Raw genomic sequence first — 461373 nt, 5'->3', positions numbered from 1 at the left:
CGGTTCCTACTATTCCCATCATAACATTGCGATATAGAAGTTTTAAGGACTTCCTTTTTTTATTCTATCTAGAATAGCATGCAGTACAAGCGTTTGTAAAGAAGCAGCAGCCTCTATTTTTTGCTTATCCAAATAGATTCAGCTTGCCAATTCGTTGCACGGCTTCTGCTAATCGTTCTTCAGAGGATAAGAGGCCAAGCCTTACATAGCCTTCTCCGTGCGTTCCGAAGCCTACGCCTGGTGCGACGACAACTTTCGCTTCTTGCAAAAGCAAATCGGCAAGACTTTGTGAGGAGTGTCCTTTAGGAACGGGCAGCCATGAGAAGAAAGACCCTTGTGAGGGGCGTGCATGCCAGCCAATACTAGCAAGAGCTGTATATAGGGCATTGCGGCGGCTTTCGTAAACATCACACAGCTCAGTAACACAATCTTGCGAGGCCGTGAGAGCTGTTGCGGTTGCCGCTTGGATACCGCCGAACAACGAGCAGTAGTAATGATCCTGCATCAAGTTAATAAGGCGGATAACTTCTCGGTTCCCTAGAGCAAAACCGACACGCCAGCCAGCCATATTGTACGTTTTGGAAAGGGTGTAGAACTCGATACCGACTTCTTTGGCTCCTGGTGTCTGCAGGAAGCTGACCGGCTTCTGACCGTCGAAGCCTATCGCGCCATAGGCGAAATCACTTGCGACAACAACACCATGCTTTTGTGCGAATTCGACTGTTTCTTCATAGAAGGAAGCGGGAGCTGTTGCACCCGTTGGGTTGTTCGGATAATTAATGAACATCAGCTTCGCTCGGTTCAAATCGGATTCGCTGAGCTGTGAGTAGTCTGGAAGAAAGTTGTTTTCTTCACGCAAGGGCATGAATGCCATCTCGGCGCCGGCAAGAGCAACCCCGGACCAATAATCCGGATATCCAGGATCTGGAACCAAGCAGACATCCCCCGGATTAAGCAAACATTGTGCGATCTCGATTAGTCCTGTTTTACCGCCAAAAAGAATCGCTACTTCCGTATCAGGATCAAGATCTACGTTGTGATCTTCCTTATAACGCTGCGCAATGGCTTGTTTCAGAAATGGAAATCCGCTGAAAGGCGGATATTTATGATACAAAGGGTTAGCAGCAGCTTCTTGTATGGATGCCACGATATGCGGAGGCGTAGGGCGGTCTGGATTCCCTTGGCCGAGGTTAATGACGTCATGTCCCGCAGCAATTTGCTCATTGGCTTTGCGTACGAGTGTTGCAAAAAATTGAGTCGGAAGTCCCTTCATACGATCAGCAGGCTGTATTGTAAAAGGGCTTGTTGTAGGGGATACTTTAGTCACGTTTTAATTCACACTCCGGAGGTCGGGATTTTAATTAATAACCTTAATGTATCATGATTAATCTTTTTTTCATAGTGATGAAAATAATCGATTTTACATCACGCAGCCAATATCATAAAGTTAATCCATAAGTTTTGGAAAGGTGCTGAAGACCATGTCGGACAACACACTAGTGGCGCAAGTTTTTTTGCAGGAATCTATACGTGCATTTGAAAATATGAAGAAGCTGGCGGATAAAGCATTCGCGCAAACGGAAGATGCTCATTTTTATTTAACGCTAGATGAGGAGTCGAATTCGTTAGAATTGCTGATTAAGCACATGCACGGGAACATGTTGTCACGGTGGACAGATTTCTTAACAACGGATGGGGAAAAGGAAACACGCCAGCGTGACGGTGAATTTGAAAGCAGCCAATACTCGCGGGAAGAGCTCATTTCCAAGTGGGAGGAAGGCTGGAAGGTTCTGTTTGATACATTGCACGCACTCACTCCGGATGATGTTCTTAGGACTGTTCAAATTCGAGGCGAAGGGCATTCTGTGCTTCAAGCCATTCAGCGCCAAGTGTCTCATTATGGCTACCATGTGGGTCAAATCGTTCTGCTCAGTAAGCATTGGGCAAAGTCTCATTGGGAGACTTTAAGTATAGCAAGAGGACAATCCAAAGCGTTCAAACCATCATGAGTTCCATTGAGTTCAAACTGATTTTAGACTACTATAGAGAGATATTGGTAATCTGACCGTTGGAAGGAGTCTTCATCATATGTCCGAATCACAATTACTTCACATTGCACTTATTCAAATGGATATCCAAATCGGAGAACCTGATACGAACTTTGCTCAATTGGAGAAGCTTCTACATCAAGCAGTGAGTGGAGATCAAAAGCCTGATGTGATCGTATTCCCTGAGATGTGGAACACCGGCTACGCCTTAACGGAGATTCAGCAGTTGGCTGATCCTAACGGTGTTAGGACGAAAGCCTTTTTGAGTGATTTTGCCCGGACTCATCATGTCAATATTATCGGAGGATCTATTGCAGATAAAAGAGACGATCGTGTTCTGAACACGATTTATGCGTTTGATCGTGAAGGCGCGGAAACTGCCGAGTATTCCAAAATTCACTTATTCCGTCTTATGGACGAGGAAAAGTTTCTACATAGCGGCGACCAGTTTGGCCGATTTGAGCTTGAAGGCGTTCCTGCTGGCGCGATGATCTGCTATGACATTCGTTTCCCTGAGCTTGCGCGCAAATTAGCGCTGGATGGCGCACGAATTTTATTCGTACCTGCGGAATGGCCGCACCCTCGTTTGCACCACTGGCGTACGCTGCTCATGGCCAGAGCCATTGAGAATCAGATGTATGTCGTTTCCTGCAATCGTGTTGGGACGAGTGGAACGACGAATTTCTTTGGGCACTCGATGGTGATTGATCCTTGGGGCGAAGTGCTGGTGGAAGGCGATGAGAGCGAAGCGATTTTGCATGCAACCATCGATTTGACGGAAGTCGTGCGTGTTCGCGCTAAAATTCCGGTCTTCGAAGACCGTCGTCCACATTTGTACTAGTTTAAATAAAAATGTACCTACAACTATTTGATTTTTTGTCGTTTTTTCTGTAAACTAAAGCCAATTGAATGATCAATTGTGGCTGTGAAGGATGAATAGTACTTGAACAACTTCAAGTTCAGCGAGCTGGGGACGGTGAGAGCCCAGATTGAAGCTCAAGGAAAAGGCTATCCGGAGCCAATACGATAAAGGGGATACGCTGTTTTATGGGTGTATCAACTAGGGTGGAACCGCGGGTGCGTAAGGCTCTCGTCCCTAGGCATTATTTGATGCCTTTGGATGTTGAGCTTTTTTTGCGTCTGCTCATATCCAAAATGGTCGTCGAAGGTCTTTGACTTACAAACGAGAAGCTGAAGGAGCGAATGAACAATGAGCGTTACTATGGATCAAGTTGTAGCATTAGCAAAGCACAGAGGTTTTGTATTCCCAGGATCAGAAGTGTATGGCGGTTTGGCTAACACTTGGGATTACGGTCCACTTGGTGTCGAGCTGAAAAACAACATCAAGCGTGCTTGGTGGAAAAAATTTATTCAAGAATCCCCGTATAACGTGGGTCTTGATGCAGCGATTTTGATGAACCCGCAAGCTTGGGTAGCATCTGGTCACGTAGGCAATTTCAACGATCCAATGATCGATTGCAAAAGCTGTAAAGCACGTCACCGTGCGGATAAATTGATTGAAAATAAATTGGCTGAGAAAGATATCGAAATCATCGTCGATGGCATGACTTTTGACGATATGATGAAGCTTATCGTAGAGCACAACATCGTTTGTCCGGACTGTGGCAGCAAGGATTTCACAGACATTCGTCAGTTCAATTTGATGTTCAAAACCTTCCAAGGTGTAACGGAAGCTAGCACCAACGTGGTTTACTTACGTCCTGAGACAGCACAAGGGATTTTCGTCAACTTCAAAAACGTTCAACGTACGATGCGCAAAAAGCTGCCATTCGGTATCGGTCAAATCGGTAAAAGCTTCCGTAACGAAATCACGCCAGGTAACTTTACGTTCCGTACACGTGAATTCGAACAAATGGAGCTTGAGTTCTTCTGTAAGCCCGGCGAGGACATGAAATGGTTCGAGTACTGGAGAAGCTTCTGTCATAACTGGCTGTTGTCCCTAGGTGCCAAATCAGATAACCTTAGACTTCGTGATCACAACGAGGATGAGTTGTCCCATTACAGCAATGCGACGACGGATATCGAGTACAAATTCCCGTTTGGCTGGGGCGAACTCTGGGGTATCGCGGATCGTACAGATTTTGACTTAAAACAACACATGGAGCATTCAGGTTCTGACTTCAACTATATTGATCCAGAAACAAACGAGCGTTACATTCCTTACTGTATCGAGCCTTCTCTTGGCGCCGACCGCGTTACGTTAGCGCTTTTGATTGATGCTTTCGAAGAGCAAAAGCTGGAAGGTGACGACAGTCGTACGGTTCTACATTTCCATCCTGCACTGGCACCGATTAAAGCGGCTATTTTCCCACTTTCCAAAAAGTTGAATGAAGGCGCGCAGGCTGTATTTGCCGATCTAGCGAAGCATTTCATGGTGGATTATGATGATACAGGTTCTATTGGTAAAAGATACCGCCGTCACGATGAAATCGGTACACCATTCTGTATCACATACGACTTTGAGTCCGAGACAGATGGTCAAGTAACAGTACGTGACCGTGATACTATGGAACAAACACGGATGCCCATTTCTGAATTGAAAGCATTCATTGAAAATTCACTTCAATTTTAATTACCAAGCCCCTTGTAAGAACGTCAATTGACGTGATTACAGGGGGCTTTTTTTAGATGACATAATCCAAGATCTCACTGTAAGGTAAGTAGCGTGTTACTCCCTGGAGAGGTGGGCTATAGACATGGATGGAAACAGCGGGCTCGTGAAAAGGGTTGCTTAACTGATGAATTTGCTCGCAAGGAGCTTCAAAATACTCACCTGAACCAATATAGTCATCTGTTTGGGCGACTGGATAACCTTCTGAGTCTAAAGCGTATTTGGTATTGACTAGTGATCCCTCAATTAAACAAGCCGAGCCAATGGACAAGCCGTGGTTATGAATCGCTGTTGCCTGCGAAGCAGGTATGTGAATGACAATAACTTCGAGATCTTTCGTGCTATAAACGACATTCCGACCATAAGGTAGTTGCTTGGGCTCTGTTTTATAAGCGGGTACCTCATGGAATAAGTTTTCTAAGGATTGTAGGGCTTCTTTCAGCTGTTCTAATGAAGGTTCTTGCAATTTACAGAATGTCTGCTCAATTGCTCTTAATAAGGTCATGGTTTCCGCCTCCTGGGCTAATGCTATCTTTTTATCATTTTTTATTGGGGGATGGATAAATTTTGTTTATATATCATATGCGTTCGGAGGTCAAAGGGTTAGAGGGATCTGTGGAATTTCATCAATTTGGTATGTAATCGGTCTGTGGACTGGGATTTTTTCCTGCTCTGGTGCGATTTCTTGAAGAGATTGTTATGTCAAAATGTAGTTGTGTGGAGTGATGACCATTACATTGATTTAGCGGAACCTGAGTGCGCTAATTATTGTAAAGTGCTCGTTTTTTCACGCCAAAGGGAACTACGATTCGTTATTTAGCCCAAATGGGGTGAAAATACTTCAATTTTGAGAAAATAGCGGAATGACGTTCCGCAATGGTGCCGCAATCGGGAAAAATGAAATAAATAGCGGATCCACGTTCCGCGAAAACACCATACTCCGGTATTACGAAACAAATAACGGAACGACGTACCCTCCGTAGAACCAAAGTTTCGGTATACCGCGGAAAATAAAAATTTTAAAGAGAGGATGAGGCTAATGATGGTCGATGTAGAAGAAGACAAGAAATCGATACTCACCATTTTTGAGTCGCTTGGCAAAGCTTGGAATGAGCATAATGGGCAAGCGTTCGGCCAATGTTTTACAGAAGATGCGGACTATGTGACCTTCAATGGACAGCATATAAAGGGACAACAAGATATTGCGGAAATTCATCAGAAGCTGTTCGATGGTGTGTTAAGAGGCTCGTCAATGTTGGAAGGAGGTTCAGTTCAAATCCGATTTCTAACTCCCGACATGGCTATTGCTCATTGTGTTGGAGTTGTTAAACTTAGATGGCAGAAAAAAACACCAAAGAATAGAGATTCCATCAATACGAATGTGCTTGTCAAAGAAAAAGGCGATTGGAAAATTGCAGCTTTTCACAACTGCCGGATCCAACCGCCGAATTTTATTCAGAAATGGTTCATGAAGTAATCTCACATACGAACGGCTTAAATCCGGAACGGAGGCACTTGTCTGCCATCGATATCCGTGAAGCCATACTGTTCAGCTAGGGCACCTACCTCGAGAAGCTGACCTGCCTTTTGACTTACATGAGGATCGGATGCCAAAGCGACAACGGCGCGACCGATATATTCCACAGATTCTGTCGGTTGAAGTGCTTCGACTTTCATGAAATCAGGATCACCTGCTTCTAATCCATAATGTTTATAAACAGCTTCCGTACGCATCCAGCCAGGTGCTAAAGTAAGCGCGGTTACATCGATATGGTTTGCTTTCAGATTTTGAGACATGGCGCGAGTCATATTCGCAACCGCTCGTTTCACCGTGTCATAAAAAACATTGATAGGGTAGTCGATGCCAAAGTCAGAGTAGACGCCAGTGTTAATCAAAAGACCACGATTTTGTTCGAGGAAAAAGGTAGTCATCGCATACTGGCTTGAGACCATCTGTGCACGCAGTCCTGCCTCGAACATTTTGTCCCACCGCGACATCGGCTGCTCCCAAAAAGGAACGGAAAAATCGACATCATAATAACCCTCGTAACCGCCCCACGCATTATTGACCACAATATCGAGTGTGCCTTGTTCTTGTTTAATACGTTCATACAAAGCTCTGACATCTGCGTCAATCGTATGGTCACAACGAACGGCGATTCCTAATCCACCGCGCTGCGTAACAGCTTCAGCGGTATCTTCAATTGTACCCATGAGATCTGTTCTCGTAGATTTCGCTCTCGTACTGCGTCCTGTCACATAGACAGTGGCTCCAGCCTCCCCAAGCGCTAAGGCAATGCCGCGGCCTCCGCCTCGACTGGAACCGGTAACCAAGGCAACTCGTCCTTGCAGGTTTTTTTTATACATCGTTGTGCCTCCTTAGAGTTTTTCGCCAGAAAAACTGGCATCGTAAACATGAGCTTAGCGTTTCCGTCGGAAAACACTAGCAGCTTCATTTACTTCGTAAGCTCAGTTTTAATGTTACATCGAATCCTCGACAATTCTTGTCATAGTATTTAAAGCCTGGAAAGATGTATCGCTCAACTCAAGGAGAGGACGTTAAGTGAAAAGGCATGTAGCAGATTCAAAAAAAAGAGATGTAAAAAGTACATCAGAAAATGATTGAATGATCATTTTTTTGCAGAACAGATGTATTTTGTACATCAAATATATCCATTTTCGAGGGAATTTCAATATATTCGTTCATTTATATGTAATTTTTGCATATATTCTCTCGATTACGCCGAAACAGTGGGGAATAGATGCACTTTTTGCATCAAAATGTAAGGTGCCCGCCATAGCAACGGTCATATTGAATCCGCATGTCAGGTCAATTCATTGCCATATGCATGCTGCATCACACGAATTTGCTCTCGAATCCAATTCACCATCTCCAAGGGCTCTTCAACGAAGGCGTCCGCACCCAAACTGAGAAAATACTTCGAAAAGTACGATAAATTACTTCGATGCATGTCAGCCACTAACAGTCCACTGCCATCGACATAAATTTCTACGTTACCAGCCACTCCATGGCTACGCTCAAAGGTTCTAACACCAGCCGGGGTCAGCTTCACCCGTAGTTTCATTGTCATGGGGCCTGCCTCACGCTCCTGCCCAGCTAATAACCAATCTCCAATTGTGTACTGTTTGAAGTTTTTGCTTGGATGTGCGGATTCTGCTCGCTCCAAGCTTCGTAAGCGATCTGCGCGAAATAAGAGAAATCCCTCTTTCTGAAAGCAGTAGGAGGGGAAATACCAGAAACCATTGGACGCGTAAATGCCAATTGGCTGCACGACTCTATCTGTAGTTCCTTCTTTGGAGGCGTAAGTAATGCGTAAAGGCATTTCATCAATAGAAGCTTCCAATAACTGCTCCAAGAAGGGGGAACCTTGTGTTCGTGTAGGCGTCCAGAAGGATACTCGATCTTTAAGTGCATCGATTCTCACCTTCGTATCCGTAGGGAGATAGTGATAGAACTTATTCAGAGCCGAAGTCGATTCCGCTGCAAAAGGGAGCGCCCCATAATACTGGAGCGACTGAAAGGCGAAGAACATCGCAACAGCCTCTTGTTCGGAGAAGAGAATAGGAGGGAGCATCCGCTTCTTTAACAAGCGAAATCCCCCATTTGGGCCGAATTCGGTATAGAGCGGCATTCCGAGCTCACTCAACTCTTGTAAATCACGGTGCATCGTGCGTTCCGAGACGCCGAATTCATCGGCCATTTCTTTCGTCGTGAACTGCATACGCTCATTAACTGCCATCATCAACTGGATTAACCGTTGTGTTTTGTTCATTGCAGGCTAAACCTCCTTATGCTAACCGATTGTTCGCATAACCTCTTTCATTGTGGAAACGAAAGCCTCGGCCGCTTTAGAGATGTATCTGCCTTTCCGATAGGCAATAACGAGTGTGCGAGTAGGTCTGCCTTCAAGGGTGAGGTGAATCGGTGATAACTCACTAAAGCTTCTTTTTGAAATTAAAAAAGGGACGAAACCGATTCCCATGCCTGCGGCGACGAGGGACTGAACCGTTTCCATGTTGCTGGATTCGAAGACGATATTGGGGGTAATGCCAGCTTTTTGGCAGAGATCAAGTGTTAGCTTGCGAAAGCCTTGCCCTTTTTTTAGAGCAATGAAAGCTTCTTTCTCTAATTGTTCGATTCGAATAGGTTCTTTACTCGCTGCTAATGGATGCGTTGGAGGTACCGCGAGGACGATTTCTTCTTCCAGTAAAGTCTCATAAACGAGAGAATCTTCTCGCAATGGCAAGGAGAGCAATGAGATATCGGTTTGTCCATTCATCGTAAGCGTTTCTAAGTTAGAGGAGGTCTCTTCAACAAGAGTAATTTCAATATCCGGATAAGCCGTTTGGAAGACAGGAACGACGAAAGGCAGGATTGTTGAGCCTGTTATTGGCATACTGCCTACAACAAGGCGTCCTTTTTTCATTTGCGAAATGTCTTCCATTTCTTTCTTCAGCTGCTCGACCATGTCGAGGATTTTTTGTGATTTTTCAACAAAAAGGGATCCGGCATGGGTAAGCTCAACCGAATTGGTGCTGCGCTGGAAAAGGAGGACGCCGATCTCTTTCTCTAGCTTGGATAGCTGTTGGCTTAGGGAAGGCTGTGCAATATGAAGCTTCTCCGCGGCGCGCGAGAAATTGCGTTCGATTGCGATTTGAATCGCGTATTGAAGTTGACGTAATTCCATCGTAGGGTTCATCTCCTGATATGTAATAATCATAGCTTGTATTATTGGCGCAGCCTATAAAGCATACAAATAATATACCAGATTTAAACGTTGTTATGAAAAAAACTCGAATAGAGAGGATTATCAATCGTTGAGCAATTGTGTTTAGAGGTACAAGCAAAAGCAGTCTGTGGACAAATTCCACAGACTGCTTTTTGAATTTTAGTATAGGATCATTTTTTGTAAAGAAATGTTAACTGCTTCTTCTGCCTGTAACCAAATTAAAGACCAGAGATATGACCGCCAAAACGAGCAGAAGATGGATTAAATTCCCTCCGATATCAAACCCGATTCCTAAAGCCCACAAGACAAGAATCAATACAAAAATGGTCCAAAGTATAGTAACACATCCTTTTCAAAATGTCATAATTGCTTATGCAAGTTACTAACCACCTTTGTTAAATTCGAATCATCCTATAGGAATAATCTATGAAGCTTATAGTTATTATATCTTGGAGCTATGACGATATCCGTGCTAAACTACGTTATGAGGGTAAGACATTAACAATTAGAGCGGATAATGACAAGAGGTGACTGGATATGAGTAAAAAGACAATGTTTCAGAAGATTTGGGATAATCACGTAATTAACCAGGAAGAAGGCAAGCCTAGCGTCATCTATATTGATTTGCATCTGGTGCACGAAGTAACTTCACCGCAAGCTTTCGAAGGCCTTCGCTTATCGGGACGCAAAGTTCGTAGACCGGACCTAACCTTTGCAACGATGGATCATAACGTACCGACAAAGGATCGTTTCAACATCACAGATCCTATTTCCAAACAACAAATTGATACACTTTCACAAAACTGCCGTGATTTCGGCGTTACATTGTTCGACCTAGACAGCCTTGACCAAGGTGTTGTACACGTTATGGGACCTGAGTTAGGACTTACACATCCAGGTAAAACAATCGTTTGCGGCGATAGCCATACATCGACACACGGCGCATTCGGCGCACTTGCTTTCGGTATTGGCACAAGTGAAGTGGAGCACGTTCTTGCTACACAAACGCTGCAGCAATCCAGAGCAAAATCATTGGAAGTACGCATTAACGGTAAGCTGAAACCAGGCGTAACGGCCAAAGATTTGATTCTTGGCGTTATTGCTAAATACGGTACAGATTTTGCTACGGGCTATGTTATTGAATATACCGGCGAAGCGATTCGTGGTCTTTCCATGGAAGAGCGTATGACGGTTTGTAACATGTCCATTGAAGGTGGCGCTAGAGCGGGTCTTATCGCTCCTGACGAAACAACATTTAACTACTTGCGTGGTCGTGAATACGTTCCACAAGGTGCAGACTTTGACGCTGCAGTAGCAGAGTGGTCTACGCTTGTTACAGATGAAGGCGCTGCGTATGACTGGGTGCTGGAGTTTGATGCTGATTCCTTGATTCCGCAAGTGACCTGGGGAACTAGCCCGGGGATGGGGACAAGTATTACATCGCTAGTTCCGGATCCGCAAAGCTTCGAAACAGAAAATGAACGTAAAGCTGCTGAAAAAGCGCTTGAATATATGGATTTAACACCAGGAACGCCAATGACCGAACTGAAAGTTGACTATGTTTTCATCGGATCTTGTACAAATGGTCGTATCGAGGATCTTCGTGCAGCTGCTGCAATTGCACAAGGTTACACGGTAGATCCAAGCGTTACAGCTATCGTAGTTCCAGGTTCAGGACGCGTTAAAATTCAAGCTGAGAAAGAAGGCTTGGACAAAATTTTTGAGGGCGCAGGCTTCGAATGGCGCGATGCGGGCTGCAGCATGTGTTTGGCCATGAATCCAGACGTTCTGCAACCTGGTCAACGTTGTGCATCGACATCCAACCGTAACTTCGAAGGTCGTCAAGGCCGCGGTGGACGTACTCATCTTGTGTCTCCAGCAATGGCTGTAGCGGCAGCAATCAAAGGTCATTTCTACGACGTTCGTGATTGGGAAATCAAAGAATACCAACAAGCTTAATTCGGGCTGATTAAGGCAATACTTACGATGCTAGTTTTGCTAAAGCAAAACTTTAAGGAGAATGAAAACATGGAAGCTTTTAAACAACATACAGGGCTAGTCGGTCCTGTGGATCGCGTGAATGTAGATACAGATGCCATTATTCCTAAGCAATTTCTTAAAAGAATTGAGCGTTCCGGTTTCGGACAATTCCTTTTCTTCGAGTGGAGATGGGATGAAGCGGGCAACGTTATCGAGAACTTCCCGCTAAACCAAGATCGTTATCAAGGAGCTTCCGTTCTGCTCTCCAGAGCGAACTTCGGCTGCGGATCTTCCCGTGAGCATGCACCTTGGGCAATTCAAGATTTCGGCTTCCGCGTCATTATTGCACCGTCTTATGCGGATATCTTCTACAACAACTGTTTCAAAAACAGCATTCTGCCAATCAAGCTATCGGAAGAGCAAGTTGATGACTTGTTCGCTCGTACAGCGAAGCATGAAGGCTACAAGCTGAATGTCGATCTTGAGAACAAAACTCTCACGGATGAATACGGCTTAAACATTCAGTTTGATTTGGATGAGCACCGTCGTCAGTTCCTGCTGCAAGGCTTGGATGACATTGGATTAACACTTCAACATGAAGAGAAAATCACAGCATATGAGCAAGCTCACCAAAAACGTTTGGCTTATAAATAAAATGTGAGAATAGAAGACGCAGTCCAATGTGCATTTGCATTGGTTGCGTCTTTTTTGTGTTAGCAGCATGAACTCAGGCCTAGCTTTTGACTAGGTATTTTTCTTCTTCATTTTTGCAACTTTTGGCAGTTTTGCGCGTCTAATAGATTACTAGATTGTCGATTGAACGGAGGTTTTGCTGTCGGGCCTATACATATTTTGATACATTAGACACGTTGCTGCTAGTTTTTAAAAGATAGATTTTAAGAGTAAGAATTTACAACCCCAATTCCGACATTACATAGAGGTGAATGATGAAATTTCCTGCATTTTGTTTAATGCTGCTAGTTTGCATGCTGTTTCTCCCTACTTATGCGATGGGAGCTGAATCTCCCAGTGGAATTATGCTTTATATGAATGAAAAAAAGCTAGTGTCTAACGAAGTCCAGCCCCGTATAGTAAGTGGGAATACGATTGTACCTGTAAGAATTATCGTTGAAGAAATTGGTGCCAAGGTGAGTTGGGATGAATCCACCCGCAAGGTAACGATTGTCAAGGATGATATGAACATTCAATTAGTGATCGATAGTAAAACAGCCCTGATTAAAGGTAAGAAGGAAAGCTTAGAAGTAGCGCCAATCATTGAAAAAGGCAACACGATGCTTCCGCTTCGTTTCATTGGTCAACTTATGGGTATTGAATTTAAATGGGACTCTTTAACCTCTTCCGTTCATATGTTCAAAAAAGATGATTCCGATTCCAAACCAGTTACAGGACCCATCGATGTTGGAGGTGACTCCAATCCGGGTGAAGTAAAGCCTCCTAAACCGCCAGTACCGGGTACAGGCACAGATCCAGGGACGAAACCACTCGATCCGAATGTGCACTTGTTGACTTCGATCGTGTTATCTGAGAAGGAGATAGCTGTTGCCGCGAAAGACGGTTCTTTAGTTCCGACTATGATGAAATTAGCGAATCCGAATCGCATCGTGTTTGATTTCCCTAACACATCTTTAGATCCTTCTCTCCAGAAATTGCTAGTAAATAATGCGGGGGAGCTGCCATCTAAGCATCCTCTGGTTGAGAAAGTACGCTTTTCTAACTTTTCTGACAACCCGGCTACAGTACGAATTATTTTAGATTTGAAAAGTTCAGCTGACTATCGCGTTCAGCCTTCTAAGCTTACGAATCAATGGACAGCCACGATAGCGGAACATCAGCTAACCGTGGTGATTGATGCAGGGCACGGGGATAACGATCCTGGTGCATTATCCATAACTGGCAAGCATGAGAAGGATTTTACACTTGCAACAGCGAAGAAGGTAGAGCAAGTTTCTTGTTCAAGACAAGCGTGTTAACGTCCTTATGACTCGCTCTGATGATACGTTCATTCCGCTGGATGGCAGGGTTTCTTTTGCTAACGACATTCAATCGGATCTATTCCTATCGATTCACGGGAATAGCGCCAAAGCTACGGTATCGGGAACGGAAACGTATTATAACAGACCGGAAAGCATAGCTTTTGCTAATATCATCCACAAGAATGTGGTTGCAGCTGCAGGATTTCCAGATCGCAAAGTTCGCCAAGCTGATTTCAGGGTTATCACGAAAACCACTATGCCGGCTGTTCTGGTCGAAGTGGGGTATTTGTCCAATAAAAATGATGAATCTGCCATGTACAAGGAAGCTTTTCAAGACAAAGTAGCGGCTGCTATCGTTGCCGCCATCAAAGAATACCTAAACCTCAAATAAGAAACGAAAGCTTTAATCGAATGCTTTCGAAGTTCGTTTTGCTATGCAAAACGCTAAGGAGTGAATGAGATGACCAAAACAAGTCGCCTATTCTATGGGTTGCTTCTTGTAAGTGCCATCACGTTGTCTGTAACCGCCTGCGGTCAGAAAGGTCAGCTCGTCGGTGGAGCAACACCGCAAGCTACAATTGCGCCGACCCCTACAACTGTGGTTCAAAGTCCTGCACCATCGCCAACACCAACACCAGAACCATTAATGCAAAAAAAGGTCAAAGCCTATTACAGTGATCAGGACGAAATGAAACTTATAGAAAAAGAAGTCACAGTCAGCTATAAGCATGACGCTGACGTATATGAAGCCGCACTGAACGCACTCAAAAAGAGCGATGATCCTAAAGCGATTCCTTTATTTGATGATCTGACTTTCACAAGCTCTTCGTTTGATAAAGCTAAGGGCGAATTGAAGCTTGATCTCAAATTTGGTCCCAAGACGCAATTAGGCGCTCCGGGTGAGGAGTTATTTTTACAAGCTTTGAAGAAAACCGTGTTTCAATTTCCAGAAGTGAAGTCAATATATGTGCTGAAAAACGGCAAGCAAGTGGATAGCTTAATGGGGCATATCGAGCTTCCGTATCCAATTAAACGACCTAATTAAATGTAGTAGCAGAGGAGTCTAATTCAACGATGAAAAACAAGAAATTAGCAAGTGCAATTGTTAGTTCATTAATTGTTACAAGCCTGGCGGGGACAACCGTTTCGGCAGCAGAGTCAGTAAATATGACATCAACAAGCAATGTAAAACTTTCTTTCCCTGACGTAAAATCGGACTATTGGGGTATACGACATATATCCAAGCTTGCTTTAGAAGGCATCATTGAAGGCTACGAGGATGGTGCTTACCGGGCAGAGAACTCGGTTTCACAGCAAGATGTTCTTATTATGGCTACTCGTATGATGGGCTTGCAAGGCGATGTAGATGCCATGACATCAACAACGGTTTTTCCCGATTTCATGCTGGTTGATAACTATGCACGAAATTATGTAGCAATTGCTCTCCAAAAAGGTTTAATCTCCAATGAGGAAGAGAAAGTGAGAAGTCAAAGCGATAAGTCCAAAGATAAATGGGGCCAGCGCAAGGCAACAAGAGAATGGGTAGCAGAAGTGGTCATTCGCGCTATCGGTAAGGCGTCCACCGCACAAAGCTTATCGACAACACCAACGGCATTCAAAGATAATAATGACATTAGCAGCACAACATTAGGTTTTGTTAATGCAGCTGTTGCTTTAAAGGTTGTGGATGGCTTTGAAGATGGCACTTTCCAACCAAAAGGGGCAGTCACACGTGCTCAAATGGCCGCTTTTTTAAGTCGCTCCCAAAAGGAGCTAGCTACATTGCCTTCACGTGCTGTGAAAGGGTACATGACAAGCTTAACGAACGGCACTATTGGGCTTATGGACAAAGACGGGAATACGAGTACATATAAGCTTTCACCGAATACAGTTTTCTTTGGAAATAAAAATGATACCGCCATTGCTGCGAATACGCTGCAAGAAACGTTTGAAGTCTCTCTCGTTCAGGTGAATGGAACAGCCTATTATGTTGAAATCATAAGTGATGAGCTTCAGCTTGATATCCATGAAGGTAAATTATTGAAATTGAATATGAGCAGCCTCAAGGCCACATTGGATGATTATGAGAGCTATGATTTAGCACCGGATGTCGCTGTAACAGATGCCGATGGACGCGGGCTGAGCCTAGGTTCTATCGTAAATGGCAGTACAATTCAACTGCGCAAAAGCAAGATCGTCAAAACCGATAAATATACCTCTATCATAGTTAAACAGGTACCCGTTAATAAAACAGCAGATGGCGCGATTCAAACGCTTAACAAAGATGCCATGCAAATTACGCTTCTCGATACCGTATCAGGGCAGCCTGAAACGTATGGTTTTTCAAGTAGTTTGATTGCGACTTTACCAGATAACAGCCTCGTAGATATTAATTCTATTCACGTTGGAGATTCGGTTGAGTATACGGTTAAGAACAGTGAAATTGTGAAAATCGTCATTAAAAAGCAAGCGGATGTCGGCGTAAGTGTTGAGGGGACTCTCAAAGCACTTGGCGATGACAAAACATTTTTAACGATAACCAAATCTGCTGGCGGGGCTTTAGCATCCTACGTTCTTAGCGATAACGTGCAAGTGAGAATTAATGGTTTAGCAACGGCTAGTATTTATGATATTGCTCCTGGAGATCAGCTTAAGCTGGATGTTTTGAACAACAAAGTAACATTAATTACGGTTACCAACCGATCTATTGAGAACTTATACTTTGCAAAAATTATTTCATACGACCAAGCATCGAAATTATTAACCGTTATCGATAATACAGGTAAACCGCATGCTTATATTATAAAAGATACAGTTTCCATTTCATATGCAGGAGTGAAGCTGCCTTTTGCAAACTTTAGCAGCACGTTTACGGCCGGCAAGTATGTAGATTTACTTGTGTCAAAAGATAACGTCACTCAAATTCAAATGTCCTCCCAACTGGATGGCGCATTAACGCAATTAAATTTACAAACGAATGATATAACATTGAAAACGGACAGCGGTCAAAGCCTGACGTTCAAGCTTACATACGCTCCACAGGTTGAGCTTGCGAATAAGCCTAACAGCACACTGTCCGATCTAAAAGTTGGGGACAACGTTAGTCTATTACTAAGCTTCGATCAGGGGATTGTCACGAAAATTGTAACTAGTAAAACGGCACTTTATAAAACAGTATTAACTAATGTGAACAGCAAGCAAATTACGGTGACGGACGAGGCGAACACTTCGTATGTCGTTTCTCTGGATGGTGTACCCATCGTCAAAGCAGATCAAAGTGTAGGATCTATGACAGACGTTGCTCTTGATGATTACGTGAAGCTGACGTTTAAAGGTCTAGCTGTTGTAAAAGCTGAGCTGATCAGTCCTGTACGCGGTAAGGTTACAGCTGTGAATGCAGCTAGTACAAGCCTAACTGTTCAAGATTTTTCAGGTAAAAGTCAAGTGATTAACGCAGGCAGCAACTATAGTGTTAAACTTAATGGCGGCGTAGCATGGGGTTTCACTTCCATCAAAGTGGGCGATCGTGTTCAAGTGATGAAAGATGCGACTGACAAAATGATTATTCAAGTAGCTGTAGGTTCTAAGCGAGAAGTGGATAACTATAATAACGTCGTGAACCAATTTTACTTCAAAGCTACAAGCTCAGGAGAAAAAACGGCGTATAGCATTTTCCCAAGAGCCTATTTCCATAAAGGAACAGACGTAGTGTCTGCAGCATCCTTTGCAGCTGGGGATCAAGTAACTCTTTATGTGTTAGACGATAAAATTGTTGAGATTGAGAAATAAAATTGAACGAAAATAAAGTTCATCCGTCTGTATATTAGGAGCTTGACTTCTAATACAGGCGGTTTTTTTTCTAATTTATAAAATAAATATGGCAATTATTTAGAAAATGTTCGCATTTTGACGCTTTCAAGCATTGATTCTAACGCCACAATTCGCTACACTGGAGATTATTACGACCCTAAGGAAGTAAAAACATGACACAGAAGCTAGTAAGGCATATTTTGGATACAATCGGTGAGCTCTTTCCGGATGCGCATTGCGAGCTGCGCCACAGTAATCCGTTTGAATTAACGATTGCTGTATTACTATCGGCTCAATGCACCGATGAAACCGTGAATAAGGTGACATTGGATTTATTTCAGAAATATAAACGTCCTGAAGATTACTTGGCGGTTCCACTTTCGGAACTGGAGCAAGACATTCGACGGATTGGATTATTTCGAAATAAGGCAAGCAATATTCAAAAATTGTGTCAATTGCTGCTGGACAAGTTTGAAGGCGAAATTCCAGAGAAGCACGAACACTTGGTCGAACTGCCCGGCGTTGGCCGTAAAACAGCAAATGTCGTCGTATCGAACGCTTTCGGGGTACCTGCGATTGCCGTAGACACCCATGTCGAGCGAGTGTCCAAAAGACTAGGATTAGTTGGCTGGGACGATTCGGTACTTGAAGTTGAAAAGAAGCTGATGAAGAAGGTTCCGCGCGAAGAGTGGACTCAAACACATCATCGTCTCATATTCTTCGGCCGGTATCACTGCAAAGCTCAGAACCCGCAGTGCACGATATGTCCATTGTTGGACAATTGCCGTGAGGGCAAGAAACGTATGAAACCAAGTACAACTAGGAAAACTATTACAAACAAATGATATGCAGACAAAGGATGGGATTTGAAATGAAATGCATCGCCGTATACACCAATAGCTTTGAACTGTTCTCCGATATTTATGAGCAAGTCATTAACACGCCCTTAGCCGATAATGAGGAAAAAGTCATTGAAGGTGTAACAGTCAGTGAATCCGGTGAAGTTCCTCAGAATTACATAGACAAGATGAAAACAAAGTCCGAAGTCGTTGTTATGAAAGTAAAAGACTCCGACATTACGATTTTGCAGCATCGCGATGTCTTTGAGATTTTCTTGCCGGAAAAAGAAAAAGCAGTAATGTCCTAAAACCTAAATCTCCCTTTGGGAGATTTTTTTCTGTAGATAAGAAAGTATAAGTTTTATACTTTTGCTTCGCATCTACCTTGACAAACGCTCTCGTCCTGAAGGACGACGGAGTCGTTTATCCTTGGTTATGTTTGGATAGAAGAACGGATCATAAGGAGCGGAATGGACGAATGACGCAAATGGTGGATATAAGCATTTCGGTCATGCCGGATGCGATCAGAAACATGCAGGTTAATCTGCAAGCCAAAGGGGATTACGATAACGCAAGCAAGCTAGGTCAGCTGCTTGACAAAATAGACACTGGACGGATGAATATAGCGTTCTGCGGTCATTTCTCAGCAGGGAAATCAACGCTGATTAATCAGCTCTGTGGGCACGCCTTATTGCCTTCCAGCCCAATTCCTACAAGTGCAAATATCGTGAGTATTCGCAATGGATCACCCGGTGCTCATGTTACGCATCGCGTGAAGGATGGCAACGTAAACAATAAAGGAAAACAGAAGACGATTGCGCTTGAAGAATTAGAAGCGTATTGCGTAAATGGTACGGATATTGAAACCGTAGAGATTACGTATCCGATTCCATTTCTGGGCAGTCACACGGCGCTGCTTGATACGCCAGGGATTGATTCTACGGATGATGCCCATCATCAATCTACGGAGTCTGCTTTACATCTGGCCGATGTCGTTTTCTATGTGATGGATTACAACCATGTTCAATCTGAAGTCAATCTCGCGTTCACGAAGAAAATGAAGGAGTGGGGAAAGCCGCTCTATCTGGTTGTAAATATGATTGATAAGCACAAAGAATGGGAGCTTCCTTTTGCACAGTATCAGGAGGGGACGAAACAAGCTTTCTTAAGCTGGGGTATCGAGCCGGATGATTTACTGTTCGTGACCATGAAGGAGCCCAGCCATCCGCATAATGAGTATGCGAAGCTGCAATGGCTCCTAAGTCGTTTGATTGAGCGCGGGGATGATCTGCGAAGCTTCAGCATCGACGCATCCGCGCGTTATCTTGCAGCGGAGCACGGCAAGTGGTTGGCTGATCAGCATGAGCCGCAGAAAGCGGCGCTTTTGGAGCAAATCAGCCAGGAGGGCGACGTGCAGGAGGTTCAGGCGCAAGCTGCTGCGAAGCAGGAAGAGCTTGAGGCAGTGAAGGGACGACCAGAAGCGTTGACGGCGGCCCTCCGTAAGGAAGTTGGCATGATTATCGAGAATGCCAATATAACACCAGCCTTGACCAGGGATCAGGCTCATGCGTATTTGGAGAGCCGTAAACCCGGATTCAAGGTCGGCTTTTTCTCCAGGGCTGCGCAAACGGCTCTGGAGACAGAGAAACGCTTAATCGCGTTTCAGGCGGATTTGGCTGAGCAGGTAGAAGCGCAGCTGGATTGGCATCTTAGGGATGCTTTGAAAAGGGCTGCTCAGGAGCAAGGGCAGCATGATCCTGCCCTTACAGCGCAAATCGAAGCGTTGAAGGTTGATGTGACCACACAGTGGCTGGCCGCACAAGTGAATGCCGGCGCAACCTTCGGAGGCGAATATACGCTCAACTTCATGAAACAGGTGTCAGCTGATATTAAACAGATGTACCGCAAACAGGCGTTTGCGGTGATTGATCTGATCGCGGCTGCCGTCCGCGATGGAGGGGCGCAAGCGGCTGACGCGCTTGCGGCAGAGCTCGAAGCGCTAGGCGTCCGCCTCAGCGCTTGCCGGGAACTGCAGCGCCTCGAGGAAGCCGAGGCGGAGGCAGAGGTCCAGCTGCTGCGCATGGCCAGCTGGCCTAGACCGTCTGCGCCGGCGCTGCCGGCTGCGCAGCAGTACACGGCCATGGAGGAGACGGCAGCCGCCCCGCTGAGCGGGGGGCTGCACGTGACCTCCATGGGCACGATCCTGCAGGCCGCTGCCACGGCATCGGCGGCCGCAGGCACAGCAGCTGCGTCATCAGTGGAGGCAGCTGCATCAGCGCCTACCACGTTCACCTCAGGTGAACATGGTAAGCGCATGGAACGCAAGGCCGCCGACTTGCAGGCGGCCTCCAGCCTCATCGAAGGCCTGCCGTCGATGAGATCGATCGCGCGCTCCATGCGCGAGAAATCGGAACGTCTGCGGCAGCGGACGTTCACGATCGCCTTGTTCGGCGCCTTCAGTGCCGGCAAATCCTCTTTCGCCAATGCGTTGATTGGCGAAAGAGTGCTGCCGGTCTCGCCGAACCCCACGACGGCGGCAATCAACAAGATCATGCCGCCGCAGGAAGGTTGGCCGCATGGCACAGCCAAGGTCAAGATGAAGAAGACGGACGCGATTCTGCAGGACGTGCTTTATTCTTTGGACATACTCGGCGTGCAGGCGGTAGACATGGCATCAGCGCTCAAACGCATAAGCGCACTTTCTCCAGATGACGTTACAGCCAAAGGGAAGCCGCACTATTCCTTCCTGAAGGCAGTTGAGAAAGGTTGGGCCCTCGCCCAAGATCATTTAGGCACAGAACTGAAAATCACCAAAGACGAGTTCCCAAGCTATGTTGCAGACGAGTCTAAGTCCTGTTTTGTTGAATTTATCGAATTATTTTATTCCAATCCATTGACGGAACAAGGCATTATATTCGTTGATACGCCAGGGGCAGATTCCATTAATGCCCGTCATACCGGGGTAGCTTTTAACTATATTAAAAATGCGGATGCTATTCTTTTCGTTACTTATTACAATCACGCCTTCTCGCAGGCAGACCGCGAATTTCTTTTGCAGCTAGGTCGGGTGAAGGATAGCTTTGAGATGGATAAAATGTTTTTCATCGTCAATGCGGCTGATCTTGCCGCTAGCTCGGAAGAATTAAATGGCGTCATTAAGCATGTGGAAACGAATTTGCTGCAGCACGGCATCCGAAATCCACGTATTTATCCAATATCCAGTTATTTGGCCGCAGAAGGCAAAATAAACGGGAACGAAGCGTTGGTTACTCAATCGGGCATTCAGCCATTTGAGCAAGAATTCGTGAAGTTCACGTTTAATGAGCTTAGCGATGTCGCTATCCATGCTGCTAATTTGGAGCTGAATCGCGCGATTGCAACCATGCAGCAGTGGCTGGAGCGTGCGCAGTCCGGTGAGGAAGAACGAAAGCTTCAGTTAACCAAGCTCGGACAAGCGGAGCATGCGGGAGTTGAGCTTTTGGAAAATACCCTGTATGACGCGGAGCTCAAAGAATTAAAGAAAGAAATTCAGGAGCTATTGTACTACGTCAAGCAGCGCACGATGTACCGTTTCGGTGAATTATACAATTATGCGTTTAATCCATCGACTTTCAGGGATGATGCCAGAGATCCGAAGCAAGCACTACAATCTGCTTGGGGCGAGCTGCTGCGTATGATTGGCTATGATTTATCCCAAGAGGTATTGGCCACAACGCTTCGGGTTGAAAATCGCATGAATCTGATTAGCAAGGGCCGTGTAAAGCGCTGGGAAGAGCAGCTTGGTGAGCTGCTGGAAGGATTCGAAAGTGGAACGTATGAATCAAGTAAGTTCGCAACGCCTGAAATTACGTCTAAACTAGAAGTTCCAGATGTAACCTTGAAGCTTCTCCAAAGTCATTTCAAAAATGCGAAGCAATTTTTCGAAGGCGATGGCAAAAGCAAGCTTAGATCAGATTTGGAAAATCGGATGAACACACCGGTTGCAGAATTTATCGAGCAGCAAACCGTGGAGCTTGAACAAGCGTATGCGAATCAGTTGGAAAATTGGCTAGCCACACAGAAAAATCTGATGCTGCAACAGCTGAATGAACATGCTGAAGGGCTTCGCGATGCTCTCGAAATGAAGATTGATTTGAACGAACTTATATCCAAACAGCATCAATTAAAAGCTTTTGTTTAATGATTAAACAAAAGGGTTGGTCAGGTTCAAAAGAACTTGGCCAACCCTTTACTGCGTATTGTCATGTAAAGGCTTACATTGATGGGTATCGGGATGATTTTAAAGAATAAGGGGGATTCCTGCAAGTTTTTGTGAAGTTATGGGCATTTAAGCGTTTAAATCCTCGTATCCTCTGATTGCTCGCTAATAGGGATGGTGTTAAGATTCATTAGGTAATAAAACGCTTTCTAAGCTTTTCCAAATTATCCTTCTTGAGGAGGGGGCCCCAAAGTGGAAGTGTTCAGGCAACTGAAGCCGTATTTTTGGCCAGAGAAAAAATTATTTTTTGGAGCAATTCTATGTTTAGCAGTGGCAACCGCGCTCGGTCTCGTTTATCCGAATTTACTGCGGTATTTAATCGACGACGTGATCACGAAGAAACAATTTGAGCTCGTTCCCCGATTAGCGCTTGTAGTCGTAATAGTCGTATCAATGAAGGGGATGTTTCAATTTCTTCACGGCTTATGCGGAGGTCGACTAGGTAACCGCGTCGCGTATCATTTGCGTAATGCGCTGTACAACAAGCTTCAGTACTTATCTTTTCAATACTATGATCAGGCAAGAACTGGTGACTTAATGTCTAGATTGACTGCTGATTTGGAGGCCATTCGACAGTTTATCGGCTTCGGCTTTGCTCAGCTTTTAAACGTGATGTTGATGCTAGTTTTCGGTATGGGGATGATGTTTTCGATTAACTGGAAACTGGCTTTACTTACGATGATAACGATGCCATTTCTGGCGTTTACCGCAATTCGTTTTGAAGGTAAAATTCATCCTGCTTTTCGGATGGTGCGTCAATCTCTCAGTACGATGACAACTGCGGTGCAAGAAAATATTACTGGGGTTCGAACGGTGAAATCGTTTGCGCGCGAACCGCATGAAGTAACGAAGTTTTCAGCACGCAATGAGGATTACAAAGCCATGAATATCGAAACCTCAGGGATCTGGGCGAAGTATTTTCCGATCATGGAAATTTTGGCGAATTTAAGTGTCGTCACTTTGCTTGGCGTTGGCGGGTACATGGTCATCGATAATACCATTACGTTAGGCGAACTCGTTGCCTGTTTCAGTCTTATCTGGTACATTATTGGACCGATGTGGGGACTTGGCTTTCATATCAATAACTTTACTCAAACCAAAGCTTCTGGTGAGAAAATTTTGGAAGTTTTGAATCATTACATGCATGTGAAAGATCAACAAGATGCAACGGCTTTGAAGAGTGAAGATATTAAAGGTCATGTGCGCTTTGATCATGTCACATTTGCATATCCGGAAAAGCAGCCTGCCCTTTATGATTTCTCGGTTGACGCTCCCCCAGGCTCTGTTATAGGGCTATTGGGCAGTACAGGTTCTGGTAAAACGACAGTGATATCCTTGCTTATGAGAGCTTATAACGTTAAAGAAGGCAAGGTTATGTTAGATGGTCAAGATATTCGCTCTTTACAAGTTGAAAGCTATCGCAATCAGATTGCTACTGTTTTCCAAGAAACATTTTTGTTTTCCTCTTCAATACGCAACAATATCTCTTATGGACGTAAAGATGTAACGATGGATGACATTATTCGAGCAGCTAAGCTGTCCAAAGCGCATGATTTCATTATGGAACTTCCGGAAGGGTATGACACGGTTGTTGGTGAGCGCGGTCTAGGCTTGTCTGGCGGTCAAAAGCAGCGGATTGCCATCGCTAGGGCACTTATCAAGGATCCTAAAATTCTCGTTCTGGACGACGCGACAAGCGCGGTTGATATGGAAACAGAGCATGAGATTCAAGCAGGTTTCGGTGAGGTTATGAAAGGACGTACAACCTTCATCATTGCTCACCGAATTTCTTCTTTGAAGCATGCCGATGAAATTATTGTTCTGGATAAAGGTCGGATTGTGCAAAGAGGCACACATCAGGATCTGCTGCAGCAGGAAGGGCTTTACCGTCAAACCTATGACATTCAGTATGCGGATGGGCCTCAGAAAACGGCTGCAAGCATCCAGGCTGCGGCAACTAAGGATACGGATGCTGATTTGAATTTGAATCCAGTAAACCATTCTCCATCGCAAGAAAGAAGGTTAGCACATTGAGTACTAATTCGACGCAAGCCGAGGCATCTGCCAAAAGAGAAGATTCCCAAGCGGGGCAACGATTCGTATATCAAGATGATGAACTGATTGAAAAGCCTTTTGATTGGGGTCAGTTAAAACGTTTATTTAGTTATATGAAGCCTTATAAGAAGCAGATGCTGCCTATTATCATTATTATGATGTTGGTAGGAGCAATCACCAAGCTGACGATTCCGCTGCTCATTCGTGAAGCCATTGATAAATCCATCATTCCCAAGGACAAGAATCTCCTTTTTCTAATCGTTGGGATCATGCTTGGCGTATATGTTATTCAATGGTTAGCCAACACATTCCGTATTAAATATACGAATATGATTGGTCAGCGGGTCATCTACGATCTGCGTCATGATTTATTCAGTCATATTCAAAAGCTGTCGTTTCGTTTCTTTGATACACGTCCGGCGGGATCTGTTCTCGTACGAGTAACAAACTATGTGAATTCATTGCAAGATTTGTTTACGAATGGTGTTGTTAACTTATTAATTGATGTGGTGCAGCTCTGTGGCATTATTATTATTTTATTGACGTTCAATTTCAAATTAGGTGCAGCAATCATCGTTACCGTTCCGATTATGTTCCTCATTTCGACTCAGCTTCGGAAAAAGATTCGTCGTGCTTGGCAGGACGTGACGATGAAGCAATCTCGTCTGAATGCGCATTTAAATGAATGCATCCAAGGTATTAAAGTAACACAAGCCTATACACAAGAAAAAGAAAATATTCAATTCTTCACCAAAATGAATATGGTCAATCGGTTGTCTTGGAACCGTGCTTCAATGCTCAACCAATCATTTGGTCCACTCATTGAAATTACGGGAGCTGTTGGCTACTGCATTCTGTTCTGGCTTGGCGCTCATTTAATTCAAACGGAAGAAATATCGGTCGGTTTGTTAGTTGCATTCGCTACTTACATAGGCTATTTCTGGGAACCTATTACGCGGTTAGGTCAAATGTATTCGCAATTGCTCATTGCAATGGCTTCAGCGGAGCGGATCTTCGAGTTTATCGATGAGGAACCAACTGTAGCTGAAATCGAAGGCGCTAAAGATCTGCCGAGCATCCAAGGCAAAGTGAAGTTTGAGAATCTCGTATTTGAGTATGAGCCAGGTAGACCAGCTCTCAACGGCATTAGTTTAGATGTACAGGCTGGACAATCCATCGCACTTGTTGGTCATACAGGTTCGGGTAAAAGTACGATTATGAATTTATTGTGCCGTTTCTACGATCCAGTTGAAGGCAAAATTCTTATTGATGGGCACGATATTCGAAATGTCACCATTCAAAGCTTGCGCTCCCAAATTGGAGTTGTCCTGCAAGATACGTTTATCTTCTCGGGAACGATTAGAGAAAATATTCGCTTCGGTCGCTTGGATGCTACCAATGAAGAGATTGAACTTGTAGCCAAGGCTGTTCATGCACATGATTTTATCATGAGTTTGCCAAGCGGCTATGATACAGAAGTACAAGAGCGCGGAAACGTTCTCTCGATGGGTCAGCGTCAGTTGATCTCTTTTGCCAGGGCACTGCTTGCGAACCCGCGTGTTCTTATCTTGGATGAAGCAACGGCTAGTATTGATACGGATACTGAGCTCAAAATCCAGGAAGCTCTCAAAACGCTGCTTGCAGGTCGGACCTCCTTTATCGTCGCGCACCGACTTTCTACCATTCGGAATGCTGATAAAATCGTAGTACTCGATCATGGCCGTATGATGGAGATCGGTAATCATGATGAGCTCATGAGAGAACAAAAGATTTACCATGGACTTATTCAAGCCCAATACAAATTTTTGCAAGACGCGGTTTAAAATTCTGAGAAAAAGCTGTTTAGCTGCTGTGGCGGTTAAACGGCTTTTTTCGGTGAATATTGCAAGTTTGGAGATCTGGTGCTTTATTTTCGGACTTTACCGAAAGCTCATTTTGCTGAAATACAGCCAGCATTAATGTGGTAACCCACGACACCGTGTGGCCCCGTTCCGTATTGCAATGTTTGCAAATTTATTCAAGAAGCTATACTCTTAGAGTGAATTATGCCATTTATTCGCAGGAGGGGACTTCCTTGAGATCATCTCGCTTTATGTGGGGCGCAATTGGCCTTACGGCTTCGATATCTACGATTGTTTTCGCAGTAGGTTTTGCTTACGCGGCGAATCAAATATGGTTTCCCAAAGCATCCGGTGACCTCAATCTTGTATCGTCATCAGTACCTAAGAAAGAAACGATGATTGAGAGTAAAAGCAAGCTTCAGATTGTTGCGCTTGGTGATTCATTAACTGCTGGAACTGGGGACAACACTGGTAAAGGTTACGTAGGACGTGTCCGCGAAAAGCTGGAGAAGGAAAGCGGTAAGCCGGTATTCGTGCTAAATAATCTAGCGATTCCAGGCTATAAGAGTGACCAACTACTTTCAGATCTAGCGCTGAAAAAGACGCAGGATGCACTCGCTCAGGCGGATATCATCTTGCTCACGATTGGCGGCAATGATATTTTTGCTGGCGGGGAAGGGCTTTTTACAGGAGAAAATCAGACGGAGTTTAACCCAGAAGGTGCCTTGAAACGCGTAGATCCTGCGCTGGCCAAAATGGATAAGGTCATTCAGGCAATTAATAAAGCCAATCCAAATGCAACTGTGTTGTATGTTGGCTTATATCATCCTTTTCTTGATTTAGATCCCAAAAAAGAAGGTTCGCTTATTGTACAGCGATGGAATAACAGTGTTTTTGAGATGATGAATCGTTATCCTCATATGGCCATTGTCCCAACCTATGATCTATTTGAACAAAATTTGATCAAATATTTGTCATCAGCCGATCATTTTCATCCTAACGGGGACGGCTATGAGCGCATTGCCGATCGGATTGTACAAATTCTGAAGTAGGGGAGGCCAAGCAGATGGCTGTAGCAGCAGTGTCAACAACGGTTTTATCTGTGAAAAATTTAAAAAAACGAATTAAAAATAAAGAGATTATTAAAGGGATTTCATTTGATGTATTCGCGGGTGAGATCTTTGGATTCTTAGGACCCAATGGATCAGGTAAAACAACGACGATTCGGATGCTCGTTGATTTAATACGTCCGACTGAAGGGTCTATTCAGATATGTGGACACGATGTTCACAAGGAGCACAATCAAGCAATGAGCCATGTAGGTTGTATTGTCGAGAATCCTGAGCTATATTCTTATTTGACGGGCTGGGAAAATCTTGAGCATTTTGCAAGAATGCTGCCGAATGTCGATGATAAACGAATCCAAGAGGTTGTAGAGATTGTCTCCATGGATCAACGTATTCATGATAAGGTACGTACTTACTCCCTTGGTATGCGGCAACGGTTCGGTATTGCACAGGCACTGCTTGGACGCCCTAGCTTATTGATATTGGACGAGCCGACGAATGGTCTTGATCCCCAAGGGATTAAGGAAATGAGAGAGTTCATTCAGCGTTTGGCTGCGGGGGGACTTAGCTTGTTCGTGTCCAGTCATTTGCTTAGCGAGATTCAGCAGATGTGCCATCGTGTAGCCATCATTAGTCATGGTGAAGTCATTCAAGTGGGTGCCGTCGATGATTTGGTCGCTCAAGGCGGCAAAGTGGTGTGGTCCGTGTCTCCGGCCGACAAGGCCGAGGGGCTTTTAGAGGCGTCTCCACTTGTGCAGGCCATTGAGGAAATTTCTCAAGAAAGTCCAATAGGCTTACCTTCCACGGTGAAACAAATCGTTACTCAAATGGACAAGGAAAACGTCCCGCAGGTAAGTCAACTTTTGATGGAAGAAGGAATTAGCCTGTATGCTGTAGAAATCAAAAATCCAACACTGGAAGATTTGTTCTTGAGCCTAACCGAAGGTGAAAGAATTGAGTAGGGGAAGGTGAAAGAATTGCTTAGCTTATATGCTCTTGTTAAAAATGAATGCATTAAGATGATTAAGAAAAAGCGCTTTTATGTTATCCTACTAATACTTCTTGCATTAATCCCTATGTTCACTTATGCTCAAATGCGAGTTGCCCAAAATACACAAAAGCAGTTTGGTACAACGGACTGGAAGGCGGACCAACGGCAGAAAATTGCCGACTGGGAAAAGCGTCTAAGCTCGGCTCGAACGCCGGATGAGTGGAAACAACAGCTTAGAGTTCAAATTCAGATCGCTAACTATTATCTTGAAAAGGATGTAGATCCGAGTACACCGAATGCGGTTACTTTTACACGCGAGTTTGTGAAAAATGCGGTTGGTTTATTCATTCCGCTCATTATCATGGTCATTTCCGCTGACATCGTATCATCTGAGCATTCTACGGGGACTATTAAATTATTGTTGACAAGACCGGTCCGGCGATGGAAAATCCTATTGAGTAAATTAATTACGGTTGTCTTCTTTACTTCGCTAACTGTATTGTCCACTGGCGTCTTATGTTATTTGATTTCCGGTGTTGTTTTCGGCTATAACGGATGGACGATGCCTGTATTTACAGGTATTCAACTGACAGGTACGGAAGTGGATTTCAGTCTTGTACGTGCGGTTGATCAATGGTTCTTTCTTATCATGGAGTTTGGATTGGTTTGGTTCTCAGCATTAGTTGTTGCACTTATGTCACTAATGCTATCGGTTCTCATTCGTTCCACAGCAGCAGGTATGGGGGTCATGCTTGCCGTATTAATATCAGGAACCATTCTTTCCAACATGGTGTCGTCTTGGGAAACGGCGAAATATTTGTTTATGGTCAATTTGGACTTAACCAAGTATTTAACTGGAGGCCTTCCGCCTATTAAAGGGATGGACTTGACCTTCTCATTAAGCGTTTTAAGTGTGTGGGCGATCGCTTCACTCATTGTTTCTTTTACTGTATTTTCACGAAAAGATGTTTTGAATTAACGGTTAACTTAGATAAAGGAGGGCTTCAATGTCCGAGCAGCTAGAATTTGCGAAAGCAATAGCCCCAACATCGAATTATGAGGCTGATGATATTCAAGTCTTGGAAGGTCTTGTAGCGGTTCGTAAAAGACCAGGGATGTATATCGGTAGTACAAGTGCATCAGGTCTTCATCATCTGATCTGGGAGATCGTGGACAATGCGGTTGACGAGCATCTTGCCAAACATTGTTCGAAGATTAATGTGACGATACATAAAGATCAGTCCATTACGGTTCAGGACAATGGTAGGGGGATTCCAACCGGTATGCATAAGACCGGCGTGCCAACTCCGCAAGTTGTATTTACTATTTTACATGCCGGCGGCAAATTTGGTGGATCAGGCTATAAGAAGTCTGGCGGACTCCATGGTGTTGGCGCATCGGTAACGAATGCTTTATCCGAATGGCTGGAAGTAGAAATTTATCGAGATGGCAAAGTGCATAAAATGCGCTTTGAATATTGGGTAGACGATGCGGGAATCGAGCATGTTGGTGAACCGGTTACTGGACTTGAAGTCGTAGGAAATACGAACCGTACAGGGACAAAAGTAACCTTCAAGCCAGACAAACGCGTATTCCAAGGCGGCACTACCATAAACTACGATACTTTAGCTGAACGTCTGCAAGAAATTGCTTTCCTCAACTCAGGACTGCTCGTTAACTTGAAAGACGAACGTTCGGATAAGTTGGACACTTTTCAATATGAGGGTGGCGCAAGTCAATTTGTTGAATTCCTGAATGAAGAGAAAACGGTTCTTCATCCTGTGATTCACTTTGCCGCAGAAAAAGATGAAATCGAAGTCGAGGTGGCCCTTCAATACAATGACGGGTACACGGAAACGATCGCTTCTTTCGTTAACTCAATCCCTACCCGCGGCGGCGGTACGCATGAGACTGGCTTTAAGACAGCTTATACACGCGTCATGAATGAATATGCCCGTAAAGGGGGCATTATCAAAGAAAAAGAAAAAAATCTAGATGGTACCGACCTACGGGAAGGTATGATGGTTGTCATCAATATCAAGATGGGCGATGTCGAGTTCGTCGGTCAAACGAAAGATCAGCTTGGAAGCGCTAATGCAAGAAGTGCAGTGGATGCGGTTGTTTCCGATAAAATGACTGTTTTCTTGGAGGAAAATCCGCAAATCGCGCAAATGATGTTGAAGAAGGCTGTACAAGCTTCCAAAGCACGAGAAGCAGCTCGCAAAGCGCGGGAAGAAATTCGCAGCGGTAAAAAAGGAAAGAGTGAGAGCTCGAACCTGAATGGTAAGCTAACCCCTGCACAATCAAAGGATTTGCAGCGCAATGAGTTGTTCATTGTCGAAGGAGATTCCGCCGGCGGTTCTGCTAAGCAAGGACGTGATTCCAAGCACCAAGCGATTTTACCGCTCAAAGGAAAGCCGATGAATCCCGAGAAGTCCAAGCTTCTCGATATTATGAAAAATGATGAATACAAAGCGATCATCGCCGCTATTGGGGCCGGAGTTGGCTCTGAATTCGAAGCAGAAGAGATGAATTACGGCAAAATTATTATTATGACAGATGCAGACACGGACGGTGCGCACATTCAGGTTCTGCTTTTGACCTTCTTTTACCGCTATATGAAGCCATTGATCGATCAGGGCAAGGTGTACATCGCACAGCCTCCGCTTTATAAAGTGACAAGAAAAGGCAAGAATGCTGGACACAAGTACGCTTGGACGGACGATCAACTGCAGGTTGTTGTTAAGGAACTTGGTAAAAATACCGAGCTGCAGCGTTATAAAGGTCTTGGTGAGATGAATCCGGAGCAGCTGTGGGAAACGACGATGAATCCGGAAAGCCGTACCTTGCTGCAAGTACAGATTGAAGATCCCGCTAAGGCGGAACGACGAGTAACAACATTAATGGGCGACAAGGTGGATCCACGCAAGCGCTGGATTATCGAGAACGTCGATTTTACCGAATATGTAGAGTAGACCAAAAAGAGTGGTGAATGAAAGATGAGCATATTAGAAGAGTTTTTACCTGCCTTTCTGGAGGAGATCGTTGGCGATCGTTTCGGGCGTTATTCTAAATATATTATTCAGGATCGCGCGATTCCAGATGTAAGGGATGGTTTGAAACCTGTACAACGACGTGTTTTGTACGCGATGTACGACTCTGGCAATACCCCTGATAAACCTTATCGTAAATCGGCTAAAACCGTCGGTGATGTCATGGGGAATTACCATCCACACGGAGATGCCTCCATTTATGATGGTATGGTTCGTATGGCGCAGCCATGGAAGATGGGCCATACACTTGTGGATGGCCATGGCAACTGGGGATCACTAGATGATGATCCGCCGGCAGCTATGCGTTACACAGAGGCTAGACTTTCTGAGATCGCGATGGAACTTCTGCGTGATATCGAGAAACGTACGGTCATGTTCAAGGATAATTTCGATAATTCCACGAAGGAACCCGTCGTGCTCCCAGCGCGGTATCCGAATTTGCTCGTGAATGGTGTCAGCGGGATTTCAGCCGGGTTCGCAACGGAAATTCCACCACATAATTTGCGTGAAATCATTGATGCCTGCACAGCCATGATCGACAAGCCTGAGATTACAGTCGAAGAATTAATGACAATCGTCAAAGGGCCCGATTTTCCGACTTCCGGCATTATCATGGGTGAAGAAGGCATTCGCGAAGCTTATCGCACGGGAAAAGGCCGTATTTACATACGTTCAAAAACGGCGATAGAAGATATGCGCGGCGGCAGACAGCAAATTGTAATCACGGAAATTCCTTATCAAGTTGTCAAATCTCGTCTGGTTACGGCCATGGAGAACATTCGGCTTGAAAAGAAAATTGAAGGAATTGCCGAAGTACGCGATGAAAGCGGTCGTAATGGGTTACGGATTGTCGTGGAGCTTAAGAAGGAAGCTGATGCCCAGGGTATTTTGGCTTACTTACTAAAGAAAACAGACTTGCAAGTAACCTACAATTTCAATATGGTTGCGATTGTGAATAAAGCACCTCGTCAATTAGGTATTCGTGAAATTCTTGAAGCTTACATTGGGCATCAGAAGGAAGTTGTTACGTTCCGCTCTCAATATGAGCTCGAGAAAGCAGAAGACCGTGCACATGTGTTAGAGGGACTTGTCAAAGCTCTTAACATTCTAGACGAGGTTATCGCAACGATAAAAGCTTCCAAGAATCGGCAGGATGCGCAAAATAACCTTGTTGAGAAGTTTGGATTTTCAGAGCGGCAAGCAGATGCTATTCTTGTTTTGCAATTATACCGATTAACGAATTTAGAGATCACAACGCTTGAAAAAGAGTTGAAAGATGTTGAGAAAACGATTGCCTACTTACGTGGTATCCTTGGCAGCTTGAAGAAGCTGTTAGGCGTAATTAAAGATGAGATGGGCGAAATCCGCAAGAAGTATGGTATTGACCGCCGCTCGGACATCCAAGGTGAAGTGGAAGAACTGAAAGTTAATCTTGAAGTACTCGTGAACGCGGAGGACGTCCTTGTTACGTTGTCCAATGAAGGTTACTTGAAACGTACGAGCAAACTTTCCTTCACACGATCAGGCGGAGAGCTTGAGAATACAGGACTGAAGGAAGGCGATTACTTACGCTTCCTGCTCGATGTGAATACGATTGAAAGCTTGTTGATCTTCACGAAAAAAGGTCAATATTACTTACTGCCTGTTCACCAAGTACCTGAGTACAAGTGGAAAGAGAACGGCACCGCGATTGTGAATGTCATTCCTATTGCCAAGGAAGATCGCATCGTTAACGTTATTCCGGTGAAAGGTTTTGAGGATCCGACCAAGTCTCTTGTGTTCGTTACACGCAAAGGACAAGTGAAGCGTACAGAGCTTGAAAGAATATATGACGAACCGCTCAAACGGAATTGTGGCCTGTAAGCTCGGTGATAATGATGAAGTCCTGCAAGTACACCTAAGTGACAATACGAAAGAAATTTTGCTTGTCACGAAGCAGGGCATGAGCATCCGTTTCCGTGAGGAGGAAGTGAACCCGATGGGTCGTGCGGCCGCGGGTGTGCGCGGCATCCAGCTCAAAGAAGACGATGAAGTCATCTCGGCCGAGTGGATTTATGGGGATGAAGGGGAAGTGCTGGTCATCTCGGACCTCGGGTATGCGAAGCGTTCTCTAGTCGTGGACTATCCGATCCAAGGACGCGGCGGGAAAGGCATACTTACCTTCGAATTTAAAGAAGGCAAGCGTGTGAGACCTAACGGTTCAGCGTTAATTCGCACATTTATCGTGAAAATGGATTATCTCATTACGGCTATTATGAGTAATGGAGAGAAGCTGCGTTTCTCAACAGAGACAGCACCTCTAGAGGATCGAAAAGCACAAGGTAAACAACTTATTCCTGTTTCCAAAACAGATGCGATCGTAGAGATCCTGAGATTCCCTCAATCATAGCTGACTGTAGGTGGATCCAGCTTCTCAATGAGCATAAAAGCTAACTCCAATAGGACCCACAGGGGCATCGGTTCGTCTAATCGATCCAGCCACTGTGGGTCTTTCATTATGCCAGCCTCGAGTGCTTTCTTACCAAGCTCAATTTTCCAAGCTTCCACCTTAAACCACTCCTTTGAGTTTTCTTATAAACAATCCTCGTGAGCCTAAGACTTTTGAGACCGTCGATTCATTCATCCAATTTTGTTCTATATTGAGGTGTGTTACATCGGGATCAATTGTCATATATGCTCACTTAAGGTTGCTGGATGAGTGAATTCATATTAGCTATTGAAAGATGTTGTAGAAAATGCAACAATTGCTGCCTAAATCTCGTCTATCTCCCTTCGATGTTGCGTAATGTACAACAATTTGGCCCAATATCGTCCATTTCGCAACAAATGTGCTCAAAATGTTGTACGAAATGCAACATTAAGTAGCAAAATAGCCTTTTGGCGTGTTAATTGTTGTATAAAATATATAAAATACAACATTGATAACACAATAGCCCAACTACTCTCGTGAGCGCTGCACGACTCAAAAATCAATTTTAAGTTATGCCAACCAGTTGTGAGAAGGTATCGAAAGTCTTCTTTTTACGATAACTAAGAAGCCATAGAAGCTGTTTTCATTCGTAAAAACTGTACATACCTGCAACACAGTATATGTAAGAAGTGGGCTAGGTGTTAAAAGAAGTCGAGAAGCATGGACGATTTCTTGTTAATCGGACAAAGTAATGGAGCGATCGACAGCAAGCCACAGCATGTCTCAAACCGTGCAGCTTTTGTCTGAAAATATTAATGGCATTAACCTTTAAACCGAAGAAAAGGCGTGCTATACTTGCCTTAGGAGATGTTGGAAGCGAGTTGATGAGATTGTATTCTGATGAATTTGGGAAGCTGTGGTTGAAATTGTCTAAGGAATTGAAGAACCAGATGGAGGTAGGATTAGCCCCTACTATTACTGAAGGACAGCTTAACGTGTTAGAGCTGCTTATGACGAATGAACGGATGAAGCCTTCTGATTTAATCGAATATTTATCCACAACGCCTGCAGCTGTGACAACACTATTAGATCGGATGGAGAAAAGTGAATTGATCGTCAGGGAGCGGGATGAGAAGGACCGCCGCATCGTTTGGGTCAATGTCACGGAAAAAGGAAAGGCGGAATGCGAGCGAGGTATGAGAATCCGGGAACAACTTTTGGATTCGTACCTGAGCCGCGTTTCCGCCCATAATCAGAAATTGCTTATATATTTGCTTGGGAAGGTCGCCAATTAATAGCGACCTAGGTGACTGAATGAATTTACAACTCTGGGAGTGTAAATTCGCTCCAGGGCCGCTGCACAGGCGGCAGCGACCGAAAGCGCAGCGTCTCTTTGAGCGTTGGATGCTCAAAGGCAAGAGCCGTGGCCCACAGCGCAAGCTGCTGGCCGGGTTTGTTGACCGCGCTGCCGTAACGCTGGTCGCCGTAGAGCGTGCAGCCGATGGCTGCCAGCTGCACGCGAATTTGATGCGGCCGCCCGGTGTGCAGCTTGATCTGGATCAAGCTGAGCCCGTCTTGGCTGCCGAGCAGCTTATAGTCCAGCACAGCCTCCTTGGCGTCCTGCTGGCCTTCTCTGACCACGCTGACGGTATTCGTCCGCGTGTCCTTCCAAAGCCAGTGGCGCAGCGTAGCGGACGACTGTGGCGGCTTGCCATGCACGACAGCGACGTAAGTCTTGTCGAGCTGCCTCGTTCTTACCGCGTCAGATAATCGGGACGCGGCTTTTGATGTTTTGGCGAAAACCATCACGCCGCCAACGGGACGATCAAGCCGGTGTACAAGCCCAAGATATACGTTGCCGGGCTTGTTATGACGGAGCTTGAGATCTGCTTTCAGCATATTCAGCAGATCTGGATCACGGGAATCGTCTTCCTGCGTAGGCATGTTGACGGGCTTCTCAACCACAAGAATGTGGTTGTCTTCGAACAGTATCGGAATTTGTGATGCTCCCGAGCCATCTCTAGATGCTGCCACCGTTACGCCTCCCAGCGTCCCAGAATGCCGCAAGGAAGCATCAAGCCGGAGTGGGTGATCGGTAGGCCGATTTCGCCACTGGAGATCGTGCCGCCATGCTTGGATTTCATCGCCATGCTCAAGATGTTCTGGAGCACAGTTGCCGAGATACCCGTTGTATAAGAGTTGATCAACAGGAACAACGGATTGTCTGTCAGAATCGATTGGCAGGTCTCAATGAAAGGGAAGAGGTCATCTTCCAATTTCCAAGTCTCACCATTCGGTCCGCGACCGTAGGAAGGAGGATCCATGATAATCGCATCGTATTTGCTTCCGCGGCGCTGTTCTCTTTGTACGAATTTGAATACGTCATCCGTGATAAATCGAACAGGACGGCTGCCTAGTCCGCTCAGATGCAGATTTTCCTTAGCCCATTGAACGACACCTTTGGAGGCATCCACATGGCATACTTCGGCACCTGCGTAAGCGCAAGCCAACGAAGCTCCACCTGTATAAGCAAACAGGTTCAGTACCTTGATCGGACGTCCAGCTCCTTGGATTTTGTCCATCATCCATTTCCAGTTGACTGCTTGCTCAGGGAATAAGCCCGTATGCTTGAAGCTCGTTGGCTTAATATAAAAGGACAACTTCTGGTCATAGTTAATCGTCCAGCGTTCAGGAAGCTCAGCGCGCTGCTCCCATTGTCCGCCGCCACTGGAGCTGCGGTGATAATGGGCATCAGCTTGACGCCAAGCCGGCGTTTCTTTTTGTAACGGCCAAATGATTTGCGGGTCTGGTCTTCTTAGGACGATCGTGCCCCAACGTTCGAGCTTTTCGCCGCCGCCTGTATCGAGAAGCTCATAATCAACCCAGTCTTTTGCATAAAACATGCTGCATTCCATCCTTCAACTTGTATACTTTAACAAACATTCATTGTACACCATTTATTGACCTAAATCGATCTTTTCAATCAAACTAGGCAGTTCTTTTTCTGCAAATTGTTGAAATTGCTGTTGCTCAAGTGAAGCTTTCAGCTGTTCTTTTACAGAATCAAAAGATTTAACGGATCTGGCTTCTACTTTAATAACGTGATAGCCGAAATCTGTCGCAATGGGATCACCGATTGTTCCGATCGTTTGCTCGATAGCTGCTTTCTTAAATTCAGGTACCCACTGACTTACATCGGCATCCGTATAAAGACCGCCAGCATCTTTAGAACCCGGGTCATCTGAGAATTCTTTGGCCAATTTAGCGAAATCTTCACCATTCTTAAGCTTTTGCTGAACTTCTTTTGCCCGTTTGAGTGCTTCCTCTTTGGTACGAAGAACTTTGTTATCAGAGCTAGATGGGTCATTTAATCCAATTAAAATGTGACGCACGGAGGCAATCATAAAAGCATTTTTATCTGTTTTAAGTGTTTCATCATATTTCGCTTTTAATTGGGAATCAGTAATGCTGGACTTGATATAATTTTGTGCTCCAATGCTGCCTACTAGAAAGTACTGAAGGTCAGTAACTGTCGTGTTTACCTTTTTCAAATCGTCTAGGAACTTTGCTTCGCCAAATTGGCTTTTCCAGGCAGCGATTTGTTTAACAGCACCGTCTTTGGCAGCGTTCTGGTCGGCCTCTGATGCTTTACCGAAAAGAATTCGGTTTTGAATGAGCTGTGTGATCATGCTTTTTTGGTAGGCAGGGTCATCTTTAGAGGCAGCATGACCTCCATTGAAGAGCGCTTGCAAAGCAAAGAAGGTATCAAATTCACCCTTGGTCACAGTTCCGCCTTTGTAAGTTGCAACCACATGATTAGGATTGTTGCCGATCCAAATGGTTCCATTCTCTTCGTCCCATTCAACCTTCTTCCCAAGTGCTTCACTTACAAATCTAAGGGGTACATAGGTAGAGCCTTCATAAATAAATCCTTTAGCTTCGGAAGGTGCTTTCTCAACACCATCAAACATGTACTTAAGACTTCGGAATGCTACTTCAATTTGACTGTTTGCTGCAAATGCTGCGGTCCCGCTTAATACGGAACCGATCGTTAAACCAACGATAAGACCCTTTACTTTATCTTTCATAATTAGTGTTCCACCTCTCGATATAATGTCCCTCAAACAATTCACCGAGGGTTAAGTAATTTCCTTTTTTTTTAATGTAAAAATGCAGGATTCTTTGCCTGCTTGTTGTATTTGTAACGTAAGGCCGATATAAGTAACATCCAGTTTTGACGAAATCAGGTTGATTTAAGGAGGGATAACGTGGGGGCAAATGTTAGTAAACCTAGCCCAGAAGATTTGTTTCTGCTTCATGAAGGATCCCTTTACCACAGTTATCGCATCTTAGGGGCGCATGTAAGTAAAACAAAAGGGCAAGAGGGAGTTCGTTTTGCCGTATGGGCACCTCATGCCAAACAAGTTAACTTGCTTGGTGATTTCAACAGTTGGCAATCTGGTACTCATCGTATGGAGAAGTTTAGTACGCTTGGCTTATGGCTATTGTTCGTTCCAGAAGCAAGTGAAGGTGATTATTACAAGTTTGAAATTCATAGCGTGACGGGCCAGATTTTGTTGAAGGCAGACCCGTATGCCTTTTACTCGGAATTACGTCCGGGTACCGCATCGCGTGTCGTTGATCTAGAAGGTTACGAATGGAAGGATCAGGCATGGCAGCAGCAGAAAAAGGAAAGCCCCGCTTACAATAAGCCGCTATCCATTTATGAAGTTCATCTGGGTACGTGGCGCAAAAAGGACCGACTTAGTGAAGACTTGTATACCTATGATCAGCTTGCTGAAGAGTTAGTCGATTACGCCGTTGAGATGGGGTATACGCACATTGAAGTAATGCCGCTCGCAGAACATCCGTTTGATCGTTCTTGGGGCTATCAAGCAACAGGCTATTTCTCCGTAACTAGCCGCCATGGTACCCCGAAGGAATTCATGCATTTCGTTGACCGGTGTCATCAGAAGGGTATTGGGGTCATCATGGATTGGGTTCCTGGCCATTTCTGCAAGGACAGTCATGGACTCCGGCAGTTTGATGGAAAGCCGCTGTATGAATATGAGGACCCCCGCAAAGCCGAGAAGCTGGAATGGGGCACACTTACTTTCGATTTTGGCCGTCCCGAGGTTCAAACCTTTTTAATCTCAAATGCTGTATTTTGGATGGACATGTATCATATTGATGGGATAAGAGTGGATGCTGTAGCTTCCATGTTACATTTGAATTTTGGCAGATGGAATGAGGATCCCATCAAGAATCAATGGGGTGGGGATGATAATTCCGAAGCGATAACCTTCCTGCGTAAGCTGAATCAAGTCGTCTTCTCCTTCTACCCTGATGCTTTGATGATGGCTGAGGATTCTTCCGATTGGCCGCTCGTTACTGCGCCAGTCCACGATGGAGGACTCGGATTTAATTATAAGTGGAACATGGGTTGGATGAACGATATGCTGCGATATATGAAATTAGATCCTATCAATCGCAAGTATCATCACAAGCTGATCACATTCTCATTCATGTATGCCTTTAGTGAAAATTACGTTCTGCCGCTTTCCCACGATGAAGTGGTACATGGCAAACGTTCGCTTCTTCATAAGATGCCAGGCGATTATTGGCAGAAATTTGCTAATCTACGTGTTCTTTATGGGTATATGACGGGGCACCCTGGTAAAAAGCTGCTGTTTATGGGCAGTGAATTCGGTCAATTCGACGAATGGAAGGATCTCGAAGAACTCGATTGGTTTTTGCTTGAAGGATACGAAAAACATAGTCAAATGCATCATTATGTCAAGGCGCTTAATCAATTTTATTTGGACCAACCGGCGTTGTGGCAGCTGGATCATCATCCGGATGGGTTCCAGTGGATCAACCCTCATGATGAGAGCCAGAGCGTTGTGACTTTTATGCGCAAAGGGAAATCGCCTGAGGATGATTTGATTCTCGTATGTAATTTCACCCCAGTGGTTCACCCGGATTACCGAATAGGCGTTCCACGGCATGGTGTGTACGAAGTCGTTTTTAACAGCGATGCACCCGAGTTTGGCGGTTCTGGTCAAGGCAACTCAGAGCCAATATCTAGTGAAAAGCGTTCATGGCACGGGCTCCCTAATAGTTTAGCGTTGTGTATTCCGCCGCTTGCGGCTGTTTATATAAAATGTGTGAGTGAATTCCAAACTGTGATTGACGAAGTTGAAGGGGGAAATCAGATATGCGCAGTAAAGAATGTGTTGCCATGCTCCTTGCTGGAGGAGAAGGACGAAGATTAGGCGTTCTGACGAACAATTTAGCCAAGCCAGCCGTTCATTTTGGCGGGAAGTATCGTATCATTGATTTTACCCTCAGCAATTGTACGAATTCAGGGATCGACACCGTTGGTGTTCTAACCCAGTATCAACCTCTCGTACTCAATACGTACATTGGGATTGGAAGCTCGTGGGATCTTGATCGCAAATATGGCGGTGTGACGGTCTTGCCGCCGTTCATGGAGCAAAAAGGCGGGGATTGGTATAAAGGAACAGCGAATGCCATTTATCGCAATATTGGCTTTATTGAGCAATATGATCCCGAATATGTTTTGGTCATCTCGGGTGATCACATTTATAAAATGGACTATGATCTAATGCTGTCTTACCACAAAGAAAAGAAAGCCGACGCAACGATTGCTGTCATTGAAGTGAAATGGGAGGAAACGAACCGATTCGGCATCATGAGCGTTAATGACAAACAGGAAATCACTGAATTTGCAGAAAAACCGAAAGAAGCGAACAGTAACTTGGCTTCGATGGGTATTTATATTTTTAACTGGAGCGTATTGAAATCTTATCTGCTTGAGGATGAGGAAAATCCTAACTCCAGCAAAGATTTTGGGAAAGATATTATTCCAATGATGCTGAAAGATGAAGCGAGAATGTTCGCTTATCCATTTGAAGGCTACTGGAAAGATGTAGGTACGATCGATAGTCTGTGGGAAGCAAACATGGACCTGCTGGACGACAATAATGAGCTTAATTTAAATGATAAGGACTGGCGGGTATACTCCCAGAATCCCTACCAGCCTGCTCAGTATGTGGCGCCAACTGCGAATATTAAACGTTCACTCGTTAATGAAGGCTGCGCGATATTCGGGGATGTCGATCATTCCGTATTGTTCTTCGGTGTACAGGTTGGCGAAGGAAGCCAAATTCGTGACTCCGTCATTATGCCTAATGCCAAAATTGGTAATAACGTAACGATAAACAAAGCGATTATCGGTGAAAACACGGTCGTTGAAGACGGTGCTGTGGTAGATGGCAAAGGGGAAATTGTACTTATTGGTGGCAATGAACGAATTTCAGCGAATGCCAATCAGAAGGGATGATGTCGAGTGAAACATATAATGGGTGTCATTAATTTAGTGAATGAACCGGATGATTTGGAAGAACTGACCTACTTTCGTTGCCCAGCATCCGTGCCGTTCGGCGGACGTTATCGATTAATTGATTTTACATTGTCCAATATGGTGAATTCAGGCATTGATAACGTTGCTGTATTCACTCAACATAAATATCGTTCTCTCATGGATCATCTGGGTTCGGGGAAAGAATGGGATTTGGACCGGAAGCGGGGCGGCTTGTTCGTACTCCCATCGGTGCTCAATGAACCAACCGGCATTTCACGTGGTGATTTATACCAATTCTACAGCCATAGAGATTATTTCTACCGTGGTAAAGAAGAGCTTGTCATTATTTCGCGAAGCCATATGGTATGCAACCTCGATCTGCGTGACGCTGTACGTTATCATGAAGATACACAAGCAGACATTACGGTTATCTATAAGCAAACAGATGAGGATATTCAAGGGAAATTTCGTCGCCTAGCGGTTAAGGACAGCGGGCAAGTGACTCTCATGGAGGATCACACAGGAAGATTGCGTACAAATAACATTTCAATGGAAATGTACATCATGAGCAAAGCGCTGCTGCTGGATATGGTTGAATCTTGCTTAGCGCAAGGTTACGATCATTTGGTTCGTGATGGCATTATGAAAAATATCGATAAGCTCAGTGTGTATGGCTACAAATTCGAAGGCCATGTAGGAATTGTGAACTCGATTCAAGGCTACTACAAGCACAGTATGCAGCTGCTTAATCCAGCGATCTGGAGAGAGCTTTTCTTCCAGAAAAACCTGATTTACACGAAAGTTAAAGATGAACCGCCTGCGAAGTACTTGGATACGGCAGCAGCCAAAAACGCACTCATCGCAAACGGCTGCATCATCGAAGGCAAAGTGGAAAATAGTATCCTGTTCCGTGGTGTGAAAATCCGAAAAGGCGCATACGTGAAGAACAGCATCATTCTCCAAAACTGTGAGATTGAAGAGAATGTTATCATTGAGAACGCAATCCTCGATAAGGATGTCTTCATTAGTCGTGGACGTGTCTTAACGGGAGATAACAAAGCACCATTCATTGCTGCGAAAACGAAAGTGATCTAGATCAATAAAAGGAGTAGGAAGATGAAAGTACTATTTGCTGCATCTGAGGCTGTACCTTTTATTAAAACAGGCGGTCTAGCTGACGTAATTGGCTCGTTGCCTAAGGAGCTTACTCGTCAAGGACTGGATGTGCGGGTTATTTTACCTAAGTATGGCGATATCCCAGCTGCTTATCGGAAAGCCATGACGAAGGTCATTACATTTGATGTGTACATCGGTTGGAGAAAGCAATACATCGGGATAGAGATGCTTCAGCATGAAGGAGTCACCTTCTATTTCGTGGATAATGAATTTTATTTCAAGCGTCCAGGCATTTATGGATATGGTGACGAGGCTGAGCGCTTTGGGTTCTTCTGCAGAGGGGTTATTGAGGCGCTCCCGTTGCTTGATTTCCAGCCGGATGTGATTCATTGCCATGATTGGCAAACCGGTATGATTCCTGTGCTGCTGAAGGCGCATTATCAACATCTCCCTTTCTATAGTGAGATGAAGACGATGTCTACCGTTCATAATTTGAAATACCAGGGTGTGTTTGATCAATCCCTATTCAAAGATTTGTTCGGTTTATCAGACGATCATTTCACAGGAACTGCGCTTGAATTGCATGGTGGCGCAAGCTTCCTCAAAGGCGGTCTCCTCTATTCGGATCAGATAACAACGGTAAGTCAGACCTATGCCGAGGAAATTCAAACTCCTTTTTATGGTGAATCTTTGGACAGCTTGCTTCGTCATCGCAAAGATCAGTTAACGGGCATTGTGAATGGCATTGATTATGATGTGTTCGATCCAATGACCGATGCGCATCTAGTGGTGAATTATCGAGATTCCTTACCGAAAAAGCAGCAGAATAAGCTAGCTCTGCAGGAGCGCTTGGGACTGCCTGTGAATGCTGATGTACCGATGATTGCGTTGGTCACTCGCTTGGTGCAGCAAAAAGGGCTTGATCTCATCCAACATGTCATTTCGGAGATCCTAACATTAGACATCCAACTCGTTGTTCTCGGAACAGGTGAATACAGCTATGAGCAAATGTTCCGGCATGCGGCTCAAACGCATCCAGATAAGGTGTCTGCTCAAATCTACTTCGATGAGTCTTTAGCACATCAAATCTATGCTGCATCTGACTTATTCTTGATGCCGTCACAGTTTGAGCCTTGCGGGATTGGGCAGTTGATAGCACTTCGTTATCGCTCTGTACCCATTGTCAGAGAAACTGGCGGTCTGAAAGATACCGTGCAGCCTTACAATGAGTTCACGGGTGAAGGAACCGGGTTCACATTCAGCAATTATAACGCGCATGACATGCTGCATATCATTCGCCGTGCTGTATTTTTCTACAAGAATGATAGAGAGGCATGGCTGAAAATTCAGCAAAATATGAAAAAAGGCGATTTCAGCTGGAAAAAGTCAGCACAGCAGTATATCGCACTTTATAAAGTGATGGTTAACGATTAAGAGGAGACTGGAAGCACTTTGCTTCCAGTTTTCTTCTGTTTTGTTCCTCTTCATTTTATCCCTGATCGTGTCGATAAAGACAGTACCGGGTGAAATTTGTAGGAGAGGCAGTTGTTCATAATGAGCCGGACTGAGGTATGTTTAACGGATGCAGATATGTACCATTGCATGTTATTTCAAACACCAGTAGAGGTGTGGTTTGATGGTGAATTGGAAGACGCAGGTTCATTGATTGAAGCTTATTCGGATGATGTCATTAAAGTAGGCGGCGTTTATTATTTGAGAAAACTGTGCCTAATTAAGAAAATAGCATAAATGGCAGCTTGTTAATGACCTCTTATTCACGATGTGAATAGGGGGTCTTTTCCTAATTTGTCGAAATTCAGGTATAATAGTGAAGAGTGGATATAAATGGTTTGGAGTGGTGTTATGGACTGGTTATCACATGTACTAACTGTCGTTTTTGTGATCAATATTTTACTTGCCATAACGGTTGTGTTCTTAGAACGTCGAAACGTGGCGGCAACATGGTCATGGCTCATGGTGCTCTTATTCATTCCGATTCTCGGCTTCCTGCTCTATGTGATGCTTGGACAAAATTTGAGCCGCAGAAAGCTGTATAAATGGAATCGCCGTATGCTGGAAAGAGTGCAAACCGTCATTTCTGAGCAGAGGGAACAGCTGATTGACGGGACGTTGCCCTATATTGATCCGATGGTAAGTCAGTATCGAGATTTGATTTATCTGAATGTCGCAACGAATGATGCATTTCTCACGCAAGATAATGGTGTACATATTTTCACAGACGGTGTGGCTAAATTCAATGATTTATTGATGAAAATTGAAGCTGCGGAAAACCATATACATCTGCAGTATTACATCGTCAAGAATGATTCGCTGGGTCACAAGATCATAGAAGCTCTCACAAGAAAAGCAGAGCAAGGTGTCCACGTTAAATTCTTGTATGACGATATTGGTTCAAGGTCCTTGAAGGAGTCCTTTTTTCGAGATTTCCAAAAAGCTGGCGGGCAAAAAGCTGCATTTTTTCCATCGCGTATTCCGTTCCTGAACTATCGGGTAAATTATCGCAATCATCGTAAATTAGTTATCATTGATGGTCAGATTGGGTATATTGGTGGATTCAATGTCGGTAATGAATATTTGGGTTTAGATCCGCGATTCGGGTACTGGCGAGATACGCACCTTCGTTTGACTGGAAGCGTTGTTCGTGCTTTGCAGTCGAGATTTATTCTGGACTGGAACTTAGCATCTGTGCAGCAAATGGAAGTTGAACCGCAGTATTTTCCCGATAATACGAAAGCCAATAGCCTGGAGCAGGTACCTATGCAAATTGTGGCAAGTGGACCTAATGAAGCTTGGCCGCATTTCGTGTTTACATTCCTAAAAATGATTCACATGGCCAAGAGCAGAATCCTATTGCAGACTCCGTATTTTATTCCTGAAGAAAGCATGTTGAATGCGCTGCGCATTGCAGCTCTATCGGGCATTGACGTTAGAATCATGATCCCACAGAAAGCAGATCATATGTTTGTTCATTGGGCTTCCTTGTATTATGTAGGAGAATTGCTGCGAGCAGGAGTGAAATGCTATTTGTATGATCATGGTTTTCTTCATGCGAAAACGATCATCGTCGATGGGCAGGTTGCCTCTGTTGGGACGGCTAACTTCGATATTCGCAGCCTGCGGCTGAATTTCGAGACAAACGCTTTGATGTATCATGCAGAGACGGCGAAGAAGCTGGAAAACACGTTCTGGAAGGATATGGAGGGCTGTATGGAGTTGACGTTAGAGGAATATGATAAGCGATCCTTAAGGATTCGGTTTTTGGAGTCCATATCAAAATTGGTTTCTCCCATATTGTAATTGAAGATATCCTTTTTGTATTGTGAAAAGATTAATTAATAAACCGTTTCACCATTGTCGTAGTTAAACTGCCATTGAATGCCGAATTTATCTTCAAGGTTGCCGTAGCATTTACTCCAGAAAGTTTCTTGAAGCTCCATGCCTACTTTGCCGCCTTCTTTCAACTTATGAAAAGCTGATTTCACTTCATCGATATCTTTGCTGACTAAGGAAAGGCTAATGTTGTTACCAGCAACGTAAGGCATTCCTGGGAAAACATCGGAGAACATAACCGTACTTCCAGAAATGCTGAGGCGTGCATGCATAACTAAATTTTTGGCTTCCTCAGGAAGCGGATAGGATGGGTCTGGTGGTGTATCTCCAAAGGTCATGATTTGTGGCTTGTCCAGTCCAAATACATCTGCGTAAAACTCAATGACTTCACGAGTGTTTCCATTAAAATTAAGATATACATCAATAGCCATTAATTTCACTCCTTAGGTTTGATTGTCTATCATTTCCATATTGTATCATTTAACTGTTCCAAAACCAATATACCATCCGAGGACCAAATATAAAAGTTATATGAAACGAATCAACTTGACGAATTACGTAAATTTGGGATAAAATTAAATTATATTTCACGCAATTTAATTTTAAACTATCAATTTAAGGGCATATAAAATAATGGAGGAGGGTGAAGATGACAGCTATACCTATGAATGAATCCAATCGAGCGTTTGGTGAAGCACTTGTAAAATCATTGGTCGGAGAACGAGGACATATTCCGATAACTAGAGCCCTGCGCGATATTACGGCTGAGCTTGCAGGCATTCGCACTGCGGGTGCGCCATACACCATTTATCAGTTGTTGAAGCATATGAGCTTCTGGCAGGAATTTTTGTTGACTTACCTTGAGGGAGACAAGCCTGAATTGCCTTCTAGCGTCATGGATAGTTGGCCTACTGCGGAACGTCCGGAGAGTGAAGAGGAATGGGAGACGATTGTTCAATCTTTTCTGCAAGGAATTGAGAGAGCTTGTGAGTTTGCTCGAACGTCACAGCTGGATGAGACTCTTGAAAAGTTTCCAACTGAGACGAAAGCGGGGATATTGCGCAACATTGCCTCTCACAATTCTTATCACTTGGGAGAAATCGTTTTGCTCCGCCGAATGAATGGAGCTTGGCCGCCGCCTGGCGGAGGCTACCCCGCCTAACATGTAGAAGCGGATTTGACGAAGAATTTGGCGAAAGCAACAACTAATTTATATAAACCATTAAACAAGGAGTGTAAACCCAAATGGCAAAAACCTTTAAAGACATGGTGACTGAAGCGCGTGAGAATGTGCCTGGAATTTCCTCTAAGGAAGCAAGAGAAAAAATGAATGCTAATCCTGAGACTTTGGTCATTGACGTCCAGGATGCCGCTGATGCAGGAGCATGCGGACTTATTCCAAGCAGTGTAAACATTTCCTTAGGCATGCTGCCTATTCGGGCGGATTTAGGCGTGCCTGAGCGCCTGCGTGATGAGCGGCTTTCCGATAGGAACCGCCCGATTTTAGTTACATGCGGCGCTGGCGGACAAGCTTCTCTAGGAGCCTACTTGCTGAAGCAAATGGGCTTTCAAGACGTGGCTTATATCGATGGTGGAACAGCGGCTTGGAAAGATGCGGGTTTTGATGTTGAATAACTGATAATGGATACGGTTTTATGAAATACAATAAATAGACATTGAAAGAGGCTGACTCGAAAGGTTAATAACCTAGCGAGCAGCCTCTATTTAGTTTCGATACGGAGCGAAATCTAACAGGAATTTTCCATGTAGTGCAACAGTGAAATCAGAGTGCAAAAAAACAAATACATAGAGATGGATGGTACCTTTTTTCGCATGAGCAAGTTTTGGTTGAATAACTGGATTGACAGATGATAAAGAGCAGGGTAATATAAATTTAACTATTTAGTAATTTAGTAAATTAGTAATTTAGTAAATTGAAAATGGAGAGTGTGGAAAAAATGAAAATACCAACTACTTTAAAACATAAACCTGTTATCGTTTCAGAAAATTATGAGCAGGTTGACGGCCGTTACGCCGGGAATACGGATGCAAAAGGTTTATCCCTGGGATTGGCACAGTGGAATGACAGGGGAAAAGTCGAAATCTCGGCAAAAGTTTGGAGATATACTGGGGAAAAATGGTCAAGACAGTCGGAGGAGCTGCCTATGCACCGTGTCCTTGACCTTGCCGTTTTGATTTGCAGAAGCAGCTTATATTTTCAGGATGCCTATCGTTTCCCGAAAATGTATGACCCTGATAACACGATGATTGACCGCATTGGTCTGCAAGGGGATGCAATGAGTGTATCCGTGTGTGCAGAAAATCCCATGATTGATAATGATATCAAGTTGTTTGCACAGGCACTTAGTGATGATGGTGAAATGATTGGAGAACGCCTTCGCGTCTTATCCAGTCTACTGAAAGAAATGGGGTATTAACCAATTTTGGAAAGGTGAAAGGTATGAAAAATCAGGGAGAATTTAAATTATCACCAACAAGACAACTGACGGATATAGAGAAAGGACTTATTTGGAAAAAGCCGTTATCTCATACGGTAAGTGAGGAAGAACTGCGTATTTGCAAAGAAATAAAGCGGAACTGGCATCGCGGGGAAATGAAAATCGCCAATATTCTGTTAGAGGGTGACGCCGGTTCCGGTAAAACGCAACTTGCCAAAGCATTGTCCGCTGAATTCGGACTTCCTTATGTGAAAGTGACTTGTTTTGCCGATATGGATAAATCGGACGTTATTGGCGCTATTTTGCCGGTAATTTCATCGGATCGATTAGAAAATATGGAGCCTGCGGAGCAAAATACCAAGGACGAGGTGGTTGAGTATCGATTTTACCCCTCCGAAATCGTCAGAGCCTATCAAAATGGCTATCTTCTGGAGATCCAAGAACCAACCGTTATTCGGGATGCCGCGGTGCTGATGGCACTCAACTCTGCCTTAGAGCTGGATGGGAGCATTAACCTTCCCACAGAAATCATACGCAGACACCCGGATTTCATAGCGGTCATTACAACAAACCGGAGTTATGCAGGGACCAGACCGCTAAATGAAGCATTGCGTGACAGAGTTCAGCATACGGAAAAGATGGACCTGCCAACCAAAGAAATCATGATAGAACGGGCAATGTCCAAAACCGGTTATACGGATGAAAAGGTGTTGGATGTTTTAACAGAAATCATTATTATCTTGGACAAAACTGCCCGTGCTAATGCAATTAAAGGCGTAGCGGGTATGCGTTCATATTTCTATTGGGCGGATGCGGTTGCCGAAGGTGCTTCAGCAAAAGAATCCCTTTATCATAAAGTCATCTATAAGATAACAACCGATTCCGAAGAGATTAAACTATTGGAGGAATCACTGAAAAACCATGGTTTGTTAGCGAGTTTAGATCAAATTGAGATTGAAATAAAAAAAAAAGAATTTTTGATGAAGTAGAGATAAGAACATCCGGAAATATCGACGATACGGATTTTGACCACGCTAAGAAGGTGGAGGAGCAGGGTATCGCATTAAAAAAATCTGCGGATAGTGATGAAAGCACTTCCGACGTTTCGGATGATTCAACCGATATGGAAAGCTCAGATATAGGGGAGGAGGGAACTCCTAAATATCATAGGGCAAATCCTGAAACAATGTCAGACGAAGAGAAACAAAAAAATCGAGATTTCCGTAAAAAGCTGAATCGCGACGCAAGGGAGGTTGTGTCCGATTCTATTCATAAAAGGGTTAAGCTCATTGTTCACTGTCCTGATTACAGTGTTGAGTCTGAGCAGGAATATATCAGTCTCAGCAAAGAAATCATGCCTGTCGTGCGCGAAATTGCCAGAAAGACACTACCATTGTTGGAACATGAGACAACTTCTGAATTTGCGCGGAATCAATTTTATGGCAGCAAATTTCAAGCGGATAGTGTTGCTTACCAGGATTTTAGGTATTTTGCCAAGAAACGTCCTCCAACAGAATCCCCTTCCCTTGTGGTCGGTTTAAGGGTTGATGAGTCAGCATCCATGTCGGCTTTTGGGAGATTAGAAGCTGCAAAACGTGCAGTGATAGCCGTATATGAATTTTGTCAAATTTGTCATATTCCTATACTGATCTATGGGGATACAGCCGATGCTTCCAAACTGGAGCAAATGTCGATTTATGCCTATACCGATTTTGATCGAACAGATGCCAATGATCGATTCAGACTTATGGGAATTCGTGCCAGAAGTAATAATCGTGATGGGATGGCTCTTAGAATTATGGCGGACCGATTAGCGGGTTCACCTGTGCAAACAAAGTTATTGATCAGCATCAGTGATGGGCAACCCAAAGCCATGGATGATTATACCGGCAATTATGCAATCAATGATATGCAACAGACCATAGCCGAATATGAACGGAAAGGAATTACATTTCTTGCAGCGGCAATAGGCCAGGACAAGGATGTGATTAATCAAATCTATGGGAATGAGAAATTTTTGGATATTACAAATCTAACGGAGCTGCCTGCAAAACTGGTTAAGATTATCGCTCGGTATTTGTGATTATTGTCAATATTTATAAGACTAGAAAGGAGTAAAAAGCATGGACAAGAACAAGCGTAGGGAGCTTCAGGAGGAATTTAAGCAGATTAAGACCTACATGGGTGCCATACAAATAACAAACAAGGCCAATGGCAAAATTTACGTGGATAGCTTTCCCAATCTGAAAAACAAATGGATGACCATACAGATGCAATTGAACATGGGAAGATTCGCAAATGCCCAATTACAAAAAGATTGGAAGGAACTAGGAGCAGAAACTTTCACCTATGAGGTGCTAGAGGAAAAGGAAACTGATGGGGTTACCGACGTACGCTGGGAGCTTAAGCAATTGGAAAAGCGGTGGGTGGAGAAACTGCAGCCATACGGAGACAGAGGATATAATAGGGCGCCATCATCATAAATGAACAGCAAAGTGGTCGTGTGAAATTCAATGAACAATAAGACAGTGTGGAAAAATAAGCAACGACCCCGAGCTATTAAAAGTTCGGAGTCGTTTTTTTAGTTGGATTCGCTTGAATGGCCAAGTGAACTCCCTTATGTGATGGAGGCTTCATAAATGTCACGAATGGTTTTGGACAGCATCGTGTTGAATTCATCGTCTGTTTGCTCGGCGGTTAGTCCCTGCGATAAGGCACGCGAGAAACTAGCGATCAATCCATGATTATGTGCCAGCTTGTCGTTTGCTTCCGCTTGCGTGTAGCCGCCTGATAAAGCCACAACCCGTACAACATGCGGATCCTTCATTAAATCGCTGTAGAAATTGTTTTCCGTCGGTATGGATAGTTTTAACATAACTTTTACGTCTTTGCCAAGCTTGGATAATTGATCGAAAATCTCATCTTTTAATATTTTTTCCGATGTTTCCTTATCAGCGCTGTGGATATCAACTTCCGGTTCGATAATCGGAACCAGCCCCATCTGGGCGATTTGGTTACCGATGGCAAACTGTTGCTCAACGACTTGTTTGATTCCGGCAGGATTGGCTTCCTTAATAAGCGAGCGCATTTTCGTCCCGAAGATGTTTCGCTCAACCGCACGCTTCAGAAGGTCGTTTAAACCGGAAAAGGGCTTCATGAGTCTGAACTCCGTTTTCAAGGTCGGCAAGCCCTTTATCGACTTTTAGAAAAGGCACAATGCCTTTCTTCTCCCAAAGATAATCGGCTGTAAATTGACCGTCAATGGAACGATCCATTGTGTTCTCAAATAAAATCGCACCCAAAATGTACTGGGAATCAAACGCGAAACTCTTAATAATTCGCGTTCTCATCTCATGCACCAATGCGTACATCTCTTCTTCATTTGAATAGCTTTCTTGCTTAATGCCATACTGCAGCAGAGCATTAGGCGTACTTCCGCCGCTTTGATCCAAGGCTGCTATAAAGCCCTTTCCCGTACGGATACGATCCAATTGCGTGGTATTCATGAGTGTTTCTCCTTCCCTTTCGTGGACTGAATGACATCTAGATAATTATAGCACTTTTACTTGCATAGAAACATTCTAGGTTGTCCTTTTCGAGTTGACATAATAGAAGATTATGTATATATTTTATTTATTCCGACTGTACGGTATAAAAAAATCAAGGAATGAGGAGGAGAAAAATGCCTAAAGTAGGAATGGAGCCAAAACGTCGAGCAGACGTAGTTAATGCCACACTAATTTGTATCAGCAGACACGGGATTGATGGTATGACTCTGGATAAGGTCGCTGAGTATGCGGAATGTTCAAAGGGAGTTGTCACTTATTATTTTAAGAATAAAGATAATTTGATCGTGGAAGCATTCAAATCGTTCTTAGCCTATTACGGTTTAAAAATCCAGTCAGAAATTCAGAAAACAATGGCAGCAAAGGAAATGATCGATGTCACGCTGAAGCACATCCTCCCGCCATATAGCGATGATGGGCAAAAGACGCTCAATGTATCCGAACTTGATGGGATTGAGAAGATGTTTATCCCGCATGAAGATCAAGCTAAGCTTTTTCTTCAGTTTTTTTCCAAAGCTGTTTTGGATAGCAATTTACAAGATGTAGTATCCAAGAGCTATATGGCAGATCTTCACGGCATTGCGAGGATCTTTGAGTACGGCAATTTGTCGGGGCAAATGAAGGTGGACGATTCCCAAAGCGCTGCTTACGGCCTGCTGGCGATGGTGGTTGGACTAAGCTTTTTTAGAGTAGCGAATATTACTCCATTGAATAATGAAGATAATCGGTATATTTGTGAGGATTATGTCAAAAGATTAGTTAAAAATTGAACGACAGATGGAGGACGAATATGAAAATAAATACAACCAAAAAGAACGATATAGAAATTGCCATCGTTGAAAGCAACGAAATATTGATAACCGATGTTCAGTCGGCGTTAGATCTAATGGCAACCGTACGATATGAAGCAGACTGTGATCGTATAATTATAAATCGATCGGCATTAAGTGAGGATTTTTTCGATTTAAAAACACGGCTTGCGGGTGAAATATTACAAAAATTTATGAATTATCGAGTGAAAGTTGCCATAGTTGGTGATTTTTCTGTATTTTCAAGTGAGAGTTTGAAAGATTTCATCTATGAGTGTAACAAAGGAAAAGATATTTTTTTCTTGTCAAATGAAGAAGAAGCTATTGATAAATTGAGTAAAGCTTAACACAGATAGACTAGGAGGAAGATGGGGTGTCAAATGAATTACAGCGTCTTGTTGATTATCCGCTAGTAAAAATTCCTGGTGGAGAGATCGATTTAAGGGACGATCGAACAACATCGAAATGGAAGGTTGACATACAACCGTTTCTTCTTGCTCGGTACCCTGTCACTAAGGAACTTTATTATGCCATTTCACAAAAATCATCTATTTCAAATGACGGAGATCAAAATCCGGTTGTGAATATCTCATGGAATGATGCGATTTCTTTTTGTAATCTACTTTCTCAGAAAGCTGGTTTAAAGGAATGTTATTCTATAAGTCATGATGGTGAAACTATCCTCTGTGATTGGGAATCCGATGGCTATCGCCTCCCTTCCGAAGCGGAATGGCAGTACGCATGTAAAGCAGGAACTACAGGATATAGATACGGAGAACTTGATAAGATTGGCTGGTATAACGAAAATTCGGCTGGCACGACCCATGAAGTAGGAACAAAGGAACCGAATGCATGGGGGCTATATGATATGCTGGGGAATGTTTGGGAGTGGTGTTGGGATGTATACGATCAGAACGTATACGGTTCTTACAGAATTTTTCGCGGCGGCAGCTGGGCTGAAGAGGCCAGGGGCTGCGGGGCTTCTTGTCGTCGTCGCAGTCACCCGACATTTGCGATTGATGACCTTGGATTTCGAGTTGCCAGGTCTATATAAGTTATCAAGCTCTCATAATCAAAACTTATGTCAATAGACATGGGTTTTTTATTTTGTTGTAAGGCATGATAATCGCTGAGAAATCACCATATTTTGAATTTTCTGTTTTAGGATTCTGGAATAATAGTAAAGGCAATAGTTCGAATTGGTGCATCCAGATCATTAATTTCGTTAGTCGTGTTGTAGTATTTTATGATTAGGTCGTTTAATTCATTTTGAAACTTTATAAAATTTTCATCGTCAAGCTTTAATTCTACAAGTGAAAAAGTAGAACCATCATCTGAGCAATCTCGTTCTTCTAATTTGCTAAGATAATTTTGATATTGAGTCATAAGCGATAATTGGTAATGCGAAATGTAATTCAGCTTTTCCTTATTAGAAGACTTTTTCCACTCATCTGCACTAAGTCGGGCTTCTTCTTCATTTAAAGTGTAGTATTTTTCGGAAATGGATCTCACTTTTTTTTCTTTCATAATACGGATAACTCCAGCATCTAACAGAACTTGTATATGTCTATATAGAGTAGCCTGAGGCACATCTTTAATGATTTTTACCATTTCAAGTGAAGACAGTCCATTTTCTTTGTTTCTCATTAAAGCTTGAGAAATCTTCATTCTTACTGGGTGCAGGATAATTTCAGCTTTATTAACCATCTTTTTCTCTCCAATCATAAAAAGATCTCGTTATTATCTATAATGATAATATTATCATTGTAAATAACAATAAGAATTAAAACAATATTCGTTAAAGAAAAAAATAAGTGTAACATTTTACGTTCCTATGTTATCATTATCGATAATGATAACATAATGTTTTTAACATAGACTTAAGGGGAGTGGTTATTTTGCAAATACATTACGGGTGGAACGAATTAAAAGATATTGATTTCATGTCTGTGTTGCCGGTTATTTTACCGGTCTTAGCTGTAGGGATGATTTTGATCCTAATAGCATTAATGGATTTATACAAGCATAGAAAAACGAGGAAAAATGTTTTGCTGTGGAGTCTCGTTATTATTTTTCTAAACACGTTTGGTCCGATTCTATACTTTGTTATTGGCAGAAAGGACCGTGAAAGAACATGAAATTAGAAGTTAAAAATGTTACTAAAACATTTAAAGAAAAAACGGCAGTAAATAACTTTTCAATGGTTCTGCAATCTGGAGAATGTGTGGGATTGATAGGGCCGAATGGGGCTGGTAAATCGACACTCATCAAAGTTATTTCAGATATTATTAATCCTACAAGGGGAGAAATATTGCTTAACGGGAACAAAATTTCGCAAATGAAAAAGGAAATTGGCTATTTACCACAGTACCCTAACTTTTATCATTGGATGACTGCACAAGAAACTCTTGCTTTCATGGGGGAACTATCAGGATTAAGTAAAGAAGAATTAACAAAGGCTATCCCAGAAATATTATCGAAAGTTGGGTTAAGTGGAGAAGAGAATTCAAAAGTTGGCACATTTTCAGGTGGAATGAAACAGAGGCTTGGCATTGCACAGGCGTTATTACACAAACCATCATTGATTGTAATGGATGAGCCGGTATCGGCATTAGACCCAATTGGTCGAAGAGAAGTACTGAATCTAATCGAGGAAATCAAGAGAGAGACGACGATTTTATTGTCAACGCATATATTATGTGATGCAGAAGAAATATGTGAAAGATTTATTATCATCAAAAATGGTCAAAAAATTGAAGATACAACTATCTCCGACTTGTTAAACAGTAATAGCCAAAATAAAATAATTTTTGAAGTTACGTCTATCGATCGAGAATGGATGGAAGTTTTGAAGAATTTGAACTATGTAAAAGATGTAGAGGCAGTAGGAAATAAAATAAAAATACAAGTTGAAAATATAAGCTTGAATAAGAATAAGTTACTAAGAAGTGCTCTGGAACATCAGGTTAACCTCGTAAAGTTTGAAATTAATAACGATACCTTAGAAGAGATATTCATGAAGTTGGTGGTGGAAAAATGAATAACTTTAATGTGCTAATGAAAAAAGAATTTGTTCAAATGGTACGTGAATTTAAAATCATTTGGCTGCCTCTAGTATTTATATTTTTAGGAGTAACTCAACCAGTTGTTAGTCATTACTTACCCTCCATATTAAAATCACTCGGAGGAGCACAAGGTATTACAATTGATCCTAATATGGCTGCTCAGCAAGGTGGGGAAGTACTCGCAAGTACTTTAGCTGCTCAATTTGATCAGTTGGGGGTTATCATTATTGGCATTTCGATGATGGGGGTCTTACAGACAGATAAAGTCAATGGTATGCTGGCTTTTATTCTTACAAGACCGGTTAAGGTTGTATCGTACATAGGTGGGAAAATAATTGCCAATTACATATTTGTTGCTTGTTCAGTAGCGTTAGGTTACTTGATTTCGTATGTGTATGTTAATTTGTTGTTTACAAATGTTAATTTTGTGGACGCGATAATCGCTTCGTTGTTCTATTTGTTATGGGTTCTGTTTATGGTATCCTTCACTACGATGATAAGTACTATTTTTAATAGCCAAGGTATTATTGCATTAATTTCAATTGTATTCCTACTGGGCTGTAGAATTGTACTTGGTTTGAGTGCTCTTACAGATTTTATGAATCCAGCAAGTATGAGTAAACAAGCAATGGAAGTTTTAATTACAGGGGCAGTCAACCCCAACGTAATATGGAATGTTTTAGTGGTACTTATATGGATTGTACTAGCAATTGTTGTAACGGTCTTTTGGATTTCTAGTAAAAGATTTAATAATCAATAATTGTGTTAGTGAACCTATAGGTGATTCGTTCGATGATACGTAATAGACCAGAGAGAGGGTAGTTCATACGACTAGCACTCGTTGGGTTTTCCGTTCGTCCAATGTCGTTTTTGGCACCAAGCTTCTTTCCACGAGTAAGTAAGACGCTTTCTTTTCATTCGAATGTCGTATGAATATTTCGTTTGTGGTGGTATGTATAGCTGCGTAAATTGCGGCTTTTTTTGTATTTCATCAAGCAATCTGTTGCTTCAATTCATCATAAGCTTGTTGTAGAATGGTAATGGAAAGATCTTGATAAAGAAAGGTAAATACAAGGTGAAACAATTTGATAAATTGATGCCTAGCAAGCTGTATATCCCTTTTACATACAAGATGATGATTCCTTATCTTATTCTCGTCTTGTTGACAGATGTGTTGATCGGTTATATTTCGTACACGATGCTCATTCAATCGAGAACCGAAATGGCAGAAACCAATATTCGATCTGCCCTGAAACAAACGAGGAACAACATGAAATACCAATTGGATGAAATCCAGCGAATGTCCGATACTTTGTTCAGTAGTCTATCATTCCAGGATGCCATTCAGAAAAGAGGAGAACCGCTAGATGTTATGCTTGCAATGAGGGATGCAATTATTCCACAAATGAAAGCGCCGCTGCTTTTATTTGGGAACAATATCCGGCTGGTGCTCTATACAGAGAACGAAGAGATGTTTGAAGTTCCTGGTGATAATATGGCGACTCCGATCAATAGGCGGGATTATTACGTGGTTTCTTCAAAACGTATAGAAAACAGCGAATGGTTTAAGTCGATCATATCGTCAAACAAAGATAACTTATGGCTTCAGGTAGATTCAGATCGGGAATTGGATCATATTTCGCATTTTCGTAAACTTGTTACATCTAGTGGCAATTCAACTGTTATTGGTTATATACGTGCCATAGCTCGATTTGATGATCTTCTGGGTAACTTCGATACCTTTCCGATTGAAGAAGGATTCAGCCAACGTCTGATTAATGTGATTTCAGGGGAGACGATGTATAAACGAGGGACTGCGGATGAACGTGTAAACGAAGGATCAAATCTAATTTTAAAGGAAACGATTCCTGGGACAAGCTATGTGATAGAAACTTTGGTTCCCTATGCTTATCTGAACAAAGATGCCAGTAGGATGCAAAAAGTGATAAGCACCGTTTGTTTGATAAGCTTCTTGGTCATGGCTATTATCGGGCTTATTGTTGCTCGTCTTTCCGGCAAGAGGATGAAAAGAATTTTGAGTTTGGTTAGATCGTTTCAAGAAGGCAATTTACATAAGCGGATTGGTTTTTCCGGAAACGATGAATTTGTGCATATTGCCGATTCTTTCAATAGGATGGCAACAAGCATTCAAGAGCTTATTAAAAATGTATATGTGCAGGGTATTCAGAAAAAACAGGCAGAGTTGGATGCGCTCCAAGCCCAAATTAATCCGCATTTTCTGTATAATACGCTCTCAACCATCGGGAGTCTGGCGAATTTAGGAGAAACTCAGAAGGTAACAGACATGGTTAAGGGCTTAGCCAAGTTTTACAGACTAACATTAAATGAAGGAAACGTTTATATTTCACTTGGGAAAGAACTGGAGCAGGTGGAAACCTATCTGGAGATTCAGCGAGTTAAATATGCGGATAACTTTACGGTTTATATGGATATTGAGCCGGAGATTAAAGACATCCAAGTGATTAAATTAATTATGCAGCCTTTTGTAGAAAATATTTTTAAGCATGCCTGGTTTGGGGAAACGATAGCCATCCGTATAACAGGAAAACGATTAGAGGATAGCATTGAGTTGAAAATCATTGATAATGGGATTGGAATGAAGCCTGAAACGTTGAGTAGAATGTTATCCAATCATCATCAGTCTAATGGGTATGGACTGAAAAATGTGGATGAGCGAATAAAGCTAAAGTACGGTAGCGATTTCGGTATCTATATTGGCAGCATATATGGAGCGGGAACAACGGTACAAATGATTCTTCCGATAGAGAACGCAGAGATGCGCGAAGATGAAGAAACTCTCTTGTCGGGAAAGTAACACGGAAGGAGAATCAGATATGAATATTAACATCTTGTTGGTGGATGACGAAGCGATTGATTTAGAATGGTTGAGACGTAGGATAGCGGGCAGTGATCTTAATTCCTTGCATGTTATCGCGACGGCTAGGAACGGATTCAAGGCTTTGGAAGTCATGGAGCAGGAGCGAATTGATATTATTCTCTCGGATATTCGCATGCCGATTATGTCGGGAATGGAATTTGCACGAAAAGCGAAGGCAATCAATCCGCTTGTCCATCTCATCTTTATTAGCGGGTATCAAGATTTCAGCTATGCGAAAGAGGCCATTCAGTTACAAGCTTCCGGTTATCTGCTTAAACCTGTAGATGACAATGAGTTGAACGAATTGCTGGCCGAGCTCTGTTTGAAGATTGAGAAGGAACGGAAGGAGGATCTTTCTTTATCTGAAACCTTAACGCTTGTCAATCAGGAGCTGCTGCTTCGTTGGTTTAATGAAATTACACCGGGTCAAGTCGAGGCGCACATATACCGTTTTCTAGCTCCGTTATTACAGAGGGGATCTGCCGTTGCGATCATAGAGATCGATGATTTGCCATGGAAGATCAACAAAATGACGGAAGAAGAAAGGCGTTTGTTAACGGTTACAATTACGAATTTTATCCGTAAATTCGCCGAAGAGAATGATTTGGGAAGTGTGATTACGAGCTATGACTATCACTTTGTTCTCGTATCCACAGTAAAAGAGGAATATTTTACAGTATTCCTTGAAGAGCTGATTCAAGTATTCAGCAGGGCATTTCCGTTTACCCTGACGATTGGAATTGGGATGTACACAACGTTGATTGATAAACTGCATGAATCCTACCGGCAAGCACAAGCTGCTCTGAGCATCAAATGGATATTGGGCAAAAATCGCTTAATCCGTGATGCTTCTGAATGGTCCCCTAAAGAAGCGATGGCTTCTAATCTTGAAGAGATCGTTGAACGTATGCTGCGATCGATGCTGGAATATGATTTGGTGACGATTGATGATTGTTTACTAGAGTTATTTAAGGGAGACGAGCCGTTTTCCCACAAAAACGACGTCTATGATCTCATTATTCGGATTACCTCGAAGCTGCATGCGGATTTACAACAAATGAACGAAAATTTATATGAGATACTGAAGTGGGACTCCCATCAACCTCATATTCTTTTCCAATTCGAAACGGTACACGATATTCTTTCCTGGTTAAGAAGAAGGTTTTTTGAATTATCCGAGCTGTTATACTTAAAAAAACAAAGACAAAAGCGAAAACTAATCGATGAAATTACGCAATATGTGGTAAAAAGGCTGGGGCAGAAAATAACGTTAAACGAAGTTGCCGCTCATTTTGATTTTACCCCGAATTATCTCGGTCATCTGTTCAAAACCGAAACGAATATTCTGTTTAGTGATTTTCTGATTGAATTGCGAATGAAACGCATCTGTGAGCTGCTTTTAGACCCCACTATGAAAATTTATGAAATTGCGGAGCGTGTCGGATATAAAAATATGGTTTATTTCAACAGACTATTCAAACAATCTATGGGAATGTCACCAGGGGAATATCGGAAAAAACATAAGGTTTAGAAAGCTGATGAACGAATGAATGAATAACTCGGGTCGAACGTGGACTCGAGTTATTTTTTTATACAGTTTTCAACTGAATCGTTGAATTAGTATTGGTTTTAGTTGTTTCTCTTAATGATGTCGCGGACGTTTACTCTTTATAATAATCATAGAGAGAGAGAAAGGAGTGTACAGATGAATCGAAGCGGATTCTGGAACGATGTTGTCAAATATAGAGTCATACTGGTGATGCTGGCACCGGCTGTACTATTTTATCTGCTTTTTGCTTATGTGCCGATGGTAGGGATTATACTTGCTTTCAAACATTTTGATTATGCAGGCGGCGTCTTCGGGAGTCCTTGGAATGGGCTGGATAACATTCGTTTCTTCTTTGAATCTGGGGATGCATGGAGGGTTACAAGGAATACAGCGTTATATAATATCGCGTTTATAGTCGTGAATAATTCTCTGCAAATTATTGCAGCAATCCTGCTGTTTGAGGTCGGGGGCATGTGGTTCCGCAAAATAACACAATCCGTCTTGTTTCTCCCTTATTTCATTTCCTGGGTTGTGGTAGGCTCGATTGCGTATAATTTATTGAATTATAACATTGGAACCCTCAATGTATTCCTTAAAGGAATAGGTATAGAACCAATCGACATCTATAACACGCCTTCATATTGGCCCATTATACTTGTCATCGTCTCGGCTTGGAAATCACTAGGGTATGGAACTGTGATGTATCTGGCTGCCATAACAAGCATTGATACCGAAATGTATGAAGCTGCTGAGATCGATGGGGCCAATATTTTCCAACGTGTTATGAAGGTGACTATTCCCAATCTTTATCCGACAGTCATCATACTTGTGCTGCTGGCAGTAGGTAATATTTTCCGTGGCGACTTCGGGTTGTTCTATAACATGGTAGGCAATAACGGCGTTTTGTTCTCTTCAACGGATGTCATCGATACCTATGTCTTCAGGTCACTGATCACCACGAATGAAATCGGAATGTCGGCTGCAGCAGGTGTTTATCAATCCGTACTTGGGTTTGTTACAATCATGCTGGTTAACTATGCTGTTCGTAAACATGACAAAGACCGTGCTCTATTCTGAAGATGGAGGTAATAAAGTGAGTTCACCTGAGATTAGCTTCAATAAGACTAAAACCAAAGCTGCAGGAAACCAATTAGACCGTCAACTATTTGCTGCCATCGGTTATGTTTCACTGGCTGTTCTCGCGATCCTTTGCATATTTCCTTTTATTCTGATCGTTTCATCCTCATTGACCGAGGAAAGCGTAATCGCAATAGAGGGGTTTAAGCTATTTCCTACAGCTTTCTCTAGGGAAGCTTACAGCATTCTGTTTGAGTATCCCGACCAAATGATAAGAGCTTATGCGGTAACCATAACGGTTACCTTGCTCGGCACGCTATCGGGTTTGTTTCTGACATCGATGACCGCCTATTGTCTTTCAAGAAAAGATTTCAAATGGCGCAATCCATTTTCATTCTTCTTTTTCTTTACTACATTGTTTAACGGCGGACTTGTCCCTTGGTATTTACTACTCGTAAATTATCTCCATTTGAAAGATACAATGCTTGCCTTAATTATTCCTTCGCTGCTAAACGTCTTTTTTATCATTGTGATGAAATCCTTTATGAGCAGCATACCCGAAGCGATCACAGAATCGGCGAAAATAGATGGTGCAGGCGACTTTCTTATTTTCATACGTCTGATCATTCCGCTCTCCAAACCGGCACTCGCCACCATTGGTTTGTTTATTGCACTTGGCTATTGGAATGATTGGTATCATGCCTTGCTCTTCGTATCCGATCAAAAATTGATGCCGCTGCAATATTATTTATATAAAATACTAGGCAATATGGATGGCATGAGAAAGGCAATGATGGAGTCAGGAGCCGTTGTTACAACGAGTCTTCCAACTGAAAGCTTAAAGATGGCGATGACGATTGTTGCAAGCGGTCCAATTCTGATTGCCTACCCATTCATTCAGAAATACTTTGTTCAAGGCTTGACGATTGGCGCTGTGAAAGGATGATCCTAGGGAAACCTGGTTTATCGATATTTTTTACGATTATAAGGGGGAATATTAGTTATGCAAAAGAAGAGTAAACTGGTTTTATTGGCATTTATTTTATCATCGGTCATGACTCTAAATGCTTGTGGAAGCAGCAATAAGGGAGCTTCGGAAAGCACGAAACCGGCAGATAGTGCGAAGCCCACTATAAAAGACGGAAAATTGGATACCTCCAAAGAAGTTAAGTTGAAGATCATTTTCCTTGGACCTAAACCAGTAGATTATGACTTAGTTTTCACTGAAATCAACAAAAAGCTAAAGGAGAAAATCAACGCGACTATTGAAGCAGAGTTTCTGGATTGGTCCGATTGGCAGCAAAAATATCCGTTGAAATTAGCCGCCAATGAAGATTTTGACTTAATCTATTCTGCAAACTGGGCTGGCTATAGCGATCAGGCATTAAAGGGTGGATTCCTGGAATTGACGGATGACTTGCTATCCACTAATATGCCTATGACTTGGAAAGCAATGTCGAAGGTGAGTTGGGATCAAGCAAAAGCAAATGGCAAGTTATATATGGTTCCTGCGAATAAAGGTGGATTCATTGAAAAACTCATTTTATACCGGGAAGATTTGCGTAAGAAATATAGCTTGCCTGAAATTAATAGCCCTGAAACCTTGGCTACTTATCTAAAGGCAGTTGCCAAAAATGAAAAAGGCATGGTTCCTTTTACGCCAGAAACAGGGGATTGGAAATTACACAATTTGGATCTCGCATTGCTTAAGCAAAAGAATGACTGGAATATGCTGAATGCCGATCTTCCTTTAGGTTTCAAATTAAAGGACGAAAAAGGACAAATATTTAACGTTTACGAAACGCCGGAGTTCAAGGATTTATTAGGTTATTACAAAGATCTCGCGGATAATAATGCATGGTCGAAAAATGTTTTAAACAGTAAAAATGACTATATGCAGGACTTTAAAGAAGGAAAAACGGCAGCTGTCACACAAAATTTGGACACACTTGGAGCAAAGATGGCTGAAATGCGCAGGGACAAACCAGAATTTGAAGTGGCCATAGCGGATATCACCCCGAATAGTAAGAAATCAGTATCTGTTGCTACGCAAAACGGAACGTCGGTCCATGCGACTTCCAAAAATCCGGAACGTGCATTGATGTTTATTGATCTTATGCAAAACAATAGAGAACTTCACGATCTGATGATGAGCGGTATTGCAGGTACACATTATGAGCCTGTAGGTGATGATAAATTTAAATCGACCAGTAAAAATGCGAACTATACGGGTTTCTCTAAATGGAGTTTTGACTCTTCGTTAAACCGGGTTAATGTGTCTTTTCCGCAAGAAGCCACTGATTTGGCGAAAGTTTGGCAAGGGAAAGTGTTTCACTATCCGCTTGAAACGTTTGTATTTAACAATTCCAATGTGAAAACCGAGGTTGCTAATGTCAGTAATGTGATGCTTCGGTATGCGGTTCCTCTCGAATACGGTGTAATCAAAGATATCGACAAGGGCTTAACTGATCTAAATAAACAGATGAAAGCCGCTGGTATCGACAAAATTCAAAAGGAAATGCAAACCCAAATCGATGCGTTCCTTGCAAAAAAATAATTTCATAAAAGTGAAAGCGAGCTGATTAAAAATGAATCTTCAAAACGGCGTTTATCCAACAATGGTTACCCCTTTTAAGGAAAACAAAGAGATTGATTACGCTGGATTAGAGCAGTATGTGGAATGGCTTCTTGGTCAGGGTGTTCAGGGCCTGTTCGCCGTATGCCAGTCGAGTGAAATGTTCTTTCTATCCTTGGAGGAACGCGTGCAGTTAGCAAAGTTTGTGACGGAGAAAGCCGAGGGACGTGTCCAAGTGGTTGCATCAGGTCACGTATCTTATGCGATTGCGGATCAAGTGGAAGAGATTAAACGGATCTCGTCCGTAGGCATCGATGCTTTTGTATTGGTAAGCAACCGTTTGGCTGGCGCTGATGAGTCAGAGGATGTTTGGAGACGAAATGCGGAAATTATTTTATCCGCAGTGCCTGATGTCGCTTTTGGTGTTTACGAATGCCCGTACCCTTATAAGCGATTGCTGTCTCCCAAACTGTTGAAGTGGTGTGCGGAAACGGGACGGTTTCTTTTTCTGAAAGATACCTGTTGTGATCCGGAGCAGCTGGGTGCCAAACTGAACGCCGTGCGAGGCACCCGGTTAAAGCTGTTTAACGCCAATGCGGCCACGCTGCTGAAATCGCTGGAAGGGGGGGCATCCGGGTATAGCGGTGTTATGGCCAACTTCCATCCCGATTTGTACGTTCGCTTAGTTCAGTTGCAGCAGAGCCGTCCTGAAGAAGCAGCCTGCCTGCAGCAATTCCTAGGATTGGCATCCGCCGTCGAACGTCAGCCTTATCCGCTGAATGCCAAGTACTATTTGCGTTTAGAAGGCTTGCCCATTGGTCTGCAAGGACGTTCCGGCGGTTCCGGCACTCTGACCGCTTCAACGATGCTGGAGATCGAGCAGCTTAGAGGGATGGAGAAGCAGATCCGTACGATGATGAATGCTTTAGGAGGGTGAAATTCATGTATCCAATCTCAAAAGACAGCTTTAAAAAGTTGTATGAGTTGGATCTGAGTATTCGGAGCGGTCATGCCAATATTAAAATCTTTTGGTTCAGGATCAAAGAATATACGGAAAGATTTATCGTCAAACGCCATTCGCATACCGCTACAGAAATACATTTCATCGCCAAGGGAAGCTGCAGGTTCCTGTTCGATCATACGAGACATCTGATAAAAGAGGGGGAAGCGATCGTTATCGCTCCCCATGTTTCGCACGCTCAGCAAAATGTCGACGGACAGGACTTAGTAAAGTTTGTATTGTGTTTTGATATTGAAATCATCGACGAAGACGATGAGTTTTCATTCCTATCAGCCCAATTTACAAATGCGCCTCCAGTCCCTTTTGCCGTTGACGAAAAGACCAGCCGTTTATTTTTTGATTCGCTCGAGGAAGCCACGCAAAGAAAAGACGGATTTATGACGGCGATTAAAAGCTTTCTCTTAACGGTGCTGGTTAACCTCGCAAGACAAATGCCTTCAGCTCCCAAGTCACCTTACCGGTTAAAAATAAGAAAAAATATAAACGATTATAGAATGGACTTGATTCATGAACATTTGAATAATAGAAGATTCGACAAGGTTACAGTAGCCGATATTTCCAAGCTCATGGGATTAAGTGAAAAACAGCTGAATCGAATCGTCAAGGAATGTTATGATATGACACCCAATAAATTAATTGCCCAATCCAAAATGCAATTCGCTAAAGGTTTGCTGGAAGATACGGAAATGACGATTCAAGAGATTTCGGAAAAAATGGGATTTTCGAACGAATACTACTTTAGTCGATTTTTTAAAAGGGAAGAAGGCATGCCTCCGGGACTGTACAGGTCGAGCGTGAAAGATACCCGCATTTGACTAAGCAGATGATGAAGGCTCCTTGTGTCCCAAAAGGATAAAAGGAAGTCCTATAATGAAATTTTCTTTACGTCTGTAATCGTTTACATTTAATCGAAGAAACACGAATCTTATCAAAAGGGGGAGTATCAAATGGGGTTTAAAATATCCAGACTTATCACTTCAACGATTTGTACCGTACTCGTTGGAGGAACATTAATAGGTTGTACGGATACCCAGAAAGCCGAAGATCAGAATCAGGTCACGGACAGCAAAATGCTTGATGGCGGAGTTACTAATGCCACAGGATTCCCGATTACTAAAGAACCCATTACTTTAACCGTGGGAATTGCTTATGGAGCCCATATGGGCGACATCGCCAAGTATGACATATGGAAAAAAATCGAGGAAAAAACGAATATTAAAATCAACTTGAAATTGTACAGCGATGTGGAAAAATCGAATTTAATGTTCAGCAGCCGGGATTATCCGGATATCGGGTTAAGAATGGATGCCACGGCACAGGTCATGACGGATGCCATCGATGCGGGAGATATCGTAGGGATCGATAAACTGTTGCCATATACGCCAACCTGGAAAAAGTTCTTTGATACGAATCCGGATTTAAAGCTGCAGGCGCTGATGCCTGACGGTAAATTGTATGGCTTTCCTTACGCGGTCATTAACGAAACCTCCTATAACCTGCGGGATCAATGGTTTATCAACAAAAAGTGGCTGGATGAATTGGGACTTCAAATACCAACGACCACGGATGAATTCAAAAACGTGCTGATGGCTTTCAAAAGTAATGCAGGCAAAGGCTCGATTCCCAAAAACGTAATCCCATACTACGCTTTATACGGCAATAACATCGGCGGTCAATTCGACATGTACGGGACGTTCGGCGTTTATACCCCAGGCAGCTATTTTATCGTGGAAGACGGAAAATTCAAGTCGCAGGCAACGAATCCCGATCTAAAAGAACCGATCAAATATATGGCCGATTTATATAAAAACGGCTTGATGGTTCCGGAAGCGTTCACGGACGACTGGGGAAAATACACAGCCGCCATTTCATCCAACCCTCCTATAGTAGGATCTATGACCTCTTTTGTAGATCAAGGGCAAAACGTGAAAGATGGAAAATGGTGGTATCCAATGGCACCGCTTAAGTCTTCTAACGGTAAAGATCCTTACATCCGCCGACAAACCAAAAGCATCTGGCCAAGAAATTTCGTTATTTTCAAAAATAATAAATATCCTGTAGCATCCGCAAGATTGGCAGAGCTGTTGGCTGACCCGGAGTGGTCATTAATGGAGAATTACGGTAGTGAAGGCGTCATGTGGAAGAAAAACGCTGAGGGCAAATTCGAGTTGCTGACGCCAACTACCAACGTGGCGGATGCCGATAAGCCTTTGAGCAATTATGGTATTGCGCTTCTTGACGAAAATATGTTCAACAACAAGATCGTCAACGCCAATTTTAAGAAAGAAGGGACGCGGGAGTGGGCATACGTGAATATTTACAAGAAATATTTACCTCCCAAGGATTTGAACTATCCTCCATTGCCCAGCGGGTTGCTAAGTGAGACGGAAAAACTGAGAATGACCGATTTAAGCAAATCGCTCAATGACTATATCAAGACGACGATTGCAGGCTGGATTTCCGGCAAAGGCAGCGTCGATGCCGAATGGGATGCATATACGAAAAAATTGAAAGATTTGGGATTGGATGAATACATGCAGCTCAATCAAAAACAACTCGACGCTGCAAGCAAGCTGGGGAAATAAAAAGGAAAACCAAGTCTTGTCCGATTTCGAAGAGGGGAGTTGAGGACCATCAATCCGGATGAAGCCATGATAACGCACACGCACACTTCCATCAGACTATTCAGCAAAAAAATTCTTAAGGTAAAAGAAAATATCGGTCTGTATTTTTTGGTCCTTCCCGCACTGATCTATGTCATTCTATTCGACTATGTACCCTTATATGGTGTACTGATTTCATTTGAGAACTTCAAACCGATCAAGGGAATATGGGGAAGCGATTGGGTTGGGTTCTATCATTTTCAGCGGTTTTTTAAATTGGATATTTTTTGGGTACTGATGAGAAATACGGTGTCCTTAAGCCTCTACTCATTAATTGCAGGCTTTCCGATTCCCATCATCCTTGCTTTGGCGCTAAATAGCGCTGCTAGCAAGAGACTCAAAAAAATCGTGCAAACCGTCACGTATGCTCCTCATTTCATCTCAACGGTTATTTTGGTAGGGATGCTGAATGTCTTTCTTTCCCCGAGATTAGGCGTCGTCAGTCAGTTTTTGAACGCTTTAGGTGTAATTAATGGGCCGCTGATGACTTTGACGGACCCGAATGCTTTTGGCCATCTGTACGTATGGTCAGGGATTTGGCAGGGAATGGGGTGGGGAAGCATCATTTATCTGGCGGCGCTTTCGGGGGTAGATCCTTCTCTGCACGAGGCGGCTACCGTAGATGGAGCCAATAAATTTCAACGGGCATGGCACATTGATTTGCCTTCCATATTGCCAACGATTGTGACTCTATTGATATTAAGCTGTGGAAGCATATTGGGAGTCGGGTTTGAAAAGGCTTTTCTAATGCAAAATTCCTTGAACATGGAGACTTCTGAAGTTATATCGACTTATGTTTACAAGATGGGATTGCTTCAATCCCAATTCAGCTTTTCTGCTGCGGTCGGGCTGTTTAATTCGGTTATCAACTTGATCATGCTGCTGACCGTTAACAAAATGGCCAAGAAATTAGGCCAATCCGGAATTTTTTAAGGAGGGGGAAAAGTTGAACGCAAGTGTACGCAGAATCAGGGCCGATACCTTATACGATGTGATTAACTTCGCCTTTCTGACCCTGTTATTAATTATCGTTCTGTACCCGCTATATTTTGTCGTTATCGCATCCTTCAGCGACCCTGCAGCTGTCGGAACAGGGAAGGTGTTTGTATTTCCCAAAGGTTTTAATTTAAACGGATACGACTTGATTTTTAACTACAAGCAATTATGGATCGGTTATCGGAATACGATTTTGTACACGATTGGAGGCACGGTGCTCAGCGTCACCCTTACTTTGATGACTGCGTATGTCTTTTCGCGAAAAGATATGGTTGGGCGTGGGTTTATCGTTACGCTGTTTATTATTCCGATGTTCATTCACGGCGGACTGATCCCCACTTACCTGCTTGTACGGAAATTGCATATGATCGATAACCCGTTGATCGTTATTATTTTGGGATGCGTCAGCATGTGGAATATCATCATTACCCGGACTTTTTTTCAGTCTACAATCCCTCAGGAACTGTTTGAAGCTGCGAAAATGGACGGGTGCGGAAACATCAGTTATTTTACGAAAGTCGTTTTACCGCTGTCCAAAGCGATTATCGCCGTGCTGGTCGTGTTCGCTGCAGTAGGGCAGTGGAACTCATTCTTCAATGCGCTTATTTATTTGAACGACAGGAATTTAATCCCGCTGCAATTGGTGCTGAGAGAAATTTTGACCAGTCAGACGCAGATGATGCAGCAGCTCGAATTGGGCATCGGAGACCAGGACATGGCCCAGAAAACGTTTTTAGCCGAATCCGTCAAATATGGCATTATTATTGTTTCGAGTTTGCCAGTTTTATGTATTTATCCGTTTGCCCAAAAATACTTTGTCCAAGGAGTCATGATTGGCTCACTGAAAGGATAGGAGGTAACTGTTCATGAAACCGCTTGCCGATGATTTTGTCAAAATTTATGAATCCGACGCTCCGTCTTCCGTTTTTTGCTATAGCCCAGGCATTGCCCGTCTGGCTTCGGGGAGGCTGGTGGCGACCATGGATCTCGGCGGCCCCGGTGTGCAACCGCCCTATGGGAAAATTTTCACGTCGGATGATCAAGGAAAAACGTGGGTGCACCGGGGGACTTTCCATTCGTGCATGCAAGACCTTTCGTCGCAGGCAACTCTTTGTATGTATTGGGCCATATAGGCGATCTGACGATCATTCGCTCCGATAACGACGGAGAAAGTTGGACAGAGCCTGCGAGTCTTACGAGTGGTGGCGAGCATTGGCATCAAGCGCCGTGCAACGTTCATTACGCGAACGGATCGGTGTATTTGGCCATGGAGAAACGACTTCACGGAAGGATCGAAGTTTGGGCGGTCGGCGAATTGGCGCCGGTCCTTATGCGAGGCAGGACGGATGCGGACTTGACCAGGGCCGAAAACTGGACATTTGCTTCGGAGCTAGCATTTTGTGATGCGATTCCCGCAGAAACGCTGGATTATTTCGGTGTTCCTTTCTTTCATGCCGATCCGAAGCGGTATATCGACGTAGCGCCGGGCAGAGGCTGCGCTCCGGCAGGTTGGCTCGAGACGAACGTGGTGCAATTCCTCGATCCTGATCATTATTGGCATGATCCGAGCGGACGGACGTTCCATCTGTGGATGAGGGCTCATACTGGAGGAAGCGGTTATGCCGCTATCGCCAAAGTGGTCGAACAGGATGACGGTTCGATGACAACGATGCTGGAGAGAGTCCCTTCGGGCAAACAGATTGCATTCGTTCCTTGCCCGGGTGGACAAATGAAATTCCACATCATCTATGACGAAGCAACCCGTCTGTACTGGCTTCTCAGCACACAATCAACGGACAGCATGACGAGAGCGGAGCGGCTGCCTGCTGACCGTTACAACCTTCCGAACAATGAGAGGACGCGGTTGCAGCTTCATTTTTCCAAAAACTGCATGGATTGGTGTTTTGCCGGCCTTGTCGCGATTGGACCATTCGCCAGGCATTCCCGCCATTATGCCTCCATGACGATTGACGGCGAGGATCTTCATATTCTCAGCCGATCGGGTGATGAGCGGGCTTACAGCGCGCATAATGGCAATTTCATCTCTTTTCATACCGTCAAAAATTTCCGTGAACTCGCGTATTGAAGATGAACAATAGTCAAGGGAGGAATTTAAAATGAAACGGTTCAAATGGAATAGTAAAGCATTATTGATCCAGCTCACGGTGCTTATCATTATGTTAGCCGGAATCCCTGTTGCATCTGCCAACAACTATACGGACGTCTTCAAGTCTCAAATCGATTATTCCGATGCAAGTACAGGCGTATACATAGGGAGCCCCAGCCTTGTGAAGCTCTCCGACGGAACTCTTCTTGCGAGCGATGACGATTTTGGTCCGAATGCTTCGAACAAAACGACCAAAGTATTTCGTTCTACGGATAATGGAGCGACTTGGTCGCAAACGACTACGATTATCGGCCAATATTGGAGTACTTTGTTCGAACATAACGGGGCCGTCTATTTGCTTGGAACCAACTATAGCCTCGGCTCCATTGCCATCCGCAAAAGCACCGATGGTGGTACGACCTGGAGCGACGCCTCCCTTCTATATCAAGGGAATGACAACAACGTCAAGTATCACACTGCGCCTACGCCGGTTTTGAAAGCGAACGGACGCATATATAAAGCCTTTGAAGTCTTATACCCATGGGGAATGTGGGCCTTTGTCGTTTCCGCATCGGACACAGCAGACCTGATGGACCCCGCCAGCTGGAAGAAATCGAACGAATCCGACGTCAATCTGTATATTGAAGGCAACGCCGTAGTCGGGCCGGATGGCCAAGTGTGGGATGTGCTTAGGCGCTCGGTTATCAATCGTGCAGGCATATACAAGCTCGGTGCGGACAACAAGACGTTTACCAGATACGGGGAATTCGACATGCCGGGGGGAGACGTGAAATTCACCATCCGTTACGATGCCGCATCCGGCAAATATATCGCGCTTGTTAACGAGCATACCGATTTCAATGTGACGCAAAATAACCAGCGCAACGTGCTGTCGCTCATTTATTCGACAGACCTTGTCAATTGGACGCGGGGCAAGCTGCTTATTCAGGAAGATGAGAACTTGAGCTGGGCCAATTCTGCCGCGAAAGACGGCTTCCAATACGTCGATTGGCAATTCGAAGGCAACGATTTAATCTATGTTTCCCGCACTTCATATAGTGGCGCGAACAGCAAACATAACTCTAATCGCATGACGTTTCATCGCCTTAACGATTTTCGCAACTATTTGCAGCCTGCCGGTTTAATCGGAGACTATTCCTTCAATGGCTACTCACATGATGATACGGCTCAGGGCAACGATCCGATCCGCGTAGGAACAAGCGGGTACGCAGCCGGCAAGTACGGACAGGCGATAAATATGAACGGGGCGGATTATCTCGACATGCATTACATGATCGGCAATGAAATTTCCAATGCCGATGCGGTCTCCGTCAGCGTCTGGTTGAATCCAAGCTCGATGCCGGCAGGAGGGACCCACTACGATATTCTCGGCACGCGAATTGACGGCATACTGCCTGGTCTTGAACTTATTGTCGACTCCAACGCGGTCAGGCTGGGTGCAAGAAGTGATAAGTCGGACGCATACCAGAGTAAGAGCATCAGCTTTAACAGCCCGAACGAGTGGCATCATCTCGTAGGAGTTGTTGATTATAAGAATAAGTCGATTAAGCTGTATTTGGACAAAGTAGAGCAGTCTCCCGGCGGAACGATCTCTTTTAGCCAAAACTATTACCGGCGTTATTCCCCGTCTCAAGAGGACCGCGTCGGCATGAATCCAGGTGGCGGTGAAAATTTCATAGGTAAGCTGGATGAACTGAAAATTTACCGCAAAGCATTGACGCAAACGGATATCGACAGTTTGTACAATAATTTTGACACGACACCGCCTGTTACGACAGCAGAACTATCGCCTACGCAACCGGACGGACAAAATGGTTGGTATGCGAATCCGGTATCTGTGAGTTTGTCGGCGCAAGATAACTTGTCAGGGGTCGTATCATCGGTTTATAGCATGGACGGTGGAACGACATGGCAGCCTTATTCTGCACCTATAACGTTTAATCAAGAGTGCAAGTGTACCCTTAGCTATAGGTCGACTGATCATGCAGGAAATACAGAGGCCGCTCAGACGATTAGTTTTAACATTGACAGGACAGCTCCTACGATTAGCGTTTTCGTGCCTGCAGCAAAATCTTATAGCGATGCGGATGACCTGACACCGCAATTTGCGGTTACGGACGACTTATCCGGCATCGACCCTGGCAAGACGGTTTCAACGCTGGATGGTCAACCTATGACGCAGGAAACTTCATTTCCTCTCTATACCTTGCCGCTTGGTTCGCACGTAGCTATGGTCACAGCAACTGATCAAGCAGGGAATCGTTCGAGCCAATCGATGACGTTTATAACCACGACAAGCCTAACATCATTAAAAGTGCTCATCACTCGTTTTACAGGGAGCGGTTGGATTGATAACGGAGGAATTGCTAAAAGTTTACAGGTGAAACTGGACCAAGGGAACCTTGGTGCTTTCATCAACGAGGTGCAGGCGCAGAGCGGGAAGCACATCTCTGAGCTGGCTGCGAAATACCTTATTCGGGATGCGCAAGCATTATCGGGTATACAAAAGTAGGCGGGGTAACGCGTAAAATGAAGCCAAGTAGAGAAAATGAGATGCAGAAGCGGTATGTGATTGGAGTCGATTACGGGACGGAGTCCGACAGAGTGCTCCTCGTTGATGTCGACAATGGACAGGAAATAGCGGTTCACGTTACGACGTATCCTCACGGTGTTATTACTGACGCTTTGCCTAATTCCGAAAGGCGCCTTGAGCCCGACTGGGCTCTTCAGTATCCTGATGATTACTTGGAGGTATTGAGGAAATCAGTTCCTGCTGTATTGCGCAGCTCCGGAATAAACCCCGACCAAGTCATCGGAATCGGGATCGATTTTACGGCATGTACAATATTGCCGGTTGATGACGAAGGTGTGCCTTTATGCTTTCTGGAATCCTATCGCGAAGAACCGCATGCGTATGTCAAGCTTTGGAAGCATCATGCGGCACAGGAAGAAGCCAGCCGGATTAACAAGACGGCGGAGCGGCTTGGTGAATCTTTCCTGCACAGGAACGGAGGCAAGGCTTCTTCGGAATGGATGATCCCCAAAATATGGCAGGTGTTGAATGAAGCCCCACTGATTTATGAACAAACCTTTCAGTTTATGGAAGCGGCAGATTGGATCGTGATGCAGTTGACAGCCAATCCGATCAGAAACAGTTGCTGCGCAGGGTTTAAAGCATTCTGGCACAAGGTTGACGGTTATCCGTCCCCGTCCTTTTTCCGGGCGTTGGATCCAAGATTTGAGACAGTTGCAGAGTGCAAGTTGCAAGGCAACATCGTTTCCGTCGGAAAGAAGGCGGGCGAAGTGACGAACGAAGCTGCAGCTATGACAGGTTTACGACCGGGAACGGCAGTAGCTGTCGGCGTAATCGATGCGCATGCGTGAGTTCCGGGCACTGGGGCAGTCCATTCGGGTCAGATGGTCATGGCGATGGGAACATCGCTTTGTCATATTCTTCTGAGTGATAAAGAGGTCCATGTGGAAGGGATTTGCGGCATTGTCGAGGATGGTATCATACCAGGTCTCTATGCGTATGAGGCCGGGCAACCGGCTGTCGGAGATATATTCGGTTGGTTTGTGGAGCAGGGAGCGCCGTCCTATGTGAAAGAAGCAGCGGATAAACAAGGCATCACCGTTCATGCATGGTTGGAACGACGAGCTTGTGAGATGCGGCCGGGACAGCATGGATTGTTGGCTCTGGACTGGTGGAACGGGAATCGTACTGTTCTTAATGATGCCGATCTGAGCGGGATGATTCTTGGATTGACGCTGCAGACGAAACCGGAACATATCTATCGTTGTTTGCTGGAAGCAACCGCATTCGGTACTCGCAAAATTATCGAAACGTTTGAAGTGGCCGGTATAGAGATCAAAGAGCTTTTCGCTTGCGGCGGTTTGCCTTCACGTAATTCATTGCTGATACAAATTTTTGCGGATGTGACCCGGCGCGAAATAAAAATTGCCCGTTCTACGCAAACAGCGGCGCTTGGCGCCGCGATATTTGGTGCAGTTGCTGCCGGTTCCGAGAACGGAGGGTATGACAGTATTGAAGAAGCAGCTGGTCGCATGGCTCGCGTCATGGATAAAACCTATAAACCGAATGAAGAACATAGCGACATTTATGATGAGCTTTATCGCGAATACAACAAACTGCACAATCTGTTCGGTCAGGGTGGAAGTCATGCAATGATGGCGTTGAAACGGATCCAAGAGAGAAAGAAAAGAATATGAACATGCAGATACATGTTGGCAATCGACTTCAAGCTGAAACTGCTGCGTACTTTATACATTTATACCTTTGGGAAATCTGTTGAAATACTTAAAGAAGTCGGAGCGTCTACTCGTACAAAGTAATATAAAAAAAACAAGCCGGAGCGCATGTGGGGCAGCGCTCCGGCTTGTTTTTTTTTTGAAGTTTCATCCTACTCAGGAGTAAGATGAATTCACTCTTGCTATTATTAGTAATTAGAGATATATTATTAATTAAATGATTGATCATTTAATTAATAAAAAATTCAGTTTAAAGGGAGGGGAATACATTTGGCAAGACCAATCAATGAAGAAAAAAGACTGGAGCGGCGAAGTCGTATCCTAAAAGAAGCTGTTGTCCTGTTCGCGGAAAGTGGATATTCTAATACCACAACGGCTCTCATTGCGCAGAGTGTGGGAGTGTCTCCTGGAACCATATTTCAATATTTCCCTAACAAAGAAGCTTTATTCAACGCCGCTGTCCTTGAGCCGCTTGCTGATATTCAGGTGAAATCGCTTGCTTGTCTAAAAGAAGAGGGAACGCCGGGCGTATTAATTAAGAACATGGTAGAAGAACAATTCAATCATATCTATTGCTATACAAATGAATTGCGGCTTGTTCAATATGTCTTAGGACAACGGATAAGATTTCCTGAACTTACACAGATGGTCCTTGAAAGTACAAAAGTAATGACAGATACTATCGAATGCGTCTATGCCAAGGGACAGTTAATGGGAGAATTCAACAAAAACTTTTCTCCGGCAATGATCTCTCGTGCCTACATCTCTTTCTTAAACGGAGTAGGTTTAACTCTAGGAGAAAGTATTATTCATCACCCCGAGTGGGAAAGCTTGAAGGGGCATGCCTTATATTTGTTCGCACCCATACAACATAAAGAAAAACAGGAGGAATTTGAATGAGTCAAACATCATTACAACCAAATTTGATACTAAACGTTCGTTCGAAAAAACGGAGGAAAATTTTATTGATCCTAGGGATTGTGCTATTGCTTGTGATAGGTTTTGTATTTTTTATATCCTATAAAGTAATGGATACTTTGATGCACCATCCTAGAGACACTAATGTCAGCTACGAATTGAATATCGATAAAACTCCCTTCGAAGAGGTCGAGTTCAAGAGTTTGAAAAATGATAATACGATTAGAGGTTCCTTCTTTCCTGCAAGTGGTCTTTCTGGTAAAGCAAGTAATAAGACGATTATTGTCGTCCATGGATATACGAGCAATCGTTTAGTCAAAGGGCGAACTCCAAAGTTAGTAGAGCATTTCGTTCCGAAAGGCTACAATGTATTGGCATTTGACCTCAGCTCGCAAGGTAAATCCGATGGTGATTTGATTACACTGGGCTTCAATGAAAAATACGATTTGCTAGGAGCTGTAAGCTATTTAAAATCCAGAGACCATACGGGTGATAACATTGGAGTTATCGGCTTTTCAATGGGTGCTGCTACTTCTTTGCTAGCCGCAAGTGAAAGTGCTGACATCAAAGCCGTAATTGCGGATAGTCCTTTTCGTAATGCTGGTCTATTTCTGAGAGAGGGTTTGCCCTTCTTTTCAGGTTTACCTTCTTTTCCATTTAGTTATACATCGATATGGGTGGGTAAATGGGTCTTAAAGGTTGATCTTGATTCCGTATCTCCTATGGATGCAGTAAAGAAGATGAAAGACAAGCCAGTTATGCTGATTCATGGAACTGGAGATCAGCAAATTAGTTATAAAAATACAGAAGCAATTTTTGAGTCATTAAAAGATGACCCATATGCAGAAGCATGGTATCCGAATAATACGGAGCATATCGATGCCATCAATCATTACCCCACTGAATATTTCCAAAGAGTAGATAGCTTTATGGATAAGTATATAGGAAAAGAGTAGAAACGATATGAAAGCCGGTGATCCTTATAGTAGGGAGAAACCGGCTTTTCTGCTGTCACTTGACAAAATGATTTAGTAATTCGCTTAGCGTAATTTCATTCCCTTGCCCATGGATACATAAACTGGAAATTGGCTTGAAAATTAATTTTCAAAACCATCTATTGCCTGTACCTTACATTTACTTGTGTACATATATTAATCTGGCGAAGATGTAGGAGGTTGATTATGTGAAAAAGGTTAAGTACAAGATGGGCAAATTAGGGAAACATAATTTCATGAAAAGATTTAATGCTATAAACACTTTCCTGCCTGATACTCGAATAGCCTCTAAATCCAATATAAAAACAATGATAAGATTATATGAATCACTTTATTTAAAACCTGATGAGGGGACAGGAGGTCATGGGATATATAAAATAACAAAAACTAAAAACGGGTATTCGTTAAGAAGTGGGACTACCTCTAGAGATTTCAATTCAATTGACGCTTTATATGGTTCTCTTCATATATCATTCAAACAAATTAAGTATGTAGTTCAGCAAGGTATTGATTTGTTAAAACATAACAAACGAGCATTTGATATCAGAGTTATGGTACAAAAGAACAGAAATAAAATATTGATCCCGACAGGCATTGTTGGAAGGTTAGCGAAGCCTAATAATATTGTAACTAATTATCATTCTGGAGGTACTCCTTTGCCAATAGACACGTTACTCAAATCACATCTTAAGGGAGACTCTATGAAAAAATATATTCAAAGAATGGAGATATTAGGAAAAGAAGCAAGCAATGTCCTTAGTAAAAGTTATAGGAGTAAGCGAGCTTTCGGTGTTGATATAGCAATTGACTCTAAAATGAAGCCATGGATTCTGGAGATTAATACTCAACCTGACATGAGTATTTTTAACACTTTGAAGAACAAAACGATGTACAAGAGGATTCTAAGATACTCAAAAGCGTAAATGACCATCTAAACGGCAGAGAGGGGTTGTCAAATTCATAATCAAAAACTCATGTCCAACAGACCAGACCACTGAAGAACTTGTAGTTTTTCGGAGCAGCTAGAGATACGAATAAAAAGACGACCTTCATTCCCATAATTTAGGGGGGAGGGTCGTCTTTTCATTATCTAGGCAGACCCCAATGGCTGGATTCTTACTTCATCAGCTTCAATATTCGCTTTAGATTAACCGTGAATATGGCCATAGCAGCATTTGACAAAGCGATACGAGAAAATATGCCTATTTTCTTATATATTGGGTATAGCTGACTAAAGTTACCTGTGATCAAGGATATGAGACAGCGAAAAGACTGAAGATTTTCGTAAGTAACCCGCTTTCGAAAACCAAAGATAAGAATAAGCCGCTATGCGTGAAAACTCGCTGGTAGCGGCTTATATGTTCTAGGAAATAGAATTCATTCATGTAGAGAAGTTACCGTGACGCTTGAAAATTTCGCAAATCATTAACAACAACTATACATATCGATAGACTCCAAAGTAGAAGAATCTTATTCTCTTGCAGTACATGACTTGGTTTATGAATTGTGATGCTCTTATCGAGAATTGACATGCTACCACTACTTTCTCTTACAGGTGCTAACTTATAATGACGAGTTGAATCAAAAAGAGAATGATTCCCCATCGTTAGGTACTAATATGCTGTTAGAAAGACCTCTTTCATGAATGAAATCTCTTAATTCTCGGCGTGTTAATAAGCAGTGGTTGAGAGCCTCCATATGAGAAACGATGATAGTCGACTGAGGAGCTTCCAAATAGGTTTGATAGATGTCCTCTTTCGTCATAATCACAGCATTGCCTTGAAGAAACTGAGCAGCGCCTCCATTTACAATAATCACTTCAGGATTGTGCTGCTTGATGGCATCCTCAACATCACTGCACCATATAGTATCTCCTGCCATATACAGCGTCTTTTCATCTGGGTGGTTAAAAACAACGCCTGAAACTTCACCCATAAAATCTCCGATTTCGCCTGTTCCGTGTTTCCCGTATGTTCTAGTGATGCTAACGCCTTCAATATTTGAAACATTAGATATAGAGTCTACATTTTGAAAACCTTCTTTTCGAATTGCCGCTGCTTCTTTTTCAGACTGAGCAATGATTTTAATAGTCTTAGGTAACACTTCGATTGCAGCAGGATCAAAATGATCAGGGTGCAAGTGAGTGACAATAACGACATCAGCCTCAATGATCTCTTCAACAGGGATGGGCAAATCTACGGTTGGATTAAATTGGTCCTGGTTCAACGTGTTTGGAAATGGTGGATAAGCTCCCTTTTTCGCTAAGAAGGGATCAATTAAAAATCTCTTTCCCCCATAGTTCACAATTACTGTTGCATTGCGTATTTGTCTGATATTCATGCTGTATTCCTCCTTTAATAATCTTCTCTTATAAGATAATATTTAAGGAGAAAGTCGTACATAAATAAAATCAAGTGTATTTGAATACGACTTGATTTATGAAAGAGGTTGTTCTTTTGTTAGATAATACGGATAGCAGAATCCTTGAGGAACTATTAAATAATGGGCGTATCACAATGAAAGAATTAGGTAAGAAAGTTCATTTGACGGGTCAGGCAACAGCATCCAGGGTGATTAAATTAGAGGAACAAGGTGTAATCGAAGGATATACGATTAATTTAAATCAAATTAAAGCTGGATATGCTATACACGCATTCATAAATATCTATACAAAAAGTATGGATCATAGTCCCTTTTTAACCTTTTTAGAAAAACAACAGCCATTCATCATGAACAATTATAAAATTAGTGGTGAGGGCTGTTATCTCTTGGAGTGCAGATTTCCTTCTAACAATGAATTGGATCTATTCTTGACCGAATTAAATAAACACGTTAATTATAAGTTATCTATTGTAATTAAAAAATCAAACGAAGCTTACTCTTGTTAAGAGGGTTTTTGGGTAGTGAAACCAATCACAATCAAGGTGGGAGAGCTCATCGGTGGCAGCGATGAGGTCAGAAGATTGTTCCCCAAAAGATCCGCCAAATCGGTAACCAAAACTGCAGAGTTCGGTTGTCAAGCTCATAATCCAAAACGCATGTCCCACTGACATGGGTTTTTCGTTTTGTTGTAGGGTATGCTAAGCTATTATATCGACAAAAATATCCAAAATACAAGGAGGTGATGCCCCATGACAACGAACAACAAACCCAATAGATTAGCCAAGGAAAAGTCTCCGTATTTGTTGCAGCATGCGTACAATCCGGTGGATTGGTTCCCTTGGTCTGATGAGGCCTTTGAAATCGCGAAGAGTGATCATAAGCCCATCTTTTTATCTATTGGGTACTCGTAGTTAGGCTTATAACGACCTGCCATTGGTGCCATGTCATGGCACACGAATCATTCGAAGACCAAACCGTTGCAGACATGCTGAATAAAGATTTCATTTCGATTAAAGTGGACCGCGAAGAGCGTCCGGATGTTGACCATATCTATATGGCCGTTTGTCAGGCGATGACAGGGCAAGGGGGATGGCCTCTTACGGTGTTTCTGACACCCGAGAAGAAGCCTTTCTTCGCAGGGACATATTTCCCACGCAGTCGGAAGTACAACCGTGCAGGTATGGTTGAGATTGTTGCGCAGTTTGCGATTAAGTGGAAAGATGACGCTGATGGTATTCGTGAGGTTGGCGAACAGGTCATTCAAGAGACAACCAGTCGTTTACTAGAGCATCGCACAGGTGGCGAGTTGAAGGAGGAAACGCTTCATGAAGCATTCCGGTTATATGGCAAGATGTTTGATCCAGAACATGGCGGATTTGGCAGCTCTCCGAAGTTTCCTACATCTCACAATCTATCTTTCCTCCTGAGATACTATCAAAAAACGGGCAATGCACGTGCGCTTGAGATTGTGGAAAAAACGCTAGATTCCATGCATCGCGGAGGCATGTATGATCACGTTGGGTTCGGATTTTCTCGTTATTCCGTAGATGAAAAATGGTTGGTGCCGCATTTCGAAAAAATGCTTTACGATAATTCTCTATTAATTATGACTTACATAGAAGCTTACCAAGTTACTGGAAAAGAGAAGTATGCAGAGGTCGCTGAGCAGATTATTAAATATGTTCTCCGGGATATGACGGACGAGGGCGGAGCTTTCTATTCCGCTGAGGATGCGGATTCGGAAGGCGAAGAAGGCAAGTTCTACGTCTGGACGCCGGATGAAGTGGAAGACATATTAGGGATTGAAGAAGGCGATCTATATTCCGAGCTGTATGATGTTACGGAGTCGGGCAATTTTGAGGGGCATAATATCCCGAATTTAATTGGAACGACGATGGAGTCTTTTGCGAAGCGGAAGCAAATCCCATTGGATGAGCTGAAGCAGCAGATTGAGGCTGCCCGCGTCAAGCTGTTCGAGCATCGCGAGCAGCGCATCCATCCGGGCAAGGATGACAAGATTCTGACCGCGTGGAACGGTCTGATGATCGCTGCGCTGTCCAAAACGGCACGCGCCTTGGACAAGCCGGCTTACGCGGAGGCAGCCGCGAAAGCAACGGAATTTATCCTGCGCGAGCTGCGCCGCGAGGACGGGCGGTTGCTCGCCCGCTATCGCGATGGCGAAGCGGCTTTCCTCGGCTACGTGGACGACTACGCGTTCCTCGTTTGGGGCCTCATTGAGCTGTACGAAACCACGTTCGAGCTGCGCTATCTCCGTGAAGCTGTCCAGCTAAACGCGGAGATGCTTCGTCTCTTCGGAGACGAAGAGAAGGGCGGGCTCTTCTTCTACGGCAGCGATGCCGAGCAGCTGCTCACCCGCCCCAAAGAGATCTACGACGGCGCGATGCCGTCGGGTAACGGAGCAGCCGCGCTCAATATGCTGCGGCTGTCCAGGCTGACCTACGACGCGAAGCTGTCGCAGGCAGCAGATGTGCAGCTCCAGGCGTTCGCCGGAGCTGTTTCGTCCTACCCGCCGGGCCACGCGCTCACGCTGGCCGCGCTCGACTTCGCTTATGGCGAAGCCAGCGAAATCGTCATCGCCGGCGACCCGGCGAAGGCAGAGACGCAGCACATGCTGCGCACGGTGCAGCGGCAGTATCTGCCGAATGCGCTGCTGATTCTTCATCCACCGGGAGCGGCGGGTGAAGAAGTGCGCAAGCTTATTCCGCTTGTGCAAGACAAGTTGCCGCTTGGAGGGCAGGCCACGGCTTACGTGTGCCAGAACTTTGCCTGCCAAGCGCCAACACAAGATCTCGAGGAACTCGAAAATCTCTCCTCGAAACACTGATAATAATTATCATTATTGGTTACAATGTGAATAAGGGCAAGGAAAAAAAAGAAGAGGCCCCCGACAGGGCCTCTTTTTACGCTCTGAATTCTCACTCTAGCTCAAAGCTCTAGCTCAACGCTCAAACTCAACGCTTTGGCTTAACGCTCTAGCTACGCTCTTGCTCTTTACACTTCCTCAACGCACTAAATCTTAGACTCAAAAGTCTTACAATCCGTTTCCTCAGAATTACGAGCTTGGTTACTGCCGCGGTGACTCACGACATAAATCGAGCTCGCATTGCATTTGTTTTCGGTAGCCCAATATTTGCAGGAATTCACTTCACAAAGAACATCTTTAGCCATGCCTCTTTCACCTCCTTAAGTTAAAATAGGGAGCTTTGTTTGGAGAACAAAGTCTCACTTTATTTAGGGTGGTCGAAAGAGGCCTATTTTTATACATCGGCTGGAAGGGTTTGTAATTCACCTCAGCAGTGTTTATCCACATATACATGAAGTAGCTACCAAACTTCAAGGGGTGAACCTATGGCTAAGGATGAACTGCAACAATGTGTCCGGTGTAAATATGTAGCTGATAAAGAAGATAACTACTGCATTCGTTGTGGAGCGCCGCTGAAGAATAAGTGTACCAAAGAGAAAACCTTACTGCACAAAGGGTGCTATAAAGTTAACAAGCCGGACGCCAAATACTGTTCGGGCTGCGGTACTGAAACCATTTTTAGCGAATGGGGACTTATCTGATCTGCATAAAAAAATACCATGCAGGTTTGAACTGTGACCCGAAAGATAGACACTTTGAAAAAAGTTACCTCTCTCGGGTCTTTTTATGTTTATATTTCCTTGAATAAGGAGGCTGAGGATTACACGTGGGAAAATGTTGAAGTAGGGGGGAATAAGGTTTGAATGAATCGATCTTTTCGGTTGAGCCATACACAGGCCATTTCTCAACAAATTGGCTCGAAATGTTGTACAAACGAGTCGATTTCATAATAATAGTCCGATTTTTCCACAAGGGATCAATTCGGGAGAAATGCGAAGTTGGATAAGAGCCTTTAGAGACTACTATTTCTTCATTTCCATCGTATTATGTAAAAATAGGAGTCCCTAGAGACTCTTAACGTTCAAGTAAGGAGCTGGATGCCCTCTGAGCGCTTTGAACTCTTTATATCGAATGAATTAACAATCGTTATCAATGGACATTAAAAAGATGACTCCCGGCAAATAACGAATACAGGAGCCATCTTTTATTTTTTCATTTATTCTGCAAAATCAATTTCCATAAGTCCGATTGATCATAACCAAGCCGCCATGCGGCAACACCTGCGATGTCGTACTTTTTCGCCATGTCCAGACGAGCTTTGACCGTAGCCTGATCTTCTAGCCAGAATACATAGGTGAAGCCATCCTCTTGGTACTCGATCCGATATTGTTCATAGGTTGTGTCCCAAGTTTGTTTGGTTGATTTGGAAGCCAATAAGGCAGGGATGTCTTTCATCAGCAAGGTTCGATTACTTTGCAACACCCCGGCTGCATCCAGCTTCCATTCACGCACATAGTAGGGGATACCTAGAATGATTTTGTCCCGCGGAATGCCATAGGACAGAAATTCTTGAATACCGCCATCCGTCCAAGGAAGTCCAGCTACGGACCCCGCAGATGTACTGCCGCGCCAGAACTGATCGTAGGCCATGATGACAACGTAGTCAACCAGACTCCCCAGCTTCTCATGATCGAATGCAGAAAGATGGTTCCATTTGACACTTCCACGCGGTAAATCAATGGATACGATTAGGCTGTTCAAGTGAGCGTAAGAGGTTAATTTGGCAATGAAAGCTGTAAAAGCATTACGATCCGAACCAGCCAGGCTTTCAAAATCAACATTAATGCCTGGAACGCCAAGCTGGACAGAGCGGTCTACCAAGGCCTTAACGAATTTGTCTTGTGCAGCACTATCCGCAAGGAATTGCGTCGTCAAGGTTGCGTTAAATTGGTTGCTGACTAACGGATACACGGTGTAACCATTCTTTTGGAGCCATTTGACCGTATCGGCATTGGATTGATCCTTTAAATTACCAGCTGCATCCGCAAGCTCGAAATAGCTCGGAGAATCAACGTCAAGACCAACCGTATTGTTCACATGCGCTTTAATCGCATCACCACCGGCCATGCCGTTCCAGCCCCATACCTGCAGCTTTTTGAAGTTATCCCAAAGAAAGCTATGATCGAGCGTTTGAACGGAAGAATTACTATACTGCACACTGTAACTCAATGCTTCGGGGATCGTCTTGAATTCGCCAATGAGTGCTGTATTCTGAAACACTTGATACGAGGCGTAGTTGTTCCAAATTTTACGTCCATCCATGAATATTGAGCTGTGTCCCCATAGGCGAGCGTAATCTGCTGCTTCATTCAAGGAAGCAAAGTCCTGCAAAAATGTGTCATTCTGAAATACTTTATAAACTTTAAGATTGCTATACACGGTTTTTTTCGTATTTTTATTGACGACTGTTGAATTTCCCCATTTGAGAGCTTCATTAATAGCGTCCTCTAAAGAGGCAAATTCCCAATTGTCTGCTGAAAATGTGCCTTGATAAACCTTGTAAATAAGCTCGCCAGTACGAAGTGCTTTCTTTTCGTCACTAGAAATATTGTCCCAAATCCATTTATTACCGTTTAAATCAATAATATGGGCGCCGCCCCATTTTTTCGCTTCGTCCACGGCCTCATTCAGCGTTGGAAACTTCCAAGAATCCTGCGTGATCTCATTTTGGTACACTTGGAAATTAGGGTAGTTGTTCCACGCCCATCCTGTGGATTGCAGGTCTCGAACACTTGCGTAGCTCCATTTCTTTGCTTCAGCGACGGCCGCATCCAATGAGGCAAATTGCCACTCAGGCAGCGATGCATCTAACTGAAAAACTTGATAGCGGGGGAAATTGTTCCACAGCCATTTGCGAGTGCTTATTTCTTCTACATGGCTATTCGAAAAGCCTTTTGCAAATGCTTCTGCTTGCCCATAAGCTGCGAATTCCATGAGTACATGATTGTACTGATAGACGCGGTATTTCGTTGTTTTGTCCGGATTTGATTGAACTGTACCTGCTGCCTGAACAGCATTTGGTACGCCCATTGATAATATCAGGGTGCCTGTGAGCATCCATTTTCCAATTTTCATCCATCACGCCTCTTTCTAGTAAACTACTTAATTTGACGTAGGAAATGATAGTTTGGTTGCGTTGGAAAATGTATGAAAGTTCGTGAGTCCCGTGATAGATGTTGGACGGAGGCATAACTTTTGGAGTAACATGAGAAGTAATTAAGTATTACCGTGATCACAACAAGGTGAGGGGAACGATTCATGAAGCCGTATCCGGAGGCATATATCGAATATTTACTTTATTTCCATGCACAACGGGATTATTTTGAATGCCATGAAGTGATGGAGGAGTTCTGGAAGGAGCACCCAGGGGATGCACGCAGCAGAACCTATGTCGCTCTTATTCAAATTGCAGTTGGGATGTATCATATTCGTCGAGGGAACCGCAATGGTGCTGTGAAAATGCTGCAAAGCGCAGGAAGGAACGCGGAAACTCCTCATGTCCTTTCCTTGGGGCTAAATCCCGATAAGCTTCAAGAGCTTCTTAACCAGGTTTGGTCTTCAATTGAGCGTGATGAATTCCTATATCAGGATATTAATTTACCTATTACGGACCCGGAGCTTATAGATTTTTGCATAAAAGAGTGCGAAAGAAGAGGGCTGAAATGGCAGGCGCCAAGCCTGATGGAGGATGAGCTGCTCATCCAAAAACATACGCGGAGAGACCGCTCCGAGGTAATCAATGAAAGAGCAAGGCAGCAGCAGATTCGCATGGAAAAGGGTGGCGCTAGATGAGTTCGGATGGCAAAGTTCTAGTTGTAGATGACGAACCGAATATTGCTGAAGTCGTCAGATTGTATTTGGAGCACTCCAACTATGAGGCAATTATTTTGCCGAGAGGGCAGGAAGTGCTTCGTACGATAATAAATGAAAAACCAAGCTTGGTTCTGCTGGATATCATGCTTCCTGATATATCTGGCTACGAGTTGTGTGAGCAAATTCGCAAAATGGATGCTCCCTTTCATCAAACACCAATCATTTTTCTCACAGCAAAAGGGGAGTCCATCGATAAGCTAAGAGGGTTTAATCTTGGGGTTGACGATTATTTGGTCAAGCCTTTTGATCCGAATGAGCTCATTGCCCGTATTAAGGCCGTTCTACGCCGAACGATTCAAGTGTCTACGGAACTGTCTCAACCCCAGAATTCCTCCCGTAAATGGCTGGAGATCGGCAATATTGTTATCGATCTTGAGCAGTATCGGGTCACAGTCGGTGGGAAACGGGTTGAGCTTACGCCTAAGGAGATTGAGCTGTTGTATTTCCTTACCAGTCATCCTAGCCGCGTATTTACTCGTGAGGATCTTCTCGGTTATGTGTGGAATTTTGATTTTACAGGCGGTACGCGAACGGTGGACGCCCATGTGAAAAACTTGCGTAAAAAACTAGGACAGCATGAGACGTGGTGCATCCAAACCCTGTGGGGAATTGGCTACTCCTTTGAGGTGGTTCAGCATGTTTAAACGGTGGCTGACGGGAAAGAGCAACAGCTTATATTTGAAAATTTTCCTGTCTTTTCTTGCGACTTGTGTGCTTTTTTTTGCTGGTCTATTCCTGTTCTGGAACTACTATTTTACGGATCTATTTTATAAAGATAAGATCGAACTGATGGAGAAGCGTAATGTGGAAGTCACTCGCTTAATGAATTCGTTACAGGATGGTACGATCTCAACCCGAGAGCTGAAATATACGGTACGTATTTTGGCTAGAAGCATTAATGGACAAGTTTGGCTTGTTGATGACAAGGGGAATATTCTGAATGGCTCCTCCGAAAGCGAAGGGAAAGCTATTCCTAAACAGATGGATGCGCTTTTTATCGATGGTCTTCACGGTCATTCCGGCTATGGAATGGTTAGCTTAACGACACCTGATGGACGGAATGTAAATCTGTTTACGTATCACGCCCCGTATCAACTAAACGGACAGCCTATGGTCATTTTTCTTTCTTTTCCGGCTGGAGATATCAGTGAGGCCATTTCCGCAGTTCGCGTTAACATTCTGGTTCCTCTCTTATTTTCACTGGTAGCTGTTGGTTTCATTCTGTTTATCATTTCTCGCAAACTCGCTGGTCCGCTTCAACAGATGAATCGAGCCGCACTTGAGCTCGCACATGGTGATTTCACTACACGTGTTCCGGTAACCTCACACGATGAGGTAGGGCAGCTTGCTGCTAGCTTCAATTTCATGGTAGAACAGTTGGAGGAATGGGAAGGAACAAGGCAGGAGTTTTTGACGAATGTATCCCATGAGCTTCGATCTCCGCTGACGACACTTCGCGGTTTTATTGTGGCCATGAATGATAAGGTCATTCCAGAAGACAAATATTCACATTACTTACGTATTTGTGATCAAGAAGTTCAGCGGCTTCAGCGGCTTGTGACCGATCTATTGGATTTGGCGCAGATTCAAAATGGGGTCGATGTGTTCCGACTTAGACCTGTATACATCGCAGAAACAATTGAAGATTCGTTGGAACTGCTGAAGGCACCAATAGCAGAGAAGGAAATCAACTTTCACCTCATTCTTCCAGAGCCGGATAAGGTGCCCTCACAGGTTCAATTGGACCCTGATCGATTTGCCCAAATCGTACAGAATTTAATCTATAATTCGTTGAAATTCACACCAAAAGGCGGAACGCTAACGGTAGCTCTAGAAGAGCATGAGCATGAGGTTCATATGTATGTTCGTGACACAGGGGAAGGGATGACAGATGCCGAGTTAGAACGTATTTGGGATCGTTTCTACAAAGCAGATGAAGCAAGAACTTCGCGGTCCGACGTTAAGACAGGAACGGGTCTTGGACTTACGATCGTGAAACATTTGGTTACAGGCATGAATGGAACGATCCATGTTCGCAGTCGGGTCGGCGAAGGGACCGAATTTCGTGTTACTTTTCCTCGTATTTCATAGATCATTCACAGTTTTTTTACAACTAATACTAACTTAATTCATCCTTTTTTCGTATCCTGTTGCTATTAGACAGGATTTTTTGCTTTGGAGGTGAATGTAAGTTGATATACACACGGAAATTGGTGCTGCGTTTAACGCTCATTTCCATTCTGCTAAGTGGTTGCAGCGGGCACATGCCTTCGCTTGAAAGCACGTCGGCATTGGCATCGCCTTCTCCATCAATTGGGAAAACGCCTCAGGAAGACCCCCCCGCCGAAGATGTCCAAAATCTTAGAGAGATGCAGCTCGTTATGCTGTTTCAGGGACTAATTCGAATGGATCGACTTGACTCTCTAACCATTACGGCCAAGCAGGCTGCGGCTATTCTGCCTTATGTTCGCAAAAGTATGGAAAAAGGAAGCATTACCGAGTCCGAACAAAAACAAGTCATCAAGGGTTTAACGCTTCCGCAGCAAACATTTCTGGATGAACAATCCAAGCAAATGAAGAAGCGTATGGCGGAGCGGATGGACAACCTGGGTGATGAAGTGTCCTCAGAAGAACGGGAAAAGCGCGTCAATGCATTTATTCAAAAAAGAAAAGCGGAGCGCCAGGTTGAATCCGGCATGACGGACCGTGGTGACGATGATTTTCAGCTTTTTGATCAAAGAAGTATGGGAATCAGTGTTGAACAGCAGCTAATGGAGTTGCTTACATCCAAACATGATTAATTTAAGGGAAAGCGAAGTAGGAAAACTCTAGGCTTACGTTGAAAGTTTGGTAGAACAAAAAAATAAGCCTATTCTTTCGAAGCCAGTTTTCTGTGAAAACTATAAGGGGGAAGTCAATTCATGAAATGGTATCGCAGTAAGTGGTTCATTGGGATTATTGCAGTAAGCGTTTGTGCAGGTGGTTCGTATGCTTACTTCGGCGGGAAAGGGAAGAAAGCAAAAGCTGCTGCCGTTAAAGAGGTAACAGTCGATGCCAAGAAAGGGAATATCCGCTTCTCCGTCTCCGGCACGGCACAGTTCGAACCCAAAGATATGCAAACGATTTCATCCACAGAAAATGCGAATATTAAGTCCATTCATTTAACACGAAACCAAGCGGTTAAAGCTGGAGATGTGTTAATTGAACTAACGAGTTCGAGCTTGGAAAGCGATTTGCAAGATGCCCAACTGACCTATGAGCAGCTTCAGAAAGATTTGAATGCCTTACAGCAGCAGCAAGGATTGATGGGTGTTAAAGCACCTATTTCCGGTAAACTTACATACGCGACTAACATCGATTTAGGGTCAACAATCAATAAATCGACCAAAATTGCCACGATTGGTGATTTAAGCACTTTAACCGTAACGCTTCCTTTCTTTGTGGAAGATGCTTCCCAGCTGCATAAGGGAGATCCGGTGGATATAACATTAGATGGGTTTATGATTACGAAAACGGGATCGATTCAAAGTATCTCCAAAGATCCAAAATCGGATGGAAAAGGCGGTAAACTGATCGACATCGAAGTTGTAGTCCCGAATGACAACTCTATGGACGCAGGAACGAATGTGTCGGGTTCGGTTACAATCGGTGGACGAACTGTCGATTCACAAGGCAAGAGTGTCTTGCAGTACTTGAAGGTTACGACGATTCTGGCTGGGACAACGGGGAATGTTTCCGTATTGCCATTCAAAACGGGGAACATAGTACATCAAGGTGATACGATAGCAACCTTCGTGAATGATACATTGTCCGATGATATTTTGACGAAACAGGCTGCGCTGGAACGGCAGAAGCTTAAAGTAGACTCCGCTAAGGACAAGGTGGATTCCCTCAAAATTGTTGCTCCCTTTGACGGCGTATTTTCAACCGACTTTGTGAATAAGAAAAATGATATTTTGAGTAATTTCAGGGTCGGCAGTAAAGTAACCAATGGTACGCAGTTCGGAGCGGTTGCTAGCTTAGCGAAAATGCAGCTGCCGGTGCAAGTGGATGAGCTGGATTTACCCAATATTAAGACAGGGATGAAAGCTGAAATCAAGGTGGATTCTTACCCAGGACGCATATTCCCGGCTGAAGTGACGCAAATCTCTTCCGTAGGAACGACAACAAATGGTGTAACCTTCTATGATGTTGTCCTAGCCGCTGAAAATAAAGACAATATGTTGAAATATGGGATGACGGCAACAGGCGAAATTTTAATTCAAGATAAAAAAGATGTTATTTATTTACCGCCAGAAGCGCTGCAATCACAAAAAGGGAAGCGATTTGTTTCTTTGAAGCAAGCCGATGGAACGGTTGATAATGAACACGAGGTTAAAATTGGTATTCGTTCCAAAGCGCAAATTGAAATCACGGAAGGTCTTAAAGAAGGCGATAAAGTTGTTCTGCCTGTCGTAAAGCGGCAACAGAATTTAAGCCAAGATGAGATTAATCGTTTGAGACAGCAGTTCCAGCAAAACGGCGGCGCAGGTGGTGCTGGTGGTTTTGGTGGCGGTGGATTCCAAGGTGGTGCTGGTGGAGCCGGAAATGGTGGTGCTGGGGGCAATGGCAATACGGGGGCTACTCGGACTAACGGCGGTGGCGGTAACAGATAATGCGGCCGGGAAAGGAGTTATTGCGGTATGAATATCATTGAACTGAAAGAAGTTACCAAAACATATAAACGCGGGGAAGAAGATCTTCATGTTCTGCGCAGCATATCGCTTACCGTTGCCGTAGGAGATTTTGTCGCTATTATCGGACCGAGTGGCTCAGGGAAATCGACGCTCATGAATACGATTGGCTTGCTAGATGTGCCTACTTCAGGCAGTTACACGTTGGATGGCGTCGTGACCGAGCATATGAGTGATAATTCCCTTGCTGTATTGCGAAACCAGAAAATCGGCTTCATTTTCCAGCAATTTAATTTACTCCCTCGATTGTCTGCTATGGAAAATGTAGAGCTTCCGATGATCTATGCCGGCATACCAAGGAAAGAACGGCGGGAGAGGGCTAACAACATGTTGAAGATGCTGGGGATGGGCGAGCGTGGTCATCATAAGCCGAGTGAACTTTCAGGCGGCCAGCAGCAGCGTGTGGCCATCGCGCGGGCGCTTGCGATATCGCCTTCGCTCATCTTAGCGGATGAACCAACTGGAGCGCTGGACTCCAGAACTGGCGAAGAAGTACTGGAGCTAATCCTTCAGCTGAATGCACAAGGAAATACCATCGTATTGATTACGCATGATCATCACATTGCCGACAACGCCAAGCGTGTCGTTTCTCTTAAGGATGGCATTATTATTGATGATTATCGGAATAACATTCAGATGAGCGCACAGCATGAGGTGAGCGTATGAAGTTAAGTGAACTCATTCGAATGTCGCTTCGTACGATCATATCGAGTCCGCTGCGAACATTTTTGACCATGCTGGGCGTCATTATTGGAGTAAGCTCAGTCGTTACCTTGGTATCGATAGGTCAAGGCACTTCCGAGCAAATCGCCAAGCAATACGAGAGCATGGGGACGAATCTGCTTGTTGTCACCGCGACCGGGAACGGACGTGCAACGCAATTGGATTATGATGAGCTGATGAATTTTGAAAATTTTCCAGAGTTCCAGTCGATTGCGCCAACGATGACGAAGAACGGATCCAACATTAAATATGATCGTACGCAGGAGAAATATAACATTATTGGAACGAACGATCGCTATTTTAACATTATTAAAGCGAATATTGACAAGGGGCGGAATCTTGCTCCAGCTGATCTGGAGTTTCGCTCTAATGTCGCCATATTGGGGAGCGAAGTGGCTAAAACGTTCTTTGGTCAGTTAAACCCTGTAGGAGAAGATATCAATATCGACGGTGTCGTGTTCAATGTGATTGGAACTCTGAAAGAAAAGGGCTCCAACATTGGCGGGGCCTCTGTCGATAGCGCAGTGATTGTGCCTCTGGAAACAGCGAGACGACAATTCAAGCTGGGGCAAATTCGCACAACTTACGTCGAAGCGCCGACGAAGGATGATATTTATACCGCTCAAGATACCATGAAGCAGTATTTGACGTATAAATTCAAAAGCGACACCGGCTTCGTCTTAACGAATCAGGATGAGCTGCTTAAGGCACGGACTGAAGCGACGAATACCCTTACGAATCAATTAGTGGCTGTTGCGCTAATCTCTCTACTGGTTGGCGGCATCGGAATAATGAATATTATGTTGGTTACGGTGAGTGAACGAACACGTGAAATCGGGATCCGCAAATCGATTGGCGCCAAGCGCAGAAATATTTTGCTGCAATTTCTCGTGGAAGCCGTCGTCATCAGCGGTATGGGCGGATTAATCGGACTAGCGCTTGGCATCGGATTATCCTATGCGCTTCCTTATTTTAGCCCGAAGCAAACTACCAGTTTGTCTTTTGATATTAGTTTGTATGCCTTTTTATTTTCGGTGCTTGTCGGCGTTATTTTTGGCTTGTATCCGGCGAACAAAGCGTCCAAATTAAGACCAATTGATGCGTTACGATCGGATTGATTGAGAAATGGAAGACTATGTTTCTACTCTAAGATTATGCTTACGATGCCAGTTTTGCTAAAGCAAAACTCAGTAGATGCTTACGAAGTAAGTTTTCTACGAAAACTCTAAGATTATGCTTACGATGCCAGTTTTGCTAAAGCAAAACTCTAAGGAGGACTACCTGTGAACCAACAACGAAAGATGAAACGCTTGCTAAGTCGTTCGGCTTTAATGCTAACCGCAGCAAGCTTCCTAACATTCCCCTTTGCAACATCGGCTTTTGCTGGGAAGGAAGGCGTGTTTCTCAGTGATTCCGTGTACTTTACATTGGACAAAGTTACCTTGTCTGCGGGGGCTGAGGATGGCTCACTGCGCTTCTCGTTAGGCTTGAACAATAACAGCAGCTCTCCGGTTGATTTCAATAACTATGGGGTTAAAGTCATAGATTCGGACGGTGTGTCTTACACGGCGAAGCTGAGTGAAAAAGTAACGGCGCGTGTGAAAGCGGGAGAAACCGGCACTTTCAAATTTACTTCTGAAATTCCTACGAATTTGACACCGTCTCAATTAAAGGTCGACATTTTCGAATGGAATTATAACGCGATGGAAGATATTGGTGCTTTATCCGTTGAGGCAGCTTTGGCGGAGTCGGGTCAATCCGTGCTCCAACAAACGGTTCTTAATTTGAAGGAGCTGGACTCTACGCTTGCTGATGATGCGTTAGTAACGGCACAATTAGGCAATAGCTATAAAGTATATAAAGACGGCGCATGGATGGTATATACCGACTTGCTGCTTGAGAATCTAAGTAGTTCAACGCTCAAACTGCCGGATGGACTTGAGTACAATTTCCAGGATAGCAAAGGGCTGACATACAGTGCCCAGATAGCCAAAGTGGAAGGGCAATCCTTGCTTCCTCAGCAGCCTGTTAAAGCCACCTTACAAGCTGCGGATCCAGCAGCACTTGAGACCAAAGATTTGGCCTTGCTCTTCTCTCCAAAAGGTAAGGTAAAGACAACCGTTTTGGGTTCCTTGAATGTAGCGAAGTCTTTTGCCATTGGTAAAATCGGTGAAAAGACGGAGTATCCAAACATGAATGTTAAAGGACTAACGATCTCAACCTCATGGGCAGCAGCTAGTAAGCAATCGGATGGTTTACATTTGCAAGCCAACGTGACCTTAACGAATCAAAGCGATGGAATTGTGACCATACCCAATTTATCGGCTGAGTTCCAAGCACTTCGAGGCAGTGTAGCTGTTACCTCTAGCGACAACGCCGTACGCACGTCGTATTTATCACCGAATGAGTCAACGACTTTCCGTTTCTCAGGCATTTTGCCTGCTGGGTTGAACACGGATTCGCTGCAGTTGGTAGTTCTTGAGAAACAGACTGCTGCATCAACAACGACACAGCCAAGTACAGGAACCGGCACTACAGACACAAGCAGCAATAAGCAAGTGGCAACTTTACCGGTTTCTGTAACGACACTCGCTGGCGCAGGAAGCGGTGGAGAGGTCTCTTCTTACGCAGCTGCACAAGCGTATACTCTTGGCACACCATTTAAGCTTACCGCAAGTAATCTTATTGATTCGAATGTCGATGTATCCCTCGTGGAGTTTGGGATGAGTGAGAATTCGGACTTCGGGTTTAAGACAGTTGTTGCGAAGTATAAGCTGACAAATAAAGGAACAGCGTCTTTGACCGTACCAGATTTCCAAACGGATTTGACAAGCGCAGAAGGTTACACTTACTCGGGCGTTCGACAATCAGCAATAGCGAAGAGCATTGCGCCAAACACAAGTTATGTGATGAGTTATTCTTACATGCTGCCTGCCAGCGAGAAAGCTGACCAGCTCGCTCTTAATGTCTATGATGCAAATCGCCTAACGGTAGGATCATACAAAACAGCCATTCAACCAATACCAAGTACGGGTGCTATCTCCTTGTACCCATACACCATCGACTTGAAGGATTACTCGGTTAGTGCTACATATAATAAAGATTCATCCTATGCTTACAGGTTACGAATGGATTTGGATGTGAAGAGGCAGGAGCAGGTGATTACGGATGCGAACTTCTCAACACTTGCTTTTGAAGTTGTTGACTCGGAAGGAAGATTGCTAAGCTCCAAAATTATGAACTTCACAGGGCAACAGAAGATTATGTCTGGTGTTCAGTTCATTGATTTCGGCAATATCAAATCCGAACAATTGAGTTCCGATGTCAGCATCAACGTTTATGAAGTGGTTGCAACACCTAACGGTGACGCTAAACGTCTAGTGAAAACGATAAAAATGTAACAAAGTATGAGCAAGAGGCTGACTCAAAAGGTTAAAAACCTAGCGAGCGGCCTCTATTTTTTTCGATACGGAGCGAAATTTAACAGGAATTCCTCCTGTTCATTTGGACTGCCCCTTTTTGAAACGGAGCTTTCGACGAGTGGTGACGGAGATTAGCGCGGAAAACGCACTTAATTTGAGCGAGTGCCGCGGTGAGCTTGACATTGAAATACTGAAGAGCTAATTTCGAAGCAAATAAGGCATTTAAACGAGACCCACTTCGAGTGTACATGTCATAGAAAAAAAGCCCTCAACTCCACGTTCGCAGTTGAAAGGCTTCTTTGTTTTGATTTTAGGCTAGCTCAGTCTACTTTCAAAGACTTGGATCCGTCTGACTCATAACCGACTTCCACCAAATCAAGTCGACCTGACTCGGGATCCATGATGAGGCCGTGAACGGGTAAATTTTTTGGGAGCAAGGGGTGATTTCGAATGATGTTAACGCTTTTCTCGATGCCTTCTCGGACATGATTAAAGCCTGTTAACCAACGAGACAAATCGATGCCCGAATGTCCAAGGGTCTCAATAACATCATCGGAGATGCCTCTATTTTTTGCTTTCGTGATCACACTCTCCGAATTTAATCCCGTCATCCCGCAGTCGTGATGGCCGATAACGAATATTTCATCCGCTTCTAACTGGTAGACGGCGACGATAATACTCCGCATAACGCTTCCGAAGGGGTGAGAGACAATCGCTCCGGCATTTTTAATGATTTTGGCGTCGCCATTCTGAAGATTCATGGCTTTGGGCAGCAGTTCGACCAGCCGTGTATCCATACAGGTAAGAACAACCATCCGTTTGTCTGGAAATTTCGTAGTTAGAAACTCTTGATACTGCTTGGTTTCTACGAATTCCTTATTATAGTTCAAGATTTCGCTAATTAAAGACATGGTTTCCCTCCAGGTAAGTTGATGTGCTGCTTGTCTTTATTTTTTGCAGCTTTATCTTTTGTCGACTAAGCTCATACCCGCGTTATAAATTTGATTATTACTCTTAAGTATATAGGATTTATTTCCTTCATGGTAGTCGATTTTCATGTTTTCTTCAAAAAAGATCTCGTCCTTGGCTTTATAAATGAGCTTGAAAGTCTCGGTTTCAGCGGTAAGATCATCAGCATTTGCTTGGGAAACGAGCCAAAGGGTAGGCACACCGTTCACGGAGCAGCCGCAGTCTTCTGTATCAAAAACTAGCTTTAAAATAGTTTCATTCTGGTCAGAAGCAAATGGTGTCAATCTATGAATAGCTGTATCTGTAAACGTGATTTTCATATGAGTCATCTCCTTCGAATGGTTGAACAAAAGGTTTCTTACAGAAAGCTTGTCATTATTTTATCATACCCAAGCATAAATTTGATTCTGAGTAGGGGACGAAGTATGATAAAATAAGAAACTTTTGGGAGGAGATTAGAGCATGAGTGTGCAAGCAGCCCCAGCAAAGCTGGAATCTTTCAAGGCCTATGTCCGCAAAATGAAGCAGTATGAGGAGGCCATCGCCTTAATTTATTGGGATATGCGTACCGGCGCTCCAAAAAAAGGAATAGAAACTCGTTCCGAAGTTGTCGGAGAGCTATCCACCGAAGTTTTCCGTATGTCTACTTCCGATGAGATGGGAAGTTATTTGGACTTTTTCATGCAGCCTTCCGAACTTGAGAAGCTAGATGCCATTTCAAAAAAAATGGTCGTAGAATGCAAAAAAGAATATGATCGCAGTAAAAAAATACCGGCTGAGAAATATCAGGCCTATGTTGTCCTTACTTCGCAAGCAGAATCCGCATGGGAAGATGCGAAACATAACTCCGATTGGGATTCGTTCCAACCCTATTTGGAGAAAATCGTAGCGACAACCCAAGAATTTATCGAGTTATGGGGCTACGAGGGCAATAAATACAACACCTTGCTGGACATGTATGAGCCGGGAATGACAGTTGAGAAATTGGACGAAGTATTCGGTGCGCTGCGTGAAAAAGCGGTTCCCTTACTTCAGCGTATTCAAGCTTCAGCTAATCAGCCTAATCGATCCTTTTTGGATCAACAATTTGAAATTAGCAAGCAGAAGAAGTTCTCACTTTCCATTTTGAAGCAAATGCAGTATGACTTTGAAGCGGGCCGATTAGATGAAACGGTGCATCCTTTTGCGACGGCGTTAAATCCAGGTGATGTTCGGATCACAACACGCTATTTGCCGAATGACATCACGTCCGCTTTGTTTGGAACGATTCATGAGGGCGGGCATGCGCTGTATGAGCAAAATATTTCCAAAGACTTAGTAGGTACGAATCTTTGCACAGGAACATCGATGGGTATTCACGAGTCACAGTCCCGCTTCTGGGAAAATGTGATCGGCCGCAGTAAAGAGTTCTGGAGTCGCTACTATGGCGAGCTGCAAACGACGTTTAGCGGGCAAATTGATGATGTAGACTTAGATTCCTTTTATCGCGCCATCAACCATATTGAGCCTTCATTAATCCGCATTGAAGCCGATGAATTGACTTACAACTTACATATTATGATTCGCTACGAGTTGGAAAAAGGGTTATTCAACGGTACGATTGCCGTAGCTGATCTGCCTAAAGCTTGGAACGCCAAATACGAGGAGTATTTGGGCGTGGTTCCTGCGAATGACGGCGAAGGTGTACTGCAGGATGTGCACTGGTCTGGCGGCGCATTTGGTTATTTCCCATCTTATGCTCTCGGTAATATGTACGCGGCGCAATTCACGCACACCCTTCGTAAAGAGCTTCCGAATTTCGATAGCTTGATTGCAGAAGGCAATCTGGTGCCGATCAAGGAATGGCTAACAGACAAAGTATACCGACATGGCAAGCTTTTGACGCCGAATGAAATCATTCGCGATGTGACGGGTGAAGAGTTGAATCCTAACTATCTGGTTCAATATTTGGAAGAGAAGTATCAAACGGTTTACGGTATTTAATATGTTTAAAGCAGCATCTTGAGGCAGGAAGGCCTTGGGGTGCTGCTTTTTTGTGTTCTATTGGATAAATGTGGATTTTTAAAATCGTGAATTGGTTTGAATGATGTTGTAAAAAGTACAACAATTGCTGCCAAGATCCAGCCTTTCACCCTTCGATGTTGCATAATGTACAACAATTTGGCCCAATTTAGAGCATTTAGCAACAAATGGGCTCAAAATGTTGTACGAAATGCAACTCAAAGTTGCAAAATAGCCTTTTGGCGTGTGAATTGTTGTAGTAACTACAACATTGGTAATCACTATAGCCCACCCTCCATATTTTCAGAAAATCAATATTAACCGACTTCTGGGCTCCTGCATAGGATACAGTACTACTTTTATCGGAGGGACGTCTATGAACAATCGGAAAAGATGGGGATTCACATTATCCGCCGTCCTGCTTCTCAGTGTAATCGTTTCGGCGTGCGGAACGAAAAGCCAAGAAACCACTAAGGTTCGTATTGGTGAAGTCACGCGATCAATCTTTTATGCACCGCAGTATGTGGCTTTATCACAAGGTTTTTTCAAGGATGAAGGACTTGATGTTGAATTGACTACCACCCCAGGTGGCGACAAGACGATGACAGCCTTACTGTCAAACGCTATTGATGTAGCTTTAGTCGGATCGGAAACGTCGATCTACGTATCTCAACAAGGCTCGGATGATCCGGTTATCAATTTTGCTCAACTGACACAAACAGATGGTACCTTCCTGGTTGCCCGGAAGAAAGTGGATAAGTTCGACTGGAACTCGCTTAAGGGCTCTGTTTTCCTCGGTCAACGAAAAGGCGGCATGCCTCAAATGGCAGGGGAGTTCACATTGAAGAAGCACAATATCAACCCGCAAAAGGATCTCCAACTCATCCAGAATATCGAATTTGCTAATATTGCATCCGCCTATGCATCGGGAACAGGGGAATATGTGCAGCTCTTCGAACCGCAAGCTTCCATTATTGAAAAAGAAGGCAAGGGCTTCGTTTTGGCTTCCTTTGGCGTGGAGAGCGGACACCTGCCTTACACGGTTTTTATGGCGAAACAAAGCTTCATGAAATCAAATTCAAATACAGTGCAGAAGTTCACTAATGCGGTACAACGAGCGCAGCTTTGGGTTGCAGCGAAAAGTGTGGATGAAATCACGAATGCCGTTTTGCCTTATTTTAAAGATATCGATGTGGAAATTGTAAAAAGTGTTGTCAAGCGCTATAAGGATCAAGGATCATTCGCAACGGATGGTATTGTTGATGAACAAGAATGGAACAATTTGCTAGATGTGATGACTTCTGCCGGTGAGTTGAAAGAAAAGGTAGCTTGGAAAAAGCTAGTGAACAATACGTACGCAGAAAAAGCAAAATCGAACGTAAAACCGTAGTCATCAACATTAGGCATGTCGATGAATCGAACAAGAGGGGAGTACGAACATGGAGACAGCTGTGACTGTAAAAGATGTGACACAAGTTTATGTGACCGAGGAACGAGCTACACTTGCTGTAGAGCAGATTGATTTTGAAATCCAGCGCGGTGAATTCGTTAGTCTGATCGGTCCAAGTGGCTGTGGGAAGACAACTCTCTTATCGATCATAGCCGGGCTCATTCATCCGACAGCGGGGACGGTGACGGTAGCGGGAGGAGTCGTAAACGGCCCATCGACAAGAGTGGGATATATGCTTCAACAGGATTATTTATTCCCTTGGCGGTCGATCGAAGACAATGCTTGTATGGGTTTAGAAATTACAGGAACGTTAACCAAAGAGAATAAACAGGGTGTGCTTCATTTATTGGATGAGATGGGGCTGCTCGGCTTCAAAGACTATTATCCCGCTCAGCTATCCGGGGGCATGCGTCAGCGGGTTGCGTTAGTTCGAACATTAGCCACAGAGCCTGAACTGCTTCTGCTGGATGAACCGTTCTCCGCACTCGATTATCAAACCAAACTTCAACTGGAGGATTTGGTTGTAGAGACGCTTCGTGCGAAGAAAAAGACGGCTCTCCTCGTGACACACGATATCTCTGAGGCGATAGCGATGAGTGATCGTATCATCGTGCTGGATCCTAATCCGGGACGAATTCGCAAAGAATTTATCATTCCGCAGGAAATTCGGTCATCCGTGCCTTTCGCAGCGCGGGAACTGCCTGATTTCCATGTTCTCTTTCGATTGATTTGGCAAGAGTTTGGGGGCGTGCATCATGAGTGATGGTCAAAAGCAGGCGCGTCTCAACGAAAATGCAGGCGAAATGCTTACACAACAAGTTCATCAGCAATTTTTGGCTGTAAGGAAAAAGAAAACAAACTATGTAAGGCTTGTTCAACTAGCTATCCTACTGTTGTTTTTTTTCTTCTGGGAAGTGGTTGCCCGTTTAAAGTGGATCGATGTGCTGCTTTTTAGTTATCCAACGAAAGTTTTTAAGCTGCTCTGGGATAAACTCCTTGATGGCAGTCTCCTTCCGCATGTGGGCGTAACGGTCGTTGAAACCATTATCGGCTTTGTACTAGGCACTTTGTTCGGCACAGCGTTAGCTGTTGTGATTTGGTGGTCGCCGTTTCTCTCCCGCGTGCTTGATCCTTATATTGTCGTGCTGAATAGTATGCCTAAAGTAGCGCTTGGACCTTTATTTATCGTAGGTTTGGGCCCTGGCTTGCTTTCGATTATTGCGACTACGCTTTCGATAACCGTTATTATCACAACTCTGGTTGTGTACGGGAGCTTCAAAGAGGTGGACCACAATTATGTAAAGGTCGTCACTTTATTTGGAGGCAATCAGAGAAAAGTGTTCTTAAAGGCTATACTTCCCGCTTCATTTCCCGCCATTGTCTCGACGTTGAAAGTGAATGTAGGTCTGGCATGGATCGGTGTGATCGTAGGCGAATTTCTCGTTTCGCAAATGGGGCTTGGTTATTTAATTATATATGGTTTTCAAGTATTTAATTTTACTCTGGTCATCTCTACTTTGTTCGTCATTGCGATTGTGGCTACAGTCATGTATCAAATTGTGTCCAAACTGGAAAAAAGAATGACAAAACATCGATAAGACTTGCCACTTTTTGCCCAAAATGAAATAATTAGCCCATAGTTAAACCAGCAAAGAGGTGACAAAGCTATGGGTTTTCGTGTGCTCAAAACAGCGCTTGCGGTCATTATAGCGATGTATCTAGCGCACGTATTAGATGTGAAATCGCCTGCGGCAGCGGGACTTCTCGCTATTCTGGGTATCGAAGTGACGAAGAAAAAAGGGATTCAGAGTGCACTTCATCGGATCGGAGCATCGATGCTCGCGCTTCTTACTGGTTCTCTTCTTTTTATGGTATTAGGGTTCCATGTGTGGGTAGTGGGTATATTCATCCTCGTTGTGTTCCCTATCCTGCATCGGCTGCGAATTACAGAGGGTGCTGTGACTGGAGCCGTTGTCATGCTGCATCTCTTCGCCTATGAGTCTGCCGGATGGATGGCAGTATTGAATGAAATATTACTTCTGCTCGTAGGACTGGGTACAGCAACACTCATCAACATCGCCTATATGCCTAAGACGGATAAAGCGATCGAGGCGCATAAGCAAAGAATCGAGTCGCTATTCTCGGATATTTTTGTAAACATGGCTAAGCATTTGAGAGACAATACCGTAATATGGGACGGCAAAGAGCTTTTGGAAGTAAGTGAAGAGATCAATCATGGGGCAGGACTGGCAAAACGTACGATGGAGAATACACTCATTTTCGGAGGAGACCCCTATTTGCAGGTGTATTTCTTTATGAGGGGTGAACAGTTGGAGTCTATTCATCGGATGATCGATCTGGTGGCCCAAGTGTATCAAACCTTGCCGCAGGGGGAGTGGGTGGCTGCGATTCTTGAAGATATTAGTCAATCGGTTAAGGAAGATTACTATACGGGTGAAGCGGAGAAAGAATTACAAGCTCTGGATGCTCGTTATAAACAGCTGCCTTTGCCGAGAGCCGGGAAGAATTCGAGGTGCGATCTGCCATTTTACAGCTTAACAGGGAGCTTATGCAATATTTATCTATAGCCAAAAAGCAAAAAAAACAGCGTCCACAGGCGGGTTGACTCTTAAAGATATGAGTATTTTTATATCGCAAAAATAATATAAAATAATTGTCACTCTAGACTACTGTCCTGCATACACTTGTAATGAATGATTGTATGGAGGAGGTTGAAAGGATGTCATTAGATAAAGATTTGCAAAGCAGAGAGATCATAACAAAAGCTGTCTGCGGTAAAGGTCGCAAATTTTCGCATGTAAGTCATACCGTGACTCCGCCCTTTTCTCCGACCAGTATATTGGGCGCTTGGATTATTAATAACCAATTCGAGGCGATCCAATCCGGAGAGGGCGTAGAGGTAGTTGGTACTTATGATATCAACATCTGGTATTCTTACGATCGAAACACCAAAACAGACGTAGCAAAAGAAACCGTTTCTTATGTAGAAATCGTTGGGCTAAGCTATCTGGACAAAAAACATAAGCCGACGACAGCCGAAGTTTCTGCTGTTGCGACGCAAGAGCCTAACTGTGTGGAAGCTAGTATCTCTTCAAGTGGCAACAGCGTTATCATTCGGGTAGAACGTGAATTCTCAGTCGAGCTCATTGCCGAAACGAAAGTTTTTGTCATTGTTAGCCCGTATGGTCCAAGTGACTTCGACGACAAGCATGTGGATTTCGATGACGGCGGCGATGGAGATTTCGAGGATCTCGATGCCGATCTGCTTGAGGATGGATTGGATTAAGGAATCTTATACGCCAGTGTATGCGGGTGAAAGAGGTTCGGCAGAGGGCATTTGCCCTCTTTTTTGTTTTATTTCAATAAATGGGCAGTAGTTCAGATATCGGGACTGTAAGGGTGGAATGAGATCGGAGAAGGGACAAAAATGGATGGAAACATTCTTACTGCACGCACAGGAAAAAGACGCGCTGGAGCTTGCGAATCTAATCCGTATACCCAGTGGATCTAAGCTGCCGGTCGATTGGCGAGGCCAGGTCGTGATTCATTGGGGAGCAACTCATGATGAGTGGCCGCAGAAACCGGCGCTGCAGCCCATCAGGGCTATTCTTAGGGCTCAGATGCGTAAGAAGCGGGAAGAACTGCTTCAATTGCACGGCATCAAGACTGTAGCTTGGGCTAATAACCGAAGTGCAAAGGATGAGCGATTGGCATTCACACATAAATATAAGGTTGCTGTATTTCATTTGCAGACATTGATTGTTTATGAGAAGAACGAAACACTCTTGTTATCGGAGAAAGCTCTTTATAATCAAAGACAAATAAATGCCAACTCGGCCTACATAGAAGTGACACCAGATCGTGCCAATTTTCATGTCCGCAGGGCTAGCCGTGAGTCTGTAAAAGCTGTCTATGCGCTCGGCCTAGACTATGGTCTTGTCACCATAGGTGTATTGCCTAGCGGGCACACCTTAGTACTAGACGTGGATCCCGTTCCCAAGCTGAACGGGAAGCTGGCGCAGTTGTTCGCACAGGCGATCGATCGCTATGAGATAGCCGTCTCGAAAGAGCTGCAGCGCAAAGAGCGGGCGATGCTCGGCAGCGACCCCGAGTTTCTGCTGCTCAGCCCGCAGGGCAAGGTCGTCTTCGCCGACCGCTTCCTGACGCGGGATGGCGAAGTCGGCTGCGATGCCGTCGTGCTCAGCGGGCATCGCGTGATCTTACCGCTGGCGGAGCTGCGCCCGCAGCCAAGCACAGACCCGCGCGAGCTGGCGAGGAACCTGCGATCTACGATGCAGCTCGCCGCGCGGAAGATCGACGACGAGAGCCTCTCGTGGCTCTCGGGGGGCATGCCGGTGGGGGGCTACCCCCTCGGCGGACATATCCACTTCAGCCGCTGCTGGCTGAATGGGCATTTATTGCGCGCGCTCGATAACTACCTCGCGCTGCCTTTGATCTTGATCGAGGGCGACACGACGCGGGAGCGTCGCCCTCGATACGGCTTCCTAGGCGACTTCCGCAAGAAGTCGCATGGGGGCTTCGAGTACCGCACCCTGCCGAGCTGGCTGCAGTCGCCTGATATTACGCGCGGTGTGTTCGCGCTGGCCTCGCTCATTGCAGACAACTATTGGCTGCTGCCTCGGCAGCCCTTGCAGGATCCGGAGATCCAAACGGCTTACTATCGCGGGGATAAGCAGCGGCTTCAAGCGACAGTTGCTAAGCTTTGGCAGGATATTGAGGAGCTGAAGGGATATGACCTATTTGCTGCCGATTTGGATCGTCTCCGAGCAAGAATCACGTCGATGGAACCCTGGAACGAAAGAGCTGATTTTCGCAAAGCTTGGAAAATTGCACCCTACCATCGTAAAGAAGCTATTGAAGAGCAAATCATGTTATAATACTGTATCTATATAGTGAATCTATAAGAGAGTTGAAATGGTTTTATTCTGCGCATAGGGATTCGCAGTTAGATGCTGCATTTACAGCTGAATAAGAGCCTCCAGAAGCTGCTATTTTACATAAAAGTGATGCAGGTTGATGGATAGCGGTCTTTAGGGGCTCTTATAACGAGAAATCATTGGAAATTAGAGCAAATTCGATTTGATAAAAGCCTTTAGAAGCTTCTATTTGGGCTAAAGTAATTAAAGTGGATGGATAGCAGTCTTTAGAGACTCTTATTTCAGAATTCATTGGAAAAAGTTAATTAATAGCAGTCTTTGGAGGCTCGTCCTCTGAAATTCTTTTTGCTTTTTGCAAACATATGAAAATGAAGTTTAATAGTTTCATAGATTTTGTCAATGAATATAGTGATTGGTTGGAGGAACGCAAGGTGGCCCAATATACGCCGATGATTCAGCAATACTTAGCCGTGAAGGCGCAAGTCCCGGATGCTTTTTTGTTCTTTCGTCTGGGTGATTTCTATGAAATGTTTTTTGATGACGCGATTAATGCCTCGCGTGAGCTGGAGATTACGTTAACAGGCAGAGAAGGCGGCGGCGACGAGAAAATCCCGATGTGCGGTGTCCCTCATCACGCGGCGGACAACTACATGTCTCGGTTAATCGAGAAAGGGTATAAAGTCGCCATATGCGAGCAGGTTGAAGACCCTGCTGAGGCCAAAGGTGTCGTGCGGCGTGAGATTGTTCGTATCGTTACGCCGGGAACCGTTATGGATAGCAAGCTTCTAGGCGAATCGAGCAACAATTACATCGTTTCCCTAGTGAGTCAGGAACACGGTTATGCCTTTACGGCATGCGATATTTCAACGGGTGAGCTGTATACAACACGGCTTGCTAACTCATGGGAACTCGTCGTAGACGAACTTAATGTATACAACCCATCGGAGATCATTACGGATAAGGGCTTATTAACAACAATTCGAGAAACTGGTCTAACTTGGGGACGCACTACGGTGCTGACGGAATGGACGCAAGCGGATGAAAAGCTGCTGGATGAGCATTTTGCTGAGGATGCTGCACTGCCCAATTTATCAGCTGTGAACCGACAAGGCGTTGCCTTACTGCTTGCTTATTTAAAAGAAACGCAGAAGCGAGCATTGACCCATGTTAAGCATATCCGGATATATGAGCCCGATCAATTCATGACGATGGATCCTTTTACACGCAGGAATCTTGAACTCGTAGAAACAGTGCGTGAACGCGCGAAAAAAGGTTCTCTGCTTTGGCTGCTGGACAAAACAGTAACTGCGATGGGCGCTCGGATGCTGCGCCGTTGGATCGAAAAGCCGCTCATGAGCGTGTCACGCATCGAAGAGCGGCTGGAAGCAGTTAATCTGCTCTACAATCAGCTCATTATCAGAGAAGATGTGAAGCAAGCGTTGAAGGAAGTCTACGACTTGGAGCGTTTAGTTGCTCGTATTTCCTACGGGAATGCGAATGCTCGCGATATGATCGCTCTTAAGCACTCCTTGCAGCAGGTTCCTCTGCTTCAAGAAGTATGTGCAGCTTCCGGCTCCGAAACGCTACGCAAGCTCGTCGAAAATATGGATGCCTGTGAGGATGTTATGTCGTGGATTGCTAACGCGATTGAGGACGAGCCTCCTGTATCTATTCGGGATGGCGGAATGATCCGCGAAGGCTACCAGCCGTACTTAGATCAACTCCGGGAAGCAAGTAAGAACGGAAAGCAATGGATCGCGGAGCTTGAGCGTCAGGAGCGGGAGGCGACGGGCATCAAGTCGCTCAAAATCGGCTACAACAAAGTGTTCGGTTACTTTATTGAGGTCACCAAAGCGAACATGTCCGCGCTGCAGGAAGGCCGCTACGAACGCAAGCAGACGCTTGCGAATGCCGAGCGCTACGTAACGCCGGAGCTCAAAGAGAAAGAAGCGCTCATTCTGGAAGCGCAGGATAAAATGGTTGATCTGGAGTATGAGCTGTTCACGGAGCTTCGCGACCGGATCTCCGAGCATATCTCCAGATTACAGAAGCTGGCGGAAGTGATCGCTACCGCCGATGTTTATCAGTCGCTGGCCACAGTCAGCGCGGCGCATCACTACCGCAAGCCAGAGATCGGCGAAGGCTTCGATCTCGAGATTGAAGAAGGCCGCCATCCTGTGGTGGAGGCGGTCATTCAAGACGGCTCGTTCATAGCGAACGAAACGAGCCTGCTGCTGGATGAGGGCCGCATTCTGCTGATTACCGAACCGAACATGGCCGGTAAAAGTACCTATATGCGGCAGGTTGCTGTGATCTGCCTGATGGCGCAGATCGGCTGTTTCGTACCTGCCAGATCTGCGCGCATTCCGGTCACCGACCGAATCTTCACGCGGATCGGCGCTGCCGATGATCTGATCGGCGGTCAGAGTACGTTCATGGTCGAGATGATGGACATCCAAGTGATGACCGAGAAGGCGACCAGCAAGAGCCTTGTTATCATCGATGAGCTTGGCCGCGGCACCTCGACCGGGGAAGGGATGGCGATCGCGCAGGCGGTCATCGAGTTCCTGCATGACCGGATCGGCTGCAAGACGCTCGTTTCGACGCATTTCCACGAGCTTGCGCATCTGGAAGAAAGCCTCTTGCATCTGCGCAACCACTGCATGGCTGTGAAAGAGAGCGGCAGGCAGGTGACCTTCCTGCGCAAGCTCATTCCCGGGGCAGCGAGTACGAGTTACGGCATTTATTGTGCCGAAATCGCAGGGCTGCCCGAGGACATCATTCAGCGCTCCTATGAGCTGCTGAATGGGTTTGAAGAGCGGGCGGCGGGTGCTGCGCAGATCGCCGCAACGACGGCTGCCGTCCCGCCTGCGGCAGTCCCCGTTCAGCAGCTGTCCCTTTTCGAGGAGGACAGCACGGCAAACACGTCCGTCAAGAAGAAGCAGCCGGACGGCAAGTCTCAGCTGGTGCTCGACCAGCTGAAAGGGATTGATTTAATCAATATGACGCCTTTGCAGGCGCTCAATCTAGTATACGAATGGAAGCAAAAGCTGCAATAACTTGCTTTGCACGGTCTTAAGTTTCCTAGCCCCATTTTTGCAACATTAAGGCCTACTTATATAAATTCGAGGAGAGACGCATATGAAACAACCAAGCATGAGAACAATGAAGGTTACCCTAGCACTGGCGTCGGCTCTTATGACGGTTCTGCCCTTAAATGCGTTGGCACAAGAAGATTTACAAACACAGCAAGTCAGAGAAATCATTGGCAAGCTGCATGTGAGTGGTGTAACAGAAGAAGCGCTTGCGAATCAAAGCATCAAGCAAATGATAGAAGGTCTGAAAGATCCATATACCGTATTTTTCAGCCAAGAAGAGTACGGTCAGTTCTCTAACTCTTTAGAAAATAATTACGTTGGCATGGGCGCTCGAATTGGGATTGATGACCAAGGTGTGTATTTATCCGAGGTTTTTGCAGGCTCATCCGCCGAATCAGCTGGTTTACAGCGTGATGACTATGTCCGTGCCGTGGATGGCGTTCCAGCTTCTATAACCTCGATTGATGAAGTCAGAAACAAAATCGTTGGTACAGAAGGCACGAAAGTTAAAGTTACCGTTCAACGAGGTGACAAAGAATTAACCGTCGACATTACCCGTAAAGGGATCAATGTACCTGAAGTGTATAGCAAGAGCTTCACAAATGGTGTTGGTTACATTCAAATAACGGATTTCTCAAGCGATGCGGATGAGGATTTTGATAAACAGCTTACAGATCTGCAGGCTAAAGGTTTGAAATCTTTGATTATTGATGTTCGTAATAATCCAGGAGGTCTTGTGGATACGGCTCAGAACATTGCCAAGCATTTTGTCAAAGAAGGCGTTCTGATTCATACAAGAGACCGCAATGGTGTGGATGATCCGGTGTTGATCACAGGTGGAAAACAATTGTCTATTCCTGTTTATATATTGGCCAATGAGTATAGCGCAAGCGCTTCGGAAGTACTGTCAGGCGCTTTGCAGGACTACAACGTTGCCAAAGTGATCGGCATGCAAACGTATGGCAAAGGCAGCGTTCAACAGCTTTATCAATTGGATAAAAACAGTGCGCTGAAAGTGACCGTTGAAGAGTACTTAACGCCGAATAAGCGTAAAGTCAACAAAGTCGGAATCACTCCGGACATCAAAGTGGACGGGGCTTCTGCTCAATTGATCACCGCTTTACAGACAGCTGGGATCACAGATATTAATGTCGAGATTTCCAAACATAGAGTAACTTATAACGGCGTGGAAATAGGAAGCGGTTTCGGTAATTTCCATGAAAATGGAAAATTATATGCATCAACACGCGGCCTAGCGGCACTTGTTGGGGCTACAATTACATGGAACGAGACGACTCGAACGGTCGATATTTCCGATAATAAAGGCACGCATGCCATACCAGTTGAAGCAGACAAGCTAATCATTGAAAATGGGACTAGCTACGTCAATGTTGATCTTTTCGATGATTATTTTCCACAGCTGCAAGTGAAGGATCAAGGGGAGAATGTTTCCATTCGTGCTGTAAAGGGGAACTAAGAATGATGGGCAAAATCCAGCTCTTAAGCGAACATATTGCGAACCAAATCGCCGCAGGGGAAGTGGTTGAACGACCTTCTTCCGTGGTGAAAGAACTCGTAGAGAACTCGGTAGATGCCGGCAGTACTCGGATTGATGTGACCATTGAAGAGGGCGGTCTTCAGTTGATTCGAGTGTCCGATAACGGCTCTGGGATGGCTTTGGAAGATTGCGAATTAGCTTTTCAGCGTCATGCGACGAGTAAAATCGCCACAAGTAAAGACTTATTCTCGATACGAACATTAGGCTTCCGCGGGGAGGCTTTGCCGAGTATCGCGTCCGTGTCCAGGCTGGAGTGTGTAACTAGCTCTACAAATGATGGACTGGGGCGGAAAATTTCCATTGAAGGCGGCACGATTCGCAATGTCGAAGAAACGGCTGCTTCTCGTGGGACGGAAGTGTCTGTGAGAGAATTATTTTACAACACACCGGCACGGTTGAAATATATGAAAACGGTCCAAACCGAGCTTGGCCATATCTCTGATTATTTATATAGATTAGCGCTGGCTCACCCTGGTATCGCCTTTTCTTTGAAACATAACAGCAATCTCCTGCTTCAAACGTTGGGCAATGGAGACTTGCTTCAAGTTATCGCTGGCATCTACGGTACGGCAATCGGCAAGCAAATGCTTCCTCTCCAAGTGGAAAGCTTGGATTATACGATCACGGGCTTCGTGGCGAAGCCCGAAATGACCCGCGCGAACCGTGGCGGCATCTCGACCATCGTGAATGGTCGTTACGTGCGCAACTTCGCGCTGAATCAAGCGCTGCTGCAGGGATATCATACCCTGCTGCCGATCAACCGCTACCCGGTAGCTGTGCTGCACATCGGGATGGACCCTGCCTTAGTGGATGTGAATGTGCATCCATCTAAGCTTGAGGTTCGCTTCAGTAAAGAAGCGGAACTCACCGCGTTAATTGAAGCCGAAGTGAAACGGCTTTTTGGAAGGCAGGTGCTGATCCCGCAAGGGATGAAGCCTGCAGCACCTAAGGGCGCATATGTTCAGGAACAGCTGGATCTTACAAGAACGGTTGAGCCAGTAAATGGATCAAGCTCAACTACTCCGGTAGCTTCAACTACGATACCTACACCGCTTCCTGATTCTACGATTCAGCGTGTTTTCGTGGATTCAGACACCATGGTTATGCCGCAAGTGAAGGAGACCGTTACATCGTATCGACCAGAATCGGTGACAGCTTCCCATCCACCTGCAGCAGAGCCGCAAAGAAGCTCGACTGCTCCGACAACTTCTGGATCGGGAGCTTCGTATTCGATCCGTCCGTCATCGTCATCAAACAACAGCTACACGTCTCCTGTTGGAGGTAATCCCAGAAGTACATCGATTCAGCAGCAGCGCCGAACGAATGAAGCGTTCATGGACCTACTGCCCTCCAAACAGGAAGGCGAGGCTCCTATGCTTCCCGCTTTTCCAAGATTGGACCCGATCGGTCAAATGCATGGCACTTATTTGGTCGCCCAAAACGAAGAAGGCTTGTTCTTGATTGATCAACATGCTGCGCATGAACGAATTAACTATGAATATTATTATGAGCGTTTTGGCAATCCTGCTGAGGCAAGCCAAGAATTACTCGTTCCTATTACTTTAGAGTTCACTCCGTCAGAAGCAGGTATTATTGCTGAAAAGCTGTCGCTTTTTGAGCAGGCAGGCGTGTATATGGAGGCTTTCGGGGGGAATACGTTTCTTGTCCGTGCGCATCCACACTGGTTTCCTTCAGGAGAAGAGAAGGGGATCGTCGAAGAAATGTGTGAGTGGGTCCTCAGCGAGAGAAAGGCTGTAGATATCGCGAAACTAAGAGAAAAGGCGGCTATTATGTGCTCTTGCAAAGCATCGATCAAAGCGAATCAAGGACTTAGTGTTCTTGAGATGGAAACACTGATCGATCGACTCTCAGGCTGTCGAAATCCTTACACATGCCCGCACGGACGGCCAATTGTCGTCAGCTTTACGACTTATGAACTGGAAAAAATGTTTAAGAGAGTGATGTAAACCCGTGTTAGTGACAACTTCGTATAATCCGTCCAGTGATTTGTTGGACAAAGCCGTGCGATTGGCTGCTGTATATGAAGGCCGAGTCGTACCTCGAAGGAAGTATTCTTTGGAACATCTTAGGAATAATTATAAGGATGATACCCTTCTGCTTGTGACGAGAGATGAGATCAGGTACTATGGAGAAGACCAACCTGCGTACTTTTTTCATCCAAGTATGGCCCTCGTTCGTGTCAAACGTATGCAGCGAGGCGAAGCTGATTTGTTAATTGAGGCTTCTGGAGCAGTATTTGGCGATGATATCGTGGATTGTACAGCAGGTTTAGCGTCGGATTCTATCGTGTTCTCTTATGCTGTCGGCCATCAGGGAACCGTCACGGCACTTGAAAGCGAAAAGATTCCAGCTATGCTGATACAAGAGGGTTTAGCCGTTTATGAATCGGAAATTCCCGAGCTTAACGAGGCTATGAGGCGCATCAAGGTTAGAAAGACACATCACCTCGCGTATTTGCAGCAATTGGCGCCGCAAAGTGTAGATGTTGTCTATTTTGACCCGATGTTTCGCAGTCCGATTGAGGAATCTCAAGCGATCTCTCATCTTAGACGCAATGCGAACGATGAAGCTGTCAGTATGGCATCTATCGAAGAGGCTAAAAGAGTTGCACGCAAGAGCATTGTGCTCAAAGAAAACAGAGACAGTAAAGAATTTGCCCGGCTCGGGTTCGAGCATGTATTGCGATCGACGACCAAAACAACGTATGGAGTGATTCGACTGTGTTAGCCCCATCAGCCAAGCCGAAATTACTCGTGCTACTAGGTCCTACGGCAGTTGGCAAGACCAAGCTAAGTTTAGAAATCGCTCAGAAGTTTGGCTGCGAAATTATTTCCGGAGATTCCATGCAAGTGTATCGAGGAATGGATATTGGAACAGCCAAAGCGAGTGAAGCTGAGCAGAAGATTGTCCCGCATCATTTGATTGATATTCATGATCCATCCTATCCTTTTTCGGCGGTCTGAGTTTCAAGAGCGTGTAAAGGCTTTGATTCTGGACATTCATTCGCGTGGGAAGCTTCCATTTATTGTAGGAGGTACAGGCCTTTATATCGAGTCTGTATGTTACGATTATCAATTCACGGAAGTCAGTATGGATGAAGCGTTCCGCCAAGAACAGGAAGCGTTCGCTGCTGAGTATGGGGACGAGGCGCTGCATCAGAAGCTGCGTGATATTGACCCTGAGAGCGCTGATCGACTTCATGCCAATGATCGTAGACGCGTCATACGAGCTCTTGAGATTTACTATATCTCAGGTGAAACGATGACAACCCATTTGGCGGCCCAGAAAAAAGAATCTCCTTACGAACTATGTATCATTGGACTGACGATGGATCGTGCACTGCTGTATACGCGTATTGAGGAACGTATCGACGCGATGATGCAGGAGGGGCTTATCGAGGAAGTTCAATCGATCCTTGCCGCAGGCTGTCCCAAGCATGCGATTTCCATGCAGGCACTCGGTTACAAAGAAATTGTCAGCTATCTGGAAGGTGAATTGAGTTTAGAAGAAGCGGTAACGCTGCTCAAGCGTGATACGCGCCGATTTGCTAAGCGCCAATTGTCATGGTTTCGGCATATGAAAGACATTCACTGGGTGGATGTAACGGAATCAGCAAATTTTTCTGCCCATTTCCAAATTATTAATGATATACTAGCAGGAAAGTTTGTACATAAAATTGAATATAATTAACAAATACACCAACAGAAAATAGCGCCTTCTGGCGATAGTTTCATTCCATTGAGGGGGACCACTGATGAACAGATCCATTAATATCCAGGACAATTTTCTTAATCAACTACGTAAAGAAAGCATTCCCGTTACCGTATATTTAACCAATGGGTTTCAAATCAGAGGACTAATTCGCGCTTTTGACAACTTCACGATCATCATTGACAGTGAAGGACGTCAACAAATGGTTTACAAACATGCCATCTCCACCTTCACGCCGCAACGAGCTGTTTCTTTAATGGCTGCTGCTGAAGCTTCGGAATAACACGTACTCGTACGTTAGTTTTGCAACTTTTTTATGGACTGAATCGTCTAACCGAATAGAAACTTGTGGAGCAACCTTGTTTAAGGTTGTTCTTTTGTTGGTTACTACAAGAGAGAAATGAACAACGAGGGAGTCGATGGATTTGGAGAAACCTACGAATAAGAAAACAGCTGCGAATACAAAGACGAAACCACAAGGAAGCAACAAAGGCTCTAAGAAAAAGAAATTTAATGTTCGCCAATTTATTATGGGTTCGATTATTGCTGCCATTCTGGCTATTATTTGTGCACTGGGCATTTATATCGTCGTTATTATGAACGGCTTTAAGATTCTCGATAACAACATTGATAAGATTGATACGGCGAGTGAATCGACGCTTATTTATGCGCAAGAGGAAGGAAAAGATAAGCCTGCGACGGAAGTTGGCAAAATCTATAAAGGTGAAAATCGAGAAAGTGTGAACATCAAAGATGTTCCGGAGCGATTAAAGCAAGCCTTCATTGCAACGGAAGATCGTCGGTTTAACGAGCATTCGGGTGTTGATTTTATATCCATTGGAAGAGCGCTTGTTAAAGATATTATTCATATGAGCGCTGTAGAGGGTGGAAGTACAATTACTCAGCAGCTCGCTAAAAATGTGTTCCTGAGTTCCGAGAAAACAGCATTTCGTAAAGGGACGGAAATGTCCATCGCTTTTGCATTGGATGAACGGTTTAGTAAGGATGAAATTATGGAGAAATATTTAAATCGTATTTTCTTCGGCAGTAACGCTTATGGCATTAAAGCGGCAGCTAAGGTGTACTTCGGTAAATCCAATTTGAATGATTTAAAAATATGGGAAATGGCAACGCTAGCTGCTTTGCCAAAAGCTCCGTCGAAATATTCGCCACTCGCACATCCGGACTTTTCGAAGGAACGTCGAGCTGTCGTTCTTAGGCTGATGACTGACCAAGGCTATATTACAGAGGCCGAGCGTGCTGAAGCTGCAGCAGTGGATTATGTTCCGCCTGCAGCGTCTAGTCAAGGCACCAAGGATTACGCGACTTACTTGGATTATGTGGTAGATGAAGCTGAAAATGTGTATGGCATCGATGAAGATGAATTGCTGACCAAAGGCTACCGCATCTATACGACCATGAATCCGAAAGCGCAAAAAGTGATGGAACAGACTTATGCAAATCCAAGCTTTTTCCAAAAGGATGCTTCTGATGGCCAAAAGATTCAGAGTGCCATGGTGATTATGGATAACAAAACCGGCGGTTTGATGGCAATGATAGGCGGCCGGGATTACAATACAAAAGGCTTCAGTCGGGTATATTCAAAAAGACAGCCGGGGTCTTCGTTCAAGCCGATAGCGGCTTATGGCCCTGCGCTTGAGAGCGGGAATTATACACCGTATTCCATTATCGATGATACGCAGACGACTTTCGGTAACGGAACTTACTCTCCACGTAACTATGACCGTACTACGCATGGGCAAGTGACGATGTTTGAGGCCGTCAAAAAGTCTTATAATTTGGCTCCTGTTTGGTTATTAGATCAACTTAAAGTATCGAAAGCGATTGATTTTGCGAATAAGATCGGGACTCCGCTCAACAAAGAAAAGGACAAGAACTTGTCCATTGCACTGGGCGGACTTACGGATGGCGTTTCTCCCTTGCAAATGGCGACAGCTTACACAGCTTTTGCTAACCAAGGTATGCAAAACAAAACGCATGCGATTCTGCGCATTACGGATGCGCAAGGTAAAGAAATCGCCGCCTATAAGCCAGAGAAGAAACAGGTTATTCAGCCTAAAACTGCTTACTACATGACGCTTCTGCTTCAGGGCGTTGTAGAACCAGGAGGTACAGGGACCAAAGCGAAATTCAATCGTCCTGTAGCTGGCAAAACGGGTACAACTGGACTGGACATCAAGGGTATTGAACAATATGATCGTGATGTGTGGTTTGTCGGGTATACGCCGGAGTGGACAGCAGTTGTGTGGGAAGGCTTCGATAAAGTAGATGCGAAGCACTATGTTACAATCGGCAGCGGAAGCCCGTCGGCTATCTTTAAAGAAGTCATGTCGAAATCGCTGGAAGGCCGACCTGTGACGAATTTTGTGAAGCCAGATGGGGTACCTGATCTTACGGAACCGCCAAAAGGGATCACGGATTTAACTGCTGTGTATGTACCAGAAACGAAGTTGGTTAAATTAACTTGGTCATCACTGGGTGAGAAGATCGCTTATCAATTGTATCGCAAAGGTGCTAGTGAAGCAGAGCCAAAGATGCTGACTCAATCAGCTCTACCTGGGGTGAATGATACTACAATTAGCAGCGAAGAAACTTATCAATATTATGTTGTGCCGATTAATTTGGACTCAAATTTGGAAGGTGCCAAATCGAATGTCGTGTCCGTCGAAATACCGAAAGATGGCACGCTGCCTGACGGTACGAAGCCGTCACCTTCACCAACGGTCTCGCCATCTACATCACCAGGTAAGAATCCTATAGAGCCGACGCAGTCACCAGGAACGAAGCCTACGCCATCGCCCGGAAGCACGAATAAGCCTGGCGCTAGTCCGACTCCAAGTTCCGGCATCAGCCCAAGCCCTACTCCTACCCCATTACCGGCTAACAAGGCGGTTGATGGTACCGAGGAAAAGCCGAAGGATGGCAAGCAAGACGGGGGACAGGTTATTGTACCGAAGTTATAGTAACATGTTACTTTAGCGGGGTCTTTCGGATCGAAGCATAAAATAAAACTAGACCCGCATTCCGCGGGTCTCACACTAAACCAACCTACTATTGACGGAGGAATTTACAATGAATTTGCCTTTCAACATGCTTAAACCAGCTAAGCTATTACCACTCACGCTAATCGCGTTAACGTTAATCGCATCGGCCTGCGGCAACAAGCCTACTGAATCTGCTGGCGGAACAGCAACGCCTAAGAGCGGCGCAACGGCACCTGCTGCTTCTTCTGTTGCATCTCCAGCGGCTTCGCCAACTGCAGCTCCCAAGCAATGGAGCAAAGCGCCGGATATGACGATCGACCCGAGCAAAACGTATCAAGCTGAAGTCACAACGTCCAAAGGATCATTCACCATTGATCTGTTTGCCAAGGAAGCACCGAAAACTGTTAACAACTTCGTGTTTCTGTCCAAAGAAGGCTTTTATAACAATGTGACGTTTCACCGTATTATCAAATCGTTCATGATTCAAACCGGAGATCCGCTTGGCACAGGCAGAGGCGGTCCTGGCTACAAGTTTGCAGATGAGCTGAAAACAACGCATAAATATGAACCTGGCATTGTCGCGATGGCGAATTCCGGTCCCAATACGAATGGCAGTCAGTTTTTCATTTGTTCGGGAGAAGATTGTGCGAATCTAAATAAAAAGCCTGACTATTCGATTTTCGGCAAAGTAACGGCTGAAGGCATGGCAACCATAGCTAAAATCGCCGAAACACCTGTTGAGATGGGTGGCGAATCCTCACCAAGCAAACCGAAAGAGAAAGTAACGATTAACGCGATTACCATTAAAGAAAAATAGAATAACATGTTCTAAACAGTGAATGATGGATAGGAGAGAAACCGCGTGAAACAACCATGTTTATTGTTCCATGGATTCACCGGTGGACCTTATGAGGTTGAGCCGTTAGCACGGCATTTACGTGAACGCGGACAGCTTTGTGAGGTTCCGATACTCCCATGGAACGGGGAATCCAGTCTTCAATTAAAAGCATCGCATTGGGAAGATTGGGTACGCGAAGCTGAAAAGCATGCGGAGCGAATGACGATCCAATATGGATCATTTGATATGGTAGGCTTCTCAATGGGAGGGCTGCTTGCCGCTTATTTATCCGTTCGATATCCGGTTCGGAGACTGATCCTTTTGAACACGGCAGTCATTTATGTCAGTCCTAGAAGAATGTTGGATGTCATTCGAGATGAGTGGAAATATCAAAGGAAAATCAGCTTTACTAAAGCGAAATCCACACCGCTTCGAGCTACATGGCAATTCACACAACTTGTGCGGCATTTGAAACCAGAACTAAGTCAGGTAAGTATTCCGACACTCATCGCGCAGTCTGAAAAAGATCAAGTTATTCATCCGCAAAGTGCGCGGTACATCTATAGTAAGCTCAAAGGACAGCGCGAGCTGCATTGGCATTCGAGATCTAATCATTTGATTTGTCTGAGTGAGGATGCAGCCACGTTGTTTCGTCAAGTCAGTGCATTTTTGGATAAGGAGTAGAAAGGATGACTTTACAGCCAAACATGAATAAGAAGCAACGAGCCATCTCTCCAAAACCGAACAAACGACGACGAACTGGGCAAAAATCTACGTTCAACCGTATGCTTACGACAGTGTTTCGAATTGTAGTTACCGTTTTCATCTTGCTTGTCGCTTGGATCGTCTATATTCAGTGGAAGGTTCAAATCGCTCCAGATCAAACGCTGCCTAAGCAAGTTGACGTGGGTATCGTTCTAGGTGCTTCCTTGCGCAAAGACATCCCGAGCCCTGGTCTCCAGGAGCGTTTAGATTTGGCTGTTAATCTTTATAAAGAGGGACGGTTTAAACAATTGATCGTCTCTGGAGGGATGGATAATAACGGCTCCAAGCTAACGGAGGCGGAGGGAATGCGTAATTATTTGGTTAAACAAGGGCTTCCGGCCAAAAGCATTATGATAGAGCCGCGGGCAACGAGTACCTATGAGAATTTACTTTATAGCAAGCAAATTATGGACGAGCAAGGTCTTGTAAGTTCGATTATTATGACCCATCGATTTCACGGTTCTCGTTCACTCGATATCGCGGAAACAATTGGTTTGAAGCAGCCTCTCATTTCCTCTACGAAGTCAAAGGTGCTCTTCATGCCTTACCATGAAACGAGAGAAACGCTAGCTTACACGAAGTGGTATTGGACAAAGCTGTTATTGATGGTAGGCATATGAGATAACAAAGAAGCATGACCTGTAAGCGGGATTTTCCCACTTGCTGGTCATGCTTTTATTATTGTGCCTCAGTTATCCGTTTACGATGGCTCCGCCGTTCACATGCAAGATTTGACCCGCCATGTAGGATGAATCTTCACTTGCAAGGAAGACATAGCTGGCAGCAAGTTCACTTGGCTGACCGGCCCGTTTCATGGGTGTTGTCGAGCCGAACGTGGCAACTTCCTCGGCTGTGAACGTAGAAGGAATGAGGGGCGTCCAGATCGGACCAGGAGCCACACCATTCACGCGTATACCTTTTGCGTTCAGTTGAAGAGACAGGGAGCGTGTGAAGGTGACAATGGCCCCTTTCGTAGCGGAATAATCGAGCAGCTGCTCATGACCGTGATAAGCGGTAATAGAAGCCGTATTGATAATTGCGCTTCCGGATTTCAAGTGGGGAAGTGCAGCCTTTGTCAAATAAAAGAAAGAGAAGATATTGGTTCGAAACGTCCGCTCCAACTGCTCCGAAGTGATATTCTCGATGCTAGGCTGAGGATGCTGTTCTGCTGCATTATTTACTAAGATATCGAGTTTGCCAAACTTCCCGACAGCTTGCTCAATGATTTGCTTGCAGAAATTCTCATCCCCAATGTCTCCAGCAACATGCAGACACTTTCGTCCGGCTTTTTCCACATGACGCTGCGTCTCTTCCGCATCCGTATGTTCGTTCAAATAGACCAATACGACATCTGCACCCTCCTTGGCATAGGCAATCGCGACCGCGCGGCCAATTCCGCTATCGCCTCCTGTAATCAAAGCGACTTTATCCTTAAGCTTGCCGGCTGCTTTATACCCAGAATGCTCAAAGACAGGAAGAGGATTCATCTTTGCTTCAATGCCTGGCTGCTGGTCCTGATGCTGGGGCGGGAATATCGGTTTCTTTTCTGTTGCTGCTGCCATGTGTTTGTTACTCCTTTCATCCTAGACAAATTCTTTGTTAGGATGATACAAGGGGCTGTAAATCATACTTAATTCGGTAATGATAGCCATATTTAGGTTGGTAGCCCAGCTTTTCATATAAAGTAACTGCAGGTTTATTGGAAGAAACAACCTGTAAATATTGCTTGGCAGCACCATGCTCCATACTCCATTCCGTTAATGCGTGCATGAGGACGTACCCGAGTCCTTGGCCCCTATGGTCTTCATGGATTACGACGTTTACAAAACCAACCCATTCGTCCTCCACAATAGCTGTGCCTAACGCGATGATTTGGTCGTTTCGTTTCAACTTTAAGAATCCTTTCGGAGCAGGCATTCGCTCAAATAGACTGCTGTAGATATCTCTGCGCTCTTCGGGAAACTGTTCAAGCTTGAGAAAAACGTCAAGCCACTCTGCATCTGCTGCTTCTGCCCATTCCATTTGGACGGACGATTTATTTTGTATCATCTTATTTTGTGCATTATCGGATACTTGCTGACTGGAAGCGGTCATCACCACACACGGTGTATCTATCGCATATCCTTGTGTTTGAAGAAATTCATCCAGACCCTTAGGGGAAGCATCGCTAATATGAAAAATTGAGGGTAAACCAAGGTCTCGATAGAATTGCTCTATTTTCGCAAGCCAATTAGGATCATTTGGATATTCACCTATGGCAAGCACACTGTTTGCACGTTTAGTGACGCCTCGGGAGGCCCGTAGGAGCCAATTATCCATGGAAACGGAAGACTCGGCAGGCCACGTGTTTGAAGCCACTGTATCGATGGCGATAAAAAAGTCTGGTTTTTCGTTCATTTTCAACAATCTCCTCCTCAAGTAAGTTTCCAATATTATAAATAAATTTATAGAGTTATGTATATAAAATAATCATTTGGACTTTGCGCTGTAAAACATCCTTAAAGATACTCGATATCTGAGCTCACTCCACAATCAGCTGCTTTAACGATGAAAAATATCGCTAACTCGCCAGGCAGCTCATATATTCCGACTGTAACGATGAAAAACAACGTTACAGTTGCACATTGCTCACTCGCCCCCGCAATCAGCTACTTTAACGATGAAAAACATCGCTAACCCACCATGCAGCTCATATATTCCGACTGTAACGATGAAAAACAACGTTACAGTTGCACATTGCTCACTCGCCCCCGCAATCAGCTGCTTTAACGATGAAAAACATCGCTAACCCACCATGCAGCTCATATATTCCGACTGTAACGATGAAAAACAACGTTACAGTTGCACATTGCTCACTCGCCCCCGCAATCAGCTGCTTTAACGATGAAAAACATCGCTAACTCGCCAGGCAGCTCATATATTCCAACTGTAACGATGAAAAACATCCTTAAAGTTGCTCGATACTTCAACTCAACAACAACGGTCTTCTCACACTTAAATCACCGAACCCAAACACAAACTCCCCACCCGCCAACGCACTCCGCCAAAGTGGAAAAATATCATCCTTTGATGTAAGCTATGAAACAACAGGAGGTGGATTTTCTTGGAACTCGTTATTCGTACCGCACAATTAGAAGATTACGAAGCCGTGAATGCGATCATTCGAGTAGGACAGGAAGAGCATGCGGATGCATTGCCGGAGCGTTTTGCCAGGTTAGATCACGTTGTTGCTATGGGGTGGTACCGAAGCTTTTCAGATCAACAGAACAAAGTGATTTTGGTAGCGGAGAATGAGGGTTTGGTCGTTGGGGTCGCTATGCTGGAAATGAAGAAATCGCCTACCTATGAAGCGCTTGTCCCTCGAACTTATGCGTATTTAAATGAACTGGCCGTCTCACCGGACTTTCTGCGTCAGGGCATTGGTACTAAGCTATATGAAGCTTCTATTGCCTGGGCTAAGGAGCGTTCAGCTGCTTCACTAGAATTAAATGTATGGGAATTTAATGAGCGTGCTATTGCCTTTTATAAATCCTTAGGGATGTTTACCTTAAATCGAACAATGGCGACAGAGATTTGATCAATAATGAAGGAGTATGATTATGCTTTTTATCGATAACGAAGGAATCACTGATCCCCGGATTAATTTAGCCATTGAGGAATATGCCCTTAGACAACTCCCTAACGATGAGAGTTACTTACTTTTTTACATCAACGAACCGTCCATTATTATTGGCAAAAATCAAAATACACTCGAAGAAATCAATCCCGAATATGTCAGAGAGAATAACCTTCATGTGGTTCGGAGATTATCGGGTGGCGGAGCCGTGTATCATGATTTGGGCAATCTGAATTTCAGCTTCATTACCAAGGATGACGGGAACTCTTTTCACAATTTTCAAAAGTTTACTGAGCCCGTTGTTGAAGCACTACTTAAGCTTGGTGTTGAAGCAGCTTTAACGGGCCGCAATGACATCCAAGTCGGTGAGCGTAAAATTTCGGGCAATGCACAATTTGCAACCAAGGGCAGGATGTTCAGTCACGGAACACTACTCTTCGATTCAGAAATCGAAAACGTTGTATCTGCCCTTAAGGTTAATCTCGATAAGATTCAGTCCAAAGGCATTAAATCGATTCGAAGCCGGGTCGCTAACATTATCGAGTTCCTGAGCGAGCCTATTACGATGGAGGAATTCCGAAATAAGCTGCTTGCTTCTATTTTCAATGCTAAGGAGTCAGAAGTTCCCAAATACAAGCTTTCTGAGGAAGATTGGGTCCGCATTCACGAGCTATCTAAGGAACGCTATCAGAACTGGGACTGGAACTACGGAAAATCACCTAAAAGTACGGTTCAGAACTCCAAACGCTTCGAAGGCGTCGGTACAATTGATATTCGTTTAGATATTGAAGAGGGTCATCTTCATGATTTGAAAATATATGGAGACTTCTTCGGAGCTAGCGATGTAGCCGAACTAGAAGAAACGCTGCGTGGATCGCGGTATGAAGAGTCTGCTATACGAGAACGGCTGTCAAGTATGGAATTGCAGCGTTACTTTGGAGCGCTGGATTTGGAGTCTTTTGTAGCTTTGATGATGTTAAATTAGTGCAAGGAGGGGGGATTCTGCCGATGACAAAGCTTTATTTAATCCGACATGGGGAAACGATGTGGAATGTGGAGCGCCGAATGCAAGGTCACTTGGATTCACCACTTTCAGCTTTAGGGGAGCAGCAAGCCTCCTGGTTGTCAGATGCTTTGAAGGATGTTCACTTTGATGTGCTATATGCGAGCAGCAGCGGTCGTACTTTGCAAACGGCGAATATCGTAAAAGGTTCGCGTGAATTGGAGATCCATGCCTCGGATGAGTGGAAAGAAATGAATTTGGGTGCTTGGGAGGGGCGGATTTCGGCCGAAATTGCAGATTTGGATCCTGACAACTTCCATGCGTTCTGGAATGCACCTGAATTGTATAGACCAACGCAAGGTGAGTCCTATGCTGATTTGCAGGCTCGCGTCATACCAGCCATTGTGCAGCTGTTAGGGGAACATGCAGGCAAAACAATAGGCTTAATTTCACACACAGTCACACTGAAAATGATCATGGCCTACTTCGAACGAAGAGCTCTTTCAGATTTGTGGAACCCGCCATATTTTCACCCGACTTGCTTAAGTGTTGTCGAAATAATTGATAACGAGCCTCATATCCGGCTTCACGGAGATACGTCCCATTTTCAAGAGGAAGCATTCGGTTTCTAAAATACGATATCAATTGGAGGAATTATTCATGATCTTAGAAGTAGCCATCCTTCCTGTAATTGCAGGGAAAAATGCGGAGTTCGAAACGGCGTTTCGCCAAGCCTCATCTATTATTTCATCGATGAAAGGATACATTTCCCATGAGCTGCAAACGTGCATCGAGGATAGCAATAAATACTTGCTGCTCGTTCGTTGGGAAACATTGGAGGATCACACTGTAGGGTTCCGTGGCTCTGAAGAGTATCAAGAATGGCGGAAGCTGCTGCATCATTTCTATGACCCATTCCCGGTGGTCGAACACTATACGTTGACACAAAAGTATCATTAACGGCTGTTGCGGTCTAAAATGCATCAAACGAGCGTAGGATGGATTGATACGAACCATCAAACCATCCTGTAAACGAGGTGATCCTCATGAGTGGTCGAAGCTTGCCATCCAGACAGATCAACATCGTCTTACGGCAGCCAGAGCCTGGCATGCATAGGCGAGCCGTTGATGGAGCAGGCAGCCAGACTCACGCTTCGCCGCTAGCCGATGCCGAGCCGCAGCTCACAGGAAAGAAGACGCCTCTCGAGGGTCCGCTTTCGGAAGTTTTCAAAGAGCTGAATCAACTGATTGGCCTTGATAATGTCAAAGAGTTGGTGCATGAAATCTATGCGCTCTTACAAATTTCGCAATTTCGCGCAGAAGCCGGTCTGCTCAGCAATGCGCACGTGTACCATATGATTTTCAAAGGAAGCCCCGGAACTGGTAAAACGACAGTAGCTAGACTGATGGGGCGTATGTTCCATGCCATGGGCGTTCTGAGCAAGGGTCATTTTATTGAGGTGGAGCGTGCTGATTTAGTAGGAGAATACATTGGACATACAGCGCTTAAGACACGTGAGTTGATGAAAAAGGCGATGGGCGGCATCCTTTTCATTGATGAAGCCTACAGTCTGGCACGTGGAGGAGATAAGGATTTTGGCAAGGAATCCATTGATGCGCTGGTCAAAGGTATGGAGGATAAGAAGAATGAGTTCATCCTTATTCTAGCAGGGTATAGCGACGAAATGGAGCAATTTCTGGCTACGAATCCGGGACTTCCTTCAAGATTTCCCATTCAAATTGATTTCGAGGACTATCCGATTGAACAATTGATTCAGATTACTGAGCTCATGGCTAAAGATCGAGAGTATGTGCTTCTTCCGCAAACGATTGTGAAGTTGAAGCAGCATTTAACCGATGAGAAGGCCGCAACATGGCGTGCATTTAGTAATGCGAGGTATGTTCGAAACATTCTGGAGAAAGCGATGCGGCATCAGGCAGTAAGGTTACTCAGTCAGTATGTAAATGCTCCTTCCAAATTAGAATTAATGTCAATTAGGCCTGAAGATATGAAATTTAAATGAATTTTATAAAGCTATTTAACTTATAACAGTTAAATGGCTTTTTTTTCTTGAATAAAACGATTGACAGATTGGTTGAACGGAGTAAAATAGACAGAGTAATTAAATGGTTGATAATGATTATCAATATTAACATGGTTGAATTTGGGTTTTATTTTTCTATAGGGAGTTGTGATTCATGCGTAAAGTCATCTTAGTGAGTTGGATAGCACTGCTAATGCTGCTTTCTATTCCTTTAACAGCAGGTGCTAAGGCGGAGGATGATCTGGCCAAGGCTGATGAAGGTATTGTTCACGCGATTCAAGCGGCAGAAAGCGGGAAGTTGGAGGATGCCTCCAAAATGTTCGAATCGTTTCAAGTAAATTGGTTGTCCTATGAAGGTGGTATTAAAGGGCGCTCATTGGCCGCCTATCAGAAGATTGAGCAAGCGATGGGTGAAGTATCCTTTCAATCCCTCAAGCAGCCAATTGATTCGCAGAAACTGGTAGAGGCATTAAATAATCTTCACAGTTTGAATAAGAGTTTTATTGATGGCAATATGGATGTTTTCGGTAAAGTGGTTCAGGGCAGTGGAGATACTACGGTGAGTTCATTGGTAGCTTTGCTCGAGAAAGCGGCGGATCAAATGAAGCAGAATGATATCGAAGGTGCTTCAGCAAGTATCCAAAAGCTTCGAAATTCCTGGTTGCAAATCGAAGGCATTGTGCTTACACAATCTTCATCTGTCTATACTTCGATGGAAAGAGACATGGTCACTGCTTACGCTCAGTTGACTGCTGTTCCTGCTCAAGCACATGAGGCTTCAGCAACAATTGCGCGCATGCACGCTGAATTGCAGCCTTTAGCAGCCAAAACAAGCTACACCATGCTGGATGCGACAACGATATTGCTCAGAGAAGGTCTGGAGGCTTTGTTAGTCGTAATTGCCTTACTAGGCTTCCTGAATAAATCGGGTCATGGTGATAAGAAACAATGGATTTGGTATGGCGTGTTCGGGGGCTTGCTTGTTAGTATAGCGCTTGGCATTGTCGTACAACAGTTGTTTTCCACAAGTGCTTTTGGGAAAAACAACTTCTTAATTGCTGGATGTACAGGGATTTTCGCTGCTGTCATGCTGCTGTATATGAGCTACTGGCTGCATAGCAAATCAAGTGTCAATAATTGGCAGAAGTACATACGGGATCAAAGCGTAAAAGCTTTAGCTACCGGAAGTCTAGTTTCTCTCAGTTTGCTTGCTTTTCTTGCTGTTTTCCGTGAGGGTACAGAAACAGCCCTTTTCATGATCGGTATGGCATCCTCTATCTCTTTAAGCTCACTTCTCGGAGGTATAGGGATTGGAGTGGCCGTCCTACTCATTGTCGCCTTTTTAATTCTTAAAATTGGTCTGCGTATTCCAATGCGTCCATTCTTTCTAGTCTCAAGCTTCTTCGTATTTTATCTTTGCTTTAAATTTGCGGGGATGGGTGTGCATGGGCTTCAGTTGGCAGGCTATTTGCCTGCGACGACAGCTTCTTGGCTGCCAAGCTGGGATTTTGTCGCACTGTATCCAACATTAGAAAGTGCAATACCGCAATTCATTCTCCTGGTATCCGCTTTGTTCGCGGTCCTTTGGGACCGTCGTAAAACGATTCAAATGCGAAATATGGCCTTATCCAAATAATATTTTAGAGAAAAGTGGAGGGAACTATCCCATGAATAAAAGTCAAAAACTAATGATTCTAGCAACGGCTACAACACTTATACTCGCAGGCTGCGGTAAAACAGAAACGACAGCAGAAGTGACCAAAGTACCTGTTAAAGAGGGCTCAGCAGCGCTTCTTACAAGTATTGAGCAGTTAAAGGGTCAACTGGACACAAGTAAGGTAAAAGATCCGCAGAAGCAATCCAACCTACTTGAGAACCAGTGGGCTAGCTTCGAAGATGAAGTAAAACCAAAATTCCCAGAATTGTATATGAAAGTTGAGAAGTTTCTGACTCCCTTAGAAGCAGGATTGAAACAAGACAAGCTGGATTATGCCACATTAACGTCGCTAAATAACAATTTGAAAGCAGTCATTACGGAGCTAAGCACCTCCCTTGATGATAATAAAGGTGCAGTCAATAAAGATGTTATTGAGGCATCCAAAGAACTGCAAGAGGCAGCAAAAGCTTATAATAAATACGTTCAAGAACAAGGGAAACAATTAGTAGCTGGTCTCGAACAATTGGATGCTGCAGTGAAGAGCGGCGATTTAAAAAAGGCACAAGATTCCTATGGACAATCTCGAATGCCCTATGAGAGAATTGAGCCTATTATCGAAACTTTTAAAGACTTAGACGGTGTCATGGACGCTCGTGTGAATGATTTCAAAAATGAAAATGATCCTGAATTTACTGGGTATCATCGTATTGAGTATTTGTTGTTTGTTAAAAAGAATGTGAAGGAAGCTGAAGCTTTTTCTTCACGTTTACTAGAAGACGGCAAGAAAATGCAGAAAGCCATTGAAGCCGCTACGATTGAGCCTGCTGATTTTATCGCAGGTGTTGGGGAATTGATGGAAGAAGCACAAGCCAAGAAAATCACGGGTGAAGAAGAGCGTTGGAGTGGAGCTACGATACCTGTTATCCGAGCTAATGTGGAAGGCGCGCAAGCCATCTATGATCTGATTAAAGGTGAGCTTAAAAAGAAAGATCCTGCCCTTGATGAGAAAATCAGCAAAAGCTTAGCCGTCGTTATTGAAACTATGAATACACTTTCACCTGTTGGCACTACTTGGAATGATTTCAGCAAATTAGAACAAAGCAAACAAATAGATTTGAAAAATAAACTGGAGGCATTCGCTGAGCCATTAGTGAAAATGCCAGGAACGTTAAGTAAATAAGGGATTGGAAAGGAGAACAACGGTATGGGTGATAAAATGAATCGCCGCGCTTTCTTAGGAATGACGGCGGCAGGTGCTGCAGGCGTTGTCATTGGGGATTTGCTTGGGAAGGCCCAGAAAGTAATACCTGCCGCTTCCAACAAACAACTAGGTACTGCAAGTGCTGCTGCGAATGAAACCATTTCATTTTATGGAGCTCATCAAACCGGTGTTGTGACTCCGGCTCAGAACTTTGCAAATGTGGCGGCATTTGATGTAACTACGCAGGATGTGAAGGAGCTAAAGGAGCTTCTTCAGCTTTGGACCGAGATGGCAGCGACACTCATGGAAGGCAAGCCTCTCACGGCTGAGCCACAGGAGGGGAAATTCCCGCCGTTGGATACTGGGGAGCAGATCGGCCTCGATACGGGTAAATTAACACTAACCTTCGCTGTTGGTGAGTCTTTGTTCGAAAAAGACGGTGTAGATCGCTTCGGACTTCGTTCTCGTAAACCATCTGGCCTTACGGAAATGCCTATTTTCCATAAAGACTCGCTGCAGGAACAATTGACCCATGGAGACATCATAATTCAGGCTTGTGCTGATGATCCGATGATCTGTTTCCATGCGATTCGTAACTTAGCTAAAGCGGCACGCGGTTCTGCCCATTTGCGTTGGCAGCAAACTGGACAGCTAGGCGTGAAGTCGCAAGGAACGAAGAGGAACTTGTTCGGCTTCAAGGACGGTACGGCTAATCCCGACTTGCAAGATGAACAATTTATGAAAAATAATGTTTGGGTCGAAGCGGGAGACGGCGCGTCTTGGTTTGCTGGAGGTACTTACATGGTTGTTCGCCGTATTCATATGCGGATTGAAACATGGGATCAGCAATCATACTCCGATCAAGAAGAGATTATTGGACGTCAGAAGGTTTCTGGAGCACCTATGGGTGGGCATGGAGAGTTCGATCAGCCTAATTTTGCTAGCGATACCAAAGGTGAAGTTACACCACTTAATTCTCATATCCGCCTTTCAAATCCGCGCACGGGAGAGAATTCAGAGCGTGAGCGTATATTGCGCCGCGGGTATAATTTCATGGATAACCTCGATAGTGTTGGACGAATCAATGCGGGTCTGTTATTCGTTTGTTTTAATCGGAACATTCAAACTCAGTTTGAATCCATCCAGAAAAGATTGACGAATCCGAAGTTTCCTGACAAAATGCTTTCGTATACGGACACAACGGGTGGAGGCTATTTCGCTGTGCTGCCGGGTGTTCCATCGAAAGGTTCGTTTTTGGGACAAAGTTTATTTACTTAAAATAGGTGGAAAGCTACCGAGAGGCCTATGGTCTTTCGGTATTTTTGTGTCTTCAGACAGGAACTTCGTTATAATCGAATTTTCCTCTCCTGCAAATTGACTTTCCCAAGCATTTCCTACACAATGATGAAGGAATACGCCCGTATGGGGCTATTTCGGTCGTTTGAATGCAGCGTAAAGGAGATACCTATGAAAACAACTTCACATATGGTTGAGAAAGAAATTGATGATCGCGCAGTACTCGTAAGTTTAGTCACTCAGAAACAGAAGAAAAATGAATTGTTAGCGGAATACTCACTGCAAGAGCTGGTCAAGTTGGCGGAAACTGCAGGTGTGCTTGTTTTGGAGACATTGACTCAGAACAAAGAAACAAAGGATTCCAAATGGTTTATTGGTAAAGGGAAAGTTGAAGAGCTTAAAGTTCTTTTGGAGGAGCTTGGCGGGAATACGGCAATCTTCGATCAAGAGCTTTCTGGTGCTCAAGTCCGTAACCTAGAGGCTGCCCTAGATGTGAAAATTATTGACCGAACGCAGCTGATTCTCGATATTTTTGCTCAGCGTGCCAAAACACGAGAAGGCATTATTCAAGTTGAGCTGGCGCAGCTTAGCTACCTGCTTCCAAGGCTATCGGGACAAGGCAAGAACTTGTCACGTCTTGGTGGCGGTATCGGGACGAGAGGTCCCGGGGAATCGAAGTTGGAGACCGATCGTCGGCACATTCGCGGACGTATTGATGAGCTGAAGGCGCAGCTAGAAGAAGTTGTTCGTCATCGGACTTTGCATCGTGAACGCCGTAAGAAGACCGGTGTGTTTCAAGTTGCCCTTGTTGGATACACGAATGCAGGGAAATCAACTTTATTGAAACAATTGACGCAAGCCGACGTCTATATTGAGAATCAGTTGTTTGCAACGTTGGATCCGACATCGCGGACGATGGAATTGCCAAGCGGCAAAGAGATCGTGCTAACAGACACCGTAGGCTTCATTCAGAACCTGCCGCATGATCTTGTTGCATCGTTCCGTGCTACGCTGGAAGAGGCCAATGAGGCTGATTTGATCCTTCATGTCGTAGATAGTTCAACAGATATGAGAAATGAGCAAATGCGGGTTGTCGCTGAGGTTTTAGAAGAACTGGGTGCACATCAGAAGGAACAGTTGACTATTTTTAATAAAATAGATCTTTGCTCGCAAGAAGATATGGAGATGCTTTCGACCGAAGGTGAATTTCTGAAAATCAGCGCATACAACCCTGATGATCTGGAACGTCTGCGAATTGCTATTCAAGAGAAGCTGATGGGTGAGAGTAAAGAGTTTCGCATTCCAGCTGATAAGGGAGACATCATTTCACTGATGTACCGAATTGGTGACGTCCTAGAGACGGATGTGGACGGGGAAGATATGCTGTTCAAGGTCCGTGTGAACAAGGATGACTACGTCAAATTGGCCTATCAATTGGTGGCTTATGATCAGCATGCTCAGCAAGAGGCTCAAGATAGTGAGGGAGAGATTTACTAATTATGCAATTTGGGGATAGAGTTATGGCATTAATGGAAAGCGCTGAACGCCAAATAGAGAGCGCTTTTCGCCAGATTGAGAAAACGATTGATCTTAATCAGTGGAAAGTGATTAGCGCTTTCCAAAAACATAAGGTAAGCGATTACCACTTTGCTTCTTCGACAGGCTATGGCTACAATGATCGTGGCAGAGAGGTGCTCGATCTTGTCTATGCTGATGCGATGGGGGCAGAAGCGGCACTTGTACGCCCGCACTTTGTATCAGGTACGCATACGATTGGCACAGCGTTGTTCGGTGTTCTGCGACCAGGCGAACATCTACTTTACATAACGGGTAAGCCCTATGATACGTTGCATAAGGTCATTGGAAAGCCTGGCGACGGGATGGGATCTTTGCAGGACTTTGGCATCGCGTACAGCGAGGTTGCGCTGACTGAGGATGGCGCACCGGACTGGTCAGCCATCGCGGCTGCCATTCAGCCGAACACGAAGGTGATCGGGATACAGCGTTCGCGCGGCTACTCGTGGCGGCCTTCGTTCACGGTTGAACAAATCGGAGAAATGGTCCGATTCGTCAAAGAAGTGAACCCGGACCTGATCGTCTTCGTCGATAATTGCTACGGCGAATTCACCGAGCTGCAGGAGCCAACGCAGGTTGGCGTAGATCTCATGGCCGGCTCGCTGATCAAGAACCCCGGCGGCGGTATCGCCCCATCCGGAGGCTATATTGCCGGGCGGCGCGACCTAGTGGAGCTCGCCGCCTACAGACTGACCGCCCCCGGTATCGGGGGCGAGGTTGGTGCCATGCTCGGCGCTACGCGAGCAATGTTTCAAGGGCTTTTCCTTGCCCCTCATCTGGTGGGGCAAGCTGTCAAGGGCTCAGTCTTCGCAGCTAGCGTGTTCGAAGAGCTGGGCTTCGAAAGCCATCCGCGCTGGCAAACGCCGCGCACAGATCTGATACAAGCGATCCGCTTCACGTCGGCGGATCACTTGATCACCTTCGTGCAGGGCATCCAGAAGGCGGCTGCCGTTGATTCGCACGTTGTGCCGGAGCCGTGGGATATGCCCGGCTATGAGCATCCCGTCATTATGGCGGCCGGGACATTCATCCAAGGCGGCAGTCTGGAGCTGTCCGCGGATGCGCCGATTCGTGAGCCTTATATCGCTTATTTACAGGGCGGACTCACCTACTCACACTGTAAGTTAGGGGTACTAACAGCAATCCAACATATGGAAGACAAGGGATTGTTGTGAAAAATTAGACTGTGAACAAACCTAACACTCCTTGACACGTTTTTGTTACAAAGGTACAATAGTGGAGAGGTACTTACTGACCAGGAGTGATTAGCATGAGTGATGAGATACGTAGAAATATGGCGTTATTCCCGATCGGGATCGTCATGAAGCTGACTGATTTAACTGCAAGACAAATTCGTTACTATGAGCAGCATGAACTTATTATTCCAGCTAGAACAGCTGGTAATCAACGTTTGTATTCGTTTAATGATGTAGAACGACTTCTTGAAATTAAAGATTTAATTGAAAAAGGTGTGAACATCGCCGGGATCAAGCAGGTTCTTATCCCTGTCGATAAAGATTCAGAAGATGCAACGATTTTGAACGAACACACAGAAGTGAAGCGTAAAGAATTAACCGACTCCCAACTGCACAAAATGCTTAAGCAGCAGTTGATTGGCGGAGGTAAACGCCCTGATCAGGTTTCTCTGATTCAAGGTCAGCTTTCCCGTTTTTATAAATAGCATTTCTTAATCGTTTGTAAATTGAGAGGAGACTGCACACGTGAGCTACAACAACAATTTTTCCAAAGAAGACATCTTGCGCATTGCCAAAGAAGAAAATGTTCGGTTCATTCGTTTGCAATTTACGGACTTGATGGGAAGCATCAAAAACGTAGAAATTCCTTACAGCCAACTCGAAAAAGCGCTCGATAACAAGATGATGTTCGATGGTTCATCCATTGAGGGTTATGTGCGTATTGAAGAGTCTGATATGTATTTGTATCCTGATTTGGATACATGGGTTATTTTCCCATGGGTAACCGAGAGCAAAGTAGCACGTTTAATCTGTGATATCTATATGCCAGATGGCAAACCGTTCGCAGGAGATCCGCGTGCCATCTTGAAAAATGCGTTGAAACAAGCCGAAGAAATGGGCTTTACGGCTATGAACGTAGGTCCGGAGCCAGAATTCTTCTTGTTCAAAACGGATGAAAAAGGCAATCCAACAACCGAACTGAATGACCAAGGTGGATATTTCGATTTGGCTCCGATGGATTTGGGCGAAAACTGCCGCCGCGATATCGTGTTGACGCTTGAAGAGATGGGCTTTGAAATCGAAGCATCCCACCACGAAGTGGCGCCAGGTCAACATGAAATCGACTTTAAATACGCAGATGCGATTAAAGCGGTCTGACCAAATTCAAACCTTCAAGCTCGTCGTCAAAACCGTTGCTAGACAGCATGGTTTGCATGCTACATTTATGCCTAAACCATTGTTTGGTATGAACGGTTCTGGCATGCACTGTCACCAATCGTTATTCAAAGGTGATGTGAATGCTTTTTATGATGAGAACGATAAATTAGGTTTAAGTAATGTGGCTAGACATTATATGGCGGGTGTACTTCGTCATGCACGTTCTTTTGCTGCAATTACGAACCCTACGGTTAACTCATATAAACGTCTTGTGCCTGGTTATGAAGCGCCTGTCTATGTGGCATGGTCGGCAAGTAACCGTAGTCCTATGATCCGGATTCCAGCTTCCCGCGGTTTAAGTACTCGTGTTGAAGTTCGTAACCCGGACCCGGCTGCTAATCCTTACTTGGCTCTTGCAGTTATGCTTGCTGCCGGATTGGATGGCATTAAGAACAAAATGCAGCTTCCTCCTCCTACGGATCGTAACATCTACGTGATGACCGAAGAGGAAAGAGAGAGCGATGGCATTCCTACTTTGCCTTTGAACTTGAAACAAGCGTTGGACGAGCTGCTTCGCAATGATGTGATTTGCGATACGCTGGGCGAACATGCTCTTGCTCATTTCTATGAACTTAAAGAAATCGAGTGGGATATGTACCGCACACAAGTTCACCAATGGGAAAGAGATCAATATCTGTCTCTTTACTAATCGCAAAGAAAGTTGATATGGATACAACAATTAGATAAGAAAAGCCCGTCAGCCTTCAGGTACGATTCTGAACTGATGGGCTTTTTCACGCGAAGGAGAGCATAAGGATAATGGATAACTTTCAAATGAATTTGGAAAAGTACGCTGAACTTGTAGTCAAGGTAGGGGTTAACCTCAATAAAGGCCAGGATCTGATGATAGAGTCGCCAATAGAGTCCCTAGAATTGACTAGACTTATCGTGAAGAAAGCCTATGAGGCAGGGGCGAATTTTGTCCAAGTTCACTGGCAGGATGATGTGATAACTCGCAGTAGATTTGAATATGCCCATGACGAAGCTCTTGATTATTACCCAGAGTGGTATACGAGTATGTTGGAACGTTTTGTAGAAAACGGTGGAGCATTGCTGAATATCAAAGTGCCGGATCCTGATCTCTACGCGGGTATTGATGCAAGCATGATTTCTAGAGCATCTAAAGCCATGGCTACGGCTAGATCTAAGTATCAGCACTATGTAAGAACAAGTAAGTTCAGTTGGTGCTTAATCAAAGCGCCTACGGTGGCATGGGCATCCAAAGTGTATGCCGATTTACCAGAAGAACAGCGAATCGATGCGATGTGGGAGGCAATTTTCCGGATAAACCGCGTTTATGAAGATGATCCTGTTGCGGCTTGGCGAGTACATATGGATCAACTGAAGCGCGTTCGCAGCGTGTTAAATGAGAAGCACTATGAGGCGCTTCAATATCGAGCGGCAGGAACAGATTTGCGAGTTGAACTGCCGGAGGGCCACATTTGGCTTGGTGGTGATTCGGAGAACGCAAGTGGAATACGATTCGTAGCGAATATGCCGACTGAGGAAGTATTTACGATGCCTAAGCGAACGGGTGTTCATGGGACGGTATCGAGCACCAAGCCATTAAATGTGAATGGGGCGCTCGTGGATCGGTTTTCGTTCAAGTTCGTGGACGGGAAAGTTGTAGATTATCATGCTGAAGTCGGCTATGAGCACCTAGCGAGGTTGCTGGATATGGATGAGGGGGCGCGATATTTGGGTGAAGTTGCTCTCGTGCCTTTTGATTCGCCGATCTCGAATCTTGACCGCATTTTTTACAATACGGGCATCGATGAGAATGCATCCTGCCATCTGGCCTTAGGCAGCTGCTACCCTATTAATTTGCAGGATGGCGTATCTATTTCAAGTGAAGAGTTGAAAGCTCGTGGTGGGAACACCAGTTTGATTCATGTGGATTTTATGATTGGGACGGCTGATCTTGAGATTGATGGTGTCCTTAGTGATGGTACCGTTGAACCTATTTTCCGTAGTGGAAATTGGGCGCTTGCTTTTTAGTTGAAATTTATCTGATTTCTTTAGCTGATATTTTAGCTTAATTCAAAGGTGAAAGTACTCCTGGGGTTATCAATGGGATAGAGTGCAGGGAGTATAGAGTAGAGAGTATAGAGTATAGAGTATAGAGTATAGAGTATAGAGTAGATGGAAGACGGAAATTGGAATTTGGAGTTTGGAGTTTGGAGATAGAAGATAGAAGCTAGAGGAAAGAAGCTAGAAAATAGAAGTCTCTAGAGACCGCTAATTTGTCCAAAAGTGTTGTGATTTTTAGAATAGAAGTCTTTAAAGACTTCTATTCATAAAAATTGAAGCAAATAGGGGCCAAATATTACCGAATAGAAGCCTCAAGAGGCTTCTAATTCCGTAAAATACGATTTTAATGACGTAATAGCAGTCTCTGAAGACTCTTATCTGAATCCTGAATCCACTGTTCAGCCTTCATGGCTATGGAGGGATTAAAACCGTATCATTAACTTTGAAAATCCATTTTTGGATCGGTTGGCCTACTATCTTTTAAGTTTCTCTATATAATCCAAAGCTCCAAGCATTATAACTGTTTACATCGAAAAGAACCGAGGGACGATTGTCCTCTCGGTTCTTTCTCATTGGTATTGTAGGTAGAATAAGGGCTGTAGGGCTATTACATATCCCGGAACAAACCAATGACACGGCCAAGAATCGTAACATGTTTCAAAAGGATAGGCTTCAATGCCGAGTTCTCTGGTTGAAGACGAATATGATCCTTTTCCTTGTAAAAGCGTTTCACCGTTGCTTCATCGTCTTCAGTCATTGCTACAACAATGTCCCCGTTATTCGCAGTTTGCTGCTGCTTAACGATGACATAATCGCCATTATGAATGCCGGCTTCGATCATACTGTCACCCATGACGCTAAGCATGAACACATTATTATCTCCTACCATGCTTACGGGAAGAGGGAAATAGTCTTCAATGTTCTCAGTTGCTGTAATAGGCACACCTGCTGTAACTTTACCAACGAGAGGTACACGTGCTACAGAAACTGCAAAATGCGTCTCAGCACCGTCAAGTCCTAGAATTTCAATAGCACGAGGCTTAGTAGGATCTCGACGAATCATACCTTTCTTCTCAAGACGCTCTAAATGCCCGTGCACTGTAGAACTAGAAGCTAGTCCAACTGCTTCACCGATTTCTCTAACGGAAGGTGGATACCCCTTATCTTTCACTTCATTCTTAATGAATTCCAATATAGCTTGTTGACGCTGCGAAATCTTACTCAATAGTTATCACTCCAATACTGGGAATCATTACCCAAAGTATAACATAGAACCCGAGTTCGTACAAACATAAGTTCGAGAAAAGTGTTGACTCAAACATGTGTTCGTGTTAATCTAATACCAGAACAAATGTTTGGGAGATGATTACTCATGTATATGGCTTATTCAAACACTAACTCAACACACACACCTCATAGATCTGCTAGCACATCCAAAGGGATGACATTTAATTCTAGTTATACCAAAGCGATTGTTCGCTTCGTCCTATTAGCAGTTATTCTTGGTACTGTGTTTTCATTCGGTGCTATGGTTCAAGCCTATGCAGGGGATGGGGCAGCAATTGCAAGGACCCCAGTTTCCGTTACTTCAATTAACTCTTCTCCGAAAGCTGTCGTGCAAGATCAAGTCGTCATTCAACGCGGAGACACTCTTTGGGATGTTGCTTCCACTCACAAAAAAGGTAATGAGAACATTCGTTCTTATGTTGATAAATTGAAGACAATCAATCATTTAACCACGAGCTCCCTTAAAGAAGGACAGGTTTTATTGCTTCCTTAATTTCATTATGCTTTCCTGATAGAATCTAAATATGATGAGGCTCGGACATGTTCCTATGCCTCTTTTTGTTGTCTCTTGACATTCCTTAATAGGGATGGCAAAGTAGTACTCATATTGAATTTTTGACTGGGAGGATCACAATGAGTGACAACATGGAACAAACTATCGAACGTATTAATGAGCTTGCTCGTAAAGCGAAAACAGTTGGCTTAACAGACGCGGAAATCGATGAGCGCAACGAACTCAGAAAGAAATATATTGAAGCATTCCGTGGCAATCTTAAAGTTCAACTTGATTCCATCAAGTTTACGGACGAAGAGTAATCGCTGCTCATATAGATACAACATTCAAAAGGGGAAATGAATGATGACGTTGAAAGCCGTACTTTTTGATTTAGATGATACGCTTCTGTGGGATGATCGCAGCGTGCAGGAAGCTTTTAAAGCGGCATGTGCGGAAGCTGTAAAGCATGTAGCCGTGAATCCCGAAGAATTGGAAGCTTCTGTTCGCAAAGAAGCGCGTTCTTTATATGAATCTTTTGAAACCTTTGAATTCACGAAAATGATTGGTATTAATCCATTCGAAGGCTTATGGGCGAACTTCACGCAAGGTGAAAATGAGAACTTCCGTAAGCTTGAGAAATTAGCACCAGGATATCGTACGGAGTCTTGGACAAGAGGGCTTGCAGCGTTAGGGATAGAGGATCGTGAGCTCGGGTATAAACTTGGTGAACTTTTTCCAGCAGAACGCCGACGCCGTCCTTACGTATATGAGGAAACGTTCCGAGTATTGGATGCTTTAAAAGGCAGCTATCAATTACTGTTGTTAACGAATGGTTCGCCAGATCTACAAAAGGAAAAATTAGCAGGTGTCCCAAATATCGCACCATACTTTGATCATATCGTGATCTCTGGTGAATTTGGAGTAGGTAAGCCAGCGAAGTCCATTTTTAACCATGCACTTGGACTACTTGGAATAGACGCAGAGGAAGGCATCATGATCGGAGATAAATTGACAACCGATATCCTAGGTTCTGGCAGCGTAGGTATGCGCAATATTTGGATTAATCATCATGGACTCCAAAGTGGAGATGAGATTGTTCCTGCGTATGAGGTTTCCCGTCTTCAAGAAATTTTGCCGATTATTACGAACGGATAACATGAAATAATCAAAAACCCAACGGATGCATAGGACGGTAAGTCCAGCGCAGTTGGGTTTTTTTGTTCATATAATAGATTAAGCTTTAATAAATTCTGGATCATCAATGTTATAAGCAACCCAGCCATCTTTTTCGATGAAGAGACGAACGGCAACGATTTCACGATTATCCATTAGTGTGAAGAAATGGTTCGTGTTTTCAGGAACAGAGATAACATCGCCTGGTTCAAGTTCAACGTCAAAATAGCCAACTTCGCTTTCGGATTTGATAATGAAAATCCCTCGTCCAGAAACGATTGCGCGGATTTCATCTTCCGTATGGGTGTGTACTTGTTCGAATTTCTTCAGCAGTTCTTCAATGTTAGGCGTTGAATCGGAAAGCGCGATAACATCCCAAATTTCATAACCGCGTCTAGCAGCCAAATCACGAATTTCTTCTTCATAAGTGCTAATAATTTGTGCTTTCTCGTCATCACTTAGAATGAATTTCTCACGCAGTGTTTCTGGAAGTTTGTGCGCATCCCAGTGTTCATAAACAACATTTTGACTATCCAAAAAGGCTTTGACTTGCTCTTCGCCTTCAATACGTTCATTCGTATTGCGAATTCTAATTTGTGCCACGCTGCATCCCTCTTTCTGAGTAAATATAATATAGGGATCTTTGACTTACGATCAAAGCCTCTCCTTTAAATTATAGTGGAAATGTAGCTAGCTGTCGATGGTTGAACATAAGAATTTCCGATAAAACCTATAGGTAAATATGATAATTCAAATTCTTTTCATAGAAGCCGGATTCTGTTACACTAAAACATAACATAATTTGTCGTTTTTTTTTATTGTCTATAGCTTTAGGATAAGTTGAAAGGGAGTCATGCAATGATCAAAACACCGATACAAGAGCAGCTTAAAAAGAAGATCATGATCCTAGATGGTGCCATGGGTACAATGATTCAGCAAGAGAACTTAACCGCTGAAGATTTCGGCAGCGATGATCTGGACGGATGTAATGAAATTCTTTGTGTTACACGACCGGATGTAATTCGCAAAATTCATGAAGCTTACTTCGCCGCGGGCGCTGATATGATAGAAACAAATACATTCGGGACCACGAGTGTGGTATTAGCGGAGTATGATTTGCAAGACCGTCATCGTGAATTAAATCTTGCAGCAGCCAAACTGGCTATCGAAGCAGCGAACAAGTATTCGACACCGGAGTGGCCTCGTTATGTAATCGGAGCTATGGGTCCTACGACCAAGACGTTGTCGGTAACTGGTGGAGTCACATTCGCTGGGCTAGAGGAGAGCTATTACGAACAAGCGTTGGCTCTTGTTGAAGCTGGAGTAGACGCACTTCTTTTGGAAACTTCCCAAGATACATTGAACGTAAAAGCAGGCAGTATCGGAATTCGCAGAGCATATGAAACATTAGGTGTTGAACTTCCGATAATGATCTCCGGAACGATTGAACCGATGGGCACAACATTAGCCGGGCAAAATATTGAATCCTTCTATATTTCGTTGGAACATTTGAAGCCTATTTCAATGGGGTTGAACTGTGCTACAGGTCCTGAATTTATGAGAGATCATATCCGTACACTGTCTGATATTGCAGAAACAGCGATTAGTTGTTATCCAAATGCAGGTTTGCCGGATGAGAACGGACATTACCATGAGTCCCCAGAATCTTTGGCTAAGAAGATGGCCGGATTTGCCGAGCAAGGCTGGTTGAATATTGCCGGTGGTTGTTGTGGTACAACGCCTGATCATATTCGAGCCATGGCGGAGACACTCTCTCAGTTTAAGCCAAGAACGCAATATGGTACGCATTTACCAGCTGTTTCAGGGATTGAAACGTTGTTTATTGAGCCAGAAAATCGTCCTATCATGGTTGGCGAACGGACCAATATTTCGGGTTCACGAAAATTCAAACGCCTGATTAAAGAAGGGAAGTTTGAAGAGGGCTCTGAAATTGCCCGTAATCAAGTTAAGAACGGCGCTCATGTTATTGATATTAACCTGCAGGATACAGACATTGACGAGGCTTATGCCGTTGAAGAGTTCATGCAGCAGGTTGTAAAGAAAGTCAAAGTTCCGTTAATGATTGACTCGACATATGACCACATCATTGAGCTCGGACTTAAGTACTCCCAAGGTAAGGCGATCATTAACTCCATCAACTTGGAGGATGGCGAAACGAAGTTCGAAGCCATTTTACCTTTAATCAAACGTTACGGGGCTGCCGTTGTTTGTATTCTTATCGATGAACGAGGTCAGGCTGTATCGCGCGAAGCGAAGATCGAAGTGGCGACTCGGTCTTACGAGCTTTTGACTGAGAAGTATGGCATGAAACCTGAGGATATTATTTTTGATCCCAATATGTTCCCAGTAGGCTCTGGAGATCCGCAGTATATCGGTTCAGCCGTTGAGACGATTGAGGGCATCAAGCTGATTAAAGCAAAATATCCTGCTGCTAAAACAATTCTTGGTTTAAGTAATATCTCATTTGGTTTGCCTGATGCAGGGCGTGAAGTGCTGAACTCCGTCTATCTGTACCATTGTACGAAGGCAGGCCTAGATTATGCCATTGTGAATACAGAAAAATTGGAGCGTTATGCCTCTATCCCGGATACAGAACGTCAATTGGCTGAAGAACTTATTTACAATACGAATGATGAAACACTGGCACAATTCGTTGCCCATTTCCGTGAGAAAAAAGTGGAGAAGAAAGAGAAAATTTCGAATCTGTCTCTGGAAGAAAGACTTGCCTCTTATGTCGTGGAGGGGACCAAAGAAGGGTTAATCCCTGATTTGGAAATCGCTTTACAGACATATTCGCCGCTTGAAGTCATTAACGGACCTCTGATGAGGGGGATGGAAGAAGTAGGACGCCTCTTTAATGGCAATGAATTGATTGTGGCTGAGGTATTACAAAGCGCGGAAGTAATGAAGGCTTCAGTTAATTATTTGGAACCTTTCATGGAGAAATCCGAAACAGCCGTAAAAGGGAAAATTATTTTAGCAACAGTCAAGGGTGATGTACACGATATTGGAAAAAATCTCGTCGAAATCATCCTTTCGAATAATGGCTATAAAATTATTAATCTTGGGATTAAAGTACCGCCGGAGCAAATCATCGAAGCTTATCGAAGAGAGCTACCGGACGCGATCGGTTTATCTGGATTACTTGTGAAATCGGCTCAGCAAATGGTTATCACGGCTCAAGATTTACGTACGGCAGGTGTGGATGTACCGATTTTGGTCGGTGGGGCTGCGCTTACTCGCAAATTCACGAAAACGCGTATTCAACCTGAGTATGAGGGTGTCGTACTTTATGCGAAGGACGCGATGGATGGACTGGATATTGCCAACCGACTGAGTGACCCTGAACAACGCCAACGTCTCATTCAGGAGCTCAGAGAAAGCTTGGAATCCGATGTAATGGATACCGGGAAGAAGGAAGAGAAACTGCCGCAGCTCACAAGGGTGAGTTCGTCTGCTGTCTCCAAGGATCTTCCTGTGCAAGTGCCGCAGGATACTGATCGCCATATCATGAGGGATTACCCGATTAGCCATCTGATGCCTTATGTCAACATGCAGATGCTGCTGGGACATCATCTTGGTTTGAAAGGTAAAGTAGAGCAGCTGCTTAGCGACAAAGATACGAAAGCCCTTCAACTTAAGGATACAGTGGATTCAATTCTCCATGCCGCACAGCATAATGGGATTATTAAAGCCCACGGGATGTACCGTTTCTTCCCAGCACAATCCAGTGGTAACGATGTCATCGTCTATGACCCGCAGGATCACAGTAAAGTGTTAGAAACCTTCACTTTCCCGCGTCAGGATAAAGAGCCTTACCTATGCTTATCCGACTACCTGAAGTCTGTAGAAAGCGGTCAAATGGATTATGTCGGTTTCTTACTTGTGACGGCAGGGCATGATATTAATGAGTTGGCTAAAGAATGGCGGGATAAAGGGGATTATTTGAAATCCCATGCCCTTCAGGCAACGGCACTGGAAATGGCTGAAGGCTTTGCCGAGCGGATTCATCACATCATGAGAGATGTTTGGGGAATAGCCGATCGTGTAGATATGACGATGCATGAGAGATTTGGTGCCAAATATGTGGGACAACGGTTTTCCTTCGGTTATCCGGCATGTCCGAATCTCGAGGACCAAGCGAAATTGTTCAATTTGCTAAAGCCAGAGGATATTGGCGTGGAGTTGACGGAGTCGTTCATGATGGAGCCGGAAGCATCGGTTTCAGCAATCGTATTTGCCCATAAGGAAGCTCGATACTTTAACGTAGGATAGAAAGTTTATGTAAAAAGCGAGGCAGCTTGTACGGACTATACGGTTCCGTCGGCGTCCTCGCTTTACATTTTGGCATTGTGATTTTAGATAGAATGGGGTTTAGATCGTGGACTTGTATTTTTTGGGCACGGGGGCGGGCATGCCCTCCAAACAACGAAATGTCACATCAATTGCTTTAAATTTGCTGGATGAACGCGGAACCTATTGGCTGTTCGACTGTGGCGAAGGGACGCAACAGCAGATTCTGAACTCTCCAGTGAAATTGGGACGAACGGAAATGCTATTCATCACGCATCTGCATGGGGATCACTTGTACGGTTTACCTGGTTTGTTAACGAGTCGATCCTATTTAGGCGGGGATACACCTCTTACGTTATATGGACCGCGGGGTCTTAAAAGTTTTGTTGAGACAGCCCTCTCAGTAAGCGGGGCTCATTTAACGTACACGCTGCAAATCGTGGAAATTGAGGAAGAAGGTCTGATTTTCGAAGATGAAACCTTCCAAGTCGAGACAGCACGACTAGAGCATCGGATTGAATGCTTCGGTTTCAGGATCGTAGAGAAGGATCAGCCCGGCAAGCTGATGCAGGAAAAACTAACGGAACTCGGCATACCGGCAGGTCCGATTTATGGTAAATTGAAGCAAGGCCAATCCATCCAGTTGGAGGATGGTCGTACGCTTCATGGGACTGATTTTCTAGGTGCGCCGATACCCGGACGCATTGTTGTAATTCTTGGTGACACGCGCTACTGCAGCGGTGCTCAGCACTTAGCACGAGGCGCTGATGTGCTTGTGCACGAGGCTACATTCGCTATGGATAAGCAGGAGCTTGCGTATTCGTTTGATCATGCCACTTCAATCGATGCGGCAAGAACTGCTCAGGAAGCGGGCGCGAATGCGCTGATCATGACGCATATCAGCTCGCGATATCAAGGGGATGCCGTAATGGAGCTTTTGCAAGAGGCTCAGAAGATTCACAGCAACAGCTACATAGCTAAAGATTTCTGGAGCTTTGAAGTGCCGCGCAAAGGATGAAAAAAGAGAAGCCTCTTCCAATTAAGGATGGGGCTTCTCGCTTTGCTTATGTGTTCGTTTCGTCTTTTTTTTCCTCAATGAAGCCGCGGATACTTTCTTTGCGGCGCTCATTCTTGGATTCGATGCTTTGTTTTTCGTCGGCAGTTATTTCATCGGCATGTTCGTCCAAGTAGTCTTCAGCTTCGTGCAAATTAGCTATCGTATGATCGATGGCGTTCTGCAAACGGGCTGGATTATCTTCGCGATTGTCTGGCTTTGCCACAGTATTTTTTCCCTCCCTTAAGACGATAGATTGACATCCTGTTATACGATTCCACAAGGTCAATCAGATTATTCATTGTTAAAGAAGTCAATTTCCCTGATTTCTCTCATACAATTAACATAATCCCATGTCAACCGAGGTGATTCTATGGAAATTACACTTGCCGAAGTGCTGCTTTCTATCTTTATGTCCTCGATATTTTGTGTTATGTTTAGGGAAATACGAAATTATTACAGAGACTCAGGCTAGTGCTGCTAGCAGCTGGAATGGAGAATTTTATGCTCGGTTTTGCTATATTATTAGGCTTTAATTTTTTGGGTTATGTGATTCAGATGAGCCTGCACCTGCCCCTACCAGGCAACGTGATCGGGCTCATTCTTTTTACCGCGGCATTGTTCACTAAGGTCATAAAATTGGCTTGGGTAGAAGAAGCGGCTTCACTTTTGACGAGACATATGATGCTATTTTTTATTCCGTTTACGGTTGGTGTTCTAGCATTTATTCCGATCATTGGAGCTAATTGGCTTGCTATATGCGGTGGGACTGTTGGTGCAACGGTGGCTGTTCTTGTAGTAACTGGTTGGGTATCGTCAAAGCTAGGACAGGAGAATACCAAATATGGCGAATAGCATACTGCAGCATCCATTGTTTGGTCTTTCACTAAGTGTAATCAGCTATGCGTTAGCCAATTTGTTGTACCAACGATGGCGGTTTATGCATCCTCTTTTTAGTTGTACGGGGTTCATTATTATTGTATTAGTAAGCTTTCGTATTCCTTATGAGGACTTTAAGCGAGGGGCTGACGTGCTAACACTTTTATTAGGGCCAGCAACCGTTGCGTTAGGCGTACCTCTTTACAAATATAAAGAATTAATACGCAGAAATTTGGCACGTGTCATGATAAGTGTTTTGGCGGGTTCAATTACGGGCATTGCTGCTAGTGCAGCCATTGTGGGGCTATTGGGAGGGAGTCAGTCCATTATCCTAAGTATGCTTCCCAAATCGGTAAGCTCGGCCATTTCCATTGAAATTGCCGCGCGATTAGGCGCGATTCCTGAATTAACAGCGGTACTAACCACTTTAACTGGGCTGCTGGGCAGTATGTTCGGCACTCGGATTTTGAGTTGGTTTCGAATTAGAGATGATATCTCGATCGGCATTGCCATTGGAACAGCGGCTCATGGCATTGGAACAGCCAAAGTATTCAAGGATTCTGAACAGCAAGGAGGATTTGCTGGACTATCCATGGGAATTTGTGGGATTATGACGTCTATTTTATTTATACCCATTTACATATGGTTAAAATAATGCCGTGCATGATGAGAAACAGAGTTCTTAATAAGAGCTCTGTTTTTTTTCATTCTAAAATATATAGATAATGATGATGACAAGTTTGGATGCGTCATTCACGAAATATTACAAATTCTTAATAACACGAAAACGAACACTTAATAATCCTCTGCTAACCTTGAGTTATAAGACTCCAGTTGAAAGGCGTGAGGAAGATGAGTGGACCACTTCTGAATACGGCGCCCCAGCATGCCAAGCTGTCTGTAAGGCTTGCAAGCAGCGCACAAGAAATTGAGCAGGCTATGCGACTTCGATATCAAGTTTTCGTCGAGGAAGAGAAGAACATGAGGATGCTGAATGAGCAGGGGCTTGAGAAAGATGCCTACGACGATTATTGTGATCATCTCATTGTGAAAGATATCGAAACCGAGCAAGTGATCGGTACTTATCGGCTGCTGCCGGGGGATCGAGCTTTGAACGGGATCGGATTTTACTCCGAAACAGAATTTGATCTAACCGCATATTCTGATTTGAAAAGCCAAACGCTGGAGCTTGGACGGAGCTGTATTGCTCCCGAATATCGGGGTGGAAAAGCGATTCAACTCCTTTGGGAAGGAATTGCTGGTTATATAAGTGAGCGAAATTATACGCATTTAATTGGTTGTGCGAGTGTGCATGTGGGCAATTTGGAGGAACTAAATTTGATTTACTCGATGCTGCGCCAAAAGCAGGTGATCACAGACAGATTCGGTATTGAACCGCTTGCGACGCATCGCATACCTGGCCTTGCTCGAATTGAAATTGATTCCAATGAAAAAGAGCTGTTCCGTAAACTGCCGCCTCTTATGAAAGGCTATCAATGGCTCGGAGCAGAGATTGGCGGAGATCCGGCTTATGATGAGTTGTTTGAGACCGTTGATTTCTTTATTATTTTACAAAAAGATCGGGTGACGCGTCGTTATAAACGCCATTTTCTGACTACTTAACCAGGTAAGGAGGACTTACCTTGTACGAATGGATTTCCAAGCTGACATTGAATGAACGAAGGTTAGATCGCATCGAGAGAGTTCTCCGCGTTTTTCCAATAGGGATGATGTCGGCATTTTGTTCTATGTTAGCGTTTGCGCTTCATTGGGCATTCCGAAAAGGGTTTCAAAAACGAGTAGAACACAATTTAATAGATTTACTTGGTGATATGTCAAAGAGTTCATTAAGGGCTATCTCCAAGCAATATGTTCAAAATGTAGTTTATACCCTTTATGAAATTCTTTTCCTTTCTGCTCGGTTGGAAAAGCTTCATGCTAGTCACCTTGACGTGCAAGGAGAGGAATATCTACAAGAAGCACAGCATCGAGCTAAGGGGAAGGGATTCATTGTCTATGCACCGCATGTTGGCAATTTTTTCAACTATTATTGGTATTTGACACAGAAATTTGATTGCTTAACAGTGGCTTCAGCGGGAAGTCCCGAACTTAAACCCCTGTATATGAAGTTTGCCGCTATGGGTTGTAATGGTTTGGATTACGATAGTGTCCCCCCGTTGGAGCTATATCGTACATTGAAAAAGCATGTGCAGAGCGGCGGTGTTATTTTCATCCTTGGTGACTTCTGGAGACCGACCTTTCCATTATCCAGGCTATTTGGCCGACTAACTCGAACGCCTGAAGGTGCAGCCATGTTAGCGCTTGATCACCATGTGCCGGTTGTACCCTTCTATGGGTATCGTGTCAAAGGGTTTAAACATCGATTAGTTTTTGGCTCTCCCCTGCATTTATACGAACAATTTGAGCGTTCAGGACGTTCAGAACGTGCGGAGGCTAATTTGCTTTTGAATGCGTTCATGGAGCGGGTTATCCGTGAGCAGCCTTCGGCTTGGTTTTATTGGTTTAATGTTCATGAACGATGGGAGAAGGTTCCATCAGCAGTCGCCAATAACACAAGTAACGATGTGAGCGGGAGTATAGATTTGACCACGGAAGCAGCAGGATGATTCACACAACGACCAAAAGGATTGGTGATCGACACATGGACACAGGAAGCCACTTATTGTTCGGCGTCACTTTAGCGGGATTAGCATGTTTGGAACCGGCCGTCGCACAGGAACCCGCACTGGCTCATGCCATACTTGCAGGAACACTCATTGGCTCGCATGCCCCTGATTTTGATACCTTGGCACGTCTGAGAGGATATGCAAACTATGTTCGCGTTCATCGAGGGATCACACATTCGTTGCCGGCTTTGTTCATTTGGCCCATCCTTCTAAGTCTTCCCCTTGCTGCCATGTTTGGTGTATGGGAACATCTGATTAGCTTATATCTATGGACTTTTGCGGCAGTTGTGTTACACGTATTTCTAGATTTGTTCAATGTGTATGGCGTCCAGTGCTTTCGTCCATTTTCACAGAAATGGTTCCATCTCGATACCCTCTGTCTTTATGAACCTTTCTTATTTGGTCTTCATGGCTTCGGAGTCCTGCTATGGTTGTTCATCTGGCATGGAAATGGTGGCAGCCATATCGGAGAAATGTTCGCATTGATATATGCGGCAACCTTCCTCTATATAGCTATAAGAGCCTCGCAGCGCAATCGATTCGTTAAGCTCGTAAAAAGTGAATTGAACCTCGCAGATGGCATCTGTCATCTCATTCCGAGTTTAAGTTGGTTTCAATGGCAATTCGTTCTTGAGGGTGACACATGCTTCTATTTAGGAGAAATCCGGCATGGTCGCGTTGTAATTGAAGAGGAATACAGTAAAGCGGATTACAATCAGAACGATTCGCATCCTATTGTTCAGGCTACTATGGCAACAAATGGCGTTCGTGCCTTCTTGCACTTCGCGCAGCGGATTCACGTGTGTTGGAAAGAGAAGAACGACGGTTATGAAGTGCAGTGGCGCGATGTGCGCTTTTGGCACAAACGCAAGCTCCCTTTCGGTGTCAATGTGCTGCTAGACCGGGACATGAACGTGGTAAGTGATACGCTTGGTTGGGATAAGAAGGCTTGGGATCCGCCGTACGTTTGATAGAATTGAAATGAATTGAAAAGCTGAATATTCATATAAAAAGAAGAACACCTCATTACACGATTCAATCGTGATGAAGTGTTCTTTTTTTTAAACTTTAAAGCGTCTGACCAAATTCTCCGCTATATAAAAGCTCGCTTAACTCACGTCTGCCTGATGGGATTTCGCGTTCTTGGAATTTCTCGTCGAGAGCGCTAACGGGGCCACGGTAACCAATGGCGATCACGGCATGAATATCGTACTCTTCAGGGATTTGAAGGGCTTCGCGGGCTTGATTCCGATCGAACCCGCCCATTGCGTGAGTCACTAGACCTTGATTATTGGCTTCCAAAGCGAGGTAGCCCCAAGCAGTGCCAGCATCGAACGCGTGACTTGGGTTATCGCCGCCTCTTGCCGTTTTGGTATGTGAAATGACAAGAGTGAGGACGGGGGCTTTTTCGCACCATTCTCGGTTGCCTGGCATAATGAAGTTGTGAAATTTAGCTCTTTGCTCGGGTGTACGCGCAATTATGAAGCGCCAAGGCTGCAAGTTGCTTCCGGAAGGTGCCCACCTAGCGGCTTCAAAAAGACTAAGGAGAACATCTTCTGTCACTTCTTGTTCGGTAAAGGAGCGTGGCGACCAACGTGTTAGGAATTGAGGGTTGATTTCGTGGTCAGGTTGGCGATTGGATTCGACTTCAGCAGGTAAAGAAGTTGTCATTATGAATTCCTCCTTATTTTGTAATCTTCCTAATATTACCTGATTTTAAATTGAAATACGAGTTTCTGAAAATCCCCTTGAATTGTATGGTTATTCATGATTATGGCAAAACTAGTTGTTATGAAATGAAGGACCAAGAAGAGGTGCGAGAAACCGTGAATTTTACTAGTCATGATGTAATAATTATTGAAAGAGCGCTAAGAACAGCGATGAAATATGATAGGGATGAGCATCGATCAAGAGACTATCGTGAAGTTTTGCTCAAAATGCAAGAAAGTGCAGAACAAGCCCTTCATGTGAATGCTCAGCTTACTAGCACCGATCATGACGGAATACGGTATGATTATGATGATTCATCCGATCTTATGTAGACATACGAAGGTATATTACCTGGCAACCGCATCCGGGGACTACCGCAGCTATAAAAATGAATAGTAATAAAGAGGCCCTAGTAAATAAATGGGGCTTTTTTATTTTGTGTGAGACGTTTATAATAGGGGAACAATCGTTCTATGCGGAGTGGTGAAAATATGATAAGAAAAAAATCCCTAGCGGATTTAATACAAGGATTAAAAAGTAATGAAAATATTGTTAACTGGCACGAAGTTGAACCGCAAGAAGCAAAGACCCATTCAATGCCTGAAAGCGTAGACCTAAGAATAAAGGCCGCATTAGCTCAAAGAGGAATTGAGCAGTTATATACTCACCAGCACACAGCTTATGAAACTGTACGTAAAGGTGAAAATATTGTTGCTGTTACACCAACTGCTTCGGGTAAAACACTTTGTTATAACCTTCCTGTATTACAGGCAGTAGCCGAAGATGACGGAAGCCGCGCGCTATATTTATTCCCAACGAAAGCTCTGGCGCAAGACCAAAAAAGCGAATTAAACGAAATCATTGCTGAAATGGGCATTGATATAAAAAGCTTCACTTATGACGGTGATACTTCCCCGGCAATTAGGCAGCTTGTAAGAACTGTAGGGCATATTGTAATTACTAACCCAGATATGTTACATGCAGCAATCCTTCCTCATCATACGAAATGGGTAAGTTTATTTAGTAATCTTAAATACATAGTCATTGACGAACTACATACGTACAGGGGTGTTTTCGGCAGCCATGTAGCGAATGTTATACGTAGATTACAACGAATCTGCAAATTTTATGGCAGCAATCCCCTTTTCATTTGCACTTCTGCGACGATAGCAAATCCAAAGGAACTAGCAGAACAGCTTACAGGAAAGCCTATGCGGCTAATTGACGATAACGGCGCCCCGAGGGGAAGGAAGCATTTTGTTTTTTATAACCCGCCAATTGTTAATAAGGCGTTAAACATTCGGAAGAGTGCAACAGTAGAAGTAAACCATTTAGCCAGGGAATTCTTAGCAAATAAAGTACAGACTATAGTTTTTGCTCGAAGCCGGGTACGAGTAGAGATAATTTTAAGCCACATACAAGAACTGGTTAAGAATGAATTAGGGGCAAAATCTATAAGGGGTTACAGGGGAGGCTACTTACCAAGTCAACGTAGGGAAATTGAAAGAGGGTTAAGGAACGGGGAAATTTTAGGAGTAGTAAGCACGAACGCTTTAGAATTGGGAGTTGACATAGGTCAGCTGCAAGTCTGCATTATGAGTGGCTACCCTGGAAGTGTAGCAAGTACATGGCAGCAAGCAGGCCGGGCTGGTAGAAGGCATGGAGAAGCCCTGGTACTTATGGTAGCCAGCAATACACCCATAGACCAATACATTGTCCAAAATCCTGAATATTTTTTCGACCGATCTCCGGAATCAGCAAGAATTAACCCTGAAAATTTAATTATTCTTGTCGATCATTTACGCTGCGCTGCTTATGAACTTCCAATGAAGAAGGGGGAAGAGTTCGGCCCTTTAGAGATAACTGACATTCTGGAATATCTGGTAGAAGAAAGGGTACTGCACCAAGCGGGGGATTCTTTTTTTTGGGCGAATCAGTCTTTCCCAGCAAGCGAAGTAAGTCTGCGTTCGGCAGCGCAAGAAAATGTAGTAATAATCGACCAGTCGGACGTAGCGAATGTAAAAATTATTGGGGAAATGGACAGATTTAGCGCTATGACCCTGTTACATGACGAAGCTATTTATCTTCATGAAGGGGTACAGTTTCAAGTAGAGAAGCTGGACTGGGAACATAAAAAGGCCTACGTACGGGAAGTAGATGTAGAATATTACACGGACGCAAACCTAGCAGTAAAGCTTATCGTATTAGAAGTTGACCGAACGGAAAACAGGCGAACTACGTCGCTTAATTATGGAGATGTTCGAGTAAACGCCATGCCAACGCTTTTTAAAAAAATCCGTTTAAGCAGTTTTGAAAATATCGGATACGGCCAAATTAACCTTCCCGAAGAAGAACTGCATACCAGCGCGACCTGGATAGAGTTAAAAGAGGTTGACCCGACATTAGGGGTGAAAACGCTGGAACAATTGCTTTTAGGAATTTCCAATGTCCTAAGGCATATAGTACCCATTCATGTAATGTGCGACCGAAGCGATATACACGTAGTTTCACAAATAAGGGCCGAACATACGCAGTTTCCTACGATTTTCATATATGACCATTACCCCGGCGGTATTGGACTTGCCGAAGACGTTTATAGGCGTTTTGACGATATAAAAGCTGCCGCAAGACATTTAATTCGAAAATGTCCCTGTGAAGATGGCTGCCCTTCATGTATTGGTACGGAAATTGAGGGACTTCACGCAAAACAAAAAAGCATAGAATTGTTGGGGGTAATATGAAAATACGTGGTTCTGTACCCTGCTGCATTAAAATACGCTTGAGAACGCACGAGAACATAAACCGGCTCGAAGGCGGTGCACGATGAGCGGGCTCCGTGAGAAGCTGGGCCGCCTGCGGGGACCTGCTGCGGCTCAAATAGCACCGCCGTCCCTGCCTGTGGCAGACGGCGAGTGGGCGCAGCTTGGCGCCCATGTAGAAACGAGCCCGGCGGGCTCGTTCGTCATGCGGCGCCGTGTGTACGGCGCGGACAGCGTGCACGGCAAGTATCGGCTGCGTGAGCTGGCCGATGTTGCACAGCAGCTGTCCTGCTTTCACGACCGTGACGCCGTCGTCCGGCTGGAAGAGCTGCTCTTCTTCGACACCGAAACGACCGGACTCGGCGTCGGTGCAGGCAACGTGCCGTTCATGGTCGGCATCGGCTTTTATATGGGTGAGCTGTTCACGGTAGAACAGCTGTTGATTCGCAACCCAGCGGAAGAGCATGCTATGCTTGTTTATTTGCAAGAACTGCTCGACCGCTTCACGCATATTATTTCCTACAATGGCCGAACGTTTGATTGGCCTATTCTAAAGAATCGGTATGTGCTTAATCGACTCCAATTGGACGATGCGAAGCTGCTTCAGATTGATCTTCTTTACCCCTCGCGAAGCCTGTGGCGAAACACGCTGCCATCTTGCCGATTGAGTAAAGTTGAAGAGAACCGCCTAGGTTTTGAGCGAGTAGATGATGTGCCAGGATCTATGGCACCTGCTTTATATTTTCAATATTTGGCGGAGAAAAATCTATCCGTACTTGAAGGTGTTTTCGTTCATAATGAGCATGATATTGTTACTTTAGCTGCACTTGCCATACATTTCGGCAAACTAGTGAGTGGAGAAAGTGAACTTGATCCCGATCTCGAATTGGAAGAGATGTTCCGAACAGGTTTATGGCTAGACAAAATGGGACGTTCTGCAATTGCTGAGAATTACTTCGATATATTGTATGCTAGGTTATTGAATGATCTGGAGTCATCTAATCCAGCAGATCAAGAATCAGCCATTCTTCTATTAGCTGCCTTTTACAAGAAGAATGGTGAATATCTTCGAGCAGTTGAACTGTGGAAGCGCTGGATTGTTATTAAAAACGCGAGCATTGCGCTCCATTTAGAGCCTTATTTAGAGCTAGCGATGTATTACGAGCATCGAGAGAAGAACTTTGCTCAGGCGATATTTTACGCTGAGGAGGCTTGGGCGAAGCTCTGGCGCCGTCGTTCGCTTCATCGTGGAGATAAAAGGCAAAACGAGGTCGAGGAAGCACTGGAGAAACGACTCCATCGATTGAAAGGTAAGTTGAGGAAAACCGAAAGTCACTCGTTTGAAATGACATCTCCTGCTGTGAAGAGTAATAACACATCAAAAGCGAAAACCAAGACACGCAAAGTAAAGCCGATTTACGTTAGCGAAGGGTTAATTTAATGGGGAAAGAAATATTAGATAAGAGCTTCAAAAGGCTGCTAAATGTCATTTTTCATCAAAAATTCAGGAAATAGAAGCCCCTAAAGGCTTCTATTTTAAACATTTTCAACAATTTTGATAGCATTCCATTGTTATAGAAGTCCCTAAAGACTGCTATGCATTTAGACTTAATAGTGGACACAACGAATTGGGGAGTTAGATAATAGATCTATCCAAATTACGAGGTGTCCAAGATGAGTGAATCCCGCCAACGTTACAATCAAAAGTTTAAAGAGGAAACGGTAAAGTACATTCAACAACATAGTAAATCGATCACGGAAATTGCAAACGAACTGAACATTCCAGCGAAGACTTTGAGCAGATGGGTGAGTAAATATCGCCAATTTCCAGATGAGCCCTTCGTGGGCAGTGGGAATCTGCGCAGCCACGATCAGATCGTGAAAGACTTGGAGCAGCGAAACAAAGACCTAGAGGAAGAGCTAGCCATCTTAAAAAAGGCGCTGCACATCTTCAGCAAAGACCCGAAGTGAGATTCAAGTTCATTGATGACCACCGTTCTACATTTCGAGTTGAGAAGATGTGCAGCGTACTAGGTGTATCCAGGAGCGGTTACTATAAATGGCGATTGACAGCCCCAAGTGAGCGGAAAAAGCGCCGAGAAGCGTTGGCTAAAGAGGTCGAATTTGAGTACTTGGATTCAGATCGGAATTACGGGAGTCCGAAGATCACAGAGGAACTGAGAAAGAAAGGTTTCAAAGTCGCTGTCAAAACGGTTGGACGCATCATGAAAGAGAAGGGATTACGCTCACAAGCTGTAGCGAAATTCAGCGTACAAACAACGGATTCAAATCATAGCCACCCTATTGCGCCTAATTGGCTGAATCAGCATTTTGATGTGTGTACAAGACCGAATCAAGTATGGGTTACCGACATTACGTACATCCACACGCGTCAAGGAAACCTTTATTTAGCAAGCGTTCTTGACTTGTTTACCCGCAAAATTGTCGGCTGGCAGCTCGGCAATCGCATGACTGTGGAACTGACGCTAGATGCCTTAAACCAGGCATACGAAGCCAAACGACCGCCTAAGGGCCTTATTCATCATTCAGACCGCGGATCGCAGTATGCGTCCAGTGAATACCGTAAACAGCTGAAAAAATACCATATGATTCGTAGCATGAGCCGAAAAGGTAACTGCTACGATAATGCTTGTATAGAGGCTTTCCACAGCATCCTCAAGCGGGAATTGGTGTACAGGTATAAATTTCAAAGCCGCCAAGAAGCACACCAGCGAATCTACTGGTACATTGAGTTTTTCTACAACCGGAAGCGTACGCACAGCAAGCTCGGCTATTTGTCCCCAGTCAAGTTTGAAATGCAGTATTACAAGCAAGCTAAACTAATTTCTTAACCTTTTTTTGTGTCCACTCTATTGACTCAAGTACACTATTACTCATTTTAATACCAATATGTTTGAAATAAGAGTCTCTAGGGGCTCTTATTTTTGGATTTCAAGACAAAGGGACAATCTGCGTTTTGTAAAAAGAGAATCAGAGGTGTAACTAAGTCACAAAGAAGCACTAAGAACTAACCAGAACCATCCTATGTCAATGTAAGGTAATCTTGTTTACTTTCCCACTCATTTGGATATACAAGGAAGAAAACGGCAAGGAGAGAGTGCCATGCCCGAACTTCCAGAGATGGAAACGTATCGACAGCAGTTGACGCGATTGATTCAAGGTGCGCCAATCACAGGGGCGGAAGTTACGCGTCCGAAATCATTAAATGTCGAGCCGGAAACTTTTATTCATAAGCTGACCGGGAACCGCATTGTACGGATAGATCGCAGAGCTAAACATCTGCTATTTCACTTGGTAACAGGTGAAGTTTTATTATTGCATTTAATGCTCGGTGGTTGGATGTTCTATGGCACGGAGGATGAGAAGCCGGATCGGACAACGCAAGTTGTGATCCATTTTGGCACGAAGCACTTATATTTCATCGGATTGCGGTTAGGATATTTACATATGCATACACTGCCTGAAGTTGATCTGCTTCTAGGCAAGCTTGGGCCTGAGCCGCTGGATTCCGGCTTTACTTTTACACAATTCCAACGAGTGTTGAAAAGTAAGAATAGCAACTTAAAAGTAGCATTTGTCGACCAATCGTTTCTCTCAGGGATTGGGAACTGTTATTCCGATGAGATATGCTTTAATGCGGGCATTCTCCCTACTCGTAAACTGTCCTCACTGACAGAAGAAGAGCAAAATCGCTTATTTCAAGCCATGCGCTCGGTACTTCTCGAAGCTACTCAATTCGGTGGATATATTGACGAGCCTTTGTTTGTTGGAGACCGTTTAACGGGGCAATTCGATGCGAAGTGTCGTGTATATGATCGAGAAGGGGAGCCATGTTTGCGCTGCGGACATCCACTAATCAAGACAGAAGTTTCAAGTCGCAAATGCTTCTACTGTGCTAATTGTCAAGCGTGAAAGGGCTGATTCATGATGTTTATTGGCGCTCATGTTAGTACGCGTGGCGGCTATTTAGGTGCGGCCAAAACCGCTCTGTCTTTAGGGGCAAATGCCTTTCAATACTTTCCCATGAATCCGCGCAGTCTTTCTACGAAATTAGTTAATCAAAGAGATACAAACGCATGCGCGCAATTTTGCCAAGAACATGGCATTTTATCAATTGGGCACGCTCCGTATCCCTTGAACCCAGCGGCTGAAGTTGGTGAACGCGAGCAAATGGTAAAGCTTTTGAGGAATGGTTTAGAAATTACGGATGCCTGCGGTTCAGTGGGATTAGTGGTGCACTTTGGAAAATATATTGGAAAAGACCCGTTACAAGGCTATAAAAATATAATACAATGTTTGAATAGTGCTACTCAGGGATATGAGGGGTCTTCTTTGATTTTGCTTGAGAATCAAGCTGGAGAAGGTGCTCAGCTAGGGCTAACCATGGAAGAAATGGTTCAAGTACGTAAACTCAGTGAAGCACCAGAGCAGATTGGATTTTGCTTAGATACGTGTCATGCATTTGCAAGTGGTTTATGGCAGGGGCATAATTGGTTAGAGTTTGAGACCAAGGGTAAACAGCTTGACTATCTTCCGCATCTGAAGGCTGTTCATTTGAATGACTCCGTCCATCCTTATAGTTCCCGCCGAGACCGCCATGCGAATATTGGTGCTGGTTATATTGGCCTTGAGAATTTACAGAAGATGCTAGCCTCATCTTTTTTGAAGCAAATTCCAATCGTTCTTGAAACGGGTTCTGGCAGTGACGGTACGCATGCTCAGGAAATTGCACTGGTGAAATCTTTGGTTACTAGTACTTGATTCATTAAATCTTTGGTTACTTAATTCATTCCATCATGAACAGGAAAGGAAATCCGATCATGATTCATGTATACTTAGATGACTTACGCCCATGTCCTCAAGGATTTACTTTAGCCAAAGATGTCAAAGAATGCATTTTACTGCTCCAGGAGTTTGATGTTGATATTTTGTCGTTAGATCATGATTTGGGATGGTCTACGATGGAGACTGGCATGGATGTTGTCATTTGGTTGACTCAACAGCGCAAATTTCCCAAAACGATTTATATTCATACTTCCAGTCCCTCGGCATGTACGGCTATGTATCAAACGCTTTACACGGCCAAACCCGAAGGGATGAGTCTATACCCTCACCGAATTCCTGACGATCTGCTCTTGCAGATTGCACAAGGGACTTATAAGAGTGAGCCATAGTCAGAAAGGAATCGACCGCAAATGATCCATTTATCCGCTATTCATTTTATTAGAGGAGAACGTCATATTTTACAGGATGTGAATGTACACATTCAGCCAGGTGAACACTGGGTATTGTTAGGCCGCAATGGTTCAGGAAAGACAACATTGCTCGAAATGATGAATGGATACGAGTTCCCGAGCCGGGAACGGTAGACGTGCTTGGTAACCGATATGGCCAATGTGATGTGAGGGAAGTTCGCAAGAAAATCGGCTATATTTCACAGTCTTTATTCGAAAAATTGAACCTAATTGACCCCGTTCTCGAGGTTGTCGCGACGGGTGAGTATGCCTATCTACGGTTTTATCAGGAAATTCCGCAAGAGGTGAAAGATCGTGCTCTAGTCATGTTGGAGCGTGTTCGTATTCCTCATTTGGCTCATCAGCCTTTAGGTAGCCTTTCGCAAGGAGAACGAAAAAAGGTCATGCTTGCCAGATCACTGATGATGAAGCCTTCCATTCTCATTATGGACGAACCTGCGGCTGGTCTAGATTTATACGAGAGAGAACGTTTTCTAACAGATGTCAACGACCTTAGCAAGCAAAACATTACGGTTGTATACGTAACGCATCATATCGAAGAAATAATCCCTTTATTTACGCATGTTGCTATTATTGAACAAGGTGAAATCATTGCTGCAGGGCGCAAAGAAGAGGTACTGACTCCGGAAAATATTCATCAAGCTTTTGGGATCGATATCACGTTAGAATGGTTCCAAGAACGACCATGGATTAAGGTTATTGAATCAAGATAGTAGATTACATAAAGGATGCGGCTATGACACACTTAACGACATACATTGGTACTTCGAATCACGGTTTCGCTCAATATGCACAGGACGAAATTCGTAAATTATTTCCCTTAACTAAGTTTACTTTGTTAGTGCCGACAGAGGTGTTTATATTCGAAGTGCCTGAGGGTACAGAAGATATGATCACAACGCTTAAAGAGCAGGAGCCTATGTTTATTAGGCATGTCCAGCCTGTAAGTCAAGACTGGGACCTAAGCCGAACGGATGCGGATGTCGAACACCTCAAGGCGTGGCTAAGAGAAGCTATTTCTACAGGGCTTATTAGTTCAGGCGATAAAATAGCTACCCAAGTGCGCAAAGAAGAGCGGGCGGATGTACCTTATGCGCCTTTCACCATTAAGGCAGTTTTAGATGAAATATTGGTTTCGGAGATTCAGGCTGAACCGGTCGTTCGGTATGCGGATCAAATCATTTCTGTGTATATAAGCGCCAAGAAGCTATTCGTGGGGCTATCCAAGCCTGCCGACAACTTGTCTGATTGGTCAGGCGGTGCGATCCGATTCATGAAGGAAGAGGATCAAATTTCACGTGCGAAATTCAAACTTTTGGAAGCGGAACAGCGATTCGGTATTGATTTCAGTGTTGCTCGTACGGCACTAGATATTGGTGCGGCCCCTGGTGGATGGACATCGTTGCTTTTGGAGCGTGGCTTACGTGTTACGGCTATTGACCCTGCATCCATGAGTCCTAGACTTCAAGGCAACCCACTACTCACGATCCTTAAGAAAAATGCAGGCGATGTGAAGCTGCGGGAAAATGAGTTTGATTTGCTCGTCTGTGATATGAGCTGGGACCCACGTCAAATGGGTCGTTTAGTCGCTGATTTACTCTATTCCTTACAAAGCGGAGGAACTGCAATCATTACGGTCAAACTCATGCATAAAAAACCGTTCCAAACGGTTCGTGATGTTTTGAAGATTTTGGAGCCAACTCTCTTCCTGCTTAAAGCCAAACAATTGTTTCACAATCGGGAAGAATTGACACTTTATTTGCAAAAGACGTAGTATGTGGAAAAAAATGTAGATTTTTAAAGAAGGCCCTCTTATAATCAAGGTAAATCTTACCTGATAAGGGGGTCATTTATTTATTGATGAACAAACAAAGCTGGATTGGAACATGTATAGGGGGAAGATATCGAATTGAAGCTTTGCTAGGTCAAGGTGGAATGAGTCACGTTTACTTAGCAGTGGATTTGAAACTGAAAGGGAAGAAATGGGCAGTGAAAGAATGTTTACCTTTTGAAGCTGATGATATGACGTTCTTCCTGGAAGAAGCGGAAATGCTCGCTAGGCTCCAGCACCCTCAACTGCCGCAATTAGTTGACTATTTTACAACCGAGGATGGAAAAGGGTTCTTGGTCGTGGATTATATTCAAGGGCCAACATTGCAGGACCTATTCGAAGATAAGGGTCGCGAGTTACCTGTTGCGAAAATTGTTCACATGGCCTTTCAGCTATGCGATTTGCTACACTACTTGCACACGTTTCAGCCTCGTCCGATTATTTACCGCGATCTCAAGCCTTCCAATGTGATGTTGAATGAGCAGAACCAAGTGCGATTAATCGATTTTGGTGTTGCCAGACATTTCAAACACGGTAAACAATCCGATACCATGCAAATGGGTACGATTGGCTTTGCGGCTCCGGAGCAATTCTTGGGCTTACAAACCGACGCGCGCACGGACTTATTTACACTCGGTTCCATGCTGTATTACTTATTATCAGGCGGCCAGTATGCGTATATCACCCAAAAACCGTTGGAACAAATTCGTCCAGATTTACCGGAAGCTTTAACCTCCACCGTACGATTACTTCTGCAAGAACATCCGCAAAACCGCTGTCAATCCGCCATGGAAGTTAAAATGAGACTTCGTTCCATCTATTCCGAACCAACTGCGGCCCCAGAAGTTCTAAATCTGCACACCCCATTCGTCGCTTCAACACCTGATAAATTAATTGTTATTGGCGGTTTATTTGCTGGTGTAGGTGCGACATTCCTGGCGATTACATTGGCGAGAATTCTTCATTCTATGCAGATTCCGAACGCGCTTGTTGAGCAGCCAACAATTGAACCTGATTTGTACATGCTCCTTTACGGCGATAGTAAGGCACCTAAGGATTACACATTCGTGTCGGATCTTATTAGTGACCAAATGTCAGCAGCGATTTCAACATGGACCAACGGTTCTACGACATGGGTACCCCTTCATCCGGAGGGGTTTCAAAATGCATGGCATCCTGCTGATTCTTTCAAACTTCTTCATACGATAAAAAAACCGATCGTCATTTGGGATGTATCCACGCATTGGGAGGATCCTTCCGTTCAAGAGCTTTGTCATAGTGCGGATGAGATCATTGTTGTCATAGACCCTTCTCCAGGTAAATGTAATCGACCAAGTTCACGAGCACATTTTAAGGGTTTTGATAGGTATAAGCAGCGTGGTAAAAAGGTGCATTATGTGGCAAACGGCACTATGCCGGGACATTTCCGAAATGAATGGTTAGATTCGCTTCCGGCGGCACCATTGTGTACACTGCCTGAAATTCCGCGTGCTGAAGTCATGCGTGCTGTTTGGAAAGGGGAATGTATTCAAGATCAGACCGAGATTTTGGAAAAGCTGAAAGATGCACTAACCCCTTTGCTTAGAGAAATTTTGCCAGCTGATACGGTTAACAGAAACAGTCTGAAGGGGAGCAAATCTTTCTTCTCACGATTCAAAAAGCTTAGTTAGCCCCTTAATAATTTTGTAAATCAATACTCAAGTTATAACCAAACGGCTTTAATTGTGTTATGATGAGTCATATTTCATTTTGATGCAGATATAGGGGGTCATACATATGGAACAACGATTTGCTAGAGAATCCAGATGCTTCAAGACGTCACGAATTTTTCCGACCGATGTAAATAATCACAACACGCTCTTTGGTGGAAAGCTAATGTCCTATATTGATGACATTGCCTCGATTGCGGCACATAAACATTGCCGGAGGTCTGTTGTGACAGCCTCAACAGATTCCGTTGACTTTTTGTCGCCCATACATACGTCAGACTCGGTTTGCTTGGAGTCATTCGTGACATGGACAGGCAAAAGCTCGATGGAGGTTTTCGTCAAAGTCGTAACCGAAGATTTGAAAACAGGGTCTAGAAAAATTGCCGCAACCTCTTTCCTGACATTCGTTGCACTCGATGACAACAAAGTTCCAGTCGAAGTCCCAGATGTGGTTCCAGAAACGGAAGAAGAGAAGAAGCTGCATGAATCGGCGCCACACCGTGCAGAAATGAGACGAATTCGAAGAGTTGAAAGTAAGAAGTTAGCAAGCTTTTTCACGATGAAATACCCTTGGGAATAAAAGGGATTGATTTCCTGTTAAAATGTGGTACAATTTGGATAAATTAAATCGGACAAGCGGAAGCACCGCTGATCGTGGAGATCTTATCTCCTCAATCGGCGCGTGCTTTTTTGTTTTCTCCGAATCGCGAAGGAGGCTGATGCATGAAGGTTGAGACGACCATTCGCATTGCCATTGTGCTCACCGTTATTAGCTTAGTTTTAATCGCCAGTGGCGTATATGCCATGGTTTCATGACTTAAAAAAAGGAGGTAGGAATGAGTAAAATTCAACTGTATGTCTTAGATGACGACTTCCTTTACGCGGAGAGACTTGCTGCGTTCATTCGGTCTTCTGAGTTCGCTGAGAGAATCCAGGTGAAGCTTTTTTCGAAACTAGAGTTGGTCATAGATTTCTTTGAGAATCAGCAATTAGAAGGTGTTTTATTACTATCCGAGGCGTACTTTCCCCTATTGATGAATCGAAGTACATCCTTATGCAAAATGATTTTGAGTGAAACAATTGCAAATTCCAAAGAAGCGGAGACAAAGATTCCGTTCTTATATCGCTTTCAATCGCTGAATCAATTAATATCGCGCCTACTTGCTTTTTATACGGAAAAGCATCGATTTGATGCGGTTCCTGGGACGAAAAGAACTAAAGTTCTATCTGTTTATAGCAGCAGCGGGAATAGTGGGAAAACGATGACAGCCATTCATTTGGCGAAGCAGTTGTCTTTTCGTGGAGACCAAGTTTTTTATCTTAGTTTGGAGTTGGTCAGTTCAGCCTCTCAGTGGTTACAGGGTGATTTAGGCCGATTTTCACAGCTTTTATATTATATGAAAAGATCACCTGACTTACTAGGACCTAAGCTGCAGCTGCTAAAATCCCACGATTCAAGGCTGCGTCTCGATTATCTGACTCCCAAAGATCAGATCAGGGAAATGCAAGAAATGAGCGGCGAGCATGTTCGTCTTCTTATTGAATCATTGATCTCGTTGAACGAGTATGATTACATCATTGTTGATTTAGAAGCCTCTGTGCATCCGAGAATTGTAAAAAGTTTGGATGTCAGTGATCATATCATGTGGATTGTGCGGGACGATTTGAATGATTTGTTTAAAACAGAGGCACTAACGAAACAAATGGGATCCTTGCAGAATGTACATTTTGTTATCAATAAATTTACAGGCAAGCAAACGAATGATTTCTCAGGTTTAGGCAAGGACATCACGTATAAGCTTCCGTATATTCCCGAGTGGAAAGTTTTAAGCACCCCAGAGCAGATCTGGCAATCTGGCTTATTTTCAGAACAGACGTATGAGATGTTCACAGCTATCCATTTGGGAAAAGGTCATTCTTCTTCGGTTAGGGAAGGGGCGGCTGCTTCATGAATCATGACTTGTTTCTTATCTTGAAGCAGCAGATTAAGGAGAGGATTGATCTTTCCAGCACGGTCAGCGATGTCAAATTAATTGAATTAATTGAGGAGTCCGTTTTCAGCGCAGCAGGAGAATACGGCTGGACCTCAACTGAGATGCAAGCTTTAGTAAAGCGAATATTCGATTCATTTCGAGGCTTGGATATCCTTCAACCGCTGATCGATGATCCATCTGTCACAGAGATTATGGTTAATGGACATGAGTGCATTTTTTTCGAAAGGAAGGGCGCCGTTGAACGTTATCCATATCCTTTGGAAAGTGCAGAGAAACTAGAGGATCTCATTCAGATGATTGTTTCTAAAGTCAACCGGATTGTGAATCAAGCAACGCCAATTGTCGATGCGCGTCTACCCGATGGGTCAAGGGTCAACATTGTACTTCCACCTGCTTCCTTGAGCGGGCCGACCTTGACGATTCGAAAGTTTCCGGAAAAGCCCCTGCAAATGGCGGATCTGATTGGTATGGGAAGTATTTCAGAGGAGGCAGCAGAAATCCTGCAAGTGATGGTTGAATCAGGTTTTAACGTTTTTATTGGAGGCGGTACAGGGTCAGGGAAGACGACATTTCTAAATGCTCTAAGTGCCTGGATTCCGCCGCATGAGCGCGTTATTACGATTGAAGATTCTGCTGAGCTTCAGATACAAACTGTACCTAACTTGGTGCGAATGGAAACCAGAAATGCCAATACGGAAGGGAAAGGAGAGATCACGATTCGAGACCTTATTCGTTCTTCGCTGCGCATGCGTCCCAATCGAATTATTGTTGGGGAGGTCCGTGGTGCAGAGGCATTAGATATGCTATCTGCGATGAATACTGGTCATGACGGTTCTCTCAGCACAGGGCATGCGAACACATCCGTGGACATGCTAAGCCGACTTGAGACGATGGTGCTTAGTGGAGCCCCGCTTCCAGTAGACGTCATTCGTAAGCAAATTGCTTCTGCATTAGATGTAATGATTCATGTGAGTAGAATTCGTGATCGTACTCGAAGAGTGACAGAAATTCATGAGGTGCTAGGTGTGAAGGATGGTGAAGTTCAACTACATCCCCTTTTCCTATTTGATGAAAAAGGGGAAACGATGGATCGCAAGGTTATTGGAGAGCTTGTCTATACTGGAAATCGACTGCACAACATACACAAAATTCGAATGGCAGGCAAGAAGCTGCCAGAGTGGTTTGCACACTTCGAAGTAGAGAGTGATGCAGGATGAAGCTTATGCTGCTTCTCCTCATGTGTGGTGCTTTCAGCTGGTTTTTTCTTTTGTATTTGGAACGAAGAAAAAGATCATCTAAGAGAACAGAATCTCGGCCCATCCAGCAACCTTCTACAATTAACCAGTTAATTGACTATAACCATTATCAGCTAACCTCCAAGGAAAAAGTAAGTGCTTTCCTGATGCTTGCCTTGCCAACTTTCGTTGTAGGTTATATTTTCTACAAAAGTTTCGTTCTAGCTGCAGTATTGGCTGCGGTAGGCTTCACATTTCCTCGTATACGCAAGCAGCAATTAATTCAATTACGTAAAAACAAACTGTATGTACAGTTTAAACAAGCACTAAGCTGCCTATCCTCCTCCATGACGGTTGGAAAGTCAATTGAAACCGCGTTTAGAGAGGCATTAGAAGATCTTAAAATGCTGTATCCTGATCCGGCATGCTTGATTGTCATTGAATTTAGTATTATTTGTCGAAAAGTAGAGAACGGTGAGCCCATTGAAGCTGCTCTGAAAAACTTAGCGGATCGCTGTCATCTAGAAGATGTAAGAAGCTTCACTGACGTTTTCTTAACTTGTAAGCGGACGGGGGGCAATTTGGTGGAGGTCATGAAACGAACGGCTACGGTGATTGGCGAAAAGCTTGAAATATCACAGGATATCTCCGTGATGATCGCACAGAAACGTTTTGAATCTAGAGTGCTGCTCTTTGCTCCGATCGTCATTGTTGCCGTGCTTGCGTTCTCATCACCGGAGTACATGGTTCCTCTTTACACAGGCAGCGGCGTCATTATCATGTCAGTAAGCTTGCTGCTGCTTGGTGCTTGCTACATACTCACTCAAAAAATAATGAATATCAAGGTGTAGCATGTGGATCACGATTTTGTTTATTTCCCAGATTGCCGTTTGTATCCTGTTATTCCTATTGGGGCGCATGCAATATGCTGAGATTATAAAAGCTCACCCATATCCGTTTCAGATGAAACTGCTGCTACCTTATAGCTATTTGCTCGTCGACAAGCTCCATTTGATGGAAAAATGGCCCGATTTTACAGCTAAAGTACATCACAAATTAATTACATTGCATGGGAGAAGCTTCGCTGCGCATGGCAGTAAATGGTTTCTAGCTGAGCTTATATCGGCTTCGACTTTATGCTTTATAATTCTAACGCTTCTAGCCGTTCTGGCTGATGGAGATAGTTCTCTGTTTGGATTTGGTTTGCTAGCCGCAGCCCTTGTTCCCTTGATCATGGTGCGTGATTTGGATGCGAAAATCCGCAAGAAACAGCAGTTGATGATTCTTGAATTGCCAGAAATACTAAGTACAATTGTGCTGCTCGTAAACGCAGGAGAGACTGTAAATCGGGCATGGATACGCTGTGTGGAAGCCCGACCGCATAAAGCACAAACACCGCTCTATAAAGAACTGGCACAAGCCGTTCATGAGCTGGAGATGAATGTATCCTTTGCAAAAGTAATGGAGGATTTCAGCAAACGCTGCGCACTTCATGAAGTGTCATTGTTCACATCTACTCTTCTTTTGAACTATAAACGAGGCGGTAGCGATTTTGTAATTGCGCTTCATGCACTTTCGTTGGATCTTTGGCAAAGAAGGAAAGCAGTGTCACGAACATTAGGTGAAGAAGCATCGTCAAAACTTGTATTTCCTATGGTGCTCATTTTCGTTGTCGTGATGGTCATCGTTGCGGCCCCAGCTTTACTAATGATGAAACAATAATGGAGGTATGTAAGGATGAAAACGGCGATAAATTGGTTGAAACAGTTTTGGGAAGATGAAGAAGGATTAGGCACTTTAGAGATTTTATTAATCGTTGCTGTACTTGTCGCTATAGCCATCATTTTCAGAAAGTGGATCGTCTCATGGTTCCAGAAGCTAATTGGTGATGCCAATTCTGATTTGAAAGACAACAGCGCGGTTGTTCCTTGTGCGCCTAGTCCAACAACGAGCTGTGCGCCATAGGCGTTTACGTAGTCTCCGTGTTAATGAGGACGGAAGCTTTACGTTAGAAGCTTCTCTTGTATTTCCGCTGATTCTATTTTGTACGGTTACGCTGCTTTTTGTGGGCATGTATGCGTATCAGAACGTATTTGTTCAGCAGCTTGCGAGAACTACGGCTGAGCGTCTTGCCTTTACTTGGAATAACAGTCACAAAGATCTGGTGACAGGAAACTTTAACCCTAGTGAAACAGATGGTCTTTATTGGAGACTTACACGCGATGGTGTGTCAGATTTATTCGGAATGCTGAGTGGGAGTGGCACAACAGAAGTCGTGATTCCCTCAGGCAGTACAAGTGGTCACGTGGAGAGTAAACTTGCCAATTCCTCCGCTTTGCTACCACAGGGTGTGACGGGAACTGCTAAATACGCCAACTATCTGTTTGACCATCAGGTTGAGGTGAAGTTGAAAAAGTCATTTCTTATGCCGGCGCAGCTGAAGAGATGGTTGGGTTCTGAGCAAACAACCGGCAAGGCTGTTTCACATGTTGTGGAGTCGGTTGAACTTATTCGATTAACAGATATTACACGTACATATTTCAAAGCGATTAAAGGACGAATTTCCCCTCAGAAGGCGAGAGATGCACTTGTAGAACCTATTCAAGGTAACATGTCTGGACCAAGTGTGACGATAAAATCTGAGCGTCAAGCCGCGGCATACTTGAAATCATTGGTGGGGGGTACAGAAGTCATTTTGAAGACAACATCAGGAAAAAGCAGAACAATTGATGCACTGGATGCTCGAGGTATTGGTCATCAAGCTTTTTACAATATGACGGAATTTCAGCTTCGCACTGAACAGCTGCCTAAGGATTTAGAGCTCCTTGATGAAAGGGAGCAAGTGAAAGGCATCGTGTGGCACTTTTTCAAAAAGGATGCCAGCGGCAAAGGAATGCCTTCTAATTCATTTCGTAAGGAGCTGGAGCGCAAAGGCATTGTGGTTGTCATCCATAATTAGAAAGGGGGGAGTTTTTGAGGGAATTTGTTCGTTCAGAGAGAGGTGCTGTGTCTGTCTATCTGATTCTCATTATTGTGCCGATTTTCTTATTTCAAGCCGTCCTCATTGATTTCGCAAGAATGAAACTGGCCGAAAAAGAGACGGAAACTGCAGTCAAAGCGGCAACCCGATCGGTTATGTCATCATACGATAAAGAGCTGCAAGCGATGGGACTTTATGGTCTTGGTATTTCGCAGGATAAAACGGATGCGTTATTCCGCAAGGTTTTTGCAAGTAATTTGTCAAGTCAAGTATCGGCTGGCGCATTCCATTATGTGGATACAAGACCCGTAGAGAACGGCATGCGTGTTACTCCGGTGTACACTTTAGCCAGTCATGTGATTTTTGAGCGGCAGGTGCTGGAGGATATGAAGATCAAGGCACCCATCGAGTTTACACTTGAGATTACCGATAAGTTCCGGAAAAGCGGGACTAAAGCCCCTTTCCACCTTGGGTCTCAGTTTTCGAAAGAAGCGGCAGAGATTGAAAAGCTCATGGATCAAAGAGAAAGCGCGCTAGATGAAGCATGGCAGAGCAGCGAAGAGTTGATTGAAAAAATATCGAAAAATCATGCTTATTATCAAAAACGCATTAAAGAATTAGACGAATTAGCTGCCCAAATCGGCATTCATACAGTAGATGAAGTGAGAAACGAAATCGAGAATGTGAAAAATCAGCTGCGATCGATTCAAGATTCCATAAGGGATCTGGATATGTCAATAGCAGCACTAAGTCAAGCTGGACCTGGCGGTGTGGCTGGCATTCAAGCACTCGCAGCGTCAAAACAACTACTAGCTTCTCAGGCACAGGTCTTCGCTCAAAAGTTAAATGAGCTAGAAGCTTTGCTACAGCTGATCATTAAATACGCTGCACTCTTAGCTGCTACGAAACTGGAGGTTCAGGCCAAAGGAAGTGAAATTGGGCAATTTCAGCAAACAATAGAACCAGTTCTACGGTTAGCAAAACAGCGAAATGACGAGATTCGTACGAAGTTAAGTGAGATAAATCAAAGTTCGGTTAGTGGAACTCAAGGTAGAACCTCTGGTGTCTATGAAGTGTTTCAAAATGTTCCTATTATGGGTGATGAATATTTCTATAGGTATCAGACAGCTATAGCTAGCATTACTTCGTTATTCACTGCATTCCAAGAAGTTATTAATTCCGTATATCTATACACATCTGAAAATACTAGCAAAGCAAACCTAGCGAATAATGCATATTTTTCTGAATCTAGCGAATTTCATAAGCAGCAAAGTGGTTTGGAAAAAACAAGAATGGACAAAAATGAGGCAACGTCTGCGAATAAGCGTCAGCATAAAAACAAGATACAAGCCATTTTGGATCAAGCGAAGCAGTCAATCGGTTCTTGCAGCTTGCTGAGTTCTATGAGTACTGACAATGAACTATACAACCGCATTCAGGGGGATGCAGGACAAACAGCAGGTGAGAAAGGATTGTACCAAAAGTACAGAGAAGCTAATGCTCAAGATACAACGATTGGCGGCGAGATTGCTTATGATTTAGAGAAACCAGAACCTGTTAGCTTCAAAGCGATGGGGATGCTTGAGGCGTTTAATAACGCGGCAGAATCGATGAGAAATGAGCTTTATGTGAATGAATTTGCCCTAACGAAGTTTAATTACCGAACATATGGATTGGAAAAAGACCCTGCGGGTCAACCCAAATTGTCCAATGAACTGGTGAATCCAGGGTCGCATAAGTTGGCAAATCAAGAGGTGGAGTATTTGTTATATGGATTTTCTTCCTGCGGGGCTAATATTTCATCCGCTTATGCGGAAATGTTTGCATTCCGTATGGCGATCCGCACAGTCGAAGCACTACTTGATCCGAAAAAAGAGCTGCTCGGTATAGGCTCACCCTTACTCGTGTTCTTGGCTGCTGCTGCAGAAGGCGCGATGGAAGCATTTCAAGATATGAATAAATTAACAAAAGGTGAATCTGTAGAGTTATCTGCCAAAATCACTACATCAGCTTTAAGTTTGACGTATAAGGACTATTTACGTATTTTTCTACTTTTACACAGTAATAATTCGAAACTTATGGCTAGAATGCAGGCACTTATCGAACTGGAAACAGGGAAAGACTTGGTCGAAGAAACGACGTATATACAGGGAAACGGAACAAGCGAAGTAAGGTTGTGGTTTATTCCGCAAATCATGAAGCTGCTAGATGGAACTGGTTTGCTGGGGTGTAAAGTGCAAGGGAATCGGTGCCGATTCAGCAGTACTTCAGCTGTTGCTTATTGAAGAAAAAAGGGGAGGGCTGTTTATGCTTCGAAAGTTTCACCATGAGCAAAAAGGCGGCATGGTGTTAGAGGCTTCTTTGGTACTGCCCTTCTTTTTAGCTTTTGTAATGGGTCTGATCATTTGTATTCAGATTGCTGTATTAGAAATGGAACTGCAGGCCGGGGTGTCGGAGGCAACAAAGTCGGTTGCTGCTCAATTATACCCTGTCCGGCTTCTTGTCCAAGAAGGCAAATCGAAATTCGATCAGAGCCATATTGGTGAAATGATGGGTTCCGTGGTAGATCGTATACAAACAGCTCGAGATCTAGTGAAAAACACCGAGAATCTGGCTGATGAATACGCTGCTTACATTCCGAATACACTCCTTGAGCTTGTTAAATTGGAAAAGGAGAAGCGTGAGCTAGGTGAGGGGAAGGCTCAAGAAGAACTGGATGAGCTTTACGAGAGTCAACTCAAGCCGCGCATTCATGCGGTTTTCACACCTATCGTTTATGCTTTTTGCAATCAAACAATCATGAAAAAAGAGAAATTCAAGGTCACTTCTGTGACTCTCCCGAGTATGGAAAGCGGTGGCGATGCCTTTTTTGGTATTGAAGCTCAAATTACGTACAAGCTTCCGCTGCCGTTTATAAGTCACACGATAATCTTAAAGAAGAAGGCTGTGGAGCGGGCATGGGTAGGCGCCTAAGAGCCTTAAGAAACGGTTAGGAGGGGACCTTTTTCCTTTGAATCATTTGATCTTATTTATTCTTATTGCCGTTGCATTTGTAATTGATGCACGTAATTCACTAATCCCAAACAAGGTTACTATCTGTGGAACAATGCTTGGCATTGTATTCCATGCATTTAATGAAGGTTGGAGCGGTGTGATTTTTGCTGGAATTGGTGCTATTACTGGGTTTACGGCACTTCTTTTGCTTTATTTTTTCGGCGCTCTTGGTGCAGGTGATGTGAAGCTTTTTGCTGCAATTGGGGCGATCATGGGATTTACATTCGTCGTTCAATCGATGCTTTTTGCCATCATTTGTGCAGGCGTTATCGGACTTATCTTGCTCTTTATCCGTAAACAGATGATAAATACAGGTCATAAACTTGCCACGTGGCTAGTCTCTATTGTTGTTATTCAAGATATGGGTAGTCTTCTAGGAATGAAGCATCAAAAAAACATGAAATTTCCGTTTATGTATGCGGTTGTACCAGGCGTTGCATTGACTTGGTATTATTCGTTTTTATGAGAGAGGTGAATCCATGACGCAAGAAGTATTTGGACTTCGTTATGAATTTGTATATCGACATGGTCATTACATGGTGTTGTATAAGGAAGATGGTTTGGATTCGAAGACTCTCTCGACTTTGCAGGTCAAGATGCTTGAAGCCAATGATGTACCGAACCTTCTACCGCTAGAAATACAAGAAGTGGATTTCCGCATAAGTTTACTATATAACTTGTCGTCTAAACGCATGCTGGCCCATGTTCTGAAGGTGGAAGGGTTGTCTAAACAGCATTTTGCAAAGCTCATGTATGCGATTGTCTGTGCACTAGGAGAAAGTAAAAATTACATGCTTTTTGAATCAGGATATGTTTTGAAAGATAATTTCATCTTTATTGGCAGTGATTGGTCGGATGTATATCTAACATATGTGCCGCTTGAACCAATAAATGATGAAGATTCCGTCTTCCTATCGCTGGCGTCATTGATGAAACAACTCTCACAGAAATTGAATGATGATGAGAGGAGCAAAGTGATTTTATGGATGGAGTCATTGTCGCGGAATCAGAGCTTGCAAGGATATAAGGAGAATCTTCTAGCGCTAATGGACGAACAAACACTCGTTCAAGATGCTTATCTGATATCAAGTCATGAGGATGATGAACAAGACACATTAACACCTTCTAACATGCAAATGTCTCCTGTAAAAGAAAATGAGCTGCCCAAGCCACTTTGGAAGCGGGAAGAAGGTCAGCAGCAAATTCGCAAAAACATCTCAATAGAGGAGCTGCAGCAGTCCCATACTGCTCCGAAAATAAATGATGGAAAAGGAAATCAGTTATCGTTTGTAGTTGTATCTTCGCGGTCACGAAGGATAGTCCTTGCCGTTGTTATTCTGCTAACAGCGTTTCTTTGGCAGAATTATTTGACTTACCCTTCCACAGGTAATCTGCAAATAACAGCAGGAAGCTCGATTTTACTCATGAATGTTTGGTTTGTTATTCAATTTTTAGGATTACCACGCATTCAACGATACATAAAAGAAAGCAACGGGGTAAACCTGCCATTCTTGCCGATTTCAGAAAAGCAGCGAGAGCTAAACCTCGTAACACCAACACCTGAACCGATAAATATTCAAAATTATTATGAAAATTTACATATGCATACGACCTTGCTCACTAACAAAAAGCCAAACTCTACAGTTTTCCTTGGCAGGCATATGAATCAACCATCGGTAGCTAAGCTTGAATGGCAGTCTGAAGGCACGATTAAATCTGTTCCTCTGAATAATGATCATTTTACGATGGGCAGAGGCGATGCCAGCTTGAAGGTCGATTATGTTTTGGAAGAAGCGGGAGCTTCCAGATTACATGCTGAAATAATTAAGAATGATGAGGGCTATATGATTAAAGATACAGGTTCAACGAATGGGACCTATTTAAACGGTGAAGTATTAGTTACTTATCAGCCCTATCCATTAAAAGATGGAGATGAGATTCGAATTGTGCGGCAGGAGATTAAATTTCGATTGTGAAAGAGTTAAATCTTAAACACGATCTTTGGCTATAACTGCGACGTCCCAAGTGGGACGTTTTTTTGCATAGTTTTGTATAAAAGCCAATGAATACGCTTCCCAGAGGAATTTACCTATTCCTGTCTTGCAAGAGCAGTGTTATAATAAGAAGTCGTGAGTAAGAGTGATTATCTTCGAAATAGACAGGAGTTTGGAATTACGAGATGAGTCTTTTGACAATTGAAGATTTGAGCCATAGCTTTGGAGATCGTACGCTATTTAAAAATGTATCCTTTCGACTGCTCGCTGGAGAGCGTGTAGGTATCGTTGGAGCTAATGGCGTGGGGAAATCCACGTTAATGAATATATTGACCGGAAAAGTTCTAAAAGATACAGGTAAAGTTGAATGGACGCCGCGCGTTCATTATGGATATTTGGACCAGCATTCCGTGTTAGAAGCGGGCAAAACCATTCGCGATATTCTGCGTGATGCTTTCCTTCCTCTCTTTGAAGAGGAGAAGGAGATGATGGCGATTACCGAGAAAATGGGCGACGCCACACCGGAAGAGCTTGAAGTTCTTTTGGAGCAAATGGGCGAAATTCAAGAGCGCTTGGATATCGGCGGCTTCTATATGCTGGATGTCAAAATTGAAGAAATGGGTAACGGTCTTGGCCTTAATGCCATTGGTTTAGACCGTGACGTTACTTCCCTTAGCGGTGGACAGCGGACGAAGGTTCTTTTGGCTAAACTGCTTTTGGAGAAACCGACTGTTCTTCTCTTAGATGAGCCGACCAACTATTTGGACGTTGAGCATATTGAATGGTTGAAAATGTATCTCAAAGATTACCCGTTTGCCTTTATGTTGATTTCACATGATACGGAATTCATGAATGAAGTTGTAAACGTGGTATATCACTTGGAATTCACGAAACTAACTCGCTATACGGCGAACTATGAGAAATTCCTAGATATGGCTGAAATGAACAAAACACAGCATATTGACGCGTATGAAAAGCAGCAAGAGTACATTAAAAAACAAGAAGATTTCATCGCACGAAATAAAGCGCGTGCGTCAACTTCAACCCGTGCCAAGAGCCGTGAGAAGCAACTTGATAAGATTGACCGAATTGAGCGTCCAGAGACGGCTATGAAGCCGACTTTTGTGTTCAAGGAATCACGTTCAAGCAGCAGAGTTGTTTTTGAGGCGGAAAACTTGGAAATTGGTTATGATCGTCCTCTTTTACCGAAGATGAATGTAACGATTGAGCGCGGAGAGAAAATTGCGATTGTTGGATGCAACGGTGTAGGTAAATCTACCCTTCTCAAAACGATTCTTGGTAAGCTTGAGCCTTTCAACGGTAAAACATTCCGTGGGGACTATTTGAGTCCTGCCTATTTTGAACAAGAGGTTAAAGCACCGAGCATGACACCGATTGATGACGTATGGAACGAGTTCTCTTCGATGACTCAGAATGAGGTCAGAGGGGCACTTGCCCGTGTCGGGCTCAAGAATGAGCACATCACACGTGCAATGGGTAAGCTTAGCGGTGGTGAACAAGCGAAAGTAAGGCTTTGTAAACTGCTGATGAGAGAAAGTAACTGGTTGTTATTCGATGAGCCTACGAACCATTTGGACGTTGTTGCCAAAGAAGAGCTTCAGAGGGCTTTGAAAGAATATAAAGGTACTGTTCTGCTCGTTTGTCACGAACCTGAATTTTATGAAGGTTGGGTAACAAGAGTGTGGGATGTGGAAGAATGGTCTGCAAAAGTAACCAATTAGGGGGAAATCGTTCATGTTAACTCACGTTGTGTTTTTTAAGCTCAAAGATCGCAGTCCGGAAGCAGTTGAAGTAACTAAGGCTGTACTTACGAACATGGAAGGTAAAATCCCGGTCCTGCGGCATATCGAAGTTGGAACCGACATTTTGCATCTGGAACGTTCGTATGATATTGCTTTGATTACCAAATTTGATTCCTTAGAGGATCTCAAGGCATATGACACGCATCCCATTCATGAAGAAGTGAAGGCTCATATGAAGACAGTACTTGATGGAACGTCCATTTGCGTTGATTTTGTAAGCTAATCTAGTTTGAAAAACATAGGGGAACAGTGTAGTATCACTAGAAGAGACTAGTTTGTGACTTATGTCATTAACTTGCTTATGAAACCTAGGCTGCACTGTTTTTTCCATCTAAGAAAGTATAAGTTTTCGGATCACGAATACCGCTTTCTTATTGGCGATAAAACCTAATATAGGGATCTTTGGTCGTAGACCAAAGCCTCTCCTCGTTAAACGCGGTCGCTACATCTTTGAATGATCTCGGTAGAGGTTTTCTCATCTCTTTAGAGGAAATCTAATAAATAGAAAAGGGAGGAATCCCGAGTGAAAATGAACTTAAATAAAACTTATATGACAGAAATTCTAGAGCTGCTGCTGAGGACTCCAAGCCCAACAGGTTACACGCATCACATTATGCAAAAAGTTGAACAAGAAGTGAATAAGCTCGGATTTGAGCTTACATATACCAAAAAGGGCTGCGGTATTGTGACGATTCCTGGTACCCGCCAAGACCGTGTCATTGGTATTTCTGCTCACGTGGATACACTTGGCGCTATGGTGCGTTCGATCAAAGATAATGGCACTTTGAAAATCACTTCATTGGGTGGCTTTATGATGGGCGCTATCGAAAATGAATACGTTCAAATTCATACGCGCGTTGAACGCGTTTATGATGGGACTATTCTGACATCGAGGCCATCTGTTCATGTGTATGAAGATGCACGGGAATATAAACGCGATGAAGCCAACATGGAAGTGCGAATTGATGAGCTTGTGAAGTCCAAGAAAGAGGTTCAGGATCTTGGCATTCGAGTGGGGGATTATATTTCATTCGATCCGCGCGTACAAGTGAAGGAAAATGGCTTCGTGAAGTCGCGTCATTTGGATGATAAAGCGAGTGTGGCTTCCTTATTTGGGCTATTAAAGCTGATCAAAGATGAGGGCTTGAAGCCTGAATTTACGATCAAGCTGTTCTTTTCCAATTATGAAGAGGTCGGTCATGGTTCTGCCTTTATCCCTGAAGATATTACGGATTTTATTGCCGTAGATATGGGTGCTCTTGGTGATGATTTGAGCGGAAGCGAGCGCGATGTATCGATTTGCGCGAAGGATTCCTCAGGTCCTTATGATTATCAGATGACTTCGAAAATGATTGAGCTGGCCGAGAAGCTGGAAATCGGCTATGCCGTTGATATTTATCCGCGATACGGTTCAGATGCATCTGCCGCGCTTAGAGGCGGACGTGATATTCGTGCCGCGTTGGTAGGACCAGGTGTTCATGCGTCACATAGCATGGAAAGAACGCATATGGATGCAGTAGTGAATACTGCAGACTCTTCTTGCAGCCTATATCATGGAGCCAGCCCACTCATGAATATACTTAGTGCAGTCAACATAACAAAGACGTTCGGCGACAAGGTGCTGTTCGATGATATTTCGTTCACGGTGAACGAGAAGCAGCGCATCGGTCTCATTGGCGTGAACGGAACAGGCAAGTCCACGCTGCTGAAACTGCTAGCGGGGCTTGAAACAGCGGATCGCGGCAAGCTCGTGCACGCGAACCATTTCCGAGTGGAATACTTGCCGCAGAACCCGGAGTTCGATCCGAACTCCACGGTTCTTGAGCAAGTATTCCACGGCGATACGCCGCTCATGAAGACGCTTCGCGACTATGAGCTTGCGCTTGCTGAGTTGGAGCTTGACGCCTCCAATGAGAAGAAACAAACGCGACTGTTCAGCGCCCAGTCGCGCATGGATGAGCAAGGTGCCTGGGAAGCCAGCACCTTGGCCAAAACCGTGCTGATGAAGCTAGGCATCAGCGAGTTCGACAAGCCCGTCGGCCAGCTGTCCGGCGGTCAGCGCAAACGCGTTGCCATGGCGCGCGTTCTCATTCAGCCCGCTGACCTGCTCATCCTAGATGAGCCGACGAACCATATTGATAACGAGACGGCCATCTGGCTCGAGGAGTTCCTTAGCAAATGGCGCGGAGCCTTGCTGCTCGTTACCCATGACCGGTACTTCCTAGAGCGGGTAACCTCCCGCATTCTGGAGCTGGACCGGGGAAGATCTACAGCTACGAGGGGAACTACGAGTGGTTCCTCGAGAAAAAGGCGGAGCGGATGGAGTCCGAAGCATCCAGCGAAGATAAGCGGCAGAATCTCTTGCGCCGCGAGCTGGCTTGGCTTCGTCGCGGCGCGAAGGCGCGTACGACCAAACAGAAGGCGCGTATTGGGCGCGCCGAGGAATTACGGGACCGCAAGGTTGACGGTCCCGGTGAGAAGCTTGACATGGCGCTGGCAGGCAGCCGTCTTGGCAAGAAGGTGATGGAGCTCGAAGACGTCACCAAAGCTTTCGAGAGCGGGAAGCCGCTGCTGAGCGGCTTCAGCTACATCGTGATGCCGAGGGATCGCCTCGGCATCCTCGGTCCGAACGGCAGCGGCAAATCGACGCTGCTGAACATGCTCGCCGGGCGTATTCAGCCCGATAGCGGAACGATCGAGACTGGCACGACGGTGAAGCTTGCTTACTACACGCAAGAGAACGTCGAGATGGATGAGAAGATGCGCGTCATCGAGTACATCAAAGAGGCTGCGGAGCAAATTCGTACCTCGGATGGAGAGACGATATCGGCGTCGCAAATGCTCGAACGCTTTCTCTTTTCGCCAACCCTGCAGTGGTCGCCGATCGGAAAGCTCTCCGGCGGTGAACGGCGCAGACTTTATTTGCTCCGCACTCTAATGGGAGAACCGAATGTACTGCTTCTGGATGAGCCGACCAACGACTTGGATATCCAAACTTTGACCATACTGGAAGATTATCTAGATCAATTTCCTGGGGCCGTTATTACGGTTTCCCATGATCGATACTTTTTGGATCGGACAGTTTCGCATCTATTTGCATTTGACGGCAAAGGCCAGATCGAGCCTTACATTGGCAACTACTCCGATTACTTGGAAGAGAAGCAGGAGCAAGCAGAAGCAGATCAGACTCGGAAAGAATTGATACGTAATGCAAGCTCTGCCAAGTCGGTTGGTGTTTCCAACACAGCTTCAGCTGTAGATAGCAGCAGTCCCGCTGCAGCAGGGGGCACATCGAATGCGAACCGTCCCAAGAAGCTAACTTTTAAAGAACAAAAGGAATGGGACGAAATCGAGGGTACGATAGCTTCTCTGGAAGACAAAGCAGCGAGCTTGAAAAAGCAAATTGAAGCGGCTGGCAGCGACTTTGACCGAGTTCGCGAGCTGTATGAGCAAGAGCAGCAAACGGCAGTGGATTTGGAAGCGGCGATGGAAAGATGGACTTATTTATCCGAGCTGCTAGAGGAAATAGAACGAAACAAGTAGGAGAGACTTTATCTTCGACTTTATCTTAGAGACTTTAATCTTCGATTAAAGGTCCATATATATGATATGATAGAACAAACTACTATAAAGGCAGGTATGTACTAAACATGATTAATGTTAATAACGTGACGCTTCGTTACGGCAAGAGAGCCCTATTCGAGGACGCCAATATCAAATTTACACCGGGTAACTGCTACGGACTTATCGGAGCAAATGGTGCCGGTAAATCAACTTTTCTGAAAATTCTTTCCGGTGAGATTGAGCCTAACACAGGCGAAGTCAGCATTACACCTGGCGAGAGAATGGCTGTTTTGAAACAAAACCATTACGAGTTTGACGAAATCGAAGTTTTGAAAACCGTCATGATGGGTCATGCTCGCTTGTTTAAAATTATGGAAGAGAAAGATGCTTTGTATGCCAAAGCTGATTTTACAGAAGAAGACGGCATGAAAGCGGCTGATCTCGAAGGCGAATTCCAGGATCTAGATGGCTGGCAGGCGGAATCGGATGCAGCTGAGCTTCTCATTGGACTCGGTATCCCGACTTCCATGCATGACACCAAAATGAAAGACCTTGATGGCAATGAGAAAGTACGTGTCCTCTTAGCGCAAGCCTTGTTCGGCAATCCGAATATTTTGCTGCTGGATGAGCCTACCAACCATTTGAACTTAGAGTCCATTCGTTGGCTGGAGAACTTCCTTTCCCGTTTTGAAGGCACAGTTATCGTTGTATCCCATGATCGTCACTTCCTGAACCAAGTATGTACGCATATTGCGGATATTGATTTTGGTAAAATTCAAATGTACGTCGGTAACTATGACTGGTGGTATGAGTCCAGCCAACTGGCACTTCGTTTGACAAGAGACGCGAACAAGAAAACCGAAGAAAAACGTAAAGAGTTGGAAGCCTTTATCGCACGTTTTAGCGCGAATGCCTCCAAATCTAAGCAAGCTACATCCCGTAAAAAACAACTCGAGAAGCTTACTCTTGAAGATATTAGACCATCAAGCCGTAAATATCCGTTCATTCACTTCAAAGGTGAGCGTGAAGCGGGTAAACAGCTGCTGGCTGTTGAGAAATTGTCCAAAACGATTGATGGCGTTAAAGTGTTAGACAACATCTCGTTCACTATCAATAAAGGGGATAAAGTTGCCTTTGTTGGCCCAGATGGCATCGCCAAAACGACGCTCTTCAAAATCCTGATGGGTGAAATGGAAGCGGATGAGGGTACGTACACATGGGGGATTACAACTTCCCAAGCTTACTTCCCTAAAGACAGCCAAGACTATTTCAACTCTGATTTAACTTTGGTAGATTGGCTGCGTCAATACTCCAAAGACCAAGATGAATCCTTCTTGCGCGGCTTCCTGGGCCGGATGTTGTTCTCAGGAGAAGAAGCTCTGAAGAAAGCAAATGTGCTATCGGGTGGAGAAAAAGTACGCTGCATGTTCTCCAAAATGATGCTAAGCGGATCCAATGTCCTCATTCTTGATGAGCCTACGAACCATTTGGATTTGGAGTCCATTACAGCACTTAACAATGGTCTTGTTGACTTCGACGGAACGATTCTTTTCGTCTCCCATGACCATCAGTTCATCCAAACGATAGCTACCCGCATTATGGAGATCACGCCTAAAGGACTCATCGATAAAATGTTCACCTATGATGAATACCTAGAAAGCGAAGATGTGCAAAAACAGCGCGAAGCACAATACGCGTAAGGATAAATGAAAAGCGCCCTGATTTGTTACTCTCAGGGCGCTTTTGCCTACGCAAAGCGATGTTTAGCTGCCGCCAGTACGACGACGTTGATTGTTTACTTTTTTAGTCATTTGACTTTTGCCGCTTTGATTATTGTTTCCAGCTTGTTTCGGGTTGGCGCGTGCTGCGGCTTGATCCGCTTTCTTCTGGGCAAGTTTCTGCTTGATGGCATCAGCTAAACTAACTTTTTTTTGGCCTTGTTGTTCACCCAGTTGATCTTCAGGCTTGTCTGACATAGGAACACCTTCTTTACGTGGTATGCTTTTAGTATAATCGAATCTAAGAAAAGATGAAAGAAGGTGTAGGGGATGTTTGATCCAACGATCTATGACAATATTAAGGTTGTGCTTGAGGGAGCCGTCTATGACTTGGATTTGGACGGTAAAATTATTATCACACGGCGGCAAGATCAAGTGGATCTATCCTCGATGTCACGCACATATGCCATTGAATTTGCCCGTAAGATCGATAAACCAAGTAAAGCCGAAATTAACCTGCATGTTCATTTGAGTGATTTAGCAGCTGAAATTTTAGAAAATCCATCCGCCAAGCCAGGCTGTTCGTTGACCATTAAGTTTTTTACCAAAGTGAAAAAACCAGATATCGAGTGCCCCTATATCGAAGAGCAATTAGGTGTCATTTGGGAGCAGCGACCGCAAGTCATTCAGATGCTTTCTTATGAATATGGTCAACATCCAATTTCCTATCATAATCAAATTACATTATCCTTCGGACGCAAAGTAGATGAAAGTCAAATTGATGATTTCCCTCATCTCATCGCTTATGCTGTAGAGAGTTTAGCTTGGTTGGATGAAAGAGGGAGCTAGTATGCAGGAATTAAGTGAGCAGGAACTGCTTGAGCGAGTAAGCAGAACGCAAGAAGGTTCGTTTGCTGTTTTTCTGTATACACCTCTTTGCGGTACATGCAAAGTGACGGAACGGATGTTAGACATCATTAAGACAATGCTGCCTGGCTTGCCGCTTGTAAAGAGCAATATTAATTTTCTTCCGCAAATTACTCGGGAATGGCAAATTACAAGTGTACCGTGTATAGTCATCTTAGAACAGGGAAAAGAAAAAGAATTTATGTACCGCATGCACTCGGTGGATGAGCTGTACCGTAAACTGCTGCCACTGAATCGCATGTGAATTAGAGGAGAATGGAGTTGTCGACTAATGAGTATGAGTAGTTTTCAAATAGGAGATCGCGTAACTGCTGAGTATAAAACAGGAGCTTATTTTGGTGAGGTTGTGGAGGTAAGCAGTTCGATGAAAGCGGCAGTCCGCATTCTGGCTGTAAAAGAGCACCCGACACAGGGAGATTTACATAACCCGATGGATCCAAGTGTAGCTTTTTTTCATCAACGACGAGCGTTGTCTTATCAAGAAATTGCCTTAATGCCTATATCCACCATACGTCCTTACGCGGGTCATATTCCTGATTATCAAGATTCTTTGAAGAGAGCGCTGCTCACGCAAATCAGTAAGCTGTCGGAAATGGAAGCATGGGCACGACGCTCTCTGCAGGAGCTTGATCAATTACAGAAAGAATATTTCTAGGCGAAAGATTAGGAAACTTCCAGGTACAATTTCGTGCCGTCGTTATATTTGAAAATGGCGACATCACCAATGATCTCGATCATCGAGATCATTTTTAATTTTTTGCGAAATTCAAAATTCATCTCAAGTTCCTTTAGTTTACTGGACAACAGTTCCATATGGGATCGTTTATGTGTGAAATTAAGCACAGGGATGGTTTTGTTTTTGAATTTAATGGTTAATGCTTGCATGTTTAAGCCCTCCTTCGAGTTTTCCTTTGGGAAAACTAACTTCGTACTTCTTACGTATTACCCATTCTTTAAGTCTGGTCTACACAGTAAGGATACATTTCAAATGTTAGATATGTTAGGGTCAAACTATTAAAAAAGTTTTAGCAATTTATTATATGTAAAGAATAGCTCTAGAGGGCCAGTTCCTCAAAGATTAATTTGAGCACAAGATATTGGTTGTTGCGGGGAAGGATAAGCACATTTATAATAAGAAAGATTGAAATCTAACACGTTCTGGGGGATAAAGAAATGACAGCTGGAAAGCCAATTCGTATAGGTATTATAGGTTCCGGAAATATCGGAAATGTACATATGGAAGTGCTGAAAAAAGTGCCGGAGGCCGAAATCACTGCAGTGACGGATGCCTATTTGCCACTTGCTGAAGCTAGAGCCAAAGAACATAACATTGAACGTGTTTATGAGAGTACGGACAAGCTGCTCTCGGACCCATCTATTGATGCGGTAATTATTGCCGTGTCCAATGAATGGCATGCGCCAATTGCGGTACAAGCCCTAGAGGCTGGTAAGCATGTCATGCTCGAGAAACCCATGGCATTAAATCTGGCTTCGGCTAAACAAATTGTTGAAGCGGAACGCAAAGCAGGTAAAGTCCTGATGATTCCGCACCAACTGCGTTGGGATGCCTTATCGTTAGCTGTGAAACAACAGGTTGAGAAAGGTGCGCTTGGTCACATTTATCATGCAAAGGCTGGTTGGTTAAGACGCAAAGGAATTCCGGGCTGGGGAACATGGTTTACACAAATGGGAAAATCCGGCGGCGGACCTCTGATTGATCTTGGTGTGCATATGTTGGATTTATCTTTATACTTAATGGGTAATCCAAAGCCTGTATCGGTTTATGGAGCTACCTACGCTGAATTCGGTCCGCGGAAAAAAGGGATTGGATCCTGGGGTGCACCTAATTGGGATGGTCAATATGATGTGGAGGATTTGGCAACGGCTCTGATTAAATTAGACAATGGCGCTACCTTATCTTTGGATGTCAGTTGGGCAGCTCTCATTGAAACAGATAACCAGCCTTATGTTCAGCTTCTTGGAAGCGAAGGCGGGGCTTCGATTCGCGGAACGAAAGGCAAGCTGTTCGCAGAAATGTTTGATCGCGAAGCTGACATTGACCTTACGGTGCCTGAATTCGATGAAGGATCTCGTGTCCGAATGGCGAGACATTTCTTGTCGTGTATCGAGAGCGGCTTACAGCCATTGACATCCGTCATGACGGGTTATACGAATAATTTGATCTTGGATGCGATCTACCGTTCGTCGCAAACAGGGAATGAAGTGAAATTGGATTGGGACATCTAGTAGATAGGGGCTGCAGGAAGTGAATTGGGAGTTATTTAGTATCATCGGAACGATTGCATTCGCGGTGAGTGGAGCCATAGTTGCGATGGAAGAAGAATATGATATATTGGGCGTCTATGTACTTGGACTTGTTACGGCTTTCGGCGGCGGCGTCATACGAAACTTACTGATTGGTAAACCGATCGTCTTGCTATGGGAGCAGGGTATATATTTTCAAATTGCCTTGTTTGCAATGACGCTTGTGTTCTTTATGCCCGTTCGATACATTCGATTATGGAAGACTTGGGAAGCTTTCTTTGATGCGATTGGTTTGGCTGCTTTCTCCATCCAAGGTGCGCTGTATGCAACGAATATGGGACATCCGCTAAGTGCCATTATTGTCGCCGCAGTTCTGACGGGAATTGGCGGAGGGATGGTTCGGGATGTATTAGCAGGACGCAAACCGCTCGTGCTTAAGGATGAAATTTATGCCGTATGGGGCATGTTGGCTGGTGCTTTAGTCGGACTTGGTTGGACCCAAGGCGCTTGGCAGTTAGCTGTCCTATTTTCGCTAATCGTGGTTCTGAGAATGCTATCCGTCTTTTATAAATGGAAATTGCCCAAACGTTCCTTACGGGGTTCCATCGGTGAGACAACACGTAGAGCTGATTTGTAGCATCCTATTATCTAAAGTTTGAAAGGAGGATGGTTAAGATGGAAACTTCATTGTTACAACAGCAAAAGATTTCGGCAGAGACGATTGCTTCGCGAATTATTTCGGTGAAAGAGCTACTGCAAACGGAGCTTGATATGTATGAGGTAGCTAAGGACGTAGAAACAGGAGAGCATTATCTGCATTATGCATACATGCATCGGGATTTTACGAACACCGGCGAGCTGGAATCGTTTCATTATTTGCTGCCTATTGACAGCGATGATGTGCTCGGTTTGATATTTGGCGAGCAGGGCTACGCCTATCCAGAGCATTGGCAGAAATCATTTTTGCGAAATGGACCAGAGGGATTTTACATTTGGTTCGACCCATCGCATGAAGTGCAGCAAACAGAGGATGATGCGATTGCGCAGGATCTATTAAATAAGCTGAGAGCTTTTCGTGAAAAGGGAAATGTAGATCCGGAAGCGGTTCGTAAATTACTTGAGGAACTGGATGAAACACGCAATAAAAAGGAATAGCGATAATGGAGTGTCTTTATTATATTTTTCTACATGAGCCAGCTTGCCGATGTTTCGGCGGCGGGCTTTTTTTGTTTAGTAAAAATCAGGATAAATGTCCATATTAACACTAATGGCTTTTGCTTAAGAGAGGAGGGAGAAATCATGGATACAGAGTCCTACCGTTTTGCTAACTTTGGCCCACGCGAAGATTTACTTGAAGATCTGCGCAGCCTAGAGTCCCGTATGAAGGATGAACTGGGGTATGAGGTCGCCCTAATTGCTTACACGCAAGAAGATGATCAGAGTAACAAAAGTTAAGTTTGAGCTATTAGATGGGGGGCACATATGAAAAAGACGATATTCAAAATCGTGGTGACCGCTTTACTCGTTGGCCTTTCAACAGGCTGCACAGCAGCGAGTCCCAAAAATCAAGCAGGCGCAAGCTCTTCTAACCCGAAAGCTGGTAGTTGGGATACAGGATTAAGAAACAATGAAAATCCTTCAATGGGTGCAAAAAGTGTCAATCAATCACCGCAGCCAACGATGCTTCAACCTACGATCGATAATGTGAAAGCACATATCAACACGCATTTGAATTTGAATCGGGATTTGGCGGATCAAATTATTCAAGCGGCGCACCTAGGCTCTACAGCGGTTGCAGTAACCGATAACAATATTTATGTCGCTGTTGATATGGGGGGCATGCAGGCGATGGGCGCCGATGATGGCGTTAAAATGTTAAGTAAACATAACGACCCGGAAACCGAAGCAGGCTTGTTCGGCTCGGGGGTAGGCTCACAGATGGATTGGCTCTCGGCCAAACCGCTTCCAGCGGAAAGTGCCAATGCCATTCGACATTTGTTAACTCGGATTTATCCGGAAATGAATATTTTCATCTCGTCGAATCCACATTTCGTGAATCGGATGATGTACTATGACACCCAGCAGCGAAATAATAAACGAATGGATACGTATTTGAATGAATTTAACACGATGGTCCAATATGTGTTTCCGACCTATTCCTCGGGGCAAAGAAATGTCTTACCTTAAAGTTAAAAATGCTTAAAAAGATAAATTGCGTTACATTCCATAATTGCGCTCCCTCAGCTGTATGCTGGGGGTTTTGTCGTATATATTTGCGTTCATAAAATGGTTAATGACTTTTAAAAAAAGGAGTACGACGGTGTTAACACAATTCCGTGTATCTGAATGCTTGGCACGCGTCTATCAGGATAAATGAGTAATCGGTATAAGGTCCGTGCTTATTGCAGTTCGCGAGAGTGTGATTATGTTCATAAAGAAGATGTGATTCAAGCGATTAACTTCGAAACGGCATACGGTTTGGCGCTGTATTATAATGATATCCCTTCCAAACCGAGTTGTCCGAAATGCGGAGAATCGATGGCTTTTTATTCGCATTCGATCATTGATGAGCCGTGGCTGCCCTGAAAAGCTTGACAATCTAAGCTTTCCTGATAAATAGTAAGAGGACTAAGGGATCAGGAAAGGACCATCAAGACATGATGACAGACACTTTACCACAAGAAATATATGAGCACATAGAGAAAAATAAACAGCAAAGACATAAAGAGCTTACCTCAGAAGAACGTAAACTTATTGGAACTGCAGCTTACGAAGCCCCTAGTGAAGACATTATAACGGATGCCTTGATTGCTTTGTATTTAGGCAAAAATATCTTGTTGAAGGGTCCAACAGGGTCGGGAAAGACGAAGCTGGCTGAGCACGTTTCAGCGTTCTTTGATCAGCCCATGCATGCCGTAAACTGTTCAACGGATCTCGATGCTGAAGCCTTGCTAGGATTCAAAACACTAACGCACGATGAGCACGGTCGTACTCAGATTTCCTTCATTCCCGGTCCGATCATGAAAGCTATGACGAAGGGACATTTTCTATACATAGACGAAATTAATATGGCAAAGCCTGAAACTCTGCCAATGATAAACGGTGTTTTGGATCATCGCAGATCGATTACAAACCCTTTTACAGGGGAGGTCATTACTGCGCATCCGGACTTCCGAGTGATTGCAGCGATTAACGAAGGCTATATTGGCACAGTGCCTCTGAATGAAGCCCTGAAAAACCGATTTGTGACGATTGATGTTCCCTATTTGCAAGGAGAGACACTATTTCAACTGCTTAAGAGCAAATCTGTTTTACGGGATGAAAAGCAGTTAAGAACATTCGTACAGTTATCTGCCGATTTACTATCTCTTATTGAAATGGGGCAGCTGCCCGATGAAGCAGGATCAATTCGAGCTTTATTGGATGCTTGCGATTTGACTGCGTATATTCCTCCCATGCGGGCAGTTGCGCGAGCGATCGCGGATAAGTTGGAGGATGAAAGGGAGCGTGCAGCCGTGATGAATGCGGCCGAGACGTTATTCTGAGCCTATGTTTGTAGGAAAGCTAAGCTTATTAGAGGATAAAATCGATGCAATGCTGCAAATGCAGCTTGTAGATTTGGCCCGGATGTTCACCAAGCGCAAAGAACTTGAGGTAGAAGCAGCGTTCCATTCAGACTATAAAGAAGCTTCTGCTCGATTAACTGTGAGTCAGTTTTGGTGGGATTATCCTCCAGTTGATAAAACGGCAGGAATGAAGAGCGATGTTTACCTGCGTGGTATCGGTAGTGCATGGTACACAGGGGCTGACGCGGTAAAGTCATATCTATGCTGTTGCCAAAGCGCGAGTTTCCCGAAGCTGGCTAATTCGCTCTTTGCACTATGTGAGGATATGCGGTTAGAGCGTATTTGTCGAGGCCGCAGACGGGGACGGCCCGTGTATTCGCACATCGGCATCGCATTTTGAGTGCCTATTTTCAACATAAGCTCCGGACACACCTGAGCAAAGGCGAGTTGGCAGACGCTGTTCTTTTATTGGTGTATGGTTGGTTTACTGGTTTGGAATGGCATAGAGGCTTAGAAGATGCTGGTGCTGGACTTTCTGACCGGTTAGCTCAGTTGTATCCGATTTTGGAGCAGATTGAGGAAGCGGCATATACAGCTGATGTTGCAGCTTGCTGCGAGGCGATGATGGACTCGCTGTCTTATTGGCTAGACAGAGATGCGACAGCCGCTTATTTCTGGATGCAGCCGGGCAGCGGAGTGGCGGAGCCGCTGCCTGCAGGATATAAGGGCGAGCTTAAGCGTGCGAAGAGGCTCGCCAATAATGATGTGCTCCCCGAGCAAGAAGGGGAGCGTCAATTGCCGGGCCAGGAGCACATGCCGACCTGGCACCGCGAGAGCAGCGACCGCAGCCCGGGGCTGCTGCGGTTCGAGCTGGAGCGCGGCTCGCGCACAGCCGCGCAGGGGTCTGCGCCCCGCGAGGGCGACGCAACCGACCAGGCGCTCGCCATCGCCCAAGGGCGCTCGGTGCGCGCCAGGCGCACTGGCGCCGCCTCCGGCGAGCGGCGCGAGGGTGCTGCCGTGCCCGCTGCCGCGGGGCACGGGGAGGGCGTAGTCGCCACGTATGCGACGGCGACGTGGCTGGCGCCTGCACGGCCGACTGCTGCGCAGGAGGCCGGGTACAGGCGCCTGAGCGAGCGCGCAGCGCCGCTCGCGAAGCCCTTGCAGCGTGCCATTCGGCGCACGCTGGAGCAAAAGCGGATCGCCCCGCATGGCGATCGGTTGTTCGGGCGGCTCGACAAGCGGCTAACGCGAGCCGTGACGCAAGAGATGCCGCGCTTATTCTATAAGAAGCGCGCGCCGGTACCCCAGCTCGACGTGGCGTTCGCGCTGCTCGTTGACTGCTCAGCGTCCATGTATGACAAAATGGACGAAACCAAGCTAGGTCTCGTTCTCTTCCACGAGACCCTCCGTTCCTTACGAATCCCTCATGAAATCGTGGGATTCTGGGAGGACGCGGACCGCGTCACGGAGCAGGAAGCGCCGAACCTGTTCCAGGTTGCGGTCGACTTCGGCTCTTCCTTAGCGTCCGGAAGCGGTGCGGTTCTGCTGCAGCTTGAGCCGCAGCAGGACAATCGCGACGGCTTCGCGATTCGCCGAATGACGGAGCGGCTGCTGCGGCGCACAGAACGGCAGCGCATCCTCTTGGTGTTCTCGGATGGCGAGCCTTCGGCCGCCAATTACAATGATGTTGGTATCCTCGACACCTATGAAGCCGTGCTGCATGCTCGGCGTCAAGGTATTGAGGTCATCAGCATTTTTCTGGCCAGTGGCACTGTCCACGAAACGGAGAGACTTGCTATGCGCAACATGTATGGGCGCAGCAGTATTGTCGTCCCCAATGTGGAGGATCTCGCCGAACAGTTGGTGCCTATTTTGCGCAAACTTCTGCTCAAATCTATCTTTTAATGTCGAAATCCTTTACAATAGATCAGGGTATTTTTATGTTTATGTTAGCAGAAATGCCCAGTTTATCACTATTATTGTTTTTTTACTTACATACACGTCAAACCATTTATTAGCTTACTTCGACATCACATAAGGGGGATTTCATTTCATGTACGGAGCACCATTATCGAACAAAGCCAAGAAAATTATGCTGCTTGGATCTGGGGAGCTTGGGAAAGAAGTTGTTATCGAAGCGCAGCGCCTAGGGATTGAAACAATTGCCGTTGACCGTTACGCGAATGCACCAGCTATGCAAGTAGCACACCGCAGTCATGTCATTAATATGCTTGATGGAGATCAGCTTAGAGCCTTGATTGAGCAAGAGCGTCCGGATCTTATCGTACCTGAAATTGAAGCGATCGCCACGCCAGTTCTTGTGGAGCTTGAGAAAGAGGGTTATCGCGTCATTCCTACGGCTACAGCATCCCGTTTGACGATGGACCGCGAGGGGATTCGTCGGCTTGCTTCAGAAACACTAGAGCTGCGGACCGCGAAGTATGCTTTTGCAAATAGCCTAGAAGAATTACATGCTGCAGTTGCGGAGATTGGTACACCATGTGTCATTAAACCGATCATGAGCTCCTCGGGTAAAGGTCAAAGTGTTTGTCGCACACCTGAAAATGTAGAACAATCATGGAACATTGCAATGGAAGGCGGCCGCGCGAAAAACGCTCGTGTCATAGTAGAAGAATTCATTCATTTTGAGTCTGAAATTACGTTGTTGACGGTTCGTTCAGTTTCAGGCACAACCTATTGTGAGCCGATTGGTCACATTCAAAAGGATGGAGATTACATCGAATCCTGGCAGCCTCATGCGATGACGGAGCAGCAAATTTCAGACGCCCAACACATGGCCAAAACCATTACGGACGCACTTGGAGGCTTCGGTCTTTACGGGGTTGAGCTGTTCCTGACCAAGGAAGGGGTTTATTTCAGTGAAGTTTCGCCGCGACCGCATGATACAGGCATGGTCACAATGGCAACGCAGGATTTGAGCGAGTTCGCCTTGCATGCTAGAGCTATTCTGGGGCTGCCAATCACAGGAATTCGTCTTTTGACGCCAGGTGCTAGCTATACCCTTAAAGCTGATCGTGAACAAGTAGAGTATACAATTAGCGGATTAGAGCAAGCTTTATCCGTACCCAATACACAGGTTCGCGTCTTTGGTAAACCGGAGACGAAGGTGGGACGCCGCATGGCGGTTGCACTGAGCAGTGCAGATACGGTAGAGGAAGCGCGAAGCTTAGCGAAGCAAGCAGCCGGACTGCTTAAATTAAACTACGAATAAGATTAGATTATCCAAGTCAAGTCATCATCAGGAGGCAAGCATAATGGAAGCAAAACCAGCAAGACTCTCCCGAACCGTGTTGACAGAAATTATTTTGCCGGCAGACACGAATTATCATAATACCGTGTTTGGCGGCCGAGTCATGCAATATATTGATAAGGTAGCAACGATTGCTTCGATGCGCCATTCACGCAGAGGTGTCGTAACTGCATCTAGTGATAGCTTAGACTTCTTCGCTCCTGTCAAACTAGGTGAGGCTATTCAGTTGGAGGCATTTGTTACGTGGACGCATCGAAGTTCGATGGAGGTTTATGTGAAAATCGAGTCGGAGAACCTTCTAACAGGCGAAAAGAAGCGTACTGCGACGGCCTACCTAACCTTCGTGGCATTAGATGATAACGGACAACCGTGTCCGGTACCGGAAATCATCCCTGAAACAGATGAAGAAAAACGCCTATTCGAAACAGCTGAAACGCGATTTGCCGCGCGCAAGCTGCGCAAAGAAGAGCGTAATTTAAACATGTAGTCTTTTTTATTGAAAGAAATCGATACTGCCAATATTATGGTATAATATGCCATAAACAAGGATTTGAAGGAGTGAGGACGATAGAACACTATTTGTTCAAACAGCTGGCTTTCGTGAGGGGCCAAACCTTAAAATTGATGGATGGCGTTACCGAGGATACAGCTGACCGTATCCCCGATGGTTTTCGAAATACGATCCGTTGGCAGCTGGGGCACATTTACGTGGTGCTTGAACGGTTCGCCTTTCAATATTTGGGACTGCCGCTTCGTTTGCCTGAAGGGTTCAAGGAGCAGTTTGAGTATGGTACTACGCCTTTAAACTGGCCCGATTCCATTGTCGTTCCTACCTTGCCAGAGTTGGAGAACTTGCTGAAAGATCAGCAAGAGCGGATACTTGACGTGCTTGGTCTTCGCATGCAAGAGAAGATTGTCCCACCTTACACAACCTCAGCCGGAATGACCTTGGAAACGCCAGAGCAGTTTCTTAGTTTTAATTTGTACCATGAAGGCATGCATATAAGTATCATTAAACTTTATAAAATTTTATTACGAGATTCATCGTCAACGTAATGGTAAAAGCGCATGTTGCTTTAGTGACGTGCGCTTTTTTGCGCACATTTTTGTCTTCGGGACGGATACTCCAAGGGGGGGGGGCTGTCCTTTTTGTTTTGCTCCTCGTATGAAATAGAGGGATATTTTGGAATTTATTGAATTAAAGAAAGGAGTGATATTCAATAGAGGAGAAGATATGCATGGATAAAGTGATAGATTATTATAATAGATTTGACGAATGGGGCCGGCTTGATAGAGAGCCAATTGATTGAGCAATTTGATGCATCTTTAATGTTGGGACCTTTATATCATTTACAAACATCAGCTGACCGGGATTCTGCCGTACAAGAATTGCATCGAGTTACTAAGCAGGATGGAATTGTATTTGTCGCATTTATGACAAGGATACGTCACCTAACCACTTCATTATTATTCCCTCAACACTGGAAACCGAATGATAATATAGCGGATATCAATTTATTTTTGGAAACGGGTATATTTAATCATCAGGACGAAGGAAGATTCACAGGGGCGTATTATTTTAACATAGAAGACATTAATCCATACATGGAATCTCAGGGATTTGAGACCATCAAATTGATTGGGTCATCTAGTATTGCTGGCTCATTTAAGCAAGAGCAATTTGAATATTGGCGTTCTCGTGGCGATGAAGAATTTCAAGAAGTAATGAGTTTGATTTACAAAGAATCTGAGAACCCTCACATATTGGGCATATCTTCACATTTATTGTATATCGGTCGAAGAAAATAACTGATCACGAGTAGGTGATACAGTTAAATAAAATCAATTTAATCGGAGAGAAGTGATATAACTTTGGGCTACATAATGGATTTAAGAAAGATCGTTGGAACAAGACCTTTAATTACGGCCGGTGCTTGTGTCATTGCTCTTCAAAATAACTCCATTTTATTTGAGAAAAGAACAGATAATGGCATGTGGGGATTGCCCGGTGGATCCTTAGAGCCTGGGGAAACAATGGAACAGGTAGCAAGAAGAGAGTTATTTGAAGAAACCGGTTTACGAGCCATGAAGCTTGAATTATTAGATGTATTTTCAGGTCAGGAGCTTTACTACAAATATCCGCACGGAGATGAGGTCTATAACGTAGTGGCAGCTTATATTTGTAAAGAATTTGATGGAATTATCAATCAAGACGAGTCCGAGGTAGCAGAAATTAGATTTTTTGAATTAGGTGAGATACCTGTCAATATTAGTCCTCCAGATAAACCAATCATACATGCTTTTTTAAAAGAAAATCATTAATCAACAATTCATCGGATAAGTGAAAAAAGAAATCACCTCAAGTCATAAAAAAGAAGGAGCCATAGAATGTCCGAATATTACTGGGACAACAAGATTGAATATTTAAGAAATACTCGAGGATTGTATTACAACGATGATTATTTAGAATTTTTAGTGAAGACGGTATGGAAGATTGTAAAACCGGTAAACATCATCGATTATGGTTGTGGCTTTGGATATTTAGGGCTTAAACTGTTGCCTCTTTTACCTAAAGGATCAACCTATACGGGAATTGACAAGGGGAATGAACTTATTAATACAGCAAGGGAAGTCTTTCAAAATCAGCCTTATCCATCAGAATTTTTCATAAGTGATATTGAAGAAGTAACAATCGACAGAAAGTATGACGTAGCTATTTGTCATGCTTTTTTATTACATATAACTGATTCGAAGAAAATACTTCAGAAGATGATTGATTGTGTTTTAGATGATGGAATGGTCATTTGTTTTGAACCACATTGGATTGCTAACATGTCAAACTACGGTTTTGATGAATTGGAGCAGTCTCAAGTGATTAAATTGGGTATTTTGCAAAAATTGTACGAGGGAGATTCTAATCACAAGGGTAAGGACGGAAATATTGGAATCAAATTACCTATCTATCTCAGTCGGTTAGGTTTAAAGAACGTTGAGTGTAGAGTAAGTGATAAGGTTAATTTCTTGGATCAGAATATGGACTTGCTAAGTAAGCGAAGTCTTTATAACTCTTTGAGGGAAGAAGGTTTAGGGGAATTACCTGGAGAGAAAGAGGAATTTGTTCATAATTTAGTGAATCGGGGCTTAATGCTGAATGAGGCGATGGAGCAATATGAAGCTGAGTTGCTATTTTCAAAGGAATTCGATGATCATTCTTACTTAACCTATGCACCAAACATGAAAATTACATTTGGTACTGTAATGAGATAGAGGAATTGCATTAACTGGAAGGTAATAAGAAATCCCGCGAAAGGAAGAGAAACCATGGGTCATCCAATTAGAGATATTAACTGGATAGTAAAAAGCAAAGTAATTGATTCATTGCTAGAACAAGGTAGTTCATTAACCATTATCCCTTTGGATTCTGGACTTGAAGCAGAAGTAACAAAAATTTGTACAGCCGAAACAAGCTTTGTATTAAAAGTATGGAATAGGGATTCAAAGCCAGATGTTGAACGTCAGTATAAGTTGCTAGATGCTCTTTATATCCGAGGGTTATCAGTTTCAAAGCCTTTTGGTTGGGGTTTGGATAAGAATAAAAATCAAGTTTTACTAACCAGTTTTGACGGGTCACCTATAAATAAAGTAAATCAGTCTAAACTTACTAAACTTGCAAAGATATTAACCAATATTCATAGATTTCCTCTAGAAGATTTGGATTGTTTAATACATCAAAAACATGATTTTGTCAGCTATTTTTATCCGAGAATTGAAGAACATCAGGACATTAAGAATCTATTAATCCGGCTTACTGAAAGTGCGAATCTTAAACAAGATTGTCTTATTCATGGTGATTTTAATTTGGGAAATATTTTGGAAGCGGAAGGTAAGTATACAATAATAGATTGGACGAACGGGCAGCTTGGTGACCCAAGATATGATATTGCTTGGTCAATTGTTTTAATTAAGATTTATGTTGGAGAAAGGTATGGTTCCGTTTATCGTTCTGCTTATAAATCGCAAAATCAATATACAAATGAAGAACTAGAATTATTTGAGGCAATAGCTTGCCTTAGATGGTTATTATTTAATAGGATTGTTGGTCTCCCTAAAAGCTCAAATACAATTACCAGAGTAAAGAACATATTAAAGAGTAATTTACATTTAAATGGAAATTTACTTTGAAAGCGACATGATGAAGGCTAGGATATTTACGAAATCCTTTAAAACGAATTTATTAAGCATTGATAATGCAGCATCAGGATAATATAGGTTCGCCTTCATTATGGGCAACTTCTGAGATGTTATTAAAATTATTGAACTTGAGGAAAGGTGAATCAGGGATTTCACCAAATATGAAAGAGAAGGTGTTCAAATTGCAATTAGGAATGCCAACTTTAATAGAATTTAAAACAATTGAACAGAATGTTGATCTATGTAAAGAATTAGGTCTTGATTTCATTGAACTAAATATGAATCTTCCGATATGTTTACCCGAGAATTTAAGTCATCCATTCATCCGTAGAGCTCTCGAGATGTTAGCGAAGTTCGAAAATTTTCGCCTCACATGGGAAGTAGGGCACGGTGCAAAAGTTAACTTTAAGGAAGAGGTCGTATTCCGCGAATATACTGATCGCATTAAGCATATGCATCTCCATGATTGCAATGTTAATTCAGACCATCAGCCCTTATATAGCGGTAATGTCCCAATTAATGATCGACTTCTTTTTGCCGAAAAAAATGACTTGTCTGTTGTAATTGAAGTAAAGACTAGTGCATCGTTAAGAGAATCAGTAGAACAAATAAAGAAAAATTACGCGGACCTGGGCGCGTGTGGATCCAAGATGGAGACGGAAGATAAGAATTGTACACGTAACGCATAGCAAAAGAAAGCCCGGAAGCGAATTACAAATTCGCACCGGGCTTTTCCTATGTTCTTATTTGGTTCCACCTTCTGCAAGGATGGTTTCCCAAATTGCGCCTTTGCCATAAAGCTCTTTGTTTACTTTATCCCAACCTCCGAGATATTCAATGTTGAATAAGCCAGCAGGCGTAGTATAGTTTTTCTCGTATTTCTTAGCAACATCAGGTAGGACGGAACGGAAGCCTTTTTCTGCGAATATTGTTTGTGCTTCAGGTGTATATAAGAAGTCTAGGAACGCTTGCGCTACTTCACGATTACCATGTTTGTCTACGTATTTATCAATAAGGGCAACTGGATTCTCGATGGATGTTGTGTATTGTGGAATGACTTCAACATACTTTTTACCGGATTGAATACGAGCCAGAAGCTCATTTTCATAGGTTACGATCGCATCGCCAACACCTTTATCGAAGGTAGTAAGGGAATCTGCTCCACTTTTATCCAACACTTTAATGTTTTTGTATACTTTGCTTACCAGGTCTTTTGCTGCGGCTGGGTCTTTTTTACCTGCAGCTTCGGAAGCTTTCAGGCCTGCGCCGTAGATGGCGTTAATATCCCATTTGGCACCGCCGGAAGTACTTGGATTAGGAATCAGAACTTCAACACCCGGTTTCGTCAAATCTGCCCAGTCTTTAATTCCTTTTGGATTGCCTTCACGAACACCAATTGCAGCGATCGAAGCTGTGATATTACCTTTGTAAGGATTATTTTTCCAATCGTGCGTAATTAAACCCTTCTCAGCAATCTTTTGAATATCACCTTCCAAAGACAGTGGAGCGATATCTGCTTCAAAGCCTTGAATAATGGCAGTAGCTTGCGCACCGGAAGCCACATAGGATTCTTGGAATTCAACAGTTTGACCCGTTTTCTTTTTCCATTGATCTTTAAATTTAGGAATAATGAGATCGAAGGATTCTTTGACGACCGAATAAGCTCCAAGTGTAATTGTCACTTTGCCGCCTTCAGCCTTTGGAGCAGCGCTTGCCACGGATGTTGATGCCGCCGCTGCAGATGGAGAAGGTGAACTACCCGATTTCGTCCCCGTTCCGCAGGCTGTTAGAGCAATACTTGCTGTGAATAATGTTGCTGTGATTAAGCCAAGCGTTTTGAAATTTTTCATGGTTTACAACTCCCCTTCTAATGTATACACAAATTTTATATAAAAACAGGCAGTGGATCTTGTTTAGCCTGATTCTCAATCAACTTATTGTCCGTTTTCGTAAACACGGAGATGTGATGGATGAGGATATTTACCTCGTCTCCAGGTTGGTAAATCTTTTCCTTTACGGACTGATAAGCAAATAGCTTGATTGCCCCTGTATCAATTTCCAAATACCAGGAATCTCCGCGGAAATGAGCATGTGTGACTTTCCCTTTTTCCCCAGCAGTAGCGAGATGAGCAACATCATGGTTGCGAACTTCAATGGATTCTGGTCGAATCATTACATTAACGTCTGGAAGCCATTGACCATCCTTCTGTAATTCTTCTAAGTAAGGAAACCCGATTAGTGGGGTATATTGAGAAATAATATTAGATTCTCCAATGAACGAGGCTACAAAAGAGGAAGCAGGCTTCGTGTAAATCTCCCAAGGACTTCCTTGCTGCTCAATTTTTCCGCCCTGAACAAGAATGATTTCGTCCGCAACTTCGATGGCTTCATCCTGATCATGCGTGACGAATAGGGTTGTTACTTTAAACTCGTCGATGAGGTTTCTCAGCCAAACGCGGAGCTCTTTTCGAATTTTTGCGTCAATGGCTGCAAAAGGTTCGTCAAGCAAAAGCAGTTGAGGTTCGGGTGCTAAAGCTCTTGCGAAGGCAACTCGTTGGCGTTGACCGCCAGAGAGCTGATGAGGGTATTTACGTTCACTGCCGGCAAGCCCCATCAAACCCAAAAGGTAAGAAACGCGATCTTGAATGAAGTCCTTAGGCTTTTTCAAAACCTTTAGGCCATAAGCCACATTTTCAAAAACAGTCATATGCTTGAAGAGGGCATAGCTTTGAAATACGAAGCCAATTCCTCTTTCTTGAACCGGAAGATGAGTCGCCAGTTTCCCGTCGAAGTAAATATCGCCAGAAGTTGGGCTTTCTAGTCCCGATAACATTCGAAGAATGGACGTTTTACCGCCTCCGCTTGGCCCGATCAAACCGACCAGATGACCTTTCGTTATGCTGAAATTGACGTCCTTGATGGCATGAAACTGCCCGAAATGTTTATTTAGGTTTTTGACTTCGATATGCATGCTGGGGCTCCTCCTTAATGGCTTCTCAATTTTTCACTTCTTCTTTTCAACCACTCAAGCGCTAATAAAATAGAAATCGAAATGAGACCTAAGACGAAAGCAACGCTGTTAGCTGCCACGAGGTGGAATTGTTCGGCATCTTGATAAACAAGGGTTGTCGCCGTTTGCGTCTGGTTAATAATATTGCCGGATACGACAAGAATCGATCCAAACTCGCCAAGCGCTCTTGCGATCGTTAAGATGAGACCGTATAGTACGCCCCAACGAATACCTGGCCATGTAATTTGAATGAATGTACGCCAGGCGCCAGCGCCTAAAGTAGCAGAAGTTTCTTCCGACTGTGTACCAATCTCTTCAAGTAAAGGCACCACTTCTCGTACCATCAGAGGAAACGTAATGAACATTGTTGCTAAGACCATGCCGGGTACAGCATAGACAATTTTCATATTATGGTCTTCCATGAAGGTGCCAAACGCGGTGTTCGGTCCAAAGATCAAAATAACCATTAACCCAACAATGATAGGAGATACAGCAAATGGGAGATCAATAAGTGCGTTGATGATAGGTTTCAACCAGCGAGAGATCCAAGAACCTCTGACAATTTCTAAGGAAACGTAAATGCCGACAATGGCATTAAGAATGGTTACAATCACTACGATAATTAACGAAATTTTCATGGCATGCAGGGCTTCAGGTCGTACGAGAGCGTCGAAAAAAGCTTGCGGGCCTTCTTCAAAAGCACCAAAGGTAATTCCAAGAAAAGGCAACATAATAAGTAAGAAAATAACGAGAAATGAAATACTGATTAATACTTTTCTCATGCTAGGCGCCCCTTTCCGCGTGTCAGTACATTGATGATCCAGAGAATAAGGACGGATAATGTAAGGAGCACAAGAGAGATAGCGGCTGCGCCTTCGGGGTTGAAATTCTGTGTTTCACCATATATATAGACCGATGCGACCATCGTTTTACCAGGCAAATTGCCTGATATGAGGGATATGGCTCCAAATTCGGCAAGTGATCGGGAGAAGGCGAGCATGCTTCCAGCTATGATACCAGGGAAAATGGCTGGGAAAACGATTCTACAGAAGGTGTAAAATCTACCCGCACCAAGCGTAAAGCTGGCTTGTTCTTCTGCTGGATCGATTTGTTCAAGCAAAGGCTGAACAGTTCGAATGACAAATGGAAAGGTAACAAATACAAGCCCTATCACGATAGCCGTTTGATTATAAAGCAGTTTAATTCCCAAATGGTCGAGCCAGACACCTAGCGGACTTGAAGGTCCTAATAGGGTTAGGAACATTAAACCAGCTACTGAAGTTGGAAGCGAGAAGGGTAGATCTACCATACTGTTTAAAATGCTTTTGCCGCGAAAGGTGTAACGGACGAGGACATAAGCAATGATGGTACCAACAATCGCTTGAATGATGGTCGAGACAACACTGAGCTTAATGGTTAGCACAATGGACTTCCAGGCTAAAGGTCCTGTAACCTCTTTCCAAAATGGATCCCATCCTAATGAAAATCCTTTCAAATAGATGGAACCTATCGGAATGACAAGAAGTACTATCAAATAGCCGATAAGCACAGATCGAACCGTAGCTTTAAAAACCTTATTTCCCACATTACACCACCTAATGTCATTAATCATATCTTTTTACTCGGAATAATAAATTGACTATACCAACGGATGGTCTGATTTGTCAATATGCCTAAACGCAATTTTATGCAAAGAAAGATCATATATTTTTTTGATAAGTCATTTTACAATTGATGCAACAATTCTTCGTGGAATAGTGTTAATCTCGATAACTTAAAGCTTTGCACCACAACTGAAAAAAATGATATGATAAATGAATAATTTTAAAAATGAATTCAATAATCTATTTATTTATAAATTATGGATTTCATGCTCCGAAAAGTGTGAAAACGCGTATACGAATATGTTTATCAACGAAACTTGTTGGGGCTGAAATGCTTATTGTAAGCGATTTCTAATTATTGGTTACAGCTGGCATCAGAGAACTGGTTCATGATGAACAAATGTAATCTCTTGCACAGCATTGAGTATCTCCGCGACGAGCAAATGGGATATTTCGTTTGAGCGTCAACCCAAAAAGATACGAAAAGGTGGTTACCATGAACAGTGTACAGGATCGAATTCACAAATTATACAATCAACTGTCCAACCAACAGAAACTCGTTGCGGAATTCATTTTGGAAGAACCAGAGAAGGTAGCTCTGCATCCCGCCAAGGAAATAGGTGCGTTGACAGGAACGAGTGGAACCACTGTTATACGATTGAGCAATGCGTTGGGATATACGGGGTTTAGTGCTATGCAAAACGAAGTACGTCAATCTCTATTGGCATCTAACCAGAGGGAAAATCACATTCAAAAGTTCTTTGACCATTCCAAACAATTGAATGAAAAGGAAGGCCTCATCACTTATAAAATGGAGCAGGACATCGCCTATATTAGAGAAACGCTGAACTCGGTGAGCCAAGAGGCACTGGATCAAGCGGTGGAAAGCATTATCAAGGCAAAAAAGATTGTGGTCGTCGGTTTTCGTTCCTCCTATGCTCCGGCGCATTGGCTTTCTTTCACGCTTAATATTGTGAAAGGGGATACGCACCTGTACACCGGTCAAAATGATGATGCGAATTATTTGATGATGCTAGCGGATGAAGAATGGCTGGTGATTGTTCTATCGTTTCCTCGTTATACGCAAGAGACCATCTCCTTTGCCAAGGTCGCCAAGGAGAAAGGGGCGAAAATCCTGGCGTTTTCGGATGACGGGCTGTCACCGATAGGAGCGATAGCCGACCAGTTGATTAAAGTGACGATTCCAACGCCTGTGCTGCATGGAATTACCACCATTTTTTCGGTCTTGAGTGTTCTTATCGCCGGTGTGACACAAGCGGACAGGGAAAACGTGGAAGAACGCTTTAACAAGTATGATCAGACCAGTCAACAGTTTTATCCGTTTGCAACGACTGACAAATAAGACAACACGTTTACTGCAATTGAGTAGGCGATTGCCATGATAACGGGGAAAGCCTACGCCGTATAAGTTAATAGGAATTCAATACAGAGAATTGAAGCAGTTTATATGCTTAGGAAAAGCAGGTTGAAAGATACCTGCTTTTTCTTATTTTAAATGGATGGCAAACGGTTTGCGCGAGATCGAGCCATTAGTCAGGTTGTAGGGCCAACCAAAGATATCTCGACTTTGTTTCGAAAATACAAGTTTTGTAAATAAATCTTGTAAAAATGAAATGATAATTGTATGATACATGTATGGATTATAAAAATCATTTATTTTTTAATAATGGATTTTATAATCCGCGTATATGTGGAAACGCTTTTACTAACTATGTATATCAACGAAGCCTGTTGAGGCTGAAAAAAAGAAAAGGGTGTGATCGATTTTGCTTTTTTATAAGGATTAAATTCATACAAAAATGCTTGTTGTAAGCGCTTTCTAATGGTTGGTTGCAGATGTCATCAGAGAAACTGGTTCATAATGAACACCTGCTTCTCTTACATAGCATGAGTATCCCCTCGACGAGCAAATGACATATTTCGTTTGAGAGTCAAGCCAAAACGTTACGAAAAGGTGGTTACCATGAACAGTGTACAGGATCGAATTCACAAATTATACAATCAACTGTCCAACCAACAAAAACTTGTTGCGGAATTCATTTTGGAAGAACCACAGCAGATCGCTCTGCAACCCGCCATGGAAATTGGTGCGTTGACAGGCACGAGTGGAACCACTGTTATACGATTGAGCAATGCATTGGGATATTCGGGGTTTAGTGCCATGCAAAACGAAGTACGTCAATCTCTACTAGCAAATGGCCAGAGGGAAAATCACATTCAAAAGTTCTTTGACCATTCCAAACGATTGAATGAAAAGGAAGGCCTCATCACTTATAAAATGGAGCAGGACATCGCCTATATTAGCGAAACGCTGAACTCGGTGAGCCAAGATGCACTGGATCAAGCGGTGGAGAGCATTATCAAGGCAAAGAAGGTTGTGGTTGTCGGTTTTCGTTCCTCCTATGCTCCGGCGCATTGGCTTTCTTACACGCTTAATATTGTCAAAGGGGATACGCACCTGTATACCGGTCAAAATGATGATGCGAATTATTTGATGATGCTAGCGGATGAAGAATGGCTGGTGATCGTTCTATCGTTTCCTCGTTATACGCAAGAGACCATCTCCTTTGCCAAGGTCGCCAAGGAGAAAGGTGCGAAAATCCTGGCGTTTTCGGATGACGGGCTTTCACCGATAGGAGCGATAGCCGACCAGTTGATTAAGGTGACGATTCCAACGCCTGCACTGCATGGGATTACCACCATTTTTTCGGTCTTGAGTGTTCTTATCGCTGGTGTGACACAAGCGGACAGGGAAAACGTGGAAGAACGCTTTAACAAGTATGATCAGACCAGTCAACAGTTTTATCCGTTTGCGTCGACCTATCAATAAGAGAACAGGTTCACGGCGACGGAGTAGGCGGTTGCCATGATAAAGGGAAAGGCAAACTGGTGCAAGCTGCTTGCAGCGTTCACCTATACCAATTCGATGATTATTACGGGAGGGTTTCTTATGAATAACCAGGAATGGATCAACACGTTTGAAGACTATGCACAAAAGCTGGTTGATGAGCATCAAGTTCCAGATGCCGCTATCGGCATCGCAAAAGATGGAAAGACCTTCTATCAGAAAGGGTTTGGATTTAGTGACGCAGAAACCAGACATGCAGACATAGCAGATTCAGTGTTTGGCATAGGCTCCATAACCAAATCTTTTACATGCGTAGCGATTATGCAGCTGCAGGAAGCAGGTAAGCTTTCCGTGCACGATCCGATTGTGACCTATCTTCCGGAATTTCGTCTGAAAGCAGGAAACATAGTTGAGCAAATGACGATCCACCACCTGATGACGCATACAGCAGGGCTACCGCCATTAACTACTTTGTTCCTAGCGACTAAACGGAGCATGCAACTCGATCCTGATAGTCTCCAAATACTTGGGGAAAGCACCTTTAACATGATGAATAACGGGCCGATGATCGATACGTATGAAGAAATGTTGACATATATGGCCGAATTGGATATCAAACTGCTCGGTTCGCCAGGTACGCAGTTTAGTTACTCCAATGATTCCTATGCTTTGCTGGGTCTTATTGTGGAACGAGTCAGCGGAAAGAGCTATGAATCCTATATAAAAGAGCACATTCTGCAACCGGCGGGAATGAATCGCAGCGTCTTTTTGCTGGAGGAATTAAAAGGAAACGACAATATTGCATCCATTTACGCCAGTAAAAAGAACGATGGCGAAGTACAAGTGTTTCTTTCCGACAATTGGTATGATGCTCCTGCGATGCGAGCAGGCGGTTTCCTCAAATCGACAATACGGGATATGTTGAAATACGCTGACATTTACCGAACAGGCGGACTTGCTGGAGGGGAGCGAATCCTTAGTGAGGAAAGTGTGAAACAAATGGTTGCCCCGCATATCGAGATTGAACCTGGGCGTTTTTACGGTTACGGACTAATGATTACTCCCGATTATCACGGCAGTCTGCTTGTTGAACATGGCGGAGCCCTCAAAGGGATTGCAGCACAAATGCATGTGCTGCCAGAACTAGGGATAACCGGTGTCTCACTTATCAATCTGCAAGGTGCACCAGCTACTGCGCTGATAAATGGAGCTCTGAATGCTTATGCTGGTCGTGCTGCCGAAGCATCTTACCGGTCGTTTTCTCACTTCCAAGTTCCTACGGAGCGGGTAGAGGAATTTATAGGAGACTTTAAATCAGACGAAGGCGTGCTGTTCAGCATCAAATTGGAAAATGGGAAGCACGTTCTACTCACTGAAGATAAGCAAGAATTACCTATGCAGCCAATTGGTGAAGACCTTTTTTTGATCAAAAAGAGTACATCGGAAATTTGTATGAGATACATCCGTGACAGTAATCAGGACGTTGTCCGCGTCAGCTTTGGTTTTCGCCAAATTCCGAAAATAAAAGGAGAAAAACGGTCATGAAGATTGCAATCGGCGCAGTGGTGAATGAGATCAACACCTTTTCGAGCGTTGGGATAACCGTAGAATTGTTCAAGCAAAGGGCGTGGGAACGGGGCGAAACCATTCTTTCCAATCACAGAGGTGTGCGTGATTATTTGGGAGGCATGATCGATCGTGCAGAAGCGTTAGGTATTGAAGTGATTCCAACGTTTGCTGCGTCCGCGGAGCCTGCCGGAAAGATAACGAGAGAGACCTACGAAACGATCAAAAGCGAATTGGCGACGGGCATTCAAGCAGCTGGAACGGTTGATGCGATCTGCCTGTCGCTGCACGGAGCGGGCGTTGTCGAAGGCATCGACGATATGGAAGGCGATCTTTTACAATACGTTCGCAGTCAGGTTGGCTACGAACTGCCCCTGATCGTAACGCTTGATTTGCACGGAAACCTTACGGAAAAAATGGCTGCAGAAGCAAATGTACTGCTCGGTGTGCATCTGTACCCGCATACGGATTGCTATGAACGTGGCATGGAAGCCGTCGCTATCGCTGAGCAAATGGTGAAGGGCGGACTTCAAACGGCCATGCACTTGACCAAGCTGCCGCTGATGATTACCCCCTCGACGACGAACCTCTCGCCGGCTAAAGATATCAACGCGATTTGCTTGGAATGGGAAAAACACCCTGACGTTATTGACTGCGCTTTCTTTCACGGCTTCTCTTATACCGACCATCTGGACGTTGGCGTTTCCGTTGTTGCAGTTACCCGTGGCGACCAGCTACTAGCCAAAGAGGTGGCGGACGACGTAGCGAACCAAATTTGGGCCAAGCGAGAAGAATTCACTCCACAATTCCTATCACCGGCAGAAGGCATCCGGCAGGCGCTTGCGGCTGAAGGGCTGCCGATTGTCATCAATGAGACATCGGACAATCCCGGCGGCGGATCTCCAGGTGATGGCACGTATCTGCTTCGGGCGATGCTGAAAGCCAATTTGCAAAATGCTTGCTTCGCCTTTATCTACGACCCTGAAGTTGCACAAATCGCCCATGAAGCAGGAGTGGGAGCGACGATTACTGTGAAATTAGGCGGAAAAGTAGATAAGCTGCACGGGGAGCCGATTGAGTTGACAGCCTATGTCAAATCGCTCACAGATGGTCGCTTCATTATATCTTCGTCGGTGGCTAAAGGTACACATGTCAACCTCGGCAAATCGGTACGTTTACAGGTAGAGGGCCTCGACATTCTCGTCTGTTCCGTCAGAACACAGGTAATAGATGAACAAATTTACCTGCTGCATGGAATCGACATCAACATGTATAAAATCGTTGCTTTGAAGTCCAGTCAGCATTTCCGGGCAGCATTCGAACTCATCAGCAAACAAATCATCACGGTAGATTCACCAGGTTTAACGACACTTCAGTTTTCTTTCTTTGATTACAAACACTTAACTCGACCGATTTATCCACTCGACGAAATTTCTGTTCATTCATTTTAGATGAGATCGACAACAAAAGGAGGGTTTTAAATGTTTAATTTTAATCCATCTCGCAGATTTCATCGTATCTCCATGCTGTTCTATATCTTTGCGATTCTCTTGGCTGGGTGCACATCTACACCCAAATCAGACGGTGATCCTTCCGCTAAAGCTACTCCCAAAGAAGGGGGAACGCTGGTAATCTCCTCAATGATTGAACCAGAAACATTGGATGTGACAAGGTCAACCTGGGTTGACGCTGCAATTGGAATGATGTACGAACCTTTGATCACAACTGATAACTCAGGTAAAATCATCCCCTGGTTGGCTGAAAGCTACAACATCTCAGAGGATGGAAATATATGGACATTTACATTGCGCAAAGGGGTGAAATTCCATTCCGGTGAACCACTCAATGCGGAAGCAATGAAGTACTCTATTGAAACACTGCAAAAGGATTCCCCGAATAAAGCACTTCTGGGTCCGATTACGAAGGTAGAAGTAGTTGATGAGCAAACGTTTAAGATTATCTTTTCTGAACCGTTCGCTCCATTTATGTCTACAGTCGTTGGGGGTGTTTTGACGGCGATAGATCCGAAACGTCACAAGGAAAACCCGGATAATTTCGGGAAAAACCCTTCTGCAACTGGACCGATTATGTTTGATAAATTCGAACGCGGTCAATCTTTATCCTACAAGAAAAACCCGGATTACAATTGGGGCGGTTCATCGGTTGAGAACAAAGGGCCTCTACATGTAGATGAAGTTGTCTTCCGCTTTCTAAAGGATGACGATACGAGAATTCTGGAATTTAAAAAGGGCACGATTCATGTGCTGTCGGATGTACCGGCTACCTACGTGAGTGATCTGAAAAAGGTTCCAGGAGTCAAAATTGAAAGCAATTTGGGAAAAGTGATGGAATATCTCGGGATGAATAATAAAAATCCGATGTTCCAGGATGTTCGGGTCAGACAGGCTCTTGCAATGGCGGTTGATCGTGCTCCGATCAATCAGGTTGCCCATTCCGGTTACGCCAAGCCGCTCTTTGGTCCGCTGCCGCCGACCGTTCCTGGTTACAGTGAAAAGATCGAAGGCTTGGCAAAAGGGATGTACGCCAAAAATTTGGAAAAGGCAAAATCGTTATTGGCTGAAGTCGGATATAAGGACAGCAACAAGGACGGCATTTTGGTAAAGGACGGAAAACCGTTCTCCTTTGAACTGTTGGTGACCGCGGAGCCTGCTTATCAGCGAATCGCACAAATTCTGCAAAGCCAGTTCAAGGAAATCGGGGTTGATATGAAGATCACTATAACCGATGTTCCTACGTTGAAAGACAGAGCGAAAAAAGGCAACTACGATATGTACCTCCTGTACTGGGGCTATAGTGATCCAGAAATCCTGAACTTATTGTTTGGTGTTAAAAATTCGAACCGCATGTATGTCGATAATCCGGAACTAGAGAAACTGCTCCTCAAAGGGCGTTTAGTGACGAATGTGGAAGAACGTATGAAGGTGTACGAACAAGCGCAGGAAATTCTCGTGAAAGAAGCGCCTTGGATCCCGTTGTTTACTTCTGAAACGGTGACAGCGACACAAGGTATCGAAGGATTCAAAATAAATCCATACACAGGAGACATGTCGCTTAAAGATATTCGCTTGACGAAATAACGAAGGATGACAACTCGACTGCGTCGATACTACAGGGCTGACGCAGTCGGAGTCTGCAATAAACATTGTGACTTGAGTCTTTATCTAAATCTGTAAGTTTGGGGGGAAAGTCAATTGCAAAGGTACTTGATAAAAAGACTGCTTTCCTTGCTTGGGACACTCTTTGGCGTATCCGTTCTCGTTTTTCTCATCGTTCACTTGATCCCAGGCGACCCCGCTGAACATATATTGGGAGAACATCCGACTCAGGAGGCCATTAAGGCACTGAGGACGGAACTTGGCCTGGATAAACCGTTGCTTGTTCAGTATGTGAATTATGCAGGGAAATTGCTTCAAGGGAATCTGGGCACATCCTTTATGACACATGAAACCGTTTGGAGCCAGATTGTGAACCGTTTCCCCCTTACATTGCAGCTTGCGGCTTTCAGTATTGTGATTGCTGTAGTTGCAGGAGTTATACTTGGGGTTATCTCCGCTGTCAAGCATAACACAATCATCGACCGGTTGATGGTCATCTGCTCCCTCGTGGGGATTTCTGCTCCCGGTTTCTGGGTAGCTCTTTTGCTGATCTGGATTTTTGCTTATAAACTCGCCTTGGTTCCGATTTCCGGTTATGAGGGGATAAGTTCCCTGATTCTTCCGGCCATCACGATTGCCTTGTCCACAATGGGATCTATTGCGCGGGTGACCCGCTCAAGTATGCTGGACGTCATCAAGCAAGATTACATGAGAACCGCAGAAGCCAAAGGTGCCGCCTACTATGCTGTCGTCTTTCGCCATGGCCTGAAGAATGCGCTCATTCCCGTTATTACACTGGTTGGTTTGGAATTCGGCTCGCTGCTCGCAGGTGCTGTCGTCGCGGAAACAGTGTTCAGCTTGCATGGAATAGGCAGTATGGCAATAGAGGCAATCGGGAAGCGGGATATTGCGACGATTCAAGGAATGACCTTTTTCCTTGCAGTCCTGTTCGTTCTGACAAACCTCGTTGTTGATATCATCTATAGCTATGTGGATCCACGAATCAAGTACGAATAGGGAGGAGGGAAAACGTTGAGCAGCAACGTGACACAAATGAGTGCAAAACAAATCACAACACATCCCAAAGAGCCGGATGAAACCACTATGATCAAACCTCAGTCCTACTGGGGAACGGTAGGGAAACGGCTTCGAAAAAACAAAACGGCTGTAGGCGGCGGCATCATTTTGCTTATTTTTATTATCTGTACACTGGCAGCTCCGTTGCTGGCACCATATCCGTACATTCAAATGAATGTTCAGGATCGTTTGCTTGGACCAAGTACCGCTCATCTGCTTGGAACAGACGATTTTGGTCGGGATATCTTCTCGCGAATCTTATACGGTGGGCGCATCTCACTGTTAACGGGTCTGGTTACGGTTGGGTGTGCTACAGTGATTGGAACAACGCTGGGAGTTATTTCCGGTTACTATCGCAAAATTGACATCTACATCATGCAGGTAATGGATATCTTGCTTTGCCTGCCCGTTCTTCTGCTGGCCATTGTCATCATTGCCATACTCGGTCCCGGTTTGACCCATGCAATGCTGGCTATCGTGATCGGGGTCATTCCCACCTATGTGAGAGTCGTGCGCGCATCTGTTTTGTCCATACGGGAAAAGGAATATGTGGAAGCCGTTCGTGCGCTTGGAATCAGTGATTTCAAAATCTTGGTCAGACATATACTTCCCAATGTAAGTTCTCCGATTATTGTGTTATCGACATTGATGTTTGGCGGCAGTATACTGGCTGCCTCTGCCCTGAGTTTTCTCGGTTTGGGAGCACAGCCGCCGACACCTGAATGGGGGGCCATGGTGTATGTAGGAAAAGCCTATCTCAGTAAGGCCTGGTGGATGTCGTTGTTCCCCGGACTTGCGATCATGCTCGTCGTACTTAGCTTCAACCTGTTGGGTGACGGACTGCGGGACGCCCTGGATCCAAAAATCGAACGGAAATAAAACAAATGTGTGGGAGGAGATAGTAAGATGAATCTACAGCAAAAACTGGAGAATGCAGTGAAGGACGAACAGGGTACCTTTGGGGTAGCCGTCAAGCATTTAGGAACAAAGGAAGAAGCAAACATCAACGGAGAACGATTGTTTCAAATGGCCAGTACGTATAAGGTTCCAATCCTTACGGCTCTTTATCGGGATGTCGAGGCCGGAAAAATTCGGTTGGATGAGCGTGTTAAACTCAAGTGGGAAGAGCGCGTTCCAGGTTCAGGCGTTTTACAACAGCTTGATCCGGGAGCAGAGGTATCTGTCAAGGATATGGCCACGCTCATGATTATTGTCAGCGACAATTATGCAACAGACAGAGTATTGGATCTGGTTGGCGGTCCCAAGCAAGTGGAGGCTTATATGAAAGAGCTGGGTCTGAACCATATTTTGGTGAAGATGAGCTGTTGGGATACTTTGACTCAAGCTATAGGGATGGAGCCTCAGCCGGTGTCAGCCGAAGCATATGCCACATTTTTGAAAACTGTGGAAATTGCGGTAACCAGTAGATATGATCAAAAAATAAATGATGTAGATCTCACATCCACGGAACATAATGTGGCGTCACCACGTGATATGGGCAAATTGTTGGAAATGATCGCCCAAAAAGAGATGCTTTCTGAAAGTTCAAGTAATGGCGTCCTTGATATCATGTTGAAACAGCAATTTAGGAACCGAATCCCTTACCTTTTGCCGGAACAAGTGAAAGTTGCTCATAAAACGGGAACGATCGGAAATGCCGTCAATGATGTAGGAATTGTATACTTGCCTGAGGAAAAGGGGATTTTTACCATTACAGTGTTTTCGCAAGGGAATTCATTCAGGCGTGAAGGGGAGCAGGCAATCGCCCGTCTGGCCAAAGCTGCCTATGATCACTTCATGGGGAACTAAAACGTGCGGGTGAACATGTCCTGATGCTACTTATGCGGACAGAGGAGGAGAGATAGGGATGAGCAATGTTCTTCTCGACGTAAGCCAATTATCCATGCATTTCAAAACAGAAAAGGGTCATGTTTCTGCGGTAAAATCAATTTGTTTCCAAATCAATAAGGGAGAGACGGTGGCTCTTGTCGGCGAGTCCGGCTGTGGAAAAAGCATCACCTCGCTCGCGATCATGGGACTGATCAAACCAAATGCGGGTCAGGTGGACGGCACTATCCGATTTAAAGACAAAGTCCTCAATCGCCTGTCTGAAAAAGAAATGCGTTCCATTCGCGGGAACGAAATTTCGATGATTTTTCAGGAACCGATGACTTCACTTAACCCGGTACATACCATTGGTCAGCAAATCGGAGAGGTATTCAGCATCCATACATCTTTGTCCAAAAAGGAACGCCGTGACAAATCCATTGAGATGTTGAAAAAAGTAGGGATTCCGCGCCCAGATAAAATTGTGGATGAATATCCCCATCAGTTGTCAGGAGGTATGAAGCAAAGGGTGATGATTGCAATGGCTATGGCTTGCAATCCTGATCTTTTGATTGCAGATGAACCGACAACAGCGCTGGATGTGACGATTCAGGCACAGATTCTCGACTTGATGAACGGGTTGAAAGCAAGCATCCATACGTCACTTTTGCTGATTACCCATGATCTTGGCGTGGTAGCGGAAATGGCAGACCGGGTTCTCGTCATGTATTACGGGGAGATCGTAGAGGAAGCGGATGTAGCGACGATTTTTACGAATCCCAAACATCCCTATACGGTAGGGTTGCTTCAGTCCGTTCCGGATTTGGAAGAAGAAAGAGACAGACTTGTATCGATTGAGGGGAACGTCCCTGTCATGGGAGAAGTGACTACCGGTTGCCCATTCCGTTCTCGCTGCGAGCATGCGCATGAGAAATGCGCTCATGAAAATCCTCCTCTGATGAGAGTTGCCAAACATGCTGTGAAATGCTGGCTATATGCAAACGAGGAGATGGTCGTATGAGCAAATGGTTGTTGGAAGTAGACGATTTGAAAACCTATTTCCCGCTGAAGAAAGGACTATTTCAAAAAGAAGCCAGTTTCATCAAGGCGGTAGATGGAGTTTCCTTTCGCTTGAAAAAAGGAGAAACGTTGGGGATCGTCGGGGAAAGCGGCTGTGGGAAATCCACGACTGGCAGAAGCATCATGAGGTTGATCAATCCAACAGGCGGATCTATCAAATATGAAGGACAAGAGATGACAACGTTATCGCAGAGCGAAATGAAAAAGCTGCGAAGACAGATGCAAATTGTGTTTCAAGATCCGTATGGCTCCTTGAATCCCAGGATGACTGTCTATGAAACCCTGGATGAAGCGCTGTCCGTTTACGCCCCCGAAAGCAACAAGCGTCTGCGCCGGGATAGAGTAATAGAATTGCTGAATCAGGTGGGGTTAAATCCTACCTTTGTGGATCGGTATCCGCATGAATTCAGCGGTGGACAGCGTCAGCGTATCGGCATTGCCCGGGCCATAGCTGTAAAGCCCTCCTTAATCGTAGCAGATGAACCTGTTTCTGCGCTGGATGTTTCCATTCAGGCACAGATTTTGAACCAATTGCAGGATTTGCAAAAGAATCTGCAGCTGACCTACATTTTTATTTCTCACGATTTAAGTGTGGTTAAGCACATAAGCGACCGGATCGGCGTGATGTATCTAGGAAGGATGATAGAGAATGCGGGTAAGCATCAGCTTTATTCAAATCCATTGCATCCGTATACCCAAGCGTTGTTATCGGCGATACCGATTCGAAGTCCACTGCAGAAAAAAGAGCGAATTGTATTGACAGGGGACGTTCCAAGTCCGGTCAATCCGCCTACGGGATGCAGCTTTCATCCCCGCTGCAGCCAGTGCATGGACATTTGTAAAACCGATCGTCCGAAAGAGATAGAAGCGGAGCCGGACACTTTGTTGCCTGTCATTTGTATGGGTAGCCCCAGCTTCGTGATCTTCGGAATTACAAACACTTAGGAGGAACACCGTCATGAAAATTGCAATTGGTGAAGTGGTGCATGAGACCAACACCTTTTCGAGCGTTGAGACAACCGTAGAATTATTCAAGCAATGGGCGTGGGAACGAGGCGATACCATTCTTTCGAATCACAGAGGTGTACGCGATTATTTGGGAGGTATGATCGATCACGCAGAAGCTTTGGGGATTGAAGTAGTTCCTACGTTTTCTACGAGAGCTGAGCCTGCCGGAAAGATAACGAAAGAGACATACGAAACGATTAAAAGCGAATTGGCGGCAGGCATTCAAGCAGCCGGAGCGATTGATGCATTCTGCCTCTCATTGCACGGAGCGGGCGTTGTCGATGGCATCGACGATATGGAAGGCGATCTTTTACAATACGTTCGCAGTCTGGTCGGTTACGAACTGCCTCTGATCGTAACGCTTGATTTGCATGGAAATATTACGGAAAAAATGGCTGCGGAAGCAAATGTACTGCTCGGTGTGCATTTGTACCCGCATACGGATTGCTATGAACGAGGCATGGAAGCCGTCGATATTGCTGTGCAAATGGTGAAGGACGGACTTCAAACGGCTATGCACTTGACCAAGCTGCCGCTGATGATCCCCACCTCGACGACGAATCTCTCTCCGGCTAAAGATATCAACACGATTTGCTGGGAATGGGAAAAACACCCTAACGTTATTGACTGTGCTTTCTTTCACGGTTTCTCTTATACCGACCATCCGGACGTTTGCGTTTCCGTAGTTGTTGTTACCAATGGCGACCAGCTACTAGCCAAAGAAGTGGCGGACGACGTAGCGAACCAAATATGGGCCAAGCGGGAAGAATTCACCCCGCAAGTCCAATCGCCGACTGTAGGCATCCAGAAGGCGCTTGCGGCTAAAGGTCTGCCGATTGTCATCAACGAGACATCAGACAATCCCGGCGGCGGGTCATCAGGCGACGGCACGTATTTGCTGCGGGCGATGCTTGAAGCTAATTTGCAAAATGCCTGTTTCGCCTTTATCTACGACCCCGAAGTTGCACAAATCGCTCATGAAGCGGGAGTGGGAACGACGATTACTGTGAAATTGGGCGGAAAAGTAGATAAGCTGCACGGGGAACCGATTGAGTTGACCGCCACTGTCAAATCGCTCACAGATGGCCGCTTCAATATATCTTCGTCGATGTGGAAAGGTTTGCGTGTCAACCTCGGCAAATCGGTACGCTTACAGGCAGGCGGTCTCGATATTATCGTCTGTTCCGTCAGATCACAAGTATTTGATGAACAAATTTACCTGCTGCATGGAATCGACGTTAACACTTATAAAATTGTTGCTTTGAAGTCCAGTCAGCATTTCCGGGCAGCATTCGAATCCATCGGCAAACAAATCATTACGGTAGATTCACCAGGCTTAACGACACTTCAGTTTTCTTTCTTTGATTACAAACGGTTATCGCGACCGATTTATCCGCTTGACGAAACAACATTCCAAGCAGAAATTTCATAATAGGTAGGGAACGGAGTTAACCAATGAGTACTTACATGCCGAATGATTACGTGAATCAACAGCGTGAGCATATTGTTCAAACCTATCGCGATTTGCATGATTTGGCAGAGCCCAGCTGGAAAGAAGAGAAAACCTCGCGCTACTTGCAAGAACGCTTGCAAGAGGCTGGTTTTTCTGTTCACACGTTTGCCGGGCACTATGGTCTTGTAGCGGAGATTCCAGGGGAAACAACGGATGTTGTAGCTCTTCGTGCCGACATGGATGCATTGGTACAGGAGGTAGACGGGGTTGTGAAGGCTAACCATTCTTGTGGCCATGATGCTCACAGTACGATGGTCCTCCATACCGCATTAGCTCTCGCTGCGTGTCAGATTCGCCCCCATAAAACGATTCGCTTTATTTTTCAGCCTGCGGAGGAGAAAGGGGAGGGAGCGCTTCAAATGATCCGCGACGGCGCCTTGGATGGCGTAACGACGCTCTTAGGGGTGCATTTGCGTCCTAGTATGGAAGTGCCGTATGGCAAAGCGGCTCCCGTTATTGTGCATGGAGCGTCTACGTCCATTCGGGGTGTGATTCAGGGTCTGCAAGCCCACGCTGCTCGCCCGGAAAATGGTAAAAATCCTCTTGAAGCAGCAGCCTTGATTATTCAAGCCTTACAGGGAATTCGCCTGCAAGCACGGTGCCCGTTTTCTGTGAAAATCACGCAATTGCAAGGAGGCGGTGAAACCTCCAATGTCATACCGGAAAGGTCTGAATTTACGCTCGATCTGAGAGCTCAGACCAATGAAGGAATGACCGAGTTAAAAGAAAAAACCGTACATGTGCTTCACACCGTTACTGCATTAACCGGTACTTCCGTGGAGTGGAAGTATGGCAGCTATGTACCAGCAGCAACTGTGAATGAGACGATGATAAAGATCGCGGAAGAAGCTATCAGCAAGGTTCTTGGGCCTAATAATGTGGCGGATCGGTGCGTGACGCAGGGAGGGGAGGATTTTCATTTCTACCCGCTGGAGAAGACCGGCCTAGCATCGACGATGGTTGGACTCGGTTGCGATTTAAAGCCCGGTCTGCACCATCCCCACATGACGTTTGCACTGGAATCTTTGGTATACGGCACACAAATTTTATCAAGCGCAGTGTCTGAAGCTGCCCGAGCATAAACTTCTGCAAACAGGAGTAATTTAAAATGAAAGCAGGGACGTATAGATGAACATTGAACGAGTAGAACTACAACGATTAATTATGCCTTTTAAGGCTTCTTTTGAAGCGAGCATTGGACGGATGGACAAAAGAGATTTGGTGCTGGTAACCGTTTATGATACAGACGGAACTGCAGGATACGGGGAGAGCACATCCTTTCCATTCCCTATGTACAACGAGGAGACAACGGACACGGTCTGGTATATGCTGGAGAGATTTCTTATTCCCAAACTGCTCTCGGTCTGAGATTACGTCACCGGAAGAAGTGAACGACCTCTTTGCCCCGATTCGCCGCAACAATATGGCAAAAGCAGCATTGGAAGGTGCTGTGTGGGATTTGTACTGCAAGCAGAAAGGTATCTCGCTGGCAGTCGGTTTGGGTGGGAAAAAGACGACCATCGATGTTGGTGTTAGTATCGGGATTGAGCCGACCATAGACCTGTTGTTGGCGAAAGTGGAAGGTTTTATCAATGAAGGCTATAAAAAAATCAAAGTGAAGATTAAACCTGGCTTCGATATCGAACCGATGCGTGCCATTCGCAAACAGTTTGGGCCGGATGTGCCGCTGATGGCAGACGCCAATTCCGCCTATACGATGGATCAACTCGACATTTTAAAGGAACTGGATCAGTTCAATTTGATCATGATCGAGCAACCGCTTTCCCATGACGATATCATTGACCACGCCAAGCTGCAAAAAGAGCTGCAAACCCCGGTTTGTCTGGACGAGAGCATTCACTCGGTGGAGGATGCGCGGAAAGCGATTGAACTGGGCAGCTGCAGGATAATTAACATTAAAGTAGGCCGTGTAGGCGGTTTGACTGAGTCGAAAAAAATTCATGACTTGTGTCAGGCGCACGACATTCCTGTCTGGTGTGGCGGAATGTTTGAAACCGGAGTGGGGCGCGCCCATAATATAGCGATAACCTCACTGACCAATTTCACGATTCCAGGCGATACCTCGGCATCCAATCGCTACTGGGTAGAAGACATCGTAGAACCGGAAGTAGTCTTGTTTGCACCAGGAGTGCTTGCTGTCCCGACAGGGGCGGGAATCGGCTACGAGCTCAGACCAGAGAGTGTTAAGAAGTTCCTTGTCCGCCAAGAGAGCTACAGTCGCCAAGCAGCAGGAGTGAGAGAATGAAACCTGTGATTCATTACGCAATAGTAACCGAACCAGAGCACATGTCAGATGTCGAAGAGTTGCAACGTCAAGTTTGGGGAAACAAGGCTACAACGCCGTTGGCGCAGCTTGTAGCGGCAATTCACTATGGCGGGGTCGTCATTGGAGCGTACGATCAAGACAAATTGGTTGGTTTTTGCTACGGGTTTGCCGGATATAAGAACGGTGAAGTCTCACTATGTTCTCACATGATGGCGATAGATCCCGAATATCGCGATCTAGGCATCGGTTATGAGCTAAAACACAAACAGCGCCTCTGGGCTATTGATTACGGCTATAAAAAAATCATCTGGACGTTCGACCCGCTGGAGACGCGAAATGCTTATCTCAATCTCTGCAAATTAGGCGGTACGATTCGGACATACTTACCTGCTTATTACGGAGATTTGGCTGACGAAGTGAATAAAGGATTGCCGTCAGACCGCTTTCTGGTCGAGTGGGAGTTGGAATCCGTGCGAGCAGTTGAAGCCGCTGCAGGTAAATCCATTACCAGTGAAAGATGGCAGAGCTATCCGTCACTGGTGAAGTGGTTGCAATCAGGGAGCTTTGCCCGCCCTGTTCCTGGTCAAGAGCTTGGGAATGAGAACGAGTATATCATTCCGGTGCCACGCTATCTTCATGATATGAAACGAGATCAGATAGATTTAGCGAAAGAATGGCGACTTACCCTGCGCGATCAATTTCAGCATGCTTTGGCAAACGGATATGTAGTCACAGGGTTACTGCGCAGCGAGGATCCAGTTCATTATTATGTAGTTGAAAAAATATCATAGAATGGAGGGTCGATATGGATATTTTTCAATCTATGGTGCAAGACGATTATGAAGAGGTATTGTTCTGTCAGGATAAGCGTTCGGGACTAAAGGCGATCATTGCTATTCACGATACCACACTGGGTCCGGCACTGGGCGGAGCGAGAATGTGGAATTATGCTTCCGATGACGCTGCAATCGAAGATGCTCTGCGGTTGTCCAGAGGAATGACTTATAAAAACGCCGTTTCGTCGCTTAACTTCGGTGGGGGAAAAAGTGTCATTATAGGTGATCCTAAAAAAGATAAAAATGTAGAAATGCTGCGCGCATTCGGACGATATATTCAACACCTGAACGGACGCTACATTACTGCTGAGGATGTAGGCACAACGGTAGAGGATATGGATATCATTCAGCAGGAAACGAAGTACGTGTCAGGGAAATCCGCCAAATACGGGTCTTCGGGTAATCCCTCACCAGCAACGGCATTCGGTGTCTATCAAGGCATGAAAGCAGCGGCCAAAGAAGCTTTTGGTTCCGATTCTTTGGAAGGAAAAACGGTAGCCGTCCAAGGCGTAGGAAACGTTGCCAACTTTCTCTGCGATTATTTGCATAAAGAAGGAGCGCAATTGATTGTAACCGACATCAACAAGGAGGCAGTAAAGAAGGTCGTAGAACAATATAATGCCAAAACGGTTGACCCGAAAGATATTTATGGCGTTAGTTGCGACATCTATGCTCCCTGTGCATTGGGAGCCACCATCAATGACGAAACAATCGTTCGTTTGCAAGCAAAAGTCATTGCTGGTGCAGCAAACAATCAATTGAAGGAAGCGCGGATCGGTGATCTGATTCATAGCATGGGCATTTTGTATGCACCTGATTATGTCATTAATGCCGGAGGCGTGATTAATATTGCCGATGAATTGGACGGTTACGATCGTGAACGGGCATTTAATAAAGTGAAAGAAATATATAACACCACTTCCTTGATCTTCGAAATTTCAAAGCGCGATGGTCTACCAACTTATAAGGCGGCAGATCGTCTTGCTGAGGAACGCATCCATTCACGACGGAAAGCCAGCTGCGAAGTATAAATTTGGCGGTGCCGACTAGATTGAGTCTCTGAGGCCGTCATAGGAAAGGTGGAGGTTCATATGAAAGCCGTGATATTACGAGATCTAGGCGGTCCCCGTCAGCTTCGTTACGAAGAGGTTCATACACCGGAGCCCAAGGCAGGCGAAGTGTTGGTGCGATTAAAGTACGCCGCTATAAATCGTAGAGATTTGTGGATTACTCATGGTTTGTATCCTGGACTGAAGCTTCCCTCGATTCTGGGAGCGGACGGAGCCGGTGAAGTTGTCGCCTTGGGCGATGATGTGCAGGACATTCCGCTTGGCGGTCCCGTTATCATCAATCCCGCTTTGAACTGGGGGGAGCATCTAGCTTACTCCAGTCCCGAATTTTCCATATTGGGTATGCCAACGGATGGAACTTACGCGCAATATGTCACCGTTCCGAGTCAGAATGTAAATGTCAAACCCGAATACCTTTCTTGGAAGGAAGCATCAGCGCTCCCTTTGGCCGGTTTAACGGCTTATAGAGCCATGATCACTAAGGGTTGTGTGCAAAAAGGGGAGACGGTATTGATTCCCGGCATCGGCGGCGGGGTAGCCCTGTTCGCCCTGCAATTGGCCGTGCTGAAAGGGGCGAATGTGTTTGTCACTTCCGGCAGCGAAGATAAACTCGAGAAAGCGAAAATGCTCGGAGCGAAAGGGGGAGTCAACTATCGTTCGGCGCATTGGGCCAAGGATTTGAAAAACGTGATGGGCGAGGCCGACCTCATCATGGATGGCGTTGGCGGGCCTACCTTCCACCAGCTGCTCTATCTGGCCAAACCGGCTGGACGCATCGTCATCTTCGGGGCGACAAGCGGACCCATTCCGGAGCTGGCACCCGCCAAAATGTTTTTTAAACAACTGGATATTAAAGGGACAACGATGGGAAGTCCGCAGGAGTTTGGGCAAATGCTCCGCGTTTTTGAAGAACATCACATCCGTCCGGTTCTAAGCCGTACATATTCCCTCGAAGAAGCGGCAGAAGCTCTATTCGATTTGGAGGGGAATCAAAACTTCGGTAAAATCACGTTGGGTATGCCTTAAGGAGGGGAATCATGGATGTTCGCCAACTGAACTACTTTTTGGCTATTGCCAAAGAAGAACAAATTACTCGCGCTGCCCAAGCGCTGCATATGGAACAACCTCCCTTAAGTCGACAGCTTAAATTGATGGAAGAAGAACTCGGCGTAACCTTATTTGATCGCAATGGAAAGCAAATGAAGCTAACACAAGCGGGAGAGGTTCTGCAAAGACGGGCGGAAAGTTTGCTGCACGATTTGAATGAGGCTGTAAAAGAAGTAAAAGATATTGAAAACGGACTGCAGGGAACGTTATCTGTCGGTTCCGTTTTTTCATGCATCTCCCTGCTTCCGCTAAAGATTGGTGAATTCCGTCAGAAATACCCTCGTGTTGCCTTTAAAATTTTGGAGGGGGATCATGTTACACTTGCGGAATATTTGGAGCATCGAAATATTGAGCTCGTGATCACGAGACTTCCTTTTGAATCGAATTATGATTCAGGCAAATATGCCATAAAGCGATTACCTTCTGACCCCTTTGTGGCTGTTGTACCTCGACAGTGGAACTGTTTTCCTTTACGACATTCCATTTCCATGAAAGATCTCGCAGATTTGCAGCTTTTAGCTGTAAAAAGTGATAAAACTATCAGGTTGCATGAAAAAATTGTAAATGAATGCAGACGTTTTGGATTTGAACCGAATATGACCTGCGAATGTTCGAGTGTGGCGATCATAATCGCATTAGTTGTAGCCGGTATAGGAGCCACGATATTGCCAAAGTCCGTTATGACTTCATTTCGGATACCGGACATACAAGTACTCGATATCTACGATACCTCTTTTCAATCCGAGGTAGGGATAGTCTGGCTTCAAAACCGTTACCTTTCCAAGAGCGCACAAACATTTATCGACATATTTGATAACGTGTAATGGGAGGCCTTGTATGATATCCCAGACTTTTTGCATTTTGGTGAGTGACAATCAAGAAGTTCTTCCCAGAGTAATTGGGGTAATTATGAGAAGGGTTCTAAACATTGAGTCATTAACATGGGGGAAAGTGGAGGACGGTGTTAACCAAATTAAGGTCACCATCAGCGGAGAAGAAGTTCGACTTTTCAGAATAGCCCTCCAAATAGAGAAAATTATTGAGGTTATTTCGGTTAGCCTTATAGAAGAATAAGATGAAAAAAACAAAATATTTGCTTATAGAAACGAAAACGCATGTTGCCACAAGTGACATGCGTTTTCGTACATATAGGTGACGTAATGAAAGCGATTATTTACCAAGAACGCACAAACGTTCTAAAAGTTAAGTCATTAACTTGGAGAAAAGTGGGGGGGCAAGTCCAGAGGAGATGGATATTAGACAGCTTCAATACTTTGTAGAGGTCGCCAGACATAAAAATTTCACAAAAGCTTCGCAAGTCCTGTTTGTTTCTCAACCCTCCATCAGCAAGATGATCAAAAGCCTCGAAGATGAATTGGGAGTTACTTTACTGGACCGTTCGGAGCGGGAGGTTGATCTCACAGATACGGGGGGACTCGTTTACGAGCAGGCTTTGAAAATTTTGCAGTTGATGGAAGACTTGTCCTCTTCTGTGAATGAGATGGTTCATGTACAAAGAGGAAAAGTGAAGATGGGAATATTGCCTACGGTCAGCGCATTGCTTTTTCCCCAAATTATAACCGGGTTCAAGAAGAAGTACCCCAGGATTGAGATTCAAATGGTAGAATTCAGCGCGAAACATGTAGAGATGCAGCTGGACCAAGGAAATGTCGATTTTGGAGTCACCGTGTTGCCAGTGAGCACCCAGCATTATGGGACGGTTTCATTGTTGTCTGAAGAGCTGGTTGCCATTGTCGGCAGTGAGCACTGGCTGGTTGGAAGAGAGTCCGTAAGTTTATTCGAATTAACGAATGAACCGTTCGTCCTGTTTACCAAAGAATTTGTCCTTCACGACGTGGTTTGGCAAGCCTGCGTGCAGTCGGGGTTTGAACCCAAGGTGGCCCATATGACATCTCTGTGGGATTTCTGCTGTGAAATGGTGGCGTCTCAATTAGGAATTTCGTTGATTCCCAGATCGATGGCGAGCCGTTTGAATTATCTCGCGGTTCATGTCGTTTCGATTTCCCAACCTAATATTGCTTGGGAATTGGCGCTGATTTATCGTCGGGATAAATACCTTTCATATGCTTCCCGGGAGTTTCTTGCCTATATCCAGGCAAACCTGCCTAATAAACCGGGACTATAGCTTTTTTGAATGGTTTCTATGCATGATATGTATTTAACGAATGGAATAGGGGGTAGTAAAATTAGGGATGTAACAAGCTTATTCATGGACGAAAGGAGGAAAATAGGAAGGATGAAGTTTTCCAAAAGAATGGATCATTTGCATGGATCAGACATTCGGGAGATCTTGAAAATGACGGAGCAGCCTGGAATGATTTCTTTTGCCGGGGGGATGCCGGCGCCGGAGCTTTTTCCGATCGAGGAGATCAAAGAAGCGTCTGTGCAAGTATTGACTGATCACGGCAAACAATCGTTACAGTACACGATAACCGAAGGGTTCCTGCCTTTAAGAGAGCAGATTGCGCAGCGAATGCTCGCCAAGTTCTCTGCATCGTACTCACCCCAGGACATATTGATCACAAGCGGATCACAGCAGGGGATCGAGTTGTCAGGCAAGTTATTCCTCGATGATGAAGACGTTGTATTATGTGAAAGCCCATCTTTTTTAGGTGCTTTTCAGGCGTTTCGCGTCTACAATCCGAAATTTATAGAAGTGCCTACGGACGATCAAGGGATGATCATGGAGGAACTGACCCGTATTTTGGAGACTACAGATCGGGTGAAGCTGATTTATGTCATTCCGGATTTCCAGAATCCTACAGGGCGGTCATGGTCTCTAGCAAGGCGCAAGGCGTTGATGGAGATTGCAGGTCGTTATGATATCGTAGTCGTCGAGGATAATCCATATGGCGAATTAAAGTACGAAGGCGAGATGCTTCCGTCGCTTGCTTCGTTCGATCAGAAGGGTCAAGTCGTGTTTCTCGGCTCCTTTTCCAAAGTTCTATGTCCCGGTTTTAGGATCGGTTGGGTGTGCGCTTCCCCGCAATGGATGGAAAAGTATGTCATCGCCAAACAAGCGGCGGATACGCATACGTCGACGTTCTGTCAACGAATTGTCCATACGTACATGGAACGTTTCGATTTGGACGAAAACATCGGAAAAATTAAAGATGTATACAGGAATAGAAGAGATTTGATGCTGGAGATCATGGAGCGGGAATTCCCCAAAGAAGCTTCGTTTAAGAAGCCGAGAGGGGGATTGTTTATCTGGGTTGAACTGCCAGTGGCGGTCAATGCTCGAGAGATTCTAAAGAAAAGCTTGGAAAAGGGCGTCGCTTTTGTGCCGGGAGGTTCCTTCTATCCAAATGGCGGTCATGAGAACGTATTGCGTCTGAATTTTTCCAATATGCTGGAGGAGAAAATTAGGGAGGGTATTCCCCGATTGGCTGCCGTGATCCGGGAGTTTTTGTAACGACATTTACCATAGAAGGAGTGAAATCAGAGATGGAACAAGTGAAAAAAGGGGCACAAACAACGCTGGATGTGTGCCATGTTTCTGCTCAACTGAAGGCTAAAGGCTTTTGTCCGATTGAAAGCGATTTCTTTAAGCAAGCTGATTTTTTCCGTGAGGATGATTGGAAGGAATTTGCCCAAAGCTTCAATAATCAGCCGGTGGATAAATATATGAAGGATAATGGGACCTACCGGCTTCGCCGGTTTGCGACGATTGAATATTCCACCTCGGATCGCTCCATGAACTTCTTTCTCGATCGCCCTTATTACCAGCCTACGGATATCAATTACTTAAACGGCGGCGTGGTGAGACACTTTGATCCAATGAAAGCGGAGACTACTGACAACCGATTTCTGAGAGGATTGCTCCAATGGGCATTCAATGTGGTGGAACATTTGGAGGGGGCAAGCAATTGGGAAGTATCTTTACACCCCATCCGCATCTTGGCCAGAACCAATGAGCAGGGAGAACCGGCTCCGGAGGGTGTCCACCGGGACGGCGTCACTTACATCTTTATGATGGTCGTGGCGCGCGAGAACGTTATTGGCGGAGAAAGCACGATTTATGATAATGAACGAAATCCGCTGAAAAGCGTCATACTGCAGCCGCTTGATCTGATTTTTGCCGATGACACTAAAGTGATGCATGGGGTTAGCGCGATTTTGCCGGATGGAGTCGATGGTTACCGTGATGTATTAGTAGCTGCGTTTACTAAAAAAGCATAGATTGGTCGATGGAGAGATAAGTTAAGCAGAAACGGCTTGACTTATCTTGCTGTTTGCAGGCTTTTTACGAGAAAGGATGAACACCCCATGTTAATGAAAGCGGCGTTGATCGGGCAAGGGCAGTTGGGACAAGACTTCTGATGAAACTAATGAATCATAGCCATAGCTTTATTCTGGAATGCGTATGGACGCCATTCGGGGATTCTGGCATACAGGGCCTTGGCAAACACAATATTTCCTGCGCGAATAGCATCGAAGAAGTGCTGAATAATGAACAGATTCAGCTTGTGTTCAATACGAGCTACACTGCATTAGGTGAATTTGCAAACAACCCTGATCATCGATCCGCTAGACGATATATTCATCTGGTGCCGGAAATGCAAGGGAGAGGAGACTTTTATGGACTTCTTCCCGAGACTCCGCAGGAGTGTGCCCACATCCAGCTTGTATCCCCATCGGCACAAGCTGTTGTGCCGATGGTTGCTGCGCTTTCGCAGATTTGCTTGATTCAAGAAGCGGAGGTGATCAGTGATATTCCGAGTAAAGCAGCTGATACCGAATTCAGAGCTCATTTGGACGAATATATGTCAGCCACAGAGCTTGCTCTGATAGGAATAGGAGGAGCCTTGCAGGCGAAGTCGATGATTTTCCTCAATCCGGATGAGGAATCCGCTGAGAATCGATATATCGTGCACCTTAAACTGGAGGAAGGGGTCGATCCATCTGCGGTTACCTTGTTATTATCACAAACTGCTGCTGAGATTTCCAACGATTTTCCGGGGTATCGTTTGAGGTACACGCCTTCCTATTCCGGTTCGATCCTCACATTCGTGATTGAGGTGCGGTCATGGAGCAAGCCGTTGTCTCAAGGCTACGGCCACATGGATCTGTTGACTTCTTCCGCATGTCGGGCGGGCGAGCAATGGGTCAAGCAGCAACAAGAAAGGGGGCTCTAACATGGGGACTAAGCGATTTGTGCAAGTATTAGATGCCACGATGAGAGACGGGTGTCATCCGCTTTTACACCAATACACTGCGGAGACCTTATCTTTCCTGGCTTCCAGTTTAGATCAAGCAGGTACTCCTTACCTTGAGGTTTCCCATGGAGATGGCATTGGCGGGTCTAGTCTCCATTTTGGCAAAAGTCTTCTATTGGATGCGGAAGCCATTGGCACTGCGAAGGCGTCAGCTCGCAAAGCGCGTATTACCGCCTTGCTGCTGCCCGGCGTCGGCAGGTTGACCGATCTGGAAACGGCCAAGCTAGCCGGAGCACAAGTCGTTCGCGTAGCAACGCTAGCTACGGAAGCCGATCTTGCGCAAAGATACATGAAAGCAGTCCATAAGCTGGAGCTCGAAGCGTTCGGTTTCCTCATGCTGAGTTCTACGGCCTCACCGGAACAGCTTTTGGAGCAGGGGAAGAAAATGGAGTCTTACGGCGCGAATGCTGTGTATATCGTGGATTCTGCAGGGGCGATGACGATAGATGAGGTTCGCGCCAAAGTGAGCCTATTGCGGCAGCATCTATCCATTCGCATCGGATTTCACGGTCATAACAACTTGGGACTCGCCGTCGGCAACACGCTTATCGCTGTGGAGGAGGGGGCAGACTTGGTTGACGGATGCCTTGCCGGTTTTGGCGCCGGTGCCGGCAATGCCCCAACGGAAGTGCTTGTAGCCGCGCTTCACAAAATGGGCTATGAAACAGGCATAGATGCAAGCATTCTTCTGCAAGCTGCCGATGAAATGCTGTTGAAGGTGATGCCCAGACCGCAATATATTGAAAAAGGCGCGTTATCTTTAGGTATTATGGGCATTCGAGGCAATTCTTTGTTCACTACCCTCCCCTTGCTCGGTAAATATGGCGCAGATGTACGTGACCTGTTCAGCAGCTTGGTGATCCGAGGCATGAGCGCTTCGGATATCGAAAGATCAGCCGATGGAGCCATCGAGGAACGAACGAACAACATGAATCCGTCGCCTTCCTCTCCGCAGCAAGCTAGCGGTATTCCTTTTCACTAAAAGCGACATGCGTTTTCGTATTGGTTTTACTGAAAAACATGTATTCCTAAAAGGTATGATCATCCAACAAAACCGGTATTTTCTATCTGTTTTTTTGAATGATATCATAAAAATATAGCTTACATGAAGGATAGATCAGGTTTGGGGTCACATATAGGCGACGAAATGAAAGCGATTTCAATTTTGTGGCGAGAGGAGTTTCAGCCATGTCATCAAACGAATTTGATCTAGTCGTCTTAGGAGCTGGACCGGCGGTTATGTGGCCGCAATTCGCGCCAGCCAATTAGGCATGAAGGTAGCGGTTGTCGAAAAGGATAAACTTGGCGGAACTTGCCTTCATCGGGGATGCATTCCTAGTAAAGCGCTTCTTCGTTCAGCTGAGGTGTATCACACCGTTACTCAATGCGCTGAATTTGGAGTTGAGGTTCGTGATATATCGATTCATTTTTTGAAAATGCAAGCAAGGAAACAAAGTATCGTCGATCAACTGCATAAAGGTGTTCAATATTTAATGAAAAAAGGGAATATCTCCGTATTTGAAGGAGAAGGTCGAGCCATGGGACCTTCCATTTTTTCTCCGCAAGCCGGAGCGGTGGCCGTCACTCGTGCGGATGGGCAATCGGAGATTTTAGTTCCTAAGTTCTTGCTTATTGCCACGGGATCCAGACCGCATGTTCTCCCCGGACTGGAAGCGGATGGACAGTATGTATTAACAAGCAACGAAGCGCTCCAATTGGACGTCTTGCCAACATCCATGCTCGTCGTTGGCGGTGGGGTGATAGGAATTGAATGGGCTTCCTTACTGAATGATTTGGGGGTAGAGGTGCAAATCATAGAGTTTGCAGAACGTATTCTCCCCTTGGAAGACGCCCAGATTAGCAAGGAAATGACTCGATTATTGAAAAGCCGCAACATCCAAATCCATACAGGTGCGAAGGTATTGCCTGATACCCTTTTGAAGGAAGGGAAAACGGTTACGATTCAAGCCGATCAAGGCGGAGAGCTTCTTGCCTTGCAAGCTGAGAAGATTTTGGTTTCCGTGGGGCGTACGGCGAATGTCGATCATATTGGCATCGAAAATACTGAAGTGAAAGTGGCGCAGGGTGTCATTCAGGTAAACGAATATTTTCAAACGGCTGAAAATCATATTTATGCCATTGGGGATGTCATTGGAGGCATGCAATTGGCTCACGTTGCTGCTCATGAGGGGGTCATAGCTGTAGAGCATATAGCAGGTCTAAACCCTCATCCTCTGGATTACACCAAGGTGCCTAAGGTGACCTATAGCCGCCCTGAAATCGCCAGTATCGGATGGACGGAAGAAGAAGCGAAGAATAAGGGCTATTCGATTACAACAGGCAATTTTCCTTTCAAAGCAATTGGTAAAGCTCTGATTTATGGTGAGCACGATGGTTTTGTCAAAATAGTCGCGGACACCAAAACAGAGGATATATTAGGCATTCATATGATTGGTCCGCATGTTTCGGATCTGATCGCAGAAGGGGCATTAGCCAAATCTTTGGATGCTACCCCTTGGGAAATCGCCCAAACGATTCATGCTCATCCTTCCTTGGCAGAGATACTGGGAGAAGCTGCACTGGCTGTAGACCGAAGGGCTATTCATTCATGAACATCATCGGATATAAGAAATGTTTAGGAGGGTCTTGCGATGGTTAAATCAGGAATCAGCAATGTAGAAAACAGGCATCAAGCTTTAGGTTTATCCGCTGAACAAGTTCTCGGCATGTATCGGGATATGCTGTTAGCCCGTAGGGTAGACGAGCGGACGTGGTTCCTTAACCGCGCAGGCAAAATTCCGTTTGTACTTTCTTGTCAGGGACAGGAAGCGGCTCAAGTCGGAGCGGCCTATGCGCTTGATAAAAGTAAAGATTTTCTTTGTCCGTATTACCGGGATATCGGGCTGGTCATCTCCTTTGGCATGACGGCAAGGGATTTGATGCTCAATTCGTTCGCCAAGGCTGAGGATCCGAATAGCGGAGGACGGCAAATGCCAGGGCACTTTGGAGGCAAAAAATATCGGATTTTATCCGGTTCCAGTCCGGTAACCACCCAAGTTCCCCATGCCGTGGGTTTGGCTTTAGCAGGAAGGATGGAGGGCAAGGATCAGGTCGTGTTTGCCTCTTTTGGCGAAGGATCCAGCAATCAGGGCGATTTTCATGAAGGAGCTAATTTTGCCGGTGTTTTCAAATTGCCCGTCATCTTCTTCTGCGAGAATAATAAATACGCCATTTCGGTCCCGTTTTCCAAGCAAGTAGCTTGCCAAAGCATTGCTGACCGGGCTGCCGGATATGGGTTTCCGGGTTTCAGTGTCGACGGAAGCGATCCGCTGGAAGTATACAGAGTCATGAAAGAGGCCGTAGATCGCGCAAGAAGAGGAGAAGGGCCAACTTTAATCGAAGCCCGTTGCTTCCGTTTCACCTCTCATTCCTCCGATGATGATGACCGTCACTATCGTCCGAAGGGAGAAGTGGTGGAAGAGAAGAAGAAAGATCCCCTTCCGCTTTTTTACCGATACCTTAGAGAAACAGGCGTCCTGACGGATGAGATAGAGAAGGAGATTCAAGACTGGGTTGCAAGGGAAGTGGATGAGGCGACGGAATATGCCGAGGCTGCACCGGCTCCTGCACCGGAAGATACACTGAAGCATGTATACGCGGAATAAGGGGGAATAAACAATGACAGTCATTTCGTATATTGAGGCGGTTAATTTGGCACTTCGTGAGGAGATGGCTCGCGATCCTAAAGTGTTCGTGTTAGGAGAAGATGTAGGCTTAAAGGGAGGCGTATTTAAAGCTACGCAAGGGCTTTATGAACAGTTTGGGGAAGAGCGCGTGCTCGATACTCCCCTTGCTGAATCGGCAATTGTGGGGGTTGCGGTCGGAGCTTCGGCATATGGGTTCAGGCCTGTGGTCTGAGATGCAGTTTGCCGATTTTATAATGCCCGCTGTCAATCAGATTGTAAGTGAAGCAGCAAAAATGAGGTATCGTTCGAATGGGGATTGGAACTGCCCCTTGGTAATCCGGGCTCCTTATGGGGGCGGCATTCACGGTGGACCTTATCATTCGCAATGCGTGGAAGCCATGTTTTGCAATATTCCGGGCTTAAAGGTCGTTGCTCCATCGACGCCTTACGACGTTAAAGGATTGCTAAAATCAGCGATCCGCGATGAAGATCCGGTTCTGTTTTTCGAACACAAGCGCTGCTATCGTTTGATTAAAGGAGAAGTGCCGAGCACGGATTATGTCGTCCCGATCGGTAAGGCGGATGTCAAGCGCGAAGGAAAACATATTACGGTGATCACGTATGGACTAACCTTGCATTTCGCTCTGCAAGCTGCCGAAAAATTAGCGAAAGAAGACGGGTACAGCGCCCACATTTTGGATTTGCGCACACTGTATCCGATGGATAAGGAATCAATTGTCGAGGCCGCCCGTAAGACAGGGAAAGTGCTCATAGTTCATGAGGATAATAAAGAGGGGGGTCTTGGGGGCGAAATTTCCGCCGTAATCGCAGAGGAAATCTTGTTTGAGCTTGATGCGCCAATCAAACGCCTTTGCGGACCCGATGTCCCTGCTACGCCCTATAATGGCATCATGGAAAAGTTCTTTATGCTAAATCAAGACAAAGTATACGATGCGATGAAGGAATTAGCCCAAAGTTAATCATAGAACGAGGAGATGACCATGGCTGAAAAAGTGATCATGCCCCAGCTTGGAGAAAGCGTCACAGAAGGTACTGTTTCCAAGTGGCTGGTAAAGGCAGGGAATCAAGTAAAGAAGTATGACCCTATCTGCGAGGTAACAACAGATAAAGTCGTAGCCGAGGTACCGTCTACGTTCACGGGTACAATTTCGGAGATTGTGGTCCAAGAAGGCGAAACCGTTCCTGTTGGAGCTTTGATTTGCTCCATTGTCTTAGAAGGCGCGGCAGCTTCAACGCCGGGTCACCGTGCTCCGGCTGCGGCTACCGCCGTTTCGATCTCGGAAGGAGCCAAACAGCGGTTGTCGCCTGCCGTGTTCAAGTTGGCGCAAGAGCACAATGTGGATTTGTCTATGCTCCAAGGAACGGGAGCTGGTGGTCGGATTACCCGCATCGACATTATGGAGCTCGTGGAAGGAAAGAGGCAGATAGTGGCAACGGTCGTTCAAGAGCCGGAAGCTTCAGTTTTTACTACAGCCGCTTCGAAAGAAATCGTCTCGGAAGCTGCGAAATCGTCTGCACCGAAAAGTGTCTCCACTACTGCTGATATTTCGGTCAGTCAAGTGGATCGGGTTATTCCATTGACTGCTGTCCGCAGAACCATCGCGAATCGGATGGTGCAAAGCAAGCATGACGCGCCTCACGCTTGGCTCTCGGTTCCCTGTGATGTTACCCATCTAGTTCATTACCGCAGCCGGGTCAAAGATGATTTTAAGAAAAAAGAAGGAATAGCGCTTACCTATATGCCTTTCTTTATCAAGGCTGTCGTAGAGGCGCTCAAAGAATTTCCGTTGTTGAACTCACAGTGGGCAGACGACAGCATTATCGTGGAAAAAGCGATTCACATCTCGATTGCCGTGGCAACGGAGGACTCGCTCTTCGTTCCGGTCATCAAAGATGCCGACCAGAAAAGCATTCTGGGTCTGGCGAAAGCGGTAGATGACTTAGCCAAGAAGAGTAGGGAAGGCAAGCTTACTATGGAAGAGATGTCCGGCGGAACATTTACGATCACGAACACCGGTTCTTTTGGTTCAGTGCTCTCTGCCCCAATTATTAACCAGCCTCAAGCAGCTATTTTAAGTGTCGAGTCCATCGTCAAACAACCCGTTGTGATCGATAATCAGATGATTGCGATTCGAGATATGATGAATATTTGCCTCTCCTTGGATCACCGGGTGTTAGACGGTCTTGTGTGCGGCCGTTTCCTGCAGAGGCTGAAGCAAAAGATCGAAAGCTTGGGCCCGGAGGATATCAAACTTTATTGAAGATACATAAATGAGGATAGGAGGAAACGGGATGGAATTCCAAAAGGTGAAGGTAGCGATTAGAAACCGAATAGCAACGATCACGATTGCCAATCCACCGGCGAATGCATTAAACCGCCAAACCCTGGAAGAGTTGAACAAGGTGATCGAGAGGGTAGCGGCGGATGACAACATTCAAGTCATCATCCTGACGGGGGAAGGGAAATTTTTTATAGCAGGTGCTGACATTAAAGAGTTTACAACCATCGAGAGTTCACAACAGGGAGAAGAACTGTCGAAATATGGACAGAATCTCTTTACAAAAATCGAGCAGCTCTCAAACCGGTTATTGCGATGATTAACGGAGCTTGTTTAGGCGGAGGGCTGGAGCTTGCCATGGCTTGCCATGTACGAGTTGCGGCATATTCTGCCAAAATCGGTCTGCCGGAGTTGAATTTAGGATTGATTCCCGGTTACGGCGGAACGCAAAGGCTAGCCCGTTTGACCAATCGGGAGAAAGCGATCGAACTCATTCTCTCAAGCGATATCATAGACGGAGAGGAAGCTCATCTTATTGGTTTGGTCTCCAAGGCTGTAGCAATTGAGGAATTGGAAGCAACGGTTACTGCCTTGGCTGAGAAAATAACTGCAAAAAGCTTGCTCACGGTTCGTGCCGCATTATCCGCGGTTGAGCGGGGATGTATTGAAGGGCAAGAGAAGGGGCTGCAGCGGGAAGCGGAGCTATTTGGAAAGTTGTTCGAAAGTAAAGATACGAAGGAAGGCATTCAAGCCTTTCTTGAGAAAAGGCGTCCTATATTCAAAGACCAGTAAGCGCATAGGGATAAGGAGGGAAACGGGATGAACATTGTTGTGATCTTGAAGCAAACGCTGGATACGGAGGAAAAAATAACAATTAGCAATGGACTCGTAATGAACGAGGGATTAAATCATATTATTAATCCTTATGACGAATATGCAGTTGAGGAAGGTATCCGATTGAAAGAGAGGTTTGGCGGGGAAGTGATCGTTATTACCCTAGGTCCATCCGGGGCTGAAAGTGCCGTCCGAACGGCGTTGGCCATGGGAGCGGACAAAGGGATTCTGGTTGATGACGAATCCCTGTCGGGAGATGAGCATACGATTTCCAAAGTGATTTCTTCGATCATCAAACATGTATCGTTTGACATTGTATTAGCAGGGAAAACATCTGTGGATAATGGGGCCGGGCAAGTCGGTATCCGTTTGGCCGAGGAGTTAGGGATTCCCCACATCTCCTCCGTTACGAAATTAACCGTTGAGGGCCAATCGGCAACCGTGGTTCGGGATGTAGAAGGAGATACCGAAATCATCAAGACGTCGCTCCCTGTCCTCATTACGGCACAGCAAGGATTGAATGAACCCCGATATCCGTCTCTTCCGGGCATTATGAAAGCCAAGAGAAAGCCAATCGAAAAAGTAAATGCGAATCAGTTTGGTCTGCATCCGGATGATATGAAAGCAAAGACGACAATTATCGATCAATTTTTTCCGAAACCCAAGGATGCAGGACGGATCTTGGCAGGCAACCTACAGGATCAGGCAAAAGAGCTTGTCAAACTGCTTCATCAAGAAGCCAAGGTAATCTAAGGGGGAGAACAGATGAGTAAAAAGATTCTTGTCTTTGCTGAGACTCGCGAAGGAAATGTAAGAAAGGTATCGTATGAATGTTTATCCGCTGCTCATCGGATAGCGGAAGGCGGAGAGATTGTTGCGGCTGTTTTTGGCAGTCATTCCTCTCAGCAGGTGACTCCACTTGCTCACTATGGAGCGACTCAAGTGTATGTTGTATCCAACAAACAATTGGATCCATACACAGCAGAAGCCTATACGCAGGCTTTTACTCAATTGATGAGTGCAGTCAAACCTGATGTTATCTTGATTGGACATACTGCATTGGGGAAGGATTTGGCTCCGCGTGTCGCTGCCAGATTAGGATTAGGTCTGGTATCCGATGTGACGGATTTATCGGTGGATGATAGTGAAGTTGTTTTCACCCGTCCCATTTATGCCGGAAAGGCGTTCCAAAAGAAAAAGTCAGTTGAAAATACGATTCTAGCAACCATCCGTCCGAATAATATACCCATGCAAGAAGCGGATGTTCATCGTATGGCCAACCAAGTTGATTTTGCAGCTGATATTAGAGATTTAAAAACCACGATCAAGGAAATTGTTCGAAAAGCTGCGAATGGCGTCGACCTGGCCGAAGCCAAGGTTGTCGTATCCGGGGGAAGAGGCGTGAAAAGCGTGGAAGGCTTTGCTCCATTGCGAGAGCTGGCCGAAGTATTGGGTGGTGCAGTAGGTGCATCCCGCGGAGCGTGCGATGCCGAGTACTGCGATTATTCTTTACAGATTGGCCAAACCGGCAAAGTGGTGACCCCGGATCTTTATATCGCTTGCGGCATTTCCGGAGCCATCCAGCATGTAGCCGGAATGTCAAATGCGAAAGTGATTGTGGCGATCAACAAGGATTCGGAAGCTCCGATCTTTAAAATAGCCGACTATGGAATTGTCGGTGATCTATTCGAAGTCATTCCCCTCTTAACGGAAGAGTTCAAAAATGTGTTAAATACTAAGGATTAGAGGGATGAGGAATGCTGTCTCTACTTCACTTTTTGGCATTCATGGCGGTAACCGGGTATGCCCTTTTTGTATTTTGCAGCATCGTTTATAGCCGGGTGACCTTTATTCGACTCGGCAAAAAGGCGGATTTGCAGAAAGACCTCGGTACCCGGATGAGTGAATTCGTGGTTCAAGTATTTGGACAAAAGAAGCTCCTGAAGGATTCCAATAGCGGCGTGATGCATATCGTCATGTTCTACGGATTTCTTATTTTGCAATTGGGTGCTTTGGAAATGATCCTCAAAGGATTTGTTAAAGGCTTTGAACTCCCTTTCGGGAATGCTCATCCATATTTCAGTGTATCGCAAGAAATCACTACGTTCCTCGTATTATTGGCGGTGATCTATGCGTTCTATCGCCGTTTTATTGAAAAATTGCCGCGGCTTAAGCGCAGTCTGAAATCCAGTCTGGTCATTATATTCTTGACCGTATTGATGGTATCGATTTTCCTGACTCTTACTTTCGAGCATATTTGGCTGGGTGAGGCGGGAAGCGCCTATACGCCTTTCTCCTCGGTGATCGCGGGGCTATTTGCAGGGATGAACGCAAATAATGCCGGAATTTGGTTCTATGTATGCTGGTGGGTTCATCTGTTGACACTCCTATCCTTTTTAATATATGTCCCGCAATCCAAGCACGCTCACATATTGTTTGCGCCGGTGAATATTTTGTTAAGAGACACAAAGCCGGCGGGAAAATTAACCTCGATCGACTTTGATGATGAAACTCAGGAAACTTATGGCGTTGGACAAATCGAAGATTTCCGGCAAAATCAATTAATCGATTTGTATGCCTGTGTGGAATGCGGGAGATGCACCCAAATGTGTCCAGCTTCCGGCACAGGCAAGACCTTATCTCCAATGGATTTGATTGTAAAAATGCGCGATCACTTGACGGAAAAAGGGTCTGTGATCACGTCTAGTACACCGTGGGTGCCGAGTCTCGTATTCTCTCTTTCTCTGCGATCGGAGCAGGCGGCCACCGTAGAAACGTATGCGACCAATCTGATCGGCGATGTCATTACGGAAGAAGAGTTATGGGCCTGCACTACATGCCGCAACTGCGAAGATCAATGTCCGGTAGCCAACGAACACGTGGATAAAATTGTCGACATACGCCGTTATCTCGTGTTGACAGAAGGAAAGATGCCGCATGAGGCGAGCCGCTATTTCCAAAATATCGAGCGGCAAAGCAACCCATGGGGGATCAATCGCAAAGAGCGGATCAAATGGCGTGAAGGACGGGACGATATTTACGCTCCCACCGTGGATGAGGAACCTGATTTTGAATATTTGTTCTTTGTCGGCTCGATGGGATCCTTTGATATCCGCAGCCAGAAAATCGCCCAATCCTTTGCCAAAATCATGAACACAGCCGGTGTGAAGTTTGCCATCCTGGGCAATGAAGAGAGGAATTCCGGGGAAACCGCCCGGCGCATGGGCAATGAATTTCTATTCCAACAGCTATGCAAGGAAAACATCGCAAACTTTCAGGATTATCATGTCAAAAAGATTGTAACGATTTGCCCGCATACGTATAACACATTTAAGAACGAATACCCTGAATTCGGACTTGAAGCGGAAGTGTACCATCACACCGAGCTCGTCTGGAAGCTGATTCGGGAAGATCGCATCAAGCCGACCAAGGAGGTCAAGGAAGCGATCGCTTATCATGACTCTTGCTATATTGGGCGGTACAACGATATTTATGATATTCCGAGACAAATCCTGAAAAGTATCCCTGGCGTTCAAGTGCTGGAGATGGAGCGCAATCGTGAGGACTCGATGTGCTGCGGAGCCGGAGGCGGCATGATGTGGATGGAAGAAACCCAAGGGAAGCGCGTGAATATGGAACGTACCGAGCAGGCACTTACCCTAAGCCCAACAACCATTGGAAGCAATTGTCCTTATTGCTTGACGATGATGAGCGACGGCACAAAAGCTAAAGAAGTGGAAAACCAAGTCAAAACGTTGGATATTGCCGAAATCGTCGAAAGATCACTATAACTGTTTATGGGAGGACGGAATCAAGGATGTCGAAAACAGTCATTGTTAGTGCCGCAAGAACCCCTTTCGGAAAATTTGGAGGCTCCTTGAAACAATTGCAAGCCGTGGATTTAGGCGGAACGGCGATTCGCGAGGCATTGGTCCGAGCCGGTGTTGATGGGGATCAGGTAGATGAAGTCATTATGGGAATGGTCGTTCAAGCCGGTGCCGGACAAATCCCTTCCCGCCAAGCGGCGCGCTTAGCAGGCCTGCCATGGGAAGTAAGCACGGAGACAATCAATAAAGTGTGCGGATCCGGTTTACGTGCGGTTACGCTGGCCGATCAAATCATCCGTGCCGGTGATGGGGACATTATTGTTGCGGGCGGTATGGAAAGTATGAGCAATGCCCCCTATGCGATGCCGAGCGGCCGATGGGGCGGGCGAATGGGCGATGCGGTGTTGAAGGATCTCATGGTTCATGACGGATTAACATGCGCCTTCCAGCAAGTCCATATGGCGGTTCATGGCAGCACGGTTGCTGCGGAATACGAGATTTCCCGTTTGGACCAGGATGCTTGGGCTTTCCGCAGCCATCAGAGAGCGGTTCAGGCGATGGCGGAAGGGAAATTCAAGGATGAAATCGTACCGGTCATGATCCCGCAAAGAAAAGGGGATTCAATCATCGTCGAGACGGATGAAGCCCCCCGGAAGGATACCACTTTAGAAGTTCTAAACCGATTGGCTCCGATTTTTGTCAAAGATGGAACGGTTACAGCAGGGAATGCTCCGGGTGTGAACGACGGGGCTGGAGCCTTCGTGTTGATGTCGGAACAAAAGGCAAGAGAATTGGGGAAACAACCGCTCGCAACCATCATCGGGCATGCCACCGTTGGGCTGGAAGCCCCCTATCTTGCCACCGCTCCAGGCCTCGCGATCCAAAAGGTATTAAAGAAAACGGGGGTATCCGTACAGGATATTGCACTGTTCGAAGTCAATGAAGCATTTGCGTCGGTTACGTTGACCAGCGGCAAACTAGTCGGTTGGGATCCGGAAAATGTGAATGTCAATGGCGGCGCCATTGCTTTAGGCCATCCGATTGGAGCAAGCGGCGCCCGTATTTTGATGACACTCATTTACGAGCTGCGCCGCCGAGGCGGTGGATTAGGCGTTGCCGCCATATGCAGCGGAGCTGCGCAAGGAGATGCGATACTGGTTCAAGTAGACTAGGAAACGAGGGAGAGAAAAGCATGACCATTCATAAGCTTATGGTGATCGGAGCGGGACAAATGGGCAGCGGGATTGCTCAAGTAGCAGCAACGGCAGGCCTGCAAGTCATTGTACATGATATCAAAGAGGAGTTTGTGGAAAAAGGTTACAACTCCATCAAGAAAAATCTTTCTCGCGATGTGGAAAAGGGGCGAAAACGCCAAGAAGAAATGGATGAGATTGTCAGCCGTATCACGTTGTCGACGGATTTGGCTGACGCCAAAGACGTGGATGTTGTTGTGGAAGCGGTTATTGAGAATATGCAAATCAAATCGGACATCTTTCGAAAACTGGATGAAATCAGCCCTCCACATGCGATTTTGGCCAGCAATACCTCCTCATTGCCAATTACTGAAATCGCCGCGGTCACGAAACGTCCGGACAAAGTGATTGGCATGCACTTTATGAATCCAGTGCCGGTCATGAAGCTGATTGAAGTCATCCGCGGATTGGCCACATCTGATGAAACGTATGCCATCGTAGAAGACTTGACGAAAAGAATGGGCAAGACGGCGGTCGAAGTCCATGATTATCCCGGTTTCGTAGCCAATCGGATTTTGCTGCCGATGATCAATGAGGCGATTTATTGTGTCTATGAAGGCGTAGCTTCGCCTGAAGCGGTGGATGAAATCATGAAACTGGGGATGAATCACCCGATGGGTCCGTTAACGCTGGCGGATTTTATTGGTTTGGACACATGCCTTTCGATTATGGAAGTTTTACATGAAGGATTGGGCGATTCCAAATATCGCCCATGCCCGCTGCTGCGCAAATATGTCAAAGCAGGCTGGTTGGGAAGGAAATCCGGACGCGGCTTTTATAGCTATCCATAAAGGGTGGAGAGAACGATGAATTTTCTATTATCTGAAGAGCATCAAATGATGCAAAACATGGTACGCGAGTTTGCTTTAAACGAATGCGGGCCTACTGCAGCACAACGTGACGAGGATGAATCTTTTGATATGGAAATATGGCATAAGATGGCGAAGCTTGGCTTGTGTGGGATTCCTTGGCCGGAAAAGTACGGCGGCGCAGGGGCCGATTATTTGGGCTATGTGATCGCAGTCGAAGAGCTATCCCGCGTCGATGCTTCCATCGGGGTGACCCTCTCCGTCAACACGTCGTTAGCCGGATGGTCGGTGTATAAGTTTGGTACAGAGACGCAAAAGCAAAAATATTTGCGGGCCATGGCGGAAGGGAAAAGCATGGGGGCTTATTGCCTGACGGAACCGGGATCCGGATCCGATGCCGTCGGCATGAAGACAGCAGCTGATCTGGTAGGGGATGAATGGGTTCTGAACGGTTCCAAGATTTTTGTAACGAACGGGGGCTATGCCGACATTTATGTCGTGTTCGCTCAGACCAATCCGGAGCTGAAGCATAAAGGCATTGCTGCGTTTATTGTGGAAAAAAGCTTCCCAGGCTTCTCCGTAGGGAAAAAGGAGAAAAAGCTAGGCATTCGTTCTTCCGCCACGACAGAAGTCATTCTTACCGATTGCCGAGTTCCGAAGGATAACTTGTTGGGGCAAGTAGGCGAAGGATTTAAAATTGCGATGATGGCGATTGACGGAGGCCGTAACGGGATTGCTGCACAAGCGCTGGGAATTGCTCAAGGAGCCTTGGACCATGCGGCACGTTATGCGCAGGAACGTGTTCAGTTTGGCAAACCGATTAGCAAGCTGCAAGCGATTCAATTCAAAATAGCGGATATGGCAACGAAAATCGAAGCTGCCCGATTATTGACGTATCAAGCCGCATGGCGCGAGGATCAAGGGATTCCGTATAGTTTGCAATCCGCCATGTCCAAATTGTTTGCATCCGATACCGCCATGGACGTGACGATTGAAGCTGTCCAGGTTTTCGGCGGCTATGGATATACCCGCGAATATCCTGTGGAACGGTATATGCGTGATGCCAAGATTACGCAAATTTATGAAGGAACGAATGAGATTCAGCGTTTGGTCATTTCCGAATATTTGTTAAAGGGCTAAAACGTTAATTCATTGAGGGAGTTGGATCAAATGAGCGAATTATATTACCCCGGTCTTGAAAATGTTATCGCGAGCGAGACCCGGATTTCATTTCTGGATGTCGACAATGAAGAAATTGTGCTGCGTGGCTATGACCTGATTGAATTAGCACACAAAGTGACTTACCTCGATATCGTCTTCTTGCTGTTGAACGGCAATTTGCCCAACGAAGATCAATACAAGGGGCTTGAACAAGATTTGAAGAGAGAAGCCGGTTTGCCGAAAGAAACGATTCAGTTGCTCAGGCTGCTCCCGAAAAACACACACTTGATGGATGTGCTGCGAACTGGAATTTCGGCATTGGCTGGAGAGGAAACAGAGATCGACGACCGGTCTTGGGCGGCAAATTACCGGAAGTCGATTCGCTTGCTGGCCAAAGTCCCGCAAATCGTCGCCGACAGCTTCCGCGCTGTAAACAACCAGGACCCTATTGAGCCGCGTCAAGACCTTTCGTACAGTGCTAACTTCCTGTATATGATTACAGGGCAAGTACCTACGGAAACGGAAGCGAGAATATTCGACCAATCTCTTATCGTCTATAGCGAACATGAAATGCCGAACTCGACTTTTACAGCTCGTGTCATCGCTTCTACACAAGCGGATATCATCGGCGCTTTGACAGGCGCTGTTGCTTCCCTTAAAGGAACGCTGCACGGCGGCGCAAACGAAGCTGTTATGCATATGCTCTTGGAGGCTGGAGCTGTAGATAAAATGGAGCCTCTTATTCTCGGCAAGCTGTCGCGCAAAGAGCGCATTATGGGTTTCGGGCACAGGGTTTACATGAAAAAACCGGATCCACGCGCCCTTCTCATGAAAGAGGCTCTTCAACCGTTGGCAACTGCAAAAGGCCAGGAGCATTTGTATCAAATGTGTCTGATCGGGGAAGAAGTCATGTACCGGGAAAAAGGACTGCATCCTAATCTGGATTATTATGCGGCCCCGGTGTATTACTTGCTCGGTATTCCGATCGATCTTTTCACGCCTGTCTTCTTGGCGGCACGTACAATTGGCGTATGCGCACATGTGATCGAGCAGCATGAGAACAATCGCCTTTTCCGTCCGCGGGTTCTGTATAGCGGACCACGCAATTTGCATCCTTAATACCTATAATAACCAAGGAATGGTGGGAGATACATGAGCTCGATCATTAGTGATCAGGGAAATATGGTGGAGAAAGCGGATAGGCTGCTGGTAGATATCACCCAATATTCGCTTTCGCATGAGATCAAAAGCAAAGAGGCCTATCGAATCGCTCGTCATGTCGTCATGGATTCACTCGGAACGGCCATGCTGGCGTTGCGCTTCCCGGAATGCACGAAGCACTTGGGGCCTATTGTTCCTGGCGTCAGCGTACAGAATGGCACGCGCGTGCCGGGAACGCAATTTGAACTCGATCCGGTACACGGGGCATTCAACATCGGCACCATGATTCGATGGCTCGATTTCAACGATACTTGGCTTGCGGCTGAGTGGGGACATCCGTCCGACAATCTGGGCGGCATTTTGGCAGTGGCCGATTATGTAAGCCGCAATCGGGTAGCCGAAGGCAAGGCTCCGCTGAAGATGCGCGACGTGCTAACAGCTGCAATTAAAGCTCACGAAATTCAAGGGGTTCTGGCATTGGAAAACAGCTTGAACCGTGTAGGACTGGACCATGTGTTATTCGTGAAAGTGGCTTCAACGGCCGTCGTTACCGCATTGTTAGGCGGTGGCCAGGAAGAGGTTATCAACGCCCTCTCCAATGCGTGGCTGGATGGCGGCAGCTTGCGCACCTACAGACATGCTCCGAACACGGGCTCCCGGAAGTCTTGGGCGGCCGGCGATGCGACAAGCCGCGCCGTACGACTTGGCTTAATGGCCATGAAAGGCGAAATGGGCTACGCTACCGGTCTTTCCGCGAAACTTTGGGGATTCCAGGATGTGTTGTTTAATGGCCAAGAGTTAAAGCTTGCCCGTCCGCTTGATTGTTATGTGATGGAGAACGTGCTGTTCAAAATTACTTTCCCGGCCGAGTTCCACGCGCAAACGGCAGTGGAGTGCGCCTTCGAGCTGCACGAGCTGGTGAAAGACCGCATCGATGACATCGGCCAAATTACACTGACTACACACGAGTCTGCCATCCGGATTATCGACAAGAAGGGGGCTCTACACAATCCCGCCGACAGGGATCATTGTCTTCAGTACATGGTAGCTATCGGACTGTTATTCGGAGATTTGACGGCCGAGCATTATGAAGATGAGGTTGCAAAAAATCCGAGAATCGACGCTCTCCGCAACAAAATGGTTGTCGTGGAAGACGAACGATTCAGCAGGGACTATCTCGATCCGGAGAAACGCTCCATTGCCAACGCGGTTCAGATTCATTTTAAAGACGGTACGGAAACGGCTAAAATCGAATGCGAATTCCCGATCGGACATCGCAGGCGCCGTGAAGAAGGAATTCCGAAAATCGCAGAAAAATTCCAATCCAGCTTATTGACCCGTTTCCCAAGAAAGAAAGTGGAGCAAATTGTCGAGCTTTCTTTGGATCAGCAGCGTTTTGAAGAAACGAGCGTGCAAGATTATATGGGCTTGTTCGTCATTTGACTTTTACTTAAGGGTAAGAATGGGGGAACTTCAATGGCTTGGTTAATTGAGAAAGAGCCTGAACAGAAACAGTTGGCCGAACAATTTTTGCGAATGATCCAGGCAGCGCCTATTGTGAAAATTCCGGGAACTCATGATGCGATGGCGGCCAGAATCGCCACGCAATTCGATTTCAAGGCCATTTATTTGTCTGGGGCGGCGTATACGGCCAGCCGGGGGTTGCCGGATCTTGGATTGGTCTATTCCAATGAAGTGGCAGACCGCGCCCGGGATCTAGTTCGGGCTTCGGGCCTTCCCTTGCTGGTCGATATTGACACTGGCTTCGGAGGTGTTCTAAACGTAGCTCGGACAGCAAAAGAAATGCTGGAGGCTAAGGCGGCGGCCGTTCAGATCGAAGATCAGGAAATGCCGAAGAAATGCGGGCATTTAAATGGGAAGAAGCTTATCTCCGCAGAGGAGATGATGCAGAAGATCAAGATAATCAAGGAAATCGCACCTTCACTCGTTGTCATTGCCCGAACGGACGCCAAGGATGTAGAAGGGATGGAGGCTGCCATCGAAAGAGCCAAAAAATACGTGTCGGCGGGGGCTGATGCTATTTTTCCGGAAGCGTTGGAGAACGAAGAAGACTTCAAATCATTCCGTGCAGCAGTCGATGTTCCGCTGTTAGCCAATATGACCGAATTCGGGAAAACCCCTTATTATACGGCTGAGCAATTCAAAAGCTGGGGATTTAACATGGTCATTTATCCGGTGACTTCACTTCGGGTTGCGGCTAAAGCTTATGAGCGGGTGTTTGCGGAGATCAGTCAGACTGGATCACAAGTACAAAGCTTAGAGCAGATGCAGACGCGTAAGGAACTATACGAAACGATCAGATATTTCGATTACGAAAGTCTGGACGGTAAAATGGCCAAGACCATTCTTCAGGATGATTGATTAGCAGGCAAATAGCCGTCCATAAGGGGAGAGAACGATGAATTTTCTATTATCTGAAGAGCATCAAATGATGCAAAACATGGTACGCGAGTTTGCTTTAAACGAATGCGAGCCTACTGCAGCAAAACGCGATGAGGATGAATCCTTTGATATGGAAATATGGCATAAGATGGCGGAGCTTGGCTTGTGTGGGATTCCTTGGCCGGAAGAGTACGGCGGTGCAGGGGCAGATTACCTAGGTTATGTTGTGGCGGTTGAAGAGCTTTCCCGCGTCGATGCTTCCATCGGGGTGACCCTCTCCGCCCACACGTCATTAGCCGGATGGCCGGTGTACAAGTTTGGGACGGAGGTGCAAAAGCAAACCTATTTGCGGGCCATGGCGGAAGGAAGAAGCATGGGGGCCTATTGTCTGACGGAACCGGGATCTGGATCCGATGCCGTAGGCATGAAGACAACGGCTGATCTAGATGGGGATGAATGGGTCCTGAACGGTTCCAAGATTTTTATCACGAACGGGGGCTATGCCGACATTTATATCGTGTTCGCCCAGACTAATCCGGAGCTGAAGCATAAAGGCATTGCCGCGTTTATCGTGGAAAAAAGCTTCCCTGGCTTTTCCGTAGGGAAAAAGGAGAAAAAGCTCGGCATTCGTTCTTCTGCCACGACAGAAGTTATTTTTACTGATTGCCGTGTTCCGAAGGGAAACTTGTTGGGTCAAGTAGGCGAAGGATTCAAAATTGCGATGACGACGCTTGACGGAGGCCGTAATGGGATTGCGGCACAAGCTCTGGGGATTGCTCAAGGAGCCTTGGATCATGCGGCACGTTATGCGAAGGAACGCATTCAGTTTGGCAAACCGATTAGCAAGCTTCAAGCGATTCAATTCAAAATAGCGGATATGGCAACGAAAATCGAAGCTGCCCGATTATTGACGTATCAAGCCGCATGGCGTGAGGATCAAGGGATTCCATATGGTTTGCAATCCGCCATGTCCAAGTTGTTTGCATCCGATACCGCCATGGACGTGACGGTTGAAGCTGTTCAGGTTTTCGGCGGCTATGGATATACCCGTGAATATCCTGTGGAACGGTATATGCGCGATGCCAAAATTACGCAAATTTACGAAGGAACGAATGAAATTCAGCGTTTAGTCATTTCCGGATATTTGTTAAAGGACTAAAAAATTTGTTGATAAAAGGTGGGATGAACGTGGAAACGCAGGTGTATCGCCCGACCCATAATGTGCGTTTTGTTACGGCAGCAGCCTTATACGATGGCCATGATGCCTCCATTAACATCATGAGACGCATACTTCAGGCTTCTGGTGTGGAAGTCATTCACTTGGGACATAATCGGTCTGTACATGAGGTCGTGAATGCGGCGATTCAAGAAGATGTGCAGGGCATCGCCATCAGCTCGTATCAGGGCGGCCATGTCGAGTATTTGAAATACATGCATGATTTGTTTCAGCAAGAGGGAGCCGGTCACATCAAGATCTTTGCTGGTGGGGGCGGGGTGATTGTCGCTTCCGAGATCAAGGAATTGTGCGCATACGGCATTGCCAAAGTTTTCTCTCCTGATGATGGACGCGAGCTTGGATTGCAAGGCATGATCAACCATATGATTCGGGAATGCGACTTTCCGACACCGAAGCAGTTGGAGAAAGAGCTGGCATGTTTACTGGACAAAAACTGGGGCGCTATTGCGAAATTGATTACTTTTGCGGAAGAACAGGCCGATAAGAAAGAGTTTGATGCTTCCGCTGCCTTGAAGCAATTGCAAGCGGAAGCGCCAACCATCCCCGTATTAGGCATCACAGGAACAGGTGGAGCGGGTAAGAGCTCATTGACCGACGAATTGGTGCGGCGTTATCTCGAGCAATTCCCTGATCGTTCCATCGCCATTATTTCCATAGACCCTTCCAAGATGAAGACAGGGGGAGCATTGCTGGGGGATCGCATCCGGATGAATGCAATTCATCATTCGCGCGTATATATGCGCAGTATGGCAACACGGGGATCCAAGTCTGAATTAAGTTACGCCACCAAGGAAGCCATCGATGTTGTAAAAGCGGCCGGTTATGATTTTGTCGTGATTGAAACGAGCGGGATCGGACAAGGAGACTCCGGCATCGTCGATCTTTGCGATGTGGCGATGTATGTGATGACAAGTGAATTTGGAGCGGCAACCCAGTTGGAAAAAATCGATATGATCGACTTTGCGGATGTGATCGTCATTAATAAGTTTGAACGCAGGGGATCCGAAGATGCTTTGCGCGACGTACGCAAGCAATATAAGCGCAGTCATCGGTTGTTTGAAGTTCCCGATGAGGAACTGCCGGTATTCGGGACGATTGCGAGCCAATTTAACGACCAGGGAACCAACGTGTTGTTCGCCAATCTGATGAAGATCGTGGAGAAGAAAACCGGCGGCACCTGGCCTACCCAATATGATGACAAGGTTCGGAAAGTGACGAAGAAAAATTTGATTATCTCGCCTGAGCGAACTGGATACTTGGGCGAGATCGTGCAAACGGTCCGGCAATACAAGAGGTTCACGGAAGAACAAGTTGCGATTGCCCGCAAGCTGTTCCAAATGAGGGGAACCAGAATGCTGTTGCAATCGGATAATGGGCAAATGATGTCTGAGGCGGAAACCCAGCAATTTACGGCTAAGCTTGACGAAATGCTCGCCTATTATGAAACCAAGTTCCATCCGGAATGCAAACAGTTGCTGGAAGAGTGGTCGAATTTCCGCGAAGCCTATCAACAGGATCAGTTGGTCACCAAAGTTCGCGATAAGGAAATTTTTACCCATTTATATACCGAATCGCTGTCCGGCAATAAGATTCCGCGGGTCAGTCTGCCGAAATTTGAGGACTCCGGTGAAATCATGCGCTGGCTGATGAAGGAAAACTTGCCTGGTTATTTTCCTTATACGGCGGGCGTATTTCCGTTCAAGCGCACGAATGAAGATCCGAAGCGCCAGTTTGCCGGAGAGGGAACGCCGGATCGCACGAACCGCCGCTTCCATTACCTGTGCCAAAATGATGAAGCCAAGCGATTATCCACAGCCTTTGACAGTGTCACCTTGTATGGGCAAGACCCTGATTATCGTCCCGACATTTATGGGAAAATCGGCAACAGCGGTGTGAGCATATGCACATTGGACGACATGAAGAAGCTGTATGAAGGTTTTGACCTGTGCCATCCTTCCACCAGTGTGTCCATGACCATCAATGGACCGGCACCGATGATTTTGGCGATGTTTATGAATACCGCCATTCATCAGCAGGTCGAAAAATTCGTCGAGAGAAGCGGAAGACAACCGCGTCAAGAAGAATACGAGAGCATCAAAGCGTATACGCTGCAAACGGTGCGCGGCACGGTTCAAGCGGATATCCTCAAAGAAGACCAAGGGCAAAACACTTGCATTTTCTCTACCGAATTTGCGCTAAAAATGATGGGGGATATCCAGCAGTATTTCATTGATCAGAAGGTACGCAACTACTATTCCGTCAGTATCAGCGGCTATCATATTGCCGAAGCGGGAGCTAACCCCATTTCCCAATTAGCCTTTACGCTGACGAACGGCTTTACCTATGTCGAATATTATTTAAGCCGTGGCATGCATATAGATGATTTTGCGCCAAACTTGTCTTTTTTCTTTAGCAACGGTTTAGATCCGGAATATACCGTCATGGGGCGAGTGGCGCGTCGGATTTGGTCTACCGTCATCAAAAATAAGTACGGCGGAAACGAACGAAGCCAAAAGCTGAAGTACCACATTCAAACATCCGGCCGCTCCCTGCATGCTCAAGAGATGGACTTTAATGATATCCGCACAACGTTGCAAGCGTTGATTGCGATATATGACAACTGCAACTCCTTGCATACGAACGCTTATGATGAAGCCGTCACGACGCCGACGGAGAACTCCGTGCGCCGGGCTATGGCCATTCAAATGATCATCAATAAGGAGTTAGGTCTCGCGAAAAACGAAAATCCGCTGCAAGGCTCCTTTATAGTGGATGAGCTAACCGACCTTGTGGAAGAATCCGTTTTGGTTGAATTTCAGCGTATTCACGATCGAGGCGGAGTGCTGGGAGCGATGGAAACCCAATATCAAAGAGGGAAAATTCAAGAGGAATCCCTCTATTATGAACATAAGAAGCATTCCGGAGAGCTGCCTATTATTGGTGTGAACACGTTCATTAATCCGAATGCAGGTGAGACATCGGTTGAAATTGAGCTAGCACGTTCGACGGAAGAAGAAAAGCGAACCCAGATCGATAATCTTCAAGCTTTCTGGTCGAAGCACGAAGTACAAGGTCCTATTGCGCTTGAACGCCTGAAACAGGTTGCCCTTCAAGATGGCAACATTTTCGAAGAACTGATGGAAGCCGTTAAAGTAAATTCCCTTGGACAGATTACCACCGCTTTATATGAAGTAGGGGGACAATATCGCCGAAATATGTAGGTTTCGAGGTGATTGGAATGACTGTGAAAACTTGGGAAGATCATTTGCAAAGAAAAGTCACATTTCCGTTTCCTCCTAACAGGATAATTTCGTTATGTCCATCGATCACAGAAACGTTGTATGCTTTGCAGCTTTCCGACCGGATCGTAGGAAGAACGAGGTATTGCATCCATCCTGCCAATCAAATTCAACAAGCCATCATCGTAGGGGGGACTAAACAAGTCAAAGAGGATGTGATCACGCAACTCAAGCCGGATCTGATCATCGCCGAAAAAGAAGAAAACCCTAAGGAAATGGTCGAGAACCTGGCTAAACATTTTCCGGTCTATGTGACGAATGTAGAGCATTATGATGACGCATTACAGATGATTCGGGATTTAGGGGCTATTTGCTACCGCGAAGAACCGGCTGAAAGCATGGTGAAAGAAATTCGCAAGGAATTTCAACGTCTCCAGCCAATCAATCAGCGGAGAGTGGCTTATGTCATATGGAAAAATCCGTTTATGGTTGCAGGCCAACGCACCTACATTGACTCTATGCTGGAAAAGTCCGGTTTTACAAATGTTTTCAAGGATCGTCCGGAAAGATACCCGATTGTGACGATTGAGGAATTTCAGCGGGCACAACCAGATTTTATCTTTTTATCCTCTGAGCCCTATCCTTTTAAAGACATACACAAGAAAGCATTCGTTGAAAATGTAGCAGGTGCCAAAACAATATTGGTTGACGGAGAGAGTTTCAGCTGGTACGGGACGCACATGATAAAGGCCGCTAACTATGTAAATCTGCTCATTAAAGGGTTAAAACAATGAAAAAGAAGAATCGTTGAAAGCGAAGCGAGGGATAAGACATGTACAACAACAATATTCTGGGGAAATCGTTGGAACGATGGATAGAGGAATTTCCTTTGATAACGCAATTGATTTCCACCGAGGAAGTATTTTGGACCAATCCTCATTACCAACCATTTGAACAATTTGCTGGCGAACTTCCCTTGGAAGAAAAACATGTCCAGGATGCGGAGCAGAGGTTACAACGGTTTGCTCCTTATCTGGCCAAAGCTTTTCCTGAAACAAGACAAATGAATGGGATCATTGAGTCTACTCTCGTGCAAATTCCAGCTATGCAACAACATATGGAGGACAGGTACGGTCACAAAATTCTTGGGCAATTATGGCTCAAGTGCGATAGCCATCTGCCCATTTCAGGATCTATAAAAGCAAGAGGCGGCATTTATGAGGTATTGAAGCATGCTGAAGATTTAGCTATCCAGCATAACATGCTTACCGTTGAAGAGAATTACTCTATCCTGGCTGACCAAGCTTTCAAGGATTTCTTTTCACAATATTCTATCGCCGTAGGATCAACAGGTAATTTAGGGATGAGCATTGGAATTATTAGTGCCGAAATCGGGTTCCATGTAACTGTACATATGTCTGCGGATGCAAAGCAGTGGAAAAAAGATTTACTTAGAAAAAAAGGCGTGGTTGTCGTCGAATATGCATCGGATTACAGCAAGGCCGTAGAAGAAGGACGTAAACAATCGGAACAAGACCCTACTTGTTATTTCATTGATGATGAAAATTCCCAAGATTTATTTTTGGGGTATGCGGTAGCCGCCTCCCGATTAAAGAAACAACTGGAAGACAGGAAGGTCATTGTAAATGAAGACCATCCGCTGTTTGTATATCTCCCATGTGGAGTAGGAGGGGGACCGGGCGGCGTAGCTTTTGGCTTGAAGCTGCTCTATAAGGATCAAGTACATTGCTTTTTCGGTGAGCCTACCCATTCACCAGGTATGCTGCTTGGTTTAATGACGGGCATGCACAATAGAATTTCTGTACAAGATTTTGGGATAGACAACATCACAACTGCTGACGGACTAGCAGTGGGAAGGCCGTCCGGTTTTGTTGGAAAAACCGTCGAAGGTTTATTGAGTGGAATTTATACAGTGAGTGACGATCAGTTGTTTGAACTGTTACGTGCGCTAGTCGATACGGAAAACATTCACCTAGAGCCTTCGGCATTGGCGGGTGCTTATGGCGCCATTCAATTATTCAAGAGCGAAGCCGGGCACAATTATGTGGAAAAGCATGACTTGCGAAAAAAACTAATGAATGCCACACACATCATTTGGGCAACCGGAGGTAGTATGGTTCCTGAAGATATCATGGCATCCTGCTATTCCATGGCCAAATCGTAAGTGTCAATATTTTATTGAGCCATTCAACAGCAGAGAGGGCGGGCGAATTATCAACAGCCTGCCCTTTCTCGCATGGCCTCGATCCCTCTAAGTGTCTGTTTCTGCCAGTGAGCTTGAAGGAAGATTTTCCTGCTCAGCATCCTTTATACCATCATTAGACGATATGACCCTTAATCATGGTCCATTGCACTTGGAATTGTTCATTTAACAAGACAAGATCAGCATCAAGACCCTTGGAGATCCTACCTATTGTATCAAGGCTTAATATTCGTGCAGGTGTGGTTGAGGCCATTTGAACCGCGTCTTTTAAAGAAATGCCGGTTTCTACGGTTAGACGCAGTGCCTCATTCATTGTAACCGTACTGGAGGCTAAAGTCCCATCCTCTAGGCGTGCTACACCTTCGGAAACCGTAACATGATGGCCACCGAATACATAATTCCCATCACCTAGTCCCATGGCTTGTAAAGCATCTGTGATAAGTACCATGCCATCGGGTCCTTTCAAACGATGCATCATTCGAACGATCGCAGGATGCAAATGAATGCCGTCAACAATCGCTTGGAGGCTTACATGTTCTTCTTCAAAAGCGGCTACAACCAGACCGGGATCACGATGATGAATCGGACGCATGCCATTGAAACAATGCGTTACGTGACTTGCTCCGGCTTCAAAGGCTTGCTTGGCTTCCTCGTATGTCGCATCCGAATGCGCAACGGCGATTATGACGCCATTTTCTTTTAGAAAAGAGATGAGCTCCATCCCGCCAGGTAATTCGGGGGCTATGGTAACCATCTTAATCAGTCCATCTGCTTCGTTAAAAATTTCTTTCATTTCAGTAAGATTCGGATGTCGTAAAAAACGTTCATTTTGCATACCTTTACGCTTCGGATTCAGGTAAGGACCCTCTAGATGAAGCCCGGCAATTTTGGCCCCGACTTCATGCCCGATTACACGTTTCACACTACGAATCATGGCTAGTAATTCTTCAATTGTAGAGCTAACAGAGGTAACCAGAAACGAGGTGCAGCCCGTTTCAGAACAAGCCCGCGAAACCTCTTGAATACTCGCTTCACTGCCATCCATCATATCGAACCCGTTAGCACCGTGGATATGCACATCGATCATACCAGGAATCAATAAATGTCCTTGGCCATCCATAAGTTCATATTCGCCCTCCGGAAGAGAAGAAAGACCACTTACTAGCTTTTCGATAATTCCGTTTCTTATCCAAAGTGTGACAGGTAGAACAAGGTCGTCTGGTTGAACCACGTTTACGTTGTGCAAAATTTTAAGACTCATCTTTGTTATCCTCCTCGTATTTGTCTTTCTCCTCACATTGAATAATCGTTATATTTTTATTATGAAGTACTTCTCTTATTTCGATAGGCACCTCTTGATCGGTAATCAAAATATCTACAAAGTCAAAATCTAAACGATAAACCGACTTGCTTGTAAACTTCGTGAAATCAGCCACAACAATGACCTGATCCGATCTGTGGGCCATCTCTTTTTTAACAGAAATATCATCTTCGTTAGGAAAGTAAAGCCCATCGGTTCGTATAGCTGTAGCTCCGATAAATGCCTTATCAGCTCTTAATTCTCTCAGCTTATCAATGACGGAAGGTCCATATAATAAACGATTTTTGGTATGCAAATAGCCCCCTAGCACATAAACTTGCAGATCTTCCCGTCCTGAGAGAATCCCTACAATGTCTATGGAATGTGTGACAGCCGTAATATTTTTAGCTGAAATTTGTTCTGCTACAGACTGTACCGTAGTTGATACGTCTAAAATGACTGTTTCCCGATCTTGAACTAGTTTAGCTGCTAACTTCCCGATTTTTCTTTTACTGGCTGTTTCGTCAATTAAGCGTTCCTGATAGGTGGCTATTTCCTTCTGCAATTGAGGCAGAGCGACGCCTCCATGTGTACGAATAACGATCCCTTCTTGTACTAATTTAACAATATCTCTTCGGGCTGTATCCCTAGATACATCTAGAAGAGAGCAGATATCCATAACACTCATGGCATGGTGTTCATTAATATAGTTGAGTATTTTCAGTAATCGTTCTTCTTGATACATCATCATCACCTCTTATAAGTAAGTTTATCATGATTTTTAAGTATGTTAAAGTAAAAATTAAGTATATGTAAGTATTTAACGTGATTTCCTATATCATTTGGCTAATTGGGAAAAAGTACAAAGTTTTATTCTGTTCATGATTGGTTATAATGCTACGATGACCCTTTGTTTATGCTGGTTTTTCCCAAGTTAGACGAACGAAAGAAGGTACTTTTTTGTGCTAGCATCCCTATATATAGAATTAAATAATATATCTGCCATCGTGCTTCGGTTAGTTATCGCCTTTATCGCAGGTGGATTCATTGGATGGGAAAGAGAAACTTATACCGACTTGCCCATATCTCACCGAGGTTCAATCTTTCGCATGTATGCGTTGGTTTGTTTCGGGTCATGTATGTTTACAGTTGCCGGCATATTCGGTTTTTCTGCCCATGATCCTGATAGAATAGCTGCCCAAGTTGTAACTGGAGTTGGTTTTCTTGGGGCTGGGATCATTTTAAAAGATAAAGTCGGAATTATTCGTGGATTACCTACAGCAGCGGGTATGTGGGTTAGTGCTTCGATTGGTCTAATGATTGGTGCTGGACATTATATTACTGGTTGTGTTGGAACTTTTTTAGCTTTTTTGATCATGGATATACCACATCGGTTTCCAAAACTTTTTTCTTCAATAAATTCAAAAGATGATCCGGATCTAGAATTGCCGGTTGAAAACAACAAATAGACCATATTGACAATGTCAACTATCGATAGTAATATCCAGATGTGATGAATAGGCCCTTGTTATACATAAGCGTTAGAAAAACAAAGAGGATCCGAACCTCTCAAGCTCTCGTTTTTATATGGAGAGCTTTTTTTGTTTTTTAGTATTGAATTCATCTGGTTTTAGGGAGGCAATTATGGAAACTTTATATCGAAACGATGTACTCATTGTTGAGGACGATGACAATATTAGACGTTTTGTGGCGATTAATTTAGACAGAGTTGGATTTAAAGTCACCGAGGCATCTTTAGGAGAGATGGCTTTGAAAAGCCTCGCCATAAGTCGGCCCGATGTTGTAGTTCTGGATATTATGCTACCCGATATGGATGGGTTTGATTTTTGTAAGAAGCTAAGAGATATTGATCCTGATATTGTCATTGTTTTTCTGACTGCGCTTGCGCAAGATTTGGACAAGATCAGAGGGCTTGAGCTTGGTGCTGACGATTACATTGTAAAACCTTTTAATCCGTTAGAGCTTGTAGCAAGAATCAGAACGATATTACGTCGTACCCAGAAGGTGGCGGAACCACAAAGAAAAACACTTCAGTCTGGTTCTATCCGCCTTGATCTGGATGCTAATAAGTTATTTAAACATGACTGTATCATTGAGGTAACACCGAAGGAATATCAAATGGTCAAAACATTCTTGGAAAACCCCGATAAAGCTTTATCCAGAAATGAGCTTCTGAACCTTATTTGGGGAGAAGATTTTGTGGGTGATACCAAAACCGTAGATGTCCATGTTCGAAAACTAAGGGAAAAAATTGAAGATGATGGCTCCAAGCCGAAGTTGATCGAAACGGTTTGGGGACTGGGGTACCGCTGGAGACAGGAGGTTTGAAAGGTTGGGTATTCAAAAAAGATTAGTAGGGAGTTATTTCGTTGTCATTCTAATTACGGTTACCATTCTGGAATTTATTCTAATTGCTTTGGTGAACTATTATTATTTTCATAATGTTGAACGCATTCTGATGAATCAAGCGGAACTTTCCGCTTCTTTCTATCATCAATATTTTGCTGACGAAGATTTAGAGAAGCAATCTGAAAGACTTTTAAGTGGATTTTCTCAAAATTCCGCCGCGCAAGTCCAAATCATAAGTTCATCCGGACAACTTCTTCAGGACTCAACCGGATTTCAAGCAGGTGAGAATATGATCAAATATCAGGATGTGCAAGAGGCGTGCAGTGGAAAAGTCGGAACTTGGAGAGGAAATAACCCGTCCACAAAGGAAGCTATATTAGCAATTTCTTATCCGTTGCAAGCCAAGGATAGTACCGTGGGGGCTGTTAGGTTTGTGACCTCTTTAACAGAAACGGTGAAGACGATTAACCAAGTTTCTGCCATCTTTATTGCAGTTGGACTTCTAGTTGTTGCCATTGTAGCCATTCTCGGTATCGTTCTATCTAGAACGATTACGAGTTCAATCACTGGGCTTAAGCTTGCTGCAGAAAAAATGGCGGAAGGGGACTTTTCCGTAAGAGCTAATAAACGATATCAGGACGAGCTAGGGGCGTTGGCAGATACTTTAAATTCAATGGCAGTTAAGATACAGCAAAACGAACAGTTCAAAAACGATTTCATATCATCGGTCTCCCATGAGCTTCGAACGCCATTAACGTCTATAAAAGGTTGGGTGGTCACCTTACATTCGACTGAGGGTGATGACAAGGACATGCTTAATGACGGACTTGAAATTATCGAGATGGAAACCGACAGGTTAACCCGGATGGTAGATGAATTACTTGATTTTGCTAAATTGGATAACGGACGAATTGCTTTAACCTGCACACCAGTTCAGCTTCATGGATTGCTTCGGCATATAGGAAAACAGCTTGCTCCAAGAGCAGCTCGACAGAGCATTTCATTTGACGTGGAGACTGATGATACACTTCCTGTCATTCAAGCCGACGAAAATCGGTTGAAACAGGTATTAATTAATCTAATAGACAACTCACTAAAATTTACGGGGCCAAATGGAAATATTAAAGTGTATGCTCACTCGGATCAACAACAAGTCATCATTACCGTGGAGGATACGGGTTTGGGAATCGCGGAGCAAGACTTGGCGAATGTATATCAAAAGTTCTACAAAGGCAACCCCCATGCTGCTGGAAGCGGTTTAGGATTATCCATATCCGAACAAATCATCAAATTGCATCACGGACAGTTAAAAATTAACAGCAAGGTAGGAAAAGGAACAAAAGTCGATATCTATCTTCCGAGATAAGGTAGAATTAATTTTAACTTTTTCATAACATTTTATTTCCCTTAAAAATATAAAATAGAGCAGTACAATGACATGCAAGGAGCAGAGAATAGTATGTTTAGTAAATGGATTTGTACAAGTCTCATTGTAACTTCATTATTGTTAATTAGCGGGTGTGGAATACCTTTAACGCCAGTGGATTTAATTAAATCGCCGTCCTCTAAAGTGAATATCCAGAGGGACAATTTCAGTACAATCCTCCGAACTTTACTGCCAGAAGGAGCCCGGCTAATCGTCTCGGATCAAGGGAAGAAGGGCAATGGCATTTCATTTGGAGATGTGGATGGAGACGGCATCGATGAGGCTATGGTTGTTTATGAAGATAACGTCACCAATGACAAGATATTAAAGGCAGCGTTGTTGAAGCAGCATAATGAAGAATGGCGAATCATTTGGGATACAAAGGGTTTCGGTAATGGTTTAGATTACGCGGGACTTTCAGATGTTACTGACGACGGTCGGCCTGAGATCATTCTGGGATGGTCCATGGGCGCGGGAGAAAATGGACTGGATATTTATGAATGGAGAAACAATACATTAAAACTATGGACCAAGCAATGGTATCAAGGACATCTTGAATTGAATAAAATTCCTAAGAAAATGTAAATGGATTTAGAGAGCGAACTTTCTGGCCAATCGTGCAGGTGGATTGCCAAGACTCTCTCGTAGGAGAGAGCTTTTTTTTGTGATTAATGATCGAAATAAAATAAGTTTCACTAGACACGTTTCTTGCGGAGGGTTTTATAATGTGAATCGTAAAATAAAGGGCCGCCCGGATTTTCTACTTCTGTTTTTAACTGTTTTGCTGGTCGGTTTCGGCCTAGTCATGATTTTTAGTGCAAGTTCACCAAAGGCTGTCTTTACACATGAAAGTAGCTGGTATTACTTGTTAAAACAAGGCATATTTGCGGGGATCGGACTTATTTTAATGCTCATTTTTATGAACCTGCCTTTTTCAATTTGGAAAAAAGCTGGACCTGGCTTGATGCTATTCTCGTTGTTATTGCTTGTTTTAGTTTTAATTGTGGGTACGAACATTAACGGAGCTAAAAGATGGTTTGTAGTGGGCGGGTTCAATATACAACCGTCTGAATTCACTAAATTATCCATTATTGTGTATTTATCGGCTTTGATCAGCAAAAAAGGAGAGCAGATCCGATCGTTCAAAAGAGGATTGCTTCCCTTATTGATCATGGTTGGTTTGATTCTATCGCTTGTCATGAAGCAGCCTGATTTCGGTACCGTACTAATCCTGGCTTCTATTGCTGGTACGATCATTATGATCGGCGGAGTCAATTTGCGCCATCTGTTTATGCTTGGTCTGGGACTTGTACCGATTTTTATATACCTTGCGATAAGTCAAAGCTACCGACTCAAGCGAATCCATTCTTTTTTAAATCCATTCGATAACCAGTCCGATTCAGGGTACCAGCTTATTCAGTCCCTTTATGCTTTAGGACATGGGGGCCTTACGGGAACAGGATTAGGAAGAAGTGTTCAGAAGCTCTTTTATTTGCCGAAGCACATACGGATTTTATTTTTGCTGTTATCGGAGAGGAAGTAGGACTTCTCGGTACAACTTTGTTTTTCATTGCTTTCTTTCTTTTTTTCTGGCGAGGATTTACTGCGGCAATTCAAAGTAATGACCCTTTTGGAATGATACTTGGAATGGGAATCGTATCGATGATCGGTATGCAATTCCTGTTGAACCTAGGGGCTGTAACTGGCAGCATACCTGTAACTGGGGTACCGCTTCCCTTTATCAGTTACGGCGGATCGTCATTAATTCTTTGTATGGCAAGTACTGGAATTTTATTAAGTATTTCTCGAGATAATAATCGAAGACGTAAGGAAGAACAGCTCATCCATTGACATCGATCCCCCAAGATTATGACAGAAGAGGGAATGAAATGAATTCCAAGATAACTAGACATAACAATGAAACAACCTATCATTCAGCCGTGATTGGGTGAATATGCTGCGCTCCCTATTCTCAGGTGGACCATCCCAATCTAAAAAAATCCTTTTGCTTGTTATTGCGGGAACCGTACCTGCAGCATTGATCGGTGTGATTTTGGAAAAAACACTGAGGCATCTTTTCAGTAGTGTGACTAGCGCTGCTATATTTCTAATTATCAATGGAATCCTGTTGTATTTTGGAGAAAAGGCTAATTTTTTTAGGTTTATATTTCGAAATTCTTTCTTCCTAATGATTACTGCGAAATGTTGTTAACTCCAGTTTCGATATAACTGTATGACCCGTGCGCAGCACGGTTTTTTATTTTAAAGAAGATGGGGGATCTTCATTACTAATTAGCATGCCGAGCATTGGAATCTTACTAAATATCTCTAGAGAGGGAAGAGCCTCGTGTGATCAAAGAACTGGTACTTAGAGCGAAAAAAATTGATCTTATTATTATCGTTTTATTGTTATGTTTTATGGCTATCAGTACTATAGTGATCTACAGTGCCACGAATAATACAAAATATGCTGGGCTGCCTATGAACAACTTGGTCATGTTCGCCGCCATGTTTGTGCCAATGCTGGTCCTGAGCATGCTTGATTATCGGGATATTGTACGTCACTTATCCTTATATCTATATATATTTGGCATATTGCTTTTAATCTTTGTGATGTTTAAAGGCTTGAACATCAACGGATCTCAGCGATGGATCAATCTTCATTTTATGCAGTTTCAGCCTTCTGAACTGGTAAAAGTATTCGTCATCCTACTGTTAGCCAAGATGCTGGGAAAACGTAAAGGGGAATATCTGCGATTTATTCAAGATATCATTCCTATGATTGTGGTTGTGGGAATACCTTTTCTGTTAGTAATGAAACAGCCGGATATGGGAACATCGATTGTTTTTATCTGTATTTTGATAGGTATGCTTTGGATCGGGAAGATTCGTTTTAAGCATGGACTCATCGGGTTGCTTGTGATTATCGGGATTATTGGAAGTATTATAGCCCTATACTTTGTTGATACAACCTTATTCAATAAAATTGTAAAGCCGTATCAACTTCATAGAATTCAAACTTTTCTGAATCCAGCTAGTGATCCGGACCAGAGTTATCAAGTTGTGAACTCCTTGAGGGCAATAAGTTCGGGAGAATTAATGGGTGAAGGATATCTGCACGGTAAAATGATACAGAGCGGATATATTCCATATGACTATGCAGATTCGATTTATGTGGTCATTGGTGAAGAATTTGGTTTTGTTGGTTCGGCCGTTTTATTATTACTTTACTTTTTTTTAATTTATCGAATGATTCGAATCGCTATGGATTGCGAAGATTTAGCGGGTTCTTATTTGATAATAGGTGTGATATCAATGTTTACTTTGCAAATATTTGAGAATATAGCGATGCATACGGGTCTAATGCCGCTTACAGGAATTGCACTCCCCTTTGTCAGCTATGGAGGAAGTTCTCTTATGACTAATATGTTATCTATGGGTTTGGTTCAAAGTGTATGGATTCATCAATCAAAACCTTTTCATTTTGGGAACGAATAGAGCATCAAATCTGAAGAGCGAAATTGATAGTAAAGGAAAGTAGGTTTGTTTTTTCATGAGGCTTGTATGCATTAACACCTTTATTCCGACAAATATTAGCTCGTTCCGCAGCAGGTGCAGCCTTGCTGGGCTATTGCATCGCATGTACAATTTAATATGCGTATAACAAATTCATCGTCAGACGGCGAGTGAAGCGTGGTTAATGAAAGGTAAATATGGAAAGACTCTCACTAGAGTAAGGTGGGAGTCTTTTCTATCCACATTATAAGTAAAAAAACATCGAATTAGGACCAGTAATAATTCCCGAAAATATGTTAAAAATAGGATTGACACCTCTAGTAGGTGATGTTAATATTGGCTTATAACTAATTCATACTAAACTCATCGGAATTATATGTGAATACGAAAGGGAGTTAACATCATGGAGCATGCTATCACAATTCAAAGCGACGACGTCGAATTGGCCGCAACGTTACATTACCCGACTAATCAATCAGGAGCCGCGCAAGTTGATTGTCAACGTTGGCCGCTTATTATCATCTGTCACGGATTTATTGGCAGTCGGATAGGGGTGGATCGCCTATTTGTGAAAGCAGCTCGTGAGTTTAGCTCGCAAGGATATCTGGTTCTTCGTTTCGATTATGGGGGCTGCGGTGAGAGCACTGGCGAATACGGCGCTGGCGGGCTGGATGTTCTGATTGAACAAACGCGAAGTGTTATTGATTATGCCTCAACGATTGATTGTGTAGATCTTAGTCGTGTGATCTTGGTGGGTCATAGTTTAGGCGGTGCGGCTGCCGTTTTAACTGCGGCGAGAGATAATCGCGTGAAAACACTTGTGCTATGGTCAGCTGTCGCACATCCACACAATGATATTGTAAGAATTGTAGGCAAGAGTGAATACGAGAAACTTCCTATAGGTGGAGCAATCGATCACCATGGCTATGTATTAACAAGTCAATTTTTTGATTCCTTATCTCAGCATCAACCGTTTGAACAACTGCGTAAATTTAACGGAGATGTCCTCGTTGTTCACGGTACTGCCGACGATACGATACCAGTCGATTATGCACCGTTATACCAGAAGATGTTCTGGATGCGTTCAGAGGGTCAATGTGAACTCGAGCTTGTCTATCAAGCAGATCATACTTATTCAACAACAAGCTCAAAAAAAGAACTTTTTGAGAAAACAGGGAATTGGCTGATCTTTATTCAGAAGCAGAAAAAAGATTGGAACGATTGGACAATTTAATGGAAGTGGAGGTAAGAGAATGGCGAAACCACTAGAGTTAGATGATATTTGGGTGGATAGAATTAAACAAATGTTAAACGGGTTGGAATACGGTTCCGTTCAAATCGTCGTTCACGATGGTAAAATAGCTCAAATCGATAAGACAGAGAGAAAACGATACGACGCGTCATCTCATCCGCAATCCCAATTGCAAGCAGTAAAATCAGTCAAACAAACGAGTAAAGGTTAGCATATAGCGTTTCAATATTAAAGTGGTCTACAAGCCCTCTTTCTGCGGAAAGGGGGCTGTTTTCATGGAGCGGAAGCTTTATAATGAGGATGAACAGGCGTAACATTTTGGAGTGAAATGGAAAGTTAATGGAGGGATCTTATGCAGAAGAAGCATTTTATATGGAAAGACTCCATGCAGAATAATAACTATGTATATGAATGGCTGCCTGATGAGACCAGTGAAATAAAAGCGATTGTGCAAATCGCACATGGCATGTCCGAGACAGCCGTTAGGTATGAGAGGCTAGCTGCATTATTAACGAGCCAAGGTTATGCTGTGTATGCAAACGATCATTTGGGGCATGGACGAACAGCAGGAACACCAGAAGCCGTAGGTAAATTTGGCAAAGATTGCTTTCATGGCATGGTTGAAAATATGGGACAGATCACTAACGAGATTCGTAAAAGGTATTCTAATCCTATTCCTGTGTTTGTGATGGGCCATAGTATGGGCTCATTCCTAACGCAGCACTACATGGTATCATATTTAACAAAACATCCGGACCACGTTCAAGGAATTATTTTGTCAGGCACCAATGGGAAACAGGGACCAGCATTACAAGCAGCAATCGCCATTGCTACAGCAGAAGCAGCTATTCGAGGAGATCATCACCGGAGTGAGCTTGTTACGTCTCTATCATTTGGAGCTTTTAATAAAAGATTCGCACCGAACCGAACGCCATTCGATTGGCTAAGTAATGATGCAAGTGAAGTTGATAAGTATGTAGACGATCCTTATTGCGGCGTTACATTTACATCGGGTTATTTCAGAGATTTCTTTCGAGGACTAAAGGAAATTCATCAAGCAAAGCACATCAACCAAATTCGTAAAGATTTGCCGTTATACGTATTCTCAGGTGAAGATGATCCAGTTGGTGGAGGTAAAGGTGTGCGCAAGCTGCTTAGCATGTACGAGGAACTTGGGCTTAAGAATGTTAGCAGTAAGCTCTACCCTCGAGGCAGACATGAAATGTTGAATGAAGTGAATCGAGATGAAGTCATGGATGACATTGCAGCATGGCTGAATGAGCGGGTTGCATCTAGGGGTTAGAATAACGAAGTGAATAAAGAAGGCTGCTCCTCTTTATAGAGAAATCTATGAGTGAGGGGCAGCTTTTGCTTTTTAATGAGAAACAAGGTGAATTAGGCGTTTCTTTGGAGCTGCTGACGAATGCCTTCACGATCGATTTGTATCCAGTATTCTACGATTCGTTCGTTTTCGATGCGATACACAGCGCTGGCGATCTCAATGATGGTTTGTCCAGTTGGCGGAAAGCCGTCGACTTCTCCAATATGAGTGCCGGTCTGTTTCCAACGTACGTAAACACGATCATCCTGTGCAATAAGTTCTTGTACCTCAAGGTGGAAATCACCGTAGGCTGCGATCATTTCCCTAACGTGGTCAGCATAATTGGCTGGTGTGCGCCCAACAGTGGTTTCGTTTTCTGCGGTCATTTGATGAGCAAGCACCTGCTCGGCCATGTATTGAATGGCGGCATCGGGTTGTTTGCCAGAACGAACTTGGTTGAAAAACTGCTGAACGATTTCTGTTGGTGTTTTAGGCATAGGAAATGCTCCTGTCATTATGAATGTATGTTGAGTTTACTGGATAGCCGGGTGGAGTTCAAGCAAAGAATTTGCGGCGATCATGGGCAAATCTAAGTGGGGGTCGATTAAAGTGTATTACAAGAGTATTAATGAGCCATGAATGATTGTTGGTACATCACAAATGCATTAAATGAGCTTTGGATGAGCGATTGGTAATACCGAGTAGATAAAATATGTAGATCCATTGGAGAAAATACAATGAAAACCAACGCGATCTCAGAACATTCATCATTCCATTGGAATTATGCAATAGAATGTCCTCCAATGGCCTATTCCTGAGCCGTTTTCGGGAAAAGCACTGTATTTCATACAGTGGAATTACTTTTTATCCTGTCTTTTAAGATGTTTCATTGGAAAATGTACAATGGAGTGGATTCAGCGATCTAATCTCCCTTTATATTAAAAAAAACCACCCCGATAGCAGGCTGAGCCTAATATCAGGGTGGATAATTTACGAGTAGAGAGGGAGCCTCTACTTCAATAGTTGGCGGAATTCCTCGGTCAGCAGCGGCACGACCTCGAACAGATCGCCGACGATGCCGTAGTCGGCGACTTTGAAGATCGGCGCCTCAGCATCCTTGTTGATGGCGATGATGACGCGCGAAGAGCTCATCCCGGCAAGATGCTGGATGGCGCCGCTAATGCCGCACGCGATGTAGATCTCCGGCGTCACGACCTTGCCGGTCTGGCCGATTTGCATCGCGTACTCGCAGTAGCCCGCGTCGCAGGCTCCGCGGGAAGCCCCGACAGCGCCGCCCAAAACGGCAGCCAGCTCTTCGAGCGGCTGAAAGCCATCGGCGCTGCGCACGCCCCGTCCGCCGGAGACAACGATCTTGGCTTCTGCCAAGTCGATGGTGCCGGACGTTTTCTTGACGACCTCCCTAATGATGCTGCGCAAGGAGGGAGCGGGGTAAGCAACATCGATGACCTCAGCTTGACGCGAAGCGTCAGGCTCGGAGACTGCGATGTTGTTCGGTCTTATCGTGACGACCCATGTGCCATTCGGGTCGGTAAACGCTTTCTTTTCGACGGCTTTGCCAGCGTAAAGCGGTCGCGTGAACTGCACGCTATCCCCGCTGCGCGAGATAGCTGTAACGTCCGAGAGCTGGCCAGCTGCGAGCTTCGCCGCGGCCAGCGGTGCGAGATCTCGGCCAGCTGCCGTGTGGCCGAAGTAGAGTGCGCCTGGCTGGGCGGTATCCGTGACGGCCAGCAAAGCGCTCAAATAGGCTTCCGAGCTGTAGCTCTCCAGCTGGTTGTCTTCGACAACATAGATGGTGTCTGCGCCATATGCCGCAAGCTCACCGGCAAGCGCTTTGCTTCCTGCGCCGCCAATCAAAACGGCGGCGATGGCATCGCCATCAGCAGCGGAAAGCTGCGCTGCGCGTAATGCTTCAAAGGATACTTGCCGCAGCTTGCCGCCGCGTGCTTCTGCAACAACGAGATATGTTTTGCTCATGAATGTAGCCTCCCCTTATTTAGATCACTTTGGATTCACTGCGTAATGCTTGCACGAGTTCGGTAACTTGCTGTGGAAGGTCGCCTTTTAGTATGCGGCCAGCCTTTCGCTCGGGAGGCAAGGTCAAGTCAAGGCGTTCTGTTTTGGCGACAGCAGAATCAGCGCCATCAATATCATCTAGCGATAAGTGCTGGAACGGTTTTTTCTTTGCTTTCATAATGCCAGGAAGTGAAGGGTAGCGCGGCTCGTTCAAGCCTTGCTGTGCCGTGAACAGAGCAGGGAGAGGTACCTCGATCACTTCAATATCGCCTTCTGCATCGCGGTGGGCAACCGCTTTTCCTTCGGAAATTTCCAACTTCGTTATTGAGGCTACATGAGGTAAGCCGAGGAGGGAGGAGAGTCGGATTGCGACTTGCCCAGCCCCATTGTCGACAGAGAAATTACCGCCTAATAGGAGATCGACTGACTGTCCGCGCAAATAGTTGGCCAAAATTTCAGCCACTTCGAACTCATCTCCTTTAATGCGCTCATCGGAGATAAGAACAGCTTCATCAGCCCCCATCGCCAACGCAGTTCGTAGCGCTTCGGCAGTACGTTCGGGACCAACGGAGAGCAGAGTAACCTTGCCGCCCAGCTCATCTCGAATTTGAATAGCTTGCTCAACCGCATATTCATCGTAAGGATTGATGACGAATTTCACGCCATCTTCTTGAACGGCCCCGTTCTTCAGGACGATTTTTTCCTCCGTGTCAAACGTTTGCTTCAACAAAACAAAAATATCCATAGTCAAGCTCCTTCCTGAATATACATGTTATACAGACCTTAAGACTCGATGCCTTTCATGAAAAAATCAATGGTAGGTCCAACTTGAGCGGTTAACGAATACTTCTGCCCGGAAATAAGCCAAGAAGTAACGACTTCATCCATACCGCCAAAAATGAGAAGCCTCACAAGCTTCACTTCAAAATCAGGACGGAAACTGCCGTCTTTCTTCCCTTTTTCTAATATATTTTCAATGAGGATAATATATCTCTTTAGTGCAAGGCCAATCTCTTTGCGAAGCTCAAGATCACTCTGTCTGAGTTCAATTTGGGTGAGGTAGGCAAGATGAATATTCTCTTCCAGGACGCTGAAATGAATCTCACATACTTTGTGCAGCGCTTCTCTTGCTGTCATTTGGTCATTCAGCCCATTATTGAGTTTCTCTACAAGTTCGCCTAATTTCTCCTGAAACAGGCTGGTCAAAATATCCTCCTTCTTCTTGAAATAAAGATAGATGGTACCATCGGCAACTCCAGCTTCCTTGGCGATTCTGGAGACTTGGGATTTATGAAAGCCGTGCTCAGCAAACACTTTTAGAGCGCCTTCGAGTATTGCGTAATACTTGTCTGGTTTTTTGCCACTTGTCAAGGAGATCACCTCGGTGTTAGAATACAAATATCGGTGAATGAATACTCATTCATTTTCATAATTTCATCATAAAATACGCAGTACGCCTTGTCAACGACTTATTCAGCTGATTAAAGCAAGTAGGAAAGTTTGCCGGCTTACACTTCACAATGAAGCAGTTTTCAACTCTGGAAATAGGGTCTAATGGAACTTGCTTTTTTACGATACATGAATGTAAGCGGTTACTTAGCGGGATGAGTGGATCTCGGATTCCATTTGGTGGAGTGATATAATGGTGCACATTTGTATGGATTCGTGCTGGATGGTGCGGCTAGTGTGGAATAAGAGTCCCTAGAGACTTCTATATCTGTAGAAGTCAAAGAAAATAGGGAAATAACAGTCTCCAGAGGCTCCTATTTACCTGGATTCCGAGCAAGATGGTGTGATTCATGTGGAATAAGAGTCTCTAGAGGCTCTTAAAGCCAGAGAAGGCAACGAAAATGAGGAAATAGCAGTCTCTAAAGGCTCTTATTATCTGGTAATCGCTCAAAAAATCTAATTTGCGGGGATTTTGGATGGAGTAGTAGGGGGGACTTGCTAAGCTCACTCTTGCGAAATCTTACGAAATCTCACGAAATCTCACGAAATCTTACGAGATTTTAGGAAATCTTAATGAGTCTCAAGAAAACACAGAAAAAGCTTGCGAAGAAAGTTTTGCTAACGCAAAACGCTAGGGAGGGTCCTCAATGACCGGTTCGCTCATTCAGTTTCTTTTATTTCTTGCGGTTACGGGGTTTGCGGTTTATTTATTTGTCCGAGTTGTGTATCACCGCTATTTGTACATCAGGCTGGGCAAGTCTGTGAATTTGAAAACGGAAGCGAAGGCGCGGTTGAAGGAGTTTGCGATTCAGGTATTTGGCCAGACCAAGCTATTGAAGGATAAGAAGAGCGGCATCATGCACATTGTAATCTTTTATGGATTCATTATTTTGCAGCTTGGGGCGCTGGATCTCATTTTGAAGGGATTAATTGGCCATGGGTTACCAATACCGGGCTACAATTACTTCACTTTGATGCAGGAAGTGACGGTAGCGCTGATTCTTCTAGCTATGGGATACGCTACTTATCGCCGTTATGTAGAGAAACTGAAACGGCTGAAACGCGGTTGGAAGCCTAGTATCGTTATATTTTTCATTTTTTTCTTGATGCTATCTGTTGTCGTCAGCGGTGGGTTTGAACGGGTAAAAGAAGGGATGGAGACATCCGCATTTGCACCAATATCATCTCTGTTTGCAGCAGCTTTTAGCGGCCTTTCGCATACAGCGGCAACGGTTGGTTTCTATATAAGCTGGTGGATGCATTTGCTGATCCTACTCTCATTTCTAATCTATGTGCCGCAGTCGAAGCATTTTCACATTATTACAGCACCTATCAATATCTTGCTGCGCCGCACGGAGCCTACTGGTAAATTGGCTTCTCTGGATTTGGAGGATGAAGAGGCGGATTCGTTCGGTGTAGGCAAAATCGAGGATTTCACGCAGAAGCAGATGCTTGATTTCTACTCTTGTGTAGAATGCGGTCGCTGCACGAATGTGTGTCCCGCGAATACAACAGGCAAGATGCTCTCGCCGATGCATTTGATTACGAAGCTTCGTGATCATTTGACGGAAAAAGGCGCCGCCATCACATCGAAGTCACCATGGGTGCCAGCTTTTGCTTTCGCTAGTCCAAGTACCCATAACCCGCTTGAAGTTGAGCTAATTGGCGGCGTTATTACGGAAGAAGAGCTGTGGGCTTGTACAACCTGCCGCAATTGTGAAGATCAATGTCCTGTAGGGAATGAGCATGTGGATAAGATTATCGATCTACGCCGACATCTTGTATTGACGCAAGGCAGCATGCCTCATGATGGCAGGCGGGCTCTGCAGAACATCGAGAGACAAGGAAATCCTTGGGGCATTAGCCGGAATGATCGCGTGAAATGGGTCAAAGAAGTAGATCCCGATGATGAACTCGGTGTGCGTACGGTGAAGGAAAACCCGAAATTCGAGTACTTATTTTTCTTGGGATCCATGGGAGCCTACGATAATCGCAGCCGTAAGATCACGCATTCTTTTGTGAAATTGATGAGAGAAGCTGGCGTCTCCTTTGCCATTTTGGGCAATGAAGAGAAGAATTCAGGCGATACACCTCGCCGTATGGGCAATGAATTTCTATTCCAACAGCTGTGTGCGGACAATATTGCGACTTTTCAAAAGTATAAGGTTCAGAAAATCGTAACGACGTGCCCGCATACGTATCATACATTCAAAAATGAATATCCCGAATTTGGCCTTACGGCTGACGTTTTCCATCACACCGAGCTGTTGGATCTGTGGGTGAAAGAGGGGCGTCTTAAGCCGCAGCATGAAGTTAGAGAGCGTATTACGTACCACGATTCTTGCTATCTTGGCCGCTACAACGAAGTGTATGAGGAACCGCGCAATGTACTGCGAGCAATTCCAGGGGTTGAGTTGGTTGAACAAGACCGTTCTCGTGAGAACAGTATGTGCTGCGGTGCCGGAGGCGGCATGATGTGGATGGAAGAAACCGCAGGTACACGCGTTAATGTAGCGCGCACTGAACAGCTTTTGAGTGTGAATCCCACAGTAATCAGTTCTGCCTGTCCTTATTGCTTAACGATGGTGGAGGATGGAACGAAGCTTAAGGAGGCCTGGGAGCAGGTTAAGGCGCGAGATATCGCTGAAATTCTTGCCTTGTCTGTGTTTGGAACGCCTTAGGTAATCGACTTCGTAGCCCTAAAGTCGAGCATTTTAAAGTCAAGGTTGATGCGAAAACTGAAAAAATCATGTAGGAGGAAATTTCCATATGACAAAGATTCGTACAGCGGCCGTTATCGGCTCCGGTGTAATGGGCTCCGGCATCGCTGCCCATTTGGCAAATGTAGGCATTCCTGTGTTATTGCTCGATATGGTGCCGAACCAACTGCAGCCGCAAGAAGAAGCTGCTGGCCTTACGTTAGATCATCCCAAGGTGCGTAATCGATTTGCTCTTAACGCGATGGATAAGCTCAAGAAGACGAACCCTGCTCCCCTGTACAGTGATGCTTTCGCTGAACGAATTACACCAGGCAATCTGGAGGATGATTTAGCGAAGCTTGGAAATGTGGATTGGATTATTGAAGTTATTGTGGAAAATTTGCAAGCGAAGCAGCAGCTTATCAGCCGTATAGAATCCGTTTGGAAGCCGGGAACCATAGTTTCCTCGAATACATCAGGCATTTCAATCAATGCCATGGTCCAAAGCGCTAGCCCGGAGTTTAAAAAGCATTTCCTTGGCACTCATTTTTTTAATCCGCCTCGTTATATGAAATTATTGGAAGTGATTCCAAATGAACAGACAGATCCTGCAATTGTCGCATTTATGACTGATTTTTGTGAGAAAAAGCTTGGAAAAGGTGTTGTTCAAGCGAAAGATACGCCGAATTTTATCGGCAATCGAATTGGCACTTATGGGCTTTTGGTTACTTTGCGTGAGATGATTGAAAGTGGATATACCGTAGAAGAAGTAGATGCGGTAACAGGTCCGGCAATGGGCCGCCCTAAGAGCGCGACGTTCCGTACGCTGGACTTGGTAGGTCTGGATACATTCGTTCATGTGGCCAATAACGTGTTTGATCTTGTGACTGACCCGGCAGAGAAGGAAATTTTCAATACACCGGCCATTTTGAAAACGATGGTTGAAAAAGGCTGGATCGGAGAGAAGCAAGGCCAAGGATTTTATAAAAAAGTGAAGTCTGAAGCAGGCAAAGAAATTCAATCCTTAGATTTAACTACCATGGAATATTCGGCAAGCCGCAAAATTAGTTCAGGCTCTTTGGAAGCTGCGAAGCAGGCGAAAGGTACGGTAGGGAAGTTAAAGGCTTTGCTGAGCGCCAAAGATCGATATTCGGATCTGGCGTGGAACATTTTGAAGCCAGTGCTGCTGTATTCCGCTGAGAAATTAGATGAGATTGCAGATTCCATTGTCGAGATTGATAATGCTCTCAAATGGGGCTTTAACTGGGATCTCGGTCCTTTTGAAACGTGGGATGCCATTGGGTTGAAACGTTCTGTGGAACGAATGGAAGCTGAAGGCAGTAAAGTGCCTGAATGGGTAAAAGCATGGATCGCTGCCGGTCATGACAGCTTTTATGAGAGCAAGGAAGGCCAAAGCTTTTACTATCTGAAAAATGAGTTTCGCGGCGTTGAAATAAGGCCAGAGCTCATTTCACTAGCCTCTTTAAAACAGCAAAATAAAGTCATCCGCTCCAATAGCGGCGCGAGCTTGATAGATATTGGAGACGGGGTTGCTTGCTTAGAGTTTCACTCGCCGAACAATGCCATTGGGGCCGATATTCTCACGATGATTCAGCAAAGCGTGGACGAAGTACGCAGCAACTATCGCGGTATGGTTGTCGCTAACGAAGGCAAAAATTTCTGTGTCGGCGCCAATGTGATGCTGTTGTTAATGGAAGCGCAGGATGGCGAGTGGGATGAAGTAGACGGCATCATTCGATTATTCCAAAACTCCATGCTGAAGCTCAAAAGGCTGGAAAAGCCAGTGGTTGCTGCGCCTCACAAGATGACGCTTGGTGGCGGAGTTGAGGCTTGTATGCCGGCAGACCAAATCATTTTCTCAGCGGAAACGTATTATGGTCTCGTTGAAGTGGGAGTTGGCTTAATTCCTGCCGGCGGCGGATGTAAGGAGCTAGCACTTCTAGCAAGTCAACAGGTTCGTGACTCGGAAGTCGATCTTCAGCCTTGGATCAATGCGATTTTTGAAACGGTGGCCATGGCAAAGGTGTCGACGAGCGGACATGATACGAAACGTCTTGGCTATATGCGTGCTGGGGACACGGTTGTTGTGAATCCGGATCATCGTATTTATGAAGCGAAGCAAGCGGTTCTTCGCATGGAAGCGGCTGGATACACGCCGTCATCAGTGCAAGAGAAAATCCGCGTCGTTGGCGAGAATGGCAAAGCGGTGATGCAAATTGCTGCGTATACGATGCGCCAAGGCGGATATATCAGTGAGCACGATCAATTGATTGCAAATAAGCTCGCGCACGTACTTGCTGGAGGGAATGTGCCGGCAGGAACGTTAGTCACTGAGCAATATATGCTCGATCTAGAGCGTGAAGCCTTCCTTAGTCTTTGTGGAGAGCTGAAAACACAACAGCGCATGCAATACATGCTTTCCAAAGGGAAAGCACTGCGGAACTAAAGAAGAAGACCTTGCCTTTCTAATTAGAAAGCCACGAATGGTGCATGCCTATTACTCATAATGAGGTGAAATCGATGAAAGAAGCAGTCATTGTATCGATAACACGCACGGCAGTCGGTCGCGCGAAGAAAGGCAGTTTCGCTCAAACCAGAGCGGAGGATCTAGGCAAAGCCGTATTGGAAGAGGTTGTGCGGCGTGCTCCTGGACTCGACAAAGGTGATGTCGAGGACATCATTATCGGGTGCGCGATGCCCGAAGGCGAGCAAGGGCTGAACTTCGCCCGCACGATGTCGCTGTATGCGGGCTTTCCGGTGACCGTGCCGGCGATCACGGTCAATCGCTTTTGCTCCTCCGGGCTGCAAGCCATCGCTTATGCGGCGGAGCGCATTATGCTTGGCCACGCGGAGGTGATTGTCGCCGGAGGCGTTGAGAGCATGAGCCACGTCCCGATGACGGGCTTCAAGCTCTCGCCGCATCCGGGGCTGGTTGAGAGCATGCCCGAGGTGTACATGGGCATGGGTCACACCGCCGAAGAAGTCGCGCAGCGCTTCGGAATCTCGCGCGATGCGCAGGATGGCTTCGCGACGCGGAGCCATCAGAAGGCGGCCGCAGCCATTGCAGCCGGCAAGTTCGTAGACGAGATCGTGCCGGTAAGCACGAGCGTGAAGGGCATTGACGAACGCGGCAAGGCGTTCGAGAAGAAGTTCGTGTTTGCCACGGATGAGGGCGTTCGCCCCGATACATCCGTGGAAGGGCTTGCCAAGCTGAAGCCTGCGTTCAGCTTGGGCGGCTCTGTGACGGCGGGCAACGCGTCACAGACGTCGGACGGCGCAGCGGCGGCCGTGCTGATGAGCCGCGAGCACGCGGAAGCGCTCGGGTTGAAGCCGCTGGCGACGTTTAAGGCCTTCGCGCTTTCCGGCGTGGAGCCGGAAATAATGGGCGTCGGGCCTGTGAAGGCGATTCCGAAGGCTTTGCAGATGGCAGGTATCACGCAAGACCAAGTGAAGCTGTTTGAAATCAACGAAGCGTTCGCTTCGCAATGTGTCCATATTATTCGCGAGCTGGGCTTGAATGAAGATTTGGTGAATGTGAACGGTGGCGCCATCGCCCTCGGGCATCCGCTCGGATGCACCGGCGCGAAGCTGACAACGAGCTTAATTCATGAGCTGCAGCGTCGTGGCGGAGGCTATGGTGTAGTGTCCATGTGTATCGGAGGTGGGATGGGAACTGCCGGCGTATTTGAAGTGCATCCTGTTTAATGGTTTCATGAGAGTCTATCTAGACCCTCATGCATCCTAATATTTACCCTTGTACAATTAATTTTGAGGAGAGATGAACCATGGCGGAGAAAGTCGTAGGCGGTAGTTTTGTTATTTCAGATACGGATTTTCATGATATTGTGACCCCAGAGGATTTTACCGAAGAGCATCGCATGATTGCGGAAACAACGCGTGATTTTGTATCAGGGGAAGTCATGCCGAATGATGAGCATTTGGAAAAGCTCGATTATGATTTAACTGTAAAACTGATGCGCAGCGCGGGGGATCTCGGATTACTTGGCTCTGATGTACCCGAGATTTATGGCGGACTAGGGTTGGATAAAGTAAGTTCCACGGTGATTAGTGAAAATCTTGCCCGTGCTTCATCTTTTGCTTTATCTATTGGGGCGCATGTCGGAATTGGCACGCTGCCGATTGTGTTTTTTGGTACAACAGAACAGAAGAAGAAGTATTTGCCCGACCTTGCGACAGGCACGAAAATCGCGGCCTACTGTTTAACAGAACCAACATCCGGCTCGGATGCCTTGGGGGCAAAAACAACGGCTCGATTATCTGAGGATGGCAAGTATTACCTTTTGAACGGATCCAAATTGTATATCACCAATGCCGGATTTGCTGATATTTTCATCGTATATGCCAAAATCAATGGCACTGATTTCACGGCATTTATTGTGGAGAAAGGTGATCCTGGCTTTACGATGGGTCCGGAAGAGAAGAAGATGGGGATCAAAGGCTCGTCGACGCGTCCGCTTTATTTTGAAGATGTCCGTGTGCCGGTTGAGAACTTATTGGGTGAAATCGGCAAAGGTCACCTGATTGCTTTTAACATTCTGAATATTGGCCGTTACAAATTGGCGACCGGTTGTCTGGGTGCATCCAAGGAGACGATTGAATTAGCTTCAAAATATGCGAATACCCGCCAACAGTTTAATACGCCTATCTCACGTTTTCCATTGATTGGTAAAAAGCTGGCGGAAATGAATATTCAAACGTATATGTTGGAGAGCATGGTGTATAGAACGACTGGTTTGTTCGATACCATTCTCAAAGATATTGATCATACGAGCCCTGATGCCGGTAAACATTCGTCCAAAGGGATCTCTGAATACGCGCTGGAATGCTCCATTAATAAGGTGTTCGCGTCTGAAGTGTTGGATTTTGTAGCGGATGAGGGCTTGCAAATTCATGGCGGTTACGGTTTTATTCAGGAGTACAAAGTAGAACGTATTTATCGGGATTCACGGATTAACCGAATTTTCGAAGGGACGAATGAAATCAATCGCTTGCTAATTCCAGGTACATTAGTGAAAAAAGCGATGAAAGGCGAACTGCCTTTGCTGCAAAAAGCACAAGCGCTGCAAGCAGAACTGCTCTCTATCGTTCCAGGCCAAACATTCGAAGGCACGCTAGCTGAAGAGGTGCATCTGGTTTCAATGGCGAAGAAAGTATTCCTTATGGTCGGTGGGCTTGCGGTACAGAAGTATGGCATGGCTCTAGAAAAAAATCAGGAAGTTTTAAGTAATTTGGCCGACATTATGATTCAAATTTTCGCTGCAGAAAGCGGTCTTCTTCGTACGCAAAAGCAGATTGAAAAAGCAGGGGATGAGAAGGCGAAGAATGCGATCCAAATCACAACGGTTTTTGTTCATGAAGCATTTGACAAAATTGAGGCATATGCGAAAGAAGCGCTCAGTACGATGGAAGAAGGAGATGTTCTTCGGACTCAATTGTCGATTTTGAAAAAGCTGTCCAGACGCAGCAGTGTGAATACGGTTGGTCTGAAGCGCGACATCGCCGCACGTGTTATTCAGGGTGAGAAATTCATCGTATAGTCATCGATGTCAAGAACCTGAAGGGGATGGTTTTGTATGAATGAGGCAAAGCCTTGGCTGCGCCATTATCCGTCTGAAGTGGCGCCGACTTACGAGTACCCTAAGCATAATCTTGCACGTTTGTTGGTAGATTCCGCGCATAAATTTCCGGACCGACCGGCCTTGTATTTCCTGGGGAAAACGCTGCGTTATCGGGAGGTACTGGAAGCGTCCTATCGTTTTGCCAACGCTTTAAAAGAGCTGGGCGTTAGCCGGGGGATCGGGTTTCGATTATGCTGCCGAATTGTCCTTCGGCTATCATCGCTTACTTCGGAACCCTGATGATGGGCGGGATCGTCGTCATGACGAATCCGCTTTATGTGGAGCGGGAACTGGTTCACCAGCTCTCGGATTCCGGAGCAACCGTCATTGTAACGTTGGATTTGCTGTTTGATCGTGTGCAAAAGGCGAAAGCGCAAACACCTATTCAGCATGTTATTGTGACTTCTATTAAGGACTATTTGCCCTTTCCCAAAAATGTCCTATATCCGATTAAAATGAAAAAAGATGGTGCAAACCTTGCTGTCACTTACGGGGATGGTGTTTATTCTTATAAAAAGCTGCTCCGTGCAGCTTCTCGCGCCCCGATTTGTGTAGATGTGGAGGCTGACGAGGATATTGCCCTTCTTCAATACACGGGAGGGACGACAGGGATATCCAAAGGTGTCATGCTGACTCATACCAATTTGATTGCGAATACGTACCAAACAAGTCATTGGTGCTATCGTACTCGGTTAGGTGAAGAAAGATTCTTGGGGGCTATCCCTTGTTTCCATGTCTTTGGCTTGACTGTCTTGTTGAATCAATCCATGTTTCGGGCGGGGATGCTGATCCTCATTCCAAAGTTTGATATCAATTTGATTCTGGATACGATTCATACATTGAAGCCAACGATTTTCCCAGGTGCGCCAACCATGTACATTGCTTTAATCAATCATAAACGCGTGAAGGAAGTGGATATTTCTTCTATTAACGTTTGTGTAAGCGGTTCAGCGCCTCTCCCATTAGAGGTGCAAGAGCGCTTCGAGGCATTAACAGGCGGCAGATTAATCGAAGGCTATGGGTTGACGGAAGCATCTCCTGTTACGCATGCGAATCCCATTTGGGGTTTTCGGAAAATAGGCTCAATTGGGATCCCTTTTCAGGATACAGATACGAAGGTTGTGGATTCGGATTCAGGTCAAGAACTGCCGATTGGGGAAATTGGCGAAATTATCATTAAAGGGCCTCAGGTGATGAAAGGATATTGGCAGCGCGAATATGAAACGGCCATGACCATCCGAGATGGTTGGCTATATACGGGCGACATGGGGCGTATGGACGAGGATGGTTTCTTCTCGATTGTTGATCGCAAGAAGGATTTAATCATAGCCGGAGGCTACAATATTTATCCGCGTGACATTGAAGAGGTTCTCTTCGAGCATCCGGCTATTCTGGAGGCTGCTGTTGCAGGCGTACCGGATGAATATCGGGGAGAAACGGTGAAAGCATTTATAGTCTTAAGACCGGGAATGACGCTTACGGAAAAGGAACTAGAATTGTGGTGCCGTGAGCGTTTGGCTGCCTATAAAGTGCCTCGGAAAGTCGAATTCCGCCAATCTCTACCCAAAACGATGATTGGAAAGGTGCTGCGCAGGCAATTACTAGAGGAAGAGAAGACGGTTTAAGAACCTCTTTCCTGTTTAACAAATAAGGGGGAGCCCTTTACAAGAAGAGTGGAGGGAATCCTATGGATGATGCTAACGAACGCATAAATAAGAGGCTCCAGCAATTAGCGGCATCAGCGGAGCCTACGTTTTGGGGCTATCTTGGCTGTGAATTTGTGAGTATGCAAGATAACATCATCACGATTGCTTTGGAAGCCAAAACGCATCACTTGAACCCGATAGGGATCGTACATGGCGGTGTATTATCTTCCTTATTGGACAATGCGATGGGGATTGTTGTGATGATGGCAAGGCCGGAGGATAAGGTGGTAACGACGAATTTAAACGTTCATTTCGTAGCTCCGCTTTATGAAGGCCGCTTGGTGGTGACGGCTGAGCTTGTTCATCAATCCCGTAAGATGATAACTACGCAAGGTCGTGTGTTTGACCGTGAAGGTAATTTAGGGACGATGGGAACGGGAACGTTTCGAGTGATTTAAGGCTTGATTCATTTAAATGGGGGACATGTGCTAAGCATGTCTCTCTTTGTCGTGTAGGTCAGATTCTCCTGTTCATGTTATATAACATAACATAAATCGTGGGTTTAGTCATAAAAAAGTCATAAAATTGTTATTTATGTTATATAAGTTAACGCAAATCCATTGACTGAAATGGCAAGGTCATCCTATAATCAGTTAAAAGGCACTAAGGGGGAAGCACAATGCATCTTACCATTCGTGAGGCATTATCCATATATCCATTAACGGAAGCGAAGCTAGTAGCAGGCAAGCAAGGTGATTCCCGCATCGTCAAATCAGTCAATGTGATGGACGCTCCTGATATTGCGGATTGGACGAAATCCGGTGAGATGCTATTCACAACCGCTTTCGCGATGAAGGATAGTCCGCAAGAGACGGTTAATCTGCTTCGGAAATTAAATGATCGCGGAGCTGCAGGGTTAGGAATCAAGCTGGGTCGTTTTTGGTCGGAGCTGCCGCAGATTGTTGCAGATGAAGCAGATCGGCTGCATTTTCCGATTATCGAAATGCCCTTTCAATTTACATTTTCTGATCAAATGAATGCTCTGTTTAACGCAGAATACCGCCGCAATACGCAGCTGCTTCAATCTGTTCTTGAGAAACAGAAGAAGCTGATGCAATTCGGATTGAAACAGGATAATATGCTTTCCATGTTCCAATTGATCAGTGATATTCTTGGTTATCCTATGGCGGTCGTTGGAGCTAGAGGACAAATATTATATAACACAAGTGCTTGGAGTCCCGATCAACTCTCTCAGAATTGGCCGTGGAAACGGAAATCAGGCTGGGTGTACGCAGGTAAAGAACGCGCATATCGTGTAGGACTGCATCAACAAGACGATGAGCCTCTTGGACATTTGTTGATTATACCGGATGCGGTGCTTCTCGCAAATGTGGAGGAAGGCTTGTTCCAGCAAGCGGCAGATATCCTCACCTTCCATATGTGTTATACGTTCCGATCTCATGTAGAAGCTTCCGCACAGCGGGATTTACAAAACAATCTCATACGATACTTAGATAAAGGAACCTCTCTAGAGGAGTTCCTTGAACAAGCGGAAGCTAGAGGGCTATCGATCTTTACCGGAGCTTATCAATGTGTGATCAGCAAAAATAAGTCGGAAAAACTGGCGGAGGAACAGCCCCAAGTTAAGCTCAAAAACCTAAAACAATATATCGAATCACATCCGAAATCAAGCAGTCTGAGCGGGCACCATTTTGTGTTCAAGGATATGATGTTCTCGATTTATTCAACGAATCAGGCAGACGGGTTTCCAGAGGAGGAGCTGTCTCAGGTTCTGACCAAATACGCAAGCGATTCAGGATGCATTGAAGAGGCTGGCGAAATGGCTTTCTATACAAGCTCGATGAAATTAAAGCCAACTGCGTTAAGGGAAGCCTATATGGAATGTTTGGAGACGCAGCGTATGGCATCTAAGCTTGGACTCACGGATCGAGTGCTTCACTTCGAAACCATCGAATTCGCGCATCTCTTCCAGAACGTGTCTTCCACGATGATGGAGGATTACTGTGCCAAAATTCTACGTCCTTTACTCGAAAAAGATGCCGAGTACTCGCAAGAAATGATTCGTACTTTAGAGGTGTTCATTCGCAATGATGGTCAAGTGAGCGAGGCGGCAAAGCAATTATTTATTCATAGGAATACAGTAACGTACCGCTTGGAGAAGATTAGTGATCTCTTACAGGTTGATTTCAAAAAAGTAAACGATCTATTAAAATTGAAGGCTGTCTTCTTGTTCCGCCAATTTTTACATGTTAGATAGGTATATACAAAACCCTGAGACGCTTTAGGCGCTCAGGGTTTTCGCTTTTCCAAAGTAAATACGGTAATCTCCGGCCTGCACATCAGGCGAAAGGGGAGCGTCGTAGTTCCAATACCGCGATTAGTATAAACAAGCATTTTCGAATTGGGTACTTCATTAAGGCCTATGACATAATTTCTACCGCGCGGTGGTGTGATGACAGCCCCAACTCCTGGTAACCGTATCTGACCGCCATGCGTGTGGCCTGATAATTGTAAATCAATGGCGTTTTCAGTGGCCTTATCGGCGAAATCGGGACAATGGGATAGCAGTAACGTAAATATTTGGGGATTAGCTCCGCGCAAGGTTTTCGCGATATCCGGTTTACCCGTCAGCATATCTTCAACGCCTGCGATCTGAATGATTTGTCCTTTATAGGTGATCGTTTGAAAAGCATTAACCAGAGATTGAAAGCCTCCATTATGCAGGATCGGGAGGGTGTAGTTGTACCCAATCCACTTATCATGGTTGCCAAGCACAGCCCATTTTCCTATAGGTGCTTCTAGGCGGCCCAGTAATTGACTGGTTAAATCTGGATCTTCACTAATATCTGCGTCAAATAAATCGCCGGTAAAACAAAGCATATCCGCTTTTTCTTTCTGAATGAGTTTCACGACACGTTCTAAATCCAGAAGGTCGAAGTGATGACCAATATGGATATCGCTGAATTGTAGGAGCTTAATACCATGGAAGGCATTGGGGAGTCGCTCGAAAGACAGCGTTATTCTCGTAATCTCGACCCATTTGGGTTCCAAGAAATTAGCATAACTGCCAAGTAAACCTCCGGAAGCGATGAAAGAGCCTGCAAGCACAGTACCTTTCTTGAGAAAAGAGCGTCTTGAGATCGGGGGTGGTGATTGCATATGTTCCTCCTGTTCTTCCCTAGGAATATTTACAATTTTATTATACCAGCAAGATAGAGAAGGCTGCGAGTTGTGTGATTTGCATATGATTGTAGCTTACTTTATAATCATTATTAACTAGATAGGAAGGGAGATGTTCATATGTCAGCATGGAAAGAGTTAACTACAGTAGAAGAGTGGCAGGAGGTATTGAATCGCTCCTCTGAGAAACCAGCTGTCGTTCTTAAACACAGCACAACATGTCCGGTAAGTGCAAGCGCACTTGATGAATATGAGGAATATCTGTCCGGTAAACCAAATGCAGATGTGGATTATTTCTTAGTGAAAGTTATCGAATCTCGCCCAGTGTCGAATCAAATTGCAGAAGATCTAGGAATCAAACATGCGTCACCGCAAATCCTTTATTTTAAAGATAAAGAATCTATCTGGAATACATCTCACTGGTCCGTTACAAATAAACATATCACAGCTGTTTTAGATTAATCCTATAATCCAAAGCAATAGAAGAAGACCCTTGGTTGCTTCCTATTTTAAAATAGGTGAACGAAGGGTTTTTTTGCGTTTTAATTGTTGTATACATTTTACAATTAATTGAACAAAGTTTAAAAAAGATTGGCAAGCCGTTCTTCCTCCTATATACTTATTTGGCAACTATCAGATATCAGCCTCAAGGAGTTTCACATCATGAATGCCATGAATAAAACCAAAATACCTATCTCCATATTTCTTTTGATCGGCATTATAGCCATTTCATTTTCAGCGATTTTTGTTCGGTGGTCAGAAGCGCCGGCTTCTGTCATTGCGATGTACCGGCTGCTCATGACGAATGTCTTGATGTTGCCTTTTCTGTGGAATTATAGGAAAGAGATTGCTAGAATTCGACTAAGAGATTGGCTGAGAACAGCCATATCCGGCATATCGCTTGGTTTGCATTTCTTATTTTGGATGGATTCCCTTCATTTTACGACAGTAGCGAGTTCGACGGCTATTCTAACGTTAGAGCCCATTTTTGTGCTGCTCGGAGCGTTTCTTCTTTATGGACAGCGGACTAGTCGTGCGGCATTGATTGCTATGTTCATTGCTATTGTGGGTGCCATTTGTATCGGATGGGGAGATTTTCAATTTTCCGGTAATGCGCTTAAAGGGGATTTACTCTCACTGGTCGGAACGATTGCCGTAGCCTTGCATATGCTCTTAGGTAAAAGCTTGAGAGAACATATATCAGCCTTTGTATATAGTTTTTTCGTTTTCTTCTTCGCAGGACTGATACTTGCTGTCACCAACGTGTCCACAGGGGTATCCTTTACTGCTTACCCAGCGAAAGAGTGGGGGATATTCTTGCTTTTAGCGATTGTTCCAACGGTATTTGGTCATTATGTATTTAATTGGCTGCTTAAATATATGAAGGCTTCTTCCGTATCAATGACCGTCTTAGGGGAACCGCTGGGTGCCACTTTATTAGCTTACTTCTTGCTTGGAGAAACGATCACAACCATTCAACTGCTAGCCGGTTGTTTGCTGTTAGTTGGCGTGGGCTTGTTTTTACGCAGTAATGAAAAGCAATAATTTTTTTCGTGATTTATTGAACAAAGGTAAAATAAAACGGTTGTCAAAAGCTTTCCTACGCGGAGGTATATCGTGAGATTTCGTGATTTTCATCGTAATGTCAAATTAAGAATCGGGCTTTCCTTCTTATCCGGAACCGCCAATAATATGGTGCTTCCCTTCATGTCAATTTATTTTTCTGGAAAATTAGGCGATACAAGTGCTGGACTAGTCGTAATTCTTGGTATTCTTGCAGGAGTCATCGCGGGGATAGTAGGCGGCTACTATGCAGATCGAATTGGGCGCAAAAAGCTGATGCTCACTGCTGAAGTAGGTTGGATGCTCTGTTTCGTTGGAATGGCGCTGGCCAATTCGCCTTGGCTTGAATCTCCTGGAATGACTTTTGTTCTGATGATCTTTGTTAGTATGTTCTGGGGCATTCATGGTCCTGCCAATGAAGCCATGCTGCTCGATGTAACAGCTCCGGATGTACGGAAATTCATGTACGCTATCATGTACTGGATGAACAATTTATCTTTTGCAATTGCAGGGCTTACGGGTGCTTTCTTATTCAAATCTTACTTGTTCGAACTGTTTATTGGCTTGTCCGTCATTGGCTTGGTCACACTGCTCGTGACTTATTTCTTTATTGATGAAGTGTATCAACCACAAGTTGCTAGCGAGAGTAGAGGCAGCCGGAAAGGAAGTCCGTCGATGTGGGCCAATTATCGGATGGTGCTGCGAGACAAGACTTTCATGATTTTCACTTTGGCATCGCTCCTGCTTGTATCTGTTGAGTTTCATCTTGGTAATTACGTGGGTGTAAGGCTGGAAAAAGAGATGGTGAATATGCCATTCTTCCCATGGAATGAACAATCTTGGCATATTGACGGGTTGAAAATGTTAGGCTTTATCCGCACCGAAAATACGGTGCTTGTCGTTGTTCTCTCCGTCCTCATGGGGGTTATGATGCGTAGGTTCTCCGATAGCAAAGTACTGTTCATCGGGTACACTTGTTACATATTAGGCTACAGCTATTTGGCTTATAGCAATCAACCTTGGCTGCTGCTGATCTCGATGTTTATAGCAACAGTTGGAGAACTCATGTATGTACCGATTAAACAAGCCTATCTTGGTAACATTGCACCTGATCATGCAAGAAGCTCGTATATGGCATTATTTGGAATGGTGTATAAAGGTGCCATGCTTTTAGGAGGTTTCGGTGTCATGCTTGGCGGATTGATTTCCTCGTGGATGATGGCATCTCTTATCGCGTTAAGCGGCTTCGTTGGTATGATTATGTTCTATGCGATTCTAGCCCATTTAGAGGAGCGTAAAGTGAAGGCGGAGGTTTGTCACCAGTCTTCTTCGGCGAACGTTTCGGCGTAAAGGTAGTTGCACTTTCCGCAACATCACATCCCCGGGTCAATAGATTCATTCAAAAGCAGCATCAGCTTAGCATACAAATGATGTCTTGTATCATAATAAGCAGCAAATGAAACAGCCGCATTAACGGAGCAAGAGCTCTGTTTCATGCGGCTGGTCTTTCGTATGGGGTGGAGTTATTTCTTCTCGGCAGCGAATTCCGCTTTGATTTTACTTAACAACTCTGGGTTGGTGAGTACTTCATATGCCGTGAAAGCCAGCAGCTTTGCTGTGAAAATCATAGCATTAAGAGCGGGCTCCTGCAGCGCGAGATCGCGGAATTCCTTGGTATGCAGCATGTGTCTCTCGTCTACAATTTTGACGAATGGGTGAATCGTCGGGCATTGCGTAGACACGTTGCCTAGGTCAAGGGAACCGTGATCCTTGCCAATTTCGATCTCTTTCGGATCAATGCCCATGGCTAATAACTGATCGGTAAAGACCGTTGATAGCGTCTCATTAGTTCTAAGCTCATCATAGGAATACTCGTAAAAGGAAGTCTTCAAGGTACACCCGGTTTGCAAGGCAGCACCCTCAGCGCAGTGAAGTACTTTCTGGACGAGTTCGTTCGTATACGTGCGGGATGCTGAACGGACATAGAATTGAGCGACGGCATAGTCAGGGATAATATTTGGAGCTTTGCCGCCTTCGCTAATAATGCCGTGAATACGTGCATCAGATTTGGTTTGTTGGCGCAGTGCATTAATAGAATTGAACAGTTGAAGCACAGCATCAAGTGCGTTGACGCCTTCATAAGGTTGTGCAGCTGCATGAGCGGAACGACCAAAGAATTCATACTGGATAGCGTCCATAGCAAGCGATTCGCCTGACTTCTCATATGTATAGTACGGGTGCGCCATCAGAGCGATATCCACATCTTTAAATAGTCCAGCCGCGGCCATTGGCACCTTGGCGCCTTTGGTTTCCTCGGCAGGTGTACCATATACACGGATACTGCCGCCTGTTTCATCAATAACGGACTTAAGGCCAATGGCTGCGCCAATGCTCATCATGCAGATGAGATGGTGACCGCAAGCGTGACCCAGCTCAGGCAATGCGTCATATTCGGCTAAGAAGGCCACAACGGGTCCTGCTTTGCCAGAATCATAGGTAGCGATAAAAGAGGTTGCAATATCTAGGACACCGCGTTCAACATGGAAGCCATGATAGGCTAATTCTTCCGTTAAGCGATCCGAAGCTTGAAATTCTTCATGCCCAAGCTCCGGATTTGCCCCAATAAAGCTGGAAATGGCTTTGAATCGGTCCGCATGGTTATCAATAGTTTGTGTAATGGTTGTTTTCATAATGGAAGGCTCCTTTATTGAATGGTTCTTAGCTCCATTGTAGTATAAAGGAAGACGAACTACCACTTTACCGCTCACTGGGTTACAATTAATGAACAAAAAAGAGTTAGTAAACGTAATCTTACCAAACAAGATTTTTTTCGAAATATTAGGGGGACTCTCGCATGATGAAATATGGAGCCGAACACGAAGAACACCGATTTACATTATCTTTCACGGAATCAGAAATAAGAGGGCAATGGCGGGACATTTTTTTAGGCATTCATAAAGAGGATGGCGAGGAATTCCCAGAGGATTTAATCGATCCCTCTATACTCGTTATCTGTAATCTCGATGGAGAAATTGTTCAAATTGTCCTTCACGACGAGGGCTGCGATTGTGAATTTCAATTTACATTCTCCGAAAAGGCACAAATCGAAAATTATATTAAGCATCATGTAAACGTATAAAAAACAACGAAAGTACTAGTGAGAGTGCCCCTTCCCAAACTGGGCGCTGGCGCATATAGTATTATACGTCAGGCTTTAGGAGAGGATAGCAGTGGAAAAGACGATCAATTATTTGGCATTTGGAGATTCACTAACAGTTGGTTTTGGAGCTCCGGAAGGTCACGGATTCGTATCTATCTATCGGCAAAAGTTGGAGCAATTGCTGAAGGTTCCTATTCACTTAAAGCCTGCAGGCAAAAATGGTGCTACAACTAGTCAATTGCTTCAAACAATTGAGTTAGATCCAGAGCTCCAAAGGGATATAAGAGAAGCGAATCTCATCACAATCACAGCTGGCGGCAATGACTTAATCCAGGCGGCAATTCCTTTCTTTTATCAGGGAGATCCTGCTTACTTAAAATCTGCTCTTCAAACGTATGAATCCAACTATAAGAAAATGATAGGAGAGATTGAGGCGCTGCGGCAAGGGGTTGGGGAGCCTTTCTTGATCGTTTTAGTCGGGCTCTATAATCCTCTGCCGCAGGTGCCGGATGCCGCTTATTGGGTACAGCGTTTTAATTTATTTCTGCGCAAATTAGAGCAGCCGCACATTCTTGTGGTTCAAGTGTATGATGCTTTCGTAGGGCAAGACAGCCGTTATTTGTCAGAGGATGCAATCCACCCCAATGAAATTGGTTATGAAGAACTGGCTCGACAAGTTGAGAATGCGGTTTCTCTCCAACAGCTCCAGCAATTGATCCAATAATTTAAGCCGGGATCACATACCCGAATATAGAGAAGAAATGACAGGCGCTACCAGCGAGCACGAAAACGTGCCATATGGCATGGTGATAAGGGATGCGCCGCCATACATAAAAGATGGAACCAAACGTATAAAACAGTCCGCCTACGACGAACCACACGATTCCGCCTAACGGAAGGTTCAAGTACAATGGCTTAAAGGCAAAAACAATCAGCCAACCCATGAGTATGTAACAAAGAGTTGAAACCAAGACGAATCGTTTCACGTAGAATATTTTCAAGACGATTCCGACAAGCGCTAAGCCCCAAATCACGCCAAAGTAGGTCCAACCTAAAGGCCCACGCAAGGTGACAAGTAAATAAGGGGTATAGCTGCCTGCAATTAACAAATAAATGGCTGAATGATCGAGAAGCTCGAATACATCCTTCAAACGCGGATGGCTCACACTGTGAAGCAGCGTGGAACAGGTATAAAGTATGACTAATGCTGCGCCAAAAATGCTGAAGCTGACAATGTGCCAAACAGTGCCATGTAAGGAAGCCTGCACGATAAGCAGGACAAGCGCTGCGATGCTTAACAACACGCCTATGCCGTGGCTTATGGCGTTAGCTTTCTCTTCCCGAATGGAATAGTCCATAAATAAACCCTTCTTTCATTCTTAACATATTCTACTACCTAATAGATTGGACGATGATCAGATGTTTTTACCTTCATTTCAATTACAAAATAAAATTGTCTTAGTCACCGGAGCAGGAAGAGGCATTGGCAGAGCGCTAGCTATAGGCCTTGCTGAGGCGGGGGCTGACGTAGCTCTTTTCGCGCGTACAGCAAGTGATATTGAAGAAGTAGCCCATGAAATTCGAGCCTTAGGGCGTAAGGCATATCCATTTTCGGTGGATGTCACGAATAGAGAGCAGATCGAGGAAGCTGTCCAACAAATCATTGAACAGACAGGTCGACTAGATATTTTAGTGAACAATGCAGGCATGAATATTCGCAGTCAAGCGCTGGCTGTTACGGATGAAGAGTGGGATACCATCATGCAGACGAATCTTAAATCTGCGTTCTTGTGCTCGCAAATCGTAGCTCGTCATATGCAGCAAAAGGAATATGGAAGAATTATCAATATCGCTTCTGTTGCTGGACAGGTTGCCCTTCGAACAGGCGTTGTATACGCAGCTACCAAAGCTGCAATGATTCAAATGACGAAAGTGCTGGCACTTGAATGGGGTAAATATGGGATCAATGTGAATAGTATCGGACCGTGGTATTTCAAAACGCCTTTGACAGAGAAAATCCTTGCGAATCCAGATTACCTGGCGGAAATTATTGCGAGAACACCTCTAAGACGCGTGGGTGAGCTAGAGGAGTTGGTAGGTCCCGCTGTATTTTTCGCTTCGGATGCGGCGAATTATGTGACTGGTCAGACCCTGTTCGTTGATGGCGGTATGACTATTTACGGCTTCTAATTAGTGTTGTTGCGAGTTCAAGTTAGATAGAAAGATAGACAGCATAGATAAGGTGGTATGACCGCAATGTCCCGGGTTCGTATTTTTACAGATAGCACAAGTGACTTAAGCGAAGAGCTTTATCGAAGCTTTCAAATCGAGGTTGTCCCGCTTTATGTTCTTTTTGAGGACAATTCCTATAAGGATGGCATTACGATAAAACCAGATCGACTCTATGAATTAGTAGAGCAAACCGGTAAGCTGCCAAAGACAGCGGCTCCATCTCCACTTGATTTCGAGCGAGCGTTTGAACCTGTTATTCAAAGTGGGGATGACATTGTCTTTATTGGTCTTTCCTCAGAACTCTCATCTACGATTCAAAATGCGACCATTGCCGCAGCGAGTTTTCCTGAAGGTAGGGTTACTGTTATCGATTCTAGAAATCTATCATCTGGGATTGGGCTACTAGTTTTGAAAGCTGCGCAAGCTACAAAGGATGGCCGGAACAGCGCGGAAATAAAATCATTAATTGAGCCTTTAATCCCCCGGATAGAAGTTGAATTCATCATTGACACTTTGGAATATTTGCATAAAGGCGGTAGATGTTCAAGTGTTCAACATTTTATTGGGAGTCTGTTGAAAATTAGACCGATCGTTAAAGTCATTAACGGGGCTATGACATCGACGGATAAGGTGAGAGGTAAACGGGAAAAAGCGCTCCATCAGTTTCTGGATAATGCATTAGCGCAAAAGGATGATATGGACAAGGAAATTCTGTTTATCACTCACTCTTCTGCAGCAGAAGAAGCCGCTTACATCAAACAACAAATCGAGCAACAAACGAATGTAAAACATGTTTATATCACTGAAACGGGCTGCGTTGTTGCCAGTCACTGCGGACCGCATACCCTAGGTATTGTTTTCGCCAAAAAATAAGAAATGAGTGGACACCATGACGACAATCAAGATTATCACAGATAGCAGTTGCGACCTTCCCGGAATGATCGTAGATGAGATAGGGATTGCCATTGTTCCATTATCCGTACATTTTGGAGAGGAATGCATGCCGCCTGACATGGAGCTTGCTGATTTTTATGCGAGAATGAAAAAGGAGAGCGTCCTGCCAAAGACGTCAAGTCCGGCTCCGCAGCTATTCCTCGCTGAGTATCAGAAGACCCAGGTTGATCAAGATATTCTTGTAATCAGTCTTTCATCGGCACTAAGCAGTACCTACCATCATGCAGTCATGGCTAAAGAGATGCTTCTAGAAGAAGGTTTTGCAGGTCGTATCGAGATCATTGATTCGAAAACAACCTCACTAGGACTTGGCGTTCTCGTCTATAAGGCAGCCAAAATGGCGGAAGCGAATGTTCCATTTGAACAAATTGTAGAAGTGATAGAGAAGGCTGTAAAGACTTCCGGTACTTTCTTCTTTTTAGACACACTTGAAAATGTAATCAAAGGTGGAAGGCTCGACCGCGTTCGGGGAGCTGTTGCCTCTGTTTTGAATATTAAGCTTCTGATGAAAGCCAGTGAAGAAGGTGCCGTAGAAGTGATAGAGAAAATCCGCGGCACCCAGCAAGCTTTGAAACGATTAATCACCAAAATAGGGGAAACTCACCACGATTTCGATAAAGATGTAATTGCCATCGCACATTGTAATTGTGAGGATAGAGCGCGTGAAGTCTTGAACCAACTATTGGATAAATATCCGTTCCGCAAGGTGCTGTTCTCTAACATGGGCACGGTTATTGGTACCTATGCTGGTGAAGGCGGCGTGCTAATCGCTTACTAACATGTGAGCAGAGATATGACAAAAGACGTGACTAAAGACACCTATTTACTCGATTCTTATGATCGGTGAACAGGTGTCTTTATACGTTTTTGGAAGCTATGGATTTAGTTCGCTTTTAGCCGACCATGCCCCTCACGGGGCACTATGGCATTAGTTTCATAAGTTGTACAAACTACAACTCAACTAGAAGCTAACCGGGAAAATGGGTTTCCACAATCTCTGTATCTTCCGTTGAGACCAGTGGAGACAGCTCACCTGGAGCCATCAACCATAATTCATGAAGCGCGCGCGTGCAGCCTACATACAGAAGCTTGGCATCCATAAAAGTGGCTTCGTAATGCCCGGCAGTGACATCCATGAGCAGCACAGCATCAAATTCAAGTCCCTTGGTCAAAAAGACGGGCAGGACTGAGATGCCACCGCGATACACTCGCTGCTTGGAGGTTATGAGATTCGTTTCAATGCCAGCATCTGTTAACGCATCATGCAGCTCCTGTGCTTGCTTCTCCGTACGAGCAACAACAGCGATTGTGCTCGAACTCCCTTGCTTCAAGGCTGCGATGGCACGCTGCAGCAGCGGCAATCGACCTTTGATGTCCGTCTGTAGCACGCGGACTTTGTTGCCGCTGCGGAACACAGGAACGGCAAGGAGCGGATTCTCGACGCCTCGTTTCAGAACCTGATTGGCAAACTGGATGATTTCCATCGTGGAACGATAACTTCGCTCCAGTTCGAAATAACCGGTTTCGTCTGTCTGAAACAAGTTGGAAAATTCCTTCCAGTCTGTGATGCCTTGATAAGCGTGGATTCCTTGTGATAAATCGCCTAGTATCGTGAATGAGCTATTTCTTGTGTAAGAATCAAGCATAGCCACCTGGAAAGGTGAAAAGTCCTGTGCTTCATCGATCACGACATGGTCGAATAACCGATCAGAAGGTATGCCGAAAAGGCGTGTATGAATATAAAGGAGTGGAGCGAGATCCTCAAGCTGCACTTCTTTTTTCTTGAAAAGCTTCAGCGAAGCAGTGACAATAGGTTCTGGTACTTGGTTGAGTAGGTCAATGGGCAAGCTGTCCGGACGACCTTTGTCTGAGAAGAGCATTTTGTAGAAGCTGAATGCCGAGTGATCAGGCCATCCTGTCAGATACGTGCGCAGGCGCTGAGCAGCTTTCTTTTTCAGCTCTTTCTTCCGACTTTGCTCCCAAATCTTGTCGAGCTGAATTTCCATCCAGCGTTTGATCCGAGCAATGACACGCTCGCGCCTTTTGACAAGCGGATAGTGCTTATTCTCTACGAAGAACCATTCGCGAATGGAAGCAATCGGGAGCTTGACGCCTTCCCACGGGATGAAATCTGAGGTTGGTACATAAGACTCCTCGAACCTTGTGAGACAGTCATCCAGGTATTGTTTAAAAGCAATGGACCCTTTAAAACGTCCTGGAGCTTGATCATCGACAGGCGGTCTTTTGCTGCCAAGTGAGAACCAAGTTTGAAGAACGAGTGCCTGATCCGCTAGCTTCACTTCTTGGTCGAGAACATCAAGTGCCCAATCTGTGAAAGTGCTTTGCTGGATATTTCCGACACCAAGTTCAGGCAGTACACCGGAGATGTAGTCAAGGAACATTGAGTTCGGTGCAAAAATGATCATCCGTTCTGCACGAACCTGCTCACGGTATTGATAGAGTAAGAAAGCAAGTCGATGCAGGGCGACAGTCGTTTTACCGCTTCCTGCGACCCCTTGGATAATCAGAGCTGTATTCTTCGCTGCGCGGATAATGCGATCTTGCTCGGCTTGGATGGTAGATACAATGTCGCGCAGCTTATTATCCTTATTTTCGCCAAGTCGGTAAAGTAAGAATTCATCGCCAACGGCCAGTGAGTCTTCATTGCGGTCATAAGTATCAACGACACGCTGAAGAATTTGTTTACGAACGACAAGGTTGCGCTTGAGATAAACGAGGCCATCGATAAGGCCGTCTGGTGAGTCATAAGAAGCAGCTTCCAGTCCACCCGTGAAGGAATAGAAAAGGCTAGCGACGGGTGCCCGCCAGTCAATGACAAGCAATTGGCCTGTTCGCTCGTCCTCGACGCCTGATTTGCCAATATAAAGGGGAAGGGCGGAAGCCGATCCAGTCTCTTGGAAGTCTAGGCGGCCGAAATACGGCTCATCAACGGCTTTAGCTAAATTGTGTCGGCCATTCTCGCGTGCAGCCTCCAACGCTTGTTCTGTTAAATCCGGACCGTAATAAACAGGAGTCGACCTAAGCCGCTCAAGCTGTTTGTCAATTTCCGCATTCGTTCGTTCAAGTTGTTGTAATTCTTCTTGATAGGCACTTTGAGTCTTTGTGTCCAAGATCAGTTACCTCCTAAGATCAGATGTTGTCTATTGTATGAAATAAACAGGTAAACAATATATCACACCTGTCAGTATATGGGAAGCTAAACTGTCAAGCTTGTGATTTGGGCTCATTGGCAAAGAATGTTATAATGGACGGGAACTTATTATAATTTGAAGGAGTGTGGAGCTATGTCCATCTACAATTTGGAGGTTCAAACGATCTCAGGCGAAATGAAGTCACTTTCCGAATATAAAGGAAAAGTACTGCTCATTGTCAATACAGCAAGTGCATGTGGGCTTACACCGCATTATAAAGGACTCCAAAGCTTATATGAGCAGTATCAAGGTCAAGGATTGGTTGTTCTAGGATTTCCTTGTAATCAGTTTGGCGGTCAAGAACCTGGCACGAATGAAGAAATCCAAAGCTTCTGCGAGATCAATTACAAAGTAACATTCCCGTTATTTGATAAAATTGATGTGAAGGGTGAACATGCTCATCCGCTATATACTTATTTGTTAAACCATACACCTGAACCGTATCGTACAGGAGAAATCGAATGGAATTTCGTGAAATTCCTGGTTGATGCAAGCGGTATTGTTGTTAAACAGTACAGTGCTAGTACGGATCCAGAGACGATCGCTCCGGATATCGAAGCCATTTTAGCATAGAACAATAAAAAAGCTGTTGCAACTACAACAGCGACTCGCTATAATCATAATAATCATGAAGTTGAAGGAGACGAATCATATGAAAAATACAGCTTGGTTCGTACAAATTCATTATTTTTATAGGCGTTAGCACACACCTGTACATATCAGGGTGGGCTAACGCATTTCGCGTTGGCCTCCCTGCGGGATAGCAATTCGCGCAGGACCATAGGTCCGGCGCGTTTTTTTATCTCGTAAAGAATGGGAAGGGTGGATGGTATGCGATACGTGGAAGGAACAAATGTAGGTTGGAGTTCAGATGATTCGTATGGAAAGCAGCTAGAAGAACAAGCTATGGTCATCCTTCTTGACCCTAAAGCTTCTGAAGCTGCATGTCGAATGACAAATGAGCTGAAACTAGCTGGTATAGGCTTAAAGATGGTTGATGAGAAGTTGGATGTGGGTGAGCAGCTAACGATTGCTAAAAAGCTTGGAATTCGTTTTATCATCTGTATTAGCTCGGAAGATAGTTCGACAGACCTAGTGAAGTTAATGGATATGCTAGATCTGCATGAGAAAGTGATGCCGATGGATCAAGCCATCTTTTGCATCGAAAAGATATATCCGCCAGCACCTTTTACATAATAAAGAATGGAGTGAAAAGATGAAGCACCAATATGGATTTATTTATGCACATCCAGATGATGAGACGTTTCTTAGTGCGTGCATTATTCGCAAGTTTGCCGATCAAGGAGAAAATCCCGTTTTGTTGTTGGCGACACGAGGTGATGCGGGAAGGCAAGGTTTAGAGCGGGCAACTGATCGATCAGAACTGGCTAAACTGCGAGAGAAAGAGATGGATGAAGCCGCCAAAGTGCTGGGCTTATCTCACGTGGAGCACTTGGGCCATCCGGATGGTCAGCTCGCGGAGATTGACTTCAATGCTCTAGTTGAAGGTGTTATCGCTTTTATTCAGCGGTATGAGGTCGAGGTTCTCTTCACATTTCCGGAGGATGGGGGCAATGGTCACCCTGATCATATCACCATCTCCAAGGCGACAACGGCGGCAGTAATGAGCGGGAAATGTCCGAGTGTACGTAAGTTATATTATGCAGCAGCTGCTTCATTACGAGCTAAAGGACACAAGCCTTCGATAGAACTAGATACAGAGGCTGGTTGGCCGATAAAGGCAGCAGCCTTGCGGGCTCATGCAACTCAGCATGTGGCTATTGCCAAATACTTCGGTGACCTTGATGTTTTTCCGGAAGATCGTCGATGGGAAGCTTTTGTGCTAGGCTGGCAGGATGGTACGATGTGGCCAGAGCAGGACCTGACGAACGTACTGGAAGAATAAGGTCGTAAAGTGGTTTAATAGGGGACAAGGCAGGTGAACGGCTACATGGCAATTATAGCAAAAATTGAAGCAGTGCTTATCGCGGATGACGCTTCAACGTTTGTAACGAGAGAAATTGACGGTGTTGAACTAAGTTTTGGGGGCATTGAAGGCGATCGTCACTACGGGTTATTCGCCAAGGCGGACTCGCGGCAGCCGATGTATAAGAAAGGCCAAGAGATTATGAATCGTCGTCAACTCAGTATTGTCTCACTTGAGGAACTGCAAGGTATTGCGCAAAGACTGGGTGTGGAAACTATTAAACCTGAGTGGTTGGGTGCAAATATTGTAGTTAGCGGTGCTCCTGAATTAACCAAGCTACCTATGGGAATCCGAATGATCCTGCCAAGTGGCGGCGGACTCGTGTGCGAGGGTGAGAACGAGCCTTGTGCAGGTCCTGGTAAACAGATCGCTAATTATTATGGAGACAGAAGTCTAACGCAACAATTTATCAAACATGCACAGCAAAGCAGAGGGATTGTCGCTTACGTGGAACGCCCAGGCGAGATAAAACCAGGTGACTTGGTCCAGATTCAAATTTAGCAAAATTATTTTTTAAGGTACCCCCAGAAGTGTGCGTCTCTTCTCGAAATCTATATTAGAGAGCTTTATCATAGAGAATTGATCAGGAAGGTGTGGAGAGATGTCACTTTGCAACTGTGAAACATGTGGACAAGTTTATATTTCTAAATTTGGAAATCATTGTAAATCTTGCTCCCAGCTTCATTTGAACGAGTCACACAAAGTGAAGGATTTCGTTCGTGCCCATCCGCGTGCCACACTTATTGAGGTTTATCACCAAACGGGTGTATCTTTAAAAACGATAAAAGAACTTATTAGAGTTTGAATACATAGGAAATGAAAAGAGGCTGACTCAAAAGGTTAATAACCTAGCGAGCAGTCTCTATTTTGTTTCGATACGGAGCGAAATCTAACAGGAATTCCTCCAGTTCATTTGGCGTTAATGGCTCTAAACGGTCTTTTTTATGTGGGATTATTTGGCTGCTTAGTAAAAGTAGCGATAGGTGGCATCCGAAGGGAAATAAGTGATTGACGTTCCGCTCATGAAGCTTCAGGGTAGGGGGGATTGAAAATCCGCACCTAGATCTTCTCGCCGGGCTTCTTATTCTAGGTGCACTTTTACTGGTTCGAGACGAAGTAACGGAAACAAATAAGAAAAAGCCTTCGGTTCCCAAGTGGGATTGAAGGCTTTTTACACTATTTTGAAAGCAGTCACTACCGCTTAGCAAAAACATCCAGCAGAAGTTCATCCTTCACAGGATCTTGAACATCCCAGGCTGTAGCGAATCTGACTTGGTGAGAAACGCCGACAATTTCGTACTTCTGTACGAGATGTTGGCGGGCTGAGCCGATTATGAGCGAATGCAGCCGCAGCTGTTTCTTCTGACCAAGAGCGCTAAGCTTCTGCAAGGTCGCTTTGGAAATTTGGCCGACACCATCGGTCACCATCACGAAGTCGGCATCGTGAAACTGCCGCTCGTGTTGTACGATGTCCATGGCTCTGCTTAGCGGCGCGTCGAAGTTCGTGCCGCCGCCGAATGCGAGCTGAGCCAGCCCATAGAAGCGGTCCCAATCCGGCCGCTTATACGATAACACATGCTCGATGAGCTCGCCCTTCGCCCCGAACAGGAGCAGGACGAAGTCCCGCCGCTCTAAGAGTGAGAAAGAGGCGAAAGTTGCCGTAAACAGCTGCGCAAGCCGCAGCTTGCTGCCTCGCATGGAGTGGGAGGTATCGAGCATGCAGATAACAGGACCTTTCTGCGGCTCTTCAATCGAGCCGGTGTAGTTGTAGGTCATAAGCTTATTTTCCATCCATTTGACGAGAAAATAAGGCTCAAAATCTTCGTCAGCGAGCAAGCTGGCCTCGCTCGGAAGCAGATGCGCGATGTCGCCTGACTGGCGTAAATCATCGTAGGCTTCCGGGACATAAGGCGAGCGCAGCTTCTTACGCTGCTCACGAAGGTGATGGATGTTCCGGCCCACCTCCTGCAGGAAAGACACCAGATCCTTGCTGCGCTTCAGCTTCTCAATCCACTGCACGTAGTGCTCGAACGTTTGCCGCCGCAATTTCCCCAGCTCGCTGCCCCAGCGCCGGTTGGCAAGCCGCTGACTCGCTTGCACGAGCTCGTGCACATTGAAGCTGTCCGTCTCTTCGAGGGACAGCGTCTCTTTCAAAGCTTGTCCGAGCCAGTCGCCTAGCTTGGCCTCGATCTCCCGCATGGCCGCGAGGTCGCGCGCGCTCATGCGGTCCAGCTGCCGCTCGCGGCGCTCGAGTTCCTCTTCCGCCTTGCGCAGCTTTGCCTTGAGCTTGTCGCGCTTCATGAACTCGGTGCGCATCTCGCTTTGCAGCTCTGCGATGCGATGTTTCAGCGCACGTATCTCCTCCGCGACGAGCGGCCGCGAATCAACAGCTTCCTGCTTGTCTTCTACGGCGCGCTTCCCTTGCTGCAGCGTATAGCCAACGAGCCGCAGCTTCTCGATCTGCTTCTCGGAGAGTCGTTCACTGACGCTCATTTCCTCTTGTCCGCTCATCTGCTGCTTCTTCTCGAAGCCGAAGCCGCTTATTTTCTGTTCCTTCTGTCTGCGTTTGACTTCCTTTTCATAAGATTCGGTAAGCCACATCAGCGCTTTAAGCGCTGTTTTGAAAGAGGCATTCACTTGCCCGATAGTTCGAGGATGAATGGACACATAGAAGTACTGCTTACGCAGTGTTAAGACCATCCAGCGGTGAAAGGGAGTTTCCTCAACGGTACCGTCCACTTCAGGCTTCGTTATATAGAAGCACATAAAGAAATCAGCAAAAAGCTCAAGCGTAAACCAAGGGGCTTGCCTTACGGCCTCGCGCATCCATTCTTGGGCGACGCGTGATGAGTGTACGTAGCCCTCGAACACATACCTGTCAACCCGAGTGCAGTGTATGATCATGTAAGTATCCTCTTATAAGGTATAGTCGTATACGATTCCTGGGATTTCCCGATCAAACAATGTGCGATATAAGCCTTGGATGGATTGTAAAATACGTTCGCCCTGAATGCGCAAGTGCGTGAATTTAACGGCATACTGCTCAGGGTGCTGCAGAAAGATGGATTGAGAAGCAATCCATTCCGGCAGTTTCTTTTCTTTCTCCTGCCAGGAGACAAGTCTGCCGCGCAAGCTTCTTGCTGTTTCTTCCAGCTCCGTACGACAATCTTCCAAGGTAACTTTCATTCGATCAGTCTGAATCCTTATTTAAAGCGCCGCCGATTTCTTTTTTAAATTGAAAAGCATGTAGTTCATCTTCTTTCTCCAACCATTTCTTAACCGTCAAGTTATATTGAAGCAGCGGGAGTTCTTGTTCCATTTCTCGTTTGAGCATGTCCTGAAATAAGGTGTCGAAGATAGCTTTAAGCTCTACCAAATCTTCAGGAAAATCCCACAGCATATGCGGGGTTAATACGGTATCCCACACATTGACAGCGCTGCGCCCATGGATAGCTGCTGAAATCTTCCACGAATGTCCAATCTTGTGGTATCGGCGATCCGAAAGCACATATTCTTTCTCTTCAAGAGCTGTCTTCAATTGAAAAAGCATGTAAACCAGCGCATCGGGCAATTGAACTTCGGCTGCTTGTGATTTCAACTGTTTCACCAATTCCGTTGACAAGAGGGTAGGCAGAGGTGTGTTTGGTGCCTGGAACATGAGTTCAAAGCTGGAAATTTGCTTGACATATTCGACTTCAAATCGGAACAAGAAACGGTCGTACAGCGCAGCTAATTGTTCATTATCTTCGGGTAATTCATTCGATGCTGCCATTAGGAATAAAAGGGGAGACTGCTGCTTCTGCCGTCCATTGAAGAAAACACGTTCATTCAAGACAGATAGAAGGGCATTCAGTATGGCGCTGTTCGCTTTGAATATTTCATCTAGGAAGGCGAAGCGAGCACTTGGTAAGTAGCCGTCTGTGAGCCTTACATACTCATCGTTTTTTAGCTTTTGTAAGGAAACAGGCCCAAATAATTCGTCCGGTGTTGTGAAGCGGGTTAATAGATAATCATAATAAGGCTCGTTACCGAATAATTCGGCAGCAGCGCGTGCTAATTGAGATTTCGCTGAACCGGGAGGTCCGACCAGTAAGACATGTTCCCCGCTCATGATAGCGAGCAGCAAGACACGGATGAGCTCTTCCCGTTCCATGAACCGTTTTTCGAGATGACCCATAGCTTCTCTTAATTTGTTCTGTATGACGATGGGTTCTTTCACATTGTTGTCCCCCTTGGCGTAATCAAAGCTCGTATGTTTACATTGTATCAAACTGCCCGTCAAACATCGAATATGCTACAATATAAGCTGTAGTGTCTAAGTGACATAAACGCTGCGCAGGCAGCTTTCAGTCTTTCAAGAAAATAAAAAGGAGCGCTTCCTATGCCCCATATGATCGTTAGAGGAATTAGTGTTCCTCAAATTCAATCCATTAGTACAGCGTTAATTGAAGAACTAGCTCAAGTATGCTCGTCTGGAACTGACAACTTTATGCTGGAATGTCTTCCCACAGTTTCCATATTTGAAGGGAAGGAAGTCAATACTTATCCTTTTATAGAAGTAGGATGGTTCGAGAGAGGGCAAGAAACACGTGATGAATATGCTGGAGTCCTGACCAAACACGTTCTTTCGCTTGGCATTCCTGAGGTGGAGATCGCCTTTCGCGTATACCGGGAGGACAGTTATTATTGGAATGGGAAGTTAATTTGAACGAATCCTATGCCTAACTGATTTAATGAAGGAGTGGTCCCTATGCGGATTGGTGTGATTTCGGATACTCATTTATCGCCTCGGGTGCAGAAACTGCCTGATGCGTTAATTACAGGTTTACAAGGTGTTGATCTGATCATTCACGCGGGAGATTGGGTGAGCGAGCACGTTGTTGAATTCGTGGAACAAATCGCACCCTGTGAAGCAGTGGCAGGCAATAATGACGGATCAGAGATCGTTGAACGATTCGGTCTGAGGAAAATACTCACAGTCGGCGGCTACCGAATTGGTCTTATCCACGGAGATGGCTTTCGCAAAACGACAGAGGAAAGAGCCCGAGAGGCGTTCCAGACTGAGCGGCCGGATATCGTCATCTTCGGACATTCCCATGTGCCTTACCAGCAAATGATTAACGGTATTCTCATGTTTAACCCAGGCTCGCCTACGGATAAAAGAAGACAGCCGCAATATTCCTACGGCATTATCGAGCTCGGTGATAGCATTCATGCGAGGCATTTCTATTATGACAGTAAGGCTTAACCACTGATATTGCCGTAATCCTGCTTACCCGCCGGACACGGCTTGGAAAACGATAAGCTGATCGCCTGGCTGCAGCGTGATTTCTAAGTCTTCCAGCCAAGCGATATTCGTGTCATTGTAATAAAGCAGGACATGCTTGCGGACTTGCCCGGTTTCGGTCCATAGATGAACACGCAGCAGGGGATAGCTCGATATAAGTTGATTGAGTGCTTCCTGCAACGTAAGCGCATCCAATTGAAATTTGACGTTTCCTCCTGTGCAATCACGCAGCAAAGAAGGGACGCTGACGGTAATAAGCATGCTAATCCTCCAAAATCATTGGCTTCACAGTAAGGATTCGTGATAATTGTCCAGGCAGACGTTCCCAGCTTTCTCCACGATCCAGTGAACAGTAAATTTCACCTGAGGTTGTTCCAAAATAAATCCCATAAGGCTCGAGCGCGTCCACTGCCATCGCGTCTCGCAGTACGCTGACATGACGTTCTTCATCTGGGAGCACATCCCCAATGGGCTTCCAAGTGTTTTCACCGCGTGCCATTCTGTAGACAATTAACTTGCCGTCACGCATTGAGCGTTGTTCACTGCTTTCCAGCGGGATAAGAAATAAATCGCCTGTTGCTGAAATCGCAATCGGGAAACCAAACGGGGCATCCCCGTCACGAAGTGTAAGGCCCTCCTCGATAGGAAGCCAGCTGTCACCGCCATCCATGGATTTGAACACCCCGCTATGCTCCTGCATATAGAGAATATCGGAGTTTTCCGGGTCGAGCACCATCTTGTGCACACAGAATCCGACACGCTCGTCCGGTTGACCTGTTGGTATTCGGTTCAATCCGTTGTTACAAGGCTTCCAGCTAATCCCCCCGTCAAGTGTACGGAAAACACCAACCGCGGATATTCCGATCCACATGCGCTGCGAATTTCTTGGATCAATAAGGATGGTGTGCAAGCACATACCGCCTGCTCCTGGAAACCATTCCGGACGTGTCGGGTGCTTCGTTAAACCATCTAACTCTTGCCACGATTGACCGCTGTCTCGGCTAACGAATAATCCCGCTTCTTCGACACCCGCAAAAAGAGTTTCGGGCTGAGACGCTAAACCAGGCACCAGCTGCCAAATACGGTTTAGTGAGAAGCCGCTTTCCTCGGAGTACCTTGGACTATCTGCAATTTGCTCCCACGTTTCTCCGCCATTGCTAGATACACGTATGGTCGCCCCATAAGCAGCATGCGAGGTTCCTGCATACAACTTATTAGCTGATCGTGTATCTCCAAGAACACTATAAGCTTCCCATCCAGGTAAAAAAGGTCCTTGAATGGACCAGTTCCGTCTCTCAGTCGTTGAGGAATAAATGAAAATGCCTTTATTGGTGCCTACGAGCAGTTGAACGCGCTTTGACATACGTGCCCTCCTTTAATCGAACTACTAGGATAAATTCGACAGATGGCAAATAATTCCTTCTCCAAAATGGTGCCATTTCCTACGTTTGCTTAGGTGTACACCGTGTTTGCAAGAGTAAGAGGGACATACAGTATCATAGGTCTATTATTCGAATGGCGGTGATTCGATGCGTACTACGGTAGGTGTCCTTTTGGACTTAGAAACTTATTTGGGTATTGCAAGAGGAAAAACAGGAAATGAATGCTTAGCCCTGTATAACAAGGCAGGAAAGATGCATGGATTAAGGCCTTTTTATATGTGTTTACAACGAATAAAAGGTAATTCTGCTGTGGGCTATTACTATGAAAATAATGCGTACAGGCTGGTTAGGCGTTCTATTCCACGTGTGACACATAACCGAGCCATTAGCTTAACTCCTTACTTAAGAAAAAAATTAAAAGAGCTTGCCCAATCGAGCTTTGTTTTCAACAGGCGAAATCGCTATGACAAACAACGTATACATCAACTTTTATATACGAATCAATCGCTGCGTAAGTATCTCCCTGATTCTATTAAATATTCGCGTGAAAAATTAGAAGGCTTCATGAAGAAGTACGATTCACTTTTCATTAAGCCAACAAACAGCAGTGTGGGAGACGGGATTATTAAAATAACCAAGCAGGATAGTGGGGATTGGCATCTGTACTGGATGAAAGGCAAACCCAGGCTAGCTTCCAAGAAGCAAGTGATTTCATTCATTGCGAAGAAAGTGGGTAAACAAAACTACATGATTCAGGAAGCAATTCAATTAGCAACTTTCAATGAAAGGCCTTATGATTTACGTATATCGGTGCAGCGCGGAGGCAGCGGGCAATGGCAAGTTACCGGAATGATTGGGAAGGTTGCTGCTTCAGGCCGTCATGTGACTAATGTGGCAAAGGGAGGGAAAGTTAAACGTTGTGAGCAGCTTTTTGAATCCAGCAGTTTTGATTCTGTCCAAATGAAGCAAGAGTTACAACAAGTATCTCTGGCCATTTCCCAATATATTGGTTTAAAATTGCCTAATATGGCTGACATTGGATTAGATGTAGGCGTTGATGAGGATGGCGAGATTAAATTGATCGAAGTAAACGGCAGAGATCAGCGCTACACCTTTAAAAAAGCAGGCTTAGACACGACTTATTATCGTACTTATGAAACACCCATGCGATATGCAAAGTTTCTATTGAATCAATTAATGTAATGGTATGATTAATTTGCCCCAGTCTTCTGGGGCTTTTGAATAAGAATACATCCTGTTTTTCAAACTAAGTAGAGACTGAATACAGGGGAATTTCTCACTATTTTCTAATCTACTTAGATTATACTTAGCGTAATTATGAGGCAAGGGAGTTAGCGATGAAACGGATATTACTCATAGAAGACGAAAAAAACCTGGTTCGGTTTATTCAACTTGAACTGGAACATGAAGCATTCGAAGTACAGACAGCTTACGATGGAAAAACCGGATTAGAGTTAGCCCTACAGGATCATTGGGACTTGATATTGCTAGATATTATGCTGCCAGAGCTGAATGGAATTGAGGTTTGTCGTCGTATTCGTGCAGCAAAGAAGACCCCAATCCTCATGTTGACAGCCAGAGACAGCGTTATTGATCGTGTATCAGGCTTAGATAGCGGCGCCGATGATTATATGCCCAAACCCTTTGCCATTGAAGAATTATTGGCTAGGATAAGGGCTATTTTCCGTCGTATCGAACTTGATGGAAATGACCCGCATGCGATGCTTTCTTTTCAAAATATTCAAATTGATATGGATGCCCGTATAGTTTATAAAGACAAGCAAATCGTTGAGCTTACGAAGCGCGAGTTCGATTTATTAGTGATGTTCATGAAAAACCGTAATCTCGTACTGACGCGTGATATGCTTTTGGATCATGTATGGGGGTATGATTCGTTAGTGGAAACGAATGTTGTCGATGTTTATGTCAGGTACTTGAGGAACAAGTTAGATCAAGCTGGTGAAAATAGCTGTATTCAAACGGTTCGTGGAATCGGATACGTGATGCGATGATGGGACGATTAACTTGTTTTATTCGACAACTCCCCATCAAATGGAAGCTCATGTTAGGGGCAACAACACTCATCTTCCTTTTATTTGCAACCTATAATTTCTCGCAATATCTAGTTCTCAAACAATGGATGATGAACCAAGAGAAAGACAAAATTCAAGTAAGCATGTCGCAGCTTCAAGACTATTTAAATGAAAAATCAAATACGCTGGATGCCGTGCTGATAACAGAAGTTCGACCCTACATAGAAAAACTGATCGGAAAAAACCAATTAGTACGTATCATTGGGCAGAATGGGGAGCCGCTCCTGACTGTATCGAATCATTTTGATGAAAATTGGGTTGCACCTAGAGCAGTGTCAGAACCGGAACTGTATGATATCACCCCCCAAGAAGATCATATTCTTATTTATAGGAGTCCTTTCATAACGGAAAAGTTTGTTGGAACTTTAGAGTTCGCAAGTAATCTAGAAACGTTCGATCATTTTAGTCAGACGTTATTCTGGGTTATGCTGATCGGTGGGGTGTTGGCTGTTTTCATTAGTGCAATTAGCGGCTTAGCTATTGCGAGGCAATTGATGCGTCCTATTCGGGCATTGGCAGCTACCATTCGAAGCGTGAAGGAGAAAGGGCTGACAGAGCGTGTTAACAACATAGAAAATGGGGATGAATTATCCAGCTTAGCGCAGTTGTTTAATGAATTGATGAATCAACTGGAAGTCTCCTTTCGCCAACAAAAGCAATTTGTAGAGGATGCCTCTCATGAGCTGCGGACACCCATAACGATATTGGAAGGCCACTTGTCCCTCTTAAATCGCTGGGGTAAATCAGATCCTGAAGTCTTAAATGAATCCTTGCAAGCTTCCCTCCAAGAGACTAGGCGCTTGAAAGGGATCGTCGAAGAACTTCTGACTCTAACAAGAGTAGAAACTCACCTCGTTACAGAAATTATTGAGCCCATTCCAATAGAACCCGTTATTCTAGAGACACTCAAAAGATTTGAGGCCCTCAATCCCGATTTTGAATTTCAAGTCAATACGGTAAAAATAAGTAATGTCCTGATAGCGATAAGCGCGCTGCATATGGAGCAAATTCTCCTGATTGTTCTAGATAACGCGGTTAAATACACCTTTCAAGATAAACGGATTAGTATTGAGGGACTACGTTTGACAAATGAAGTGCAAATTACAATAGAAGATCATGGAATAGGGATTCCGCAAGCCGAATTGCCTTATGTGTTTGACCGGTTCTATCGTGTTGATAAAGCAAGAAATCGCGAGATAGCGGGTACAGGGCTGGGGTTGTCCATTGCCAAGCAATTTGTGCACAAATATCAAGGGGAAATAACCATACGAAGCAAGGAAAACGAAGGGACCAAAGTGATAATTAATTTACCTATTAACCAAATTCTTAACTAATCTATTTCTCATTTTGTTCTCAGCTTCATCATGTAAAGTCATTTCAAATGCTTGCGGTAGAAGTATTCTGTTTAAATAAAGGATGATGAAGATGAGTAGATTCCGGGGGAAAGACCGTATATGGGTGATTCTTAGTCTGGGAATTACACTGATAATCGTACTTTTTGGTGTATGGACGATGTTGCATATACCATCTGTTCAGTGGCATGATCGCTCTTTCAAAGGTTTATTTAAAAATTATGGCTCTCAAGCCAGAATTCTGTTATTTGCTGTTTTGGCATACTATGTGTTTAAAACAATTATACAGAGACGATGGGTAGATCAAATGCTTATACTGAAAAAGAGTGCTATTGCCCTTTTGAAAGTAACTCGGAAATTCCATACACCTATCGCTATTCTTGCAATCGGCGTCATTTTTTTGCATATCGTTGGTGCTTTCTTATACGGTATCAAGCTTGATTTTGCCAACATAAGTGGACTTCTCGCAGGACTAGCCTTGTTGCCTGTTCCAATTGCAGGGGTATTTCGAGCCCGAGGACTTGATCGGAAATGGCATTTACGATTAGGATTAATCTTTGCTGTTTTATTTCTAATTCATGCATTCCTTTGATAAGCTGGGGATGAAGGGAGGACATCAATTGAAAAAAACATTCATGGCGGTATCGCTACTCATGCTAATGATGACGGGTTGTTCCAGTCCGGATCAAAGTCATGTAGCGACATCAACACAAGCACCAACTCAAACAGCGACTCCCGCAGCATCGCCAAGTCCAACCTTATCACCTTCACCAAGTCCGTTGAACACGTCTTCAAGTCCGCCGAAAGTGCCTAACCCGGCTGTTTCCGAAGGGGCTAAGCCCGACCATGTTGTGATCGTGGTAGAAGAGAATCATTCCTATGAGAAATTGATTGGCAATGCGTCAGCCCCTTATATCAATGCCTTGGCTGGGCAAGGGGCATTCTTCACGCATTCCTATGCGGTAGCACATCCCAGTCAGCCTAATTATTTCGTCCTATTTTCAGGCTCCGATCAAGGTGTTAAAGATGATTCTTGCGGTCATCAATTTAAGACGGCTAATTTGGCTAGCGAACTGGTTAAGGCAGGTTATTCGTTTGCAGGCTACTCGGAGGATTTACCTGCGGTAGGTTCAACCGTTTGTACGAATCACCAATATGGCCGAAAACACAGTCCATGGGTGAGTTTCTCCAATGTTGCCAAAGAGAGCAATCAACCATTTGACCAATTTCCAAAAGACTTCAGCAAACTGCCAACGGTATCTTTCGTCATCCCTAATCAGGATAATGACATGCATGACGGGACAATCCAAGCCGCAGATGATTGGCTGAAAAAACACATTGGTCCTTATGTAACCTGGGCTCAAAGCCATAACAGCATGCTCATTCTAACGTGGGATGAAGATGACTTTTCCAAAGACAATCATATTCCTACAATCTTTGTAGGACCTATGGTCAAACCAGCAAAATATGATCAGCATATTACGCATTTGAATGTATTACGTACGTTAGAAGAGATGTATAAACTGCCTTATTTGGGTGGTACATCTGAAGTTCCTGCTATTCAAGGCGTTTGGAAGTAAGAATAAAATCAAATAACTCACCGCTTCTTGGTGAACTGTATTGAAGCCCGTTTAGCTGCTAAACGGGTTTTTCTTTTGTGGACAGAGAGTTAAGAAAGATTTAAGAATTGCTTCACAAGCACTTCACTTTTGTTGACTATGATGTAGTTGTAAGCCCATATCAAAGGGAGAGAGTTTGAGATCCCTATATTAGGAGGAAAAAATGAAAAAGAAATGGTTAGTGTTAGGTAGTGCTGTTGGGATCAGCAGCATCGTCATGGTGACGACCGGGTTTAGTGCATTGGCGAGTACATCTGGGTACGATGCATATAAATCTGCTCTGAAAAACACCAAAACGGTTCAGAATGTAGCTGTACAAGCGTCAGCAGCCTTACAAGATAACGGTAATGTGCTTGCAAGCGCAAATGGAAGTTTTAAAGTGAGCCTGGATACAAAAACGGCAAGTGGAAGTGCAGATGTTTCAGCGAATGGTACACAACAATCGCTCAACTTCTATAAGCAAAATAATCAAACCGTACTTAAATCAAACGCTAGTGATGTTTATTTTGTGAATCAAGAAAATGAAAAGAAGCACAAAACCGAGAAGAAGCTGAATGAAACTGACATTCCTCAGCAAGTTGAGACTGTTATTGACGCTTTGGTTGGTAATCTGAAGGACTACGTGGCCGTTGATACGAAAGCTGATGGGTCTAAAGAGATCGCCATTCAACTTGATAACGCTCAGATTCCTACTGTAGTCAATGCTCTGGCGCCGATTGCCATTAAAGAAGCAACCAAAGCAGAGAAAGACGGAGAGACAAATGATGACGCCGTAAAAGCAAATGAGCTGCCGTTCAAAGAAGATTTCTTGAAAAACGCTGCTCCACAGCTGACGCAAGATATCAAAATCGATAAAGTATCCGTTAAGGCAACCGTAAATGCTAATAATTATATCTCTCATCAAGAAGCAGATTTAACGGTCTCTGGTAAAGACGATAGTGGAACGGTGCACCAAGTTACCCTTCACCTTCAAGCGGATCTGTCCGGTTATAACAGCACAACACCTGAAACCATTGATCTTACAGGTAAAACCGTACAAACATTGAAACATGATCACCAAGGCAAACATGGCGATAACGAATAAGAATTAGCATTAGCATTAGCAATACTATTTGATAACAGCAGATAGGCTTCCCTGTCCAAGCCTATCTGCTTTTTCTCATAAGAAAAGGGGAATCTTAGTGAACACCATATTAGAGACGGCGCATTTGAGTAAAGTATATGGCAATGACCGGGGAATTCGAGATATGAATATCCAGCTGCATGAAGGAGATGTATATGGATTACTTGGGCCAAATGGCGCAGGAAAAACAACGTTTCTAAAGCTAATAACGGGTTTAATCCGCCCAGATAAAGGGACGATTTCATTATTTAATGCCAATCTTGTTGAACAATTCGAACAAGGTATGCAGCACGTAGGCAGCATGATTGAATCGGCAGATTTTCATGATTTTCTTACTGCATGGCAGTATTTAGAACTTGTCGCCCGCTTCTATCCGAGTGTCATGCCAAAGCGAATCGAAGAAGTCTTGGATCTTGTAGGCTTGTTCAAAGTTCGTAAGGAGAAAATCAAAGGCTATTCAACAGGTATGAAACAAAAACTCGCACTTGCTGCGGCAATTCTACCGGAACCTAAATTAGTCATCTTGGATGAGCCTACGAATGGGCTGGATATCGAAGGCACGGTTATGTTTCGAAAGTTGATAAAGCAGTTGTCCGAAGAGAAGGGGACGTCGTTCTTGATCTCGAGCCATATGATTCATGAGCTAGAGCAGCTTGTGTAATCGGGTGGGGATTGTTGTTGAAGGACAATTAAAAAAAGAAGGGTATGTATCCGAACTGCTGCAAAGTAATCAATCCTTAGAGCAATTCTATATTGACGAACTTCAGCTTTCAAAGGAGGACCAAGATTGTGCATAGATGGCGCGCCGGTTACTTAAATGAACTTTACTTGCTATTGTATCGAAAGAAAGTTGTTATGTTCGCTATCTTTTCAGCGATTCTTCCTGTCCTGCTTGCCATTTCGCTGGGCGCTTTACAACCAATTCTCGGTCTTATTGCCGTTAGCCAGTCCTTTCCGATTGAGATGTTAACGATTTACACAAGTATCTGGATCCCGCTGTTTATCTTCACGGTAACAGGCGATTTATTTCCCAATGAAGTGGCATCTAGAACGTTGAAGCTTGCTTTGCTTCGTCCGAATTCACGCTTTCAGGTTTTTGGAACAAAAGTCGCTGCTCTTGGTACGGGTATTGCAGGAATTCTGATTGTACTCGGCATCGTAACCTTTATCTGCAACCTATTTGCTGGGACATCAGCTAATTTCACGGATTCGTTCCATATGTTTAAAGCTTACATCGCTGCATTTGTCTCCATGTTTGCTTTATCAGCCTTGTTTATATTCGTTTCTCAGTTTTTCAAAAGTGCCAGCAGTTTCATGGTCTTTTCACTCGTGTTGTATGCGGCTGCCAAAATTGCTCCATTCTTGATGAGCTCCATTGCTGCGTTTTCACCAGCCTCCTATACGGATTGGCATATGCTCTGGCTTAGTCAAACCGTTTCCGCGGGCAAGCTTTTAACTACGACTCTGTTCCTAATTTCCAGCTGCATGTTGTTTTTGGCTCTTGGATACTATAAATTTGATAGAAAAGAAGTATAAAAACGGGGAATCTACTCATGTCTATTCGTCTTAAGTTATTGATCTCCTATGCGGCGATGCTGCTAATACCACTAGTCATGATGATTATTACAGCTGTTCTACTAGTCGTTGTTTTTAAAGGCGATTTCCAAAGTATCCGAGATCAATATGGATCAGGTATTGGACTATTTGAGAATCAGAATGTGGAACATACGTTTAAAGATTTGAAACGTTCCTCGGAGAAAAATCCGTCCATCCTAGCCGATTCAGCCTACTTAGCGGATATTGATCAAGAGCTTCAGTTAAGTAATTCAAAGCTGGTTGTACGTAAGGATAATACGCTAGTCTATGTTTCTCCAACCTTGCAAGGATCAGATGTGCTCCAGCAGCTGCCTGCGTTCAAACATCCTGGGCATCCAGAACGGGGAGATGCCACGAAGTATGGGAAAAGACTGCTGGAAGTAAACTCGTTTGATTTTTATTACAATGGACAACAACCAGGTAGTGTTTTCATTGTTACGTCGGTTAATCCGATCGTCAATTTCACGCAGAAATTTTTCCCAACTCTCTTTATCACTCTGCTTATTATTTTGATTCTCACGCATACTTTGTTAACTTATTTTGTCTCAAAAAGTATCATTACCCCTCTTCGGAAGTTAAAGAATGCTATGAAAAGGATTCAATCAGGTGATCTTGATTTTCAAGTACAGATCACAAGTAAGGATGAAATTGGGCAACTCAGCATAGCCTTTGAACAAATGAGAAAACAATTGCGGGAATCCATTCATACGCAAATTCAATATGAAGAAAATCGGAAAGAGCTTATCTCTAACATTTCACACGATATTCGTACTCCTCTTACAGCGATTAGAGGCTATGTAGATGGTTTAGGTGACGGAATAGCCGATACCCCTGACAAAAAACAAAAATACATCGAAATCATTTCGTCCAAAGCCGAAGAGATGGATCATTTAATAGATGAATTATTTCTATATTCCAAATTGGATTTGAAGCGGGTGCCCTTCAATTTTGAAGTTGTTGATTTCGCCTCTTTTTTGGAGGATTGGTCCGATGAACTTGAATTTGAACTTGGCAAACAAGGCGTTCATTATAAGTCTGATATCGGGTTAAACGAGCAGATTCAGGTCTCGATCGATCGGGACAAAATGAAACGCGTTTTCTCCAACATCATGGACAATAGCTTAAAATATATGAATAAACCGGAAAAACATATTGGACTGCATGCAAAGATTGCCGGTGAACATGTTATTATAGAAATTACAGATAATGGAGTAGGCATGGATGCTGAGGCGCTTCCGCATATTTTTGATCGCTTTTACCGAGCAGATCCATCCAGAAACAGTAATAACGGGGGAAGTGGTCTAGGGCTAGCGATTTCGAAGCAAATGATCGAAGGTCATGGCGGAACCATTGAGGCGCGCAGTATGAAAGGTGAAGGGACTTGTATGACGATCAAATTGCCGCTAAGAAGGCACAAAGACGGTGATAACGAATGAAACGATTATTAATTGTTGAAGATGAACAACTGATTGCTGAACTCGAACGTGATTATTTAGAAGTGAGTGGCTTTAAAGTTGATATTGCGATGGATGGCGAGCAGGGTCTGAAGCTGGGACTTAACGGAGAATATGATTTAATCATCCTTGATGTCATGCTTCCTCTGTTGAACGGATTCGAAGTATGCAAGCAAATTCGCGAGAAACATCAAATTCCAATCCTGATGGTTACTGCCAAAAAAGAGGACATCGATGTGATAAGAGGTCTTGGTCTTGGAGCAGATGATTATATTACCAAGCCGTTTAAACCTGGAGAACTGGTTGCAAGAGTCAAAGCCCATTTGGCCCGCTATGAGCGATTAATTGGCACCAAAGAAAATAGTGAAGAAATTCGCATTCACGGTCTTTTAATCGATTACGGTTCCCGCCGCGTTTTCGTTCATGAGCAAGAAATTAGCCTTACGACGAAGGAATTTGATTTACTCTATTTTCTGGCAATGAATCCGAATCGTGTTTATAGTAAAGATCACCTTTTTGAACGCATATGGGGAATGGATGCGATGGGAGATTCACAGACCGTTACAGTCCATATCCGTAAATTACGAGAGAAAATTGAATTAGATGCATCCAGCGCTCAATATATTGAAACGGTATGGGGTGCAGGTTATCGTTTTCGCCTATAGATATATGCGATGAAAGGTGGTTTTTCCTTGAGCATGAATGTCAATCCACGTGTATTGATACTTACAGCTAGCTATGGTAACGGACATCTACAAGCTTCAAAAGCCCTGCAGCAGCAGTTCTTGAGGCAAGGCGTAGATCAAGTGAAAATCGTCAATTTGATGCAAGAAGGCCATCCTTTCATTAATTTGATTACTACCTCGCTAGTGAACAAAAGCACAAAAAGTTCTCGGATCGGGCTCGATTATTATGGCTGGAGCTATTACTTAACCCGTGAGACCAAACGGACCGCCTTATTCCAGAGATCTATGACTTATCTTGGCAAAAAAAAGCTGAGAGAACTTATTCATCAAGAGCGTCCTGATTTTGTTGTCAACACTTTCCCATTTGGCGCATCGCCGGAAGTATGCAGTTCGATGGGCATAACCAATTTCACTGTACTTACGGATTATGCTTTACATGCCACATGGTTACACCCGAATGTTAATAAATACTATGTGGCTACGGAAGAATTAAAGCAGCAAATCGTTTTCAAAGGATTCAGCAAGGATCGAATTGAGGTTAGCGGTATTCCGTTGAGACAAGAGTTCGTAAATCTGAGAAATACCTATGCTCCAAATCAAAAAAAGAAGATCATTCTTATCATGGCCTCTGACAGCGGTGTTTCCAGCTATATAGAGGAAATGTTGAATCATTTAGCCTTGCTTGACAATTGTCAATTGGTCGTTGTTTGCGGTCGAAATGAAAGGTTAAAAGGTAAACTTGAAGATCAATTTGCTGGTTTTTCGGGAATAACGATTCTTGGATTTGTTGACAATGTGCATGAATGGATGTCTCGAGCAACTTGTATTGTCACGAAAGCAGGGGGATTAACCTTGACAGAGGCCATTGTTCTACGACTGCCTATCTTTATTTACAGACCCTATGCCGGTCAAGAAAAAGAAAATGCCTTGTATCTGTCCAGCCGCGGGATGGCATCCGTATCTACGAATATGAAGGATTTTACCAGTAAAATCACTCATTTAATCCATCATCCAAGCTTGCATGAAGAAATAAAAGAACGCATGATAGCTCTGCAACGGAGTCAAGCAGCTGCTCACATCGTGAATGATATGATACTTAGCATGAATCATCAACCCGTTTCGCTATCCATATAAGATGAGAGGACTGATCCGGATGAAGGAAAGTCTAGATGATTTTTTACAAACGATCTATGAACTTGAAGAAAAAGTTGTGCATCTGATTCACCAATCGAATTTATCTGCTGTAGAGAAGAAATTTATCTTAGACCATATTCTTATCATTCCCGGAAAAAGTGGAGATCATGAAGAAAGTAAAGTCATTTAATGCATAAAAAACTCCTTCAGATGGACATCTGGAAGGAGTTTTTTACAGGTATAAGTGAACAAAATGAAATTCGGCTTAATGAATCACGCGGCGAGCCGTTTTATAATTTTTGCTCCACCAACCGGAATTCATATCTGAAATCGTAACGCCAGGCTTGCCATACGTATGAAGAACCTTACCATTACCCAAATAAATACCAACGTGGTGAATAGGTGAATAGAAGAAGACAAGGTCTCCTGGTTGCAGCTGATTTCTAGGCACAAATGTACCTACCTGTGATTGCTGCTTGGATGAACGGGGCAAATTAATGCCATTCTTCCCATATACATATTGCGTAAAAGACGAGCAGTCAAATGAGCTTGTATTGCCTTTCTGTGCTCCGAACTTGTACCTCACGCCAAGGTACTGTTTACCGGTAGAAATAACGCTATTTGCTTTCCCAGCCATCGATGTTGATGCTGCTGTTATAGAAGCTGCGCTCGCAGCATGTGCGGATTGCGGCGCCGCTATTAGATTAACGGATGCAAATAAGGATACACTAAGTGTAATTCCTAATAGCGATTTAGTAAGACGGTTCTTTTTCATGTTATTCATGATTGGATGTCCTCCTTCAGGATCGTGTTTTAGGCTCCCACCTGGAATAACCTTAACACATCCAGAATGACCTATAGATTACCAATGATGGGGGAATACTAGGTCAAATCAGGCTTAAACGAGGTTTATTAGAAAACCATGAGAATCCAATGAGCACAAAAACCTTGACAAGCTAGATAGAGGTAATGTCCACTTCTCATTTTACTCTCATGCTCTTCTCACATTCCTATGGTACGATCATTTCAAGGAAGGTGAACAAAAATGAATCATCATGCTATGATCAATTTAATCACCCATTATGGCTATCCGGGTATATTTTTGATACTTTTCATCGGCATTGTTGGCATACCGCTTCCGATTGAGATTATTCTGCTTGGAGCAGGCTACATAGCCTTTAAAGCTAATCTTCATATAGGCGGCATCATCGGCTTTGCTTGGCTTGGTGCTTGCGCAGGCATGACACTTAATTACCTGCTTGGACAAAGTATTGGGTTGAAGCGTATCAGTAAGGTAACAAAGTGGATTAAGCTTTCTGAGACCAGATTAGAAAAGTGGGCCGAACAATTTAAAAAGCATGGTGCCATTTTACTTTTAGTTGGCTATTATGTAGCCGGGCTAAGACATGCTGCTCCTTTCATTGCTGGCGCAACGAGAATGCGATTCGCCAAATTCTTGAGTATCTCGTACATTGGTGCATTGGCTTGGATTCTGGTCATTGTTCTTCTTGGTCAAAAGCTTGGAAAAGCGTGGCACCACATTTATGCGCAATTCCATCATCCATTATGGATTGTTGTCGCGGCAATTATTATTGGTCTCGGCTTGTTAACTAAGATGATGGTTCGCCAACGGCGACTAACCTCATAAAGCAGTAAAAACCTCCAGTCCCAAGTGGGATTGGAGGTTTTTATTGACTTTAGGAATATCGAATTATTTACGTTTTACGGGTAAGAATCGGCCATTTGCTCTTGAATAACGCAGAACTTTAAAGAACATTTTTTTATCTTTTAATTGGTTGAATATAAAGGGATCAGGCGCTGTGTTTACTTCTAGGATCCATGGTTTTAGATTTTTATCGATACCAATATCAACACCAATTTCTTTGAATTTCGGGTAAACCTTCTGGTATTGCATAGCGATTCGATATCCTAAATGTCGCAGGCTTTTGATATAATCATCTTTTTTCTGATTCTTTAAGTAGGGATCAAATAATAATTCTAATGGCAGTGGCTTGCCGCTATTATGAAAGTTCGTTACAATTTTTGCTGGATGAGCAACTCGGCCAATGTAACCGGTAGCTTCCCAAATTTTATTAGGGCTTTTTTGAACCATTATGCGTGTATCGAAAATTCTCTTTTGATGGGTTAAGAGATGAATGCCTTGCTGAACCAAATAGGATCTATTTAACTTGACTTTGTTTAGCGCACTGAATAACCCTAAAAAAGTTCGGTAGGTTCTAACTACTTTTCCGGACTGAAATCGATAATTCTCATTTTTCTCTACACGAATAACGCCCTGTCCGAAAGAGCCGTTGATTGGTTTGACATAAACCATTTTATGTTTATTTAGCATGGCAAGCAGGTTCTCTTGACTGTAGATTCTTGTTTCGGGAACAAATTTGCTAAGTTCTTTGTTTAATAAAAGAACTTTCGTCTTGACCCATTTGCTGCCTAATGTAGTAGCTCGACTCATTGACATAACAGCACCTCTATATGGTAGTTTTCGTCGAATAAATCTTTTCTAACTTGCTTGCTGTGGCCCGCCAACTAAATTTTCTAGTTACATCTAGTCGGGCTTGATTGGCCAGTCTTTTAGCCTTAGAAGGGTCATTGGCTAATTTAATAATTTCTCTGGCAAAAGCTTCTGGGCTTCGATAATTCGTCACTAATAGTCCATTATGTTCATGCCGAATAATTTCAGGAATCCCGCCATTTCTGGAGGCGACCGCTGGAATGCCGGATGCCATCGCTTCTACATTCACTAAGCCAAACGCTTCATGACCTTGAGACGGGCAGACGAAACAGTCTCCAGATTGATAGAAGCGCGGCATTTGACTGCGTGAAACGTAACCTTTGAATGTCACTGGAATTCGAAGTGAAGAAGCTAATTGTTTCAAATATTGCTTGTAGCGTGGTTTACCAGTTCCACCGGCAATGTGAAGCGTCGCGGAAGGGATGGATTTTCTAACGATTTGAGTTGCTTTCATCAAGACGGGAATTCCTTTCCTCGGAATCAACCTGCCTGCAAATAGAATGACAAATGGACGGCGCCCGCCAGTTGAATACTTTTTCTCTTTTCGTGGACGGAATTGAGAAAGATCAACGCCCAGATGTACGTAACGAACCTTATGGCTGATTTTTGGAAAGTTTCGTTTCAGGTGATTTTGCAGTGAAAGACTGTTGCCAATAATGCGATTAGCCCCGCTGAGATCGCTTGCAGCTTGCCTTTTAGAAGTCATCGGCGGAGATATAAATGTCGTTGAATGCAAAAAAACAGAGATTGGCGTATGTGGGAATACTTTTCGCACGGCATGCACAAATCTAGGGCGATTATCGATTTGAATCCTATCGTAACGATGCCCTTTGACAGTTTTAAGTACATTAGATAAATAAGCTTGTTTATTGGCGCCGGGTACTCGAAGAATCGTGATATGACCTAATTTGCTTTTCTTCGGGTAGTTGGCGCGCAGTCGACTTATAATGGTCACTGTATGCTTGGGTGATATTCGTTTGGCAATTTGGTATATACAATGTTCCACGGAGCCTCCGACAGGAGGAGGGACGGGAATTTGTTCAGGAGCAATAATCAGAATATGCATAATAAAAACCTTCACCTCTTGGCATCATTTGCTGTTTCCAGTTATCATATTCAATGGAAACGGATGGACTTGGAGTACAGTCTACTTACTAAAATAAAATTTTTCGATCGTTACCATATTGCAGCCATTTATAAAGTGGGATACACTGAGGCGACGGATTCTGATCTACCTAGAAAGTTCAATTAAGGAGCGATACTCTCTTGAAGACATTAATTATTGCGGAAAAACCCGATATGGGACGTAATATAGCCGCCGCAATAGAGCCTAAAGCCAAAAACTTAAGGTCCTATCTAGAGGGTGAACAGTATATCATCACCTGGGCGATTGGACACTTAATTGAGTTGGCTGAACCTGATCAATATGATGATAAATATAAAAAATGGAATATAAATCACCTGCCGATTATTCCTGATGAATTTAAGCTGATTCCAAACCCACGTACATACGATCAGCTTAAGGTAATTGCTGAGCTTGCGAAGAAATGCGACATGCTTGTTAATGCGTGCGATGCGGGGAGAGAAGGGCAGCACATCTTCTCGCTGATTCAGCGGCATCTTAAACTGAATCAGCCTGTTAAGCGACTCTGGATTTCCGATTTAACCTCGGAGACGATTCGAAATGGCTTCGCGACATTAAAGGACGGAGCTGAATACGAGAATTTAACGCGCGCCGCGCGCTCTCGCAGTGAAGCGGATTGGCTAATCGGCATGAATGGCTCACGTGCATTCACAACGAAGCATAACGTCTTGCTTTCCGTTGGCCGCGTCCAAACACCCGTACTTGCGCTTATTTATGACCGTCAGAAGCAGATCGAAGCTTTCTCCTCGCTCAAATTTTATGAGCTGGAGGGGCATTTTACACAAGGCGAGACGACATATAGAGGCATGTGGCAGGGAGAGCGCTTGACGGACGGACCGAAGGTCGAGGCGCTTGCTGCCAAGGTCAAAGGGAAACCGGCACGGATTATTTCCTATGAAGTGAAAGAGACAAAGGAATATCCGTTCAAATTGTATGATTTGACGCTGCTGCAGCGTGAGGCAAATGGGAAATATGCCTTTTCAGCGAAGAAGACGCTGGATACGGCTCAGGCACTCTACGAGAAGCATAAGGTTATTTCCTATCCTAGAACCAATTCCAACTATGTGACTGAGCAAAATATTCCGGAAATGCACAAATCTTTATCCGCTTTGCAAGGAACGGCTTACCATGAACTTGTGCAAGGGGCAAACCGGAATCTGGTGCACAAAAATAACAAGTTTATTTGCAATCCGAGCAAAGTTGAAGATCACCATGCCATTCTTCCGACGAATCGGAAAGCAACGGGACTGAGTCCGGATGAACAGAAATTGTACGATTTGATTGTACGACGCTTCTTATCTCAGTTTTACCCTCCAGCTGAGTATAAGGTTCATACGGTTATGACTGAGGTTGAACAAGAAATGTTTAAGACCACGGTTAAAGAACTGCTCCAATTAGGCTGGAAGGTCATCTATGCCGATCAGAAAAAAGAAAAGGCGAAGAGTTCGAAGGGCAAAGAAAAGGAAGAGGAAGAAGACGAAGAAGTTGAAGTAAATGAGCCTTTCTCCATCGACCCACAAGGGAACGTCCTTTGCCATGATGCGATCGTGAAGGAAAAAGATACACAGCCGCCTAAGCATTTTAACGAAGGAACGCTGCTCAAAGCCATGGAAAGCGCCGGCAAGCAGATTGAGGATGAGGAGCTCCGCGATGCGATGAAGGATTCGGGACTCGGTACTCCAGCTACTCGAGCAGCGACCATCGAGCGTCTCAAGAAGGTTGGCTACATTGACATGCAGGGCAAGAAAATCGTCTTGACTCAAAAGGGGCGAACGGTTGTTGAATTAATCCGCGGCGCGGGCATTGAGCTGCTGACTTCACCTGAGATGACAGGGCAATGGGAGCGCAGGCTGAATGAAATCTCCCGCGGTACGGCCTCGGACGAGCAGTTTATGCATAATGTCAAAAGATTCGCAACTCTCATCGTTGATAAGGTTCGCGTGCAGGCTAGAGCTTCCAAAACAGCTTTCGAAGGCGAAACGCCTCCGGCTAGCGCACCCAAACGAAGTTCATCTCGATCGACTTCGGCATCAACTGCAGGCGGGGCTAAGACGGCAGCTGCAGCTAAGAAAGCAGCTCCGGCTAAGCAAACAGATGGAGCTAGCACGTTCTTAGCGACTTGTCCAAGACCAGGGTGCGGAGGCTCCCTTTTCATGGGACGTAAAGGCTACGGCTGCTCGCACTATAAGGAAGGCTGCAAATTCGTCATCTGGAAAGAAAGCTTTGGGCGGAATCTAACAGACGCTCAAGTTCAGTCGCTCGTAAACAAAGGGAAAACGACGAAGCTGAAGCTCGTACTTGCTGACGGATCAGCGGCAGACGGACGAATCGTGCTGAAAAATATCGATACGGGAGAGCTCGGTACGGAGACGGAGTGATCGGAGGGGGAAATGATGAGCCATTTAACGAACGACTGGGCTATTATGCTGGGGTCAGAGTTTGAAGAACCCTATTTCCATGCAATGCAACAATTTCTCGATGAGGAATATACGACACAAATCATTTTTCCGGAACAAAGTGAAATTTATAGCGCACTTCATTTAACTTCCTATGCAAATACTAAAGTTGTCATTTTGGGACAAGATCCCTATCACGGCAGAGGCCAAGCTCATGGCCTCAGTTTTTCCGTTAAACCGGGTATACCGACGCCGCCATCTTTGCAAAATATGTATAAAGAGTTACAGTCTGACCTTGGCTGCTATATCCCTGATAACGGCTACCTGAAGGCTTGGGCAGAACAAGGCGTGCTGCTGTTGAACACAGTTTTAACGGTAAGAGCGGATATGCCGAATTCGCATAAGGGGAAAGGCTGGGAACGTTTTACAGATAAAATTATAACGACATTAAGTGATCGGGAGAAGCCGATCATTTTTGTGCTGTGGGGGAGTCATGCGCAAACCAAGCAACGTCTCATAGATACAACGAGGCATGCTATCATAAAATCAGTGCATCCTAGTCCGCTATCCTCGTATCGCGGATTTTTTGGCAGTAAACCTTTTTCGCAAGCTAATGCCTATCTTAGAGATTTTGGGAGCTCGGAAATTGATTGGCAAATACCAAATTTATTGGGAAAGGAGCGGGAGTAATGAGTGACAATAAAGAATTTATTTATGTCTTACGATTAAAACCTGCTTTTCTAGACCGAAGCATTTGGACAGAAAAAGAAGATAAAATTGTTGAAGAGCATTTTCAATACCTTTTACAGTTGAAAGAGGAGGGAGAGCTCATTTTAGCAGGAAGAACGCAAACGTTTGACGAAAAAACATTTGGCATTGTTATCCTTAGGGTGGATAATGAGTTAGAAGCTACACTGATCATGGAACAAGACCCTGCTGTTGCAAATCAACTTATGACCAGTGAATTATTTCCATACAGTATAGCTGTTATGTAACTTAATATTTAGGCTGCCAGTATCTCTGGCGAAAAATCAAAGGAGTGAATCCAATGAAATTTCAAGAATTTAAGTACGAAAGACCCGACTTTAGCGCTTTTGAAAGTAAATTTAAGGAGCTTTTAGAGGCGTTTAAACGAGCAGCTTCATTTGGCGTTCAAGACCAAGCGATGGAAGCAATCGTTAGCTTGCGAAGTGGGCTGGAGTCTATGGAATCTATTGCACGTATTCGTCACAGTGTGGATACCAACGATGAATTTTACAAGGCGGAACAAGACTATTTCGATGAAATTGAGCCTTTATATCAAGGGCTGATTACTGAGTTTTATAAAGCACTCATTGAGTCTTCCTATCGATCAGAGCTAGAAGTTAAATGGGGGAAGCAGCTGTTCACGATTGCCTCTTTATCGTTGAAAACGTTTTCGACGGAAATAGTTGAAGATCTCGTTCAAGAAAACAAACTGGCTAGTGAATATTCGAAGCTGCTTGCTTCTGCCAAGCTTACTTATGCAGGGGAAGAACGAAATTTATCCCAACTCGTGCCTTTTCAATTATCAACAGACCGAAAAGTCCGTAAAGAAGCGAATGATGTGAAATATAGCTTTTTTATAGAGAATGAAGCGAAATTGGATGAACTGTATGACCAATTAGTGAAGATTCGTGCTTTGATCGCTAAGAAGCTAGGATACAGCAATTTTGTTGAACTTGCCTATGCTCGTTTGAACCGTTCTGATTATAACGCCAAAGACGTGGAAGTATTTAGGAATCAAGTACTTGAACACATTGTTCCGGTGGCTACCAAGTTGAAGGAACGGCAGAAAGCTAGAATTGGCGTAGACTCTCTGCACTATTACGACGACAAGTTTGGTTTCGCCTCTGGGAATGCGACGCCGAAAGGCGATGCGGACTGGATTGTGGAACAAGCTCGTAAGATGTATGCAGAGTTATCCCCAGAAACAGATGAGTTCTTTGCTTTTATGATCGATAACGGTTTGATGGATCTAGTGGCTAAGAAGGGGAAACGCGTTGGTGGTTATTGCTCTTATATTAGTACATACAAAGCGCCATACATTTTCTCTAACTTTAACGGGACTTCGGGAGACATTGATGTCTTAACGCATGAAGTAGGTCATGCTTTCCAGGGCTATAGCAGCCGAGAGTTTCAAGTACCTGAATACATATTCCCAACCTTGGAAGCCTGTGAAATCCACTCCATGAGCATGGAGTTTCTCGCTTGGCCTTGGATGTCGTTGTTCTTCGAAGAAGATACAGATAAGTATAAATTCAAGCATCTGAGTGAATCGCTTTTATTCATTCCATACGGTGTTGCCGTAGATGAATTTCAACATCGGATCTATGAGCAGCCGGAACTGACTCCGGCAGAGCGTAAGCTAGTTTGGCGCGAGGTAGAGCGCAAATATTTGCCTCATCGTGTTTACGAAGATAACGACTACTTGGATAGAGGGGGCTTCTGGCAGCAGCAGGCCCACATTTACAAAAGCCCGTTTTATTATATTGATTACACACTTGCGCAAGTGTGTGCGTTTCAATTTTGGAAACGAGCTAATGAAAATCCGGAGTTAGCTTGGGAGGATTACTTAAGACTTTGTCAACAAGGCGGAAGCTTGAATTTCACTGAGCTTGTCCAAGTTGCGAAGCTAATCTCACCTTTCCAAGATGGCTGTGTGGCTTCGGTTATTGGTCATATCGATTCTTGGCTTGATCAGGTTGATGATGCTAAGCTTTAGATCATAGGCTGGACATGAGTGATTTGCAGTCCGCTGTCACAATCTTTACCGGTTTCATAGGAGAGATTGCCAAGAACTTCTTCAAAGGCCTGGTAATCAGCCGAAGTACCTCGTTGTAAGGCTTGAATGGCTGCCTGTAGGACGATTTGTCCATCTGCCATCGCGATATCCCATAAGTCCCAAATGCTGTATGTGTACGTTTCCTCTAATGATGTAGGGCAATTCCAAACCGTCCTGGCTTCGTTTAAATAATCAAGCGGAGCCGGATGCTTGGTATACACCAAAGGTGAAATTTGACCGAAGGTAAATAAACGTTTGATTCCTTTCGGATCGTGGAACAATCGTTGAGCTCGGATCATGTCCATGTAAGCATCGTTCCAATCCTTCTCAGTAACCTTCGATGCTAAGTCAGGATAGTGATTGGCAGCAGCGTGTGCAAGCGCAGGAACTATGCCGAGGGGTAGGGCTTCACCCACATATATTTCTTTCCATACAGGGGTATTCCATGTCTGTAGTCCAAGCTTGCGGCGAACAATGAGCGTGTCCATAATAATTTCAAATCGTTGGTGATCCCATTTCTTGAACCCTGATTTGTAAAAAACGTAAGGATGCATATTGCGATCGAGAATATGATGTGTAAGGAATCCAAGTGCATAAACAACTGCAGGATTATACAAGCCTCTGCCTTGCATATGGGAAAGTAGATCCTTGAGGAACGGGCCGCATGCTTTCGTATGCATAAGACTACCTAATTCATTGAGTTTCTTATCTTTTTTCCAAGGTAAGAAGTTGTGGTAGAACAAGAAATCGGGTCCTTGGCAGCCAAGTGAAAAAACATGCCGCAGCTGCTTATCACTCAGCATATTGGCATGCCCCAATTGATTCATTAATTCTTGGCCGAAAATCAGATGCGTCCAGACGTTTGGCAAAAGGGCTTCCTCCTTATTTGTGATGCACCAAGATGATACATAGAGAACCATTATATTTTATCATATTAAGGAATATCAAGGGCACATTTCATGAACAATTTGATCAGCCAAGGGTTACGATGGAAGGAATAATCTTCAAATCGTCGAATTCAAACACTTGGTGATGGAAACCATCCATGTATGTTTAAGATGGGGGATAAATGAATGGATATGCTTTCGAGAACGGAACCGTCATTTGCCACGGTATTTGAATTCACAACAATTGGCATGGCGATTATTTCGCTCAATGGACAGTGGATGAAGATGAATAACAGCCTAAGTGCGATTACAGGATATTCTGAAGAAGAATTATTATATACGGATATAACTACGATCTTTTTGCCCGAAGAGAGCGATAAACTGCTTGGACTTTTAAAGCAATTGTTGTCTGGGGATTTGCGCTCATTTCAGATTGAACAAAGAATGAAGTCAAAAGAAGGGGAAATCGTAAAGGTAGAATGCGGAATTTCACTAATTAGAAACTCGGACAATGAACCTCTGTATTATATGGCTCAGATGAAAGATCTCTCGAAAAATACCGAGATGGAACTGAAGCTAGCGGAGAGTGAGCAGCGGTATAATTCATTAATTGAGCACAATCCAGCGGGGATCATAACAAGTGATTTGAATGGTTTGATTAAAAGTGTGAATCCTGCTATGGAACGGATTTTGGGTTACACGAAGCAGGATATGGTGGGACGGTCCATCCATTATTTCTGGGAACAAGAGGATCTTGCAGCATTCCCGACCAAAAGTGTACTCTTGCAAACAGATAATTATATGCTGAAGGTTACACATAAGAGCGGCGAAAAGATCGAATTAGGCTTAAAAAATGTGCCGATAATCGTGAATGGGATAACCGAAGGCGTGTATATTATCGCAAGAGATATCACCCAGCATAATAAAGACCGTGAGTCCTTGAGAGTTGCACAGCAGGACCTGCATGACACCGTACGCAGACAGCAAGGAATGACCATGAAGTTCAGACAAATGCGAGGGAAATTCATTCATACGTTATGTGACGGTGAACTTCTATATAGGCTCGGCTATAAGCCATCGCATATCCTTGGCAACGGCTTATATGAGATATGGCCCTACTATATGGCTACTAATATCGATAAGTATTACCACAGGGCTTGGAGCGGGGAAGAAAATGTCATGTATGAAGCCACATTCCGGGGGATTACGTATTTAACATCTTTACGTCCTATTTTTGAAAATGGCCGCGTGATTGAAGTGATCGGTTCATGTGTGGACATTACGGAACGTAAACACATGGAAACCGAGCTTAGAGAAACGAAGGAGCTGCTGGAATCTTTTATTAATAATACGACCGATGCCATCTGCGTCCTTGATCAACGGTTTAAGGTTATTTCAGTCAATTCCGCGTATGAGAAAGTATTTGGTTGGAATCAGGATGAGCTTCAAAATAAACCTTTGCCGATATATCCGGATTTCTTGGAAGAGCATCATAAAGAAATTCGTGACTTATTGAAAGCTGGCAACCAAATTTCTGGGTTAGAGACGGTTCGAATTCGTAAGGATGGACAGCTCATTCATGTCAGTGTGACCAAAACGCCAATCAAGAATGAGAAGGGCGAGATTATCGGGTTCGCCGGTATTACGCGAGATATTACAGAACGGAAACGAACGGAGGAACTGCTCCGCAAGTCCGATAAGCTCTCCGTCGCAGGCCAGTTAGCCGCAGGGCTTGCCCATGAAATCAGGAATCCGCTCACGTCACTCCGAGGCTTCCTACAGCTGCTGCAGAATGATATGAAGGGAAAACAGCACTATTTTGACATCATGCTGTCCGAACTGGATCGAATTAATTTCATCGTTAGCGAATTCCTTGTCATTGCGAAACCGGAAGCTATTCACTACAAAAGAAGTGATTTAATAAATATCTTACAAACCGTAATTGCGCTGCTTGATACGCAGGCTAATCTTTGCAATGTGCAGCTTTTGCTGGAGTTTGAGTCTGATATTCCAGAGTTCATTTGTTCCGAGATGCATCTGAAGCAATTGTTTATTAACTTGGTGAAAAATGCGATTGAAGCGATTACGAAGGATGGACAAATTAAAATTACCGTTTCCATGCAGGGAAGCGAGATGATACGAGTGAGGACTCAAGATAATGGCTGCGGCATCCCCGAAGAACGAGTAAAGCAATTAGGTGAACCTTTCTATACAACGAAGGAAAAGGGTACAGGACTCGGTCTAATGATGTGTTTCAAGATCGTTGAAGCACATAAAGGCACAATGTCGATTCAGAGCCGAATTGGAGAAGGAACTATTATTGATGTATTTTTGCCGACGCAGTCGATAGGTAAAGATAGCAGTGAATTTGAATAGCAAGAATGTAAAAACCGCCAGGCCTGTCAAGTGACAGGAACGGGCGGTTTATTCATTTCTAAAACCGGATACTAAATTCATTCGTCTCTCTTGAATACCATTTTGTCATAGAGGAGTCATGTTCAGAATGAATTTGTACTTCATCAGGTGTATATTTTACGATAAAACCCGAATTTACCTGATAATAAACGCCCAATGAATCTAACGACCAAACATAAACAGGTGTTTTTGTAAGAGCGGCAATGAAAATTTCTGTATCTGTTTCCAGTAGTTTGGTTCCGTAAATCATCTTCACACCTCTGTCTTATTATTTTGAAAAAGCAGCGCTTATAAGTAGTGACAGCATGAACTTACAAACAATCACAAACTGTTCCTATTTTTTTGTGGCGTTTCGGTTTTATACCAAGTACAATCAAAGTTGTGTAATTTTGAATAGGATTGACAGGGAGAATCAGCATGAAATTCGCAGTTCAATATATATCATTTTTTGTGATTTAAGGGGAAGGCGTAGACGCGGCATCGGCTAAAAATTATCGTCATTATCAGACTTTGGATGAGTACGATTATGAAGATAGTGCCTTACAGCAATTCTTAGACGGTGAGTTCGCACGGATTGCTAAACGCAAAGTAGAGCGAAACCCGAAGGCGATTATTTACACTTTGAAAAAGGCGTTTCACCGGTTGAATTACTTAGACCAGACGATCTTCATGCTGTTATTGAGAGGATAACAAGAGAAGAAGAAAACGATAGATAAAGGTAAAAAAATAGGGTTCCCACCATTATGGATTCCTTGTATAATAGGGAAGCTTTGCAAGAATTGACAGATGGTAAATTAGGACTGGTAAGAAGGAGAAAGGGGTCAATGGCAGTGATCGTGGTTGGGGGAATGATTGGTCTAGGTAAAACATCGGTATCGACTTTACTTGGACAAGAATTAAATTCAAATGTGTATTATGAAAGTGTTGATGATAATCCGATACTACCGTTATTTTACACGGCATCTCCGGAAGAAATCGATAAGAAGAGATATCCGTTTTTACTTCAATTGCACTTCTTGAATACAAGATTTAAGGCCATTAAACAAGCGTTAGTACATAATCGAAATGTACTGGATAGAAGTATTTATGAGGATTGGTATTTTGCTAAAGTGAATCGGGAGTTAGGCCGTATTTCACAGTTGGAATTTGATGTTTACGAGGGGCTGGCAGATAATATGATGTCAGAGCTCGCCGAGCTTCCTAAGAAAGCACCGGACCTTATGGTGTATCTAAAAGCATCATTCGAAACGGTTATGCACCGCATCGGACTGCGGGGGCGCAGCTTCGAGCAAGATCAATCTTTGGTTGATTATTATCGGCTGCTTTGGTCTGGCTATGATGACTGGGTGATGAATCATTATCATGCCTCTGAAGTGTTGATTGTAGATATGGATCGTGTTGATGTTGTGAATCGTTCAGAAGATGCGATTGAATTAGTAGAGCAGGTACGTGCCAAGCTTTCCGATTTAGCAATTGTTTAGTATGGAACTGTCGAAAGACCCCCTCAACCCGAGGGGGTTTTTCGAATTATGTAGGAGTTTAATCGTGTTTAAAAATTAAAATGTTTTTATGCTTCAATTTACTTAGATTTGGTTATAAAGTCCTGTGAAAATACATATACTATCGAAATATGACGGTATTTATCTCAATTTGTTGTATCTCGAGTAAAATTGTTGTATGATACATTATGTATCAAGAAGAGGCGTGAAATCTTCAAATGGAAGAGTAGGTGATGAGTTTGTTATTTATCGTATGTTACAAAGGGAAGCCTATGTGCCCGCCACTATCTAAATTGGCAGCAAATGAGAAAATGATGAAGTTAAGCCGATTTTTCTCAAATCTTGAGATCGTTGAGGTTAAACAACAATTAGTAGCAACATAACAGAATAATAAACTTCATACTCTCAAAATAACCCACCTCCTTAAACCTTGGTTCTAGGAGGTTTTTGTCTTCCCTGGATTATGTTACAGTAGATGGAAATGGTTCGTCGGTTATGGAGGGCAGCATGAACAATATCATACCTTCTTCAAGGAAAGCAATTATCATTGGAGCTGGCATTGGTGGATTAACGACAGCTCTTTTCTTACAAAGGCAAGGTTGGGAAGTTGTTATCTATGAGAAAAAAAGAGAGCTATCCGAATTCGGAGCCGGAATTGTATTAGCTGCGAACGCCATGCATATCTTATCGGAGCTTGGCATGGATGAGCAGGTGAGGGGAGCCGGCGCTCAAGTTGGCATGGCTGAAATTCGCTCTTGGGATGGTAAACCGATTACTTCAGTTCCCGTTTCGAAGCAAGCCGCTAAATATGGAACGTATAGCTACCTAATTCATCGCGCTAAGCTCCAAAAGATTTTATTTCAACAACTAAATGAATTTTCAACTGTCTATTTGAATAAAAAGCTGATAGCCTTTGAACAGGATCCGCACCAGGTAGTTGCCCATTTTGATGATGGAACAGAAGATAAGGGACATATCTTAATTGGTGCAGATGGCATACACTCCCAAGCGGCTCATCTCTTATTTGGCTTACAACAGCTGCGATATTCAGGTTTTAAAGCTTTCCGAGGTATTACTTCGTTCTTGGATAAGCGATATATGCCTGAGATCGGTGGTGGATTTGAGGCATGGGGCAGAGGACGTCGGTTCGGATTTTCCCAGCTTGGCGAGGGACAAGTTTTTTGGTTCGCTGCTATCAACGCAGACTCAGGGACAGTTGTGGATTGTAAAAAGGACTACGTTCTTCAGCAATTTGAGGGCTGGCATAATCCAATTGAACGGGCCATCCAGTCGACCGATGAGGGAGCGATTCTAACGCATGACATTCATGATCGTATACCACTTGAAAGATGGAGCCAAGGGAGAGTAACACTGCTTGGTGATGCGGCTCATCCCATGCTGCCTAATCTGGGACAAGGAGGCGCTCAGGCGATGGAGGATGCTCTTGTTGTAGCTAGATGCCTAGAGGGAATTTCCATACTTTCATTAAGCAGCGTTACAGCCGCGTTTCAGTCTTATGAAAGTAACCGAATAGCACGAACCAATCAAGTTGTGAGTCAATCCAGACGAATGGCTCGCATCGTGCAAATGAGTCATCCTGCTGCTATCATGCTGCGCAATCAAGTGCTTAGAGTTCTTCCTGATGAAGTCCAAATGAAGCAGTTGGATTGGCTTCTGGGTTATCGCGTGTAGTAAGTATTGGGAGATGCTTGTCGGAAAATTATTTTTAGAAATGTGTGAAATTCAATAGAATAGATGGAAAACACCGAATATAATGGAATAGTATACTTTGAGAAAAAGAAAGAGGTGCTGTCCATGTATGATTCTTCGGATATTCAAAGTAATAAGGGAATGGCCATCATTGCATACATCTTGTTTTTTATCCCGCTCATCGCTGCAAAGGACTCCAAATTTGCATGGTATCACGCTAACCAAGGGCTTACCTTATTAGTGGCTGCTGTCATCGTGAATGTTGTTTTGGGTATCATTCCGTTTATTGGTTGGATTCTATTGCCTTTAGCGAATTTAGCAGTCTTTGTCTTAGCTATTCTAGGTATTGTTGCTGCGGCTCAAGGCCAAGTAAAACCACTTCCGTTTATCGGAGGCTACACGTTATTGAAGTAGCGGGACATACATATGAGAAGCATGTTGCCTTGATTGGCAGCCTGCTTTTTTGTTTTAAATGAAACGATGATTTAGCTAGAAGAAGCTGCTAATTCCGCAATACGTTGATTTACATTGTCGGTGTACAACCCGCCGTGATAGCAAATAACAGCTTCAATGTCGTATAGAGCGAACTTGTTAATGGAATGCATCGCTAACTCATAGTTTACGGAGTATTCCGGGATGGGTCCGAGAAGTTGACCATTTGAAACGACCAAGGCATCAGCTGCAATCAATGTTTTGCTCTGTTTGTGATATAGACTTACATGTCCCGGAGTATGACCAGGGGTATGTATGACGATAATCCCACCACAGTTGGGCAACTCGAATCCATCTTCGAGAATGCCATTGACCGGTCCTTTTGGCGGATTCTCTAAAGCTGATCGAAAAGCTTTTCGCCATTCAGGTGAAATATCCGCAGGTAAACGAGCGACCGCTTGTTCGATCGATTCTGGCGTGATTTTGATCAACATTTTCTCACCTTGAATATAAGGCTTCTCTATTTCACTGGCCAGGATATCAAGCTTATGCGGAGATTTGCTTATGATATCAGGTAAACTTCCTATATGATCAATATCTTGATGGGTAATAATGATCTTCTTCAAATGACCGAATGGAACACTATGTTCCTCCATGGCACTCTGTATAAGCGGCAATATACCAGGATATCCGGTATCCACCAGAATGGCGCCTCCTTCATCGGAAAAAAGGGTTGGGTGTATGACATCGATACGCCCCATGACTGGTACTGACAGTTCAAGCATGTAAATTCCGTTCGCAATCTGCATTCGAATCCCTCCAAAGAGAAATGATAGTGAAAGAACAGTGCTATCATACCCAGAAGGGAGTGTTGTTGTCAAACAAATATTTTATTATACCATAAATATAACAAAAAGTCAAGATAATTTATTTGTGAACAAGTCGTATTTAATTTTGTCCAAATTTTGATAAACGTGTGAATAAAATATGAACAAAATATTGGATTTGTGATATACTATGTTTATAAAGCACTTACATTGGGGTTTGGAGTGATAATTATGGCAAATAGAGCCGTTTTGATCAGTAGTAATGAGCGCAGTGAGCGCGATGTAATGCCATTAGTCAAGATGATGACATTTGCGGCATGGACGTTGCTTGGCATAGGATTACTATTAAGCTTGTTGAATATGGAGCATTTTAGTGATCGTAATGCCTCTTTGATGGTTGGTATTGGTTTCATGGTTGGCAGTGTGCACATCTATGTTATTCGGACCGCTATTCATTTGGTGCATTCGCGTGCAGCTTCAAAGACGGAATGATTTCAACGTATTATGAGCAGTTAATAAGCCTTTCAAGTGACAACTTGAAGGGCTTTTTCATTTTCATGCGTTTTCATACATTTTCATAATAGTCAACAAACGTTCTGTGACATTTGTTTTACAGTAAAACGTCGATCCTTTGACGTATTTGTTAAGTTGTGTTTGCGACTGTGTACTTTTATCAGCGAGATGATATCTTGATAATAGATCAGATTTGTTGATAGGGAGGTTAAGTAGGATGAAGAAGAGAACACTCGTACAAGCTATGCTGCTCTTCATGATGGTCGCCATCATTGTTTTATTGGCAGGCTGCAGTAATCAAGCTATGGTACTGAATCCCAAAGGACCTGTGGGTGCAGAACAGAAAGATTTGATTGTGATTTCCACAATATTATGTACCGTAATCCTCGTTCCTGTACTTGCGTTAACCGCATGGATCGTATGGCGGTATCGTGATAAAGAAGGCAATAAAGCATCTTATAAGCCGAATTGGGCGCACAGTACTACCTTAGAAATCGTTTGGTGGTCAATTCCCATCATTATTATTGTAGCCTTGGCCGTCATAACTATTCGTTATACACATGCACTAGAGCCTTCTAAGCCGTTGAAATCCAATAAACCGCCCGTCACCATTCAAGTGACATCGCTGGATTGGAAATGGTTGTTTACGTATCCGGAACAAGGCATAGCAACAGTTAACTATTTGCAAATTCCTGAGGATACACCGATTAAGTTTGAGCTGACCTCAGACGCTCCGATGAACTCGTTCTGGGTGCCGCAGTTGGGCGGGCAAATCTATACGATGTCAGGTATGAAGATGACACTGTATTTGCAAGCCGATGAGATCGGGCATTACTTTGGAACGGGAGCGAATTTCAGCGGTGCGCATTTCGCGGACATGACGTTCGATGTGAATGCGACATCTCAGAGCGATTTCGATGCTTTCGTTGCCAAAACGAAAAAGGTTCCGACCAAACTTACGATGGAAAGCTATGAAACATTAGCAAAGCCTGGTAAGTCCGAAGTGCAGTACTTCTCCTCGGTGCCAGATGGACTTTTCGATAAGATTGTAACGAAATATACGAATGGTCAATCCATTCACAGTGGTCATGGCGGTACAGAATCCGTGAAAGAGACGAGTAAGCCTCAAGCAACGGACAAAAATGCCCCTATGAACCATAATGATCACAGTCAAATGAAAATGACAAAATGATCGATCAAAGCTTTTGAGAAAGGAAGATCAGCTCATGTTGGATAAAATAAAGCAATTCGCATCTGAGTTTTTCGTAACGGGCGATCCACTCATTCTGGGTGCTCAGGTTAGTATCGGACTCTCAATGATCGCTATGATTTTTGTGCTGTCCTATTTCAGAAAGTGGGGCTGGCTTTGGCGTGAATGGTTAACAAGTGTTGACCATAAACGAATCGGGATCATGTACATTATTTGTTCGATCATGATGCTGTTCCGCGGCGGTGTGGATGCGCTTCTCATGCGTTTACAGTTAGCGATGCCAAACAGCGAATTTCTACAAGCAGAGCACTATAACCAAATCTTCACAACGCATGGCGTGATCATGATTTTATTCATGGCTATGCCATTGATGTTCGGTTTGTTTAATATTGTAGTCCCTCTGCAAATAGGAGCTCGAGACGTTGCTTATCCGTTCTTGAACTCACTTAGCTTCTGGATGTTCTTCTGGGGCGCTATGCTATTCAACGTATCGTTCGTTATCGGCGGATCACCGGATGCAGGATGGCTTAGCTATCCACCGCTTTCGGAAATGTCTCACAGTCCGGGGGTTGGCCAGAACTTCTATATCTGGGGGATTCAAATTTCCGGTATCGGTAGTTTGGCAACAGGGATTAATTTTATCGTGACCATTTTGAAAATGCGTGCGCCTGGCATGAAGTTGATGAAGATGCCGATGTTTACATGGTCCGTATTTTCAAGCTGTATTATGATTATCTTTGCTTTCCCAATCCTTACAGTTACGTTGGCCTTATTGTTCCTTGATCGTTTCCTTGGCGCCCATTTCTTCACGTTGGATGGCGGCGGGAATCCGATGATGTACATCAATTTGATCTGGATGTGGGGTCACCCTGAGGTCTACATTGTTGTCGTTCCGGCTTTCGGGATTTTCTCGGAAATTGTTTCTACTTTCTCTAAAAAGAAATTGTTTGGTTACAAATCAATGGTTTTCGCCATGCTGATCATTAGTTTATTGTCCTTCTTCACATGGGCGCATCACTTCTTTACGATGGGGTCTGGCGCGAATGTTAATGCCTTTTTCGCCATTAGTACGATGTTGATTGCGATACCGACTGGGGCCAAAGTCTTTAACTGGTTATTCACCATGTTCCGCGGTAAGATTCGTTTTACGACACCGATGATGTGGACGATCGCCTTCATTCCATGTTTCGTTGTTGGGGGTATGACAGGGGTATTATTATCAGTTGCGCCTGCAGATTTTCAATTCCATAATAGCTATTTCCTAATTGCGCATTTCCATCAAGTTTTAATTGGTGGTGTAGCTTTTGGTTACTTCGCTGGACTTTACTACTGGTGGCCAAAAATGTTTGGTTTCAAGCTGAACGAACACTTAGGTAAATGGGCATTCTGGCTGTGGAACATTGGATTCTATGTTTGTTTCATGCCGCAATATTTCTTAGGCTTAGATGGTATGACTCGCCGTACGTACACGTACAGTTTCGATATGGGCTGGGGACCGCTGAATCTCGTGTCAACAGTTGGTGGTTTCCTTATGGGTATCGGGTTCATTTTCCAAGTATGGCAAATTGCCCACTCGATTAAATTCAGAGAACCGGATGTATCCGGGGATCCTTGGGATGGCCGTACGTTAGAGTGGTCGATTCCTTCGCCAGCTCCTATTTATAACTTTGCCGTATTGCCAGAAGTAAGCGAGGCAGATGCATGGTGGGAACAAAAGCAGAAGCAAGGCTCATCAGCTAAGCAACCAGCCAAGATCGTATATGAACCGATTCATATGCCTAAGAATTCTTCCATTCCATTCATCATGTCTGCTTTATGGTTTTTCGCTGGATTTGGTTTTGTATTTAATTGGATGTGGTTGACGATTCCAGCCTTAATTGGTGTCGCGATCAGTATGATTGCACGTTCGTTCAGTTATGATACGGATTATTATATTCCTGCTGATGAAGTGAAACGTACGGAAGCCGCATTGAAAGGGGCGAAAGTATAATGGCACATGCAGCTACGCAAGATGGGCATCACGCCCACGATCATGAACATGATCACGAGTCGCTCAAAACGTTCGGATTCTGGATATTTCTAATCACGGACTGTATCTTATTTGGATCTTTATTTGCCACATATATGGTTCTTCATCAAAATACAAACGGGGGACCAACCCCGGAAGAATTGTTCAAGATGCCAGGGATCATAGCGGAAACCTTTATCTTGCTTACTAGCAGCTTCACGAGCGGTCTAGCCGTGCTTGGCATGCATAAAGGGAACATGAAGCAGTTAATCGGCTGGCTCGCCGTAACTGTGCTTCTGGGAGCGTCATTCGTTGGACTCGAGCTTAATGAATTCATTAACATGGTTAATCATGAGGGTGCAACGATTAGTACGAGCGCGTTTTTATCAGCATTCTTTGCACTAGTAGGAACACACGGCTTGCACGTTTCGGTTGGTTTGATCTGGATGGTCGGCTTAATGCTGCAATTGAAACGCCGCGGCATCACGGCAGTAACCAAACGGAAAGTGGCTGTCATTTCCTTGTACTGGCATTTCCTTGACGTTGTTTGGATCTTCGTATTTACAGCTGTCTATTTGATGGGGGTGATGTAAGATGAGTCAACCGCATACAGGTTCACATGAAAACCATGACAATCATGGTTCATTAAAATCTTATATCCTTGGCTTTGCGCTCTCGATCATTCTGACCATCATTCCACTCGTTGCCGTTATGAACCATATGTTGACTAAAACAGGCACAATCGTCTTGATCCTCATCATGGCTGTACTGCAATTCGGTGTTCAATTGTTCTTCTTCATGCATGTGAAAGAGGGCGAGAACGCGCGTTGGAATATCATGGCGCTGATCTTTGGGCTTGTCATCTTACTGACGATCGTGGCGGGCTCGATATGGATTATGACTTACAATCAAGTGGCGCATTAAGTTTTGAAAAAAGGAAAGACGTTTTCACCACGATTGACGTGGTGGGAACGTCTTTTTTTGCTTCTTTTTACATAAATTGGTTATAAATTTACTGCATGTTTAAAACGGCTATAGTACCTTGGACTGGTGGCAGTCCAGAAACTCAGAAGATGGCAGTTGAGACGATGAATTACATCGCTAAAGTACATGGAGTACCTGAAATTCCCGCCATAGCGATGAAAAACATCCTTATCGTCGCACGATCAGCCTAAATCCTCTTAAGATGTCAGCTGGAAGGATGAAATTCATCGCTAAAGTACATGGAGTATCTGAAATTCCCGCCATAGCGATGAAAAACATCCTTATCGTCGTACGATCAGCCTAAATCCTCTTAAGATGTCAGCTGGAAGGATGAAATTCATCGCCAAAGTACATGGAGTGTCTGAAATTCCCGCCATAGCGATGAAAAACATCCTTATCGTCGCCGAATCAGCATAAATCCCCTGAAGATGTCACCTGAGACGATGAATTTCATCGCAAATTCATTCGATGTCCCTCTAGCATGTTGGTTTGTTACGTTCCTTTGCTTCTCGTTTCTCTTGTTGTACTGCTTTTTCTCCGTATTGATCTAAGCGAGAAGGGCTGCCTGCGGGTCCATTGTTCTTGGGCTTACTATTTCTTCCACTCATGATTTATCACCTCCGTCGATACAGCTTTTGCTAAATGATTATCGTTCATTCAGTAAGATAAAGGTAATAAATAGTTGTCTTTCTAACTTTCGCGTGATACATTATGTATCAGAGATACTAATTGTATCATTCAACTAGAATGGACAAGCTAATCTATATTGAACGGAGAGGAGCCGAATGATTCGCAGAAGCCAACGATTTCGTAACCATCTCGACGATAATCTGATTCATCTGCATAAGAACTTGTTCATCAGCCCTTCTGATCCACAATATTATGAGAAAGTGATCCGATATATTGACGCTAATTCTCCGGAAGCTCATTATAAGATCGGACAAAAATTCCAATTAAAAGGAAATTTGAAAAGGGCTATTTTTCATTACAAAGAGGTTCTTCGAACGTATCCATCACCATTCTATTCGGCTGCTAATCGAGCCATTCATGAATTGGATCAACAACAAGCGGCACATGCAGCTAGTTTGCAGAAGGCTTTCCCGGAGGCAGAGAAGCGGCTGTTACCGCCATTTATGAAAACAATGCTAATCGTGCTCTTAGTACTTAATTTGATGTTAGTCTTTTTGTTTGTTGGAGATGCCCCCATCTATAAAGCGATTTCGAAAATGAAAGTCTGGGGCGTCGGAAGTGACGTTACCTATGAGACGATGGATGTTCCATTTATTATGTATCTGGATCCTGACACCAAGAACGTAGATATTGAAACAGCTCTTCATAAGCAGGCTTTGGAATTAGCCAAGGAGATGCCTAATTCCAGCATTCTTATTTATGGCATCGTTTCACAAGATAACGTGAACAAAGGGAAAACGATGCTTCTTACGAATGAAGAGTTGACGAAGAACGCCATTGTTATCGCGCAATATCATCCCGCGACGGATCGTACAGTGAGAATTCGCTTTCTGAATTCCGAATTTGAAAAGCACCAACCGCTTAGTGCGATTGGTGCTAATTTAGTTCGGACAGCTTTGGAATCGTACCGCAAAGATTATGGAAGGGCTCCCGATAATCTGAAAGCTCTCCTGCAAGATTATCCGAATAACTATTTGAGCTTCATTCCATTAGAAGCGGTTACAAGTTCCAATGAAATTTCCACGGAGTTTAACGGGCAAGGTGGGTGGGTCTACAATTACGGCGCGGCTGATGTCGAGCAAATGTTTTATGCGAACGCAGCTGGCGTAAGTAGAGTTCCCTATGAACCTGTGCACATAGAAATCAATAAGGCTGAACATCAATTGAAATTGGTTAGCGGCAGCTATTTACTATGGGAAAAAGAGGTTGGTCTTGGCGCCAATGGCAGCACTCCCCAGGGAGATTTTCGGGTAATAGATCGTGTGCAGCAGCCCAAAGGGAAGCATGCACTGGTCTATGGGGAGGCCGGCCTGGGACTTGGTGCGATCGCGCTTCATGGAACTTTCGATGAAACCTCAATCGGCACGGATCAATCATTAGGCTGCATACGATTAACGAATCCGGATGTGCAGCAATTATTTCAGTTTGTTCCTAAGGGCACAGAGGTACAAATAAATCCCGCCAAATGGGCTGCAGTCCATAATGAACAAGTGAAGGACACAATATTGCTCATTCCCAAAAAGCTGCCATCCCTTGATCAATCGCCTGAGCAGGTATTTCATTGGCTAGGTTAATCTCGTTTTGTTAATGGCATTACCTATATTTCTTGCGAACCTTATGAAAAAAAGCAGCCTAGCTTACCGAAGATTAGTCGGAAGCAAGAGCTGCTTTTTAAATTAACTACATTAAATTTTCTGGGTTGAGTTTTTCCAATTCAGGGATGACGAAGCGTCCGTCTTTGCGAATGAGTACATCGTCAAAGTAGATTTCGCCGCCACCATATTCGGGACGCTGGATAAGCACCATATCCCAGTGAACGGAGGAGCGGTTCGTATTATCCGCTGTTTCATAAGCTTGACCTGGGGTGAAGTGAATGCTGCCATCAATCTTCTCATCGAATAAAATATCTTTCATTGGATGTTGGATGTATGGATTCACACCAATGGCGAATTCGCCGATATATCGAGCGCCATCATCGGTATCCAGGATATCGTTCAATTTCTTGGTGTCATTGCTTGTAGCTTCAATAATTCGGCCGTTTTCGAATCGTAATACGATGTTTTCAAAGGATGTGCCGGAATATATCGTAGGTGTGTTATAGCTGATTACACCATTAACGGAGTTCTTCACAGGCGCTGTGTATACTTCACCATCAGGAATGTTTCTCCGACCAGAGCAAGGGACGGCGCCAATATTTTTGATGGAGAAGCTGACATCGGTCCCTTTGGCAACAAGTCGAACACGGTCTGTACGGTTCATCAGGTCGACAAGCGATTCCATGGCGACAGCCATTTTGCTGTAATCGAGATTACATACATTGAAGTAGAAATCTTCAAAAGCTTCGGTGCTTTTGCCGGCCAATTGAGCCATAGACGGATTCGGATAACGCATGACGCACCATTTCGTATTATTAATGCGTTCATCGAAGAGAGGACGCTGAAAGTATTTCAGATAGAGTCTCATTTGCTCATCGGGTACATCGGAAGTTTCCGTAATATTATCACCACTGCGGACGGCCACATAGGCATCCATCTGCTTCATCCGCGCAAGCTCAAATTCGGACCACTGAGTAAATAGCTCTTGTGTACCGGACATTTGTAAGCTTCTCATGATTGCGGGATCACGCATTTCGATGAAAGGTTTACCGCCTACGGCATACACTTCTTCAATGAAGCATTTGGCGAGTTCGGGGTCTTTGACTCCAATCATTTCAAACAGTATGTTCTCACCAGGTTTAAGGCTAACGGAATAACGGATGATATTGCGGGCAAATGTTTGAAGTCTTGGATCTCTCATTCTATAGGTCTCCCTTAATTGAATATAGGTGCTTACAAATTATATCGCAACAAGCGTTCTTAAGCCAATAATAACGATGATTTCGTGGAACTTAGTAGGGTATGCTACAATATATAACAGAGGAAAGACAGCCAACTGCAATTACAACTAGAGGAGGACGCAATGGCAAGAGATCAGATTAAAGTACCTTTTGGGTACGAACCACCTGCAGAGACTCATAAAGGAACGGTCTTGTTATTTGAAACGTTTGAGGACTGGACGGAGACTGAACTGCACGCTTTTACCAGATGGGCGGAGGAAAGAAAGTTCGTTCGAGCAGTCTTTTATCCCCAGCATGAGGAAACGCTTCGGAGAATGGACATACGTAGTCAGCAGCCCTATTATGCCCGTGTGAAGCATTTGGAAAGCCTCCTGGAACAAGTGGATTCCACCCTTCAATTGGATTTGGATAAGTGGGAAGGGAAGCGTAAGAAATACACACCTTTAGATACATCTTTGACATTTTTGACGGATAAAACGCCCGGCCCCCATTTTGTGTGCATGAGTGATCGCTATGCGAATCTATTCGTTACCTATCCTTCCTTCAAGGAATGGATAAAAAAAGTAAGACTCGTCATCATCAACCAATTCCATGTCCCTCTCCATGGTAAGCTGAATGAATACACGGAGAGATGGGAAGTAGTGAATTTTGGAAATGACGCTTAAACAACGGATCTCGAATAACAAATTAATCATATTAATTATGGTCGTTATCGTGGCAGGGATGAGTCAAGGAATGCTCCTGCCGCTGCTAACGATCCTTTTGGATCGTTCGGGCGTCTCAACGGAAGCCAATGGTCTGAATGCTGCAGCGCTTTATATAGGTATTTTCTCCACGATGTTCTTCATAGAAAGGCCCGTGCGAAGATACGGATATAAACCAGTCATCATGGTCGGAATGGGACTGGTCATCCTAGCAACTTGTTTGTTCCCATTATGGCAGCAGATTGGGTTCTGGTTTGTACTTCGTTTGCTTGTAGGGATAGGGGATAGCGCCCTTCATTATGCGACGCAGTTATGGATCGTTACTTCAAGCCCTAAAGAGCGTAGAGGACGAAATATCTCTTTATACGGCATGGCTTATGGCGTTGGTTTTAGCTTAGGACCTATAGGCATTACCTTACTTAAAGCAGGTAGTTGGGTTCCCTTTTTGACGACCAGCTGTTTCTTCTTAATCGTTCTGATGCTTGTATGGCAGTTGACCAATGAGAAGCCAGAACAATTGGACAAAGTGGAAGCGGTGCACAAGCGGGCTTCAAAAGTATTGGCTATTGCTTGGTTTCCACTCATTACTTCCTTACTCTATGGCTATATGGAAGCCTCGATGAACAGCAACTTTCCGATTTATGGTCTGCGTGCAGGTCTCTCGGAATCTAATATTGGTGTTCTACTGCCCATCATGGGGGTAGGGGGACTCATCATGCAGCTGCCGCTAGGGATTTGGAGTGATCGTGTAGGACGGAGAAGTATTCTTATTGTGAGCGGCCTTATTGGCTCCATTGCATTTCTATGTATTCCGTTCGCGGGCTCGAATCTTTGGTTGATTGGACTCTGTTTTGGCGTTGCCGGGGGCATGGTGGGCTCGTTTTTCTCACTTGGTTTGGCCTATGCGGCAGACATACTGCCCAGACATCTAGTACCTACTGCGAACGTACTTGCGTCAATTCAGTATAGCTTAGGAAGTATAGCCGGCCCGTTAATGGGAGGACTAGCTATACGCTATATTAGCACGGCCAGTATTTTTTACTTGATAAGTCTAATCTATGTCTTATTTGCCCTATCTGGGTTTACTTTTCGAAGGCAATCTGTATAAAAAAAGGACACTAAACCTTAAACAAGGTTGGTGTCCTTTTTCATTATCCGCAGTGAGAGGTCGAAAATGCACTTTTCAGATGCTTGCGGCCTGAGAAGGCAGAAAAGGCTGTCTCGGGGGCTCGAATGGAGTTAAAGTGGTGCGAGACGTCTGAAAAGGACCTCTCAACTGCTGAGAGAAGGGGATTTAGCTGGTATTGCGGCCTGAGAAGGTAGAAAAGGCTGTCTCGGGGGTTCGAATGGAAAAGAGAAGTATGAAGAATTTTCCCATAGCCCAGCGCAGAAAATAATATGCAAAAAACCTCCTCATGCTTGGAGGCCACTGAAGAACTAGCCTTTTAGTTTAATTGGTGGTTCATTTACAGAAAAAAGAAGACATCCTCCTAAGTGGTCGATGTCTTCTTTCGCTGTTTTTGGCCTTTTGGGACTTTCAATTTTAATCATTTAGCTTCAAGATTCGTTTTAGATTCACCGCAAAAATCGCCATTGCTCCCTGAAGTTCCATACCTAATAGACCCGCGGAAGTGGCTACATCATACCCGTGTCTGTGCTTCAATTCACTGTTCTTCGCTTCAATTTTGTAGCGTTCTTTCGACTTCGCTTTGAAATCTTCACTCTCTTGAAATGCCATTTGGTCGGAATGTTCGTCGGACTTTATGCTGACGGAGTAGCTCTTTGACTTGGCTCCTTCCTTGTAACACCCTTCCCGAAGAGGACATCGCTTACATTTCGACACATCAAAATAATAGGTAGTCACTTGGTTCTTGCTGACACCTTTTTTCCCCTGCCTCGCTTTTCGCGTCGCCAAATGACCTGCTTTGCAAACATACAAACCTGCGTCTTTGTTAAACTCAAACTCCTCTTCTTTTTTCCGGTTTCCCTGGGTAACCACGGGATTCAGTTTGGCTATTAATTCAATATGGTTTGTATTGCTGTAGATGAGATTGTCCTTCTCCGAGTACGCCATGTCGCCGATCACTGTTCGGACATCCATGCCTGCCACTTTACTTTTTTCAATGAGTTCTTGTAGTTGCTTACCGTCGTTCTTTTCACCTGTTGTAACGATGGCTGCTGTAATAATTCGTTCCTCGGTCATGGCCAGATGTGTCTTGTACCCAAAAAAAGCGGAGTCCGCACTCTTGTGCCCAACCCGTGCGTCAACATCTTCTGAAATTCGAAGCTGCTCTACATCATCTAGAACGGTTTCCTTCAACATGTTGAGGGTCTCTTGAAGTTTGGGCACTAAAGCAATACCTAGCTCATTTTCTACGGTATGTATGAGTTTTTGGCAATAACTGATCTCATCTTTCAAATCTGCATTGGTATTTTTGGCTGGGAGCTTGCCCTTTAAGCTTTCATCTATCATATAGAGAGCTTTGCGCACCTTACGTGCCCGATCCTGCAAGATTTCTTGAGGAGACTTCTGGTTGTAACGCGCTTTGGTGTGGGTGGCATCAACAATAATAGCCTTGCTCTTAATAATTCCCTTTTCGGTGGCAAGTTGCACAGTTTTCTGAATGAGCAAATCCAGCAAATTCATGTCTTTCAAACGAAGTTTGCGAAATTTGGTCAAGGAACTAGGATCCATAACAGGGTCTTCTGGCGCCATTCCAAGAAAATATTTGAAGGACATATCGTAACGAGAACGGTCAACAATGTCCACATCGGACAAATCGAAAATAGCTTTCAACAACAAGTATTTAAACATTCGGATTGGATCAATGGCATTACGACCATTATCGAGACAGTAATTTACCTGAAGTTCTTCGTATATGAATGTAAAATCCACGAGTTCATTTATTTGTCGAAGCAAATTATCCTTAGGCACAATCAAATTATAGAGTTCAACATAAGGACTTAACAGCAAAGTTTGTTGTTTTTGGATCACTCGACTCACCCTTATTCCAATGATAATAAAAGTATACAAGAAAAAGGTGCAGTCTCCTCACATTTTTCGCGAGAATACTACACCTTTGTTTGGTTTTACTTTTTCAGTGGCCTCCATGCTTGAGGAGGTTTTTGTTCGGGTTCAATAGTTAAATATTCTTTGAATATGAAGAAGGCTTGGCAAAGTGCCACACCTTTTTCATATATTCGTCTTTAGCCTATTTCATAGCTTGCAGCTTGATCCAACATATACCGCTCCGTCAAAATAGTCAGCATAGATATGCCAATTTGATTTTCTCCGCCCTCAGGAATAATAATGTCAGCATATTTCTTGGACGGCTCAATAAAGGCGTCATGCATCGGCTTAACGGTCGTCAAATACTGATCAAAGACAGATTGCAGCGTGCGTCCCCGTTCATTAATATCTCGGGACAGCCTTCGTAGAATACGGACGTCTGGGTCTGTATCAACGAACACCTTGATGTTCAAAGCGCCGCGCAGCTCTTCATCTGTTAAGACATGAATGCCTTCAAGCAGCACAATCGGCTTTACCTCGATACGGATCGTCTCTTCTGAGCGAGCGTGCTGTGAGAAATCATAGACCGGAATGTTCACGGCATTACCGCTTTTCAATTCATTTAAATGCTTGAGAAGCAAGGCGTTCTCGAAAGCGCGGGGATGATCATAATTAATACGTTCCCGTTCTTCTAAAGTAAGACCACTATGATGAAGATAATAATTATCTTGTGAAATTAATGTCACGTTCGTGGATCCTAGCTTGGTGATGATGGATCGAACTACTGTAGTTTTTCCTGAACCGGTACCACCGGCAATTCCAATAACAAGCATGAAATGTAGTGCCTCCCCAAATAACTTGAAAACCTTCTTTCGTAGTTTAACATAATGTTCGTATAAAAAGAAAAAGCGATCGAATTTCGATCACCTTTTGCCTATATAGCCTTATCGAATTTGCTTAGGGGTGTGGAACTTCTCTTGATTGGCCTCGAGATCTTGTGAAGCTTGCGTCAATTGTTCCATGGTTTGCTGGATCTGCTGCCCATACTCATCATTATTAAAAGCTTGAAGCTGCTCATGTGCTTCGAATACTTGCTGTTTAGCCTCTGTAAGAGCTGCATTTGCAGATTGTATAGAGCGAGGGTTGGCTTGTGAAATGGCTACTTGCAGTTGATGCTCAGCGTCTTGAGCTTGGAGTATCGCATGATCTGCTACGTCAATGGCGTGCTGAAGCGGCTGTTGATGCTGATGAGTTTCGGTCATAGGGAAGTGCCTCCTAAGGATAATGGTTGTTAGTTACAAAAGAACAGCGACTTTACTACATTGCTCCAAAGCTGGGGAAATCATTCTTCGATTGGGAAATGAAATTATTTCCTGGGGAAGCGCAAAATGTGAGCGTACTTATGATAATTCGACACAAAAAGTCAGAAAATTTCGAATACAAAATCAATTGGTTAAAAAGGCGATTGTTTCCAAAATAAAAGTGGACAAACCGCTTGAATATTCATAAGCTAGAGAAGATAGCTTTTTTTTGACATGATTAGACAATTAGGGTCTAAATAGGGGATGAAACGATGAGGAAATGGAAAGGTTTCTGTATAATTGCAGCTGTTACACTAAGTATTTCCGGATGTGGATCATCCAAAACCAATACAACACCGGCAAATTCGTTCACGCCTACCTTAGATGCAAGTACCACTGTTAATGGAGATTCAGCAACCCTTCGAATTACAACGGACCTTAAGCTTTCCAAAGAGCATTATGACCAACAGCGCAAGCAAGGGGAAGGGCACGTGCATGTTTCCTTGGACAAAGCAGAAAAAGAAATCATGACGACGACTGAAAAAAATTATGAGCATTTAAGCAAAGGTCCTCACGAATTAAAAGTTTCCTTACATAATAACGATCACACGCCTTACGATGTAAGCAAGACGATCACGTTTGAAGTGAAGTAGGAGCATCCCATGCCATTTCTTAAAAAGAGATTAAGCCTACAGAAAAGAATTGTTTTCGTCGTAACTGCTGTTACGGTCAGTATGCTCTCAACCATGTTGATCTTCGATACCATAAGTTTAAATCAATCCATTCGAGAAGCCTATGTGAGTCAAATAAGCGGCATGACAATTGCCATCAATGGACGCTATGAAGAATCTCGTTCCGTTACCGATGTGCAGCAAATATTTGATTATATTCAATACAAAAATACACGTGTTCTCGAAATGAAGTTATACGATAAACAAGGCCTTGTTCTCGCGGCTTCCAATCGTTCTGAAGTTGGTAATCATATGCCTCTTTCTAGGGTAGTCGTTCCTAAGCAGGATCAAACCATTGTTGACCGTGTGCCTATGGCGGAAACGGATAAACCGGTTGTCCGTCTAACGGCGCCTCTTCAGGAGGATGGCCTTGTCGTAGGTGCGGTAGAAGTTATTTTTGATTCCTCCGAGGAAGCCGCGCTGCTGACAAAGCGAACGAAACTTATTCTGATTGTGGGCTTTAGTGTTGCAATTGTTATGTCAACATTGCTATGGCTTATTTTGCGAAGGATTGTTATTCGTCCGTTAAGTCGGTCTCCGTGAAGCCGCGCTTATTGTGAAGCAAGGAGGAGACCTTCCTAAGCTGCAGTTCAAAGCTTCTCCTGAAATCGCTGAGGTGTCTGAAGCTTTTAATGACATGGTCAAAAATTTGGATGAGCGCTACCATGAGCTTCAACAGGTGCTAAATACGCTGCAGGTTACACAGGACCACCTTGTCCAATCGGAAAAAATGGGGGCTCTGGGTAATCTGGTTGCCGGGGTTTCACACGAAATCAATACGCCAATCGGGATCGGTGTAACCGCAGTTAGTTATTTGGATCAAAAGACGAAGGAATTCAAGAGTTTGTATGAGACAGGGAAAATGAAAAAGTCTGACCTTGAACAGTTCTTATCCATTACTCAAGAGACGAATGCCATGGTGCAGTCCAATTTGGAACGCGCTTCTTCCTTGGTGCGCAGTTTTAAACAAATTTCTGTTGATCAAAGTGTTGAAGTCAAGCGCACCTTTCATTTGAAGGAGTATTTAGAGGGCATCATCTCCAGCTTGAAGCCTACCCTTAAGAAAACAAGACTCCGAGTAGATGTATATTGCGATAATGAGCTGACGCTTTACACTTATCCAGGTGCTTTGTCTCAAATCATTACGAATTTAGTTATGAACTCTTTGAACCATGCTTATACGATAGAGGAAGAAGGCAGTTTAACTATACGCGTTGAAGATCATCGAGACTATATTATCCTTGCCTATACGGATGACGGTAAAGGTATGACGCAAGAAGTTCTTGATCAAATTTTTGATCCTTTCTTTACGACGAGCCGCGGCAAAGGCGGAACAGGTTTAGGGATGAATATTGTCTATAATCTCGTCACGCAATCGCTGAATGGAACTATTGATGGTTCTAGTACGTTAGGACAAGGAAGTTTATTTACGATTACGATTCCGAAAGAGGAGGAAGCCGTGCAATGACAGGACAAGATGGGTTAATGGACCAGGATGAGCTTCTTTTTGCTGAGGAAGAAGAGACTGATTCAGCTAAGGAAACTACGAACGAACAAGACCCTTGGGTCGTACTCATTGTTGATGATGAGAAACAAATTCATCAAGTGACCAAAATGGTTCTACAAGATTTCGAATTTGATGGAAAGAAGCTGGAATTCCATAGTGCTTATTCGGCTTTAGAAGCCAAACAGCTGTTGAAACAACAACCGAATGCCTCGTTAGTACTTTTAGATGTTGTCATGGAGCAAGATGATGCGGGGCTGCAAATTGTTAAACACATACGCGAAGAATTGAATAATCAGGCGATACGTATTATTTTGCGTACAGGCCAGCCAGGTCAAGCACCTGAACGCACGGTCATTATGGATTACGACATAAATGATTATAAAGAAAAGACAGAGCTCACAACGCAGAAGCTGTTCACTACTGTAGTTACGGCACTGCGTTCCTATCGGGATATTAAAACCATTGAGAAAAGCAGATCTGGCTTGGAGGAGATTATTAAGTCCTCTGCTTCGCTGTTCGAGCTGCAATCTATGAAGAAATTTGCTTCCGGCGTTTTAACACAAATGACCTCCATCGTTAACTTACATAAAAATGCGCTTCATTGCAGCTTTGCTGTGACCAAAGGTGTTGAAGATATTTATATCCTAGCAGCGAGCGGGGATTATGCATCCAATCAAGATGAACGAGCACGGGATGTTGTCCCTGCGGATGTTCTCGAAGAGATTGAACATGCCTTTCATTCCAAAAGAAGCAGTTTCGCTTCTGATCGTTTTGTGATTTATTTTCAAAGTAAGATGGGGATGGAAAATGTCATCTATATGAATGGATTCAAAGCACTCAGCGAGTGGGAGCATTATTTAGTTGATATTTATTGTGCGAATGTTTCTGTGGCTTTCGAAAATATTTATTTAAATGAAGAGCTGGAAAGCACACAGCAAGAAATTATTTATACGATGGGCGAAATCACGGAAACGAGATCCAAGGAAACGGGACACCATGTGAAAAGAGTTGCCGAATATTCCCGTTTACTGGCCATTAAATATGGATTATCCGAGCAGGAAGCAGAAGTCATTCGCTTGGCTTCGCCGATGCATGATGTTGGTAAAGTTGGCATACCAGATGCGATTCTAAATAAGCCTGGATCGCTCACAAGTGAAGAATTTGACATTATGAAAACTCATTCGAATCTAGGTTATGAAATGCTTAAGCATTCGAACAAGCAAGTCTTAAATGCCGCAGCTATCATCGCACAGCAGCATCATGAGCGTTATGACGGTACGGGATACCCGCAAGGACTTCGCGGCGATGAAATACATCTCTATGGCCGTATAACCGCATTAGCTGATGTCTTTGACGCTCTTTGCAGCGATCGTGTTTATAAGAAAGCATGGGAACTTGATCGCGTAATGGATTTACTTAAAACGGAACGCGGACGCCATTTCGATCCTGTGATCGTAGATCTCTTTATTCAGCATTTGGATGAGTTCCTGGTCATCAAAGAGTTTTACAAGGAGCAGCGTTAACGGCATTAATTATCAATAAAGCATAATATGTGAATAGCCTTCTCAGCAAAACCAGATCTTAAATGAATGCGGAGCCCTTGTCCTTGGACAGGGGCTTTTTGTTTTGCCAATAAAGATTGATAAATGGCAGCTAGCGAAAAGGTGGATGCGTATAAAAAAAATGTATCAAGGAAAATGTGTTTCCCTATTGCAACATTTATGGATCTGGGTAATAATGTACTGAGAGTTGCCTTTGGTAAACAAATATGCGCTTGTACAAATTAAGAGGAAAGAATTAGAAAAGATGATCCAATCGGGGAGGGCATATCAAAATGAATTTGACAACTGTAAGAGGGTTTTGGAAAATGAGCGCTGCTGTTGCGTTATTAGGTATCATGTTGACCGTGTCAGCGTGTGCGAGTAATGAAACAACATCAACATCGACGGAGAAGGAAATTAAAGTCACTACAACAGTAGGTATGATTACAGATATTGTTGAAAATGTAGGTTCTACTCATGTGAAAGTAACGGGACTTATGAATGCCGGGGTGGATCCGCATTTATATAAAGCCTCGCAAGGCGATATTAAAAAATTGGATGATGCGCAAATCATTTTCTATAATGGACTTCACTTAGAGGGCAAAATGGTTGAAATTTTGGAAAAGATGGGTAAGCAAAAACCTACCGTAGCTGTGTCGGATAAAATCGATCGCAAAGCATTGCGCTCCGGAGCTGAAATGGAAACGGAATACGATCCGCACATTTGGTTTAATGTGAAGCATTGGATGAAAGCTACGGAGCAGGTGAGAGATTCACTTAGTGAGTTAGATCCAACACATAAAGAAGATTACAAGAACAATGCAGCAGCGTACCTTGTAAAACTTCAAGATTTAGACCGCTACGCGACGAAACAAATCGCTTTAATTCCAGAGACATCCCGAGTTCTAGTAACTGCGCATGATGCTTTCGGCTACTTCGGAGATGCGTATCACATTCAAGTCAAGGGACTTCAAGGGATTAGTACGGCATCGGAATATGGTTCCAAGGATGTCAGTCAGCTCAGAGATTTCTTGGTCGAGAAAAAGGTGAAAGCGGTATTCGTCGAATCCAGTGTTCCCAAAAAATCGATTGAAGCGGTCATTCAAGGAGCGAAGGAAAAGGGTCACCAAATTCAAATTGGCGGAGAGTTGTTCTCAGACGCCATGGGTAAAGCAGGCACGCCAGAAGGCACTTATGTGGGCATGGTTCGTCACAATGTAGACACCATCGTAAACGCATTGAAATAACAGTCGCTATAGAATGGCTTAGGAGGATTGAATATGAAACAAACGCACGCGCCGCTATTGATACAAAATATGACTGTAGCTTATCATAAGAAACCTGTATTGGAGCAAGTATCATTCACTATTCCGGAAGGTAAATTGATTGGAATTGTCGGTCCCAATGGTGCAGGGAAATCCACATTAATTAAAGCGGCTCTAGGCTTAATTCCAAGTCTATCCGGCGAAGTGAAGATATATGGAAAGCCTTATAAAGAGCAGCGCCACCTTGTCGGTTATGTGCCTCAGCGTGAATCGGTGGATTGGGATTTCCCTACCAATGCTCTAGATGTTGTAACGATGGGAAGGTACGGTCATTTGGGTTGGTTCCGCAGACCGGGAAATAAAGAAAAGCAAATGGCGATGTCTTCTTTAGAAAAAGTAGGGATGGCTGACTTCGCAGATAGACAAATTAGTCAACTTTCTGGTGGTCAGCAGCAGCGTATTTTCTTAGCGAGAGCACTCGCACAAGATGCAAGCTTATATTTTATGGATGAACCTTTCGTTGGTGTTGATGCCGCTACGGAAAAAGCGATTATTACGCTGCTTGGAGAGCTCAAGAAACAAGGGAAAACGGTATTGGTGGTCCACCATGATTTATCTACCGTGAAAGAGTACTTCGATTGGGTTATCTTGTTGAATGTTGGAATTGTGGATATTGGACCGACGAATGAAGTGTTTACGAAGGAGAAATTACAGCAAACATATGGCGGTAAATTAGCGATCTGGGATCGGGAAGACGCCGGGATGCAAATAGGATAGCGAGGTGATCAACATGTTGGACTCATTACTTCACTTATGGTTAGATCCGAATGCGCGATGGATATTACTCGGATGTTCATTATTAGGACTTAGCAGCGGTGTATTAGGAAGCTTTGCTTATTTACGCAAACAGTCGTTGATGGGAGACGCGTTGTCCCATGCAGCCCTTCCGGGTGTCTGTGTCGCATTCATGATAACGGGCTCCAAATCGATCCTATTCTTCTTAATAGGCGCAGCAGCGGCGGGCTTACTTGCCACACTTAGTATCGGATGGATCACACGCTATTCCAAAATCAAGCAGGATTCAGCTTTAGGTATTGTCTTATCCGTGTTTTTTGGGGTAGGTATTGTATTGCTGACACAAATTCAGCATAGTTCAAGCGGCAATCAAAGTGGATTAGATAAGTTTCTATTCGGTCAAGCGGCATCTATGGTTAACTCCGATGTCATTACAATGGCTATCATATCATTCCTATTAGTTGGTATTTGTACGTTGTTTTTTAAAGAATTTAAATTATTAAGCTTTGATCCTGGCTATGCGCGAGGTTTAGGTTTTCCAGTAGCTATTCTAGATCACTTCATGATGTTTCTTATTGTTGTTGCTGTTGTTGTGGGGATTCAAGCGGTTGGCGTCGTTCTGATGGCCGCATTGTTGATTACTCCTGCTGTTGCGGCTAGATATTGGACGGAGAAGTTGGGCCTAATGGTCATCTTATCTGGACTGTTTGGGGCTTTTAGCGGATTCGTAGGGACATATCTGAGTACGATGGGCAGTAATTTGCCAACAGGTCCACTTAGTGTGCTAGCGGCGACGATCTTATTCGTCATTTCCCTTTTATTCGCTCCAAAACGGGGACTGATCATGAAGCTTATCAGACAGTCCTCCATGAAACAAAAGATTCAAAAAGATTCAGAATCCGAGCATTACGTTAAGGCGAAAGGGGTGAGCCAAGTTGAATGATCTGTGGATTATTTTAACGGCTGCTCTTGTCGCGGCTGCTTGCTCCTTGGTTGGCTGCTTCCTCGTATTGCGTAAAATGGCTATGATTGGCGATGCCATCAGTCATTCGGTGCTTCCGGGAATCGTGATAGCTTTCCTGATAAGCGGCTCTAGAGGTTCTATTTTTATGCTTATCGGTGCCGCGGTTATCGGTCTCATCACTGTATTTTTAATTCAGCTTTTTCAACAGAGCGGTGTACAGTCTGATGCTTCAATTGGCGTCGTATTTACGGCCATGTTCTCCATAGGCGTCGTACTTGTTAGTTTGTATACAAGACAAATCGATCTGGATTTGGATTGTGTCCTTTATGGAGAAATCGCCTATGTGCCATGGAATATCATTGAAGTCGGCGGTATGAGTATCGGACCTAAAGCCATATGGGCGGTAGGATTTGCTCTTCTTCTCAGTAGTGTTGTGATTGGACTCTTTTATAAACAGTTTAAACTCTGCTCGTTCGATCCGGCACTTGCGGTTGCCGTGGGTATTCCAGTTTTGTTATTCCATTATCTATTGATGGGTTTGGTGTCGATCACGACAGTGGCTTCATTCGAAAGTGTAGGTGCAATTCTCGTCGTCGGCATGCTGATAGTGCCTGCGGCTACAGCTTATCTTTTAACTGAGAAACTAAGTGTTATGCTCGTTTTGAGTGTGGCCGTTGGAGTAGTCAGTTCAATAGCTGGATATTTCGTAGCTTACTTACTTGATGCGTCTATTGCGGGCTGTATGATTAGTGTAGCAGGGGTAATGTTCGTTTTTGCTTTCCTAATGTCGCCAACCAATGGACTGATCATCCGTAAAATTCGCCAAAAACGCGGATTATCTGGGGTAATTCCTGAATCCGTCTAATAAAATGGTATGAAATCTGCTTCTTTGTCTCTTTTACGGAGATGGAGGAGCATTTCTTTTAATTTACATTTCCTGTATGCTAGAAAGGGGCTAGAGATAGAGAGAAAGAAGGTGTGACCATGGAAGGAATTGGACTCGTACTGGAAGGCGGAGGTATGCGTGGCGTATACACCGCTGGAGTCTTGGAATACTTTATGGAACAGGATTTATATTTTCCATATGTCGTTGGTGTATCCGCAGGTGCATGCAACGCTGTTTCATATATATCCAAACAACCCGGGCGTAATAAAAAAGTAACGATTGGTTATATTAGGGATCACCGATATTTAAGCTATCGCAATTTATTCCGTCATAAAAGCATATTTGGGATGGATTTCATATTCAATGAGTTGCCCAATAAGTTGGTACCGTTTGATTACGATGCCTTCTATAACTCGCCGCAGCAGTTTGCTATCGGAACTACCGATGCGCATACGGGCGAACCTATTTATTACACGAAGCATCAGTTCATGCAGCAAACCATGCCGATTGTTCAAGCTTCAAGCTCATTGCCTTTTGTAGCGACACCCATACATTATGAAGGTCGGACCTTATTTGACGGTGGCTTAGTGGATCCGATTCCTGTGAAGAAGTCTCTTGCTGACGGGAATAAAAAGCATGTAATCGTGCTTACCAAAGAAAAAGGTTATCGCAAGACCCCATTTAAACAGAGATGGTTAGCTAAAAGCTTTTATCCGGCATATAACGGCCTAGTAAATGTACTTGTCAATCGAAGCGAAATCTATAATGGAACCTTAGAAACCATTGAAAGAATGGAAGCGGATGGAAGTGCGATCGTTATACGGCCTTCGTCCAAAGTAGTAGTAGGCCGCATGGAAAAGGATCCTTTGAAATTAGAAGCGCTGCACGAGCTTGGGTATCAGGATGCGAAGCGAATGGGCTCGCAGATGAAAGAATGGCTACTTAATTAATTGGAGGAGTTGTGTTCGTGGAAAAATCAAATCAAAAAATAACGACATTTTTAATGTTTTCTGGCCAAGCTGAGGAAGCGATGAATTTGTACACTTCTTTATTTGACCAATCTGAAATATTGACTATAAAGCGCTATGGAGCGGGCGAAGCAGGCGCCGAGGGAAGTGTTCTGCGCGCCACATTTTCACTTCATGGACAAGTATTTATGTGCATAGATAGCAGTATGAAGCATGATTTCACGTTTACGCCTGCAATTTCGTTGTATGTCACGTGTGATAGTGAAGAGGAAATTGATCGCGTGTATGAGAAATTATCACAAGACGGTACTGTTTTGATGCCACTTGCGGCTTACCCATTTAGCGAAAAGTTTGGTTGGGTTGGTGATCGCTTTGGCGTCACATGGCAATTGACTCTTGTGAAAAAATAGATAGATGATTAAGGTCACTGTTCATTAAGTGAAGCGCCCCAATAAGAATAGGCATTGGAAAATACCGTCATGTAACTATCATTTCTGTTTGCAATAAGTACGAACATGAGGTATGGTATAAACAAACCAATAAGAACCCACGGGAGCTTGAGAAGTCAGGCTGAGATTGTGACCGTCATTGTCACTCACCGTTAATCTGATCTGGGTAATGCCAGCGTAGAGAACTCTAATAAATGCACGTTCATTCGATTTGTTTCGAATGGGTTTATCATTTTCTACTCATGGCGCTCCCGGATAACGGGGGCTTTTTCTTGTGGTTAAATAGAGATGTGGAGAGGGGAAACAAAGAATGAAATGGAAGAAAATTGCACCACTTATGCTAGTTAGCCTATCAGTCGCCTTGGCTGGTTGCGGCAATAAGGTGGCTGAACAGCCGGCAAAGCAAACGACTAAGCCGTTAACGAACGTGAAGGTCGTTCTGGACTGGACGCCAAATACGAACCATACGGGGTTGTACGTCGCAAAGGATCAAGGCTTTTTTGAGAAAGAAGGACTAAACGTAGAAATTATTGCTCCCGGTGAAGGCGGAGCCGATGCGATGATTGCTTCAGGGGCTGCGGAATTCGGTGTCAGTTATCAAGAAAGCATTACGCAAGGACGAATTCAAGGTGTGCCGTTGGTTTCCATTGCTGCGGTGATTCAACACAATACATCTGGATTTGCTTCGCCAGTAGCGAAAAACATCAAATCACCCAAAGATTTCGAGGGGAAAACGTATGGCGGTTGGGGTGCTCCGTCAGAAAGTGCGATGATCGACTCGCTCATGCAATCCGAGAAAGCAGATCCGAGCAAAGTGAAGATCGTGAACATTGGTGATGCCGATTATTTCACAGCCGTGAAACGGGATATTGATTTCGCATGGATTTACTATGCTTGGACCGGTGTAGATGCCGAGCTGCGCGGCGAGCCGCTGAACATGATTTATTTGAACAAATATTCGGATAAACTGGATTACTATACACCGGTCCTTGCGACAAGTGAGAAAATGATCAAAGAGAAGCCTGAACTTGTTAAAGCCTTCATGGCTGCTGCATCGAAAGGGTATCAATTTGCTATCAGCAAGCCTGAGGACGCTGCTAATATTTTGATCAAAGCCGTGCCGGATCTAGATAAAAAACTCGTGCTTGCCAGTCAAAAATGGCTCAGCCCACGTTATCAAGATGATGCTGCTCGTTGGGGCGAACAAAAAAAATCCGTTTGGGAAAATTATGCAAGCTGGATGCTAGATCATAAGCTGCTTGAGAAAAATATCGATGCAGATGCTGCATTCACGAACAAATTCTTACCGGAAAGCTCAAAATAATACGATTTGTTGGAGGGGGCACTTAAAGTGGCTAATGCACTTGTCAGTATTCAAATCATTCCAAAAACGAAAAACAATGAAGATGTCATACCCTATGTAGATCGTGCAATTGAAGTCATTGCCAAGTCTGGCGTGAAGTATTTCGTATCTCCGCTGGAGACGACGATGGAAGGGGAGCTCGACCAGCTTCTGGCTATCATTCAAGACATGAATGCCGCAATGATTGAGATGGGCAGTCCTAACGTAATTTCGCAGGTGAAAATATACTTCAATCCGTCGGGTGCTTCTATGGACAAGCTGACGGAGAAATACAGATAATGAAACAGCATCGCTGGTTCAAAGCGGGGTGGCCACCGATTGTTGTGGTCATCCTTCTGCTGCTTTTATGGCAGCTTGCCGTGACTTGGGGAGGTACAGCAAGCTGGCTGCTGCCTAGTCCGCTTAAAATATGGAAAGACGGCACTACGGATATGCCCAGAGTATGGATGCACACATTCGCCACATTGCGATTAATGTTGATTGGGTTTAGTGCTGGTGTAACAGGCGGCGTGATTGTTGCTAGCTGCTTGCATCGGGTACCTGCGTTAAAGGCTGGCTTTTACCCGCTGCTTATTTTATCTCAAAATGTCCCGACCATTGCACTGGGGCCGCTGCTTATCATTTTATTCGGTTTTGGCATTTTACCTAAAATTCTATTAATCTCACTTGTCTGTTTCTTTCCGGTGACGATGTCTACCTTGGACGGTTTTATGCAAACAGATCGCAGTATGTACAACTATATGCAGATGATCGGCGCCAGCAAACGGCAAATCTTTTACAAATTAGAGCTGCCGCATGCTTTGCCATTTCTATTCACAGGACTCAAAATATCGGCTACATACAGTGTGATGGGGGCCGTGATTGCCGAATGGCTTGGTGGAGGCGTTGGATTGGGATATTATATGATTTTGCAAAAATCGGCGTTCCGCGCGGATCGCGAATTTGTCGCTATTCTGATGATTGTTACGCTCAGCTTACTCTTTTTCTGGCTCATCGCAGGGCTTGAGAAGCTCGTCATTCGATGGAACGCAAAACGGTCATCTTAAGAAAGGGGAGATGAGTTCATGAGTAAATTAGAACTTAGAGGTATTCATCAAACGTTCCCTGGCAAAAAACAGCGCGTATCCGTGCTTGCGGATATTTCTTTGCATGTTAAAGAAGGGGAGTTCGTTTCACTTATCGGTCCCTCAGGCAGCGGAAAGAGCACTCTTTTTCACATTATTGGCGGGCTAGTGAAGCCTTCTTCAGGGGAAGTGTGGCTGGATGGCGTGAATGTAACCGGCTCTAAAGGCCTAATCTCATACATGCCGCAGCAGCCTGCTTTGTTCCCATGGCGTTCTATTGAGTCCAACGTAGCACTTTCTCAGGAAGTTGCAGGAGAAACGCAATCGGACGCGCTGGCAAAAGCACGGGAGTGGCTGCCCAAGGTTGGATTAGGCGGCTATGAGCAAGAGCTTCCGCATGTACTTTCAGGAGGGATGCAGCAGCGTGTCTCTTTTCTGAGAGCTTTGCTAAGTCCGCAGGAACTTATGTGTCTGGACGAGCCGTTCGGCTCTTTAGACGCACTTACCCGGCAAGATATGCAGGCGTGGCTGCTAAATATATGGGAACAGAATAAGCGCTCGATTTTATTTGTGACGCATAGCATTGAAGAAGCGCTATTTCTATCCGATCGTATCTATGTTCTCTCTAACAAACCTGCCAAGATAATAGAGGAACTGGCTATTCCGTTTGCAAGGCCTCGTCAAGAGTCTGTCATGCTTGACCCGAAATTTCAAGAGCTTCGACAGTTTATTCAGGGGCTTTTGCGTCAGGAGATTACGTATGATAAAAGCCATTGATGCTCATATTCATCTCGATATGTACATGGAAACAGATGCAACGACTCTGTTAGCGGAATTAGCAGAGTGCCACATCGAGGGACTGATAGCAGTGTCTAGGCATCTGGACTCTTGTAAGGCGACTGAGCGACTGCTGAAGCAAGCCCCAGAGCAAGTTTTTGCTGCCTATGGTTATCATCCTGAACAAGTAATACCAACGGAAAATCAGTTGAATGATTTAATTCATTGGATTAGTGAGCGTTCGTCTACGATGGTCGCTATTGGTGAAATTGGTTTGCCTTATTATATGAGGCTTGATGCAGAAGCAGAGGGGCGTGCTTTTGAATTAGCGCCTTACATTGCACTGCTTGAGCGCTTCTTGAAGCTGGCAGCGTCTTTGGATAAACCGGTCGTCTTGCACGCTGTGTACGAGGATGCTGACATTGTGTGCGACTTACTTGAGAAGCACGGCATTAAAAAGGCGCATTTTCACTGGTTCAAAGGGTCGCATTCAACGGTGGAGCGAATGATTCAGGCTGGCTATTATATTTCCATAACACCGGACGTTCTCTACGAAGAAGAAATACGTACACTTGTTCGAGATTATCCGATTGCGCTGTTAATGGTCGAAACGGATGGTCCATGGCCGTTCGAGGGCTCTTTTGAGGGGCAGCAGACGCATCCGCGTATGATCCGTGCTGTCGTTGAACAGATAGCACTTCTAAAAGGACTGCCCGTGGTAGAAGCGGCACATACACTTTTGAATAATACCAAACAATTCTACGGTATTCCTTCGCCTCACTTATTTTAATTAAATCTAACTGGACAACTTTTCGGATAGGTTTTATAATAATACAGAACGCACGTTCGATTTCTGGATAAGGTGAGTGTTGAAATGACTATGAGATGCGGTTGGGTTAATGAAGATCCGTTATATATCGATTACCATGATCATGAGTGGGGGGTTCCTGTCCATGATGATCGCCATTTGTTCGAGATGCTTAACCTAGAGGGCGCACAAGCAGGATTGAGCTGGTATACGATTCTGAAGAAGCGAGAGAGCTACCGGGAAGCGTTCGATGGGTTTGATCCGCAGATTATTGTGAACTATGACGATAATAAGCTGAATGAACTTCTGCAGAATCCAGGGATCGTTCGCAATCGCTTGAAAATAGCGTCTGTTGTTCAAAATGCGAAAGCCTTTCTTAAAGTGCAGGAAGAGTTTGGCACGTTTGATTCCTATATCTGGGGCTTCGTTGGCGGGAAGCCGGTCAACAATCGTTGGACGGATATGAGTCAGGTGCCTGCCACGACAGAAATCTCGGATGCGATGAGCAAGGATTTAAAAAAACGCGGCTTCAAGTTCGTCGGTTCGACGATTTGTTATGCTTATATGCAAGCTGTTGGCATGGTGAATGATCACAACCAAACTTGTTTTCGATATAACTAGCTGTTCAAACATACAAAAGTTCCTATATTGTTGTTAAACGACTCAAAGCATCTACATTCGTGCAGTTTATCGCTTTTGTTACTTATAAGCTCCGAAAGCATCGGGAGGGTACAAAGTCTTCAAAGACTTTGTAATCCTTCCTTTTTAATTTCTATCAGCAGACTCATCTGCACCGACTAACCGCATCGCGGCCCCATACAGGGTTTAAGTCGATGAGGCTTCGAGAATACAACAACATTATACGAAAGTTCATAAAAACTTAACGCTATTCGGATTTGGTATAATTCATTTATAAACCGACTTGAAAGAAGGAGAAGATATGAATTGGGAAACAGTAAGAATTCATTTTCCAGATCAATGGATATTACTTGAAGTCCAACGGGCCTTAAGTCGGTGAGGTGTTGAGAACACAACGGCGTTAGATGAAATAACAGCAATATTATTTTTGAAAGAAATTCAGGAAGTAAATGTGGACTTTTTAGCCTTGCCAGAAGATAAAAAGATCGAAGTAATTGATTTTGTTGAATTTTTAAAGACGAGAAATGAAGATAATTTAGAGAAGATGATGGATGAAATTATTAATGAAAATCGTGAAGCTCTTGAGGAGCTGGCTAAGTAATGAAATCCATTGAAATTACTCACGTAATTACTTTTCATAAGAAAATTGTAATAGCTACAGGTGGTTCTGAAGGAATTAGGGATATTGGATTGATTGAAAGTGCTCTTAATTAAGCATTCGTAACATTTGATGGGCAAGATTTATATGAGGGAACTATAAGGAAAATTTCAGTTATCACCTAATAAAAAACCATGGGTTTGTCGACGGCAATAAACGTGTTGGAGCAGCCACGATGTTACTATTGCTGAAATTGAATGGAGTAACAATAAAGTATAGTCAAGAAGCATTAATTGAACTAGGATTAAAAACTGCTGATAGCATTTATAAAGAAGAGGATATAGAGCAATGGATTCTCCAACATCAGGTTTAATCGACTTGGTGTTTTTATTATTTAAGGGCTTTTTTAGAAAGGTATTCGAAAAAGGCCGTTACATCATCTTAGACAATGTTCCGACTGGGGCTTATGCCCCTTGGTCTGCCAGAGGTAATTCAAGAAGAGTTGCGATAAAGAGAAAAGGCCATCTGCACGGACAATGTCCATGCAGATGGCCTTATTTGTTCTTAAGCATATTGGAGTTGTTTCTCCATCAAGTTTGTTTTAATTAAATAGATTCTCTTGCGAATGTAGAAGTCATATACGGCTCCTGTTAGTTCGCGAGGTTTAATGCGGTTATTGGTGTCGTTATCTATGATTGTCACCGAACCATCGTCATAAAACTTGAACGTATAATCGGCGTAGTGGGTGTGTGCTTCGTCCAGCATGGCGTCAATCTGTCCGGGAAGAAGATGGTCAGTGTCACACAATGCCTTATGGTACCAATAATCTCTCTCAATAAAACGAAAATTGTGACTGGTGTTCATCATGTTAACAACCTCCTCATCTAATTGGAACATTTGTTCTTGTTTTTATTATAGCAAACAAATGTTCGTAATGGAAGGGGAATCTATGAAAAATGGGAAATATTTTCATATGAAAAAACCTCCAATCAATTGGATTGGAGGTTCGTTCTGGAAACGATATGCTTTGTGATGGCCAGACCATGCATACGACCTGTCTCAATGAAAATTTCGTTTGCATCATATTTAGAAGAAGCAACAACACCAGCTACATATAAACCTGGGATGTTCGTTTCCATCGTATCTGGTTGAACTAGTGGAGCGTTGGTTTCTACGTGAAATTGTACACCGATGGAGGTCAGAAGCCCGCGATCCGGTCGAAATCCGGTTAGGGCAAGTACGAAGTCATTGTCTAAAGTGAAGTGTTCGGTTGCTTTACGTACGGTAATGGTATGCTCGTCAATACGTTCAACTTGAGAATCGAACCACATTTGAATACGGCCTTTTTTCACCATACTCTCAAAAATAGGACGAACCCAGGGTTTAATGTTGGCTGAGAAGTCCTTGCCGCGGTAAATCACTGTAACTTCAGCGCCAACTCTGAGTAAATCCATAGCGGCATCGACTGCGGAGTTGTTTCCGCCAATAATGGCTACTTTGGCTCCGGCATAAGGATGGGCTTCTTTATAATAATGCGTTGTCTTTGGCAGTTCTTCACCGGGAATTCCGAGCAAATTAGGATGATCAAAGTAGCCCGTAGCTACGATGACGTTACGCGTGTTGTATGCGGCTTTCTTTCCAAATTGATCCTCCGTATGCACCGTAAATCCCGTCTCTAATCTTTCGATAGAAACAACTTCCTCATAGGAACGAATTCGCAGCTGTTCTCTACGCGCAACCTCTCTATAGTAAACCAAAGCTTCTTGGCGATAAGGCTTTTCATGAGGTGTTGTGAACGGATAACCGCCGATTTCCAACAGCTCAGGTGTGCTGAAAAACTGTAAATAGGTTGGATATAAATAAATGGCATTTACGATGCAGCTTTTTTCTATAAGTAAAGGTGAAAGGCCCTCGCGCTGTAAGGCGATAGCGGCTGACAATCCGCAAGGACCCGCACCTATGACGATGACTTGTTCCATTGTAGCAACCTCCCCAAGACTAAATACTCATTACATAGTATCGCAAGCTGAGGAAGATGCCAAGTTTAGCTAAGGGAAAAAAGAGCAGACATACCCCCTTGATGTAGGAAATAGTATGCTGCTCTGGATCTAAGATGACCCTTACTTCTGATTCAATTGTCGTTCTTCGTTACCTTCGCTAATGTCGTCTTCCGCTATGTTGACAGGTGTCGTATTGGGTGCATTTTCTAACGTGTCGTTCACGAAAGCCATATCTTGATTTTTCGCATTCATGTTCGTTGTGCCTTTGTATTTGCCTCTATGCTTCTCGTTTTCCATGTCGTTCATCCTTTCAAGAGCAGTTTAACGTTCAGTTTTAACGTGTACACTTGTGACTGTTTTTATTCTCCATAAAAAGGAAAGTTGATGAAACCAATACATGCTCGGCGTCGTCTAGTTGAGTAGATGAATTCTGTAAGGGAGGGTGGAAAATGATTCAAGAGCTTGTGCAAAAATTGGCAGCAGCCAAAGAAAATGGCCGTCTGCAAGCCTTATGGTCGGAACGATTAGCAGATTTAGAAAGAGAATGGCGTGACTCAAAAGACCACATTGTCCTTTGGGAAGAGCAGCTTATAAAAGAAAAAAGAGATGTGGAAAAATTAAAAACTCGCAGCTTTACAGGTTTTCTGTATGATTTAATTGGCAAGAAGGCAGAGAAATTGTCTGTTGAAGAGCAAGAACTGTTACAAGTGAAATTTAGATTCGATGAAGCGGTTGGTCGAAGGGATAATCTCGAGAAAGAGATACTTGAAATGCGGAACAAACTCCATTCCGTACGATTTTGGGACTTAGAAGTGGAAGATTTGACCCTCCGAATTGAATCCTATATTCATGCTAATGACTCTGGGAAGAGCAGGCAGCTGAGGGAACTTTCTGAACGGATAGCCGAGTTTCATTTACAAATCAAAGAGCTTAAAGAGGCGATAAGTGCAGGGGAATCGGTCGTGGAACATTTGCAGTTAGCAGCTGAATCACTTCATTCTGCACGCAATTGGGGCACTTATGATATGCTCGGCGGAGGCATGTTGTCTACACATATCAAACACGGGAAAATTGATGAAGCCATGGACCATGTCCGTACGGCACAGAACAGTCTTAGTCGCTTTGAGAAGGAACTGAAGGATGTTCATGTGAACTTATCTATCGACAGCCAGATTAGCGGATTTCTCAAATTCTCAGATTATTTTTTTGACGGATTAATAATTGACTGGATGGTTCAAGACAAGATCCATGAAACATCTGAACAAGTAGAAGATAAATCGATGGAAGTGAAACGACTTTGCAACGAGTTAGAGCAAGCTTTACGCAAGGCGGAGGCGAGCATGGAAGAAGGAAAGAGGTTATATAGTTCGATGATACAAAATCCGCTATAATGGTTATAGTTGGAGACAAAAGGAGAAGAGAAACCTATGAATCAGGCAAGTATCAAACATATGGTTGTATTTAATTTACACGCAGGTAAAGATTCGCAGGAAGCAGAACAATTTCTAAAAAGCAGTGCGCAAGAACTGGCAGCTATACCTGGGGTTGAGCAATTTGAAGTGTTTCGTCAAGTTAGCACAAAGACAGATTATGATTACGGATTCTCAATGGTATTTGCAGATAGAGCGGCTTATGAAGCTTACAATGTTCATCCCGTACATACCCATTATGTTGCGGAACGCTGGGTGAAAGAAGTAAGTCGGTTTCAAGAAATCGATTTGATGATTTTTGAGTGAGGTGCTCGAATGAAACCTTTGAAATTAGCGAAAGAAGAGAAAGAATTGTTGATTGAGGATTTGCAAGGCTATCTGGAGTTGGACCATAATATTGAATTAGGACGTTTGGCCACGGAACAATTAATCGATTATATGCTTCAGCAATTGGCTGCACCTATTTATAACCAGGCCATAGAAGACGCTGGCAAAACATTGATGGAAAGAATGAGTTCATTAGAAGAAGATCTCTATGCCATGAAAATGACGAAAAAAATAACACGCAGATAGAAAGTACAGAGAAGGTTCTGAGGGGAGAACACGAGCATTTTGAACAAGTCAGAAGAGATGTTTGATATCTATGATGAAAAGATGAATAGGCTTGGGGTGGCTCCGCGCTCAGAAGTGCATGCAAAAGGGCTGTGGCATCGAACTTTTCAGTGTTGGATCGTTAGCTTTGAAGGGAAGGAGCCTAGTCTCCTACTCCAGTTAAGACATCCAGAGAAGGATTTGTTTCCGAACTTGCTGGACATTTCTTGCGCCGGGCATCTCGCTGCTGGAGAAACCACGGAAGATGGTGTGAGAGAACTAGAGGAAGAACTGGGGCTGAAAGTCGATTTCAGTGAATTAATCCCTTGCGGGATGTATGCAGAAGAAGATCTGATTTCGGATCAACTCATTGATCGTGAGTTTTGTCATGTGTTTATATATCGTTGTGATCAACCGCTGAATCGTTACGCGCTGCAGCCAGATGAGGTAAGCGGTCTGTTCGCAGTAGGTGTCGCAGACCTTGAGCGTTTAGTTCATCAACAAACAAATGAAATAAAGGCAAGTGGCTATAAAAGGGGTCTCGATGGTAAGTTAGATCAAACAAGTTTGCTTCTGACCTTAGATCATTTGGTGCCGCATCCTGTCGCTTATTTTGATCTTGTGTTTCGCACATTAAGGGAAAATGAATGGTCGGAATGAAAAAGAACCGTATCGGGTGACCCAATCGGTTCTCATTGCGTACATATCTAATTTTAGACGAAATACTTGTTCGCTATGTAAGCATAAGCAATATAACAGACAATGGAGAGCCCGATACAGACAATACCAAGAGCTGTTTTCCGCTTAAACAAAAGCAAGAACCCGGCACTAAATGCCGATCCCATAACTAACATTGAAATAAAAGTTAGAACACCCATCGCTATTTATCTCCTTAACCTTTGTTTACGTAATCGCGCACCATGTCTTCAGATACATAAGAACGGAGCGGAGAAATACCTTCTTTGGCATGGGCGATGATTTGAGCTGTTATGGCGTTAATCGCATCAACGCTAAAAGGGAGCCCGCTTCTGCACAGATCGACAGCAGCGTCAATAGCTTGCTCACGCTGTGCATCTAGCTCTGCAAACCTAACGAGATGTAGGTGCTGTGCATTCGAATGTTTAGTTATCGCTTCATGTACATTCATCTTCAAGTTCTCCTTTAGTGACCATATTCTAATCTAGTATACACGATTGAATGGATGAGTAACAGGTTTTGGAAGAGGAAATCCGAACATTAATCGACATTATAAAGTTCACTTCATTAATAATTAATGTCGTTAATTGAATGAGTCCAGACTTGAAATGACGGAAACCTGTACGAGACGTATGGAGCAAGCGAAAATAATACTGACAGAAGCCTCGGAGTGAAACTAATGAACTCGTTACCGATTGAAACCGTGCTTCCTCAATTGAAAGAAGCTTTACGAACAAACCCATGCGCAATATTGGTTGCTCAGCCTGGTGCAGGTAAAACAACGCAAGTACCGCTAGCAATCCTGAATGAACCTTGGCTGGAAGGACAAAAAATCCTCATGCTCGAGCCCAGAAGACTGGCAGCTCGTGCAGCTGCTCGCTATATGTCGAAGCTTCGTGGTGAAGAAGTTGGGCAGACGATTGGTTACCGAGTGAAAAATGATACGAAAGTTGGACCGAACACACGAATTGAAGTGATAACGGAAGGTGTTCTTACGCGCATGCTTCAAACAGATCCTGCCCTGGAAGGCGTAGGGGCTGTTATTTTTGATGAATTTCATGAGCGCAGCTTACATGCAGATTTGGGATTAGCGCTTAGCAGGCAATCGCAAACTCTGCTTCGTGAGGACCTGCGAATTCTGATTATGTCGGCTACGATTGAAGCCAACACGGTTTCGGCCATGCTTGATCATGCGCCCATTATTCAAAGTGAAGGGCGTACTTACCCGGTTGTAACTCATTATCTGGAAGCGAAAATGACAAGCAAAATAGAACAGGCTGTAGTCACAAGCATCCAACGGGCATTGCAAATGAACGAAGGCAGTTTGCTCGTATTTCTCCCGGGAGCAGCTGAAATTCATCGTGTTGCTAACAGCCTTGCTGCGCTTAAATTAGGGAAAGAGATAGAGATCGCACCTCTGTATGGTAATCTCTCTCAAGAGGCGCAGGACCAAGCGCTGGTAGTAAGTTCGCCTGGGCACCGAAAGATTGTGCTGGCCACGTCGATTGCCGAGACAAGCTTGACCGTCGAAGGCGTCACGGTCGTTATAGACAGCGGGCTTATGCGCGTGCCCCGTTTTTCGCCGCGCACCGGCATGACCCGTCTGACGACGGTGCCTGTGTCTGTCGCCTCTGCGGATCAGCGCAGAGGCCGTGCCGGTCGGCTCGGTCCAGGCGTGTGTTACCGCCTATGGACCGAGACCGAGCAGCGGCAGCTCCCGCTGAGCAGCACGCCAGAGATCCGCGAAGCGGATCTGGCGCCGCTTGCGCTGGAGCTGGCCGCCTGGGGCGTGCCAGACCCAGCTTCGCTGGTCTGGCTGGACCCGCCGCCTGCTGCTGCGTATCAGCAGGCGCGGGAACTGCTCGTGCAGCTGGGCGCGCTGCACGAAGACGGGGGCTTGAGCGCGCACGGCAAACGCCTAGCGTCGCTAGGTCTGCACCCGCGGCTTGCGCACATGGTGCTGCAAGCCATACCGCTTGAGCTCGGCACGCTTGCGTGCGAGCTCGCCGTAATGCTGAGCGAACGCGATTTCATGCGCGCTGCTGAAAGGAGAGATGCGGATATTCGTACCCGCATCGAAGTGCTCTGGCGCGCTGCGCAGGGCGAGCAGCGCGCAGACGTTGACTTTGGCTTATGCCGCCGCATCGCGGCGGAAGCCAAAGTGCTCATGCAGCAGCTCGGCATCCGGCCGAGCGTGAATAAAGCGGATGCGAGCGGATTGCTGCTCGCCTTCGCTTATCCCGACCGCGTCGCGCAGCGGCGGTCGACGGGGCGGTTCCTGCTCAGCAGCGGGCGCGGCGCTGTGCTGCCCGAGCTGCAGCCGCTCTCCAACGAGCGTTATCTCGTCGCCGCCGAGCTGGACGATAACGGAGCGGAGAGCCGAATTTATTTGGCTGCCCCGATTCAGGAGGACGAGCTGATTAGAGCCTTTGAGGACCGCTTGCTCAAAGAGCAAGAAGTGCTTTGGGAACAGGCAACGGGTTCCGTTAAAGCAAGACAGCGCCTTCGGTTAGGTGCCATTATCCTCAAAGAAAACCCCTTGCAGGATCCAAACCCTGAGTTAGTGCTGCAAGCTTTGATATCCGGTATTCAAGCTGAATCTTTGGAGCTGCTCCCTTGGAATCGGAGCGCAAGGCAGCTGCAACAGCGAGTTATGTTTTTGCATCGATTTGATGTAGAATGGCCAGATATGGGGGATGCCAATTTGCTTGCTTCCTTAGAGGACTGGTTAGGACCCCATCTTTACGGTTTGAAAAGCAAGGGGGCTTTAGGGCGTCTTAACTTGACAAGCATATTAGAAGAAATGCTAACATGGGAGCAGCGCCGATGGTTAGAAGAATGGGCCCCAACACACATTCAGGTGCCCAGCGGTTCTCGTATTCCTGTTGATTATAGCGTCAGCGAGTCACCAGCTTTGTCGGTTCGTTTACAAGAAATGTTTGGTTTAGCCGATACCCCCCGGATCGCAAAGGGGAGAGTGCCAGTTACTTTACATTTATTATCGCCTGCTCAGCGTCCTGTTCAAGTGACGAAGGACTTGGCGAGCTTCTGGCGGGATGCTTATTTTGAAGTGAAAAAAGATCTCAAAGGCCGATACCCCAAGCATTACTGGCCGGATGATCCGATGGCGGCGATGCCTACAAATCGAGCTAAACCGCGTTCCTAACCTAATTTGCACGAGAAGGGAACTGAGCAAGCCATGACAATCCACTCCGAACCGGAGGAATTCGTCATTTATGTATCAGCTGGTTTTGCCACAGCACCTAATTTCCTGGATGCTTTTGCCGCGGCACTGGCCGCACGTTTTCAACAAGCGGGTTCACGTGTCAAAGTCGTTATCCATTATCCGTATGGCGATTGGACACGACGAAAGCAAGTGCAGCTTCGGGAAATTACCAGTGATCTATGGAACAATGCACATCGGAAAAGGTCTCATTATGGCGGCAAAAGCTTGCTCAAGTTGATTACCGACAACCTAGTCCCTAGACAGCAACTGCTGCTAATTGGGCATAGTGCAGGGGCGGTGGCTTCTATTCTGGCGGCCGATGCCCTTATGAAAGAGGGGGTTTCCATCCTCGGTGTGGTCCAAATTGGATCGCCGAAATGTGCGATTCCTCCATCGTTAAAGAGCCGTGTTCTTTATCTAGATGCTGCTAATCAGTTGGATAAATCCAATGATCCAGTACCAAGACTTGGCACATGGGGTGGCTGGATGAGAACGCGCTTGGGATTGCGCAGTTGGAATGGCATGAAACATGCACCTTCTCATAGGCAAACTTTACCGTTAATAGGTGGGCATGCCGATTATTTCAGAGATCACAATCCCTATATATGGAATAAAGAAACGAACCTGCAAACCACGATGAACACGATTTGGACTTGGTTAAAACGAATAGAAAAGGATGATGAACATGATTGAAATTCTAAAAGCGAGCATGGAACACAGCAAAGAAGAAGGCTATCTAGGACAAGTGCAATTCAAGGTGGAAGGACATGAGCATCCGTACGAAATTACCCTGCAAAGCAAACGAGGTAAAGATGACTGGAGCTACGCGCTTCACTTTTTACAGGAATCTGGAAAAGAAGAGGAAATCGAAGCTGTTGAAGATTTGCTCGAAGATGATGAATGGTTTGATATGCTCGTGGACGCAGCTCAAAAAAACCTAGTGAAGTAAGATAAGAGGCTGACTCAAAAGGATAATAACCTAGCGAGCAGCCTCTATTTTGTTTCGATACGAAGCGAAATTTAACAGGAATTCCTCCAGTTCATTTGGCGTTAACTGCTCAAAACGGTCATCTAACTAGAAAACCTCCCTCTAATTTGGGAGGGAATTGCTATTCCTCGAGAAAACCTCAGAAATAACGGGAGATTTTCCATGTAAACTAGCTTTTTATGAAAAAACCCCCAAATTAACGGAGGCCACTGAAAAAGTAAAACCAAACAAAGGTGTAGTATTCTCGCGAAAAATGTGAGGAGACTGCACCTTTTTCTTGTATACTTTTATTATCATTGGAATAAGGGTGAGTCGAGTGATCCAAAAACAACAAACTTTGCTGTTAAGTCCTTATGTTGAACTCTATAATTTGATTGTGCCTAAGGATAATTTGCTTCGACAAATAAATGAACTCGTGGATTTTACATTCATATACGAAGAACTTCAGGTAAATTACTGTCTCGATAATGGTCGTAATGCCATTGATCCAATCCGAATGTTTAAATACTTGTTGTTGAAAGCTATTTTCGATTTGTCCGATGTGGACATTGTTGACCGTTCTCGTTACGATATGTCCTTCAAATATTTTCTTGGAATGGCGCCAGAAGACCCTGTTATGGATCCTAGTTCCTTGACCAAATTTCGCAAACTTCGTTTGAAAGACATGAATTTGCTGGATTTGCTCATTCAGAAAACTGTGCAACTTGCCACCGAAAAGGGAATTATTAAGAGCAAGGCTATTATTGTTGATGCCACCCACACCAAAGCGCGTTACAACCAGAAGTCTCCTCAAGAAATCTTGCAGGATCGGGCACGTAAGGTGCGCAAAGCTCTCTATATGATAGATGAAAGCTTAAAGGGCAAGCTCCCAGCCAAAAATACCAATGCAGATTTGAAAGATGAGATCAGTTATTGCCAAAAACTCATACATACCGTAGAAAATGAGCTAGGTATTGCTTTAGTGCCCAAACTTCAAGAGACCCTCAACATGTTGAAGGAAACCGTTCTAGATGATGTAGAGCAAGCTTCGAATTTCAGAAGATGTTGACGCACGGGTTGGGCACAAGAGTGCGGACTCCGCTTTTTTTGGGTACAAGACACATCTGGCCATGACCGAGGAACGAATTATTACAGCAGCCATCGTTACAACAGGTGAAAAGAACGACGGTAAGCAACTACAAGAACTCATTGAAAAAAGTAAAGTGGCAGGCATGGATGTCCGAACAGTGATCGGCGACATGGCGTACTCGGAGAAGGACAATCTCATCTACAGCAATACAAACCATATTGAATTAATAGCCAAACTGAATCCCGTGGTTACCCAGGGAAACCGGAAAAAAGAAGAGGAGTTTGAGTTTAACAAAGACGCAGGTTTGTATGTTTGCAAAGCAGGTCATTTGGCGACGCGAAAAGCGAGGCAGGGGAAAAAAGGTGTCAGCAAGAACCAAGTGACTACCTATTATTTTGATGTGTCGAAATGTAAGCGATGTCCTCTTCGGGAAGGGTGTTACAAGGAAGGAGCCAAGTCAAAGAGCTACTCCGTCAGCATAAAGTCCGACGAACATTCCGACCAAATGGCATTTCAAGAGAGTGAAGATTTCAAAGCGAAGTCGAAAGAACGCTACAAAATTGAAGCGAAGAACAGTGAATTGAAGCACAGACACGGGTATGATGTAGCCACTTCCGCGGGTCTATTAGGTATGGAACTTCAGGGAGCAATGGCGATTTTTGCGGTGAATCTAAAACGAATCTTGAAGCTAAATGATTAAAATTGAAAGTCCCAAAAGGCCAAAAACAGCGAAAGAAGACATCGACCACTTAGGAGGATGTCTTCTTTTTTCTGTAAATGAACCACCAATTAAACTAAAAGGCTAGTTCTTCAGTGGCCTCAATTAACGGTAGGTATTCCATGTAGTGCAACAGTGAAAACAGAGGCAGCCTAAAGATGAACGCCTTATGGGACAGCCCTTATTTTCGTTACTAATTCCTCTTGATGAATGGAATATCTCACTCAAGGATTAGGGCTTATCTGAATTAACAATAAGTTCTCTGACAATACTGTAATTCAATGAGCGAACCGTGATCCATTGAATGAGGTGAAGTCTTTTGCTGTTCATGATAATCGCATCAATGGCAGCCAATCTTATTGTCTGGTTTATGCCTAAGCGACTGACTCGCCAAGAAAATGTACTGTACTTGGTTATTCATGGTGTTCGCTACTCGTACCACTGATCAGTTGTTAGACCTTGTATTACATCTTTATGATCAACTTGGTCCTGGGATACAATGGCAAGGCGTTGTGATTCAAACTGTTTTTCCAGGGGCGGTAGGTATTATAATCTTAAACTTTATGCCATTGAGTAGATTCATGTTTTTCGCTTATTTAATTGGATGTACGCTATTTTCCTTAATCTTTGAATGGATAACTATACGCGTTGATTATTTGACCTATAACAACTGGTCGATTTGGTATTCAGCTGGAGTGTATATAATTGGAATTATCTTGCTGCGCCTTCATCTTTCTTTTTTAAGAAGAAATAACAATAAGCCTTATGAATAATAGTCCAAGGACTTGACCCACGTTAAAAATAAGAGTCATTCTGCAATCGCAACATGACTCTTTCTCATTTAGAATAATCTCCTAGCCGTAACAAAACGCTTTTTCCATTTTTCATCGAAGTCTGCGATGTGAACGCCAAGCTCTTTCGAATAAGTATGAAGAATTTTTCCGTCTCCCGCATAGATGCCAACGTGGCCGATATCGAGCCCGCGAGCGCTGAAGAACAGCAGATCGCCTTGCGTATTTGGTCGATGCTGATTTCTTTCCCTTTCTGGGCTTGGTCGTAGGAGACTCGCGGGAGATCGATGGACAGCACTTCGTTGAAAACATGTCGGACGAAAGAAGAGCAATCGAACGTATTCGTTTGGCCGGAAGCGGCACCGAACTCGTATGGGGTTCCCAGGAATTTGGACCCATAGGCGAGCAGCTCGTCGGCTTTCTTTTCGGCCAATGCTGGGCTGGCGTAATCGGTATACATCGGTGCAGCCGAGATGAAACCAATTGTATTATCTTTGGTTTGCACCTCCAACCAATTTGCGTCGATTTCTCGGATTACGTGGATTTTTTCGCTTTTCGGAAGTAATCGGAGGACACGGGCATCCGTATCTTTTGCTGGAGAGTCGCGCAGATTGACTCCGTATTCAATAGTAGTTTCATAATCATGAGCTGATGAAATGGTAATTGAACGGGAATATTCATGCCATTTCACGATATTGCCTAGCGCTTCACTAATAAATCGCACTGGAACCATGGTAAATCCGTCGATAATTTTACCTGACACAGGCATTTCCAGCCGTTCATGGTTTTTATAAGCGACAGTATCTCCAATTCGGTATGTAAGGACGACGCCGTCTTTAAGGGCAGTTACCGTTCGTGTACTCTCATCCCAAGAAATTGCGGTCTCCCTCAGCCTCAAAAATGGGACGCATCGGAACGAGACTATAGCCGTTTTCGATCACGGGAGGAGTCTGAAAGGACAGCGGACGCCCGTCCAGAAGTACTGAAGGGGACTGATTCACCTCGGCATGTACGGAGGTTGCAGGGATCAGCATCATAGTCATCAGCGTAAATGTGGCCGCGCCAAATAAGCCGTTTTTAAACTTCATATTCAAACATCCTTACTAAGTTTTCTTTGATAATAGTTAGACGCAACTGCAGGGGTGTTTGTTACTTTCCAATTTGTGGGCATCCTATCAACGAAAAAAGTTGAAACACCTGAAAAATATAATTAATTTGATAGGACTGTATGTTAAAATGTGGATAGCATTTTACGATTACATTCAATGCAAAGGAGTGGAATAATGAATCAACACACATCGGGAGCTCATCAAATTAAAGCGTTTGCTGAGAAGAAAGTGACCTGGCTGGAACTTTTTTATGATCTGCTTTTTGTAGCGGCAGTTTCTAAAGCGAGTCATGTTTTAATACATGTCGAAAATGGAGTCATTCCTCTTGAATATTTAGCTAAATTCGTACTCATATTTGTTCCGATTTGGTGGGCTTGGGTGGGGCAATCCCTCTTTGTAAATCGGTTTGGACGAGATATTTTATCTCACCGCATATTTCTGATTCTACAATTATTCTTTGTACTCATCATGACGGCCAGTCTATCGGTTAATTTCGATCAGTATTATGTTCCCTTCTTGATAGGCTATGTTGGTTTGAGAGCAATGACAGCCATCCAATATCTTTCCGTACATAAAAAAGAAGAAGCACATAGAAAAATCACAGCCCGTTATTTAGGAAGCCGCTTTTGGATTGGGTTAGTGATATCTTCTTGCTCACTTTTCTTCGACTCATGGATTCGTTATGCCGTTTTGTATGCGGGAATTATAATCGACATTTTTCTCCCATTAATCGGTCGGCGCCACTTGGTGAAAAGCCCTATAAATACGCACCATCTATTAGAACGCTTCTCCTTGTTTACACTCATTCTTCTTGGTGAATCCGTCATCAGTATACTTGCAGTCCTGCAGTCTAGCGACTGGACGTGGCCATCAATCTTATTTGCGTCTATCACTTTTCTATTAATTATTGCTATATGGTGGCAATATTTCGATAATGTTGAAAAGAAAGTGAATAAGACATTAGAAACCGCCGGGCAAACTATCATTTATGGCCATCTATTCATTTATTTATCCATGTGTATGATTGCAGCTTCGATCCAATTGTTATTTTTGAAACAATTAAATTATTCTTTTATGCTAAGTTTTATTTTTGGATCTGTTCTGCTTTACTTTTTCTCAACTACGTTGGTTTTCCATAAATATCGACACGCACATTTGAGATTAGGCATGTATCATTTGGTATTATTAGTGGGGTTGCTCGGGATTTTTTTCACGGTGGATTTGTTTGTTATTTTGCCAAATTACATGATTATTGGAGAAGTAATGCTGTTCTTTGGTGTATATGCTAAGTTAACGACTTGATCTTTTAGGTGAATGAACCAAGACAAACATCGTGCCGTGTCATATTGCCTTCCTCATATAATGTGGGTAGTTTGTTATACCTAGAAGAATATGAGAAAGGATGATGGTATTGGCTAGGAGACGTACGTTATCAAGCGTGGATAATGATATACAAGCTCTGAAGAGAGAGGTTAAGAAGCTTGAACAGCCTATAACATCAAACCGATTAGCAAGGATGGCGGTAACGAGGAGGGAACTTGCTACAAGATCTGTTAGTGGATCCAAGATAGCTAGGAGGGCCATCACACTAGATAAACTTGCTCCCAGTGTCGTTAACAATATCACATCGAACATTGTGCAATTGATTGGTACTGGTGCTATAAACGCCGCAACAGCTGCTAGTCAAGCAGGTAACGCAGTCGGTCCCGAGGGACCGATCAGGCTACAAGGGCCTGTTGGTCCGATTGGTCCACAAGGTCCGCAAGGCTTACAGGGTTTACTAGGTCCACAAGGACCTACGGGAACGACTGGACCAACAGGAGCAACAGGAGCAACAGGAGCAAGAGGTGCTCAAGGACTCCAAGGCGCGCAAGGCCCAGCGGGATTAACTGGAGTGACGGGACCATCTGGTATCGTCGATGTTCGATTCGCAGGAAGCAACCTTCCTGTCCCCTTTATCATTATCCAAGGAGCAGGAGACGCTACAACAGAGTTAATGTTACCACCAATTACACTGCTAGCTAATCAGGTGGTTAAATTAGATGCATTTGCAAACATTAATTTTATTACGGTTCAAAATTATTCGGTGGATAGCTCTATTTCCAGAAATCAAGGTGACATCGTAACAACAGATCAGGCTGTCATGCTTCAAAACCAGGATCAGGCCTTTTTTCCGCAAGCTGCCATAACGACTGCGCTAACTTGGGTAGATAATCCGGGTCCAGGAACCTATAATTACACGTTCACAATTTCAGGTTCAGCTAACGGTATAACGGATGCTTCCATCAATAGCAGGGGATTAACCGCCATGGTGATTACTGTAACACAATAAGTGATAAATAACGTTTATTGGAAACAATGGAAACAAGGCTGGACACCTGTGGTGTTCAACCTTGTTTTTACTATATGGCAGATTTTGCAGCATCCGTTGCGCTAATCTGCTAATAACTGATCCTTTTGCCATGCGGCTTCAAGTTCGGGAAGTAGGAGGACACTCTCCTGTTCATTAGGATCAGTACGAGCAATAAGAGCCGTGCAGGGTTCAGTTTCACTCGGATTATAGGGAAGATGAGGCATCCCTGCTGGGATGTAAAGAAAGTCACCCACATCTAATTCCATATGAAGCTCAAGATTCTCACCATACCACATTGCAGATTTTCCATGAAGCATATAAATGGCTGTCTCATGATCTTGATGCAGGTGAGCCTTCGCTCTTTTTCCTGGCGGAATAGTCAATAAATGCATGCAGATCCCTTGAGCATCAACGCTCTCTTTCGATATGGCCTCCGCATATTCAAGCCCTTGTTTTCCATGATAAGTTCGAGATGAACGGATGAGTCGACAAGTCCTCTTATTATCCACTTTAGTAACGTACCTCCTAATGATTCAAGGTGTTAGATTCGTTCATCGGTCTGCGAACATGTACCACACGCGCACTTTGGCATAAATCGTTAATTGTCCCGGTTCGATTGGGGTGACGGCACTTTTGGCAAACACGGCGGTTGCATAGGGGATCGGTTCGGCATTACTTGCAATTTCTTGAATTTGGCTGGGGACTGTGAAAAGAGTAACTCCCAGTGTATTTGCAATGGTCACCGCCTTTTGACGTGCGTTGCGAATGGCAAGCGATAAGGCCTGATTCTCGTAAATTTCGGGCTGTGATGTCGTAAACTTAATGTCGGTGATGTTATTGGCGCCGCTAGAAACGGCAGTGTCAACGAGAATTCCTGTCAGCTCGACTTTATCGTTGATGATTTGCAAGAGATGGGTTACTTTATAGCCTCGAAAAATTTGCTTCCCTTCTTGATAATCGTACTGAATTTCAATTCTAAAATCATGCGTTTGTATCTTTTCTCTGGGAATGTTTAGTTTTAATAAGGACTGAATGATCGAAGTTATGATTTTTGCGTTTTCGGTTTGGACAGCAGGCAAGACAGGACCTTCGGTTACGGCACCCAGTACGACTACCGCTCTGTCGGGAGCTGCAGTTGCTGTTCCCGTTCCTAGGACTTCTATGGTAGGCGGGCATTTAAAATTAGGAAAAGAGGCCGATTTATTAATCGGATAATTGTACATAGCAGGACTCCTTTCAAGTGAAGGGCATAATCTAATGTATGGAAATAGACGGGCAAAAATTCTAGTAAAGAAGCATGCTCAGGTATGAAAAGGGACTGTCAATCGGCAGTCCCTTTTCATTTATAGAATTCAAATGCAAAGAATTGGGTTATATCATTAGTTCCTTTGCATACCTGCTTTCATACCTTATTGCATATATGAGAAGTAGTGGAGGTATGTATGAGCAAAGTAGCTTTGATCACTGGAATTACAGGACAAGACGGTTCTTATCTTGCGGAACTGCTACTTGATAAAGGCTACATTGTCCATGGATTAAAGCGGAGGAGTTCTCTTTTTAATACGGATCGGATTAATCATTTATTTCAGGATCCGCATGAGGATGACGTTCGATTCGTACTGCATCACGGGGATATGACGGATTCCAGTAATATTATTCGACTGATTCAAGAAATAAAGCCGGATGAAATATACAATTTAGCGGCAATGAGTCACGTTCACGTTAGTTTTGAAACCCCGGAATATACGGCAAATGTGGATGGACTGGGGACACTCCGGATTTTGGAGGCTGTTCGCATTCTTGGACTTATTGAGAAAACCAAAGTATATCAAGCTGCTACCTCAGAGCTTTACGGACTTGTACAGTGTGTGCCGCAAAATGAAAAGACCCCATTTTATCCCAGAAGTCCTTATGCTGCGGCAAAGTTATACGCTTACTGGATTACTGTTAATTATCGCGAAGCTTATAACATGTTTGCTTGCAATGGTATTTTGTTTAATCACGAAAGCCCGGTTAGGGGCGAAACCTTTGTTACCCGCAAAATCTCTAGAGCTGTGGCAAGAATTGCATTGGGACTTCAGCAGCAGCTTTATTTGGGGAATTTGAATGCCAAAAGAGACTGGGGCCATGCGAAGGATTATGTGGAAGCCATGTGGCTGATGCTGCAGCAAACGGAGCCAGAAGATTTGGTTATTGCCACTGGCATAACAACGGAGGTGAGGGACTTCGTCCGACTAGCCTTCGGAGAACTCGGCATCGAAATCGCGTTTAAAGGGGAGGAGCAACAGGAAAAGGGATATGTAAAAAGCTGCTCTCATCCCGAATTCCAGCTGCCCGTCGGCAAAGAGGTGGTATCCGTTGATCCGCGTTACTACAGACCCACTGAGGTTGATCTATTACTAGGGGATCCGTCCAAGGCGATGCAAAAGCTCGGGTGGTCTCTTAAATTTGATTTAAAATCCTTAGTCAAAGATATGGTAAGGCATGATTTACAAGAGGCAATGAGGTCGGAATATTTGCGAAAAGGCGGCTATTCATTCGTTCAGGAATTTGAGTAACGTATGCGAATGCTTATAAAGCGAGTGAATAATTGGAGAACGCTGGGAGGAAATAAGCGATGCGTATCCTGCTTACCGGGGCAGCGGGCCTGGTTGGGAAAAATTTGCTGGAACATCCGCAAATGAAGGAGTTTTCCTCCAGCTGGCTGACCCCAACTAGAAGCGAACTGAACTTGCTTGATTATCCGAATGTGCAGAGGTACTTCGAGAATCATAAGCCGGAATTGATTATTCATGCTGCCGGTACTGTGGGGGGTATTCAAGCGAATATCGATCAGCCTGTCCGCTTTTTGCTAGAAAATTTGGATATGGGTCGCAATGTTGTCGCAGCGGCAAAGCAATGTGGAATTAAGAAATTGATCAACTTTGGAAGCTCTTGTATGTATCCGAAGCTTGCTCCGAATCCTTTGCGAGAAGAAATGTTGTTGTCAGGGGAGTTAGAATCGACGAATGAGGGCTACGCATTGGCTAAAATTACAATTGCGAAGCTCTGTGAATATATCCATCGTGAAGATCCGGCGTATCAGTACAAAACGTTAATTCCGTGCAATTTGTATGGTCGTTGGGATAAGTTTACTCCTCACCGTTCGCATATGATTCCTGCAGCAATCCGGAAGATTCATGAAGCTAAGATCAAAGGATGCCGACAGGTGGAAATTTGGGGCGATGGTCAAGCCAAAAGAGAGTTTATGTATGCTGGCGATCTGGCGGATTGCTTGATCCGGGCTATTACTTGTTTTGATATGCTGCCAGACATCATGAATGTAGGAACGGGAACAGACTGTTCCATTAACGAATATTATCGAATCATTGCCGATGTTATCGGATATGATGGGGAATTTGTCCATGATTCAACGAAGCCGGTTGGAATGAGGCAGAAGGTGGTTTCGATCACCAAACAAACAAGTTGGGGTTGGATCCCCAGCACCACATTGGAAGAAGGGATACGAAATACTTACGATTTTTACTTGGAACAGGAGGAGTAATCGTGATGCGATATCCTTTAGCCAGCAGTACTTGGGATGAGTCCGAACGTAAGGCGGTTGAAAAGGTGTTAGATAGCGGAATGTACACGATGGGGCGCTGCACCTCGCAGTTCGAAGCGGAGTTCTCTGGTTATGTCGGAAATAAATACGGTATTATGGTTAATTCCGGATCATCGGCTAATCTCCTTGCTGTTGCGGCGTTATTATATAGGAAGAATGGGGCTTTACAATCGGGTGATGAAGTTATCGTCCCTGCCGTTTCGTGGGCCACGACATACTATCCGTTATACCAATATGGCTTAAAGCTAAAATTTGTTGATGTTGACCGAGAGACATTGAACTATGACCTCGCTGCGCTGAAAGAGGCGGTCACCGAGCATACTCGTATGATTATGATAGTAAATTTATTAGGTAATCCGAATGATTTTCAGAGTATCAAGCAGATCGTAGGTAACCGAAAGATTGTGCTGCTGGAAGATAATTGCGAATCTCTGGGAGCCGTGTATGAGGGGAAACAGACGGGTACGTTCGGCGTAATGGGAACATTCAGCTTCTTCTTCAGCCATCATATGTCCACGATGGAAGGGGGCATGATTACTACGGATGATGAGGAACTGTATCATATCCTGCTTAGCCTGCGGGCTCACGGCTGGACGCGTAATCTGCCGAAGGAAAATCATGTTAGCGGGGTGAAGAGCGAAGATCCGTTCGAAGAATCCTACCATTTTGTGCTCCCCGGATATAATGTACGTCCCACGGAGATTAATAGTGCCATCGGTCTAGAACAGTTGAAAAAGCTGCCTGAATTTCTTCGTGTCCGCAGGGAAAATGCGGCTTTATTCCAACATAAGTTGATGGATCATCCGCTGTTTATGATTCAGAAGGAGGTTGGGATGAGCAGTTGGTTCGGTTTTTCCTTGTTGTTGAAAAGAGAAGCGCCTTTCGACCGTAAGAAGGTGATTGCGCTTTTACAGCAAAATAGAATTGAATGCCGCCCCATCGTTGCAGGCAATTTTACACGCAATGAAGTGGTCAAGCGGTTTAACTATACCATTCACGGGAATTTGGAAAACGCGGAATATATTCATCGGCATGGCTTTTTTGTAGGGAATCATCACTATGATTTGAATGAGCAAATTACTGGATTATGCCAGGTATTGGATCAGTTGGAGCAAGGTGGAGGCTCATGAGCAAGATGAAAACGATTCTGCTGCATAACGTTTACGATGAGATGAATCGGGATAATGTCATTTTTCGACTGGATTCGGATTATAATCGCGACGATTGCCTACAGCATCTTTCTTATCTAAAAGAGATTCTTGAGGGTCAGGGCTATCACCTTCAAACCATCGACCAAGGCGATGTGATGACTTGTGATTATTTGCTGTTTTTTGATATGCCGTCATTCATATCGTCGTTGGGGCAAAGTTATTTCCTACAATATATGAAAAAGGAAAGCTTCAAAAAGAAAATGCTTTTATTTTTGTGGGAGCCCCCAGTGGTAAACGAGCAGAACTGGAAATCCGAATACCATCCATTTTTTCATACGATATTTACTTGGTATGACGATATTGTGGATAACCATAAATTTGTCAAAATACACTATGCCCAGCCCGATAAACGTTATCCATGTACAACCTTTTCGGAGAGAAAGTTCTGCACCATGATTAACGGTAATCGTTCATCCACACACCCGCTAGAGCTTTATTCGGAACGGCGCATAGCCATCCATTTCTTTGAATCACATCATCCTGAAGATTTTGATTTATTCGGTGTAGCTTGGGATCCGTTGGAGTTCCCTTCTTATAAGGGAGCGATTAAGGAAAAAGGAGACATTTTGAGCAGGTATAAGTTTGCGATCTGTTTTGAAAATATGGGGCGAGTGAATGGATATATCACGGAGAAAATATTTGACTGCTTCCGGGCAGGATGCGTGCCGGTTTATCTTGGAGCTTTTAACATTACAGATTACGTGCCGGAAGGAGCATTTATCGATTTTCGAAAGTTTAACGATTATGAACAGCTTTACACATTTTTGAAGCAGATAACCGAGGAACAGTATCAAGCTTATTTGGAACAAATTAATCAGTATCTGAAAAGCAGCCTGTACATGGAACGATTTTCAAAGGAAGCATTTGCGAAAACGGTTGTTGATCGGATCATGATATTAGATCGTTGAAATAACGAATAATGGGGGAGTGAGGATTTGGAAAAAGATATTTTGAATTCGCTGATTGATATTAAGAAACAACAAATTGAAATCAAAAACAAAGAACTGAAAATCATGGAGCACCTATATTCCTTATCGAATAATAACGAGCTATATTCCTTACTTAGAGTATTTAATGAGCAGTATGATACCCTATATAATGACCCAGTCAACGCTTTTGACCGGCTCAGGTACGTGAGTGTTGGAGACAGCCGTGAGGCGGATGCTGGGCGGGCAGGGCAATTTTATGTTGTATCAACGGGGATTATATCTTTTACTGCAAATAGTTTTATCGCCTTTCAGATTGTTAATCCTTCCAATTCAAGAAAAACGATTCAAGTTGAGTCCATACGATTGGATGTGTTAAACCCCAATATATCCGTTTTTATCTATAAAAATGTCACAGCTTTTACGTCAACGGGTACGGCTACGCCACAAAACTCGAATACCGGCTCAGCCAATACATCTGTCGCTACAGTGAACCAAGCTTTGAATGTCACAGTTAATCCGATTACAGGAGGAACTGTAGTGTATGCTTTTACTCTAAGAGTACCCATCTATTATGAACTTAACGGAAGCCTCACCATCCCGGCGGGCAGCCAAGCAGTAATTTTAATCCAAAACAATTCCAGTGCAATGAATATAAGTTTTAATATGGAGTATTGGGAAATCTAGCAGCCATGATAAAAATAGGTTGGAATTTAATAGATTCGTCTATACCGAAACTTGCAAGATTCATATAGTAATAGAGAACATCTACTAATACTGAATATTGGCGATGTTAGACACCCTACACGAAAAAGAAAGGAGTGATTTACATGGCCGTATCTCAAACAGTCTCAGTCCCAGCTAACTCAACGACATTGATTGTTACTGGTGATGGTTCAAAAGTGCTATTGCAGGCTGTTGACGTATTTTTAGGAGATTCACTTGTTGATTATACAACAGGAGTCTTTAATAGCAGCGAGATTCTTGATTTAGGTCAAGTGAGTACTGGGGAAGAAATCTATGCGTATTCATTTAATGCCACTACAGTGATTGCACTATTTTATTCTGTTGTTTAAGCGATAAGCTGAATGCAACCCCCTTTTGGTCAAGCTAAAAGGGGGTTTTTGTGAGGGATAAAACAATAACAGAGTACCATTGTGCCGAATATTTCTCACAATTGTACTCTGTTCCTCTGTTATGCACAATTATTTGGCGTATGAATCGAAGGAAAAGGTTACTTCTAAACTTGTCCTTGGAAGAACTCATTGAAGGTAACGGTACATGCTGCCGTTTGAGCAGCATATTGAATTCTAGCATATTTGGAGAACTTGCTAGGAACAAAAATACCAGCCGTACTGGAAGCGATAAGCCTAGTGCCCGAATCGTTGGTCCAGTTGACGTTATCGGGACTCAATTGCAGCTGAATAACAAGTCCAGTTTCACAGGAGTTCGAAACGCTGATTGCGTACTGAGCTAATGTGATGACGCTTCTTGTGACAGAAGGAATCAATGTTGCGCTGGCTGTAGTTGTTGATAACGAAGTATCGCTAACACCCAGATCTCCAAGCAATACGACAAGACAAGAAGCAGTTGCGTTGCTGACTTGTGAAAGCAAACTAGCCGCGATGGGTTGGCTGACTTGAGCGAGCAAGCTGGCAGCAGTAGCTTGGCTGACTTGGGAAAGCAAGCTAGCCGCGACGGGTTGGCTGACTTGAGCAAGCAAGCTGGCAGCAGTAGCTTGGCTCACTTGAGAAAGCAAGCTAGCCGCAACGGGTTGGCTGACTTGAGCGAGTAAGCTGGCAGCAGTGGCCTGGCTGACTTGAGCAAGCAAGCTAGCCGCAACGGGTTGGCTGACTTGAGCAAGCAAGCTGGCAGCAGTGGCCTGGTCTGACTTGAGAAAGCAAGCTTGCCGCGACGGGTTGACTAACTTGAGCAAGCAAGCAGCCTGCCGTAGTTTGAGACGCTTGCACATGTAAACAAGCTGCTGTCAGGTTTGTTGTTACTGAGTTCACTAGTAAGCAGGCGGGGGTTAAGTTGGTAACCGTAGCGATAAAATCAGCGGATGTTTCCGTAAATACTCTCATTTCTTTTCCTCCTCTCATAGATACTCAGTATTGGTTTATGCGGTCAGAGGACAATCTGATTGGGGTTTATGGAGGAGGTTAAGGAAAATACTCAGTAACCTATTTATTTGAACAGGAAATGTTTCCATGTAGCAAGACCTTTCCTAACACATATACATATAGATAGGTTAGGAAGGAATGGAGGCTGCTGAAATCATGATAAAACAAATTTCTGCCGTCGTTTTTATAGACGATCCATGCGCAATGGAAACCTTTCCTTTACTCATAAAGCAATGCGAAGCGGTTGTGGATGAAATCATTGTCCTCTCATCGCTACCTTATAAATATTTGGAGAAAGAGACTGATCAGCGGGGAATTACATGGATGGATATAGAGAATCTATCCAAATCGGAAGCCTTAAATAAAGGGCTGGATCAAGCGCAAGGACTATGGATTTTGCGGCTGGATGCAGCGGAAATGCTCGCTGAGCAAGACATTTACATGCTGCAGATGTTAGCTAATCGCTTTGAGGAAGAAGGTTTTTACTTCTCAATGAAGGCTCAATCTGGGGTAAACTATTCCGTTCCTTTTGAAACAAGAATGTTTAGAAATCGGGCAGGCTATCGATACCAAGGCCAATACGTTTGCAGCTTGCCGCTTGATCTGGAGAATAAAGCCAAACTAGTCTCTACGCCTATCATTCAACCATGCGTGCTGGAAGGTCAGTCAAGAGAATCAGCTATTATGCAAGGATTCGACGAAAATTATTGGCTAGCCGATCCCATGGAGAGATTTCATCTGTCCGTGAAGTTGGCTAACTGCGGCTTATTGACGGAAGCGAAGCGTCTTTGGGAAGAATTTAGTAGGGAAGCATGCTTGCCTCGAAGATATGATGGTTTGCTCTATCCATGGATATCAAAAGCATTAGAAGAACATGGACAGATCAAAGAAGCGTTGGATTGCATCAACGATGGTTTGAAGAAACATCCCCAGAATGTCAGCCAATATCTAATTAAAGGCCATTTATTATTTGTTCTTGAGGAATTTGATGCCGCAGAAGAAGTACTGCATCAATGCCTTCAATCCGTGACTTTATCAGACTATATATACGATCCAGATGCAATTCAAAGCAAAGCATGGCATGTGCTTGGATTAATCAGTGAGGCAGAAGGACATCAGGATCAAGCTATCTTGCACTATGAAAAAAGTTATGAGTTGAATCGGAACTTCACAGCTCCACTCTATGCGAGCGCACGACTCGTGAATGCCAGGGACGGTGAACCGCAATTACTTGAATTGCTGGATCAAAAAATAAACGAGCAAGGCGGAAAACAGCAGTTGCTGCGCGCTAATATTTGTTATGCAGAACACTTATATAAGGAAGCAAAAGATGCGGCGGAGAATGCATGGCGATCATCGCTAGAGCTAAGGGATGACGCGCTGATGGTGATTGCGAGCAGTTTGCTGATGATGGGCAAAACGAAGGAGGCGATCTCGTCTTTTGCGAAAATTCCAGAAATGAGCCCACTCTATGTTCCAGCATTATTGCGAACGTGGCTGACATACTGGGTTTTATCGGATTGGCACAAAGCAAAGGAATATCTTGCACTCTTTCAAAGTCAGCCGTCTTGCGCAGGATCACCTTACGCTGCTATGTATGAAGCGATCCATGCTTGTTTAGCGGGGGAACGAGCTGCTGATTTGGAGCTAGGAGAGCAAGATTTTATCAAAATCGAAGAGGAATTTAAAACGATCATCCATTGTTTGCTTACATTAAAACGGGTTAATCATATCGAAGTTCTTTTGCCGCTATTTGAAAATAAACGCTATATGTACACCGCATTAGGTGAACTGTTCTATGAGCACGGACTGTACAGCTATGTAGACCAGTTTGCTTTCAAAGTCCTTGAGCATGATCCGGAGCATGAGAAAATGGGACTTCTTTTTTTGCAATCCAAAAAGAAGCAACAAAAGGATTACGAAGCTGCACAATGGCTAAGTCTCTATTTAGGCGATACGATAACGTCACCGAAAAGATACCTCCAGTATGTTGACATTCTGCGGGAATGGTCGTTGACAATTGCAAGTATGGGAATGCGGGATTATCCGCTGGATGAATCACTGAAGCGTTGCTATCAAGCGGCAAAGGAGCTGCAGCTTGGATGAAGGAGAGTGTACTACTTAGTTTATGTATGATCGTCAAGGATGAGGAAGAATTGCTCCCTCGCTGTCTCCGAAGTGTAGTAGGAATCGTTGATGAAATGATTGTGATCGATACGGGATCTTCGGATCGGACCGTAGAGATTGCCAAATCAATGGGGGCAAGAGTTTACCCATACCGATGGGATCAAGATTTCTCTAGAGCACGAAATGTATCCTTGGAAAGAGCTCGTGGCGAGTGGATATTGTTTCTCGATGCCGATGAAGAAATTCATCCGGAAGATAGGGGATTGATAAGAACACTGCTTACGGACACGGCTGCTTCCGGTTACTTATTGACGATCGAAAGCAAGCTGTCGCAAAGCGTGGAGAGAGACTATGCATTGCGATTGTTTCGCAATCACCCTGACCATTATTTCGTAGGCAGCTTTCATGAACAAATCGGTTCATCGATCTTGACTGCTAATCCACAGGCTCAATTTCATCGTACCGGCATTCGTATATCACACGTTGGTTATACAAGCGAAATCATGAAAAAGAAAAATAAATCGGCTCGAAATTTAGAGATGACATTAGCGGAATTAAGCAAAAGGCCGGATGACGGTTTTCTACAGTTTTGTGTGGCCCAAGCATACCTTGGACAAGAAAATCCGGATTCCGCAGGCATAAAGGAAGCAATTAAACATCTGCGCATCGCAACAGAACTAAGCGATCCCAAGGCCATGTGGGGGCCGCGAATGTATAAGCTGCTGGTTGTAGCTTTGGAAGCTGACGGACAAACAAGCAAGGCGCTTCAAGTGTTGGTTCAAGGTATTCTTCTATATAGAGGGAGTGCTGAGCTGTATTATTTGCAGGCGAGAATATTTGAGAAAGTTGGCAAACTGGATCGGGCAGTCGGTTCCTACATGCAATGCTTGGAAGTAGATGAGCATAACCGTTCGAACGGTCTTAGCCCTGAAATTGAACCAAGCGAGCTGCATTTTGCCCTAGGTCGAACTTATGAGATCAAAAATAATGAGACGAAAGCAATAGAACAATATAGAAAATCGATTGAGTCCAGTTCCAGCAGAAAAGAATCCTATGTACGATTGGGAGCATTGCTTTTAAAAAGTGGGAATGTACGGGATGTGCAGCAGCTATTTGAACAATGGGTTTCTCCAGAAACGATAGAAGGGTTACAATTCCTGAATCAAATTTTCATGGAGTTGAACCGATTGGATGCTGCACTTTACTATGTAGATCGTATATTGGTTTTAGATCCAACCCGGTGGGAAGCCTTAATCATTGCAGGAAGTTATTTGATTGCTCTTGGCAACTATAAGGAGTCTATTCAGCGGATGGCAGACGTACCGGAAGACAGTATCTTTTTCCGACGCTCTCTGGTCATGCGCTCAGCAGCGTATTGGTTCCTGGGGGATGAAACTTCGGTAATCAAGCTATTGCGAAGACATGGCGATGCAGCTTTATATCGTGAACTGGCTCTGTGTTTTATGCAAGAAGCTGCTCTACGAGTAGAAGAAGGGGTTAAGAAAAATAACAATAAGAAGTTAGCTGAGCTGCATCGACAGTTGCGTGAGGTGATCACCCATGGCTAAGAAAAAGCCTAAATTGACATTATGCATGGTGGTTAGGAATGAAGAGCTTTTATTGCCTAGGTGTTTGGAGAGCGTTAAGGAATTGGTGGATGAGATCATCATAGTCGATACAGGCTCAACCGACTCTACAATTCAGATTGCTGAGCAAGCAGGAGCTATCGTCATTCAAGAGCCATGGGAACAGAATTTCTCCAAGCCTATTAATAGGGCCCTTAGGGAAGCTAAGGGAGAATGGATCTTTCGTTTAGATGGCGATGAAGAACTGATGGCAGAAGATAAAGGAAAAATGCGTAAATTAATGGCTGATCCGAGAGCGGAGGGGTATATTCTCCCGATCATCAGTCTGTTAAACGATCAGAATGTTGTGGAGGAAGAAGTATCTACATTCATCCGTTTGTTCCGAAACCGACCTGAGTATGTCTATGAGGGATTGATTCACGAGCAGGTGATACCTTCCATTTACAGAAGGAATCCGAATACTGTTATTAAATCGGCTGATGTTCGTATTAAGCATTACGGGTACTTGAAGGAAATTTCCGATGCGAAGAATAAAGGGAAAAGAAATCGGGAGATAACCCTAGAGGCGATAAAACGTGAACCTGACAACGGCTATCTCCGTTTCTACATGGGGGTTGAGTACCGGCGTCAGAATGAAAGGGATCAGGCTGTCGTCCAGTTCGCCGAAGCGATGAAAATGCTGGATCCCAAGCTGCCATGGGCATCGCGCTGTGTTCAAGCTTATACAACTGTATTGATGGAATTGGGACTGTGGGAACAGGCGATGACGGTTGTAGAGGATGGAATTAGGTTATACCCCGATTATACCGACCTCGTTTACCTTCGAGGCGTTATACATCATCAACGGGGAGATCATTCCAAAGCGGTTTCCGACTTTTCTGCATGCATTGCCATGGGTGATCCGGTTGGACTGAATTATGTGGTAAGTAAAGGAATCGGTGGGTATAAATCCTATTATGCGCTTGGTCTTGCTTATCGAACTATGGGGCAAGAGGAGAAATCCATTGCAGCTTATGAACAATCGTATCAATTATTTCCCTCGCGTTCTTTGCCTCTCTACGAAATAGCCGCCATGCAGTTAAGTCGACAATCAGCCACATGGATTGGTGGCTATTTGGAAACGATCATGCCTCAGTCTAACAAAGAGAAATACCCAGTGATTGCAGATATCTTATTGAGCCTTAGAAAGTATGAAGCAGCTGAAAAATATATGGCAGAGATGGTTATCCATCATGACCCCAATTACCAGTTCCGGTATTTGCTCGGAGGTTGTTATCGCAAACGTGGCGCCTATCCTGAAGCTATCGAGCTGTTAAGCGGTATCCCTGTTGCAAGTCCTTATTATGTCGAAGCAAATCTTCATCTTTACGCTTGCTTTAAATACCAAAATGAGCATGAAAAAGCAAAGGAAGTTCTTTTGCAATTGAAGCCGGATGAAGCCGTATTTTCCAAGCTTTCGCTCTTGTTCCTTGAAGATTCGAAGGATATCCTTTCGGAAGGTGTAAGGCGTTTTCCTGATGTTAAGTCCCTGTCTCTTGAGCTTGCGAAAATAGAGGAGGCCATTCAATATGTCGGGCAATGAGAAGCGGCGTCTAAGTATGGTGATGATTGCCAGAGATGAGCAATTGAACATTGGGCGTGCTCTTCATAGCGTGAAGGATATTATGGATGAAATGATCGTGGTAGATACCGGCTCTGTCGACGCTACGGTAGAAATAGCGGAATCTTTGGGGGCCAAAGTATTTCATTTCCCTTGGCAGGATGATTTCAGTTTGGCCAAAAATGTGGCGATCGAACACGCAACTGGCGATTGGCTCCTATTGATGGATGCGGATGATGAGCTTCATCCAGAAGACCGGCATCTGGTTAGGGAGCTGATGGATGAAACCGAAACCGATTGTTTCTTTTTCGATACACTCAGTTATTTTGGAGAAGGCGGCGGACTTTATGTTCGCATGCTGCAGCCTCGGCTGGTGAAGAATGAGACCCAATTCCGTTTTATTGGAAAGATTCATGAAACCTTACATTTGGATGGCGCGAGAATTAATTATTGTGATATTCGCATGCAGCACTACGGCTATTTGAACACTGAGGTTGAAGGGAAGAAGAAAATTTCGCGAAACCGTTCGCTTTTGGAAGAAGAATTGGCACAAAATCCTTCAGCGCTTACTTATTTTTATCTCGGTACGGAGCATTTGCGTGCGGGTGATTACGACTTGGCGGTAGAGACATTTGAGCGTTCGGAGCAGCTCTATTTGGAAATGGGGATTGAACCTTCTTCGGAAATGTTGAAGAAAAAGATGATCGCCATCCAAGAATTGGGTCAGTATGAGCGCGTCTACAAAGAAATTGAGGAAGCGTTGAAGCTGTATCCCGATTACACGGATCTTTACTTTCTTCGCGCGGAGACGCTAGAGCAGGAAGGGGAAATCATAGAGGCGATTCAGGCTTACCGTGCCTGCATTGATCAGGGCGAAGCGCCTGTGACATACAGCTCGATGTGCGGAAGCGGGTCCTACACTGCCTATTATCGAATCGGCTACCTGTATGCTGAGATTGGGGAGAGTGAGCAAGCGCTAGAAGCTTATTTCGATGCCCTGCAATGCAATACGTCGTATGTTCCGGCCGTTCATGCTATCGCTATAGAATTGGTTAAGTCCAAAACGAATGAAGAGATTCTAGCCATTTTGAGAAGACAGTTTGACCTGAATATTCCCATTGCCAACCAGTACTTTGCTGAAGCTTTTTCTAGCGCGGGAGCTTTCGGATTGGCCCTAGTTTTTCTACAACAATATGAACAGCTTAACCCGTCCTTACCTGAAAATCTGCATATCTTAAAGGCACAGTGCTTGTTTTTTAGTAATGAAGAACAGAAAGCTTACGACATGTTCAATCAGATCCCCGAACAGAGTCAGAAATATATAAGGGCGTCATTCTTTAAATGTATCTATTACTGGTTGTGTGGCGATTATGCAGAATCGCAAAACATCTTGGAAACCCTTCGTCAAGCCAATCGATTTGCCCCCTACGAAATTGATATATGCACGAAAGTAAGCCGCGTTTTAGTAGGGAAATCGGACTTTGATGATGCTGGTGAATGGATCTTATCCGTCAAGGAGGAAGAGGCTCTACTTAGTTTAGTGGAAATATTTGTTCATCTAAGAAAATTCGAGTGGATATCAAAGCTATATACCTTTATTCCGAAGCAATGGCAGCATGAAGAAAAGCTGATTCTCTTTGCCAAATTACTTGTAAAAGAAGGGAATGCAGCAGAAGCTGAACGATGGCTGAATTTAGGAGATGATCGGGGAAATCCGAGTCTGGAAGCAGCTCTTCTCAAAGCGGAAATTGCTCATTCCTTAGGCAGAAATGGTCAAGCATGGAAAGGATATCAGGACATTTTGCACAAATCCCCTGGGCATATCCAGGCCATGCTGAGTTCATCGCGAATTTCATACCATTATTATCAGGAAATTAGCGAGATGGATCGTTATTTGACAATTCCGCAAAAGAATCAAGAAACACTAAGCCTCTGTATGATCGTTAAAAATGAAGCCGAGTGCCTACCCATCGTATTACAAAGCATAACTGGCTTGGCCCACGAAATCATTATTGTCGATACGGGCTCGGAAGATGAATCCGTTGTGATAGCGGAACAATATGGGGCTAAGATTGCCCAAACCGCATGGCAGGGCGATTTCTCCCTTGCGCGGAACACAGCCCTAGAATTAGCAACATCGAAATGGATTCTAGTATTGGATGCGGACGAATGGCTGGAGCCAGACGCTTGTGACGGGCTGCGGCAGTTGATTCAAAACCCTGATATTGACGGTTATTTTCTTACGATCAGGAGCAGCATTGACGATACGCATACCATTATTGATCGTAGGCTTACGTTGTTTAGAAATAGGCCTGAATATCGTTTTGAAGGGACCATTCATGAGCATATTCCACTGCAACGCTTCTGGGAACTGGGCAAACGTATTGAGACGGCTGAAATTATGATTCATCATGATGGCTATAAAACGGAAATCATCGAGAAGAAGCAAAAATCCGTTAGAAATATGGCACTCATTCAAAAGCAATTAGAGCAGCAGGAATTACCTCTATTTCGATATTATTTAGGCGTTGAATATATGCTTCAAGATAGGTTTCGAGAGGCAGCCATTCATTTTCAAACTTCTCTGTTTGGGTGGGCTCCGGATCACCCCCAATATGCGGACAGCTTAAATAAGCTGTCGCATTGTTATTTGACATTAAAAGAGTACGAAGCTTGCGAACAAACGCTGAATGTTGGGATTGCCCTTTTTCCAAAATTCACGGATCTGCATTACGTATACGCGATTTGTGCTCTCGAACAAGGGAAGTGGAGGCAAGCCGCCGACCACTTTGAAACATGCGTGGCTATGGGGCCAGCCCCCTATCTATACAGCAGTTTTGAAGGTGTGGCTACTTATCATGCCTATTACGGATTAGGGTTAACACACCGTGCTGCGGGGAACTGGGAACAGTCTACGAGATATTTTACATTAGCGTTAGAGGGTAAACCTGGATTTACCCAAGCTTCTGAGCAGCTGATACGAAACTGGAGAACTCGGTACGAAATGGCCCTTGAGTTCGCGAAAGAAGCCCTGCAGACTGGAATTCAATGTCATACGGATTCGAAGAAGCTGCAAGAAAAGTTGAATAGACTTTAACAAAACAGAGAAGTGGGGGATAAGTTATGTTGAAGGCACCTTTCATGTCCGTTTGCATCCCCACTTACAACAGGGCGGATCGGCTTGCAGATTGTATCCGAAGTGTTCTTGAACAAAGTTTTCAGGACTTTGAGCTCGTTATCGTGGATAATCATTCCACCGATGAGACCGAAGAGGTCGTTGCCTCCTTTCAGGACGATCGGATCCGCTTTCTGGTGAATAAGTGGAACATCGGAGCTGCGGCCAATCATAATCGCTGCCTGCTCGAGGCAAGAGGGGCCTATATTAAATTTCTCCACTCGGATGATCTTCTCCTTACAACAGAGGCCTTGCAACGCTTTTACGATGCGGCAATTAGCCATCCAGACGCGGGAATGATCACCTGCTGCTTCACTTTTAATTCTGAGAAATTCTTGACTCAGCCGTTCGACTTGCTGCGTGCCAAAGGCATTAGCACCGCCAGAGAGTGCATGAACATTCACAGCTTCGGGCTTCCCAGCGAATGGATGATCAAAAAGGAGATTTTGCCTTATACAGGTCTGCTCATTGATTCGCATATTTGCGATGTCGATTTTGTGATGAAGACCGTGTATCATTTTGACACTTTTGCAATTGCCGAGCCTCTCGTCAATCATTCCCTGCACGTAGAGAGCGAAACAACAATCGCGTCTCAAATGAATGGATGGGAGTTTATGCGGTTTAAGGCACTCGAAAAGCTGCCCTATTTCTCTGAACTATCAACGGAATTGAAAAATGTGCTGAGCAATTACTTGCATATGGCTGTCATGGCAAGAGTGAAAGAAGCCATAGAGAAGCAAGCTTACCAAATTGCCCAGCAAGGAATACTTGATTTACTGAAAATGGATCCGCAACTGCACGATTATGAAGGAGAAGAACGTGAAAAGGTACTATCTAGATTACTGGATCTTCTGACACTTCGGAAACCCCCTGCTGAAATAACTACTTATATGTGCTCGCAGAACAAAAGCAGATCCTATGTTCATCTATACCGTAATGGGATAGCTTTTCGGTACCAGCTTTACAAGCTTGAAGCAAAATTGAAAGAATCCAACAAACAACTTCACGTTTTGGGAGATGGGAGATTCGCGGGGTGTTTGCTGGACGCTTTTCCAGAATTAAAACCGTATGTTTCTCGGGTTGTTCAGACCGAACAGCAAGTTCACGGCGCCGATTCCTTCAGGGGAATTCCGGTCACGACGGATCTCCAAATAGATTTCTCAGATACTTTTGCCATTCTCGCCTCCGATGTCAACATGAGAAATCATAGGTATGCTTTGATTCGATCTGGACTAGTTGAGGGCGAGCATTTCCTCCCTTTAGCGGAGCTCATCTAATGGCTGGCACGATTATTTTATTGAGCATACCGAATGCGTGATTTTTCTTTACGCAATTGAGAAAGGCGGACGACTTTGCAGCATATCATCGTTATGATTGCGATAACAAGATACTTCTGGCGGATATGGCTTTTTTGCATAAAAAAAGGTAAGCAAAGCGAAGGTGAGCTATCCATTTTAAGGGATGTGATGTGCTTGAAACCATTAAACATTGTATTTGCCAATATGCTATACGATTACGGGGATCCGGCAAGAGGATATAGTTTGGAAATGGTTCTTTATGACCAACTGCACCGGATGGGACACCGACTTGTCCCTTTTCATTATGACGTGCTTTTGCATGAATTTGGAAAAGATAAAATGAACGCCATGCTGCTCGAACTGGTTCACAAGGAAAAGCCGGACGCGCTCTTTACGATTCTTTCTGAAAATCAATTGGATCCGATGGTTATGGATGAAATTAGTCATCGAACAGATACCGTTACTTTCAATTTATGTGCTGACGATCATTGGCGCTTCGCTTACACGAGCTCTTGGGCTCCGCATTTTAATTGGATGGTCACTACGTATGCTGAGGCTGTTCCGCAGTATCACCAGATTGGTTATACGAATGTCATACATTCTCAATGGGGCTTCAATCCGGCCATTCATCGCAAATTAACTAGCGAGAAAATTTATGATGTTTCCTTTGTTGGGATGCCTCACGGCAATCGTGTCGAAATATTGCAGCAATTGGTTGATGCGGGAATTGGGGTTCATGTGTGGGGAAGCGGTTGGTCTACGGGGAGAGTTTCTCTAGAAGAGATGGTAAAGATCTTTAATCAATCTAAGATTAATCTCAATTTAAGCCGGTGTTTCCTCCGCTGACCTCTTACAAATTAAAGCACGGGATTTCGAGGTTACGGGGTGCGGAGGGTTCTTGATGAGCGGTTATAACCCGGAGCTTGCTTCCTACTACGAATTTGGCAAAGAAATAGAAACATACAGCGATGTGAAGGAATTGATAGAGAAGATTCGATATTACTTGCTGCATGAAGAGGAAAGAGAGCGTATTGCCGCCGCAGGACACAAACGGGCAGTGGATGAACATTCGTATAAGCAAAGATTTGTAAATATTTTTCAGAGAATGGGACTTGTAGAATAAAGAGAAGGAAGAAATCTCGATTACTTGATAGACTCCTGAGGCACTACTAGGTGGTTCACAGAATTGTATCGGGTTTCCAAGTGAACCGCCTAGAATTAGCGAGATTTCTTCGCTTTTTTACAGTTTTTGTGCTGCGAAATTTTGGGTTGAGTTTGCGTTTGGTAATAGACGTCTACATGTGCTTGTTTGTCCTTCTCTATCGTTTTGAAAGACACCCTAGTAAATTTGGCGAAACGCGTCGGTGTGGTGACATAGTTGCTGTTAGGCTTGATTTTAATGCCGGATGTATCCAAATAGTAATTGATTTCGTCAGGGCTGACTTCAACCTGTATGTCCAAAGTTGCATCCTGACTTAGATTCTGGATCATGTACATGATATTCGTTGAGAGAGAGGTATCCTGTGGTGGCAGATAAAGAAATTCATTACCTACCGTTAGTCCTTTAAAACTCTGCTCAATGAATTCAAGCGTCTTCACCGGAATGGCTTTAATTTTATGGCATTTTGTTGATTTTTTCTTGCGATGTTTATGTTTTGTATGTTTTTTGCAGTGTTTTCTCTTTCTGGGAGGACAGTGCAGCTTTTTTTTTGTTGAGCCATGTTTTTTTCGTTTAATCGGGCATTTTGTTACTGACTTACTGATTGAAGTTTTAACTTTTGTCTCGACATGCTTACTTTCTTCCGATAAATGAATGACGCTGCCATTGAAAGACCTAGCTAAGGAATGGTTAGTCCGCAGCGTATTACGTATCATCATGGTATCTACCCTTATTTTCTTCATAAACCGCGTCTTACCTTTATTTGTAAATGGGATATAGGCTATTTTTTTCATTTTCTTCCGAATGGCAGGTTCATTCAAACCTTATCTCACCGCCTTCATAAACTTATTGCATTGTATGTAGGTGAATGGAGAGATTGATTATGCGAAAACCCATTATCTTGCTTTATTGGGCGAAAAACGGTACAGGACAATAAAGAGTTGAATAAAATGCACCATATTGGCCCGAATGTGAGGAAGTCTTAATGAGAGCGTTAGTCACAGGTGCAACAGGTTTTGTTGGTTATCATCTGGCCAAGACCTTGCTTGCCATGGGTTATGAGGTGCATATTTTCACCCGGAATCAATCGAACAGATGGAGGATTCGGCATTTGGACGGTTTGGTGACGGAACATCGCGTAGACTTATGCTGTTTCTCTGACGTAGAGCAGGCTGTACTTCGTATAAAGCCGAATGTGGTTGGCCATTGTGCAACTTACGGCGGTTTTTCATTTCAAAATCATGCGGATTCAATCATCCATACCAATTTATTGGGTACTATGAACTTACTCCGTGCATGTGAAATAACGGGCTTTCAAACTTTTATCCATACAGGCAGTTCTTCGGAATATGGGATGAAGCAGCAACCAATGATGGAAACAGATGTCCTCGAACCAGTAAGTGATTATGGGGTATCCAAAGCGGCAGCAGCCTTATACTGTAGGGCGCAAGCACTTCGAAAGAACCTTCCGATCGTGATCTTACGCTTGTTCTCTCCTTTCGGACCGTGGGATGATCCGGCAAGAATGATGTCTTATGTCATCACATCCTTACTGAGAAAAGAAAGGCCGATCATTACCTCGCCAACCTCGGTTCGGGACTATATTCATATCGAGGATGTAATGAAAGCTTATAAATTGGTCATTCAAAGTTCCATAACGCCAGGAGAGATTTATAACATAGGAATGGGCAAACAAACATCGGTTAAAGAGATCGTTGCTTACATTCGTGAAATCATAGGGACCACTGTGGATCCAATATGGGCAGATGCGCATACGCCTTTACATGAATCAACCACATGGACTGCCAATATCAACAAAGCCAAGCATGAATTACTGTGGCTGCCTACCACCTCTGTCTATGATGGAATTTCAGATACCGTGAAATGGTTTGAGCAGCAGATCCGCGACGATCCTTGAGCTAAAGGTGGTACGCATAAAATGAAGCTTTCGGATTATGTCATTGATTTTATTGTCCGACGGGGCGTTTCACATGTATTCGAAATGGTTGGTGGAGCGATTACACACCTACTAGATTCAACCTACGATAGAACGGATATTCATTGCGTCTCTGTCCATCATGAACAAGCAGCAGCCTTTGCCGCAGAGGGATATGCCAGAACGAATGGCAAACTGGGTGTAGCCATGGCAACGAGCGGGCCAGGAGCTTTGAATTTAATCACCGGTATCGGTTCTTGCTATTTTGATTCGGTTCCTACTTTATTTATTACGGGTCAAGTCAATACCTACGAGTATAAGTTCGATAAGCCTCTTCGTCAGATTGGTTTTCAGGAAACGGATATTGTAAGCATTGTTAAGCCTATAACGAAATATGCGGAGCTAGTCGTAGATCCGACTATGATACGTTATCACTTAGAGAAGGCGTTATACCTAGCGCAGTCAGGGAGACCCGCCGGTGCTGCTCGATATTCCGATGAATATTCAAAGAGCGGAGATTGAACCGGAAGAGCTTGAAGGCTTTTCCAGTAATGAGATCAGTGAGCCGGGCGGCATGCAGGAGTGGAAAGATCAAACATTTGAAGAGATCATCTTACTCCTCCAAAAAGCCGAACGACCGCTTATTCTTGTCGGTGGGGGCGTTCGAACAGCAGGTGCTCAGGGGGAATTACTCAATTTTGTCAAGAATACGGGAATTCCAGTCGTATCATCGCTCATGGGGCTTGATGCTATTTCACATGATAACCCCACCTTCTTCGGGTTAATTGGCTCTTATGGCAACCGTTATAGCAATTTGGCGCTTGCCAATTGTGATCTGCTGTTCGTATTGGGCTCTAGATTGGATACGAGACAAACGGGAAGCAGACCCGATACCTTTGCCCGGGCGGCGAAAATCATTCACGTCGATATCGATAAGAGTGAACTGAATGCGAAAGTGCGGGCGGATATTGCGCTTCATGGAAATGTGAGGCATTTCCTTCATAGATTGAACGAGTTGGCTCCAGATTTCGCGACATTAGATTTATCCAAATGGTATGACATCATCAAAGGGTATCGCGACCGATATCCTTCATCTTCTCCGAGTATAGATAGCCGATTTATGGACCCGAACCAATTCATGCAGGTGCTGTCCAAACACTGTGGGCCGAACCAGATCATCTGTCTGGATGTCGGTCAGCATCAAATGTGGGCGAACCAATCGTTTCAAATCAAGCAAGGACAGCGGTTATTGAATGCAGGCGGTATGGGGGCCATGGGATTCGCTTTGCCTGCTGCCATTGGTGCTGCGAAAGCCAATCCTGGTCAGCAGACAATCGTCATAGCGGGAGATGGGGGCATACAGGTCAACATTCAGGAATTGGAAACGATTAAAAATCACAAGCTTCCGATTAAAATATTCGTCATGAATAATTACAACCTGGGAATGGTGCGACAATTTCAAGACGTTTATTTCCAAGGCAGGCAGCAATCTTCTCTCATCGGATACAGTTGTCCTGATCTTATTAAAATTGCCAAGGCCTATGGCATTCGAACGTACCAAATCCCCAATCTGGATCACGCTGAAGAAATGATTAGGAAAGCTCTTGCTTACAAAGGTCCGGTACTCGTCCATATTCCTTTGGATCCTCATTCCGTTGTTCAACCCAAGCTTGTAGTTAATAAACCGATTGAGGATATGTCGCCGCAATTAGATCGCGATGTGCTGCAAAAGGAGATGCTGATCGATCTGATAGAGGATTGAAGATAATTATTACGATGAGTAGACTTCCAACGAAAGCACGAAGGGGTGGAGCTCGTGTTGAAAGCAGTTGTTTTAGCGGGAGGAAACGGTATTCGACTTTGGCCCAAAAGCAGATCAGATTTGCCTAAGCAATTCATGCCATTTCTTGGCGGTAAATCGATGTTCCAACGAACATTGGACCGATTAACGGCTTTTTTGCCGACCAAAGATATTTATGTTGTGACTTTAGATCAATATGCGACATTCGTCAAAGATCAGTCCAATCTTCCGCCAGAGCAGCTAATCCTTGAACCGGAAGCCAGAAATACCGCTGCGTGCATAGGGCTTGCTGGCACTCATTTTCTTCGTCATAATCAAGATCCCGTTCTCATTACAATGCCAGCTGACCATTATATCGAAGGTGACGATGAATTCCGTGAAGCCGTGAATAAAGCTTATTTTCAGGCTCGGAAGGAAGCGTGCGTCGTGACGCTAGGCATTAAACCAACAAGACCGGAAACGGCTTATGGATATATTAAAATACGCGAAAACACCCTCGAAGATATTTTCCAAGTAGAAGAATTCACCGAAAAGCCCGATGTGATTACAGCACAAAACTGGGTAAGCAAGCCCCAATATTATTGGAACAGCGGGATTATGGCCTGGCGAGCCTCCTATATCGAATCACTCATTGCCGCACATTTGCCGCAGCTCGCTCAAGGCTTAACAGCAATCAAAGCGGTAAGTAGGACAGAGCAGAGTACCATTCATTTGGAAAAGGTAAAACAACAGATATACAAGGAACTTCCAAGTATTTCAATTGATTACGGGATTCTAGAAAAGCTTCCTGTTACTTATTTAATCCCGGTCAAGTTTCAATGGGATGACCTAGGGAGTTGGTCAGCGCTGGATAGATGGATACCTCGCGACGAACAGTCAAACGTAATCGTAGGCGATCACAAGCTGCTGCAAACAAAGGAATGCACCATATATAGTGAACGGACATTTGTTGGAACGATAGGGGTGGAGCAGCTCATTATTGTCGTTACGGATGATGCTGTTCTTGTTTGTCATAAGGACAACGAGCAGGAAATAAAGAGCATGCTGGAGCATTTTAAACAACATGAATGAAGGAGATCTCCTTATGGCGCAATCGGCTAAAGAGCTGAGGGATCAAATTTTGGAGTTAACTAGGCAATACTACAACCTTACTTGGGTCAAAAGGGAGTTCCGACCGAACCAAGATCATGTTCCAGTCTCTGGAAAGGTCTTTGACGATGATGAACTCGTTCATCTGCTTGATTCATCGCTTGACTTTGATCTGACATCAGGGCGGTATGCCCACCGATTTGAGGCTGAATTTGCTCGCTTTATGGGGACTCGCTATGCTGTTTTAACAAATTCTGGATCGAGTGCGAACCTGCTTGCGCTTTCCTCCCTCACTTCTCCGCAATTAGGGAATAGACAGCTTAAACCCGGAGATGAAGTGATTGCGGTAGCGGCAGGTTTCCCGACCACAGTGAATCCAATCCTGCAAAACGGGCTGGTTCCTGTTTTTTTGGACGTAAACATGACGACTTACAATATAGATACAGCTCTTCTAGAGTCGGCAGTGAGTAGTCGCACTAAGGCAATTATGATTGCCCACACATTAGGTAACCCCTTTGATCTGGATGAGGTCGTGCGCATTGCGCGTAAATATCATTTATGGCTCATTGAGGATACCTGTGATGCCGTAGGCTCGGAATATCGCGGGAAACCGGCGGGTTCCTTCGGAGATTTGGCAACGGTCAGCTTCTATCCAGCTCACCATATTACGATGGGAGAGGGGGGAGCTGTGCTCACCTCAAATCCGCTGCTTAGAAAGCTAGTCGAGTCGTTTCGGGATTGGGGACGGGATTGCTGGTGTGAACCCGGGAAAGACAACACTTGCGGCAAAAGGTTTGATTGGAAACTGGGAGAACTCCCGCACGGTTATGATCATAAATATACGTATAGCCATATTGGCTACAATTTAAAGCTGACCGATATGCAGGCTGCAATTGGTGTAGCGCAATTAAAGAAGCTTCCTCTTTTTATTCAGCAGCGCAAACACAACTTTCACTATTTGCGAGAGGGACTAGAGCTTCTGCAGGATGTGCTGATGCTGCTGGAACCGACGCCTAACAGTGAACCGAGTTGGTTCGGCTTTCCGATTACAGTACGGCCAGAATCTCCGCTAACGAGAAATCAATTGGTTGCTTTTTTGGAATCGCACCGCATCGCGACACGCCTGCTTTTTGCAGGAAATCTTCTGCATCAACCTGCTTACCAGCATGTGAATTACCGTATCGTTGGCGAACTGACGAATACGGATCGCATCATGCATGATACGTTTTGGATTGGCATATACCCAGGTTTAACCGAAGAAATGCTGAAGTATGTTATCGAGATTTTTTATCAGGCGTTCGAAAGGGAGAAGTCTGGATGAAAGTGGTCATATTAGCAGGGGGACTCGGTACGCGGATTAGTGAAGAGACACAGATTAAGCCGAAGCCAATGGTGGAAATCGGATCCCAGCCCATTCTATGGCACATTATGAAAATGTATTCCGCATATGGGTTCAATGACTTTATTATTTGTCTGGGTTATATGGGACGGAGCATTGTCGAATATTTCAACCACTATGTATTCAATCATTCCGATATTACTTTCGATTTGAAGCAAAATCAGCGAATTATTCATAATAACGCCATTGAGCCCTGGAAAGTTACGTTGGTTCATACAGGGAAGGAAACGATGACGGGGGGAAGAGTCAAGCGGATTCAACCCTATATCGGGAATGAAACGTTCATGCTTACTTATGGTGACGGCGTGGCCGATATTGATATTTCCGAACTGCTCCGCTTTCATCGTGAGCATGGTAAATTAGCAACGGTGACGGCGACACAACCGCTCGGCCGATTTGGATCATTAAATCTTTCGCAAGATAACCGCGTTAAAGGGTTCAGGGAGAAACCAAGGGGAGACGGTTCATGGATCAGCGGCGGTTTTTTTGTCATGGAGCCGGAAATTTTCAACTATTTGGAAGGGGATTATACGGTACTGGAAAAAGAGCCATTGGAAAAATTGGTAAAGGATGAACAAATGATGGCTTTTAAGCATTCAGGATTTTGGCATCCTATGGATACAATGCGGGATAAAAATATACTAGAGGACATATGGAAATCTGGGAAAGCTCCATGGAAAATGTGGGAATAATTTAGATGCCTAGAGACTAAGGGGATTGGGACATGGTGAACACGGCATTCTGGAAGGGCAAAAAAGTAATTGTCACAGGTCATACGGGTTTCAAGGGAGCATGGTTAACGTTGTGGCTTGCTCACTTGGGCGCTGAAGTTTATGGGTATGCTACTAAACCGCCAACAAATCCAAGTTTTTACGAAGTCTGTCAAGTAGAGAGCCGGCTTGCTGGTGTAACTTATAACGATATTCGAAACCTTGATGCCATATGTTTTGCTGTGCGATCTGCTCAACCGGACATTGTTATTCACATGGCTGCTCAGCCGATTGTCAGGAAATCGTACGTAAATCCCCTCGAAACCTATGAAATCAACGTCCTTGGTACTCTTCATTTATTGGAAGCTGTTCGCTGCGCCATTGCTGAAGGATGTTCAATAAAGGCAGTGATTAATGTTACTACTGACAAATGCTATGACAATAAAGAATGGGATTGGGCTTATCGAGAAAATGATGATCTTGGCGGTCGAGACCCGTATTCTAATAGTAAAGCATGCTCCGAACTGTTAACGGCAGCTTATCGAGCATCTTTTTTTGCTGGGGAAAAAGGGGTGGCAGTAGCATCCGCAAGGGCGGGAAATGTCATCGGCGGAGGGGACTGGGCGGAAGACCGTCTGATTCCTGACTGCATGGCAGCTATGATCAAAGGCGAATCGATAAACATTCGGAATCCCTCGTTCATACGCCCGTGGCAGCATGTTTTGGAACCGTTAGGCGGATACTTGCTGCTTGGGGAAAAGCTCGTTACAGTTGGGAAAACGTATGCTGAAGCGTGGAATTTCGGCCCTGATGAAGCAGAAGTTTACTCGGTTGAACAGGTGGTTGAAATGCTTTGCGCCAAATGGGGCGCTGAAGCAACGTATCAAACTGAGCTCCCTGCGGACCATCTGCATGAAGCACATATGCTGCGGCTGGACTGCTCGAAAGCCAAGCTGCGCTTAGGTTGGAAGCCTCAGTGGAATATCAGCGAGACGTTGGATAAAGTGGTAGAATGGACTCAAAGTTGGATGAACAATGAGGATATGGTCAAAACTTCTATCAAGCAAATCCATGCCTATATGGGGGAGTAAACATGATCTGGACATTAGCTTGCTCGAAGAACTTTACGAATGAAGAAGATTGCTTTAAGGATCCTTTTCAAAATGAGCGGCGTTATGAGCAGCGATTCCCTGCATTGGCTGCCTCGTTATCGAATATGATTCAAGGATATGAGCGATGTCCCGAATCAGCCTTAGAAATTATTTCTTTTTTAGAGAAACACACGCCTATCAACTCTTTCATGAAGAAATTGATTACAGAATTTGCGCAGGATCTCATTATCAAAAGATCATATATCGCAACATACATTGCGGATTAGGAGTCTCAATTCAACATGTGGTCCATATCCTTTTTGTAAGATATTGTTCTTACGAAAGGATGGTTACATTGTTATATTCGCCTCATTTGATTACACATAGAATCATGCCGGAAAATCAAGAATTCCCCATGCTGTCACTGTCCAGTCGAATTACGCCGGAACATCTGTTTTATAGACGAAACCATTTTCCATATCCAAATGTGGATATGCGCTTTTGGAGACTTTCAATCGAGGGGTGTGTAAACAAACCACTTTATTTTCGGTACGATAATCTCTTGAACATGCCTCAAGTTACACTGCCCGTAACGCTCGAATGTGTTGGAGATAAGAGATCGTTTTTTCAACCGAAAACTCGCGGCGAGCAGTGGGGACTTGGGGCTATTAGTCATGCGGTTTGGACAGGGGTTCGTCTTCAAGATTTATTGCATGCAGCCGATGTTCAAGGGAATGCACGTGAAGTAACGTTTGAGGGCATGGATAAGGGAGCTCGAACAGATATGCCAGGTGTATTTTCCTATAAAAGAAGTTTATCTCTCGAGCACGCACTGCATCTCGATACGATTGTAGCCCTATACATGAATGGCAAACCGCTGCCCTACCGTCACGGTTATCCAGCTAGATTGATTGTTCCAGGATGGTATGGAATGGCATCAGTCAAATGGCTTCACCGTATCGTCGTCATAGAGGAACCCTTTCAAGGACCTTTCCAAGTCGTAGATTATGTGCTGGCTCGAAACCCAATATCACCATCCTCCCCCGAACCGATTACAACCATTCGTCTCAATTCGACCATTGCGGGGCCAGTAGATCAGGAGGTATTGGCGAGAGGGGAGAATTGGATATGGGGAATTGCGATATCTGGCAATGCCCCAGTCATACAAGTAGAGATAAGTCTTGACAATGGAAACAGCTGGCTAGTTGCATCTTGGATGGAACAACAAGAAGCTTATTCTTGGAGACGTTGGTGCTGGAAATGGACGGTTACTGTACCCGGAACCTACGACATTAAAGTCAGAGCCAAGGATGCAGCAGGCAACGTTCAAAGCGAAATGGCAGATTGGAATGTAAACGGTTATGGCTATAGTGCGATTCAACATATACGTGTTTATATTGACTGATCATTTGTATTTGATTTAATACGGGCTTTTGTGCTTCAACACCTTTAAAAGCAGTGCGTTCCTCGTCAGAGGGCGTGCTGCTTTTGTTGTATGCAAAGCTTACCCTTTTTTATTTGATCGCTCCTGAATAAGCGCGTTTTCCGCGCTTACTTATTGCACACCTCTAAACTGCCGTATATGTACATACAAGTTGGGCAAATGATATAATACGGTCAGAATCAATAACCTGAGGTGAATCATGAAAGAAAAGCAAATGCCAAAATACTTACAGTTGAAACAGGAAATCCTATCGTGGCTTCATACCGGGAAGTTAAAACCGAATGATCAAATGCCATCGGAAAATGAAATAGCCGAGCAATTTCAGATGAGCCGTCAAACGGTTCGTCAGACCTTCGGCGAGTTAGAGCAAGAAGGCTGGCTGTATCGGATGCAAGGGAAAGGGACATTCGTTTCCACTCCCCAAACGCAAAAGAGTCGGGATGTGCAAACAATAGGTATTCTGACAACCTATATCTCTGATTATATTTTTCCCCACATCGTAAGAGGAGCGGAGTCTACCCTGCGTGCAAGAGGGTACAGACTGCTCTTGTCATCCACAGACAATGATAAGGAAAAAGAGAAGGAAAGTCTCGACATGATGATGAGTCAACCATTAAGCGGCCTTATCATTGAACCGACCAAGAGCGCGGAGGGTAATCCGAATTTAAGCTATTACCTTGCCTTAGACTATCAACATATTCCATATTTGATGATAAATGAGCGGTATCCGGAGATGAATTGTCCTTCTCTGGTCGTGGATGATGAAGAGGGCGGATTCAAGGCTGCTCAGCATTTAATTGAGCTTGGGCATCGCCGCATTGCTGGGTTCTTTAAGACGGATGACTTGCAAGGGGTTAATCGGTTGAAAGGGTTTATTCGTGCTCATCATCACTATGAAATCCCACTGCTGCCGGAATTCGTCATTCACTATTCGACGGAGGAGAAGAGACGCAAACCCTACGAAAGCGCACAAGCGATGTTAGGTCAAGCGGATGAGCGGCCAACGGCTTTCGTTTGCTACAATGATGAGATCGCTATTCATCTGCTTGAAGCTGTACGTACAACTGGTCTGCAAGTGCCTCAGGATATCTCTCTAGTCGGTTTTGATGACTCTTCGTTAGCGACCGCAACAGAAGTCAAGCTGACGACACTTTCGCATCCCAAAACGGAAATGGGCGCGGATGCAGCTGAGATATTGATCGATATGATACAGAATAAACGAGGCAATGGAAGTAAAACGGGGAAAGTCTACACGCCAGAATTAATCGTCAGAGAGTCAACCATCCGAATTGAATTGTCTTAAAAATTCATCTAGCCAACTTGTACGTACAAGTGATATACTGAATGTAGAAACAGCTGAAATTTGAAGGAGGCTATCCATGTCTAAAAGATATGCGATTGGTGTTGACTATGGAACGGAATCTGGCCGTGCCGTACTGGTCGACTTGAGTGATGGAACTGAGGTTGCCGATCACGTAACGCCATACCCGCACAACGTGATTGATGAGAAACTGCCCGTATCTGGGATCAAGCTTGCGTATGATTGGGCTCTGCAGCATCCCCAAGACTATATCGATGTATTGACCCAGTCTGTTCCAGCGGTTGTGCAGGCATCCGGTGTGAATCCTGCCGACATTATCGGACTTGGTATTGATTTCACGGCATGTACGATGCTCCCGATTGATAAAGAGGGCCAGCCGCTTTGCTTCAATCCGCTGCTAACGAATAATCCACACAGTTGGGTGAAGCTATGGAAGCATCATGCGGCTCAAGATGAGGCGAACCTGATTAACGAGATCGCGGAAAGCAGGGGAGAATCGTTCCTGCCTCGTTACGGCGGCAAAATCTCTTCCGAATGGATGATTGCAAAGGTTTGGCAAATTTTAAACGAAGCTCCTGATATTTACGATCAAACGGATCGTTTCTTGGAAGCAGCAGATTGGGTCGTCTCGCAAATGACGGGTCAATCGGATATTGTCCGAAACAGCTGTACCGCGGGCTATAAGTCCATTTGGCATAAGAAAGATGGCTATCCGAGTAAAGCTTTCTTTCAGGCTCTCGATCCTCGTCTTGAAAATTTGACAGAAACCAAGCTTCGCGGTGATGTCGTTCCACTGGGCACCAAAGCTGGTGAATTAACGGAAACGATGGCTAAAAGGATGGGTTTGAAAGCTGGAACAGCCATTGCCGTTGGTAATGTAGATGCTCATGCTGCTGTACCGGGTGTCGGTGTTGTTACACCAGGTAAATTGGTCATGGCGATGGGAACTTCTATTTGTCACATGCTGCTCGGGACAGAAGAGAAAGAAGTGGAAGGAATGTGCGGCGTCGTAGAAGACGGCATCATTCCTGGATATATGGGCTATGAAGCTGGTCAGTCGGCGGTTGGAGATATTTTTGCGTGGTATGTAGAGCAGGGGGTACCTGCTTATGTGCAAGCTGCGGCTGAGCAAGAAGGAACAAATGTGCATGAATGGCTGGAACGTCATGCATCCGCTTACAAACCGGGAGAAACGGGCTTGCTTGCCTTGGATTGGTGGAATGGAAATCGGTCTGTACTCGTGGACACAGAATTAAACGGCCTTATTTTAGGATATTCACTCTTAACAAAGCCAGAGGAAATTTATCGCACGTTATTGGAAACTACGGCGTTCGGAACTCGTAAAATTGTTGACGCCTTCCACAATAACGGCGTAGAAGTGCAAGAATTATACGCTTGCGGCGGATTACCGCAAAAAAACCGCCTGCTCATGCAAATCTATGCCGATGTAACGAATCGTGAGATCAAAATCGCGGATTCCAAACAAACACCAGCGCTAGGAGCAGCGATGTTCGGGGCTGTTGCAGCAGGTGCAGCCAATGGCGGTTATGATAATATCGTTGACGCTGCGCACAAAATGGCTCGTGTTCGGAAAGAAACGTTCAAGCCAATCGCAGAGAATGTAGCTGTCTATGAGCAGCTTTATCAGGAGTACAGCAAGCTGCATGATTATTTCGGACGCGGAGAGAATGACGTGATGAAGAAGCTTCGTTCTATTCGTGAGGAAGCTCGTCATTAGTTCGGATTCTTTCATTCCCAACCAACCAAGGAGGCTATTTGCCATGAACCCTTTTTCAGAGAAAGTATTTTGGTTCGTCACCGGAAGTCAGCATTTGTATGGACCAGAGACACTGCTGCAAGTGGAAGAGCATTCCAAACAAATTACAGAAGGGATAGACCGTGATTCGTCAATTCCAAGTAGACTTATTTTCAAACCTGTACTGACAACACCAGATGCCATCCGCAGGCTCTGCCTGGATGCCAATGCAGATGACAATTGCGCAGGAATCATTACCTGGATGCATACGTTTTCGCCAGCCAAAATGTGGATTGCTGGTCTCGCTGAGTATCGCAAACCATTGCTACACTTACATACCCAGTTCAATCGGGATATCCCATGGGAAACGATTGATATGGACTTCATGAACCTGAATCAAGCGGCGCATGGCGACCGCGAGTATGGTTTTATTGGTGCACGTATGGGTATTTCCCGTAAAGTGGTTGTTGGTTATTGGGAAGATCCAGCAGTACTTAGCCGCATTGCTGGTTGGATGCGTACAGCGGTTGCTTTCATAGAAGGACGTAGTCTGAAAGTGGCTCGGTTTGGCGATAACATGCGTCAAGTAGCGGTGACCGAAGGCGATAAAGTGGAAGCGCAAATTAAATTTGGTTGGTCCATCAATGGCTACGGGGTTGGCGATCTTGTGCAGCGCGTAGGAGACATCTCTGAAGCCGAGGTTGATCAGTTAATGGATGAATACAATGAAGTCTATGATATCACGGCAGAAAGCCGCTCGGCAGGTCCAGTGCATGAAGCGATTCGCGAGCAAGCTCGCATTGAGCTTGGATTGAAGGGATTCTTGCAAGAAGGCGGCTTTGGGGCATTCACGACAACTTTCGAGGATTTGCACGGGTTGAAGCAACTTCCAGGACTTGCTGTTCAGCGTTTGATGGGGCAGGGATACGGCTTCGGAGGTGAGGGCGACTGGAAAACGGCAGCGTTGACGCGTGTAATGAAGATCATTGCAGACAACAAAGGGACATCCTTCATGGAGGATTACACTTACCATATGGAGCCAGGGCAAGAGCTTGTGCTTGGCGCACATATGTTAGAAATTTGTCCGACAATTGCAGCTACGCGTCCCAAGATTGAGGTTCATCCGCTTGGTATCGGCGGTAAAGCGGATCCTGCGCGCCTCGTTTTCGACGGTGCTTCAGGGGCAGCTCTGAATGCATCGCTGATCGATATGGGGAACCGATTCCGTTTGCTGATTAACGAAGTGGACGCTGTTCAGCCAGTCAAAGCTATGCCTAAATTGCCTGTAGCTCGTGTGCTTTGGAAGCCGCAACCATCGCTGCGAGATTCCGCAGAAGCTTGGATTTATGCTGGCGGCGCGCATCACACAGTATTTTCTTACAACGTAAGTACGGAGCAATTAGTAGATTGGGCAGAATTAGCGGGAGTCGAAGTTGTGATTATCAATAAGAACACCTCGCTGCTGCAGTTCCGAAACGAGCTCCGTTGGAGTGAAATTGCGTGGAAACATTAAACGAAAGCAGCTGTTTTTAATAAAATGTGAAACCGTTCTTCCTTTTTGAGGGGAACGGTTTTCTCATTCGTGCCTTTCCGAAAGTCACATTTATCATTGTATGCGTTATTTTCATCCATTGACTTCCATGATTCACATGCTTTAGAGTAAATTCATAAGAGTCTGTCCAAATTTTAAAGGCACAGCTATGTAGGAGGTTAACGCGAAATGACGACGAAAGCGTTTGAAGGAACATTCCAAGGAGAGAAAGCCGTTTGGTTACAAGCTGGCCGTTATGAAGCAGCTGTATTACCGGAAATTGGCGCTAATCTAATTGCTTTTAGAGATACTGAAAAAGAATATCGCTTTTTGCGTGAGCCTGCCATGGAAGAGATGGAAACGTTTAAAGCACGTCCAATCGTGCACGGGATTCCGGTATTATTTCCACCCAATCGGTATGAGGACGGGAAGTTTCCTTGGCAAGGCAAAGTGTATGAATTTCCGATCAATGAACCGAAAACGGGAAATCACCTACACGGTTTTGTACACAATATTCCATGGGCTGTTGAGAAATTTAGTGCGGATGAAACGGAGAGTCGTGTTACCTTAGCTTTGCGCGTAAGAGAAGGGCATTCGGTATATACGTTTTTACCACATGAATTCACGATACGCTTGACTTACACGTTGAATGCTTACGGTTTGCATCAGCATATTTCAGTACATAATGAAGGCAAAGAGGCTATGCCTTGCTTGATAGCGTATCACACGACGATCAATGCCCCTTTTGCGCCGAACAGTCAGGCTTCTGATTATGGGTTCAAGTTGACGATCGGCAACCGCTGGAAAATGAGTGAAAGAATGCTGCCGACCGGTGAGTTTCAGCCATTGTCAGCTGACGAAGAAAAGATGAAAGTAGGCGGTTTGTCGCCGTTCTTTGAATCCATGGATAATCATTATACAACCTCGCCGCAAAATGGCCGCAACTATATGGAGTTGACAGATTCACGTGAAGGTATCAAACTTGTTTATGATGTAGGGACTTCCTACAAACAGTGGATGATCTGGAATAATGGCGCTTCAGAAGGGTTTTTCTGCCCAGAGCCGCAAATGAATCTGGTGAATGCACCGAACGTTGATCTCCCAGCTGAACAAATTGGTCTGGTTTCGTTGGAGCCAGGCGAAATTTGGGAAGAAACAGGACGTCTTTATACGATTGAATTGAATAAATAATAGGATTAAAAGGGCGGGGAATCGTTGGAAAATAATGAAGGCTCGGAAAAGGAACAGCTCCTAGATCAGATCAAAAAATTAACATTAGAAAACGAGAGATTGAAACAAGAAATCGCGAAACTGCGCGGAGTTAAGCGTCCATCTTCGGGCTCCATGGATAGCATGTCTACGAAATTAAAAGAAGCGTTGAGAGAGTAGACGTAAAGCCTATACAGATTCACTAAAATAACAAGAAATCTCTTGGTGAGCGTCACCAGGAGATTTTTTTTCGTGTCAAAATACCAAAGAAAGTAACCATTGTCCTCTATCAAGTTCGCCACAAATATGATATTTTCTATACCAAACATACAAAGAAGGAATAAGGCAGGAAGATACCGTGTCATGAGTGAAGGGGTTCTGAAGACATCTTATCCATCAAGGAGATTCCGACTATGAATTTATTAATTGTGGAAGATGAAGTCCGCCTCAGAAACGCATTAGCCAACAATATTCCCTGGGAGAAGCACGGTATAGAGGTCGTCGGGCAGGCTGGAAACGGCATGGAAGCGCTGCGGCTGATCGACCGCAAAAAGCCTGAGATTATCTTGTTGGACTTACAGATGCCGGAGATGGACGGACTCACATTAGCAAGGCAACTTCGCCAAGACGATCCTTTGTTGAAAATCATCGTTCTCAGCGGACATGACGATTTCGTTTACGCTCAAGAGGCATTGGGGCTTGGTGTAATGAAATATTTGTTAAAACCGGCTGGGGACGAGGAGATATTGGAGACGGTACTCGAAGCGGCCGACCGTTTGAAGAGCGAGCTTGAGCAACGTCATAACGAAGATGAGCTAAAGCAAAAATGGAAGCTGAATCTCCCAAACCTTATTAATGAATTTTTCCAAGGTTGGTTGAACGGAAAGTATGAACCTTGGGAGATTGAACAGAAAAGTAAGGTTCTTCAACTGGATTTACAAAAGGATGCCGAATATGCGGTTGCCGTAGTCGATATGGACCCGCTGTCGGAAGATGAAACCCGATTCAGTAAGAAAGATATTCCGCTGCTCCAATTTTCACTAAGCAGTATCGTGAAGGAAACATTGCTGACAACTCCTTGTTGGGTATCTACCGATTATGCGGGCTGTACGGTCGTTGTATTCCAGCTGGATGGCAATGAAGAGCCCGGAGTAGCTCTCCAGAAAGTCAATGCAGTGACCGAAAAGCTGCTTTTAACGGTACGAAGCTGCATTAGGCTTAGTGCAAGCGCGGGGATTAGCGGGATAACAGGCAATCAAGAGGTTATGAACAGGCTGTACGTACAGGCGGTACGCGCGTTGCAGAGTCGGATCGTGCTTGGTTATGATCTGGCGATCCCGTACCGGGAAGAGCAGGGGAGAGAACCGGAACTTACATGTCAACCGAACCTGGAGAAAGCGCTGGAAATCGCACTTGAAACGGGGGATGGCGACAAGGCGATCGAAACCTTAACTGCCCTTTGGGACAGTGGCATGGCCAAAGCGGAAACAGTTGAAGACATGCATGAGCACATCCTTTATTTTACAAGCCTTTTTATTTGCATGATCCAGAAACAGGGATGGCCAGTGCGGGAAGTGGCCGGTGAGGATTATGTGTATTTCCACAATCATTTGGAGCTGGCCGCAAAAGAACAAATTCTGTCTTGGCTGCAGCGGATGATAAGGGCGTATTTAACTTATGCCAGCCAGAGGCGGAAATCAACGAGTCATAGCATGATCAAGACCATTTTAAGTCTCGTCGAAAATGAAATTGATCAGGAAATGACACTGCATGCTGTCGCAGACCGGCTGTATGTGAACTCATCCTACCTAAGCCGTCTCTTCAAACAAGAAACTGGAAAAGCTTTTTCCACCTATGTACTGGAACGAAAAATGGAGCGAGCCAAAGCGATCCTGCAAGAGGGAGCAAGGGTATACGACGCCGCAGCAGGTGTCGGGTATAGGGATGTGAGCTATTTTACAAGAGTATTCCGTAAATATTGGGGCGTGACGCCCGGGAAGTTCGTCATTGAATTCCTATAAGCCGTTTTTAACAGCCTTCTCAGTTCATCTGGGAAGGTTTTTTTTATGCCAGTCGTGAGAAGTTAGTGAGAAGTTATGAAAGTACCAAAACAAGTAATATTCCTCTAATTCGTAAAAAAACGGCGGGTGATAAACTAAATCTAAGAAAGACAGGTAAGAAGGAGGAGACACCTTGCGAGAAACGATCACTACGACAGAATCTGTCATATCTACAAAAAAGAATGGTAAAAAGAGCTATAACCAACAATTGTGGATCGATATTAGGAAAGATTGGGATTTGTATCTCGCACTCATTCCCGGCATCGCTTTTCTGCTGTTGTTTAAGTACACGCCGATGTACGGGATTATCATCGCTTTCAAGGATTTCAATATTTTCGACGGTATGGCGGCAAGTCCATGGGTCGGATGGAAGCATTTCGATAAATTGATTTCGTCCGCCAGTTTTTTGCAGGTGTTCCAGAACACTTTGATTATTTCAGTTTATAAAATCGTATTTCTTTTTCCGCTTCCGATTGTGATCGCCATTTTGCTTAACGAATTGAAGAACATGGCGTTCAAAAAAAGCGTACAAACCGTCGTTTATCTACCTCATTTCCTATCTTGGGTAATCGTCAGCGGCTTGTTCATCGATTTGCTTTCCACGAACGGCGGTATCGTCAACAAAATAATCGTCGCCATGGGTGGTGAACCGATTCGCTTCTTCCTGGACAGCCATATCTTCCGTTCGGTTCTCATCGGCACGGCAGGTTGGAAGGAGACTGGCTGGAACACGATCATTTACTTGGCGGCTTTGGCAGGTATCGATCCCGGGTTGTATGAAGCGGCCAAAATCGATGGCGCCAATAAATGGAAGCAAATTGTACATATCACGCTTCCCGGTCTGATTCCTATTATCCTGCTTATGTTCATCCTTCGTCTTGGTTATGTATTGGAGGCAGGAACTGAACAAATTCTCGTTATGTACAACCCAAGCGTATACAACGTCGCAGACGTAATTGGCACCTATGTATATCGCATAGGACTCGGTGAACAGGATTACAGCTTCTCAACCGCGGTAGGCGTATTCGAATCCGTGGTCGCGTTCATTTTGATCTTATCGGGTAACGGCTTGGCCCGGAAGTTTTTCGGACGAGGTATCTGGTAAACGGGGAATAAAGGAGGATCAGCTATGCATACAAAAAGCACCTTACAATCACCTGCCGCAAGAAGGTCAGGAGCCATCCAAACATCCCTCGGCGAGAAAATCTTCACGGTCGTCAATCATATTTTCTTTATCCTGCTGGGACTTTCCACCATCTTTCCGTTCGTCAATCTCATCGCCAAATCGCTTAGCAGCGAAGCGGCGGTCGTTTCGGGGATGGTTACCTTGTTCCCGATCGATTTTCAAATAGGGACTTACAAGTATGTGGCGAGCAATTCCTTATTCCTGAATGCGTTTATGGTATCCATTACCGTGACGCTGGTTGGTTCGCTGCTCGCTTTATTCATGACAACGTTAGCCGCATATCCGCTTTCCAAGCCGAGGCTGCGGGGACGCAAGTTTTTTATCATTATGTACCTCTTTACAATGCTGTTCAGCGGTGGATTAATCCCGACTTACCTGCTAATGCACAAGCTCAATCTTATTGATAAACTGCCAGTGCTGTTCCTGCCATTCATGATTAACGTGTACAACATGCTCATTGTCAAAAGCTATTTCGAAAGCCTGCCTGACAGCCTTGAAGAATCGGCGAAAATGGATGGGGCTAGCAACATGACGATCCTTGTGCGCATCATTTTGCCGTTGTCGATGCCAGTGCTGGCTACGATCGCATTATTTTACGCAGTTACGTTCTGGAACGATTACTTTACGTCGCTTATCTACATCAACTCAGTAGAGATGAAACCTCTGCAGCTTTATTTGAAGGAATTGTTCGTTTCTTCAACGGATGCATTCATGCGGACCAATGTTGACGCTTCGCTAAACGTTTCACCGCAGTCGATTCAAGCGGCTTCCATCATTCTGGCGACGCTGCCGATCCTATTCGTGTATCCGTTCCTGCAAAAATATTTTGTTAAAGGCGTTCTGGTCGGCTCCGTAAAAGGCTGATTCTCACAAACAATTCTTGAAGGGTGGTGGTGGGCAGGCTCAAAGATGGTTCCATGAAATTTTGGTATTACGCACTTCTCCATACTCATAGTTCGAAAAGGGAGGCTCTTTCATGGTCAAAAAATTTTTAGCTCTGATGTCCATCACAACTTTGGCAGCATCCATTACCGCTTGTGGCGGAAGCAGCCAAACGGCAAGCACTACCACAGCACCGTCGCCGTCGACGGTTCCAATCGCAACTGTTGATACAAACAAGCCTAAGCCAGAATTCAAGGCGCTGCTGCAGTATGCACGTTTTGATCCCAATGCCGAAGTCGTAGCGAAGTTCCTGAACGAAAAAACCGGCTACAAAGTTACCTACGATATGCTGCCGGTCGAGAATCCAGACGACAAGCTCAACCTGCTCATGGCCAACAAGGAGAAATACGCCTTCATGCTGCTCAGTGGTCCGCAGTATTCCAGGCTCTCATCTTCCGGCGCGCTGGAGCCGATTGATGAGTTGGTAAACAAATATGGCACTAACATGAAAAACGTTATTTCTCAAAATTCCTGGAACGGGGCAAAGCTGAACGGTAAAATTTACGGTATTCCGCAGACCGGTTCGGGTACGATCGTCAACACTGCGCTTATCGTGCGCCAGGATTGGATGGATGAACTCGGACTTAAGGCACCGACAACTCGCGATGAGCTGTACAACGTTATGAAGACTATTAAAGAGAAGAAGAATGTTATGGCGTTGTCTGGCGGTAAATCCCCGCTCGTTACTGAAATCATGCCGACGTTTGGCCTCACGCTGGTTCAATCGACCGCGACGACCGGCTGGCAGGATGTTAACGGCAAACTGGTCAATGTGGTAGAAAACCCGAACATGAAAAAATATTTAGAGTTCATGAAGAAGCTTTATTCGGAGAAATTGATTGACCAGGAATGGTCTCTTAATCAGGCGAACAAAGTCATCGAGAACTTCACGAGCGGCAAAACGGCTATCATCTCGAACGGCTACTTCAACGCGCCTACCGTACAAAATGCTCTTCTGAAAAACACGCCTAACGCCAAAATCGCGAGCCTGCCTTACCTAAAAGGCGATGACGGCAAAGTACAAGTTATGGGTTCCGCCGGTATCAGCTATTACGTGGGTATTCCGAAATGGGCCGATAACAAGGAAGAGATTATCAAATACCTGGATTTGAAGCTCGACAAAGACATTCATAAGGAAGCGACAATTGGTAAAGAAGGTGTTCACCACAAGGTGGAAAACGGTAATTACTTCCCGATTCTGCCGATTTTCAACGACCAGTATAACAACGCTTCTTCGTTTCTCACAGGCGTGGATGAGAAAAACTACCCGATCTACTGGCAGGCGCGTGTTCGTAAAGATCCTATCCTAACCGATGCCTTTAACAAAAATCAAGAAACTGCCAAAGGCAACATCGTCATAGACCCGCTCTCTTTTGCACCTCCGCTTGAAGCAATCGGGAAGTACAATTTAAAGCTGCAAAAGTTGATGGAAGATACCTTCCTGAAGTACATCACAGGGGCAGAGCAGCTCGAAAATTATGATAAATTCCTGGCTCAGTGGAAATCAGATGGCGGAGAAGAAATGACGAAAGCTGTCAACGAATGGTACGCAGCGAACAAGAAGTAAGTCTGTTTTAATAGCTAAATCCCCTGCGGTTCATGCCGTGGGGGTGTTATTTCTCGAAGGAGTGGGGATAAGGATGCAAAAGATTGGGTTTATTGATTATTTTCTGGACGAGTGGCACGCGGAGAAATATCCTGATTGGATTGAAAAGGCATCGAATAGCGGCATGAAGGTCGCATACGCTTATGGCAAGTCAAATATCGAAGGAAAGCTCAGTAATGTGGACTGGAGTGAGAAGAAAGGAATCCAACTTCTGGACTCGATCGAGGCGGTTGTGGAACAGAGTGACTTCTTGGTCGTGCTGTCGCCGGATCATCCGGAGTACCATGAGGAACTGTCGCTGATACCGCTTCGATCCGGCAAGCCTACTTACATTGATAAAACGTTCGCGCCTAGCCGGGCAGCGGCCATGCGGATGTTCGAACTTGCAGACAAACATGGGACCCCCATGTATTCGACTTCGGCTCTACGCTTCGCTTCAGAGTATACAGGACTTGAAAAGCAGGGGATTGAGTCCATTTGCAGCCTAGGACCAGGACAATTTGAGAACTATTCGATCCACCAGGTGGAGCCGATCATCTTATTGATGGGGACGGATGTCAAACGTGTGATGTGGACAGGAACGGCGAACACGCCAGCGCTGCTGATCGGGTATGCGGACGGCCGCCAAGCAACAATAAACCTATATGGGTGGGAGTGTCCATTCAGCATGGCACTCCATTATGAAGCGGGGTCATCGTATTTTCTAAAGATCGAGTCGGATTTCTTTGGGGCATTTATCGAGAATCTTATCGGTTTTTTCGAGACGGGTAAGCCTCCGGTTCCGCAAGCAGAAACGATTGCGATTGCGACGATTCTAGAATTCGGAATGAAGGCGGCGAAGACGCCTTTTCAGTGGTTGGAGCTGCCGTAAACGGCGATAGGAGCTTTGGGTTGCGTATGAAATAAACGTTTAATCCGCTGTGGAACTCCGAGCATTGTTCTCAGCATAACAACTCCTTAGCCAGGATTGAATGGAGAATATGACATTGGCAAGTTTAAAGAAATAAGATATTCTCGTTCCGCAAAGACCCCAATTTGAAGCTATTAGGCGAAAATAAGGTACTGACGTTCCGCAAGTCACCTTAACCAAGCGTTAGGATAGTTTTCTATGTGAGTACCAACTGGCGATAATAACCAATAAGTCCATTTACATAATTTGCCCAATAAAAAAGCATCCGGACCTTTCCAAATGGAAAGAACCGGATGCTTTTTTTGAACATGTGATGTTATCCGTTCTCAAACGTTACCCGTTGTAAACCTTAGCCCGTATCTCCAACTTCATTCTCTCTATTCGTTCTCTCCATCGTTGTACACACCATCATCATTCTCTTTATCTTCGATCTTCTCTTTATGAGTATTGAACACTTTAATCTTAATCTCCGAATGTTTGCCACGATAAGAGGCGGTAATGGTTGTGGAACCGGGCTTCACGGCTGTAATAGTGCCATCAGCAGCAATGGATGCAACTTTATCTTGTGAAGAGATGAATGTCACGCCTTGGGTGATATACGCTGTTGAGCCATCTGAGTAAGTAGCTCTGAGCGGCGCTATGAAGGTCTCACCTTTCACAAGACTGTGCTTCTTCTCGTCAAAGGAGAGACTTGTCAACTCTACGACAGTAACGATTGATTTGGCTGTTTTTCCCTCATAGACAGCGGTGATTTCCGCAGTTCCAGCCTTCAGTGCAGTAACCGTTCCGTCTGCAGCAACGGCTGCAACGTCAGGATTGCTGGAGCTGAACACAGCACCGGTCACTACGGCTTTAGTTTCGTCCGAGTAGACGGCTGTCGTGACAGTGGCATGCTTGTCGCCTGCCACTAGACGGTAGGAGGCAGCATCAAGCTCAATGCTTGTGATGACGGGAGCCGTACGCGTTATGGTTACGGTTTTTTCGTTCGTTTTGCGGCCGTCAACGTAAACAGAGATTTTTACGGGATTAGCGCCTATTTCCAGTGAGACTTTTCCGCTGAAGTCTCCGTTGCTAGCCATCGCTGCCGTAACGCCGTTCAAACGAACATCAGCCGTACCCGGCCCAAGGACTTCAACATTGCCTTTGATCTCAAGATTCTTCAGCGGTGTGCTGACGTTTGCATAGTCAAGATGACCGCGCAGCACGGCCGATCTGACAGCATCGCCGACCTTATATGTTTTGGCGACCAGCTGCCGTCTCGTCCGAACACCTGAGGCATCCAGAGCAGAGATCACGAAGCCGCCCTGCGGAATGACGCTGTTATTAGGTGACATATTCGTCCAGTTCCAGCTAATCGCTTGTTGTTGGTTAACGACCTTCGTGACTTTACCGGTGCTGTCGACGATTGCTTCGACACCAAAAGTGCTAGTAGCTGTAGTTAGTCCGAACGCATCCGTGTAAACGTTCAGATTGTTCTCATTACGGCTTACATTGTACATATCGCCTTCTAGGAACGATTCCGGATTGCTAGGAACACTTGAGCCTACCTGATAATCCTTGACGTATTCCACATTCTGGAGCGACGCTTTCACGACCGGCCAGTTAACCTGCGAATAGTCGAAGAGCATCAGACCATTTGATTGTGACAGGCCAACCTGGAACACGGACCGCTGCAGCGGGGGATCCTGGATGTTCGCAAGCGCGATACTAGCGTACATCGGAACTTCACCGTTCGTTACAATGTTGCCCAGTGTGATGTAATGCTCGATTTCTTTTTGCGTTGTTTGATACGTGCCGATCATGAGAAAATCGATGTTGCCCGTATAATCGGTTTGTGCGTAAGCGTAGGTGTAAAGGCTGTCGTCAGGGAATTTCAAACGGCTGTCGTATTTGAAATTCGGGCTGCCCCAGTGAACACCGTTGAGGTAGTAAGATTCAAACCAGGAGCCAACATAGGCGGAAGAGTAGATCTTATGCCCTTTCAGTGCTGTGTAGCGATCGGTGAGTGAACGGACTTCATCCGTAAACGTCTTGATCGTCTGCGAGCGGAACTCCCACCAATCATTGATGAGCGGTCCGAATTGCCGTACATTGTTCACGTAAGTGAAAACGTCGGCCGGCCAGTTTATTAGCTGTTTACCGCGAACGGCGAGAAACGCCTCGAACTTCGAGCGGGTTAACGGGCTGAAGTCAGCTGTTTCATTGTCATAGCGGGTTCTGTCGAGCACGATTCCATCAACATCGTAGTTTTTGATGACTTCTTCCATGTTTTTCAACTCGAAGGCTCTTACATCATCATTAGCCGGGTTAACGAAAGCGACGAGGGATTTTCCCGTTTTATAATAGTTGCTCTCACGCAGCCGGAGAATCTGACCGCCATCTTCGGGACGGTAAATATGCTCTTCCCAGTCGAGGTGCTGGTTCAGCAGTCCGTACTCGTTGTGCGCAGGCGAACCTTCGGCAAAGACATTGAACGCTGCGTGGATTTTGATACCAAGCTGGTGCCCGTATCTGATGAACTCCTCCAGCATGTCAAGGTTCGGATTCGCCCCCGCACGGGTCGGCGCCGTCATCTGGGAGATATGCGGACGACCGGTTAGATCGTTCTTCTTGTAGTTGGCGAAGCCTTCTACACCTTTAACATCTAATGCTATGGCCGTGACACCGGCGTCTTTTGCCTTGGTCAGCATATCGTGAACATTTTCAGGCGTTTGCAGCTTGAATATATTCGTTCCTTGGTCGACCCATAGGACGACTTCCTTCGCGGTTCCGGTTTGCTTTTTATAAAACACGACAAGTGTCTTACGGTCATTTTCCGTCCCGTTCTTGGCGGCAATGACATCAAGGTAATTGACACCTTCCGTGAGACCAACATCGAGCTGAAAGGTGCCATTCGCTCCTATCGCAACCGTTGATTGGTTCACACGAATCGAATAGGGGATACCTTGCTCAAGGTTTTCCAGCTTTCCGGAGACTACTGTTTTCGGTTCTGTTACCGTAAACCATTCATCATTGTTCAGCTTAAGCCGAGCTTTGAGGCCTTGACCTGTCATTAAAGCAGAGACAGGGATAACTTCACCGTTTTTGCGCAGCTTGATTTTATCACCGACCTTGAAATTTTTCGCGAGATATTGCTTGTAGGTTTTGTTCGCCCAACTGTCGTCATTGGATACTAAGATGTAGCCGCCTTGAGGGATGTCTAGGTCAGTAGGTCCTGTCCAGACAGGCACTCCGCCGTTCACGGAAGGGTTTACCACCCGAGTGACCTGGTTAGCTCCATCGACGACAACGCCGACGGAAGTTTTGCCAACCGTAATCTGAGGTGCATATTCCGTTGTGAATAAAGCTACATAATCAGTGATGCCGCTTACATCCTTATCAACCGCATTAATTTGCTTGCGAGGACCTTCAATATTAATGGTAATGTCGACCGGAGCGGCTTCTACTTCGATGTAATCGGCGGCGTTCGGAGCAGCGGCAGATGCTGCGGAGCCAGAGACGGGTTCCGCAGCAAGCGCGGTCGTGGACCAAAGGGAAACGATCATGGGCAGCAATAGGGTCAATGACTTCCATTTCGACTTATTCAACAGGTTTCACTATCCTTCCATTCATTTGATAGGGCTAGTATTGGACCGGTTCTAGTTGAGGTTTGTCGCAAACCGTTACTTAGAAGGTTATTTCTTTGCCTTTTTCGCTGGATTCATAGATGCCGCAAAGAATTTTCATCATTTCAACTCCGTCTTGCACAGGCGAAAGAGTTTCTTTTTTGCCTTGGCATACTTCAATGAAATAATTGATTTCATCCTGAAACCCGGCAACAAAATCAAAAGATAGGTTGTTGATCTGCGGCGTGAGGTTCAAGATGGTATCGTATTTCTCCGTAATGATGGATAGCTGAGGCTCCAGTTCGGCGCCGCCTTTGTCGCCATACAGCTTCACTGTAAGCTCGTCTTCCTTCGCATGAAGCGTGAAGCTTACGTCAACGAGGATGGAGGCGCCATTCTCAAAACGGATCAGCGCATTCGCCATATCCTCTACGGTATTGTGGGAAGCGTCATAGTCCGCCGCCTTATAAAAGGCAAGATTTTTCACGTTGGCGCGGTTGCCAAGTCTTTTGTAGGTATTGCCGGTGACTGACTTCACCTTCGGTCGGCCCATCAAGTACCAGCAAAGGTCGATAACGTGGACACCTACATCAATCAGTGGACCGCCGCCTGAACGCTCAACATCCGAAAACCAGCCGCCTGGATTACCAAGACGACGAATGCACGAAGCTTTAGCGTAGTAAATTTCACCGAGTTCATCGTTATTTAGAAACGATTTGATGATGCGAGTATTAGACGCATACCTGCGGACAAAACCGACTTGAAGCGTTTTGCCGGAACGGCGGACCGCTTCCTCCACAGCTCGCGCTTCGTTAACCGTCATGCAGAGCGGTTTTTCAGTAAGTACGTTTTTGCCGGCATCCAATGCGGCGATGGAGATTGGCGCATGGCTATTGTTCCACGTACAGATACTGACGGCATCGACCTCCGGATCGGCAAGCAATTCCTTGTAGTCTGTATAAATGCGTGTAATACCATATTTTTCGGCCTTCGCCTTAGCGCGTTCTTCGTTCAGGTCGCAGATGGCGTAAAGCTCAGCGTCAGGATTATTTTGGTAGGACTTTAAATGCATTTCAGAAATGGAACCGGCTCCGATGACCGCTATATTTACTTTGCTCATTTGACTAACACCTCGTCTTTAGAATGATTGTTTTATACCGAATGAATCGTAGGCCACGCGAGTTCAATTCCATAGCTTACAAGCATATTCTGGAAGCTCCGAAGCTCTGTCTCCATACTGCGCACCTCGCGGGGGAGGAGTTCGCGGTCGATACAGCGGCTGGCAAGAAATCCTGCGGCCTCACCAATGTTCCATTCAACTGGATGGAGCCGGTAACAGCCGTTTGTGATGTGCGTGACGCCAAGATTTTTGCATGCTGGCAGCAGATTGTTCATGCGGACAGGAATCAGGCTGCCCAGTGGAATCTGGAAGGGCAGGGAAGAGATATCGATATAATGGCGGTTTCCCGTGCTTGGATGCAGGTCAATTCTGTAGCAGCCTATGCCGACGGAATCGGCGAATTGCTCTGCTTTACCATCGGGTCGGCAGGCTGTGCTTACATGCTGCTCCAGTACGGTAAACTGGGCTTTGATCCTCCGTGACTCCCGCATATACGGAGACATGGCTAGTCCGTCCTCGGTGCCTGTAATATCTTTGCGCAGACGAAGTCCCGGGTAGCCGAACCCCCCGTCCGGCCGAGGCGCTTCGGTCTGCAGCCAGTAAAGCAAAGAGAGACTAAGCTGTTTCGCATCCCACAGATTCTGTTCTCTTTCCTCGTCGCTCACGTCGATGACCGAACCAAGCCAGTAGTCATTCTGCGGCCAGTTGACCAGTGTAATACTCCCTGGGTAAAAGCCTTGCTCGAAGTTTCTGCTATCGATGATGCGCCGATAGTAGAACAGGGAGTACTTGTCCGTCCCCTCAAAAAGCTCATAAGTGACATGCTCTAGCGTATGAGGGCGGACGCCGGACCAGCTTAGCAGCCGATCGGGCCAAAAGTCAGCTTTATACTCCCGCCAGAAGTCATAGCGCTCTGGACGTTCGATGGTGTGGTCTTCGCCTTCGATGTAATCCATCGCAAAGCAGTATGTAAAGCCCTGCATGTCCTGCGGAAGAGCTTCACCTTCCACGGCATGCGGCTCCCCGGTTTGGCTCTTGGATTCCGCGCCAGTCACATATTCCGCCCCGGCTAGAAGCAGAATATCTCCACATTCCGTTGCGTCAAGGAAGTAGGCAGCGGATAGCACGACGAGATCTCCGGTAATCAAATTGCGTACCGTTACCGTTCGTACGTCATCACCATCCACGGAAGCCGATTCTGCGCGATGGCGGGTAAGAATTTGCAGCCTCCCGCTGTGAATATAAGGAGCCAGCATTTCCTGTAGAACTGCCAATGCTGCGCGTGGTTCATGGCACAATCGCGATACGCCGCCATTCCCAGGATTAAGATTAATGCGGGACCGTGCCTCTTCGGTAAGGGGGAAATGGCGCCGGTAATAATCACGAACACCATCCCGGAACTGCCGGTACGTGCGAGTGCAGCCGAACTGTTCAATCCACGGGTGCTCATCTGGCGGAACTGCCTGACTCGTTAATTGACCACCAATCCAGTCGGTTTCCTCGGTCATGATCACCGTCTTACCCGATTTGGCAGCGGCAAGCGCGGCTGCGCAGCCGCCGGTCCCTCCGCCAATCACGACGATATCGGCATGATATTCTTGAATGTTGTGGTTGCTGTTCTTGTGTGCCAACGGAAATGTTCCCTCCTTTTTCCTCCTCGCCTGCAGGTTTTCACAGGCTATCCTCATTGTAATACAGCGTAAACGAGGCCACAGCAGAGGACCATGACTTCTTTTGGTACTTTAATAACCATTGCCTATGGAAAAAAAGGGATTATTTGATCGGAGTCGAAAATGGATAACAATGCCGTACAATGCAAGTGGATTTTAAGGAGTAGTTAGAGGAGGAATGTATGATGCCAAATGAACAACAACCTGTAAACGCCGTACGGTTGGATGCAAACATGCGAATTCAACAATCCGGCGACAAAGATGTTAATTGGTATTCACCGCTAGAGAAGCCATTCCATATTGCCGGCTTCGGCTGGCTGCACGAAGAAAGGCTTTACCGCCGGCTGCCGGCACAACCAGATTGGAAGCTCCCAGAGGCGGTAGATCAATTGGCCAACTGTACCGCCGGCGGTCAAATCCGTTTCGAGACGAATGCTGCTTCATTGACCGTTAAAGTAAAACTGTCAGGAACTGCCAATATGTATCATATGACGGCTACAGGGCAGTGCGGCTTTGATTGTTACATAGGAGCTCCTGGAGAGCAGCTATATTACAGCACAACCGTTTATGATCACACGCAGGCCGAGTATGAAGCTGTTATTTTTAAGGATATGGCGCTGGAGAGCCGGATTATTACACTTAATTTCCCACTTTACCAAGGTGTAGAGGAAGTTTGGATCGGCTTGGAACGGGAAGCAAAGATTGCACCGCCACCAGCTTATGAACATAGCGGGAAGATCATCGTCTACGGCACCTCAATCACGCAAGGCGGATGCGCAGCCCGTCCGGGTATGGCTTATACCAACATACTATCCAGACGTATCAACAGGGAGTTTCTCAATCTAGGATTTTCCGGAAATGGTAAAGGAGAACCTGAGCTCGCTCATATCCTTTCTGACATCCCGGACCCTGCATGCCTGATCCTGGATTACGAGGCGAACTGTGTTTCTACTGAACTGCTTCAGGTAACACTACCCGAGTTCATATCGATCTATCGAAAAAAACACCCATTGACGCCGATCCTTGTAATCTCGCGCATCATCTATGCGAAGGACAAATTTCATGATCAAATGGCGCAAGATCGGGCGGAACGCAAACAATTCCAGCTCCGAACTGTAGAGCAGCGACGCGAACTGGGTGATGCCAACATATTTTTTTATGATGGATCACAATTGCTGGGTGAAGATGCGTACGAATGTACCGTTGACGGAGTTCATCCGACCGACCTTGGCTTTTTGCGTATGGCAAATGGGCTGGCACCCGTCCTACAGAAAATTTTGTCCGATTAATTGTGTGGGTTTCATTGTCCCTGAAGGGGTGGTTGAATAATGAAAAGAAAAAGCGCGGCCATTCTCGCCTTACTCACATGCTTCGCTACCGCTGGATGCAGCTTTCCAGAATGGTCAAAGTACGAAGATAAAGTTAACGTAGCTGCACAAGAACCGGTCATTCGAATCGTCGTGAACAGCTTGGGCATGAACTTCCCGGAAGGTATGGATGAGAATAACAACCCCTATTTAACCTATATCGAGAAAAACATCGGCGTACAGGTGAATGTGACACTCCCGCCGCTGAATGGATATGATGAAAAGCTAAACGTCATTATGACGTCTGGGGAGCCTCCGGATCTGCTGAATACGAGCAATCCCTCTTGGTTTATCAATTTCGTGAATCAAAAGGCGCTTACACCTTTGAATGATTATATAGAAAAGTATGGAACGAACCTGAAAGCCAAGATCCCAAAAGAAGCTTGGGATAACGTAACCGTCGATGGGCATATATACGCTATACCTAGTTTGAACGAAGTGAAGGGAACTGAAATCGTTTACGCCCGAAAAGACTGGCTGGACAAGCTTGGCCTGCAGCCTCCGCGAACCATTGAAGAGTTTACTGCGGTGATGAAGGCTTTTGCCGAAGGAGATCCGGACGGAAATGGAATTAAGGATACAGTTGGCCTTTCGATCCTAGAGCGTCTAAGGAGAACATCGCCATTTCTCGGCGCCTTCGGCGTACAAATGAACGCTTGGTATGAGCGGGATGGTAAGTTGGTTTACTCCGGTATCCTCCCAGAAATGAAAGAAGCACTCATTTACCTACGCAGCTTGTACGACCAGAATATTCTTGATCCGGAATTCCCACTAAATAAAATCGATGTACTTGGCGAGAAGGTAGCGAGCGGTAAAGTCGGCTTATATTCCGCGGCATGGTCTGACACACGCACCCATATTGCGGCTAACCGTAAAAACGATCCGAAAGCGGTATGGATTCCGCTTGATTTCCCGATCGGACCGAACGGCAAACACGGGGTCTACAGCACTTCAAACGTCCGTTCTTACAATGTTGTGCCCATCAAGAGTCAAAACGCGGAAGCCGTTGTCAAATTTCTCGATTTTATCGCTGGACCTGGTCAAACAAGCCTGAAGCTCGGTTTTGAGAACGAAATATGGACTAGAGTTAGTGGAAAGCTTTCTATCCGATTTGATGAACACACGAAGCATGGCTATCGGGGTATCTACGGATCGTTGGTTGATACCGCAGAGCGGGACATAACGCGGGATCGGTTAGAGGGACTCGGCGAGCAGTTTCATCTATACGAAAACCTGCAGCGGATCGAAAGCAACCTGATGGAAGACCAGTTTAATGGACCGCCGACCCCCGCAATGGGCAAGCATAATGTCAAGCTGTCCAAGCTGCAAGAAGATACTTTTACGAGAATCATTGCAGGGGTGAGCCCCATTGAAGAATTCGATGCTTTTGTGAAGAAATGGAAAGAGGCTGGCGGCGATGAAATAACCGGAGAAGTGAACGAGTGGTGGAGAGAAACGGGTAAGTAACCGGAAAGAAACAGGGCACGAATGGAGGGACCACCCATATGTTGAAAGAAATCCTGTCCAAAGTGCGCAAAATACTGGCCGGTTATATTCAGATTCGGCTAACATGGTACTTTCTGCTGATTCTGCTTCCGCTCGCCGGTTTCAGTCTTTTTGCCATCGCAAAATCACAGACGATCTTAGAAGAGCAAACGGGCGAGAGGACACAAGGGGCTCTGCATACGATGACAGATTACATCGATCTGACCCTGCAGAACCTCGAACAGCTTTCTTCGCTAATCGCGTTCGATATGAACATGAACACGACACTGCAGTCCGTCGGACAGGAGCCGGAAAAGCAGTCGTTTGTTCATTTTGCACAAGTAATGGACCAGATTACGAACATGACGACAGTCAATTTGATCGTGGATCAAATCACCATTATCCATATGCCGTCACGCACCGTCATTTCCACAAAACTTGGGGGACGGAAACTGCCCGAAGGGGCGGAGAAGCAGGAATGGTACCAACGTTTAATGGAGTCGAGTGGGGGCACGGTTTTTTTTACGCCGAAGGAAGGTGAATCTTACTTTGATGCAGATAGTATTCATCTGATCCGGACAATGGATCCGTATAACAGGACGCTCATTAATCCGAATCTGCTTGTGCTCTCCGTCAAAAAAAGCGCCCTAATCGAGTTGGCGAAACCGCTACTTCCCTCCAAAAATGCGAACATCTATCTGTTTGGCAGCGACGGAAGTTCAATCACTGGCACAGGTGCGAGTGTACATCCTCAAGTCTGGGACACCGTGAACGAGGTTAGGTCCATCCGTAAGTCACAGCAAACGGGTACGGAAATGGTTACGATCAGCGTGAAGTCGAAGTTTTCCGGATGGTCGCTCATGATGGAGCAGCCCTTGGAGGAGCTTCGCAGCCATACCGACTCTTTAAAGGTATTTAGCTATGGGATTTTAGCCGTCAGTCTGGTGCTAGCCGTTTGGATTTCCTGGATTATCTATAGAGGGATTTCCGCTCCGCTCCGGAAGCTAGCTTATGGGATGAAGCAGCTCCGTACAGGAAATTTCACCATTCAACTGGAAGATACACGCGTAGACGAACTGGGATATGTTATCGAATCGTTCAATCGGATGGCTGAGAACCAGAAGACACTTATTCGTGACCATTATGAGAAACAGCTTTTACTTTCTAAAATGGAGCTTAAGTTTTTGCAATCGCAAATCAACCCACATTTCCTTTACAACACACTAGATTCCATCTATTGGACGGCCAAAAACTATGAAGCCGATGAAATCAGCGAGATGGTGCTTAATCTGTCGAAATTTTTCCGGTTAAGCCTGAACAAGGGAAACGAAACGTTTTCAGTCGGGGAAACCATCGAGCATTTGAAATATTACATTAAAGTTCAACAGCTGAGATTCTTGGATCATTTTACCGTTCGTTACGACATCGCCGAGGAAAGCGCCTCTTATCATGTATTGAAGCTCCTCCTACAGCCGCTGGTTGAAAATGCTGTGCTGCACGGTCTGGAAAAACAAAGTGGGGGTGGAGAACTCTTCATTTCCTCGTATTTGGAAGGTAATCAGCTTGTGCTTGAAGTTTGCGACAACGGGGTAGGGGTTAATGACGAAAGGCTCGCCTATATTTGTGACAAACTGGAGGAAGCTTCTAAGCTAGCGGAAGAAGGTATTTCAACAGACCTCAAGAAGGATAAGGATCTGTTCGGACTGCGGAATGTGGTCACACGGATGATTATGTACTATGGCAAGGAATCGCAATTTCACTTCGAGAGTGACGCTAAAAGGGGCACCCGGATCACGCTTCGCCTTCCACTGGAAAAATGTGTGTCGCCTTATGAAGAGCAGGCGGGCTAAGCGTTTTCGTGAATTCGATCAATTATTTTTCTTTAATTTAAAAACGGCCCATTCACAGATGCGAACGGAGCCGTTTTTTTGCTGTATAGGAAATTATGCAAGATGCCGATCTGTGGATAAGAATGCAGGACAGAAGATTCCTCGGACTCAATGGGCGAGCTTATGCAGCACGGACGTTCGGCTGAGAAGTCGATTTCCGACCTCTCAGACAATGTCAGCGAGCTTCGGCTCGAGGAACTCGCTGAAAGCGCGTATTCCGCGCTTATTTGTTCCTATTGTTCCACGAATTAAAAATGTTTCCTTTAACAATTAAATTACCGTTGACGCGCAGTGAAAATTTGAAAGACTACACCGAACTTGTCTATGACCATACCGTAAGTTGGGCTAAAATGAGTTTCTTGCAGTTCCAAGCTTACTTGGCCGTCTTGTCGTAACGATTCATATAGCTGCTCAGCTTGCTCCTTTTCAGATGTTGTTATACAGATGGTAACTTGATTGCCAATGGGATGGGGCTGGCCCGGGAATATATCGGAAACCATCAGTTCGGTTTGGCCGACTTTTAGCACCGAATGGGCTATACGATCCCTTGCATTTGCCGGTATGGATAGTTCGGGGGAATCCGGACTCTCTCCAAATGTTTGGATAAAGACAACTTTAGCATCTAAAGATTGTACATAAAAATCGATTGCTTCTTTGGCATTTCCGTCCAACATAATAAAAGGTGTTAAATGTAAAATCATGATCAAACAGCTCCCTTAGTTCAAATTTTTTCTTCTTTGGCATGATGTACTAAAATTCTTGTGGCTCAATGCCTATTTTAATTTATAATAGTGACAAGAGTTGTCATAAATATAAAAAACGGAGAAATATTATGCCCAAATCGAAACGTCTTCTGGCATTGATGATGACCGTTAACCGAAAACGGAAGTTTACTGTCAAGGAACTTGCCCAAGAGTTTGAGGTCTCATCGAGAACGATTTTAAGAGATTTGCAGGAATTAAGTGAGTTAGGGGTTCCTTTATATTCGGAAGTGGGACCTCACGGCGGTTATCAGGTGTTGAAAGAAAGAATTCTGCCACCCATCGCCTTTACGGAGGAAGAGGCTATAGCCATATTTTTTGCCTGTCATGCCCTGCGGCACTATGCCTATCTTCCCTTTAAAACGGAAGCTTCTTCGGCATTGAGCAAGTTTTATAACTACATGTCTGGAGACGTTCGGGATCGTATTGATCAAATGAAGAACCGGGTTGATTTTTTAACGCCGTCAAGACATGCGGAATCCCCCTATTTATCCATTATGCTGGATGGGGCTATCGATCAAAAAGTCATTCTCATCGATTATGAATCGAGAGAAGGAATATCCAGTAGGGAAATACAGCCGATTGGCATCTATGCAAGCAACGGCTTATGGTACTGTCCAGCTTATTGCTTTTTTCGCGGCGATATTCGTGTATTCCGATGTGACAGAATTCATTCGGCGAATTATGCAGCTTCTGCTACGAAACCTATGGATCTTCGGCATATTCACCTTGGAAATAAAGAGTTACTTAACAAGACGGAAGAGGAGGAAGTTATTTTATACGTGGAATTGAGCAAAGAAGGTGTCCAGAAGTGCGAGGCTGAGTTATGGGCGGTATCCAAATTACATATTCGTAAAGATGGCACTGGCTGGCTAGACGGAAACATTGCAAAGAGTGACTACCCGTTTTTCGCAAAGTTTATTCTTGGATTGGGAAATGATGCGACAGTCAAAAGTCCACCGGAATTGGTGGATGCTATGAAAGAGTTGATTGCGGAGATCATGGCAAAATATAAATAAGAAACCAATCAGTTCGACAAAGCTTGTGACATTCGTTATAATGAGAACTGCCAAAAGGAGGGAACTAACATGAACGAAACATTGCCGCCAAAAACGTGTTCGATCGACCGACTCGTTACGAAAGAAGCTGAAGTTAGCAAAGTACTTGCTGGTGAGAAAACAGCTTGCAGACGTAATGGACGCTATGCAGATATCGGTGAAACGATGGAATTGCAAGGCACTGCGTTTACAGTAACCAACGTTTACCAACAAACTTTGGGTGAATTGACAGTGGAACATGCAAAAGCAGAAGGTCATACGTCCGTTGATGAATATCGTGATAGTATTTTAGCTATGCATCCAGGAATGCCATGGCTGCCGCATATGAAAGTATGGGTACACGAATTCCAAAAGGCTGAATAAGTAAGAACAAAAAACAGTGTGGATCTAAGGATCTGCACTGTTTTGTTCAATTTCTCATATAGAACGGATGATGGTGTTGTCTTGGTACGTACTGCTTTTATATATCCATATATTTAGTGTTGTTTTAAGTATTGGCCCTTATTTTATCCTGTTTCCATTATTAACTAGAATTCGTGTTGCGCCATTCGAGCAATTGCCAGACTATCTCGAGCCATTTCGCATTACAGTTCGGCTTACAAAGCATGCCGGCCATGTACTTGTTGCAACAGGAATTATACTCACATGGTTAACGGCGTGGACGTGGAAAACATCATGGATTATCGTCACGGTTCTCATTATGGTTGCATCACTGTACTTTATTGCCCGTGCATTCTCGCCGCTGCTACGTAAGCTCAAGGCGCCACACGAAAATCGAGATATCCTAGTCAACAAGCTGCTTAAGGCTTTAATTTGGTATGTCGTTATAACTCTGTCGATGATGTGGTTTATGGTGGCCAAACCGACCCTTTGGTAAAAAGGTTAAACAACTGGCTTTCGAGCGTACATCACAACGAAATTGTAATATTTGTAGACGCAGTCAACGTCAATGAAGCCACAAGTTCGAAGCCAATTCAGCTGTTGATCGAGGGGAGCCATTTTATCCAACTTCGTCCTTTCGTAGGCAGCTTGCAGCGCTTCATGAGTTAGATCAGTGGCCTCTACTTTAGCTACCCAATCAGAACGGTACAATTGATCAAGGAAGGGGCTGCTGCCTTGGACTTGATCTGCGTTAACGAAGACCCCGCCTGGTTTAAGCAGTTTAAATATCTTTCGATACAGCTCGTGCTTAGCTTGATCCTCAAGATGATGAATGGAGAGAGAGGAGATGACGCAATCAAAAGGTTCATCTGACTCGAATAAACTGTAATCCTTCGCCATGTATGTCACGTTGGCTTGTGTTTCTCCAAACCGCTGTTTTGCGACGTCGAGCATGCTTTGTGAAAGATCAATCAGTGTTAGCATCGCATTTGGATATTGATTGATGACATAAGCGGAGAAGAGGCCGGTACCTGCTCCTAAGTCGAGAATACGTGGAGATGCATGATCGACCTGCACAAGTGAAGTTGCTGTGTGGTAAAAATCATCAAAACAAGGAATCAGTTTTCTCCGCTGGCTATCATATTTCTCAGCAATTTCGTTGAACTTGGTTGTGATTTGCTGGTTTGCTTGCTCGCTCATAGGCTGATCAACTCCGCTCCATAGATTGAATATTGCTTCTTGGTTTTATTTTAAAGGGAATTGCAGGGAAAATCTAAGATATAAAACCGATTATCTTTATAGGTATAAACTATTAAGCGGGCATGAACTATTGCAAATAGTTCAAAAAGGTCAATGTTTTGTTCGACGCAACAGCTGATTAAGAACCTCAGAGAAGACTAATCCGATCGCGATAGCACCAGATAACAGGAAGGCTTTGGCTGCAAGTTGTACGGCCAGATCATAGTGGTTGAGAACGACATTACGCATCGCATCATAAGCTAAACCCCCAGGAACTAACGGGATGATACCCGATACACTGAATACAATAACAGGTGTTTTGTATATTTTCGCAAAAAATTGACTGATAACGGTTACGAAAAAAGAGGCAATCAACGTGGCCAGGATTGGGTCTAAAGGAATCATTTGAAGGGAAACATACAGCATCCACCCGCACATACCCACGAAGCCGCACTGCAATAGTGTGCCCTTAGGAACATTGAAAAGGATAGCAAATGCCGCAGTCGCAATGAAACTCGTTATGAGCTGTTCAATCATCATCATCCTAAATCCCCACCCCGTTATAAAATGAAAGTACAAAGGCAATGCCAGCTCCAATGGCAAAAGCAGTTAAGAAGGCTTCAGCGCCTTTGGAAACCCCTGAAACGAAATGACCTGCCATTAAATCACGTACCGCATTCGTAATAAGAAGTCCCGGAACAAGAGGCATGACAGAGCCAATAATAATCGTATCGAGTGCATGACCAAACCCCATTTTGACAAACAAGAAAGCCATGGTTCCAATAAGTAAGGAAGCCAGAAATTCAGCGAAGAACTTAATCGGCACTAGCCGATGGAAATAGTTAAGGAATGCCAAGCCAACCCCGCCAGCAATGAACGCAGGGAAGAAATCAGGCCATTCTCCATGGAACATGATTAAGAAACAACCGCTTGCAACAGCTGCGGATAGGATTTGAAACCAAGCGGGATAACGCATCTGAGCCACATCAATTTCCTCAAGCAGCCGATAAGCTTCTTTAGGCGATAGATCCCCCTGGCTGATACGTCTAGAAATAGCATTCACAACCGTGACTTTGCGAAGATCGGTCGATCGAGCCGATATACGAATAAGTCGTGTGGTCTGCTCAGGTCCATCGATGGAGAAAATGATGCCAGTCGGCGTTACAAAGCTATGGGAGTTAGGCACACCAAAAGCTTCAGCGACATGGGTCATGGTGTCTTCGACACGATAAGTTTCACCACCGTTTTCCAGCATGATTTTACCAGCTAGTAAACAAACTTGTGCAATTTCGTAGTTCGTAGCAGCAGGATACACCATGGTTTGTCCTCTCCTGAAAAAGTATTTGCCAAAAGTATAATATATCACGGATTCCAAAGAAAATCCTAAGTTGAGAATAATTATGAACGTCGAACGACAATAGGTCATGGCACGGTATGTTCTTAACAACAAAAGGAAATCGTAAAAAAGGTAAGTTACCATAAGGAGGAAAATCATGAGAGCTTTTAGAAATACCATTCTTGCGATGTTGGCTGTATTACTCATCATAACAAGCAGCATGACTATTTATGCAGAAAAGCCCTCCGAACCGCTCAAGGCAGCATTCGTTCGAAGTGGCGACCTATGGATGAAAGCTGGTACCAACGAGAGACAACTAACCCGAGGTGCATACATATTAAACCCGAAATGGTCTTATGATGGCCAGTGGATAGCTTACACCAAAGGCGAAAATGAACAGGAACTGTGGCTATTACAGGTTCAAACTGGACAAAGTCATCTTGTTGCACAAGAAGGCGGAAGGAGCTTTCAATGGCAACCTAACCGGAATTCTCTTGCATTTCTAAATTCGTCGCAGCTGAATTGGATAGACTCCGATGAACTTGCAAAACCGAAGAAAATTGCAGAGGGTATCGGTAATTTTTCCTGGTATCCGGATGGGAGCGGAATATTAGTTTCAATGGAAGCTAAGCTATTAAACGAGGGATGGACACCGATACGAATAATGAAAATACCATTAACCGCGTTTGATGAACCTAACCGCTTCGAGACGTTGTATGTGCTGCCCAAGCAATCTGATGATTTTTTTGCTGTTGCCACAAGCATCTTCAAATGGTCCGCAAACGGACGTTGGATTGCTTTCTTGGCTAAGCCTACCGCATCGCTGTCGGCCGATGGCAACACACTGTGTGTATTATCCGCAGATGGTTCCGTTTTCAAAACGATTGATCAAATGGTTAACAACGAGCAATGGTTTGAATGGGAGAGCAAAGATGAGACACTTGGCTTTATCGAAGGTGTCGGAAGAGAGGCTACAACGAATAAACATTTGAAAGTTATACGGTTTCCTGCCGGAAAATCTGTTTCCTACACACCCAAGGGATATGTTGAACACAGCTTCACTTGGCTTGGAATCCGTGATATCGTTACTTCAAGATCCAAAGAAGCGGAGTGGTCGATCGACCCTGCTAAAAGGCAATTTCCCTATTTGGTTAATGTGAAGCTGAAGAGTCATCAAGAGAAACAATTGACGCAGCCTTTGGATACTTACGGTGATTTTAATCCTATTTCTTTACCCTCACACCAGTTGGCATGGATTAGATCCAATCGCAGCTATTCAAATGTCGTGGTTACCGGTCCCCATAGCAAAAAAGCTGAAATTTGGATCGAAAACATCGACCTTGGTGCTAATTACTACGAGCAGAGGAACTGGAATACGGTACTAAGTTTTTATATTCGAAAATAAATGAATGTGACGATACTTAAAAGACAAGTCATAATTGGTGTATAATGGAATTAAAAAATGTTGTGAGGTTATGTGATGCCGAAGTATATTGCACTATTGCGCGGAATTAATGTCAGCGGTCAGAAGATAATTAAGATGGAAAAGCTGCGAAGCATTTTTGAATCCATGGATTATAAGAATGTGATTACGTATATACAGAGCGGTAATGTTATTTTTGATTGCGAGGAAGATGACGCTGCGGTCGTTCGTGATCGAATTGTGAGCGAACTCAAGGCTCAACTTACCTTTGATATTCCCGTTATCATCCGAACATTAGAAGAATTGCACGAGATTGTTGAGAACACACCTTACCAAAACGTCAATGTAGAAGCGAATGAACAAAGATATATTACCGTATTGTCTCATTCAGCGACTGATGCGGCTGTCGCAAAATTAGAATCCTTTCAAAATGAAGTGGACGAGTTCTGCGTCAAAGGGCTTACCGTGTATTTACTCATACGTAAGAACTACGGAGATTCAAAGTTCAGCAACAATTTCATCGAAAAGAAGCTAGGCGTATCCGCAACAACGCGGAACTGGGAGACCATGAACAAATTGATTCAACTTGCAGAAGGAAGGAGTTAATCCTAGATGGCCTATGATGATGAACATATGAGTTACAAGGATACGTTTATCCAGGTTTCTGCTGACTGTCCAGTTGAAGTAGGAACGGTACCTTCCATGAAAAAGGATAGTAAAACAGCTCACTTGATCCAATACGAGCTGCTGTCTCAAAACCCTTACAAATATACACAAGGCGAGCTTATTTATGAGGTCTATTTGCAACATAAGCAAATCCCTCAGAGTGAAATCGAAGTTCGCAGTGCTGAAATTCGTGAGGAGCTTTTTTCTAAAAACCACCCTTGTTTAAGAGCATCGATGCTTCCAAAGAAGCACGGTTGGGGTGTTCATTACAATGAAGAAGGCAAAATTGCGATCTACCCCATGGAATCTGAAGCCTACCAGCAGTTTGTTGAAGCGGGGACTCAAGGTGAAGAGGGTCCTAAGTTGTTATTTGCGATGCGAAATTCTCGCGGGTAAAAGAAATAGGAAAAGAAAAAGGAATCCTTTTATCTAAGGGATTCTTTTTTTGTAATGAGGTAGTTGCCCGGTAATCGTCTATTTTCGAAGAGACTGTAATAGTAGAGATATATGCATACTAGCAAAAGGGGACGTGAAAGCGGAGTAGACATGGATGAAAGTGATGTAAGTAAAATGTTGGAGTTAATACTTGAAGAGATGTGTGGATTCTAAGAAATGTGATAGGTAGTGGAGTAATTGAAGTGAAGTGAAGTGAAGGAGATAATTCTAGAATGAGATGTGTGAACTATGGATGGTAGGAGTACTAATAAATATTTGCGAATGATGCGAACGCTCGCTCCAGTATTCGCGCTTGTCTGGCTCTTGCTGGCATGCTTCATGCCAGAAGCAACCCAAGCCTCTGCGTCTCAAATCGCGGCGGATGAGCAGCAGCACGGGATTGCAATTCCCGTGCTGAACTACCACAGCATCGGGGTGGAGCCAGGGAACACGTACGTGCTCCACCCCGATATGTTCGCGCGCCAAATGGACTATTTGGCCGCGCATCATTACACCCCGTTGACGCTGGGCGACTTCGCGCGCATCCTCGAGAAGAAACAACCGTCACCGGAAAGGCCCGTGCTGCTCACGTTCGATGACGGCTATGCGAACAATGCGGAGGTGGCGATGCCGATCCTCCAGCGACATGGCTTGCCGGCGACGTTGTTCCTGTCGCTAGGATTTATTGGCCAGCCAGGCTACTTGAGCTGGCCACAAGTGCGAGAGCTGAGCGCGGCGGGGTGGGACATAGCGCCGCATAGCATGACACATCGCCATCTCCCACAGCTCAGCATAGAACAGCAGCGCGAGGAGATCACGGAATCGCGCCGACGTATTGAGCATGCACTTGGGAGGAGCGCAGATGTTTTTGCTTATCCGTATGGCGAGTACAACGAGGATACGATCAAGCTCTTAAAAAAGGCGACATACCGTTATGCCTTCACAACGAAGGAAGGGTATGCTACGTCGAAACAATCGCCATATGAACTAAGTCGAATTGTCGTTCATGGCGAAGATGATTTGGCAACATGGGTTCAGAAGCTTGCTATTTCTGGAAGAAGGAGCTAAAGTTTCCCCTTGAAAAGCTAAAAGTCTATTCGTTTTTTCTCGTTCAGATCTAACTAGACAGTAGAGTAATGTATTTTGGAACCGAAATCCGTTTGTTTAGAAGGATTAGATTTTATTGGGGGGTTGGAGAGTAAACCAATCCCTTTTGGATTGGTTTGTTGGTTGGATTTGGTTGGGTTGAATGGTTTTATTGGTTTTTCTGTTTGTTTTTATTTTTCTTCGGTTTTGTTTAACTTGTTTTTCTTTGGTTTTCTTAATTAGCTGAGTTGGTCTGAGTAAGCCAGCTTGCAGCCTTTTCTTGGTTTAGTTTAGTGAAAGTGTTGTATATCGTACACAATTCTCATTGATTTCTGCTCATTCAGCTATCAATGTTGTATGCAGTACAACAATTAAGTCTTATTTCTCTCTTTTGAGCATCTTCTAGAAAGAAAAGTTATATTTTATGCAACAATCGCGTGGTTATCGCGGATTTAGCTGCCTAATGTTGTAGAAAATGCAACAATTTGAACCATTCTCGAAATATTTCAGTCCATTTTGTTAATTCACACTAAAGCTTTTGGTTAGTAGTGGATTTACCCAGATTTTTTAGTATAATCGTAAATAGAATGATAAGCTCTAACTACACTATTTCGGTTAAGGAGTCGTACAATGTCAAAAACACTAATTTTCGGACATAAAAATCCGGACACTGATTCAATCACATCAGCAATTGCTTATGCTGCACTGAAAACGAAATTAGGCCAAGAGGTTGAGGCTGTTCGTCTAGGCAGTGTGAATGGTGAAACTCAATATGCTTTGGATACTTTTAAAGTTGCAGCGCCTCGTCAAGTTGAAACTGTAGCCAATGAAGCAGCTAATGTCATCTTGGTTGACCATGTTGAGCGTCAACAAAGTGCTACAGACATCGATCAAGTGCGTGTTGTGGAAGTTATTGACCACCATCGTATTGCTAACTTCGAGACTAGCCACCCGCTTTACTACCGCGCAGAGCCAGTTGGTTGCACAGCAACCATCCTAAATAAATTGTACAAAGAAAATGGAGTTTCTATCGACAAAGATATCGCAGGTTTGATGCTTTCAGCTATCATTTCGGATTCCTTGTTGTTCAAATCCCCAACTTGCACGGAGCAAGATGTTGCCGCTGCACGTGAACTTGCTGCAATTGCTGGCGTTGATGCTGAGACCTATGGTCTGGAAATGTTGAAAGCTGGCGCAGATCTAAGCGACAAAACAGTTGCACAATTGATTTCTTTGGATGCTAAAGAATTTCAAATGGGCAGCTACAAAGCCGAAATCGCACAAGTAAATGCGGTTGACGTTAACGATGTTCTTTCCCAGCAAGCTGAGATTGAATCCGCGCTTAATGCCATCATCGCTGAGAAAAACCTGGACTTGTTCTTGTTTGTTGTGACAGATATTCTTAACAATGATTCCGTTGGTCTGGCTCTTGGACGCAAAGCAGACGCTGTGGAGAAGGCTTACAACGTAACGCTTGTAGACAACAAAGCACTGCTTAAAGGCGTAGTTTCACGTAAATCACAAATCGTACCTGTTCTTACGGATATCTTTAACAACCTGTAAGATTCAGTTTAATTACGAAGACACCGTTCCGGATGAACGGTGTTTTTTGGTTGTTTGCTCGTCTTTTGGTATGATAGAAGGGAATCGAAAGGAAGAGGTGATGATGAATTGGTTGATAACGTACAGCAAGGCAATTATGAAAAGGCAACTTTTGCTGGCGGATGTTTCTGGTGTATGGTGACACCATTCGAGGAACTGCCAGGCATTATATCCGTTGTGTCAGGTTATATTGGCGGTCACACAAGCAATCCGACTTACAAAGAAGTGTGTTCGGAGACAACAGGTCATGCAGAAGCCGTTCAAATTACATTTGACCCCGAATTATATCCTTATGATAAATTACTTGATACATTTTGGCGTCAGATTGATCCCACCGATGCAGGAGGTCAGTTCCATGACCGCGGATCTTCTTATCGGACTGGAATTTTTGCGCATAGTGACGAGCAGAAAGAGAAGGCTGAAGCTTCCAAGCAAGCCCTCGAGGATAGTGGCCGATTCGATCGTCCTATCGTAACGGAAATCGTTCGGATTGATGCGGAAGCCTTTTACCCTGGGGAAGAATATCATCAGGATTATCATCACAAAAATCCGCAGCATTACAAGGCCTACCGCAAAGGTTCAGGACGTGATGCCTATATTGCAAAGCATTGGAATACTGCCAAGGATAAAGCGGAGCTTAAGCAAAAATTAACACCGATTCAATTTGAAGTAACGCAAAATAATGCGACGGAGCGCCCATTTGAGAATGAGTTCTGGGACTCTCGCGAGAAGGGTCTGTATGTGGACATCGTTTCAGGCGAGCCGTTATTCAGCTCCTTTGACAAATTTGATTCTGGCTGCGGCTGGCCAAGTTTTACAAAACCGGTATTCGAAGGCAGTGTGAAAGAGAAAGCAGATCATAGTCATTTCATGATACGTACAGAGGTGCGAAGCCATGAAGCGGATTCCCACCTTGGCCACGTGTTTAATGATGGTCCAGGGCCTAATGGTCTTAGATATTGCATTAATTCAGCCGCACTCCGGTTTATTCCGTTAGCCGATATGGAGAAGGAAGGGTACGGCGCTTATCTTCGTTTCTTTGAGGAGAAATAAGACTTTTCAGCTACAATTCGCAAAAAAGACGCTAATCAGGAGGAAGATCCTGGATAGCGTCTTTTTCATTTACATGGATGTGCGATTGACTACATAGATAATCAATGCAAGCACTCCAAGAGCAATAGCAATCACATAGAAAAACGTAAGACGAGACCAATTGCCTTTGGTTTTGTTGTCGTATTCGGGATTGCCTTCCTTATTTGTTCGGGAGTGACCAATCATCACTGTAAATAAGACTGCTGCTAGTAAGATTACAGTAAAGATTAAATAATAAGCATTGCTTGACATCACAGCACCGCTTTCTGTTAATTTCATGGTGTTGAGCTCATTATAACCTTATTTTTACAAATTTAAAAATGTGCCGTCATTCTTTGTACCAAGGGTTCAAATGGATAAGGACTTCATCGACATCACCGTGCTGTTCCATGATGGATTTCTTGATAGCTCGGGAGATATCATGACCTTGTTGGATCGTGAGTTCTCCTGGAATGGCAACTCGTGCATCTACTAGAATGTAATGACCATGCTCTCGTGCTCGTACACGGTCAATTCGTTTCACCTGTGGAACCGCTTGGATTAACAGCGTATATTGATGCAACTTTTGTTGATCGACTGTTTTCTCCATCAGGACATCAAAGGCTTCCTTGCCCATTTCAACAGCTAATTTCAAAACCAATAAGGAAACGATAATTCCCGCTGCTGCATCCCCGTAAGATAACCATTGAATGTTATAAGTTTTACCAACAAAGGCCAATCCAATTCCAATAACTGCTGCCAAAGAAGCGTAGACATCGGCCAAGTGATCTTTGGCTGTTGCAATTAGCCCCTTACTGTTCGTTCTGCTGCCAATCCGCATTGTATATACATAGAGGACGTATTTCCAAACCATAGACATAGCTGCCGCAATAAAGGCAATTAAGCTCGGTGCTAGAGGCTCGTGGAAAAATGCAACTGTCGAATGATAGGCAATATAAATGGCAGCCAGCGCAAGGATAAAAGCTACAAATCCAGAACCTAACACCTCTGCTTTGCCATGGCCATAGGGATGGTCTTCATCGGCTGGAAGCTTGGAAATTTGCATGGCACTAAGTGCTGCGATCGTGGCGATAATATCACCTGCGTTATGAACCCCATCCGCTAATAAAACCTCACTATGAAACAGTAAGCCAATTACGATTTTCATGATGGTGAGAATGATGTTGCTGATTAGGGATAGCCATATCGCCCAAACCGATGATTTGTTGTCGTTGTTCATTAATGATGACCTCCTACAGAAGTGTTTCCCCAAGGAAAAAAAATCCCTTGACCAAGGGTCAAGGGATTAGCTTCATTTTTATATGGGAATCTAGCAAATTATAATAGGGCATGTTCAACACTTCACTTTACACAAATATCTTTGTATAATACCACACATAGCAGTAATTAACAAATCATGATTCCGTCACCTTCACGAAAGTAAAAACAAGATGGAAGGGGAGCAGAAATAGTTCTATGTTAAAGCCTTGGCTGATTGAAATTGAACACCAATTGCTCCCTAATTTGGAGCTATACAGTAAACAAACTTACGATCCAATTGTTGTACACTATATACCTAAGCCATGGAAGCTTGTTGGTTCTGGCAATTATGCAGCCGTACTTTCACATCCGGATTATTCTGAAGTTGTTGTTAAAGTATATGCGCCAGGCAGACCGGGAATTGGAGAGGAAAAGGAAGTATATAGACGTCTTGGGAAACATCCCGCATTTTCAGAATGCTTGCATGCAGGGGATAATTATTTGGTACTGCGCCGTTTGACTGGCGTTACTTTATACAAATGCTTACATCGAGGGATACCGATTCCACGACAAGTCATTACAGACATAGATGAAGCACTCGCTTATTCAGTTAGCAGGGGCCTAAATCCTCATGACGTACATGGGAAAAATGTAATGATGAAAGATGGCAGAGGATTAGTAGTCGACGTGTCGGACTTTATGAAAAGCGAATATTGTCCCATGTGGGACGATCTCAAAAATGCCTATGACCTTTTCTATTATCCTTGGGTGCGTAAAATGCCCATTCCCGACTTTGCTTTGAATGTTGTTCGGAGAAGCTATCGCAAATGGAAGAAATATCGTAGAAAGAGCAAGTGAACCGAAATTTAATATAAAAGGGAGTTTTGTTTATGAGAGTACATGAATTTGAGATCCATTCAGATTTACAACGAGCCGACTTATCGGCCATCTCTGCAAAGTCTTCTCATTTTATTTCGGACATTACAATAGACTTTGAGCATGATCATAAGCACCATATTGTGGATGTCAAAAGCCTGCTGGGCATGCTTCTAGTCCCGATCAAAGCAGGAACAACACTTCGTTTGCTTACAAAAGGCAAAGATGAGGAAGAGGCTATGCACTTTATATTTGATTTGTTTTCGCCACATCGAGGGAATGAATGACTGGGTACTATATTTTAGGGATGATAGGGGAGGAATGTGCGAGATGAGTAAGTATCACATTGTGGTTGTTGGTTGCGGCAGTATGGCGAATGTATGGGTTGAGTATATGTTAAAACGCGAGGATAGTGACATAGTCGCGCTTGTTGATATTAAAACGGAATTCGCACAAGCCATGGCTGAGCGCCATGGTCTTACTTGCGGCGTCTATACGAACCTGGAGCAAGCTATTCAGGAAAGCGGTGCGAATCTGGTTCTGGACATCACGATTCCCTCCAGCCATTTCCAGGTGTGCGGAACAGCACTCCGGCAGGGATGTGACGTCTTCGGTGAGAAGCCGATGGCTGCCACGATGGCGGAAGCGCGGGAGCTGGTGCAGCTGGCGGAGCAGACGGGGAATTCCTTCTCCGTCATGCAGAACCGTCGCTACGACGCGAACATCCGCGCATTGCGAGAGATCATACACGCGGGTACGATTGGCCGCGTTGGTTATGTCGGCGCCGATTTCTTCTTGGGGCCGCATTTTGGGGGCTTTCGCGAAGCGATGGAAAGCCCGCTCATTCTTGACATGGCGATCCATACTTTCGATCAGGCTCGGTTTATTACTGGGGCAGACCCCGTTTCGGTGTACTGCCAGGAATTCAATCCTCCCGGCTCGTGGTACGCCGGGAATGCCTCTGCGATCTGCATCTATGAGCTGTCAGACGGCTCTGTGTTCTGTTACCGCGGCTCCTGGTGCGCGGAAGGGGCGCCGACCTCATGGGAGGCGGCTTGGCGTGTGACCGGCGAGCAGGGCACCGCACTGTGGGACGGAAGCGGCGCTCCATACGCCGAGATCATCGCCGCCGGTGACCAAGCCGGCAAGTTCATCCGCGATTACGCGAGAGTGGAATCGGAGGTGAACTGGCCCGGCCGCAGCGGCCACGTCGGCTGTCTGGACGAGATGTTCGCGGCGCTGGAAGAAGGCCGCCGCGCGGAGACGGACTGCCGCGATAACATCAAGAGCATGGCGATGGTGCTTGGCGCCATCGACAGCGCGAAGCTTGGCCAGAAGGTTGATCTGAGGAACTACTGGAACTAGGACGCTTACGTGCTGCTGCCTTGTGATACTAGGGGTACTTGTTGAATTCTGGCTGCGACAGCAACCTTCTGCCGCAGCTGTTACTCCGGTACTTACAGTATATGCACCAATTCACTCAACGCTTGGGACAAAGATGTACAGAATTAGCTACTCCAAGTAATTCATGCTGCAATTCGAGTTCATATTGGATTTGTAACAAAGCGGCGAGCGGATAACCAACAAGATGCAGAAAGTGCAGCAAATCTCAGATTATTTTATGTATGGAGAAGTTTACATGTATTTGGTACATCAAATTTCCTCATATGAAGCCAGAATTGGCCAAATGCTTCGAATTAGCTGCACAATTTGCAGCATCTTACATGAAATCTCCGTTATTAACAAATTTAGCTGTACTTTTTGCATCAAACAAAGAACCAAGGTAACGGAACCGCTGTCTACTCTTGAATGCTGCTCCATAACGCTGATTTTCATCGCTAAAGTGTCGATATGCGAGTGAATTGGCACCATAGTAATGAAATTCAATCTTAAAGAATCACCAAATTAGGCGAATTCCCTAACCCTATCATGCAAAATCAAAGAAGAGGTTAAAACAGAACGTCCTGTTTAACCTCTTCTTCTCATTTTAATGAATATCTTTCTTTTTAAATCTTCCGCCTTTTACATCATGGATATTGCCAATGGCGAGGAAAGCTTTAGGATCCAATTCGTCCAAGATGGACTTTAGCTTGGCTTCTTCTAATCGGGTGATGACGCTGAAGATCACTTTTTTGTCATCTCCTGTAAAGGCGCCTTCGCCTTTAAGGTAGGTAACGCCGCGGCCAAGCCGGGACGTTATGGTATCCCCGATTTTGTCGGATTCGTCGCTGATAATCCATACAGCTTTGGATTGATCGAGGCCTTCGATGGTGATATCAATCATTTTGAAGGCAATGTAATACGCAATGAGCGAGTACATCGCATGATCCCATCCGAAGACAAAGCCTGCGCTGGCGAGAATGAAAAAGTTGAAAAACATTACGATTTCGCCAACGGAGAATGGTGATTTTTTGCTAAATACAATAGCTACAATTTCAGTTCCATCGAGCGAACCGCCTGAGCGAATGACTAATCCTACACCAATACCAAGTATAATTCCACCGAAAACTGCGGCTAGCAAAGGATCTATGGTAATCGCTTGTACAGGATGCAGCAGGGAGGTTCCTATTGACATAAGGACAACGGAAAATAAGGTAGAAATGGCAAATGTTTTGCCGATTTGTTTGTAACCTAAAAGTAAGAAGGGTAAATTCAAAATAACGAGAAATACGCCTAGCGGAATTTTCGTCAAATGAGAGACGATGATGGAAATTCCGACAACTCCGCCATCAATAATATTGTTGGGGACTAAGAAAATTTCCAAACCAACAGAAAATAAGGCTGATCCGATGATCATGAAAAAAATTCTGCGAATAAATTTGAGGCGGGTTAATTTTTGATGTTGGGAGCGTGCTTGTTCAGCTCCAGCCGATAGGTTTGACATGAAGGGTTCCTCTTTTCCACATTTCATTCAGTTGGGTTCTAATGAATAATGAAGGAATGAGGCCCGTGTAACCCGAGATGAATTTGAGAAAAGCTAATAAGATACTCTTCAATCGCTCCCATATTTTGGATAATATAAAAATAATAAAGACAACGAATACGGTCATCTCATATTGTTTGTCATAATCTTCATGTCTCTGAATCTTATCTTCCTGAGCTCGTATTGTTTCTTTGGATGGCGGATGATCTTGAACGGTTAAAGCAGGAGTTGTATTGGCTAGAACGATGATATCGGTATCGAAAGAATAGTGGTGTGAAATTGGCGGTGTCAAAGGAAACACGAACAACCCAAGAATGATCCAGACCAAAATCGTCCATTGACATTTATGTTTAAAATGATGCAGGAACATTTCCTCCAATCCTAATTTGCAACCAAATTTGCTTGAATTGTAGCACTTCAGTCCCACTGAGTCAAACTTGAAAGCGGTATCATTTTTTATTTTCAAATCATGAACAGCGTGATAAGATGAAGTGTAATTGTGACAACAATGTTGTAAGCGCACACATTATGGATCCCTTTTCATAACTCCTTCTAACGCTTGACCTTGACCTAAGGTTAAGGTTTATTCTAAGAAAAACTTGAAGGAGGAATGAACATGTCTCGAGATCATCACATTTATCAAGACAACACAGAAACTTATGACTTACTAATTAGTAAGCAACCAAATTTAGCAAAGGTGATTCATGAGATTAGACCTTATGCGCATTTGGATGTGGTAGATTTAGGGGCAGGAACTGGCAGACTTTCTATGTTTCTTGCCGCGGAAGCCAATTCACTTTGGTGTCTGGATAGCTCCAAGGCCATGCTGAATGTGTTAGAAAAAAAGTTAACTACAACAACTTCTTATGCGAACTGGCGAACGATTGTTTCCGACCATAGAGCGCTGCCAATTGAGGATACTAGTAAGGATCTTGTCGTAGCAGGGTGGAGCTTATGTTATCTGGCTAGCTCGAATAATGTGGATTGGGCGAATAATTTGAAACAAATGATGTCTGAAATTAGGCGCATTCTTAGACCAGGCGGAACGGTTATTATTCTAGAGACTTTGGGAACGGGTTTTGCGGAACCGATCAGGTATGATTATTTGGCACCCTATTATCAGTTGTTAGAAATTGAATATGGATTTGAACACACCTCGTTAGCCACCGATTATATATTCAAAGATGTGAATGAAGCTGTACAATTAACCTCGTATTTCTTTGGAGAAGATTTCGGAAAGCAAGTGAGGGCAAATAATTGGCATGTGGTACCAGAATATGCAGGTATTTGGTATAAACACTTCAATTAATAGCACCAATTAATAGCACCAAAAATTATCGTAATAATTTATAATAGACAATTTTCCAAGGATATAGTCCAATTGACCTATAGTGTTTGTGAATCGCTTGGTAAACATGATGATCCAGCATCCTTGGGGGGAGTTTGCATGTTGAGGATCTTAATACAGAAAAACAATTGGCTGCGGTATGTGATAGCAGGCTTCGTAACTTTAAGTTTATACATCGGATTAAATCACATCATCACCGTTGAAGGCGCCGATAATAATCCGCGATTCATGATGCTTCGGTTAGAGGACATTGGTCCTGGTGGCTATTATAGTACACCTGAAGGGCTCGGAAAGCTGAGAGCTGTCTTTGATTATTTGCATCAGCAGCATGTACCCTACAGTATGGCGGTCATTCCGCGTTGGATTAATATTAGTCAAGACGGTAAACGATATGATCGCGCTATCGATCAGTTGGATAATGACTATATTCAAGCATTTGATCGCGTGCTGCGCGAAGCTGTGGAGCATGGCGGATCTATTGGCATGCATGGTTATACCCATCAGGTAGGAGATGTATTTCGTGAGGATGGTCATCAAGCCTCGGGTATAGGGAACGAGTTTAATGTTGTAGATAAGCCTGAAACTGCGACTACTGCTTTTGCAGAACAACGTGTTCAAGAGGGTTATCGCCGTTTTCGCCTTGCTAATTTATCGCCCCATTTCTGGGAAGCACCACATTATCATACAACGCCAGATCAGGATAAGGTGTTTCGTTCTTATTTTGGACTCTTTTATCAACCAGATGTTACGATCGATTCCAACCCGCCTGCAGCCCAGTATAAAAATGTTCTTAATAAGGGGTTTGGAAATACGTCGTTTGGCAATGTATTCGTACCGACAACACTTTCGTATATACCAAGTGGTAAAGATGAGAAGTTCATTCTTAATCAAATGGGGAAAACAGAGCGAATTAACTCTTTTTTCTATCATCCTTTTTTGGAATTTAGCCATCTGGTACCAGTCGTGGATGAGATGGGTGAACAGCTACTTAAGGATGGTATACCGCAATTTCAATATGCCGGTGAAAATAAAAGTGTGTTACAAAAGCTGATCACACAGATTCATTTAAAGGGTTATCCGTTCTATTCCATACATGATTATGTGCCCTTTACTCCATCGTTAAGTTTGAAGGTTGGAAACACGAAATCTACCCTCGTACAAATCGGTAACGTAACAGGCAGAAATCAAAATGACATTGTGACTTGGGATAAGAAGACCTCCAACCTGTCGGTCATACAAGCTCAGTACACAGGTTTACGCAATGAAAACCAACCTGCCCAACGGGTTTGGGCGTCCTTGCCTTATGAAGATGGCTCATCATTTACACTTAATGGTATGAATGACCGCCATAAAAAAGGTCTTTGGGTCGTTCGACCTTCCGGCAAGCTTGAGAGCTACGCATCCAATGGGATTTCGTTCGAGCGACAACAAATTTGGACGATTCCGGCTAAACGCTGGTATGATTTGTATGAATTGCATCAGTCCAATGGGGATTGTATCCTTGCTGGTCAATCGCAAGATCGAAGTCAACTTCTGGGTTTATACTTGCATGGAGGGAAAGTTAAAGAAATTAAGCCCTACACGTTCAGGTCCAATTCTTCAAGAGATTTACTTGTGAGAAATTTACGAAATGAGGACAGCCAACGCTTGTTTTTGTTTAAAGAGAATACCTCCCAAGGCGTGGAATTTGAATTGGATACAGCGAACATGCAATGGAAGCTGAATAAAGTTAATCTGAACATTCCTGATGAGCTTGGCGGCATCCGGTTCGGTGATTTCAACGGGGATGGCAAGGAAGATATTTTACGCTCTGACACCAAAAATTTAACGAACCGTGTGTATCTACAAACATCGGAGGGTGAATACAAACTGCTCTCGGTATTTGGTCCTTGGGGCCGAACGAATGGGCGTTTAACCGTTGCTGATTTCGATGGGAACGGTAAAACGGATATCGCGATGTTATCAAACGATGATGGTCTATTAGACGTTGCTTTGTCCTATCAGAGTCTGAATGTTAATGATTAAAAAGCAAATGAGGGGCCATGTGGCTCCTTTTTTTGCAATTTGATAATATAAGTATATATCAGTGGGATTTGAAGGAAATAGAATAAGGCTATGCGAATCAAGGAGGATCATTTTGAGAACACCTATTTTATATGGCTCAGTGCATGTGTTGTTTTATCGAAACGAAGAGGTTTTATTATTGAAGAGACAAAATACAGGGTTTCAAGACGGCAATTGGAGCGTTGTTGCAGGCAGGATGGATGGCGATGAAGAGGTGATCGCAGCTGCAATAAGAGAAGCGGAAGAAGAAGCAGGAGTTGTCATCAAGCCTTCAGATATTGAAGTTATCGGTGTCATGCATCGCAAAAATACGACGTCCGAATGGGTGGACTTCTTTCTGAACGTACATAGCTGGCAGGGTGAGATCACGAATAAAGAGCCAGAGAAGTGCGAGGAATTGAAATGGTTTCATTTGAAAGAGCTGCCTGATAATATGGTTAGTTATATTCGGCATGCCTTAGAGAAGAAACAACAGGGACTCTGGTTTGAAAGTATAGGATGGTGAGCATATGCGTAATGTCAAGATAGATATCAGAAGTATTCGAGTAGAAGAAGCTAAGGATTATTGGGCGCTGCGGCTTGAGGCACTGCAAAGAAATCCGGCAGCATTTGGCGCTGCCTATGAAGAATCGGTTTTGCTGCCTATAGAAGAAGTGGAGAAACGAATTGGTCAAGATAGCAGCAATTATATTTTGGGTGCTTTTACAACAGAAGGCCAGCTTATCGGGACCGTAGGTTTTAAGCGAGAGCAAAGTCTTAAGCTGAAGCATAAAGCCTTCATTTGGGGCGTGTATGTATCAGAGAATTACCGCGGTCAAGGGATTGCCAAGCAATTAATGGCAGAAGTGATTCGTAGAGGGAAACAATTAGAAGGTTTGAAGCAAGTCACCCTTAGCGTGGTAACTACGAACAAAGCAGCTGTTGAGCTTTATCGCAAATTAGGTTATGAGACGTATGGCGTGGAACGAAATGCATTGGAATATGAGGGACAGGGCTATGATGAGGAAATGATGGTTTACATGTATAAGGAGCAATAGTTTATAAACGAAAATCACTCATACAACCAAGAGAGCCGCCAATGTGCGGCTCTTTTTGCTGTGATCTGGACCAGGTAGACTCTGACTGCATACAGTGTTAAAGATGATCCTATTTGACGAAGGTGATGACGTGCACAGTGTGGTTGGAATTCTTCTGGATCGAAAAACGTATTTAGGCATTCTTAGGCAGAAGACCGGATATGAGCGAATCGATCTATACAATAAAGCCGCAGAAAATCTTGGAATAACGCCTTTCTACATGTGCCTACAGCATATTAGTGAGAAATCAGTTCTAGGATTATGCTATGAAAATAAAAAGTATCGGCTGATTAGACTGCCTATCCCTAAAGTCACTCATAATCGTGCGATGACGCTTACGTCTTATTTACAGAAGCAATTAGGGCTTCTTTCTAATTCAAGTATTGTATTCAATGGACAAAATCGCCATGATAAACTTCGTATTCACAAGTTATTATCGACAAACAAATCGGTTCGAGATTATCTTCCTGAATCTATGGCTTACTCTTCAGAACAACTAATAGATGCAATGGAAAGATTATCATCTCTTTACATTAAACCTACTAATAGCAGCATAGGTAAAGGGGTGATTAAAGTCACTAAGAAAGAAAACGAGGAATGGCAGTTTTGCTGGAGTAATATCGAACCGAAAATGCTTAGTGATAAGAAAGCCCAAGCTTTTATCCATGAAAAAGTAGGAACACAAAGCTATCTTATCCAACAAGCGATTTCTTTGGCAACGTATCAAGGTCGCCCGTATGATCTAAGGGTTTCTGCCCAGCGCGGGGATAAAGGGAAGTGGCAGATTACGGGCATTGCAGGTAAAGTTGCTGCATCCGGTAGACATGTTACGAATCTGGCAAAAGGCGGAGAAGCTAGGCGATGTGAAGAATTGTTTCGGGCTAGCGGCTTTGATCCTTACCGAATGAAAGCGGATGTTGAGAAGGCAGCACTGATTATTGCTGAAAGCCTAAGTGAGCGCATCCCGGCTATGGCAGATGTCGGATTGGATGTTGGCGTAGACCAACATGGTAGAATTAAGCTTATCGAAGTAAATGGGAGAGATCAAAGGTATGAATTTAAGCAATTAAAAATGTATCAGACTTTTAATAATACCTATGAAACACCGTTACGATATGCTAAGTTTCTATTAAACCGATGAAGTTTCAATGAATCCAGCCCTATCTTTTATGGGGCTATTACATAGGAAATAGAAGAAATGGGGATTAACACTACTATAATTGGCATATTTAACTAGGACACAAACAGCGTTATACGAATAAACTTTAGTATGGCGTTGTAAAGGTGGAATTCGAAGGTGAAAAGTCGTGTGTTAATTATCAAAATGAATTTATTGCCCTGGTATAATGAACTTGATGATTTTCTAGAAATCCATCATTCAGACTTTCCAGGGCTTGTCCGAGATCAAATAGCAGCAATTGGCGAGTATTCGATTGACTTCATTAGTCGATTTGAAACAAGATTGAGGCAAATTAACAAAACTACTTCTTAGTAAAATTTACTTCTGCAGCTGATCATGTACAGTTAGGAGGTTTGTTGCTTTACTTTCTTATTGTAGGCTCGATACTCTTTGTACCATTGAAATAGCCACACTCCTAAGGTGAAATAGACCCCGCTTGCCAAATATCCGCCAATGACATCACTAGGGTAATGAACCCCTAGATATATCCGACTTATCCCAATAAGTCCGATCATTACGATACAGATTAGGATAGTGATCGTTCTTCCGATTCTCGTAGAAATATGCCGCCAGAGAAGAAAAGCTAGAGACGCGTAAAGCGCGAAGGCTTCCATGGAATGTCCACTAGGAAAACTGTAGCCAGTTTCTTGGATAAGTCTATGCAGGTCGGGCCTTTGGCGAGCAAAATACAATTTGAGCAGAAGATTAATGATGCCTGTACCTGCAACTATAGAGACAAAGAAAACGAGCTCAAAGCGATGATGTAAAACGAAATAAAGAAAAAATATGGCAGAGAGGGCAATTACGATTACTATAGGAGTTGAACCAATGAAAGTGAATACTTTCATGAGTAGAGTGAGTCCAGGCGATTCCATTCCTTGAATGAAGGTAATTACATTGTGATCGAATTGCGCGATCTGTTGGCCTTGAATGTGGGAAGCAATTAGGGAAAAGCATAGAAGTGATAAGATGCAAAGAATAAGGACAAAAGTAATCTTAAGTTTTGGGATCATGGTAGGTTCTCCAAATTCACAAATTTATAGTATTTACAAATATTTAGTATATCATAAGGTTTATTTATGTATACAAGCCTGAATGGTATAAAAAGGTATTTCATCATGCCTATGCTTTTAGAGTTTGAATCTCTCGATCTGATCCCATTTATTCTCGAGCTCTAATATTCGCTTTTGCATGGAGCCAAAGAGGTCAAAGTGGGGATAAGAAGGGCTATGGTGAATATATTGCGGGTTGAGTCCATGTGATACGCACCATTTGGATAGCCGATCCAAATCTGAACAGCCCACTTTCGTAACAGTTCGAATGCCAACAAAGCGTTTATCCAGCCAGTAATGAGTCAAAAAGGCAATCTCGCCGCGGCTTACGGCAGCCTTCCATTGTTGAAGTTCTTCTCTTTTAATGCCAAAGGCCATTGGGCTTCCATCCTTTTTGCTTAGAATTCGTAAAAGTGTGTTATAATTATACAATATAAGACAAGATGAGGCAGGGAATGACCTGCTTCTTTTTATTTTTAAAAATGAATTTGGCTTTTGTATTGCTTCATACCCATAAAAACAAGTAAAATAGAAGAGAAGCATTATTTGATCGATGTAAAGCCAACGATGCCAACAAGGGATTGGATCCTTTTCAATGAGGAAGAACCAGACGGTCAGCATGTTTTTACCCACAAGAAAATAAACGGTTTAAAGGAAAAGGGGACATTTAAAAGTGAACGTTCATTTAAATTTTACGAACAAGGGAAAACTGGTTATTGAAAATTTTAACAATGAGGAATTAATTGAAATTTTCAGCCGATACATCAACACGTTAACGAAGAAATATGCGGTAGATGTTAAGGTCCTTGCAGAAGCTAATCAGAACATTGTTGAAGACGGTTCATTTAAAGTTATCCTTTCCAATGTACAGTGTGATGTTGAAACTTTTTTCAAAGAACTCGGAAGAGACATTAAAGTGCCTTTGAAGAAAAGATCTGATGGAAAATTGGAGAACGTGTTTAAAATCCAGGTTATTGAGTAAATTACGGAGGCAAGTATGCTTAGTTTAGAAGAAAAATTAGCTATCGTGGAATCTTTTCCCGAGTTAGAACGGAAAAATGTATCACTAGGCCGAATCAATTTTCATTACGAAGATAGTGCATATGATAAGAAGGCGGTTGTTTATCACCTGCACCCAAACGGTAATGGTTTTGTATACGCGGAATATATCAAAGGATATGCTACGGACAGCAAAGGGTTAATCAATATCCGTGATTTCAGCGCGGAAGAGCTGCGAGACATTATCGAGAAGTCGATTCAATCTTTAACGGGTAAGACATCCAAGAAGCTTCTGAAGAATGATACCGAACAACAAGACGAGCATTGGATCGATGAAGACGGCCATCACTTGGTCGTTACCTTCGTTGAAGATTTATGGTATATCTATGCTGGAAGCAATCTAGACTGCGCCTTTGAAACCTATGAAGAGGTTCAGGAGTATCTAGCAGAAGAAGGATTCATTAAAAAGTAAGACGTTTATTGTACGTAGCCCTTATTAGAGGGCTATTTGTGCTATAATTGATGGAAAATTGATCTAGTAGCAATTGATTCTAGTGGGGGTATTTTCGTGAAATTTAGACCTTGTATCGATTTACACAACGGTAAAGTTAAACAAATCGTAGGTGAGACCTTAAGTACGGAAGGGAAGGAAATCATTGAAAATTTTGTTTCCTCTTATGACTCAACCTATTATGCCGCGATGTTCAAAAGGGATCATCTACTTGGCGGACATGTCATCATGCTCGGTGACGGGAATAAGGATGAAGCCGTGAGCGCGCTGCGCGAATATCCTGGCGGTTTGCAAATTGGCGGGGGTATTCATGCGGAGAATGCCAGCTACTATCTTGAACAAGGTGCTTCGCACGTCGTTGTTACCTCTTATATTTTCCGCGACGGGCAACTGAACATGGACAATCTGAAACGAATCGTAGCTGAGGTAGGAAAAAATAATTTGGTTATCGATCTCAGTTGTAAAGAGAAAGAAGGCAAATGGTTCGTTGCTACTAACCAATGGAAGCAATTGAGTGACTTTGAATTGAATAAAGAAAATATCCGGTTTCTGGAACAATATTGTGATGAGTTTCTGATTCACGCTGTTGATGTAGAGGGCAAACAAAGCGGGATTCAGCAAAGCTTGGTCAGTACGTTGGCAGATTGGGTTGTAATTCCGACTACCTACGCAGGTGGGGCAAGATCATTCGCGGATATTGAGCTATTCAAAGAGTTATCCAGCGGCAAGCTGGATATCACCATTGGGAGTGCCTTAGATATTTTCGGTGGTAAGCTCTCCTATGATGAAGTCGTAACCTATATGAACGAGTTAGCTTAGCTAAGAACAGCAGATACCTTTGTTTAAAGGTGTCTGCTTTTTAATTAGATGGTTCGACTTCAATTGTTGTTCGATGAATTAAACGTTATTATTAAAGCTGTACATTTGAATGCAGTAAATTAACGATTCGGTGAACTAGGAGATGTTTGATGGATGGCGCGCTGGCAAAGACTTTACTACTTGGGTATGGTTTTAGTCCTGATATTAGCTGTAACAGGGGAATTGATATGGCTGCCGGATCCCTTGCGGTTGGGTACAAGGATTTATTGGATAGATGCGATTGATCTACTGATCTATGTTCTTGCTTTGATTCCTATCATTTGGATGGTTGGCGCACTTAGGCATATGTTATCGCAGGGAAATATCTGGGGTCGCGTTCGAAGTATCGCGGTAATCGCAGCTTCCTTGGCGAGTGCAATAATCCTGTTAACAATTCCGAAAAAGATTGAAATTTCGGTGAGTATTTTTCTTATAACATGGTTACTAGTATTTATAGATTTATTTTTCCATGAACGAAAACGTCGCAAAATGCCTGTTCAGAGTGTAACTGTGCTTGTTTCCACTTTGTGTCTATTGCTTGTGATGTTCTGGCCGACGAATGTCTTGGTTACTTACCCAGGTTTGACCTTAAATATGAATCGTTACGCTCAGGCAAATGGGGGAAGTGCTCATGGAGAAATTTCGGGTGTGCTCGTCTTTGAGCGGCCAGCCTTCCCGATCGATTGGCTATATGCGAAGCTTTTTGCTAAGTATACTTTTGAACCAAATAATCTCGGTATGTCTCTAGGGGAGTACAACCAAGAAGTTCGTACGATGAAGGAGGATGCGAACGCCGCGGGGAGTGCGATTGCTTATCAGAAAGTAGGCAAGGGCAAGGGAATCACCTCGCATGGGGTTCGCATTACGGCGATTCTAAAAGATAGCCCCGGCGCTGGCGTCTTGCAGCTAAGTGATGTGATCGAGAAAGTAAATGATGATATCGTTACTACGGTACAAGAGCTGACAGCCCGCATGAAAATGACCAAGCCCGGAGATCAAGTGAGGGTGGTGGTGCTGCGCGGCGGACAGCAAGTTAGTCTCTCGGTTAAGACACGGGCAAATCCGGACGATCCGAGCCGTGCTGCCTTCGGCATTCAAGTTGCGAATGAGGTGCAATATGATATTCCAGAGGCGGTGAGATATCATAACTATTTATTGCATGAGGGAGGACCCTCGCACGGTGCAGTGCTTGCTCTAACATTGATTGATCAGCTCACACCTTGCGGAGTTACTTATGGCAATCGTGTTGCAGGCACGGGAACCATGGAGCCAGATGGCTCGATCGGTCCTGTTGGAGGCTTAGAGCAGAAAGCCTATAGCGTCAGCAGAACGGATGCCGATGTATTCTTTGTTCCATCCCAAAATGAATCGGAAGCAAGACGAGGAGCACCTGGGCTGCTTATTGTACCTGTGAATACGATTGACGATATGTTAAATTGGTTGCGCAATAATCCTAAGCAAAAAAGTCAGTCAACTTGCTCGTAGTCAACAAAAGCGCATGTTGTCGCATTGACAGCGGCGCTTTTTTCATAATCTACTATTCACAAAACTTATATTTTCTTAACAATATTTGTATAAAATATATAATTAATAGACTACTCATCGGAGGTCATGCATAATGGACTCGTTATTTGAACTAGAGAAGAAAATAGAAGCTAAAAGAGATGAGCTAAACCATGCGGGAAACATGTACGAGCTGCGCTCCGAGTTCATATTGCGATTATCTGGTGAGTTGGATGAATTATTAAATACTTATCAAATATTGATAGCTTGTTAGTCTCTAGACGCTTCATAAATCTTTCGTGCAATAAGCTTCGGTTCGTATTCCGTTGTTGACATATGATCACCGTGTGCTTGAATAAATCGATATAATCCTAGTCGGCTTGACATATGTGGATGCCAGCCATAATCTGGATTGCCAAGTGGTATAGCAGAGTCTTCCATCAGATGAACATAGCTTTTGGGTACTTGCAGACTGTAAAATTTCTTTAAATCTAACTTTTCAAAGAGGGGTTGTGCCGGTTCTGGTGAAACTTTTTTATAGAGCTGTTGAACTTGCGCATAACTTGCTAGATTTGCAAAGGATTCTCTGTAAACAGGAAAAGGAAGCATCACTGTATTATTCTTAGAGCTTTCTACGAGCTGTTTAAACATTGCTAGCATAGAGGGTGGAAACTCGTCGGCTAGCGATCCCCCATCTTTAATTACAAATGCGTTCATGAATACGAGTCTTTTCAGACGATCGGGGATAAGCTCTGCTACTTTTTGGACTAAACTGCCACCGAAGCTGTGGCCAACCAATATAATGTTTTTTAAATTGCGAGATGTTACGTAATCAGCGATGGATTTGGTCATCACTGCATGTGTAACATTCTTGTTAGGGTCAGCGCCATGTCCTGGGTATTCAGGAACATATACGGTATGGCCTTTTTTACGTAATTCAGAAGCAACCCCAGACCAAAAGCCTGTATCTGCCCACGAGCCGTGAATCAGTACAAAAGTGAGAGGCTGATCTCTTTCACGGTACTCATGTTCAAAATCCTGAGCCCAAGGAGCCTGAGTCATGTAAGGCCATGCGGGATGCGGAACCGGGGGGTGGTTCGGATGCTGAAACGGCCAGGCTTGAAGTGGCTGCGACAGGTTTTCATACGTATAAGTCATAATGGTCTTCCTCTCAAAGTTTATGCATTACTGTATGCCCAGAATGCCCATTTGCTACAATAAAGCAAAATGACGTCCGTTATGGACGTCAATCTTAGAAAGTTCGGACTCCATAGCTGTCCCCTCTGCGAACTGAAGGTAAATGAATCGTTTTCACATGCTCACTATGCAGTATCGATTTCCCGGTAGCTGTATGAAGCTCGAGAAAAGGGTGGTCCGCTGAATGAAGTACGCCGATTTTGCTCGGATTTTCTCCAAGATCCAGGACAACAAACTGGCTTTCCAGCTTTTTTAACTGTTGATCAAATGTACGGGAAAACGTAACTTGAGAAGGTTGGACGAGAAAATTCTCCATTTGCATCGAGTAAGGTGTCGTATTCGGATGGTAAGGGATCACATATTTGACGTGCTTCATCGAAATGAAAATCGTATGAAATACAGGGGAATGAAAAGCAAAATAATCATTCATGATGTGAGTTAAGTAGCCATGTATACTTTGATTGCCAGTGATATATATTTCAACGAACATCCCTTTAGCGCTCATTAACATCTTTCGATAAGAGATAGACGGAGATTGAAGATCAAACGGATATTCCGTAGGTGGATCTATGGTAGAGCTGGCATAGGTATCTAGCTTTAGATATTGTAAATGAATGATTGGAATATAGTAAAAATGAAATTCATTATAAATCACGATAAGATCACTGCCTACCTCAAGCAGCACTCCTTTTAAGGGTTGTTGGATCCCCGAAAATGACAGCTCCACTTGTTTATCAATTAGCATAATCATAGTTTCCACAGTTTGCACCTCCTTTCAATCTAGTAGAAATGCTTTATCCTCGTTGAATTAGTGCATAAATAACCCCAATTGGCGCGCTGAGTGCCGTAGCAATCAGCGCGCCTGCGACGAGATTGGGGGTATGGAATATGGGTATCATTTAGCAGCTCTACTAAATTTAACGAGAGCGGTATTTTTTTAACATAAGTTTAATCGCAACGATTTGTGATGCAGTTGCTTTACTGTTTTTGTTATTGTTGCCTTTGTTTTCTTTGTTTTCTTTGTTGTCTTTGTTGTTACTGTTGCTTTTGTTGTTATTGTTTTTATTGGAAGAGCTGTTCGAATTATTGCCATTGCTTTTATTTTTGTTAGCAACATTAATACTTTTGATATGGAAGATTGGAATACGGATGATTTCATTTTTTACAACAAGCAGCAAGAAGCCATCCATGGTTTGTACAAGAATACCTTCAATTTTCTCAGGGCCACCGCGGTTGATTTGAACATTTGAGAATCTCAATTGATTTAAAAGTCCATCAAAGGTATGCGCAATTTGAAAACGTTGAAAAGTTCTGCTTCTGCTGCTTCTGTTGCTTCTGTTGCTTCTGTTGCTTCTATTGCTTTTGTTGTCACTGTTACTTTTGTTACCACTGCTAGCATTGCTGTTCGCACCACTGATGCTTTTGATATGCTGTAATTGAATGAACACAATTGTTCTATCATTCATACGGACTACTAAGAAATCATGATGGACGGATAGTAATCTACCAACGATAGAATCAGGACCTCCGCGATTGATTTTAACCTCAGTGCCAATTAATGAACCTAAAAAGTTTAAACTCATTTTGTCATTTCCCCTCTCAGGAATGTGGTTTAGTTTGAATATAAGCAGCGGTTACTAGTTTGTGTGTTCACCTCCTGTACCAATATCATTGCTGCTCATTTGTAATATAAGTATATGTATCCGTTAAAGAGGAGGTACTAGATTACAATCTATTTTTGACATAATTCCACCATTAGAATGCAAATCTATTAATAATTAATTTATCTATATCAACCAATATCTCTATCCAATTCAAATCTTCTATCATAGACTGCACTATCAACTATAAGGAGGTTTTTAAAGATGGAGGTTAGTGTATCTAACAAAGGTGACAAAGCAAGCGGCAACAAAAATGAGAAAACACAAGCTCAAAAAAATGACAAAACAAGAGGCAGCAAAAATTGTGAAGACAAAACAAAAGGCAACAAAACTGGCGGAAACAAAACGAAAGGCAACAAATCGGGCGGAAACAAAACAAAAGGCAACAAAACTGGTGGAAACAAAACAAGAGGGAACAAATCGGGTGGAAACAAAACAAAAGGCAACAAATCGGGTGGAAACAAAACAAGAGGCAACAAATCGGGTGGAAACAAAACAAGAGGGAACAAGACTGGTGGAAACAAAACAAGAGGGAACAAGAGCCGTGGCAATCGAACATAATCACGAATAAATTAATCTAGAATGAAAGTCTATCTACTAAAGATAGGCTTTTTATTATGTAAAAAGGCGGTGTGCCATGATACCGACTCGACATATCGTAATCCAAGATCAGCAGCTTAGAAAGTTGAATGAAGATGTTTGGAGTAATCAATTCGTAAACGGGATACTTATTAGTAATGGTAAACGTGTTCCTATTAAGGTTCGTTATCGTGGTGGGCACACCCGAGAATATGCGAAGAAATCTTATGAAATTGTTTGCAAGGGTAAGACTTACCATCTGAATGCAGAGTATGACGATCCTTCGATGATACGGAATGCGCTCTCATTTCGATTTTTCCAACGTATTGGTGTACCGAGTCCACAAACTAAACATTTTGAATTGATTCTAAATGGAGAAGGTCTGGGGGTATATTTAGAAATAGAAGCGGTTGATAAAAACTTTTTCATGCAAAGGAGAATTAGTGCGCAATCCCTTTTCTATGCTGTGGATGATGATGCCAACTTTGAGCTGTTTCACCCGGAAACAAAAAGGAATAAGAGGACGATGTTTGAAGGATACGAGCAAATCATAGGTTTAAGCACCGAAAAAAAAGAACTGAGCGCATTCATTTCCAAGATAAATAAACTGTCCGGGAAGCCATTAGCTCAATACTTGCAATCCCATTTGGATATTGATAATTACTTACGATGGTTAGCCGGAGCTGTTTTAACCGGAAACTTCGATGGGTTTGATCAAAATTATGCGATCTATCGTCATAAGCCAAGCAAATTATACCGCATCATACCCTGGGACTACGAAGGCACTTGGGGGAGAAATTGCTATGGGAAAGTATGCGGGAGTAACTTGGTACGCCTGAAAGGCTACAATGGCTTGACTAATAAACTGATGAGTTTCAAGAGTGTTAGGCTGCGTTATAAACAAATTCTTAATTCCATTCTTCGTACATCATTTACAAGGAAACAGATAGCTCCAATGATTGAACAATTACACGGTACGATAGCCCCTTATATGCTGTATGATCATAATCGGAAGTGGCCTTATTCGGAATTCAGAGGTGAGCCGGAATTAATTATAAACTATATTAAGGAAAGGCGGGAAATTATTAAGAAAGAAATGGAAAAGCTTTAGCCAACCAAATGCATCATAGCATTTGGTTTTTTTGTTGTTTCATTTCTCTTTTACTAGACAAGAGTGGAATATTTGAGAGATGGGGTTAAGTGTTTATAGCAAGATGAATACAGGTCCCGTATACATACTGTATCAGTATCTACTAATGATAGATGGTGGTAGATGGTAGAAGGGAGGGAATGACAATGGTCGTCATGGTTATCATTATGCTTGCAGGGGTTCTACTATACTTTTTACTTAAACCGCCAATACAGCCCGAAATAGAAACCGTTTATGAAAATGTAAATTCCGTAGATTTGGATATGCCGGATATGGCATTCATCAAGAGAATAGACGTATGACACAGTGGACGTAGAGTAAGATGACTTTTTCAATAAGCGGGGTGAAAAATAAATGATTGGTTCTGCAACGATAACCCTTACGATAGCTGCATTTGTGATGACTGTTATCCTTATTCTTTGGCGTCCTAAGGAGATGAACGAAGCTATTCCTGCTATGGGAGGTGCTTTCCTAGTCCTTATAAGTGGGAGTGTTTCTTTCGCTGATTTACTTAAAATTACAAATACCATCAGTGACGCTGCCATAACGATTATGGCTACCATTGTCATGGCAATTGTATTAGAGAACTTCGGTTTCTTCCAATGGGCGGCAGAAGGTTTAATGGCTAGAGCCAAAGGATCGGGGATCCGTCTATTCTGGTATGTTAATCTACTTTGTTTTTTAATGACTCTATTCTTCAACAATGATGGCAGCATTATGATAACAACGCCTATATTACTCATTGTTCTAGAGAAACTAGGACTAAAAAATCACCAGAAAATTCCCTACTTACTTTCCGGTGCGCTAATCGCTACGGCTTCTAGCGCTCCTATAGGAGTCAGTAATATTGTTAATCTAATAGCGCTGAAAATTGTCGGAATGGATTTATATATGCACACTTTAATGATGTTTATTCCTTCTACTTTGGGGCTACTCGTATTTTTGTTGCTGTTATTCCTCTGTTTCTACCGCATACTTCCTAAGAAATTGCCATTAAATGCAATAGGACCAAGAAATCATCCTTTAAGCAACGTTAAGCTTCCTAATAACTTACCAGAGATAAAAGATCGAACAAAATTCATGAGAAATATTTTACTGTTCGTTTTTATGGTTCGGGTAAGTCTTTTTATTGCCTCCTATTACGGAATACCTGTAAGTATCGTAGCTGTGCTAGGTTCAACTATTCTACTTGCTTGGCGCTGGTTTTATCTCAAAATATCTCCTGTCGATATGGTAAAGAAGACACCATGGCATATTCTCGTGTTTGCCTTTGGCATGTACGTTATCATATTTGGATTAAATAATATTGGCCTAACCCATATGCTTGTTAGTACCTTTAAACCATTAGTTTCTGGCGATTTATTAAACGGGAGCTTACTAATGGGAACTCTGGTCACACTTCTATCTACGTTAGTAAATAATCACCCGGCATTAATGATTGGTACACTAACATTAACGGGAATGGAGCTAGACCCACTAACTTTAAAAGTAACCTACTTAGCCAGTGTAGTTGGTAGTGATCTTGGAGCTCTACTTTTGCCAATCGGTACGCTAGCTTCGCTAATTTGGCTCCATATCCTTAAGCAGCATAAAGTTAAAATTAGCTGGAAGGATTATTGCAAGGTCACATTCTTAACGATTCCCCCTGCTTTAATATTCACACTGGTTTGTCTTTCCTTTTGGGTAAAGTGGATTTTTTAAAAATGGATAGTTAAGGAGGTTATCAACCATGATGTATTTCAACACGTATATCGGAAAGATGGTACAAATTGAGTTAATTGGAGATCGTGATAGAATTGGCTACCTAATCGATGTAGGACCAGATATCATCGTCATTTACACGGAAAAGAAGTACTTATATATGCCTATCACTCATATTAGAAATATCACTTTACAGGCGGACGATGACAAAATGAACACGGAATCTCCACCTGCCTCCGTTAAGCAAACCGGAGAGATCTCTTATGACCAGATCTTAACCAATGCGATCGATCGATTCGTAGAAATTTATATTGCCAATAATCAGACAATCCACGGTTATGTAAAACATATTGCTCAAGACTACATGGTGTTTTATTCGCCTCTTTATCAAGTTATGTACATTCCTTTGTTTCATCTAAAATGGATCAGTCCATACCAAACCCACCAGACGCCCTATTCGCAATCGCAAAATCAAATGGCAGCTAATCCAACCGATCCAACTTTTGCTATGCTCCCGAATACCTTTGAACAGCTGCTCAAAGATTTGGAAGGAGAAATCGTCTGTTTTGACTCTGGTTTACATGCAAACAAGATTGGCTTGCTGCAGAAATTAAATCTTCCTTTTGTTGAACTAATCACGGCCGATGAGAAAAAGCTGCATTACAACATTCAACATATTAAGAATTGCATTCCCTTTAATAAGTGAAAGCAGTTTTCCACTTCTGGTAGAAGGATAGTTAGCCAGAAATGGGTAACTGTCTTTCTTTTTTTTGTTTAGGAGGTACTTTATGGTAAGATGGGAGTTGTTTTTTCATAAAATGGAGTAAAGTAGGTTCAAGCCGATGACACATAAGGATCAGAAGATTTATCGTTTCAGTGAAGCACCCATTTGGGAGCTTCAGCGAACTTATTATGAAGAGCAGGGAATTGGTGCATGGCAGAGTGAAGAGGTTCCACAATACATAACTAGTAATCCAAGTATAGCGGTAGCCTATGCCGAGATCATATTTGGGTTTCTTCAAGATAGAGCAAATCTTGGTTTCTCATTGGAACCGGTGACGATTCTAGAGCTTGGAGCGGGTTCTGGCAGATTAGCCTATCATATTGTAAAAGAACTATGTGAGCTGAGGGATTATTCAGGTATCACTCTTCCACCTTTTCGATATGTCATGAGTGATCTAGCATTCAAAAATATCAATTTTTGGCAGCAGCACCGCAGTTTACTTCCCTTTGTGGAGCAAGGGGTTCTGGACTTTGCACAATTTGACGCTGTGCAGGGTACTGAACTTCATTTGACGCAATCTGGTGATCGAATTAGAAGGGGTGACTTGCAGCAGCCGCTGCTGGTCATTGCGAATTACTTTTTTGATAGTATTCCACAAGAACTGATCTATGTAGACGAAAACAAAATTTATGAATGCATGGTTTCTTTGCATTTTCCGGAAGGTGCCGCCGAACGAAGTGCTTCGGATATGCTGAAGAACGTCATTCCCGAGTATCATTATCGAAGAGCTGATGAATATGAAAAGGAATCATACCCTTATCGCGATGTTGTAGGATTGTATTCACAGAAGCTGGAGGATTCCCATATCCTCTTCCCGGCAGTTGGACTGCAATGTTTGGAACGTCTTGGAATGCTCTCACAAGAAGGATTTCTCCTGCTCACTGCGGATAAAGGAGACCACCGAATAGAGAACTGGGAATATAACGAGCCTCCCAAGCTGATTCATCATGGAAGCTTTTCCCTGACAGCCAATTATCATGCCATTGGGTATGTCTTTGAGCAAAAGGGTGCCATGAGCTTATTCACATCACATCCCTATAACCATTTGAACATAGGGTGTATGCTTATGCTGATCAATCCACACAGTTATGGTCTCACACGCTTAGCCTACCGACGGTTTGTCGAACGTTTTGGTCCAGATGATTTTTTCAGTATCAAAGAATGGTTTGATTCGCATTTGGATCTTATGGAAATTAACCAGCTTCTCGCTTTTTGGCGCTTGGGCGGGTATGATGCCCAATTGTTCCTACAAAGCGCGAAGCGCCTATCGAATCTAATTCCCGCCTGTGATGAAGAAGAATTATTGGACATACGACAAGGAATCCAGCTGATGTGGGAAGGATATTATCCGATGGAATTAAACCGTGATTTAGCTTTGGACTGCGCTATGTTATTGTATCAGATGGATATGTTCAAGGATGCTTTGCTGTTCTTCGAACGGACCAACAATGAGTATAAGAATGATGCTTCTGTGCTGTATGAGATGGCCATTTGCTACTACGAGGTCGGTGAAGACGCTTCTGCTAGGGAGTTTGCGCGCAATACACTGCAAGTAGCACCAGAACATGAAGGTGCTTTAGCGCTTATAAGTTTGTTTCCATCATTGTGATTTAGTAAAGAATATAACATAAGAGTGGTGAGATTGTGGAGGAGCAGTCTGCAGAGAGCAAAAGAATTATTCGATTTATATCGAGGACATTTTTTTCAAATGCATCGTGATGGCGTTTTCGAAGAATATAAAACATACGAAATAGAAAGTCAAATCGAAATTGACTGGTACAACGAATGGATTGATACCTGCACGAATCATCTCTCGATAAGAGACTGGGATGCGATCACAAGCTTAGAGTCACTAGCCAAATATTATCAAGATTCTCGTATACTTGATAATGTGATTGCTTTTGCTTCGCGCCATATTATGGGAGCCGATAGTATTGTAAAACTTATGTATGCGGAAAAGCTTATGGATCTAATCAAATCCTTAAAAAAGGTAGTTTCAAGAGAAAATAGGCATGCGGCGTATCAACTAACCTATAAGATGCTAGAAGATATTATTTTAAAACCATTGATTATTGACCCAGGCCATGAGTTGGATCAATATCATTTAAAAGACAAGAAGTCTCTCAACAGCAGAGCTAAAAAAAGTATGGACGAGATAAGAAATGTTCGGGATTGACCTTTATTTTAAAGCGATTTGGCAGAACAGGTAGATCAGGTAGATCAGGAAGAGCGGGCAGAACCTTCGGTTCTGCTTTTTGTGTTTGTTTGCATACTGGTAATTGTACAAGCAAACTGGTAAAAATTTCATATGCTGAATCATATGTTCATAATCGCTATAAAGGAGAGGATAGATATGGCTTGTGGGGCGCAAGCTTTGGGGGTTTGCTCTGTAGCAGAAGGAAATAACACCGTGGCGAGCGGAGATTTCTCTCACGCGGAAGGCATCAATACATTGGCGAGTTCCATTGCTTCTCATGCGGAGGGATATTTTACTCAAGCAACGGGACCTGCATCTCACGCTGAAGGCGGTGGTTCTCTGGCCATTGGCGTATACGCGCATGCCGAAGGACAGCAAACTAGTGCCGAAGATTTAGGGGCTCATGCGGAAGGGTTTTTGACGCGAGCGCAGAGTTTTGCTTCTCATGCCGAAGGCAGTGGTTCGCGAGCAATTGGACTTCATTCACATGCCGAAGGGCAGCAAACCAGTGCCGATGGCATAAATGCCCATGCGGAAGGAGAGTTGACGCAAGCCATGGGTCTCGATTCACATGCCGAAGGCTTAGAAACGATTGCGTCTGGTCAAAGCGCCCATGCTGAAGGCGAGAGCAACACAGCTAGCGGCAGAGCCTCTCATGCTGAAGGCAACTTAAACGTGGCAAGTGGGCTGTTCGCCCACGCGGAGGGGCAGAGAACAACGGCTTCAGGAGATTTATCACATGCCGAAGGGAATCAGACCATAGCTAGTGGTCAAAACGCCCATGCGGAAGGTGCATTGACAACCGCGAGCGGCTTCACCTCGCATACTGAGGGTGTAAACACACTGGCGAATAGTTTTTTTTCTCACGCCGAAGGACAAGAAACGTCAACAAACAATTTGGAAGGTGTGCACATTATGGGGCAATTTGGTGCCGCGAATGAGCTGACCTATTCTTGGTATTTAGCCAACGGGACAAGCAGCGAGGCAACTGGACTAGCTGCGAAAATATTAAGCAATGGCAATGTTAAAATTGACGGTACGGTAAGCAGTCCAGCAGCAGATTACGCGGAGATGTTCGAGACTACAGACGGCAACCCCATTGAACCAGGTTTTTTCGTCGCTTTGGAAGAGGACAAAGTTCGCATAGCTGATCCCACAGATCGCTATGTAGTTGGGATTACAAGTGCGAAACCAGCTTTTCTCTCGAACAGCGGGGAAATGCGCTGGAATCAGAAGTATGTGACGGATGAATGGGGAAGAACCCAATACCATGAAGTGACAGTTCGGGCATTGACAGATGCAAAAGGGGAAATAGTCATACCCGAACGAATTGAGCGACAACCTAGGTTAAATCCGGAATGGAACCCTACACATGTCTATATCCCTAGAGCAGAGAGACCCGAATGGGTTGCCGTAGGGATGCTCGGTAAGCTTCTAGTAAGGGATGATGGTTCCTGCCAAGCGGGCGGACTTTGCTTCCCAAACGAGAGTGGAGTGGCTACAGCATCTGATCATGGTTTTTATGTGCTAAAAAGAACCCGACCTAATCAGATTCTAGTACTAGTGGGGAAATCGTATTAAAACACTTGATAGATGAAATCCGGACAGGTTGCTTTCCAAGCGATAAGGTTCACCACATTTTAACTGGAGAATCTGCCTCTAATAATGCCATATGAAATGACAAAGAACCCACCTTTTTAAAAAAAGGAAGGGTTCTTATTTACATCATTGAAATCTATTTGCTTACATTCTACGGCCTGTAATGTAATGGCTTGTCCAATACGAACTATTGAAGTCACCGATGACTACACCTTTGTTCGGTAAATTGTTTATGAATTGACCATTACCTATGTAGATACCTACATGGTTAATTTGACCTGGTGTACTTACACTGAAAAATACCAAATCACCCGGTTGGAGCTGATTACGTGGAATGTAGGTGCCCAATTTGGCTTGAGCTTTAGATCCCCAAGGAATTTTAACGCCATTTAGTTGAAATACATATTGCGTGAAGGAAGAACAATCTAAACGCAAATGCTGAAGATCCCTCGAACCGAATACATAGGTGACTCGGCCTTGAAATGAGGCAGCTTGTGTTGACAATTTTATTTGCTAAACTGCCGCCAGCAGCAGGATTAGAAGGTGCAGGAGCGGGAGCAGGATTGGAAGGTGCAGGAGCAGGTGCAGGCACAGGCGCAGGTTTATTTTCATTTACGGTTACATAAGAGCGTGAAACATAGCCCTGTTTGCCATTGTAATCGACCAAAACCCAGTAGTCATTGGCAGCTTCCACAGGCAGTACAGTGCCTTGTTTAATAAATCCCCAAACGGGTGCACTTGTACTTTGATCGGCTCGGAAGTTAACACCCTTATTCACAGTTGCTGTTGCTACAGGGGCAGCAAAAGCACTAGTGGACAAGCCGCTAAACATGGAGAGCGCTAAACCTAAAGATAATATGGTTTTTTTTCCAAGGTAGTTCTTAATCTTTATTTGCATGAATTAACTTCCTCCTTCTGGTATAAAAGCTGAGGTGAATCTAGCACCTAATAATCACTTTAACATAGTTGAAAAACCCTAAAATTTACCGAATAGTGCCCAAACCCATAGCAGTCCTAGCCAAATTTGCCATTATTAGAATTTCGTTAGAATTTGATGAGTAATAATTCCTTGACAGGTAAATTTATCTCTTCTTAACAGTGAAAGCACTTTCGCGCCAATTGATTAATATGGGAGGGTTATTTGAGTTAGTGTAGAAATTGAGGATTTCATCTGATGATAGATAAAATTCCATATTCCCTTGGCGGGAGCGGTTTATTGTTTTATTTGGGGCTCGTTGATAAAGTGAACGATTGGGATATTGTTGTGGAATGTCCAATGATAAAACTGATAGAGGTATTAGACGATTTACCATGGACCGAACTTAAGAGTGGAGACTATCCATATGCAAGTAAGTTTCGCATTCAAATTCCCACCTTACATATTGATTTTATAGGTTCCTTCGCATTGCGAAACACCAAAGGAATAGTGAAGTTTCCCATTGAAAACGCAGCAATATGGCAGGGTGTCCAAGTCAGTCACCCAGAAATATGGTGCGTTGCCTATCGAATGATGGGTAGAAAGCATAAATCAGATCTCTTATTAAACTATCTGAAAAGCAATCGTATAAATAAACAATTGATGTTGAATTTTATAGGTAACGATCATTTAGATGACGAATTTAAACAAGAATTAAGTTCGGTCATGGAGCGGAGATAAAGTCTTCTTTTATATAGTAAAATCATTTGCAACATTATTTGTTTACTCCGCGTTAAGTAAGTTACTCAGAAACGAAGTTAACCAAAAACAGGCCCAAAGGAGAATAGAGCTGATGAAAAAAATAGCCGCTTTAACCGTAACAACCTTATTGTGCAGCAGTTTAACATTCGGTTCAGCTTTTGCTTTTTTGGATTTAGAAGAAGGACAATCAGAATCCATTCTGGCCTTAAAAGACCGCGGGGTCGTAAGTGGAATCGATCAGGAGCACTTTGTTCCTAGAGGGAAAATTAGCTATGCACAGAGCGTGCAAATGATTGTAAAAGGCTTGGATCTGAACTTAGATTTAATGAAGTTCAAAAAACAGCCGATAGCAACGGACATGTATTCGAATATATCGAATGATGCCTGGTATGCGGATGCTTTTATTATTGCTCATTATCATGGATTGCAGATTCCTAAGGATGTGAACCCGAATGCGACGATTACTCGCGAACAATTTGGGGACTTATTAGTTCATGCCTTAGAGAAGAAAGGTAATTTACCCCTGGTCAAAATGTTCATTCTGATCAAGGATGAGGATCAAATTACAATTGAGTATCAAGGAACTTTACAGAGACTGCTGCTTTATAAAATTACTACCCTTGATAAGGACGGTAAGTTTAATCCCAAAGGTGAGCTTACGCGTGGAGAAGCAGCAAGCTGGCTCTATAACGCTATCCGCGTGAAGGAAGCTCATATTCAAAAACCGGCTCCTATTGAAGAGGTAACGGTAAAAGTTGAGAAAGTAAATGATGAAGTTAACAAGGTAACACTGTCAAGAGGGGATAAACCAAACCCTGGCTATGGCATTGAAATTAATGCAATCCAGTTTAACCAAGATGGTCAGGCTGTCATTATGTATACTCTGCTCGAGCCGAAACCTGACATGATGTATGCTCAGGTGATAACTGAAGCCAAAACTGTCACGTATGTTTCGTCCAATTATAAGGTAGTAGCCGAACCTGCAGCTTCGAAATAAATAGCTTGTCAAAATTTAATGTGTCAAACATATTGACAACTAATAAAGAGATGAATTATTCTGTAAGAAAGCGCTTGCCCCAAACATCAGGATAACGTTTGGGCAACGGTTGGATATAGGTTTGGATAGAAGGAGCTGTATGAATTGCCTACTCTCAAAGATATTGCAGATTTAGTCGGAGTCTCCATTTCAACAGCCTCACGTGTAGTACGAAATGACACCAGCAGGCACATCAATCCGGAGACGAAGGCCAAGGTTTGGGAGGCTGTGCGTCAATTGAATTACATACCTAATGAATCGGCGCGTCTCCTTGTGAACAAACAAAAGACAGAGAAAAAGCAGACTAAGCAAATTGGCTGTATCATTCAAACGGCTCGTTTGAACGACGATCACCCTTATTACTCTCCTATCATTACTGCGTTTACCAAGAAAATACTGGAATCCGGTTATTCTCTGGGTTTCATCCATACCTCTGATGAGCTTAAGGACGAAGCGCTGCTGCATCGTTGCATACATGACATTCAAGTCGATGGCATTATTATCGTTGGCGAAGTAGGCCCCGAGATCGTTGACTACTTGTTAAAAGTGGAGGACTTAGCACTGATCGGGATTTGTACGAACGGTACAGAAATTACCATGGTTGATTACGACCGGATTCATGCCGCGAAGTCTGCTGTCGATCATCTCATTTCGCAAGGGCACCAATCCATTGCTTTTGTCGGAGGGCCAGGGCATACAAGTGAATTAAACAGTGAAGAGAGATTTCAGGGCTATAAATTTGCCATGTACGATGCGGGTATTCCATTAAATAAAGAATGGGTGATAGACACCCGGTGGGAAATCGACCGCAGTTATGAGAGTGTCATGGAGCGACTGAAACGAACGGATTTGGAGCGTCCTACGGCGATATTTTCGGCGAGTGATCAATTAGCGATTCCTGCAATGCGAGCTGTGATTGAGAACCAATTGCGTATTCCAGAGGATATTGCCTTCATCTCGATGGATAATATCGATTTTGCCCAATATACCACACCGCCGTTATCGTCAGTTCATGTACCAAAGGTCGAAATAGGCACATCAGCAGCTTCAACCTTGCTGGATATGCTGAATGGAGAGCACCCGCAGCTTTCCAAAGTGCTGCTTCCACATCGACTTATTGTCAGACAATCTTCTGTGTTTACAAGAAAGTAATTTTTTTTGGTTTGTTGGATAACGTTGTCCAGAATTTGGCGCCAATTAATTCCAGGGAAATGAAGGGGGGTGAAATAGGTTTTCGGCGTATGTACGATTGCATGTTCGATTATAAAAAAATGAAAAAAGGGTGATAGCGAAATGGTCAACACTACAAAAAAGGTTGTTCTCATCACAACGCTCATGTCGGCAATGGTTGTTGTAAGCGCTTGCGGTAATTCTGGTTCATCGAACTCTACATCCACAGCAGCTCCCAAAACCGATAGTAAGGCTACGGCTGCAGCATCTGCTGAAAAAGTAACAATTACTTATGGCGGCTGGAGCATGGACACGATGACCGATGTCATCAAAGCGTTCCAAGCGAGTCACCCGAATATTGAAGTAAAAGCGGAGAATACGCCGTACAAACAATATTTCACCAAATTAGAAACAGCCGCTCAAGGCGGGACAATGCCTGACGTGCTTTGGATGAATGGTCCTAATTTCGTCAAGTATGCAGGGAACGGCATGTTAAAGGATTTGACAGAGACGATCAAGACTGATCAATTAGACCTCTCCAAATATCCAACCTCGCTGGTTTCGCTCTATAGTCTGGGCGGCAAAAATTATGGGATTCCTAAAGACTTTGACACGATTGGCTTGTGGTACAACAAAAAGCTGTTCGATGATAAAGGGATTCCGTATCCGGACGGCGCATGGGATTGGAGCAAACTGACGGAAGCGGCTAAGAAACTAACAGACCCTGCCAAGGGCATCTATGGATTCGCTGCTCCAATGATGAACCAGGAGGATTTCTACAACACAATTCTTCAGGCTGGCGGTTATGTCATTTCCGATGATCATAAGAAATCAGGCTTTGATCAACCGGAAGCGATTGAAGGTTTGAAATTTCTAACAGATCTGATTCAAGTTCATAAAGTATCTCCTACGCTAGCTCAAATGACGGAAACGGCTCCTGCCGATATGTTCACATCAGGCAAGCTCGCTATGTATTTTGACGGCTCATGGGCAGCGTTTACGATCAATCAAAACGCTGATATGAAAAACAAGGCAGATGTTGCTGTGCTGCCAAAAGGGAAAAAGCAAGGTGTTGTCATACACGGTCTGGGTAATGTCATATCCGCGAACACCAAACATCCGAAAGAAGCATGGGAATTCGTTAAATTCCTTGGCTCCAAGGAAGCGGCTGAAATCGCTGCGAAGCAAGGCGGAGCGATTCCGGCTTATAAGGGCAGCGAGACTTCCTGGTTAGCAACATTCCCGCAATACAAAGCAAAAGCTTTCATTGACATGGCAGAGTATGCAACGCCATACCCTGTGTCCAAAAATACTTCAGTTTGGAATACTTATGAAACAGATATTTTGAAAAATGCATGGACGGGAGATAAACCGGTAGCTGATGCAGCCAAAGAGCTCGGAGCTAAGATGAACCAAGCATTAGCAGCAGAAAAATAAGGCTCAGGGGATCCGTTTTGGAATGCAACGTTCGAAAGCGGATCTCCTTCCCCAATTCCACTCATAGGAGAGTGAGTAAACATGCGATTCAGCTCGAAGCGACTATCCGATTGGAAGTGGGCATATATCATGATTATGCCACTAATGCTTGGCTTGCTGGTGTTTTATATTTGGCCTGTGTTCCAAACCTTTTATTTTTCCTTTACGGATTGGGGGGCTTTCGGCAAATACACCTGGACAGGCTTATCGAATTACAAGATGCTGTTTACGGATAAAGAGCTGCTTCAAGCTATCCGGAATACTAGTATTTATATCATTCTTGCAGTGCCGATTGGGATCATCCTTGCCATCCTGCTGGCGGTTCTGCTTAATCAAAAGGTCAAAGGCTTGTCCATATACCGCACAATGTATTTTCTTCCGGTCGTAACCATGCCGGCCGCGATTGCTATGGTCTGGAAATGGCTGTACAACTCTGATATTGGTTTGATCAATTACTTACTTGGTTTATTGTCAATTCCTGGTCCTCACTGGTTGACGGATAATCGCACGGCGTTATTATCGATTATTATTGTTGCTATATGGTGTTCCATTGGCAGCCACATGATTATTTTTCTGTCCGGACTCCAAGGTATCTCATCTTCCTACTATGAAGCCGCATCCATTGATGGTGCGGGGCCTGTAACCAAATTTATGCGTATTACGATACCTCTCTTGACGCCAACCATTTTTTTCGTTCTGGTTACTTCATTGATTGGCGCCTTTCAGGTATTCGACTTCATATATATGATGGTAGGCGATATCGTCATGGAATCCACGCAGTCAGTTGTGTTCTTATACTACAAATACGGCTTCTTGCAAAATAACAAGGGCTATGCGTCCTCAATCGCAGTCCTGCTGTTTACCATTATTATGATTATTACTTATATTCAAATGAAAATTCAGAAGAAATGGGTTCACTACGAATGAGGAGGGCGGCTGCATGAACACCAGAATCCATCAACGAAAATCGGTTCAGACCGGGGTTATTCATCTTATTCTTATCCTAGGTGCTGTCATCATGGTAACTCCCTTCATATGGATGTTTCTTACATCGGTGAAAACATTAGGAGAGTCAACCGCGATACCTCCGGTCCTACTTCCTAAAACGTTTCAATGGAGCAATTACACCAAGGTATTTGTGAACTTGCCATTTTTCACTTTTTATTGGAATACCTTTATTACAACGGTGATAAAAGTAATCGGCCAATTAATCATTTGCTCGCTAGCCGCTTATGCTTTTGCGCGAATTAGCTTTCCGGGTCGTCATTTCTTTTTCATTCTGATGCTGTCCGTACTTATGGTGCCGGGTCAAGTATTCCTTATCCCGCAGTATATGATTATGAAAGACTTAGGCTGGCTTAACTCGCTTACAGCACTCATCGTGCCAGGCTTATTCAGCGCTTTCGGCACATTTCTGCTGCGCCAATTTTTCATGACGCTGCCGCACGAGCTGGAAGAAGCCGCTAAGCTTGATGGCTGTAATCAATTTCGTATTTATTGGCAGATCATGCTTCCTTTAGCCAAATCGGGGATGGTTGCTCTCGCCATTTTCACCATGCTGTGGTCATGGAACGATCTGATGTGGCCGCTCATCGTCAACAGCTCACCGGATAAAATGGTGCTCTCAGCGGGCATTGCGTTCCTCCAAGGCGAGCATAAAACGAATTATACGATTATTATGGCAGGCTCTATGATGGCTATTTTGCCTATGATTATTATCTTCTTTATTTTCCAACGCTCATTTATTCAAGGGATTGCTTTTACAGGCAGTAAGTCCTAACAAACGAATAGACATCACAAGGAGAGAAACCAACTATGCAAAAAGTTACAGCCATTCTACTGGGAGCCGGCAGTCGCGGTGCCCATGCTTATGCGCCTTACGCACTCAATTATCCTCATGAGCTTGATATTATCGCGGTAGCGGAACCCGATGAAGATAGAAGGGCAGCGTTTGTTGCTGCTCACCAAATTTCGCAGGAGCATGCCCATTCGGATTGGGAAGAGCTCTTGGCGCAGCCGAAGCTGGCGGATATCGCCATCATTTGTACACAGGATCAGATGCATTATGAGCCGACGCTTAAGGCGCTTGAGCTTGGTTATCACGTCCTTCTTGAGAAGCCGATGTCTCCAAGTCCAGAGGAATGCGTCGAAATGGAGCGTATGGCGAAAAAGTATAATCGCTTACTGACGATATGCCATGTACTGCGTTATACGGCGTTCTGGACGGCGATGAAACGCGTCATCGATGAAGGGAAGATTGGACAAATCGTGTCCATTCAACTCAATGAAAATGTCGGCAATATGCATATGGCGCACAGCTTTGTGCGCGGCAATTGGAATAACTCGGATACTTCGAGTCCGATGATTTTGGCCAAATCGTGCCACGATATGGATATTTTATCGTATATTATGGGCGAGCCTTGCGAGCGTGTGAGTTCATTCGGTTCACTTATGCATTTTAATGAGGAGAACGCGCCAGAAGGAGCTCCAGCACGCTGTCTTGACGGTTGTCCGGCGGAAGCCAACTGCCAATACTATGCGCCCAAATATTATTTGGGCACCGGAAAGAACTGGGCAGCAAAGTTCACAACGGATACGAGTTTAGAAGGCATTCTGGAGGCACTGCGCACAACGCCATACGGCAAATGTGTGTATCGCAGCGATAACAATGTCGTTGACCATCAGGTCGTCAATATGGAATTTGCCAGCGGGGCTACCGCGATGTTCAGCATGTGCGGGTTCACTCGGGATAATACGCGCATTGTGCAGGTCATGGGTACGAAGGGTGAAATTCGAGGAAACATGGAAGAGCATACATTCACTGTCCATGATTTTATGACGAATGAGCAGAATGCGATTCATGTCCATGCATCCGAAGAAGGGCACAGCGGCGGCGATGTGGGCATCGTGCGCAGTTTTCTTCGCGAGGTTCGTGGATATGCAGGTGGAGAGAGTGAATCATCCGCGGCGGCTTCTGTGCGAAGCCATCTGATGGCGTTTGCCGCTGAGGAATCACGTTTGAACGGCGGAAAACCGGTTGAAATTGAGCAATTTTACAAAACATTAGTCAAGGTTTAATGAAAAAAGAACGCAAGCGGCCTTGGTAATTCGGCGGATTGCGTTCTTTCTTTAATGACGGCCGACCAGCCACTTAGTCTTAAATTAAGTAGGCGGATAGTAAATTATGGTTTTATAGACGGCTTTAGCGTCTGATGTATTCGAATACGTATGGGGCCGATCTGCTGTGAAGTGAATGGCATCGCCAGCTTTGAGCGTGTAGCTTTCCTGGGAGATGGTGAGATCGAGTTTTCCTTCTACCATGAGAATGTATTCTTCAACGCCCTCATTATGAGGTTCGGAGGCATGGCTGCAGTCACGATCCATTTCGACGGTATAAATTTCAAAGCTCTTTTGAGGGTGAAAAGGGAAGAGCGGGAACGCGCGATATTGGCCATCTTCCTCCTCAAATGGCGAAAGCCCGGCTGCGCGGACAACTGTAATCTTTGGTTCGGTATCTTCGATTAGACTTGTAAATGAAATTTGTAAGCCGCTCACAATTTTCCAAAGTACGGAAATCGTCGGATTTGAATCTCCCCGTTCAATTTGCCCTAACATCGCTTT

The 461373-nt window shown here is 44.4% G+C and carries 424 protein-coding genes and 22 pseudogenes (1 of these 446 cut by a window edge); 360 read left to right on the top strand and 86 right to left on the bottom strand.

Annotation, left to right across the window (positions count from 1 at the left end):
- Nucleotides 1-124: 124 nt before the first annotated feature.
- A complete protein-coding gene (locus ACBP55_RS23225) occupies nucleotides 125-1327 on the bottom strand; it encodes an aminotransferase class I/II-fold pyridoxal phosphate-dependent enzyme (RefSeq protein WP_464645273.1) in 1203 nt (400 codons plus the stop codon).
- A gap of 154 nt (nucleotides 1328-1481) precedes the next feature.
- Between ACBP55_RS23225 and ACBP55_RS23220 the strand changes: the two genes are divergently transcribed.
- From ACBP55_RS23220 to ACBP55_RS23210, 3 genes are all read left to right on the top strand, one after another.
- A complete protein-coding gene (locus ACBP55_RS23220) occupies nucleotides 1482-2009 on the top strand; it encodes a DUF1572 family protein (RefSeq protein ID WP_464645271.1) in 528 nt (175 codons plus the stop codon).
- A gap of 79 nt (nucleotides 2010-2088) precedes the next feature.
- Nucleotides 2089-2889 (top strand): carbon-nitrogen family hydrolase, encoded by an 801-nt coding sequence (locus ACBP55_RS23215; RefSeq protein WP_464645269.1) that lies wholly within the window; start codon nucleotides 2089-2091, stop codon nucleotides 2887-2889.
- Between the two features lie 369 nt (nucleotides 2890-3258).
- Entirely contained in the window at nucleotides 3259-4641 is a 1383-nt protein-coding gene (locus ACBP55_RS23210; protein WP_464645267.1) for a glycine--tRNA ligase, read from the top strand.
- Nucleotides 4642-4693: 52 nt separating this feature from the next.
- Here the strand turns inward: ACBP55_RS23210 and ACBP55_RS23205 are convergent, their stop codons facing one another.
- Nucleotides 4694-5185 carry a cysteine dioxygenase gene (locus tag ACBP55_RS23205; protein ID WP_464645266.1) on the bottom strand — a complete coding sequence of 164 codons (492 nt, stop codon included), beginning with the start codon at nucleotides 5183-5185 and terminating at the stop codon, nucleotides 4694-4696.
- 534 nt (nucleotides 5186-5719) lie between these two features.
- On the opposite strand from ACBP55_RS23205, the gene ACBP55_RS23200 reads away from it, so the two are divergent.
- Nucleotides 5720-6157 carry an SgcJ/EcaC family oxidoreductase gene (locus ACBP55_RS23200; RefSeq protein ID WP_464645265.1) on the top strand — a complete coding sequence of 146 codons (438 nt, stop codon included), beginning with the start codon at nucleotides 5720-5722 and terminating at the stop codon, nucleotides 6155-6157.
- Nucleotides 6158-6174: 17 nt separating this feature from the next.
- Here the strand turns inward: ACBP55_RS23200 and ACBP55_RS23195 are convergent, their stop codons facing one another.
- The 4 genes from ACBP55_RS23195 to ACBP55_RS23180 form a co-directional block, all read right to left on the bottom strand.
- On the bottom strand, nucleotides 6175-7047 hold the full coding sequence (locus ACBP55_RS23195; RefSeq protein WP_464645263.1) for an SDR family NAD(P)-dependent oxidoreductase: 873 nt from the start codon (nucleotides 7045-7047) through the stop codon (nucleotides 6175-6177).
- Nucleotides 7048-7505: 458 nt separating this feature from the next.
- The gene (locus ACBP55_RS23190) at nucleotides 7506-8474 is read right to left on the bottom strand and encodes a helix-turn-helix transcriptional regulator (RefSeq protein ID WP_464645261.1); all 969 of its coding nucleotides are present in this window, start codon (nucleotides 8472-8474) and stop codon (nucleotides 7506-7508) included.
- A 21-nt stretch (nucleotides 8475-8495) separates the two neighbouring features.
- On the bottom strand, nucleotides 8496-9389 hold the full coding sequence (locus ACBP55_RS23185) for a LysR family transcriptional regulator (RefSeq protein ID WP_029193082.1): 894 nt from the start codon (nucleotides 9387-9389) through the stop codon (nucleotides 8496-8498).
- A gap of 232 nt (nucleotides 9390-9621) precedes the next feature.
- Entirely contained in the window at nucleotides 9622-9756 is a 135-nt protein-coding gene (locus tag ACBP55_RS23180) for a lmo0937 family membrane protein (RefSeq protein WP_464653388.1), read from the bottom strand.
- 212 nt (nucleotides 9757-9968) lie between these two features.
- Here ACBP55_RS23180 and leuC point away from each other — a divergent pair, with 212 nt between their 5' ends.
- The 16 genes and pseudogenes from leuC to gyrA all read left to right on the top strand — a co-directional run bounded on the left by leuC (nucleotide 9969) and on the right by gyrA (nucleotide 33708).
- A complete protein-coding gene (gene leuC, locus ACBP55_RS23175) occupies nucleotides 9969-11390 on the top strand; it encodes a 3-isopropylmalate dehydratase large subunit (RefSeq protein ID WP_464645260.1) in 1422 nt (473 codons plus the stop codon).
- A gap of 69 nt (nucleotides 11391-11459) precedes the next feature.
- Complete coding sequence (gene leuD, locus ACBP55_RS23170) at nucleotides 11460-12065, top strand: 3-isopropylmalate dehydratase small subunit (RefSeq protein ID WP_029193084.1); 606 nt, start codon at nucleotides 11460-11462, stop codon at nucleotides 12063-12065.
- Between the two features lie 290 nt (nucleotides 12066-12355).
- Nucleotides 12356-13402, top strand: a complete 1047-nt coding sequence (locus ACBP55_RS23165) for a stalk domain-containing protein (RefSeq protein WP_464645259.1) — start codon at nucleotides 12356-12358, stop codon at nucleotides 13400-13402.
- 7 nt (nucleotides 13403-13409) lie between these two features.
- Nucleotides 13410-13796 carry an N-acetylmuramoyl-L-alanine amidase family protein gene (locus ACBP55_RS23160; protein ID WP_464645257.1) on the top strand — a complete coding sequence of 129 codons (387 nt, stop codon included), beginning with the start codon at nucleotides 13410-13412 and terminating at the stop codon, nucleotides 13794-13796.
- 69 nt (nucleotides 13797-13865) lie between these two features.
- A complete protein-coding gene (locus tag ACBP55_RS23155; protein WP_464645255.1) occupies nucleotides 13866-14450 on the top strand; it encodes a GerMN domain-containing protein in 585 nt (194 codons plus the stop codon).
- A gap of 29 nt (nucleotides 14451-14479) precedes the next feature.
- A complete protein-coding gene (locus tag ACBP55_RS23150; RefSeq protein WP_464645254.1) occupies nucleotides 14480-17194 on the top strand; it encodes an S-layer homology domain-containing protein in 2715 nt (904 codons plus the stop codon).
- Between the two features lie 194 nt (nucleotides 17195-17388).
- A complete protein-coding gene (gene nth / locus ACBP55_RS23145) occupies nucleotides 17389-18060 on the top strand; it encodes an endonuclease III (protein WP_464645252.1) in 672 nt (223 codons plus the stop codon).
- A 26-nt stretch (nucleotides 18061-18086) separates the two neighbouring features.
- The gene (locus ACBP55_RS23140; RefSeq protein WP_029193089.1) at nucleotides 18087-18362 is read left to right on the top strand and encodes a hypothetical protein; all 276 of its coding nucleotides are present in this window, start codon (nucleotides 18087-18089) and stop codon (nucleotides 18360-18362) included.
- A gap of 170 nt (nucleotides 18363-18532) precedes the next feature.
- Nucleotides 18533-22234 (top strand): dynamin family protein, encoded by a 3702-nt coding sequence (locus tag ACBP55_RS23135; RefSeq protein ID WP_464645251.1) that lies wholly within the window; start codon nucleotides 18533-18535, stop codon nucleotides 22232-22234.
- A gap of 270 nt (nucleotides 22235-22504) precedes the next feature.
- On the top strand, nucleotides 22505-24346 hold the full coding sequence (locus tag ACBP55_RS23130) for an ABC transporter ATP-binding protein (protein WP_464645250.1): 1842 nt from the start codon (nucleotides 22505-22507) through the stop codon (nucleotides 24344-24346).
- The gene (locus ACBP55_RS23125) at nucleotides 24343-26190 is read left to right on the top strand and encodes an ABC transporter ATP-binding protein (protein ID WP_464645249.1); all 1848 of its coding nucleotides are present in this window, start codon (nucleotides 24343-24345) and stop codon (nucleotides 26188-26190) included. The genes ACBP55_RS23130 and ACBP55_RS23125 overlap by 4 nt, the downstream gene beginning before the upstream one ends.
- Nucleotides 26191-26441: 251 nt before the next feature.
- Nucleotides 26442-27260, top strand: a complete 819-nt coding sequence (locus tag ACBP55_RS23120; protein ID WP_268618346.1) for a GDSL-type esterase/lipase family protein — start codon at nucleotides 26442-26444, stop codon at nucleotides 27258-27260.
- Nucleotides 27261-27274: 14 nt separating this feature from the next.
- Nucleotides 27275-28237, top strand: a complete 963-nt coding sequence (locus ACBP55_RS23115; protein WP_464645246.1) for an ABC transporter ATP-binding protein — start codon at nucleotides 27275-27277, stop codon at nucleotides 28235-28237.
- Nucleotides 28238-28252: 15 nt separating this feature from the next.
- Complete coding sequence (locus ACBP55_RS23110) at nucleotides 28253-29245, top strand: ABC transporter permease (RefSeq protein ID WP_029193094.1); 993 nt, start codon at nucleotides 28253-28255, stop codon at nucleotides 29243-29245.
- Between the two features lie 28 nt (nucleotides 29246-29273).
- Nucleotides 29274-31241, top strand: coding sequence for a DNA topoisomerase IV subunit B (parE, locus tag ACBP55_RS23105; RefSeq protein ID WP_029193095.1), 1968 nt, complete (start codon nucleotides 29274-29276; stop codon nucleotides 31239-31241).
- 24 nt (nucleotides 31242-31265) lie between these two features.
- A pseudogene (gene gyrA, locus ACBP55_RS23100) lies at nucleotides 31266-33708 on the top strand (DNA gyrase subunit A).
- Here the strand turns inward: gyrA and ACBP55_RS23095 are convergent.
- Nucleotides 33699-33866: a hypothetical protein gene (locus tag ACBP55_RS23095; RefSeq protein WP_200957347.1), complete on the bottom strand. Its 168-nt coding sequence runs from the start codon at nucleotides 33864-33866 to the stop codon at nucleotides 33699-33701. The pseudogene gyrA and the gene ACBP55_RS23095 overlap by 10 nt on opposite strands.
- Nucleotides 33867-34619: 753 nt before the next feature.
- Here ACBP55_RS23095 and ACBP55_RS23090 point away from each other — a divergent pair.
- Nucleotides 34620-35024 carry a MarR family winged helix-turn-helix transcriptional regulator gene (locus ACBP55_RS23090; protein ID WP_029193097.1) on the top strand — a complete coding sequence of 135 codons (405 nt, stop codon included), beginning with the start codon at nucleotides 34620-34622 and terminating at the stop codon, nucleotides 35022-35024.
- Between the two features lie 25 nt (nucleotides 35025-35049).
- On the opposite strand, the gene ACBP55_RS23085 is transcribed toward ACBP55_RS23090, so the two are convergent.
- From ACBP55_RS23085 to ACBP55_RS23075, 3 genes are read right to left on the bottom strand one after another with little or no spacing between them, the layout of a single operon-like run.
- Nucleotides 35050-35763 (bottom strand): RluA family pseudouridine synthase, encoded by a 714-nt coding sequence (locus ACBP55_RS23085; RefSeq protein WP_464645244.1) that lies wholly within the window; start codon nucleotides 35761-35763, stop codon nucleotides 35050-35052.
- A gap of 2 nt (nucleotides 35764-35765) precedes the next feature.
- Entirely contained in the window at nucleotides 35766-36632 is an 867-nt protein-coding gene (locus ACBP55_RS23080) for a class I SAM-dependent methyltransferase (protein ID WP_464645243.1), read from the bottom strand.
- Nucleotides 36633-36686: 54 nt separating this feature from the next.
- Nucleotides 36687-37817, bottom strand: a complete 1131-nt coding sequence (locus tag ACBP55_RS23075; protein ID WP_464645241.1) for a peptidylprolyl isomerase — start codon at nucleotides 37815-37817, stop codon at nucleotides 36687-36689.
- Nucleotides 37818-37997: 180 nt separating this feature from the next.
- On the opposite strand from ACBP55_RS23075, the gene glgB reads away from it, so the two are divergent.
- The 6 genes from glgB to cls all read left to right on the top strand — a co-directional run bounded on the left by glgB (nucleotide 37998) and on the right by cls (nucleotide 45550).
- Entirely contained in the window at nucleotides 37998-40004 is a 2007-nt protein-coding gene (gene glgB / locus ACBP55_RS23070) for a 1,4-alpha-glucan branching protein GlgB (protein ID WP_464645240.1), read from the top strand.
- Nucleotides 39947-41095: a glucose-1-phosphate adenylyltransferase gene (locus tag ACBP55_RS23065; protein WP_047674383.1), complete on the top strand. Its 1149-nt coding sequence runs from the start codon at nucleotides 39947-39949 to the stop codon at nucleotides 41093-41095. Before glgB ends, ACBP55_RS23065 begins: the two co-directional genes overlap by 58 nt.
- Before the next feature lie 6 nt (nucleotides 41096-41101).
- Nucleotides 41102-42211, top strand: a complete 1110-nt coding sequence (gene glgD, locus ACBP55_RS23060) for a glucose-1-phosphate adenylyltransferase subunit GlgD (protein WP_464645238.1) — start codon at nucleotides 41102-41104, stop codon at nucleotides 42209-42211.
- A gap of 21 nt (nucleotides 42212-42232) precedes the next feature.
- On the top strand, nucleotides 42233-43666 hold the full coding sequence (gene glgA / locus ACBP55_RS23055; RefSeq protein ID WP_464645236.1) for a glycogen synthase GlgA: 1434 nt from the start codon (nucleotides 42233-42235) through the stop codon (nucleotides 43664-43666).
- Nucleotides 43667-43786: 120 nt separating this feature from the next.
- Entirely contained in the window at nucleotides 43787-43981 is a 195-nt protein-coding gene (locus ACBP55_RS23050) for a hypothetical protein (protein WP_171692658.1), read from the top strand.
- Between the two features lie 114 nt (nucleotides 43982-44095).
- Nucleotides 44096-45550: a cardiolipin synthase gene (gene cls, locus ACBP55_RS23045; RefSeq protein WP_464645234.1), complete on the top strand. Its 1455-nt coding sequence runs from the start codon at nucleotides 44096-44098 to the stop codon at nucleotides 45548-45550.
- Nucleotides 45551-45585: 35 nt separating this feature from the next.
- On the opposite strand, the gene ACBP55_RS23040 is transcribed toward cls, so the two are convergent.
- A complete protein-coding gene (locus ACBP55_RS23040) occupies nucleotides 45586-46014 on the bottom strand; it encodes a VOC family protein (protein WP_464645233.1) in 429 nt (142 codons plus the stop codon).
- A gap of 233 nt (nucleotides 46015-46247) precedes the next feature.
- Here ACBP55_RS23040 and ACBP55_RS23035 point away from each other — a divergent pair, with 233 nt between their 5' ends.
- The 6 genes from ACBP55_RS23035 (at nucleotide 46248) to ACBP55_RS23010 (ending at nucleotide 50525) form a co-directional block, all read left to right on the top strand.
- Nucleotides 46248-46745, top strand: coding sequence for a DinB family protein (locus tag ACBP55_RS23035; protein ID WP_464653387.1), 498 nt, complete (start codon nucleotides 46248-46250; stop codon nucleotides 46743-46745).
- Nucleotides 46746-46828: 83 nt separating this feature from the next.
- Nucleotides 46829-47218, top strand: coding sequence for a rhodanese-like domain-containing protein (locus tag ACBP55_RS23030; protein WP_261301034.1), 390 nt, complete (start codon nucleotides 46829-46831; stop codon nucleotides 47216-47218).
- 323 nt (nucleotides 47219-47541) lie between these two features.
- Nucleotides 47542-48021: a DUF6530 family protein gene (locus ACBP55_RS23025; RefSeq protein WP_464645231.1), complete on the top strand. Its 480-nt coding sequence runs from the start codon at nucleotides 47542-47544 to the stop codon at nucleotides 48019-48021.
- Between the two features lie 23 nt (nucleotides 48022-48044).
- A complete protein-coding gene (locus ACBP55_RS23020) occupies nucleotides 48045-49031 on the top strand; it encodes an AAA family ATPase (RefSeq protein WP_464645230.1) in 987 nt (328 codons plus the stop codon).
- Nucleotides 49032-49228: 197 nt separating this feature from the next.
- The gene (locus ACBP55_RS23015) at nucleotides 49229-50125 is read left to right on the top strand and encodes a vWA domain-containing protein (protein WP_464645229.1); all 897 of its coding nucleotides are present in this window, start codon (nucleotides 49229-49231) and stop codon (nucleotides 50123-50125) included.
- Between the two features lie 40 nt (nucleotides 50126-50165).
- Nucleotides 50166-50525: a GIY-YIG nuclease family protein gene (locus tag ACBP55_RS23010; protein WP_464645227.1), complete on the top strand. Its 360-nt coding sequence runs from the start codon at nucleotides 50166-50168 to the stop codon at nucleotides 50523-50525.
- Nucleotides 50526-50659: 134 nt separating this feature from the next.
- On the opposite strand, the pseudogene ACBP55_RS23005 reads toward ACBP55_RS23010, so the two are convergent.
- A pseudogene (locus ACBP55_RS23005) lies at nucleotides 50660-51548 on the bottom strand (fructose bisphosphate aldolase).
- A 176-nt stretch (nucleotides 51549-51724) separates the two neighbouring features.
- On the opposite strand from ACBP55_RS23005, the gene ACBP55_RS23000 reads away from it, so the two are divergent.
- From ACBP55_RS23000 to ACBP55_RS22990, 3 genes are read left to right on the top strand one after another with little or no spacing between them, the layout of a single operon-like run.
- Nucleotides 51725-52378, top strand: coding sequence for a TetR/AcrR family transcriptional regulator (locus ACBP55_RS23000; protein WP_464645225.1), 654 nt, complete (start codon nucleotides 51725-51727; stop codon nucleotides 52376-52378).
- 20 nt (nucleotides 52379-52398) lie between these two features.
- Nucleotides 52399-52764 carry a DUF4180 domain-containing protein gene (locus ACBP55_RS22995; RefSeq protein ID WP_464645223.1) on the top strand — a complete coding sequence of 122 codons (366 nt, stop codon included), beginning with the start codon at nucleotides 52399-52401 and terminating at the stop codon, nucleotides 52762-52764.
- Between the two features lie 26 nt (nucleotides 52765-52790).
- Nucleotides 52791-53471 carry a formylglycine-generating enzyme family protein gene (locus tag ACBP55_RS22990; RefSeq protein WP_464645221.1) on the top strand — a complete coding sequence of 227 codons (681 nt, stop codon included), beginning with the start codon at nucleotides 52791-52793 and terminating at the stop codon, nucleotides 53469-53471.
- A gap of 107 nt (nucleotides 53472-53578) precedes the next feature.
- Here the strand turns inward: ACBP55_RS22990 and ACBP55_RS22985 are convergent, their stop codons facing one another.
- Nucleotides 53579-54124: a helix-turn-helix domain-containing protein gene (locus ACBP55_RS22985; protein WP_464645219.1), complete on the bottom strand. Its 546-nt coding sequence runs from the start codon at nucleotides 54122-54124 to the stop codon at nucleotides 53579-53581.
- Between the two features lie 191 nt (nucleotides 54125-54315).
- Here ACBP55_RS22985 and ACBP55_RS22980 point away from each other — a divergent pair, with 191 nt between their 5' ends.
- From ACBP55_RS22980 to ACBP55_RS22885, 20 genes and pseudogenes are all read left to right on the top strand, one after another.
- Nucleotides 54316-54555, top strand: a complete 240-nt coding sequence (locus tag ACBP55_RS22980) for a PLD nuclease N-terminal domain-containing protein (protein ID WP_464645217.1) — start codon at nucleotides 54316-54318, stop codon at nucleotides 54553-54555.
- On the top strand, nucleotides 54552-55457 hold the full coding sequence (locus tag ACBP55_RS22975; protein WP_464645215.1) for an ABC transporter ATP-binding protein: 906 nt from the start codon (nucleotides 54552-54554) through the stop codon (nucleotides 55455-55457). The genes ACBP55_RS22980 and ACBP55_RS22975 overlap by 4 nt, the downstream gene beginning before the upstream one ends.
- Nucleotides 55454-56242 (top strand): ABC transporter permease, encoded by a 789-nt coding sequence (locus ACBP55_RS22970; RefSeq protein ID WP_464645213.1) that lies wholly within the window; start codon nucleotides 55454-55456, stop codon nucleotides 56240-56242. Before ACBP55_RS22975 ends, ACBP55_RS22970 begins: the two co-directional genes overlap by 4 nt.
- Nucleotides 56243-56557: 315 nt before the next feature.
- Entirely contained in the window at nucleotides 56558-58318 is a 1761-nt protein-coding gene (locus ACBP55_RS22965; protein WP_464645212.1) for a sensor histidine kinase, read from the top strand.
- A 19-nt stretch (nucleotides 58319-58337) separates the two neighbouring features.
- Nucleotides 58338-59912, top strand: a complete 1575-nt coding sequence (locus tag ACBP55_RS22960) for a response regulator (protein WP_464645210.1) — start codon at nucleotides 58338-58340, stop codon at nucleotides 59910-59912.
- A 174-nt stretch (nucleotides 59913-60086) separates the two neighbouring features.
- Nucleotides 60087-61007, top strand: a complete 921-nt coding sequence (locus tag ACBP55_RS22955; protein WP_464645208.1) for an ABC transporter permease — start codon at nucleotides 60087-60089, stop codon at nucleotides 61005-61007.
- A gap of 97 nt (nucleotides 61008-61104) precedes the next feature.
- Nucleotides 61105-61953, top strand: a complete 849-nt coding sequence (locus ACBP55_RS22950; protein ID WP_464653386.1) for a carbohydrate ABC transporter permease — start codon at nucleotides 61105-61107, stop codon at nucleotides 61951-61953.
- A gap of 57 nt (nucleotides 61954-62010) precedes the next feature.
- Nucleotides 62011-63564 (top strand): ABC transporter substrate-binding protein, encoded by a 1554-nt coding sequence (locus ACBP55_RS22945; protein ID WP_464645206.1) that lies wholly within the window; start codon nucleotides 62011-62013, stop codon nucleotides 63562-63564.
- 31 nt (nucleotides 63565-63595) lie between these two features.
- On the top strand, nucleotides 63596-64519 hold the full coding sequence (locus ACBP55_RS22940) for a dihydrodipicolinate synthase family protein (RefSeq protein ID WP_464645204.1): 924 nt from the start codon (nucleotides 63596-63598) through the stop codon (nucleotides 64517-64519).
- 5 nt (nucleotides 64520-64524) lie between these two features.
- Nucleotides 64525-65418 carry a helix-turn-helix domain-containing protein gene (locus ACBP55_RS22935; RefSeq protein WP_464645202.1) on the top strand — a complete coding sequence of 298 codons (894 nt, stop codon included), beginning with the start codon at nucleotides 64525-64527 and terminating at the stop codon, nucleotides 65416-65418.
- A 132-nt stretch (nucleotides 65419-65550) separates the two neighbouring features.
- Complete coding sequence (locus tag ACBP55_RS22930) at nucleotides 65551-67188, top strand: type 2 periplasmic-binding domain-containing protein (RefSeq protein ID WP_464645201.1); 1638 nt, start codon at nucleotides 65551-65553, stop codon at nucleotides 67186-67188.
- Between the two features lie 39 nt (nucleotides 67189-67227).
- Nucleotides 67228-68199: an ABC transporter permease gene (locus ACBP55_RS22925; RefSeq protein ID WP_464645200.1), complete on the top strand. Its 972-nt coding sequence runs from the start codon at nucleotides 67228-67230 to the stop codon at nucleotides 68197-68199.
- A 13-nt stretch (nucleotides 68200-68212) separates the two neighbouring features.
- Complete coding sequence (locus tag ACBP55_RS22920) at nucleotides 68213-69115, top strand: carbohydrate ABC transporter permease (protein WP_464645198.1); 903 nt, start codon at nucleotides 68213-68215, stop codon at nucleotides 69113-69115.
- A gap of 13 nt (nucleotides 69116-69128) precedes the next feature.
- A complete protein-coding gene (locus ACBP55_RS22915) occupies nucleotides 69129-69395 on the top strand; it encodes a sialidase family protein (RefSeq protein WP_464645196.1) in 267 nt (88 codons plus the stop codon).
- Nucleotides 69341-70348, top strand: coding sequence for a hypothetical protein (locus tag ACBP55_RS22910; protein WP_464645194.1), 1008 nt, complete (start codon nucleotides 69341-69343; stop codon nucleotides 70346-70348). Before ACBP55_RS22915 ends, ACBP55_RS22910 begins: the two co-directional genes overlap by 55 nt.
- Nucleotides 70349-70379: 31 nt before the next feature.
- Nucleotides 70380-72902 carry a sialidase family protein gene (locus ACBP55_RS22905; protein ID WP_464645192.1) on the top strand — a complete coding sequence of 841 codons (2523 nt, stop codon included), beginning with the start codon at nucleotides 70380-70382 and terminating at the stop codon, nucleotides 72900-72902.
- A gap of 41 nt (nucleotides 72903-72943) precedes the next feature.
- Nucleotides 72944-74620 (top strand): annotated as a pseudogene (locus ACBP55_RS22900) (ribulokinase).
- A gap of 309 nt (nucleotides 74621-74929) precedes the next feature.
- Nucleotides 74930-75559: a TetR/AcrR family transcriptional regulator gene (locus ACBP55_RS22895; RefSeq protein WP_464645190.1), complete on the top strand. Its 630-nt coding sequence runs from the start codon at nucleotides 74930-74932 to the stop codon at nucleotides 75557-75559.
- Nucleotides 75556-76533 (top strand): alpha/beta hydrolase, encoded by a 978-nt coding sequence (locus ACBP55_RS22890; protein ID WP_464645189.1) that lies wholly within the window; start codon nucleotides 75556-75558, stop codon nucleotides 76531-76533. Before ACBP55_RS22895 ends, ACBP55_RS22890 begins: the two co-directional genes overlap by 4 nt.
- A gap of 227 nt (nucleotides 76534-76760) precedes the next feature.
- Nucleotides 76761-77495: a YheC/YheD family protein gene (locus tag ACBP55_RS22885; RefSeq protein WP_464645187.1), complete on the top strand. Its 735-nt coding sequence runs from the start codon at nucleotides 76761-76763 to the stop codon at nucleotides 77493-77495.
- A gap of 658 nt (nucleotides 77496-78153) precedes the next feature.
- Here the strand turns inward: ACBP55_RS22885 and ACBP55_RS22880 are convergent.
- Nucleotides 78154-78912 (bottom strand): MBL fold metallo-hydrolase, encoded by a 759-nt coding sequence (locus ACBP55_RS22880; RefSeq protein WP_464645185.1) that lies wholly within the window; start codon nucleotides 78910-78912, stop codon nucleotides 78154-78156.
- A gap of 116 nt (nucleotides 78913-79028) precedes the next feature.
- Here ACBP55_RS22880 and ACBP55_RS22875 point away from each other — a divergent pair, with 116 nt between their 5' ends.
- From ACBP55_RS22875 to ACBP55_RS22860, 4 genes are all read left to right on the top strand, one after another.
- Nucleotides 79029-79460 carry an Lrp/AsnC family transcriptional regulator gene (locus ACBP55_RS22875; protein ID WP_464645184.1) on the top strand — a complete coding sequence of 144 codons (432 nt, stop codon included), beginning with the start codon at nucleotides 79029-79031 and terminating at the stop codon, nucleotides 79458-79460.
- A 15-nt stretch (nucleotides 79461-79475) separates the two neighbouring features.
- Complete coding sequence (locus tag ACBP55_RS22870; RefSeq protein WP_464645182.1) at nucleotides 79476-79622, top strand: hypothetical protein; 147 nt, start codon at nucleotides 79476-79478, stop codon at nucleotides 79620-79622.
- Nucleotides 79623-79703: 81 nt separating this feature from the next.
- Nucleotides 79704-79865 carry a DUF255 domain-containing protein gene (locus ACBP55_RS22865; protein WP_464645180.1) on the top strand — a complete coding sequence of 54 codons (162 nt, stop codon included), beginning with the start codon at nucleotides 79704-79706 and terminating at the stop codon, nucleotides 79863-79865.
- A gap of 35 nt (nucleotides 79866-79900) precedes the next feature.
- Nucleotides 79901-81799: a thioredoxin domain-containing protein gene (locus ACBP55_RS22860; protein WP_464645178.1), complete on the top strand. Its 1899-nt coding sequence runs from the start codon at nucleotides 79901-79903 to the stop codon at nucleotides 81797-81799.
- Between the two features lie 185 nt (nucleotides 81800-81984).
- Here ACBP55_RS22860 and ACBP55_RS22855 read toward each other — a convergent pair whose 3' ends face one another.
- Nucleotides 81985-82143, bottom strand: a complete 159-nt coding sequence (locus tag ACBP55_RS22855) for a DUF1540 domain-containing protein (protein WP_084159967.1) — start codon at nucleotides 82141-82143, stop codon at nucleotides 81985-81987.
- 180 nt (nucleotides 82144-82323) lie between these two features.
- Between ACBP55_RS22855 and ACBP55_RS22850 the strand changes: the two genes are divergently transcribed.
- Nucleotides 82324-82539 (top strand): hypothetical protein, encoded by a 216-nt coding sequence (locus tag ACBP55_RS22850; RefSeq protein ID WP_029193210.1) that lies wholly within the window; start codon nucleotides 82324-82326, stop codon nucleotides 82537-82539.
- A gap of 511 nt (nucleotides 82540-83050) precedes the next feature.
- Here the strand turns inward: ACBP55_RS22850 and ACBP55_RS22845 are convergent.
- Nucleotides 83051-84973, bottom strand: a complete 1923-nt coding sequence (locus ACBP55_RS22845; protein WP_464645176.1) for a glycosyl hydrolase family 18 protein — start codon at nucleotides 84971-84973, stop codon at nucleotides 83051-83053.
- Between the two features lie 183 nt (nucleotides 84974-85156).
- On the opposite strand from ACBP55_RS22845, the gene ACBP55_RS22840 reads away from it, so the two are divergent.
- The 8 genes from ACBP55_RS22840 (at nucleotide 85157) to ACBP55_RS22805 (ending at nucleotide 94628) form a co-directional block, all read left to right on the top strand.
- Nucleotides 85157-85690 (top strand): DUF309 domain-containing protein, encoded by a 534-nt coding sequence (locus ACBP55_RS22840; protein ID WP_464645174.1) that lies wholly within the window; start codon nucleotides 85157-85159, stop codon nucleotides 85688-85690.
- Nucleotides 85687-86415 carry a response regulator transcription factor gene (locus tag ACBP55_RS22835; protein ID WP_464645173.1) on the top strand — a complete coding sequence of 243 codons (729 nt, stop codon included), beginning with the start codon at nucleotides 85687-85689 and terminating at the stop codon, nucleotides 86413-86415. The genes ACBP55_RS22840 and ACBP55_RS22835 overlap by 4 nt, the downstream gene beginning before the upstream one ends.
- Nucleotides 86408-87862 (top strand): sensor histidine kinase, encoded by a 1455-nt coding sequence (locus ACBP55_RS22830; protein WP_464645172.1) that lies wholly within the window; start codon nucleotides 86408-86410, stop codon nucleotides 87860-87862. The genes ACBP55_RS22835 and ACBP55_RS22830 overlap by 8 nt, the downstream gene beginning before the upstream one ends.
- A gap of 101 nt (nucleotides 87863-87963) precedes the next feature.
- A complete protein-coding gene (locus ACBP55_RS22825) occupies nucleotides 87964-88572 on the top strand; it encodes a hypothetical protein (RefSeq protein WP_464645171.1) in 609 nt (202 codons plus the stop codon).
- 120 nt (nucleotides 88573-88692) lie between these two features.
- The gene (locus ACBP55_RS22820) at nucleotides 88693-90426 is read left to right on the top strand and encodes an efflux RND transporter periplasmic adaptor subunit (protein ID WP_464645170.1); all 1734 of its coding nucleotides are present in this window, start codon (nucleotides 88693-88695) and stop codon (nucleotides 90424-90426) included.
- Between the two features lie 27 nt (nucleotides 90427-90453).
- The gene (locus ACBP55_RS22815) at nucleotides 90454-91170 is read left to right on the top strand and encodes an ABC transporter ATP-binding protein (protein WP_464645169.1); all 717 of its coding nucleotides are present in this window, start codon (nucleotides 90454-90456) and stop codon (nucleotides 91168-91170) included.
- Nucleotides 91167-92345, top strand: coding sequence for an ABC transporter permease (locus ACBP55_RS22810; RefSeq protein WP_464645167.1), 1179 nt, complete (start codon nucleotides 91167-91169; stop codon nucleotides 92343-92345). The genes ACBP55_RS22815 and ACBP55_RS22810 overlap by 4 nt, the downstream gene beginning before the upstream one ends.
- 165 nt (nucleotides 92346-92510) lie before the next feature.
- Complete coding sequence (locus ACBP55_RS22805) at nucleotides 92511-94628, top strand: hypothetical protein (RefSeq protein WP_464645166.1); 2118 nt, start codon at nucleotides 92511-92513, stop codon at nucleotides 94626-94628.
- A 341-nt stretch (nucleotides 94629-94969) separates the two neighbouring features.
- On the opposite strand, the gene ACBP55_RS22800 is transcribed toward ACBP55_RS22805, so the two are convergent.
- A complete protein-coding gene (locus ACBP55_RS22800; protein ID WP_464645165.1) occupies nucleotides 94970-95560 on the bottom strand; it encodes a beta-class carbonic anhydrase in 591 nt (196 codons plus the stop codon).
- 51 nt (nucleotides 95561-95611) lie between these two features.
- Nucleotides 95612-95938 carry an iron-sulfur cluster biosynthesis family protein gene (locus tag ACBP55_RS22795; protein ID WP_464645164.1) on the bottom strand — a complete coding sequence of 109 codons (327 nt, stop codon included), beginning with the start codon at nucleotides 95936-95938 and terminating at the stop codon, nucleotides 95612-95614.
- A 142-nt stretch (nucleotides 95939-96080) separates the two neighbouring features.
- Between ACBP55_RS22795 and ACBP55_RS22790 the strand changes: the two genes are divergently transcribed.
- The 17 genes and pseudogenes from ACBP55_RS22790 (at nucleotide 96081) to ACBP55_RS22710 (ending at nucleotide 117604) form a co-directional block, all read left to right on the top strand.
- Complete coding sequence (locus ACBP55_RS22790; protein WP_464645162.1) at nucleotides 96081-97601, top strand: carboxypeptidase M32; 1521 nt, start codon at nucleotides 96081-96083, stop codon at nucleotides 97599-97601.
- Between the two features lie 394 nt (nucleotides 97602-97995).
- Nucleotides 97996-99009, top strand: a complete 1014-nt coding sequence (locus tag ACBP55_RS22785; protein WP_464645160.1) for an ABC transporter substrate-binding protein — start codon at nucleotides 97996-97998, stop codon at nucleotides 99007-99009.
- Between the two features lie 49 nt (nucleotides 99010-99058).
- Entirely contained in the window at nucleotides 99059-99832 is a 774-nt protein-coding gene (locus ACBP55_RS22780) for an ABC transporter ATP-binding protein (RefSeq protein ID WP_464645159.1), read from the top strand.
- Between the two features lie 40 nt (nucleotides 99833-99872).
- Nucleotides 99873-100667 carry an ABC transporter permease gene (locus ACBP55_RS22775; RefSeq protein WP_464653385.1) on the top strand — a complete coding sequence of 265 codons (795 nt, stop codon included), beginning with the start codon at nucleotides 99873-99875 and terminating at the stop codon, nucleotides 100665-100667.
- 69 nt (nucleotides 100668-100736) lie between these two features.
- Nucleotides 100737-101695 (top strand): annotated as a pseudogene (locus ACBP55_RS22770) (aromatic acid exporter family protein).
- Between the two features lie 114 nt (nucleotides 101696-101809).
- Nucleotides 101810-102376, top strand: coding sequence for an outer spore coat protein CotE (gene cotE / locus ACBP55_RS22765; protein WP_173190417.1), 567 nt, complete (start codon nucleotides 101810-101812; stop codon nucleotides 102374-102376).
- A 145-nt stretch (nucleotides 102377-102521) separates the two neighbouring features.
- Complete coding sequence (locus ACBP55_RS22760; protein ID WP_464645157.1) at nucleotides 102522-103988, top strand: putative amidoligase domain-containing protein; 1467 nt, start codon at nucleotides 102522-102524, stop codon at nucleotides 103986-103988.
- Nucleotides 103989-104419: 431 nt separating this feature from the next.
- Nucleotides 104420-107047: a DNA mismatch repair protein MutS gene (gene mutS / locus ACBP55_RS22755; RefSeq protein ID WP_464645155.1), complete on the top strand. Its 2628-nt coding sequence runs from the start codon at nucleotides 104420-104422 to the stop codon at nucleotides 107045-107047.
- Between the two features lie 82 nt (nucleotides 107048-107129).
- Complete coding sequence (locus ACBP55_RS22750; protein WP_464645153.1) at nucleotides 107130-108563, top strand: S41 family peptidase; 1434 nt, start codon at nucleotides 107130-107132, stop codon at nucleotides 108561-108563.
- 5 nt (nucleotides 108564-108568) lie between these two features.
- Nucleotides 108569-110611, top strand: a complete 2043-nt coding sequence (gene mutL, locus ACBP55_RS22745; protein WP_464653384.1) for a DNA mismatch repair endonuclease MutL — start codon at nucleotides 108569-108571, stop codon at nucleotides 110609-110611.
- A gap of 4 nt (nucleotides 110612-110615) precedes the next feature.
- Nucleotides 110616-111392 carry a class I SAM-dependent methyltransferase gene (locus ACBP55_RS22740; protein WP_464645151.1) on the top strand — a complete coding sequence of 259 codons (777 nt, stop codon included), beginning with the start codon at nucleotides 110616-110618 and terminating at the stop codon, nucleotides 111390-111392.
- Nucleotides 111386-112355 (top strand): annotated as a pseudogene (miaA, locus tag ACBP55_RS22735) (tRNA (adenosine(37)-N6)-dimethylallyltransferase MiaA). Before ACBP55_RS22740 ends, miaA begins: the two are co-directional and overlap by 7 nt.
- A gap of 64 nt (nucleotides 112356-112419) precedes the next feature.
- Entirely contained in the window at nucleotides 112420-112659 is a 240-nt protein-coding gene (hfq, locus tag ACBP55_RS22730; RefSeq protein ID WP_029193229.1) for an RNA chaperone Hfq, read from the top strand.
- A 136-nt stretch (nucleotides 112660-112795) separates the two neighbouring features.
- A complete protein-coding gene (locus ACBP55_RS22725) occupies nucleotides 112796-115360 on the top strand; it encodes a transglycosylase domain-containing protein (protein ID WP_464645149.1) in 2565 nt (854 codons plus the stop codon).
- A gap of 109 nt (nucleotides 115361-115469) precedes the next feature.
- On the top strand, nucleotides 115470-116198 hold the full coding sequence (locus ACBP55_RS22720; RefSeq protein ID WP_464645147.1) for a peptidylprolyl isomerase: 729 nt from the start codon (nucleotides 115470-115472) through the stop codon (nucleotides 116196-116198).
- A 45-nt stretch (nucleotides 116199-116243) separates the two neighbouring features.
- Entirely contained in the window at nucleotides 116244-116903 is a 660-nt protein-coding gene (locus tag ACBP55_RS22715; RefSeq protein ID WP_464645146.1) for an alpha/beta hydrolase, read from the top strand.
- A 5-nt stretch (nucleotides 116904-116908) separates the two neighbouring features.
- Nucleotides 116909-117604 carry a YdcF family protein gene (locus tag ACBP55_RS22710; RefSeq protein WP_464645145.1) on the top strand — a complete coding sequence of 232 codons (696 nt, stop codon included), beginning with the start codon at nucleotides 116909-116911 and terminating at the stop codon, nucleotides 117602-117604.
- A 72-nt stretch (nucleotides 117605-117676) separates the two neighbouring features.
- Here ACBP55_RS22710 and ACBP55_RS22705 read toward each other — a convergent pair whose 3' ends face one another.
- Together ACBP55_RS22705 and ACBP55_RS22700 are read right to left on the bottom strand one after the other, a co-directional pair.
- Nucleotides 117677-118546 (bottom strand): SDR family oxidoreductase, encoded by an 870-nt coding sequence (locus ACBP55_RS22705; protein WP_464645143.1) that lies wholly within the window; start codon nucleotides 118544-118546, stop codon nucleotides 117677-117679.
- A 37-nt stretch (nucleotides 118547-118583) separates the two neighbouring features.
- The gene (locus tag ACBP55_RS22700; protein ID WP_464645141.1) at nucleotides 118584-119381 is read right to left on the bottom strand and encodes a GNAT family N-acetyltransferase; all 798 of its coding nucleotides are present in this window, start codon (nucleotides 119379-119381) and stop codon (nucleotides 118584-118586) included.
- A 706-nt stretch (nucleotides 119382-120087) separates the two neighbouring features.
- Here ACBP55_RS22700 and ACBP55_RS22695 point away from each other — a divergent pair.
- The 13 genes and pseudogenes from ACBP55_RS22695 (at nucleotide 120088) to ACBP55_RS22635 (ending at nucleotide 133789) form a co-directional block, all read left to right on the top strand.
- Nucleotides 120088-120561 (top strand): N-acetyltransferase family protein, encoded by a 474-nt coding sequence (locus ACBP55_RS22695; protein ID WP_464645139.1) that lies wholly within the window; start codon nucleotides 120088-120090, stop codon nucleotides 120559-120561.
- 22 nt (nucleotides 120562-120583) lie between these two features.
- Nucleotides 120584-121585, top strand: coding sequence for a lipoate--protein ligase (locus tag ACBP55_RS22690; protein ID WP_464645137.1), 1002 nt, complete (start codon nucleotides 120584-120586; stop codon nucleotides 121583-121585).
- A 23-nt stretch (nucleotides 121586-121608) separates the two neighbouring features.
- A complete protein-coding gene (locus ACBP55_RS22685) occupies nucleotides 121609-122235 on the top strand; it encodes a histidine phosphatase family protein (protein ID WP_464645135.1) in 627 nt (208 codons plus the stop codon).
- Nucleotides 122236-122263: 28 nt separating this feature from the next.
- Nucleotides 122264-122563: an antibiotic biosynthesis monooxygenase family protein gene (locus ACBP55_RS22680; RefSeq protein WP_464645133.1), complete on the top strand. Its 300-nt coding sequence runs from the start codon at nucleotides 122264-122266 to the stop codon at nucleotides 122561-122563.
- Nucleotides 122564-122649: 86 nt separating this feature from the next.
- Nucleotides 122650-123627, top strand: a complete 978-nt coding sequence (locus ACBP55_RS22675; RefSeq protein ID WP_056838995.1) for an AAA family ATPase — start codon at nucleotides 122650-122652, stop codon at nucleotides 123625-123627.
- Nucleotides 123628-123802: 175 nt separating this feature from the next.
- Nucleotides 123803-125284, top strand: a complete 1482-nt coding sequence (locus tag ACBP55_RS22670) for an FTR1 family iron permease (protein WP_464645131.1) — start codon at nucleotides 123803-123805, stop codon at nucleotides 125282-125284.
- A 31-nt stretch (nucleotides 125285-125315) separates the two neighbouring features.
- On the top strand, nucleotides 125316-126485 hold the full coding sequence (locus ACBP55_RS22665) for an EfeM/EfeO family lipoprotein (protein WP_464645130.1): 1170 nt from the start codon (nucleotides 125316-125318) through the stop codon (nucleotides 126483-126485).
- Nucleotides 126486-126509: 24 nt separating this feature from the next.
- Nucleotides 126510-127784, top strand: a complete 1275-nt coding sequence (efeB, locus tag ACBP55_RS22660) for an iron uptake transporter deferrochelatase/peroxidase subunit (RefSeq protein ID WP_464645129.1) — start codon at nucleotides 126510-126512, stop codon at nucleotides 127782-127784.
- A 189-nt stretch (nucleotides 127785-127973) separates the two neighbouring features.
- Nucleotides 127974-129299: a GTPase HflX gene (hflX, locus tag ACBP55_RS22655; protein ID WP_464645128.1), complete on the top strand. Its 1326-nt coding sequence runs from the start codon at nucleotides 127974-127976 to the stop codon at nucleotides 129297-129299.
- 32 nt (nucleotides 129300-129331) lie between these two features.
- Nucleotides 129332-130552 carry a methionine gamma-lyase family protein gene (locus tag ACBP55_RS22650; RefSeq protein ID WP_464653383.1) on the top strand — a complete coding sequence of 407 codons (1221 nt, stop codon included), beginning with the start codon at nucleotides 129332-129334 and terminating at the stop codon, nucleotides 130550-130552.
- A gap of 95 nt (nucleotides 130553-130647) precedes the next feature.
- A complete protein-coding gene (locus ACBP55_RS22645) occupies nucleotides 130648-131058 on the top strand; it encodes a MerR family transcriptional regulator (RefSeq protein WP_047676992.1) in 411 nt (136 codons plus the stop codon).
- Between the two features lie 40 nt (nucleotides 131059-131098).
- A pseudogene (gene glnA, locus ACBP55_RS22640) lies at nucleotides 131099-132440 on the top strand (type I glutamate--ammonia ligase).
- Nucleotides 132441-132550: 110 nt separating this feature from the next.
- A complete protein-coding gene (locus tag ACBP55_RS22635) occupies nucleotides 132551-133789 on the top strand; it encodes an aminopeptidase (RefSeq protein WP_464645127.1) in 1239 nt (412 codons plus the stop codon).
- Nucleotides 133790-134429: 640 nt separating this feature from the next.
- On the opposite strand, the gene lexA is transcribed toward ACBP55_RS22635, so the two are convergent.
- The gene (gene lexA, locus ACBP55_RS22630; RefSeq protein ID WP_029195983.1) at nucleotides 134430-135047 is read right to left on the bottom strand and encodes a transcriptional repressor LexA; all 618 of its coding nucleotides are present in this window, start codon (nucleotides 135045-135047) and stop codon (nucleotides 134430-134432) included.
- 147 nt (nucleotides 135048-135194) lie between these two features.
- On the opposite strand from lexA, the gene ACBP55_RS22625 reads away from it, so the two are divergent.
- The 3 genes from ACBP55_RS22625 (at nucleotide 135195) to ACBP55_RS22615 (ending at nucleotide 136760) form a co-directional block, all read left to right on the top strand.
- Nucleotides 135195-135602 (top strand): LysM peptidoglycan-binding domain-containing protein, encoded by a 408-nt coding sequence (locus ACBP55_RS22625; RefSeq protein WP_464645125.1) that lies wholly within the window; start codon nucleotides 135195-135197, stop codon nucleotides 135600-135602.
- 140 nt (nucleotides 135603-135742) lie between these two features.
- Complete coding sequence (locus tag ACBP55_RS22620; protein WP_029195981.1) at nucleotides 135743-135925, top strand: DUF896 domain-containing protein; 183 nt, start codon at nucleotides 135743-135745, stop codon at nucleotides 135923-135925.
- 43 nt (nucleotides 135926-135968) lie between these two features.
- Entirely contained in the window at nucleotides 135969-136760 is a 792-nt protein-coding gene (locus ACBP55_RS22615; RefSeq protein WP_464653382.1) for an HAD family hydrolase, read from the top strand.
- Nucleotides 136761-136838: 78 nt separating this feature from the next.
- On the opposite strand, the gene ACBP55_RS22610 is transcribed toward ACBP55_RS22615, so the two are convergent.
- Nucleotides 136839-137381 carry a 1,2-dihydroxy-3-keto-5-methylthiopentene dioxygenase gene (locus ACBP55_RS22610; protein ID WP_464645124.1) on the bottom strand — a complete coding sequence of 181 codons (543 nt, stop codon included), beginning with the start codon at nucleotides 137379-137381 and terminating at the stop codon, nucleotides 136839-136841.
- A 255-nt stretch (nucleotides 137382-137636) separates the two neighbouring features.
- Between ACBP55_RS22610 and metH the strand changes: the two genes are divergently transcribed.
- Nucleotides 137637-141074, top strand: coding sequence for a methionine synthase (gene metH, locus ACBP55_RS22605; protein WP_464645122.1), 3438 nt, complete (start codon nucleotides 137637-137639; stop codon nucleotides 141072-141074).
- Nucleotides 141075-141180: 106 nt separating this feature from the next.
- A complete protein-coding gene (gene rnz / locus ACBP55_RS22600; protein ID WP_464645121.1) occupies nucleotides 141181-142110 on the top strand; it encodes a ribonuclease Z in 930 nt (309 codons plus the stop codon).
- A 46-nt stretch (nucleotides 142111-142156) separates the two neighbouring features.
- On the opposite strand, the gene tlp is transcribed toward rnz, so the two are convergent.
- A complete protein-coding gene (gene tlp / locus ACBP55_RS22595) occupies nucleotides 142157-142372 on the bottom strand; it encodes a small acid-soluble spore protein Tlp (RefSeq protein ID WP_029195976.1) in 216 nt (71 codons plus the stop codon).
- Between the two features lie 278 nt (nucleotides 142373-142650).
- Here tlp and ACBP55_RS22590 point away from each other — a divergent pair, with 278 nt between their 5' ends.
- The 5 genes from ACBP55_RS22590 (at nucleotide 142651) to ACBP55_RS22570 (ending at nucleotide 146683) form a co-directional block, all read left to right on the top strand.
- Nucleotides 142651-143001: a CidA/LrgA family protein gene (locus ACBP55_RS22590; RefSeq protein ID WP_029195975.1), complete on the top strand. Its 351-nt coding sequence runs from the start codon at nucleotides 142651-142653 to the stop codon at nucleotides 142999-143001.
- Nucleotides 142991-143680, top strand: coding sequence for an LrgB family protein (locus ACBP55_RS22585; RefSeq protein WP_268616536.1), 690 nt, complete (start codon nucleotides 142991-142993; stop codon nucleotides 143678-143680). The genes ACBP55_RS22590 and ACBP55_RS22585 overlap by 11 nt, the downstream gene beginning before the upstream one ends.
- A gap of 197 nt (nucleotides 143681-143877) precedes the next feature.
- Nucleotides 143878-144648, top strand: coding sequence for a GNAT family N-acetyltransferase (locus ACBP55_RS22580; RefSeq protein ID WP_464645118.1), 771 nt, complete (start codon nucleotides 143878-143880; stop codon nucleotides 144646-144648).
- Nucleotides 144649-144668: 20 nt separating this feature from the next.
- The gene (locus tag ACBP55_RS22575) at nucleotides 144669-145652 is read left to right on the top strand and encodes a lysophospholipid acyltransferase family protein (protein WP_464645117.1); all 984 of its coding nucleotides are present in this window, start codon (nucleotides 144669-144671) and stop codon (nucleotides 145650-145652) included.
- A gap of 35 nt (nucleotides 145653-145687) precedes the next feature.
- Complete coding sequence (locus ACBP55_RS22570; RefSeq protein ID WP_464653381.1) at nucleotides 145688-146683, top strand: metal-dependent hydrolase; 996 nt, start codon at nucleotides 145688-145690, stop codon at nucleotides 146681-146683.
- Nucleotides 146684-146780: 97 nt separating this feature from the next.
- On the opposite strand, the gene ACBP55_RS22565 is transcribed toward ACBP55_RS22570, so the two are convergent.
- The gene (locus tag ACBP55_RS22565) at nucleotides 146781-147383 is read right to left on the bottom strand and encodes a nitroreductase family protein (RefSeq protein WP_464645115.1); all 603 of its coding nucleotides are present in this window, start codon (nucleotides 147381-147383) and stop codon (nucleotides 146781-146783) included.
- 155 nt (nucleotides 147384-147538) lie between these two features.
- Between ACBP55_RS22565 and ACBP55_RS22560 the strand changes: the two genes are divergently transcribed.
- From ACBP55_RS22560 to ACBP55_RS22430, 27 genes and pseudogenes are all read left to right on the top strand, one after another.
- Nucleotides 147539-147754, top strand: coding sequence for a hypothetical protein (locus ACBP55_RS22560; protein ID WP_464645114.1), 216 nt, complete (start codon nucleotides 147539-147541; stop codon nucleotides 147752-147754).
- 162 nt (nucleotides 147755-147916) lie between these two features.
- Nucleotides 147917-150163 carry a DEAD/DEAH box helicase gene (locus ACBP55_RS22555; protein WP_464653380.1) on the top strand — a complete coding sequence of 749 codons (2247 nt, stop codon included), beginning with the start codon at nucleotides 147917-147919 and terminating at the stop codon, nucleotides 150161-150163.
- Nucleotides 150164-150245: 82 nt separating this feature from the next.
- Nucleotides 150246-151622 (top strand): ribonuclease H-like domain-containing protein, encoded by a 1377-nt coding sequence (locus ACBP55_RS22550; protein ID WP_464645113.1) that lies wholly within the window; start codon nucleotides 150246-150248, stop codon nucleotides 151620-151622.
- Nucleotides 151623-151855: 233 nt separating this feature from the next.
- Complete coding sequence (locus ACBP55_RS22545; protein WP_464644117.1) at nucleotides 151856-152152, top strand: transposase; 297 nt, start codon at nucleotides 151856-151858, stop codon at nucleotides 152150-152152.
- A pseudogene (locus ACBP55_RS22540) lies at nucleotides 152110-153033 on the top strand (IS3 family transposase); the annotation flags it as partial. The gene ACBP55_RS22545 and the pseudogene ACBP55_RS22540, both read left to right, overlap by 43 nt.
- Nucleotides 153034-153304: 271 nt before the next feature.
- Nucleotides 153305-154114, top strand: coding sequence for an Fpg/Nei family DNA glycosylase (locus ACBP55_RS22535; protein WP_464645112.1), 810 nt, complete (start codon nucleotides 153305-153307; stop codon nucleotides 154112-154114).
- Nucleotides 154115-154129: 15 nt separating this feature from the next.
- Complete coding sequence (locus tag ACBP55_RS22530; RefSeq protein WP_464653379.1) at nucleotides 154130-154963, top strand: deoxyribonuclease IV; 834 nt, start codon at nucleotides 154130-154132, stop codon at nucleotides 154961-154963.
- Between the two features lie 59 nt (nucleotides 154964-155022).
- Entirely contained in the window at nucleotides 155023-155376 is a 354-nt protein-coding gene (locus ACBP55_RS22525) for a cyclic-phosphate processing receiver domain-containing protein (RefSeq protein ID WP_464645110.1), read from the top strand.
- 21 nt (nucleotides 155377-155397) lie between these two features.
- Nucleotides 155398-156170 (top strand): annotated as a pseudogene (locus tag ACBP55_RS22520) (ABC transporter ATP-binding protein).
- A 23-nt stretch (nucleotides 156171-156193) separates the two neighbouring features.
- A complete protein-coding gene (locus tag ACBP55_RS22515; protein ID WP_464645108.1) occupies nucleotides 156194-157231 on the top strand; it encodes an SAM-dependent methyltransferase in 1038 nt (345 codons plus the stop codon).
- 86 nt (nucleotides 157232-157317) lie between these two features.
- Nucleotides 157318-158958 carry a serine/threonine protein kinase gene (locus ACBP55_RS22510; RefSeq protein WP_464653378.1) on the top strand — a complete coding sequence of 547 codons (1641 nt, stop codon included), beginning with the start codon at nucleotides 157318-157320 and terminating at the stop codon, nucleotides 158956-158958.
- A gap of 106 nt (nucleotides 158959-159064) precedes the next feature.
- A complete protein-coding gene (locus tag ACBP55_RS22505) occupies nucleotides 159065-159577 on the top strand; it encodes an acyl-CoA thioesterase (RefSeq protein ID WP_029195955.1) in 513 nt (170 codons plus the stop codon).
- A 256-nt stretch (nucleotides 159578-159833) separates the two neighbouring features.
- The gene (locus tag ACBP55_RS22500; RefSeq protein WP_464645106.1) at nucleotides 159834-160949 is read left to right on the top strand and encodes a nucleotide-binding protein; all 1116 of its coding nucleotides are present in this window, start codon (nucleotides 159834-159836) and stop codon (nucleotides 160947-160949) included.
- Nucleotides 160946-162208, top strand: coding sequence for a CpaF family protein (locus ACBP55_RS22495; protein WP_464645104.1), 1263 nt, complete (start codon nucleotides 160946-160948; stop codon nucleotides 162206-162208). The genes ACBP55_RS22500 and ACBP55_RS22495 overlap by 4 nt, the downstream gene beginning before the upstream one ends.
- Nucleotides 162205-163077: a type II secretion system F family protein gene (locus ACBP55_RS22490; protein WP_464645103.1), complete on the top strand. Its 873-nt coding sequence runs from the start codon at nucleotides 162205-162207 to the stop codon at nucleotides 163075-163077. The genes ACBP55_RS22495 and ACBP55_RS22490 overlap by 4 nt, the downstream gene beginning before the upstream one ends.
- A 1-nt stretch (nucleotide 163078) precedes the next feature.
- Nucleotides 163079-163948 (top strand): type II secretion system F family protein, encoded by an 870-nt coding sequence (locus tag ACBP55_RS22485; RefSeq protein WP_464645102.1) that lies wholly within the window; start codon nucleotides 163079-163081, stop codon nucleotides 163946-163948.
- A gap of 15 nt (nucleotides 163949-163963) precedes the next feature.
- A complete protein-coding gene (locus ACBP55_RS22480; protein ID WP_464645101.1) occupies nucleotides 163964-164191 on the top strand; it encodes a Flp1 family type IVb pilin in 228 nt (75 codons plus the stop codon).
- Nucleotides 164181-165185, top strand: a complete 1005-nt coding sequence (locus tag ACBP55_RS22475; RefSeq protein ID WP_464645099.1) for a TadE/TadG family type IV pilus assembly protein — start codon at nucleotides 164181-164183, stop codon at nucleotides 165183-165185. The genes ACBP55_RS22480 and ACBP55_RS22475 overlap by 11 nt, the downstream gene beginning before the upstream one ends.
- A gap of 14 nt (nucleotides 165186-165199) precedes the next feature.
- Nucleotides 165200-167491, top strand: a complete 2292-nt coding sequence (locus tag ACBP55_RS22470) for a hypothetical protein (protein WP_464645097.1) — start codon at nucleotides 165200-165202, stop codon at nucleotides 167489-167491.
- A gap of 22 nt (nucleotides 167492-167513) precedes the next feature.
- Entirely contained in the window at nucleotides 167514-168179 is a 666-nt protein-coding gene (locus ACBP55_RS22465) for a TadE/TadG family type IV pilus assembly protein (protein WP_464645096.1), read from the top strand.
- Between the two features lie 37 nt (nucleotides 168180-168216).
- A complete protein-coding gene (locus ACBP55_RS22460; RefSeq protein WP_464645094.1) occupies nucleotides 168217-168726 on the top strand; it encodes an A24 family peptidase in 510 nt (169 codons plus the stop codon).
- 13 nt (nucleotides 168727-168739) lie between these two features.
- A complete protein-coding gene (locus ACBP55_RS22455; RefSeq protein WP_464645093.1) occupies nucleotides 168740-170236 on the top strand; it encodes a DUF6382 domain-containing protein in 1497 nt (498 codons plus the stop codon).
- 203 nt (nucleotides 170237-170439) lie between these two features.
- Nucleotides 170440-171996 (top strand): ABC-F family ATP-binding cassette domain-containing protein, encoded by a 1557-nt coding sequence (locus tag ACBP55_RS22450; RefSeq protein WP_029195946.1) that lies wholly within the window; start codon nucleotides 170440-170442, stop codon nucleotides 171994-171996.
- 13 nt (nucleotides 171997-172009) lie between these two features.
- On the top strand, nucleotides 172010-172300 hold the full coding sequence (locus tag ACBP55_RS22445) for a Dabb family protein (protein ID WP_464645090.1): 291 nt from the start codon (nucleotides 172010-172012) through the stop codon (nucleotides 172298-172300).
- A 306-nt stretch (nucleotides 172301-172606) separates the two neighbouring features.
- Nucleotides 172607-173548: pseudogene (locus ACBP55_RS22440) on the top strand (M42 family metallopeptidase); the annotation flags it as partial.
- 99 nt (nucleotides 173549-173647) lie between these two features.
- Nucleotides 173648-175620 (top strand): annotated as a pseudogene (locus ACBP55_RS22435) (ABC-F family ATP-binding cassette domain-containing protein).
- Nucleotides 175621-175727: 107 nt separating this feature from the next.
- Nucleotides 175728-177341 (top strand): ABC-F family ATP-binding cassette domain-containing protein, encoded by a 1614-nt coding sequence (locus ACBP55_RS22430; RefSeq protein WP_056839070.1) that lies wholly within the window; start codon nucleotides 175728-175730, stop codon nucleotides 177339-177341.
- A gap of 63 nt (nucleotides 177342-177404) precedes the next feature.
- On the opposite strand, the gene ACBP55_RS22425 is transcribed toward ACBP55_RS22430, so the two are convergent.
- Nucleotides 177405-177617 carry a hypothetical protein gene (locus tag ACBP55_RS22425; RefSeq protein WP_464645089.1) on the bottom strand — a complete coding sequence of 71 codons (213 nt, stop codon included), beginning with the start codon at nucleotides 177615-177617 and terminating at the stop codon, nucleotides 177405-177407.
- Between the two features lie 72 nt (nucleotides 177618-177689).
- On the opposite strand from ACBP55_RS22425, the gene ACBP55_RS22420 reads away from it, so the two are divergent.
- From ACBP55_RS22420 to kapB, 3 genes are read left to right on the top strand one after another with little or no spacing between them, the layout of a single operon-like run.
- On the top strand, nucleotides 177690-178208 hold the full coding sequence (locus tag ACBP55_RS22420) for a hypothetical protein (RefSeq protein ID WP_464645087.1): 519 nt from the start codon (nucleotides 177690-177692) through the stop codon (nucleotides 178206-178208).
- A 1-nt stretch (nucleotide 178209) separates the two neighbouring features.
- Nucleotides 178210-178530 (top strand): thioredoxin family protein, encoded by a 321-nt coding sequence (locus ACBP55_RS22415; RefSeq protein ID WP_464645086.1) that lies wholly within the window; start codon nucleotides 178210-178212, stop codon nucleotides 178528-178530.
- Nucleotides 178531-178557: 27 nt separating this feature from the next.
- Nucleotides 178558-178941 carry a kinase-associated lipoprotein KapB gene (gene kapB, locus ACBP55_RS22410; protein WP_464645084.1) on the top strand — a complete coding sequence of 128 codons (384 nt, stop codon included), beginning with the start codon at nucleotides 178558-178560 and terminating at the stop codon, nucleotides 178939-178941.
- Between the two features lie 8 nt (nucleotides 178942-178949).
- On the opposite strand, the gene ACBP55_RS22405 is transcribed toward kapB, so the two are convergent.
- Nucleotides 178950-179171, bottom strand: a complete 222-nt coding sequence (locus tag ACBP55_RS22405; protein ID WP_056839079.1) for a hypothetical protein — start codon at nucleotides 179169-179171, stop codon at nucleotides 178950-178952.
- Between the two features lie 288 nt (nucleotides 179172-179459).
- On the opposite strand from ACBP55_RS22405, the gene ACBP55_RS22400 reads away from it, so the two are divergent.
- The 17 genes from ACBP55_RS22400 (at nucleotide 179460) to ACBP55_RS22320 (ending at nucleotide 192268) form a co-directional block, all read left to right on the top strand.
- Entirely contained in the window at nucleotides 179460-180533 is a 1074-nt protein-coding gene (locus ACBP55_RS22400; RefSeq protein ID WP_464645081.1) for a Gfo/Idh/MocA family protein, read from the top strand.
- 19 nt (nucleotides 180534-180552) lie between these two features.
- Nucleotides 180553-181188 carry a trimeric intracellular cation channel family protein gene (locus tag ACBP55_RS22395; protein WP_029195935.1) on the top strand — a complete coding sequence of 212 codons (636 nt, stop codon included), beginning with the start codon at nucleotides 180553-180555 and terminating at the stop codon, nucleotides 181186-181188.
- Nucleotides 181189-181226: 38 nt separating this feature from the next.
- Nucleotides 181227-181706: a hypothetical protein gene (locus ACBP55_RS22390; RefSeq protein ID WP_464645079.1), complete on the top strand. Its 480-nt coding sequence runs from the start codon at nucleotides 181227-181229 to the stop codon at nucleotides 181704-181706.
- A gap of 144 nt (nucleotides 181707-181850) precedes the next feature.
- Nucleotides 181851-182006: a hypothetical protein gene (locus tag ACBP55_RS22385; RefSeq protein ID WP_173190299.1), complete on the top strand. Its 156-nt coding sequence runs from the start codon at nucleotides 181851-181853 to the stop codon at nucleotides 182004-182006.
- A gap of 27 nt (nucleotides 182007-182033) precedes the next feature.
- The gene (locus ACBP55_RS22380) at nucleotides 182034-182738 is read left to right on the top strand and encodes a hypothetical protein (RefSeq protein ID WP_464645076.1); all 705 of its coding nucleotides are present in this window, start codon (nucleotides 182034-182036) and stop codon (nucleotides 182736-182738) included.
- Nucleotides 182739-182924: 186 nt separating this feature from the next.
- The gene (locus ACBP55_RS22375; protein WP_029195932.1) at nucleotides 182925-183137 is read left to right on the top strand and encodes a hypothetical protein; all 213 of its coding nucleotides are present in this window, start codon (nucleotides 182925-182927) and stop codon (nucleotides 183135-183137) included.
- Between the two features lie 71 nt (nucleotides 183138-183208).
- Nucleotides 183209-184096 carry an ATP-binding protein gene (locus ACBP55_RS22370; protein ID WP_464645075.1) on the top strand — a complete coding sequence of 296 codons (888 nt, stop codon included), beginning with the start codon at nucleotides 183209-183211 and terminating at the stop codon, nucleotides 184094-184096.
- Nucleotides 184074-184517, top strand: a complete 444-nt coding sequence (locus tag ACBP55_RS22365; protein ID WP_464645074.1) for a hypothetical protein — start codon at nucleotides 184074-184076, stop codon at nucleotides 184515-184517. The genes ACBP55_RS22370 and ACBP55_RS22365 overlap by 23 nt, the downstream gene beginning before the upstream one ends.
- A complete protein-coding gene (locus tag ACBP55_RS22360; RefSeq protein ID WP_464645072.1) occupies nucleotides 184514-186022 on the top strand; it encodes a cobaltochelatase CobT-related protein in 1509 nt (502 codons plus the stop codon). The genes ACBP55_RS22365 and ACBP55_RS22360 overlap by 4 nt, the downstream gene beginning before the upstream one ends.
- 148 nt (nucleotides 186023-186170) lie before the next feature.
- Nucleotides 186171-187349 carry a formate-dependent phosphoribosylglycinamide formyltransferase gene (gene purT, locus ACBP55_RS22355; RefSeq protein WP_464645071.1) on the top strand — a complete coding sequence of 393 codons (1179 nt, stop codon included), beginning with the start codon at nucleotides 186171-186173 and terminating at the stop codon, nucleotides 187347-187349.
- Nucleotides 187350-187392: 43 nt separating this feature from the next.
- Complete coding sequence (locus ACBP55_RS22350; protein ID WP_029195928.1) at nucleotides 187393-187875, top strand: acyl-CoA thioesterase; 483 nt, start codon at nucleotides 187393-187395, stop codon at nucleotides 187873-187875.
- 71 nt (nucleotides 187876-187946) lie between these two features.
- A complete protein-coding gene (locus ACBP55_RS22345; protein WP_464645070.1) occupies nucleotides 187947-188444 on the top strand; it encodes a DinB family protein in 498 nt (165 codons plus the stop codon).
- Nucleotides 188445-188675: 231 nt separating this feature from the next.
- A complete protein-coding gene (locus ACBP55_RS22340; RefSeq protein WP_464645068.1) occupies nucleotides 188676-189197 on the top strand; it encodes a hypothetical protein in 522 nt (173 codons plus the stop codon).
- Nucleotides 189198-189260: 63 nt separating this feature from the next.
- Complete coding sequence (locus ACBP55_RS22335) at nucleotides 189261-189710, top strand: NUDIX hydrolase (protein WP_464645066.1); 450 nt, start codon at nucleotides 189261-189263, stop codon at nucleotides 189708-189710.
- 66 nt (nucleotides 189711-189776) lie between these two features.
- On the top strand, nucleotides 189777-190655 hold the full coding sequence (locus tag ACBP55_RS22330; protein WP_464645064.1) for a class I SAM-dependent methyltransferase: 879 nt from the start codon (nucleotides 189777-189779) through the stop codon (nucleotides 190653-190655).
- A gap of 54 nt (nucleotides 190656-190709) precedes the next feature.
- Entirely contained in the window at nucleotides 190710-191570 is an 861-nt protein-coding gene (locus ACBP55_RS22325) for an aminoglycoside phosphotransferase family protein (protein ID WP_464645062.1), read from the top strand.
- 65 nt (nucleotides 191571-191635) lie between these two features.
- The gene (locus tag ACBP55_RS22320) at nucleotides 191636-192268 is read left to right on the top strand and encodes a hypothetical protein (RefSeq protein WP_464645060.1); all 633 of its coding nucleotides are present in this window, start codon (nucleotides 191636-191638) and stop codon (nucleotides 192266-192268) included.
- Between the two features lie 54 nt (nucleotides 192269-192322).
- On the opposite strand, the gene ACBP55_RS22315 is transcribed toward ACBP55_RS22320, so the two are convergent.
- The 4 genes from ACBP55_RS22315 to cysT are packed head-to-tail and all read right to left on the bottom strand — an operon-like array spanning nucleotide 192323 to nucleotide 196174.
- Entirely contained in the window at nucleotides 192323-193429 is a 1107-nt protein-coding gene (locus ACBP55_RS22315) for a sulfate ABC transporter substrate-binding protein (RefSeq protein WP_464645058.1), read from the bottom strand.
- A gap of 35 nt (nucleotides 193430-193464) precedes the next feature.
- A complete protein-coding gene (locus ACBP55_RS22310; protein WP_464645056.1) occupies nucleotides 193465-194550 on the bottom strand; it encodes an ABC transporter ATP-binding protein in 1086 nt (361 codons plus the stop codon).
- Nucleotides 194551-194564: 14 nt separating this feature from the next.
- Nucleotides 194565-195371 (bottom strand): sulfate ABC transporter permease subunit, encoded by an 807-nt coding sequence (locus ACBP55_RS22305; protein ID WP_464645054.1) that lies wholly within the window; start codon nucleotides 195369-195371, stop codon nucleotides 194565-194567.
- Nucleotides 195368-196174: a sulfate ABC transporter permease subunit CysT gene (gene cysT / locus ACBP55_RS22300; protein WP_235549181.1), complete on the bottom strand. Its 807-nt coding sequence runs from the start codon at nucleotides 196172-196174 to the stop codon at nucleotides 195368-195370. Before cysT ends, ACBP55_RS22305 begins: the two co-directional genes overlap by 4 nt.
- 515 nt (nucleotides 196175-196689) lie before the next feature.
- On the opposite strand from cysT, the gene ACBP55_RS22295 reads away from it, so the two are divergent.
- The 41 genes and pseudogenes from ACBP55_RS22295 (at nucleotide 196690) to dsdA (ending at nucleotide 244884) form a co-directional block, all read left to right on the top strand.
- Entirely contained in the window at nucleotides 196690-197556 is an 867-nt protein-coding gene (locus ACBP55_RS22295) for a MurR/RpiR family transcriptional regulator (RefSeq protein ID WP_464645052.1), read from the top strand.
- A 621-nt stretch (nucleotides 197557-198177) separates the two neighbouring features.
- Entirely contained in the window at nucleotides 198178-199044 is an 867-nt protein-coding gene (locus ACBP55_RS22290; RefSeq protein WP_464645050.1) for a MurR/RpiR family transcriptional regulator, read from the top strand.
- Between the two features lie 36 nt (nucleotides 199045-199080).
- On the top strand, nucleotides 199081-200607 hold the full coding sequence (locus ACBP55_RS22285) for a serine hydrolase domain-containing protein (protein WP_464645048.1): 1527 nt from the start codon (nucleotides 199081-199083) through the stop codon (nucleotides 200605-200607).
- On the top strand, nucleotides 200604-202079 hold the full coding sequence (locus tag ACBP55_RS22280; protein WP_464645046.1) for a M81 family metallopeptidase: 1476 nt from the start codon (nucleotides 200604-200606) through the stop codon (nucleotides 202077-202079). Before ACBP55_RS22285 ends, ACBP55_RS22280 begins: the two co-directional genes overlap by 4 nt.
- A gap of 30 nt (nucleotides 202080-202109) precedes the next feature.
- Nucleotides 202110-203726: an ABC transporter substrate-binding protein gene (locus ACBP55_RS22275; protein WP_464645044.1), complete on the top strand. Its 1617-nt coding sequence runs from the start codon at nucleotides 202110-202112 to the stop codon at nucleotides 203724-203726.
- Between the two features lie 114 nt (nucleotides 203727-203840).
- Nucleotides 203841-204761, top strand: coding sequence for an ABC transporter permease (locus tag ACBP55_RS22270; protein ID WP_464645042.1), 921 nt, complete (start codon nucleotides 203841-203843; stop codon nucleotides 204759-204761).
- An 87-nt stretch (nucleotides 204762-204848) separates the two neighbouring features.
- Nucleotides 204849-205700 (top strand): ABC transporter permease, encoded by an 852-nt coding sequence (locus ACBP55_RS22265; RefSeq protein WP_464653377.1) that lies wholly within the window; start codon nucleotides 204849-204851, stop codon nucleotides 205698-205700.
- Between the two features lie 27 nt (nucleotides 205701-205727).
- On the top strand, nucleotides 205728-206630 hold the full coding sequence (locus ACBP55_RS22260; protein ID WP_464645040.1) for a serine hydrolase: 903 nt from the start codon (nucleotides 205728-205730) through the stop codon (nucleotides 206628-206630).
- A gap of 58 nt (nucleotides 206631-206688) precedes the next feature.
- Nucleotides 206689-207669, top strand: a complete 981-nt coding sequence (locus tag ACBP55_RS22255) for an ABC transporter ATP-binding protein (protein WP_464645038.1) — start codon at nucleotides 206689-206691, stop codon at nucleotides 207667-207669.
- Nucleotides 207666-208636 (top strand): annotated as a pseudogene (locus tag ACBP55_RS22250) (ABC transporter ATP-binding protein). The gene ACBP55_RS22255 and the pseudogene ACBP55_RS22250 overlap by 4 nt, the downstream one beginning before the upstream one ends.
- Before the next feature lie 50 nt (nucleotides 208637-208686).
- Nucleotides 208687-210168 carry a M81 family metallopeptidase gene (locus ACBP55_RS22245; protein ID WP_464645036.1) on the top strand — a complete coding sequence of 494 codons (1482 nt, stop codon included), beginning with the start codon at nucleotides 208687-208689 and terminating at the stop codon, nucleotides 210166-210168.
- Nucleotides 210169-210191: 23 nt separating this feature from the next.
- A complete protein-coding gene (locus ACBP55_RS22240) occupies nucleotides 210192-211331 on the top strand; it encodes a M20 peptidase aminoacylase family protein (RefSeq protein ID WP_464645034.1) in 1140 nt (379 codons plus the stop codon).
- 46 nt (nucleotides 211332-211377) lie between these two features.
- Nucleotides 211378-212515 (top strand): annotated as a pseudogene (gene menC, locus ACBP55_RS22235) (o-succinylbenzoate synthase).
- The gene (locus ACBP55_RS22230; protein ID WP_464645032.1) at nucleotides 212512-213327 is read left to right on the top strand and encodes a GNAT family N-acetyltransferase; all 816 of its coding nucleotides are present in this window, start codon (nucleotides 212512-212514) and stop codon (nucleotides 213325-213327) included. The pseudogene menC and the gene ACBP55_RS22230 overlap by 4 nt, the downstream one beginning before the upstream one ends.
- A 14-nt stretch (nucleotides 213328-213341) precedes the next feature.
- Nucleotides 213342-214403 (top strand): Glu/Leu/Phe/Val family dehydrogenase, encoded by a 1062-nt coding sequence (locus ACBP55_RS22225; protein WP_464645031.1) that lies wholly within the window; start codon nucleotides 213342-213344, stop codon nucleotides 214401-214403.
- A gap of 60 nt (nucleotides 214404-214463) precedes the next feature.
- Nucleotides 214464-215468: a quinone oxidoreductase family protein gene (locus ACBP55_RS22220; RefSeq protein WP_464645030.1), complete on the top strand. Its 1005-nt coding sequence runs from the start codon at nucleotides 214464-214466 to the stop codon at nucleotides 215466-215468.
- A gap of 11 nt (nucleotides 215469-215479) precedes the next feature.
- On the top strand, nucleotides 215480-216373 hold the full coding sequence (locus ACBP55_RS22215) for a LysR family transcriptional regulator (RefSeq protein ID WP_464645029.1): 894 nt from the start codon (nucleotides 215480-215482) through the stop codon (nucleotides 216371-216373).
- A 13-nt stretch (nucleotides 216374-216386) separates the two neighbouring features.
- Nucleotides 216387-216623, top strand: coding sequence for an ACT domain-containing protein (locus ACBP55_RS22210; RefSeq protein WP_464645027.1), 237 nt, complete (start codon nucleotides 216387-216389; stop codon nucleotides 216621-216623).
- Between the two features lie 175 nt (nucleotides 216624-216798).
- On the top strand, nucleotides 216799-217695 hold the full coding sequence (locus ACBP55_RS22205; protein ID WP_464645025.1) for a LysR family transcriptional regulator: 897 nt from the start codon (nucleotides 216799-216801) through the stop codon (nucleotides 217693-217695).
- Between the two features lie 111 nt (nucleotides 217696-217806).
- Entirely contained in the window at nucleotides 217807-218985 is a 1179-nt protein-coding gene (locus ACBP55_RS22200; RefSeq protein WP_464645023.1) for an aminotransferase-like domain-containing protein, read from the top strand.
- Between the two features lie 32 nt (nucleotides 218986-219017).
- The gene (locus tag ACBP55_RS22195) at nucleotides 219018-219752 is read left to right on the top strand and encodes a 2OG-Fe dioxygenase family protein (protein WP_464645021.1); all 735 of its coding nucleotides are present in this window, start codon (nucleotides 219018-219020) and stop codon (nucleotides 219750-219752) included.
- A 140-nt stretch (nucleotides 219753-219892) separates the two neighbouring features.
- Nucleotides 219893-220708, top strand: a complete 816-nt coding sequence (locus tag ACBP55_RS22190) for a hypothetical protein (RefSeq protein ID WP_464645019.1) — start codon at nucleotides 219893-219895, stop codon at nucleotides 220706-220708.
- A gap of 1 nt (nucleotide 220709) precedes the next feature.
- Nucleotides 220710-221771: a 4-hydroxy-2-oxovalerate aldolase gene (gene dmpG / locus ACBP55_RS22185; protein WP_464645017.1), complete on the top strand. Its 1062-nt coding sequence runs from the start codon at nucleotides 220710-220712 to the stop codon at nucleotides 221769-221771.
- Nucleotides 221772-221977: 206 nt separating this feature from the next.
- Nucleotides 221978-223401 (top strand): annotated as a pseudogene (gene lpdA, locus ACBP55_RS22180) (dihydrolipoyl dehydrogenase).
- Nucleotides 223402-223440: 39 nt separating this feature from the next.
- Nucleotides 223441-224454 carry a thiamine pyrophosphate-dependent dehydrogenase E1 component subunit alpha gene (locus tag ACBP55_RS22175; RefSeq protein ID WP_464645015.1) on the top strand — a complete coding sequence of 338 codons (1014 nt, stop codon included), beginning with the start codon at nucleotides 223441-223443 and terminating at the stop codon, nucleotides 224452-224454.
- A gap of 13 nt (nucleotides 224455-224467) precedes the next feature.
- A pseudogene (locus ACBP55_RS22170) lies at nucleotides 224468-225455 on the top strand (alpha-ketoacid dehydrogenase subunit beta).
- A 21-nt stretch (nucleotides 225456-225476) separates the two neighbouring features.
- Entirely contained in the window at nucleotides 225477-226757 is a 1281-nt protein-coding gene (locus ACBP55_RS22165) for a dihydrolipoamide acetyltransferase family protein (protein ID WP_464645013.1), read from the top strand.
- A gap of 31 nt (nucleotides 226758-226788) precedes the next feature.
- Nucleotides 226789-227567, top strand: a pseudogene (locus tag ACBP55_RS22160) (enoyl-CoA hydratase).
- Nucleotides 227568-227594: 27 nt separating this feature from the next.
- Nucleotides 227595-228362 carry an electron transfer flavoprotein subunit beta/FixA family protein gene (locus ACBP55_RS22155; protein WP_464645011.1) on the top strand — a complete coding sequence of 256 codons (768 nt, stop codon included), beginning with the start codon at nucleotides 227595-227597 and terminating at the stop codon, nucleotides 228360-228362.
- Between the two features lie 12 nt (nucleotides 228363-228374).
- On the top strand, nucleotides 228375-229355 hold the full coding sequence (locus tag ACBP55_RS22150) for an electron transfer flavoprotein subunit alpha/FixB family protein (RefSeq protein ID WP_464645009.1): 981 nt from the start codon (nucleotides 228375-228377) through the stop codon (nucleotides 229353-229355).
- A gap of 11 nt (nucleotides 229356-229366) precedes the next feature.
- Nucleotides 229367-231400, top strand: a complete 2034-nt coding sequence (locus ACBP55_RS22145) for a heterodisulfide reductase-related iron-sulfur binding cluster (protein ID WP_464645007.1) — start codon at nucleotides 229367-229369, stop codon at nucleotides 231398-231400.
- Between the two features lie 26 nt (nucleotides 231401-231426).
- Entirely contained in the window at nucleotides 231427-232608 is a 1182-nt protein-coding gene (locus ACBP55_RS22140; protein WP_464645005.1) for an acetyl-CoA C-acetyltransferase, read from the top strand.
- 20 nt (nucleotides 232609-232628) lie between these two features.
- Nucleotides 232629-233480, top strand: coding sequence for a 3-hydroxybutyryl-CoA dehydrogenase (locus ACBP55_RS22135; protein WP_464645003.1), 852 nt, complete (start codon nucleotides 232629-232631; stop codon nucleotides 233478-233480).
- A 15-nt stretch (nucleotides 233481-233495) separates the two neighbouring features.
- A complete protein-coding gene (locus tag ACBP55_RS22130) occupies nucleotides 233496-234638 on the top strand; it encodes an acyl-CoA dehydrogenase (protein ID WP_464645001.1) in 1143 nt (380 codons plus the stop codon).
- 30 nt (nucleotides 234639-234668) lie between these two features.
- Complete coding sequence (mmgD, locus tag ACBP55_RS22125; protein ID WP_464645000.1) at nucleotides 234669-235778, top strand: citrate synthase; 1110 nt, start codon at nucleotides 234669-234671, stop codon at nucleotides 235776-235778.
- Nucleotides 235779-235811: 33 nt separating this feature from the next.
- A complete protein-coding gene (locus tag ACBP55_RS22120) occupies nucleotides 235812-237263 on the top strand; it encodes a bifunctional 2-methylcitrate dehydratase/aconitate hydratase (protein ID WP_464644998.1) in 1452 nt (483 codons plus the stop codon).
- A 33-nt stretch (nucleotides 237264-237296) separates the two neighbouring features.
- Nucleotides 237297-238202 (top strand): methylisocitrate lyase, encoded by a 906-nt coding sequence (gene prpB, locus ACBP55_RS22115; RefSeq protein WP_464644996.1) that lies wholly within the window; start codon nucleotides 237297-237299, stop codon nucleotides 238200-238202.
- Nucleotides 238203-238239: 37 nt separating this feature from the next.
- Nucleotides 238240-239382, top strand: coding sequence for an acyl-CoA dehydrogenase (locus ACBP55_RS22110; RefSeq protein WP_464644995.1), 1143 nt, complete (start codon nucleotides 238240-238242; stop codon nucleotides 239380-239382).
- Between the two features lie 29 nt (nucleotides 239383-239411).
- On the top strand, nucleotides 239412-242681 hold the full coding sequence (icmF, locus tag ACBP55_RS22105) for a fused isobutyryl-CoA mutase/GTPase IcmF (protein WP_464644993.1): 3270 nt from the start codon (nucleotides 239412-239414) through the stop codon (nucleotides 242679-242681).
- Nucleotides 242682-242698: 17 nt separating this feature from the next.
- Entirely contained in the window at nucleotides 242699-243493 is a 795-nt protein-coding gene (locus ACBP55_RS22100; RefSeq protein WP_464644992.1) for a helical backbone metal receptor, read from the top strand.
- 38 nt (nucleotides 243494-243531) lie between these two features.
- Nucleotides 243532-244884 carry a D-serine ammonia-lyase gene (dsdA, locus tag ACBP55_RS22095; RefSeq protein WP_464644991.1) on the top strand — a complete coding sequence of 451 codons (1353 nt, stop codon included), beginning with the start codon at nucleotides 243532-243534 and terminating at the stop codon, nucleotides 244882-244884.
- Between the two features lie 154 nt (nucleotides 244885-245038).
- On the opposite strand, the gene nagA is transcribed toward dsdA, so the two are convergent.
- On the bottom strand, nucleotides 245039-246184 hold the full coding sequence (gene nagA, locus ACBP55_RS22090) for an N-acetylglucosamine-6-phosphate deacetylase (RefSeq protein ID WP_464644989.1): 1146 nt from the start codon (nucleotides 246182-246184) through the stop codon (nucleotides 245039-245041).
- Complete coding sequence (locus ACBP55_RS22085; RefSeq protein ID WP_464644987.1) at nucleotides 246174-246974, bottom strand: DeoR/GlpR family DNA-binding transcription regulator; 801 nt, start codon at nucleotides 246972-246974, stop codon at nucleotides 246174-246176. Before ACBP55_RS22085 ends, nagA begins: the two co-directional genes overlap by 11 nt.
- Before the next feature lie 211 nt (nucleotides 246975-247185).
- Between ACBP55_RS22085 and ACBP55_RS22080 the strand changes: the two genes are divergently transcribed.
- The 10 genes and pseudogenes from ACBP55_RS22080 to ACBP55_RS22035 all read left to right on the top strand — a co-directional run bounded on the left by ACBP55_RS22080 (nucleotide 247186) and on the right by ACBP55_RS22035 (nucleotide 256090).
- Nucleotides 247186-247692 (top strand): MgtC/SapB family protein, encoded by a 507-nt coding sequence (locus ACBP55_RS22080; protein ID WP_464644985.1) that lies wholly within the window; start codon nucleotides 247186-247188, stop codon nucleotides 247690-247692.
- Between the two features lie 175 nt (nucleotides 247693-247867).
- On the top strand, nucleotides 247868-248572 hold the full coding sequence (locus tag ACBP55_RS22075) for a response regulator transcription factor (protein WP_464644983.1): 705 nt from the start codon (nucleotides 247868-247870) through the stop codon (nucleotides 248570-248572).
- Nucleotides 248573-248576: 4 nt separating this feature from the next.
- Nucleotides 248577-249959 (top strand): sensor histidine kinase, encoded by a 1383-nt coding sequence (locus tag ACBP55_RS22070; RefSeq protein WP_464644981.1) that lies wholly within the window; start codon nucleotides 248577-248579, stop codon nucleotides 249957-249959.
- Between the two features lie 93 nt (nucleotides 249960-250052).
- Nucleotides 250053-250604, top strand: coding sequence for a hypothetical protein (locus ACBP55_RS22065; protein ID WP_464644979.1), 552 nt, complete (start codon nucleotides 250053-250055; stop codon nucleotides 250602-250604).
- A gap of 220 nt (nucleotides 250605-250824) precedes the next feature.
- Nucleotides 250825-251870: pseudogene (gene ftsW, locus ACBP55_RS22060) on the top strand (putative lipid II flippase FtsW).
- Nucleotides 251871-251961: 91 nt separating this feature from the next.
- A pseudogene (locus ACBP55_RS22055) lies at nucleotides 251962-252231 on the top strand (undecaprenyl-diphosphate phosphatase); the annotation flags it as partial.
- A 137-nt stretch (nucleotides 252232-252368) separates the two neighbouring features.
- Nucleotides 252369-253517 (top strand): FtsW/RodA/SpoVE family cell cycle protein, encoded by a 1149-nt coding sequence (locus ACBP55_RS22050; protein WP_464644977.1) that lies wholly within the window; start codon nucleotides 252369-252371, stop codon nucleotides 253515-253517.
- Between the two features lie 421 nt (nucleotides 253518-253938).
- Complete coding sequence (locus tag ACBP55_RS22045; protein WP_464644975.1) at nucleotides 253939-254769, top strand: alpha/beta hydrolase family protein; 831 nt, start codon at nucleotides 253939-253941, stop codon at nucleotides 254767-254769.
- Nucleotides 254770-254788: 19 nt separating this feature from the next.
- Entirely contained in the window at nucleotides 254789-254998 is a 210-nt protein-coding gene (locus ACBP55_RS22040) for a YezD family protein (RefSeq protein WP_464644974.1), read from the top strand.
- 141 nt (nucleotides 254999-255139) lie between these two features.
- Complete coding sequence (locus ACBP55_RS22035) at nucleotides 255140-256090, top strand: alpha/beta fold hydrolase (protein WP_464644973.1); 951 nt, start codon at nucleotides 255140-255142, stop codon at nucleotides 256088-256090.
- 92 nt (nucleotides 256091-256182) lie between these two features.
- On the opposite strand, the gene ACBP55_RS22030 is transcribed toward ACBP55_RS22035, so the two are convergent.
- The 4 genes from ACBP55_RS22030 to ACBP55_RS22015 form a co-directional block, all read right to left on the bottom strand.
- Complete coding sequence (locus ACBP55_RS22030) at nucleotides 256183-256605, bottom strand: ester cyclase (protein WP_464644972.1); 423 nt, start codon at nucleotides 256603-256605, stop codon at nucleotides 256183-256185.
- A 514-nt stretch (nucleotides 256606-257119) separates the two neighbouring features.
- The gene (locus tag ACBP55_RS22025) at nucleotides 257120-258103 is read right to left on the bottom strand and encodes an electron transfer flavoprotein subunit alpha/FixB family protein (protein ID WP_464644970.1); all 984 of its coding nucleotides are present in this window, start codon (nucleotides 258101-258103) and stop codon (nucleotides 257120-257122) included.
- Nucleotides 258104-258122: 19 nt separating this feature from the next.
- Nucleotides 258123-258887, bottom strand: a complete 765-nt coding sequence (locus ACBP55_RS22020) for an electron transfer flavoprotein subunit beta/FixA family protein (RefSeq protein ID WP_464644968.1) — start codon at nucleotides 258885-258887, stop codon at nucleotides 258123-258125.
- A 38-nt stretch (nucleotides 258888-258925) separates the two neighbouring features.
- Nucleotides 258926-259513, bottom strand: a complete 588-nt coding sequence (locus tag ACBP55_RS22015) for a TetR/AcrR family transcriptional regulator (protein WP_036635501.1) — start codon at nucleotides 259511-259513, stop codon at nucleotides 258926-258928.
- 725 nt (nucleotides 259514-260238) lie between these two features.
- Between ACBP55_RS22015 and ACBP55_RS22010 the strand changes: the two genes are divergently transcribed.
- The 7 genes and pseudogenes from ACBP55_RS22010 to ACBP55_RS21980 all read left to right on the top strand — a co-directional run bounded on the left by ACBP55_RS22010 (nucleotide 260239) and on the right by ACBP55_RS21980 (nucleotide 271874).
- Nucleotides 260239-262272, top strand: coding sequence for a (Fe-S)-binding protein (locus tag ACBP55_RS22010; RefSeq protein WP_464644966.1), 2034 nt, complete (start codon nucleotides 260239-260241; stop codon nucleotides 262270-262272).
- Between the two features lie 88 nt (nucleotides 262273-262360).
- Nucleotides 262361-264757 carry a 3-hydroxyacyl-CoA dehydrogenase/enoyl-CoA hydratase family protein gene (locus ACBP55_RS22005; protein WP_464644964.1) on the top strand — a complete coding sequence of 799 codons (2397 nt, stop codon included), beginning with the start codon at nucleotides 262361-262363 and terminating at the stop codon, nucleotides 264755-264757.
- A gap of 74 nt (nucleotides 264758-264831) precedes the next feature.
- Complete coding sequence (locus ACBP55_RS22000) at nucleotides 264832-266016, top strand: acetyl-CoA C-acyltransferase (protein WP_464644963.1); 1185 nt, start codon at nucleotides 264832-264834, stop codon at nucleotides 266014-266016.
- Between the two features lie 80 nt (nucleotides 266017-266096).
- Entirely contained in the window at nucleotides 266097-267869 is a 1773-nt protein-coding gene (locus tag ACBP55_RS21995; protein WP_464644961.1) for an acyl-CoA dehydrogenase family protein, read from the top strand.
- Between the two features lie 36 nt (nucleotides 267870-267905).
- A pseudogene (locus tag ACBP55_RS21990) lies at nucleotides 267906-269575 on the top strand (long-chain-fatty-acid--CoA ligase).
- A gap of 62 nt (nucleotides 269576-269637) precedes the next feature.
- The gene (locus tag ACBP55_RS21985; RefSeq protein ID WP_464644960.1) at nucleotides 269638-270054 is read left to right on the top strand and encodes a PaaI family thioesterase; all 417 of its coding nucleotides are present in this window, start codon (nucleotides 269638-269640) and stop codon (nucleotides 270052-270054) included.
- Nucleotides 270055-270275: 221 nt separating this feature from the next.
- A complete protein-coding gene (locus tag ACBP55_RS21980) occupies nucleotides 270276-271874 on the top strand; it encodes a PucR family transcriptional regulator (RefSeq protein ID WP_464644958.1) in 1599 nt (532 codons plus the stop codon).
- Nucleotides 271875-271906: 32 nt separating this feature from the next.
- Here ACBP55_RS21980 and ACBP55_RS21975 read toward each other — a convergent pair whose 3' ends face one another.
- Entirely contained in the window at nucleotides 271907-272776 is an 870-nt protein-coding gene (locus ACBP55_RS21975) for a metallophosphoesterase (protein ID WP_464644956.1), read from the bottom strand.
- A gap of 141 nt (nucleotides 272777-272917) precedes the next feature.
- Here ACBP55_RS21975 and ytxJ point away from each other — a divergent pair, with 141 nt between their 5' ends.
- From ytxJ to ACBP55_RS21960, 3 genes are all read left to right on the top strand, one after another.
- Nucleotides 272918-273259, top strand: coding sequence for a bacillithiol system redox-active protein YtxJ (gene ytxJ, locus ACBP55_RS21970; protein ID WP_029194256.1), 342 nt, complete (start codon nucleotides 272918-272920; stop codon nucleotides 273257-273259).
- A gap of 201 nt (nucleotides 273260-273460) precedes the next feature.
- The gene (locus ACBP55_RS21965; protein ID WP_464644953.1) at nucleotides 273461-274342 is read left to right on the top strand and encodes a DMT family transporter; all 882 of its coding nucleotides are present in this window, start codon (nucleotides 273461-273463) and stop codon (nucleotides 274340-274342) included.
- Between the two features lie 72 nt (nucleotides 274343-274414).
- Nucleotides 274415-275710, top strand: coding sequence for an MFS transporter (locus ACBP55_RS21960; RefSeq protein ID WP_464644952.1), 1296 nt, complete (start codon nucleotides 274415-274417; stop codon nucleotides 275708-275710).
- A 173-nt stretch (nucleotides 275711-275883) separates the two neighbouring features.
- On the opposite strand, the gene ACBP55_RS21955 is transcribed toward ACBP55_RS21960, so the two are convergent.
- Nucleotides 275884-277050, bottom strand: a complete 1167-nt coding sequence (locus ACBP55_RS21955; RefSeq protein WP_464644951.1) for a M20 family metallopeptidase — start codon at nucleotides 277048-277050, stop codon at nucleotides 275884-275886.
- A gap of 164 nt (nucleotides 277051-277214) precedes the next feature.
- On the opposite strand from ACBP55_RS21955, the gene ACBP55_RS21950 reads away from it, so the two are divergent.
- The gene (locus ACBP55_RS21950) at nucleotides 277215-277499 is read left to right on the top strand and encodes a hypothetical protein (protein WP_029194253.1); all 285 of its coding nucleotides are present in this window, start codon (nucleotides 277215-277217) and stop codon (nucleotides 277497-277499) included.
- A 91-nt stretch (nucleotides 277500-277590) separates the two neighbouring features.
- The gene (locus tag ACBP55_RS21945) at nucleotides 277591-278244 is read left to right on the top strand and encodes a GDSL-type esterase/lipase family protein (RefSeq protein ID WP_464644949.1); all 654 of its coding nucleotides are present in this window, start codon (nucleotides 277591-277593) and stop codon (nucleotides 278242-278244) included.
- A 1-nt stretch (nucleotide 278245) separates the two neighbouring features.
- On the opposite strand, the gene trhA is transcribed toward ACBP55_RS21945, so the two are convergent.
- Nucleotides 278246-278878: a PAQR family membrane homeostasis protein TrhA gene (gene trhA / locus ACBP55_RS21940; protein WP_464644947.1), complete on the bottom strand. Its 633-nt coding sequence runs from the start codon at nucleotides 278876-278878 to the stop codon at nucleotides 278246-278248.
- A gap of 61 nt (nucleotides 278879-278939) precedes the next feature.
- Here trhA and ACBP55_RS21935 point away from each other — a divergent pair, with 61 nt between their 5' ends.
- The 3 genes from ACBP55_RS21935 to ACBP55_RS21925 all read left to right on the top strand — a co-directional run bounded on the left by ACBP55_RS21935 (nucleotide 278940) and on the right by ACBP55_RS21925 (nucleotide 281484).
- Nucleotides 278940-279710, top strand: coding sequence for an SDR family NAD(P)-dependent oxidoreductase (locus ACBP55_RS21935; protein WP_464644945.1), 771 nt, complete (start codon nucleotides 278940-278942; stop codon nucleotides 279708-279710).
- Nucleotides 279711-279776: 66 nt separating this feature from the next.
- Nucleotides 279777-280625 (top strand): DegV family protein, encoded by an 849-nt coding sequence (locus tag ACBP55_RS21930; protein ID WP_464644943.1) that lies wholly within the window; start codon nucleotides 279777-279779, stop codon nucleotides 280623-280625.
- A 16-nt stretch (nucleotides 280626-280641) separates the two neighbouring features.
- On the top strand, nucleotides 280642-281484 hold the full coding sequence (locus ACBP55_RS21925; protein WP_464644941.1) for a DegV family protein: 843 nt from the start codon (nucleotides 280642-280644) through the stop codon (nucleotides 281482-281484).
- Between the two features lie 190 nt (nucleotides 281485-281674).
- Here ACBP55_RS21925 and ACBP55_RS21920 read toward each other — a convergent pair whose 3' ends face one another.
- Entirely contained in the window at nucleotides 281675-283837 is a 2163-nt protein-coding gene (locus ACBP55_RS21920; protein WP_464644940.1) for a HelD family protein, read from the bottom strand.
- A 174-nt stretch (nucleotides 283838-284011) separates the two neighbouring features.
- Here ACBP55_RS21920 and ACBP55_RS21915 point away from each other — a divergent pair, with 174 nt between their 5' ends.
- From ACBP55_RS21915 to ACBP55_RS21900, 4 genes are all read left to right on the top strand, one after another.
- Entirely contained in the window at nucleotides 284012-284491 is a 480-nt protein-coding gene (locus ACBP55_RS21915) for a glutathione peroxidase (RefSeq protein WP_464644939.1), read from the top strand.
- Between the two features lie 258 nt (nucleotides 284492-284749).
- Entirely contained in the window at nucleotides 284750-285115 is a 366-nt protein-coding gene (locus tag ACBP55_RS21910) for a His/Gly/Thr/Pro-type tRNA ligase C-terminal domain-containing protein (protein WP_464644938.1), read from the top strand.
- A gap of 19 nt (nucleotides 285116-285134) precedes the next feature.
- Entirely contained in the window at nucleotides 285135-285824 is a 690-nt protein-coding gene (locus tag ACBP55_RS21905; protein ID WP_464644937.1) for a PIG-L deacetylase family protein, read from the top strand.
- A 45-nt stretch (nucleotides 285825-285869) separates the two neighbouring features.
- Nucleotides 285870-286406, top strand: a complete 537-nt coding sequence (locus ACBP55_RS21900) for an MOSC domain-containing protein (RefSeq protein ID WP_464644936.1) — start codon at nucleotides 285870-285872, stop codon at nucleotides 286404-286406.
- Between the two features lie 693 nt (nucleotides 286407-287099).
- On the opposite strand, the gene ACBP55_RS21895 is transcribed toward ACBP55_RS21900, so the two are convergent.
- On the bottom strand, nucleotides 287100-288809 hold the full coding sequence (locus tag ACBP55_RS21895; protein ID WP_464644935.1) for a vWA domain-containing protein: 1710 nt from the start codon (nucleotides 288807-288809) through the stop codon (nucleotides 287100-287102).
- Between the two features lie 12 nt (nucleotides 288810-288821).
- Nucleotides 288822-290082: pseudogene (locus ACBP55_RS21890) on the bottom strand (AAA family ATPase).
- Nucleotides 290083-290286: 204 nt separating this feature from the next.
- Between ACBP55_RS21890 and ACBP55_RS21885 the strand changes: the two are divergent.
- Together ACBP55_RS21885 and ACBP55_RS21880 are read left to right on the top strand one after the other, a co-directional pair.
- Nucleotides 290287-290613: a DUF1904 family protein gene (locus ACBP55_RS21885; RefSeq protein ID WP_464644934.1), complete on the top strand. Its 327-nt coding sequence runs from the start codon at nucleotides 290287-290289 to the stop codon at nucleotides 290611-290613.
- 42 nt (nucleotides 290614-290655) lie between these two features.
- Nucleotides 290656-291153 (top strand): metallophosphoesterase family protein, encoded by a 498-nt coding sequence (locus tag ACBP55_RS21880; RefSeq protein WP_464644933.1) that lies wholly within the window; start codon nucleotides 290656-290658, stop codon nucleotides 291151-291153.
- 24 nt (nucleotides 291154-291177) lie between these two features.
- On the opposite strand, the gene ACBP55_RS21875 is transcribed toward ACBP55_RS21880, so the two are convergent.
- Nucleotides 291178-291453, bottom strand: coding sequence for a MoaD/ThiS family protein (locus ACBP55_RS21875; RefSeq protein ID WP_051253244.1), 276 nt, complete (start codon nucleotides 291451-291453; stop codon nucleotides 291178-291180).
- Between the two features lies 1 nt (nucleotide 291454).
- A complete protein-coding gene (locus ACBP55_RS21870; protein WP_029194237.1) occupies nucleotides 291455-292555 on the bottom strand; it encodes a WD40/YVTN/BNR-like repeat-containing protein in 1101 nt (366 codons plus the stop codon).
- A 166-nt stretch (nucleotides 292556-292721) separates the two neighbouring features.
- Between ACBP55_RS21870 and ACBP55_RS21865 the strand changes: the two genes are divergently transcribed.
- The 12 genes from ACBP55_RS21865 (at nucleotide 292722) to ACBP55_RS21810 (ending at nucleotide 303842) form a co-directional block, all read left to right on the top strand.
- A complete protein-coding gene (locus tag ACBP55_RS21865; protein WP_464644931.1) occupies nucleotides 292722-293777 on the top strand; it encodes a YheC/YheD family endospore coat-associated protein in 1056 nt (351 codons plus the stop codon).
- A gap of 155 nt (nucleotides 293778-293932) precedes the next feature.
- Complete coding sequence (locus ACBP55_RS21860) at nucleotides 293933-294607, top strand: response regulator transcription factor (protein WP_464644929.1); 675 nt, start codon at nucleotides 293933-293935, stop codon at nucleotides 294605-294607.
- Entirely contained in the window at nucleotides 294604-296022 is a 1419-nt protein-coding gene (locus ACBP55_RS21855) for a HAMP domain-containing sensor histidine kinase (protein ID WP_464644927.1), read from the top strand. Before ACBP55_RS21860 ends, ACBP55_RS21855 begins: the two co-directional genes overlap by 4 nt.
- A 91-nt stretch (nucleotides 296023-296113) precedes the next feature.
- Nucleotides 296114-296632: a hypothetical protein gene (locus tag ACBP55_RS21850; RefSeq protein WP_464644925.1), complete on the top strand. Its 519-nt coding sequence runs from the start codon at nucleotides 296114-296116 to the stop codon at nucleotides 296630-296632.
- 28 nt (nucleotides 296633-296660) lie between these two features.
- Nucleotides 296661-297620, top strand: a complete 960-nt coding sequence (locus ACBP55_RS21845; RefSeq protein ID WP_464644923.1) for an alkaline phosphatase family protein — start codon at nucleotides 296661-296663, stop codon at nucleotides 297618-297620.
- A 202-nt stretch (nucleotides 297621-297822) separates the two neighbouring features.
- Nucleotides 297823-298743, top strand: coding sequence for a hypothetical protein (locus ACBP55_RS21840; protein ID WP_464644921.1), 921 nt, complete (start codon nucleotides 297823-297825; stop codon nucleotides 298741-298743).
- 97 nt (nucleotides 298744-298840) lie between these two features.
- Nucleotides 298841-299443 carry an ABC transporter ATP-binding protein gene (locus ACBP55_RS21835; RefSeq protein WP_464644919.1) on the top strand — a complete coding sequence of 201 codons (603 nt, stop codon included), beginning with the start codon at nucleotides 298841-298843 and terminating at the stop codon, nucleotides 299441-299443.
- 128 nt (nucleotides 299444-299571) lie between these two features.
- The gene (locus tag ACBP55_RS21830; RefSeq protein ID WP_268618361.1) at nucleotides 299572-300318 is read left to right on the top strand and encodes an ABC transporter permease; all 747 of its coding nucleotides are present in this window, start codon (nucleotides 299572-299574) and stop codon (nucleotides 300316-300318) included.
- 17 nt (nucleotides 300319-300335) lie between these two features.
- A complete protein-coding gene (locus tag ACBP55_RS21825) occupies nucleotides 300336-301814 on the top strand; it encodes a sensor histidine kinase (RefSeq protein WP_464644918.1) in 1479 nt (492 codons plus the stop codon).
- Complete coding sequence (locus ACBP55_RS21820) at nucleotides 301811-302497, top strand: response regulator transcription factor (RefSeq protein ID WP_464644917.1); 687 nt, start codon at nucleotides 301811-301813, stop codon at nucleotides 302495-302497. Before ACBP55_RS21825 ends, ACBP55_RS21820 begins: the two co-directional genes overlap by 4 nt.
- Before the next feature lie 33 nt (nucleotides 302498-302530).
- Entirely contained in the window at nucleotides 302531-303652 is a 1122-nt protein-coding gene (locus ACBP55_RS21815; RefSeq protein ID WP_464653376.1) for an MGDG synthase family glycosyltransferase, read from the top strand.
- A gap of 19 nt (nucleotides 303653-303671) precedes the next feature.
- Nucleotides 303672-303842: a hypothetical protein gene (locus ACBP55_RS21810; protein WP_154669554.1), complete on the top strand. Its 171-nt coding sequence runs from the start codon at nucleotides 303672-303674 to the stop codon at nucleotides 303840-303842.
- 75 nt (nucleotides 303843-303917) lie between these two features.
- Here ACBP55_RS21810 and ACBP55_RS21805 read toward each other — a convergent pair whose 3' ends face one another.
- Nucleotides 303918-304436: a C40 family peptidase gene (locus ACBP55_RS21805; RefSeq protein WP_051253243.1), complete on the bottom strand. Its 519-nt coding sequence runs from the start codon at nucleotides 304434-304436 to the stop codon at nucleotides 303918-303920.
- A gap of 261 nt (nucleotides 304437-304697) precedes the next feature.
- On the opposite strand from ACBP55_RS21805, the gene ACBP55_RS21800 reads away from it, so the two are divergent.
- Complete coding sequence (locus tag ACBP55_RS21800; protein ID WP_464644916.1) at nucleotides 304698-305300, top strand: DedA family protein; 603 nt, start codon at nucleotides 304698-304700, stop codon at nucleotides 305298-305300.
- Between the two features lie 63 nt (nucleotides 305301-305363).
- Here ACBP55_RS21800 and ACBP55_RS21795 read toward each other — a convergent pair whose 3' ends face one another.
- Both ACBP55_RS21795 and ACBP55_RS21790 read right to left on the bottom strand, forming a co-directional pair.
- Nucleotides 305364-306131 (bottom strand): YheC/YheD family protein, encoded by a 768-nt coding sequence (locus tag ACBP55_RS21795; RefSeq protein WP_464644914.1) that lies wholly within the window; start codon nucleotides 306129-306131, stop codon nucleotides 305364-305366.
- Nucleotides 306132-306141: 10 nt separating this feature from the next.
- Nucleotides 306142-307251: a glycosyltransferase family 4 protein gene (locus ACBP55_RS21790; protein ID WP_464644912.1), complete on the bottom strand. Its 1110-nt coding sequence runs from the start codon at nucleotides 307249-307251 to the stop codon at nucleotides 306142-306144.
- Between the two features lie 200 nt (nucleotides 307252-307451).
- Here ACBP55_RS21790 and ACBP55_RS21785 point away from each other — a divergent pair, with 200 nt between their 5' ends.
- The 4 genes from ACBP55_RS21785 to ACBP55_RS21770 are packed head-to-tail and all read left to right on the top strand — an operon-like array spanning nucleotide 307452 to nucleotide 312468.
- Nucleotides 307452-309707 (top strand): type IA DNA topoisomerase, encoded by a 2256-nt coding sequence (locus ACBP55_RS21785; RefSeq protein WP_464644910.1) that lies wholly within the window; start codon nucleotides 307452-307454, stop codon nucleotides 309705-309707.
- A gap of 15 nt (nucleotides 309708-309722) precedes the next feature.
- Nucleotides 309723-310415, top strand: a complete 693-nt coding sequence (locus ACBP55_RS21780) for a uracil-DNA glycosylase (protein ID WP_464653375.1) — start codon at nucleotides 309723-309725, stop codon at nucleotides 310413-310415.
- Nucleotides 310415-310720 (top strand): YciI family protein, encoded by a 306-nt coding sequence (locus ACBP55_RS21775; RefSeq protein ID WP_029194218.1) that lies wholly within the window; start codon nucleotides 310415-310417, stop codon nucleotides 310718-310720. Before ACBP55_RS21780 ends, ACBP55_RS21775 begins: the two co-directional genes overlap by 1 nt.
- A 53-nt stretch (nucleotides 310721-310773) precedes the next feature.
- Entirely contained in the window at nucleotides 310774-312468 is a 1695-nt protein-coding gene (locus ACBP55_RS21770; protein WP_464644907.1) for a M3 family oligoendopeptidase, read from the top strand.
- On the opposite strand, the gene ACBP55_RS21765 is transcribed toward ACBP55_RS21770, so the two are convergent.
- The gene (locus ACBP55_RS21765) at nucleotides 312465-313397 is read right to left on the bottom strand and encodes a zinc dependent phospholipase C family protein (protein ID WP_464644905.1); all 933 of its coding nucleotides are present in this window, start codon (nucleotides 313395-313397) and stop codon (nucleotides 312465-312467) included. The genes ACBP55_RS21770 and ACBP55_RS21765 overlap by 4 nt on opposite strands.
- Nucleotides 313398-313601: 204 nt before the next feature.
- Here ACBP55_RS21765 and ACBP55_RS21760 point away from each other — a divergent pair, with 204 nt between their 5' ends.
- The 6 genes and pseudogenes from ACBP55_RS21760 (at nucleotide 313602) to ACBP55_RS21735 (ending at nucleotide 319453) form a co-directional block, all read left to right on the top strand.
- Complete coding sequence (locus tag ACBP55_RS21760; protein ID WP_464644903.1) at nucleotides 313602-315791, top strand: PAS domain S-box protein; 2190 nt, start codon at nucleotides 313602-313604, stop codon at nucleotides 315789-315791.
- 522 nt (nucleotides 315792-316313) lie between these two features.
- Nucleotides 316314-316427 (top strand): annotated as a pseudogene (locus tag ACBP55_RS21755) (DUF3900 domain-containing protein); the annotation flags it as partial.
- A 44-nt stretch (nucleotides 316428-316471) separates the two neighbouring features.
- Nucleotides 316472-316546: pseudogene (locus ACBP55_RS21750) on the top strand (hypothetical protein); the annotation flags it as partial.
- Between the two features lie 108 nt (nucleotides 316547-316654).
- Nucleotides 316655-317311 carry a deoxynucleoside kinase gene (locus ACBP55_RS21745; protein WP_464644901.1) on the top strand — a complete coding sequence of 219 codons (657 nt, stop codon included), beginning with the start codon at nucleotides 316655-316657 and terminating at the stop codon, nucleotides 317309-317311.
- 525 nt (nucleotides 317312-317836) lie between these two features.
- Nucleotides 317837-319021 (top strand): FAD-dependent oxidoreductase, encoded by a 1185-nt coding sequence (locus ACBP55_RS21740; protein ID WP_464644899.1) that lies wholly within the window; start codon nucleotides 317837-317839, stop codon nucleotides 319019-319021.
- 123 nt (nucleotides 319022-319144) lie between these two features.
- Entirely contained in the window at nucleotides 319145-319453 is a 309-nt protein-coding gene (locus tag ACBP55_RS21735; protein WP_464644897.1) for a DUF4870 domain-containing protein, read from the top strand.
- 71 nt (nucleotides 319454-319524) lie between these two features.
- Here ACBP55_RS21735 and ACBP55_RS21730 read toward each other — a convergent pair whose 3' ends face one another.
- Nucleotides 319525-320280: an MBL fold metallo-hydrolase gene (locus ACBP55_RS21730; protein ID WP_464644896.1), complete on the bottom strand. Its 756-nt coding sequence runs from the start codon at nucleotides 320278-320280 to the stop codon at nucleotides 319525-319527.
- Nucleotides 320281-320529: 249 nt separating this feature from the next.
- On the opposite strand from ACBP55_RS21730, the gene ACBP55_RS21725 reads away from it, so the two are divergent.
- From ACBP55_RS21725 to cyoD, 5 genes are all read left to right on the top strand, one after another.
- Entirely contained in the window at nucleotides 320530-320790 is a 261-nt protein-coding gene (locus ACBP55_RS21725) for a hypothetical protein (RefSeq protein ID WP_029194209.1), read from the top strand.
- A gap of 238 nt (nucleotides 320791-321028) precedes the next feature.
- Nucleotides 321029-322003, top strand: a complete 975-nt coding sequence (gene cyoA, locus ACBP55_RS21720) for a ubiquinol oxidase subunit II (protein WP_051253241.1) — start codon at nucleotides 321029-321031, stop codon at nucleotides 322001-322003.
- 34 nt (nucleotides 322004-322037) lie between these two features.
- The gene (locus ACBP55_RS21715) at nucleotides 322038-324011 is read left to right on the top strand and encodes a cbb3-type cytochrome c oxidase subunit I (RefSeq protein ID WP_464644894.1); all 1974 of its coding nucleotides are present in this window, start codon (nucleotides 322038-322040) and stop codon (nucleotides 324009-324011) included.
- Entirely contained in the window at nucleotides 324011-324622 is a 612-nt protein-coding gene (cyoC, locus tag ACBP55_RS21710; protein WP_464644892.1) for a cytochrome o ubiquinol oxidase subunit III, read from the top strand. The genes ACBP55_RS21715 and cyoC overlap by 1 nt, the downstream gene beginning before the upstream one ends.
- A 1-nt stretch (nucleotide 324623) precedes the next feature.
- Nucleotides 324624-324953, top strand: coding sequence for a cytochrome o ubiquinol oxidase subunit IV (cyoD, locus tag ACBP55_RS21705; RefSeq protein ID WP_173193103.1), 330 nt, complete (start codon nucleotides 324624-324626; stop codon nucleotides 324951-324953).
- Nucleotides 324954-325489: 536 nt separating this feature from the next.
- On the opposite strand, the gene ACBP55_RS21700 is transcribed toward cyoD, so the two are convergent.
- Nucleotides 325490-325621: a hypothetical protein gene (locus ACBP55_RS21700; RefSeq protein WP_464644890.1), complete on the bottom strand. Its 132-nt coding sequence runs from the start codon at nucleotides 325619-325621 to the stop codon at nucleotides 325490-325492.
- A 177-nt stretch (nucleotides 325622-325798) separates the two neighbouring features.
- On the opposite strand from ACBP55_RS21700, the gene ACBP55_RS21695 reads away from it, so the two are divergent.
- Nucleotides 325799-327277 carry a L,D-transpeptidase gene (locus ACBP55_RS21695; RefSeq protein ID WP_464644888.1) on the top strand — a complete coding sequence of 493 codons (1479 nt, stop codon included), beginning with the start codon at nucleotides 325799-325801 and terminating at the stop codon, nucleotides 327275-327277.
- Nucleotides 327278-327383: 106 nt separating this feature from the next.
- On the opposite strand, the gene ACBP55_RS21690 is transcribed toward ACBP55_RS21695, so the two are convergent.
- Nucleotides 327384-328499, bottom strand: coding sequence for an aminopeptidase (locus tag ACBP55_RS21690; protein ID WP_173193106.1), 1116 nt, complete (start codon nucleotides 328497-328499; stop codon nucleotides 327384-327386).
- A gap of 162 nt (nucleotides 328500-328661) precedes the next feature.
- Between ACBP55_RS21690 and ACBP55_RS21685 the strand changes: the two genes are divergently transcribed.
- Both ACBP55_RS21685 and ACBP55_RS21680 read left to right on the top strand, forming a co-directional pair.
- A complete protein-coding gene (locus tag ACBP55_RS21685) occupies nucleotides 328662-329204 on the top strand; it encodes a hypothetical protein (RefSeq protein WP_464644887.1) in 543 nt (180 codons plus the stop codon).
- The gene (locus ACBP55_RS21680; RefSeq protein ID WP_464653374.1) at nucleotides 329194-330351 is read left to right on the top strand and encodes an MFS transporter; all 1158 of its coding nucleotides are present in this window, start codon (nucleotides 329194-329196) and stop codon (nucleotides 330349-330351) included. Before ACBP55_RS21685 ends, ACBP55_RS21680 begins: the two co-directional genes overlap by 11 nt.
- Nucleotides 330352-330786: 435 nt before the next feature.
- Here the strand turns inward: ACBP55_RS21680 and ACBP55_RS21675 are convergent, their stop codons facing one another.
- From ACBP55_RS21675 to ACBP55_RS21665, 3 genes are all read right to left on the bottom strand, one after another.
- The gene (locus ACBP55_RS21675) at nucleotides 330787-332238 is read right to left on the bottom strand and encodes an IS1182 family transposase (protein WP_464644886.1); all 1452 of its coding nucleotides are present in this window, start codon (nucleotides 332236-332238) and stop codon (nucleotides 330787-330789) included.
- A 212-nt stretch (nucleotides 332239-332450) separates the two neighbouring features.
- A complete protein-coding gene (gene udk / locus ACBP55_RS21670) occupies nucleotides 332451-333086 on the bottom strand; it encodes a uridine kinase (protein ID WP_464644885.1) in 636 nt (211 codons plus the stop codon).
- A 111-nt stretch (nucleotides 333087-333197) separates the two neighbouring features.
- Entirely contained in the window at nucleotides 333198-333515 is a 318-nt protein-coding gene (locus tag ACBP55_RS21665) for a hypothetical protein (protein ID WP_464644884.1), read from the bottom strand.
- A gap of 311 nt (nucleotides 333516-333826) precedes the next feature.
- On the opposite strand from ACBP55_RS21665, the gene ACBP55_RS21660 reads away from it, so the two are divergent.
- The 18 genes from ACBP55_RS21660 (at nucleotide 333827) to ACBP55_RS21575 (ending at nucleotide 348282) form a co-directional block, all read left to right on the top strand.
- On the top strand, nucleotides 333827-334207 hold the full coding sequence (locus tag ACBP55_RS21660) for a hypothetical protein (protein WP_464644882.1): 381 nt from the start codon (nucleotides 333827-333829) through the stop codon (nucleotides 334205-334207).
- Between the two features lie 9 nt (nucleotides 334208-334216).
- Nucleotides 334217-334828: a hypothetical protein gene (locus tag ACBP55_RS21655; RefSeq protein WP_464644880.1), complete on the top strand. Its 612-nt coding sequence runs from the start codon at nucleotides 334217-334219 to the stop codon at nucleotides 334826-334828.
- A 13-nt stretch (nucleotides 334829-334841) separates the two neighbouring features.
- Entirely contained in the window at nucleotides 334842-335753 is a 912-nt protein-coding gene (locus ACBP55_RS21650; RefSeq protein WP_464644878.1) for a sensor histidine kinase, read from the top strand.
- Entirely contained in the window at nucleotides 335750-337315 is a 1566-nt protein-coding gene (locus ACBP55_RS21645; protein WP_464644876.1) for a DUF3369 domain-containing protein, read from the top strand. Before ACBP55_RS21650 ends, ACBP55_RS21645 begins: the two co-directional genes overlap by 4 nt.
- A gap of 311 nt (nucleotides 337316-337626) precedes the next feature.
- Nucleotides 337627-338580, top strand: a complete 954-nt coding sequence (locus tag ACBP55_RS21640) for a metal ABC transporter solute-binding protein, Zn/Mn family (protein WP_464644875.1) — start codon at nucleotides 337627-337629, stop codon at nucleotides 338578-338580.
- A gap of 33 nt (nucleotides 338581-338613) precedes the next feature.
- Nucleotides 338614-339375 carry a metal ABC transporter ATP-binding protein gene (locus ACBP55_RS21635; protein ID WP_464644873.1) on the top strand — a complete coding sequence of 254 codons (762 nt, stop codon included), beginning with the start codon at nucleotides 338614-338616 and terminating at the stop codon, nucleotides 339373-339375.
- Between the two features lie 13 nt (nucleotides 339376-339388).
- The gene (locus ACBP55_RS21630) at nucleotides 339389-340336 is read left to right on the top strand and encodes a metal ABC transporter permease (protein WP_464644871.1); all 948 of its coding nucleotides are present in this window, start codon (nucleotides 339389-339391) and stop codon (nucleotides 340334-340336) included.
- Nucleotides 340329-341222: a metal ABC transporter permease gene (locus ACBP55_RS21625; protein WP_464644870.1), complete on the top strand. Its 894-nt coding sequence runs from the start codon at nucleotides 340329-340331 to the stop codon at nucleotides 341220-341222. Before ACBP55_RS21630 ends, ACBP55_RS21625 begins: the two co-directional genes overlap by 8 nt.
- Before the next feature lie 119 nt (nucleotides 341223-341341).
- Complete coding sequence (locus ACBP55_RS21620; protein ID WP_464644869.1) at nucleotides 341342-342193, top strand: patatin-like phospholipase family protein; 852 nt, start codon at nucleotides 341342-341344, stop codon at nucleotides 342191-342193.
- A 17-nt stretch (nucleotides 342194-342210) separates the two neighbouring features.
- On the top strand, nucleotides 342211-342621 hold the full coding sequence (locus ACBP55_RS21615; protein ID WP_464644868.1) for a VOC family protein: 411 nt from the start codon (nucleotides 342211-342213) through the stop codon (nucleotides 342619-342621).
- 349 nt (nucleotides 342622-342970) lie between these two features.
- Nucleotides 342971-343984 (top strand): ABC transporter substrate-binding protein, encoded by a 1014-nt coding sequence (locus ACBP55_RS21610; protein WP_173188431.1) that lies wholly within the window; start codon nucleotides 342971-342973, stop codon nucleotides 343982-343984.
- Nucleotides 343985-344011: 27 nt separating this feature from the next.
- A complete protein-coding gene (locus ACBP55_RS21605; protein WP_029194191.1) occupies nucleotides 344012-344302 on the top strand; it encodes a thiamine-binding protein in 291 nt (96 codons plus the stop codon).
- Nucleotides 344302-345069, top strand: coding sequence for an ABC transporter permease (locus ACBP55_RS21600; RefSeq protein ID WP_029194190.1), 768 nt, complete (start codon nucleotides 344302-344304; stop codon nucleotides 345067-345069). Before ACBP55_RS21605 ends, ACBP55_RS21600 begins: the two co-directional genes overlap by 1 nt.
- An 18-nt stretch (nucleotides 345070-345087) precedes the next feature.
- Nucleotides 345088-345864, top strand: coding sequence for an ABC transporter ATP-binding protein (locus ACBP55_RS21595; RefSeq protein ID WP_464644866.1), 777 nt, complete (start codon nucleotides 345088-345090; stop codon nucleotides 345862-345864).
- A complete protein-coding gene (locus tag ACBP55_RS21590) occupies nucleotides 345848-346654 on the top strand; it encodes a TatD family hydrolase (RefSeq protein WP_464644865.1) in 807 nt (268 codons plus the stop codon). Before ACBP55_RS21595 ends, ACBP55_RS21590 begins: the two co-directional genes overlap by 17 nt.
- Before the next feature lie 84 nt (nucleotides 346655-346738).
- The gene (locus ACBP55_RS21585) at nucleotides 346739-347293 is read left to right on the top strand and encodes a DNA-3-methyladenine glycosylase I (protein ID WP_464644863.1); all 555 of its coding nucleotides are present in this window, start codon (nucleotides 346739-346741) and stop codon (nucleotides 347291-347293) included.
- A 445-nt stretch (nucleotides 347294-347738) separates the two neighbouring features.
- The gene (locus ACBP55_RS21580; RefSeq protein WP_464644861.1) at nucleotides 347739-347912 is read left to right on the top strand and encodes a hypothetical protein; all 174 of its coding nucleotides are present in this window, start codon (nucleotides 347739-347741) and stop codon (nucleotides 347910-347912) included.
- 232 nt (nucleotides 347913-348144) lie between these two features.
- A complete protein-coding gene (locus ACBP55_RS21575; protein WP_464644860.1) occupies nucleotides 348145-348282 on the top strand; it encodes a hypothetical protein in 138 nt (45 codons plus the stop codon).
- A gap of 191 nt (nucleotides 348283-348473) precedes the next feature.
- Here the strand turns inward: ACBP55_RS21575 and ACBP55_RS21570 are convergent, their stop codons facing one another.
- The 3 genes from ACBP55_RS21570 to ACBP55_RS21560 form a co-directional block, all read right to left on the bottom strand.
- Complete coding sequence (locus tag ACBP55_RS21570) at nucleotides 348474-348776, bottom strand: hypothetical protein (RefSeq protein WP_235550974.1); 303 nt, start codon at nucleotides 348774-348776, stop codon at nucleotides 348474-348476.
- A 122-nt stretch (nucleotides 348777-348898) separates the two neighbouring features.
- Complete coding sequence (locus ACBP55_RS21565; protein WP_464644857.1) at nucleotides 348899-349888, bottom strand: YpdA family putative bacillithiol disulfide reductase; 990 nt, start codon at nucleotides 349886-349888, stop codon at nucleotides 348899-348901.
- Between the two features lie 141 nt (nucleotides 349889-350029).
- The gene (locus ACBP55_RS21560) at nucleotides 350030-350206 is read right to left on the bottom strand and encodes a hypothetical protein (RefSeq protein ID WP_164826781.1); all 177 of its coding nucleotides are present in this window, start codon (nucleotides 350204-350206) and stop codon (nucleotides 350030-350032) included.
- Nucleotides 350207-350358: 152 nt separating this feature from the next.
- On the opposite strand from ACBP55_RS21560, the gene ACBP55_RS21555 reads away from it, so the two are divergent.
- Genes ACBP55_RS21555 through ACBP55_RS21540 form a run of 4 tightly spaced genes read left to right on the top strand, consistent with a single transcriptional unit; the run spans nucleotide 350359 to nucleotide 352590 of the window.
- On the top strand, nucleotides 350359-351300 hold the full coding sequence (locus ACBP55_RS21555; RefSeq protein ID WP_464644856.1) for a hypothetical protein: 942 nt from the start codon (nucleotides 350359-350361) through the stop codon (nucleotides 351298-351300).
- A gap of 36 nt (nucleotides 351301-351336) precedes the next feature.
- A complete protein-coding gene (locus ACBP55_RS21550; protein ID WP_464644855.1) occupies nucleotides 351337-351645 on the top strand; it encodes a Dabb family protein in 309 nt (102 codons plus the stop codon).
- A gap of 9 nt (nucleotides 351646-351654) precedes the next feature.
- Nucleotides 351655-351912 (top strand): DUF2164 domain-containing protein, encoded by a 258-nt coding sequence (locus tag ACBP55_RS21545; RefSeq protein ID WP_464644854.1) that lies wholly within the window; start codon nucleotides 351655-351657, stop codon nucleotides 351910-351912.
- Between the two features lie 39 nt (nucleotides 351913-351951).
- Nucleotides 351952-352590, top strand: coding sequence for an NUDIX hydrolase (locus tag ACBP55_RS21540; protein ID WP_464644852.1), 639 nt, complete (start codon nucleotides 351952-351954; stop codon nucleotides 352588-352590).
- Between the two features lie 53 nt (nucleotides 352591-352643).
- Here ACBP55_RS21540 and ACBP55_RS21535 read toward each other — a convergent pair whose 3' ends face one another.
- Both ACBP55_RS21535 and ACBP55_RS21530 read right to left on the bottom strand, forming a co-directional pair.
- On the bottom strand, nucleotides 352644-352808 hold the full coding sequence (locus ACBP55_RS21535; RefSeq protein ID WP_157036697.1) for a hypothetical protein: 165 nt from the start codon (nucleotides 352806-352808) through the stop codon (nucleotides 352644-352646).
- Between the two features lie 14 nt (nucleotides 352809-352822).
- Nucleotides 352823-353077, bottom strand: a complete 255-nt coding sequence (locus tag ACBP55_RS21530; protein ID WP_029194179.1) for a YpbS family protein — start codon at nucleotides 353075-353077, stop codon at nucleotides 352823-352825.
- Between the two features lie 228 nt (nucleotides 353078-353305).
- Between ACBP55_RS21530 and hrpB the strand changes: the two genes are divergently transcribed.
- The 4 genes and pseudogenes from hrpB to ACBP55_RS21510 all read left to right on the top strand — a co-directional run bounded on the left by hrpB (nucleotide 353306) and on the right by ACBP55_RS21510 (nucleotide 358609).
- The gene (gene hrpB / locus ACBP55_RS21525; RefSeq protein WP_464644850.1) at nucleotides 353306-355792 is read left to right on the top strand and encodes an ATP-dependent helicase HrpB; all 2487 of its coding nucleotides are present in this window, start codon (nucleotides 353306-353308) and stop codon (nucleotides 355790-355792) included.
- Nucleotides 355793-355825: 33 nt separating this feature from the next.
- Nucleotides 355826-356545 carry an alpha/beta hydrolase family protein gene (locus ACBP55_RS21520; RefSeq protein WP_464644848.1) on the top strand — a complete coding sequence of 240 codons (720 nt, stop codon included), beginning with the start codon at nucleotides 355826-355828 and terminating at the stop codon, nucleotides 356543-356545.
- Entirely contained in the window at nucleotides 356538-356801 is a 264-nt protein-coding gene (locus tag ACBP55_RS21515) for a hypothetical protein (protein WP_464644847.1), read from the top strand. The genes ACBP55_RS21520 and ACBP55_RS21515 overlap by 8 nt, the downstream gene beginning before the upstream one ends.
- A 355-nt stretch (nucleotides 356802-357156) precedes the next feature.
- Nucleotides 357157-358609 (top strand): annotated as a pseudogene (locus ACBP55_RS21510) (IS1182 family transposase).
- A gap of 855 nt (nucleotides 358610-359464) precedes the next feature.
- Here the strand turns inward: ACBP55_RS21510 and ACBP55_RS21505 are convergent.
- Together ACBP55_RS21505 and ACBP55_RS21500 are read right to left on the bottom strand one after the other, a co-directional pair.
- Nucleotides 359465-360316 (bottom strand): stalk domain-containing protein, encoded by an 852-nt coding sequence (locus ACBP55_RS21505; RefSeq protein ID WP_464644845.1) that lies wholly within the window; start codon nucleotides 360314-360316, stop codon nucleotides 359465-359467.
- Nucleotides 360282-360506, bottom strand: a complete 225-nt coding sequence (locus tag ACBP55_RS21500) for a hypothetical protein (protein ID WP_464644843.1) — start codon at nucleotides 360504-360506, stop codon at nucleotides 360282-360284. The genes ACBP55_RS21505 and ACBP55_RS21500 overlap by 35 nt, the downstream gene beginning before the upstream one ends.
- A 195-nt stretch (nucleotides 360507-360701) precedes the next feature.
- Between ACBP55_RS21500 and ACBP55_RS21495 the strand changes: the two genes are divergently transcribed.
- Both ACBP55_RS21495 and ACBP55_RS21490 read left to right on the top strand, forming a co-directional pair.
- The gene (locus ACBP55_RS21495) at nucleotides 360702-361829 is read left to right on the top strand and encodes a low temperature requirement protein A (RefSeq protein WP_464644842.1); all 1128 of its coding nucleotides are present in this window, start codon (nucleotides 360702-360704) and stop codon (nucleotides 361827-361829) included.
- A gap of 109 nt (nucleotides 361830-361938) precedes the next feature.
- Complete coding sequence (locus ACBP55_RS21490; protein ID WP_464644840.1) at nucleotides 361939-362859, top strand: hypothetical protein; 921 nt, start codon at nucleotides 361939-361941, stop codon at nucleotides 362857-362859.
- 101 nt (nucleotides 362860-362960) lie between these two features.
- On the opposite strand, the gene ACBP55_RS21485 is transcribed toward ACBP55_RS21490, so the two are convergent.
- Together ACBP55_RS21485 and ACBP55_RS21480 are read right to left on the bottom strand one after the other, a co-directional pair.
- Nucleotides 362961-363389, bottom strand: coding sequence for a cupin domain-containing protein (locus ACBP55_RS21485; RefSeq protein ID WP_464644838.1), 429 nt, complete (start codon nucleotides 363387-363389; stop codon nucleotides 362961-362963).
- A 42-nt stretch (nucleotides 363390-363431) separates the two neighbouring features.
- Complete coding sequence (locus ACBP55_RS21480) at nucleotides 363432-364103, bottom strand: SIMPL domain-containing protein (RefSeq protein WP_464644837.1); 672 nt, start codon at nucleotides 364101-364103, stop codon at nucleotides 363432-363434.
- 219 nt (nucleotides 364104-364322) lie between these two features.
- Here ACBP55_RS21480 and gmd point away from each other — a divergent pair, with 219 nt between their 5' ends.
- From gmd to ACBP55_RS21450, 6 genes are all read left to right on the top strand, one after another.
- Nucleotides 364323-365438 (top strand): GDP-mannose 4,6-dehydratase, encoded by a 1116-nt coding sequence (gmd, locus tag ACBP55_RS21475; RefSeq protein ID WP_464644835.1) that lies wholly within the window; start codon nucleotides 364323-364325, stop codon nucleotides 365436-365438.
- Between the two features lie 59 nt (nucleotides 365439-365497).
- Nucleotides 365498-366424: a GDP-L-fucose synthase family protein gene (locus ACBP55_RS21470; RefSeq protein WP_464644833.1), complete on the top strand. Its 927-nt coding sequence runs from the start codon at nucleotides 365498-365500 to the stop codon at nucleotides 366422-366424.
- A 5-nt stretch (nucleotides 366425-366429) separates the two neighbouring features.
- The gene (locus tag ACBP55_RS21465; protein ID WP_464653373.1) at nucleotides 366430-367614 is read left to right on the top strand and encodes a DegT/DnrJ/EryC1/StrS family aminotransferase; all 1185 of its coding nucleotides are present in this window, start codon (nucleotides 366430-366432) and stop codon (nucleotides 367612-367614) included.
- Nucleotides 367611-368603: a glycosyltransferase family 10 domain-containing protein gene (locus tag ACBP55_RS21460; protein ID WP_464644832.1), complete on the top strand. Its 993-nt coding sequence runs from the start codon at nucleotides 367611-367613 to the stop codon at nucleotides 368601-368603. The genes ACBP55_RS21465 and ACBP55_RS21460 overlap by 4 nt, the downstream gene beginning before the upstream one ends.
- A gap of 27 nt (nucleotides 368604-368630) precedes the next feature.
- Nucleotides 368631-369308 carry a hypothetical protein gene (locus tag ACBP55_RS21455; protein WP_464644831.1) on the top strand — a complete coding sequence of 226 codons (678 nt, stop codon included), beginning with the start codon at nucleotides 368631-368633 and terminating at the stop codon, nucleotides 369306-369308.
- A 143-nt stretch (nucleotides 369309-369451) separates the two neighbouring features.
- A complete protein-coding gene (locus tag ACBP55_RS21450; RefSeq protein ID WP_464644830.1) occupies nucleotides 369452-369697 on the top strand; it encodes a hypothetical protein in 246 nt (81 codons plus the stop codon).
- 164 nt (nucleotides 369698-369861) lie between these two features.
- Here the strand turns inward: ACBP55_RS21450 and ACBP55_RS21445 are convergent, their stop codons facing one another.
- Both ACBP55_RS21445 and ACBP55_RS21440 read right to left on the bottom strand, forming a co-directional pair.
- Entirely contained in the window at nucleotides 369862-370557 is a 696-nt protein-coding gene (locus ACBP55_RS21445; RefSeq protein WP_464644829.1) for a DUF6385 domain-containing protein, read from the bottom strand.
- A complete protein-coding gene (locus ACBP55_RS21440; RefSeq protein WP_464644827.1) occupies nucleotides 370454-370705 on the bottom strand; it encodes a hypothetical protein in 252 nt (83 codons plus the stop codon). The genes ACBP55_RS21445 and ACBP55_RS21440 overlap by 104 nt, the downstream gene beginning before the upstream one ends.
- A 195-nt stretch (nucleotides 370706-370900) precedes the next feature.
- On the opposite strand from ACBP55_RS21440, the gene ACBP55_RS21435 reads away from it, so the two are divergent.
- From ACBP55_RS21435 to ACBP55_RS21405, 7 genes are all read left to right on the top strand, one after another.
- Nucleotides 370901-372850 (top strand): tetratricopeptide repeat-containing glycosyltransferase, encoded by a 1950-nt coding sequence (locus ACBP55_RS21435; RefSeq protein WP_464644826.1) that lies wholly within the window; start codon nucleotides 370901-370903, stop codon nucleotides 372848-372850.
- The gene (locus ACBP55_RS21430; protein ID WP_464644824.1) at nucleotides 372847-374439 is read left to right on the top strand and encodes a tetratricopeptide repeat-containing glycosyltransferase family 2 protein; all 1593 of its coding nucleotides are present in this window, start codon (nucleotides 372847-372849) and stop codon (nucleotides 374437-374439) included. Before ACBP55_RS21435 ends, ACBP55_RS21430 begins: the two co-directional genes overlap by 4 nt.
- Nucleotides 374432-376039, top strand: coding sequence for a tetratricopeptide repeat-containing glycosyltransferase family 2 protein (locus tag ACBP55_RS21425; RefSeq protein WP_464644822.1), 1608 nt, complete (start codon nucleotides 374432-374434; stop codon nucleotides 376037-376039). Before ACBP55_RS21430 ends, ACBP55_RS21425 begins: the two co-directional genes overlap by 8 nt.
- Nucleotides 376026-379154: a glycosyltransferase gene (locus ACBP55_RS21420; RefSeq protein WP_464644821.1), complete on the top strand. Its 3129-nt coding sequence runs from the start codon at nucleotides 376026-376028 to the stop codon at nucleotides 379152-379154. Before ACBP55_RS21425 ends, ACBP55_RS21420 begins: the two co-directional genes overlap by 14 nt.
- Before the next feature lie 26 nt (nucleotides 379155-379180).
- The gene (locus ACBP55_RS21415; protein WP_464644819.1) at nucleotides 379181-380509 is read left to right on the top strand and encodes a glycosyltransferase family 2 protein; all 1329 of its coding nucleotides are present in this window, start codon (nucleotides 379181-379183) and stop codon (nucleotides 380507-380509) included.
- Between the two features lie 195 nt (nucleotides 380510-380704).
- On the top strand, nucleotides 380705-381376 hold the full coding sequence (locus ACBP55_RS21410) for a glycosyltransferase family protein (protein ID WP_464644818.1): 672 nt from the start codon (nucleotides 380705-380707) through the stop codon (nucleotides 381374-381376).
- Nucleotides 381377-381386: 10 nt separating this feature from the next.
- Entirely contained in the window at nucleotides 381387-381653 is a 267-nt protein-coding gene (locus tag ACBP55_RS21405) for a glycosyltransferase family protein (protein ID WP_464653372.1), read from the top strand.
- Nucleotides 381654-381748: 95 nt separating this feature from the next.
- Here ACBP55_RS21405 and ACBP55_RS21400 read toward each other — a convergent pair whose 3' ends face one another.
- Complete coding sequence (locus ACBP55_RS21400; protein ID WP_464644817.1) at nucleotides 381749-382483, bottom strand: DUF6385 domain-containing protein; 735 nt, start codon at nucleotides 382481-382483, stop codon at nucleotides 381749-381751.
- Between the two features lie 191 nt (nucleotides 382484-382674).
- Here ACBP55_RS21400 and ACBP55_RS21395 point away from each other — a divergent pair, with 191 nt between their 5' ends.
- From ACBP55_RS21395 to ACBP55_RS21305, 19 genes are all read left to right on the top strand, one after another.
- The gene (locus ACBP55_RS21395) at nucleotides 382675-383607 is read left to right on the top strand and encodes an NAD-dependent epimerase/dehydratase family protein (RefSeq protein WP_464644815.1); all 933 of its coding nucleotides are present in this window, start codon (nucleotides 382675-382677) and stop codon (nucleotides 383605-383607) included.
- Between the two features lie 21 nt (nucleotides 383608-383628).
- A complete protein-coding gene (locus tag ACBP55_RS21390; RefSeq protein WP_464644813.1) occupies nucleotides 383629-384147 on the top strand; it encodes a thiamine pyrophosphate-binding protein in 519 nt (172 codons plus the stop codon).
- Nucleotides 384104-385387, top strand: coding sequence for a thiamine pyrophosphate-binding protein (locus tag ACBP55_RS21385; protein ID WP_464644812.1), 1284 nt, complete (start codon nucleotides 384104-384106; stop codon nucleotides 385385-385387). The genes ACBP55_RS21390 and ACBP55_RS21385 overlap by 44 nt, the downstream gene beginning before the upstream one ends.
- Before the next feature lie 57 nt (nucleotides 385388-385444).
- Entirely contained in the window at nucleotides 385445-386497 is a 1053-nt protein-coding gene (locus ACBP55_RS21380; RefSeq protein WP_464644811.1) for a mannose-1-phosphate guanylyltransferase, read from the top strand.
- A gap of 13 nt (nucleotides 386498-386510) precedes the next feature.
- Nucleotides 386511-387836 (top strand): lipopolysaccharide biosynthesis protein RfbH, encoded by a 1326-nt coding sequence (rfbH, locus tag ACBP55_RS21375; RefSeq protein WP_464644809.1) that lies wholly within the window; start codon nucleotides 386511-386513, stop codon nucleotides 387834-387836.
- Nucleotides 387833-388606: a glucose-1-phosphate cytidylyltransferase gene (gene rfbF / locus ACBP55_RS21370; protein ID WP_464644807.1), complete on the top strand. Its 774-nt coding sequence runs from the start codon at nucleotides 387833-387835 to the stop codon at nucleotides 388604-388606. The genes rfbH and rfbF overlap by 4 nt, the downstream gene beginning before the upstream one ends.
- A 32-nt stretch (nucleotides 388607-388638) precedes the next feature.
- A complete protein-coding gene (gene rfbG / locus ACBP55_RS21365) occupies nucleotides 388639-389715 on the top strand; it encodes a CDP-glucose 4,6-dehydratase (protein WP_464644805.1) in 1077 nt (358 codons plus the stop codon).
- Between the two features lie 2 nt (nucleotides 389716-389717).
- Nucleotides 389718-390002, top strand: a complete 285-nt coding sequence (locus ACBP55_RS21360; protein ID WP_464644803.1) for a hypothetical protein — start codon at nucleotides 389718-389720, stop codon at nucleotides 390000-390002.
- Nucleotides 390003-390070: 68 nt separating this feature from the next.
- Entirely contained in the window at nucleotides 390071-391120 is a 1050-nt protein-coding gene (locus ACBP55_RS21355) for a sulfite oxidase (protein ID WP_464644801.1), read from the top strand.
- Between the two features lie 238 nt (nucleotides 391121-391358).
- Nucleotides 391359-392462 carry a substrate-binding domain-containing protein gene (locus ACBP55_RS21350; RefSeq protein WP_464644799.1) on the top strand — a complete coding sequence of 368 codons (1104 nt, stop codon included), beginning with the start codon at nucleotides 391359-391361 and terminating at the stop codon, nucleotides 392460-392462.
- Nucleotides 392463-392538: 76 nt separating this feature from the next.
- Nucleotides 392539-394218: a ribulokinase gene (locus tag ACBP55_RS21345; RefSeq protein WP_464644797.1), complete on the top strand. Its 1680-nt coding sequence runs from the start codon at nucleotides 392539-392541 to the stop codon at nucleotides 394216-394218.
- A 43-nt stretch (nucleotides 394219-394261) separates the two neighbouring features.
- A complete protein-coding gene (araA, locus tag ACBP55_RS21340) occupies nucleotides 394262-395749 on the top strand; it encodes an L-arabinose isomerase (protein ID WP_464644795.1) in 1488 nt (495 codons plus the stop codon).
- Between the two features lie 207 nt (nucleotides 395750-395956).
- Entirely contained in the window at nucleotides 395957-396958 is a 1002-nt protein-coding gene (locus tag ACBP55_RS21335; RefSeq protein ID WP_464644793.1) for an aldose epimerase family protein, read from the top strand.
- Nucleotides 396959-396982: 24 nt separating this feature from the next.
- The gene (locus ACBP55_RS21330; protein WP_173188474.1) at nucleotides 396983-397156 is read left to right on the top strand and encodes a hypothetical protein; all 174 of its coding nucleotides are present in this window, start codon (nucleotides 396983-396985) and stop codon (nucleotides 397154-397156) included.
- Between the two features lie 233 nt (nucleotides 397157-397389).
- Nucleotides 397390-398997, top strand: coding sequence for a response regulator (locus ACBP55_RS21325; protein WP_464644791.1), 1608 nt, complete (start codon nucleotides 397390-397392; stop codon nucleotides 398995-398997).
- Between the two features lie 205 nt (nucleotides 398998-399202).
- The gene (locus tag ACBP55_RS21320) at nucleotides 399203-400141 is read left to right on the top strand and encodes an ABC transporter permease (RefSeq protein WP_464653371.1); all 939 of its coding nucleotides are present in this window, start codon (nucleotides 399203-399205) and stop codon (nucleotides 400139-400141) included.
- Nucleotides 400142-400165: 24 nt separating this feature from the next.
- Nucleotides 400166-401086: a carbohydrate ABC transporter permease gene (locus ACBP55_RS21315; RefSeq protein WP_464644789.1), complete on the top strand. Its 921-nt coding sequence runs from the start codon at nucleotides 400166-400168 to the stop codon at nucleotides 401084-401086.
- A 112-nt stretch (nucleotides 401087-401198) separates the two neighbouring features.
- Nucleotides 401199-402731, top strand: coding sequence for a type 2 periplasmic-binding domain-containing protein (locus ACBP55_RS21310; RefSeq protein WP_464644787.1), 1533 nt, complete (start codon nucleotides 401199-401201; stop codon nucleotides 402729-402731).
- Nucleotides 402732-402804: 73 nt separating this feature from the next.
- Complete coding sequence (locus ACBP55_RS21305; protein WP_464644786.1) at nucleotides 402805-403641, top strand: Gfo/Idh/MocA family oxidoreductase; 837 nt, start codon at nucleotides 402805-402807, stop codon at nucleotides 403639-403641.
- 416 nt (nucleotides 403642-404057) lie between these two features.
- Here ACBP55_RS21305 and ACBP55_RS21300 read toward each other — a convergent pair whose 3' ends face one another.
- From ACBP55_RS21300 to ACBP55_RS21290, 3 genes are all read right to left on the bottom strand, one after another.
- Complete coding sequence (locus tag ACBP55_RS21300; RefSeq protein ID WP_464644785.1) at nucleotides 404058-407267, bottom strand: Ig-like domain-containing protein; 3210 nt, start codon at nucleotides 407265-407267, stop codon at nucleotides 404058-404060.
- 79 nt (nucleotides 407268-407346) lie between these two features.
- Nucleotides 407347-408405 (bottom strand): Gfo/Idh/MocA family protein, encoded by a 1059-nt coding sequence (locus tag ACBP55_RS21295; RefSeq protein WP_464644784.1) that lies wholly within the window; start codon nucleotides 408403-408405, stop codon nucleotides 407347-407349.
- Between the two features lie 32 nt (nucleotides 408406-408437).
- Nucleotides 408438-410009, bottom strand: coding sequence for an FAD-dependent oxidoreductase (locus tag ACBP55_RS21290; RefSeq protein ID WP_464653370.1), 1572 nt, complete (start codon nucleotides 410007-410009; stop codon nucleotides 408438-408440).
- 248 nt (nucleotides 410010-410257) lie between these two features.
- Here ACBP55_RS21290 and ACBP55_RS21285 point away from each other — a divergent pair, with 248 nt between their 5' ends.
- Genes ACBP55_RS21285 through ACBP55_RS21275 form a run of 3 tightly spaced genes read left to right on the top strand, consistent with a single transcriptional unit; the run spans nucleotide 410258 to nucleotide 414777 of the window.
- Nucleotides 410258-411364, top strand: coding sequence for an SGNH/GDSL hydrolase family protein (locus ACBP55_RS21285; protein WP_464644783.1), 1107 nt, complete (start codon nucleotides 410258-410260; stop codon nucleotides 411362-411364).
- Nucleotides 411365-411403: 39 nt separating this feature from the next.
- Complete coding sequence (locus ACBP55_RS21280; RefSeq protein WP_464644781.1) at nucleotides 411404-412909, top strand: extracellular solute-binding protein; 1506 nt, start codon at nucleotides 411404-411406, stop codon at nucleotides 412907-412909.
- 38 nt (nucleotides 412910-412947) lie between these two features.
- On the top strand, nucleotides 412948-414777 hold the full coding sequence (locus tag ACBP55_RS21275) for a cache domain-containing sensor histidine kinase (protein ID WP_464644779.1): 1830 nt from the start codon (nucleotides 412948-412950) through the stop codon (nucleotides 414775-414777).
- Between the two features lie 314 nt (nucleotides 414778-415091).
- Here the strand turns inward: ACBP55_RS21275 and ACBP55_RS21270 are convergent, their stop codons facing one another.
- A complete protein-coding gene (locus ACBP55_RS21270; protein WP_464644777.1) occupies nucleotides 415092-415517 on the bottom strand; it encodes a VOC family protein in 426 nt (141 codons plus the stop codon).
- A gap of 131 nt (nucleotides 415518-415648) precedes the next feature.
- Between ACBP55_RS21270 and ACBP55_RS21265 the strand changes: the two genes are divergently transcribed.
- The 3 genes from ACBP55_RS21265 (at nucleotide 415649) to ACBP55_RS21255 (ending at nucleotide 417512) form a co-directional block, all read left to right on the top strand.
- Nucleotides 415649-416596, top strand: a complete 948-nt coding sequence (locus ACBP55_RS21265) for a helix-turn-helix transcriptional regulator (protein ID WP_464644775.1) — start codon at nucleotides 415649-415651, stop codon at nucleotides 416594-416596.
- A 69-nt stretch (nucleotides 416597-416665) separates the two neighbouring features.
- Complete coding sequence (locus tag ACBP55_RS21260; RefSeq protein ID WP_029199463.1) at nucleotides 416666-416998, top strand: ASCH domain-containing protein; 333 nt, start codon at nucleotides 416666-416668, stop codon at nucleotides 416996-416998.
- Between the two features lie 70 nt (nucleotides 416999-417068).
- The gene (locus tag ACBP55_RS21255; RefSeq protein ID WP_464653369.1) at nucleotides 417069-417512 is read left to right on the top strand and encodes a hypothetical protein; all 444 of its coding nucleotides are present in this window, start codon (nucleotides 417069-417071) and stop codon (nucleotides 417510-417512) included.
- A gap of 5 nt (nucleotides 417513-417517) precedes the next feature.
- On the opposite strand, the gene ACBP55_RS21250 is transcribed toward ACBP55_RS21255, so the two are convergent.
- From ACBP55_RS21250 to ACBP55_RS21240, 3 genes are all read right to left on the bottom strand, one after another.
- Nucleotides 417518-418216: a class I SAM-dependent methyltransferase gene (locus ACBP55_RS21250; RefSeq protein ID WP_464644773.1), complete on the bottom strand. Its 699-nt coding sequence runs from the start codon at nucleotides 418214-418216 to the stop codon at nucleotides 417518-417520.
- A gap of 150 nt (nucleotides 418217-418366) precedes the next feature.
- The gene (locus tag ACBP55_RS21245; protein WP_029199466.1) at nucleotides 418367-418795 is read right to left on the bottom strand and encodes a threonine/serine exporter family protein; all 429 of its coding nucleotides are present in this window, start codon (nucleotides 418793-418795) and stop codon (nucleotides 418367-418369) included.
- Nucleotides 418796-418799: 4 nt separating this feature from the next.
- A complete protein-coding gene (locus ACBP55_RS21240) occupies nucleotides 418800-419573 on the bottom strand; it encodes a threonine/serine exporter family protein (protein ID WP_464644771.1) in 774 nt (257 codons plus the stop codon).
- 175 nt (nucleotides 419574-419748) lie between these two features.
- On the opposite strand from ACBP55_RS21240, the gene ACBP55_RS21235 reads away from it, so the two are divergent.
- The 6 genes from ACBP55_RS21235 to msrB all read left to right on the top strand — a co-directional run bounded on the left by ACBP55_RS21235 (nucleotide 419749) and on the right by msrB (nucleotide 425856).
- Nucleotides 419749-420996, top strand: a complete 1248-nt coding sequence (locus ACBP55_RS21235; protein ID WP_464644769.1) for a TolB family protein — start codon at nucleotides 419749-419751, stop codon at nucleotides 420994-420996.
- A 75-nt stretch (nucleotides 420997-421071) separates the two neighbouring features.
- Nucleotides 421072-421620 carry a DUF1697 domain-containing protein gene (locus tag ACBP55_RS21230; protein ID WP_464644767.1) on the top strand — a complete coding sequence of 183 codons (549 nt, stop codon included), beginning with the start codon at nucleotides 421072-421074 and terminating at the stop codon, nucleotides 421618-421620.
- A 6-nt stretch (nucleotides 421621-421626) separates the two neighbouring features.
- On the top strand, nucleotides 421627-422076 hold the full coding sequence (locus tag ACBP55_RS21225) for a DUF6157 family protein (RefSeq protein ID WP_464644766.1): 450 nt from the start codon (nucleotides 421627-421629) through the stop codon (nucleotides 422074-422076).
- Between the two features lie 288 nt (nucleotides 422077-422364).
- Nucleotides 422365-423183, top strand: coding sequence for a polysaccharide deacetylase family protein (locus ACBP55_RS21220; protein ID WP_464644764.1), 819 nt, complete (start codon nucleotides 422365-422367; stop codon nucleotides 423181-423183).
- Nucleotides 423184-423831: 648 nt separating this feature from the next.
- Nucleotides 423832-424764 carry a manganese-dependent inorganic pyrophosphatase gene (locus ACBP55_RS21215; protein WP_029198317.1) on the top strand — a complete coding sequence of 311 codons (933 nt, stop codon included), beginning with the start codon at nucleotides 423832-423834 and terminating at the stop codon, nucleotides 424762-424764.
- A gap of 108 nt (nucleotides 424765-424872) precedes the next feature.
- A complete protein-coding gene (msrB, locus tag ACBP55_RS21210; protein WP_464644762.1) occupies nucleotides 424873-425856 on the top strand; it encodes a peptide-methionine (R)-S-oxide reductase MsrB in 984 nt (327 codons plus the stop codon).
- Nucleotides 425857-425925: 69 nt separating this feature from the next.
- Here the strand turns inward: msrB and ACBP55_RS21205 are convergent, their stop codons facing one another.
- Both ACBP55_RS21205 and ACBP55_RS21200 read right to left on the bottom strand, forming a co-directional pair.
- Complete coding sequence (locus tag ACBP55_RS21205; protein WP_464644760.1) at nucleotides 425926-426174, bottom strand: hypothetical protein; 249 nt, start codon at nucleotides 426172-426174, stop codon at nucleotides 425926-425928.
- A gap of 49 nt (nucleotides 426175-426223) precedes the next feature.
- Nucleotides 426224-427114 (bottom strand): cation diffusion facilitator family transporter, encoded by an 891-nt coding sequence (locus ACBP55_RS21200; protein WP_464644758.1) that lies wholly within the window; start codon nucleotides 427112-427114, stop codon nucleotides 426224-426226.
- 236 nt (nucleotides 427115-427350) lie between these two features.
- On the opposite strand from ACBP55_RS21200, the gene ACBP55_RS21195 reads away from it, so the two are divergent.
- The 3 genes from ACBP55_RS21195 to ACBP55_RS21185 are packed head-to-tail and all read left to right on the top strand — an operon-like array spanning nucleotide 427351 to nucleotide 429375.
- The gene (locus ACBP55_RS21195) at nucleotides 427351-427992 is read left to right on the top strand and encodes a serine/threonine protein kinase (RefSeq protein WP_464644756.1); all 642 of its coding nucleotides are present in this window, start codon (nucleotides 427351-427353) and stop codon (nucleotides 427990-427992) included.
- Nucleotides 427993-428024: 32 nt separating this feature from the next.
- Nucleotides 428025-428297 (top strand): HPr family phosphocarrier protein, encoded by a 273-nt coding sequence (locus ACBP55_RS21190; protein ID WP_464644754.1) that lies wholly within the window; start codon nucleotides 428025-428027, stop codon nucleotides 428295-428297.
- A 43-nt stretch (nucleotides 428298-428340) separates the two neighbouring features.
- Nucleotides 428341-429375 (top strand): Gfo/Idh/MocA family protein, encoded by a 1035-nt coding sequence (locus ACBP55_RS21185; protein WP_464644752.1) that lies wholly within the window; start codon nucleotides 428341-428343, stop codon nucleotides 429373-429375.
- Nucleotides 429376-429663: 288 nt separating this feature from the next.
- Here the strand turns inward: ACBP55_RS21185 and ACBP55_RS21180 are convergent, their stop codons facing one another.
- The 3 genes from ACBP55_RS21180 to ACBP55_RS21170 all read right to left on the bottom strand — a co-directional run bounded on the left by ACBP55_RS21180 (nucleotide 429664) and on the right by ACBP55_RS21170 (nucleotide 431303).
- Entirely contained in the window at nucleotides 429664-429897 is a 234-nt protein-coding gene (locus ACBP55_RS21180) for a hypothetical protein (protein ID WP_464644750.1), read from the bottom strand.
- Between the two features lie 100 nt (nucleotides 429898-429997).
- Complete coding sequence (locus tag ACBP55_RS21175; protein ID WP_464644749.1) at nucleotides 429998-430894, bottom strand: YitT family protein; 897 nt, start codon at nucleotides 430892-430894, stop codon at nucleotides 429998-430000.
- Entirely contained in the window at nucleotides 430869-431303 is a 435-nt protein-coding gene (locus ACBP55_RS21170) for a hypothetical protein (protein WP_464644747.1), read from the bottom strand. Before ACBP55_RS21170 ends, ACBP55_RS21175 begins: the two co-directional genes overlap by 26 nt.
- Before the next feature lie 246 nt (nucleotides 431304-431549).
- On the opposite strand from ACBP55_RS21170, the gene ACBP55_RS21165 reads away from it, so the two are divergent.
- From ACBP55_RS21165 to ACBP55_RS21140, 6 genes are all read left to right on the top strand, one after another.
- Nucleotides 431550-432242 carry a class I SAM-dependent methyltransferase gene (locus ACBP55_RS21165; RefSeq protein ID WP_464644745.1) on the top strand — a complete coding sequence of 231 codons (693 nt, stop codon included), beginning with the start codon at nucleotides 431550-431552 and terminating at the stop codon, nucleotides 432240-432242.
- A gap of 138 nt (nucleotides 432243-432380) precedes the next feature.
- Entirely contained in the window at nucleotides 432381-434306 is a 1926-nt protein-coding gene (locus ACBP55_RS21160; protein ID WP_464644743.1) for a DUF2334 domain-containing protein, read from the top strand.
- A 112-nt stretch (nucleotides 434307-434418) separates the two neighbouring features.
- Complete coding sequence (locus ACBP55_RS21155; protein WP_464644741.1) at nucleotides 434419-434850, top strand: NUDIX domain-containing protein; 432 nt, start codon at nucleotides 434419-434421, stop codon at nucleotides 434848-434850.
- A 4-nt stretch (nucleotides 434851-434854) separates the two neighbouring features.
- The gene (locus ACBP55_RS21150; RefSeq protein ID WP_464644739.1) at nucleotides 434855-435382 is read left to right on the top strand and encodes an N-acetyltransferase family protein; all 528 of its coding nucleotides are present in this window, start codon (nucleotides 434855-434857) and stop codon (nucleotides 435380-435382) included.
- 139 nt (nucleotides 435383-435521) lie between these two features.
- Entirely contained in the window at nucleotides 435522-436562 is a 1041-nt protein-coding gene (locus tag ACBP55_RS21145; RefSeq protein WP_464644738.1) for a YheC/YheD family endospore coat-associated protein, read from the top strand.
- 156 nt (nucleotides 436563-436718) lie between these two features.
- A complete protein-coding gene (locus ACBP55_RS21140) occupies nucleotides 436719-436913 on the top strand; it encodes a hypothetical protein (RefSeq protein WP_464644736.1) in 195 nt (64 codons plus the stop codon).
- 32 nt (nucleotides 436914-436945) lie between these two features.
- On the opposite strand, the gene ACBP55_RS21135 is transcribed toward ACBP55_RS21140, so the two are convergent.
- Together ACBP55_RS21135 and ACBP55_RS21130 are read right to left on the bottom strand one after the other, a co-directional pair.
- Entirely contained in the window at nucleotides 436946-437614 is a 669-nt protein-coding gene (locus ACBP55_RS21135) for a phosphatase PAP2 family protein (protein WP_464644734.1), read from the bottom strand.
- Nucleotides 437615-437731: 117 nt separating this feature from the next.
- A complete protein-coding gene (locus tag ACBP55_RS21130; protein WP_029198302.1) occupies nucleotides 437732-438031 on the bottom strand; it encodes a hypothetical protein in 300 nt (99 codons plus the stop codon).
- A 295-nt stretch (nucleotides 438032-438326) separates the two neighbouring features.
- Here ACBP55_RS21130 and ACBP55_RS21125 point away from each other — a divergent pair, with 295 nt between their 5' ends.
- The 5 genes from ACBP55_RS21125 (at nucleotide 438327) to ACBP55_RS21105 (ending at nucleotide 441798) form a co-directional block, all read left to right on the top strand.
- Complete coding sequence (locus tag ACBP55_RS21125; RefSeq protein WP_029198301.1) at nucleotides 438327-438635, top strand: hypothetical protein; 309 nt, start codon at nucleotides 438327-438329, stop codon at nucleotides 438633-438635.
- A gap of 15 nt (nucleotides 438636-438650) precedes the next feature.
- Nucleotides 438651-439124, top strand: a complete 474-nt coding sequence (locus ACBP55_RS21120; RefSeq protein WP_464644732.1) for a hypothetical protein — start codon at nucleotides 438651-438653, stop codon at nucleotides 439122-439124.
- 96 nt (nucleotides 439125-439220) lie between these two features.
- A complete protein-coding gene (gene hisA, locus ACBP55_RS21115; RefSeq protein ID WP_464644730.1) occupies nucleotides 439221-439982 on the top strand; it encodes a phosphoribosylformimino-5-aminoimidazole carboxamide ribotide isomerase in 762 nt (253 codons plus the stop codon).
- Nucleotides 439983-440135: 153 nt separating this feature from the next.
- A complete protein-coding gene (locus ACBP55_RS21110; RefSeq protein WP_464644728.1) occupies nucleotides 440136-441506 on the top strand; it encodes a PDZ domain-containing protein in 1371 nt (456 codons plus the stop codon).
- Nucleotides 441507-441639: 133 nt separating this feature from the next.
- Entirely contained in the window at nucleotides 441640-441798 is a 159-nt protein-coding gene (locus ACBP55_RS21105; RefSeq protein ID WP_082615121.1) for an aspartyl-phosphate phosphatase Spo0E family protein, read from the top strand.
- On the opposite strand, the gene ACBP55_RS21100 is transcribed toward ACBP55_RS21105, so the two are convergent.
- From ACBP55_RS21100 to ACBP55_RS21090, 3 genes are all read right to left on the bottom strand, one after another.
- Nucleotides 441795-442682, bottom strand: coding sequence for an alpha/beta fold hydrolase (locus tag ACBP55_RS21100; protein ID WP_464644726.1), 888 nt, complete (start codon nucleotides 442680-442682; stop codon nucleotides 441795-441797). The genes ACBP55_RS21105 and ACBP55_RS21100 overlap by 4 nt on opposite strands.
- A gap of 94 nt (nucleotides 442683-442776) precedes the next feature.
- A complete protein-coding gene (locus ACBP55_RS21095) occupies nucleotides 442777-443472 on the bottom strand; it encodes a DUF2642 domain-containing protein (protein WP_464653368.1) in 696 nt (231 codons plus the stop codon).
- Nucleotides 443473-443638: 166 nt separating this feature from the next.
- Nucleotides 443639-444304 carry a DUF6897 domain-containing protein gene (locus ACBP55_RS21090; protein ID WP_464644724.1) on the bottom strand — a complete coding sequence of 222 codons (666 nt, stop codon included), beginning with the start codon at nucleotides 444302-444304 and terminating at the stop codon, nucleotides 443639-443641.
- A 292-nt stretch (nucleotides 444305-444596) separates the two neighbouring features.
- On the opposite strand from ACBP55_RS21090, the gene ACBP55_RS21085 reads away from it, so the two are divergent.
- The 8 genes from ACBP55_RS21085 to ACBP55_RS21050 all read left to right on the top strand — a co-directional run bounded on the left by ACBP55_RS21085 (nucleotide 444597) and on the right by ACBP55_RS21050 (nucleotide 452374).
- Nucleotides 444597-444953, top strand: a complete 357-nt coding sequence (locus tag ACBP55_RS21085) for a hypothetical protein (protein WP_464644723.1) — start codon at nucleotides 444597-444599, stop codon at nucleotides 444951-444953.
- Between the two features lie 66 nt (nucleotides 444954-445019).
- Nucleotides 445020-446072 (top strand): CotH kinase family protein, encoded by a 1053-nt coding sequence (locus ACBP55_RS21080; protein ID WP_464644721.1) that lies wholly within the window; start codon nucleotides 445020-445022, stop codon nucleotides 446070-446072.
- Between the two features lie 185 nt (nucleotides 446073-446257).
- The gene (locus ACBP55_RS21075; RefSeq protein WP_464644720.1) at nucleotides 446258-446413 is read left to right on the top strand and encodes a hypothetical protein; all 156 of its coding nucleotides are present in this window, start codon (nucleotides 446258-446260) and stop codon (nucleotides 446411-446413) included.
- A gap of 52 nt (nucleotides 446414-446465) precedes the next feature.
- A complete protein-coding gene (locus tag ACBP55_RS21070) occupies nucleotides 446466-447812 on the top strand; it encodes an arsenic transporter (protein ID WP_464644718.1) in 1347 nt (448 codons plus the stop codon).
- A 28-nt stretch (nucleotides 447813-447840) separates the two neighbouring features.
- Entirely contained in the window at nucleotides 447841-448518 is a 678-nt protein-coding gene (locus ACBP55_RS21065; protein WP_464644716.1) for a DUF2642 domain-containing protein, read from the top strand.
- A gap of 136 nt (nucleotides 448519-448654) precedes the next feature.
- On the top strand, nucleotides 448655-450205 hold the full coding sequence (locus ACBP55_RS21060; protein WP_464644715.1) for a tetratricopeptide repeat protein: 1551 nt from the start codon (nucleotides 448655-448657) through the stop codon (nucleotides 450203-450205).
- A gap of 99 nt (nucleotides 450206-450304) precedes the next feature.
- Entirely contained in the window at nucleotides 450305-450772 is a 468-nt protein-coding gene (locus ACBP55_RS21055; RefSeq protein ID WP_464644713.1) for a hypothetical protein, read from the top strand.
- A gap of 177 nt (nucleotides 450773-450949) precedes the next feature.
- Entirely contained in the window at nucleotides 450950-452374 is a 1425-nt protein-coding gene (locus tag ACBP55_RS21050; RefSeq protein ID WP_464644711.1) for a peptidase G2 autoproteolytic cleavage domain-containing protein, read from the top strand.
- Between the two features lie 162 nt (nucleotides 452375-452536).
- On the opposite strand, the gene ACBP55_RS21045 is transcribed toward ACBP55_RS21050, so the two are convergent.
- Nucleotides 452537-452827 (bottom strand): C40 family peptidase, encoded by a 291-nt coding sequence (locus ACBP55_RS21045; RefSeq protein WP_464644710.1) that lies wholly within the window; start codon nucleotides 452825-452827, stop codon nucleotides 452537-452539.
- Nucleotides 452772-453290, bottom strand: a complete 519-nt coding sequence (locus ACBP55_RS21040) for an SH3 domain-containing protein (RefSeq protein ID WP_464644709.1) — start codon at nucleotides 453288-453290, stop codon at nucleotides 452772-452774. Before ACBP55_RS21040 ends, ACBP55_RS21045 begins: the two co-directional genes overlap by 56 nt.
- 276 nt (nucleotides 453291-453566) lie before the next feature.
- Here ACBP55_RS21040 and ACBP55_RS21035 point away from each other — a divergent pair, with 276 nt between their 5' ends.
- From ACBP55_RS21035 to ACBP55_RS21005, 7 genes are all read left to right on the top strand, one after another.
- The gene (locus ACBP55_RS21035; protein WP_464644708.1) at nucleotides 453567-454049 is read left to right on the top strand and encodes a hypothetical protein; all 483 of its coding nucleotides are present in this window, start codon (nucleotides 453567-453569) and stop codon (nucleotides 454047-454049) included.
- Between the two features lie 112 nt (nucleotides 454050-454161).
- Entirely contained in the window at nucleotides 454162-455067 is a 906-nt protein-coding gene (locus tag ACBP55_RS21030) for a protease complex subunit PrcB family protein (RefSeq protein ID WP_464644707.1), read from the top strand.
- Nucleotides 455068-455211: 144 nt separating this feature from the next.
- The gene (locus ACBP55_RS21025; protein ID WP_464644705.1) at nucleotides 455212-456258 is read left to right on the top strand and encodes a LacI family DNA-binding transcriptional regulator; all 1047 of its coding nucleotides are present in this window, start codon (nucleotides 455212-455214) and stop codon (nucleotides 456256-456258) included.
- Nucleotides 456259-456399: 141 nt separating this feature from the next.
- A complete protein-coding gene (locus tag ACBP55_RS21020; protein WP_464644704.1) occupies nucleotides 456400-457713 on the top strand; it encodes an ABC transporter substrate-binding protein in 1314 nt (437 codons plus the stop codon).
- Between the two features lie 81 nt (nucleotides 457714-457794).
- A complete protein-coding gene (locus ACBP55_RS21015) occupies nucleotides 457795-458679 on the top strand; it encodes a carbohydrate ABC transporter permease (protein ID WP_464644702.1) in 885 nt (294 codons plus the stop codon).
- A gap of 13 nt (nucleotides 458680-458692) precedes the next feature.
- Nucleotides 458693-459532, top strand: a complete 840-nt coding sequence (locus ACBP55_RS21010) for a carbohydrate ABC transporter permease (RefSeq protein WP_464644700.1) — start codon at nucleotides 458693-458695, stop codon at nucleotides 459530-459532.
- Between the two features lie 35 nt (nucleotides 459533-459567).
- A complete protein-coding gene (locus ACBP55_RS21005; protein WP_464644699.1) occupies nucleotides 459568-460830 on the top strand; it encodes a Gfo/Idh/MocA family protein in 1263 nt (420 codons plus the stop codon).
- Between the two features lie 84 nt (nucleotides 460831-460914).
- Here ACBP55_RS21005 and ACBP55_RS21000 read toward each other — a convergent pair whose 3' ends face one another.
- Nucleotides 460915-461373: the 3' portion of a helix-turn-helix domain-containing protein gene (locus ACBP55_RS21000; RefSeq protein ID WP_464644697.1), read on the bottom strand. 102 nt of this gene lie beyond the right edge of the window; the window shows 459 of its 561 coding nt (coding positions 103-561); its start codon lies beyond the right edge, outside the window; the stop codon is at nucleotides 460915-460917.

It is taken from the genome of Paenibacillus sp. WG02 (genome assembly GCF_055396115.1).
The sequence above is the reverse complement of the archived record's forward strand: the minus strand, read 5'-3'. Positions and strand labels throughout refer to the sequence as shown.

What these genes read in the sequence shown, in the direction of transcription:
- ACBP55_RS22525 (WP_464645110.1), top strand. Translation starts at nt 155,023, where the DNA reads ATGATTCATGTATACTTAGATGACTTACGCCCATGTCCTCAAGGATTT.
- ACBP55_RS22255 (WP_464645038.1), top strand. Translation starts at nt 206,689, where the DNA reads ATGAGCAATGTTCTTCTCGACGTAAGCCAATTATCCATGCATTTCAAA.
- ACBP55_RS22465 (WP_464645096.1), top strand. Translation starts at nt 167,514, where the DNA reads ATGCTTCGAAAGTTTCACCATGAGCAAAAAGGCGGCATGGTGTTAGAG.
- ACBP55_RS23080 (WP_464645243.1), bottom strand. Translation starts at nt 36,632, where the DNA reads ATGTTTTATGCAAAAGACTGGGTTGATTATGAGCTTCTCGATACAGGC.
- nth (WP_464645252.1), top strand. Translation starts at nt 17,389, where the DNA reads ATGACACAGAAGCTAGTAAGGCATATTTTGGATACAATCGGTGAGCTC.
- ACBP55_RS22835 (WP_464645173.1), top strand. Translation starts at nt 85,687, where the DNA reads ATGAGTTCGGATGGCAAAGTTCTAGTTGTAGATGACGAACCGAATATT.
- ACBP55_RS21430 (WP_464644824.1), top strand. Translation starts at nt 372,847, where the DNA reads ATGAAGGAGAGTGTACTACTTAGTTTATGTATGATCGTCAAGGATGAG.
- ACBP55_RS21795 (WP_464644914.1), bottom strand. Translation starts at nt 306,131, where the DNA reads ATGTCAATGAGTCGAGCTACTACATTAGGCAGCAAATGGGTCAAGACG.
- ACBP55_RS22545 (WP_464644117.1), top strand. Translation starts at nt 151,856, where the DNA reads ATGAGTGAATCCCGCCAACGTTACAATCAAAAGTTTAAAGAGGAAACG.
- ACBP55_RS22565 (WP_464645115.1), bottom strand. Translation starts at nt 147,383, where the DNA reads ATGACAACTTCTTTACCTGCTGAAGTCGAATCCAATCGCCAACCTGAC.
- ACBP55_RS22830 (WP_464645172.1), top strand. Translation starts at nt 86,408, where the DNA reads ATGTTTAAACGGTGGCTGACGGGAAAGAGCAACAGCTTATATTTGAAA.
- ACBP55_RS22750 (WP_464645153.1), top strand. Translation starts at nt 107,130, where the DNA reads ATGAAACAACCAAGCATGAGAACAATGAAGGTTACCCTAGCACTGGCG.
- udk (WP_464644885.1), bottom strand. Translation starts at nt 333,086, where the DNA reads ATGCTTGTTATTGGAATTGCCGGTGGTACCGGTTCAGGAAAAACTACA.
- ACBP55_RS22280 (WP_464645046.1), top strand. Translation starts at nt 200,604, where the DNA reads ATGAAGATTGCAATCGGCGCAGTGGTGAATGAGATCAACACCTTTTCG.
- ACBP55_RS22130 (WP_464645001.1), top strand. Translation starts at nt 233,496, where the DNA reads ATGAATTTTCTATTATCTGAAGAGCATCAAATGATGCAAAACATGGTA.
- ACBP55_RS22585 (WP_268616536.1), top strand. Translation starts at nt 142,991, where the DNA reads ATGGCGAATAGCATACTGCAGCATCCATTGTTTGGTCTTTCACTAAGT.
- ACBP55_RS22245 (WP_464645036.1), top strand. Translation starts at nt 208,687, where the DNA reads ATGAAAATTGCAATTGGTGAAGTGGTGCATGAGACCAACACCTTTTCG.
- ACBP55_RS22800 (WP_464645165.1), bottom strand. Translation starts at nt 95,560, where the DNA reads ATGTCTTTAATTAGCGAAATCTTGAACTATAATAAGGAATTCGTAGAA.
- rfbG (WP_464644805.1), top strand. Translation starts at nt 388,639, where the DNA reads ATGGTGAACACGGCATTCTGGAAGGGCAAAAAAGTAATTGTCACAGGT.
- ACBP55_RS22155 (WP_464645011.1), top strand. Translation starts at nt 227,595, where the DNA reads ATGAACATTGTTGTGATCTTGAAGCAAACGCTGGATACGGAGGAAAAA.
- ACBP55_RS22635 (WP_464645127.1), top strand. Translation starts at nt 132,551, where the DNA reads ATGGATAACTTTCAAATGAATTTGGAAAAGTACGCTGAACTTGTAGTC.
- hrpB (WP_464644850.1), top strand. Translation starts at nt 353,306, where the DNA reads ATGAACTCGTTACCGATTGAAACCGTGCTTCCTCAATTGAAAGAAGCT.
- ACBP55_RS21195 (WP_464644756.1), top strand. Translation starts at nt 427,351, where the DNA reads ATGTTAAAGCCTTGGCTGATTGAAATTGAACACCAATTGCTCCCTAAT.
- ACBP55_RS23165 (WP_464645259.1), top strand. Translation starts at nt 12,356, where the DNA reads ATGATGAAATTTCCTGCATTTTGTTTAATGCTGCTAGTTTGCATGCTG.
- ACBP55_RS21310 (WP_464644787.1), top strand. Translation starts at nt 401,199, where the DNA reads ATGGTCAAAAAATTTTTAGCTCTGATGTCCATCACAACTTTGGCAGCA.
- ACBP55_RS22085 (WP_464644987.1), bottom strand. Translation starts at nt 246,974, where the DNA reads ATGATGATGTATCAAGAAGAACGATTACTGAAAATACTCAACTATATT.
- ACBP55_RS21295 (WP_464644784.1), bottom strand. Translation starts at nt 408,405, where the DNA reads ATGAGCAAAGTAAATATAGCGGTCATCGGAGCCGGTTCCATTTCTGAA.
- ACBP55_RS21760 (WP_464644903.1), top strand. Translation starts at nt 313,602, where the DNA reads ATGGATATGCTTTCGAGAACGGAACCGTCATTTGCCACGGTATTTGAA.
- ACBP55_RS22295 (WP_464645052.1), top strand. Translation starts at nt 196,690, where the DNA reads ATGAACAGTGTACAGGATCGAATTCACAAATTATACAATCAACTGTCC.
- ACBP55_RS22700 (WP_464645141.1), bottom strand. Translation starts at nt 119,381, where the DNA reads ATGAACGAAAAACCAGACTTTTTTATCGCCATCGATACAGTGGCTTCA.
- ACBP55_RS22430 (WP_056839070.1), top strand. Translation starts at nt 175,728, where the DNA reads ATGATTAATGTTAATAACGTGACGCTTCGTTACGGCAAGAGAGCCCTA.
- ACBP55_RS22120 (WP_464644998.1), top strand. Translation starts at nt 235,812, where the DNA reads ATGAGCTCGATCATTAGTGATCAGGGAAATATGGTGGAGAAAGCGGAT.
- ACBP55_RS22215 (WP_464645029.1), top strand. Translation starts at nt 215,480, where the DNA reads ATGGATGTTCGCCAACTGAACTACTTTTTGGCTATTGCCAAAGAAGAA.
- ACBP55_RS22415 (WP_464645086.1), top strand. Translation starts at nt 178,210, where the DNA reads ATGCAGGAATTAAGTGAGCAGGAACTGCTTGAGCGAGTAAGCAGAACG.
- ACBP55_RS22240 (WP_464645034.1), top strand. Translation starts at nt 210,192, where the DNA reads ATGAGTACTTACATGCCGAATGATTACGTGAATCAACAGCGTGAGCAT.
- ACBP55_RS22720 (WP_464645147.1), top strand. Translation starts at nt 115,470, where the DNA reads ATGAATTTGCCTTTCAACATGCTTAAACCAGCTAAGCTATTACCACTC.
- ACBP55_RS22625 (WP_464645125.1), top strand. Translation starts at nt 135,195, where the DNA reads ATGTATATGGCTTATTCAAACACTAACTCAACACACACACCTCATAGA.
- ACBP55_RS21560 (WP_164826781.1), bottom strand. Translation starts at nt 350,206, where the DNA reads ATGGAAAACGAGAAGCATAGAGGCAAATACAAAGGCACAACGAACATG.
- ACBP55_RS21325 (WP_464644791.1), top strand. Translation starts at nt 397,390, where the DNA reads ATGAATTTATTAATTGTGGAAGATGAAGTCCGCCTCAGAAACGCATTA.
- ACBP55_RS21635 (WP_464644873.1), top strand. Translation starts at nt 338,614, where the DNA reads ATGAAACAAACGCACGCGCCGCTATTGATACAAAATATGACTGTAGCT.
- ACBP55_RS23015 (WP_464645229.1), top strand. Translation starts at nt 49,229, where the DNA reads ATGTCAGACGAAGAGAAACAAAAAAATCGAGATTTCCGTAAAAAGCTG.
- ACBP55_RS22480 (WP_464645101.1), top strand. Translation starts at nt 163,964, where the DNA reads ATGAAAACGGCGATAAATTGGTTGAAACAGTTTTGGGAAGATGAAGAA.
- mutL (WP_464653384.1), top strand. Translation starts at nt 108,569, where the DNA reads ATGGGCAAAATCCAGCTCTTAAGCGAACATATTGCGAACCAAATCGCC.
- ACBP55_RS21630 (WP_464644871.1), top strand. Translation starts at nt 339,389, where the DNA reads ATGTTGGACTCATTACTTCACTTATGGTTAGATCCGAATGCGCGATGG.
- ACBP55_RS21815 (WP_464653376.1), top strand. Translation starts at nt 302,531, where the DNA reads ATGAATGTCAATCCACGTGTATTGATACTTACAGCTAGCTATGGTAAC.
- ACBP55_RS22035 (WP_464644973.1), top strand. Translation starts at nt 255,140, where the DNA reads ATGCAGAAGAAGCATTTTATATGGAAAGACTCCATGCAGAATAATAAC.
- ACBP55_RS21100 (WP_464644726.1), bottom strand. Translation starts at nt 442,682, where the DNA reads ATGACTTATACGTATGAAAACCTGTCGCAGCCACTTCAAGCCTGGCCG.
- ACBP55_RS22515 (WP_464645108.1), top strand. Translation starts at nt 156,194, where the DNA reads ATGACACACTTAACGACATACATTGGTACTTCGAATCACGGTTTCGCT.
- ACBP55_RS21985 (WP_464644960.1), top strand. Translation starts at nt 269,638, where the DNA reads ATGGATGATGCTAACGAACGCATAAATAAGAGGCTCCAGCAATTAGCG.
- ACBP55_RS21415 (WP_464644819.1), top strand. Translation starts at nt 379,181, where the DNA reads ATGTTGAAGGCACCTTTCATGTCCGTTTGCATCCCCACTTACAACAGG.
- ACBP55_RS22590 (WP_029195975.1), top strand. Translation starts at nt 142,651, where the DNA reads ATGCTCGGTTTTGCTATATTATTAGGCTTTAATTTTTTGGGTTATGTG.
- ACBP55_RS22400 (WP_464645081.1), top strand. Translation starts at nt 179,460, where the DNA reads ATGACAGCTGGAAAGCCAATTCGTATAGGTATTATAGGTTCCGGAAAT.
- ACBP55_RS22775 (WP_464653385.1), top strand. Translation starts at nt 99,873, where the DNA reads ATGCTTACACAACAAGTTCATCAGCAATTTTTGGCTGTAAGGAAAAAG.
- ACBP55_RS22420 (WP_464645087.1), top strand. Translation starts at nt 177,690, where the DNA reads ATGTTTGATCCAACGATCTATGACAATATTAAGGTTGTGCTTGAGGGA.
- cotE (WP_173190417.1), top strand. Translation starts at nt 101,810, where the DNA reads ATGTCATTAGATAAAGATTTGCAAAGCAGAGAGATCATAACAAAAGCT.
- ACBP55_RS22705 (WP_464645143.1), bottom strand. Translation starts at nt 118,546, where the DNA reads ATGGCAGCAGCAACAGAAAAGAAACCGATATTCCCGCCCCAGCATCAG.
- prpB (WP_464644996.1), top strand. Translation starts at nt 237,297, where the DNA reads ATGGCTTGGTTAATTGAGAAAGAGCCTGAACAGAAACAGTTGGCCGAA.
- ACBP55_RS21570 (WP_235550974.1), bottom strand. Translation starts at nt 348,776, where the DNA reads ATGATGAACACCAGTCACAATTTTCGTTTTATTGAGAGAGATTATTGG.
- ACBP55_RS22370 (WP_464645075.1), top strand. Translation starts at nt 183,209, where the DNA reads ATGATGACAGACACTTTACCACAAGAAATATATGAGCACATAGAGAAA.
- ACBP55_RS21280 (WP_464644781.1), top strand. Translation starts at nt 411,404, where the DNA reads ATGAAAAGAAAAAGCGCGGCCATTCTCGCCTTACTCACATGCTTCGCT.
- ACBP55_RS21390 (WP_464644813.1), top strand. Translation starts at nt 383,629, where the DNA reads ATGAAGCTTTCGGATTATGTCATTGATTTTATTGTCCGACGGGGCGTT.
- ACBP55_RS21040 (WP_464644709.1), bottom strand. Translation starts at nt 453,290, where the DNA reads ATGCAAATAAAGATTAAGAACTACCTTGGAAAAAAAACCATATTATCT.
- purT (WP_464645071.1), top strand. Translation starts at nt 186,171, where the DNA reads ATGTACGGAGCACCATTATCGAACAAAGCCAAGAAAATTATGCTGCTT.
- ACBP55_RS22680 (WP_464645133.1), top strand. Translation starts at nt 122,264, where the DNA reads ATGATCTTAGAAGTAGCCATCCTTCCTGTAATTGCAGGGAAAAATGCG.
- ACBP55_RS21260 (WP_029199463.1), top strand. Translation starts at nt 416,666, where the DNA reads ATGAACGAAACATTGCCGCCAAAAACGTGTTCGATCGACCGACTCGTT.
- ACBP55_RS21175 (WP_464644749.1), bottom strand. Translation starts at nt 430,894, where the DNA reads ATGTCAAACCTATCGGCTGGAGCTGAACAAGCACGCTCCCAACATCAA.
- ACBP55_RS22760 (WP_464645157.1), top strand. Translation starts at nt 102,522, where the DNA reads ATGGAAACATTCTTACTGCACGCACAGGAAAAAGACGCGCTGGAGCTT.
- ACBP55_RS22620 (WP_029195981.1), top strand. Translation starts at nt 135,743, where the DNA reads ATGAGTGACAACATGGAACAAACTATCGAACGTATTAATGAGCTTGCT.
- ACBP55_RS21235 (WP_464644769.1), top strand. Translation starts at nt 419,749, where the DNA reads ATGAGAGCTTTTAGAAATACCATTCTTGCGATGTTGGCTGTATTACTC.
- ACBP55_RS23220 (WP_464645271.1), top strand. Translation starts at nt 1,482, where the DNA reads ATGTCGGACAACACACTAGTGGCGCAAGTTTTTTTGCAGGAATCTATA.
- ACBP55_RS22930 (WP_464645201.1), top strand. Translation starts at nt 65,551, where the DNA reads ATGGGGTTTAAAATATCCAGACTTATCACTTCAACGATTTGTACCGTA.
- ACBP55_RS21620 (WP_464644869.1), top strand. Translation starts at nt 341,342, where the DNA reads ATGGAAGGAATTGGACTCGTACTGGAAGGCGGAGGTATGCGTGGCGTA.
- leuD (WP_029193084.1), top strand. Translation starts at nt 11,460, where the DNA reads ATGGAAGCTTTTAAACAACATACAGGGCTAGTCGGTCCTGTGGATCGC.
- ACBP55_RS23150 (WP_464645254.1), top strand. Translation starts at nt 14,480, where the DNA reads ATGAAAAACAAGAAATTAGCAAGTGCAATTGTTAGTTCATTAATTGTT.
- ACBP55_RS21595 (WP_464644866.1), top strand. Translation starts at nt 345,088, where the DNA reads ATGAGTAAATTAGAACTTAGAGGTATTCATCAAACGTTCCCTGGCAAA.
- ACBP55_RS21275 (WP_464644779.1), top strand. Translation starts at nt 412,948, where the DNA reads ATGTTGAAAGAAATCCTGTCCAAAGTGCGCAAAATACTGGCCGGTTAT.
- ACBP55_RS23065 (WP_047674383.1), top strand. Translation starts at nt 39,947, where the DNA reads ATGCGCAGTAAAGAATGTGTTGCCATGCTCCTTGCTGGAGGAGAAGGA.
- ACBP55_RS22510 (WP_464653378.1), top strand. Translation starts at nt 157,318, where the DNA reads ATGAACAAACAAAGCTGGATTGGAACATGTATAGGGGGAAGATATCGA.
- ACBP55_RS21715 (WP_464644894.1), top strand. Translation starts at nt 322,038, where the DNA reads ATGTTGGATAAAATAAAGCAATTCGCATCTGAGTTTTTCGTAACGGGC.
- ACBP55_RS21780 (WP_464653375.1), top strand. Translation starts at nt 309,723, where the DNA reads ATGAGCCATTTAACGAACGACTGGGCTATTATGCTGGGGTCAGAGTTT.
- ACBP55_RS21065 (WP_464644716.1), top strand. Translation starts at nt 447,841, where the DNA reads ATGATGTATTTCAACACGTATATCGGAAAGATGGTACAAATTGAGTTA.
- ACBP55_RS21900 (WP_464644936.1), top strand. Translation starts at nt 285,870, where the DNA reads ATGGCAATTATAGCAAAAATTGAAGCAGTGCTTATCGCGGATGACGCT.
- ACBP55_RS22495 (WP_464645104.1), top strand. Translation starts at nt 160,946, where the DNA reads ATGAATCATGACTTGTTTCTTATCTTGAAGCAGCAGATTAAGGAGAGG.
- ACBP55_RS22305 (WP_464645054.1), bottom strand. Translation starts at nt 195,371, where the DNA reads ATGAGAAAAGTATTAATCAGTATTTCATTTCTCGTTATTTTCTTACTT.
- ACBP55_RS23075 (WP_464645241.1), bottom strand. Translation starts at nt 37,817, where the DNA reads ATGAAAGATAAAGTAAAGGGTCTTATCGTTGGTTTAACGATCGGTTCC.
- ACBP55_RS22690 (WP_464645137.1), top strand. Translation starts at nt 120,584, where the DNA reads ATGCTTTTTATCGATAACGAAGGAATCACTGATCCCCGGATTAATTTA.
- ACBP55_RS21915 (WP_464644939.1), top strand. Translation starts at nt 284,012, where the DNA reads ATGTCCATCTACAATTTGGAGGTTCAAACGATCTCAGGCGAAATGAAG.
- ACBP55_RS21730 (WP_464644896.1), bottom strand. Translation starts at nt 320,280, where the DNA reads ATGCAGATTGCGAACGGAATTTACATGCTTGAACTGTCAGTACCAGTC.
- ACBP55_RS21875 (WP_051253244.1), bottom strand. Translation starts at nt 291,453, where the DNA reads ATGCTTATTACCGTCAGCGTCCCTTCTTTGCTGCGTGATTGCACAGGA.
- ACBP55_RS22795 (WP_464645164.1), bottom strand. Translation starts at nt 95,938, where the DNA reads ATGAAAATCACGTTTACAGATACAGCTATTCATAGATTGACACCATTT.
- ACBP55_RS22140 (WP_464645005.1), top strand. Translation starts at nt 231,427, where the DNA reads ATGTCGAAAACAGTCATTGTTAGTGCCGCAAGAACCCCTTTCGGAAAA.
- ACBP55_RS22385 (WP_173190299.1), top strand. Translation starts at nt 181,851, where the DNA reads ATGGATACAGAGTCCTACCGTTTTGCTAACTTTGGCCCACGCGAAGAT.
- ACBP55_RS23030 (WP_261301034.1), top strand. Translation starts at nt 46,829, where the DNA reads ATGGCAAAAACCTTTAAAGACATGGTGACTGAAGCGCGTGAGAATGTG.
- ACBP55_RS22065 (WP_464644979.1), top strand. Translation starts at nt 250,053, where the DNA reads ATGTTTAGTAAATGGATTTGTACAAGTCTCATTGTAACTTCATTATTG.
- ACBP55_RS22810 (WP_464645167.1), top strand. Translation starts at nt 91,167, where the DNA reads ATGAAGTTAAGTGAACTCATTCGAATGTCGCTTCGTACGATCATATCG.
- ACBP55_RS21215 (WP_029198317.1), top strand. Translation starts at nt 423,832, where the DNA reads ATGTCAAAAACACTAATTTTCGGACATAAAAATCCGGACACTGATTCA.
- ACBP55_RS21160 (WP_464644743.1), top strand. Translation starts at nt 432,381, where the DNA reads ATGTTGAGGATCTTAATACAGAAAAACAATTGGCTGCGGTATGTGATA.
- ACBP55_RS21685 (WP_464644887.1), top strand. Translation starts at nt 328,662, where the DNA reads ATGGCAAGAGATCAGATTAAAGTACCTTTTGGGTACGAACCACCTGCA.
- ACBP55_RS21865 (WP_464644931.1), top strand. Translation starts at nt 292,722, where the DNA reads ATGCGTACTACGGTAGGTGTCCTTTTGGACTTAGAAACTTATTTGGGT.
- ACBP55_RS22135 (WP_464645003.1), top strand. Translation starts at nt 232,629, where the DNA reads ATGACCATTCATAAGCTTATGGTGATCGGAGCGGGACAAATGGGCAGC.
- ACBP55_RS21590 (WP_464644865.1), top strand. Translation starts at nt 345,848, where the DNA reads ATGATAAAAGCCATTGATGCTCATATTCATCTCGATATGTACATGGAA.
- ACBP55_RS22945 (WP_464645206.1), top strand. Translation starts at nt 62,011, where the DNA reads ATGCAAAAGAAGAGTAAACTGGTTTTATTGGCATTTATTTTATCATCG.
- ACBP55_RS23185 (WP_029193082.1), bottom strand. Translation starts at nt 9,389, where the DNA reads ATGGAATTACGTCAACTTCAATACGCGATTCAAATCGCAATCGAACGC.
- ACBP55_RS21880 (WP_464644933.1), top strand. Translation starts at nt 290,656, where the DNA reads ATGCGGATTGGTGTGATTTCGGATACTCATTTATCGCCTCGGGTGCAG.
- ACBP55_RS22200 (WP_464645023.1), top strand. Translation starts at nt 217,807, where the DNA reads ATGAAGTTTTCCAAAAGAATGGATCATTTGCATGGATCAGACATTCGG.
- ACBP55_RS21555 (WP_464644856.1), top strand. Translation starts at nt 350,359, where the DNA reads ATGATTCAAGAGCTTGTGCAAAAATTGGCAGCAGCCAAAGAAAATGGC.
- ACBP55_RS21930 (WP_464644943.1), top strand. Translation starts at nt 279,777, where the DNA reads ATGTCCCGGGTTCGTATTTTTACAGATAGCACAAGTGACTTAAGCGAA.
- ACBP55_RS21255 (WP_464653369.1), top strand. Translation starts at nt 417,069, where the DNA reads ATGGTGTTGTCTTGGTACGTACTGCTTTTATATATCCATATATTTAGT.
- ACBP55_RS23210 (WP_464645267.1), top strand. Translation starts at nt 3,259, where the DNA reads ATGAGCGTTACTATGGATCAAGTTGTAGCATTAGCAAAGCACAGAGGT.
- ACBP55_RS22380 (WP_464645076.1), top strand. Translation starts at nt 182,034, where the DNA reads ATGAAAAAGACGATATTCAAAATCGTGGTGACCGCTTTACTCGTTGGC.
- ACBP55_RS22000 (WP_464644963.1), top strand. Translation starts at nt 264,832, where the DNA reads ATGAAAGAAGCAGTCATTGTATCGATAACACGCACGGCAGTCGGTCGC.
- ACBP55_RS21610 (WP_173188431.1), top strand. Translation starts at nt 342,971, where the DNA reads ATGAAATGGAAGAAAATTGCACCACTTATGCTAGTTAGCCTATCAGTC.
- ACBP55_RS21395 (WP_464644815.1), top strand. Translation starts at nt 382,675, where the DNA reads ATGAGAGCGTTAGTCACAGGTGCAACAGGTTTTGTTGGTTATCATCTG.
- ACBP55_RS21470 (WP_464644833.1), top strand. Translation starts at nt 365,498, where the DNA reads ATGCGTATCCTGCTTACCGGGGCAGCGGGCCTGGTTGGGAAAAATTTG.
- ACBP55_RS21335 (WP_464644793.1), top strand. Translation starts at nt 395,957, where the DNA reads ATGACGACGAAAGCGTTTGAAGGAACATTCCAAGGAGAGAAAGCCGTT.
- ACBP55_RS21265 (WP_464644775.1), top strand. Translation starts at nt 415,649, where the DNA reads ATGCCCAAATCGAAACGTCTTCTGGCATTGATGATGACCGTTAACCGA.
- ACBP55_RS21135 (WP_464644734.1), bottom strand. Translation starts at nt 437,614, where the DNA reads ATGATCCCAAAACTTAAGATTACTTTTGTCCTTATTCTTTGCATCTTA.
- ACBP55_RS21885 (WP_464644934.1), top strand. Translation starts at nt 290,287, where the DNA reads ATGCCCCATATGATCGTTAGAGGAATTAGTGTTCCTCAAATTCAATCC.
- ACBP55_RS21030 (WP_464644707.1), top strand. Translation starts at nt 454,162, where the DNA reads ATGAAAAAAATAGCCGCTTTAACCGTAACAACCTTATTGTGCAGCAGT.
- ACBP55_RS22650 (WP_464653383.1), top strand. Translation starts at nt 129,332, where the DNA reads ATGGAAAGCGCTGAACGCCAAATAGAGAGCGCTTTTCGCCAGATTGAG.
- ACBP55_RS22550 (WP_464645113.1), top strand. Translation starts at nt 150,246, where the DNA reads ATGAGCGGGCTCCGTGAGAAGCTGGGCCGCCTGCGGGGACCTGCTGCG.
- ACBP55_RS21120 (WP_464644732.1), top strand. Translation starts at nt 438,651, where the DNA reads ATGCTTAGTTTAGAAGAAAAATTAGCTATCGTGGAATCTTTTCCCGAG.
- ACBP55_RS22350 (WP_029195928.1), top strand. Translation starts at nt 187,393, where the DNA reads ATGGAAGCAAAACCAGCAAGACTCTCCCGAACCGTGTTGACAGAAATT.
- ACBP55_RS21660 (WP_464644882.1), top strand. Translation starts at nt 333,827, where the DNA reads ATGAGGAAATGGAAAGGTTTCTGTATAATTGCAGCTGTTACACTAAGT.
- ACBP55_RS21090 (WP_464644724.1), bottom strand. Translation starts at nt 444,304, where the DNA reads ATGAGTTTAAACTTTTTAGGTTCATTAATTGGCACTGAGGTTAAAATC.
- parE (WP_029193095.1), top strand. Translation starts at nt 29,274, where the DNA reads ATGTCCGAGCAGCTAGAATTTGCGAAAGCAATAGCCCCAACATCGAAT.
- ACBP55_RS21285 (WP_464644783.1), top strand. Translation starts at nt 410,258, where the DNA reads ATGATGCCAAATGAACAACAACCTGTAAACGCCGTACGGTTGGATGCA.
- ACBP55_RS22285 (WP_464645048.1), top strand. Translation starts at nt 199,081, where the DNA reads ATGATAAAGGGAAAGGCAAACTGGTGCAAGCTGCTTGCAGCGTTCACC.
- ACBP55_RS21075 (WP_464644720.1), top strand. Translation starts at nt 446,258, where the DNA reads ATGGTCGTCATGGTTATCATTATGCTTGCAGGGGTTCTACTATACTTT.
- ACBP55_RS22190 (WP_464645019.1), top strand. Translation starts at nt 219,893, where the DNA reads ATGAAACTAATGAATCATAGCCATAGCTTTATTCTGGAATGCGTATGG.
- ACBP55_RS21530 (WP_029194179.1), bottom strand. Translation starts at nt 353,077, where the DNA reads ATGAATGTACATGAAGCGATAACTAAACATTCGAATGCACAGCACCTA.
- ACBP55_RS21150 (WP_464644739.1), top strand. Translation starts at nt 434,855, where the DNA reads ATGCGTAATGTCAAGATAGATATCAGAAGTATTCGAGTAGAAGAAGCT.
- ACBP55_RS21550 (WP_464644855.1), top strand. Translation starts at nt 351,337, where the DNA reads ATGAATCAGGCAAGTATCAAACATATGGTTGTATTTAATTTACACGCA.
- ACBP55_RS22790 (WP_464645162.1), top strand. Translation starts at nt 96,081, where the DNA reads ATGAGTGTGCAAGCAGCCCCAGCAAAGCTGGAATCTTTCAAGGCCTAT.
- ACBP55_RS22210 (WP_464645027.1), top strand. Translation starts at nt 216,387, where the DNA reads ATGATATCCCAGACTTTTTGCATTTTGGTGAGTGACAATCAAGAAGTT.
- ACBP55_RS21105 (WP_082615121.1), top strand. Translation starts at nt 441,640, where the DNA reads ATGGACTCGTTATTTGAACTAGAGAAGAAAATAGAAGCTAAAAGAGAT.
- ACBP55_RS21035 (WP_464644708.1), top strand. Translation starts at nt 453,567, where the DNA reads ATGATAGATAAAATTCCATATTCCCTTGGCGGGAGCGGTTTATTGTTT.
- ACBP55_RS22865 (WP_464645180.1), top strand. Translation starts at nt 79,704, where the DNA reads ATGACAACGAACAACAAACCCAATAGATTAGCCAAGGAAAAGTCTCCG.
- ACBP55_RS22325 (WP_464645062.1), top strand. Translation starts at nt 190,710, where the DNA reads ATGGGTCATCCAATTAGAGATATTAACTGGATAGTAAAAAGCAAAGTA.
- ACBP55_RS21110 (WP_464644728.1), top strand. Translation starts at nt 440,136, where the DNA reads ATGGCGCGCTGGCAAAGACTTTACTACTTGGGTATGGTTTTAGTCCTG.
- ACBP55_RS22725 (WP_464645149.1), top strand. Translation starts at nt 112,796, where the DNA reads ATGGATTTGGAGAAACCTACGAATAAGAAAACAGCTGCGAATACAAAG.
- ACBP55_RS22500 (WP_464645106.1), top strand. Translation starts at nt 159,834, where the DNA reads ATGAGTAAAATTCAACTGTATGTCTTAGATGACGACTTCCTTTACGCG.
- ACBP55_RS21240 (WP_464644771.1), bottom strand. Translation starts at nt 419,573, where the DNA reads ATGGTGTATCCTGCTGCTACGAACTACGAAATTGCACAAGTTTGTTTA.
- ACBP55_RS21655 (WP_464644880.1), top strand. Translation starts at nt 334,217, where the DNA reads ATGCCATTTCTTAAAAAGAGATTAAGCCTACAGAAAAGAATTGTTTTC.
- ACBP55_RS23020 (WP_464645230.1), top strand. Translation starts at nt 48,045, where the DNA reads ATGAAAAATCAGGGAGAATTTAAATTATCACCAACAAGACAACTGACG.
- ACBP55_RS22445 (WP_464645090.1), top strand. Translation starts at nt 172,010, where the DNA reads ATGTTAACTCACGTTGTGTTTTTTAAGCTCAAAGATCGCAGTCCGGAA.
- ACBP55_RS21225 (WP_464644766.1), top strand. Translation starts at nt 421,627, where the DNA reads ATGGCCTATGATGATGAACATATGAGTTACAAGGATACGTTTATCCAG.
- ACBP55_RS21515 (WP_464644847.1), top strand. Translation starts at nt 356,538, where the DNA reads ATGATTGAAATTCTAAAAGCGAGCATGGAACACAGCAAAGAAGAAGGC.
- ACBP55_RS21170 (WP_464644747.1), bottom strand. Translation starts at nt 431,303, where the DNA reads ATGTTCCTGCATCATTTTAAACATAAATGTCAATGGACGATTTTGGTC.
- ACBP55_RS21520 (WP_464644848.1), top strand. Translation starts at nt 355,826, where the DNA reads ATGACAATCCACTCCGAACCGGAGGAATTCGTCATTTATGTATCAGCT.
- ACBP55_RS21220 (WP_464644764.1), top strand. Translation starts at nt 422,365, where the DNA reads ATGGATGGTAGGAGTACTAATAAATATTTGCGAATGATGCGAACGCTC.
- hflX (WP_464645128.1), top strand. Translation starts at nt 127,974, where the DNA reads ATGAAAACAACTTCACATATGGTTGAGAAAGAAATTGATGATCGCGCA.
- hfq (WP_029193229.1), top strand. Translation starts at nt 112,420, where the DNA reads ATGAACAGATCCATTAATATCCAGGACAATTTTCTTAATCAACTACGT.
- ACBP55_RS21975 (WP_464644956.1), bottom strand. Translation starts at nt 272,776, where the DNA reads ATGCAATCACCACCCCCGATCTCAAGACGCTCTTTTCTCAAGAAAGGT.
- ACBP55_RS22985 (WP_464645219.1), bottom strand. Translation starts at nt 54,124, where the DNA reads ATGGTTAATAAAGCTGAAATTATCCTGCACCCAGTAAGAATGAAGATT.
- ACBP55_RS21250 (WP_464644773.1), bottom strand. Translation starts at nt 418,216, where the DNA reads ATGAGCGAGCAAGCAAACCAGCAAATCACAACCAAGTTCAACGAAATT.
- ACBP55_RS22275 (WP_464645044.1), top strand. Translation starts at nt 202,110, where the DNA reads ATGTTTAATTTTAATCCATCTCGCAGATTTCATCGTATCTCCATGCTG.
- ACBP55_RS22425 (WP_464645089.1), bottom strand. Translation starts at nt 177,617, where the DNA reads ATGTCAGACAAGCCTGAAGATCAACTGGGTGAACAACAAGGCCAAAAA.
- ACBP55_RS21770 (WP_464644907.1), top strand. Translation starts at nt 310,774, where the DNA reads ATGAAATTTCAAGAATTTAAGTACGAAAGACCCGACTTTAGCGCTTTT.
- ACBP55_RS22995 (WP_464645223.1), top strand. Translation starts at nt 52,399, where the DNA reads ATGAAAATAAATACAACCAAAAAGAACGATATAGAAATTGCCATCGTT.
- ACBP55_RS22940 (WP_464645204.1), top strand. Translation starts at nt 63,596, where the DNA reads ATGAATCTTCAAAACGGCGTTTATCCAACAATGGTTACCCCTTTTAAG.
- ACBP55_RS21665 (WP_464644884.1), bottom strand. Translation starts at nt 333,515, where the DNA reads ATGACCGAAACTCATCAGCATCAACAGCCGCTTCAGCACGCCATTGAC.
- ACBP55_RS21005 (WP_464644699.1), top strand. Translation starts at nt 459,568, where the DNA reads ATGCAAAAAGTTACAGCCATTCTACTGGGAGCCGGCAGTCGCGGTGCC.
- ACBP55_RS21480 (WP_464644837.1), bottom strand. Translation starts at nt 364,103, where the DNA reads ATGTACAATTATCCGATTAATAAATCGGCCTCTTTTCCTAATTTTAAA.
- ACBP55_RS21680 (WP_464653374.1), top strand. Translation starts at nt 329,194, where the DNA reads ATGACGCTTAAACAACGGATCTCGAATAACAAATTAATCATATTAATT.
- ACBP55_RS21965 (WP_464644953.1), top strand. Translation starts at nt 273,461, where the DNA reads ATGAATGCCATGAATAAAACCAAAATACCTATCTCCATATTTCTTTTG.
- ACBP55_RS22535 (WP_464645112.1), top strand. Translation starts at nt 153,305, where the DNA reads ATGCCCGAACTTCCAGAGATGGAAACGTATCGACAGCAGTTGACGCGA.
- ACBP55_RS22450 (WP_029195946.1), top strand. Translation starts at nt 170,440, where the DNA reads ATGAGTCTTTTGACAATTGAAGATTTGAGCCATAGCTTTGGAGATCGT.
- efeB (WP_464645129.1), top strand. Translation starts at nt 126,510, where the DNA reads ATGGGTGATAAAATGAATCGCCGCGCTTTCTTAGGAATGACGGCGGCA.
- ACBP55_RS22260 (WP_464645040.1), top strand. Translation starts at nt 205,728, where the DNA reads ATGAATCTACAGCAAAAACTGGAGAATGCAGTGAAGGACGAACAGGGT.
- ACBP55_RS23035 (WP_464653387.1), top strand. Translation starts at nt 46,248, where the DNA reads ATGAATGAATCCAATCGAGCGTTTGGTGAAGCACTTGTAAAATCATTG.
- ACBP55_RS22040 (WP_464644974.1), top strand. Translation starts at nt 254,789, where the DNA reads ATGGCGAAACCACTAGAGTTAGATGATATTTGGGTGGATAGAATTAAA.
- ACBP55_RS22645 (WP_047676992.1), top strand. Translation starts at nt 130,648, where the DNA reads ATGAGTGATGAGATACGTAGAAATATGGCGTTATTCCCGATCGGGATC.
- ACBP55_RS22675 (WP_056838995.1), top strand. Translation starts at nt 122,650, where the DNA reads ATGAGTGGTCGAAGCTTGCCATCCAGACAGATCAACATCGTCTTACGG.
- ACBP55_RS23160 (WP_464645257.1), top strand. Translation starts at nt 13,410, where the DNA reads ATGACTCGCTCTGATGATACGTTCATTCCGCTGGATGGCAGGGTTTCT.
- ACBP55_RS21080 (WP_464644721.1), top strand. Translation starts at nt 445,020, where the DNA reads ATGATACCGACTCGACATATCGTAATCCAAGATCAGCAGCTTAGAAAG.
- nagA (WP_464644989.1), bottom strand. Translation starts at nt 246,184, where the DNA reads ATGAGTCTTAAAATTTTGCACAACGTAAACGTGGTTCAACCAGACGAC.
- ACBP55_RS22320 (WP_464645060.1), top strand. Translation starts at nt 191,636, where the DNA reads ATGCAGCATCAGGATAATATAGGTTCGCCTTCATTATGGGCAACTTCT.
- ACBP55_RS23000 (WP_464645225.1), top strand. Translation starts at nt 51,725, where the DNA reads ATGCCTAAAGTAGGAATGGAGCCAAAACGTCGAGCAGACGTAGTTAAT.
- ACBP55_RS21165 (WP_464644745.1), top strand. Translation starts at nt 431,550, where the DNA reads ATGTCTCGAGATCATCACATTTATCAAGACAACACAGAAACTTATGAC.
- ACBP55_RS21775 (WP_029194218.1), top strand. Translation starts at nt 310,415, where the DNA reads ATGAGTGACAATAAAGAATTTATTTATGTCTTACGATTAAAACCTGCT.
- ACBP55_RS22840 (WP_464645174.1), top strand. Translation starts at nt 85,157, where the DNA reads ATGAAGCCGTATCCGGAGGCATATATCGAATATTTACTTTATTTCCAT.
- ACBP55_RS21820 (WP_464644917.1), top strand. Translation starts at nt 301,811, where the DNA reads ATGAAACGATTATTAATTGTTGAAGATGAACAACTGATTGCTGAACTC.
- ACBP55_RS21270 (WP_464644777.1), bottom strand. Translation starts at nt 415,517, where the DNA reads ATGATTTTACATTTAACACCTTTTATTATGTTGGACGGAAATGCCAAA.
- ACBP55_RS22685 (WP_464645135.1), top strand. Translation starts at nt 121,609, where the DNA reads ATGACAAAGCTTTATTTAATCCGACATGGGGAAACGATGTGGAATGTG.
- ACBP55_RS22845 (WP_464645176.1), bottom strand. Translation starts at nt 84,973, where the DNA reads ATGAAAATTGGAAAATGGATGCTCACAGGCACCCTGATATTATCAATG.
- ACBP55_RS21980 (WP_464644958.1), top strand. Translation starts at nt 270,276, where the DNA reads ATGCATCTTACCATTCGTGAGGCATTATCCATATATCCATTAACGGAA.
- rfbF (WP_464644807.1), top strand. Translation starts at nt 387,833, where the DNA reads ATGAAAGTGGTCATATTAGCAGGGGGACTCGGTACGCGGATTAGTGAA.
- ACBP55_RS22485 (WP_464645102.1), top strand. Translation starts at nt 163,079, where the DNA reads ATGTGGATCACGATTTTGTTTATTTCCCAGATTGCCGTTTGTATCCTG.
- ACBP55_RS22195 (WP_464645021.1), top strand. Translation starts at nt 219,018, where the DNA reads ATGGAACAAGTGAAAAAAGGGGCACAAACAACGCTGGATGTGTGCCAT.
- ACBP55_RS22165 (WP_464645013.1), top strand. Translation starts at nt 225,477, where the DNA reads ATGGCTGAAAAAGTGATCATGCCCCAGCTTGGAGAAAGCGTCACAGAA.
- ACBP55_RS21200 (WP_464644758.1), bottom strand. Translation starts at nt 427,114, where the DNA reads ATGAACAACGACAACAAATCATCGGTTTGGGCGATATGGCTATCCCTA.
- ACBP55_RS22670 (WP_464645131.1), top strand. Translation starts at nt 123,803, where the DNA reads ATGCGTAAAGTCATCTTAGTGAGTTGGATAGCACTGCTAATGCTGCTT.
- ACBP55_RS21910 (WP_464644938.1), top strand. Translation starts at nt 284,750, where the DNA reads ATGCGATACGTGGAAGGAACAAATGTAGGTTGGAGTTCAGATGATTCG.
- ACBP55_RS21925 (WP_464644941.1), top strand. Translation starts at nt 280,642, where the DNA reads ATGACGACAATCAAGATTATCACAGATAGCAGTTGCGACCTTCCCGGA.
- ACBP55_RS21810 (WP_154669554.1), top strand. Translation starts at nt 303,672, where the DNA reads ATGAAGGAAAGTCTAGATGATTTTTTACAAACGATCTATGAACTTGAA.
- ACBP55_RS22490 (WP_464645103.1), top strand. Translation starts at nt 162,205, where the DNA reads ATGAAGCTTATGCTGCTTCTCCTCATGTGTGGTGCTTTCAGCTGGTTT.
- ACBP55_RS23155 (WP_464645255.1), top strand. Translation starts at nt 13,866, where the DNA reads ATGACCAAAACAAGTCGCCTATTCTATGGGTTGCTTCTTGTAAGTGCC.
- ACBP55_RS21245 (WP_029199466.1), bottom strand. Translation starts at nt 418,795, where the DNA reads ATGATGATTGAACAGCTCATAACGAGTTTCATTGCGACTGCGGCATTT.
- ACBP55_RS21870 (WP_029194237.1), bottom strand. Translation starts at nt 292,555, where the DNA reads ATGTCAAAGCGCGTTCAACTGCTCGTAGGCACCAATAAAGGCATTTTC.
- ACBP55_RS22310 (WP_464645056.1), bottom strand. Translation starts at nt 194,550, where the DNA reads ATGCATATCGAAGTCAAAAACCTAAATAAACATTTCGGGCAGTTTCAT.
- ACBP55_RS22150 (WP_464645009.1), top strand. Translation starts at nt 228,375, where the DNA reads ATGAGTAAAAAGATTCTTGTCTTTGCTGAGACTCGCGAAGGAAATGTA.
- ACBP55_RS22960 (WP_464645210.1), top strand. Translation starts at nt 58,338, where the DNA reads ATGAATATTAACATCTTGTTGGTGGATGACGAAGCGATTGATTTAGAA.
- ACBP55_RS21435 (WP_464644826.1), top strand. Translation starts at nt 370,901, where the DNA reads ATGATAAAACAAATTTCTGCCGTCGTTTTTATAGACGATCCATGCGCA.
- metH (WP_464645122.1), top strand. Translation starts at nt 137,637, where the DNA reads ATGATCAAAACACCGATACAAGAGCAGCTTAAAAAGAAGATCATGATC.
- ACBP55_RS21495 (WP_464644842.1), top strand. Translation starts at nt 360,702, where the DNA reads ATGAATCAACACACATCGGGAGCTCATCAAATTAAAGCGTTTGCTGAG.
- ACBP55_RS22915 (WP_464645196.1), top strand. Translation starts at nt 69,129, where the DNA reads ATGAAACCGCTTGCCGATGATTTTGTCAAAATTTATGAATCCGACGCT.
- ACBP55_RS22205 (WP_464645025.1), top strand. Translation starts at nt 216,799, where the DNA reads ATGGATATTAGACAGCTTCAATACTTTGTAGAGGTCGCCAGACATAAA.
- ACBP55_RS22710 (WP_464645145.1), top strand. Translation starts at nt 116,909, where the DNA reads ATGACTTTACAGCCAAACATGAATAAGAAGCAACGAGCCATCTCTCCA.
- ACBP55_RS21600 (WP_029194190.1), top strand. Translation starts at nt 344,302, where the DNA reads ATGAAACAGCATCGCTGGTTCAAAGCGGGGTGGCCACCGATTGTTGTG.
- ACBP55_RS22375 (WP_029195932.1), top strand. Translation starts at nt 182,925, where the DNA reads ATGAGTAATCGGTATAAGGTCCGTGCTTATTGCAGTTCGCGAGAGTGT.
- ACBP55_RS23140 (WP_029193089.1), top strand. Translation starts at nt 18,087, where the DNA reads ATGAAATGCATCGCCGTATACACCAATAGCTTTGAACTGTTCTCCGAT.
- ACBP55_RS21535 (WP_157036697.1), bottom strand. Translation starts at nt 352,808, where the DNA reads ATGGGTGTTCTAACTTTTATTTCAATGTTAGTTATGGGATCGGCATTT.
- ACBP55_RS22005 (WP_464644964.1), top strand. Translation starts at nt 262,361, where the DNA reads ATGACAAAGATTCGTACAGCGGCCGTTATCGGCTCCGGTGTAATGGGC.
- ACBP55_RS22455 (WP_464645093.1), top strand. Translation starts at nt 168,740, where the DNA reads ATGACGCAAGAAGTATTTGGACTTCGTTATGAATTTGTATATCGACAT.
- ACBP55_RS22030 (WP_464644972.1), bottom strand. Translation starts at nt 256,605, where the DNA reads ATGCCTAAAACACCAACAGAAATCGTTCAGCAGTTTTTCAACCAAGTT.
- ACBP55_RS21350 (WP_464644799.1), top strand. Translation starts at nt 391,359, where the DNA reads ATGAAAGAAAAGCAAATGCCAAAATACTTACAGTTGAAACAGGAAATC.
- ACBP55_RS21360 (WP_464644803.1), top strand. Translation starts at nt 389,718, where the DNA reads ATGATCTGGACATTAGCTTGCTCGAAGAACTTTACGAATGAAGAAGAT.
- cls (WP_464645234.1), top strand. Translation starts at nt 44,096, where the DNA reads ATGGACTGGTTATCACATGTACTAACTGTCGTTTTTGTGATCAATATT.
- dsdA (WP_464644991.1), top strand. Translation starts at nt 243,532, where the DNA reads ATGTACAACAACAATATTCTGGGGAAATCGTTGGAACGATGGATAGAG.
- ACBP55_RS22850 (WP_029193210.1), top strand. Translation starts at nt 82,324, where the DNA reads ATGGCTAAGGATGAACTGCAACAATGTGTCCGGTGTAAATATGTAGCT.
- ACBP55_RS22365 (WP_464645074.1), top strand. Translation starts at nt 184,074, where the DNA reads ATGCGGCCGAGACGTTATTCTGAGCCTATGTTTGTAGGAAAGCTAAGC.
- ACBP55_RS21640 (WP_464644875.1), top strand. Translation starts at nt 337,627, where the DNA reads ATGAATTTGACAACTGTAAGAGGGTTTTGGAAAATGAGCGCTGCTGTT.
- ACBP55_RS22230 (WP_464645032.1), top strand. Translation starts at nt 212,512, where the DNA reads ATGAAACCTGTGATTCATTACGCAATAGTAACCGAACCAGAGCACATG.
- ACBP55_RS23040 (WP_464645233.1), bottom strand. Translation starts at nt 46,014, where the DNA reads ATGGCTATTGATGTATATCTTAATTTTAATGGAAACACTCGTGAAGTC.
- ACBP55_RS21500 (WP_464644843.1), bottom strand. Translation starts at nt 360,506, where the DNA reads ATGAAGTTTAAAAACGGCTTATTTGGCGCGGCCACATTTACGCTGATG.
- ACBP55_RS22820 (WP_464645170.1), top strand. Translation starts at nt 88,693, where the DNA reads ATGAAATGGTATCGCAGTAAGTGGTTCATTGGGATTATTGCAGTAAGC.
- ytxJ (WP_029194256.1), top strand. Translation starts at nt 272,918, where the DNA reads ATGTCAGCATGGAAAGAGTTAACTACAGTAGAAGAGTGGCAGGAGGTA.
- ACBP55_RS21305 (WP_464644786.1), top strand. Translation starts at nt 402,805, where the DNA reads ATGCAAAAGATTGGGTTTATTGATTATTTTCTGGACGAGTGGCACGCG.
- ACBP55_RS23195 (WP_464645263.1), bottom strand. Translation starts at nt 7,047, where the DNA reads ATGTATAAAAAAAACCTGCAAGGACGAGTTGCCTTGGTTACCGGTTCC.
- ACBP55_RS22220 (WP_464645030.1), top strand. Translation starts at nt 214,464, where the DNA reads ATGAAAGCCGTGATATTACGAGATCTAGGCGGTCCCCGTCAGCTTCGT.
- ACBP55_RS21070 (WP_464644718.1), top strand. Translation starts at nt 446,466, where the DNA reads ATGATTGGTTCTGCAACGATAACCCTTACGATAGCTGCATTTGTGATG.
- ACBP55_RS22145 (WP_464645007.1), top strand. Translation starts at nt 229,367, where the DNA reads ATGCTGTCTCTACTTCACTTTTTGGCATTCATGGCGGTAACCGGGTAT.
- ACBP55_RS21700 (WP_464644890.1), bottom strand. Translation starts at nt 325,621, where the DNA reads ATGAGTGGAAGAAATAGTAAGCCCAAGAACAATGGACCCGCAGGCAGC.
- ACBP55_RS22075 (WP_464644983.1), top strand. Translation starts at nt 247,868, where the DNA reads ATGGAAACTTTATATCGAAACGATGTACTCATTGTTGAGGACGATGAC.
- ACBP55_RS21575 (WP_464644860.1), top strand. Translation starts at nt 348,145, where the DNA reads ATGTTACTATTGCTGAAATTGAATGGAGTAACAATAAAGTATAGTCAA.
- ACBP55_RS21450 (WP_464644830.1), top strand. Translation starts at nt 369,452, where the DNA reads ATGGCCGTATCTCAAACAGTCTCAGTCCCAGCTAACTCAACGACATTG.
- kapB (WP_464645084.1), top strand. Translation starts at nt 178,558, where the DNA reads ATGAGTATGAGTAGTTTTCAAATAGGAGATCGCGTAACTGCTGAGTAT.
- trhA (WP_464644947.1), bottom strand. Translation starts at nt 278,878, where the DNA reads ATGGACTATTCCATTCGGGAAGAGAAAGCTAACGCCATAAGCCACGGC.
- dmpG (WP_464645017.1), top strand. Translation starts at nt 220,710, where the DNA reads ATGGGGACTAAGCGATTTGTGCAAGTATTAGATGCCACGATGAGAGAC.
- ACBP55_RS21950 (WP_029194253.1), top strand. Translation starts at nt 277,215, where the DNA reads ATGATGAAATATGGAGCCGAACACGAAGAACACCGATTTACATTATCT.
- ACBP55_RS21420 (WP_464644821.1), top strand. Translation starts at nt 376,026, where the DNA reads ATGTCGGGCAATGAGAAGCGGCGTCTAAGTATGGTGATGATTGCCAGA.
- ACBP55_RS21185 (WP_464644752.1), top strand. Translation starts at nt 428,341, where the DNA reads ATGAGTAAGTATCACATTGTGGTTGTTGGTTGCGGCAGTATGGCGAAT.
- cyoD (WP_173193103.1), top strand. Translation starts at nt 324,624, where the DNA reads ATGAGTCAACCGCATACAGGTTCACATGAAAACCATGACAATCATGGT.
- ACBP55_RS21855 (WP_464644927.1), top strand. Translation starts at nt 294,604, where the DNA reads ATGATGGGACGATTAACTTGTTTTATTCGACAACTCCCCATCAAATGG.
- ACBP55_RS22880 (WP_464645185.1), bottom strand. Translation starts at nt 78,912, where the DNA reads ATGAATATCAGACAAATACGCAATGCAACAGTAATTGTGAACTATGGG.
- ACBP55_RS22970 (WP_464645213.1), top strand. Translation starts at nt 55,454, where the DNA reads ATGAATAACTTTAATGTGCTAATGAAAAAAGAATTTGTTCAAATGGTA.
- ACBP55_RS21995 (WP_464644961.1), top strand. Translation starts at nt 266,097, where the DNA reads ATGGCGGAGAAAGTCGTAGGCGGTAGTTTTGTTATTTCAGATACGGAT.
- ACBP55_RS22010 (WP_464644966.1), top strand. Translation starts at nt 260,239, where the DNA reads ATGACCGGTTCGCTCATTCAGTTTCTTTTATTTCTTGCGGTTACGGGG.
- ACBP55_RS21690 (WP_173193106.1), bottom strand. Translation starts at nt 328,499, where the DNA reads ATGAGAGATCCAAGACTTCAAACATTTGCCCGCAATATCATCCGTTAT.
- ACBP55_RS21345 (WP_464644797.1), top strand. Translation starts at nt 392,539, where the DNA reads ATGTCTAAAAGATATGCGATTGGTGTTGACTATGGAACGGAATCTGGC.
- ACBP55_RS21860 (WP_464644929.1), top strand. Translation starts at nt 293,933, where the DNA reads ATGAAACGGATATTACTCATAGAAGACGAAAAAAACCTGGTTCGGTTT.
- ACBP55_RS21565 (WP_464644857.1), bottom strand. Translation starts at nt 349,888, where the DNA reads ATGGAACAAGTCATCGTCATAGGTGCGGGTCCTTGCGGATTGTCAGCC.
- ACBP55_RS21315 (WP_464644789.1), top strand. Translation starts at nt 400,166, where the DNA reads ATGCATACAAAAAGCACCTTACAATCACCTGCCGCAAGAAGGTCAGGA.
- ACBP55_RS21895 (WP_464644935.1), bottom strand. Translation starts at nt 288,809, where the DNA reads ATGATCATACACTGCACTCGGGTTGACAGGTATGTGTTCGAGGGCTAC.
- ACBP55_RS22505 (WP_029195955.1), top strand. Translation starts at nt 159,065, where the DNA reads ATGGAACAACGATTTGCTAGAGAATCCAGATGCTTCAAGACGTCACGA.
- ACBP55_RS22290 (WP_464645050.1), top strand. Translation starts at nt 198,178, where the DNA reads ATGAACAGTGTACAGGATCGAATTCACAAATTATACAATCAACTGTCC.
- ACBP55_RS22225 (WP_464645031.1), top strand. Translation starts at nt 213,342, where the DNA reads ATGGATATTTTTCAATCTATGGTGCAAGACGATTATGAAGAGGTATTG.
- ACBP55_RS23190 (WP_464645261.1), bottom strand. Translation starts at nt 8,474, where the DNA reads ATGAACAAAACACAACGGTTAATCCAGTTGATGATGGCAGTTAATGAG.
- ACBP55_RS22855 (WP_084159967.1), bottom strand. Translation starts at nt 82,143, where the DNA reads ATGGCTAAAGATGTTCTTTGTGAAGTGAATTCCTGCAAATATTGGGCT.
- ACBP55_RS22390 (WP_464645079.1), top strand. Translation starts at nt 181,227, where the DNA reads ATGGAAACTTCATTGTTACAACAGCAAAAGATTTCGGCAGAGACGATT.
- ACBP55_RS22570 (WP_464653381.1), top strand. Translation starts at nt 145,688, where the DNA reads ATGGACACAGGAAGCCACTTATTGTTCGGCGTCACTTTAGCGGGATTA.
- ACBP55_RS23200 (WP_464645265.1), top strand. Translation starts at nt 5,720, where the DNA reads ATGATGGTCGATGTAGAAGAAGACAAGAAATCGATACTCACCATTTTT.
- ACBP55_RS21745 (WP_464644901.1), top strand. Translation starts at nt 316,655, where the DNA reads ATGGCAGTGATCGTGGTTGGGGGAATGATTGGTCTAGGTAAAACATCG.
- ACBP55_RS22110 (WP_464644995.1), top strand. Translation starts at nt 238,240, where the DNA reads ATGAATTTTCTATTATCTGAAGAGCATCAAATGATGCAAAACATGGTA.
- gmd (WP_464644835.1), top strand. Translation starts at nt 364,323, where the DNA reads ATGAGCAAAGTAGCTTTGATCACTGGAATTACAGGACAAGACGGTTCT.
- ACBP55_RS21695 (WP_464644888.1), top strand. Translation starts at nt 325,799, where the DNA reads ATGATTCGCAGAAGCCAACGATTTCGTAACCATCTCGACGATAATCTG.
- ACBP55_RS21935 (WP_464644945.1), top strand. Translation starts at nt 278,940, where the DNA reads ATGTTTTTACCTTCATTTCAATTACAAAATAAAATTGTCTTAGTCACC.
- ACBP55_RS21905 (WP_464644937.1), top strand. Translation starts at nt 285,135, where the DNA reads ATGAAGCACCAATATGGATTTATTTATGCACATCCAGATGATGAGACG.
- ACBP55_RS22265 (WP_464653377.1), top strand. Translation starts at nt 204,849, where the DNA reads ATGATCAAACCTCAGTCCTACTGGGGAACGGTAGGGAAACGGCTTCGA.
- ACBP55_RS21190 (WP_464644754.1), top strand. Translation starts at nt 428,025, where the DNA reads ATGAGAGTACATGAATTTGAGATCCATTCAGATTTACAACGAGCCGAC.
- ACBP55_RS21055 (WP_464644713.1), top strand. Translation starts at nt 450,305, where the DNA reads ATGCATCGTGATGGCGTTTTCGAAGAATATAAAACATACGAAATAGAA.
- ACBP55_RS21230 (WP_464644767.1), top strand. Translation starts at nt 421,072, where the DNA reads ATGCCGAAGTATATTGCACTATTGCGCGGAATTAATGTCAGCGGTCAG.
- ACBP55_RS21955 (WP_464644951.1), bottom strand. Translation starts at nt 277,050, where the DNA reads ATGAAAACAACCATTACACAAACTATTGATAACCATGCGGACCGATTC.
- ACBP55_RS21060 (WP_464644715.1), top strand. Translation starts at nt 448,655, where the DNA reads ATGACACATAAGGATCAGAAGATTTATCGTTTCAGTGAAGCACCCATT.
- ACBP55_RS21585 (WP_464644863.1), top strand. Translation starts at nt 346,739, where the DNA reads ATGACTATGAGATGCGGTTGGGTTAATGAAGATCCGTTATATATCGAT.
- mmgD (WP_464645000.1), top strand. Translation starts at nt 234,669, where the DNA reads ATGAGCGAATTATATTACCCCGGTCTTGAAAATGTTATCGCGAGCGAG.
- araA (WP_464644795.1), top strand. Translation starts at nt 394,262, where the DNA reads ATGAACCCTTTTTCAGAGAAAGTATTTTGGTTCGTCACCGGAAGTCAG.
- ACBP55_RS23025 (WP_464645231.1), top strand. Translation starts at nt 47,542, where the DNA reads ATGAAAATACCAACTACTTTAAAACATAAACCTGTTATCGTTTCAGAA.
- cyoA (WP_051253241.1), top strand. Translation starts at nt 321,029, where the DNA reads ATGAAGAAGAGAACACTCGTACAAGCTATGCTGCTCTTCATGATGGTC.
- ACBP55_RS23135 (WP_464645251.1), top strand. Translation starts at nt 18,533, where the DNA reads ATGACGCAAATGGTGGATATAAGCATTTCGGTCATGCCGGATGCGATC.
- ACBP55_RS21020 (WP_464644704.1), top strand. Translation starts at nt 456,400, where the DNA reads ATGGTCAACACTACAAAAAAGGTTGTTCTCATCACAACGCTCATGTCG.
- ACBP55_RS21425 (WP_464644822.1), top strand. Translation starts at nt 374,432, where the DNA reads ATGGCTAAGAAAAAGCCTAAATTGACATTATGCATGGTGGTTAGGAAT.
- ACBP55_RS22020 (WP_464644968.1), bottom strand. Translation starts at nt 258,887, where the DNA reads ATGGATATTTTTGTTTTGTTGAAGCAAACGTTTGACACGGAGGAAAAA.
- ACBP55_RS21465 (WP_464653373.1), top strand. Translation starts at nt 366,430, where the DNA reads ATGCGATATCCTTTAGCCAGCAGTACTTGGGATGAGTCCGAACGTAAG.
- cyoC (WP_464644892.1), top strand. Translation starts at nt 324,011, where the DNA reads ATGGCACATGCAGCTACGCAAGATGGGCATCACGCCCACGATCATGAA.
- ACBP55_RS21805 (WP_051253243.1), bottom strand. Translation starts at nt 304,436, where the DNA reads ATGAATAACATGAAAAAGAACCGTCTTACTAAATCGCTATTAGGAATT.
- ACBP55_RS22175 (WP_464645015.1), top strand. Translation starts at nt 223,441, where the DNA reads ATGGTTAAATCAGGAATCAGCAATGTAGAAAACAGGCATCAAGCTTTA.
- ACBP55_RS21400 (WP_464644817.1), bottom strand. Translation starts at nt 382,483, where the DNA reads ATGAAAAAAATAGCCTATATCCCATTTACAAATAAAGGTAAGACGCGG.
- ACBP55_RS22975 (WP_464645215.1), top strand. Translation starts at nt 54,552, where the DNA reads ATGAAATTAGAAGTTAAAAATGTTACTAAAACATTTAAAGAAAAAACG.
- ACBP55_RS21740 (WP_464644899.1), top strand. Translation starts at nt 317,837, where the DNA reads ATGAACAATATCATACCTTCTTCAAGGAAAGCAATTATCATTGGAGCT.
- leuC (WP_464645260.1), top strand. Translation starts at nt 9,969, where the DNA reads ATGAGTAAAAAGACAATGTTTCAGAAGATTTGGGATAATCACGTAATT.
- ACBP55_RS23205 (WP_464645266.1), bottom strand. Translation starts at nt 5,185, where the DNA reads ATGACCTTATTAAGAGCAATTGAGCAGACATTCTGTAAATTGCAAGAA.
- ACBP55_RS22890 (WP_464645189.1), top strand. Translation starts at nt 75,556, where the DNA reads ATGAGTCAAACATCATTACAACCAAATTTGATACTAAACGTTCGTTCG.
- ACBP55_RS21825 (WP_464644918.1), top strand. Translation starts at nt 300,336, where the DNA reads ATGTCTATTCGTCTTAAGTTATTGATCTCCTATGCGGCGATGCTGCTA.
- ACBP55_RS22530 (WP_464653379.1), top strand. Translation starts at nt 154,130, where the DNA reads ATGTTTATTGGCGCTCATGTTAGTACGCGTGGCGGCTATTTAGGTGCG.
- ACBP55_RS23010 (WP_464645227.1), top strand. Translation starts at nt 50,166, where the DNA reads ATGGACAAGAACAAGCGTAGGGAGCTTCAGGAGGAATTTAAGCAGATT.
- rfbH (WP_464644809.1), top strand. Translation starts at nt 386,511, where the DNA reads ATGGCGCAATCGGCTAAAGAGCTGAGGGATCAAATTTTGGAGTTAACT.
- ACBP55_RS21790 (WP_464644912.1), bottom strand. Translation starts at nt 307,251, where the DNA reads ATGCATATTCTGATTATTGCTCCTGAACAAATTCCCGTCCCTCCTCCT.
- ACBP55_RS22935 (WP_464645202.1), top strand. Translation starts at nt 64,525, where the DNA reads ATGTATCCAATCTCAAAAGACAGCTTTAAAAAGTTGTATGAGTTGGAT.
- ACBP55_RS21130 (WP_029198302.1), bottom strand. Translation starts at nt 438,031, where the DNA reads ATGGCCTTTGGCATTAAAAGAGAAGAACTTCAACAATGGAAGGCTGCC.
- ACBP55_RS22025 (WP_464644970.1), bottom strand. Translation starts at nt 258,103, where the DNA reads ATGAGCAAAACATATCTCGTTGTTGCAGAAGCACGCGGCGGCAAGCTG.
- ACBP55_RS22955 (WP_464645208.1), top strand. Translation starts at nt 60,087, where the DNA reads ATGAATCGAAGCGGATTCTGGAACGATGTTGTCAAATATAGAGTCATA.
- glgA (WP_464645236.1), top strand. Translation starts at nt 42,233, where the DNA reads ATGAAAGTACTATTTGCTGCATCTGAGGCTGTACCTTTTATTAAAACA.
- ACBP55_RS21800 (WP_464644916.1), top strand. Translation starts at nt 304,698, where the DNA reads ATGAATCATCATGCTATGATCAATTTAATCACCCATTATGGCTATCCG.
- ACBP55_RS21050 (WP_464644711.1), top strand. Translation starts at nt 450,950, where the DNA reads ATGGCTTGTGGGGCGCAAGCTTTGGGGGTTTGCTCTGTAGCAGAAGGA.
- ACBP55_RS21545 (WP_464644854.1), top strand. Translation starts at nt 351,655, where the DNA reads ATGAAACCTTTGAAATTAGCGAAAGAAGAGAAAGAATTGTTGATTGAG.
- ACBP55_RS23215 (WP_464645269.1), top strand. Translation starts at nt 2,089, where the DNA reads ATGTCCGAATCACAATTACTTCACATTGCACTTATTCAAATGGATATC.
- ACBP55_RS21015 (WP_464644702.1), top strand. Translation starts at nt 457,795, where the DNA reads ATGCGATTCAGCTCGAAGCGACTATCCGATTGGAAGTGGGCATATATC.
- ACBP55_RS21840 (WP_464644921.1), top strand. Translation starts at nt 297,823, where the DNA reads ATGAAAAAGAAATGGTTAGTGTTAGGTAGTGCTGTTGGGATCAGCAGC.
- ACBP55_RS22405 (WP_056839079.1), bottom strand. Translation starts at nt 179,171, where the DNA reads ATGCAAGCATTAACCATTAAATTCAAAAACAAAACCATCCCTGTGCTT.
- ACBP55_RS23050 (WP_171692658.1), top strand. Translation starts at nt 43,787, where the DNA reads ATGAGCCGGACTGAGGTATGTTTAACGGATGCAGATATGTACCATTGC.
- ACBP55_RS21725 (WP_029194209.1), top strand. Translation starts at nt 320,530, where the DNA reads ATGGCAAATAGAGCCGTTTTGATCAGTAGTAATGAGCGCAGTGAGCGC.
- ACBP55_RS21205 (WP_464644760.1), bottom strand. Translation starts at nt 426,174, where the DNA reads ATGAAATTAACAGAAAGCGGTGCTGTGATGTCAAGCAATGCTTATTAT.
- ACBP55_RS22785 (WP_464645160.1), top strand. Translation starts at nt 97,996, where the DNA reads ATGAACAATCGGAAAAGATGGGGATTCACATTATCCGCCGTCCTGCTT.
- ACBP55_RS21735 (WP_464644897.1), top strand. Translation starts at nt 319,145, where the DNA reads ATGTATGATTCTTCGGATATTCAAAGTAATAAGGGAATGGCCATCATT.
- ACBP55_RS22615 (WP_464653382.1), top strand. Translation starts at nt 135,969, where the DNA reads ATGACGTTGAAAGCCGTACTTTTTGATTTAGATGATACGCTTCTGTGG.
- ACBP55_RS22045 (WP_464644975.1), top strand. Translation starts at nt 253,939, where the DNA reads ATGGAGCATGCTATCACAATTCAAAGCGACGACGTCGAATTGGCCGCA.
- ACBP55_RS22665 (WP_464645130.1), top strand. Translation starts at nt 125,316, where the DNA reads ATGAATAAAAGTCAAAAACTAATGATTCTAGCAACGGCTACAACACTT.
- ACBP55_RS22580 (WP_464645118.1), top strand. Translation starts at nt 143,878, where the DNA reads ATGAGTGGACCACTTCTGAATACGGCGCCCCAGCATGCCAAGCTGTCT.
- ACBP55_RS22315 (WP_464645058.1), bottom strand. Translation starts at nt 193,429, where the DNA reads ATGAAAAATTTCAAAACGCTTGGCTTAATCACAGCAACATTATTCACA.
- ACBP55_RS21010 (WP_464644700.1), top strand. Translation starts at nt 458,693, where the DNA reads ATGAACACCAGAATCCATCAACGAAAATCGGTTCAGACCGGGGTTATT.
- ACBP55_RS22330 (WP_464645064.1), top strand. Translation starts at nt 189,777, where the DNA reads ATGTCCGAATATTACTGGGACAACAAGATTGAATATTTAAGAAATACT.
- ACBP55_RS22860 (WP_464645178.1), top strand. Translation starts at nt 79,901, where the DNA reads ATGGCACACGAATCATTCGAAGACCAAACCGTTGCAGACATGCTGAAT.
- ACBP55_RS21440 (WP_464644827.1), bottom strand. Translation starts at nt 370,705, where the DNA reads ATGAGAGTATTTACGGAAACATCCGCTGATTTTATCGCTACGGTTACC.
- ACBP55_RS22905 (WP_464645192.1), top strand. Translation starts at nt 70,380, where the DNA reads ATGAAACGGTTCAAATGGAATAGTAAAGCATTATTGATCCAGCTCACG.
- ACBP55_RS21460 (WP_464644832.1), top strand. Translation starts at nt 367,611, where the DNA reads ATGAGCAAGATGAAAACGATTCTGCTGCATAACGTTTACGATGAGATG.
- ACBP55_RS21095 (WP_464653368.1), bottom strand. Translation starts at nt 443,472, where the DNA reads ATGATTATGCTAATTGATAAACAAGTGGAGCTGTCATTTTCGGGGATC.
- ACBP55_RS22100 (WP_464644992.1), top strand. Translation starts at nt 242,699, where the DNA reads ATGACTGTGAAAACTTGGGAAGATCATTTGCAAAGAAAAGTCACATTT.
- ACBP55_RS23115 (WP_464645246.1), top strand. Translation starts at nt 27,275, where the DNA reads ATGGCTGTAGCAGCAGTGTCAACAACGGTTTTATCTGTGAAAAATTTA.
- ACBP55_RS21645 (WP_464644876.1), top strand. Translation starts at nt 335,750, where the DNA reads ATGACAGGACAAGATGGGTTAATGGACCAGGATGAGCTTCTTTTTGCT.
- ACBP55_RS22815 (WP_464645169.1), top strand. Translation starts at nt 90,454, where the DNA reads ATGAATATCATTGAACTGAAAGAAGTTACCAAAACATATAAACGCGGG.
- ACBP55_RS22780 (WP_464645159.1), top strand. Translation starts at nt 99,059, where the DNA reads ATGGAGACAGCTGTGACTGTAAAAGATGTGACACAAGTTTATGTGACC.
- ACBP55_RS21850 (WP_464644925.1), top strand. Translation starts at nt 296,114, where the DNA reads ATGAGTAGATTCCGGGGGAAAGACCGTATATGGGTGATTCTTAGTCTG.